Source organism: Kingella negevensis, from assembly GCF_030177895.1.
Lineage (GTDB): Bacteria > Pseudomonadota > Gammaproteobacteria > Burkholderiales > Neisseriaceae > Kingella_C > Kingella_C negevensis.
In genome coordinates this window covers 1132170-1593542 of record NZ_CP123448.1, presented here as the reverse complement: position 1 = coordinate 1593542, position 461373 = coordinate 1132170, and the positions used below count along the sequence as shown (strand labels likewise).

The window sequence follows — 461373 nt, the reverse complement described above, 5'->3', positions numbered from 1 at the left end:
TGTTTATTCAAACATTCAACACGAGATTCACATCATGAAAACGAACCAACATTCAAGGACATTGCCCCACAAACCCTAGTGGTGGGCAGTTTTTCTATTCAACATTACTCGGGTTTGTATCATTCGTCAGCCTGTTCACATTTGAACGGTGTGTCGTCTTAAAACGATTAGCGAATGAAACGCAGCCTGAAAACCGTGTTGAAAGAACCGTTTTCATCTATTAGCATACCCAATCGTTTTACAGCACATGATTGAAACACCGAAAAAGCGTTCAGGCTGCCCTAAGCCCGAACGCTTTTTTTCATTTTCAGGAGTTTCATTATGTCGCCAAGTCAGACACTCAACACATCAATCGCCGAAGTATCCACGCCAACCGCCGAACAAAATGCCTTACGTAAAGCCGCCATTTCCAGCTTTATCGGCAACTTTGTAGAATGGTTTGACTACGCGGCTTATGGTTATTTAGCGGCGGTTATCGCCAAAGTGTTTTTCCCAGCACAAGACACGTCTTCAGGCTTGATTGCGGCGTTTGCCGTGTTTGCGTTGTCGTTTATCGTGCGCCCATTTGGTGGCATGATTTGGGGCTTTTGGGGCGACCGCTACGGGCGGAAGTTTGCGTTGTCTTGGTCAATTATGTTGATGTCGGTTGCCACGTTTTGCATTGCTTTGTTGCCGACTTATCAGCACGTTGGCATGGCTGCGCCTGTGTTATTGCTGTTGGTGCGGTTGGTGCAGGGGTTTTCTGCGTCAGGCGAATATGCTGGCGCGTCTTCGTTTTTGGCGGAGTATGCGCCTGCAAATAAACGGGGCTTATATACTAGCCTTGTCCCTGCAAGTACGGCAACGGGTTTGCTGGTTGGTTCGCTCCTGGCGGCTGGTTTGCATAGCAGCCTGAACGAAACACAGTTGCATGAATGGGGTTGGCGGTTGCCGTTTTTGTGCGCTGCGCCGTTGGGCTTGGTTGGGCGGTATATCCGTTTGAATTTGCAGGACACGCCTGCGTTTTTGGCGATGGAAGAGAAATTGGATAAGCAGCAAAAACAGGCGTTGCCGATTAAAACGCTGTTTCAGTTGTATCGCAAAGAAATGTTGGTGGCGTGTGGTGCGGTTTCGCTCAATGCGGTGGCGTTTTACACCACGCTCAGTTATATGCCGACTTATTTGAGCGCGGAATTGCATATTGCGGAAAGTACTTCGTTTTTAGCGTCTAGTATTGCGTTGGTGGCGTATATCGCGTTCATTTTTTTGATGGGCTATTTTTCTGATGTGTTCGGGCGCAAGACAATGTTGATGATTGCGTGTTTGATGTTTATTGTGTTTTCTGTGCCGTTGTTTATGTTGCTGGAAAACTTAAATTTTAGCGTGATGTTGTTTGTGATGATTGCGTTTGGCATGATGTTGGCGATTAACGATGGCACGCTGCCTTGTTTTTTGACAGAGCTGTTCCCAACTTCGCTGCGGTTTAGTGGGTTTGCGCTGTGTTTTAATGCTGGGAATGCGCTACTGGGTGGGACTGCGCCTTTGGTGGCTACGTTGATGATTCAGTATTCGGATAGCGCGTTAGCTCCTGCTTGGTATTTGGTGGCGGTGTCGGTGGTGGCTTTGGTGGCGATTCTGTGTAGTAGAAATTTGAAAATGGAAGAATAAGTTTTCAGGCTGCATTTTATGGATAAATGCAGCCTGAAAATTTGTTTACAGATAAAACAAAACCCACTTCAAAATGAAGTGGGTTTTAAAAACTGGCACGCCCACGGGGAATCGAACCCCGGTTACCGCCGTGAAAGGGCGATGTCCTAACCGCTAGACGATGGGCGCGGAATAAAGGATTTTCTCACTGGCGCACCCGGAGCGATTCGAACGCCCGACCCTCTGGTTCGTAGCCAGATACTCTATCCAACTGAGCTACGGGTGCTATGCAAGAAAGGTTGTATAATACAGTTTAGTTTGTTTTCTGTAAAGAATTATTTTGTGATTATTTTACAATTTATTGTTTTTAAACTAAATTAAACTATTTCCAGACAATTCTCTTGCGGTCTGTGCGGCGTAATTATCCGTCATTCCACCGATAAAATCCAAAATTTTCATATACGCCTGATACAAACTGTCTTCTTTTGTAATCGGTGCGGTTTCCAATAAATCTAGCGCAAGGGTTTGTTGCGTGTTCGGGCAGCCTGAAACAATATAGTTGTACGCGGCTGGCACAAACAGAGAAAGCATGGAGTTAATACACGGAAACGCGGCAATTTCTTGCACGAGTTTGCTGCGATGGCGGAAAATTTTGTCGTGCGCTAATTGTTTGGCTGCGGCTAGGTTTTCGCTGATGTGTGGTTGTGTGGCGGCAAGCAAATCGTGATAGGCAAATTCGCCTTGCAGTAAGGCGTTGTGGTGTTGCATGAATGTGTCGGCAACGCTGTTGATGGCTTTGCCGATAGCTAGTCCGCGCAACATGGAAATTTGGCTGTGCGTGTCGGTAGTGGTGTGCTGTTTTTCAGGCTGCGCGATGGGTATGAGCAACTGTATCACTTCATTTGGGTTGAGTAAGCCTAGGCTAACTGCGTCCTCCAAATCCATTAACGCGTAACAAATATCGTCTGCGGCTTCCATTAAGTAAGACAAGGGGTGTCTTGCCCAGCAGTCTGCGCCGTTTTCAGGCAGCCGAAGCTCTTGTGCGACACGGCGGATTAAAGATAATTCAGTTTGATAAATATTGAATTTTTTGCTGCCTTTTGGGCGGCTACTTGTCCATGGATATTTGAGTAATGCGCCGTATGATGCGGCTGTGAGTCGCATGCCTCCATGGTTGCGATACATTTCTATACTGGCGGTTTGGCGCAAGCTGTGGGCGTTGCCTTCGTAGGTTTGAATGTCGTTTTGTTCGGCTGGGCTGAGTTTTTCTAGAAAATATTCGTTTTCAGGCTGCCTGAACCATTCGCGTAATGCATCTTCGCCTGTGTGTCCGAATGGTGGATTGCCAATGTCATGGGCAAGGCAGGCAGTTTGGACGGTGGTGGCGATGTCGTTTGGGCTGATGTGGCTGGGCAGTTGGTTTTGTGCTGCAAGACTAACGCCAACTTGATAACCTAAACTGCGCCCTACGCTGGCGACTTCTACGCTGTGGGTTAGGCGGTTGTGGGTGTGGTCGTTTTTGGCGAGTGGGTGGACTTGGGTTTTGCGCCCGAGTCGGCGAAAGGCGTTGGAAAAGACAACGCGGTCGTAATCGGTGTGAAAGGAGCTGCGATAGGGATTAGTTTCGCTGTGGATTGGGATAATTTCGCCGTTTTCTATTTTGAAACGGGTAGGCGACATGAGAGTTGTCCAGTCCATGATTGGGCTTTCTGTATAGCTTTTCAGGCTGCGTTTGTGTGTGAACGCAGCCTGAAAATAGGGTTAAACGATGTTTTGTGGTTTGCCTGCGACAAACTGGTTGATGTTTCCTTCTAGGATTCGGACGAGATTGCGCGTGGCTTCGTCGCTTGCCCATGCCATGTGTGGCGTAACGATTAGGTTTGGCAGAGGTTCTAGCAATGGATTGCCTTGTTTGGGTGGCTCAACGCTGAGTACGTCAAAACCTGCGCCACCTAATTTGCCGTTTTTCAGCGCGTTAATGACGGCGGTTTCATCTGCTAAACCGCCACGTTCTAAATTCAATAAAATAGCGCGGTGGTTTTGAATAAATTAAGTTCAGCTTCGCCAATCATGTTTTTCGTTTGTTCGTTGAGTGGGCACTTTAATGAAATCACGTCTGCTTGTTGTAATGCAGCCTGAAAGTCTGTGTAGCCTTCGTGAATGGTAGTGGCGTTTTTGTGTTCGCCCTAAATCACGTTTATGCCGAATGCGGCGGCTAATTCACCAATTTCACCAATGTGTTTGCCAATGTTGCCACGTCCGAAGATGGCGATGGTTTTGCCATATATGTCGCGCAGTGGTGCGCTGAAATGGCAGTAAACGGACAATTGTTGCCATGCGCCATTTTGTACGTCTTGCATATAGGCTGGCAGGTTTCGGTGTAGTGCAAGCAACATCATGATGGCGTGCTCGGCTACGCTGATTGTGCTGTATCCGCGCACATTGCAGACTGAAATATTGGCTTTTCTTGCGGCTTCTACGTCAATATTGTTGTAGCCTGTTGCGGTTACGGCAATCAGTTTTAATTGCGGATTGGCGACAAAATGTTCTTCTTTCAACACGACTTTGCTGACAATCGCTATGTTTGCGCCTTTTAATCGTTCTGAAATTTCTTCAGGCTATGTGAGTGGATATTCGATGTATTCATGTGGAAAATTAAATTTTAATGGCTCCGAGCGTAGAGCTGCTTGGTCTAAAAAAACGATTTCCATGATGTAACCTCCTGTAATTTAAATAATGGATTGATTTTAAATTTATTCAGGCTGCCTGGAAAGGGCTTTTTATGATACGCTTATGTTTTTAACACTTTTATTAAAAGGACATTCAATGGGTTTGATTATTGAAGATTTGCAAGAAGGCACTGGTGCAGTTGCGGTAAAAGGCAAAGAGATTACGGTTCATTATACTGGTCGGCTGATAGATGGTACTAAATTTGATTCTAGCTTAGACCGTCATCAACCTTTAACGATTACTTTAGGTGTGGGTCAAGTTATTCGCGGCTGGGATGAAGGTTTTGATGGTATGAAAGAGGGTGGCAAACGTAAATTGACTATTCCACCTGAGATGGGCTATGGTGCTCATGGTGCTGGTGGTGTTATTCCGCCAATGGCTACTTTGGTTTTTGAAGTGGAATTACTGCGTGTTCATGGTTAATTATCTTTAAAATGTAAAAAACCGAACTGAAAACAGTTCGGTTTTTTATTTGCTTAGTATCTTACTAATTACTCAGCAGAAGCTTTGTCTACCAATTCAACCAAAGCCAAAGGTGCGTTATCGCCAGGACGGAAGCCGCATTTCAAAATGCGAACATAACCACCGTTGCGAGTTGCAAAACGTGCACCCAATTCGTCAAACAATTTAACAACAACATCGCGATCGCGAGTGCGGTCAAATGCTAAACGACGGTTAGCTAAAGAAGGTTTTTTACCCAAAGTAATCAAGGGTTCTACTACGCGACGCAATTCTTTTGCTTTTGGCAAAGTTGTTACAATCGTTTCGTGAGTCAACAAAGAATTCGCCATATTACGCAACATAGCTGCACGGTGGCTGCTTGTGCGGTTTAATTTGCGGTTACCATTACGATGACGCATGTCATTATCCTTTAATCTTAAAGCTTAGGGCTTTTCCAAGCCTGCGGGAGGCCATGTTTCCAGCTTAGAACCTAAAGTTAAACCTTTAGAAGCTAAAACTTCTTTGATTTCATTCAAAGATTTACGACCTAAGTTAGGTGTTTTCAACAGCTCTGTTTCAGTACGTTGAATCAAATCGCCAATATAGTAAATATCTTCAGCTTTTAAGCAATTTGCCGAACGAACAGTCAGCTCTAAATCATCAACTGGACGCAGTAAAACTGGATCAATCGGAGGAGCTTTCTCTTCTTCAACTTCAGCAGGTGTGCCTTCCAAGTCGGCAAAGATAGACATTTGGTCAATTAAAATACGTGCTGCAGCACGGACAGCTTCTTCTGGATCAATAGAACCATTGGTCTCAATATCTAAAATCAAGCTGTCTAAGTCAGTACGTTGTTCAACGCGAGCTGCTTCAACATCAAAACTAACACGGCTAATGGGCGAAAAGCTCGCATCCAATTGAATGGCACCAATTTTACTCTGTTCTTTCGCATTACGACGACCAGATACTGTTTGGTAACCACGACCTTGCTCAACCTTCACTTCCATTTCAATGCTGCCATTTTCAGCCAAATGACATAAAACTTGTTCAGGGTTGATAATCTCAACATCATGCGGCAATTCGAAATCACCTGCAGTAACTGGACCTGAACCTGTCTTTTTCAAAGAAATAACCGCTTCGGTACGAGTGCCTTGCAATTTAAATACAACACCTTTGATGTTTAGCAAGATATCAACAACATCTTCTTGCACGCCATCTAAGGTAGAGTACTCATGCAAAACACCCGCAATCGTAACTTCAGTGGGCGCAAAGCCATTCATAGATGACAGTAAGATACGACGCAAAGCATTACCTAAGGTATGACCAAAACCACGCTCAAATGGCTGCATTGATACTTTAGCACGTGTAGTAGATAAAGTATCAACATCAATTTGACGAGGTTTCAAAAATTCGGTTGTGCTGTTTTGCATTTAACTGTCCCTCACTGTGCTAGCATTATTTAGAGTAGAACTCTACCACCAGCTGTTCATTAATATCGCTGTACAATTCAGCGCGGTCAGGTACGTTTTTAAATGTACCTTCCATTTTAGTGGCATCAACAGAAACCCAGCTTGGCATACCAATTTGTGCAGCCAAACCCAACGCTTCTTGAATACGCACTTGTTTTTTCGCTTTTTCACGTACTGCAACAACATCACCTGCTTTCACTTGGAAAGAAGGAATGTTCACAACTTGACCATTCACAGTCAATGCTTTGTGAGAAACCAGTTGGCGAGCTTCCGCACGTGTAGAGGCAAAGCCCATGCGGTAAACTACGTTGTCCAAACGTGATTCCAACAATTGCAGCAACAATTCGCCAGTTGAACCTTTACGACGGTCAGCTTCAGCAAAATAGCGGCGGAACTGACGTTCCAACACACCATAGATGCGGCGAATTTTTTGTTTTTCACGTAATTGCAAACCATAGTCAGACAAGCGAGGTTTTTTCGCACCATGCTGACCAGGAGCAGATTCCATTTTACATTTTGACTCTAAAGAACGACGTGCACTTTTCAGATATAAATCCGTGCCTTCGCGACGAGCCAATTTACATTTTGGGCCAAGATAACGTGCCATGCTTTACTCCTTAGATACGACGCTTTTTAGGCGGACGGCAACCGTTGTGTGGCAACGGAGTAACATCGGTGATGCTGGTAATTTTAAAACCCAGAGCATTCAGCGCACGAACAGAAGATTCGCGACCAGGGCCTGGGCCTTTAATGCGAACTTCTAAATTTTTCACGCCATACTCTTGGGCAACTTTACCAGCGGCTTCTGCTGCAACTTGAGCAGCGAAAGGTGTACTTTTACGAGAACCTTTAAAACCAGCGCCGCCAGAGGTAGCCCAAGACAATGCATTGCCTTGGCGGTCGGTGATTGTAATGATGGTATTGTTGAAAGATGCATGAACATGCACAATACCTTCACTCACGGTTTTGCGTACTTTTTTACGTACACGTGAGGCTGTGTTTGCTTTAGCCATCAATTAATTCCTTAAAAATTATTTTTTACCAGCAATCGCTTTGCGTGGACCTTTACGAGTACGCGCATTAGTACGAGTACGTTGACCGCGACAAGGTAAACCACGACGATGACGCAAGCCGCGGTAGCAGCCCATGTCAATCAAGCGTTTGATGTTCATTGTAACTTCACGACGCAAATCGCCTTCTACTTCATATTTGGCAACTTGTTCACGTAAAGCATCTAATTGAGACTCATCCAAATCTTTTACTTTAGTAGCTGGTGCAATACCAGCCACTTCGCAAATGTTCTTAGCACGAGTCGCACCAATACCGTAAATAGCTTGCAGGCCAATAACGATATGAGCATTATTTGGGATATTAACCCCTGCAATACGAGCCATATTTTTTCCTTAAAGGGCAAAAGTTTGTCAATATACCACAATAATCAAATAAATGTAAGACCAATAGCAATAAGAATCACCTAAATATTATTTAGTTGATTCTTATTCTTTCTTACATTAACCTTGACGTTGTTTGTGACGAGGGTCAGTACAAATGACGCGAACAACACGGTTACGACGAATAACTTTGCAGTTGCGGCAAATAGGTTTTACTGAAGGTTGTACACGCATGATTACTTCCTTACTGAAGAGAAAATTATCGTGCTCTAAACACGATTCGAGCACGAGTCAAGTCATATGGAGTCATTTCTACAGTGACCTTATCACCTGGAGAAATTCTAATATAATGCATTCGCATCTTACCAGAAATGTGACCCAAAACTTCATGACCATTTTCTAATTTAATTTTAAATGTTGCATTAGGTAAAGTTTCTAAAATTTCACCTTGCATCTGTATTGTATCTTCTTTAGCCATTTTACTATTACTTATCAGATAACAAATTATTGTTATTTTGTTTAATCAAGTACTCATATTTTTGTGTTACTTGGTAAGAGGCAATTTGCATACTAAAATCCATGGTAATAACAACTAAAATCAATAAAGATGTTCCTCCTAAATAAAAAGGAATCCCTAACGTTATTGTTAATAATTCTGGAATTAAACAAACCACTGTAATATATAATGCTCCAAATAATGTAAGCCGTAATACTACTTTTTCCAAATAACGTGCAGTATGTTCGCCAGGTCTTATACTTGGAATAAATGCACCACTTTTTTTCAAATTCTCAGCCATTTCTTTTGGGCTAAAAGCTAACGCCGTATAGAAATAGCAAAAGAAAATAATTGATGATGCAAATAAAATAGTATAAACAGGCTGCCCATGCTGTAATTGAGCCATTACTTTACTCACCCAACCGGTAGGATTGCTATTACCTAACCAACCCATGAACATAGCGGGAAACGTAATGATACTAGACGCAAAAATTGGAGGAATTACACCTGCCATATTTAGTTTAAATGGCAGATGAGTATTCTGATTTTGCAAAATCTGACGTTTAGCATATTGAATTGGCACTTTGCGTAAGCCACTCTCAAAGTACACAACTAAATAAGTAAGTAATAAAATACCGACAGCTAAACTAATAGCAACTAAAGGGCTAATTGCATTTTGGTTTACTAGAGTCCAAAGTTGAATAATACTAGATGGCACACCTGCAATAATTCCAGCAGAAATTAATAATGAAATTCCATTACCAATACCGCGTTCAGTGATTTGCTCTCCAAGCCACATTAAGAACATAGTCCCACCTACCAAACAAAAAATAGTAGATGTGAAAAATTCAAACTGGCTAACAACCACAACGTTTTGATGAGAAACAAAACTTGCTACTCCAAAACTCTGTGCTGCTGCTAAAAAGACAGTTGCTATCCTAGTATATTTCGTAATAGTTTTACGACCAGACTCGCCATCTTTCTTTAATGCCTTTAATGAAGGAACAATTTCTGAAGCAAGTTGAATAATAATAGATGCTGAAATATAAGGCATGATGCCAATAGCAAATATACTAAAGCGTTCAAGAGAACCTCCTGAGAACATATTTAACATTCCCAAAATGCCACTTCCTGCAACGCCTTCGTATAACTTAGCTAGGGCGGCTGCATCTACACCTGGAACAGGAACATGGGCACCAATTCGAAATACAATTAATGCACCAAGCAAAAAAGCGAAACGCTTCCTTAAATCTGGATTATTCCACAATTTTACTTTTCCTGACGAAGATAGTTGATTCGCCACTATTTATCGCCTTATTCTTCTACTTTGCCACCAGCAGCTTCAATCGCAGCTTTCGCACCTTGAGTTGCTTTGATACCTTTCAAAGTAACTGCTTTTTTCAGGCTGCCTGAAGCGATTACTTTAACCACTTCAGCATTGGCTGCAATTAAACCAGCTTGTTTCAAAGTCAATACATCGATTTCTTCAACTGCTATGGCATTCAATTCGCTCAAAGTAACCTGTGCATTGAATTTAGCTGTCAAAGATTTAAAGCCACGTTTAGGTAAACGGCGTTGCAAAGGCATTTGACCGCCTTCAAAGCCTACTTTATGGTAGCCACCCGCACGGCTTTTTTGACCTTTGTGACCACGACCACCAGTTTTACCCAAACCACTACCGATACCACGGCCAACACGGCGTTGAGCGTGCGTAGCACCTTCAGCTGGCTGAATAGTGTTCAAAAACATATTAATACTCCACTTTCAACAAGTAGCTGATTTTGTTAATCATGCCACGGTTTGCAGGGGTGTCCAATACTTCAACAGTATGCTCACGACGACGCAAGCCCAAACCACGCGCACAAGCACGATGTGATTCAATGGTACCGATTAAACTTTTTGCCAAAGTTACTTTAATCTTTTTTTGCTCAGTCATTGTTCGCTCCCAAAATTTCTTCTACGGTCAAGCCACGTTTTGCAGCGATTTCCGCAGGAGTGTACAATTTTGACAAACCGTCTAAAGTTGCACGAACGATGTTATAAGGATTGGTTGAACCGTGTACTTTTGCAGAAATATTGTGAACACCCAACGCATCAAATACTAAACGCATTGGACCACCCGCTTTCACACCGCTACCTTCTTTTGCAGGCTGCATGAATACGCGAGTTGCGCCATGTTTACCAATTACTTCGTGATGAATCGTACCATTTTTCAAAGGTACTTTAATCATATTGCGACGTGCTTGGTCCATTGCTTTTTGTACGGCTACAGGTACTTCACGAGACTTACCTTTACCCATACCAATGCGACCATCGCCATCACCTACTACAGTCAAAGCCGAGAACGCCATAATGCGACCGCCTTTAACCACTTTGGTTACGCGGTTTACGGCAACCATCTTTTCAATCAAGCCATCGCCGCGTTCTTCTGTTTCATGTTTTGCCATTTTGGTCTCCAAAATCTTTCTTAGAAGCTCAAGCCGTTTTCACGAGCAGCTTCAGCCAAAGCCTTCACGCGACCGTGATATTGAAAACCTGAACGGTCAAAAGCCACTTTTTCAATGCCAGCAGCTTTAGCTTTTTCTGCGATGCGTTTACCTACCACAGTTGCTGCTTCAACGTTGCCACCTGATTTCAGGCTGCCACGAACTTCAGCTTCCACAGTAGAGGCAGCAGCCAATACTTTATCGCCTTCGGCACTGATAATTTGAGCATAAATATGGCTGTTAGTACGGAATACGCACAAACGCACCATTTTCAAATCTGCGATACGCGCACGGGTTTTGCGTGCACGGCGCAATCTTGCGATTTTTTTATTCATGGTTACAGCCTCAATTATTTCTTCTTAGCTTCTTTCATGATTACGTTTTCGCCAACATAGCGAACACCTTTACCTTTGTAAGGCTCAGGTGGACGGTAACCACGAATTTCAGCAGCAGCTTGACCGACAGCTTGTTTATCAGCACCAGTCAAAATGATTTCTGTTTGAGAAGGTGTTGCTACGCTCACGCCTTCAGGCATTTCGTATACAACAGGGTGAGAGAAACCTAAAGACAAGTTCAAAGTTTTACCTTGAGCTTGAGCGCGATAACCCACGCCAATCAATTGTAATTTTTTCTCAAAACCTTCTGATACGCCTTTAACCATGTTAGCAACCAATGCACGCACTGTACCAGACATCGCATTAGCATGTTTGCTTTCATCAGCAGGTGCAAAAGTTAATTGACCATCGTTCAATTCAACTTTTACCGCACCAGTCAAAGGCAGAGACAACGCACCATTTTTACCTTTTACGGTTAATGCGTCTGTTCCGAAGTTTACTTCTACGCCAGCAGGAACAGTTACTGGATTTTTCGCTACGCGAGACATCTTAAAACTCTCCCTAATTAGGCTACGATACACAACAACTCGCCACCGATACCAGCTGCGCGTGCTTTGCGGTCAGTCATCACACCTTTAGAAGTGCTTACAATCGCTACACCCAAACCATTCATCACAGCAGGGATTTCGTCAGAGCCTTTGTAAACACGCAAACCTGGGCGTGAAACACGTTTAATCTGTTCAATAACAGGGCGACCTGAATAGTATTTCAAAGTGATAGACAATTCAGGTTTTGCATCAGTAGATACAGCAAAATCTTCGATATAACCCTCTTCTTTCAAAACTTTCGCAATCGCGCATTTTAATTTTGAAGAAGGCATCGCTACAGCCACTTTATTAGAGCGTTGTGCGTTACGGATACGGGTCAACATATCGGAAATAGGATCATGCATACTCATTTTTTATACTCCTATTACCAAGAGGCTTTAATAACACCCGGAATTGCGCCACGCATAGCGATTTCACGGATTTTGATACGACCCAAACCGAATTTGCGGAACACACCACGTGGGCGACCAGTGATAGCACAACGACGACGTTGGCGAACTGGAGCAGCATTACGGGGAATCGATTGGAATTTCAGACGAGCTTCGAAACGCTCTTCATCTGTCGCGTTCGCATCATTGATGACTGCAAAAATAGCTGCGCGTTTTGCAGCATATTTTTTAGCCAAAGCAACACGCTTTGCTTCACGATTAATAAGTGCTTTCTTAGCCATGATTAACCTTTAAATGGGAATTTAAACAATGACAACAAAGCTTTCGCTTCTTCGTCAGTTTTCGCAGTAGTGGTAATAGTGATATTCAAACCGCGCAATGCGTCGATTTTATCGTATTCAATTTCAGGGAAAATGATTTGTTCACGAACACCCATGTTGTAGTTACCGCTGCCGTCAAATGATTTGCCGCTCACACCACGGAAGTCGCGTACGCGAGGCAATGCGATGGTTACTAAACGGTCTAAAAATTCAAACATGCGTTCACGGCGCAAAGTTACTTTGCAACCTACTGGATAGTTATCACGGATTTTGAAGCCTGCGATAGATTTACGCGCAACGGTAACAACCGGCTTTTGACCAGCGATTTTTTGCAAATCGCCAACAGCGTGTTCCATTACTTTTTTATCTGCAACTGCTTCGCCCACACCCATATTCAAAGTAATTTTTTCAATGCGTGGAACTTCCATGATTGATTTGTAACCGAATTGTTTCATCAATTCAGGTACAACTGTGTTTTTATAGTAGTCTTGTAAACGTGCCATTTATTATGCTCCACGAGTTACAGCAGGAACTTCTGCACCGTTTGATTTGAATACGCGAACACGTTTTACTTTACCTTCGCCTTCAACCAACTTGATGCCAACACGGTCTGCTTTTTTCGTTTCAGGATTGAAGATAGCCACGTTTGAAATTGCCAATGGCATTTCTTTAACAATGATACCACCTTCAACACCGCGCATAGGATTAGGTTTTTGGTGGCGTTTAACTACGTTAATGCCTTCAACAATTACTTTATCGCCCAACACGCGAACCACTTGACCTTGTTTGCCTTTGTCTTTACCAGTAATGACAACGACTTGGTCGCCTTTAATAATTTTGTTCATTGTAAACCTTCCTATACCTTATAGCACTTCGGGTGCCAATGAAACAATTTTCATAAAACGTTCAGTACGCAATTCGCGTGTTACTGGACCGAAAATACGAGTACCCATAGGCTCAAGTTTGTTATTCAACAATACGGCTGCGTTGTTATCAAACTTAATCAGTGCGCCATCAGGACGACGAATGCCTTTTGCAGTACGAACCACAACAGCATTGTAAACATCACCCTTTTTAACGCGCCCACGAGGTGCAGCGTCTTTTACTGCAACTTTAATGATGTCGCCCACGTTTGCGTAGCGACGCTTAGAGCCACCAATTACTTTGATACACATCACGCGACGCGCACCAGAGTTATCAGCCACATCTAAGATGGTCTGCATTTGAATCATGTTAATAACCTTAAAAAAATCCAACTTAATTTACCACTTTCAGTCTGCCCGATACATCTGCTTTGAGATTCGAACTAGGCTGAAACCTAATCGGTTCTAGTAAACCAGTCTTGGCCCCGAAGGGAAGATGCCCTGGAAAAGAGCTGAAAGAAGCAGGAATTCTACTGTAAATATTTCATATTTGCAAGCACTAAAGCAGCCTGAAAATATAAAAACGAAGCTATTGTTTCAATAACTTCGTTTTTTAACATCAGCTGTATTACACAGTGCGAGCTTTTTCTACCAACTCTTTAACCACCCAAGATTTGGTTTTAGACAATGGGCGAGATTCTTCAATCACCACCACGTCGCCAATACCATATTGGTTTTGCTCATCATGAGCGTGGATTTTAGTAGAACGGCGAACAATTTTACCGTACAAAGGGTGTTTCACTTTGCGTTCAACCAAAACGGTTACGGTTTTGTCCATTTTATCGCTAACTACTTTGCCTTGCAAAGTACGAACGGTTTTCTCAGTGCTCATTACTTATTACCTTTTTCAGCGATGACAGTTTTCACACGAGCAATATCGCGGCGCACTTGCTTAATCTCGCTGGTTTTACCCAACTGACCAGTAGCGTGCTGCATACGCAGACCGAATTGTTGTTTCAGCAAATCAACCAAAACTTCATTCAGTTGCTCTACTGATTTTTCTTTCAATTCATTGGCTTTCATTATTTACCCACCTGTCTAGTTACAAACGTGGTTGGAATTGGCAACTTAGCAGCAGCCAAAGCAAACGCTTCACGTGCTAAAGATTCGTTTACGCCATCCATTTCATACAACACTTTACCAGGTTGAATTTCAGCGATATAGTATTCAACGTTACCTTTACCGCCACCCATACGAACTTGGATAGGTTTTTCAGTAATTGGTTTATCAGGGAATACACGAATCCAAATGCGTCCACCACGTTTGATGTGGCGAGTCATGGCACGACGTGCTGCTTCAATTTGACGAGCTGTCAAACGACCACGACCTACGGCTTTTAAACCAAAATCGCCGAAGCTTACTGTGTTACCACGAGTAGCAATACCAGTATTGCGACCTTTGTGTTGTTTACGGTATTTCAGTCTAGTTGGCTGCAGCATTTCGACCACCCTTTCTGTTACTACGACGGTTTTCGCGTTGTTCAGGTTTTACTTGAACTTGACCCGCTTCACCTTTGTAAACCCACACTTTTAAGCCAATGATACCGTAAGTAGTCAAGGCTTCGCTAGTTGCGTAATCTACGTCAGCACGCAATGTGTGCAATGGCACACGACCTTCACGATACCATTCGCTACGCGCAATATCAGCACCATTCAAACGGCCCGAAGTCATGATTTTGATACCTTTTGCACCAGCGCGCATTGCATTTTGCATAGCGCGTTTCATGGCACGGCGGAATTGAACACGTTTTTCTAATTGTTGAGCGATACCGTCAGCAATCAATTGAGCGTCCAATTCTGGTTTACGGATTTCTTCGATATTAACGTGAACTGCAACACCTAGCAATTTTTCCAAATCGCGCTTCAACACTTCAATGTCTGCACCTTTTTGACCAATCACCACACCAGGGCGAGCCGTGTGAATGGTGATGCGAGCAGATTTTGCAGGGCGTTCAATCACAACGCGACCAACAGAAGCATTAGCCAAGCGTTTTTCTAAATATTCACGAACATCAATGTCTTGTTTCAAAACAGCGGCAAACTCGGTGCTTTTTGCAAACCATTTTGAAGACCAGTCTTTATTGACAGCCAGTCGGAAACCAACTGGATGGATTTTTTGTCCCATGGTTATTCCTTAGTTGCCTACTACCACGTTGATGTGGCAAGTTTGTTTTTCAATGCGGTTGCCGCGACCTTTTGCACGAGCTTGGAAGCGTTTCAGGCTAGGACCTTTATCCACGAAAATCGTTACGACTTTCAACTCATCAATGTCAGCACCGTTGTTGTGCTCAGCATTGGCAATAGCAGATTCCAAAACTTTCTTAATCAATTCCGCGCCTTTTTTAGGGCTGAATGCCAAGATATTCAGAGCTTGGGCAACGTCTTTACCACGAATCATGTCTGCTACCAAGCGAGCTTTTTGAGCAGAGATGCGTGCGTTGTTATGTTGTGCAGATACTCTCATGTTTCACCTTATTTTTTCTTAGCTTTTTTATCAGCTAAATGACCTTTAAAGGTACGAGTCAATGAGAATTCACCCAATTTATGACCAACCATGTTGTCGCTGATGAATACAGGTACGTGTGTACGACCATTGTGAACAGCGATAGTCAAACCGATAAAATCAGGCAAAATAGTAGAACGACGAGACCATGTTTTGATTGGACGTTTGTCGTTAGTGGCACGAGCTGTATCCACTTTTTTCAGCAAATGCAGGTCAACGTATGGACCTTTTTTCAATGAACGAGCCATGTCAATTAACCTTTATTAGAGTAACGACGACGGACAATCATATTGTCTGTACGTTTGTTATTACGTGTACGGTAACCTTTAGCAGGTGTACCCCATGGGCTAACTGGTTCGCGAGCTTCGCCAGTACGACCTTCACCACCACCATGTGGGTGATCTACAGGGTTCATTACCACGCCACGTACTGTTGGACGAATACCACGCCAACGGTTCGCACCTGCTTTACCAATTTTCTTCAGGCTTTGTTCTTCGTTGCCCACTTCACCGATAGTTGCACGGCAATCAACGTGGATGCGACGAACTTCACCAGAACGCAAACGAACTTGCGCGTAGATACCTTCTTTTGCCAACAATACAGCGGAAGCACCAGCAGAACGTGCAATTTGTGCGCCTTTACCAGGTTTCATTTCGATACAGTGAATAGTTGTACCAACTGGGATATTGCGGATAGGCAAAGTGTTACCTACTTTAATCGCTGCTTCAGAACCTGACACCAATACCGCACCAGCTTGAATGCCACGTGGAGCAATGATGTAACGACGTTCACCGTCAGCGTAGCACAACAAGGCGATGTGCGCAGTACGGTTTGGGTCGTATTCAATGCGTTCTACTTTTGCAGGAATACCGTCTTTGTTACGTTTAAAGTCTACAATACGGTAGTGGTGTTTATGACCACCGCCTTTGTGGCGAGTAGTGATATGACCGTTGTTGTTACGACCAGCAGTCGAATTTTTCTTTTCCAACAAAGGAGCATAAGCCGCGCCTTTGTACAAACCTTCTGTTACGACGCGAACCATGCCGCGACGACCAGCAGAGGTCGGTTTCATTTTTACGATAGCCATGCTTATTCCTTATCTGCAGCGGCTGCAGCTGCTTCCAAATCAAGCTCTTGACCAGCAACTAAGCTTACATAAGCTTTTTTCACATCGCTGCGACGACCCAAAGTACGACCAAAGCGTTTAGTTTTACCTTTAGTAGTAGTAGTCGTAACAGAAGCAACTTGAACATTAAACAACAATTCTACTGCTGCTTTAATTTCAGTTTTAGTTGCATCTTTCAGCACTTTGAAAACCATTTGGTTGCGTTTTTCAGCCAGCATATTGCTTTTTTCTGAAACAACAGGTGCCAAAATCACTTTCATCAAACGTTCTTGATTCATACCCATTGCTCCTCTAACTGTGCAACTGCATCTTTAGTCAGCACAACTTTTTTGTAGCGCAACAAGCTGTAAGGGTCAGCTTGAGTAGCTTCCAATACCAATACGTTTGGCAAGTTGCGTGAAGACAAGTATACGTTTTCGTCTAATTGTTTAGTTACAAACAACACTTGTTCCATACCCAAATTTTTCACTTGGTCAGCAAATTCTTTGGTTTTAGGAGTAGCTGCAGACAAATTTTCGATTACGAACAGACGCTCATCACGAACCAATTGAGACAAAATTGTAGCCATACCAGCACGGTACATTTTACGGTTCACTTTTTGAGTGAAGTTTTCGTCAGGTTTGTTCGGGAATGCGCGACCACCTTTACGCCACAATGGAGACGAAGTCATACCAGAACGCGCACGACCTGTACCTTTTTGACGCCAAGGTTTTTTAGTTGAATGTTTCACTTCAGCACGAGTTTTTTGAGCACGGTTGCCTGAACGAGCATTTGCCAAATAAGCCGTAACCAATTGGTGAACCAAAGCTTCATTGTATTCACGAGCAAACAAGGCATCAGAACCAGCAACGCTGCCTGAAACTTGACCTTGTGCATTAATCAGTTTCAATTCCATTACGCACCTGCTTTCTTAACGCTGTGGCGAACAACTACGTTGCTGTTTGCAGCACCTGGAACAGCACCTTTCACCAACAACAAGTTGCGTTCTACATCAACGCGTACGATTTCCAAATGTTGTACGGTTGATTGAGTGTTACCATATTGACCAGCCATGCGTTTACCACGGAATACGCGACCTGGGTCTTGTGCCATGCCGATAGAACCTGGAACACGGTGCGAACGTGAGTTACCATGAGAAGTACGTTGTGAGCCGAAGTTGTGGCGTTTAATCGTACCAGAGAAGCCTTTACCTTTACTTGTGCCAGTAATGTCTACCAATTGACCTGCTTGGAACAATTCAACAGTAATTACATCGCCAGCTTTCAGCTCAGCAGCTTTTTCTTCAGAAACAGGGAATTCGTGCAAGCCACGACCAGCTTCAATGCCAGCTTTGGCGAAATGACCAGCTTCAGCTTTGTTTACACGATTCGCTTTTTTCTCACCAAATGTAACTTGAACAGCAGTGTAGCCGTCAGTCTCTTTGGATTTTACTTGGGCAACGCGGTTAGCAGACATTTCCAACACGGTAACAGGGATAGAAGCACCTTGTTCGTTGAAAATACGAGTCATACCAACTTTGCGTCCAACCAGACCTAAAGTCATGATTATTTCCTTGTAATTAAGGGATTACCTACGATTGGGCAATCTTGAATGGACAAAAAAGGGACTTAGCAAAAATGCTAAGCTCGCAACTATAGCAAACTTGCATTTATGTTTCAAGAAAAACTTTTAATTTCAAGCGCAAAAAGTATTTTCAGGCTGCAAAAAACGGTTTCAGGCTGCCTTATTTTCCAAAGGCAGCCTGAAAGTTTTATTAACGTGTGCATTACGATGCTTTTGGTGCGACACGGCGTTCTTTTTTTCTGTGTTTTAACTTATTTTTAGATGCTATTGAAGTTTAAATGCACAAATAATCTATCAATCTACAAAAACAGATAGCTTTTTATTTTTATATGATTGTGTTTTTAGGCTTCATGAAATCATTGAAATAGGTAAACATACATTTTCAGGCTGCATTAGCGTACAATAGCCCTTTTTTATTGCTTTCATTAAGCGGAACTCAAAAAGAGAGAAGACATCATGGATACAGATATCGTCATCGTTGGCGGCGGACCTGCTGGTTTAGCGTTTGCGCGTCAATTAAAAAGCAGCAACTTGAATATCACTATCGTAGAGAAATCGCCTGAAGACAGCCTGAAAACCCCTGCCTACGATGGACGTGAAATCGCGCTCACACACTTATCGCGCGAAATCATGCAAAACTTAGGCATGTGGCAACGCATTCCCAAAGACGAAATTTACCGCCTACGCGATGCCAAAGTGTTCAACGGCACGTCAGACTATACCCTACACTTCCCTGAACCCACTCAAGCGCGTGGTGGCAAAACTGACCGCTTGGGTTATTTGATTTCCAACCACAACATTCGCCGCGCCGCATACGAAGAAGTTGTCGAATGCAGCAACGTGAAATTGCTCTGCGACATCGGCGTGAAACACGTTGAAACCAACGAACAACGCGCCTTAGTTGAGCTAGAAAATGGCGACACGATTACCGCGCGTTTATTGATTGCTGCCGACAGCCGTTTTTCCAATACGCGCCGTCAATTAGGCATCGCTGCGGATATGCACGACTTCGGTCGCACCGTGATTGTGTTCCGCACCAAACACACGCTGTCCAACCAACACACCGCCAGCGAATGTTTCTTATATGGCCGCACGCTTGCCTTGTTGCCATTGGAAGAGCATTTGACCAACTGCGTCATCACAATTACCAACACTAAAGCGCACGAATTACTGGATTTGCAGCCTGAACAGCTCGCCAAAGAAGCGCAAAAAATGCTGAACAACCGCTTGGGTGAAATGGAAATCGCAGGCACGGTTCACAGCTATCCATTGGTTGGCGCACACGCCAGCACGTTCTACGGCACACGTTGCGCCTTGATTGGTGACGCTGCTGTGGGCATGCACCCTGTTACCGCGCACGGTTGGAACTTGGGCTTGGAAAGCACAGAAACCCTGTCTAAATTGATTTTGAAAGCGCAGCAAAGTGGCAAAGACATCGCGGCAAAAGACTTGCTTGAATCTTACAACTTCAAACACCAGCTTCACACTCGTCCGCTTTATCACGGCACAAATGCGATGGTTACGTTTTTCACAACTGATTCTGCGCCAGCTAAATTGTTGCGCGGTGTAGCGTTGCGTGTGAGCAACAATTTGCCACCGTTGAAAAAACTGATTAGCAAACAATTAACAGGTTAATTCATCGCTATAAACTATTGGCAGCCTGAAAATACTTTCAGGCTGCTTTTTTTGATAACAAACTTGTAGGTCGGTGCATTCATGCCTGACATTTTGACAATATTCAGAAACCCCGTAGACTGGGTCGCGACCCAGCAAATTTTGCAGCCTGAAAATCGCTGGGTTATAACCCAGCCTACAAGTTTCTTAAAAACCGCAAGGACAGGGATAAACCCTATCCCTACCAAGTAGTTTTCAGGCTGCCTTATACACCACATTTCCAAAGGTTATACACAATGTTATCCACAATCATCAAAGGCTTTGCCGTATCAGGCGGCTTAATCATGGCAATCGGCGCACAAAATGCTTATGTATTAAAACAAGGCTTGCTACGCCAACACATCTTCTTTGTCGCACTCACTTGTTTTTTATGCGATTTTGTACTTATTAGCGCAGGCATTTTGGGCATGGGCAACCTATTGAGCCAAAGCCCCGTTTTATCCGCCCTGCTTTCACTCGGCGGTGGCTTATTCCTATTTTGGTATGGACTGAACTCATTTCGTTCCGCGTTATCCCCAAACCAAGCCACATTGGTCGCAGACGCAGAAAACGCCCCACAAAGCAGCCTGAAAAAAGCCATTTTAGGCACGCTCGCTGTAACGCTGCTCAATCCACACGTTTACATTGACACGATTATGCTCGTGGGCGGAATCGCTGCCACGCTCACGTTTGCCGACAAAATTTGGTTTTTGATTGGCGCATTGTCCGCATCATTTATTTGGTTTTTTGGACTGAGCTACGGGGCGCGATTGCTCCGCCCGATTTTCGCCAATCCACGCGCTTGGAAAGTGTTGGAAACGCTTATCGGGATTGGCATGTGGTGGCTTGCGTTTGGGTTGTTTAAATATTTTTATGATTGGGTCGTTGCATAATACAAAACGCAGCCTGAAACCCCATTTCACGATACAATCACGCCCAATTTGCAAACAAACCAAACACTCAAAAAAAATGTCCAACAAACCCCTAACCATCGCCCTATGCGCAGGCGAAGCCTCTGGTGATTTACTCGGCGCACACCTCATCGAAGCCATCAAAAAACAACGCCCAGATGCCCAATTCATCGGCATCGGCGGCCCTCGCATGATAGCCGCAGGCTGCCAAAGCCTGTTTGACCAAGAACGTCTAGCCGTGCGCGGTTATGCAGAAGTGATTAAACGTCTACCCGAAATTCTCAAAATTCGCCGCGAATTGGTCGCGCAACTGAAAAACATTCGCCCCAACGTTTTCATTGGTATAGACGCACCCGATTTCAATCTTGGCGTGGCAGAGCAACTCAAAGCCGCCTACATTCCCACGCTACACTACGTTTCCCCGTCCGTGTGGGCATGGAAACGCGAGCGCGTGAACAAAATCGTCAAACAAGTGAACCAAGTGTTGTGCTTGTTTCCCATGGAAGCACCGCTCTACGAAGCCGCAGGCGGACGCGCCCTATTTGTTGGACATCCGTTGGCGCAAGCGCTACCCATGATTGCCGACAAAGCCGCCGCGCGTGAACGTTTGAAATTGGACGCAGACACGCCCATTTTTGTTATTTTAGCAGGCAGCCAAGTTGCTGAAATCGACAACATGGCACCGATTTATTTCCGCGCCGCGCAACTGATTTTGCGTGAATTGCCTAACGCGCAATTTATTTCGCCTTATCCCACCGCGATTGCGCGTGAGCGTTTGCAACACCATTTATCGCAGCCTGAATTTGAAAAACTGCCGTTGCGTTTGCAATCATCGCACACCGCGTGGGCTTGCACTGCGGCTGATGTAGTGTTGGTAACCAGTGGCACAGCAACGTTGGAAGTGGCTTTGTGCAAACGCCCGATGGTCATCAGCTACAAAATCGCACCGCTCACTTATTGGATTGTGAAACACAAAATTCAAGTGGAACACGTTGGTCTGCCCAATATTTTGTTGAACAAATCTGCCGTGCCTGAATTGCTACAAAAAGATGCTACGCCGGAGAAATTGGCGGAAGCGATGTTGGACTGGTATCGGCAGCCTGAAAAAGTGGCGGAACTGGAAGCGGATTTTGTGAAATTGCACGAAATGCTGAAATTGGATACCGATAAATTAGCAGCAGACGCTGTGTTGGCGGAAGCGCGATAGTTTGAAGGCAGCCTAAAAATCATTTTCAGGCTGCCTTTCGTGTTTGTTGTAATTAAATATAGGACTTTATACGATGAAAAAACCTACCTAAAACTTTATTGAAAACATTACCCATAACATTGGCTATGGTCTTCGCTGCACCTGCGTATGCGACTGATGTTGCTTGCAATAATGCGCAGGGCTGCCGAATCGCAACTATCCGCAAAATCATTAAATTAAACCCTTTAAAGAAAGCGACGAGTGGTCTGCAGGCGATGCCATTTATGTATCAGACAACGCCACAACAAACGCCCTGTTTTGTTTAATGTAGGGTATAGCTATCGTTTGTAAAGGAAAACGTTTTCAGGCTGCATTTCAGTACACAGCAAGTTTTACGTAGGGTGTGCCCCGCGCACCATTTCTTAAATCAAATCAAGATTTCAGGCTGCCTGAATATTTTGGTGCGTGGGGCGCACCCTACAACTGTGTACTTTTTATCGTCTCCTGAAACGCAGCCTGAAAACCAAAAAAACGCGATTGAGTTCACAAAAAACTCAATCGCGTTTTTTCAGGCTGCGTTAATTATTTCTTCCCGCTCAAATCAATCTTATAAACCGCAAACCCAGCATCATCAACGCGCTCAAACGTATAAGGACGAACCGCTTTCGCCTTAATAAACTCACGCGCCGTGTCGCTATTTGCCGTTTCAAAATACACGTTCAAATTAGGGTTCGCAATCGGCGCAAACGTCCAGTTATTGTCCGCGCTTGGATTGATTACGCCGTGCTGTTTGCTGTATTCGCTAATATAGTTTGCCAACACTTGACGGTTTTCATCAGGCGCAACATAAACAATGTGTTTATCGCCCGTGCCAGCAAAGCTACCGCCAGTCGCGCGATAATTGTTTGTCGCCACAATAAATTCAGCGTTCTCCGCCACAGGTTTGCCTTGATACGTCAATTTGTTAATGCGATGGCTGTTCGCATTTACCAATTTGCACGAACCGTCATAACGCGCAGGTTGCGTAACGTCCACTTCATAATTCACGCCATCAATCACGTCAAAATTATAAGTGCGGAAACCGTCCCAATTCAGCAAGGCTTGCGGTTGCGTGCTGTTTGGGTCAATGCGGTTATACATGCCTGCGGAACATTCCAGCCATTCGCGCAATTCGCTGCCTGAAACTTTCACCGCATACAAAGTATTCGGGTAAACATACAAATCCGCCGCATTGCGGAAACTCAATTCGCCTTTGCGAACTTCAGTGTACGCATTCGGGTCATTTTTGCGACCGCCAGCTTTAAACGGTGCAACCGCGCTCAACACAGGCAAATCTTTATATTTCGCGTCATTTCGGAAGACTTTTTGCACATAATCCGTTTGCGCTTGGCTCACAATTTGCATGGTTGGGTCGTCTTGCACCAAAGTTAAGAAGCTGAACATATCTTCAGACGCTTTGCCAATCGGTTTGCCAGAAAATTCACGTGTGCCATCGTGATACGGTTTCATCAGTTGAACCAATTTTTCATCGTTTTCCACCAATGGTTTTTTGGCTGCGCCGTCATAAATCGCGCGTAATTGCGCTTTGCTGCTTACGGTTTTCCATTTGCCTGACGAGTTATCCAGCGTTAAATCCATCACGCCAACATGGCTACCGAATTGTCCTGGCATGGTTGAAGCTACGCCGTGAATTGTGCCTTTATTGATGTCGATTTCTGAAGACAGATTGGCGAAATCTTTACCAGGGAACTGCGCGTGTGAGTGTCCAAACGCCACCGCGTCCACGCCAGCGATTTTGCTCAACTCAAACGTGGTGTTTTCTTGACCTGTTTTGTAATTGTCTTTCGCGTCGCCCAAGCCGCTGTGGTTCAACACAATCACCACGTCTGCGCCTTTGCGTTTCAGCTCAGGAACATAGTGTTTCGCAGTTTCCACGATGTCATTCACGCGCACTTTGCCTTCCAAGTTGCGTTTGTCCCATTGCATGATTTGCGGCGTTACCAAACCCAAAATGCCGACTTTCACGCGGTGGATTTTGCCGTTGGTGTCTTTCAGTTTCACAGTTTTGATGATGTATGGCGTGAAGCGGTTTTTGCCTGTTTTCGCGTCCACCACATTGGCGTTCACAACGGGTACTTTTGTATTTTTCAAGGCTTTGTCTAAGAAATCCAAGCCGAAGTTAAATTCGTGGTTGCCCAAAGTGCTGGCAGTCGCGTCCAAGTATTCCAAGGCAACGTAAGACGGGTGTTTGTCTTTGCCTTGCAAACCTTTGGCAGCCATGTAATCACCAATCGGTGCGCCTTGGATTAAGTCGCCGTTGTCCACATAAATGCTGTTCGGATTTTCTGCGCGCGCGGCGTGGATTAACGTGGCAGTGCGCGTAATGCCGTATTGTGGTTCGGCTTTATCTTTGTAATAGTTGAAATCGGTTAAGTTTGTGTGAATGTCGCTGGTTTCAATCACGCGGAACTGGATTTGGTCGGCGTGAGCAAAGTTGGCAAACAATGCGCTCAATGCAAATGTTAAGACAGTTTTTTTCATAGAAACTTGCTCCGTTTGTGTTAAAAATTACAGAACGTATCATACAGAAATTTTCATAACTTCACATAGAGAAAAGTCAAATTTTCAGGCTGCGTGTAAAATACGCAGCCTGAAAAACACATGGATTTATCAAATGACAACCGTAAAATGCCCCACTTGTAAAACCCCCGTTGAATGGCAGCCTGAAAACCACTATCGCCCCTTTTGCAGCGAGCGTTGCAAACTGATTGATTTGGGCGACTGGGCGGACGAAAAACACACCATTCCCGCGCTGCCTGAAACCCCTGAAGAATGGGACAAACTCTACCATGAATGAACCTGAATTGATTGTCTTGCCGACCCATGCGGGTGTGGACGAAGCAGGGCGCGGACCTTTGGTTGGCAGCGTGTTTGCTGCTGCCGTGATTTTGCCCGAACACTTTTCGCTCACAGACTTAACCGATTCCAAAAAGCTCAGCGAGAAAAAGCGCGATTTATTGGCAGAACAAATTAAAGAACAAGCAACCGCGTGGGCAATCGCGTCCGCCAGTCCACAAGAAATTTTGCAGCTCAATATTTTGCACGCGACCATGCTTGCGATGAAACGCGCCGTTTGCAGCCTGAAAATGCAGCCTGAAAAAGTGTGGATTGACGGCAATCGCGTCCCAAAAGATTTAGGGATTGACGCAGAAGCTGTTGTGAAAGGCGATGCGAAAATTGCCACCATTTCTGCCGCGTCTATTTTGGCGAAAACTGCGCGTGATGCGGAAATGTACGCGCTGCACGAACGCTATCCGCAATACGGTTTTGCCAAGCACAAAGGCTATGGCACAGCCGTGCATTTAGCCGCGCTGAAAGAATTTGGTGTATTGCCCGAACATCGCGCGGATTTTGCGCCTGTGCGTGAATTGTTGACGCAAGGACGATTGTTTGAATAAACCCAAATGGAGCGTCGGCGGCTCGACGACGCTCCACACTATTCCCAACGCAGCCTGAAACCGTGTAATAAAACAACAAAACCCCACTAAATCCGTGTAAAATCACATTTTTTCAACCAACTCACTCAAGGAAACCCTCATGACTCCACGCGAGATTTTATCTGCAGGCGCAGTTGTGCCAGTGATGGCGATTGACGATTTATCTACTGCCGTTGATTTGGCACACGCATTGGTTGCAGGCGGCATTCCAACGCTGGAAATCACTTTGCGCACCCCTGTTGGCTTGGACGCAATCCGCTTGATTAAACAAGAAGTGAAAGGCGCGATTGTTGGCGCGGGCACTGTAACCAATCCTGAACAATTAAAAGCCGTTGCCGACGCAGGCGCGGTGTTTGCGATTAGCCCAGGTTTGCACGAATCTTTGGCAAAAGCCAGCCATGATGTGAACATTCCGTTAATCCCCGGTGTGGCAACCCCAGGCGAAGTGCAACTGGCGTTAGAACACGGCATTGATACGCTGAAATTGTTCCCTGCTGAAGTGGTGGGCGGCAAAGCGATGTTGAAAGCGTTGTACGGCCCTTATGCTCACGTGCGTTTCTGCCCTACTGGCGGCATTACCTTGCAATCAGCGCCTGAATACTTGGCATTGCCAAACGTGTTGTGCGTGGGCGGCACTTGGCTGACGCCGAAAGACGCGGTGGCAAACAAAGATTGGGACACAATTACTCGCTTGGCGAAAGAAGCTTCTGCTTTGCGCGGTTAATCATAATAAAACGCAGCCTGAAAACATTTTCAGGCTGCGTTATTTTGCGCTATAATTTGCGCTTTCGCGGGTGTCGTCTAATGGTAAGACATTAGCTTCCCAAGCTACTGACGTGGGTTCGATTCCCATCACCCGCTCCAATTTCAAACGCAGCCTGAAAATGTTTTTCAGGCTGCGTTTTGATTGAGCTGTTTGTTTATCCATTTGTTATTCAGTTTGCAGTTTTTAATTGCGTCTCGCTCTGTATATAGGAAATTTGATTGCTTAATGGAACCGCTAATAACATATTGACAACGTACCTCTTCATAACTCGTTTCAACCTCACTGATAGAAAGTTCCTCAACAGGCTCCACACCATGTAATTTCATAAATTTTTCACGTGCGAACTGAATCGCTTGACTAGATGTCATATAACGAGCTGTTTTTTTCATAATTCAACTCCATATTTTTCTTTTAAATACATACTGAAAACTCTCATAGAATGGCTATTTTCTTGTAAATCAAAACACATTTCCAAAGATATCCCATTATTTTTCCACCACTCTTTCCCTCTTTCTAATTCTAGCAATTCGTGTAAATAAGTTAGACTTTTAGATTTAAAATTATCTGGAAGAATCGAAGTGATTTCTTGAGGTAGTTCACAGTTAAAACCCAATACTGCCCAAGTGTAATAACCATTACACCCACCATTGGAATTCCCTCCCGCTCGAAGTGAAATTTGAGTAATGCCTATAAAAAACAAAAAACGGACAAATACATTTTCTGTATTTGTCCATTTTATTTTCCATTTTCAGACTGCCTGAAACTTCACGCAGCCTGAAACATTACGCTTCGTTGCTTTCGCTTTCGTCCGCAGCCACTTCGGTTTGTTCTGCAATTGCAGCCGCACCACGTTGAGCTGCCCAAGCTGCGCGGCGTGCGCGGTGATAGCTCAAACCTGTACCCGCAGGAATCAAGCGACCCACAATCACGTTTTCTTTCAAGCCGCGCAAGTCGTCTTTGCGACCCATAATAGCAGCTTCGGTCAATACGCGCGTGGTTTCTTGGAACGATGCCGCAGAAATGAAGCTGTCGGTGCTCAAAGACGCTTTGGTAATACCCAACAACACATTTTCAAAGCGAGCAGGTTCTTTGCCAGCTGCGATGGCTTGCTCATTGGCAATCATCACTTCGGCGCGTTCTACTTGTTCGCCTGTAATGAAGTTGGTGTCGCCAGCGTCCACGATGTTCACGCGGCGCAACATTTGGCGAATAATCACTTCAATGTGTTTGTCAGAAATTTTCACACCTTGTAAGCGGTAAACCTCTTGAACTTCTTGCACGATGTAGCGTGTCAGAGCTTCAATGCCTTGCAAGCGCAAGATGTCGTGTGGATCAACCGCGCCGTCCACAACGGTTTCGCCACGGTTTACTACTTGACCATCATGCACCAACAGTTGTTTCTCTTTGGAAATCAAAGTCTCGTATGCCACGCCGTCCAAATCGGTAATCACCAAGCGTTGTTTGCCTTTGGTTTCTTTACCAAATGAAACTGTACCTGTTACTTCGGCAAGCATGCCTGCGTCTTTTGGCACACGCGCTTCAAACAATTCGGCTACGCGCGGCAAACCACCCGTAATATCGCGTGTTTTGGTTGATGCTTGCGGAATACGCGCCAACACATCGCCCTTGCCAATTTCTTGACCTTCACGTACTTGGATAATCGCGCCTACTTGGAACGCCATAGACACAGGGGTATCTGTGCCAGGAATCATCACAGGCTCGCCATTTTCGTCCAATAATTTAACCGTTGGGCGCAACAATTTGCTGGTGCTGCCACGACGTTTGCCGTCAATCACCACCAAAGTAGACAAGCCTGTTACGTCGTCCACTTGACGGGTAACGGTTACACCTTCTTCCACATTTTCAAACTCCACACGACCTGCGTGTTCGGTAATCATTGGGTGCGTATGCGGGTCCCAAGTCGCCAGCGTTGTGCCTGCTTTCAACTCTTCGCCATCTTGCACTTTCAGCGTTGCACCGTAAGGGATTTTGTGCAATTCACGTTCGCGACCTGCTGCGTCCAAAATCATGATTTCGCAAGAGCGACCAATCACAATCAATTCACCTTTGTTGTTGGCGATGTAACGCATTTGGCTGTTGAAGCGAACCGTACCGTTTGATTTTGCTTCTACTTGGCTGGCTGCTGCTGCTCGAGATGCCGCACCACCAATGTGGAACGTACGCATTGTCAGCTGTGTACCTGGTTCACCAATAGATTGCGCTGCGATGACGCCGACTGCTTCGCCTGCGTTCACCAATTTACCGCGTGCCAAGTCGCGACCATAACATTTTGCGCACAAGCCATAACGTGTTTGGCAAGTGATTGGTGTGCGGACTTTCACTTCGTCCACGCCAGAGTTGTCAATCAAATCAACCAGTTTTTCGTCCAGCAATGTACCCGCTTCAATTAATGTGCTGCCAGTGCTTGGGTCGATTACGTCTGTTGCGGTTACACGACCCAAAATACGGTCGCGCAATGGCTCGATGATGTCGCCGCCTTGTACTACGGCTTTCATTGAGAAGCCTTCTGATGTGCCGCAATCGTCTTCAACCACTACCAAGTCTTGTGTTACGTCCACCAAACGGCGAGTCAAGTAACCAGAGTTCGCTGTTTTCAATGCCGTATCCGCCAAACCTTTACGCGCACCGTGTGTCGCAATAAAGTATTGCAATACCGTCAAACCCTCGCGGAAGTTCGCAGTAATGGGCGTTTCGATAATCGAGCCGTCAGGTTTTGCCATCAAACCACGCATACCAGACAACTGTTTAATCTGTGCTGCCGAACCACGCGCACCAGAGTCCGCCATCATGTAAATTGAGTTGAACGACTCTTGGTCAACTTCTTTGCCTTCGCGGTCAATCACTTTTTGCGTAGACAAGTTGTCCATCATGGCTTTGGCGATTTTATCGCCTGCACGACCCCAAATATCCACAACTTTATTGTAGCGTTCGCCGTTGGTTACCAAACCTTGACGGTATTGATCTTCGATTTCTTTTACTTCGGCATTCGCTTCGGCAAGCAATGCAGGTTTTTCTTTTGGAATTTCCATATCATCAACGCAAATGGAGATACCACCTTTCGCTGCCAATGCAAAACCTGTATACATCAAGTGGTCAGCAAAAATCACTGTATCGCGCAAACCGCACAAGCGGAATGATGCGTTAATTAATTTAGAAATCGCTTTTTTCTTCAATGCGGTATCGATGTAGCTGAATGGCAAGCCTTTTGGCAAGATTTCAGACAGCAACGCACGACCCACAGTGGTGTTGTAGCGTTTAATCACAGGCTCAAATTCGCCTGCTTCGTTTTTCACCCACTCACGCAAGCGAACGGTAATTTTTGTACCTAATTCCACTTGTTTGGTGTGGTAAGCACGGTGTACTTCTTTCACATCGGCGAACAATGTGCCTTCGCCTTTTGCGTTGATTTTGTCGCGAGTCATGTAGTACAGACCCAATACAATATCTTGAGACGGTACGATAATTGGCTCGCCGTTTGCAGGGGCTAACACGTTGTTTGATGCCAACATCAACGTACGCGCTTCCATTTGCGCTTCCAAAGACAATGGAACGTGAACCGCCATTTGGTCGCCGTCAAAGTCCGCGTTAAACGCCGCACACACCAATGGGTGCAACTGAATTGCTTTACCTTCAATCAAAATCGGCTCAAACGCTTGAATACCCAAACGGTGCAAGGTTGGCGCACGGTTCAGCAAAATTGGGTGTTCGCGAATCACTTCTTCCAAGATGTCCCAAACTTCTGGCACTTCTTGCTCTACCAATTTTTTGGCTGCCTTAACGGTTGTTGCCAATTCGCGTTTTTCCAATTTGTGGAAAATAAACGGTTTGAACAACTCCAACGCCATTTTTTTCGGCAAACCACATTGGTGCAAACGCAAGTAAGGACCTACTGTAATCACAGAACGACCAGAGTAGTCCACACGTTTACCCAGCAAGTTTTGACGGAAACGACCGCTTTTACCTTTAATCATGTCAGACAAAGATTTCAATGGGCGTTTGCTTGCGCCAGTCATCGCTTTACCACGACGACCATTGTCCAACAAGCTATCAACCGCTTCTTGCAACATACGTTTTTCATTGCGGACGATGATGTCAGGCGCACGCAATTCCAACAAGCGTTTCAAACGGTTGTTACGGTTAATCACGCGGCGATACAAATCGTTCAAATCAGAAGTGGCAAAACGACCGCCGTCCAATGGCACGAGTGGGCGCAAATCAGGTGGCAAGACTGGCAACACGTCCATAATCATCCACTCTAATTTCATGCCAGAGCGTTGGAATGCTTCCAATACTTTCAAACGTTTAGCGATTTTTTTGATTTTGGTGTCACTGCTGGTTGATTGCAATTCTTGGCGCAAAGTTTCAATTTCTTGTTCCACATTCAGGCTGCGTAACAATTCACGCACGCCTTCGGCACCCATGTGTGCATCAAATTCTTCGCCAAATTCTTCTAATTTGTTGTAGTAATCTTCTTCGGTCAATAATTGGCGACGTTGCAGGCTGGTTAAACCTGGGTCAGTTACCACAAATGCTTCAAAATACAACACACGCTCAATATCGCGCAAAGTCATGTCCAACACCATACCCAAACGGCTTGGCAATGATTTCAAAAACCAAATGTGGGCAACAGGCGCAGCCAATTCAATATGACCCATGCGCTCGCGGCGAACTTTGGTCAGGGTAACTTCTACGCCACATTTTTCGCAAGTTACGCCTTTATATTTCAAGCGTTTGTATTTGCCACACAAGCATTCGTAGTCTTTAACTGGGCCGAAAATTTTGGCGCAAAACAAGCCGTCACGTTCGGGTTTGAACGTGCGATAGTTAATCGTTTCGGGTTTTTTCACTTCGCCGTAAGACCATGAGCGGATAGTCTCTGGCGACGCGATGCCAATTTTAATGGCATCAAATTCTTCTGAACCTGCTTGTTGCAGGGGGGCGAATAAATCGGTTAAGTTCATTTTTGCTCCTAGTTTGGGCGATTTTTTGAGACTTTTTGGATATTTTTAGGAAAAAGGGAAACTGGGTTTTTCAGGCTGCCCGAAATTATCAATACGTTTTACATTGCACCGCACTGTCTTCACAGAACATAGCGTTATGATTTTTACGACATTGTTGCAAAGCTGCCAAGCGAGCTCTACCTAGATTCACATTTTCTGCACGATAGGTATCAGTAAAGGCTTGAATGCTACACACATGTACGGTTTGAGCGTGTGATGATTGACCTAATCGTTCAACCAGCAATTGATTTACTTGCTCGGTTAAGCGAGCCACTTGTCGCTCTAAAACAGCAATACGTTCGCTGTCGCTCATAGTAGGTGCAGCATAGACTGTCGTAGTGTACAACATCAACACCAATAGAAAATGTTTCATCGTTTTCATCATCAATCTCCCTGACTTAATAACTTTAGATAGCAGCCTGAAACTGCGTTTTAAACCTTTTCAGGCAGCCTGAAACAAAGTTAGTTCTGTTCCAAATCAATATCCAAGCCCAGCGAACGGATTTCTTTCACAATCACGTTAAACGACTCGGGCATGCCCGCATCAATTTTGTGTTCGCCTTTGACGATGTTTTCATACATTTTGGTACGACCTGTTACGTCATCGGATTTAACCGTCAGCATTTCTTGCAATGTGTATGCCGCGCCGTATGCTTCCAATGCCCAAACCTCCATCTCACCGAAACGCTGACCACCAAATTGTGCTTTACCACCCAACGGTTGTTGCGTTACCAAAGAGTATGGACCTGTTGAACGCGCGTGCATTTTTTCATCTACCAAGTGGTGCAGTTTCAAATAGTGCATCACGCCCACCGTTACACGGCGGTCAAACGGTTCGCCAGAGCGTCCGTCAAACAAGCGGATTTGCGTTTTGGTGTCGTTGAAATCCAGTTTTTGCATTTCAGGGTCATCGCTTGGGTAAGCCAATTCCAGCATATCAAAGATTTCTTTTTCTTTCGCGCCGTCAAATACTGGCGATGCAAAAGTCGCACCACGTTTCAAATTGTGCGCCAACGTCAAAATTTCATCATCGGTCAAGCTGTCCAAATCTTCTTGTTTACCGCTATGGTTATACAGTTTATCCAAGAATTGACGGATTTCGCCGACTTTGCGTTGTTCAGCCAACATACGGTCAATGCGTTGTCCAATGCCTTTTGCCGCCCAACCCAAGTGTACTTCCAAAATCTGACCAATGTTCATACGAGACGGTACGCCCAACGGGTTCAACACGATGTCCACCGTGCGACCGTCCGCCATGTAAGGCATATCTTCCACAGGCAGAATGCGCGATACCACACCTTTGTTACCGTGGCGACCGGCCATTTTATCGCCTGCCTGTAAACGGCGTTTGATGGCGATAAACACTTTAACCATTTTTTGAACACCTGGTGGCAACTCGTCGCCTTGTGTCATTTTGCGTTTTTTCACTTCATACAACTCTTCCGCTTCTTGGCGTTTTTGTTGCAATGAAAGTTTAATCAATTCCATTTGTTTGGCGATGTCCTCATCGGCAATGCGAACATCAAACCAATCGTGGCGACTAGGCAATTCGCGCAAGTATTCGGCAGTAACTTCTTTGCCTTTGGCTAATTTGTTTGGTCCACCGTTAGCAACTTGTCCCACAATCATGCGCTCAATACGGTCAAATGCGTCATTGTCAAAAATACGAATTTGGTCGTTCAAATCTTGGCGATAGCGTTTCAATTCCACTTCAATAATGGATTGAGCGCGTTTGTCGCGTTGAATGCCTTCGCGTGTAAATACTTGTACGTCAATTACTGTACCGCTCATGCCTGTTGGCATACGCAAGGAAGTATCTTTCACGTCAGACGCTTTTTCGCCAAAAATCGCACGCAGCAATTTTTCTTCTGGGGTCAGTTGCGTTTCGCCTTTTGGCGTTACTTTGCCGACCAACACGTCGCCCGCTTCCACTTCCGCGCCGATGTAAACAATACCGCTTTCGTCCAAACGGTTTTGCATTTTTTCAGACAGGTTTGGAATATCGCGTGTGATGTCTTCCGCGCCCAATTTGGTATCGCGTGCCACTACGTTTAATTCTTCAATGTGAATGGACGTGTAACGGTCATCAGCCGCCACGCGTTCGCTAATCAAAATCGAGTCTTCGTAGTTGTAGCCATTCCACGGCATGAACGCAATCGTCATGTTTTGACCCAAAGCCAATTCGCCCAAATCAGTTGATGCGCCGTCCGCAATCAAATCGCCTTTTTGCAGTACATCGCCAGCGTTTACGGCTGGGCGTTGGTTGATGTTGGTAGATTGGTTTGAGCGTGTGAATTTAACCAAATTGTAAATATCCACACCGCCTTGTTCTGCGGTTGCTTCGGCATCGTGTACGCGGATAACCACGCGGTTTGCGTCCACATATTCCACCACGCCGCCGCGACGCGCTACGATTGCTGTTGCGCTGTCCACCGCTACCGAACGTTCAATGCCTGTACCTACCATTGGTTTTTCAGCACGCAAACATGGCACGGCTTGACGTTGCATGTTCGCGCCCATCAATGCGCGGTTCGCGTCATCGTGTTCCAAGAATGGAATCAACGAAGCCGCCACAGACACCACTTGACCTGTTGCCACGTCCATGTATTGAACGCGGTCGGCGGTTGCCAAAATGGTTTCGCCTTTTTCACGGCAGGTAATCAATTCATCTTTCAGGCAGCCATTTTCGTCTAAATCCGAGTTTGCCTGTGCAATCACATAGCGACCTTCTTCAATCGCTGACAAGTAGTCAATTTCGTTGGTTACTTTGCCATCTACCACGCGACGATATGGCGTTTCCAAGAAACCATATTCATTAGTACGCGCATAAACCGACAGCGAGTTAATCAAACCAATGTTTGGACCCTCTGGCGTTTCAATAGGACATACGCGACCGTAATGCGTTGGGTGTACGTCGCGGACTTCAAAGCCAGCGCGTTCACGAGTCAAACCACCAGGACCCAATGCAGAAACGCGACGTTTGTGCGTAACTTCTGATAATGGGTTGGTTTGGTCCATAAATTGTGATAATTGGCTAGAACCGAAAAATTCTTTGATGGCTGCTGAAACAGGTTTCGCGTTAATCAAATCGGTTGGCATCAAGCCTTCGCTTTCCGCTTGGTTCAAACGCTCTTTGACTGCACGTTCCACACGCGCCAAACCGCTACGGAATTGGTTTTCTACCAACTCACCCACAGAACGTACGCGGCGGTTACCCAAGTGGTCAATGTCATCAACTTCGCCATGTCCATTGCGTAATTCAACCAAAGTGGCAATCGTTACAACGATGTCTTCCACGCTCAAAATGTGCAATTTGGCTTCTTTTTCGCCCACGCCAGCAAAAGTCTGGTTTACCAAACGACCGTACCAATTATTTTCTTGTGCAGGCAGCAATTTTTGTTCGTAAGTGCGCGTGTTGAATTTCATGCGACCCACGCGAGACAAATCGTAGCTTTCTTCTTGGAAGAACAAGCGGTTAAACAACGCTTCTACTGCTTCTTCAGTAGGCGGTTCACCAGGGCGCATCATTCGGTAAATGGCAATACGCGCCGCTTGTTGGTCAGCTGTTTCATCAGTACGCATCGTGTCAGAAATGTAGCTACCTGAATCGGTATCGTTTGTGAACAGCGTTTGGATTTCTTTCACATTGTGAATATCCAACTGCGCCAACAATTCTTCTGTGATTTCGTTGTTTGCCGCAGCCATGATTTCGCCTGTATCAGGGTCAATCACATCACGCGCCAAAGTTTTGCCAACCAAACTTTCAGGCTCAACATTCAAACGAGTCAAACCCGCAGCCTGAATATCACGAATGTTTTTCGCGTTGATACGTTTGTCTTTGGCAACTAACAAGTTACCATCATTGTCCAAAATATCAAATTTGGCAGTTTCGCCACGCAAACGCTCTGGAATCAATTCGGTTTGCACGCCGTTGCTAGACAAGAAATAGGTTTCGTTGTCGTAGAACATTTCCAGCATTTGCTCGTTGCTGTAACCCAATGCACGCAACAAAATTGTTACAGGCATTTTGCGGCGGCGGTCAATACGGAAGTACAACAAATCTTTCGGGTCAAACTCAAAGTCCAACCAAGAACCACGGTAAGGAATGATACGCGCAGAGAACAGCAATTTGCCCGAAGTGTGCGTTTTACCACGGTCGTGTTCAAAGAACACACCTGGCGAACGGTGCAACTGAGACACAATCACGCGCTCAGTACCGTTGATTACAAACGAACCGCTTGGGGTCATCAAAGGGATTTCGCCCATATAAACATCGTTTACGCGGATTTCTTTGATTTCGCGTTCTTCTGGTTTATTAGAACCTTCTTTGTTGAAAATCGCTAATTTGATTTTGGCACGCAAAGGCGCAGCGTAAGTGATACCACGCAACTGACATTCTGGAATATCAAACTCAGGTTCGCCCAAAACGTATTGGTCGAATTGCAATTCTGCATAACCATTGTTACTCAAAATAGGGAAAATAGAGCTGAACGCAGCCTGTAAACCCTCATCTTGGCGAGCATTTGCTGCCGTTTCTTGTTGCAAGAATTTTGCATAAGACTCGATTTGAGTCGTCAACAAATAAGGCACATCCAATACGGTTTCGCGTTTTGCAAAACTTTTACGGATACGCTTTTTCTCAGTAAAGGTATAACTCATCGTTTGATACTCCAAAACATGGGTAATAGTTTTAATCTTTACATGCAGCCTGAAAACTGTTTTCAGGCTGCCTGAAAAATACGAAATAGAATATTGAAGAGAACAAATACCTTTCAGGCAGTCTGAAAAGTATTTCTCGGTTAGAATTTATATAAATTTACAAAAATTTTCTATAAATTTACAAGAAAGAAGTAAATTCTTGTAAATTTACACATTTTCAGTGTGTAAAAGCGCAAACAAGGCTGGTAGTTGCAACACTACCAGCCCATGCTGTCAAATTGTTATCAAATCAAAATTATTTGATTTCAACTTTCGCGCCAGCTTCTTCCAATTGTTTTTTCATGTCGTCAGCTTCAGCTTGAGAAACACCTTCTTTCAATGTTTTAGGTGCGCCGTCTACCAAGTCTTTAGCTTCTTTCAAGCCCAAGCCAGTGATTGCACGAACAACTTTAATCACACCAACTTTTTGGTCACCAGCAGATGCTAAGATAACGTCAAATTCAGTTTTCGCTTCAGCAGCAGCAGCGCCGCCAGCAGCTGGACCTGCAACTGCAACTGCAGCAGCAGAAACACCGAATTTTTCTTCGAACGCTTTAACCAACTCGTTCAATTCCATAACAGTCAATTGTTCAACTGCATTCAAAATGTCTTCTTTAGTAATAGCCATGCTATCAAACTCCAAAATATTGATTTAAATATAAAATTTCAAACGGATAAAATCGTGGAAAAATTAAGCGTTTTCGCTTTCTTTTTTCTCTGCCAACGCTGCCAATGCACGCGCAAAGCCTGAAACAGGCGATTGCATAACGAACAACAATTTTGACAACAATTCTTCGCGACTTGGGATAGATGCCAACTCAGTTACCTGAGCAACATTTAACACTTCACCGTTGTAAGAACCAGCTTTGATTACGATTTTGTCATCTTTTTTCGCGAATTGGTGCAGCACTTTTGCGGCAGCTACGGCATCTTCAGATGCAGCGTAAACCAATGGACCAACCATTTGGTCAGCCAAGCCAGCAAAAGAAGTTCCTTCAACTGCGCGACGAGCCAATGTGTTTTTCAAAACGCGTAAGTATACGCCTTCTTTACGAGCATTAGCGCGAAGTTCAGTCATGCTTGCAACACTGATACCGCGATATTCAGCAACCACCATAGTTTGAGCGTTCGCAATAGCTGCGTTAATCTCTTCTACGGCTGCTTTCTTGGTTTCAATATTGAGACTCAAGGTCTACCTCCCACTGTTTAAATTCAGATAGCCCAAAATAGACTATCCACCAGCGCGGCAACCTGATTAGACATTTTGTATTAAAATGATTATTTTCAGGACTACCGTCTGCGTAGGGTGATTTTTAAAACTTGCGTTCCCTACGGTCTTGGACATCTACTTAATTTTATTTAAGTAGCCCAGTTCCAAGCAGCCATTTTCAGGCTGCCTGAAAGATTCTTAGTTGTTTACACTTGAAGTATCAACACGAACACCTAAGCCCATAGTGCTAGATACTGCGATTTTTTTCAAATATTGACCTTTAGCAGCAGCAGGTTTTGCTTTTACCAAAGCATCCAACAACGCATCAAAGTTCTCTTTCAAATCTGCTTCAGCGAAAGAAGCGCGACCGATTGTAGCATGGATAATACCTGCTTTATCAGTGCGGTATTGAACTTGACCTGCTTTAGCATTTTTAACTGCTTCAGCCACATTAGGAGTAACAGTACCTACTTTAGGATTTGGCATTAAACCACGTGGACCCAAGATGGTACCCAATTGACCAACGATACGCATTGCATCAGGAGAAGCAATCACTACATCAAAGTCCATGTTACCTTTTTTGATTTCTTCAGCCAAATCTTCAAAACCAACGATGTCTGCACCAGCCGCTTTAGCTGCTTCAGCATTCGCGCCTTGCGTGAATACAGCTACGCGAGTGGTTTTACCAGTACCTTTTGGCAATACAACAGAACCACGAATAACTTGGTCAGATTTACGTGGGTCTACACCCAAGTTGAAAGATACATCAACTGATTCGTCAAATTTTGCAGTTGCTGCTTTTTTTACCAAAGCAATGGCTTCGTCAATCGCGTATAATTTGTTAGCTTCAACAGTTGCGCGGATTGCTTTTAAGCGTTTAGAGATTTTAGCCATTACACCACTCCTTCAGTATTCAAGCCCATAGAACGTGCAGAACCAGCGATTGTGCGTACAGCTGCATCCAAATCAGCAGCAGTCAAATCAGGCTGCTTAGTTTTTGCAATTTCTTCTAATTGAGCGCGTGTTACTGTACCCACCTTATTAGTCAATGGGTTAGAGCTACCACTTTTAATGCCTGCTGCTTTTTTCAACAAGATAGAGGCAGGAGGTGTTTTCAATACGAATGTGAAAGATTTATCCGCATACGCTGTAATAACTACAGGTGTTGGCAAACCAGGTTCAATACCTTGAGTTGCTGCGTTAAATGCTTTACAAAATTCCATAATATTCAAACCACGCTGACCCAAAGCTGGGCCAACTGGTGGTGATGGGTTGGCTTTACCTGCAGGAATTTGCAGTTTGATGTAGCCAATGACTTTTTTTGCCATGTTTAATAAACTCCAAAAAACGGGTGAAACGCAGAAAATCTGCTCCCCAAAAATTAAGCTGTTAATTCTAACAAAGATTTTTTATTTTTACAAGCAAATCAATGTTTCAGACAGCCTGAAAAATATTTAAATTACTTTTTCAACCTGCCCAAATTTTAGTTCAACAGGTGTTTCGCGACCAAAAATTTGTACCGTTACGCGCAACTTATTATGCTCGTAATCAACTTGTTCAACGACACCCGTTGTATCAGCAAATGGGCCATCTGTTACTCGAATATTCTGACCAACATCAAATTCAGTTTTCGGTCTTGGTTTTCGCATACCATTTTCAGTAATATTCCCTTTGACTTGCTCCATCATTGCATTTACCTCACGCTGAGTAATGGGCAACGGACGATGTAATGTACCACCAATAAAACCATTTACTCGCGGCGTACTTTTCACAAGGTGCCACGAACTATCGGTCATTTCCATTTCAACAAGCACATACCCAGGGAAAAATTTTCGTTCAGTAACTGTGCGTTTACCATTTTTGATATCTACAACTTCTTCAACTGGAACAAGAATTTGACCAAAATACTCTTCCATTCCATCTCGTGCAATACGCTCTTTCAGTGTTTTCTGCACATTTTTTTCAAATCCTGAATATGCTTGTACAACATACCAACGTTTTGACATGATTGCTCTCTTATCTTACTAAAATCCACTCAAACAATTTTGCAATGACACTATCCACTACAAAAATATACAAAGCAAACACAAACACAAACGCAATAACAAAACCTGTCATGCGCACGGCTTCTGGACGATTAGGCCATACAACTTTTTTTAGTTCCATAAAGGATTCCTTAAAATAGTTGAACAAACCTGTCCGTTTTTCTACTTGTTCGACTTCATGACTCATTTTTTTGTTCCTTATCTGCCATTATTAAATAATCTGGCTTGAAACAGATAATAAAAAACTAACCGAGTTTATGGCTCGGTTAGTTTTTTTATTTGGCAGGCCAAGTAGGTCTCGAACCTACAACCCTCGGTTTTGGAGACCGATACTCTACCAATTGAGCTATTGGCCTATAAATCCATTAAGCGATTACGTTAGCTACAACGCCCGCACCAACGGTACGACCACCTTCACGGATTGCAAAACGCAAACCGTTTTCCATAGCGATAGGTGCAATCAATTCAACAGTGATTTTCACGTTTTCGCCTGGCATTACCATTTCAACGCCTTCTGACAATGTAACTGCGCCAGTTACGTCAGTTGTACGGAAATAGAATTGTGGACGGTAGTTAGCGAAGAATGGCGTATGACGACCACCTTCTTCTTTGCTCAATACATATACTTCAGCTTCAAATTTAGTGTGTGGAGTGATTGTACCTGGTTTAGCCAATACTTGACCGCGTTCAACTTCTTCACGTTTAGTACCACGCAACAATACACCAACGTTGTCACCAGCTTGGCCTTCGTCCAACAATTTGCGGAACATTTCCACGCCAGTACAAGTAGTTTTTTGAGTGTCTTTCAAACCAACGATTTCGATTTCATCGCCAACGTGGATGATACCGCGTTCTACACGGCCAGTTACTACTGTACCACGACCAGAGATTGAGAATACGTCTTCGATTGGCAATAAGAATGGTTTGTCAACAGCACGTTCTGGGGTAGGGATGTAGCTATCTAACGCGTCAGCCAAAGCAAAGATTTTTTCTTTGAATGACTCGTCGCCTTCCAATGCGCGCAATGCAGAACCTTGAACGATTGGGCAGTCGTCGCCTGGGAAGTCGTAGCTTGACAACAAGTCACGGATTTCCATTTCAACCAATTCCAACAACTCAGCGTCGTCAACCATGTCGCATTTGTTCATGAATACGATGATGTAAGGAACGCCTACTTGGCGAGCCAACAAGATGTGTTCACGAGTTTGTGGCATAGGGCCGTCAGCAGCAGATACTACCAAGATTGCGCCGTCCATTTGAGCCGCACCAGTAATCATGTTTTTCACATAGTCTGCGTGTCCTGGGCAGTCTACGTGTGCGTAGTGACGAGTTGCAGTTTCGTATTCAACGTGAGCAGTGTTAATGGTGATACCACGTGCTTTTTCTTCTGGAGCGTTATCGATTTGATCGTAAGCTTTTGCAGAACCGCCGAATTTTTCAGCTAAAATAGTTGTCAATGCAGCTGTCAAAGTGGTTTTACCATGGTCAACGTGACCGATTGTACCTACGTTTACGTGCGGTTTGCTACGTTCAAATTTTTCCTTTGCCATGGCAAATTTCCTATTCTAAAAAATAAATTAAACAATAAGATAAGCTGGTGCCCATGGGCAGATTTGAACTGCCGGCCTCTCCCTTACCAAGGGAGTGCTCTACCCCTGAGCTACATGGGCTTATTTTTATAGCTACAATTTTATTAAAAATTGTAGCTATATAGTAAATATTTGGAGCGGGTGAAGGGAATCGAACCCTCACCGTAAGCTTGGAAGGCTTCTGCTCTACCATTGAGCTACACCCGCATAACTTATACTCTGCCCCAAACAGTATGAATTTGGTGGTGGGAGAAGGATTCGAACCTTCGAAGCTCACGCAACAGATTTACAGTCTGCCCCCTTTGGCCGCTCGGGAATCCCACCTGAAGAGAAACCGAACTATAGCGGTTAATTACTCATTAGGTCAAGCTATTTTTGCTAATTTTTTCGCACTTGCTTGTTTTATTACAAATCTTTGTTATTTCACAGCAACAATTTTATGATACTTCGCCATCAATTCATCGTCCGTTTCTGGGTGTTCTTCATCAATTAAAATGCAATCTACAGGACAAACTTGCTGACATTGTGGCTCATCATAGTGTCCAACACATTGCGTACACAAATCAGGCTTAATTTCATAAATCTCTTCGCCTTGTGAAATCGCATTATTGGGACATTCTGGCTCGCACACATCGCAGTTGATGCATTCATCAGTAATAAATAAAGACATGGTCGTGTTCTCAAATTTTAATGTTTTAAAGAGGCAAGATTATAGCATATTTTATTTTTCAGGCAGCCTGAAAATATTTTTTAACATCTTGATAATGATTGCTAAATTCTGTTTAATCAATCTGTTGCACATGATGAAGCAGTACAAAATGGCTCTGCCCCGCCCTACCCTCACGATACACTTCCAACCACTCAGGCATTTCAGGCAGCGAACCCGCCTCTATATAGATAGCCGCATTTTCCTGCAAACGTGGTTGCAAAACAGCAAACAAATCCTGCCAATTTTGCCAAGCAAACGGCGGATCTAAAAACACCGTATCAAATTGTTTATCTGCTGTTTTTAGAAACTGTAAACCATCTTGAGCCATCACATTCACGCAGCCTGAAAACCCAAATTCACGCGACAATCCTTGCAACTGACGCACCGTTTCCCGATTCGTTTCACACATCGTTACTTGCTTTGCATGGCGACTCGCCGCCTCAAATCCCAACGCCCCACTCCCAGCAAACAAATCCAACACATTCTGCCCCGTCAAATCCTGCCCCAGCCAGTTAAACAGTCGTTCACGCACACTATCAGGCGTAGGGCGCAACCCATCTGCGCTCGCAAAAATTAATTTTCTACCGCGATGCGTTCCCCCAATAATTCGCACTTGATTTTGATGTTTTGCATTGATTTTAGACTGGGTTTTCATATTTTCAGGCTGCCTGAAGAAATTAAATCCGCGCAATATAGACAAAATACCCTATCAAATCAAGCGCAGTCTGAAAACCAAAATCTTCATAATCTTTTAACCCACGCCAAACGAACTTAAACAGCATTAACACGCAAACCCACTACAATGCCGCCTTTCCTCACAATCAACTGAAAAGGCAAACCCCATGAATATAGTGAATTAAAATAAAAATGAGACAAGGCAACAACGTCCGCCGTGTGCGAATAGCACATAAGGACGTTGGCAACGCCGTATTACTGCGATTTTAATCCACTATATCATTCAAAAAACCATTTTAGTAGCAGGCTTAACAACAGCATTTGCTGCACAAGCAGCAGGCGGTATGCCAAGCGATATGTTCCAACCACGCGGCGCACAAGTCATCAAATCCAAAGCACAAGGCAATGGCGAATATGAAGCGGAATTTCGTGTACGTGGCGGCAATGTTCACGCATTGGCGCAGCAAGCGATTAAACACGCACAATCAAAAGGTTATCGTTTGGTAGCGCGTGAAATTGACAACGATGACGCAGATTTGAAATTCCGTAAAGGTAAACGCGAGTTGAACATCAGCATTGAGCAAAAAGACCACGGCATTATTGAAATTGATGAAGATTTAGATATCGAAAACTAAATCGCCTAATAAAAAAGCTGCCTGAAAATAATGATTTATTTTCAGGCAGCTTTTTTATTCTGCTAACAAATTCTTCAACTCATAAACCAAATCCAACGCCTGCCGCGCCGTCAAATCATCAGGATTGACCTGCGCCAATTTTTCCGCAATCAGGCTGCCTGAAACATCATCAGCCATTTCATCTGCCAAAACAACAGGTTCAGCAAACAAATCCAACTGCCTATCCGCCGATTGATTTTCCAACTCACGCAAATGTTTCTGCGCCGATTTCAACGCCTTGGGCGGCAAACCTGCCAATTTCGCCACCGCAATCCCATAGCTTTTTTCCGCCGCACCGTCCAAAACATTATGCAAGAAAACAATATCTTGCCCCTGCTCCAACGCCGACAAATGGCGATTAAACGCCTGTGGATAAAATTCAGGCAGCCGCGTCAATTCAAAATAATGCGTAGCAAACAAACTCAACGCGCCATTTTTTTTCAGCAAATGCTCGGCAATCGCACGCGCCAACGCCAAACCGTCAAATGTGGAAGTACCGCGCCCCACTTCGTCCATTAAAACAAGGGATTGCGCTGTGGCAGCGTGCAAAATATACGCCGTTTCCGACATTTCCACCATAAACGTAGAACGATTGCTCGCCAAATCATCACTTGCCCCGATGCGCGTGAAAATTTGGTCAATTTTGCCGATAACCGCTTGTTCTGCTGGCACAAAACAGCCCGTGTGTGCCAGCAACGCAATCAACGCCACCTGACGCATATAAGTGGATTTACCGCCCATATTCGGACCCGTCAGCAAGCACAAACGCTGCGCCGAGTTGAGTTGCGTATCGTTGGGCGTGAAATGCGTAACTTGTTGTTCTACAACGGGGTGTCTGCCGCCAACAATCGCCAATTCCGCGCCGTCCGAAAACTGCGGCATGGTGTAACGCTGCGTCTGCGCGGTGTGCGCGAAACTGCACAACACGTCCAAAGTGGCGGCGGCTTTCGCGGTTTGCTGGATTTTCGGTAATTCGGCTTTCAGGCTGCCAAGTAATTGTTCGTACAATACTTTTTCTAACGCCAACGCTTTGTCTTGTGCCGCCAAAAATTTGTCTTCAAACGCTTTCAATTCGGGCGTGATAAAACGCTCGGCATTTTTCAGCGTTTGGCGGCGTTGGTATTCGCTAGGTGCTTGTTCTGCTTGATTTTTTGACAATTCAATGTAAAAGCCGTGAACGCGGTTAAATTCCACTTTCAACGTGGATAATTGGGTGCGTTCGCGCTCGCGTGTTTCTAAATCGCGCAGAAAATCATCGCCGTGCGTTTGCAAATGGCGTAATTCATCTAACTCTTTGTTGTAATTGTGGTTAATCACATCGCCGTCTTTCAGCCAAACGGACGGCTCGGGCAACAAGGCTGCCTGTAATAATTCGGCAACCGCCAAAGTTTGCGGAAAACACGTGGCGAGTGTGTCTAGTAAACTGCTGTTTGGTAAGGAAATTTGATTGAGATAAAATAAACTGTCGCGCAAGGCGGACAAATCTCGCGGTCGTGCCGTGCCAAGCGCAATTCGGGCGGCAATGCGTTCAATGTCGGCGATGTTTTTCAGGCTGCCTGAAATACTTGAAAAATCATTTTTTAACAATGAATTAACCGCATTCAACCGCGCCTGAATATGCGCCCGATTTCGCAAAGGGTGGTGCAACCAATTCGCCAACAAACGGCTGCCCATATGCGTAACACATTCATCTAAAATAGAAAACAGCGTAGGCGATTTCTTACCGCTCAATGTCGCTGTAATTTCCAAATTGCGGCGCGTGGCTGCGTCTAGCGCGATGAATTGGTTTTCCGTTTCCAACGTCAGCGCGTCCATGTGCGGCGGTAACTGATTTTGCGTAATTTTCAAATAGTTAAGCAACGCGCCAGCCGCCGAAATCGCGGCAGAATGTTCTTGCAAATCCAAACCAAAACCCCGTAAATCTTGACTACCAAAATAATCAGTCAGCAATTTATAAGCGGTGTCGGGCGCAAATTGCCACGCATTCAGGCGACTAACTAGGATTTTCGGCGCGTTTTCAGGCAGCCTGAAAGTATCGTCAAGCAATAATTCCGCCACTTGCAAACGCGCCAATTCATCAGCTAATTGATTGATTGAAATGATTTTTGCTTTAAATTCGCCGCTTTCCAACGCCGCCCACGCCAACGCGCTCTGCTTTTTGCCGACAAACAGCGCGGCGATGCGGTTGGTTTCTTTGTCTTCCAGCAACGCGCTGTCGGTCAGCGTGCCAGCCGTTACGATTCGCACGACTTTGCGCTCCACGATTTTGCTCGTGCCGACTTCGCCGACTTGCTCGCAAATCGCCACGCTGCACCCGAGTTTAACCAATTTCGCCAAATGCTGCTCAATGGAATGGTACGGCACGCCAGCCATTTTGATGGGTTCGCCGTTGTGCTGTCCGCGTGTGGTCAGCGTGATGTCCAGCAATTTGGCGGCGGTTACGGCATCGTCAAAAAACAGTTCGTAGAAATCGCCCATGCGATAAAAGACTAATTTATCAGTATGTTGCGCTTTGATGGCAAGGTATTGCTGCATCATGGGAGACGGCGGTTTGACGGCGGTCATGTTGTGCTTTCGTGTGAATAAAATGCGTGAATTTTAAGGGATTTCAGGCTGCCTGAAAAACGATTTTGTGCGTTTTGGGCAGCCTGAACTTTGATTTTTTCAATTTTAGATAAAAAATAATGCCTCATCGTTATCTCCCTTTTCAGTAGCTGCAGGGTGGATTCTATCCACCAAAAAAACGCCATTCACGCAAACGGTGAATAAAATCCACCCCACATTTTCAGGCTGCCAACCGTTGCATTTCACGGCACAAAAGCGTGGGTGTGGCGGTTCAGGCAGCCTGAATGTTGCGCCTAATTTGCAACTGGTAGATACACCTGATTTCCCTGAAGACGTGTACCCTGCTGCTGATGCGTTGCGCGCGCTGCTGAACGATTTGCGCCCACGCCGCGATATTAACTGGGCGTTCTTGTCGCCTGCTGCGATGTTTGCCGTTAATCCTGTAAAATTTGAACGCACAGGCAAATATCGCATCGGTCAAGACGATGTGTTGATGACGGCGGCTGGCGAACCTGCGGATATTTCCATAGCGGATTTGGCTTGCGCGATTGCAGACGATGTTGAGCAAAAAGCGCATTTGTTCCAACGCTTCACAGTAGCAGAAATTTAGAACCTGTATTCACAAAAATGATAAAATATCTTTATGACTAGAAAATCCTACCCAACAGACTTAACAGATGCCCAATGGCAAGCGATTGAGCCATATTTTAACCAGCTACGCCACTACAAATGGGATAAACGTCAATTAGTGAATGCCGTTTTGTACATCACCAAAACAGGTTGCCAATGGCGTATGCTGCCCAATGATTTTCCACCTTATTCAACCGTATGGAGTTTCTATCGCAGAGCCAATCAATCAGGCTTATGGGATAGAATTCTTTTGGCATTGGTTCAAAAAAACGTTTAATCCATCAAAAACAAGCAATGCCAACTTATGCCATTCTTGATTCACAAAGTGTCAAAACAGCTTCTAGCGCACATGATAAAGGTTTTGATGGAGGTAAAAAAATCAAAGGTCGTAAGCGACATATAGCTGTTGATACGTTGGGTAATCTATTGTCTGTTGTGGTTCATGCAGCCAATATTCATGACACAAAAGCAGGTATTTTTGTAGCAAAAAAAGCGTTTGAGACCTATCCGAGTTTAAAAGGTTTCTGTGCGGACGCAGGTTATCGGAATACATTTGAGCGTGAAGTATCAGAGCAATTGGGTTTAACTGTTGAGATTTCAAAGAGAATTCAAGATATTTCTTGGCATATTCTGCCCAAACGTTGGATTGTAGAACGAACGTTTGCATGGTTAGGTTGGTCTCGACGTTTAGCAAAAGATTTTGAGCAGACGAATTTATCTGCTGAAAATTTTGTTAAACTAGGGTATATTTCACAAATATTAAAATTTATCAAATAGTTGTTTGTGAATACGGGTTCTTAATCTTTACTTAACAAAAAGCAGCCTGAAAAGTTTTCAGGCTGCTTTTTATCATCAAGCAATCACATTCACATATTTCAACGCAACAAACTGCTTCTCACTATCCACTTCACTCACCGCCAACTTCAACATAGATTTCGGCGCAATTTCCATGGGAATCCCCGTGCAACGCGCCACCAACGGCAAGCCGTCAATGCGAACCAAATCGTCTTTCAGCAGCATGGCTTTGATTTCATGCACATTTTCTTGTTGCAGCCAAACGAGAGACCAATAGCTTTCCATCGTATCTTGAAACTCACGATACGCCGCATAAGCACTTTCAAAGCTGGCAAGCTCGGCAAACAGTGCAGAATCGTTAGTCGCGAAACGTGGTTCACGGTTTTCCAGCAGCGTTTGCAGTTGCTTCTGATTGACGTAATCGCAGGCGCGGCGCAGGGGCGATGTGAACCAGCCGTAGTGCGCCACGTTCATGCCGATGTGCGGTTCGGATTTGGTACTCATGCGCACGCGTCCGCTCGGTTGTACGCGGAATAAGCCACTTATGTCGTGTTCATCGAGCATTTGCGCCCATGTGGTGTTCGCCAAAATCATCATTTCGCTGACGAGTGTGTCTATCGGCGAACCGCGCTCGCGGCGTGTGATTTTGACTTTGCCGTCTGCGTCAAAATCGATGCCGTAATCGTATTTTTTCGGTGCATCGGCTTCGTAGCGGTCGCGGCGTTTTTGCAGTTCGTGGGACAGGTTCAGCAGGTAAATTAAATCTGCGTGATGTGGGAACTGCGGTGCGTCTGCGCTGCCGATGCCTGTTTCGCTGTTGAAAAATGGCTCGATGTTTTGGATTCGCAGGTTGGTTTCTATCTGCACGAGTTCGATGCGGCTTTCGGGCGCGGACAGTTCGCCTTCTGCGGATACGTTGAAATACACGCTGAACGCGGGTCGGGCTGCGCCTTGGTCTAAACTGAATGTGCTTATCCAGTTTTCAGGCAGCATGGTGATTTTGTTGGCGGGATAGTAAACAGTGCTTTGGCGTTGGAAGATGTTTTTTTCCATGTCGCTGTCGGCTTCTATGGCAAGCGATGGGGCGGCGATGTGGATGCCGATTCGTTTTGCGCCATTGCCTAAATCCTGTACGGATAGTGCGTCATCGACTTCGGTGGTTTCTAAATCGTCAATGGAAAAGGCGCGGACGTTTTCCGCTAGGGGTAGGTTTTCAGGCTGCTTTGGGGCAGCGATGTTGGGGAAACCTGTGCCTTTGGGAAAGTTTTTGTATTCAAAGCGTTGGATTAGGTAATCGGGCAGGGCTTTGATTGCGCCGATGTGTTTGGCGAGTTCGTATGGCGTGAGTTTGAGCGCATCTGCAGCTTTGGTGTAAGCTTTGTAGGTTAGGGATTGTTTGTCGGGCGCGTGCAGGATTTGGGCTAAATCGGTGGCAATTTCGCTCGGTAGGCTGCCTGAAACCATGTTGTCTGCCCATGCTTGAATTTGGGCTTCTTGTCGGGCTTTGCGTTCGATGGCGGCTAAGGCTTGTTTTAGCACGTCTTCGGGCGCGGCTTTGAAGATGCCTTTGTTTTTTTTGTGGAAATACATGGGCGCGGCATATAGGGCGATATAGGTGGCGGCGAGTTGAATTTTGCTGGGTTTGTCGCCGAAGTATTCTGTGGCGGCGTGTTCTGCGCTAAATTCTTCTGTGCCGACGCTTTCCCAAAGCAGCTCGGTGTCGATGTCGGCGGCTTCGGTTTGGGCGTTGGTTAGGAATTCGTCCATGTTGCTGTCAAATTCGATGAACGCGCTGGCGGCTTTGATTTTGACGCGCTTGCCATGTTGGGTGTCGGCTTGGTAGGTGGTGTCGGTTTTTTGGACGATGGCGGCGACTTTCAGGCTGCCTGAATCTTCGTAAAATAGGTTCATGGTTGTTTTTTTTTTGAATGAAAAAGGTGGGGAATTATAGCTGAAAATGGTTTTCAGGCTGCCTGAAAATACATCAAAAGGCAGCCTGAAACTCAAATAATCCATTGATACAACGCGATAACCAACGGCATGGTTAAAATGCAAAGCAAGGTGGTTACGCCATAAATCGCGCTGGCTTTTTGTGCGTTTTGCCCATACACCAACGCCATTTGGGTAACGGTGGCGGCGGCTGGGCTAATGGTCGCTAAAAAGCTAATCAGAACAACGGTGTGGCTAATGGTGTCCTGTTGCGCGAATCCGCTTAATTTCACGACACCGAGCAAAATCAGCGGCACCAGAACCAACCGCAAAAATGCGACAAGGTAAATCCGCGCAGACAGCAAAATGGATTTAAGCGGCAGCGAGCCAATCAGCATGCCTGCAATCAGCATGGCAACAGGTCCAATCATGCTGCCGACTGTGCTGAGTGTGCCGTCCACAATACGTGGTAGTTTGATTTGTAGCGCGAACAACAGAATGCCGAAGAGCATGGAAAGTATATTGATGTTGGTGAGTATGGTTTTCCACGATAATTTGCCGCTGCCGCTGATGAGCAGTCGCAAGTGCGTCCAAAATAAAAAGGTTTGCACGATGATGAAACCGCTGGTGTAAATGACCCATTGTTGCCCGAAAATGGCGGTTACAAGCGGTATGATGAGATTGCCTGAATTGCTGTAAACGGTGGCGGCTTGTTCGAGCGCGTCTAGTTTGAACAGTTTTTTGAAGAGTTTGCCGAGTATGATGAGCAAGATGTGGAACATCACGGCGAGTTTGAGCGATAGCCATAAGCCTTGGGCGATTTCAGGCGTGTAGTCGATTTGGAAAGCGTGAATCATCACGGACGGACTAATGAGATACAGGGCAATGATGGAGAGTGGGTAGCTGTTTTCGGATTGCAGCAGTTTGCATTTGACTAGCGTTGCGCCCATAAGCACGATGAGGGTGAGTTCGGCGATTTTACTGGCGAGTAGGTAGGTGGTTTCCATAGGTTTGCGTTCCAAAAATGGATATGAAAAAACCCTGTTCGGTTTGAACAGGGTTTTAATGTTTGGTGCCCAGGGTCGGACTCGAACCGACACACCTTGCGGCGGGGGATTTTGAGTCCCCTGCGTCTACCAATTTCGCCACCTGGGCAGATGTTGAATTGGAGAATTATAGGGAGTTTCAGGCTGCGTGTAAATGGTTAATTTTGTGTTTATTTGTATCTTTTTGTATTGCAAATAAATTTAATTAAAAAAACGCAGCCTGAAAAACACTTTCAGGCTGCGTTCTAATCATTAGAATTTAGCAACAAATTCAGCATAACCATCAATAAAGCTTTGCAACATCACTTTAACTGGCTCAATCGTTACATCACCTTGTTCGTTGAATACGCCGCCGAACAAGCCGCCAACTGATGCGTTTTGTGAGTAAACAGGCATATTGATGAACGGACCTGAAGCAATCACACGCAACTGGTCTGCCACGCGAACACCTGCTGCCATACCTGCGGCAACGGTTACGATACCCAAAGGTTTGCCCACCCATTTGCTTTGGCCCATTGGGCGTGAAACCACGTCAATCACGTTTTTCAATGAAGCTGACAATGCGCCGTTGTGTTCTGGAGAAACCCACAATACACCATCTGCTGCGGCTACTGCTGCGCGTACGCGTTCATAAGAAGCTGGACTGTTTTCGTCCAAATCGCGGTTATACAATGGCAAGTCGTCGATTTGTACGATGTTCAATTCGATGCTTGCTGGGGCGATTTTTTTCAAGTATTCCACTGCTACGCGACTGAATGATGTGCTGCTTGCGCTACCAATAAATACGGCGATGTTTTTTGCCATTTTGAAGTTTCCTTGTTGATGTGGTTAAAAATTTTTTCAGGCTGCCTGAAAAATAAGGGGCGAATTATACCCCTTTGCAGCCTGAAAACCTTATTTCATTGAGAAAAACACTTTTTCTGCAATGTTAATTGTTTCGTCAATCAATTCTGGGGTGTGCGCGGCAGACATAAACGCAGCTTCATAAGCTGATGGACCAAATGCTACACCGTTGTCTAACATACCGTGGAAGAATTGCTTGAACGCGCCTACATTGCTGGCTGCCATGTCTACGTAAGTGCTTGGGAATGTATCGGCAAAATACAAGCCGAACATGCCGCCAATGCTGTCGGCGCAGAACGTAACGCCCGCGTTTTTCGCGGCTTGGTTGAAGCCATTGATTAACTGTTCGGTGCGCGCGGTTAAGTTTTCATAAAAACCTTCGCGCTGGATAATTTCCAATGTTTTCAAACCTGCGGCTACAGCAACGGGGTTGCCCGACAATGTGCCTGCTTGGTACACGCCACCCAGTGGAGAAATACATTCCATGATTTCTTTTTTGCCGCCAAACGCTGCCAATGGCATACCGCCGCCAATCACTTTGCCCATGGTGGTTAAATCGGGTTTGATGCCGTGAATGGATTGTGCGCCGCCCAACGCCACACGGAAACCTGTCATCACTTCATCGTAAATCAAGACTGTGCCATTTTGTTCGGTGATTTGGCGCAGGGTTTGGATAAAGTCAGTGGTCGGTTTGACTAAATTCATGTTGCCTGCAACGGGTTCTAAAATTACGCAGGCGATTTGGTCGCCAAATTGGGCAAAACATTCTTTCAGGCTGCTTGTGTCGTTGTATGGCAAGACGATGGTGTGTTTGGTGAAATCGGCTGGCACGCCTGCGGAACTTGGGTTACCGAATGTGAGCATGCCGCTGCCTGCTTTCACGAGCAAACTGTCGGAATGCCCGTGGTAGCAGCCTTCAAATTTGATGATTTTGTCGCGATTGGTGTAGCCACGTGCGAGGCGAATGGCGGACATGGTGGCTTCTGTGCCTGATGAGACAAGGCGCAATCGCTCTACGCTGGGCATGATTTTGGCGATTTCTTCGGCGATGATGATTTCGGCTTCAGTCGGTGCGCCGAATGATAAGCCGTCCAAGGCTACCTCGCGCACGGCTTCTAATACTTCAGGGTGTGCGTGTCCGACAATGGCTGGACCCCATGAACCCACGTAGTCAATATAGCGTTGGTCGTTTTCGTCCCAAACGTATGCGCCTTGGGCTTTTTTGATGAAACGGGGTACGCCGCCTACGCTGCCAAATGCGCGAACGGGTGAGTTTACGCCGCCTGGGATAATGTTTTTGGCGCGAGTGAAAAGTTGTTCGTTGCGGTTGGTCATGGGAATATCCTTTGTGTAGAAAAAAGAATATTTTAATGCTTATTTCAGGCTGCCTGAAAATATATTTTGTGCAAACTCTGTTTTCAGGCTGCCTGAAACAGTAAAATAGTATTTATTGTGAAAACTTGAATAAAAAGGAATATCTAGTGGAAGCACAACAAATTTTAGATTTCTGGTTTGATGAATCTGTGAAACCAAATTGGTTTAAACACGACGCTGATTTTGATGATTTAGTGCGCACCAATTTTGAAGACGTGTGGAAAGCAGCAATCGCAGGCGAACTATTTGAATGGCGTGAAACCATGTACGGACGCTTGGCAGAAATTATTGTGCTAGACCAATTCTCACGCAACTTATTTCGCAACTCTGCGCGCGCGTATACTCAAGACGGCATGGCATTGATTTTGGCACAAGAAATTGTGAAAGACGAAGAGTTCAAATTCATGGTGGCGGAATACAAACAATTTGCCATTTTGCCGTTTATGCACAGCGAAAGTTTGAAAGTACACGAACAAGCCACGCGCTTGTTTGCCAAATATACTTCAGCAGGGACTTTGGAATTTGCACTGCGTCATAAAGCTGTTTTGGAACGCTTTGGACGTTATCCGCACCGCAATCAGGCGCTGGGTCGCAAAAACACATCAGAAGAAACAGCGTTTTTAAAAGACAATCCTCGCGGGTTTTAATAATTTTCAGGCTGCGTTAAAGATTTAACGCAGCCTGAAAAAATGTTTACCAGAGAAAAGCAATGTATATCCATCAAATTTATATCAGCGACGAACCCGCAGGGCAACTACCTGCCGCCCTCAATCAAGCCGTTCAAAGCGTGAACCAAAATGTGCAACACACGCAGCATGTAATTTATTTTAAAGAAACGTTACGCGAATGGATTATGCAAAACTATGGTGCAGAAATGCTCAAAGCATTTGATAAACTGGTGCCATACGCGTTTAAAGCAGATTTGGCGCGGTATTTATTGCTATACAAACTGGGTGGCTGGTATTTTGATATTTCCACACGCGTCATCAATCCCGTTAATCGCATTGATGACAACATCGACATGATTGCCTTTATGGATTTGTTTCATCAGCAAGGCATTCCCGTTGCCTATTGCAACGGCATTTTGTATGCCAAAGCAGGCAGCCCCATTTTAGAAAAACTGATTGATTACGTGTGCTACAACATCTCGCACGAAATCCGAGGTCGCACCACATTAGCCGCAACAGGCCCCGTCGCGCTCGGTCATATCTTAGCGCAAGAAGGCGCAAATCACCGCATACTCACAGGCTCATTCATGGATTTAACGCCCACACACCCACGTAAGAATCGCGGTTATGTGTTCCATGATGGCTTTTTGTTTGCCCTGCACAAAGGCGAAAACATGGGTGGTGATTTAAGCGCGTTTGGTGCCAAAGGAACAAATAATTACCTACAACTGTATCAAGAGCGCAAAGAATACGACCCGAATATTCACGTATCGCCAGAATTGTCTTGTAAAAACGCAGCCTGAAAACTACCCATTTATTGCCAATCTAAAACATGAAAACACTACTTGTCCGCCTATCCAGCATGGGCGACTTAATCCACACCCTACCCGCCATTACCGACCTAGCCCAACATCGTCCCGATGTAGAACTACATTGGCTGTGCGAAGCCAGTTTCGCCGACATCGCCCGATTGCACCCCTTTGTGAAACATGTCCACGAAATGCGTTGGCGACAATGGCGCAAACAGATTTTTCAGGCTGCGACTTGGCAAACAATCGGCAGCCTGAAAGCCAATTTATTGGTGCAGCAATACGACAATGTTTTGGACAGCCAAGGCTTGATTAAATCCGCCGCGTTTGCCAAATTCGCCTCCGCGCCCGTGTGGGGTTTGAACAAACAGTCTGCGCGTGAACCGATGGCAGCGATGTTTTACGCACAAAAATTCCCCGTGAGAAAAGGCGAAGACGCGGTGTGGCGCAATCGTCAATTATTCGCGCAAGCGTTTGGTTACGCGGTGGACGGGGTGCCTGATTTTGGCGTGGTTGTGCCTGAAACCGTTTCAGGCAGCCTGAAAGATTTGCCAGCGCGTTATCATGTGGCTTTGCACGCAACCAGTCGCGATAGCAAATTGTGGGCGGTGGAAAATTGGGTTTCGCTGCTCACGCGTTTGCATGAAACGGACGGTTTGCCTGTGTTGCTGCCGTGGGGCAACGAAACGGAACAGCAACGGGCGATTGCGATTTCGGTGCGCTTGCCGTTCGCGCAGGTTTGCCCGAAATTGAATTTGCTTCAGGCGGCGGCGATGTTGGCGAATGCGCGCGCGGTGGTGGGCGTGGATACGGGTTTGTTGCATTTAGCGAATGCGGTTAATCGTCCGTTGGTGGGGATTTATACGGACAGCAACCCTGTGAAAACGGGGGTGCAGACGAGCAATTGGGCAGTGAATTTAGGCGGCGTTGGATTGAGTCCGAGCGTTGATGATGTGTTTGCGGCAGTGCAACGCAGCCTGAAAAATTTTGATGTGCGATAATAAAAAGCAGCCTGAAAACTTTTCAGGCTGCTTTTTTATGTGGTTCAGCTTAATTCAAAAATCTCACGAACCAATTTTTTGTAAAACGCGAATGCGTCCAACGACCCTTGCAAAACGGTATCCCAATCTTCACGCGGCACGTTGAGCTGGTTCATTTGTTCGGCAAAACCGCGCCAGTGTTTGCCGCGACCTTCGGAATGAGCGGCTAAGTGGCGCGCGCCGTGTTCGCTAGTAAAACCGAGATTGTTTTGCGCGTCTTTATACAAAAACGCTGCGCCAACGTTTGAGCCTTCTGCGCAGTATAACCAGCCCAATGTTGCCAAGCCTTCAGGCTGTGGAATGGCGAGCGATACGGTTTTTTCTTGCGCGTTTAAGTCTTGCAAATCTTGGCAAACGGCATCGTAACGGGCTAATTCGGCGAGGTTGGGGATTTTTTGGTTGAGGGTTGGGTCTTTGTAAATTTTGTCTACAATGCGATGAAAAATGGCTTGTAGTTGCAAAAATTTGATGTAGTTTTCTTTGGAGTCAAAGGGTTTGACGGACATCACGAGTTCGTCCACGCTGTCGTGCGTGGCGCGGCTGTTTTCTTTTAGAAAGACGTTGAATATTTCGTTCATTGGATTCTCCTGTTATGTTCCTAAGTAAATAAAATTTTCAGGCTGCCATTTACGTAGGCTGGGTTATAACCCAGCAAAATGATGAACTATCTTGCTGGGTCGCGACCCAGCCTACTTCATCGCAGCCTGAAAGTTTAAAAGCGATATTCTGCGGAAACGGCAAAATTGCGAGACGGTGCATAGTAGCGTTGCAAACCGTAGCCATCTTTGTCCACGCTGTTGGTGGTGCTGTTGGCGTTGATACCGCGCAATGCGTCCCAAGTGTGGTATTGACGGTTGAATAGGTTATACACACCAGCGCGCAGGGTTAGGTGTTTGCTTGGCTTGTAGTAACCAAACACGTCAAACACGAATGCGGATTTATTGAGGTGTTTATACGTGGTCGTTTCTTTGTATTTCTCAATATTCATACACACGTCTTCGCCATACCACGGGTCAAATTCGTATCGGGTGCAACGTTGGGCGATTTCGGTGGTTTTCGCATCACGCGCTTTTTTTGCGCCCAGATATGTTAAACGTGAGAACACGCCCCAGCGTCCGTCTGGTTGTTCGTAATCCAAGCCAATCACGGATTTGAGTGGCTGAATGGATAACAAACTGCTTTCGCTAGACATCTTGCCGCGGCTGTATCCCAGCGAGCTAAACAGTTTCCAGCCTTCGCCCATTTTCAGGCTGCCTGAAAACTCTAAACCGCTGATTCTGGCTTTATCAATATTGCCCATTTGCATCATCGGCGTTTGATATTTGCGACCATAAGACTCGGTTTCAATCAAGTTTTCTTGTTCAAACAGGAAGTTGCGATAACGGGTGTGATACAAACTCAAATCCAATCGCCCTTTTTGCCCTTCTCCGTGCAAATTCAGGCTGTGGCTGACGCTTCGTTCGGCTTTTAAATCAGGATTGGATTTCCACGTCCCGTATGGGTTTTCAAAGGTGAAGAACAATTCTGATGCGGTTGGGACGCGGTGTCCTGTGCTGATGCCGTAACCCAAACGCCAATTTGGGGTAAATTGCCAATTCGCGTTAGCAAAACCGTTCCACAGGCTGAATGACGCGTTGCGCGGTTTGCCTTCTGCTTTACAAGATTTGCTGCATTCCGCGTTCAATTCTTGTGGCGAAACTTTTTCGTGGTCGTATCGAATGCCGATTTCGCCAGACCATTGGTCGTTCCAACGAATGCTGTCTTTCAAGGCAACGCCAAATTGCGTGGTTTTCATGGGATACTGAATGGTGTACGGCGGCAATGCAGTTTCATACGATGCGCCAATGCCGATCACATCTTTGTTGATGTTTTCAAAATCACGTTGCGCGGCAAAGACTTTCAGGCTGCCTGAATGTTCGCCCCACGCTTGGAACGGTGTGAAATCTAAACGCATAGTGAAACGTTTGTAACGCGTTTGCAAGCGTCTGTCTTTGGTTTCGTTTAACTCTTTGGCTTTGGTGCGCCAGTTGCGCGTCCCTGCCCAGTTAAACGCGTTCAAATCGGCGCGCATATAATCCAAATCAGTTCGCCACGAAGCGAGCCATGCAGATTGTTCGGGCGCGTATTCGTAAAACGTGTTCACGTTCAAACGTTTGTATTTGTCTTCCGCTTCACGCCACGCGCTGCCGTAAGAAGTGTATGAACGTTCATCAACAGTGTTTGTGCCATTCTGCCCTGTTACAGACACGCCAACTTTGTGTTCTGGCGTGAAACGATAGCCGATTTTGGCTAAATAACTGTGAAAACGATGTTGCGATGGGTCGGGGTGTTGGCTTTTGTTTTGCGCGTAAAATTCGCCGTGTCCGTTGCTGTCCATTTGGTGTCCATAGCGTTGGGAATACAGCGCAATCGCGTCTAACTTATCGCCCACGTATGCCGCACCAACGGTGTTCGCCCATTCGCGATTCTTGCTGGCGTAACCTGAACGCAGCAAGCCGCCCACGCGGTTGTTTGGCAAAACCAAATCACGCGCGGACAGGGTTTGGTAGTTCACCACGCCGCCTAATGCGCCACTGCCTGCGTCAAACGAAGCCGAACCTTTGGTGAGGTCGATGTTTTTCACCAGTTCTGGGTCTACCGATAAACGGGCGGTGTTGAAGTTGCCGTAGCGTGAATACAGTGTGTTTTCTTCGCTATCGGGCAAAGACACGCCGTCCACGCTCACACCGACGCGGTTGTCTTCCACACCACGAATCGCGAAACCTTTTAAGTGGCGACCGTTATCGCTGATGCCAACATCAGGGGTGTAACGAACAAGGTCGCGCGTGTCGTGAATTAGCTCGTTTTGGATAAGGGTTTGCGATTTGCGCTGGGTGTTGAGTTTGTGCGACGCGCTTGCTTGAACGTGGAGTTCGCCTAAATTCTGCTCTGCTTCTGCAAAAGCGAATGGTGCGAACGCAGCCTGAATCAGTAGCGTTAAAGGCAATAATTTGATGGCTCTCTTCATAGACTTAATTCCGTTGTTTAATAAATGCAAATCATTTTCATAAAAAAGAAACATATTGTAAAGTTTTGTCTAGCGTCATACAAGAATAATGCAGCCTGAAAAATAATAATTTGCTGAAATTTTTAATAAAATGCTCTAGTTTTTACCTCCAAAAACGAAGTACAAATTTTTTTCCTTTTGATTAAATATTTGAAATTTATTGTAAATAAATTATAGATTTATGTTGTAATTTTATAACACTTTTTAACAAACTCTTTTCAGGCAGCCTGAAATGTCCGAATTCAACCTAGAAATTTTCCTAAAATCGCTCCCCAATTCATCAGGCGTGTACCGCATGATTGCCGCAGACGACAGCGTGTTATACGTTGGCAAAGCAGTTAATTTGAAACGCCGTGTGTCCAGCTATTTTCAAAAATCTGACCATTCGCCGCGCATTCAGTTGATGATTAAACAAATTGCACGGGTGGAAATCACGCTCACACGCAGCGAAGCCGAAGCCTTGATTTTGGAAAACAATCTGATTAAATCTTTGTCGCCAAAATACAATATTTTGTTCCGCGATGATAAATCGTATCCGTATTTGATGATTAGTGGACACGAATTTCCCAAACTCGCCTATTTTCGCGGCACGCCGAAAAAGCCTAATCAATATTTCGGCCCCTATCCCAACGGCTACGCGGTGCGCGACAGCATTGAGATTTTGCAGAAAGTGTTTCAGCTTCGGACATGCGAAGACAGCGTATTTTCACATCGCGACCGTCCGTGTTTGCTCGCGCAGATTAAGCGGTGTTCCGCGCCGTGCGTGGGTTCGGTATCGCGTGATGATTACGCGGAACAGGTGCGAAATGCGGCGGCGTTTTTAAATGGCAAAACGGCGGATTTGTTGAAAGATTTGGAAAAGCAAATGTTTCAGGCTGCCGATGATTTGGATTTTGAAACGGCGGCGAAATTGCGCGACCAAATTCAGGCGTTGAGCGTGATTCAGAGCAAGCAATTTATTGACAGTCAAAGCGTGGGCAATCAGGCGGATATTGATATTGTGGCGTTGGCGCAGGCAAATGGTGGCGTGTGTTTGCATTGGGTCAGCATTCGCGGTGGGCGGCACGTTGGCGATAAATCTTTTTTCCCCGACACGCGCCACGACCCGAATCCAAACGGTCAGGATTATGCGGAAGCCTTTGTCGCGCAACATTATTTGGGCAAAATGAAGCCTGATGTGTTGATTTGTAATTTCAGGCTGCCTGAAAGTTTGCAGGCTGCTTTGAATAGTGAACACAGTCGCGCCATTCAATTCCCAAAAGCGGAAAAAGGCGAGCGTAAAGTATGGCTAAATAGGGCGATTCAAAACGCAGAACACGCGCTGTCGCAACATCAATTACAAAATGTGAATCAACAAGCACGAGTAGCAGCGTTGGCGGAAATCGTGGGACTGCCTGAAAGCGATTTGCAGCGTTTGGAATGTTTTGACATCAGCCACACGCAGGGCGAAGCGACGATGGCGAGTTGTGTGGTTTACGATGATTTTGCCATGCAGCCGAGCCAGTATCGCCGTTACAACATCACGAGCGTAACGAATGATGATTACGCGGCGATGCGTGAAGTGCTGACGCGGCGTTACGGCAAGATGAAGGAAGCGCAGGCGAATGGCGAAACGGTGCGTTTTCCTGACGCGGTGTTGATTGACGGCGGCATGGGGCAAATTGGTGTGGCGGTGGCGGTATGGGAAGAGTTGGGTTTGACGATTCCGTTGGTTGGCATTGCGAAAGGGGTGGAACGCAAAGCAGGTTTGGAAGAATTGATTTTGCCATTTTCAGGCGAACGTTTCAGGCTGCCGCCCAATTCGCCAGCCTTGCATTTGTTGCAGACGGTGCGCGATGAAAGCCATCGTTTTGCGATTACGGGCATGCGTGCGAAACGCGATAAGGCGCGAGTAACTTCATCGCTGAACGATATTGACGGCGTGGGCGCGAAACGGAAAGCGGCTTTACTCATGCGGTTTGGCGGATTGCGTGGCGTGCAGGCGGCGAGTGTGGACGATTTGGCGCAGACGGAGGGGATTAGTCGGGCGTTGGCGGAGAAGATTTATGGGTATTTTCATGGGTAACATATAAAAAAGCAGCCTGAAATTTGGTTTTCAGGCTGCTTTTTGTTGCCGATATTATTGCTTCTTGCGAGTAATAAATGCGACAGCTAATGTTCCGATACAGCTCACTGCAATCGCTATTCCTAATTTTTCATGCCCTTTACTGGCTGCCCATACACCGCCCACAATCCCACTTACACAAACAAATCCTGCTAATAAAATACCCAGTATTCTTTCAATAAAAATACGATTATTTATTCGAGCAGTTTCGGCTCTACGAAATTCAGATTCTGCTTGCGTTTGGTTAAGCACAAAATCAACAATATCTGGGCGAAATTCATGTAACTTTTGTAAAGAATTTACATCAAGAATCGGGGAGTCTGTCTGGCTATGAGAAAGATGAACTTCGCTGCCAGCCTTATCTTTCGCACGGAGCTGAGTATTTTTGCTGGCCATGATAAATTTGCTCATTCAAAGTGCGGACAGTGTTATCAACATCTTGTTGCAAAGCCTGTCTATCTTGCATAAAACCGTTATCTAAATCGAGATATGGACGTGGATTCCCTAGCACGTCGCCGACCACAACCATACCTTTTTTTAATATGGTTAGTAGATGTTCCATGTTAGAACCTTTCCTGTGTATTTATTTGTATATCAATATACTATCTGATTAACCACAATGCTGCAATCATTGAATCAATCTATCTTCAGGCAGCCTGAAAACAAAAACGGCATCTACTGTTTGTAGATGCCGTTTGTTTTATGACTGATTAGAAGATTTCGCGCCAAGACAAGCGTTTCAATACACTATTTGTAGGAGTTAGAGGGTTCATTTTAGAGAAGATTGAACCTTCAGAACCTGCAAGTAAGTTCAGGTTTAGTTTTTGCAACGTTTTAATAGTGTTGTTACGCAAAGCAACGTTACCTGATACGGTTTCCATTGCAAAGTTGCCATCCTTACTATCAAAAGTGCCGTCATTATTGGTATCGAATACAGGGTCTGCTTTCCAAGTATCGCCAGTACGCAAGTTCACAGCAATCACGCTTGATGAACCCGTTTGTTTACATACGTTTTCATCAGTAGCATTTTCACCTGTATCTGGTGTAACTGCTTGGAATTGCGCGACTTTGTGTTGAACAATCGATGCTTTATCCACACTCAGCATATTAGACAATAATTTCAAACGCCAGCCAGTATTGCTTCTGGGGTCAAACGTTTGATTTGCATCCTCTGCTACCACTTCATAATAAGTCGTATTAGCAGCAGCGCCTGTTTTCTTCGTAGTTAATTCAAATTTTCGGTTGAATAAGCCACTTGTGCTCAGCGCTGCATCACCAGTCACCACAGAAGTATTTTCTGGTTCAATTAAACCATAAGCATAGTTCTGCAATTGGTTTGTTTTTGTTGGCAAGTCATTGTTGCCGAAGAAACGACCTGTTGCAAAAGTAACGTAAGTTTTGCCGCTACTGGTTTCTACTGCTGGGGCACCTGTAATCGGTGCTTCTGCTTTAAACAATGGTACATTAGTGCCGTTACTTTGATAAGCAGATTTAAACTTACCTGTCTCCTTGTCTTTCACCAACTTCCACAATTTGCCTTCAAAGTCGCCTACATAAATCGTATCGACAGAATTGTCGTTGTCGGTGTCTACGGCAGTCAATTCACCTACACCAGCTTTGCCCAAAGGAATTTTGTAGTAGTCATTACCCTCAACCCAATCTGATGATGAATTGCGTGGTTTAGTAATGTTGTTTAATACAAAAATGTAACCTTTGTCCTCACCATTGTCTGTGCGATAACCGCTACCCACAATCGCAATAGCCTCACCACTTTTTGAATTGTGCGACAAGATTGGTGATTGAACAGTTAAGCCCATATCTTGATGCGTAAACTCCCACAACACGTTCTTTTCGTTGGGGTTGTCGTTCAAGTTGGTAACATCTAACGCATACACGCCATTACCGCCGCGACCTGTTGAACCCACCAAAATAGAATGAGCTACTTTGCTGGTATCACACAATTCAGCCGTAACAGGAGTGCCGTCGTTCATCCAACGTTGGTAAGTGCTACCAATGTATTGTTTGGTTGCATAAGCATTCAATTTAGGCAATACAACAGATGGCAAGTAAGCCATATGTTCGTGACCGTTTTTATTGAAGATGTGCAACATACCATCATTAGCAGCAACTGCGTAGAAATTAGGACGATTACGCACTTTATCCTTATCTTGATATTCGCACATGCCCCCCAAAGGAGAAATAACATTAGCAGTTTTCGGACGAATAGTAGCCGAGCCAGAGTTAATCACTGTACCCATCAAGTAGTTGTTGCGTACACGCAAACCATTACTTGATTCTTTGCTTGGATCACCCAAAACGTAACCAATCAGGTCTGCTGTATTAATTTGCTCATCGGTTGCTACATTTTCTTTCAATTTGCTTTCAAATGTGCTCACATGGTCAGTATCAAATTTAGCTACTGTACTACCGTTGCTTGCATAAACGTTACGGTTTCGCCAAGCGTTAGCTTTGTGGAAATCGCTATTCAACAAAGCACCTGCATCCCAACATTCTGTAGGTGAACAGTTTTTATCATAACCACCCGCTTTCAGGCTGTCTCTGGTTAATTTACGTGCCAAAATACTACCGCTGAAAGTTGGGCTAGATTCGGTAAAGGTAGATTGAATAACAAATAAACCTTTGTTCAAGTCAATCGCAGAAGTGGTATCAACGTCGGTACTAACATTGGTTTGCGATGGAACTTGGCCGCCTACCGTACTATTCAACGCATTTTTCAACGCTGTAATCATGTTTTCAGGTGAGTTTGCCACTGCATAGTTGCGTGGTACGCCGTCAAATGCGGAAATACTGCTTTGGTTTGGTGCATCATCAGTCCATTGACTACGCTCATCAGGCATACTGGTTTTAGTAGTATTACCAGTAAAACCACCATATTTTGCTGCTAAATAATAAGCATTTTTATAAATAGGACCACCCTTGTAATCATTCTCTTCCAAAACGTCTACAAAGAAGCTACTTACAGTTTGTCTACCATTCAACTTGGCTTGCAAGTCATTCACATGACCCCAATAAGCCAAACCCGCCATACCTGAACGCGAACGCTGAGAACCAGTATTGTCAAAAGACGATGCAAATAGATGATGTTGATTTTGGTGTTGAATAATGGTTTCTAATACAGTATCCAGCTTAATATCGCTATCACTTACATCTCTATGACTTGGGTCGGTTATATTATTATAAGCCTGCGTAGCCCCATAATTTTCACTGAAACCAGGCAAATCATTATCTCGGTGTGTATTCGTATCACCAATAAACAAGATTTGATTTGGACGGCATGCATTTTCACGCAATATATTAGGGTTAGTTATTAAAGGGTTATCCCAATTTGTAATTGCAGGGAAATTATCTTTTTCTTCTTTCGTTAAATTCGCAATACTGGTTTGACGCTCAAAGCTAGAATTTATAAACGATTGGTATTCACTAGGGAAACCCTTGTGACGTAAATAACGTTGAGCCACATAATACAACTCTGCAGCAGGGTCATATTGTTTATAACGCGAAGCATCACCAAATTTATTCAGGTAGTTAATCACACCGGAATTTGATACCTTAGAAGCTTCTGCATCTTGTTTATCAGGGTTAATGATAAACTGCCCTGTAGCGCTATCAATCTCTGCTCCTGTTGCCACCAAGCTGGTAGTTGAGCCAAACTCGCCCGAATAAGTTGTTTTACCAGCATTGCTACCCGCTATGTATTTCATACGCGCACGCAAAAGACCGCCGTTCAAGGTGTTATTCGGTACGTTACCATAACCAAAGGCTGAGAAACGCATTTGGTCTTCTTTTTCCTGCATCAAACCTGTTGGTTTATAAGAAGTAGCATTTTTATTGGGCAAGCCTGTTGCTAATTTTGGATAACCTGTACAGTTATTTTCTAAGTTGCCTGTTGCGCACACTTTTACCACGGCATGCAATGGCATGACATGGTTTTTTAATGTGGTGTAATAGGTTTGGTTAGGTTCATTACTTTCTTTATAACCGAAGCATTTGTATACACTACCGTAATTGACCCAACCTTGAGAATTAACTGGGGGATCATAGGTAAAATATTTGCGATAATCTGCCTGCTGCATAATTGTTTTGTCGCCTACCGTACCATTTTTATAGCAAGTGAAAGGAACACTGTTCGGACGCCAAAAAGATTTTCTATGATCATAGTCATAAATCCATTTACGAGTAGTCATTGGTGCGCTATAAGTCAATGGACGACGAAAATCGACAGTGAAACCATTATTTGCGATGAAAATAGTTGGCATATCAGCATCAACAACTTTTGATTCATAACGTTTTCTTGCACTATTACCGTCAACAAGATCAAACTCATAGAATTTGCTGACATCTGTGCCTGCAAAATCAGAAGGCAAAATGCGCTTCATCAAGTCTTTTGGCAACGTTACTCTACGTCCTTCAAAAGCATATCTATTCTGGTTCGCCACCAAATTCGCACGACGCAAGAAAGTTTCACCTACTTTGTCGCCTGCGGTATAGGCTTCGCTGGTTTGCAATAATGTCGCTGCACGGTTACCGCCTGTTAATGCTTGGCGGAAAATATCAATTGCCGACATGGTTGCCCAGTTCATGAAGTTACCACTGTATTCGTTAGAACCTGAACACAAACCAATCCCTTCTGCTGTATCCTTTGCGTTGCTAGATACTTCGAAATATTCGTGTCGTGCCTTGTCGCTTGCGTCGTATTGAATATTATTCACCGCATCAGGATTGGCGAAGAAATTGCTGAAGTTCTCTCGTTCGGTGTTATTCAAAGCTCTACCGTTGTATTTTGCACGGCGAAACGCTTCCACGCCTGTTTGGTCTGAACCTGTAGTACGATAAACGTAACATTTGGTATTATCAAAATAACCCAAATAGCGTTTTTTCAGGGAATCCTTTGTAAATTCAGCACCCTTCTTAGCATTATACGCTGGGCCTGCTGTTGGATATTCCACAGACAGCGCCAACACAACGTTAGGGTCGTATTGAATGGCGGAACCTGCTAACGCACCTGTGGCAAAGTTGGTTGTGGTTTCCGCCTGACCCGAACTCAGCGCCAGCAATGGCAAAGCCAGCATCACGGCTTGGCTTACTTGGCGCAGTTTTGGAGTAGGTTTGGGGGGGATTTTCTTTTTCATAAAATTCTCACTTATTTACTTGACTCACTTAAATTTGCTTGATTCTAAAATCAATTTATACGTCTCACTATTTTACTCTATAAAACAAAAATTTCCAGTTTGTCAATGAATTATTACTTATCTTTGCAGCCTGAAAATGTTTCAGATTAGTTGCAATATCTTGCTACGTCTTCCAGATAACGTGGCAGAATTTCCTCTTTATTACGTGCGGTTTCTGCTGTTTTGGCATTAATTTGCGCACGTTGGCAGTTTTCGGCTTTTAAGGCTGCTTCTTGTTTCGCGCTTTCTTCTTCTGCTTTTTTGTTTGCTGCAGCAATTTCAGCATTTAATGCCGCTTGACGGTCTGCCAAGCTCATCGGCTGGTCATTGCCATTATTCAACGGAATAGATGCGCCTGTGCGTACGCTTCTCAAAGTACACTTACCTGTATTCAAACCCACTGGCTTATCTGAAAAATAGCCGTTGCCGCAATCGTAATACGCGCCTGTGCCTGCTAATGCGACAGAAGTGGGAATGGCGAAGGCTGCAATAGTCAAAATAGTAGAAAGTTTCATAATGATATTCCTTAATAAAAATAAAGTATTTAAAGGTTTTTTTACAATGACTGATTATTGTACTGCCTAAATGTGTTTGCTGTCATGAAAGTTTGGTTTTCAGGCTGCCTGAAAAGGGCAAATATGCTACAATTCTGTGCATTTAATCGAAATTTTCAACCCAAAACGTAAAGGTAAAATGCATTATGCGTATCGTAGAAAAAGCCTATACATTTGATGATGTATTGCTCGTTCCCGCACACTCTCAAATTCTCCCTCGCGATGTCTCGCTAAAAACTTCCCTCACCAAATCAATCTCTTTAAATTTGCCTTTACTCTCTGCCGCAATGGACACGGTAACGGAAGCGCGTTTGGCGATTTCTATGGCGCAAGAAGGTGGTATTGGTATCATCCACAAGAACATGACTCCTGAACAACAAGCAATTGCTGTGCGAAAAGTGAAGCGTCATGAAAGCGGGATTGTAAAAGACCCGATTACGGTCTCTCCTGATTTATTGATTCGTGATTTGCTGGAAGAGCGTGCGCAACGTAAACGTAAAATGTCAGGTTTGCCTGTGGTGGAAAATGGCAAAGTGATTGGTATTGTAACCAACCGTGATTTGCGTTTTGAAACACGCTTGGATTTGCCTGTGTCTGCCATTATGACGCCGCGTGAGAAATTGGTTTCTGTACCAGTGGGAACATCTATTGAAGAAGCGCGCCAAATCATGCACGAACATAAAATTGAGCGCGTGTTGGTGTTGAACGATAAAGATGAACTGAAAGGTTTAATCACGGTTAAAGACATCATCAAAAATACGGAATTTCCAAACGCGAATAAAGATGATGAAGGTCGTTTGCGTGTGGGCGCAGCAGTTGGCACGGGCGCGGATACGGAAGAACGTGTGCGCGCTTTGGTGGCGGCTGGCGTGGATATTATTGTGGTGGACACGGCACACGGGCATAGCCAAGGTGTGATTGACCGTGTGCGTTGGGTGAAACAAACGTTCCCTGATGTGCAAGTGATTGGCGGCAATATTGCAACGGCTGCGGCGGCAAAAGATTTGGCTGCGGCTGGCGCGGACGCGGTAAAAGTGGGCATTGGCCCTGGTTCGATTTGCACAACACGTATTGTAGCGGGTGTGGGTGTGCCGCAATTAACAGCGGTTCACAATGTTTCTGAAGCGTTGAAAGGCACAGGCGTTTCTGTGATTGCGGACGGCGGTATTCGTTTTTCTGGCGACATTGCTAAAGCATTGGCGGCTGGTGCGGATTGTGTGATGCTCGGTGGCATGTTTGCGGGCACGGACGAAGCACCAGGGGAAATTGAGCTGTACCAAGGTCGTGCCTACAAATCTTATCGCGGTATGGGTTCGCTGGGCGCGATGAGCCAAGGCTCGAATGACCGTTATTTCCAAGAAAAACAGGATAATGCGAACAAATATGTGCCTGAAGGGATTGAGGGACGTGTGCCGCATAAAGGCCCGATTGTGAACATTATTCATCAGTTGGTGGGCGGTTTGCGCTCAAGCATGGGTTATTTGGGTTGCAAAACGATTGCGGAAATGCACGAAAAAGCGGAATTTGTGGAAATCACGTCGGCAGGTATGAGTGAATCTCATGTGCATGATGTGCAAATCACGAAAGAAGCGCCTAATTATCAAGTTCGCTAATTTAATTCACTATATTTGATTAAAAAGCAGCCTGAAAGATTATTTCAGGCTGCTTTTCTTATTATGTTATAGGTAAATTAAATTCAAACCAGTACAGCGTTGCCAACGCAGTATTAAAAAGATAAGGGCATTAACTATACTTTTTCAGGCTGCATTTCCGTGCCGTCTTCCAAACCCACAGGCAAAATCAAACTCAACGGTTTCTCTTTAATCAACTGATAGCCACACTTAAACACGCTCCACCAGCTTTCAATTTTCGCCTCACGCGCACGCAACGCCACGCGCAGCGTCAGCGCAAAACTCACCATTAAGTTCACCCCACCAATCAGCAGTACAAACACAAAGCTCTGCAAAAAAACTAGCAATCCGCCATTGCCAGCCACCGTCGCATAGCCAATATTCGCCGAAGAAAACGCCACATGGCGAATATCCAACGGCAAGCCCAGCGCGTGTCCCACAAAAGCCGTCATACCCAGCAGCATACCAAAGCACAGATTACCCATTAAGCTACCGTAATTCTTGTGCATATAATCCGCAACCTTACCGCGCAATTTTTCAGGCAGCAAACGCTTCAAAACAGGGTGTTGGCGCAAACGCATACGCAAATTCAAATAATCGCAACGGTTATCAAAATAGCCCGAAATAATCCCTGAGCAGAACAACCACAGCCCAGCAATCGCCGCATACCACAGCGTTGCGCCCCAAGGATTCACAGAATACGTTTGATACGCCGCTTCCGCCTCCGTCAAAATCGGCGTGCCGTAAGCCAAACGATAGCCCACCGCCACCAACATCGCCACAGACATCGCCACAATCACATTGCCAGCAACCGCCGCCACTTGCGAGCGCACCACATCAATCAATAATTGCGCCAGTTTTTTATCCACTGCGCGACCTTTTTCATTGCGCTCCACCGCCGCCGCAAAACGCGCCGCCGTCATCGCAGGCTGCTTGGTCGCCACCGTAAAATGCAGCATAAAAATCAACATAAACCCCAAGCCGTAATTCAGCCCCGAAGCCACGCCATACGCAAACGGGTTTTCAATATTGCGCCCAATATAAATAATTTTGAACAACGCCATCAGCGCAATCAACACACCGCCACCAGCCGCAGACCACACCATGCCCATGTATTCTTTTTTCGTACGTGTGATGTAATGCTCGCCGTGGTCGCTCGTGTTTTGCGTGATGCTGCGCGAAAGCATGCCTACGCTGCGTTTCCACAAACGCGTTGCGCTGTGTTGCTCCGCAGAAGCACACGCCAGCTTATCTGCCAGTTTCAGCAAGCAACGCAAACGCGGTTTCTCTCTGCTAAACACTTCCAGCAGCAACACAATACGGTTGAATGTCTGTTCCAATCGTTCCAACAAATGCGCCACCGCCATAGACGAACCTGCGCCCGTGCCTGTTCCCAGTTTGCGCAGCCTGTCCACCTTATCGCGGCATTGCTGCAACATCACTTGCAAATGGCTATCGTCAAAATCCTTGCGATTGACGTGCGCGTGTAACCACAAAGCCACTTCGCGCTTAAACGCCACAAATGCCGATTCTTGCCCCAACAATTTCGGGTCAAGCCGTACCAAATCAGGCTCAAGAGCTTCTGCCGCCACCCAAATCGACAGCATTTCAATCGCGTGGAAGCCTTCCCAACGCACATAACGGCGCAGCGTTTCGCGTGTTTGTGGCGTGGTTTTTTGCCAAATTAGATGAAACAAACGCGCCCACATTTTCGGCTCAATCGCATGAATCCAACGCGAATCTCGTGCTTGCACAAACAGCAGCGCAAACACATCACGCAAATCATTTGGGTCTTTGTAGGCAGGGTTGAGATATTCGTATAACCGCGCCCCCAATTCGCCACGAAAGCCTTTGCGCGAAAAAATCCCTGCGCTAATCAGCAAAGGATACAGGCGCATACTGCCTAGCCATTTGCCCAGCAGTTCAGCGATTTGCGTACACAGTTCGGGGTGCTTTTCCAAAGTATCAATCAGCAACGCCATACGTTCGGGCGCAAATTTGCCTTTTCGCTGGCGCAACCAAATCGCCAAACTTTGCAGCAAGGTAAACGCATCGTTCTGCGCGACTTGGTTGGCGATAAATTCGGCTAGATTGGTGTTTTTGGGACAAGGCATGGTTGCTCCTTTCTTGCAGCCTGAAAATATTTACCACATTACACAACGCAATAAATATGGCAGCCTGAAAACAAATTTTAAAATCTTGAATCGGTTAATTATAGCATTAAGGTTTTTTCAGGCTGCGTTTTCGTGAGAAAACTTGTTCTCACACCGTTCATAATATAGAATTACCGCTCACTACTTTTTTAGTCGGGGTGCTGCCAGTCGGCGGCTGAGAAATACCCGTGAACCTGATACAGTTAGCACTGACGTAGGAAACTAAATGAATATCTATTCCCCTATTCAATCTTAAAAGCACATTTGCCCATTTATGGCGCAAGTGTGCTTTTCTGTTTTCTATCTCTTTACTAATTGGATTTTTTCTGTTTTCCGTTTTCAGGCAGCCTGAACATATTTTTTTAGGGAAATTCAATCATGCAAACTTTTCAAGCTCAATTTTTAAATGTGGTTCGTGAACGCAATCCGTTGATTCACAATATTACCAATTTGGTGTCGGCAAATTTTACCGCGAATGGTTTGTTGGCGATTGGCGCATCGCCGATGATGGCGGAAAGCCCTGACGAAATGGCGGAATTGGCAGCAATCAGCAGCGCGGTGGTGTTGAATTTGGGTACGCCGTCCGATGAAAAAGTGGCGGCAATGTTGGTGGCTGGCGTGGCAGCCAATCGGGCGAATGTGCCTGTGGTGCTTGACCCTGTGGCGGTGGGCGCAAGCCAGTTGCGGCGCAACACGGTGGCGAAATTGGTAAATGACATTTCGTTTACCGCGATTCGGGGCAACGCTGGCGAATTGGCGTATTTGGCTGGCGTGGACTGGCAAGCGAAAGGCGTGGACGCTGGCAAAGGTTCAGGCAATTTGGCGGACATCGCGAAAACGGTGGCGCAGAAATTTTCCTGCGTGGCGGTATTGAGTGGCGAACAGGATTTTGTGTCGGACGGCAAACAGGTGGCGCGGTTAAGTAATGGCGTGGCGTTGTTTCCGAAAGTGACGGCTTCGGGGTGTTTGTTGAGTGCGGTGGTGGGGGCGTTTGTGGCGGTTGCGCCGCGTGAGTTGGCGTTTCAGGCAGCCTGCGAAGCGTGTATGGTTTACGCGGTGGCTGGGGAATTGGCAGCACAAGGTTTGGCGGATTCACAAACGGGGACTTTTGCGGTGCGGTTGTTGGATTCGTTGGCAGCAATCAACGAGGAACAGGTGGCGCAGTTCGCAAATGTAGATTTGGATTTTTTGACATAAATGGTTGAGTTTCACGGCGCGAAAGAGTGGGGGTGGCGGCGATACGCCACGTTCAGGCAGCCTGAAAAACTTTATTTTTAAATTCTGTACACAACAATTTTTGCGTAGGGTGGGTGCAAGCCCCTACCCTACGGCTTTTATGTTGAAAGGGAAAATGATGATTTCTCAAGTTTTAACGATTGCTGGCTCGGATAGCGGTGGCGGTGCAGGTATTCAAGCCGATTTGAAAACCTTTCAAATGCGTGGCGCGTTTGGTACAAGCGTTTTGACGGCGGTTACGGCGCAAAATACCTTGGGCGTTCATGGTATTCACGTTTTGCCGTTGGAAATGATTTCGGCGCAGATTGACGCGATTGGCGCGGATTTTGATATTCGGGCGTATAAAATCGGTATGCTTGGCACGGCGGAAGTGATTGAATGTGTGGCAAATTCGATTCAAAAATACGATTTTGGTGCTTTGGTGCTTGACCCTGTGATGGTGGCGAAAGGCGGTGCGCCGTTGTTGCAGGAAAGTGCTTTAAATGCGTTGAAACGTGAATTGTTGCCACGCGCCAAAGTGGTTACGCCCAATTTGCCCGAAACGGAAATGCTGACAGGCGTGGCAGTGCAATCGGACACGGACGCGGAACGGGCGGCGCGGATTTTACAAGATTTGGGCGCGGAAACGGTGGTGATTAAGGGCGGACATTTGGGCAATTCTGCAAGCGCGATGTGTCGTGACTGGGTGTTTGCGCGTGATGAAAATTTGGTGTTGGAATCGCCGCGTTTTGACACGCGCCACACGCACGGCACAGGTTGCACGTTTTCGGCTTGTATTGCGGCGGAATTGGCGAAAGGCACGGACGCGTTATCCGCTATTCAGTTGGCGAAACAAGGGATTAGCCGTGCAATCAGCAATCCGATTAACATCGGGCATGGGCATGGTGCGGTTAATCATTGGGCGTTGCGTGATGATTTTCAGGCTGCCTGAAAATAAATTTACACAAGGAAAATCAAAATGTTATTTTCAAAAGACGTTTGGCAACGCAATGAAGCGTTGTATCAAGAAACATTGAATTTGCCGTTTAATCAAGAATTGGCGCAAGGCACTTTGGCGCAAGATGCGTTTTGCCATTATGTGATTCAGGACGCGCATTATTTGGAAGCCTACGGACGCGCTTTGTCGGTGTGTGCTGCCAAAGCCTTTGATGCGAATGGGATTTTGCAATTTTCGCAATTTGCACAAGGCGCGGTGGCGGTGGAACGTCAATTACACGGTGGTTTTATGCAGCAATTTGGCATCAGCGCGGAACAATTCGCCAACACGCCTTTAACCGAAGCATCGCACCATTACACATCGTATTTATTGGCGACTGCGTGGTCGGAAAGTTATCCTGTTGTTTTGGCAAGTTTATTGCCGTGTTTTTGGATTTATGCGGAAGTTGGCAGCGCGATTTATCATCAATCTGTCCCGAATAATCCTTATCAAGCGTGGATTGATACTTACGCTGGCGATGAATTTCATCAATCTGTTCGCAAAGCGATTGATTTGATTGATGATGTCGCCAGTCGTGTTGATGCCGAAACTTTGGCGAAAATGCACATTGCCTACACCACATCGGCAAAATTGGAATGGCTGTTTTGGGATAGCGCGTATCAGCAGCATGAATGGCGTATGCAGGCTGCCTGAAAGGAAAAAATATGTTTGAACGCGAAATGTTAAAAGTCTATTTTGTTGCTGGCACACAAGATTGTCGCCACGAAACAAGCGGTTCGCCACAGCAAAAATTATTGGGCGTTTTGGAAACGGCTTTGCAAAATGGGATTACCTGTTTTCAGTTGCGCGAAAAAGGCGAGTTTTCTTTGCAAGATGAAAATCAAATGATTGAATTAGCCAAAGATTGTCGGGATTTATGCCGTCAATTTGGTGTGCCGTTTGTGTTGAATAATGATGTGGCGTTGGCGGTTAACTTGGGCGCAGACGGCGTTCACATCGGGCAATCGGATATGGCGGCGGTGGAAGCCGTGAAATTGACGAATGGGAAATTATTTTTGGGGATTTCCAATAGTTCGGTTGAGCATTTGCAAAGCAGTTTCAGGCTGCCTGAAATAGATTATTTTGCGGTGGGTGCGATTTTTCCGACTCAATCCAAACCTGACGCGGTGCAAAATCTCGGCGTGGAATTTGTGCGAACCGCTCGGCAACTGATTGGCGATAAACCGTTGGTGGCGATTGGTGGGATTACGCTGGAAAATGCAAAATTATTGCGTCAAGCAGGCGCTGACGGCGTGGCTGTGATCTCTGCGATTACGCAAGCAGCGGATAAGGCGGCTGCCGTGCGCCAACTACGGGAGATATTCGCATGAAACTGTTTTCTTATGCTGTGTTGTGGGCAGGTGCGGCGGTATCACTAGCGGAAATTTTAACGGGAACATTTTTTGCGCCACTCGGTTGGCAGCAGGGTTTGTTGGCGATTGTGCTGGGACATTTGATTGGCGGCGTGTTGTTTTTCTTGGCTGGCTATATTGGCGCGGTACGCCAACAAACGGCTATGGAAACCGTGAAAAGCAGCTTTGGACAAATAGGCGGACGGCTGTTTGCCTTGCTGAACGTGATGCAACTGGTCGGCTGGACGGCAATTATGATTTACGATGGTGCAGCCGCAGCGCAAGTGTTTGGTGTGATGAATCATGTGCTTTGGTGTGCGCTGATTGGTGGTTTGATTGTGTTGTGGCTGTGGCTAGGCAATCGCTATTTGAGCAAAATTAATTTGCTGGCGGTATTGGCTTTGCTATTGGTTACGCTGGTGATTTCCACCAAAATCTTTTCAGGCAGTCTGAAAATGCCAACTGGTGAAGCGATGAGTTTTGGCGCGGCGATAGAGTTGGCGGCGGTTATGCCGTTGTCGTGGTTGCCATTGGTGAGCGACTATACACGTTCCGCAAGCAAACCTTTTCAGGCTGCCTTAATCAGCAGCGTGGCGTATGGCGTGATGAGTTCGTGGATGTATGCGATGGGTTTGGGTATGGCGTTGTTTGTTGGCGAAACAGATTTGGCGAAGATTTTGCTGAATTTGGGTTTGGGCGCAATCGGCGTGTTGATGATTGTGTTTTCCACCGTTACCACCACTTTTTTGGACGTACATTCGGCAAGTATTTCCACGCAAGCCATTTGGCAAAGGCTGCCTGAAAAATCGTTTGCAATCGCGATAACAGTACTTTGCACCATCGCAGCGATGTTGTTCTCGATGAACGACATTACGGATTTTTTGTATTGGATTGGTTCGGTGTTTGCGCCGATGATTGCGATTTTGATTGCAGACTTTTTTATTTTGAAAAAACCTGTTTGTGAGCAAAATGTGAATGGGCGAAATGTGCTGATTTGGTTGTTGGGTTTTGGTTTGTATCGCTATTGGCTGGCACACCCATTAAGCGTGGGTAATACTTTGCCTGTGATGGCGATGACAATCGTTTTATGCGTGATAACTGATTTTGTGTTGAGTAGAAAATTTCAGGCTGCCTGAAAATACAAAAAAACAGCGTGTATGTTAAAACACGCTGTTTTCCATTTTCAGGCTGCCTGAAATTATTAATTCCGTTTAGCGCGGAACAAATACAAATGCTGCGTTACCGCCAACCAAGCACCTGTCATGCCCAGCACCACAACCACCACCGTAATCATCACCATTTCCCACGGCGTAAACGCACGCCATTGCAGGTTAATCCCATACGGTTGCACGATTTGCGAAACCACAGGTTGAGTCGCCAACATCACCCAAGTACACAAGCATAAGCTAATCACAACAGCCCAAAAGCTCTGAAACGCAGCCTGATACAAAAACGGACGGCGCACAAACGCAGACGGCGCACCCAACAATTTTGTAATCTCAATTTCTTCCTTGCTGCTCAAAATCTGCAAGCGAATGGTATTGTGTGCCACCAACACAAACGCCACACCCAAGGTAATCGCCAAGAACCAAAAAATCTGGTTCATCAAACGGTTAAATTGATACAAGGTCTGCATCCATTCCTTATCCATTTGCGCGCTTTCCACCATTGGGAAATGCGCCGCTTCACTTTGCAACGCCGAAATCACTTCAGGTTTGTTTTCCAACGGCGTAACCACAAACGCATCGGGCAATGGATTTTCGTCCAACATAGACACAATGTCCTGCGAACCCATTGCTTTTTGCATTTCTGCCAAGCCGTCTTCCTTGTTTACAAACTTCACTTCTTTCACGCGCTTGTCCGAAGTCAGCAGCATGTGGACGTTTTCCGTTTCCGCTTCATTCGCTTCAGGTTCCATGTAAACCGTGATTTGCGGCACTTCGCTCAATTTGCTCAACACCGTTTGACTGCTCTGAACACCCAAATACAAAGTCAGCGGCAAAGTCATCGCAATCGACAACATCGCCAAAATCAGCAAAGTTGCTACAGGCTGCTTGAAGAAATACGCAATCGCCCGTTTGGCACTTTCCGCGTGCAACGAAAGATAGTTGTTATTCATGCCGCGAACCTGCCTTCCTGCAAACGCAAAATGCGATGTCCGTAATCTTGCATCAAACTTTCATCGTGCGCCGACACAATCACGGTCGTCCCCGCTTCGTGGAAGGTTTTGAACAATTCCATAATGTCCAACGCATACGCGCGGTCAAGGTTGGCAGACGGTTCGTCCGCAATCAGCAAGCTGGGTTGATGAACCACAGCACGGGCAATGCACAAACGCTGCTGTTCGCCACCTGATAAACCGTTTGGGTCGTCCTTTTCGCGCCCAGCCAAACCCACTTTTTCAATCGCCACGCGCGCGCGTTTTTCTGCGGATTTATTGTCATAACCAATAATCCGCAAAGGCAACATCACGTTTTGCAGCACATTGCGGTCGTACAAAATTTTGTGGTCTTGGAACACGATGCCGATGTGTTGGCGCAAATAGCACAACTGATTATCAGACAGAGAACCCAAGTCGTGTTTATTGATAAGCACTTTGCCTGTGGTTGGTTTTGTAATGCCTGCAATCAAGCGCAAAATCGTGGATTTGCCTGCGCCTGAATGTCCTGCCACGAAAATCATTTCGCCTTTACCAATATTGAAGCTGACGTTTTTCAAGGCTTGAAAACCACCAGGGTAAGTTTTGGAAACTGATTCAAAACGTATCATTTTTAAGTTTATGTTTTATTCGGTAAAAAATTCCGCTAATTATACGTGATTTGTTTACTTTCAGGCAGCCTGAAACCTTTGCAAAATCTTCATCTTTGGCAATTTTCTTCGCCATGCGCTGCTCAAAAGCTCAACGTACTTCATGTACGTAGTCGCTTTTTGCGCTGCTATGGCTTTGAAAATTGCTCAAATCTAAAGTTTTGCAAAGGTCTCAGTCTGAAAGCATTTGTGGATAAGTTTGTGTATAAACTGTGTCATTTTTGTGAAAAGTGCACGGATAAGTTGTGTGTATTCCCTGTTTGGTTGGGTATAAATTTTCGTTTTCTGTGGATAGTTTTGTGGACAAGCTGGGTATTATGCACAATGAAGACAGAAATAAGCTGATTGCAAAATCTAAAAACTCTGCTGTAGGTCGGCTTTCCAAGCCGATAATTCACGTTCATGCAGCCTGAAACTGTTACGTTGCAGTAATTTAAAGCGTGAGTGTGGCGGCACAACGCCACGTTCAAACGTAAAACTCAACACAATATATTTGCAGCCTGAAAACCACTATATCTATGATAAAATGCGCCATTTTTCTGATTTTCGCTTTTCAGGCTGCCTGAAAACCCTTTTATTTAAAGAGAACATTATGTTAGACAATTTAACCCAACGATTTGGCAAAGTATTCAAAAATATCCGTGGGCAATCCACTTTAACAGAAGAAAACATCAAAGAAGCCTTACGCGAAGTGCGTTTGGCGTTGTTGGAAGCAGACGTGGCTTTGCCGATTGTGAAAGACTTTGTAAACCAAGTGAAAGAACGCGCGTTGGGACACGAGTTCGCCAATGATTTAACGCCAGACCAAGCATTCTTTGGCATTGTGAACGAAGCGTTGGTTGAGCTGATGGGCAAAGAAAACACGGGCTTGAACTTGGCTGCAACGCCACCTGCTACGGTATTGATGGCAGGTTTGCAAGGTGCGGGTAAAACCACAACGGTAGGTAAATTGGCACGTTTAATCAAGGAACAAGAGCCGAAGAAAAAAATCTTGGTGGTGTCTACGGACGTGTATCGCCCTGCTGCGATTGAGCAGTTGAAATTGTTGGCGGAACAAGTGAAAGTGGATTTCTTCCCGTCTGACGTGTCTCAAAATCCTGTGGAAATTGCGCGCGCGGCGCAAGATTATGCACGTAAGCATTTTTATGATGTGTTGATGGTGGACACGGCTGGTCGTTTGGCGATTGACGCGGAAATGATGGCGGAAATCCGTGCAATTCATGTGGCGATTAAGCCTGTGGAAACGCTGTTTGTGGTGGACGCGATGTTGGGTCAAGATGCGGTGAACACGGCAAAAGCGTTTGATGAAGCGTTGGCTTTGACGGGCGTTGTGCTGACGAAAATGGACGGTGATTCGCGCGGCGGTGCGGCGTTGTCTGTGCGCCAAGTAACGGGTAAACCGATTAAATTTATTGGTATTGGCGAAAAAATCAATGGTTTAGAGCCGTTCTATCCTGACCGTATTGCGAGCCGCATTTTGGGTATGGGCGATGTGATTACATTGCTGGAAGATGTACAGAAAGGGATTGATGAAGACTTAGCCAAGGAAATGGCAAGCAAGTTACACAAGGGCAAGGGCTTTGATTTGAACGACTTTAAGGCGCAAATCCAGCAAATGCGTAATATGGGCGGCTTTGAGAATTTGTTGTCTAAAATGCCTGGTGAATTGGGACAGTTGTCTAAACAGATTCCTGAGGGTACGGCGGAAAAGGCGATGGGGCATGTTGAGGCGATTATCAATTCAATGACGCCGAAAGAGCGTGCAAACCCTGCGATTATCAAGGCAAGCCGTAAAAAACGTATTGCGGCTGGGGCTGGGGTTACGGTGCAGGAAGTGAATAAGATGTTGAAACAGTTTGAGCAGTCGCAGCAAATGATGAAGATGTTTAGCGGTAAGGGTATGGCTAAATTGATGCGTATGGCGAAGGGAATGAAAGGAATGTTCCCTGGTATGTAGCTTGTTGTGTAAACGCAGCCTGAAAGGTTTTTCAGGCTGCTTTTTTTCAAGGAATTGTGATGATGTGTGCGGTATTGAATATGGCGCATGCGGAACGGATTTTGCAGCCTGAAACGATCTGAATTGTGCAAGATGCACCGAATTTTCAGGACGGGATTGTTCAGGTGCGTTTGCTTGTGGATAAACAGGGCAATGTGTCCAAAGTAGTTTGGGGCGAGGAAAGTTCGCCTGAATTGGGCAAATTAGCGCAAAGCTATCCTTTGCCGAAGCGTGTGAAAGCGGCACAACAATGCGATTCTCAGCAGCGTTGTCAGGCGGTTGAAAGTTCGCAAGAGGTGTTGCTTGTGTTCACGCTGCCGAAAACGGTGAAGCTGGATTTCAATCACGCAACGGAACGCCCTATTGCACCGTCTTATCCAAAGTCTGCTCTTGAAGATAGCGCGGAAGGTGTTGTGCTGTTGAATGTGGTCGTGGATAAAGAGGGGAAACCGTTGGCGGCGTAAGTGGCGAATTCTAGCCGACATCAGCTTTTGGATTCTGCGGCGAAACAGGCGGCGATGGCTTCGCGGTATGCGGTGGCTTCTTATCGTGGGAAAGCGGTTTATTATATTGGGCAGCAGCGGTTTAATTTTGGTTTGGAAAATTAGGTAGCCTGAAAATATCCTTTGTTTCTTTGTAGAACGTGTGTATCTTTTGTGGATAAGTGATTTATCTATTTGAAAATAATCTATTTTATTAAATTGCATAAATTTTAGGCAGCCTGAAAGATTTTTCAGGCTGCTTTTTGTTTGGTTTAAATCCTGCTTGAATAAGCCAACCGTTGCGGCCTAAAAACCGTTTTATCAATCTGCTATAATTCAACTATTTACAGACCAAACCAAAGAATTAGCTATGAATACTTTTGAACAATTCTCTCAATCTTACGCAAACCAAAAATGGCAAGATTGCCTTGCTGCTGTGCCTGCGGTTTTAGAAACTTTTGATGATTTGCCAGACGCAGACAAAATTCAATTTTATGCGGCATGGGGACAAGCATTACGCCACACGAAACAGCACGAACAAGCTGCTGAAAAATTTGAATGGTTGTGCCAACACTTTCCAAACGCGCCTGAGGGTTTGGACGGCTTGAGCAATATTGCGCGCGACTTGAAAGATTGGCAAAAAAGCGTGGAATATGCGCTGCAGTATCAACAAAAATTCCCTGAGCATTGGGAGGGTTGTTGGTGGCTGGGGCATGCTTATAAAAATTTGCAACAGTTTGAGCAGGCGGATTATTGGTTTCTGCAATTGATTGAACGTTTCCCTGAAAAATATCAGGGGATTGAGGGCTTGGTAAACGTGGCAGAAGTTCAGCAAAATTGGCAAGAAATGGAAAACCGCACGCGCGTATTCCAACAACATTTTCCTGATATGTGGCAATCGCTGTTTTGGTTTGGCGTAGCAGCGAAAAATTTGGGACGTTTGGCGGACGCGGAGCGTTACTTTTCGGAATTGGTTGAAAAACGCCCTAACTTGTCTAAGGTGTGGGAAGAATTGGTGTTGCTGGCGAAAGAGCAATGCGATTGGGTATTGATGGCGAAACGAGCGGAAGCGTTTAAGCAGCGTTTCCCAAAAATGTGGCAAGGCTATTGGTGGCTGGGTTTGTCGCAAAAAGAGTGTTATCAGTATGACATTGCGCGTGCGGAATTTGAAACGTTGCAAAAGCAGTTCCCCAAACAGTCGCAAGGCTGGCAGGGCATGGTGGACTTAGCGAAACATCAAAATAATGATGAATTGGCTTTTCAAGCTGCAAGTGATTTTACAGCGAAATTCCCGAATATGTGGCAGGGTTATTGGTGGCAAGGGCAGGCGTGTATTCGTTTGTATCGCTATGAACAGGCTTTGTCATTTTTCACGCAGTTGCAGCAAAATTTTCCTGACGCGCATCAGGGCTATGAAGGCGTAGTGAACATCGCGCAGCATGTGCAGGATTGGCAGACTGTGGTTGGGTTGAGTCAGTCGTTCCAACATCGCTTTCCTAAAATGTATCAAGGCTATTGGTGGCAAGGGCAGGCGCATACGCAGTTAGCACAATATACGCAAGCGCAGTCTGTATTTTTGTCGTTGAAAGTGAACTTCCCACAGGATTTCCATTATATGAGTGGGCTGATTAACATAATGACGGTGAAAAATGATTGGCAAACGGCGTTGCGCGTGAGCAAACGGGCGACTGAATTGTTCCCTAATCATTTGCCGTTTTATCGCAGCGTAGGTTATGCGTTATTGGCGCAAGGGCAAATGAGGGAAGCGGAAGATTATTTCGTGGATTTGGTAAAACAGTTCCCAAATGAGTTTATGCCGATTATGGGCTTGGCTGATGTGCATTCTAAATCGTTGCAACACGCTAAGGCGATTTCGGTTTTGCAACATGGTTTACTGAAATTCCCACGCAGTGAGCCAATTGCCCAAAATTTGGTGCGCGAGCATTTGGCGCAGAATGAAATTGATGAGGCGGTTACGGTTTTTGAAAACTATATCGCTTCGCCACTATCGGCTAAAAATCAGTTGATTTGGGCGGATATTGTTCGGGCAAAACAGGGAAATTTGGCGTGGATTGAGAAGCTGGCTGACTTGCATCAGCAGTTCCCTTTTGATTGGGACATTGCGCTGAATTACATCAATCATGCGACGGTGCATATTGCGTTTGATGATGTGGATAGTCCGCACCAGCCTGAAAAAATGTTGCGTTTAATGGAGTCTTTGGCGCAGCAGCAGCCGTTTAATCAACGTATTCGTTTGAACTTGATTCGTTTGTATGTTAAGTTTGGCAAAAATGTGGAAGCGTTGAAATTAATTGGACAGTTGCCACATCAGCATGCGTCTTCGCAATATTTGCGTTTGTATGCTTGGGAAGCGCACAAGCAACAAAATCTGGAATTGGAATGGAAACTGTGGCAGGAAATTATCACGAAAGAGCATTTCCCTGAATTGTTGCCTAAGGGCAATGAATTGTTGTATCGCAGCCTGAAAAAATTGCAGTTGAATAAATATGATTTGCCGTTGTTTGCGTTAGCGCGTAATGAAATGTTGCGCTTGCCTGATTTCTTGAACCATTATCGCAAACTGGGCATCACGCATTTTATTTTTGTGGACAATGGTTCTACGGACGGCAGTTTGGAATATTTGCTGAAGCAGAAAGATTGCTATGTTTTCTGGACGAAAGATAGCTTCAGGGCGGCTGGCTTTGGCATGGCTTGGATTAACTGCTTAATGGAGAAATATTTGGCGGACGGTCAATGGTGTATCCAGCCTGATATTGATGAATTGCTGGTTTATCCGCATTCAGAAACCCACGCGCTACCTTATATTATCCAATATTTGGAACAGGAAAAAATGGAAGGCATGGGTTCGTATATGCTGGATATGTATCCGAAAAATTTGGAACAGCAACTGGCTTACCAATCAGGCAATAGTATGTTGGCAACTGCGCCGTATTTTTACAATAACTACCATTTTTATCAGCAAATGACTTGCCCTTACACGTTCCCAAGCGGTGGCATTTTTACCCATTTCAATATTTCGCCCATTTCGTTCATCAAAACAGGCGTGTTTAAATACAAAAAAGGCTTTAAATTTTTGCGCTCTACTCACCAATCTACGCCGATTAAAATCGCTAATGTGTCTAGCGTGTATCTTCATTTTAAAATGCTGGGCGATTTTCAAGCCAAAGCGGTTGATGAAACCAAACGCAAAGAACATGGCCGTGGTGGCGCGATGTATCAACGTTATGTAGATATGTATCAAACCATTGAAGCGGAACACATGGATTTATCGCAATTAGACAAAAGTGTTTTGTATCAAAACAGCGAGCAACTGGTGGCATTGGGGCTGCTGAAAACTTCTGCAAACTGGGAGCAGTTTGTCGCCAACCATAAAGGTGCAGCATGACCGATTTAGAACGCTACGCATGGTTGCAACTGGCTTTCACTCCGTATATTGGTGCAGAAACTTTTAATACTTTGCTGCAAACTTACGGCAATCCACAGGCCGCGTTATCCACACCTGCCGACCAAATCGCGCAACTGGGTAAACACGCAAAACAAGCGGCGGCTTCGTGGCACGATACTTCATTGGCAAAACAAGCCACGGAAGCGGCTTTGACTTGGGAAGAACAAGATGGCTGTCGTTTGATGTTTGCGTGTGATGATGATTATCCTGAAATGTTGGCGGAAGGGATAACTGCGTCGCCCGTGCTGTTTTTGCGCGGTAATGCGGCTTTGTTGCAAAACACATCGGTGGGCATTGTCGGCAGCCGCCACGCAACACCGCAAGCCATGCGAATCGCGCATGATTTTGGCAAGGCGTTGAGTGAACACGGGATTACGGTAATTTCTGGCATGGCTGCTGGGATTGATACGGCGGCGCACACAGGCGCATTGAATGGTTCAGGCAGCACGATTGCTGTTTGGGGAACGGGGATTGACCGCATTTATCCTGCGTCCAACCAAAAGTTAGCGCGACAAATTGCGGAACAAGGTTTGGTAATTTCAGAATTTCCGTTGGGAACACGTCCGCTTGCTGGCAATTTTCCGCGCCGTAATCGCATTATTGCAGCGCAAAGCCAAGCGGTGTTGGTGGTAGAAGCTGCATTGGAAAGCGGTTCACTCATTACGGCCCGACAAGCGGCGGATATGGGGCGCGATGTGATGGCTGTTCCAGGGTCGATTGATAATCCGCACGCCAAAGGTTGTCATAAACTGATTAAAGAAGGTGCGAAATTGGTGGAATGTTTAGATGATATTTTGAGTGAGTTGGGACATGTGATTCACAATCCTGCTTATCCACAATTTTCAGGCAGCCTGAAAACTTCAGTTACACCTTTGACGGTGAAAGATGATTTGATGATTCAGGCTGCATTATCGCAGCCTGAAAAGACGCATCCACTCTTGCAGCAAATGGGCTATGGCCCAATTCATCCCGATACGTTGGCACAGCAGAGTGAATTATCTGCTAGTGATATTTACGCTTTGCTGACGGAATGGGAATTGGAAGGTTGGGTGGCAAGTGTGGCTGGTGGGCGATACCAACGAATTTAGTTGATTAAAATCTCAATGATACCGCGTTGCCAACGCACTTATGTGCCACGCGCACACGGCGGGCGTTGTCGCCTTGTCTCATTTTCATTTTAATCAACTATACATAACCGCAAAAAAAGCAGCCTGAAAATATTTTCAGGCTGCTTTTCATATTGTGAATTAAACTTTAGCAGCAGCAGCTACTTCAGCAGCGTAATCCACTTCTTTTTTCTCGATACCATCGCCTACTTTGTAGCGTACAAAGTTCACGATTTCAGTACCGTTTTCTTTAGCAAATTGAGCAACTGTTTGGTCTGGGTTCATCACAAATGCTTGACCGTTCAATGTAACTTCAGCCAAGAATTTGCGGATACGACCTTCAACCATTTTTGCAGCAATTTCAGCAGGTTTGCCAGAAGCAATTGCTTGTTCAGTGTAGATGTGGCGTTCTTTTTCAACCAATTCAGCATCTACTTCTTCTTCGCGTACGCATTGTGGTTTCGCAGCAACGATGTGCATACCTACTTTGCGAGCAACTTCTTCAGAACCTTTGTACTCTACCAACACGCCTTCAGTAGCCAAAGCACCGTGGATGTAAGCAACCAAGCTGTTAGCTGTATCGATTACTTGGAAGCGGCGAACAGACATGTTTTCGCCCAATTTAGCGATAACAGCTTTGCGTTCTTCTTCAACCAATGCACTCAATTCTTCAACAGTTGCAGGTTTTTTAGCTGCAGCAGTTTTAGCCACAGAGTTTGCAAATGCTACGAAACCAGCGTCTTTAGCAACGAAGTCAGTTTCACAGTTTACTTCTACTAACGCGCCTACATTGCCTTCAATCGCAAATGCCAACACGCCTTCAGCAGCGGTACGACCAGCCAATTTACCCGCTTTTGCACCAGATTTGATACGCAAGATTTCTTCAGCTTTGTCAAAGTTACCTTCAGCTTCTACCAATGCTTTTTTGCATTCCATCATGCCCAAGCCAGTAGCCGCACGCAAGTCAGCAACCATTTTTGCAGTAATTTCTGCCATATTGTTCTCCAAACAATTCAATAAGATATATTCAAAACAAGCTGCCTGAAAATGTTTATTCAGGCAGCCTGAAATACAAAGACGTATTATTCAGCAGCAGCTTGAGCAGCAGCTACGGTTTCCGCTACAGCTTGGTTTTTGCCTTCTAAAACTGCGTCTGCGATACCACGGCAGTACAAACGGATTGCTTTAGCAGAGTCATCGTTACCTGGGATAACGTGTTTCACGCCGTCTGGACTATTGTTGGTATCTACCACAGCGATAACTGGAATACCCAATTTAGCTGCTTCAACCAAAGTACCGTGTTGGTAGCCTGTGTCAATCACGAAAATTGCATCTGGCAAGCCTTTCATGTCTTTGATACCGCCCAAAGAGCGTTCCAATTTTTCCACTTCGCGAGTCATGTCCAACAATTCTTTTTTATTGTAACCGCTCGCTTCGCCATTTGCCAAAACAGCAGATTTTTCTTCCAAACGTTTGATAGATTGTTTTACTGTTTTGTAGTTAGTCAGCATACCGCCCAACCAACGGTGGTCAACGTAAGGCATACCTGCACGAGTCGCTTCTTCTTTGATGATGTCGCGAGCTTGGCGTTTTGTACCTACGAACAATACTGTGCCTTTATTAGCAACTAAACGGCGAACCACTTCTTGTGCTTCTTGGAACAATGGAACAGTTTTTTCCAAATTGATGATGTGAATTTTGTTACGCGCACCAAAAATGTATTGTTCCATTTTTGGGTTCCAGTAACGGGTTTGGTGACCGAAGTGCACGCCAGCTTCAATCATTTGGCGCATAGTAACTTGTGAAGACATTGAAATATCCTAAAAAGTAAAAATTAAGGGTTAAAAGCATACATATTTCTGCAAGAATTTTTAGATTTCCTAAAAACACCCTTAACGCGAAATATGCTCTGCGTTGCAATGAATATTTTCGAAAAGAAAACTTTAAAATTATATTATTTTTTTCTTTTCTATACAACAATCTATTTCATTTATTTTTCTATTGATACTTTTTATAGATAGATAAAACCCTCTACTAATAACTAGCAGAGGGTTTAGAATAAATAGTTTGGCGATGACCTACTTTCGCATAGGGACTATACTATCATCGGCGCTGGTTTGTTTCACTGTCCTGTTCGAAATGGGAAGGAGTGGGACCAAACCGCTATGGTCGCCAAACAAAAACTGTAAATTGGTAAGCCGTTATTTAATCAACTATTAGGTGATGAACTGTATTTATCAGTAAGCTTTATATTTGATACTTTAAAAGGTTTTATTTTAAAGTTCTTCAAATGATAGAGTCAAGCCTCACGAGCAATTAGTATTAGTTAGCTTCAAGTGTTACCACTCTTCCACACCTAACCTATCAACGTCCTGGTCTAGAACGACTCTTTAGTGCGGTTAAACCGCAAGGGAAGTCTCATCTTTGGGCGAGTTTCGCGCTTAGATGCTTTCAGCGCTTATCTCTTCCGAACTTAGCTACCCGGCTATGCTTCTGGCGAAACAACCGGTACACCAGAGGTTCGTCCACTCCGGTCCTCTCGTACTAGGAGCAGCCCCCTTCAAACTTCCAACGCCCACTGCAGATAGGGACCAAACTGTCTCACGACGTTTTAAACCCAGCTCACGTACCACTTTAAATGGCGAACAGCCATACCCTTGGGACCGACTACAGCCCCAGGATGTGATGAGCCGACATCGAGGTGCCAAACTCCGCCGTCGATATGGACTCTTGGGCGGAATCAGCCTGTTATCCCCGGAGTACCTTTTATCCGTTGAGCGATGGCCCTTCCATTCAGAACCACCGGATCACTATGTCCTGCTTTCGCACCTGCTCGACTTGTCGGTCTCGCAGTTAAGCTACCTTTTGCCATTGCACTATCAGTCCGATTTCCGACCGGACCTAGGTAACCTTCGAACTCCTCCGTTACTCTTTGGGAGGAGACCGCCCCAGTCAAACTGCCTACCATGCACGGTCCCCGACCCGGATAACGGGTCTGGGTTAGAACCTCAAAGTCACCAGGGTGGTATTTCAAGGACGGCTCCACAGAGACTAGCGTCTCTGCTTCAAAGCCTCCCACCTATCCTACACAAGTGACTTCAAAGTCCAATGCAAAGCTACAGTAAAGGTTCACGGGGTCTTTCCGTCTAGCAGCGGGGAGATTGCATCTTCACAACCATTTCAACTTCGCTGAGTCTCGGGAGGAGACAGTGTGGCCATCGTTACGCCATTCGTGCGGGTCGGAACTTACCCGACAAGGAATTTCGCTACCTTAGGACCGTTATAGTTACGGCCGCCGTTTACTGGGGCTTCGATCCGATGCTTGCACATCTTCAATTAACCTTCCAGCACCGGGCAGGCGTCACACTCTATACGTCCACTTTCGTGTTAGCAGAGTGCTGTGTTTTTAATAAACAGTCGCAGCCACCGATTCTCTGCGACCCTCAGGGGCTTACGGAGTAAATCCTTCACCTTAGAGGGCATACCTTCTCCCGAAGTTACGGTATCAATTTGCCGAGTTCCTTCTCCCGAGTTCTCTCAAGCGCCTTAGAATTCTCATCCTGCCCACCTGTGTCGGTTTGCGGTACGGTTCAATTCAAACTGAAGCTTAGTGGCTTTTCCTGGAAGCGTGGTATTTACTACTTCATGTCCGTAGACACTCGTCATCACATCTCGGTATTAAAGAAGCGGATTTACCTACTTCCTCTACCTACCTGCTTAAACAATCTAATCCAACAGATTGATAGCATAACCTTCTCCGTCCCCACATCGCATTTGAATCAAGTACAGGAATATTAACCTGTTTCCCATCGACTACGCATCTCTGCCTTGCCTTAGGGACCGACTCACCCTACGCCGATGAACGTTGCGTAGGAAACCTTGGGCTTTCGGCGAGCGGGCTTTTCACCCGCTTTATCGCTACTCATGTCAACATTCGCACTTCTGATACCTCCAGCAACCTTTACAAGTCACCTTCGCAGGCTTACAGAATGCTCCCCTACCATGCATTACCGCATCCGCAGCTTCGGTTATAGATTTGAGCCCCGTTACATCTTCCGCGCAGGAAGACTCGACCAGTGAGCTATTACGCTTTCTTTAAATGATGGCTGCTTCTAAGCCAACATCCTGGCTGTCTGTGCCTTCCCACTTCGTTTACCACTTAATCTATCATTTGGGACCTTAGCTGGCGGTCTGGGTTGTTTCCCTCTTGACACCGGACGTTAGCACCCGATGTCTGTCTCCCGAGGAGCAACTTGATGGTATTCTTAGTTTGCCATGGGTTGGTAAGTTGCAATAACCCCCTAGCCATAACAGTGCTTTACCCCCATCAGTCTCATATCTCGAGGCACTACCTAAATAGTTTTCGGGGAGAACCAGCTATCTCCGAGTTTGTTTAGCCTTTCACCCCTATCCACAGCTCATCCCCGCATTTTGCAACATGCGTGGGTTCGGACCTCCAGTACCTGTTACGGCACCTTCATCCTGGCCATGGATAGATCACTCGGTTTCGGGTCTACACCCAGCAACTAGTCGCCCTATTAAGACTCGGTTTCCCTACGCCTCCCCTACTCGGTTAAGCTCGCTACTGAATGTAAGTCGTTGACCCATTATACAAAAGGTACGCAGTCACACCACAAAGATGCTCCCACTGTATGTATGCATCAGGTTTCAGGTTCTATTTCACTCCCCTCCCGGGGTTCTTTTCGCCTTTCCCTCACGGTACTGGTTCACTATCGGTCGATGATGAGTATTTAGCCTTGGAGGATGGTCCCCCCATATTCAGACAGGATTTCACGTGTCCCGCCCTACTTTTTGTATACTTAGTACCATCATTGAGATTTCAAATACGGGGCTATCACCCACTATGGCGGAAGTTTCCAATTCCTTCTTCTATCTCAACAACTATCATATACAGGCTTTTCCGCGTTCGCTCGCCACTACTTGCGGAATCTCGGTTGATTTCTTTTCCTCTGGGTACTTAGATGGTTCAGTTCTCCAGGTTCGCTTCTCTAGCCCTATGTATTCAGACTAGGATACTGATTACTCAGTGGGTTTCCCCATTCGGATATCACGGTATCATTGCTTTTTTGCCAGCTTCTCCGTGCTTTTCGCAGGCTTACACGTCCTTCTTCGCCTATCATCGCCAAGGCATCCACCTGATGCACTTATTCACTTGACTCTATCATTTGAAGAACCTTCTGACTTTGTTAATCAGTGCGTTGACTACATGACTAACTTAGATTCTCTACTTTGATAAAGCTTACTGCTTGTTGTGTACTAACCTTGCCTTTTGAATTCAAGGTTAGTTGATACAATCATCACCCAAATTTTGTCATTCGATTTGTTGCCTTTACAGGCTGCCTGAAATACTGTTGCATCAGCATCCCAAACCAAATCGACAACATTGTCTTTGTTTGTTGATTTCGGCTTTCCAATTTGTTAAAGATCGATGCGTTTAATTATACTTCTTCTCAGCTTTCGCTTATAAAAATATATCGCAAATTAAAGTAAGCTCGCCAGTTTATCTAAACTTGCTTTAATTTGCAATCTAATTTTTCATTTTATTTAATCTTGGTGGAGGCAAACGGGATCGAACCGATGACCCCCTGCTTGCAAAGCAGGTGCTCTACCAACTGAGCTATGCCCCCAGTATTTACCTATTAAATTGATTTCTTTTTCTTCTAATTTAACTCAGTTTATTCTCTTGGTGGGTCTGGTAGGACTTGAACCTACGACCCCACGCTTATCAAGCGTGTGCTCTAACCACCTGAGCTACAAACCCTATGTGTCGCATCTTTATTTCAGCTTACCGATAAGTGTGAGTACCTAATCGCCTCTTCTTTTCTCTAGAAAGGAGGTGATCCAGCCGCAGGTTCCCCTACGGCTACCTTGTTACGACTTCACCCCAGTCACGAAGCATACCGTGGTAAGCGGACCCCTTACGGTTATCCTACCTACTTCTGGTATCCCCCGCTCCCATGGTGTGACGGGCGGTGTGTACAAGACCCGGGAACGTATTCACCGCAGTATGCTGACCTGCGATTACTAGCGATTCCGACTTCATGCACTCGAGTTGCAGAGTGCAATCCGGACTACGATCGGTTTTCTGGGATTGGCTCCACCTCGCGGCTTGGCTACCCTCTGTACCGACCATTGTATGACGTGTGAAGCCCTGGTCATAAGGGCCATGAGGACTTGACGTCATCCCCACCTTCCTCCGGTTTGTCACCGGCAGTCTCATTAGAGTGCCCAACTTAATGATGGCAACTAATGACAAGGGTTGCGCTCGTTGCGGGACTTAACCCAACATCTCACGACACGAGCTGACGACAGCCATGCAGCACCTGTGTTACGGTTCCCGAAGGCACTCTCCCGTCTCTGGGAGATTCCGTACATGTCAAGACCAGGTAAGGTTCTTCGCGTTGCATCGAATTAATCCACATCATCCACCGCTTGTGCGGGTCCCCGTCAATTCCTTTGAGTTTTAATCTTGCGACCGTACTCCCCAGGCGGTCAATTTCACGCGTTAGCTACGCTACTAAGCAATCAAGTTGCCCAACAGCTAATTGACATCGTTTAGGGCGTGGACTACCAGGGTATCTAATCCTGTTTGCTACCCACGCTTTCGAGCATGAACGTCAGTGTTATCCCAGGGGGCTGCCTTCGCCATCGGTATTCCTCCACATCTCTACGCATTTCACTGCTACACGTGGAATTCTACCCCCCTCTGACACACTCTAGCTAGCCAGTTCAAAACGCAGTTCCCAAGTTGAGCTCGGGGATTTCACATCTTGCTTAACTAACCGTCTGCGCTCGCTTTACGCCCAGTAATTCCGATTAACGCTCGCACCCTACGTATTACCGCGGCTGCTGGCACGTAGTTAGCCGGTGCTTATTCTTTAGGTACCGTCATCAGTTAATGATATTAGCATCAACCTTTTCTTCCCTAACAAAAGTCCTTTACAACCCGAAGGCCTTCTTCAGACACGCGGCATGGCTGGATCAGGCTTTCGCCCATTGTCCAAAATTCCCCACTGCTGCCTCCCGTAGGAGTCTGGGCCGTGTCTCAGTCCCAGTGTGGCGGATCATCCTCTAAGACCCGCTACTGATCGTCGCCTTGGTGGGCCTTTACCCCACCAACTAGCTAATCAGATATTGGCCGCTCGAATAACGCGAGGTCCGAAGATCCCCCACTTTCACCCTCAGGTCGTATGCGGTATTAGCTATCCTTTCGGATAGTTATCCCCCATTACTCGGTACGTTCCAATATATTACTCACCCGTTCGCCACTCGCCGACAGTAGTGCAAGCACTACCTCGCTGCCGTTCGACTTGCATGTGTAAAGCATGCCGCCAGCGTTCAATCTGAGCCAGGATCAAACTCTTATGTTCAATCTCTAACTTACTTAACTTCTGGTCTGCTTCAAAGAAACCAACAAAGAGTAACTAACCAAAGTTAATCACAATCTTGTCTGTTTTTGTCGCAGTGTGAGACCATCAGGCACTCACACTTATCGGTAATCTGTTCTGTTAAAGAGCTTGTCTCAGAAATCTAAATCCACTATAATTCAGTAGTTCTTCTTTTCTTTTTCTTCGTTGCCGTAGCAGCGAAGAACCGAATAATACGCATCTACCTCTAAATCGTCAACTCCTAATTCGCAAAAAAATTCAAAATTTCTCACTAAAAAATATCAAGTATCTGTTTATTAACATTTTTTATTTTATACAAATTTACGCTTCCTATACAAAATTCTTACAAAATCTGTACGTAACTCTCTCAAACTTCAACTATGCTCCAAAAAATTTACCGAATATTCATCAATATTTCTTAGAACCTGTATTCACAAAAATGATCAAATATCTTTATGACTAGAAAATCCTACCCAACAGACTTAACAGATGCCCAATGGCAAGCGATTGAGCCATATTTTAACCAGCTACGCCACTACAAATGGGATAAACGTCAATTAGTGAATGCCGTTTTGTACATCACCAAAACAGGTTGCCAATGGCGTATGCTGCCCAATGATTTTCCACCTTATTCAACCGTATGGAGTTTCTATCGCAGAGCCAATCAATCAGGCTTATGGGATAGAATTCTTTTGGCATTGGTTCAAAAAAACGTTTAATCCATCAAAAACAAGCAATGCCAACTTATGCCATTCTTGATTCACAAAGTGTCAAAACAGCTTCTAGCGCACATGATAAAGGTTTTGATGGAGGTAAAAAAATCAAAGGTCGTAAGCGACATATAGCTGTTGATACGTTGGGTAATCTATTGTCTGTTGTGGTTCATGCAGCCAATATTCATGACACAAAAGCAGGTATTTTTGTAGCAAAAAAAGCGTTTGAGACCTATCCGAGTTTAAGAACCTGTATTCACAAAAATGATAAAAATTTAGAATGACGATACAAGCCTATCATATCGCCATTTAAACAACTATTTATTAGCAACAAACCAACGGTTAAATGTTTTATAAATCGTGTTAGATTTACCAAAATATTTTGGCAAATCTCGCCAAGGAATGCCTGTTCTCATGTGGTATAAAATACCTTCGACGGTTTTACGCAAATTTTCTTTGTCGTAAATACCTTGTTTGAGTAAAATAGCTTTCAGTCTTGTCCATTGTTTATTATTGAGCATTAGGCGAGGCATGGCGAATGGTAGGGTTTTTTGTAGAAATTAAATTTTACTCATTCGCCATTTTTTATCTAATCAATTATGGATACTCATTTTTTAAATGAAATGTCCACACGACCTACTCGGCAAGCAATTTTTCTACATCTGCCGCAATTTGTGGGGCTTCCATGCCGTAGCGTTCCATATAAGCTGGCTTGCCTGTTTTGTCCAACAAGAACGTGCCTGATGAATGATCTACCACATAAACGGTGTCGGACTGAATCGCACTTTTCGCAGAAACCACTTCATAAAGCTGTTTAATCACAGCCAAATCGCGCCCTTTGGTGGTATCGGTTAAACCGATGAATGATGGGTGGAACTGTTGCACATATTTGCCAACCACTTCTGGCGTGTCGCGTTCTGGGTCTACGCTGACAAACACAACGGCAACATCTTTAGCTTTGTCGCCCAGTTGCGCCAAAACGTCTTTGTATGTGAGCAATTCGGTTGGGCAAACATCAGGGCAGTTGGTGTAGCCAAACGATAAAATCACAACTTTACCTTTCAGGCTGCTAAGCGTGAACGGTTTGCCATCGCTGCCTGTGAGCGTGAAATCGCCACCCAAGTTGTCTTTGCGAATATCTAGGCTAATAATCGCTGGAGCAGAAGCGGCAACGGGTGCGCTGGCGGTTGGGGCATTATCAGCAGACTCAGCTTTGATTTCTTGTTGTACTTGCGATGCGATTGAGCTGACTTCATTGTTGTTTTGCTGACCGCAAGCGGTGAGGGCTAGGGGCTATTGACAATTCAAAAAAAGAGGCAAAGGATATAAGATATTGTTTCCACACAACCATCCTAAACCTTTGCCATGTCCCGAAACACGCTTACAAATGAAACATGGTCAAGACTGTTACCTATTTTGAAACAGCTTGGCATTTATCGCAAGAAAAATTTACGCAAAACAGTAGAAGGTATCCTGTTTCGCTTACGTACAGGCTGCCAATGGGCTGATATACCTAGTTATTTTGGTAAAGCAAACAGCCTTTACCAAAGTTTCAATCGCTGGTCTAAACGCGGTATTTTTACCAAATTATTTAAACATTTGGCAGATACACCCGATATGGAATGGGTCTTTATGGACGGTAGTCATATCCGTGTTCATCAACACGGCATGGGTAAAAAATCCATTGTGCATCAAGCTGTCGGTAAGAGTATCGGAGGTCATACGTCTAAAATTCATTTAGCGGTTGATGCTTGTGGTAATCCAATTGAATTTATGATTACAGCTGGTAATGTAAATGAGATTGTTGTTGCGCCTGATTTATTGGCACAATTGGACTTAAGTGATAATGAAACCGTGTGTGCTGATAGGGGTTTTGACAGTGATACTTTTCGTCGGTTAATTCATTCTAAACAAAGTAAAGCCAATATTCCATATAAGAAAAGTAGAGAGCATCTTAATGTGGACACAGATTGGTATTTATATAAAATCAGGCACTTGGTAGAAAACGCTTTTGTACGATTAAAGCATTTTCGTGCGCTGGCAACACGGTACGATAAATTAAAACGTAATTATGAAAGTACCGTGTCATTAGCTTGTGCTTTGATTTGGTTGAAATTATAGCTAAAATGTCATTAGCCCCTAGGGCGGTTAGCACGCTGAGAAAAACTTTTTTCATTTTGGTTTCCTTGTTTTTCGGAGGTTGAGAAATGTTTTCAGGCTGCGTTTGTTGCATTTGTTGGCAGCCTGAAAACGCTGAAATTAAGAACCCGTATTCACAAACAACTATTTGATAAATTTTAATATTTGTGAAATATACCCTAGTTTAACAAAATTTTCAGCAGATAAATTCGTCTGCTCAAAATCTTTTGCTAAACGTCGAGACCAACCTAACCATGCAAACGTTCGTTCTACAATCCAACGTTTGGGCAGAATATGCCAAGAAATATCTTGAATTCTCTTTGAAATCTCAACAGTTAAACCCAATTGCTCTGATACTTCACGCTCAAATGTATTCCGATAACCTGCGTCCGCACAGAAACCTTTTAAACTCGGATAGGTCTCAAACGCTTTTTTTGCTACAAAAATACCTGCTTTTGTGTCATGAATATTGGCTGCATGAACCACAACAGACAATAGATTACCCAACGTATCAACAGCTATATGTCGCTTACGACCTTTGATTTTTTTACCTCCATCAAAACCTTTATCATGTGCGCTAGAAGCTGTTTTGACACTTTGTGAATCAAGAATGGCATAAGTTGGCATTGCTTGTTTTTGATGGATTAAACGTTTTTTTGAACCAATGCCAAAAGAATTCTATCCCATAAGCCTGATTGATTGGCTCTGCGATAGAAACTCCATACGGTTGAATAAGGTGGAAAATCATTGGGCAGCATACGCCATTGGCAACCTGTTTTGGTGATGTACAAAACGGCATTCACTAATTGACGTTTATCCCATTTGTAGTGGCGTAGCTGGTTAAAATGTGGCTCAATCGCTTGCCATTGGGCATCTGTTAAGTCTGTTGGGTAGGATTTTCTAGTCATAAAGATATTTTATCATTTTTGTGAATACAGGTTCTAAAAGGTTTCTGTGCGGACGCAGGTTATCGGAATACATTTGAGCGTGAAGTATCAGAGCAATTGGGTTTAACTGTTGAGATTTCAAAGAGAATTCAAGATATTTCTTGGCATATTCTGCCCAAACGTTGGATTGTAGAACGAACGTTTGCATGGTTAGGTTGGTCTCGACGTTTAGCAAAAGATTTTGAGCAGACGAATTTATCTGCTGAAAATTTTGTTAAACTAGGGTATATTTCACAAATATTAAAATTTATCAAATAGTTGTTTGTGAATACGGGTTCTTAAATCAGCTCTATTTTTTAAATCAGCTCAAAAAAACACTCAGGAAAATCACCAACAGCAAACAAAAAAGCAGCCTGAAAATATTTTCAGGCTGCTTAATTATCTTAACGTACTACCCGGAATTGATTACTTCCTGCGTCACTATTATTCAATTTAAGCGTATGCGTGTATAAACCTACTGGGTCTTGGCGACCAAATACCCAACAGTTTGATACCATACCTTTAGCATCAGTTGTGCGAGTATATGAAAGCATATGCTCAGTTGCTTGCTCATTAATTTCTCGAATAGCATCAAGCATTTCAAAATTGCCACCTACTGGCGAACTAAATCGCTCTTTTACTGCAATCTGAGTATTAGCAGGAAAATTAATTGCCTGCCAGCAGACTGGTTCACCTTTGTTTTGCGACACATCATTATCCGCAATAACTTGGTTAGATTGCTTATCCAATTTACCAAAATACACTTTCGGCGCATCAGCAGCCATTGCACCAGAGAAGCAACTAATCAACACAGAAGCCAACAATAATTTTTTCATAATTTCCCTATAAATGAAATGAATTGATTAAAACTTTGTTGAATATAAACAATCCCCTTTTCCTTGTCAAAGAAAAAGCAGCCTGAAAACATTTTCAGGCTGCTTTTTACTATTTATTTACTTTTATAACCAACCAATGCAAAGAAAGCGATATAAGCATAACAAACAGCAGGGATTAAGAACGAAATCACATAATTATCGCCAGTACGCGTAATCACATCGCCTTGCAACAACGGAATCAACGCACCACCCACAATCGCCGTACAAATTACACCCGAAGCGTCCGCAGTGAATTTACCTAGACCTTTTGTTGCCAACGAGAAAATCGTTGGGAACATAATTGAGTTAAACAAACCAATCATCAGCAAACCATATTTTGCGAAATATTCAGCGCTGCTGCCTGAAAGCGCAACTGCCAACAAAATTGCAGTTGCAGCCAACGAGTTAAACGCCAGCACTTTATTTGCAGCAAAACGGCTCAACACCGCACTGCCCAAAAAGCGACCAATCATCGCGCCCCCCCAGTACAAGCTCAACAACTTCGCACCATTTTGGTGATTGATTTGCACATTGCTAAACAAATAATCCCACGCAGAGCCACCCACTTGAGCTGCAGGCAAGTTTTGCGTCATGTGCTCCATCGTCAAAACGTATTGGCTACCAATCGCCACTTCCGCGCCCACATAACAGAAAATACCCAACGCACCCAAAACCATGTGTTTATATTGGAACACGCTTGTTTTACCGTCATGAGCTTCAGCCGTTTCCGTTTCCGCAATCGCTTCCGCAGCAGGCAATTTAATCATCGCCACCGCACAAGCCAGCATAATCAAGAAACCCGTCAAACCCAAATAAGGCACTTGCATGGTTTGTGCTCGTTGTGCTGCGCTCATTTGCTGACCAGCGTCTGCCAAAATAAACAGCGCACCCACATACGGAGCAATCGTCGTCGCCACAGAGTTAAACGCCTGAACCAAAGTCAGCGTAGCAGATTCTTTGCCTTTTGGTGCTAACAAAGTTACATACGGATTACCAGCCACTTGCAAGAAAGTAATCCCCGTCGCCATCACAAAGAAAATCGGCAAGAACATTGAGAAATACATTGATTTATCTGCCGCGCCCTCAGGAATCGCACCCGTTGCAGGATAGAATAAGAACGCCCCCAAAGCCGTAATCAAAAAGCCCGTAATCACCGTGCCTTTGTAACCAATCTTGTCGATGACCTTACCTGCGATAAACGACATAATCGCATAAGCCGAGAAAAACGCCGTTTGTGTCAGCATTGCTTCACGATTGCTCAAATGGAACACGTCTTTCAAATGAGGAATCAACACATCATTCAAACAAGTTACAAAACCCAGCATGAAAAACAGAGAAGCCAGCACGCTAAGCGCCACAGGATTACCACGACCTGAACTCTGTGAAGAGGTTTGAGTAGAAGAAACGTTCATTTTATTTCCTTGATTTTTGTTTGTGTAAAATCTCTGAATCAACCCATTTTTAGGATTGATGGGCAAAATCATACTAAAAAACAAGCATTAAAGATATTGATATTTGACTACTCAAACTACAAATTATTTCATGAAATTAAACTACATTTTCAGCGCAATTTAGTCTCACTTTCCCAATCGATAATTTCACTCGGCGACCGCCGTCCACCCACACGCCCACCAATAATCCACACGCGCTTGCCAAATTGTCGGCGCACTTCCCTTTCTGTACGACAAGGCTTGCTGCCTGAACGATTGCACGATGTGGAAACCAACGGCATTTTTGCCACTTCACACAATTCACGCGCCACCACATGGTCTGGCACACGCACTGCTAATTTTCGTCGCTTTTGTCCACGCAGTTGTGGAAGCACTTTTTGGCGCGCTGGCAAAACAAATGTTTTCGGTGCAGGCCATGTTTCATTTAGTTGTTGTTGCGCGTTTTCAGGCAGCCTGAAAAGCAAAGTTTGCAAGCGTGATAATTTATCGCCAATCACAATCAAGCCTTTATGTTGCGGACGTTTCTTCAAATGCAAAACTTGCTGCAAGGCGTGGCGATTGGTTGGTATTGCACCAATGCCGTAGCAAGATTCAGTTGGGTAAGCGATAAGTCCGCCGCGTTTTAAATGTGCGCGCAGTTTTTGAATGGATTGCTTGGATTGGATTCGGGTACGTTTTTTCATTTTTCAGGCTGCCTGAAAGTTATCTATTTTTCAGGCTGCAAATAAATTAAATGCAGCCTGAAAACTGATTTCACATCATTTTGGTGGGTAAAATCCACCCTACAAAATTTCGTAAAAATTGCAGCCTTGAAAAATATCAATCCATTTTCAGGCTGCGTTTTAAATATTCAATCATTATTTTACTCCTAACCCACCCAAAAATAAAAAAGCCTTTTGCAAATCAGCAAAAGGCTTTTATTTATTTCACACTAGTCTGTTAAACAATATCAACATAAAAGTATTTTTTCAAACGGTCATACACAGCATTTTCCACATTGATACAGCCATTCGTCATCACACGGTCTGCAACATTATCCGAAGCAATACGTTGCAAACGGCGTTCTGCTGGAATTTGTGTCCAAACGCGGTGCAGTGCAAACAAGAAACCGTTTTCCTCTTTGAAACCAATCACATCACCACCATACCCTTTTTTATCAGTGGTATGGAGTGTCATGCGATAAGTTCCCTTCGGAGTTGTTTTACCAATCAAAACTTTATGGCAGTCTTTGGTATCAGGAAAGCACAATTCAGCTTTGCTGGTATCCACCACCACGCGTCTGCTTTGCATGTATTGCACCACAGAAGCAGGCAATTGACTGTCATCTGCAAGTGCTTGACCACTCATCGTAGCCAAGCCCAAGCTCAACAATAAAGCATATTTCAATCGCTTCATATTATTGACGGATTCTCACAGGCGTTTTAACGATTTCACGAATAATCACTTGAGGTTGTGGAGGTGGAACTTCTTTTTCCAACTCAGGTGGACATTTCGCGCCAACTGGGTCTACTGGACGCCAGTGGAAGCTACGTGCAAATCGTTGATTGTCAAACAATACTTTGTATTGGCAAGTTGTTACGTTGTTTGTGCCTTGACCTGGTGTGTTGAAATGGAACAGGTAGTCCCATTCGCGAACACGGAAGCCCTCTGTAAATTGTGGGCGACCAATCAAGTAGTACAACTGGTCTTTAGACATACCTGAACGGATTTGTTTCAGGCTGCCCAAATCTGGGAACGTACCACGGTCTTTATTGAATGACGTGCTTTGTGGGTCAGGCCAATGCAGTTTGTCAGACGTGCCGTCCGAGCTCACTACCGTGCCTGATGTACCACATGCGCTCAACACAGTTGCTGTAGCCAACATCAATGCTAATTTTTTCAACATTGTTTTTATTTCCTTAAATAATCTTTTCAGGCTGCCTACTCAAAGAGAGCAGCCTGAAAAGGGTTAGTTAATTACCACTGATAACCAGCACCAACGGTAGCACCGAAGTAGCCTTTGCTATTGCCAGAAGCAGTACCTTTAACAATCCAGTTACCGCCGTCGCTAATCGCTGAGAAGCCGACTGCGTAACCTTGTTTGCCGCGGTATGTGCTGCCTGCAACAGCCGCCATGCTCTTACCAGGTAAGAACGCTTGTGGGAGACCTGCAGTAGCCATTGCGCTTGCTACACCTGCATCAGAATCATCTGCAACTTGGTTAATGCGGTTATTCAAGTTGTTTGCAACTTGTTTCAACTGACCAACGTTCACTGCGTCATTGTCCTGAATACCTGGGGCAACTTTTTGCAATCTTACGTCGTTGTAAATAACGTTACCGTTTTGGTCTTTAACAACATTGCCGTTCTTATCAATCACTGGCGCACCGATGAAGTTGACTTGGTTAGTCGCGTTTTGTGACTTAGTACCGTCTTTGTTCACGTAAGTGGTTGGTGTATTAATGGTGATGTTGCTACCGTTTTTCTCAACGACTGTACCATTACCGTTGTTGAAGTTGATAACGCCGTTAATTGCAGGTGAAGGATTATTGCCATTAGTAGAAATCTTCACCGTGCTATTAACTACAGCAGCATTAAACTCTTTCAACGAGTTGTACAACTGACTACCATTAATCGCGTCTGTAGAGTTTTCAGAAACGACACCTGCTGCCACGCCTTGAATTTGGCGAGTTGCATTATCGCTACCTACGCTCACAACACCTACTACATTATCAACACCCTTAACTTGAGTGCTATTCAAATTGTTGTAAGTGTACGCGCTAGCGTTTGTATTCAAGGCAACGTGTGCACCTGTAGAGGTGTTCAAGTTTGAGTTTGCTTGCGCAAAGCTGCGTGAATTATCACCCAAGAATACAGAGTTAGTTGTTGTATTGGTAATGTTGCTACCCAACGCATAAGTACTATCTGTTGCCAGTTTGTTGTGGTTACCAATGCTGTAAGAACTATTGCCTGTTACAACAGTTGGGTCACCAAACGCACCAGAATGACTACCTGTTACACGGTTACCATAACCAATAGCAATCGATTGAGTACCCGTAACAGTTGCATTTTGACCTACTGCGATTGATTGTGCGCCCGATACGTTGTTCGCATAACCAATACCGATGGCTTGTGTTGCTGCTGCTGTTACGTTGATACCTGTACCCATTGCAATACTGCTTTCGCCGCTTGCAACAGTGTCTTGTACAGATGAGTACACTTTCGTGCCATTAGCCAACGTTGTTACGTTGATGCCCAATGCAGAACCCATTGCCAAGCTTTGGTTGCCGTTGGCTTTAGCTCGTGCACCTAATGCAGTTGAGTATGCACCTGCTGCACTTGAGTCCACTGAGTTATTTGCTTGAATGATTGATTTGTTCACATTTTCGTCGTTGGTGTGGAAGAATTTAATACCTTCTTCATTCATACGACCAATTGCTTGAATCACGTCATTCGTTACGAACTCTGTCTGGTCTTTCACGTTGTATGTTTTCATCGTGTAGTTCGCGGACGTTGCAATGGTTACATTCGACGTTGTGCCATTCGGATTAACGATGGTTGTATTCGTAGTCGATACGTTTTGGTTGTTACCACCCACTACTTTGTAGATTTGGTACAACTGACTACCATTCACTGCGTCAGTACTGTTCTCTGATACATCACCATTTTTCACGTTAGAAATACCTACTGGACCACCAGTGTTATTGCCTAAGTGCAACGAAGTCGTGCCGTTGCTGTTAGTCTTCGTAGTCAAGGTTACGTTACCAGTTGTTGAGTTACCAATGCTAATGCTGTTGTTGGCATGAACGTTATTGAATGAAACGTTTTGGGCTGTCGCAATAGTAATATTACTACCGTTTTGCTTTACTTCAATATTGCTACCTTGGTTAATGCTTACTGTTTTACCTGGGTTAATCAACTCAGATGTCTGTGCATTATTGTTGGTAGTGATATTCCAGCCTGATTTGTTAATCGCTTCCGTTACATTCGTAATCGTTGCAATACCAGGTTTTGTAGCGCTTGTTGTACCGTTCGGATTAACTGTTACGTTACCTGACAATACGTCAAAGCTTACATTCACACCACCTTGTGCATTAGGTATCACATTCGCAGCCAATGTTGAGCTGTTCACAAAGTTCACTTGCTCTGTTGGGGTAATGGTTCCGACCACGCCTGTCGTATTACCTACTTTCCAACCTTCATTTACATATTTATTCAGGTTAGTAATCGCACCACCAATGTTAGTTGCTGGTGCGCCATAAGTATTACCGTTAGCGTAAGTTGTATTCAACCTGAAGCCTTCAACACGACCTAAAGTTGCGTTGTACCTTGTATTACCGCCAAAGATAGTCGCTGTGCTGTTACCCAAGCTATACAACTGGCTACCATTGATTGCGTCAGTACTATTTTCAGAAATATTACCTTTCGCAACGTTAGTAATGGTGTTGTTACCGTTATTCAAGCCTCTTTGGTTCAATGTTACGTTGCTGCCGTCAGCAGTACTATTTGCAATAGTGATGTTGCCATCTTTCACTGTAGTGTTACCCACTGTGAAGCTGCCTGTATTACTCAACGATATGTTGTTGTTCAATGAGTATGTGAAGTTTTGACCTGATTGCTTAATCACCAAGTTGTTACCTGCCAAGAATTTCACTTCTTCGCCTGGTTTCACTTGCTCACTGCTGCTCGAACCATCTTGGCTACCTGTACCTGTTACACCTGAGGTCACATTCCAGCTTGCGTTGTTAATTGCATTTGCAACTGTGCTTGCGTTCACCAAGTTAGTGCCGTTGTTAGATGGAACTGCCACTGTACCGTTGGTATTGTGTGTCAACGATGTGGTGTTCGCACCTACTGTGTAAACAGTTGCACCATTTGCATTAGTTGAGCTGTTTACTCTTATGCCATCTGTTTGGTTTACAAATGTCTTCGTAGCATTCAATTGGCTTACGTTCACTGCATCTGTGCCATTTGTACCGTTCGCTACGTTGGTAATGGTGTTGCCACCGTTATTCAAACCGTGTTTGTTCAATACAACTGACTTACCTGCGTTGCCATTGCTAATCGTGAAGCTGCCTGTATCACTCAACGATATGTTGTTGTTCAATGAGTATGTGAAGTTTTGACCTGATTGTTTAATCACCAAGTTGTTACCTGCCAAGAATTTCACTTCTTCGCCTGGTTTCACTTGCTCACTGCTGCTCGCACCGTCTTGGCTACCTGTACCTGTTACACCTGAGGTTACATTCCAGCTTGCGTTGTTAATTGCATTTGCAACTGTGCTGGCGTTCACCAAGTTATTGCCGTTGTTAGATGGAACATTTACTGTACCGTTGGTATTGTGTGTCAACGATGTGGTGTTCGCACCTACTGTGTAAACAGTTGAACCATTTGCATTAGTTGAGCTAACAACTTTTACGCCATCACCACCTTTAACAAATGTCTTCGTAGCATTCAATTGGTTTACGTTCACTGCATCTGTGCCATTTGTACCGTTCGCTACGTTGGTAATGGTGTTATTACCATTATTCAAACCGTGTTTGTTCAATACAACTGGGCTACCTGCTGTGCCGTTGCTAATCGTGATGTTGCCATCTTTCACTGTAGTGTTACCCACTGTGAAGCTGCCTGTATTACTCAACGATATGTTGTTGTTCAATGAGTATGTGAAGTTTTGACCTGATTGTTTAATCACCAAGTTGTCGCCTGCCAAGAATTTCACTTCTTCGCCTGGTTTCACTTGCTCACTTTTGCTCGAACCGACTTGGCTACCTTTACCTTCTACACCTGAGGTTACATTCCAGCTTGCGTTGTTAATTGCATTTGCAACTGTGCTTGCGTTCACCAAGTTAGTGCCGTTTTTAGATGGAACTGCCACTGTACCGTTGGCATTGTGTGTCAACGATGTGGTGTTCGCACCTACTGTGTAAACAGTTGAACCATTTGTATTAGTTGAGCTGCTTACTGTTATGCCATCTGTTTGGTTTACAAATGTCTTCGTAGCATTCAATTGGTTTACGTTCACTGCATCTGTGCCATTTGTACCGTTCGCTACGTTGGTAATGGTGTTATTACCATTATTCAAACCGTGTTTGTTCAATACAACTGGGCTACCTGCTGTGCCGTTGCTAATCGTGATGCTGCCATCTTTCACTGTAGTGTTACCCACTGTGAAGCTGCCTGAATTAGTCAATGAAACATTGTTGCTCAATGAGTATGTGAAGTTTTGACTCGATTGTTTAATCACCAAGTTGTTACCTGCCAAGAATTTCACTTCTTCGCCTGGTTTCACTTGCTCACTGCTGCTCGCACCGTCTTGGCTACCTTTATCTGCTACACCTGAGGTCACATTCCAGCTTGCGTTGTTAATTGCATTTGCAACTGTGCTGGCATTAACTAAATTACCACCCTTACCGACTGCATAGGTGGTTGTACCATTTGCTTCGGTATTCAATGTGGTGTTAGTAACCGTTACTGGATCTACTGTTGCATTTACAGTGTAAACAGTTGCGCCATCTGAGTTAGTTGAGCTGGTTACCTCTGTATTTTTACCACTTTTTACAACAGTTTTCGTAGCTTTCAATTGTCTTACGTTCACTGCATCTGTGCCATTTGTACCGTTCGCTACGTTGGTAATGGTGTTATTACCATTATTCAAACCGTCTTTGTTCAATACAACTGAGCTACCACCTGCTTTGTCATTGCTAATCGTGAAGCTGCCTGAATTAGTCAATGAAACATTGTTGTTCAATGAGTATGTGAAGTTTTTACCTGATTGCTTAATCACCAAGTTGTCACCTGCCAAGAATTTCACTTCTTCGCCTGGTTTCACTTGCTCACTTTTGCTCGAACCGACTTGGCTACCTTTATCTTCTTTACCTGAGGTCACATTCCAGCTTGCGTTGTTAATTGCATTTGCAACTGTGCTCGCGTTCACCAAGTTATTTGGTGCTGTAGAACCATTAATTGTGCCGTTTGCATTTGTTGATAATGTTGTTGTGTTTACAGACAAATCAATTGTTTTTTTACCATCTTTATCTTTACCTGTTACTTTTACAGTGCCATCACTAGAAGCGAAATTAACCACATCGCCAGCATTGATGTTATCAACTCGGCTGCCATTGGCTTGCAATTGCCAGCCTGCAGTTGCAATAGCTGTTTCAACATTGCTGATACCTGAAACAGGACCACTGCCATTATTTACTGTGATGTTTGGCTTGATACTACCATTTGCATCATAAGTGCTATTAGGGCTCAATGCTTTAGCTGTGCTATTTGCCACATTAGCAATAACCGCTTGAGTTAAATACAACTGAGAGCCGTTAATTGCTTCAGTTGAATCCGAAGCGATATTACCAGCAGCAACATTCACAATCTTACGAGCATCAGTAGCATTTGCGCCAACGCTTACATATTTACCTTTATCTGTTACTTTACCAGCAAAGCCGCTGTAAGTAATACGGTTTACAGTAGCAGAAGAGCATGTTTCCACAGACATAGAGCCTGAGCTGCTATTACCCAAAACAACAGAACCACTGGTTGCCGTAGTGATGTTGTTACCCAACACCATTGTATTGCAGCCTGAAACAGTAACATTGTTACCAACTGCATAAGCACCAGAGCCAGTAATTGTGCTAAGGTCACCGAATGCACCAGAGTTGTTACCACTTACTTTATTGGCATAACCAACAGAAATAGATTGATTACCAGATGTTATTGCATTTGTACCAATTGCAATAGAGTGATTATTGCTTGATGAGGCGTTCGCACCCATACCGATAGACTGTTCACCAGTCGCATCAGTACCTGGGCCTATCGCAATCGAACCATTACCACTTGCATTAGACGCTACACCCAAAGCAGTAGAAGCCAAACCAGTTGCGAATGATTGCGTACCAAATGCAGTAGCCAAGTCACCTGAGCGTGCTTGAATACCTATCGCAATAGAAGCCGCACCATAAGCATTGGTTGGCATATATTGCGCTTCAGTATTATTAGTAGAAGTTAGGTTATCGACTTTCTTAACCAAATTTTGACCAGAAATTTTCTTAAATTCTTTATTTACGTCGCCTTCATTTATAACTTCACCCGTTGTGTTCGGTTTGCCATCGGTTGAACGGCCTACTTTAGAAGCTTTATCCAAGTCATCGCCACCAAATGCCAACGCAGCCGCACCAGAAGAAATAGCATTACCACCAAGCGCTACAGATTGTTCACCCGTTGCTTGAGTTTTTGCACCTAAGGCAACCGCTTGAGAAGCAGTTGCGCAAGCCCACTGACCGATAGCAATTGTTTCCGATGCAGAACCGTTGCTTTGGTTACCAATCGCAATAATGCCGTAACCCTCTCTTGTAGCAGAAGCTTTACTATGGTTACCAATAGCGATGTTATCTGTACCCGTTGCAGTAGCATAAGGGCCAACTGCAACGTCTGTTCCTATTGCTGAAGCCTCATGACCCACAGCAACAGCATTACCATTATCTGTTACTTTTGCGGGCGTAATACTGTTTCCAGATGTTGAGCCAATGGAGACAGCTGCCTGCGCCGTTAAAGGCACAAGCTGAGCCGCTGCCAAAGCAACTGCCGCAGCAATAGCCTTCTTCAAAGATTTAGACTTACCTTTGCTCGGCTCAAACTCCGCCACTGCAACGTAAGTATTGGTCGATTCGTTATACACGACCTTATAAGTATGATTCATAAAATATTTCCTCGGTTTTTATGAATGTTCAAATCGTTTGAAAATAAATTTCAAACCCCGTTTTCCTCTGCTTTATAAATTTGTCTCATCAGAATATTTAATGTAATAGAATTTCTTGATAAGACATTTTTCAGAACTTTGGATTTTAATCAAAAATATTTGTTTTATAACTAACTTTTTTGAAATTTTATTAAAATTTTGATGTATATCAAATTTTATATCACTGATTTTTAATTTTTTGCTCTATTGGCAGAGTATTGCCAAATATAGCAATTTACGTGCTAGTTTCTAAAATCTGGTTTATTTACCTGTATCTTTTAAATTTTATTACACACTGAGTAACGTAGGATAAACTTCAGCCCATAGGTATCTACACAAATTGGGAACGTCGGCGGCTCACCGACATGCACAGTCAAATTTTGAGAAATTAGTATGGTTTTTTTGTTTATTTTTCTTAAAAACAGACAATTTCTTTACGTATGTCAGCGAGCCGCCAACGCTTCACCGTAAGATTTGTGTCAATATCTATGGCTACAATCCATTAATTCGATGTGATTATTCACTCAAATAAAGATTTCAGGCTGCATTTTAAATACCAACACATGCAGCCTGAAAACGGATTCTACTGTTTGCAAAAATACGGAAATCTCGTATAATCGCGCTTTCTTATGCGGATGTGGCGAAATTGGTAGACGCACTGGATTTAGGTTCCAGCGCCGCGAGGCGTGAGAGTTCGAGTCTCTCTATCCGCACCAAAACACAAAAAACGGTTCATTTTTGAACCGTTTTTTTATTTTGTCTGTTGGCAGCCTGAAAACAAAAACCGCTTCATGCCTTCAAGCATAAAGCAGTTTTTAATATTCTGGCAGAGAGGAAGGGATTCGAACCCTCGATACGCTATTCACGTATACACGCTTTCCAGGCGTGCGACTTAAACCACTCATCCACCTCTCTATGGAAAGGCGCGTATTGTATGAAATTTTTAAAATTTGAACAAGTTTTTGCAGCCTGAAAAAAACAAAAAACCTGTTTGCCCAAAACAAGCAAACAGGTTTTCAAAATGGCCTCGCCAACAGGAATCGAACCTGTATTTCACGCTTAGGAGGCATGCGTTCTATCCGTTGAACTATGGCGAGAAAACTTAAACTTTATCCACAAAAAACGACAAAATCCCTGCTGCAATCAACGGACCAACAGGAATCCCACCCAAAAAAGCCACACCCAAAATCGTACCAATCATCAATCCCGTTACCAAAGTCGGCTGTGTGCTCATCAGCGACACGCCGCGCCCAGCCAACCATGCCACCAAAACACCAATCGCAATCGCCACCATCATTTTCACGCTGAAAAATGTGGATAACTTCGCCATTTGCGTTTTACCCGACACAATCGGACTCAACACACCAATCGTCAAAATGATAATGCCCCAGTTCAGCGCATGTTTTTCCAGCAACGGCAGATAACGCGACAACGCCGTTTGCTGCATCAGCAACAACACCGCCGCAGAAATCGTAATCGTGCCATTATTGCTCAACACGCCCAGCGCAATCAAAATCACAAGAAACAGGGCAACAGGATTTATTTGTAAAAACATCAAGATACTCGTTTAACTGACAGTTTCGCCATTTCGCGCATGGCGTGAGTAACCTCGTTTTCAGGCAGCATTTTCAAGCATTCAATTGCTTTATCCACAGCCTGCTGCGCTTGTTCCATGCAGTAATTTAACGCATTGGATTCGGTAACATGTCTGTGGATAACTTCAAAATATTCGCGGTCTGCGTTTTGTAAAGCAACGCGAACATCTTGCGCTGCCTGCTCGCTGCCCTGCTGCATTAAATAAATCAACGGCAAAGTGGGCTTGCCTTCCGCCAAATCATCGCCTACATTTTTGCCGATTTGTTCCACGCTGCCTGAATAATCCAGCACATCATCAATGATTTGGAACGCTGTTCCCATATACATGCCAAAATTTTTCAGGGCTTGTTCTTGTTCTGCCGTTGCGCCAGCCAAAATTGCGCCCACTTGTGCGGCAGCTTCAAATAATTTAGCGGTTTTGTATTGAATCACTTGCAAATATTGCGCTTCGGAAATATCCACATTGCCGATATTCATCAGCTGCATGACTTCACCTTCGGCAATGATGTTGGTTGCTTCTGCCATCACTTCCAAAATTTTCAGGCTGCCCGAACCCACCATTAGCTGAAACGCGCGTGTGTATAAAAAATCACCCACCAACACCGCCGCAGCGTTGCCAAACAAATTGTTGGCGGTTTTTCTGCCGCGGCGCAATTCGCTTTCGTCCACCACATCATCGTGCAACAAGGTGGACGTGTGGATAAATTCCACCATCGCAGCGAGTGAATAGAGTTTTTCATCATCGTAACCAATGCTTTTGCCTGCCAAAATGGTGAGGATTGGGCGCAAACGCTTGCCGCCTGCGCTGATGATGTATGTGCCAATTTGCGAAATCAGCGCAACATCGGACTGCACCGCACGACTAATCACGGCATTAACGCGGTCTAAATCGTGTTCCAAGTTTTGCTGGAAATAGGGAATGGTGTGCAACATGATGTCTCTCGGTGTGTGAAATTCGCAAAAGGTTTGGATTATAGCAAGTTTTATTATTTTCAGGCAGCCTGAAAAATAATTTTCAGGCTGCGATAATGGGCGTGTAAATACTTCATTCGCGGTTTCTTTTTTGCCCAAATAAGCGAATACTGCGTTGAAAATACGCGCAAGGTGTGCACCTTGCTTGCATTTTCGCCTTGTATTTGCTTATTTGTGCTAAAAAATCCAACCTGCGAATAAAGCATTTACACGCCCTAATAAAAAAACCTGTTGAAACTCAACAGGTTTAAACTAAATTAGTTTTCTGCGCCTTCGTAAGGACGAACGCTAACAGTTTTGCGGTTCAATGCGCCTTTAGTAGAGAATTCTACATAGCCATCAACTTTTGCGAACAAAGTGTGGTCTTTGCCCATGCCCACGTTGTTACCAGCGTGGAATTTAGTGCCGCGTTGGCGAACGATGATTGAACCTGCTGGAATCAATTCGTTACCGAAAGCTTTCACGCCCAAGCGTTTTGCTTCTGAATCGCGACCGTTGCGAGTGCTACCGCCAGCTTTTTTACTTGCCATGATTTATACTCCTGATTAGATTGGATTAGGCGATTGACAAAATTTCAATGCGTGTGAAATTTTGGCGATGACCTTGACGTTTTTGGTAGTGTTTACGGCGGCGCATTTTGAAAATGCGTACTTTTTCGCCACGACCATGAGCGACAACTTTCGCTACTACTTTTGCACCTGCAACAGTTGGCGCGCCTACTGTTACTTTTTCGCCGTCAGCAATCATCAGAACTTCAAGTTCGATTTGGCTGTCGAGTTCGGCAGGTATCTGTTCTACGTTTAATTTTTCGCCAACGGTAACTTTGTATTGTTTACCGCCAGTTTTTACGACCGCGTACATACTCAACTCCATGAGAATTTATGTTGTATAAAAATGTTCCGCAATCTGCGGAACGAGAAACGTTGCATTATTGCAATATTGTTTTGTTTTGTCAAAATAATATTGATTTTTTGTTTTCAGGCTGCCTGAAAATGCGTACTATATTAGGGCGCGTTGATATTCCATTATCACGATGTCTTTTCCGCCTAAATGCGCGACTACTACGTTGAAAATACGCGCAAGGTGTGCAACCTTGCTTGCATTTTCGCCTTGTATTCGCGCATTTGGACGAAAAATCCAACTCGCGAAATGAAACATCAACACACCCTTATTATTAGTGAGAATTTTCTATGGCACGCAAATCCCCAAAAAATTTAGAAGACGCGATGGCGCGTTTGGAAGTGATTACGCAAACCATGCAAAACACCGTTTTGCCATTGGAAGAGGCGTTGGCAACTTACGAAGAGGGCGTGGAATTGGTGCGCTATTGTCAACAAAAATTAGCAGCGGTAGAACACGCAATTCAGGTGTTGGACAACAATGATTTGAAAGAATTGGAACTTGAAAGTGAATGATTTAGCTCAATGGCAAACACGCGCGGCGGCGCAAACGGAATTGATTTTGCAACGAATACTGCCTGAAAACAGTGTTGTGCCACAGGAATTGCACGAGGCGATGCGTTATTCTGCTTTGGACGGCGGCAAGCGTTTGCGTCCGTTGTTGGTGTTGGCGGCGGCGGAATTGGGCGCGAGCGTTCAGGCTGCGTGTGAAGCAGCAATGGCGGCGATTGAGTGCGTTCATGTGTATTCATTAGTTCACGATGATATGCCTGAAATGGACAACGATAGTTTGCGCCGTGGCAAACCGACTTGTCATGTGAAATATAGCCCTGCGACTGCGCTGTTAGTCGGCGATGCGTTGCAGACGTTGGCGTTTGATGTTTTGTCGCGTGAAACAGAGTTATCCACAGCACGTCAGTTGCGTATGGTGCAAGTGTTGGCGAAAGCCTCAGGCAATTTGGGTATGGCAGGCGGGCAGGCGATTGATTTGGCGAACGTGGGGTGCGATATGTCGCAAGCGGCGTTGGAACAAATGCACAGCCTGAAAACAGGTGCGCTGATTCGTGCAGCGTGTGCGTTGGGCGCGTTATCTTGCCCTGATTTGGACGACAAGGCTTTGGCGGCATTGGATATTTATGCAGCAAAACTGGGCTTGGCGTTTCAAGTGATTGATGATGTGTTGGACTGCGAGGCGGACACGGCAACGCTGGGCAAAACGGCTGGCAAGGACGCGGACGCGAATAAGCCAACTTATGTGAAATTGCTGGGGTTGCACGAGGCGCGTGAATATGCAGAACGCTTGGTGCAAGAGGCGGTGGATGCTTTGGCGATGTTTGGGGATAAGGCGGTGCGATTGCGTCAGTTGGCGGAATTTGTGGTTATCCGTAAAAATTGATTTTGAATACAAAATGCAGCCTGAAAGTGGCTTTATTTTAGAAAAAGGTAAATGATAAAATTTTGGAAAACAACGTTTATCGCACTGAATTTGGTATTACTCACACCTGTGATGACTTGGGCGGAAACGTCGTCTTCAGCTTCTGCGCCACAAATTCATCAACGCGGCTGCCTGAAACCGCCACCACCGCCGACAACAAACCGTATTTGCTTGGCGTTTCGCTGATAATGTCTGTGGATAACGCAAATTTGGCAAAATACTGACATTCCAAAGGGGGCTTGACCTGTGGATAATTGTAAATAAATCATAAAAATCCAATCCTTAATCAGAACAATCGCCAGCCGTTTTATACGTCAAAACAGGCTTAAATCGTGCCACCAATTCAATCAAATCCGCGTCCAACATTGCCGCAATCACATCATCAATTTTCTTATACGCTTGCGGAGCTTCTTCGCAAATCACCACGCCGCCCAATGCCGTTTGGTGCAAATTATCCACAGAAAATTTGTGCGACAAACGCCCTCTACATTCGCCGCATTGCCATTTACGACCTGCTCCGTGTACTAATGAAAACAGCGATTTAGCCGCGTTATCCACAATTGAATGCACCCAATAACTGTAATCGCCACGCGACCCTGGGATTAACACTAAACCGCAATCGCTAGGCGTTGCCCCTTTGCGGTGCAGCCAGCCTTGTTGATTATCTAATTGGATAGATTGCATAAAATTGTGATTTACGTCCAACAAACACACACCGTCCGCGTTCCATTTTGCCAACATACGCTCCGCAATCAACTGGCGATTGGCACACGCAAACCACAACGCCAAATCATGTTCCGCCAAATACGCCAAGTCCGCCAAACCTGCGTGGCTAAATTTATCCACATGAGTGCGTAAAATCTGCTGCCCCAGTCCACGCGAACCACTATGCACAACTAATTGTAAACATTGCGGATTAAAATTTTCAGGCAGCTTTTTGGGCGTGTAAATTTTATCCACAGCCTGCAATTCAGCAAAATGATTGCCACCGCCAATCGTGCCTAATGCTGCCTGAAACGGCGCGTTTGGCAACAATTCATCAATCCGCGTTTGCCAAGTGTCGTCTAATGGTGCGTCAATGCTGCTTAATTGTTTGACTAGCTTGGATAATTTAATTTTATGCACAGGAAAATCAGTTTGCCAAAACGCCATACCGCAACCGATGTCGTTGCCAATCAACGCAGGGTAAAACTGTCCCACGCTGAAAAACGCCGCACCAATCGAATAACCGCGCCCTGCATGCAAATCGGGCATACCTGCCACGCGTTGAATGTGCGGCAGTTTGGCGGTTTTTTCTAGTTGTTGAATGGCGTTGCCCTCAATCCAAGTATTTGAATCTTTAATAATAATGATATTGCCTATTTTAGGGATAACTTTCTATTTTGCTTGATCCATAGATTTTTCAGGCTGCTTTTTGTAGGCAAAATAACCACACAGCAGCCTGAAAAAATTAGCAACTTAAGATAACTGCCGTGTTACCCACAACCCGAAACTTCACATCAAACCCTGCAATCTCCATACCATAAACCCGTTCAGGAATTTCCTGATACGCAGGGCGTGGGTCTTGCGCGATACTTTGCTCAATCAATTCGCGCATTTCTGTGGACAACTGCCCTACTCCGCTTTCAGGCTGCCATTCAATCTCCAATTTCTCAGGCGCACCGCTCACAAAACCCGCTTGCGCGTCAGGTTTCGCTTCCACAAAAGGGATATACGGCTTGATGTCCAGCACAGGCGTGCCGTCCAACAAATCGCCGCCCTTGCACCAAATTTGCACGCGACCATTCAAGTTATCCACACGTTCCAACGGCAGCAACGATAAACCCATGTGATTAGGGCGGTGTGGACTGCGTGTGGCAAATACGCCCATTTTTTTCTTGCCGCCCAATCGTGGCGGACGCACCATTTCTGCCCAACCTTCCGCCACCGCGTCGTGAAACAAAAATTGTACCCAAATGTATTCGAAACCGTCCAATCCGCGCACGGAATCCATTGAAAATTCAGGGTTTAACGTGATACAAATTTTGGCGGCTGGCACAAGTTGCGGTTGGCGTGGAATACCGAATTTTTGGGTATAAGGCGATGAAACCACGCCGATACTGTGGATAAGATGTTGCATTTCAGACTGCCTGAAAAAATAAAAGCGCGATTATAGCATTTATCCACAGCGATGTAGGTTGGCTCTCCGAGCCAACATTGGAACTCTTACCTTTCAAAAGATATTTGCAGCCTAAAAATAAAAAGTCGGCTTGGAAAGCCGACCTACAACAGTTTTGCAGAACTCTCTTTATCCACAACCATTTTCAGGCTACCTGAATGCTATAATCTCGCCATCATTATTTTTCAGGCTGCATTTCTATGTTATCCACAAACACCAGCAAATCCCCTACCATTGCCGCGATTGCCACAGCCACAGGACGCGGCGGCGTGGGCGTAATCCGTATATCAGGCAAAGACTTACTCCCTTTCGCACAACAAATCACAGGCGGCAAAACGCCCAAACCGCGAACCGCGCTCTACACCGATTTCCTAGACCAAAACAGCAACGCCATCGACAACGGTTTACTGCTCTATTTCGCCGCGCCAGCCAGTTTCACAGGCGAAGATGTGATTGAATTACAAGGACATGGCGGACAAATCGTCCTGCAAATGTTGCTGCAACGCTGCTTGGAATTGGGTGCACGAATCGCCGAAGCAGGCGAATTTACCAAACGCGCGTTTTTGAACAACAAACTGGATTTGGCGCAAGCCGAAAGCGTGGCAGACTTGATTGACGCGTCCAGCCAATCCGCCGCACGTATGGCGGTTCGCTCGCTCAAAGGCGCGTTTTCGCAACATATCCACAGCCTCGTGGACGATTTAATTACGCTGCGAATGCTCGTGGAAGCGACTTTGGACTTTCCCGAAGAAGAAATTGATTTTTTGGAAGCGGCAGATGCAAAAGGCAAATTGGCGCGGTTGCAAGTGCAGTTATCCACAGTCTTGCAGCAAGCAGGGCAAGGGGCGATTTTGCGCGAGGGCATGAACGTAGTGCTGGTTGGCGCGCCGAATGTGGGTAAGTCTAGCTTGCTCAATGCGTTGGCTGGCGATGATGTAGCGATTGTTACCGACATCGCTGGCACAACACGCGACACGGTGCGCGAGCAAATCACGTTGGACGGCGTGCCAATTCACATCACGGACACGGCTGGTTTGCGCCAAACCGATGATGTCGTGGAAAAAATCGGCATTGAACGCAGCGAAAAAGCGGTGCAAAACGCGGACGTGGCTTTGGTATTGATTGACCCTGACGAGGGTTTGAATGATACGACACGCGAAATCCTTTTCAGGCTGCCTGAAAATTTAAAACGCATTGAAATTCATAACAAAATTGATTTGCGCGGCGAACAAGCTGGTCTGCAAAACGAGGTTTCAGGCAGCCTGAAATCGGGTGCGGGTATGTTGATAAAATTGTCGGCAAAAACGGGCGAGGGCTTGGATTTGTTGAAACAAACTTTGCTGGACGCGATTGGTTGGCAGGGCGAAAGTGAGGGCTTGTTCCTTGCAAGAACGCGCCATATTCATGCTTTGCAAGCGGCTCAAGTTGAGCTGGAAAATGCGGCATTGTGCGGCAACAATCAGCTTGAATTGTTGGCGGAGCATTTGCGTTTGGCACAAGTGGCGTGCAGTGAGATTACGGGGGAATTTACGGCTGATGATTTGTTGGGCGTGATTTTCTCGCGGTTTTGTATCGGTAAATAAGCCATAAAAGTCTTGCAATGGAGCGGCTGCGGCTCGCCGACAGATTTCAACGCAAAGAATTTGCCTATCCTTCAGCAAAATTTAACTATAGATGTCGGCGAGCCACCAACGCTCCATATTTGCTATAACAAATAAAAAAGCAGCCTGAAAATAGGGATAACTCCGTTTTCAGGCTGCTTTTTCTATTGCTGTCTTTCAATAATAATTTGATTGCTGTCCACACGCCCTTTTGTTTAGCTAACCATCTTATTGATAACTAACTATTTTGTTTCATTATCCACAGGCTGCCCTTTTATCTTGGTGACAAAATCCATCATCGCAAACACAAATCCCTTGTCCACTTCCACTTTGGTTTGATAACGCATCATTGTTGGCACTTCACGCGTCCACGTTGCAAAATCCTGCGCTTGATTGGCTGGGAATGTTGCTTCACCGCCCGCGCGTAAACCGTGTTCGCCCATCATCATTTGATTGCCGTGCGATGCAACTGCAAAACCGCTTTGCGCCACCGCCAATAGCATGGCGTTTGTGGCTTCTTCACTTTCAGATTTAGTGATGCAACGCTCTTGCTGCTCTTGAAACAATTTCGCAAATGGCACAATCGCTAACTTATCCACATCTTTCAGGCTGCCTTGCCATTAAATTTTGTCTAATTTCACATTATCAAACTGAAATCCACCCATTTTGCCCAGTTGCTCAAACGCCAATTTATCTGATTTCGTATCAAGATAGCTGTCAATTTTGATGTTATCCACAGATATTTGACTATTTCCGTTGTTTGCTTTGATATTTTTCACAGAAAACGTGTCTTTTATGGAACGTAACAAGAGTTCATCAGGTTCGCCTGTTTGGTTTTGCTTGTAAACAGCGTGGTTACGTTGAAATAAAATTGACCGCCACTAATCGCAAACTTCGGCGCGGAAAACGTGATGTTATCCACAGAATACTGCTTATTTTTCGCTTGGCTGAACGTGAAATCTGCACGAATGTCGTCCCATTCAAAGCGTGTGTAGACATCGGGTTCGTGCGTGTTGGCTGGCATTTTCCAACGCATTTTGATGTTGCCAGCCCAAGAAATTTGCGTGTTGCTGTTGAACAGGAAAACTTATTCGCCCTATGGTTTAATCAAGTAAACTTTTGATTTAATGCGATAACCTGCTATTCTGCGTTGAATTTTGTCTTCGCCACGAAAACGGAATTTTTCGCTTCGGCAACATAAATTGGGGATAACATCAGATGTCCATTTGGCTGCGCCTGACATCATGCCTATATCAAACTCGGTGGCTAAAAAATCCACCGTTTGTCTTTCAGATTGACTTCTGAATAGAATTGCTTGAGTTGGCGATTGGCATACATGCTGCCACCAGTCGTGCCAACCGCAATAACGGCGACTAATCCGCCAATTGCCCATTTGTCCATAAAATCTCCTTAATGCAGCCTGAAAATCATTTTCAGGCTGCTTTCAATACTGAATCGCGCCAAATCACTTTGCCTTCAACCCATTCATGTGCATTTTCAGGCTGCGTTTTCTGTTCAATCTGTTGCAACAGAATCTCAATCGCTTGTTTGCCCATTTCCGTGTAAGGCAGTTCCACAGTTGTGAGCGCAGGATACAGCGTTTCGGCGATTTGTTTGTGGTCATCAAAACCTGCAACCGAAATTTCTTCAGGTACTTTAATCCCTTCGGTGCGCAACATACCGTAAACGCGCATCGCCATTTCATCGTTGCCGCAGCAAATCACGCTCGGTCTTTCAGGCTGCTGCAAAACGTGGTGTAGCGCTTGCCACAAATCATCAATGCTGTTGTGGCGTGTGGTGTAACCAGTCGCAATCAGGTTTTCATCTGTGGATAACTGGGCTTGTTGCAACGCGGCGCGATACCCTGCTAATCGCAACGGCGTGGCGGCGATGTGGTTGGGCGGCGTTAAATAGGCAATGCGTTTGTGTCCGTGTGCAATCAGTTGCTCGGTTAAACGGCGTTGGTTGCTTTCATCATCGGGCAACACGGCTGGTGTATTGTCGTCATCAAAACAATTCAGCAGCACCACGGGGCAATCGGGCTTAAACGGCAGCGCGATTTTCTGATGAAATTCGGACACGCACACAATCCCTTCGGCGCGATATTGCTGAAAGCGGCGAATCGCATCTGCAAGGCGATTGGGGTTATTGCCGCAATGCAACACCAGCAGCGTTTTACCCGTTTGCTCCGCGACCATGTGTGCGCCTTTGGTCAGAAAAATATCAGGCAAACCGCCTTGAATGTCTGCGGCTTCAATGTTGTCCGTGGTTACGCCCATAATCACGCCAATCAGCCCTGAACGGTGTGAACGCAAGGTTCGTGCAGCTGACGATGGGATATAGCCCAGTTCGTTCATGCTGCGTTCAACGCGTTCGCGTGTGCTGTCTTTCACGCTTTTGTCTTGGTTCAACACGCGGCTGACGGTTTTGGGCGAAACACCTGCGTGTTTTGCTACGTCGTAAATCGTGGTCATGTTTGCCTTTTCTTTATAAATAAAATGCAGCCTGAAAATGTTTTCAGGCTGCATTTTTATACGCTAAATCAGTAGCGTTGATGAAATTATTTTTTGATACAAGGCGACAACGTCCGCCGTGTACGAATAGTACATAAGGACGTTGGCAACGCAGTAGCAAAAGATAAGTGCATTAACGAGATTAGATTTTTTCAGCGAAGAATTTTAATGTGCGAACCAGTTGGCAAGTGTAAGACATTTCGTTGTCATACCAAGCCACAGTTTTCACCAATTGTTTGTCGCCAACCGTTTGAACACGTGTTTGAGTCGCGTCAAACAATGAACCGAAGCTCATGCCAATCACGTCTGAAGATACAATTTCATCTTCTGTGTAACCAAAAGATTCAGTAGCAGCCGCTTTCATTGCAGCATTCACTTCTTCAACCGTTACATTTTTTTCCAATGTGCAAACCAATTCAGTCAAAGAACCAGTGGGCACTGGAACGCGTTGTGCAGAACCGTCCAATTTGCCGTTCAATTCAGGGATGACCAAGCCGATGGCTTTTGCAGCACCAGTGCTATTTGGCACGATGTTAGTCGCAGCAGCGCGCGCACGACGTTTGTCGCCTTTGCGATGTGGCGCGTCCAAAGTGTTTTGGTCACCAGTGTAACCGTGGATAGTGGTCATCAAACCTTGTACTACGCCGAATTGTTTTTGCAATACGGCAGCCATTGGGGCTAAGCAGTTAGTTGTGCAAGAAGCCGCAGAAATCACGGTTTCGCTGCCGTCCAAAATGTCGTGGTTTACGTTGAATACAACCGTTCTCATGTCGTTGCCAGCAGGAGCTGAAATCACAACTTTACGCGCACCTGCACGAATGTGTGCTTCCGCTTTGTCTTTGCTAGTGAAGAAGCCTGTGCATTCCAAAACTACGTCCACGCCCAATTCTTTCCAAGGCAATTCTTCAGGGTTTGCTTTGGCAAATGCTTTGATTTCTTTACCATTTACCACAAAAGCATCTTCTTTTTGTTCGATTGTGCCGTCAAAACGACCTTGAGTCGTGTCGTATTTGAACAAGTGAACCAGCATATCAGCAGGAGTCAAATCGTTTACGGCTACCACTTCAATACCGTCTGTTTTCAAGATTTGGCGCAATGCTAAACGACCAATACGACCAAAACCATTGATAGCTACTTTAACGCTCATAATTTTTCCTGGTGGTGTCCTGAAAAGTGTGCTGTAAAACTAAACAATGCCAAAGTGAATATCAAAGAAAGCCAAATCAAAAACTTTCTTGTGATAAAACATACTTTTAGAAAAGCAACACGTTTTTCTAAACGCTCGCCTTACTTTGTGCCGTAAACGACAGTTATTACCCTCAATGCCAACTGTGTGTTGCTTACCAACTAGATGCCATTCTTCATTTGAAAAGACATTTAAAAATGCAGCCCAGTCGTCGGTCGCAATTCTGTCATAGGTTACACGCAACTCTTTCAAACGCCGTTTGAGTGCTCGCGCTGTTGCTAAATCGCGCTTACCCCAAACGTAAGCGACAATTTCGCCACTTTCTCTGTGATAGGCATAGACTAGCCACACTTTATTAGACTTGTTACCGACAAATGTCCAAAACTCGTCTATTTCAAGTGTAGAGTAATGTTTTTGTTTAGGAAATGGCTCAAACTCATGGCGTTTTAAGGCAGCCTGAACTTTGTCTTTGCTGTAACCCGTAATTGCTGCAATATCGCGAATGCCACAACCTCTAACGGTCATTCTCCAAACCTGTTCATCAACTTTGGAATGACAACCCTTATAGGTAAGGTTATGGTCGCCAATAAAATTACGGCAGCAATCTTTGCAAAAATATTTTTGTTTACGATTGCCAAAGTAGCCATTTTTCTTTATATTTTGTCCTTGGCAGCGAGGACATTTCAGAGTTATTTGTATTTTCACACATTCAATAATACTCTGTTTTCGCTGCTTTTTTATTGCTTATTTTTTACAGCACACTTTTCAGGACACCACCTTTTTCCTTTGCTAATGAGATTAGGGTTTAAAAATGGTGTTGTTTTACCACAAAAATCAAAAGTTTCAAAAGACTACATGCAGTTTTATGTGAACGATTTTGGTTGGTTGAATTTAAATAAAAAATTAAAGTATTAATATATAAAAAGATGATTTTTATGATGCCTACGCCCATTTGTGGATAAGTAAATAAACTGTTTGATTTTATTTTAAATACTGATTTTCAAAACGGTGTGGTTTACGCGCCGTATAAAAATGGAATGGCTGTGGATAAAAATTTAGCCTGAAAGCCGTTCTGTGGATAAAATAACCTTATCAAACCCTTAAACTGGGTTAAACACACATTTACGCAGCCTGAAAATTGGGTATGATGTGAAACATTCAAATGATTTTTCAGGCTGCCTGAAAGGAAAGTTATGAAACAAAGAACATTAAAACAAACAGTTACCGCCACAGGAGTAGGCTTGCACTCAGGCGAGCGCGTGAAACTGACGCTACACCCTGCCGCAGAAAACACAGGCATTCAGTTTCGCCGTAGCGATTTATCGGGCGAACAAGGCGAAATTGTGTCGCTCACGCCCTATTTGATTAACGACACGCGCCTGTCGTCCACAATCGTTACCGAAAACGGCATTCGCGTTGGCACGATTGAACACATTATGTCGGCGTTGGCGGCTTATGGTGTGGATAACGTGCTGATTGAGCTGAACGCGCCTGAAATTCCGATTATGGACGGCAGCAGTTTGCCGTTTATCTTTTTGCTACAAGACGCTGAAATTGTGGAACAAAATGAGCCAAAACGCTTTTTGCGCATTTTGAAGGAAATAGAAATTAAAGAGCCAAACAAATGGGTGAAATTCACGCCGTATGATGGCTTTAAAGTGAGCTTAACGATTGAGTTTGACCACCCTGTCTTCAACCGTTCTGCGCCGACTTTTGAGATTGATTTTGCTGGGAAATCTTATGTCGAAGAAATCGCTCGGGCGCGGACGTTTGGGTTTATGCAGGAAGTGGAATTAATGCGCGCGCATAATTTGGGCTTGGGTGGCAATTTGTCGAACGCGATTGTGATTGATGATGTGGACGTGTTGAATCCAGAGGGTTTGCGTTATCCTGATGAATTTGTGCGCCATAAAATTTTGGACGCGATTGGGGATTTGTATATTATGGGACACCCGATTATTGGGGCGTTTCAGGGGTATAAATCGGGGCATGCGATTAATAATGCGTTGCTTCGCGCGGTGTTGGCGGACGAGAGTGCTTATGAGTGGGTGGAATTTGGTGAAGAGGATATAGGTTTGCCGAGTGCGTTTTTTGGGGTGGATACTTTGAAGGCAGCCTGAAAACTGGGTTATCGTGATTTAATCCACTATATCCACAAAAAGCAGCCTGAAAAGAGTTATTCACTTTTTTCAGGCTGCTTTTTCACATGAGTTATACCGTTAAATGTTGATATTTTTCAATTGGTTATTTAATTATTCACAAAGTTATTCACAGATTTATGGTTTTCAGGCTGCGTTTTATATTTAGAAAACAAAATGCAGCCTGAAAACACGTCTGTGGATAATTAAACTGAAATCTTCACTGCCGTGCCACTAACAGTAACCATCATCATGCCGTTGGTTTCGCCCAGTACTTCGTAGTCAAAATCCACGCCAATTACGCCGTTTGCGCCCATTTCTTTGGCAGCTTCTTTCATTTCGTCCAACGCGGCGTTGCGTGCGCCTGCTAATGCACGTTCATAGCCCCCTGCCCGTCCGCCAACCACGTCGCGGATTGAGGCGAACATATCGCGGAAGATGTTTGCGCCGATAATGGCTTCGCCGTTTACTACGCCTAAATAGGCTTCAATTTGCACGTCTTTGGGTTCAATCGTGGCGATGAAAAAGCCTTTTTCTTTGTTTGATGAGAACCAGCCCATAATTACTCCTGTGGATAAGTTTGAAACCTTGGCAAAATCTCTATCTTTGCATTTTTCTTCGCCGCACTATGCGGACTGATTTTGTTGCCAAATTAAAATTTGGACAAAATCTAGTCTGCGCTGCTATGGCTTTGAAAACTGCTCAAATCTAGCGTTTTGCCAAGGTTTCAATTGATTATAAACGCAGCCTGAAAAATAATTTTCAGGCTGCGTTGTTTTCTTAAAAATTACACTTCGTATGTGCTAGACGCTGTGTTGCCGCCTGTGCCCGTCCAGTTGGTGTGGAAAAACTCACCGCGTGGTTTATCAGTTCGCTCGTAAGTGTGTGCGCCGAAGTAGTCGCGTTGTGCTTGCAGCAGGTTGGCTGGCAAACGTGCGGTGGTGTAGCCGTCCAAGAAGGTGATGGCGGCTGCCATACATGGCATTGGCACGCCAATTTCAATGGCTTTGGCTACGGTTTTGCGCCACGCTGGTAAGGCGTTTGCCAAGATTTTTTGGAAGTATGGGTCTGCACCCAAGAACGCTAAATCTGGGTTGGCTTCGTATGCGTCGCGGATGTTGCCTAGGAACACGCTGCGGATAATGCAGCCTTCGCGCCACAATAAGGCGGTGTTGCCGTAGTTCAGTTTCCAGTTGAAGGTTTCGCTGGCTTCATGAATCAGCATGAAACCTTGTGCGTAAGAAATGATTTTGCTGGCAAGCAGTGCCAAACGCAGTGATTCTAACCATTCTTCACGGCTGCCTGAAACGGGCGTGATGTTGCGTGGGAACAGGCTTGATGCGGCAGCGCGTTGGTCTTTCAATGCGGATACGCAACGGGCAAACACGGCTTCTGAAATCAGGGTTAATGGAATGCCCATGTCCAAGGCGTTGATGCCTGTCCATTTGCCTGTGCCTTTTTGACCTGCGGTGTCGAGGATTTTTTCAACCAATGGTGTGCCATCTGTGTCTTTGTATGCCAGAATATCGGTTGTAATATCAACCAGATAAGAGTTCAACTCAGTTTGTTTCCATGCTTTGAAGGTTTCGTGCATTTCATCGTAAGTCATGCCCAAACCGTCTTTCATGAATTGGTAAGCTTCGCAAATCAGTTGCATATCGCCGTATTCAATGCCGTTATGAACCATTTTGACGAAGTGTCCTGCGCCGTTTTCGCCCACCCAGTCGCAGCAAGGTTCGCCGTTTGGGGTTTTGGCTGAAATGGCTTGCAAGATAGGTTTTACGTGTTCCCATGCTTCTGGATTGCCACCTGGCATGATTGATGGGCCGTGGCGCGCGCCTTCTTCGCCGCCTGATACGCCTGCGCCAACAAAGCGAATGCCTTTTTCTGCTAATGCGGTGGTGCGACGATTAGTGTCTGGGTAATTTGAGTTACCTCCGTCAATAATGATGTCGCCTGCTTCTAATAGTGGAACGAGTTGGTTGATGAAGTCGTCTACAACGCTACCTGCACGAACCATGAGCATAATTTTTCGTGGTTTTTCCAATTTGTCCACAAGGTCTTGCAAGCTGTATGCGCCAATGATATTTGTGCCTTTGGCTGCACCATTCAGAAATTCATCTACTTTGCTGGTTGTGCGGTTATGCGCAACCACTTTGAAGCCTTTGTCGTTCATGTTCAAAATCAAGTTTTGACCCATTACGGCTAAGCCAATTACACCAATATCGCCTTTCATGTTTGTCCTTTCAGCGTAAAAAATTGGAAACGGCAAAACTTTACTCCATTGATTAGGGGTTAGACAAGGTTTTGTAATAAAAATTCAGCTTTGTAACAATTCTTAACTTTAAATATAAATAGATTATGATTATATTGATAGACGAATTATGCTGTGGATAAGTTTAAAAATGATTTAAATACAAATATGTGAGTGAAATTAATTGAGCAGAATAAGGGCTTGGAAAAAGGGAAAGTTTGGTTGTGGATAATTTTGAATAAAATAGTTAGATTTTCTAACTAATGTGAATAAATTTGAGATTGTTCTGAATATGTGAATAAAGTTATGCTCAATCCAAAAGCAGCCTGAAAAAGATAACCTATTCAATCTTTTTGCTTTCCTTTAAAATGGCGATTTATTTGTTTCAGGCTGCCTGAAATAATAGTTTGATTATTTTGACAATTTAGTTGTGAGAGAAAATATGAAAGCCTTAGTTGCAGTAAAACGAGTGGTGGATTACAACGTGAAAGTGCGCGTGCAAGCCGATGGCTCGGGCGTGGATATTGGCAATGTGAAAATGTCGATGAATCCATTTGATGAAGTGGCAGTTGAAGAAGCGGTGCGATTGAAAGAGGCTGGCAAAATCAGCGAAATCGTGGCGGTTTCTTTGGGCGTGAAAAAATGCGAAGACACGTTGCGCACGGCGTTGGCAATGGGTGCTGACCGTGCCATTCATGTGGAAACTGATGAAGCGTTAGAACCACGCGTTGTGGCAAAATTATTGCAAAAAGTGGCGGAAAAAGAGCAGCCTGAAATTTTGTTACTGGGTAAACAGGCGATTGACGATGATGCGTGTGAAACGGCACAGCGTTTGGCGGCTTTGTTGAACGCGCCACAAGCGGCGTTTGCTAGCAAAGTGGAATTGGGCGAGGAAGAAGTGGTGGTTTCGCGTGAAATTGATGGCGGTGTGGAAACCGTTGCGTTGAAGTTGCCTGCTGTGATTAGCGCGGATTTGCGTTTGAATGAACCGCGTTTTGTGAAATTGCCTAATTTGATGGCGGCGAAAAAGAAACCGTTGGAAAAATTAACGGTGGCAGATTTGGGCGTGGATTTAACGCCGCGTTTGCTTGTGAAACAATATGCTGAACCGAAAGCGCGTCAGGCTGGTGTGAAAGTGGCTGATGTGGCTGAGTTAGTGGCAAAATTGGCGGCTGCCAAAGCAATTTAAGGAGACGATGATGACTGTATTGGTATTGGTAGAGCATAATAATCAAGCACTTAACCCTGTAACCTTACACGCGGTTGCGGCAGCACAAAAATTGGGTGAAGTGCATGTGTTGGTAGCAGGTTCAGGCAGCCTGAAAGTGGCGGAACAAGCCAGTCAAATCGCTGGTGTAGCAAAAGTTTTACATGCAGACGCGGCGCATTTAGGTGAAGGTTTGGCGGAAGAAATCGCGGCGCAAATAGTGGCTTTGGCTGAACCTTATGCACACGTTTTGGCGGCAGCGAGCGCGTTTGGTAAAAACGTGATGCCACGTGTGGCTGCGTTGTTGGATTGTTCGCAAATATCTGATTTAACTGAGATTGTGGATAACAAAACCTTTGTTCGTCCAACTTACGCTGGCAATGTGTTCACAACGGTTCAAAGTGATGAAGCAAAATTGGTTTTGACGATTCGTGCGAGTGCGTTTGATGTGGCGAGCCAAGGTGGTTCAGCAGAAATTGTTTTTGTATCAAGCACTTCTGCGCAAAGCTTGAGCCGTTTTGTGTCGCGTGAATTGCAAACGTCTGACCGTCCTGAATTAACGCAAGCGCGTGTGGTGGTGGCTGGCGGACGTGCTTTGGGCAGCGCGGAACAATTTAGCGCGGTGTTGAACCCGTTGGCTGATGTGTTGGGCGCAGCGATTGGCGCGAGCCGTGCGGCGGTGGACGCAGAATATGTGGCGAATGATTGCCAAGTGGGTCAAACAGGCAAGATTGTTGCGCCTGATTTGTATATTGCGGTGGGTATTTCGGGTGCAATTCAGCACACGGCGGGTATGCAAGGCAGTAAAACCGTTGTAGCAATCAATAAAGACCCTGATGCGCAGATTTTCAATGTGGCAGATTTTGGGATTGTTGGCGATTTGTTTGAAATTGTGCCGCAATTAACGGAAGCGTTGAAAGCAAGATAAACTGTATAAATCATGTTTCACATGAAACATAAAACATTTGCAGCCTGAAACATTTTTCAGGCTTCCATTGATAAATATAATTAATTAAAATAGGACAGTAACGCATCTGTGAAATTATCATAACTAGGCAAAATTGAACGCATATATTTCTTAATATTTGCCCATGTTTTTTCTATTGGATTTAATTCAGGCGAATAAGGTGCAAGCGGTAGCATTTTATACCCCAAATGATGCCCCATTTCTTGCAGAATACCCATTCTGTAAAATCTAGCATTATCTAAAATAATCAATGACTTTTCAGGTAAATTGGGCAATAGCATAGTTTCAAACCATGCTTCAAAAAAATCGCTGGTCATTGTATTTTGATAAATCATTGGCGCAATTAAATTTTGCCCAATTTGCGCTGCAACTAATGATAAGCGTTGGTATTTTCTACCGCTTATCTTGGTTTTAACAATTTTCCCTTTCAGACTACGAGCATACGGACGAAAGAAATAGGTATCAAATCCTGTTTCATTCAAATAAACAAGCGGGTAGTCAGAAAATTGGGCTAACTGAGCTAAATAATGAGCTACTTTTTCTGGGTCTTGTTCTTTGTAAGTGGTGGTCTTTTTTTACGCGTGATACCTAATTTTTTGAGCGCATAAAAAAATAGTTGATGTGGAGCAACTAAACATTTCAGTCCTTTCATAGAGATAAGCATCAGGATTTTGTTCAATATATTGTTTGAGTGCTTGCGTATCCAATTTAGTGGCATTTTGCCCTTTGACTTGATGTTTCAGGCTACCTGTTTGTTCTTCTAATTTAATCCAAAGGTAAAGCGTATTTCTTGAGATACCATAGGTTTTGGCAACTTTACTTGCATTGTTACATTGCTTGTAACAATTTAATGCTTTTTCTCGTAAATCAATTGAATATGCCATTTTATGAACCTTAAAGATAAAATTAGAATTGCACAATTTTATTTTGAATTTACTATAAAAAGATTGTATAAAAAAATGAACATTACTCTACCGATTGAAGCAAAAGAAATTCAAAAACTGATTCCCCATCGCTACCCTTTTATGTTGATTGACCGCATTACAGAATTTGAAAGCGGCAAAACTTTAACCGCATTGAAAAATGTGAGCATTAACGAACCACAATTCACAGGACATTTTCCTGAATTTCCCGTAATGCCAGGTGTATTGATTATTGAAGCGATGGCGCAAGCATGCGGCGCATTAGCTATTTTGAGTGAAGGCGGACGTAAGCCAGATGAAATCTTCTTCTTTGCAGGCATTGATAACGCACGCTTCAAACGCCAAGTCATTCCTGGCGACCAACTGGTCTTCAAAATTGAACTGTTGCAAAGCAAACGCGGTATTGGCAAATTTGCAGCCAAAGCGTTTGTGGGCGACGAATTAGCGGTTGAAGCTGAAATCATGTGCGCGAAACGTAAAGTCGCAATGTAAAGTTTCAGGCTGCATTCAATATTTGCAGCCTGAAAAAATATTCCCAAAAGGAAAAATAAGATGAGTAATTTAATTCACCCTACCGCGATTATCGACCCAAAAGCCGAGCTAGACAGCAGCGTGAAAGTCGGCCCGTACACCGTGATTGGCGCGAATGTGCAAATTGGCGCAGGCACAGAAATTGGCGCGCACACCGTGATTGAAGGACACACCACAATCGGCGAAAACAACAAAATCTTCCAATTCGCCAGCTTGGGCGCACAACCGCAAGACAAAAAATACCGCGATGAACCCACAAAACTTATCATCGGCAACGGCAACACCATTCGCGAATTCACCACGTTCAACACAGGCACAGTAACAGGCATCGGCGAAACACGCGTGGGTGATGACAACTGGATTATGGCGTATTGTCACTTGGCGCACGATTGCGTGATTGGCAACCACACCATTTTCGCCAACAATTCCAGCTTGGCAGGACACGTTGAAATTGGCGATTACGTTGTGTTGGGTGGTTACACGCTGGTGTTCCAATTCTGCCGCGTTGGTGCGTATGCGATGACTGCCTTCGCAGCAGGCGTTCACAAAGACGTACCACCGTATTTCATGGCATCAGGCTATCGCGCCGAGCCAGCTGGTTTAAACAGCGAAGGCATGCGCCGCAATGGTTTTTCTGCTGAGCAAATCGCCAACGTGAAAAAAGCCTATAAAGCGATTTATATGCAAGATTTGCCATTGGAAGAAGCCAAAGCCAAAATTGCAGAAATGGCGAAAGAAAACAGCGAATTATTGATTTTGAGCGACTTTTTGCATACATCACAACGCAGTATTATTCGCTAAAATTCACACAGCCTGAAACCGCAGTCTGAAAAAATATTTGACAGACTTGTAATAAACAGGTATAGTTCAATTCTTCTGACGCGGGATGGAGCAGCATGGTAGCTCGTCGGGCTCATAACCCGAAGGTCGTAGGTTCAAATCCTGCTCCCGCAACCAATTCAAAACCGCTTAGTTTTTCTAAGCGGTTTTTTCATTTGCTAACTTCTCACTCATCACGAATATGTTAAACCAAGAAATCATTATTCACGGAACTACCAGCAATGGTAAAGTGTTCCGTCCAAGCGACTGGGCAGACAGATTGTGCGGCATTTTGTCTTCGTTCAACAAAGAAGAGCAAACCTATCAAGAATGGGTACACCCCGTTGTGATTGATGATATTCGCTGCATCAAAATCAGCCCCGAATTGGAAGAGCGCAACACCGCAATGTTTCGCTTTCTGATGGATTTTGCCGCAGATAACGATTTACGCATGATGAATTATCCACAGCAAGAAGAAGCAGAAGAAACGACAGATTCTGTGGATAACTCAGCAGAAGAAGCTGATGAAGAAGAAACCGAAAATGCAGGCGGATTGCGCGAAATCATGCCCAATGAAACCGCGTCCGCGTTCGCTGCATTGAGCGTATTGCGCCCTACTCTCAACGATATTAACCGCTTTGTTACCCAAGTGAACACCATTCAACGCGCACAAGGTTATCGCTTGCTGGGTGTGTTTGAAGCAGGCAAAACAGGCGCAGTTGCCGTGTGTGGTTTCCGAGAAGTAACCGATTTATTAAGCGGACGACATTTTCGCATTGATGATTTGGTTGTGATTCCGCAATATCGCCAACGCGGTTACGCCGTGCAACTGCTTTCAGAAGTGCGCCGCATTGCGCAAGAAAACGGTATCAGCCAAATTCATGTGGATAGCCATGTGGGCGCAGAACGCACGATTGCCCATCGCGTGTATTTCCGTTTTGGTTTTGCTATTCAGTCTTATCACTTTGTATGTAATATTGATTAAGTTATCCACAAAATAGAACGCAGCCTGAAAAATAATTTTCAGGCTGCGTTCTATTTTATGTGGGCAACTCTAATGTGCATCGTCCCAATTTTTCCCAACCCCCACTTCCGCCAGCAAAGGTACATTCAATACCCCTTCGCCCACGCTTGCCATAATCACAGGCAACTGGCTTTGAATCAACGCCAATTCATCTTCAGGCACTTCCAACACTAGCTCATCATGCACCTGCATAATCAAACGCGTTTTCAGGCTGCGTTCTTTCAAGAAATGCGAAGTGGCAATCATCGCCCGTTTAATCAAATCGCTTGCCGTGCCTTGCATAGGTGCATTGATGGCAGCACGTTCCGCCCCAGCGCGAACCATCGCATTTTTCGCATGAATATCAGGCAAATACAATCTGCGCCCAAACAGCGTATCCACATAACCCAGTTGCGCCGCCTGCTCTTTCGTGCGCTGCATATAATCCGCCACGCCTGTATAACGCGCAAAATAGCGTTTAATAAACATAGACGCAGACACGTTATCAATCCCCAAAGACTTCGCCAAACCATATTCGCTCATGCCGTAAATCAGCCCGAAATTGATGGTTTTCGCGTAACGGCGTTGCTCAGAAGAAATGCTTTCAGGCTGCATACCAAACACTTCCGCTGCCGTGCGTCTATGCACATCTTCGCCATTTTGAAACGCAGCCTGAAGCGTCGCGTCGCCAGACAAATGCGCCATAATCCGCAATTCAATCTGCGAGTAGTCCGCCGACACAATTACACTGCCTTCAGGCGCACTAAACGCACGGCGAACACGTCGCCCTTCTTCTGTGCGAATGGGGATATTTTGCAAATTCGGATTATTACTGGCTAAACGCCCCGTAATCGCCACGGCTTGCGCGTAATTGGTGTGAATGCGCCCCGTTTGCGGCGAAATCATTTCAGGCAGTTTGTCGGTGTAAGTAGATTTTAATTTGGCTAAACCACGGTTTTGTAAAATAATTTTGGGTAACGGATAATCATCAGCCAATTTTTCCAACACCGATTCATCAGTTGAAAAACCGCCTTTTGCCGTTTTCTTCACGCCTTTGGTTGGAATGCCCAATTTTTGGAACAAGATTTCTTGCAACTGTTTGGGCGAGTTCAAATTGAATGGCTGCTCTGCCAACGCATACGCTTGCTGTTCCAATTCCAATAATTTTGCGCCCAATTCCGCGCTCTGTTTGGCTAATTCCGCACGGTCAATAAACACGCCGTTGCGTTCCATTTCAAACAACACTTGCGCGACGGGCAATTCCATTTTTTCATACATTTCAAGCTGTTTAGCGTCCATTTGTGCGCGTAAATGCTGCTCCAAACGCAAAGCGAAATCTGCGTCCTGACACGCGTATTCAGTCGCTTGCTCAATGCTCACATCGGCAAACGAAATTTGTTTTGCGCCTTTGCCACACAAACTTTCGTAAGTAATCGTTTCCAAGCCTAGCCAGCGTTCCGCCAACTCGTCTAAGCCATGCCCTTTGTGGCTTTCCACGATATACGAAGCTAACATGGAATCGCCCACAATACCTTTTAAATCAATGCCATGATTTTTAAAAACGTGCTGGTCGTATTTCAAATTCTGCCCGATTTTGCCCAGCGTTTCGCTTTCCAAAAACGGTTTCAGGCTGCCTGAAATGGTGTCCCAATCCAGTTGTTGTGCGGCTAAGGTGTGCGAAACAGGAATGTAAACCGCGTCGCCAGCCGCAAAGGCAATGCTGATGCCAACCAATCGCGCGGATAGGTGTTCCAGCGATGTGGTTTCGGTGTCCAAGCCGATTTGTGAACTGGCTTGCAAGCGCATAACCAAAGCAGCTAATTGTTCAGGCGTGGTAATAGCTTGATAATTCAGCTCTTTTGGTGTGGCGGCAAATTGTGGTTCTGCTTTTTCAGGCTGCGTGAATGCGGGTTCTGCGAATAAATCGCCGCTTTCGCCTTGGGTTAAATGCGATTCGGCTTCTTTCAACCATGTTTTGAAACCGAGTTCACGGAAACGTGGCGCGAGTTTGCCCCAGTTGGGCGTTTGATGCGTTAAATCTGCTAAGCCGTTGGGTAATTCGTTGGCTAAATCCACATCGGTTTTAATCGTTACCAATTCATACGATAGCGGCAAACGGGGCAAGGCGGCGCGTAAGTTTTCGCCAATTTTGCCTTTGAACTCGTCTGCGCGGCGCATGATTTCTTCCAGCGAGCCAAATTCTGCGAGCCATTTGGCGGCGGTTTTTTCGCCACATTTTTCCACACCAGGCACGTTATCCACTTTGTCGCCCATCAGCGCGAGAAAATCGCGGATTTGGTGTGGCTGTACGTTGAATTTGGCAAACACGCCTTGTTCGTCCAGCGTTTCGTTTTTCATGGTATTGACGAGCGTAATCTGTGGATTAACCAGTTGCGCCATGTCTTTGTCGCCTGTGGATATGATGACGTTCATACCTTGCGTGGCAGCCTGAACAGCGAGTGTGCCAATCACGTCATCGGCTTCTACATCGCTGATTTTTAATACTTTCCAGCCCATGAGTTCAACCAGTTCTGGCAGCATTTCGGCTTGCGGACGCAGGTCGTCTGGCATGGGTGGGCGCGTGGCTTTGTAGTCTGGGAACAGGGTGTGGCGGAAGTTTTTGCCTTTTGCGTCAAACACGACGGCGCAGTAATCGGCTGGCTGGTCGGCGCGGAGGCTTTGCAGCATTTTGAGTACGCCATACACGGCGTTGGTGGGTGTGCCGTCGGGTGCGGTGAGGTGGGTGAGTGCGTAAAAGGCGCGGTAGAGATAGGACGAGCCATCCACGAGTAGTAAGGTTGATTGTGTCATTTTGGGAAAACTTTGTTGTTGATGGGCGGATTATACGCAAATCGCAGCCTGAAACTTTTCAGGCTGCAAAAAATAATGGGTAAATTCGCCCTACTCTGTTGTTTAAACTATCGCAGCCTGAAAACTGTTTTCAGGCTGCGTTTGTTTATAGTTGATGCAATTATTTTTTAAGACAAGGCGACAACGCCCGCCGTGTACGAATAGTATATAAGGGCGTTGGCAACGCAGTATTAAAAGATAAGTGCATTAACTATATTTGGCTGGGAAGTGTAAATCGGTTTGAGTGTAATTCAGTTCTTTGGGAATGTGAATGTGATAACCCAATGTGTTTAAACGGGAAAGGGAAAACTCGGTTTCTATGCTGTGTTTGTCGGGGAAATAGCTGGTAAAGGTTTTCACGCTGTGGGTGCTGGTTAATCGGATTCGGCTGGAAAAATGTGCGCCTAAAATATGGGTGGGGTTGAGTTGTGGCGCAAAGCGTTGCCAGACTTGTCCGTACTCGCAAGAAAAGTGCAGCGCAACGGAGGAAGGGGCAAAGCGCAAGCCGTGTTGTTCTAGAGCTTTTCTGTGCAATACGGACAGAAATAAATCTTCGGCTAGGGTGTTATTGTGCGTGTATTGGATTTTAATGGGTTCGGTGGTGCTTGAACCTGTGGTTTTGATGCTGGCTGGTAAATTGAGCTCTGTGGGTGCGTCTAACAGGCGTTTGCTGCGCAGGGAAAATCCGCCGTTTTGGGGTTCAAAAAAGGTGTCGTCTGGCGGTGCTGGGTGTGCAAACCAGTAGTCAATGCCTGTCATGTCTAAGGGGCTATCAGGCGATTTGGGAATGGAGCAGAAATAATTGGGAATGGGTGCGCCTAGATAATCATAATCAAAAAAATCATCGCGCCACATTGCGCCATTGAGTACCCAACCGTCATCTTGCACGGTGAGCGCAAAATCGGTGTGGATAAATTGGCGCAGGGAAAACAGCATGAAGAGGTTGTATTCTGCGTAGGTGAATGGGTGGCAGCGAATGTGCTGAATGTGATTGGGTAGGTTTTGCGGTTTGGTGGGGCTAATCAGCAGGCATTCAAGGTGCTGAATTTTTCCGCGCAATTCTTGAAAACTGCGTTCTATGGCGTACATTGAGCCGAGCGTGAAATCATCGCTTCCTGTTACGCTGACAATGGTGAGGCTTTTTTGTGGATTCATGTTTTTCAGGCTGCAAAAAACCGCCTAATTTTAGGCGGTTTGTGGATAAGTATTAAGCTGGCAAGATTTTAGCGAATGCTTTTTTCAAATCTGCTTCAGTTAAAGACAGGCATTTGCGAATATCGTCAAATGACAAGCTGCTTACTGTTCGGTTTACGACTTCTTCAGGTGCGCCCAGTTGTTTCAATTTGGCAGCCAACATTTGACCAACCATTGATTCAAGTGCTTCTTGACCTTCTGCTGAGTTCATTTTTGCTTTCCTTTAAATAAATGGGTGTTTTGAAAAACCGTATTATATCAGTTTCATGCAGCCTGAAAAGGTGGTTTAACGGCGCATTTCTGCTTCCAAAGCGGCGATGTTTTGCTGACGGTCGATAACCAAAGCGGCGAAGCGATTGGCAGCAGATTGATTGCCCTTTTTCTTGGCTGAAGCTAACTGGCTTTGTGCGCTTTTCAGCCCCACTTTTTCGCGGTTAATCTCTTTTTCCAACACTTGTCGGCGCGTTAAAACGGGGGCTTTTTGGGGCGGTGGAACGGCGATGACTTTAGCGGTTTGCACTTTTTTGTCGTTGCGAACGGTTTGTTTAACGTCTGTTTTCTTGGTTTTGTCGGCAACTTCGGTTTTTTTCTCTTCTTTAGGTTTGGGTTCCACTTTGATTTCAGGCTGCTTAATCACAATATCGTTGAGTTCTTCGGGATTGCTGGTGTGCCAAACTTGTTTGATTTCATTGTCAATGGCTTGCGGAACGGACTGTGGTTCAGATGCTGTGCTTGTGGATAAACAGGTATTGTTTTGCAGATTACAAACGCTTGCTGCTTGAGCTGAAAGGGCAAAAGAGCTAATAATTGTGGATAAAATAAGACGAAATTTCATAATTTAAAAATTTTCAGGCTGCCTGAAGATGTGTTTTTGAAAAAAGTATTTTAACAAAAATAACTTATCTTTTTCAGGCTGCCTGTGTTACAGAATGAAAAAAATGTGTATAAAAATGCAGCCTGAAAAGCAATCGCCCTATTTTCGGTGGTTTAGTTTGTGGATAACTTGGGGATATATGAAAAAAGCAGCCTGAAAAACTTTTCAGGCTGCTTTTTATTGAATTTGAGTTAAATCGCGTATCAATAACTTTTCAAGTGGAATAGATAACGCATCTGCAATGCGTCCCATTACACCAATAGAAACTGCACGGCTACCGCGTTCAATTTTGCAAATATGCGTTTTACTGATACCTGATTCAAATGCTAATTCTTCTTGTGATATTTCTTTTAACCGTCGAATTTGTCGCATATTTTGAGCAAATATTAAACGGTAAGGGTGTGGGCTATTTGATGTTTTCATAGCTCACAGTATTCAAAAATTAAAGATTAACAACAATTCACTAAAATTAAACTTAAACAAACTATAGTTAATTTTAAAAAGGTTCATTTTAAAATTAGAGTGCCTGAAAAGGCTTTTTCAACATCAAAATGGAGATTCAAAATGTCTGAAAATTCAAAAGTAGCAGGTGCAAGTGCAGATGCAACAACAGTTGGTGGAATTGGATATGCGGCAGCTGGTATGAGCGCAGCACAAATTACAGGAACATTAGCTGCAGCAGCTATTGCTTATTGTGCGTTTGAATTATTTGATTGGTAATTCAAAGTAAAAAAGGCAGCCTGAAAACTTATCCACAAGTTTTCAGGCTGCCTTTTTATTTTGTGGATAAAATCCACCCTACTCCATCAATGCTCCACATTTTCAGGCAAAAAACCGCCGCTCTGATGCGCCCACAATTTCGCGTATAAACCGCCTTTTTCTAGCAGTTGCGCGTGCGTGCCTTCTTCCACAATGCGTCCCTTGTCCAACACAATCAGCCTATCCATTGCCGCAATCGTGGACAATCGGTGAGCAATCGCAATCACTGTTTTGCCGTCCATCATCTTGTCTAGGCTTTCCTGAATTGCCGCTTCCACTTCGCTATCCAACGCGCTCGTGGCTTCGTCCAACAGCAAAATCGGCGCGTCTTTCAACATCACACGCGCAATCGCAATGCGTTGGCGTTGTCCGCCCGACAATTTCACACCGCGCTCGCCAACGTGTGCGTCATAACCAGTTCGCCCTTTCGCGTCCGATAATTGCGGAATAAAATCGGCGGCTTCCGCTTTCGTGGCTGCCTGAAACATCTCTTCATCGCTCGCGTCAGGTCGTCCGTAAATAATATTTTCGCGCACAGAACGGTGCAGCAAACTTGTATCCTGCGTAACCAAACCAATTTTGGCGCGTAAACTTTCCTGTGTAACATCATTCACATTTTGACCGTCAATCACAATTTGACCGCTTTGTGGCTCGTAGAATCGCAACAGCAAATTCACAATCGTGGATTTGCCCGCACCGCTTCGCCCAATCAAGCCCACTTTCTCGCCAGCCTTAATATTCAAATTAAAACCATTAAGCAACGGTTTACCGCTTTCATACGAAAAATCAACGTGTTCAAACGAAATCGCACCTTGTTCCACTTTCAACGGCAACGCAGCAGGTTTATCCAAAATCGTGTGTGGTTTGGATAATGTCGTCATGCCGTCCGTTACCGTGCCGATGTTTTCAAACAACATCGCGCTTTCCCACATGATGTATTGCGACAAACCATTCACGCGCAACGCCATCGTAATCGCCACCGCCACCGCGCCAGCCGACACGCTGCCTGAATGCCACAACCACACGCCAATCACGGCTGTGGATAACGTCAAAAACGCATTCACAGCAAATGTGCAAGTGTCCAACAAAGTCGCCAAACGCATTTGCGCGTGAACCGTAACCATAAATTCTTCCATGCTTTCTTTGGCGTAACGCGCTTCTCGTGCGCCATGCGAGAATAATTTTACGGTTGTGATGTTGGAATAAGCGTCTGTAATTCGCCCAGTCATCAAGCTACGCGCATCAGCTTGGCGTTGCGCGGTTTTGGCTAATTTGGGAATCAGCAATTTCATGGTTAAACCAAACAGCGCAATCCACAAAATAAACGGCACGAGCAACCAACCGTCCAACGACACCAAAATCACGCCCGTACTCAAAAAATACACCAGCACATAAATGACCATGCCGACAATCGTCATCACGACTTCGCGCACGGCAAGCGCAGTTTGCATCACTTTTGCTGACACGCGCCCAGCAAATTCATCTTGATAAAAACCGAGCGATTGCGCCAACATCAAACGGTGGAAATTCCAACGCAAACGCATCGGGAATACGCCTTGCAGCGTTTGCAAACGCACCAGCGAATTGCCAAACCGCCATACCACCGAAAACAGCAGCACCAAAATCATGCCAAACATCGCCCAGCCGTGTTCCGCCAATAAAGTTTGCGGTGTGTGTTTGCCGAGCCAGTCCACCAGTTTGCCCATAAATTGAAACAGCAAGGCTTCCAAAATACCGTTGCCTGCCGAGAAAATCGCCAGCGTAAGAATCCAGCCGCGCATTCCGTTGATTGACGACCAAATAAACGGCAGCAAGCCTTTTTCAGGCAGTGTGGAATTTTCTTCGGGATAAGGGTCTATTTTGTCTTCAAAATAGGTAAAAATTTGATTAAGTTTTTCTTTAATTTTCATAATGTTGTTCTGTGGATAAGTTTAGGCAGCCTGAAAATATTTTCAGGCTGCCTTACATTTTTAATAGGCTGTATTGTAACCGAAAAGCCCTTGGATAGAAAAGTTATACACAGAAAAAAGGGTTTTTAATCATAGGAAAACATTATTTTAGAACGGTACGAATCCAACGCTCCACCCACTCTTTCTGTTTTGCATTTACCTGATTGGCAGGCAGCATTCGCGCATTATTTGGCGCAGACGCAAAGCGAATAATCGGGTCATGTTTCGTATTTTTCACTGCTGGGAACACCCACATAGACGTGGTAACCGACTCTTGCACGGCTGGGCTTTGCATATAACGTACTAATTTTGCAGCTAATTCAGGCTGCTTTGCGTTATTCAGCACCGCCGCGCCCTCAATCTGCAAATAACTGCCGCCATTCAAAAATAAATTCCCCATATTTGGCGATTTCAGTTTGCCTTCGCTGTAAAACACTTCGGCAGCAGGGCTGCTGGAATAGCCCACAATAATCGGGCGTGAACCACCATTGAGCGTAAATTCAGAGTTATACGCCTCAGACCAGCCTTTAGTGATTTTCACGCCATTTTGTCGCATTGCCCCCCACCATTGAAATGCGCCCTCTTCGCCCAAGCCTGCGATATTCGCCATTAAAAACGCTAAACCAGGGGTTGAAGTGGCTGGATTAGGCATGGCGAGCAAGTTCTTGTATTGCGGCTGCGTTAAATCTGCCAAATTTTTAGGCAATGGCAATTTTTTCTCAGTAAACCAACGCTTATCGTAGTTCAAAGTAACAAAACCGTAATCCACCGCCAAAATATACGGCAATTTCACCACCATTTTCGCGCTTTCAGGCTGCGTGTTTGCCAAAATGCCTGCTTCTTTGGCTTTGTGTGCGGTGTTGTTATCCAAACCAAAAACAGCATCTGCTAATGGTGCACCATTTTTCATCAAAATTAAGCGGTTCAACATGGCATTGCCATCCCCCATTTTTATCACAGAAATTTTTGCATCATTTTCTTGTTCAAAATTTGCGATGACTGATTTTGGTAAATCGTAAGAATCGTGAACAGCTAGTTTCACTTCTGTGGCTGCCCAAGACAAAGCTGGCGTAATAGCCAAAATCAATAACGAAGCATAAATAGTTTTCATAATAAAAATTCCTTTGTAAATTAATACGTAGTTTTACTACAAACAAAATAGGGTAAAAAGAAACCCTGTGGATAACTTGATACAAATTATCCACAGGGTTTGGTATTTTGCGCCTTGAAAGCGGTTTAGTTCCCTACGCCAGCATTATCTGTATCAGGTTCACGGGTATTTCTCAGCCGCTTGCGCAGCACCCCGACTAATTGGAATGGGTATAGTTAACGCACTTATCTTTTAATACTGCGTTGCCAACGCCCTTATGTACTAGATGTACACAGCGACCGTTGTCACCTTATATTAAAAAATATAGTTAATTAAAATAAAAATAGGATATTAACACATCTGTGAAATTATCATAACTAGGCAAAATTGAACGCATATATTTCTTAGAACCCGTATTCACAAACAACTATTTGATAAATTTTAATATTTGTGAAATATACCCTAGTTTAACAAAATTTTCAGCAGATAAATTCGTCTGCTCAAAATCTTTTGCTAAACGTCGAGACCAACCTAACCATGCAAACGTTCGTTCTACAATCCAACGTTTGGGCAGAATATGCCAAGAAATATCTTGAATTCTCTTTGAAATCTCAACAGTTAAACCCAATTGCTCTGATACTTCACGCTCAAATGTATTCCGATAACCTGCGTCCGCACAGAAACCTTTTAAACTCGGATAGGTCTCAAACGCTTTTTTTGCTACAAAAATACCTGCTTTTGTGTCATGAATATTGGCTGCATGAACCACAACAGACAATAGATTACCCAACGTATCAACAGCTATATGTCGCTTACGACCTTTGATTTTTTTACCTCCATCAAAACCTTTATCATGTGCGCTAGAAGCTGTTTTGACACTTTGTGAATCAATATGGCATAAGTTGGCATTGCTTGTTTTTGATGGATTAAACGTTTTTTTGAACCAATGCCAAAAGAATTCTATCCCATAAGCCTGATTGATTGGCTCTGCGATAGAAACTCCATACGGTTGAATAAGGTGGAAAATCATTGGGCAGCATACGCCATTGGCAACCTGTTTTGGTGATGTACAAAACGGCATTCACTAATTTGTGTTTATCCCATTTGTAGTGGTGTAGCTGGTTAAAATATGGCTCAATCGCTTGCCATTGGGCATCTGTTAAGTCTGTTGGGTAGGATTTTCTAGTCATAAAGATATTTGATCATTTTTGTGAATACAGGTTCTTAATATTTGCCCATAATGACTTTTCAGGTAAATTGGGCAATAGCATAGTTTCAAACCATGCTTCAAAAAAATCGCTGGTCATTGTATTTTGATAAATCATTGGCGCAATTAAATTTTGCCCAATTTGCGCTGCAACTCATGATAAGCGTTAGTATTTTCTACCGCTTATCTTGGTTTTAACGATTTCCCCTTTCGGACTACGAGCATACAGACGAAAGAAATAGGTATCCAATCCTGTTTCATCTAAATAAACAAGCGGGTAGTCAGAAAATTGGGCTAACTGAGCTAAATAATGAGCTACTTTTTCTGGGTCTTGTTCTTTGTAAATGGTGGTCTTTTTTTTACGCGTGATACCTAATTTTTTGAGCGCATAAAAAAATAGTTGATGTGGAGCAACTAAACATTTCAGCCCTTTCATAGAGATAAGCATCAGGATTTTGTTCAATATATTGTTTGAGTGCTTGCGTATCCAATTTAGTGGCATTTTGCCCTTTGACTTGATGTTTCAGGCTACCTGTTTGTTCTTCTAATTTAATCCAAAGGTAAAGCGTATTTCTTGAGATACCATAGGTTTTGGCAACTTTACTTGCATTGTTACATTGCTTGTAACAATTTAATGCTTTTTCTGGTGGTGTCCTGAAAATTGTGCTGTAAAAAATAAGCAATAAAAAAGCAGCGAAAACAGAGTATTATTGAATGTGTGAAAATACAAATAACTCTGAAATGTCCTCGCTGCCAAGGACAAAATATAAAGAAAAATGGCTACTCTGGCAATCGTAAACAAAAGTATTTTTGTAAAGATTGCTGCCGTAATTTTATTGGCGACCATAACCTTACCTATAAGGGTTGTCATTCCAAAGCTGATGAACAGGTTTGGAGAATGACCGTTAGAGGTTGTGGCATTCGCGATATTGCAGCAATTACGGGTTACAGCAAAGACAAAGTTCAGGCTGCCTTAAAACGCCATGAGTTTGAGCCATTTCCTAAACAAAAACATTACTCTACACTTGAAATAGACGAGTTTTGGACATTTGTCGGTAACAAGTCTAATAAAGTATGGCTAGTCTATGCCTATCACAGAGAAAGTGGCGAAATTGTCGCTTACGTTTGGGGTAAGCGCGATTTAGCAACAGCGCGAGCACTCAAACGGCGTTTGAAAGAGTTGCGTGTAACCTATGACAGAATGGCGACAGACGACTGGGCTGCATTTTTAAATGTCTTTTCAAATGAAGAATGGCATCTAGTTGGTAAGCAACACACCGTTGGCATTGAGGGTAATAACTGTCGTTTACGGCACAAAGTAAGGCGAGCGTTTAGAAAAACGTGTTGCTTTTCTAAAAGTATGTTTTATCATAAGAAAGTTTTTGATTTAGCTTTCTTTGATATTCACTTTGGCATTGTTTAGTTTTACAGCACACTTTTCAGGACACCCCCCTTTTTTTCTCGTAAATCAATTGAATATGCCATTTTATGTACCTTAAAGATAAAACTAGAATTGCACTATTTTATTTTGAATTTACTATAATTGCATCAACTATATTTTTGCAGATTGAATATTATTTGGCAACAAAAAAACAGCCTGAAAATGTTTTCAGGCTGTTTTTAGTTTAATTAATTCAATTATTTAGTTTCATTACAGTTAGTTTTAACTTTGTTACCGTATGGGTCAGTAAATTCTAAATAACCTTCCGCACCTTTGAAGTGAAATTCAGTTGGTTTATTGTAGAAACCTTTGTTGCTGGCATAGCGAACGCCTGAACCTGATACTGCGCGTGTCAATTCAACGCTGCTGCCGATTGTGTCTACAGCTAAAGTAACACTCTCAGAGCCGTTTTGTTTCAAAGTAACGGTTTGACCGTTTTCACAAGCGAATTTGGTTACATTGCCAGTCAAAACAGCAGTTTGTGCTGGTTGTTCAGCTGGAGCTGCTGGTGTTGTTGGTTGGGTTGCGTTGTTTGATGAACAAGCTGCTAATGAAGCCAACAAAACTGCAGCCAATGAAAGACGTTTGATACTCATAAGAATCTCCTTAGTTTGAGTAATAAAAGTGCTGAAAAGCACGAAAATGCTATCTTAAACCGCATGTAGTTGGTTGTAATTAGCATTAACTCGTATTTACATAGCACGAATCATATTACTTAACTTTTCACATGGCGTAAAGCCTTGTAGAATAGGACTGTTTTTAATTTTTTTCAGGCTGCCTGAAACAAAATTTCAGTTTAAATATAGCAATTCTTAACAATTTTGTAGAGCAAAAACCATGACCGATTACAGCAAAACCGTAAACCTACACGAATCGCCATTCCCCATGCGCGGCAATCTCGCCAAACGCGAACCTGCTTGGGTGAAACAATGGCAAGACGAAAAACGCTACCAAAAATTACGACAAATCGCCGCAGGTCGCCCAAAATTTATTCTGCATGACGGCCCTCCGTATGCCAATGGCGATATTCACATCGGACACGCCGTAAACAAAATTTTGAAAGACATCATTATCCGCAGCAAAACATTGGCTGGCTTTGACGCGCCGTATGTCCCTGGTTGGGACTGCCACGGCTTGCCGATTGAAGTGATGGTAGAAAAATTGCATGGCAAAGATATGCCACACAGCAAATTCCGCGAATTATGCCGCGAATATGCTGGCGAACAAATTTTGCGTCAGAAAAAAGATTTTGTGCGTTTGGGTGTGATTGGCGATTGGGAAAATCCTTATTTGACAATGGATTACAAAACTGAAGCCGACACGGTTCGCACGATTGGCGAAATTTATAAAGCGGGCTATTTATACAAAGGCGCGAAACCTGTGCAATTCTGTTTGGATTGCGGTTCGTCTTTGGCGGAAGCGGAAGTGGAATACAAGGACAAAGTTTCCCACGCTATTGATGTGAAATATTTGTTTAACGATAACGCGGCGTTGGCGGCGGCTTTCAGGCTGCCTGAATTGTCGGGCGAAGCGTTTGCCGTGATTTGGACAACCACGCCTTGGACGTTACCAGCCAGCCAAGCGATTTCGGCAGGTGCGGACATTGTTTACCAACTGATTGACACGCCAAAAGGCAAACTGGTTTTAGCGAAAGATTTGGCGGAAGACGCGCTTAAACGCTATGGATTTGCAGGCTGCTCTGTGTTGGCGGAAACGACTGGCGCGGCGTTGGAAAATTTGAAATTGACGCACCCATTTTTAGACCGCGAAATTTTGATGTTGAACGGTTCGCACGTTACCACAGACGCAGGTACAGGTTTGGTTCACACCGCACCAGCGCACGGTTTGGAAGACTATGCGGTTTCCAATCAATACGGTATTGAATTGTATAACCCTGTGAACGCGCAAGGTCGCTACATCAGCGAAGTGCCGCGTTTGGCTGGTATGACGGTTTGGGAAGCGAATCAGCCTGTGATTGACTGGCTGTCTGAAAATGACCGTTTGTTGAAACACGGCAAAATTGAACACAGCTACGCGCATTGTTGGCGACACAAAACGCCGTTGATTTACCGCGCTACGGGTCAATGGTTTATCGGTATGGACAAGGCTGGCGTGTCGGGCAAAACGCTGCGTAATAATGCGTTGAAAGCGGTGGACGATACGGAATTTTTCCCTGCGTGGGGTCGTGCGCGTTTGCAAGCGATGATTGAAGGTCGCCCTGATTGGGTGGTGTCGCGTCAACGCTTTTGGGGTACGCCGATGACGTTCTTTGTTCACAAAGAAACAGGCGAATTGCACCCGAATTCTGCGGATTTGTTGGAACAAGTCGCGCAAAAAATTGAGCAAAAAGGCATCAATGCGTGGTTTGAATTGGATAAATCGGAATTGTTGTCGCCTGAAGATTGCGAGCAATACGATAAATTGAGCGATACAATGGACGTGTGGTTTGATTCAGGCAGTACGCATTTTTCTGTGTTGAAACAACGCCCTGAATTGGCATGGCCTACGGATTTGTATTTGGAAGGCAGCGACCAACACCGTGGTTGGTTTCAATCGTCTATGCTGACAGGTTGTGCAACTATGGGTCGTGCGCCGTATAAGCAATTATTAACGCACGGTTTTGTGGTTGACCAAAACGGTCGCAAAATGTCTAAATCCATCGGTAACGTGGTTGCGCCGCAAGAAGTGTATAACGAATTTGGCGCAGATATTTTGCGCTTATGGACGGCGGCGACTGATTATTCTGGCGAATTGGCGATTTCCAAAGAAATTTTGAAACGTGTTACGGAAAGTTATCGCCGTATTCGCAATACGTTGAGTTTCTTGTTTGCCAATTTGAAGGATTTTAATCCGATTGAAGACGCGATTCCGCAAGCGGATATGGTTGAAATTGACCGTTATGCGTTGGTGTTGGCGCGTCAGTTGCAAGAGAAAATTGCTGGCGAATATTATCCGCGTTATGCGTTCCATTTTGCGGTGCAAGATTTGGTGCAATTCTGTTCGGAAGATTTGGGCGCGTTCTATTTGGATATTTTGAAAGACCGCTTATACACCACAAAAACGGATAGCCACGCTCGCCGCTCGGCGCAAACGGCGTTGTATCACATCACGCGCAGTCTGGTGTTGTTGATGTCGCCTATTTTGTGTTTCACGGCGGAAGAAGCGTGGGACATCATCGGCGGTGGCGAAACGGATAGCGTGTTGTATCACACATTGCACGATTTCCCAACCATGCCTAGCGCGAGTGAAGAAGCATTGGTGGCGAAATGGGCGGCAATCCGTGAAGCGCGTTCGGCTGTGAGTGCGGCGATTGAGCCTTTGCGTGTGGATAAATCGGTGGGTTCTTCGTTGCAAGCGGAAGTGAAATTGTCTGCGCCTGACGTGATTTATGAAGCGTTGGCGGCGTTGGGCGATGAATTGCGTTTTGTGATGCTGGTGTCCAAAATTGAGTTGGCGCAAGGCGATGAATTGTCGGCAAGCGTTGCACCGTCTGCACAGCAAAAATGTGAGCGTTGCTGGCATTATGTTGAGAGTGTTGGCACGGTAGCGGCACACCCGACTTTGTGCGCGCGTTGTGTGGAGAATATTGAGGGTGAGGGCGAAAGTCGCGTTCATGCTTGATGTTCTGTGAATAAAAAGGCAGCCTGAAAAGTGGTTTTCAGGCTGCTTTTTCTGTTTCACATGAAACAACCGCAGCCTGCGCTATAATCCCCCACTTTTCCATAACCTCTAAAAAGGCAACAAATGAATCGCCCTATCCGCATTCTCGGCATTGACCCCGGCAGCCGCATCACGGGCTTTGGCATTATTGATGTAATTGGACGCGAGCAAATTTATGTGGCTTCAGGCTGCATTAAAACCATTAAAAACGATGAGTTAGCAGGGCGGATTGGCGTGATTGTAGAACACATCAGCGAAATAATTGAAACGTATCAACCCACAGTGGCGGCGGTGGAACAGGTGTTTGTGAACGTGAATCCAGCGTCCACATTGATGTTGGGACAGGCGCGTGGGGCGGCGATTGCGGCTTTGGTGTTGCGTGGTTTACCTGTGTATGAATACACGGCGTTGCAGGTGAAACAGGCGGTGGTGGGGCAAGGCAAAGCGGCAAAAGAGCAGGTGCAGCACATGGTGGTTCAAATGCTGAAATTGTCGGGGACACCGCAGGCGGACGCGGCGGACGGCTTGGCGATTGCGCTCACTCACGCGCTGCGTAATCAGGGATTGGCGGCGAAATTGGGTGGTTCGGTGATTAAAGCGGGGCGGTTTCAGTAAAAAGAAGCCTGAAAAACGGAATGATGTTTTTCAGGCTGCATTTTTTTGTGAAAGCATTATTGGACAGGGATAAACCCTGTCCCTACCAATAGAAAGCTCGCAGCCTGAAAAGCCAACACGATTGCAGTAAAATATGCAGTTTATTGAAATATGGAAGTTTTATGGAAAAACCTGATTTTTCGCTCAAATTTGTGCTGGCGTTGCTGTGTACAGGCGTGCTGGCTGGGCTGGTGGGGATTGCGTTCACACATTTGCTGCACGCCATTCAGCAGTTTACATTTCATGGTGGTTTGGTGGCTGGCGAACACGTTTCGTTCCGCGAACTGGTGCAGCAAGCTGAACCGTTGCGCCGTTTGATTGCTCTAATGCTGTGCGGTTTGGTGGTGGGCGTGGGCTGGTTTGCGATTCATCGCTGGGGTGCGCCGTTAATGGAAATTAAAAATGCAGTCGCGCAGCCTGAAAAAAACGTGCCTGTGAAAACAACCATGGCGCACACGATTTTGCAGATTATCACGGTGGGCATGGGTTCGCCATTAGGGCGCGAAGTTGCGCCGCGTGAAATGTCGGTTGCGTTGGCTACGCCGCTTTCAGGCTGCCTGAAACTGTCGTTGGCACAAAAACGGGTGGTGTTGGCGTGTGCTTCGGGGGCTGGCTTGGCGGCAGTGTATAACGTGCCGTTGGCGGCGGCGGTGTTTGTGTTGGAAACGCTGCTGCTGGTGTGGGAATTGCCGACGTTGTTAGCAGCGTTAATCACGTGTGGGACGGCGGTTTTGGTGGTGCGTGTTGGGTTGGGCGATATGGTTCAGTATGCGAATATTGCGCCGTTGGTGCAGGCGAATATCAGCGCGGCGATGTTGGTGTGGGCGTTGGTGGCTGGCGTGGCGATTGGTTTGGGTGTGAACGCGTTTGCGTGGTGCAATGGAAAATTGCCAAAGGTATCACGCACGAAGCCTGTGATTATTGTGGTGGCGGTACTGGCTTTTGCGGCGATTGGGGTGCTGTCGATGTGGTTTCCTGAGATTTTGGGCAATGGCAAGGCAGGCAATCAAATGGCTTTTGCGGAGCGGATTTCGTGGCAAGGGGCGTTGGGTTTGTTGGCGAGCAAATGGGCGGCAGTTTTGCTGGCGACTGTGGCTGGGGCGTATGGCGGTCGGATTACGCCGTCTATGATGTTGGGGGCGATGATTGCGTTTGCTTCGGCGGTGTTGTGGAATGTGCGGCTGCCTGAAATTTCGTTGGGCGCGGCGGCGTTTGTGGGGGCGACGGTGTTTTTGGGGCTGGCGCAGAATATGCGTTTGACGGCGATTGTGTTTATGTTGGAATTGTCGCGGTTGAGTACGGCGTATTGGTTGCCGATGTGTTTGTGTATGGTGGTGGCGTTGGGTACGCAAATGGTTTGGGCGAAGTTGAAGGCGTAAAAAAAGCGCGTTTTGTTTGAAATGCAAAACGTGCTTTTTTTGTTTTTCAGGCTGCTTTTTAGTACACGGCAAAAATGGAGCGTCGGCGGCTTGCCGACAAAGTTTTGATAATTATAGTTGATGTCATTATTTTTTAATACAAGGCGACAACGCCCGCCGTGTGCATTTAGCACATAAAGGCGTTGGCAACGCTGTACTGGTTTGAATTTAATTTACTATAAAAGATAAAGGCATTAACTATACAAGTATATTTCTATGATTTGGAGATGTGTCGGCGAGCCACCGACGTTCCATTGCAAAAATTTCTATCGTGCATTGAAGAGCAGCCTGAAAGTTTTGTTACACTAGCTCAAACCTTGATACGAAAGTGCTTTGATGAACCCAACAAAACCCGAATATTGTTTGCTGCCATGTTGTTTATGCTGACAAAAGAAGCCGTTCAGCGCAGTCAAAAATGGCAAAAATGGCAGCAAGAGTGGCAAGATTCGCGGCAAATTTTGCAGAAGAAACTAATTGAGTTACGCGAAAAATTGCCTGACCCAAACACGCCTGATTTAGCCCGTGTGATGCCGCGAAGAATGCCAGATATGCGCTGGGGCGTTTGCTATTATCCGCAGCGCAATGCGTATAAATATACCTTTATTGATGATTTGCCTGAAACGCCGGAACGGCGCAGCATTTAGCTAAAAGCAGAAAATGGGAAATGGCTGTATTACGCAGGTGTGAAAGCCAGTGCGCGTGTGGCGGATTGTGATGAACGCAGCATTATTGCCCAGTTGAGCGAAGAAGAGCATGAAAGCGCGATTCGGTATGAAAATTCGTGTCTTTTGGACGATTTGTTCCCAAGAATGTTGAATGCGTCATACGATTTGATTCGCAACCAAGACAGCGAACACGTTTTTATCCACCTGAAAAACAAGACTAAGTAGTCTTTGATTTTAGATGCGAAAGTGTCAACAGTATGGCACATCGTTCAGCAAGATAAAAACGATTACAAACTGGTTTTGACAGGCGAACCTTCACGCATTCAGGGTTTGCATAATGATGGCTATATTTTGGATTACAGTTATTTGAGTGAAGATGACAGAAGCTGTAACGTGAGTTATTACACGCGCCAACATTGGGATAACGATTGGTTCAGTCGCATGAAAGGGCAAACGTGGACTTTGAATCAGCAAACGCCGTTTATTGATTTAGACACATCCACGCCGCAACCGCAAGTTTTGCAGCCTAGAATGATGCTTCAGGAATTGGCTACGGAAAGCGTGAGTGAGAACAGTTTGGAATGCAGCCTGAAAATGAAAGAAAAGGAGAAATAGATGGGCGCAATCATTTTCTATTGGTCGTTTTTGCCCCTTATGGTTTGGCTTTTGTCTTGGGGCTGATACTGCTGTTTAAATGCTTAGGTAACTTGGAATACTTGCCCAAAGTTGTCCCTACACGCCGTTCTGCGTGGATGTGGGTTTATGCGGCAATCTTGGGTTACGCGCTGTTTCCTGTTTTGTATAGCGATTTTTCGGTGCGGCGTGATGTGGGCTTGTATCGCTGGTGTAACGCGCAATTTTGGATAATTATGGCTGCTGCTCAATTACCGCTTGTGCCGTTGCTGTTTCGGTTTCAGGCTGCCGAGCGTGTTGCGTTATTTGGAATCGGATAGCGTGCGGATTTTGGCGGCGTATGCTAAGCCTGAATATCGTTTTATGAAAACGGCTTTTGGGACGGTTTGATTTTGCTTATGGCGTGGTTGCCTTATACGGCTTTTTGCACGGAACGAGTGGTTGCAAGGGAAAAGCAATCGCGCAAGCAGCCTGAAAAATAGGGCAAATAAAAAAAAACACGTTTTGTATTCAAACAAAACGTGTTTTTGTTTTTTCAGGCTGCATTTAATGATTAAACGCAGCCTGAAACTGATTATTTCAACAAATCACAAGTGCCATCTTCTGCGCAATTCACTTGGCGATACAAGCGAATCAAACGTGAAGTGGAAGTGTCGTGTTTTTGTGGGTCAATCGTGTTGGTCAATTCTGCCAAAATGGTTTTGGCTAATTGTTTGCCCAATTCAACGCCCCATTGGTCGAAGCTGTTGATGCCCCACACCACGCCTTGTGTGAACACTTTGTGTTCGTACATGGCAATCAGGCTGCCTAAATTGCGTGGGTTCAGTCTGTCCAACAAAATCATATTGGTTGGGCGGTTGCCGCTGAATGTTTTGTGTGAAACCAATGCATCAATGCGGTCTGCGCTCACGCCTTGCGCTTGTAATTCGTCGCGTGCTTCTTCTGGCGTTTTGCCGCGCATAAAGGCTTCGGCTTGGGCAAATACGTTGCTCAACAAGATTTCGTGGTGGCCTGGCAAGTTGCTGCGTTTTTCCAAGCTAGCAATCAAGTCAATCGGCGTAACGTGCGTGCCTTGGTGCAACAATTGGAAGAATGCGTGCTGACCGTTAATCCCTGTTTCGCCCCAAATAATTGGGCCTGTTTCGGTTTGAACGGGTGTGCCGTCCATTTGAACTTGTTTACCGTTGGATTCCATATCAAGCTGCTGAATGAATCGTGGCAAACGGTGCAAATGTTGGTCGTATGGGGCGATAACTTGGCTGCCACCGCCGTAGAAATTGATATACCAAATGCCGATTAAACCCAACAATGCAGGCAAGTTTTTCTCTAATGGCGTGTTGATGAAATGGTTGTCCATTTCGTGCGCGCCTTCCAGCATTTCAATGAAATTTTCTTCGCCCAAATAAAGCATAATCGGCAAACCAATCGCTGACCACAAGCTGTAACGTCCACCAACCCAGTCCCAAAACTCAAACATGTGGTCGGTGTCGATACCAAATTCGGCTACGGCTTTTTTGTTGGTTGAAACGGCGACGAAGTGTTTGGCGATGTCTTTTTCGCTGCCTTCTTTCAAGAACCATTTACGCGCGGTTTGAGCGTTGGTTAAGGTTTCTTGAGTGGTAAACGTTTTTGATGCGATGATGAACAGGGTGGTTTCTGGGTGGACTTTTTCCAAAGTATCGCGCAGTTGTGCGCCGTCCACGTTTGACACAAAGTGCATGTTTAAGCGTGGGTGTCCGAAATCTTCCAACGCAGTACACATCATGTATGGGCCCAAATCTGAGCCGCCGATACCGATGTTTACCACATCTGTAATCACTTGATTGGTGTAACCCAACCATTCGCCACTGCGAACGGCGTGTGCAAATTCACCCATGCGTTTCAATACGCTGTTCACTTCTGGCATCACGTCTTGACCGTCCACTTTGATTGGGCGGTTTGAGCGATTGCGCAAGGCAACGTGTAACACGGCGCGGTTTTCTGTTTGGTTGATTTTCTCGCCATTGAACATTTGTTGCATGCGTTCTTGCAAGCCTGATTGTTTGGCTAAATCAACTAAGTTCGCCAAAATGGTGTCGTTGATGCGGTTTTTGGAAAAGTCCACATGAACACCGCCTACTTCTAACCAGTAGCGTTCTGCACGCGCTGGGTCTTTTTCAAACATTTCACGCATGTGTTCGTTGCGTGTTTGTTCAAAGTTTTGTTGCAGGGCTTGCCATGCAGGTAAATTGGTTGGGTGAGACATACTTTTTCCTTTCAACTACGTTGCAAAACTTTCAGGCTGCAATCAGGTTACAGTTTAAATGCAGCCTGAAAAAACTTTAATCATCAACATTTTGCGCTGGAACGCGATGACGATTTATGCTGCGCTTTCCCTTTTCTAGCTGCAAACTAGCCGTTTCCCCCAATCGCAACGCTAAACCAATCGCCAAAATATCCACAATCGCCAGTTGTACCAAACGTGAAATCATTGGCGTGTAACGGTTTCCGTCTTCTTGGACCACCGTTGCCAGCACACAATCGGCAAGTTGCGCTAATGGGCTGTCGGTGCGGGTAATCGCAATCACTTGTGCGCCGTTTTCTTTAGCAATGCTTACCGCGTCCAGCACTTCAATGGACGAACCTGAGTTGGAAATCACCACCAAAACGTCTTGCGGGCTTAACACTGCCGCTGCCATTAACTGAATGTGCGTGTCGGAATAAGCCACGGTGGACACGCCAAAACGGAAGAATTTGTGCTGCGCGTCTTGAGCCACTATGCCTGAGTTGCCCACGCCATAAAATTCAATACGGCGCGCGTGGGTCAGCATAGCAATCGCGTTTTCCAATTCGTTTTCTTTCAGGCTGCGTCTTGCGCCTAATAACGCGGCTGCGGTGTTGCCCAGCACTTTTTCCATCACATCGCCCATGCTGTCGTCTGTGTTTAATTCAGCATGCACAAACGGTAAGCCTGAATGGCTAATGCTGGCAGACAGGGCTAATTTAAATTCGGGCAAGCCTTTATAGTTCAGGCTGCGGCAGAAACGAATAACGGTTGGCTGCGAAACTTGAGCATGTTCGGCAATTTCGGCAACGGCGGCATGCACAAACCATTTCGGTTCAGCCAGCGCGCATTCGCCTACTTTTCGTTCTGCGGCGGAAAGGTGTTCTAATTGTTCGCTGATTTTGCTTAACATCATGATTCTTCCTTCATTAAAGTGAGTTTTCAGGCTGCATTTTGCTGAAATTGTCGTTGAAACAGCATTAACGCAGCCAACACACGCGCATCGCCAAATTCGGCGTTATCAATCAAATCGTTCAACTGTGCTAATGACACAGCAACAGGTTCAAGCGGTTCAGGTTCGTCGCCCTCTAAAACGGACGGATACAAATCTTCTGCAACAAAAACATACATCGAACCATACATGTGGCTGGGCGATGTATAGAGCATGCGCAAGGGTGTGATTTTGCGCGCGCCCACGCCGATTTCTTCTTGTAACTCGCGCAGGGCAGCTTGTTCGGGTGTTTCGCCAGCATCAATCGCGCCTTTCACGCACGTCAGCTCGTAACGCTCTGAACCGACTGCGTATTCACGAATCATCGTGAGCGTGTTGTTTTGAATGGGCAACACCATCACGGCGGCGCGTTTGGCAGGGGCTAGGCGTTCGTAAGTGCGTTCTTCGCCGTTGGCAAAACGCAAATCTACGGATTGCACTTCAAAAATGGCGGTTTTCGCGGCGGTGCGAACGGCGCAAATTTCGGGTTTTTGTTTGTCTGTGTGCAGAAGCATAGGGTTATCTCGCGTCGCTTGACTGTAATGTAATTAGACTACTTTTTTGATGATTGTACGCGCTTTTTTGGGTTTCAGGCAGCCTGAAAAACGGTTTTTTATTGAAATTAATTCAAGCCTGTGCGGCTTTGTCTTGGATTGAATTAAATTCGCTAAATTAAAACTACTTAAAACTACATTGTAAAACAAAAAGCAGCCTGAAACATAGATTTCAGGCTGCTTTTTCAACAAGAATTACTGTTGGTTCAAATGATTATCCAAGGCAACGGCGGCACCTGTAATACCTGGGTATTTGCTGAGTACCACATACACAGGAATCGCGGCCAAATACGCATCAAAACGACCTTTGTTTTCAAAGCGATTGCGGAATGGCGATTCTTTGAAATAGTCGATGAAGCGCGGAATAATACCGCCGCACAAATACACGCCGCCGCGCGCGCCCAAAGTCAGCGCAAGGTTAGACGCTACTGTGCCGAGCATGGCGCAGAAAATATCCAAAGTTGAACGACACAATGGCGATGAACCGCTCAAAGCGTGTTCGCTGATTTGCGCTGGCGACAATGGTGGACGGTTAATGCCTTCGCGTTCCATTAACGATTCGTGAATCAGCGTTAAACCTGCGCCACACAAGAAGCGCTCTGCAGAAACGTGTCCAAAACGGCGTTTGGCAAATTGCCACGCCATGATTTCAGAGTCGTCAAACGGTGGGAAACTGGCGTGTCCGCCCTCGCCTGCCAATGGAATGTAACCTGTTGGCGATGGAATCAAACCGCTCACGCCCAAACCTGTGCCAGGACCAATCACGGCTTTGGGCGCGTCTTCAATGGGTTGCATACCGCCGATTTGTACCAATTCGCTTTCAGGCGTTTTAGTGATTGCCAACGCTTGCGCGGTGAAGTCGTTGATAAACAACAAGGTTTCAAAGCCCAACGCTTGGCGTGTGGTTTCAATAGAAAACGCCCAGTGGTGGTTGGTCATTTGTACCCAGTCGCCCACAATCGGGTTTGCAATGGCAACTGAAGCGTATTTCACTTCTGGTTTGCCTGCGCGGCGCAAGTATTCTTTGGCTGCGTCCACGATGGTGTGGTAATCATTGCATGGCAACACTTCAATTTTTTCAAATTTTTGTGGTGTAGTTTCCAAAGCGAAACGGGCGTTTGTGCCGCCGATGTCTGCAATCAGGCGCGGGTAAGTTTCAGTTTTGATTTCAGTCGTTGTAGATGACATGGGTTTCTACTTTCTGTGAGTTTAAAACATAGCTAACGGGGAATTGTTGCACAGCAGCTTGTGCAGCTTGGTCGTAAACTTCGCGTTTGGCTGCGCCTGCGATGGATAGGTAAACGTGTTTTGTGGCTTCAATCGCCGCTAAGGTCATGGAAACGCGCTCGTGTGGAGCGGTTACGGGTGTGGTGTGCAATAAAGGCTGTGGGTAATCTGCGCGAACCGCGTCAGCAAATTGTGGGGCTTGCGGGAAAATGCTGGCGGTGTGTCCGTCGCCGCCCATGCCCAAAATCAACACATCTGGCTGAACGTAATGTTGCAAGGCAAATGCAACGGCTTCGCTGGTGTTTTTCAGGCTGCTTTCTGTGGCTTCATCGGAAACGACGGGCAACCATTTTGCGGCTTGTGCTTTGTTTTGCAACAGGTATTGGCGGACTAAGCCTGTGTTGCTGTCGGTGTGTTGAGTTGGCACAAGGCGTTCATCTACTAGGGTGATGTTCACACGCGCCCAATCCAATTCAATTTGGTTGAGTGCTTGGAAAAAGGCGATAGGCGATTTGCCGCCTGACACGGCTAAAGTGGCGCGGTCTTGTTTGGCTAACGCGTCGCGCAGATTTTGTGCGACTGCTTGCGCTAGGGTTTCAGCAGATTGCTCGGCTGATGGGGTTTGTATGAAGTGAATCATAAAAAAACTCCTTGAAAGGAATGGGGGAAACTGGGTTTCAGGCTGCGTTTGTTGTTTTATTCGCAGCCTGAAAATAGCAGAAAAAGCCTTGTTATCAAACTGCTTAACAAGGCTTTCCATCATACTTTAGTTAGGCAGCCTGAAAAATGCAGCCTGAAAAATCAGTTTTGTTCTTCCAGCCACAGATTGCCATCACGCGCCAACAATTCGCGTGCGGCTTCAGGGCCCCAGCTAGATGCTGCGTAACCATGCGGTGCAACAGGGCTAACCGCCCAGTTTTCCAAGATTGGCATTACCCATTCCCACGCTTTTTCCAATTCATCGCGGCGGTTAAACAATGCTAATTTGCCGTCAATCACCTCGCGCAACAGCAATTCATACGCTTCTGCACGGCGGTCGTCAGACACTTTGCCCATGTCCAACACCATTTCAGTGGCTTCAGTGGCGGTGTTGCTGCCAACTTGTTTCACATACATTTTCAATGAAACGGTTTCTTCAGGCTGCAAACTAATTACCAAACGGTTTGGCGCAGTGCCAAAAATATTGTTGGCTTGCTCTTTGAAGTTCAACACGATTTCTGCGCTGCGGGCTGCCATGCGTTTACCTGTACGCAAGTAGAACGGCACACCTTGCCAACGTGGGGTATCGATTTCTGCGCGAATGGCAACGTAAGTTTCTGTACGGCTTTCAGCTGGCACATTGTGTTCTTGCAGATAACCTTTTTGTTCGCCAGATTCAGTGTATTGTGCGCGAATCACGTTTTTATCCACATCGGCAGAAGTCATCGGTTTCAAAGAAGAAACGACTTTCAATTTTTCATCACGAACATCGTCTGCGCTCAAAGATTTTGGCTGCTCCATGGCAACGAAGCATAGCATTTGCATGATGTGGTTTTGCACCATATCGCGCAACGCACCTGTGATGTCGTAGAACTCGCCGCGTTCTTCTATGCCCAGTTTTTCCGCAATCGTGATTTGCACGGATTTCACGAAATCTTTGTTCCACACTTGTTCAAAGAACACGTTACCGAAGCGCAATGGCAACAAGTTTTGCAGGCTTTCTTTGCCTAAGTAGTGGTCAATACGGTAGATTTGTTCTTCTTTGAAGAATTTGGCTACGTCTGAGTTGATTTGTTGTGAAGACGCTAAATCTGTACCCAGTGGTTTTTCCAATACGATACGCACGTTGTCGGCGTTCAAGCCTACGTTTGCTAAGTTTTCGCAAGCTGGTGCGAAGAATTTTGGTGCAGTAGACAAGTAAATCACCACGTTATCGGTTTGGGTACGCGCTTTAACGGCTTTTGCCAATTCTTCAAAATTGGCTGGTGTGTTCACATCAACGGTTAAATATTGAATACGCGCGATAAATGATGCCCACAATTCTTCGGTGAGGTTTTGTTTAACGTGGATTTTGCTGTCTGTTTCCACTTTGGCAAGGAACTGAGCGGTGTCAAACTGGCTGCGTGATACACCTAAAATGCGACCTTCTGGGTGCAGTAAACCTGCTGCGTGTGCTTGATACAAGCATGGCAACAATTTGCGCATAGCTAAGTCGCCTGTTGCGCCAAAAATAACCATGTCAAAATTATTGAGTTTGGAAGACATTTTTTGTTCCTTGTCTAAGTGATAAAAAGGGGGGTATTGAACGCAGCCTGAAACTATTTTTTCAGGCTGCATTTTGGTATAAATCAGCATTCATTTTACTGTGGTTTTGCTTTTCAGGCTGCCTGAAAACGAACCGTAGCAATCTTACATTATTTTTGACTATTTGTTGATAGAAATCCACAAAAAAGTCAGGTAAATGAAATAGTTTGTCGGTATAATGTAAGTTAATTACAGAATTTTAGCGTTTTCAGGCTGCATTTCAGGCAGCCTGAAAACCCATTTTTAATCATAAAAGGAACTAGATTAATGTCTATTGCCATTCACCCAAAATTAGCAGAAATCACGCAGCGCATTATTGAGCGCAGCCGCCCCACTCGCACGGCATACTTAGAGCGTATCCGCGCGTTCAAACAACAAGGGCGTTTGGAACGCGACCAATTAGGTTGCTCAAACTTGGCGCACGGTTACGCGTCTATGCCGAAAACCATCAAAATTGAAATGCAAAAAGCGACCGTGCCAAACTTGGGCGTGATTACGGCTTACAACGATATGGTGTCTGCACATCAACCGTTTAAAGAGTTCCCAGATTGGATTAAAGACGAAGTGGCGAAACACGGTGCAACAGCTCAAGTGGCTGGCGGTACGCCTGCGATGTGCGACGGCATTACGCAAGGTTACGAAGGCATGGAATTGTCTTTGTTCTCACGCGATGTGATTGCGATGAGTGCGGCGGTGGGTTTGTCGCATCAAATGTTTGACGGCGCGTTGTTCTTGGGCGTGTGCGATAAAATCGTTCCGGGGTTGGTGATTGGTGCGTTGTCTTGCGGTCATATTCCTGCGGTGTTTACCCCAGCAGGCCCGATGGAAAGCGGTATCGGCAACAAAGAAAAAGCGCGTACTCGCCAATTGTTCGCTGAAGGTAAAGTAGGGCGCGAAGCCTTGTTGCAAAGCGAAATGGGTTCATACCACAGCCCAGGTACTTGCACGTTCTACGGCACAGCAAACTCGAATCAAATGATGATGGAATTTATGGGCTTGCATTTGCCAGCGTCATCATTCTTCAACCCTAGCTCAAATATGCGTGAGGCTTTGACTCGCCACGCTGCGGCGCAAATGGTTGCTCAAATCAAAAACGGCACGGCAAAACCAATCGGCGAAATGCTGACTGAAAAATCGTTCATCAACGCGGTGATTGGCTTGATGGCGACTGGCGGCTCAACCAACCACACGATGCACTTGGTGGCAATGGCGCGCGCGGCTGGTGTGATTTTGAATTGGGACGATTTTGATGAAATTTCGTCAATCATTCCATTGTTGATTCGCGTGTATCCAAACGGTCAGGCGGACGTGAACCATTTTGCGGCGGCGGGCGGTTTGCCATTTGTGATTCGTGAATTGCGTAACGCGGGCTTGTTGCATGATGATGTGGACACGGTTGTGGGTCATGGCATGGAAGCCTATACTCAAGAGCCATTCTTTGCTGAATCAGGCAGCCTGATTTGGAAAGAAGTGCCAGCAGAAAGCGGCAATGAAGAAATCTTGCGTAAATTTGACAATCCATTCTCTCCAGACGGCGGTTTGCGCTTGATGAAAGGCAATATCGGTCGCGGCGTGATTAAAGTGTCTGCTGTGGCGGAGGAACATCGCGTGATTGAAGCCCCTGCAATCGTGTTCAACGACCAAAAAGAAGTGTTGGCAGCATTTGAACGCGGCGAATTGGAACGCGATTTTGTGTGCGTGGTGCGTTTCCAAGGTGCGCGCGCTATGGGTATGCCTGAGTTGCACAAATTAACGCCGCCTTTGGGTATTTTGCAAGACCGTGGCTTTAAAGTGGCTTTGGTAACTGACGGTCGTATGTCGGGCGCGTCTGGTAAAGTACCAGCGTCTATTCACATGTCGCCAGAAGCCTTGATGGGCGGCAATATCGGCAAAATCCAAACGGGCGACATGGTTCAATTTAACGCAAATACGGGCGAATTGAACGTGTTGGTTGATGAGAAAGAATGGAACGCACGAGAAATTCCTGCGGTGGATTTAACGAAATATCATTACGGCGTGGGTCGTGAATTGTTTGCTGGCTTCCGTAGCTTGACCAGCAGCGCGGAAACTGGGGCGATGAGCTTTGGTGGTGACTTCGCTTAATACTGCTAAAATGCAGCCTGAAAGTTTTTCAGGCTGCATTTTTTAATGGAGATAACCATGGAACTGTTTCAAAAAGTAGAAGACAAACTGCATGAATTGAATATTGCTTATCAACTGGTAGAACACGCGCCTGCGCTCACCACAGAACAGGCAGATGCGTTTATTGAAGGCATTGATGGTGTGCGCACAAAAACGATGTTTTTAACCAACAAGAAAAAGAAAAATTTTTACTTGCTGATTATGGACGATGCTAAGCGTTTAGACATGAATGCGTTTAAAGAAATTGTGGGCGAAAATCAAATTAAAATGGCTTCGGAAGACAGTTTGTTTGAAAAAATGATATTGACTGCTGGTGTGGTTTCGCCGTTTGGTTTGCTGAATAATGCAGACAAAGATATTCAGGTTTACTTTGATAAAGAAATTGTGAATGAAGACCGAATGAGCTTTCACCCGAATACAAACGAGAAAACGATTTTTGTGAAAACAACGGATTTGTTTGTATTTTTAGACAGTATTGGTTATCCAGCGAAAGTGGTGGAAATTTAGAAACAAAATGCAGCCTGAAAATAGTTTTCAGGCTGCGTTTTTTGTTTATTTAATGATTTGCTGTAATTCGCCTTTTGAATAACGAACCGCCATTTTTTCCAACGAAATCGGTTTGATTTTATCTGCCATACCCTCGCAACCAAACGCTAAATAGCGGTCTAAGCAAACTTGTTTCATCGCTTCAATCGTTTTGCTGAGATATTTGCGTGGGTCAAATTCCGCAGGGTTTTCCGCCATGAATTTACGGATTGCGCCCGTGCTGGCAAGTCGCAAATCGGTATCAATATTCACTTTGCGAACGCCGTGTTTAATCCCCTCCACAATTTCTTCAACTGGCACGCCATACGTTTCGCCAATCGCACCACCGTGGGCGTTAATCACTTGCAACCATTCTTGCGGTACAGAGCTTGAACCGTGCATCACAATGTGCGTATTCGGCAGCGCGGCGTGGATTTCTTTAATTCGGTCAATGCGCAACACTTCGCCTGTGGGCGGACGCGTGAATTTATACGCGCCGTGGCTTGTGCCAACCGCAATCGCCAATGCGTCTACATCGGTGTCTTTCACAAAACGAATCGCGTCTGCCACGCTCGTGAGCATTTGGTCGTGGTTCAATTTACCTTCCGCGCCTACGCCGTCTTCTTCGCCAGCCGTGCCAGTTTCCAAGTTGCCCAACACGCCAATTTCGCCCTCAACCGACACGCCGCAAGCGTGGGAAAACTGCACCACGCGGCGTGTTACTTCGGCGTTGTATTCGTAGCTAGATGGTGTTTTGCCATCTTCTTGCAGCGAACCGTCCATCATCACGGAGCTGAAACCGAGCTGAATGGAGCGTTGGCACACATCGGGCGACGCGCCGTGGTCTTGGTGCATGACAACGGGAATGTGGGGGAACTCTTCCACTGCCGCCAAAATCATGTGGCGCAAAAATGGCACACCTGCGTATTTTCGTGCGCCTGCGCTGGCTTGCACAATCACGGGGGCGTTCACTTGGTTTGCTGCTTCCATAATCGCGCGCATTTGTTCTAAATTGTTTACGTTGAATGCGGGTAAACCGTAACCGTGTTCGGCGGCGTGGTCTAAAAGTTGGCGCATGGATACGAGTGCCATTTTTGTTCCTTTGATTTTGTAGTTGAATGTAGTTCGAATTATAAAGCGGTTTTCTGATAAATCAATGGAAATTTGTTTTCAGGCTGCAAAAGGGGTTGAAAATAATTACATTTAGTTACAGATTGGGTTTTTCAGGCTGCGATAATTGCAGCCTGAAATCTGTTATCATTTTGTTTTTTCAAACTTATTTACAGAAAGCCCATTATGTCGTTCCCACGCATTTTTGCTGTTGTTTTACTTGCCACCAGTTTAGCTGCCCACGCCGATAATTCTACCACCAGCCGCACTTTAGCCAACAGTTTAAAAGTGATTGTGCAGGAAGACCACCGCGCCCCTGTGGTGATGACGCAGCTTTGGTACAAAGTGGGCAGTTCAGACGAAATGGCAGGCAAAACAGGCTTGAGCCACGCGCTGGAACACATGATGTTCAAAGGCACAAAAACCGTGCCAGCAGGCGAATATGTGAAACGTATTTCCGCGCTGGGCGGCAGCAACAACGCGTACACCACCACAGAAGAGACTGTGTATCACGTTACCATTGCCGCGCAACATCTGCCCAAAGTGTTGGAACTGGAAGCTGACCGTATGGAAAATTTAAACTTCAGCGACACGGTTTTCAACAACGAAATGAAAGTGATTCGGGAAGAACGCCACCAACGCATTGACGACAATCCAGACGGTATGTTGTATGCAGAATTATTGAACACCGCGTGGACAAAATCGCCCAACCGCACCAGCGTGATTGGCAAAATGGCAGACTTGCACAAGCTCAAACCCAACGATTTACGCCAATGGTATCGCCGTTGGTACGCGCCTAATAACGCCGTTTTAGTGGTGGTGGGCGATTGCAGCCTGAAAACGTGTTTGCCCAAGTTGAGCAATATTTTGGCAGCCTGAAAGAGCGCAAACTGGCAGACCATCAAGACATCAGCGAACCTGAAACGCATGAAAAACCATCTTTTGCCACGCTAAAAGGCAACACCAAACAGCCAATGATGATGTTGGCATATCGTGTGCCGCATTTGCAAAAAATAGACGAAAAATTGCCGTATGCGCCGAATATGCTGACTAACGTGTTAGACGGACATTCTGCGGCGCGTTTCAGCCAACGATTGGTGCGTGGTTCGCAAGTCGCGCAGAATATTGGCACAGGCTATTCCTTGCTCGCTCGACAGCCGCAAATGTGGATAATTTCCGCGTCGCCTGCCAATGGTGTGGATTTGGCGCAGTTGAAAGCCACGTTGAAAAAAAGAGATTGCTGATGTAGCGCACAACGGTGTGAGTGAGGCGGAACTCAATCGTGCGAAAACCATTCAGCGTACCAACAAGATTTATTCGTATGACGAGATTTCTGCGCGCGCGAATTTAATGGGTACGCTGGAAAGTGTGGGCTTGAAATACGATGATGAAAACGCTATTCGTCAGCGTTTGGACGAAGTAACCACGGCAGATATTCAGGCTGCGGCAAAATTGCTCACGCAAGAACGCGAGGTTTATGTAGAACTGTTGCCAAAATAAAACTACATTTTCAGGCTGCCTGAAAATGTGTTTTAAATCACAAAACTAAAAAATTGAGCTAATACAAAAGGAGTAGAAAATGGCTTGATTTTTGGTGTGAATTGTTGCATTATTACGCCATAAATTTTCTTAACCAACCTTATTTAGAGGTACTCAAAATGGCACAAAAAACAGGTAACAAAGTTGTTGTAATCGGTACTGGCGCAGTGGGCGTAAGCTACGCATACGCAGTGTTGAACCAAGGCATTTGTGATGAATTGGTGTTGATTGATTTAAACGTGAAACGCGCATTTGCAGAAGCATGCGACTTGAGCCACGGCGTATTCAACGGTCCAACGCCTGTTAAAGTGAAACAAGGCACTTACGAAGATTGTGCAGACGCAGACATCATCTGTATTTGTGCTGGCGTACCTCAAAAACCAGGTGAAACGCGCTTGCAATTAATTGACAACAACTTGAGTGTGTTCAACAGCGTGGTTGGCGAAGTGATGAAAACTGGCTTTGACGGCATTTTCTTGTTGGCATCAAACCCAGTTGATGTGTTGTCTTACGCAACATTCAAATTCTCAGGCTTGCCAAAACACCGCGTTATCGGTTCAGGCACCGTATTGGATACTGCTCGCTTGTGCTACTTCTTGAGCGAAGAGTTCAATGTAGCCCCACAAAGCATCGATGCTTACATGATTGGCGAACACGGCGACAGCGTATTGGCAGCATGGAGTTCAGCTTATGTGGCAGGTACTTCAGTGAAAGAGCACTTTGACGCAATGCCAAATGGTAAAGAGCGCATGGAACAAATCCGCCACGATGTGATGCGCGCAGCATACTCAATTATTGAAGGCAAAGGTGCAACTTACTACGGTATCGGTATGGGCTTGGCTCGTATTACCAAAGCCATCTTGTTCAACCAAAACTGCGTATTGCCAGTTTCTGCATTGCTGGAAGGCGAATACGGCGAAAACGACGTTTACACTGGTGTACCAGCAGTCATCAACCGCAACGGTATCGCTCGCATTATCGAGAAACCTTTGGACGCAGATGAAAAACAAAAATTTGCAGACTCTGCAAACATCTTGCGCAGTTACCAAGAAAAAGTTCATGCTTACTTGAACAAATAATCAGCATATAAAAAAGCAGCCTGAAAAACTTTTCAGGCTGCTTTTTTGTTCTCTAGAAGATTGATTGTACTGCTGCATAAACGGCTAACACGGCAATCAAGCTATCTACGCGGTCAAATACACCGCCGTGACCTGGCAACAAATTACTGCTGTCTTTAATCCCAGCCGCACGTTTCAGCCAGCTTTCCAGCAAATCGCCGCCAATGCTCACAAACGTCAAAATCACAGAAGCCAACATTGTCACCAACCAAGATTGACCAGCAAATAACCAGCCTTGCGATTGCGTGTAAGTTACATAAATCAGCACGGCAACCAAGCCACCAATCGCGCCTTCCCAGCTTTTTTTCGGACTGAGCACGGGGGCTAATTTATGCTTACCAATCGCGCAACCTACAAAATAAGCAGCAGAATCCGCTAGCCACACCAAAATCATCACCGTCAACAAATGCGCCGCATAATCGCTATTCGGGCGCAACTGAATCAGCGCAAACCAGAACGGTATCATCAATAACCAGCCCAGCGCAAAACCTTGCGCGTTTGCTGAAATTTTCCATTTTTGGTATAACCAAATCGGCATGGCAATCAGCCAAAAGCCCAAAGAAATCAGCCAAATCAAGCTCGGTAATTGCCAGTTGCCCAAATACGCCGTCAGCATAAAAAATGCCGTGCCACCCAAATAATGCGTTTGCTGCTGCGCGTTCAAGCCAGCCAAGCGACCGTATTCCCACAAAGCAATCAAAGCAATGAAAGCGGAAAATGCCGCCCACAAAAAGCTGCCTGAACAAAATAACATCAGCAACATCAAGGGAATCAGCACTAAAGCCGTTAAAATTCGTTGTTTCAACATAAAAATCCTTTCAGGCAGCCTGAAAATTAAGAACGCTGTTGTTCTACAGGTAATTGCTCGGAAGTGCGACCAAAGCGGCGTTCACGTTTGGTAAACGACGCAAAGGCTTTGTGCATTTCGTCAGCATTAAAATCAGGCCACAAAACATCTGTGAAATAAAATTCGGCATAAGCCATTTGCCAAAGCATAAAGTTGCTGATACGCGTTTCGCCGCCTGTGCGAATGAATAAATCAGGTTCAGGGGCTTCGGATAACATCAACTTGCTTGCCAAATCTGCTTCGCTGATTTCGGTTTTACCTTCTTTAATCAATGCATTGGCAGCCTGTAAAATATCCCAACGACCGCCATAATCTGCCGCAATCGTCAGCGTGATGCCTGTGTTGTTTTCAGTCAGCTTTTCCGCATCAACAATGCTTTGCTGAATGTCGGCATTAAAGAGGCTGCGGTCGCCAATCACTTTCAAGCGCACGCCATTTTTGTTCATTTCAATTACTTTTTTCTGCAATGCTACTAAAAAAAGCCCCATTAAAAAAGACACTTCTTCGGCAGGGCGACGCCAGTTTTCGGTTGAAAAAGCGAAAACGGTGAGATAGCGCACACCTGCATCATCGCAAACGCGTACTATTTCTTCCAATACGTCCAAGCCGCGTTTATGCCCCATCACGCGTGGCATAAATCGTTTTTTTGCCCAGCGCCCATTACCGTCCATAATCACGGCGACATGGTGGGGAATGTGGTGGTGTTCAGGGATATTTTGAGTGCTGCTTTGATTCATCGTGCAGGCTCTTTCTAAAAAAGTGGAATAGAATCAGATTATAACAATATTCTTCAGGCAGCCTGAAAAATATTGCACAAACAAAAAAGCCCTTGAATATCAATCCAAGAGCTTTCTTGCTACAACTTCTTCACAATATTATTGAACTTTGATTTCAACGTCTACGCCAGCAGGCAAGTCTAATTTCATCAAAGCGTCAGTGGTTTTATCAGTCCAATCCACGATGTCCATCAAACGCAAGTGCGTGCGGATTTCCAACTGTTCACGAGAAGTTTTGTTCACGTGTGGAGAACGCAAAATGTTGAAGCGTTCGATTTTAGTTGGTAATGGGATTGGGCCTTTTACAACTGCGCCAGTGCGTTTAGCAGTCTCAACGATTTCTTGAGCTGAACGGTCAATCAAAGCGTAGTCATAAGCTTTCAAACGGATACGGATTTTTTGGTTAGCCATTATCTCAGTATCCTTGTATTAAGCGATTACGTTAGCTACAACGCCCGCACCAACGGTACGACCACCTTCACGGATTGCAAAACGCAAACCGTTTTCCATAGCGATAGGTGCAATCAATTCAACAGTGATTTTCACGTTTTCGCCTGGCATTACCATTTCAACGCCTTCTGACAATGTAACTGCGCCAGTTACGTCAGTTGTACGGAAATAGAATTGTGGACGGTAGTTAGCGAAGAATGGCGTATGACGACCACCTTCTTCTTTGCTCAATACATATACTTCAGCTTCAAATTTAGTGTGTGGAGTGATTGTACCTGGTTTAGCCAATACTTGACCGCGTTCAACTTCTTCACGTTTAGTACCACGCAACAATACACCAACGTTGTCACCAGCTTGGCCTTCGTCCAACAATTTGCGGAACATTTCCACGCCAGTACAAGTAGTTTTTTGAGTGTCTTTCAAACCAACGATTTCGATTTCATCGCCAACGTGGATGATACCGCGTTCTACACGGCCAGTTACTACTGTACCACGACCAGAGATTGAGAATACGTCTTCGATTGGCAATAAGAATGGTTTGTCAACAGCACGTTCTGGGGTAGGGATGTAGCTATCTAACGCGTCAGCCAAAGCAAAGATTTTTTCTTTGAATGACTCGTCGCCTTCCAATGCGCGCAATGCAGAACCTTGAACGATTGGGCAGTCGTCGCCTGGGAAGTCGTAGCTTGACAACAAGTCACGGATTTCCATTTCAACCAATTCCAACAACTCAGCGTCGTCAACCATGTCGCATTTGTTCATGAATACGATGATGTAAGGAACGCCTACTTGGCGAGCCAACAAGATGTGTTCACGAGTTTGTGGCATAGGGCCGTCAGCAGCAGATACTACCAAGATTGCGCCGTCCATTTGAGCCGCACCAGTAATCATGTTTTTCACATAGTCTGCGTGTCCTGGGCAGTCTACGTGTGCGTAGTGACGAGTTGCAGTTTCGTATTCAACGTGAGCAGTGTTAATGGTGATACCACGTGCTTTTTCTTCTGGAGCGTTATCGATTTGATCGTAAGCTTTTGCAGAACCGCCGAATTTTTCAGCTAAAATAGTTGTCAATGCAGCTGTCAAAGTGGTTTTACCATGGTCAACGTGACCGATTGTACCTACGTTTACGTGCGGTTTGCTACGTTCAAATTTTTCCTTAGCCATGAGCTAGAATCCTTGTATAAAGAGCGAGTTAAAAAATAGTGCTGGGCTTTCCAACACAAAATAGTGAATAACGCGAATGCGCTACCCAATAAAATTAAACGCGAAATTGTATGTTTTTTCTGTAAAAAAATCAAGCAGAAATATTTTCAGACTGCATTTTTCGCAGCCTGAAAATTAGGGTTGATTTTGGTTTTCTGCTTCTTCGCGCTTCATGCGCTGATTGCGGCGGCGTGTCAGCACAACCCAAAATGAAAACAGCACGGGCAAGATTGTCCAAAAAACTAGATAAATCAGCACACGCGCAATGCCTTGTGGATATTGAGCGATTGAAAACATCATGGTTACAAAAACATAGCCCATTAAAACGATGTGCCACATAATTTCCCTTTCAGGCTGCCTGAAAAAATTATCCCTTGAAATGGATTTCTAATTTTCCACTTTTAGCTTCAAGTGTAATTTTTTTCTTTTTGGCTTCTGCTAAATAAAGTTTGGGTTGTTGAAGTTAGGTCGTGTGGACATTTCATTTAAAAAAATGAGTATCCATAATTGATTAGATAAAAAAATGGCGAATGAGTAATTTAATTTCCACAAAAAACCTTACCATTCGCCATGCCTCGCCTAATGCTCAATAACAAACAATGGACAAGACTGAAAGCTATTTTACTCAAACAAGGTATTTACGACACAGAAAATTTGCGTAAAACCGTGGAAGGTATTTTATACCACATGAGAACAGGCATTCCTTGGCGAGATTTGCCAAAATATTTTGGTAAATCTAACACGATTTATAAAACATTTAACCGTTGGTCTGCTGCTAATAAATTTATGGACATATTTAAGCAACTCATTGATTATCCTGATATAGAATGGATATTGATTGATGGGACTTACGTTAAAGCACATCAACACAGCAATGTTGCCAATCCTAAAGAACAAGCAATTGGTCAAAGTGTTGGTGGCAACACGAGTAAAATTCATCTAGCAGTAGATGCACATGGCAATCCTTTGGAATTTATCATTACTGACGGTTCGGTACATGATGTTAAAGTTGCACCTGAATGGATTGCTAAATTGGATTTAAGTGAAACATCAATAGTTTGTGCAGACAAGGGTTATGATTCAGAACCTTTGCGTGAACAAATTGAAGCTGAAGATACTCATGCAAATATACCAGTAAAATCAAATAATAAGAAAAAAGGTAATCATCACATGGACTGGCATTTATATAAATGTCGCCATGTTGTAGAAAACCAATTTAACAAAATTAAAAACTACCGAGCTATTGCTACACGGTTTGATAAACTTAAAGCGAAATTATGAAAATAATGTCGCTCTAGCCCTTGCGTATCAATGGCTCAAGCTATGAATGTTCAACAAGATCTAAAATTCCCATCAAAAAAACGATTGAATAACTTTGTGCAAAGTTCTACAATAATCAATAATCCCGATGAGTTCCGGCATAGAAATATACGGAATGTTGGTAGTGTTGTTATTGGAATTTAAATTTTCTTAAAGGTGAATACGATGGATTTGAAATTATGGATTGAGCAATATAATGCGGGCAAAGATGTTCCACTAAATTTAACAACGGCTCAACAGGATTTGCATGGTTTGCATTTATTGGAAGCGATTGAAGCGCACGAGGCTTGGATTGAGAGATTGGAAAGTACGTTGCGTGGTAAAAACCCCGAAGAATACGACCCAGCCGTTGTGGGAGTAGACCATTTGTGTAAATTGGGCAAGTGGTTGTATAGCGATGGTTTGTGTTTGGATAAATATCCAGAATACGAAGTAGTTAAAAATGCTCATGCGCGTTTTCATCAATGTGCTGGCGACATTTTGCAAAATCATCGAAAAGGCTATTTAATGGAAGCGATTAGTGCGCTGCGCTATGAGTTAATTGATTTGTCAAAAGAAGTTAAAGTGGCATTAGTTAGTTTGTTGGATAAAGTCCAAACAAATTAAGCTGCGTACGTGAATACTTGGATAAAGCTGCCTGAATAATATTAGGCAGCTTTTTACTTGGTATATAGTTGATTAAAATTGCAATGATACTGCGTTGCCAACGCCATTATGTACTATTCGTACACGGTAGGCGTTGTCGCCTTGTTTCATTTTTATTTTGGGGCTGTCCTAGATAACTAGGATAAACTCGATTTTACTAACTGTTTTAAAATAGAACAAGAACTTTTATCTCACTGTTGTTAAAACGCCATTCGCACGCCTTTAAATACAGCTCAAAATGCTCTTTGGGAATGCCGTTAAACTTGCGTAAATGACGTTTTGCTTGGTTCCAAAAGTTCTCAATTCCGTTAATATGATTTTGTCGTTCAGCAAAATGTGTGCTGTGATTGATACGAAAACGAAGTTTCAGCGAAGTTAAAATGGCTTTGTCGCTCACATCTAATACATCATAGCTGCGATAACAATCCGTATAAACAATGCTGTCAGGTTTCACTTGTTCGCGGATAATAGGCAATAAAGTAGCGGTTTGGGTATTCGGTACAGTAACCGTATAAATCTTGCCATTTCGCTTCAAAAGCCCGAATACAGCGACTTTGCCAGCTGAACCACGACCGTGCTTGCCTTTACGTTGTCTGCCAAAATAACTTTCATCAGCTTCTACTTCGCCATCAAACATTTCCAAATGTGGACTGTTTTGATAAATAAGTAATCGTAAACGATGAAAATAATAGGCTGCGGTATTTTTATTAACACCTACTAACTCTGCTGCTGTTCTTGCAGTTACACCTGCGACAAATAGCTCAATGAGTTTGTTTTGTTTGTACTGACTTAGACGACTTTTTTTCATAGGGATAATTCTAACTTAATTTGAATTTCCCTACTTATCTAGGACAGCCCCTTAACTTTTCTTTCATTTATTCAATTCCTGTTCCGCCAATTTCGCTTCCAACGCTTTAATACGCTTGTGCATTTCATTCAAATGATTGATGTGAACGCCGTTTCGCACCCATTCTTTATACGTTTGCATTGGGAAAATAGACGCGAAATGCTGACCACTTTCCTTGATACTATGGGTAATATTTGTGCCGCCGCCAATGTTCGTTTTGTCGGCGATTTCGATATGCCCAACCGTGCCAACACCGCCGCCAATCACGCAATAACTGCCGATGGTCGTGCTGCCTGAAATGCCTGTTTGCGCCGCGATAACGGTGTGTTCGCCCACTTTGCAGTTGTGCGCGATTTGCACTTGGTTGTCGATTTTTGTGCCACGCCCAACCACGGTGTCGGACATCGCGCCACGGTCGATATTGGTATTTGAGCCGATTTCCACGTCATCACCCAAAGTGACGCCGCCTGTTTGCGGAATTTTGAACCAATCGCTGCCTGAAAATGCCAATCCGAAACCGTCCGCGCCAATCACGCAGCCTGAATGCAATTCCACGCGATGCCCAATCGTGCAGCCGAAATACACGGTTACGTTTGGGTGAATAAAGCAGTCGTTGCCCAGTGTGCAATCGTGTTCAATCACGGCGTTTGCCAATATGCGGCAACGTTCGCCCAGCACGGTGTTCGCGCCGATGTAAACATTCGCGCCGATTTCGCAGCTTGCTGGCACAATGGCGGTGGGTTCAATCACGGCAGTGGGGTGAACGCCTGCTTTTGGTGCAACAATCGGGTGAAATAATCGTGCCACTTTGGCGAAATATAAATACGGGTCTGGCACGACAACCACATTGCGATTTGGGAAGAAATCTGCTGCCTTTTGTGAAACGATGACTGCACCTGCAGTGCTGTTTTCTACTTCGTGTTTGTATTTTGGATTGGCTAAAAATGTAATTTCGTTGGCTTGGGCGCGTGAAGCTGGGGCGATGGCATGAACTGAAATATTGTCGCCGCGGAATTCGCCGCCGAGTTTTTCAATAATTTGGGATAGGGTAAACATGGGTTTTCCTTTGAATACTTTTTGAACGCAGCCTGAAAGATTTTCAGGCTGTGTTTTAGATATAAATGCAGCCTGAAAAATGGTTTTGAATGATTTTTCAGGCTGCATATTGTGTTGAGATTTATCTAGGTTCTGCTTCGTCTAATGCTTTGATAACACGGTCGGTAATGTCGTATTTGCGAACAACAAACACGGCTTCTTGCACGATTAAATCGTATTTTTCTTTTTCGGCAATGTTTTTAATCACGTTGTTGGCATTGTTTTGCAAGGCGGCAAATTCTTCGTTGCGGCGCAAGTTGTATTCTTCTGCTAAGTGCGCAGCGGCAATGCGATATTGTTGTACGTTTTCTCGGAGTTGTTCTTCGGCGTGTTTGCGTTGGCTGCCGCCTAGTTTGTTTGATGACAGTTGCTCTTGCAATTTTATGCCTGATTTTTGTAGGGCAACTAATTTTTGTTGTTGTTCGCCAAATTCTTTTTGTAATGTGGTTTCAATGCGCTTGGCAGCTTTGGTTTCGGTGTAAACGCGTTCTGGATTTACGTAACCGAATTTTTGCACGTCGTTGCTGGCAATGGCATTCAGGCTGCCTGAAAGTAATGCAATCGTGCATAATGTGCGAGTGGTGTTTTTCATGATATTCATAGTTCCTAGCGTTAATGAATAAGGTTCGCAGCATACGCCAGAAAGGGCGTTATCGCAAATTTTTCATAAAAAACGCAGCCTGAAAAGGGTTTTCAGGCTGCGTTTTTTGTGTTGCTTAGAATACGGTACCTAACTGGAATTGGAAGCGTTGAACTTGGTCTGAGCTTTTCTTTTTCAGTGGGTAAGCGTAGCTTAATTTGATTGGACCTACTGGTGAAATCCAAGTGAGTGCTGCACCTACTGAGTAACGTAATTCGTTTCTAAACGATGATTTATGGTTGCTGCTGTAGTAGCCGTTTGAGCCATTTGGGTTGGCTGCGTTATAGCGGTTTGGGTTATAGGTTTTGCCATCCCACACGCTGCCTGCATCTGCAAACAAGCTCAAACGAACGGTGCGGCTATCTTTAATGCCTGGGAATGGGAACAGCAATTCTGCGTTGGCATTGGCTGAGTATTTACCGCCGTATGATTCTGTATTGTAAGAACCATTGTTAGGGTCGATGTCGTATACTTTTGGACCCAACGAGCCGCTTTCGTAACCACGAACAGAACCTAAACCACCGCCTGATTGTGTATACATAAATGGTACTTCTTTGGTTTTGCCATACGCGCCGCTATAACCAATTTGTCCATTCAACATCAAAGTGAAGTGTTTGGTTAATGGGAAATACCAAGTTTGTTGGTGCCCCAAGCGATAGTATTGGAAGCCGCTACCTGGTAAACCGATTTCGCCTGTTACGTTGGTGCTGTAACCACGCGTTGGCCAGAAACCGTCATCGGTTGTGTTGCGGAACCAGCTCAATGTGCCTTTGTATAACCAGTTGTTTTTGCCGTTTTCATCAACGAAACGTTGGTAACGATAAGGCGGTCTGTTGAACAGGGTTACGCCCATGTGTTCAACGCCTAAACCCAAGTTCACGCGGTCGTATTCGGTAATTGGTACGCCCATGTTGGCAGAAACGCCGTATCTGTCCATACGATAGTTACGTGTATTGCTGTCTGATTTTGATGGGTCGTAGCGCGAACCAAAAATGTTGTATGACATGCTCACGCCATCAGGTGTGAAATAAGGCTCGGTAAACGATAAGTTCACGGCTTGGGTTACTTTACTGCGTGAAACGCTTAATGCAGTAGATTTACCTGTACCAAACAAGTTATCTTGTGCCACGCTGCCTGCAAGTACCAAACCATCATCTTGCGACCAGCCTGCAGAAGCGTTAATGCTACCTGTTGAACGTTCTTGAACTTGCACCGTTAAATCAGTTTGTTGGTCATCTTCTGGAACGGGATTGGTTAAGATTTTCACGTCATCAAAATAACCTAATTGACGCAAACGTTCTGAAGAGCGTGCCAATTTTGATTGGTCGTAAGTAGCACCTTCCATTTGACGCATTTCGCGGCGAATCACTTCATCGCGTGTTTTATTGTTGCCACTGATTTTAATGCTGCGTACGGCAACGCGATTACCTGGAGCAACCACAATCGAAATGTCGGCGATATTTTTGCCATTTTCTTCACGACGAACAGTCTCGCTGGTTACTTTTGCATTCGCATAACCTGCAGATTGCAAATCTTGATGAATCAGAGCCATGGCAGCCTGAAGCGAATCCATATTACTCAAGCGACCTGCTTTGAGTTTTTTCAGGTGTTTTTCTAAAGTTTCACGTGGCACGTCTTTCGTATCGCCTACGATACGGATATTGCCCCAATAGAATTTTTTACCTTCGTGCAATTTAATGGTTACACTTTCTTTGGTTTTGTCTTCATTAAATTGACGTTCTACATCGTTGTAGTCCACTTGAAAGTCAAAATAACCGTGTTCGTGATAGAACGCTTCTAGACGTGCTTTATCGCGACTGAATTTTTCCCAAGAGAAGACATTGCTTTTGGTTGCCCACGAGAAAATAGTGCCGTCGGTTAAGCCTACGATGCGGCTCAAGCGGTAGTCAGAAAACGCTTCATTGCCTTCAAAATTCAAGGCATTCATGCGCGTGGTTTCGCCTTCTTCCACGTTCACGGTAACCGCCACGCGGTTGTGCGACAATTCTTGCACTTTAGGCGTGATTTTTGCGTTGTTTTTGCCTTGTTCTTTATAAGCACCGTCCAAAGCACGCAAAGCGCGAACCAGTGCCTCTTGGCTGAAGAAATCGCCTTTGCCTAAGCCTGAAGATGCCAATGCTTGTGCCGTGTTGTAAGCTGCTTGTGTTTCGTATTCTTGCAGTTTTTCATCATAAGATTGCTCGCCTTTTTTGCTGGCAACCAAATCAGCGTCGTTGCTTGCGTTAGATGCTTTCACCGTCGCCATCTGCTTCACAATCGCATCGTTTGGCAACACTTTCGCGCCTTTAACCGTTAATTCGCTGATGATAGGGCGTTCTTTCACGGTAATAATCAACATATTGCCGTTTTGTTCCAGCAACACGTTTTCATAGAAACCCGTTGCGTACAAACGTTGAATCAACTCTTCGCCTTTTTCATCGGTAAACGTATCGCCCACTTTCAAAGGCAGCAATGAACGTACCGTCGCTTCAGACGTATGTTGTTCCCCTTCCACGCGAAATTCGTTCACGGTAAAGTTTTCCGCAAAAGCGGGCAATACCATGCCGAGCGCAAATAAAGTTGCAGTAATCTTATTTAATTTCATTGTGTTATCCAAGTAAACGAGTTATATCGTTAAAAAATGCCAAAATCATCATCGTGAGCATTGCCGCCACGCCCAAACGCAAACCAATATCCTGAATGGTTTTGCTCAACGGCTTGCCACGCAAAAGCTCAGCAGTATAGTAAACGAAATGCCCACCGTCCAACACAGGAATCGGCAGCAAGTTCATCACGCCTAAGCTAATACTCACCAAAGCCAAAAATTCAATATAAGGTTGCCAACCAATTTGCACCGTTTGCCCTGCCACTTCCGCAATCGTAATCGGACCCGAAATGTGGCTCAAAGATGCTTTGCCCATAATCAGCTTGCCAAAGAACGACAGCGTCAAAGCCGAGTAGTTTACCATTTTATCCCAGCCCATTTGCAAAGACTGCATGGCAGACGGATAAAAATGATAGCTCACGTGTTTTTCCCACGCTTCATCAATGCTTGCACCCACGCCCACGCGACCAATAATTTGGCTCTTATCAGGCAATTCATACGAATCAGGCATTAACGTGGTTTGACGCGTTTCGCCGCCGCGCACATAAGTAATTTTCAGGCTGCGACCTGCATTTTCGCGAACAATTTTGCTCCACTGCGCCCATTTTTGCGTGGCGACATTATCCACTTGAATAATGCGGTCTCCCTTTTGCAAACCTGCTTTTGCAGCAGCTCCTTCAGGCTGCACAAAACCAATCGTGTCGCCAATCTTAAACGGCATAATGCCCAAACCCGCTTGGCGTTTGGCAACCGCTTCTGCTTCAGGCGTCCCCGTTGCATTGATGCTGCGGACAACGGTTTGACCTTGCGCGGTTTGCACTTGCACCGCTATTTTGCCCGCTTCTAAATCCAGCACCATTGCCGTTTGCGCATCAGCAAAGGTTTGCACCGCTTTGCCATTCACGTTCAGGATTTTGTCACCCTCTTGGAAACCTGCGCTGGCAGCAATAGACGGCGTTTGCACCGTGCCAACAATCGGGCGAATTTCAGTAACACCACCCACGCCAAAGCTAAACCAATACAGCAGCACCGCCAAAATCAAATTGGTTAAAGGTCCTGCCACCACTACGGCAATGCGTTTCAATGGGTGTTGCTTGTCAAAAGCGAATGGCAAATCTTCTTCCGCCACTTCCCCCTCTCGCGTGTCCACCATTTTCACATAACCGCCCAAAGGAAACGGCGCAAGACACCAGTCAATATTGCGCCAGCGTTTGGTATAAAACGGCGTGCCAAAGCCCACGGAAAAGCGCAGCACTTTAATGCCGCACAATCGGGCAACAATTAAATGCCCCAATTCGTGTAAGCTCACTAATAATAAAATAGCAACCAAAAAGGCTGCGATAGTTTGCAAAAAAGCCATAAATGTTTGTGTGTAGAAATAAAAAAGTGAGTAAGAATAACAGCTTTGCTGCGGTTTGTATATTTTCAGGCTGCAATCTTTACGAAATTTCAAATGAATTCATTTGTTACAAAATTTCAGTTTTCAGGCTGCAAAATCATCAAAATGCAGCCTGAAAGCCTTTTTTGCGACAAAGATTGTAATAAAGCAACAAAAACCGTGCTAGAATAAATTTTTCTTCCACTTATCCGAAAAAGTTAAACATGGATATTTTGATTGTCTTACTCCCAGCGATTGTGTGGGGTTCGATGATTTTGGTAACAACGTATGTCGGTGGTACAGCATATCACCAAATTTTGGGGATTACCGTTGGCGCACTGATTTTCGCCGTTGTGAAAACCCTGCTTTTCGGCGGCGCAGACTGGAGTGTGACCACGCTGTAGGTTAGTTTGGCAACAGGCGTTTCTGGACGATTGGACAAATCAGACAATTACAAAGTATCAAAAAAATCGGTGTGGCATACACCATGCCCATGTCCACAGGTATGCAGCTGGTTACCACCACCCTAATTTGGCGCGTTGGTGCTGGGTGAATGGAACAACCCAAAAGCCATGGGTTTGGGCATTGCCGCATTACTGCTGATTTTGGCAGGCGTGTATTTCACATCAGCGCAGCCTGAAAACGTTGTGCCAGACGAATCTTCAAAAGCCAACCGCAAACAAGCGTTGATGTCGTATCCAAAATCACATTAACCTTTTTCGGGTGCGAAAAGTGATTTTGTTTCGTTGCTCATTTTTAAGTGGCGTTGAATGGTTTTGGTGCTGCATGGGTACTATTTAGCCAGTTGTTCAATGGTGCGATGTTCATCGCGATATTGTTGCCAAAGTTCATCGTTATTTAAGCGTATTCCACCGTTAAAACGCTTCTTACATTGGGTGCAAAAATAGCTTGTTTATGGTTACGCGTTCCGTATTTTTGAACGGAATTTGAGCGGTCAAAAGGGCATTTTTTGTGTTCAAAGCATTTGACCTATCTGAAAGCCTTTAAGCATAAGGCTTTCAGCGATTTTTACCAACCATTTTGTCCTTTAACCCTAATTTTGAAAGAATTAGCGAATTTAGTAAAAATATCAGAATTAAATATCACGTTGAATTTTAATCAAAAAGCAGCCTGAAAAATATTTTTCAGGTTGCTTTTTTATCATCTCATATTTCTAACCACATCTTCCGCCAAACTCCGCGTTTGCTCGTCCAACCCCAACAATTCCTCAATACTTTTCAGGCTGCCTGAAACATGTTTCTCCAAACACGCCCCCACCACTTTCGCAATATCGGTAAACCTAATTTGCCCACGCAAAAACGCCGCCACTGCCACTTCATTGGCTGCATTCAACACGCACGGCGCAGAACCGCCAACAAACATCGCATCGTAAGCCAATTTCAAACATGGATAACGCGCAAAATCAGGCTCTTGGAACGTCAGCCCCGACAGCTTGCCAAAATCCAACGCGCCCACGCCCGACTCAATCCGTTCAGGCAGCCCCAAACAATACGCAATCGGCGTACGCATATCAGGATTGCCCAGTTGCGCCAACACGCTGCCGTCTGTGTACCGCACCATGCTGTGAATAATGGATTGCGGGTGGATTACGACTTCCAATTTATCAGGCGGACAGTTGAACAACCAATGCGCTTCAATCAGCTCCAAGCCTTTGTTCATCATGGTAGAAGAATCCACCGAAATTTTCTGTCCCATTGACCAATTTGGGTGCTTGACGGCTTGTGCTGGTGTGATGTGCGGTAATTCGGCAATCGGCGTGTTTAAAAACGAACCGCCCGAAGCAGTCAAAACAATAGACGTTACGCCATGCGCGTCCATATTGCCTGCGTAATCGCGTGGCAACACTTGGAAAATGGCGTTGTGTTCGCTGTCAATCGGCAAGACTTTTGCGCCGTGCTTTTTCGCCGTTTCCATAAATAGGCTGCCTGAAACGACTAGCGTTTCTTTGTTCGCCAAATAAATCGTTTTGCCGTGTTTCGCGGCGGCGAGTGCAGACGGTAAACCAGCCGCACCGACAATCGCGCACATCACGCCTGTTACTTCGGGGGCGGTGGCGATGTCAATTAGGGCTTGTTTGCCAAATAGCACTTCGGTGTGCAGGCTGCCTAATTGTTGGCGCAATTTCTTGGCGCGGGTTTCATCAGCAACCACGGCGTATTTCGGGGAGAACTGGCGGCATTGTTCGGCGAGTTTTTCCACTTGCGAATGCCCTGCCAAGGCGAAAATTTGAAATTTGTCGGGGTGGCGCGAGATTACGTCTAATGTGGATACGCCAATGCTGCCTGTGCTGCCTAAAATGGTTAATGTTTGCATGATTGTGTTCTGTGAAAAAATAAGGGGGAATTATACGCGCTTTGGTTTTTCAGGCTGCGTTTTGAATGTGGGAATTATGGCAGCCTGAAAACTTTATGAAACTTTCAGGCTGCATGTGGCTTGAAAAACAGCCTTGCAACACGCGTATTTTTATCGCAGCCTGAAAAGTTTTTCTGTTATGATTTATTTGTGTTTTTTTATGTAAACCAACAGGAAACGAAACGATGAAAAAATGGACTTCTTCTATTTTGGCGGCGGCTTTGGTGGGCTGCTTTTCTATGGCTCACGCAGACAATGCGGCGGAATGCAAACCGTTGCCGAAAGTGGCGAAACAGTATTCTATTTTTGAAAATTGTGGCGAAGACGTTTTGCGTTTTATGGATACGAAATCGGAATCTACGCATAATGTTGGGCTGATGAATGGCAAGGGCGAAATTGTGGTTCCAGCGCAATATGTGTTTATTACGCGATATGAAACGCAACCATCTTTATTTGTGGCAAACACAAGAGTAGATGATAAATTGCACAACATTGTCATAGACATAAAAGGCAACACGATTATGGATTTTGATGAAAATGTGTTGGGTGTAGATTTGTCGGCAAACAATATTGTGGCAGTCAAACACGAAGACGGAGAAATCAAAAGGGCGTTGTTTGATTTGAAAGGCAAGCAGCTCACGCCGTTTAAATATACGGTGTTTTCAGGTTTTGATGATGGCTTGGCGGTGGTTTCTTCTGACCCTGTAACCAAATATGGCGAAGACAATAAAGATTTGCGCATGGGTTTTGTGGACGAGCAGGGCAAGGAAGTGATTGCGCCCCAATTTAAAGAGTTGGGCAAGTTTGCTGAAGGCACTTCGTGGGTGGCAGATGATAAGGGCGACCGTTGGGCGATTGATAAAACGGGCGCGAAATTGTGGAAAGTGCCGTATGCGTTTAAAGATATTTCGCTTTCTACGCACGGTTTGGTGCGCTTGGCTAATGATGACACGAGCTGGGTGGCTGTGGTGGACGCGAAAACGGGGCGCGAAGTTGTGCCTGCTGGGAAGTTTGACGATTTGAGCGTTTCGGATTATGCACCTGTGATTTATGCGGTGCGTAATCATTTGGTGGGCTTGTTGGATTTGAATGGCAAGACTTTGGTTGAGCCTGCTTATGATACGGGCGATGAATCGGAAGACGGTGAACCGTATGTGCGTTTGTATCGCCATGCCAATCAAACGGTGGATTATGTGAACATGAAAGGGGAAGTGATTCAGTCGCGTCCTGCGAAGTTTGCGAAAGCCTGTGCGCATGTGAAACTTGATGCACCTGCTGTTCAGGATAAGAATATGCGCGTTAGGGATTGGAATGCGGAACGTAATCAAGTGGCGTTTGCGGATTTGGCTGCTGGGGATACGGTGAACGGGACGTGTGATGATGTGGCGAAAAGCGCGGTGGTGAAGAAAGCGCGTGGGAAGAAGAAATAAGTTAAGAATGCAGCCTGAAAAGTGGTTTTCAGGCTGTATTTTTGTTTTTAAATTTCAACAATCACTTTTTTAACTGTGCCAGCTTGTTTGCTTGCTTCAAATGCTTGGCGCAATACTTGCAAAGATTGAAGTTTTAATTCTTTGGCGTTTGGGGCAACTTGAATGTTATGAAGATTGTATTGTTTATTATAGTGGATTAAATTTAGATTAGGACAAGGCGACAACGACCGCCGTGTACATCTAGTACATAAGGGAGTTGGCAACGCTGTACTAATCTAAATTTGATTCACTATATTTTGCATATATTCCCTTCAAAGTAAGGCAGCCTGACAAATATTTTCAGGCTGCTTTTGAATTTGGGTAATCATTTTAGTATTTCTTCGCTTCCGTTTTTGCCAAGTAACCAAACGCAAAAATTGCCGCGCCAAAATGCGTCAGCGCATACACAAGCACCAGTAAACCCGTCAGCCACCATAATTTCGCAATCACTTTTGCCCATTGCAAAGCGTTATTCATGCCATGAAAAAATACATACAACACAGCAAATACTACTGCCAACAACAAAATGCCTAGCAATGCACTCATCGTGCAGCGTTTTGCCAAATAATATTGTTCTTCTTTCGTGGGCGCGTGATGTTCTTTTTTAACAAAATGTAATGCAGTAAATGAAACGGCAGAAAACATTAACGCACCAAGCGCCTCTTTGATATGAAATACTTGTTGCAACAGCATACCAGCCATACAACAAGACGCATAAACCGACGAAAAATGATTTAAATAAGGTTTTAAATGCTGCATGATGTTTTCCAAATTATTTTCAGGCTGCCTGAAAAATTCAAAATCACTCTGGTCGCATTTGTGGGAACAAAATCACATCACGAATGGTTTGCGCGTCTGTCAGCAGCATCACCAAGCGGTCGATACCGATACCGCAGCCGCCTGTTGGCGGCAAACCAAATTCCATCGCGCGAATGTAGTCCGCGTCAAAGTGCATGGCTTCATCATCGCCAGCGTCCAACTGCGCCACTTGCGCTTTGAAACGTGCGGCTTGGTCTTCAGGGTCGTTCAACTCTGAATAGCCGTTTGCTAATTCGCGTCCAACCACAAACAATTCAAAGCGTTCAGTCAAACCTTGTTTGGTGTCTGAAGCGCGTGCCAATGGCGATACTTCCACTGGGTAATCCACGATGAATGTTGGATTCCACAATTTGCTTTCGGCGCAACCTTCAAACAATGCCAACTGCAATGAACCTAAACCGCTTGCGTGTGGCAAATCTTCGCCGTGTTTCACGATTTCTTTTTTCAACCATTCCGCGTCATTCAGTTGTTCATCTGTGTATTGCGGATTGAATTTTTTGATGGCTTGCAAAATGGTTAGGCGTTCAAATGGGCTTTCCAAGTCCACTTCTTTGCCGTTGTAAGTGATTTTGGCTGTGCCGTTTACGGCATGTGATGCGGCACGAATCACGCCTTCGGTCATTTGCATCATGCGTTCGTAATCGCTGAACGCTTCGTAAAATTCCATCATGGTAAATTCTGGATTGTGGCGAACAGACATGCCTTCGTTGCGGAAGTTGCGGTTGATTTCAAACACGCGCTCTAAACCGCCCACTACCAAGCGTTTTAAATACAATTCTGGTGCGATACGCAAGTAAAGCGGCATATCTAATGCGTTGTGGTAGGTAACGAAGGGTTTGGCTGTCGCACCGCCTGGGATTGGGTGCATCATTGGGGTTTCTACTTCCAAATATTGTTCGTTTACCATGAAATTGCGAATGGTTTGCACGATTTGGCTGCGTTTGATGAAGGTGTTGCGGCTGTCGTGGTTGGCAATTAAATCAACGTAGCGTTGGCGGTATTTGGTTTCTTGGTCTGCTAAGCCTTTGTGTTTGTCTGGCAATGGGCGCAATGATTTGCTCAATAGGCGGATTTCTGACACGCGTACGGTGAGTTCGCCGTGGTTGGTTTTGAATAATGTGCCAACTGCGCCGATGATGTCGCCCATGTCCCAATGGTTGAAGTCGTCCAACACTTCTTGGCTCACGCCTTTGTTGTTTAAGTAAAGCTGGATTTGTCCGCTCACGTCTTGAATGGTGGCAAAGCTGGCTTTACCCATTTGGCGTTTGAGCATCATGCGCCCTGCAATTTTCACGGGGATTTCTTGTGGGTCTAATTCTTCTTTGCTTTGTAAATCGTATTTGTTGTGCAAATCTTGGGCGAAACTATCGCGTTTAAAATCGTTTGGATAGGCGATGCGTTTGGCGCGAATGGCGTTTAATTTGTCGCGGCGAATGGCGATGATTTGGTTTTCGTCTAATTGTTCTTCTACTGCTGGGTTTTGAGTTTGGTCTGTCATAGTTGTCTCAATAATGAAAAGGGGTTTGAATTTTCAGGCTGCCTGAAAAGTGAAAATAACGCGTTATTTTACGCGGATTTAGTTATTTGCGAAATTGCTTATTTTGTTACGCAATTTACAAAAAATGGCATTAATTTTGATGTAAATCAAACAAATCTGGATTCGACTTGTATATCAATTTAATTTGTTTTATATATTAGATAATAAACTCTAATAGTAATTTATATTTTTTAACAGTCCTTTAGGAAATTTTTATCATGAAACCAGAACGTATCTATAACGGGGAATCTGTACAAATTAATTTCCCTATTCCTAATGTTCCTTATGAAGAACATATGATGACCACTTACACAGGTGAGTCGTATCCCGTTTATGTCACTCAGGAAGAAACGTCGTTTCCTGATGGTTCTTTGATTACGTCGCGTACGGATATTAATGGGGTGATTACGCATGCTAATGAAGCATTTGTTACGATGAGTGGCTGGTCGCGTGATGAATTGATTGGTGCGCCTCACAGCATTCTGCGCCATCCTGATATGCCTAAAGTGGCGTTCAAAGATTTATGGGAAACGCTGCAACGCGGCGAAAAATGGCATGGTTATGTGAAAAATTTGCGTAAAGATGGAGGATATTACTGGGTTTATGCAACAGCTATTCCAAATATAAGAAACGGTGTTGTGGAAGGCTACACTTCAGTTCGCCGCAAACCAAGTTTAGAAAAAATCAAAGAATGTACAGAACTGTACGCTCAATTACTAAAAGCCGAATGTGCTGAAAGTGATTGATTGTTCTTTTATTTCTATTAAAAGGTTGAGTCTAAATTCAGCCTAAATCAATTTATTGAATCCTTACAAGGCTCATTATTATGAACGCATCTACGTTTCAACCTATCTTAGAAGAATTGCACCATAATTCTACCGATGTTATTGCTTCAACCCTGATTGCTGTTGATGGGATTCCATTGTGCAGTATTTTGCCGCGTAATGCTGATGCAGACCGTGTAGGCGGTATGTCAGCCGCTATGCTTTCTTTAGGGCAACGTACTACAAAAGAATTGCTCAGTAGCCAAATGAAGCAACTGATTGTAGAAAGCCAAGACGGTTTTATCTTGTTGGTACAAGCAACAGATGACTTAGTTTTGGTTACTACAGCTAGAAAAGAAGCGAAGTTGGGCATGATTATGCTGCACGTTCGTCAGGCTGTTGCACAAATTCGGCAAGTTGCTTGAGGCTAACGTAAAATCACGCTAAATCTTTATTTTTCTAAAATAAATGTTGATATAAGTACTCTAAAGCCGTGTTAAAATGGTTTCTTGCAAAACCTAAATAACACGGTTGCTACCTGTTTTTGTATCAAAATAAATTTAATGATTAGGAATTTTTATTTATGCTGAATTTTCTTATTGCCCCAGATTTTCCACCAGAGTATTTTGCGGGCTGGCACATGTTCAACACTCAGCTACAACGCTTAACTGATTCAACTATTCATTTAAAAACGCCAGCCACTTACCATGAACAAAATGAACAATTAAGTAGCGGTCAAATTGCGTTGGTATATGCCAACCCATTTGACGCGTCTACATTGGTGCGTGATAACAACTACATTCCATTGGTGAAACCGATTAATCATTCTGATGAGATGGTGATTGCTGCACAAGCAAGCAGCGAATTTAATCATTCTGATGATTTGCCAACAGATAGCCGTATTTTGGTAACAGACAATCGCGATATTCGTTTGATTGGTTTGCGTTTGTTGGAATCTGCAAACATCACCGAACACTCTGTTCAGTGGCTGCATGCGGATACATTTCAAGAATCTGCTCGTCGCTTAATCGCAGGTGAAGCAGAAGCTGCCTTTTTCTTAGCAAGCACATTTAAAAATTTCAGTGCAACAACTAAGAAAAGCCTGAAAGTCTTGATGGAAAGTAATATCAACGATTTAAGCCATGTGGTTTTGTTGCATCCAGATTATGCGGAACATGCGGATACCTTGCGCGATGCGTTTGTGAAAATCAACACAACGCCAGCGGGTAAAATGGTTTTAGAAGATTTGTCTATTCCAGAAGGCTTTGAACCCCTGTCGCAAGAAGACGCAGAATTTATGATTGATTTGATTGAAACTTTACAAGACTAAGCATTTTAGTTTTCAGGCAGCCTGAAAGATTTTCAGGCTGCCTGATTGTTTGCAAAAGCCCATTTTTTTCGTTACACTCAAATAGTTTTAAACCCATTTTTTCACAACAAAATGAATGAATCCGAGCAGCAACGCTTTTAAGGCAGCCTGAAAAGTGATAACACTTTCAGGCTGCCTTTTGCTGCTTAATCAAATTTCAAAGGACACAACCACAATGGACATCAGTTGGCTTACCGAACCGCAAACATGGATAGGTTTTGTAACGCTTTTAGTTTTAGAAGTCGTACTAGGCATCGATAACCTCGTTTTCGTAGCCATTTTGGCGAACAAAGTCAAACCCAGCCTACGAGACCGCGCCCGAATCACAGGCTTAACGCTTGCCGTGTGCATTCGCATCGTCATGCTCGGTTTTATGGCGCACATCATCACGCTCACCGAACCGTTTTTTCATCTCGGTTCGCACCCCGTATCAGGCAAAGACTTGATTATGCTCGGTGGTGGCATCTTCCTGTTATACAAAGCCACCACCGAATTGCACGAGCGACTAGAAGGCGAAAACCATTTTCAAGTTGCCGACATGCAGAAAAAGCACGCCGCATTTTGGGGCGTAGTCGCACAGATTTTGGTGTTGGACGCAATTTTCTCCATTGATAGCGTGATTACCGCCGTGGCGATGGTGGAACATATCATCATAGCTATGAGCGCGGTAGTCGTAGCCATGGTAGCGATGATTACTGCCAGCAAACCGCTTACCGCGTTTGTGGACAGACACCCAACCGTTGTGATGTTGTGTTTAGGCTTCTTGCTGATGATTGGTTTCAGCCTGATTGCCGAAGCGTTCCACTTCCACATTCCAAAAGGCTATTTATATGCCGCGATTGGTTTCTCAATCCTTATTGAAATTTTCAACCAAGTTTCACAGAGAAACACCAAACGCAAAGACTACATCAACAGTTCTTGGCGACAACGCACCGCTGAAAACGTGCTGGGCATGATGGGCATTCGTGAAAGTTTGTTGGCAAAAGACGGCGATGAATCAAACGATAACGAACACTTTGAAGAAAACGAAAAATCCATGATTCGCAGCGTTTTAACGCTTGCTGAACGCCCGATTTTTGGTGTGATGATTCCGCGCAGCGACATTGAGCGCTTGGATATTTCGCAAAGCAAAGACGAGCAAAAAACGAAATTGGTGGAAACGCCTTATTCGCGAATGTTAGTCGTTGGCAAAGCTGGTGTGGACGAGCCGCTGGGTTACATCAACAAAAAAGATTTGTTGGCGCAGCTTTTGGAAACGGGCGAAATGAATATTCAGGCTGCGTTAAAACAGCCGTTAATGCTGCCTGAAAGCGCAACCGCGTTGATGGCGATTGAGTTGTTCCGCAAACACAGCGCGGATTATGCTTTGGTGGTGGACGAGTTTGGCGCGGTGCTGGGCATGGTTACCATGAAAGATTTGCTGGAAACGATTGCTGGCGAGTTTCCCGAAGAATTTGAGCGCGAAGACGAACCTGCGCTGCAAGAAAATTCGGACGACAGTTTGACGGTGGACGGTGCGTTGGAATATGTGGAACTTGCGCCACAATTAAATTTGCCGCCGCAATCAGACGACGCGGAATTTCACACCGTGGCTGGCTTGATTATGGAAGAATTGGGCGAGCTGCCTGAAGTGGGCGACACGATTGAGTTTCACGGTTGGCGATTTGAAGTGCTGGAGAAAGAAGGTCATCGCGTGGAACGTGTGGGGATTACGCGGATTGTGGAAGAGGAATAGGGCGATTGCAGCCTGAAAACTCATAAAAAACGCGATTGGTTTTGTGCCAATCGCGTTTTTTATGAGTTTTCAGGCTGCAATCTGATTATTTACCGTTCCAAGAGCGCAAGGCTTTATCACGCGCTTCTACACGACCTTTTGGCGTGAGTGAGTAGTAACCTTTTGCCATGCCGCTTTCCCAGTCGCCGTAAGTCGGGTTAGGCAACACGATGAAACGTGTACCAAATAATTGTTTATTTTGGTCTACAAACGCGCGGCGTTGAGCGTTGTCTTTGTGGTAAGTGGTATCGCCAAAGTCATTCAAGTTGTCGCCGATAAATAACACGATGTCATAACCGCGGTCTTGCACTTGTTGGAAGCGGATGCTTTTGTTTGATTTGTTGGTTTTCAACAGCAGAGATTCGTTGTCCACGCCAGTGAAACCAAGTTTTTGCAAGTTTTCAATAGTGGCTGCTTGCTCTTCTTTTGCCAAACGGTTGGATACATAGAACACTTTACCGCCGTTAGCATTCACATAATTGTTGAACTCAACTGCGCCTGCAATCGCTGTTGCTTGGCGTGCGTTTACCCAGCGTGTCCAATCTTGTTGGCTGAATGGGCGGTTGTTTTTGATGCGCCATGCGGCATAAGCTGAGTTATCCACCATGGTTTCGTCTAAATCAACCACCACGGCTTTTTGGCGACCTTCTGGCACTTGGGTGTTGTTAAACGCGATACGTGCAAAGTTGAACGCTTGATAAGATAGGGCTTTGTATTCGCCTGAATCTTGTACCCAGTTCACGGCTAAGCCTGCTTGTTGTTCTAATTGGGTTTCTGGGGTGGCACATGCGGATAGGGTTGCTGCCACAATCAGGGATAGAGCAATTTTTTTCATGTTGATTTCTCCAATGGGGTTTACAAAAACAAACGAATTTTAATGGAACTGAAATATTGCTTCAAACGGATTTTGCCTAAAATGCTTGTTTTATATCAAGGAAATGAAAATGAATCGTTTGAAAATGATTGATTGGGCGGGAAATGGCTTGTTTGTGTTGAATGTGATTGCGGGGATTGTGCCGTTGCATTGGGCGGTGATTTTTGCGTTTGCGGTGTGCCATGCGTTTTTGCGATTGGCTTATTTGAAGGTGGAACAAGATGTGCAAGGCAAGGCGGAAGAGTTGAAGAAAATTCAGGCTGCTATGCCGTTGGTGCGCTATATCGCTACGTTGATTAGTTCGGTGATTATGGCGGGGATTTTGTATGGGATTGGGTATGGGGTGCAGTATTTGGTTCAGATGGTGTTGCATTGAATTGATGATGTAATGCAGCCTGAAAATGGGTTTCAGGCTGCGTTATTATTTAAAACAGCTTAATTATTTAGACAAAGGTTGCCATTTCCATTCAGCCACTTCTGGAATGTCTTTACCATGTTCACGGATATAGCTGCGGTGGAATGCCACAGTTTCGTCCATTTTCGTAGCAAATTCAGCAGCTTTTTCACCATAAACGGCTTGTGCTGCGTCTTTAGCAACGTGGAAACGGTCCATTTCAGACAATACACGCATATCAAATGGTGTGGTGATGTCGCCATTTTCACGGTAGCCGTGAATGCGTACATTGTGGTTGTGGCGTGAGAAGAACAAGTCGCGAATCATGCCTTCGTAGCCGTGGAAGCAGAATACCACTGGTTTGTCTTTAGTGAACAACGCATCAAATTGTTCGTCGCTCAAACCGCGTGGGTCAATGCTTGGGTGGCGCAATTTCAGAATATCTACCACGTTGATAAAGCGGATTTTGAGTTCTGGGAATTGTTTGTGCAAAATGCTAATCGCTGCCAAGGCTTCCATGTTTGGCTCTGTACCTGCTGCGGCGATGACTACATCTGGTTCACCATCGTGGCAAGTTGATGCCCAATCAATCACTTTGTAACCTTCGCGTACCAATTCTTTCGCTTCTTCAGCATTGAAGAATTGTGGGCGCAAGTGTTTGGACGACACAATCAGGTTAATGCGATCGCGTGAAGTCAAAGCGTCTTCCATCACTGCCATCAAAGTGTTGCTGTCGGCTGGCAAGTATTCGCGGACAAATTCAGGTTTTTTCTCTGCCAAGTGAGTCAGCAAGCCTGGGTCTTGGTGCGTATAACCATTGTGGTCTTGTTGGAACACAGTTGATGTAGCAATCAAGTTCAATGATGGGTAATCATTGCGCCAAGCTGCGTGCGTTTTGCATTTGCGCAACCATTTGAAGTGTTGCGTAATCATTGAATCCACCACGCGGAAGAATGATTCGTAGCTTGCGAAGAAACCGTGGCGACCTGTCAAAACGTAGCCTTCCAAGAAGCCTTCTGCTTGGTGTTCAGACAGTTGAGAGTCAATCACGCGACCAACTGGAGAAATCCATTCATCGTAAGCTTCATCGCGGCGACCCATCCATTGACGGTTCGTTACTTTAAACACTTGGTTCAAGCGGTTAGATTTGGTTTCATCTGGGCCGAAGATACGGAAGTTGTCTGGGTTAGCCGTAACCACGTCTGCCATCAAGCGACCACATTCAATCATATCTTGCGCGTCTTTGCTGCCAGGAACGCCGATTTCCAAAGCGTGTTTAGTCCAATCAGGCATTACCAACGCTTTAGGGTTCACACCGCCGTTTGTGATTGGGTGAACAGACATACGTTTTGCGCCTTTAGGCGAAATTTCGCGCCATTTATCCAAGAAGCAACCGTTGTCATCAAACAATTCTTCTGGGCGATAGCTACGCAACCATTCTTCCAATGCGCCAGCAGTTGCCATATCGTGAGAGCTTGCAGGGATTGGCACTTGGTGCGCACGGAAACCGCCTTCGATTGGTTCGCTGTTCCATAATTTAGGACCAGTCCAGCCTTTAGGAATACGCGCAACCAATACTGGCCAATGTGGCATAGAAACTTCTTCTGCTTTGTGCGCGCGTGTTTCTTTCCAAATTGCCAAAATGCGTTCAACTGCTTCGTCTACTTTTTGCGCCATGATTTCGTGGTAGTTTTCCACGCCGTTCACATCAACAAAAATAGGTTCCCAGCCCATACCGTTAAAGTACAGTTTCAATTCTTCGTCAGTTTTACGAGCCAAGATAGTTGGGTTGTGGATTTTGCCGCCGTTCAAATATAAGATTGGCAATACTGCGCCATCGTTTACAGGGTTGATGAATGTGTTACCAAACCAACCTGCACATAATGGGCCAGTTTCTGCTTCACCGTCGCCCACAACTGCGGCAGCGATGATGTTTGGATTATCCAAAACTGCGCCAAACGCGTGAGACAATGCGTAACCCAATTCACCACCTTCGTGGATAGAACCTGGGGTTTCAGGTGCAGCGTGAGAAGCGATACCGCCTGGGAAAGAGAAAATTTTGCACAATTTTTTCAAACCAGCAGTGTCTTGAGTGATTTCAGGATAAATTTCAGTGTAGCTGCCGTCCAAGTAAGAGTTTGACACCATTACTTGACCGCCATGACCTGGACCTTCGATGTAGAACATATCTACATCGTATTTGTTAATTGCACGGTTCAAGTGCGCGTAGATAAAGTTTTGCCCCGGCACAGTACCCCAGTGTCCGATAGGGTGTGCTTTCACATCGTCGGCAACCATTGGGGTTTTCAACAATGGATTGTCTTTCAAATACATTTGCGCAACAGAAATATAGTTGGCAGCGCGCCACCAAGCATCTACTTTGCCCAAGTATTCAGCAGTATCAAATTGAGTGTTACTCATGTTTTTTACTCTCTTCTAGTTGTTGTCAAGTTACGAATTACAAGCGTAATCATATCCCTTTTTGCACTTGAAAAACTAGATTTAAATTAAATTTTTGTAACAAAATTAAATAAATTTCGCAGCCTGAAAAAGAAAGCAGCCTGAAAAGTTTTCAGGCTGCTTTTTGTACTGCAAAATTACTCAGTTACATCACTTTCAGGCTGCGTGGTTTCCGTTGTTGCGTCATCAATCTCATCATCAGACTCCGCCACAGGCTCAATGCTAACCAAAGTCGTGCCTTCGTCCAAATTGATGAGTTTCACGCCAGCCGCCGCACGTCCTGTTTCACGAATCTGCTCCACTTTGGTGCGGATTAACACGCCGCCCGATGTGATTAACATCAAATCATCGCTAGGCGACACCAACGCTGCGCCCACCAATTCACCGTTACGTTCGCCAGTATCAATCGCAATAATCCCTTGACCGCCTTTGCCTTTGCGCGAGTAATCTTCAATCGGCGTGCGTTTGCCGTAGCCGTTTTGCGTAGCGGTCAAAACTTGCAAATCGCTACCCAATTCCGCCACCAACAAACTCACAATGCGACCATTTTCAGGCAGCTTCATACCGCGCAAACCGCCCGAACCACGACCACTTGGGCGAATACCTTTATTCGTCAGCAAATTAAATTCGCTAGAATTATCATCATCAGCTGAATTTTCATCATTCAGGCTGCCTGAAACGTCTTCGCTTTCATCATCATCGTTGCTCGTTGGATTGTAAAATTCATTGAAACGAATCGCCTTACCCAAATTGCTAAACAACATAATATCAGACGAACCCGACGTTTTTGCCACGCCCACCAAGCTGTCGCCGTCTTTCAACGCAATCGCCTTAATGCCTTTCACGCTCACATTTTTGAACGCAGAAAGCTGAACTTTTTTCACTACGCCCAACGCAGTCGCAAAGAACACATATTCATCTTCAGGGAAATCACGAACAGGCAAAATCGCACTCACTTTTTCGTTTTCTTCCAACTGAATCACATTGTTAATCGGACGACCGCGTGAATTGCGCCCACCTTCAGGCAGCCTGTAAACCTTAATCCAATGGCATTTGCCCAAATTCGTGAAACACATCAAATAATCGTGCGTGTTCGCCACAAACAATGTTTCAATAAAATCTTCATCTTTTGTAGCTGCCGCTTGTTTGCCGCGACCGCCGCGTTTTTGCGCTTGATAATCGCTGGTCGGCTGCGTTTTGATGTAGCCGCCGTGCGTCAGCGTAACCACCATTTCACGCGGCGGAATCAAATCTTCATCGGCAATATCGCCACCGCCCACCGCGTTGATTTCACTCTTGCGCTCATCGCCAAACTGCGTTTGCATCGCCACCAATTCATCGTCAATAATTTGGCGCACACGTTCAGGTTTCGCCAAAATATCCAATAAATCCACGATAACCGCCATTAAATCCTTATATTCTTTGACAATTTCGTCTTGGTCTAAACCAGTCAAATTTCGCAAACTCATACGCAAAATCGCACGCGCTTGCTCATCGCTCAACCAATAACCGTCTGCTTGCAAACCGCGATTTTCAGGCAGCCATTCAGGACGCGCCATGCGTAAATCCAAATCCGAGCGCGACAACATTTCGCTCACTAAAGCCGATTGCCAAGCGCGACCGAGCAACGCTTCACGCGCCGTTTCCACGTCCGCCGACTGCTTAATCAGCGCAATCATCTCATCAATATTGGACAGGGCAACCGCTTTACCTTCTGCGATGTGTCCTTCTGCACGCGCTTTTTTCAAGCGAAACAGCGTTCTGCGCGTAACCACTTCACGGCGATGGCGTAAAAATTCGCTCAAAATCTGTTTCAAATTCAACAAACGCGGCTGACCGTCCACCAACGCCACCATATTGATGCCAAACGTATCTTGCAACTGTGTGAGTTTATATAATTGATTTAAAATGACTTCTGCATTTTCATTGCGTTTCAATTCAATCACAATGCGCGTGCCGTCTTTGTCCGACTCATCGCGCAATTCCGCAATGCCTTCAATTGCCTTGTCGCGCACCAAATCGCCAATTTTTTCAACGAGTTTGGATTTATTCACTTGATACGGAATTTCATCAACAATAATCGCTTCACGTTCGCCATTTTTGCCAATCGGTTCAATGTGCGTTTTGGAACGGATTACGACACGACCGCGCCCTGTGTGGTAGCCAGCGCGAATGCCTGTCAAGCCGTAAATCGTTGCGCCAGTTGGGAAATCGGGGGCTTTGATGATGTCAATCAATTCGTTGATGTCGGTTTCAGGTTCGCGCAATAATTTCAGGCAGCCTGCAAGCGTGTCGCGCAAATTGTGTGGCGGAATGCTGGTTGCCATGCCGACCGCAATCCCTTCCGAGCCGTTCACGAGCAGCGCAGGAAAACGAGTTGGCAAAACAAGCGGTTCGCGTTCGCTGCCGTCGTAGTTGTCGCCAAAATTAACCGTGTCTTCTTCAATGTCGGCGAGCATTTCGTGGGCGATTTTTTCCATGCGGATTTCGGTGTAACGCATTGCCGCCGCCGCGTCGCCATCTACCGAACCGAAGTTACCTTGACCGTCCACCAGCGTGTAGCGCATGGAAAATGGTTGTGCCATGCGCACGATGGTTTGGTAAACCGCGCTGTCGCCGTGTGGGTGGTATTTACCGATGACATCGCCGACCACGCGAGCGGATTTTTTGTACGCGCCGTTCCAGTTATTTTTCAATTCGTGCATGGCGTACAACACGCGGCGGTGGACGGGTTTCAAGCCGTCGCGCACATCGGGCAACGCACGTCCCACAATCACCGACATGGCGTAGTCCAAATAGGACTTTTTCATTTCGTCTTCTAGGCTAACTACTATGGTTTCTTTGGCAAATTGTTGGTCGTTTGCGCTGCTCATTCTGTGTATTCCAAAATATTAAAAAACGCGTGATTTTATCACAAAAACAAGGTTTTCAGGCTGCCTGAAAGTATAGGAAACAAAATGGGGCATCGGCAGCTCGCCGATATAATCGCAGTTCATCACGATTTCATTTTTTAAGAAAATCAGTTTGCATTGAGGCACAGAATTGTCGGCGAGCTGCCGACGTTCCGTTTTTTAAATGCAGCCTGAAAAATAGATAAAGTTTTGTTTTATTTGAAATATGCTGTAATCTCTCGCTTTTTCACTCATCAGGGGAATTTTATCCGAATGCGCCGTTCACGGCGGAGATATCAGGCACGGACTGCGAAGCAGTCCTAAAAACGTTGAATTTCAGTCAGGCGTATTTTGCTGCTCAATATATTGCCGAATAATGGAAATAGGTGCACCGCCACAACTACCTGCAAAATAAGACGGCGACCACAACGGACCACCCCAAAGTTTCTCACGAATACTGGGATAATTTTTTTGCCTAATCATACGACTAGATACACCTTTCAAGCTGTTCACGAGTTTTGAAATAGACACTTTGGGTGGATAGTTTACAAGCAAATGAATATGGTCATTACCTATTTACCAAAAATGGGTTGGGTGCGTTATCGCAATAGCCGAGCTATTTCAGGCAGCCTGAAAAATGTAACCGTCAGCCAAAAATGCGGTAAGTGGTATGTTTCTATTCAAACAGAATTTGAGACGGAAACGCCAAAACCCAACGGCGGAGAAATCGGTATTGATATGGGCATCGTTCGTTTTGCTACTTTGTCCAACGGCGAATATTTTGAGCCGATTAACGCATTTAAGAACCTAAAAGGCAAATTAGCTAAACTACAAAAACGTTTCAAAAACAAGACCAAATTTTCTAAAAATTGGCAAAAGCTAAAAGCCAAAATTGCCAAATTGCACCACAAAATAGCCAATATTCGTAAAAACTACTTGCATCAAATCAGCAGCCAAATCAGCCAAAACCACGCGATTGTGTACGTTGAAGATTTGCAAGTGGCGAATATGTCTAAGTCAGCAAAAGGCGATGTTGAACAGCACGGTAAAAACATCAAACAAAAATCAGGCTTAAATCGTGCGATTTTAGACCAATCTTGGGCGGAATTTAGACGACAGTTAGCGTATAAATTGGCTTGGAATGGCGGTTTTTTGTTTGCTGTTCTGCCACAAAATACCAGCCGTTGTTGTCCTAGTTGCGGATATACCGCGAAAAATAACCGCCAAACGCAGGCGAATTTTGAATGCGTAGAGTGTGGCTATCAAAACAATGCCGATGTAGTCGGTGCAATCAATATATTAAAACGTGGGCAAGCCATTCAGGCTGCCTGAAAAACAAAAATCAGGGCAGGACGTGTCCGTAGCGCGTGTGAAGTGAACAATGCAGTCAGGTTGCCAGCAGCACGAACCCACCGAAGCGAGTCAGCAAAACATTGCTAGCCGCAGTAGGAATTCCCTCCCTTTAGGGAGGGAAGGATGTCAATTAATGTTATTGCTAAGCATTTAATAATTTTGTTATTTTATGTTAATAAAAGTAAATATAAAACTTTTTGCTTTTTTAGAGTTGGTAATCAATAATATAATTAAATATATTTATTCGGATAAAAATGGAAGAGGAATTATGAAACTCATTTCAGCTTCAATAGCTATTTTTCTTAGTAGTGTGTTTGCATTATCTGCATGTTCAAATAGTGAATCGTCAGTTGCAAATTCTACACAATCTTCGTCTCCATCGGTTGCAATCTTAACTGATGCAGCAAAATGGGAAAGTCATAACACAAAAATTACATTTTTAATGGGTAAAGTAACTCCAGAATTTAAAAGCATTACAGAGCTCGCGCATTTTGATACATCATCAGCAGTTTTGGGAGTTGATGGTAAATTTGTTTTAACTATTGATTTGAAAAGTATTAGTACAGATATTGATATTAGAAATCAACGTATGAAAGATTGGTTCTTTGAAACATCTAAATTCCCCATAGCGACCGTTACGGGTCAGTTGGATTCAGCGCAAATTAATCAATTAAAATTGGGTGAGACGTTGTTATTGGATCAAAATCTTTCGCTTAACTTGCATGGTGTAGATATCCCTATCCAGGCTGCTCTGTTAATCAGTCGAGTAGATAATAATAGGATGATTGTGAATACACGGACTCCTGTTATTGTTGATATTGGTAAAATCAATATGTTGGAAGAGATGGAAAAATTAATGGAAGGAATAGGTGTAAGTACAATAATACAGCAAGTACCTATTTCTTTTTATGGTGAGTTTAGTCGCATTTCTTAATAAAGAATAATAAAGAGGGAGAAGTGGTAATGAAGAAATTGTTAACTATTTCAGTAATTATTTCATTTTTAGTGGCTTGTTCACAGGAAGAGTCAATTCAAGAGGAAATAATACCAGTATCACAGTCAGTTGCTACAAAACCTATTTATGTTGTTGCTATTGATCCGCAATATCCTCCTTATTCGTTATCGGATAAGGATGGGAGAATAATAGGATTAGATGTTGATATTTTGAATAAAATTGCTGAAAAAGAAAATATTTCATTTCAATATAAACCCTATCCACATAACGATATTTTAGATCCACATAACGATATTTTAGGTAATATGAAAAAAGAGGGTGTTTCATTATTGGCATCTGGGATTGATGAGACTGAAGTAAAAGAAAAGCAAAAAGATGCTTTAGTTAGTTTGCCTTATTCTGAAACTAAAAAATGTGTTATGGAGTTGCGTTATAAAAGTTCGGATAAGTGGAAAGAGAAACGCATAGCAGTTTTAGTTTCTGATTTGGAAGCCGTTAAAAAAGTAAAAAATGTTGTGCAAAATAGCAATATTATTGAGTTCCCTTCTAATTATTTAGCGTTGTCTGCACTTATGAAAAATGAAGCAGATTCTGTTGTAGGGGACTGCACTATTTTAAATTATTATGCTCGTAATGATATTTTGGAAAAGTTCCCTTTTTCTATTCAGGATATTAATGATATGCCTGAAAAGCATAATATAGTATTTGTAGCACAACCAGATTCATTAGAGTTACTCTCAAAAGTTAATAACGGCTTGATGGAATTAAGGAAATCAGGTGAATTAGCGGTAATAATGAATAAATGGATAAAACCATCTGAATAATTTAGTTAAATACGGTAATGCGGGCGGTTTATTTAATAGACTTCCTGCGAAATCGGTGTAGGTCGGGCAGACTTCTTGCCCGATACCTTTCACGATATACATGGATTTGTCGGGCTACCAGCTTGGCCTACGACAATCTTTTCTAGTTTTGCAGCAAGTTTAATACATACCTTCACGTTCTTCACGTGTACTGGTATAAATATTTTTCACTTGCGTGTAAGCCGCCAACATCATTTTGTGCATTTCGAGACCAATCCCCGAAGTTTTGTAGCCGCCAAACGGTGCGCCAGCAGGCAAACGGTTATAGCAGTTTACCCACACGTAACCTGTTTCAATCGCACGCGCCACGCGCAAGGCACGGTTAATATCGTGCGTCCACACGCCGCCGCCTAAACCGTATTTACTTTCGTTTGCCATGCGAATCACCTCTTCTTCGGTTTTGAATTTAATCACGGTTGCAACAGGTCCGAAGATTTCTTCTTGTGAAACACGCGCGTTGTTGCTGTCCACTTCCAGCAAGGTCGGCTCTAAAAATTCGCCGTTTGCCAATTCGCCGCTTTCCACTTTTTTGCCGCCTCTGATGATGCGACAGCCTTCTTGCTCGCTAATTTTCACCTATTTTAAAATCGTTTGCAGTCGTCCGCCATTTACTTGAGAACCCATTTGGGTGTCGTCTTCCCAAGGTAAACCGACTTTCACTTTTTGGAATTCCGCCGCCAGCGCATTCACAAATTTATCGTAAATGCCTTCTTGCACAAAAATGCGTGAACCTGCACAGCACACCTGACCTTGATTGAACAAAATCCCTTTTTGTGCGCCTTCCAATGCTTTATCAAATGGCATATCGTCCAAGAAAATATTGGCTGATTTGCCGCCTAATTCCAATGTGGATGGAATCAACATTTCCGCCGCCGTAATGCCGATTTTGCGACCAATTTCAGTTGAGCCAGTAAACGCGAGTTTGTTAAAACCTTTGTGGTGCAGCATATATTCGCCTGATTTGCTGCCTTTGCCTGTAATCACGTTTAACACGCCTTTTGGCAACAAGTGATTAATTTTCTGTGCGAATGACAGCAAACTCAAAGATGTGCTGCTAGACGGGTGAATCACAATCGTGCAGCCAGCCGCCAAAGCAGGGGCGATTTTCCAAGCCGCCATTAAAAATGGGAAATTCCACGGAATAATTTGCCCTACCACGCCAATTGGTTCACGCAACACCAGCGATAAATCTTCTTCGTCCAACTGGTTGCAAGTGCCTTCTTCGCCGCGAATCACGCCAGCGAAATAGCGGAAATGGTCGGAAGCTAATGGCACGTCCGCCGCGCGTGTTTCGCGAATCGGTTTGCCGTTGTCCAATGTTTCTTGCAGCGCGAATAATTCGGCGTTTTCGTCAATCACGTCTGCGACTTTGTTCAGAATCGCGGTGCGTTCGGTAACGGTGGTTTTGCGCTACGTTTTGAACGCTTTTTGTGCGGCGGCAACGGCTGCATCTACGTCTGCATCGTTCGCGTCCACGAATTTGGCGAGTTTTGCACCGTTGGCTGGGTTGTACGCGGTTAGCAATTCGCTGCCATGTTTCCATTCGCCGTTAATCAATAAACCATATTCTTTGTCAAACACATTTAGAACCCGTATTCACAAACAACTATTTGATAAATTTTAATATTTGTGAAATATACCCTAGTTTAACAAAATTTTCAGCAGATAAATTCGTCTGCTCAAAATCTTTTGCTAAACGTCGAGACCAACCTAACCATGCAAACGTTCGTTCTACAATCCAACGTTTGGGCAGAATATGCCAAGAAATATCTTGAATTCTCTTTGAAATCTCAACAGTTAAACCCAATTGCTCTGATACTTCACGCTCAAATGTATTCCGATAACCTGCGTCCGCACAGAAACCTTTTAAACTCGGATAGGTCTCAAACGCTTTTTTTGCTACAAAAATACCTGCTTTTGTGTCATGAATATTGGCTGCATGAACCACAACAGACAATAGATTACCCAACGTATCAACAGCTATATGTCGCTTACGACCTTTGATTTTTTTACCTCCATCAAAACCTTTATCATGTGCGCTAGAAGCTATTTTGACACTTTGTGAATCAATAATGGCATAAGTTGGCATTGCTTGTTTTTGATGGATTAAACGTTTTTTTGAATCAATGCCAAAAGAATTCTATCCCATAAGCCTGATTGATTGGCTCTGCGATAGAAACTCCATACGGTTGAATAAGGTGGAAAATCATTGGGCAGCATACGCCATTGGCAACCTGTTTTGGTGATGTACAAAACGGCATTCACTAATTGACGTTTATCCCATTTGTAGTGGCGTAGCTGGTTAAAATGTGGCTCAATCGCTTGCCATTGGGCATCTGTTAAGTCTGTTGGGTAGGATTTTCTAGTCATAAAGATATTTTATCATTTTTGTGAATACAGGTTCTTAAATCTTTTGCCATGATGTTGCTCCTTGATGTGCGTCCACTATCATTCAAACCACTGATAGACAAAATAATAAAAACTGCCAACCGTATCGTTAGTATAGTCTTGATTTTCTTATTATTACAATAGACTACATGGTGATTTTGCATCAATCAAATGAACTATTTGGCTGTTGATACATGTAATTAACTTTTCAGGCTGCATTCTGAAGTTTCAAAATGCAGCCTGAAAAGTTATGCGGCTAAATGCCCAATCGCTTGCAGCAAAGCTGCTTCAAACTGTGGATAACGATAACGCTGATTCACCATATTTTGTCCTGCTTGAATAATGGGGTTGGGCAAACCTGACGCAGCCTGAAAAATCGCCTGTTCCAATTTTTTGGCTAAGGCGTGATATTCGCCCTCTTGCACCCAATCGCCGTTGGATGGGCTTAAGCAATCGTTGCGTTCAAATTCGGTAAACCCTGAAAACCCGACCATATGGCAGCCTGAAGCCATGGCTTCCAATGCCATTAAACCCAGCGATTCGTTTTTGGCGAGCGACAGAAAAATGTGTGATTTTGCCATAGCTTGCGCGATGTCTTCGCGTGAACCTGAAATGCTGAAGAAGTTTACAGGCATGGGCAATGTGCCGCGCAAGGATTCAAAATAAAACTGAATTAATTTGATTTCATCAGCGCGTTTACTGGTGTAGCAAGTAATGTTAATGCAATCTTTTGGTTTTTCGGCAGCCTGAAAAATATCAGGAATATAGGGCAACACGACATCAATCGGTCTATTAATGCCCATGTCTTGCAATTTCCATTTGGTGTAATGGCTTGGCACAATTATTCGTTTTAGATTGGGTTGCGCGTTAATCTGTTTTGCGTCGTCAGCGTAGTAATGCGTATAAAGTGGATTTTGGTTGTGCAAGACTAGGTTTTGAATGTTTAGAGGCTGAATATAGTGCGTGTAAGACAAGGTTTCAGGGGCGATAAACCATGCGCGTTCAAAATCACCTTTTACGTGGACTTCGTTGATTTGTGCCACGGGAACATCGGCAGCATTGAGTGTGCGTAAGTTTTCTTCAAAGCCTGGCCAGTCGCTGCCGACAAATAAAAATTGTGCGTTGATGTTATGTTTGCGAAGTGTGCGGATATGGTCGAACATTACATAAGTGCCGCCACGCCGCGCGAGTGCATTCAATAGATAATAAACAGAAGTCGTCATTTATGGTCTCCCAAAGTATTTTCAGGCTGCGTTATTGGGTGATGTCCTGAAAAGTGTGCTGTAAAAAATAAGCAATAAAAAAGCAGCGAGAACAGAGTATTATTGAATGTGTGAAAACAGAAATAACTCTAACTTGTCCTCGCTGCCAAGGACAAAATATAAAGAAAAATGGCTACTCTGGCAATCGTAAACAAAAGTATTTTTGTAAAGATTGCTGCCGTAATTTTATTGGCGACCATAACCTTACCTATAAGGGTTGTCATTCCAAAGCTGATGAACAGGTTTGGAGAATGACCGTTAGAGGTTGTGGCATTCGCGATATTGCAGCAATTACGGGTTACAGCAAAGACAAAGTTCAGGCTGCCTTAAAACGCCATGAGTTTGAGCCATTTCCTAAACAAAAACATTACTCTACACTTGAAATAGACGAGTTTTGGACATTTGTCGGTAACAAGTCTAATAAAGTGTGGCTAGTCTATGCCTATCACAGAGAAAGTGGCGAAATTGTCGCTTACGTTTGGGGTAAGCGCGATTTAGCAACAGCGCGAGCACTCAAACGGCGTTTGAAAGAGTTGCGTGTAACCTATGACAGAATGGCGACCGACGACTGGGCTGCATTTTTAAATGTCTTTTCAAATGAAGAATGGCATCTAGTTGGTAAGCAACACACAGTTGGCATTGAGGGTAATAACTGTCGTTTACGGCACAAAGTAAGGCGAGCGTTTAGAAAAACGTGTTGCTTTTCTAAAAGTATGTTTTATCACAAGAAAGTTTTTGATTTGGCTTTCTTTGATATTCATTTTGGCATTGTTTAGTTTTACAGCACACTTTTCAGGACACCACCCAAAATATTTTCAGGCTGCGTTATTGTATCTCTAACGCAGCCTGAAAAACTATTTACTCTCACATTCCGTCATCACACGCTGACGAAACCGCACAGACGCTGCATGATAAAACGGTTTCGGGCAGAACTGGCGTGAAACCACCGTTGCAATCAGCGAACACAGCAGCAACCAAATCAGCAAGTTAATACTACCCGTCATTTCCATCACCACCACACTCGCCGTTAAAGGCGATTGCGTCGCGCCCGACAAAAATCCTGCCATGCACAGCAATACCAACACATTAGACGCACCGCCCAACTGGTTCAAATCCGCCAACTGTTGCCCAATCATCGCGCCAATCGACAAACACGGCGTGAAAATGCCGCCTGGTATCCCCGCCCAATAAGAAAACACCGTCGCCAACCATTTGCCGACTGCCACGCCCACAGGCGCGTCATAAGTGCCACGCAACGCCGCAGAAACTTGCTGATAACCCGTGCCGTAAGTGTCGCTACTGTTTAGCGTGCCAATCGCCGCCAGCAGCACACCCAAAATCGCCGCCATAATAAACGGATGATTGCCCACCCAAGCGCGGCTTTTTTTCGGCACAACCCAAGTAACGCCCTTAAACAAAAATCGCGCAAACAAACCGCCAGCCACACCGCAAATCAACGCGCCCAGCACCGCCCACATCAGCATATTTTCAATAGGTTTGCCATAAAACCCATAAAAATACGGATTGTTGCCATTCATCGCCACCTGAACAAAACCCGCCATTAAAATGCATAGAAAAATTTTGCGTTCCCAGCGCAACATCACGCCGCGCCCCAGTTCCTCAATCGCAAAAATTACGCCTGCCAACGGTGCATTAAACGCCGCCGCCAAACCACCTGCCGCGCCAGCCGCCAGCAAATCATTGTCTTGCAGACCAATAAACGCCAACTGCCGTTTTCTGCACCAACGCCCCCAAGAAGCCATCACCGCCGCGCCCACTTGCACCGAAGGACCTTCGCGCCCAATCGACGCACCTGCCAGCATACCCAAAAACGTGAGCGGAATTTTGTAGAGCGTCTCCCGAAAGCGCACCGCCCGTTTTTTCGGCTGACCATACGGCAACGCCAACGAAGCCAACACTTGCGGAATGCCACTGCCTGAAGTGTAAGGCGCAAACCGCCGCGTAAACCACAAAATCACAGGCAAACCCAAAGGTAACGCCACCCACGCAAACCAAGGAAATTGTTTCACCAATCGCGTATTCCATTCCAGCGCAAATTCTGCCATATGTGCGAACAACATCGCCGAAGCTGCCACCAAAGTCGCGCCCACAAACGAATAAAACAATGCCACCCACTTATGCGACAGCCGATGAAATTGGCGCACTTTATGCACCCAAATATAACGAATCCACCGCGAAATTTTCGTATTCACAAAATTCATCACAAACCATTCTAATTCATCATAAAAACCGTATTTTAAACCACGTTTCAGGCAGCCTGAAAACTTTGCAAATTATCTATATTTAACTTAAGATGACATAACTTTAATCGCCTACCGAGAGGGCAAATACATGAAAAAAATCGCATTATTAACCGCGTTTTCGTTTGCCAGCGCATTCAGCCAAACCGCATTCGCCGCAGATGATTTATCACACGAACATCAAGCCAATCTCACACGCAGCAGCTTGCCAGCCAAACAAGCCAGCGCGTATTACAAACGCAGCAAACTCGCGCAAGGCAAAACCGCCACGCATACCGTCCGCCTAACCAAAGGCGCGAACTACCGCATTTACGGCGATTGTGATGACAACTGTTCCGACCTGAATTTGGGTTTGTTTGCTAATGGCGAAGTGATTGACAAAGATTACGGCGATGACGACATTCCCATGCTCAACATCACACCGAGCAAAACCCAAACCTACGCCGTTCACGCCACCATGGCAGCTTGCACAACCAAAAGCGGCTGCGCGTATCATGTAGATGTCGTGAATCTAGGCAAAGCAGAAGCCGAAGAATTTTCTGAAGACCCCGACACACTCAGTCCAGACGAATATCTGAAACAACAACGCACATCTAATTTGATTTCTGCGAGCAACAGCAGCGAGGGCGAAGTGGTGTACGACCGCAGCACTTTAGCCACAGGCGAAAGCAAAACGCTCAGCGTGCCATTGAAAGCCGATAAAAAATACCGTTTTTACGCCGATTGTGCGCCAATCCAATGCGACAATATTGATTTGAAATTGTCGCAAAACGGCAAAACGATTGAAGAAGACACTTCTGATGATGTGTTCCCATTGTTTACGCAAGCCATTAAACAAGACGGCACATACGAAGTGGAAGCCAAAATGGTGCAATGCAAAGAAGATAAATGCGAATACCACATTCATGTGATTGAAGATTTGTCGAATTAAAGAAAAAGCAGCCTGAAAAATAGTTTTCAGGCTGCTTGTGTATTTAGAGTAATTAAATGCAGCCTGAAAACCATTCACGCTATTTTATAGCGCAAAATTTGATAATCATCAGCATAAATGGATATTTATGTTATATGAATAAGCACAGTTGGTATAAAATTACATAAAATTTTTTAACCACTCCATTCAAGGAAATCTATCATGACTTTCAAAGTAACCTGCTACGGCGTACGCCCAAACGAAGTCGAATTTTTCAAAAAATTGAACAAATATGGCTACGAACTGAATCTGGTTGAAAGCCTCTGCACACACGACAACATTGAAGAAGCCAAAGGCAGCGATGCCGTGATTTTCCGTGGCAACTGTAAAGGCGACCGCCAAAACTTGGAAAAACTAGCAAGCTGGGGCATCAAATACGCGTTCACACGCACAGTCGGTTTCAATCACATTGATTTAGAAGCCGCAAAAGAATTGGGCTTGCAAGTGGCGCGTGTGCCATCTTACTCACCAAATGCGATTGCAGAATTGGCTTTAACTTTGGCGATGTCTTTGTTGCGTAACGTGGCTTACACCGTAGACCACACACACGGCTTGGATTTCCGCGTAACCCCAATCATGTTCAGCAAAGAAATCCGCAACTGCAAAGTGGGTATTTTAGGGACAGGTCGCATCGGTTTGACTGAAGCTAAATTGTTTAAAGGCTTGGGCGCAGAGGTTTACGGCTTTGACGTGTTCCAATCAGATGCCGCTAAAGAAGTGGTAACGTTCTTGGAAATGGACGAATTGTTGGCGCAATGTGATGTTGTAAGCGTACACGTTCCGTATTTCAAAGGCGAAAACGATAAAATGATTAACGCGGATTTCTTGGCAAAAATGAAAGACAGCGCGATTTTGGTGAACACGGCTCGCGGCGAATTGCAAGACAACGCGGCAATTGTGGCTGCGATTAAATCAGGCAAATTGGCAGGTTTCGGCACGGACGTGTTGCCAGAAGAAACCAAGTTCTTCTTCAAAAAATTTGATAGCTTGAACGATGTGCCAGATGCTGACGTTCAAGAATTGATTAACTTGTATCCAAAAGTTTTGATTACGCCGCACGTGGGTTCAAACACCGATGAAGCCTTGTCGAACATGATTGAAACCAGCTACGACAATTTGAACGAAGTTTTAACGGCTGGCACTTTGACAAACAGCGTGTTGAAATAATCGGGAGTTAGCTCAGGGATATGATGTTAAAAATTCTGAGTGACAATGGTTTGCTCGGCGCGGTGTTCTCTACGATTTTCGTGATTGGCTTGGGCTATTACGCTCGCAAAGCGAATATCGTGGCGGAAAATGGCGCGAAAGTGTTGAGCAGCGTTGCTGCTGAATGTAACGTTGCCATTTTTGGTGTTCAACGCGTTTATGACCAAAATTGACGACCAGACTTTTAAAAATGGTTTGAGTGTGTTTGTGTTTGGTTTTATTGCATGTTTGCTGTTGATTGCCCTGTCTTTTGTGTTGTACCCACAATACAAAGGCGACAAAAAAGACACGTTGCGTATGCTGACGATTTTTGGTTCAACCACGTTTTTTGGTTTGCCGATTATCAATGCGATTTTGCCAGCAGGCACTTTGTACGCCAACTTGTTCAACATTGCCTATCGCGTATTCTTGTATTCATACGCTTTGATTGTGATGAGTGGCGCGAAGTTCGAGAAAAAGCATCTGAAAACGATTTTCTTGAACCCAATTGTGATTGCGACTTTTGCTGGTTTCATCTTGTGGATGTTGCAACCTTATATGCCGAAAGTGGAAGTAGCGGTTGCGGCGAAAGTGGTGAAAGGCGAATTAGTGCCAGCTACCACAGCGCAAGTGGCGTTCTACCGTATCGACCAAACTTTGCACTTTGCCTTGGGTGTTCAAAGGCTTTAAATACTTGGGCGATTTGTCTTCGCCTTTGGCTTGGTTGGCGATTGGTATGACTTTAGCGTCTATCTCAATCAAAGAAGCCGGGAAAGAAAAAGCCGTTTGGATTTACGCCGTGATGAAATTGGTTGTTGTACCGCCGATTTTCTTGGTGATTATGTATTTGTTCAACGCGATGTTTGGGGGCATGGGTTTCAGCTTGAACTACGCTGCTGTGTTTGCTGTAACCATTATGTTGGCAACGCCGCCAGCAACCGTTGCTGTTGCGTATGCGATTAACTATGACAAAGAAAGCGTCTTGGCTGACGACGGTTTTAGCGGTGGTGGCAATTATCGTTTGAGTGTTTATCCTGTCGGTGTTGAATGCGCAAAGTGTGTTTGCTTAATTGGTTAAAACTAAATTGGTTAAAACTAAAGCAGCCTGAAAATAGTAGGGTGCGCCCCGCGCACCGTTTCTTTTAATCTTTCAGGTAGCCCGAAAATAGATGAGCGATGTTTTTGTAAATAGAAACATCGCTCATCGTTTTAATAGCAGCGCCTAAAAATATTATTTATATTGCGGGTTTCTTCGGCAAGCCGTGTTATTTCAATACAGGGAAACACTTACCTGTATAGGTTTATTTTAACCCAATTTTCAGGCTGCCTGAAAACGCGTACAATTCGCCCCAATTTTTAAACACTTAAAGGCAGCCTGAAAAAACATAGTTGGTTAAAATAAAAATGAGACAAGGCGACAACGCTCGCCGTGTGCGTGAGGCACATAAGGACGTTGGCAACGCAGTATCATTGCAATTTTAATCAACTATAATTTTCAGGCTGCCTGAAATATTGAGATACAGGTACACACATGATTTACCCCAAAACATATGACGTGATTGTAGTCGGTGGCGGACACGCAGGCACGGAAGCCGCACTCGCCGCCGCACGCATGGGCGCACAAACGCTGCTGCTGTCCCACAATATTGAAACGCTCGGACAAATGTCGTGCAATCCAGCCATTGGCGGCATCGGCAAAGGGCATTTGGTGCGCGAAGTGGACGCTTTGGGCGGCGCAATGGCATTGGCAACCGACAAATCGGGCATTCAATTTCGCCGACTCAACGCCAGCAAAGGCGCAGCCGTTCGCGCCACTCGCGCCCAAGCCGACCGCATTTTGTATAAAGCCGCCATTCGCGAAATGTTGGAAAACCAAGAAAATTTAGAATTATTCCAACAAGCCGTAACCGATATTACGTTAGACGGCGACAAAATTTCAGGCGTGCAAACCGCGATGGGCGTGGAATTTAAAGCGCGCGCAGTGGTTTTGACGGCTGGCACATTTTTGTCGGGCAAAATTCACATCGGTTTGGAAAATTACGAAGGCGGACGCGCTGGCGACCCTGCCGCGAAAACGCTCGGCGCACGTTTGCGCGAATTGAATTTGCCACAAGGCAGACTGAAAACAGGCACCCCACCGCGCATTGACGGACGCACGATTGATTTTTCCCAATTAACCGAACAAGCTGGCGATTCGCCCGTGCCTGTGTTTTCCGTACGCGGCAACGCAGCCATGCACCCGCAACAAGTTTCGTGCTGGATTACCCATACCAACACGCAAACGCACGACATTATCCGCAGTGGTTTTGACCGCAGCCCAATGTTCACAGGCAAAATTGAAGGCGTGGGTCCGCGCTATTGCCCGTCTATTGAAGACAAAATCAACCGTTTTGCCGACAAAGACAGTCATCAAATTTTCCTAGAACCCGAAGGCTTGACCACGCACGAATATTACCCAAACGGCATCTCAACCAGTTTACCGTTTGACATTCAATTAGCGTTAGTTCGCAGCATGAAAGGCTTGGAAAACGCGCACATTTTGCGCCCAGGTTACGCGATTGAATACGACTATTTTGACCCACGCAATTTAAAAGCCAGCATGGAAACCAAAACGATTAGTGGCTTATTTTTTGCAGGGCAAATCAACGGCACAACAGGCTACGAAGAAGCCGCCGCGCAGGGCTTATTGGCTGGCGCAAACGCGGTGCAATTTGTGCGCGAACAAGACCCTTTGTTGTTGAGACGCGAACAAGCGTATTTGGGCGTGTTGGTGGACGATTTGATTACCAAAGGCGTGAATGAGCCGTATCGTATGTTCACGAGCCGCGCCGAGTATCGCTTGCAGTTGCGCGAAGACAATGCGGATATGCGTTTGACGGAATTGGGCTATCAAATTGGATTGGTTTCCGAGCAGCAATGGCGCGATTTTGAAACGAAACGCGAGCAAATTGAGCGGGAAATTCAGCGTTTACGCGGCACTTGGTACACGCCGCAAAAGCTGCCTGAAAGCGAACAAGAGCGCGTATTCGGGCAAAAATTGAGCCGTGAAGCAAATTTGCATGATTTGTTGCGCCGTCCGAATTTGGATTATACGAACTTGATGACGTTGCCGAATGCGTTGCCTGAAAATCCATTGCCTGCTGATGTGGTGGAGCAAGTGGAAATTCAGGTTAAATATCAAGGCTATATTGACCGTCAGAATGATGAAATTGATTCGCGCCGTGATATTGAAACGTTAAGGCTGCCTGAAAATATTGATTACGCGAAAGTGAAAGGTTTGTCGGCGGAAGTGCAGCAGAAATTGAATAAGCACAAACCTGAAACAGTGGGGCAAGCGAGTCGTATTTCGGGCATTACCCCTGCTGCGGTAGCGTTGTTGATGGTGCATTTGAAGCGTGGGTTTAAGGACGCGAAGTAAATAAAAAGCAGCCTGAAAGATATTTTTCAGGCTGCCTTTTTATGGAACGTCGGCGGCTTGCCGACAAAATTTCACTGATAAATTGAGAGATTATATAAAGTTAAAAAGTGTCGGCGAGCCGCCGCCGCTCCATTTGTTTTCAGGCTGTATTTTCCCTATTATCGCAGCCTGAAAAAGGAAATCCCCATGTTTTTCAACTCTTTCTGTCTCATCTGCGAAACCAGCATTCAGGCTGCCAAACCCCTTTGTTCAGGCTGCCTGAACGACATTCGCCGCCTATATCATCACGCCAACCAATTCTGTCCGCAATGCGCCCAATGGAACGGCACAGGCAAAATCTGCCCCGATTGCCAAAACAATCCGCCCCCATACCAAAAACTCTGGGCATGCGCCGATTATCTCGCGCCATTGCCGGCCTTGTTGCACGAATGGAAACATTCACGACAAGGCGAATTTGCCGCCATTTTCCAAACCATTTTGCAAGAAAACCCCCCGCCATGGCTTGCTGAAGCCCAAATTGATGCCGTGTTAGCCATGCCCATCAGCCGAAAACGCCGATTTATGCGCGGTTTCAACCAATGCGATGATTTAACAGAAGTCATTACAAAAAACTACAAAATCCCCACTTTGCCAACCGATACGATTTTAAGGCGGCATAAAACACCACAAAGTACCCTAAATGCAGCAGAACGTGCCGAAAATATCATCAATGCGTTCAGTGTTCAGCAATCTGTTAAGAACCGTAAAATTCTGATAATTGATGATGTAACAAGCACTTCTGCAACTTTGCAAGAATTAGCCCGAACGCTACAGCAATCGGGCGCGGCAGAGATTTACGCTTGTGTAGTCATGCGTAATTTGTGAAAATTCGTTTGACGAGAAAAAGCCGTGTGGGGCATATTGCTTGCCGTGCAACGGTCTTTTATCTTTTTTATGTATAAAAAACAAATATGTAAGGAAATAACATGTTTACCGTTGTGCTTTACCAACCCGAAATTCCGCCCAACACAGGCAATATCATTCGCCTGTGCGCCAATACAGGCTGCGATTTGCACCTAGTGAAACCACTTGGTTTCCCACTGGATAGCAGCAAAATGAAACGCGCTGGGCTGGATTATCACGAATTTTCTACGCTCACTGTGCATGAAAACTTTGAATATTGCATGGCGGCGTTGGCAGGCAGACGCATTTTCGCGCTCACCACAAAAGGCAAAACCCGTCCTGATACAGTGCAATTTCAAGCGGGCGACGTTTTTATGTTTGGGCCAGAAACGCGCGGTTTGCCTGCTGAAATTTTAGGCTCGCTGCCTGAAAATCAGAAAATTCGTTTTCCCATGATGCCAAATAACCGCAGCATGAATTTATCCAATACTGTGGCGATTACCGTGTTTGAAGCATGGCGGCAAGTGGGTTATGAGGGTGGTTTGTAATTTTTCAGGCAGCCTGAAAACTATTGTAAAGTAGGTCGGATACTTGTATCCGACATGCTCACTAGGCTCTTGAGAAATTACGTCAAACATCTTTAACTCAAGAACGGACTCTATTTTGACTAAAATCCAAAACGCGTTGATGGTTAGTGTTATCGCTTTGTTTACCAGTGCAGCAGTTCACGCCGCGCCAGCAGTGGTTCGCGCCGAAAAATTGCACCCCACAGCAAACCTCAGCTACAAAGTGGCTGGAAAACGCTATTATCCAAAAACAGAAGTAGAAAATTTTAGCGAAACAGGGAAAGCCTCGTGGTATGGACCAGGCTTTCACGGCAAACGAACTTCAAGCGGCGAAGTTTTCAATATGAATGCACTCACAGCCGCTCATCCCACTCTCCCAATCCCCAGCTATGCGCGCGTAACCAATTTGTCTAACGGCAAAAGCATTGTGGTTCGCATTAACGACCGTGGGCCTTTCCACTCTAATCATGTGATGGATTTGTCCAAAGGCGCCGCAGCGAAATTGGGCTTTATCAATCAAGGTTCAACGCAAGTACGCATTGAAACGCTGAAAGCAGGCGATTCTATCGCGCAAGACAAACCAAGCAGCGCAAAAAGCATTTTTTTTAGTTTGAAAACGTTTGACACCGAAGCCGATGCGAAAGCGTTTATGAAAAAAGCCAGCAGCCATTTAAGCAGCAACAAAGCGGAACAACGCGCGATTATGGTGAAAAATGGTAACGATTATGTGGTAAAAGTTGGCCCATTTACAGAACAAAAACATGCGGACGAAGCGCATGAAAAACTGAAACAAAACGTGATTTAATTTGTTTAAAAAAAGCAGCCTGAAAAGTTTTCAGGCTGCTTTTTGCTATTTGAAAAACTGCCCACAACAGGCTTTGAATTTCTTTTCTGAACCGCAGAAGCACAATGATTTCATGCTTGGCAACGGCACGGTTGGGTCAATAAAAAACCACGCACCATCAATTTGCACGAATGCAGAAAGTTCTAGATGTTCGTGTGCTTGCCCGTTTTCCGCAAAACGTGCGGTAAATTCCACTTGCGCGTGGCGTTTGCCGATTTTGGGAATGTGTTGATGAACGGCTAAGCCCAGCCATTGCGCTTGTTGCGACCATGCCAACATATCTGCCTGATTGAGCAAATTTTGTTGCGCGGGAACAGTAGTCGCCACTAAATAATCAATTTGTTGCAATACATACGCTGAATAACGTGAGCGCATCAGTTGTTCCGCAGTTTCAGGCTGCGATTGGCGCAAATGGAACGGTTCGCAACATTCGAAATATGATAAAGATGATTGGCAAGGGCAGAGCATAATAAAATCCTAAAAATGCAGCCTAAAATCATTTTCAGGCTGCATTTTATTTTATAGTTGAAAGCAAAAAACCGCAAAATATCACACGCTTATTGACTGAAAAATCTCAAAAAAGTTATAATGCTAGGCTTGTCGGCATGGTGTCGGCAAGATATTTTATTCAACAGGAAAAGAAAAATATGCCTACTATTAACCAGTTAGTTCGCAAAGGTCGTCAAAAACCTGTATATGTGAACAAAGTACCTGCGTTGGAAGCATGCCCACAAAAACGTGGCGTTTGCACACGCGTTTACACTACAACTCCTAAAAAACCTAACTCAGCTTTGCGTAAAGTATGTAAAGTTCGTTTGACTAACGGTTTTGAAGTGATTTCATACATCGGTGGTGAAGGCCACAACTTGCAAGAACACAGCGTTGTTTTGATTCGCGGTGGTCGTGTAAAAGACTTGCCAGGTGTACGTTACCACACTGTTCGCGGTTCTTTGGATACTGCTGGTGTTAAAGACCGTAAACAAGCTCGTTCTAAATATGGTGCTAAACGCCCTAAATAATTTGATTAACAAAATGGCATGGTCGGCTGCCTGAAAATCATTGCAGTCGAGTAAGTGAATGTTTTGGATAAACATTCATGGGATTGCCCCCAGCTGAATAAACATTAAGGAATTAAAATGCCAAGACGTAGAGAAGTCCCAAAACGCGACGTATTGCCAGATCCAAAATTTGGTAGCGTAGAATTAACTAAATTCATGAACGTATTGATGATTGACGGTAAAAAAGCCGTTGCTGAACGCATCGTATACGGCGCATTGGAACAAATTGCTAAAAAAGTACAAGGCAAAGAAGCTATTGAAGTATTCAACGAAGCTATTGCTAACGCTAAACCAATCGTGGAAGTGAAAAGCCGCCGTGTAGGTGGTGCTAACTACCAAGTTCCTGTTGAAGTTCGTCCTTCACGTCGTTTGGCTTTGGCTATGCGTTGGGTACGTGATGCAGCTCGTAAACGCGGCGAAAAATCTATGGATTTGCGTTTGGCTGGCGAATTGATTGATGCGGCTGAAGGTCGTGGCGGCGCGATGAAAAAACGCGAAGAAGTACACCGCATGGCAGAAGCGAACAAAGCATTCTCTCACTTCCGCTTCTAATATTGAAAGGCTGATAAAATGGCTCGCAAAACCCCTATTAACTTGTACCGTAACATCGGTATTTCTGCACACATTGACGCTGGTAAAACAACGACTACTGAACGTATCTTGTTCTACACTGGTCTGACACACAAACTGGGTGAAGTGCATGACGGTGCAGCAACAACCGACTGGATGGAACAAGAGCAAGAACGTGGTATTACTATTACTTCTGCTGCCGTAACATCATATTGGTCTGGTATGGCGAAACAGTTTAAAGAACACCGTTTCAACATCATTGACACCCCAGGACACGTTGACTTTACCGTTGAAGTAGAGCGTTCTATGCGTGTATTGGACGGCGCAGTAATGGTTTACTGTGCAGTAGGTGGCGTACAACCACAATCTGAAACCGTATGGCGCCAAGCCAATAAATACAAAGTACCACGTTTGGCATTTGTAAACAAAATGGACCGTCAAGGCGCAAACTTCTTCCGCGTGGTAGAACAAATGCGTACTCGCTTGCGCGCGAATCCTGTACCAATCGTTATCCCAGTTGGTGCAGAAGAAGGCTTTGAAGGCGTTGTAGATTTGTTGAAAATGAAAGCCATCATTTGGAATGAAGCCGACAAAGGTACAACCTTTACTTATGGCGATATTCCTGCTGACTTGGTTTCTACCGCTGAAGAATGGCGTCAAAACATGATTGAAGCCGCAGCCGAAGCCAACGAGGAATTGATGGACAAATACTTGGGTGGCGAAGAGCTGTCTGAAGAAGAAATCATTGGTGCGTTGCGTGCGCGTACATTGGCTGGCGAAATTCAACCAATGTTGTGCGGTTCTGCATTTAAAAACAAAGGTGTACAACGTATGTTGGACGCAGTTGTAGAATTCTTGCCAGCTCCTACTGACATTCCAGACGTTCAAGGTGAATTGCCAAACGGCGAAAAATCATCTCGTAAAGCTGACGATAATGAAAAATTCTCAGCGTTGGCGTTCAAAATGATGAACGACAAATACGTTGGTAACTTGACATTTATCCGCGTTTACTCAGGCGTGTTGAAAACGGGTGATACAGTTGTAAACTCAGTTAAAGGCACTCGTGAACGTATTGGTCGCTTGGTGCAAATGACTGCAAACGACCGTGACGAAATCGAAGAAGTACGCGCTGGCGACATCGCTGCTGCAATCGGTTTGAAAGACGTTACAACTGGTGAAACTTTGTGTTCAGAAGATGCTCCTATCATCTTGGAACGCATGGAATTTCCAGAGCCAGTGATTCACGTTGCTGTTGAGCCAAAAACCAAAGCTGACCAAGAAAAAATGGGTATCGCTTTGAACCGTTTGTCTAAAGAAGACCCTTCATTCCGCGTTCGTACAGACGAAGAATCAGGTCAAACAATCATTTCTGGTATGGGCGAATTGCACTTGGAAATTATTGTAGACCGTATGAAACGCGAATTTGCAGTAGAAGCAAACATCGGTGCACCACAAGTGGCATACCGCGAGACTATCCGCAAAGAAGTAGAATCTGAATACAAACACGCGAAACAATCTGGTGGTAAAGGTCAATACGGTCACGTTGTGATTAAAATGGAACCTATGGAACCAGGTGGCGCAGGTTACGAATTTATCGACGAAATTAAAGGTGGTGTGATTCCTCGCGAATTCATTCCGTCTGTTGATAAAGGTATCCGCGACACATTACCAAACGGCGTGGTAGCAGGCTTCCCTGTTGTAGACGTTCGTGTACGCTTGGTATTCGGCTCATCACACGATGTGGACTCTTCACAATTAGCGTTTGAATTAGCAGCATCACAAGCATTTAAAGAAGGTATGCGTAAAGCATCTCCTGCATTGCTTGAGCCAATCATGGCAGTTGAAGTGGAAACACCTGAAGAATACATGGGCGACGTAATGGGCGACTTGAACCGTCGTCGCGGTATCGTGTTGGGTATGGACGATGACGGCATCGGTGGCAAAAAAGTTCGCGCTGAAGTGCCATTGGCTGAAATGTTCGGTTACTCAACTGACTTGCGTTCTGCAACTCAAGGTCGCGCTACTTACTCTATGGAATTCGCGAAATACGCGGAAGCTCCTGCGAACGTGGCGGCTGAAGTTACTGCAGCTCGTAAAGGCTAATACGCTTTAATTAAAATCGGATTTCTTAGAAATAAGAAATCCGATTTTTTATGCAGCCTGAAAAATATAAAAAAGCAGCCTGAAACTTTTTTCAGGCTGCTTTTTATTGATGAATTGAAATTACAAGTAGAATTTCTCAATCACTTTCAAGTTGTCGTCCAATTTATACACCAATGGCTGACCTGTTGGGATTTCTAAACCCATGATGTCTTCGTCAGAAATGCCTTCGATGTGTTTTGCCAAGGCGCGCAGTGAGTTACCGTGTGCGGCAACTAATACGCGTTTGCCAGACATAATGGCTGGGGCGATTTGGTCTTCCCAGAATGGCAATACGCGTTCCAAAGTAACTTTCAAGTTTTCGCCGTCTGGAATCACATCGCTTGGCAAGTTGGCATAACGGCGGTCGTTGTGCGCTGAGAATTCGTCGTTACGGTCTAACAATGGTGGCAAGGTGTCGTAGCTGCGGCGCCAGATGTGAACTTGCTCGTCGCCGTATTTTTCTGCGGTTTGTTTTTTGTCCATGCCTTGCAATGCGCCGTAGTGGCGTTCGTTCAAGCGCCATGTTTTGATTTGTGGGACAAACAATTGGTCGCTTTCTTCTAATACGATGTTGCAAGTTTTGATGGCACGTGTCAAAACAGATGTGAACGCAATGTCAAATTCGTAGCCTGCGGCTTTCAATTTCTGACCTGCAGCTGCGGCTTCTGCCATGCCTTGTTCTGACAGTTTTACATCACGCCAGCCTGTAAACAGGTTTTTGGCATTCCATTCGCTCAAACCGTGGCGGATAAATACGAGTTCCATTTGGGTTTCCTTATCTATTAGGGGTTTAAAAAAACGTTGTCTTTATAACAAAAAAAACGCAGCCTGAAAACGATTTTCAGGCTGCGTGTTAATTAAAATTTGTAGGTGTATTGCAAGCCTACAATGCTGGCTGACGTTTTAAATTTTGCAGATGATGCGCCGCGGCTGTCCATGCTGTCGCCTGTGGCTGCTGGAGCGGTGTAATCTGAATCTTTAATATCAATATATGAGTAGGCTACGTCAAACACATGGCGTTTTTTGTGCGTATAACGTGCACCGACTGACAACCATAAACGGTTAGCATCTGGCATGCTGTTTAAGCGGTCTGCTGAGCTTTTCACTGGGCTTTGGTCATACGCGATACCTGCGCGCAATTGCAAAGGTTCGCTGTATTGATATGAACCGCCAATCGCTACTTTGTAGGTGTCGCGCCAGTTTGGGGTGATAACAGTGGTGTTGGATTTCCCAATTATTTTGCCTGATGCGTCTGGTTTACCTGTTTTGGCAACAATCTTGTTATGTTCAAATGCTAATGCTGCTTTATCAAAACGGCTGTGGCGTGTCCAAGTTACATCGCCGTATAAATTCAGTTTGTCGCTTGCACGGTACATGCCATGAACGGACAATGATTCTGGTGTAACAATTTTAACTGAGGTTTTCTCATTAGGAACGTAGCCTGAAACTGGGGAAATAACATTATCATAGTATGCTTTAGCTACTGCGCCATCTGGTTGCCATTTGGCAGAACCTGATAAATTGTGTTCCACTTTTGAACGATAGTTCACACCAATGCGAACGCGGTCGTTCATGTCATACATCCAGCCTAAGTGGTAGCCAAAGCCCCAGTCATGACCTTTCACATCTGCGTGTCCGTCTGCTGCACCTGATGGCAAATCACCTAATTTACCACTTGCGCTCCAGTCTGAATACTTGCGCAATTCAGCTTGTGAATATTGGGCGATTAAACCGACACCAAATGAGTGTTTTTCATTGGCTTTGAATGCTACAACTGGTTCAAGTGCAACAGAAGTTAAACCTAATTTGTTGATGTTGTAACGCAGAACGGAATCTTTTGTGTATTCAGTTTTTGAACCAAATGGGATATACATACCCAAACCTAAGCTCACACGGTCGTTTAATTTGTATGCGCCATACAAATGAGGGGCGATAGTGGTTTCCGCAATTTTGCCACTGGTTACGCCAGTTGCAGGTGCGCCACGGAATGTGGTCATTTTTGCATCGCTATATTTGATAGAAGGCATTACAATATTGGCTGCGGCAGTAAATTCACCGCGTCCTTGCAATTTAGTCAAACCAGCTGGGTTGTAAAAAATAGTGGAAGCGTCTGCGGCTTCTGCTGCGGCTGCATTTGCTGTGCTTTGCGCACCGACTGATTGTGTGCCAAAATGATAACCTGAAGCAGATGCTTGTTGTGCAAATACGCCAGCAACCAATGCCAAGCATACTTTTGAAAGATGATGTTTCATATTTTCCCTTGCAATGAATTTCAGGCTGCAAAGTTCGCAGCCTGAAAAATAATTTCTAGAACATAAACTCTATTCTAAAATAAATTTTCAAATTGCGACAAGAAAATTTACAAAAAACTGCATATCTCAAAATATATTTAATTGAAATAGAAATAGGACAGTAACACATCTGTGAAATTATCATAACTAGGCAAAATTGAACGCATATATTTCTTAATATTTGCCCATGTTTTTTCTATTGGATTTAATTCAGGCGAATAAGGTGCAAGCGGGAGTAACTAAACATTTCAGCCATTTCATAGAGATAAGCATCAGGATTTTGTTCAATATATTGTTTGAGTGCTTGCGTATCCAATTTAGTGGCATTTTGCCCTTTGACTTGATGTTTCAGGCTACCTGTTTGTTCTTCTAATTTAATCCAAAGGTAAAGCGTATTTCTTGAGATACCATAGGTTTTGGCAACTTTACTTGCATTGTTACATTGCTTGTAACAATTTAATGCTTTTTCTCGTAAATCAATTGAATACGCCATTTTATGCACCTTAAAGATAAAATTAGAAGTGTACTATTTTATTTTGAATTTGCTATATAAACGGTATAATTTCAATTTTTTAAGCAGCCTGAAACTATGCTCACCACCTTATATAACGCCCTGTGGCACATCGCCCCCCCAATCATCAAACACTATCTGCGCAAACGCGCTCAAAAAAATCCCGACTATCTCAAACACTGGGACGAACGCTTCGGCAGCGCATACCTCAATCCCGTCCAACGCCCCATTTGGCTGCACACCGTATCAGTCGGCGAAACACGCGCTGCGCAACCCCTCATTGCCGCGCTGCAAGAACGCTTTCCCAACGCCCCTCTGTTGCTCACACAAATGACCCCCACAGGACGCGCCACTGCAGAGCAACTCTACCCACAAGCCCAATGCCGCTATTTGCCCTATGACCGCCGCGACTGGGTACAGCAATTCATGCGCGAACACCAACCCATCGCAGGCATCATCATGGAAACCGAAATTTGGGCGAACCTTTTTCAGGCTGCCAACCAAGCCCACGTCCCCCTATTTCTTGCCAATGCACGACTATCCCAAAAATCCGCGCAAGGCTATCAAAAAGCACAAAGCCTAGTGCAACCAGCTCTAGCCACACTTTCAGGCTGCCTAGCACAAACCCCAGCAGACGCAGAGCGGCTCGCCCAAATTGGCGCAGCAAACGTACAAGTTTGCGGTAACACCAAATACGACATCACGCCGCCCGAACACGTCCAAACACTCGCGCAGACTTTCAGGCAGCGAATTGGCGAACGCCCCATATTCCTAGCCGCCAGCACACGCGAAAAAAACGGCGTGGACGAAACCGAACTGATTTTACGCGCATGGCAAAACGTCCCACAAAATGCCCTGTTAGTGATTGTGCCGCGCCACCCAGAGCGTTTTCAGGCTGCGTTTGATTGTGCCGTGCAACTCGGTTTCCGCGCCCAAAAACGCAGCGACAACCAACCCTTGCAGCCTGAAACCCAAGTCTGGATTGGCGACAGCATGGGTGAAATGTTTGCGTATTACCAAGCGGCGGATATTGCCTTTGTGGGTGGCAGTTTGATAGACACAGGTTGTCAAAACATCATCGAACCAATGGCTTGCGGCAAACCCGTATTGTTCGGGCAATCCGTTTACAATTTTCAGGCTGCGTGTGAAGGCGCATTAGCTGCAGGCGCAGCCGTGCAAGTGAACAGCGCAGAAGAGTTGGTGCAAACCGTGTCGCAATGGATTGGCAATCCGCAGCAATATGCCGACTTTGCTCAACACGCCACGCAGTTTGTCGCGCAGCATCAAGGGGCGAGTGAGCGCATGGCGGAGATTATCGCCGCGCATATTCAGGCAGCCTGAAAACACTGAAACCGCGCTATAATTCCACTTTCCACACATTTTCAGGACGCACACCATGAAACCCTTATTCATCAGCCTACTCGCCGCGCTTGCCCTATCCGCTTGCACATGGGAAACCTACCAAATCGAAGACGGCAGCACACACTTTCGCCAACGCTATCCAAACGGTACAGGTATTTATTACACCAACGGCGCAGCGTCCCAAAACACGCATTACCATGAAAACCGTCCGCAACCTCACGCTATTTTGCCAAACAAGGACGCAGAATAATTTTCAGGCTGCATTCTGATAAAAAACGCAGCCTGAAACCCCAAAAATAACCCTCAAGGAAATCCTCAAAAATGTCTCTACACATTATCATTCTCGCGGCTGGCAAAGGCACGCGCATGTATTCCAAACTCCCCAAAGTCCTGCACCAAATTGGTGGCAAATCCATGCTGGAACACGTCATTGACACGGCGGCAACCTTGCAGCCTGAAAGCATCAACGTCGTGATTGGACACGGCAAAGATTTGGTGTTGCAACAACTGTCGCACAAACAAGTGAACTGGGTAGAACAAACCGAGCAGCTCGGCACAGGACACGCCGTAAAAATGGCGTTGCCACACATTCCGCAAAACGGCAAAACGCTGGTGTTGTATGGCGATGTTCCCCTCATCAACAAAGAAAACCTCACGAACCTGTTGGCGCAAGCAGGCGAAGGCGTAGGCATTCTGACCGATATCATGGGCAACCCAACGGGCTACGGTCGCATTATCCGCAACGCGCAAAATCAAGTTACCGCGATTGTGGAAGAAAAAGATGCAAACGCTGAACAAAAAACCATTAATGAAGTGAATACAGGCATTTTTGTGTTGCCAAACGCGCATTTAGCCAACTGGTTGAACGCTTTGCAAAGCAACAATGCGCAAGGCGAATATTATTTGACAGACGTGGTTGGCTTGGCGGTGCGTGATAATGTTGCCGTAACACCACACCCTGTTTCTGCGCATTATTTGGCGGCTGGTGTGAACAATAAGTTGCAGCTCGGCGAATTGGCGAACATCTACCGCAATCATCGTGCGGCTGAAGTGATGTTGGCTGGCGTTACGTTGCTGGACAGTTCCAGTTTCCATTTGCGTGGCAGCCTGAAACACGGTCAAGATGTGATTATTGATGCGAACTGTATTTTGGAAGGCGAAGTTGAGCTGGGCGATGATGTGCGCATCGGCGCGAACTGCGTCATCAAAAACGCGAAGATTGCGGCTGGTACGGTGATTGCGCCGTTTAGCCATTTGGAAGATTGCGTGATTGGTGAAAATGCGCAGATTGGTCCATTTGCGCGTTTGCGTCCGAATGCTGTTTTGGCGGACGAGGTGCATATTGGTAACTTTGTGGAGGTGAAAAACAGCACAATTGGTAAAGGCAGCAAGGCAAACCACTTAACTTATTTGGGCGACACGACGATTGGTACAAAAACCAATATCGGTGCTGGCACAATCACGTGCAATTATGACGGTGTGAACAAGCACAAAACCGTGATTGGCGATGAGGTGCGTATTGGTTCGCATACCAGTTTGGTTGCGCCTGTTACGGTAGGCAATAAAGTAACCACTGGCGCGGGCAGTGTGATTACCAAAAACTGTGAAGACGGTAAATTGGTGGTTGCTCGTGCGAAACAGGTAACCATTGAAGGTTGGGTACGCCCTGAAAAACCTGCGAAGAAATAAAGATTTCAGGCTGTATTCAATCAAACGCAGCCTGAAAATTTCTGGCTTATGCTTTATTCGCCGCCAAACCATTTCGCAATCAATTTATCCAAAGAACCGTCCGCTTTCATTTTGGCGATACCTGAATTGATTTTGTTCAACAATTCCGTATTGCCTTTTTTTCACTGCAAATGCCAAAGGTTGTGGGCCTTTGCCCAATGAAATGATGCGCACTTTATCGTTTTGATGATTTTTGTAGTATTGGAAGACGCGAGTATCGCCCACTATAGCATCGGCTCTGCCTGAACGCAGTGATTTCAACGCCAAGAAAAACGAATTTTCTGGAACAGCAGTCGCACGCAAAGCAGCAACCAATTCGGTGTTGCTCACACTGGCTTTGTTGAACGCGATTTTTTTGCCTGCTAAATCATTCAACGCATTCACGTTGCTGTTTTCAGGGCGGTCTGCTACGGCAACGGCAGATTCAAAATCCATAAATGGCTCGCTCATGTCCACTTCTGCCAAACGAGCAGGGCTCACGGCGATGGCTGATGCCCAGATTTGGCGGCTGCCGTCGTTTAATGTGCTGGTTACTGCGCTACGTGGTGAGTTTACAAATTGCACATTAAAACCGCCCATTTTGGCGATTTCTGTCAGCAATTCAATTTCAAAACCGTCGGCTTGGCCTTTGTCGTTCATAAATTCAAATGGCAAGTAACCCAGTTCTGAACCAACCACATAGGTTTTCAAATTAGGATTGTTGTTGGTGGTTTCTGCGGTTTGAGTTGCGGCAGGTTTGGCTGGTGTAGCTTCTGTTTTCGCAGTGTTATCGCCACAAGCTGCCAACGCAAATGCGGCTGCGACCAATAATGACAAGCATTGTTTTTTCATTTTTATTTCTCCCAAAATAATTCAAGGTTTCAGGCTGTGATGAGAATTCTTTTGACTAATTAGCCATAATGCGGGCGCATTGTAGCACCGTTGTTTTTTAAACTTGCACAATAATTAAGCAAAGTTTAATCTATCGCAAACACTGAATAACTGCTTTAAAAAAATTGTAGTATAGTAAATTCAAAATAAAATAGTACACTTCTAATTTTATCTTTAAGGTGCATAAAATGGCGTATTCAATTGATTTACGAGAAAAAGCATTAAATTGTTACAAGCAATGTAACAATGCAAGTAAAGTTGCCAAAACCTATGGTATCTCAAGAAATACGCTTTACCTTTGGATTAAATTAGAAGAATAGAAGAATAAACAGATAGCCTGAAACATCAAGTCAAAGGGCAAAATGCCACTAAATGGGATACGCAAGCACTCAAACAATATATTGAACAAAATCCTGATGCTTATCTCTATGAAATGGCTGAAATTTTTAGTTGCTCCCGCTTGCACCTTATTCGCCTGAATGAAATCCAATAGAAAAAACATGGGCAAATATTAAGAAATATATGCGTTCAATTTTGCCTAGTTATGATAATTTCACAGATGCGTTACTGTCCTATTTTTATTTTAATTAACTATAATGTATAAGTTAATAGAAAAAATGTTATTTTTGAATTTATACTCAGTTTTATATTGCTTTAATAAAGTCAAAAAAAGCAGCCTGAAAAATAGCTTTCAGGCTGCTTTTTTTTTACTACCATGTCAATCTTTTAACGATAAGTGATGTCTTTGAATTGAGTGCTAATGCGTGTACCCGCTTTGCCAGCCACAATCGCTTCAATATCAGCCAAAGCACCGATTACCGCTACTTTGCCTGTTTTTTCAGCAAATTCGCAAGCTGCATCTACTTTTGGTCCCATAGAACCAGCAGGGAAGTTCAAATCGCGGAAGGCTTGTGGGTGCGCTTCAAAAATCGCTTTTTGGTCTTCTTTGCCCCAGTTGGTGTAGGTTGCGTCCACGTCAGTCGCAATCACCAACATATCAGCGTCCAATTCACGCGCCAACAATGATGAGCACAAGTCTTTGTCAATCACAGCTTCAATACCACTCAACTTACCTTCGCTTTCAAAGTAAGTTGGGATACCGCCACCGCCAGCACAGCAAACCACTGCGCCTTTTTCCAAAATCCATTTGATTGGGTTCAATTCAAAAATGCGTTTTGGCAATGGGCTTGGTACAACGCGACGGAATTTGTCGCCATCGGCTTTGATTGCCCAGCCTTTTTCGGCTGCCAAGCGTTCTGCTTCTGCTTTTTCGTAAACAGGACCTACGAATTTAGTTGGGTTTTGGAATGCTGGGTCAGCTTTGTCTACTTCAACTTGAGTGAGCAAAGTGGCAAATGGAACGTCTTTTGGTAACACATTGCCCATTTCTTGTTCAATCATGTAACCAATCATGCCTTGGGTTTCTGCACCTAAAACGTCCAATGGATAGGTTTCCACTTTGCTGTCTTGTTGATGATAAGCCGCGCCTTGCAATGCGAGCAAACCCACTTGTGGGCCGTTACCGTGTGCAATCACTAATTCGTTGCCTTTGTGAACTTTGGCGATTTGTTCGGCTGCAATGCGAACATTCTCACGTTGGTTGTCGGCAGTCATTGGCTGACCGCGGCGCAACAGGGCGTTACCACCTAATGCAATAACAATACGCATAATATAATCTCCCGAAAATAGTTTTCAGGCTGCCTGAAAAAGTGAGGCAGTCAAAATTGAATTTTGATGTTTCAGGCTGCCTATATTTTCAGGCAGCCTGAAAACGGGTTGCGGTTTGTGATGGGCTGAAGCCCATCCTACGGGGTTTTGTAGATTACAAACCTGACAACGAAGCAACCATTACGGCTTTAATGGTGTGCATACGGTTTTCAGCTTGGTCGAATGCCACATTGCGTGGAGATTCAAACACGTCTTCTGTTACTTCAATACCGTTTGCCAAGTGTGGATATTGTTCGGCGATTTGTTTGCCGACTTTGGTTTCGCTGTTGTGGAATGCTGGCAAACAGTGCAAGAATTTCACTTTTGGATTGCCTGTGCGTTCAATCAATTTAGCGTTTACTTGGTATGGCAACAATTTGTCGATGCGTTGACCCCATGCTTCGATTGGTTCGCCCATTGATACCCAAACGTCTGTATGAACGTAGTCCACGCCTTTAACGGCTGCGTCCACATCGTCAGTTACCAATACGCGTGCGCCTGATTCTTTTGCCCATTCTGCGCAACGTGCTTGCAATTCGGCAGTTGGTTGCAAATCTTTTGGTGCGGCAATGCGTACGTCCATGCCCAATTTAGCACCAATCATCAACAATGAGTTGGCTACGTTGTTGCGTGCGTCGCCCAAGTAAACATAGCTGATTTGGCTCAATGGTTTGTCGCTGTGTTCAATCATGGTCAAAACGTCTGCCAACATTTGGGTTGGGTGCCATTCGTCGGTCAAGCCGTTGAATACTGGTACGCCTGCGTATTCTGCTAATTCTTCAACCACGGATTGTTTGAAGCCGCGATATTCGATTGCGTCGTACATGCGACCTAACACGCGTGCGGTGTCTTTCATGCTTTCTTTGTGGCCGATTTGTGATGATGTTGGGTCGATGTAGGTTACGTTTGCGCCTTGGTCGTAAGCGGCGACTTCAAATGCGCAGCGTGTACGGGTAGAAGTTTTTTCAAAAATCAGAGCAATGTTTTTGCCGCGCAAGGTTTGTTGTTCTGTGCCTGCGTATTTTGCGCGTTTCAAATCGCGTGCCAAATCCAGCAAGAAGCGGATTTCTTTTTCTGTGTGGTTGGTTAAGCTCAACAGATGGCGGTTGTTCAAATTGAATGACATGGTAATACTCCTTGAAAAGAATGAATGTGTTTTTCAGGCTGAGATTTTTCAGGCTGCCTGAAGGTCTTTTACTTCTGTACTACAAAATATTGCTGAAAATGGAAAAATGTAGGTTGGATACCTGTTTCTGTGGAATGTTGGATTCAAGAATCCAACCTACGGCTAATCATTAATAATCAATCGGGTCGCGAACGATTGGGCAAGTCATGCAACGACCGCCGCCGCGACCGCGTCCTAATTCAGATGAGCTGATGGACACGACTTCTACGCCTGCATCGCGCAGTTTTTGGTTGGTTAATTTATTGCGGTCGTAACCGATGACTACACCTGGTTCTAATGCGAATACGTTGTTTGCATCGTCCCATTGTTCGCGGTCGGCTGAGTAGCTGTTGCCCCCTGTTTCTACGGTGCGCAATTTGCCAACACCGAGGGCTTCAGCAACCACGTCCACAAAATGTTTGCTTTCTTTGCGAATGTCTAAGCCGTTTGGTTTGCTTTCGTCTGGACGCAAAGTGAATGGGATAATTTGGTCTACCATTTTTGGGAAGATGTTTACCAAATCGCGGTCGCAGAAAGTGAAGATGGTGTCTAAGTGCATGGCTGAACGTGTTTTTGGCATAGCGGCTACGATGACGCGTTCTGCGGCTTTTTCTTTAAACAAGTTTTGCGCTAATTGGGTGATGGCGTGCAGTGAGCTGCGTTCACCCATACCGACCAATACAATGCCTTTGCCGATTGGGAACACGTCGCCGCCTTCCAAGAATTCATTGCCGAAGTTGGCATCTGGGTCGCCAAACCATACTTTGACTTGTCCTGCAAAGCGTTGGTGAAATTTGTAAATAGCTGCGGTCAGCAAGGTTTCTTGGCGACGGGCTGGCCAGTACATTGGGTTGAGTGTTACGCCACCGTAAATCCAGCTTGAGTTGTCACGTGTGAATTGGGTGTTTGGCAATGGTGGGAAGACGAAACCTAAATCGCCTTCTGCTGCCCTTGCTAAGTCAATCACGTCTTGTGAGAAGTTTTCTGGAGTTAAGTCTAAGGTGCTGACACCGCCGATTAAGTAGCGTGCTTGCTCTTGTGCGCTTAAGCCCTCAAACCATGAGCGTAGTTCGCCAATAATGGGTTGGGCAATCATGGTTGGGCTGAATTTGCGGTCGAGAATCCATTTGAGGGCTTCTTTGTTTTGTACGGTTTCAGCTAGCATTTGGTGCATTTCTAACACTTCAATGCCGCGCTCGCGCATTTTTTTGGCAAAATCGCGGTGGTCTTCTTGTGCGCGTTCTACCCATAAAACATCATCAAACAGCAAACCATCACAGTTATCAGGGGTCAGACGCTCGTGCGCCAAACCAGGTTCACAAACCATTACTGTGCGTAATTTGCCTGCTTCTGAATGAACACCTAATTGAGACATGATAAAACTCCTTGAGTGATTGCTTTCAGGCTGCCTGAAAATACCTCACAACGTGAAAGCGTTTTATAAATACCTGTATTTGGAAAACATACTTAAACTTCAAACTTTCTTTATAAACTCAATTTACCTTGAGCCAGTCCAATAATCGCTGCGATAGCACCGATAAACACCAGCGCAACAATCACTTTTTCAGCTGTAGTAAATGCTACTTCTTTGTTTTCTTTACGCGCCCAGACGTAGATGAATGTACCTGGGGCATAGAGAAGAGTGGACAACAGGAAGTATTCCAAACCTGCTGCGTAAATCAGCCAAATCCCGTAAATCGTACCAACCCAAGCAACGATGCTGTCTTTGGTTAAATCTTTGTCGCCGTTTTCATAAGTTTCTTTGCGAACGGTGAGTAAAGCGGCATAACCTGCTGAGAACAGATACGGAATTAAAATCATGGAAGTCGCCAGCAAAATCAGTTTCAGATAAGTCCCTGCTGAGAAGAGGGTGATAATCAAGAATAACTGAATGCAACCGTTGGTAATCCACAGTGCGTTAGCTGGCACACCATTTTTGTTTTCTTTGTGGAAGAACGCTGGCATCGTGCCGTCTTTAGAGGCTGCGTATAAAGTTTCACTACAGAACAGCACCCAAGAGAGGAACGCGCCTAACAGGGAAACCACTAAACCGATTGAGATAAACGCTGCACCCCAAGAACCAACCACTTTTTCTAACACATAAGCAGTAGAAGGGTTTCTCAGAGCAGCTAATTCAGGCTGCGTCATAATCCCAGCAGACAACACGTTTACCAGTACCAATAAAGCCAACACACCTGCAAAACCTAAGATAGTCGCTTTGCCCACATCGCTGCGTTTTTCAGCCCGTGCAGAATACAAGCTCGCACCTTCAATACCGATGAATACCCACACTGTTACCAACATCATGCTTTTGACTTGGTCAATCACGCTGCCTAAATCAGGGTTTTTAGCCCCCCAAAAGTCGGTTGTGAAAATATCCATTTTGAAGCCGATAACGGCAATGGCGATAAAAGTAATCAGGGGAACGACTTTGGCGATTGTGATAATGGTATTCACAAAAGTGGCTTCTTTAATGCCACGCAACACTAATGCGTGTGTTGCCCAAAGTAGAGCAGAGGCGGCGATAATAGCGGGAAATGTGTTCCCTTCGCCAAAGATAGGGAAGAAGTAACCCAGAGTACCAAACAGCAAGACCAAGTAACCTACGTTACCAATCCATGCACTAATCCAGTAGCCCCAAGCGGAAGAAAAACCAAGATAATTGCCGAAACCTGCTTTGGCATAGGCATAAACGCCAGCGTCTAAATTCGGTTTCCTGTTTGCGAGAGTTTGGAAGACAAAGGCTAAGCAAAGCATACCGATTGCGGTAATCACCCAGCCTATTAAGATTGCGCCAGCTTCTGCGCCAGCCGCCATATTTTGAGGTAGTGAGAAGATGCCACCACCAATCATAGAACCAATAACCAGAGCTGTGAGTGAACCCAGCCTCAATTTTGCGTCAGACATAACATGCTCCTTATCAGATGTTACGCCACAATCTATAAATGTTTCTTACTGAATGTAGCGTAAACAGCTCAAAAGTAAAACAAATATGAAATATTAAAGCAAACTTAATTGTATTGTTGTGAATCTATGCGGTTTTATTTAACCACATGGCAATAATACGCCTGTAGTTATTTAGCATTATTGATGTATATCAAGTTTTTTAAATTTTTGTAAGTAAATTTGTAATTGTCTGAAATTGATACAAAAAAAGCAGCCTGAAAACTATTTTCAGGCTGCTTTTTGAGGATTATGCGAAGAGGCGTTTAGACAAGCCCCCCCCAGGTTCAATTCCCACTTTCAACATTTCATTTTGACGCGCACCCACATAAGAGCGCACTTCTTTCAACCAATCTGCCGACAATTGACGAACTTGGTCGTCCACCAAATCCAAGCCCAATTCGCCCGATAAGCGAACCGCCAACGTCATAAATTCATTGAAATCATCTTCGGCTTCAGGCACGCGCGTAATATCAAACAACATGCTGAAGCCTTTATAAGGCTGGCTTGCCAACAACGCTTCTGTGAACGCGCTGCCGTCTAATGCGGCAATCGTGTATTTAATATCGCCATTGCTGCCTGAAAGTGCAAACGTACCGTCTGCCATCAATTCAAAACCTGCTTTTTCTACTGCAGAACGCAATTCCGTTCCCAAAACGCTGGCACGAGAAACCAAGTGAATGGCAATCGTTTGGTCTACACGTGCGCACAATTCATCTAATGGGCGCGCTGTTCTTAAGAATGGTTCAATATCTGCCGTGCTGGCTTTACCGTCCATTTTGTTGGCGAACAACTGCACTTGACGCGCAAAATACTCCAATTCCACTTCAGAAGCCAAACCGCTGCGACTAATCGCTTGCAAACCTACCACAAATGCTTGATACGCCACACCTGGGATAGGTTCGGCAGCCTGAAAACGTCCGTCCATCGTGCAACCAATAATCTGGAAGCGATGACGACCTGATAAACGCGGAATGGCGTGCAATTCTTTTGGCTCGCGCAATGCCACATAGCCCATAAAATCAAAACGTTTGTCGAACCACAACAATTCGCTGCGTTCCAAATCCGTTAATTCCACCAACAATGGGCGTTCATCTTCTTCAGGTTCAGCCGCTAAAACAGGGGCAACAATCGCAGGTTTAACTGGCTCAATAATGGAATCTTCAATGGTTTCAGGTTTTTCTTCAGGCTCTTCAGATTGCTCTAAAGCGGCTGCAACGGCGGATTTAATATCGGCAATGGTTGCGCGTGTTTCTTCTTCTGTTAAGGTTTTAGGCTGCGTGATTTCAGGCACTTCAGCGATGTTGTCCATATCATCAGCGATGAATTTCAATGGCGTGATAGCCAAATCTTGCGCTGGCTCGTTATCTGCTACTTTTGTAATCTCTTCAAACGCGTCCGCTTGTGTTTCAGGCTGCTTTTCTACCTTGGAACGGCGCAATAATGATGTGAAACTTTTGCCGTCGCGCACGGATTGTGTGCTGCTGGTGAGTAAAGCGTCTTGGTCTGAATGCCCAAATTGTGAGCGGATTTTGGTGCGATATTGGTTTTCTTGATACAGGTTGTAGGCAATCACGGCTGCGATTACGGCAAGCAATAAAATGATGATAATTAAAAAGATGTTCATGGCAATGTATTCCGACAAAGGAAGGTGTAATTTTGCGCCATTATAGCGGATTTATGTATTTTCAGGCAGCCTGAAAGTTTTGGAAATTCACGCTTTTTTGTTGCTATGGCTTTGAAAACTGCTCGAAGCTAGTGTTTTTGAAAACCCGTTCCCAATCAAAAAAATGCCCTGGGTCGGTTTTGCGGCTGGGTGCGATGTGTTCGTGTCCTGCAATGCTGTTGATGGGGTATTGTGCGCAAATCGCTTCTAATAACGGCAACAGCGCGTGATATTGCGCTTCGGTAAACGGCTCAAAATCGCAACCTTCCATTTCAATGCCAATAGAAAACGTGTTGCATTTTTCGCGCCCTTGCCATTGTGAAACGCCTGCGTGATATGCCATTTCATCGCACGACACAAATTGCACCACTTCGCCCAGTCGTGTAACAAAAAAATGGCTGGAAACGTGTAAGTTTTTCAGTTGCGAGAAGAATGGGTGTTCGGTTTCATCAATTTGATTGGTAAACAGTTTTTGCACTGCGCCTGTGCCGTATTCAAAGGGCGGCAGGGAAATGTTGTGCAGCACAATCAGGCTGATGGTTTCGTTTTCTGGGCGTGGGCAGCAGTTTGGGGAAACCAGTTGCGTGGCGGATTGCCAACGTCCGTTTTGCCAAGTGGGGGTCATGGGTTTGCTTTCTGTTTTTGTGAATGGGGGGCAAATGCAGCCTGAAAAATGGGTAAATGGGTTTTTCAGGCTGCAATTCTGGAGCGTTGGCGGCTCGCCGACATACATCGTCAAGTCTTGAGAAACTGGCATTATTTTTACACCAAAATGTGTCGACAGGCCACAGACGTTCCATCACAATATAATTTGCAGCCTGAAAACCTATTTCAGCAAATTCTTTAACGCCAAGCGTACGCCCTCGCTCACATCTGTACCCGCAGGAATGCCTTTAATCGCTACACGCGCTTCACGTTCGCTGTAACCCAACGCCAACAATGTACTGACAATATCTTCGCTTTCATCAGCAGGCGCAGCCGCCGCAAACAAACTCAAATCCGCGCCGTCTGAATGCACCAATTTACCGCGCAATTCCAACATCATACGTTCCGCCGTTTTCTTGCCAATCCCTGGCGCGGACGACAAACGTTTCACGTCTTCTTGGGCAATCGCTTGCGCCAATTCGTCTGCCGTCATCGCGGACAAAATACCCAGTGCGGTTTTTGCGCCAATGCCACTCACTTTAACCAGTTGGCGGAACGTGGTGCGCTCGGTTTTGTCGGCAAAACCGAACAGTAAATGCGCGTCTTCACGCACAATGAGCTGGGTGAACAGTTGCACTTTTTCGCCCACTGCTGGCAGGGCGTAAAAGGTTTGCATGGACACGTCCACTTCGTAGCCTACTCCTTGCACGTCAATTACAATTTGTGGTGGCTGTTTTTCTATCAACACGCCTGTTAGTCTGCTAATCATTTGTTTCTTTCTGTGAACCTGTTTTTAGGCTGCGATATTAAAATTTTCAGGCTGCCTGAAAAACATCAAGCAGCCTGAAACAGCATTAACCTTGCTGCAAAATTTAAAAGTATGGGGTAAGTTGGTGCATTTATGCCCGACACTCGTTTAACTTGCGTGATTTTGTTGGGCATGAATGCCCAACCTACGGCAATTCATTAAATCCGCATTGGCATCACAATATATTTAAAGTTTGCTTCATTCGGAATCGTGAACAACGTAGAGCGGCTCGCGTCGCCAAATGCTAACTGCATGTCTTCGCAATTCATGCTGCGTAACACGTCCATCAGGAACTGAATGTTAAAGCCCACTTCCAATTCTTCGCCTTGATACGCGATTTCCAATTCTTCTGTGGCTTCTTCTTGCTCGTTGTTGCTGCAAGACACTTTCAGGCTGCCTGCGGATAATTGCAAACGCACGCCGCGGAATTTTTCGTTTGCCAAAATGGCAGAGCGTTCCAATGCGCTTAACAATGCGGTGCGGCTAATCATGAAAATTTTGTCGTTGTCCATTGGGATAACGCGGTTGTAATCGGGGAATTTGCCGTCAATCACTTTGCTGACAATCACGGTGTCGTTGCATTGAAAACGCACTTGGTTGTCGAGCAATTCCACGGAAATGTTTTCTTTGGATTGGTTGAGTAATTTGTTCAATTCCAACACAGTTTTGCGTGGCAAAATCACTTCGGTTTTGGGTAAATCTGCGTTGATTTCGGTGGCGGAAAACGCTAGACGGTGTCCGTCTGTGGCGACTAGGCGCAACTGGTTGCCTTCCACTTGCATCAGCAAGCCGTTGAGATAATAGCGAATGTCTTGCACCGCCATGCTGTACTGCACTTGCGAAATCATGTTTTTGAATGCTTCTTGCGTTAATGAAAACGCAGCTTGTGTTTTTTCGCCTACGCTCATGGTTGGGAAGTCTTCGGCGGGCAGGGTTTGCAAGTTGAAGCGTGATTTGCCTGCTTTGAGCGTGAGTTTGTGGTCTGCCCAATCTAATTGCACGTCTGCGCTTTCAGGCAGCGCGCGCAAGATGTCTTGTAGTTTTTTAGCGTTGGTGGTGATTCGGAAATCGCCTTTGTCGTTATCCGCGCCTTGGGTGTGGATTTGGATTTCTAGGTCGGTCGCCAAAATGTGGATTTTACCGTTTTTGCTTTCCAGCAAGACGTTGGACAAAATGGGCAGGGTGTGTTTGCGTTCCACAATGCCTGTGGCGGCTTGTAGCGGTTTTAATAGGCTGTCGCGTGGGGTTTGTAGGATTAACATGGGGTTTCCTTATCGTTTGAATTATCTGAAATTTTATGGCGAACAAACAAGCCATGTGTGTAGCCATTGTGGGCATCAAAACAGTCTTTGATGATGTCGTATAACACTGCATCATCGTGCGCGAACTGGCGATAAATGGCGTGGGAAACCAAATCTGCCAACTGAATTAACCGCGATGATTGCGAGTCTAAAAATAAGGGTACTTCTGCGAAATTGCGTAGTTTGCCGTATGAATGCCCATCGTTTTTAAATTCTCGGGTGGTGTCCTGAAAAGTGTGCTGTAAAAAATAAGCAATAAAAAAGCAGCGAAAACAGAGTATATTTGAGTGTGTGAAAACAGAAATAACTCTAATTTGTCCTCGCTGCCAAGGACAAAATATAAAGAAAAATGGCTACTCTGGCAATCGTAAACAAAAGTATTTTTGTAAAGATTGCTGCCGTAATTTTATTGGCGACCATAACCTTACCTATAAGGGTTGTCATTCCAAAGCTGATGAACAGGTTTGGAGAATGACCGTTAGAGGTTGTGGCATTCGCGATATTGCAGCAATTACGGGTTACAGCAAAGACAAAGTTCAGGCTGCCTTAAAACGCCATGAGTTTGAGCCATTTCCTAAACAAAAACATTACTCTACACTTGAAATAGACGAGTTTTGGACATTTGTCGGTAACAAGTCTAATAAAGTATGGCTAGTCTATGCCTATCACAGAGAAAGTGACGAAATTGTCGCTTACGTTTGGGGTAAGCGCGATTTAGCAACAGCGCGAGCACTCAAACGGCGTTTGAAAGAGTTGCGTGTAACCTATGACAGAATTGCGACCGACGACTGGGCTGCATTTTTAAATGTCTTTTCAAATGAAGAATGGCATCTAGTTGGTAAGCAACACACAGTTGGCATTGAGGGTAATAACTGTCGTTTACGGCACAAAGTAAGGCGAGCGTTTAGAAAAACGTGTTGCTTTTCTAAAAGTATGTTTTATCACAAGAAAGTTTTTGATTTGGCTTTCTTTGATATTCATTTTGGCATTGTTTAGTTTTACAGCACACTTTTCAGGACACCACCAATTCTCGTGCCAATAATTGAATGGCTTTTTCCTGTGGACGATTTGTCAAAAATGGCAATGCCACGATGTGTTTGACTATTTTTTTTATGTAATCGCGACAAATACATATCAAATCGCGAAGCAATCTGTTCAAAGCATTCGGTAACGGCGTCTTGACCGCTTGAATAACCGCGCTCAATCACGGATTTTCTTTTCTTTGATGATATTTAAACAGTCTTTCATGGCGTTCATATGCGCTTCAAAATCTATGCCGCACGATTTGCTTTTGCCTGAACGCATGGGCGAACCGTGCAATTCAAGTTTATAGGGGTTTCGGTAGAAAAACGGGCGGCAATGTCATTCATTGCGTTTTCAATCCAATAGGTTTGTTTTTCATGAACGGCAATCCCGGACAATATGAAATACTGCTGATTGGGGTCGGTGGTTGAGCCTGATTCATCTACATAAAGTAAATACATTTTCTTTATGTGCCACACGCACACAGCGGACGTTGTCGCCTTGTTTCATTTTTATTTTAATTCACTATAATGAAGCAGTTATTTTTCAGGCTGCCTGAAAACTACCAACAATAAGTTTGCCAATGTTTTTGCTGAAATGAATATTCATAAAAACAATCTATTCTTTTTGCATCACGATATTGCGCAGTTTCTATTGTGGCACTTTCATTGTTACGATTGTAAGCATAAACGCTGAAACTATCTTCGCTTTGATTGGGTTTGGGCATTTCATCTTTGTGCGGATAACGCTGATGTTGTGCATAAAATTGTTGCACGGGTTTTATCATGTTTTGCTCAACGTATTGTTGGCGTTGGCTATTTTGTAGCGTAATCCAACCGTAACCCAATAAACAAAACGCAATCGGCAAAGACAAGGGCAATATTGCTTGGACGAAACCAATCCGTTTTCGCCAACACTTAATCGCATAAGCGAAAAGTGAAAAGATAATAAAAGCAAGTGCAAGAATAAAGTTCAATTCATTTAGCACATAGGTTATGCCGCACCAAATCAATGTGGATAATAAGGTTGTCAATATGTTCTTCATTTTCAGGCTGCCTGAGAAACTCAATGCTGTATCACAATCAACAACTTATCATAATCCTGTTTCAACTCTTGGTCTTCCAAGCGCAATTTGGCAATCGTTTTCACGGCGTGCATAACCGTGGTGTGGTCGCGTCCGCCGAATGCGTCGCCGATGGCTGGCAAACTTAAATTGGTCAGCTCTTTGGTAATTGCCATGGCAATTTGGCGCGGACGGGCGAGATTTCGGCTGCGTTTTTTGCCCAAAATATCACGAATGGTGATGTGATAATGGTCGGCAACGGCTTTCATAATCAGCTCTACGGTAATCGGTTTGTAGTTGCTGGCAACGATGTCTTGCAGCGCGTCTGTGGCTAAATCGATGTCAATCGTGCTGCGTTTTTCAAAGCGGCAACGCGCCAACACGCGGTTTAATGCGCCTTCTAATTCGCGCACGTTTTGTTTCACGTTTTGCGCGATGAACAAGGCAGCGTCTTCTTCCAAGCGAATGCCTGCGGTGTGCGCTTTGCGTTCCAAAATGTCCACGCGCATTTCTAATTCTGGCGGTTCTAGGCGAATGGTCATGCCCCATGAAAAGCGCGAAATCAGGCGTTTTTCCATGTTTTCTAGGCTGCTGGGCAACTGGTCGCACGTCAAAATAATTTGCTGGTTGCGCGAATGGAAGTGTTCAAACAGGAAGAAAAATTCTTCCATGGTGCGGTCTTTGCCTTGAATGAATTGAATATCGTCAATAATCAATAGGTTGTAATGCAAATATTGTTGTTTGAACGTGTCCCAAGTTTTGTTGCGGACGGTTGCCATGAAGGTTTTGAGGTATTCGTCTGAGTGCATGTAACGCACGCGGGCTTTGGGATTTAGGCGCAATAATTCGTTGCCGATGGCTTGCACCAAGTGGGTTTTACCCAAGCCTGTGCTGCCGTACACGAAAAACGGGTTATACATGCTGTCACCTGGTTTTTCGGCAATGCTTTTGGCAACGGCGGCTGCCATTTGGTTGCCTTTACCTTCTACCAATGTTTCAAATGTGTAGTCGGCAGAAAGGTTGGTTTGCGTGTGGCGCTGCTCGGCTTCTTCGCGCTCGCGTTCTTCTTCAATCGCGCTGCGTGATTTGGCGGTTTGCGCTGGGGCTTCTTCGTCTGCTTTTTTGGCAGGACGAAGATTGTTCATGCGTTGTGCCAAGATGTCTTGCGCGGATGTTTTTTTGCTGCGCGACACGGTTGCTGGCATTTCTTCCACAGTTTTATTATCTTGAATAGATTGGGTTTCTGTGGATTGTTCAGTTTTCAGGCTGCCTGAAATGCTGGTTTGTGCCATTTCAATGCGCTCACCTGTGCCTACTTTATAGGCAATTTCGGGCGATTGTGGTGCAAGTTCGGCATGCAACGCGGCAATTTTGTTGGCGTATTGTGAACGCAATAGGTTGATTGCAAATTGATTTTTCGCATAAATTACCCACGCGCCATTCTCTTCGCCCACAGTAATCGGGGCGATGGCGAGATTGAATTGCTGTTCGCTCAATTCATCGGATAAACGGCGCTGTGCTTGCGCCCAAAATTCGGCTAGGGTCATGATTATCTCTATGCGAAGATGTTTTAATACAATGGGTTAATTGTGTACTTCAGAAATTTTGTACACAGGGGAACGAGATTATAGCGGAAAATGGGGAGGGCGTGTGGATAAGTCTGTTTTATACCAAGATTATCCACAATAAAAAAGCAGCCTGAAAATCATTTTCAGGCTGCGTGAAGAGTGAAATCAGTTATCTGTTTTCAACTCAATTTTAGGTTCAGCATTCAGTAACGGCTTGATGTTTTCGTATTCATCAAAAACACCTCCGCCTTTAAAGCCCTCGTCCACGCTGGTTGGCTTGAGGGTTTTTCCCTGCGACTTGTTAGATGTTGGGTTGGTTTTTGCTACTGGTGCTGTTTCCTGATTTGGGAGTCTGGCGGCTTTCTCTGCGGCTTTCGCTTTAGCAGGGCTACTGGCTTCCAAAGGTGTTAATAGAGTTTCTTTGCTTTTGTTTTCCGTTTTTTTGCTGTTGGCGTTTTTCGTCAATTCAGCCGCAGAAGTGTTGTCATCAAGCGGATTAGTTTCCACTTCGCTGCCTTCAGGCAATACATCATTTTTGCTTGGACGAACAGAAGCCCCGCCAACAGGCGTAGTAAATTTAGAAGAGCCGCTATTCCACGCGATAGACGTGAAATCGCCCACAATTTTGTTTGAGCCTTTTTTGCAAGTCAAACAAACAGGCGTGCCAGCACGCGCTTTAATAATTTGGTCGATACGCGCCGTGCTGATGGTGCGGTTATTGTCTTTGCTCCATGCTGCGATACTTTTCTTCAGCGTATCCACTTTCAAATTCTTTTTGTTGTACGGGTCTTTAAACGCTGCCAGCCACAAATTGCCTGCGCCATCTTCGTTCAACGTTGCCATTTCATAGCTGACTGTGGCAGGCGAACCTGTGGTGATGCGTTTCGCAAATTCCAGCGCGTCAGGCGATTTCATGCGGACACAGCCGTGACTGCGAACCCCCGGAACGCTTGCAGGCGCATTGGTACCGTGAATACCCAAGCCCAATTTCGGGTCGCCCAAGCGCACAAATACGGGACCCAACGGATTTTTAGGACCAGGCGGAATGGTTTTCACGCCATTGTTCAATTCTTTTTGAATAGATAACGGAATATGCCAAGTTGGGTTAAACGCCTTCGCGCCGATTTTGTGCTGACCCAAATTGGTTTGCGTCATCGCTTTGCCCACAGCAACGGGGTACACTTTTTGCAAAATACCGTCTTCGTATAAAAATAAGCGTTGTTGCGGAATATTGATAACGACTTGCTGACCCTTAGCAACAGGGGCAACATCGGGAACAGGAGTAGTTTGACCTGCGAAAACCGCAGCCGAAACAGTGAGCGACAATGCGCCAAATAAAGTTTTTTTCATAGAACGAGATATGTGTGTTCAAAAGTCAAACGCGCATGATACCGTAAAATAACCAAAATTATGCGAAAATGCCGATTTTTACCAAAATAAACACAGAATTGTTGTAGTAAAACAACCCTTCCACGCAGCCTGAAAATATCATTATGAACACAGCCAAAATCATCAACATAGACTACGAAGGACGCGGCGTTGCCCGATTGGACGGCAAAACCGTTTTCATTCACAACGCCCTGCCTTTAGAAACAGCCCAAATCCAAATCACAAAAGACAAAGGCAGTTTTGCCGAAGCCGAAGCCACGCAAATTCTGCAAGCGTCCGAATATCGCCGTGAACCCAGTTGCCCACATTATGGCGAATGCGGCGGCTGCGCGTTGCAGCATTTGGAATTTAGCGCACAAGTCGCCATGAAACAGCGCATTTTTGAAGAGCAACTGCAACGCATTGGCAAAGTGCAGCCTGAAAACCTGTTGCCGCCGATTTATGGCGTGAAATGGCATTATCGCAGCCGCACGCGCTTATCTATTTTTGTGGACAAACAGGGGCGCGTGAACATTGGTTATCAGGCGAAACGCAGCAAACGCATTGTGCCGATTTCGCAATGCGCGGTTTTGCCTGAACACGTTTCAGGCAGCCTGAAAACCATTCGGGACGGTTTGCAGCAAATCCATGAAGCCGCGCCAAAAGTACGTTTGGAAAGCGTGGAAATTTCGGTGGGCGATGAAATCACGGTGCTGAATATTATTGCGGACAAATCGCTGGCTGAAAATGTGTTGGCGCAGTTTTCAGGCAGCCTGAAAATGGGGAACTGGCAAATTTGGCAGCAAATTGGCAAACGTGCCGCGCAAGCCGTTGCGCCGAAAAATGCGCCTGAATTGAGTTACAGGCTGCCTGAATTTGGTTTGCGTATGCCGTTTCGCGTGGGCGATTTCACGCAAATCAATTTGCCGATGAATGAAGTGATGGTATCGCGTGCGTTGCGTTTGTTGCAGCCGCAAGCGCATGAAAGAATTGCGGATTTGTTTTGTGGGCTGGGCAATTTCACGCTGCCGATTGCACGAAGTGGGGCGCAAGTAGTGGGGATTGAGGGCGCGGACTTTTTGACGAAACGGGCGATGAACAATGCGAAAGCCAATGGTTTGGCGAATATTGAATTTTCCACGGCGGATTTGTTTGATACCACGCCGCAAACGATTGAGCGATTGGGTTATTTTGACAAGATGTTGCTCGACCCACCACGCGCTGGGGCTTATGCGGTGGTGCAGGCGTTGCATGCGCCGTTTTTGCCGAAGCGGATTGTGTATGTGTCGTGCAATCCTGCCACTTTTGCGCGTGATGCGGCGGTGTTGGTGGAAAAAGGGTATCGGTTTCGGGAGGCGGGTGTGATGAATTTGTTTCCGCATACGGCGCACATTGAAGCAGTAGCAGTATTTGATTTAGAAGCATAAGAAACGCAGCCTGAAAACCTTTCAGGCTGCGTTTTATTGTGCTTTATTCCACTGTAACCGATTTCGCCAAGTTACGCGGTTTATCCACATCAGTCCCACGCGCTAAAGCCGTGTGATACGCCAACAACTGCACAGGAATCGTATGCACGATTGGCGACAACACCCCCGCATGGCGCGGCGTACGAATCACATGAATATTCGTATCATTGCCTTCATAATCGCTGTCCAAATCCGCGAACACAAACAATTCGCCACCACGCGCAGACACTTCCTGCATATTTGCTTTCACTTTGTCCAACAAATTATCTTTTGGCGCAATCACCACCACAGGCATATTTTCATCAACTAAAGCCAATGGACCATGTTTCAATTCGCCAGCAGGATAGGCTTCTGCATGAATATACGTGATTTCTTTCAGTTTCAAAGAACCTTCCAACGCGATAGGGTAGTGAATACCACGACCCAAGAACAACGCATTATCTTTCTTAGCAAATTTTTGCGACCAGCTTGCAATTTGTGGTTCCAAGTTCAACGCGTGTTGAATGCTGCCTGAAAGCTCGCGCAATTCTTGACGCAATTCCGCCGCACGTTCATCAGAAACCAAACCGCGCATTTTGCCCAACGTAACCGCCAAACCAAACAACGCCACTAATTGAGTGGTAAACGCTTTGGTAGAAGCCACACCGATTTCCGCCCCCGCGCGTGTGTAGAACACCAACTCACTGGCGCGTGGCAAAGCCGATTCCATCACATTACAAATCGACAAGCTGTGTTTATGCCCCAAAGATTGCGCGTATTTCAACGCTTCCATAGTGTCCAAAGTTTCGCCCGATTGAGAGATTGTGATGATTAACTGTTTCGGATTCGCAATCACATCACGATAACGGTATTCGCTGGCGATTTCCACATCAGTTGGGATTTTCGCAATGCTTTCCAACCAATATTTGCTGGTAGAAGCCGCGTAGAAAGACGTACCGCAAGCCAAAATTTTAATACTGTCGATGTCTTGGAACACTTGCTCTGCATTTGCACCGAAGTTTTGTGGCACAAAACCACCGTCCAAGAACACTTCTGCCGTGTCCGCCACCGCGCGAGGTTGCTCGTGGATTTCTTTTTGCATGAAATGGCTGTAAATGCCCAATTCCAAAGAAGACAAAGACAATTCAGACACTTTCAGGCTGCGTTCTGCTGGCTGACCTGACTTGTCCAACAATTTCACCAAACCGTTGGCACTCAACAACGCGATATCGCCATCTTCCAAATAAGTGATTTTGCGTGTAAACGCGATAACTGCCGACACATCAGACGCAATAAACGTTTCATCTTCGCCAAACGCCACCAACAACGGGCAACCCATACGTGCCACCACCATGTTTTCATGATTGTCTTGCGCCATAACTGCAATCGCGTAAGCCCCTTGGAAACGCGTACACGCAGCCTGAACCGCCGCGAACAAATCGCCGCCGTTTTGGTCGTATTCATGGCGAACGCTGTGGGAAATCACTTCTGTGTCCGTTTGCGATTCAAACTCGTAACCCAAACCTTGCAAACGAGCGCGTTCTGCTTCAAAGTTTTCAATAATGCCATTGTGAACCACCGCGATTTTGCCACCCGAAATGTGAGGGTGCGCGTTTGGTTCGGTTACGCCGCCGTGCGTTGCCCAGCGCGTGTGTCCAATGCCGATGTGTCCAAACACACCTTTTTCTTTTGCCGCATCTTCCATGAAAGACACGCGACCCACGCGGCGAACGCGTTTGATTTTGTCTTCTGTTTCAGACAAAACGGCGATGCCTGAAGAATCGTAACCACGATATTCCAAGCGTTTTAAGCCGTCAGTTAAAAAATCGACTACATTGTGATGAGCGCGAATGGCGCCAACGATACCGCACATGATTGTTCCTTAGTATCAAGTTTGTGAAAAATTCAGCCAGCCCGACTTTCAGGCTGCCTGAAACGAAAAAAAGGAAATTGTACGCCTGTTATTTTTAAAAAACGTAAATGCAGCCTGAAAAAGAGTTTCAGGCTGCAATTATGAACATTTGGGAAATGTTGGGTTCAAGAATCCAACCCACATTACTAATAAAAACGCAGCCTGAAAACATTTTCAGGCTGCGTTTCATATCACTCAGCTTGTTTCGCTTGCTCTTTTTTTTCTGCTTTTGCCGCCCAATAAGCCGCCAAGATTGAGCCAGAAATATTGTGCCACACGCTAAACAACGCACTCGGCACAGCCACCACAGGCGCAGCAGCAAAATGTGTCGCTGCCAATGCCGCGCCCAAACCTGAGTTTTGCATACCCACTTCAATCGCCAGCGTTTTTTGCGCATCGTAAGGCAGTTTCAAGAAACGCGATGCCCAGAAACCTAGCAAATAACCCAAGCCGTTATGCAAAATCACCAAGCCCAAAATCATCAAGCCGTTTTCCAAAATTCTGTCGCGACTTGCACCCACAATCGCCGCAATAATCAACACAATCGTCACCACGGAAACCAATGGCAAGGCTTCTGCTGCCGCTTCGGTTTGCTTTTTGAAGAACGTATGCGCCAATACGCCTAACACAATCGGCAATAAAACCATTTGCGCGATAGACACAAACATGGCAGATGCGGAAATTTCTAACCATTGGTGCGCCAACAAATAGAAAATAGCAGGCGTTGCTAATGGCGCTAGCAATGTGGAAACGGAAGTTACTGCTACGGATAATGCTACGTTGCCACGGGCTAAATAAGTAATCACGTTGGAGGCTGTTCCTCCTGGGCAGCAGCCAACTAGTATCACACCTATGGCAATTTCTGGCGGCAAATTAAACGCTTTCGCCAAGATAAATGCTGTGGTGGGCATAATCACAAACTGCACAATCACACCAATCAACACGGCTTTGGGGTGTGTGCCAATAATTTTGAAGTCGGACGGGGTGAGCGTTAAGCCCATACCAAACATAATTACGCCCAGCAAATAGGGGACGATTTTCAGCACCCATTTAAATGTTTCGGGAGAAAACAAGCCAGCCAGCGCGAATAAAGTTGCCCAAAGTGCAAACGTTTTGCAGACAAAGTGGCTGATTTTGTGTAACGCATTCATGTTGTGTGTAACCTTGTAACAAAAGGGAACAAGGATACTGGTTTTAGGTTAGCTGCACAATATTTGCAGCCTGAAACGCAAAAAAACCAAGTTTCAAAAGAAACTTGGTTTTTTAAATTTGGTGGGTCGTGAGCGATTCGAACGCTCGACCAACGGATTAAAAGTCCGCTGCTCTACCGACTGAGCTAACGACCCGAAAGACCGACATAATATAGAACAAACTAAAAACCGTCAAGCATTGTTGCAAAATAATTTTTAAAAATTAGCTATATTGTTGAATTTTAAAATTCTATTTATATCGGAAATTATTAATATCGAGACACATCTAAAACAAAGACATCAATCAACCCAAAATCAATTCACATCAAACCCCGAATGACGCAACAACGCCTCAATACTCGGTTCACGCCCACGGAACGCCTTAAAATTCTCCATCGCGCTACGACTGCCGCCCATGCCAATGATTTCATTCCAAAAATGCGTCCCCATTGCCCGAACATCATCGCTTTCCTCAAACGCCGCATAAGCGTCCGCGCTCAACACCTCCGCCCACGCATAACTATAATAGCCAGCCGAATAGCCCCCAGCAAAAATATGCCCAAAACCATTCGCAAAACGATTATATTCAGGCGGTTGCACCACAGCCACTTCCGCGCGAACCGCTTGCAACACGTCCGCCCAATTTTTCAGGCTGCCTGAATCACTCTCGCTGTAAATCAACATATCAAACAGCGCAAATTCCATTTGGCGCACCAAGAACATACCGCGCTGAAAATTCTTCGCCGCCAACATTTTGTTAAACAAACTTTCAGGCAGCGTCTCGCCGTTGTCTTCATGCGCCGACATCTCACGCAGCACATCAAATTCCCACACAAAATTTTCCATAAACTGGCTCGGCAATTCTACTGCGTCCCACTCCACGCCATTGATACCGCTCACGCCCAATTCATCAATCTTCGTCAGCAAATGATGCAAGCCATGCCCCGTTTCATGGAACAACGTAATGATTTCATCATGCGACAAACGTGCTTCCTTGCCATTCACAGGCGGCGTGAAATTGCAGACTAAATAAGCCGTTGGCGTTTGAATTTGACCTTTCAGGCTGCCTGAAAGATAACGGCGGCGACCACGATAATCATTCATCCACGCACCGCCACGCTTGCCCTCACGCGCATACAAATCCATATACACCGCGCCGATGATTTCCCCATTTTTCTCCAGCTCAAAATAACGCACATCATCATGCCAAACAGGCACAGACTTCTCAATCAAATGAACATCATACAAACGCTCAATTTGCGCAAACAAACCAGCCAACACCTTGCTCACAGGGAAATATTTTTTCACTTCCGTTTCCGAAAACGCATATTTCGCCTCACGCAATTTCTCGCTCGCATAACTCAAATCCCAAGACTGAATTTCAGGCAGCCTCAATTTTTCCGCCGCAAACGCGCGAACTTCCGCCAAATCTTTCTCCGCGAATGGTTTAGCGCGTTTCGCCAAATCGCGTAAAAAATCCAACACTTGCGCAGGCGTTTCCGCCATTTTCGTTACCAGCGACAATTCTGCATAATTTTCATAGCCCAACAAATTCGCTTCTTGCAGCGCAATTTCCAACGTGCGATTGATAATCGGCGTGTTATCCCATTCCGCCTTGCCCAGCTCACTCGCGCGAGTGCAATACGCACGGTAAAGCTGTTCGCGCAACTCACGATTATCCGCATATTGCATCACGGCGATGTAATGCGGCATCTGCAAACCGACTTTATAGCCCGACTTGCCCTCAGCTTGCGCGGCAGCCTGAAACATCGCCAATGCATCATCAGGCAAACCTTGCAGGCTGCTTTCATCGTCAAAATACAGCGCGAAAGCGTCCGTTGCGTCCAACACATTTTGCGAAAACTGCGCCGATAATTGCGCCGATTCCGTTTGTAATTGCGCGAATATCGCTTGGTTTTCAGGCGACAATTCTGCACCGCTCAACATGAAACCGCGCAAATCATGCGCCAATTTGGTTTGTTGTGCTGGGCTTAATTGCGCGTATTCAGGCGCATTTTTAATGGCTTTGAAACGCGCGTAAAGTTCAATATCTTGCCCGATTTCGCTGAAAAATACGGTAACTTCAGGCATCATTTCATTGTATGCTGCGCGAAGTTCGGGCGTGTCTACCACGCTGTTTAAATGTGCCACCACGCCCCAAATTCTGCCGACACGTTCTGTGATGTCGGTTAAGCGTTCTACGGTGTTGAGCCATGTGGTTTCAGGCTGCGCTTTGATTTGCGCGATTTGCTCACGCGCTTCGGTCATCACGGTTTGTAGCGCGGGTTTGATATCGTCCACGAGAATGGCGCGGTAATCAGGTTCATGTGCGAGATTGAGTAGAGTGTCGTTTTGCATGGTAGTCTTTCGTTGTTGAAAATAGATTGCGTTTAGATGGGGTGGTTTTGGGGAAAAACAAGTTTTCAGGCTGCGTTTATGTTGGCGAGCCACCGACGCTCCAAATAAAAATATGCAGCCTGAAAGATTTTCCTTGCATCTTGCCAACTTCCGCTAAAATACCCCAATCGAAATACATATATTAAAGATAAATCATGACTGCACCAATGTATACCTTATTACTGCTCACTTTTATCATTGCCAATTTTCCGTTTCTCACCCCGCGCGGTTTTGGCGTGATACCCCTCAAACGCAAAACACCTTTGCACCATTTAGCTGAACTTGCACTGGGTTATCTGATGATTGGCGGCATCGCTTATATATTAGAGAACCGTTCAGGCAGCATTCACGCGCAAACGTGGCAATTTTATGCAATCACGATTAGTTTATATTTGGTTTTTGCATTTCCTGCTTATGTGTGGCGCTATTTTTGGCAAGCGCGAAACCGAGAATAATCGATTTTTAAGGTTTTCAGGCTGCAAAGCCCGTTTAATCTGACAAAATACGGCAGCCTGAAAACTGAAAATTGTGTAAAATAGATGTTTGTGTCATTGATGAAAAATGTCAGATTTTAAAAATTATTTAAAAATCAGATATTTTGATAACATTGTGCAACTGGCACCGCCTATGCTCAATAACAATCACACAAGGCACTTACCCCACAATCTACAGCACGTAAGGTAAGCGCATATTCATTAACCCCATGTGCTGATTTAATTTATATCTTGGAGATAAAACACATGAAAACTATGCAAAAAGGTTTCACATTGATCGAGTTGATGATTGTAATCGCTATTATCGGTATTTTGGCTGCTATCGCATTGCCTATGTACCAAGACTACATCACTAAATCACAAGTTACTCGTGCTTACTCAGAATTGAAAAACGCAGTTCGCTTGGCTGACGTTGAGTTGTTCGAAGGTCGCGTTCCTAGCTTGAAAGATAGCGACCCTGGTTACATCGGTGTTACTTCTAATGGTTCTAACTTGGGTACTTTGAAAGCTGATTTGAAAGCTACTGGTTCTGGTACTTTGGTTTACACATTCGTATCTGGTGGCAAGAAAAATGCTAACTCAGCTTTGAATGGCTCTACTTTGACTATGACTCGTAAAGTTACTGGTGAATGGACATGTACTGCTAGCCAAAAAACAAGCGGTTTCAAAGCTAAATTCTTGCCAGCTGAATGCACAGGTACTCCTGCAGCTGCATAAGGTTAAACCTAAACAAGGTACTTCTAACTAGTTAGTTTAACTAATTATGTAAAACGCCCTGTGGTCTACGCCGCAGGGCATTTTTGCATTTGTGTATTTTTCAGGCTGCAAAATCATCGCAGCCTGAAATGCTCACACCTTCTCCAATTTCGCCACCGCACTATCCAATTCTTTCATTCCCTGCGCCCCAAAATTAATCGTCAATTTCGCGCTTTTGCCTTTATCCAAAGCCGCCACAATCACACCCATGCCAAATTTCGCATGGTGCACATTATCGCCCAACTTAAAGCCATCATATTCACGCGTATTTTCCTGATAAATATCTTTTTCAGGCTGCAAATCACTTTTCAGGCTGCCTGAAAACGCAGAAACCGCTTTTTTCGGTGCAGACAAATACCGCAGCAAATCATCAGGAATTTCCTCCACAAATCGCGATTGAACCCCAAATTGCATACTGCCGTGAAGCATACGCTGCTGCGCCATCGTCAAATACAAACGCTTGCGCGCACGCGTAATCGCCACATACATCAAGCGGCGTTCTTCCTGCAAACCGCCACGCTCGTTCAAACTCAATTCGCTCGGGAAACGCCCTTCTTCCAATCCCGTCAAAAACACCACATCAAATTCCAAGCCTTTCGCCGCGTGAACTGTCATTAGTTGCACCGCTTCTTGTCCTTCGCCAGCCTGCATTTCGCCGCTTTCCAAAGATGCGTTGCTCAAAAATGCCAAAATCGCAAATTCAGGGCTGTCCGCTGCATTTTCAGGCAGCGTTTCAAACGTACTGTCTTCGGGTTTGAAAAAATGTGCCGCGTTAATCAGCTCGTCCAAGTTCTCCGTGCGCTCTTGTTCCGCCACTTGTTTTTGCGTTTGGTAATGGCGATACAAGCCCGACATATCCAGCACGTTTTGCAAAATATCAGGCAAAGTCAGCGTGCCAACTTGCTCGTGCAATGCGTCAATCAGTTGCACAAACGCGGCGATTTTGGCTGCTTTGCCGCCCATGCCACAAGTGGCTTGCCACAAAGACACGCCTTGTTCTAAAGCGGCAGCCTGAATGTTCTCAATCGAACGCGCACCAATGCCGCGCGGCGGAAAATTTATCACGCGCAACAAGGCGTTATCATCATCAGGGTTCACGGCTAAACGCAAATACGCCAGCGCGTGTTTGATTTCTTGGCGTTCATAAAATCGCAAGCCACCGTAGATTTTATACGGTATCGCAGCCTGAAAAAGTTGCTGCTCAATCACGCGAGACTGGGCGTTGCTGCGATACAAAACGGCGATTTGGCTCAACGGTACGTCTTCGCGTTTCAGGCTGCTGCATTCTTCTACGATGAAACTGGCTTCTTCTAAGTCGTTGTAGGCAGAGAGAAAACGGATTTTTTCGCCGTTTTCGGCTTCGGTGCGTAGGTTTTTGCCTAGCCGTTCTTCGTTGTTTTCAATCACTGCGTTGGCGGCGGCGAGAATATTGCCAACTGAGCGGTAGTTTTGCTCTAGCTTAATCGGTGCGGCGATGTGGTTTTCACGCAGAAAATCTGCCATGTTGCCTACGTTTGCGCCACGGAAACGGTAAATGGATTGGTCGTCATCGCCAACGGCAAAAATTGCGCTGTGTTCGCCTGCCATGAGTTTGAGCCATGCGAATTGGAGTTTGTTGGTGTCTTGAAATTCGTCCACCAAAATGTGCTTGAAACGCTGTTGGTAGTGGGTGCGTAACACTTCGTTGGCATTGAGAATTTCGTAGCTACGCAGCATGAGTTCGGCAAAATCAACTACGCCTTCGCGTTGGCAAATGGCTTCGTATTCGGCATAGCATTGAATCATGCGGTTTTCGTGCGGATTGTTGCTGTTCAGGCTGCCTGAACGTAAGCCGCTTTCTTTTTGGGCGTTGATGAAACCCATTAACACGCGTGGGGCTAGGGTTTCTTCGGCGATGTTCATTTGTTTGAGCATGCGCTTGATGAGGGTAAGTTGGTCGGCGGAATCTAGGATTTGGAAAGTTTGTGGCAAACCTGCGTCGCGGTAGTGCAGTCGCAAAAAACGGTGGCACAAGCCGTGGAATGTGCCGAGCCACATGGCGTTTAGATTGGTGGGCAGCATGGCACTCAGCCGTATTTTCATTTCTTTGGCGGCTTTGTTGGTGAAGGTTACCGCCATAATGCTGTGGACGTTTGCCATGCTGTTTTGCAAAAGCCATGCGATTCGGGTGGTCAGCACGCGTGTTTTGCCTGAACCTGCGCCTGCTAACACGAGTGCGGATTGCGGTGGGTAGGTAACGGCGGCGAGTTGCTCAGGGTTGAGATTGTTTAAGAGTGATGAGTGGGATTCTTGGGGTGCGAACATTTTTTGTGGGGACTTTCAGGCTGCGGTTATCTGTAGGGTGGGTTCTACCCACCAATTTGTTGAATAGATGAAAATTTTGGTGGGTTGAATCCACCCTACGGGATTTTCAGGCTGCGTTTTATGATATTTGCAGCCTGAAAAATAGGGTTGAATTGTAGGCGATTTTTACGGCTGGGGAAACGGCGCAAATTCTTATTGCAAACTTAAATGAATGCTATTATCATTCGGAATCGTATCAATACTAATTCTCAATAATATTTGAACAAGGAACACATCATGTTTGTTTGCATTTGTAACGCGATTTCTGACCGCAAAATTCAAGAGGCTGTAGCCGCAGGTGCATCATCATTAACGGATTTAAAAAATCAGCTGGGTGTGGCAACTTGCTGCGGCAGTTGTGCTGATTTGGCTAGCTCTTATCTGAAAGCCAGCCTTGCTGCGAATACGGCAACTTCTGTTGTTTCATCAATTACAGTGAAACATTAAATATTAAATATTCGTATGCTTATGTAAATTTAGTGTATAATTTCCTTACTGTTTTTTCATTGACATATTTCTTTCCTTTATCAAGATTTTCAGGCTACTTTTTTAGGTAGCCTTTTTTTTGTGAGTTAAATGGGTTGCATGGCTAACGACCATTTTTTGGCTTGTATCATTTCATAATATAGTATAGTGGATTCAATTCAAATTAGGACAAGGCGACAACGCCCGTCGTGTACGCGTGGTACATAAGGGCGTTGGTAACGCTGTACTAGTTTGAAGTGAATTCACTATAAATTCAAAATAAAATAGTGCAATTTTAATTTTATACAGAATGTAAAAATCACTTTACAAAATTTATGTTACACCATAACATAGCAACCCTAATAGCAAGGGAGATTTTAAAACATGAAAAAAACATTGTTGGCAGTATTATTGTGCGCGGCGACTTTTTCTGCACAAGCACACCGCGTTTGGGTTTCTACCGACCACACGCACGGCGGCGAAATTCTAAAAGCGGAATTGGGCTACGGCGAATTTCCAGAATTTGAGCCAATCGCTAAAGAACGCTTGAATATCTTTAAACCGTTACAACTGATTACGGAAAAAGGCAAACAAAATTTGCTACAAAAAGGCATGCACAATTATCAATATCAAAGTGCAAAGCCTGTGGCTGAGGGCAGCTATTTAGTTGTGGCGGAATATCAGCCAACATTCTGGTCAAAAAACGCTTCAGGCTGGAAACGTGAAAGCATGGAGCAAATGAAAGACGCGACATACTGCGAACAAACACGTATGTACGGCAAAAATATTGTGAACGTGGGGCATGACAGCGCGGACACGGCTGTGATTACCAAACAAGTGGGGCAAATGTTGGAAATTGTGCCGCTAGACAATCCAGCCAATATTCACGTTGGCGAACCGTTTAAAGTGAAAGTGTTGCTCAATGGCGAACCGTTGCCAAACGTAACCTTAACCGCCACTTTTGACGGTTTTGATAACAGCGACCGCAGTAAAACGCACAAAGTGGAAGCTCAAGCGTTTTCAGACACTACGGCTGATGATGGCACAGTTTCCATCATTCCGTTGCGACAAGGTTTCTGGAAAGCGAATGTGGAACACAAATCAGATTATCCAGACCAAAAAGTTTGTCAAAAAATTGCAAATTACACGACTTTGACTTTCCAAGTGGGGCATAGTCATCATTAATGAATAATTATAGGGGAGCGAACGTTTCCAGTTGCCGGTAAACGTTTAAGCAGCCTGAAAAGTGATTTTCAGGCTGCTTTTTTGCGTGAAAAAACCAGTTTGACTGAATCAAACTGGTTTTGCTTACTTTCTGATATTTTTTTATTAGTGGTCGCTGCCCATGCGTTCTTTTACTTCTAAATTAGCTTTTGTTGTTTCGCCAACGTAAACCAATTTTTGTGCATCGTCGTTTTTGTGCGTGAATGCTGATTGGTTTGCTGAAGTGGCCTGCAATGCTGGGATTTCATTGTGGTCTGGTACTTGACGGTTGTAATGGTCAATATCGCGAGCCATTGCAGAAGTAGAGATAACAGTTGCCAATGCGATAAGTGCTAATTTTTTCATTTCGTTTTCCTTGTTTGGATAATTTGTTAAAGTGAGTGCAGTATAAATTTTTGCTCAAGATGAATAAATAGCAATTTTATTGAATAAGTTTTTACTACTAGTTAATAATTAAAATTAAAAAATTCAGGCTGCGAACCTAATCGCAGCCTGAAAACTTAATGCGCTTCACTACGCTTAAACTCACGCGGACGCATACCGCAGCCAATCAGCGTCCCAAAATACAACACCATTGCCAACACAATCAGCCCAAACAAAATCGCTGCACGATGATGACCTCTCAACGAAGCCCAGTTCACGTTCGCAAAATATTGCGTTGCCCACAAACCGCCAGCCATCACCGCCAATGCTGCAAACACGCGCAACAAAAACTTCTGCCACCCAGCTTTCGGCTGATAAATCCCATGAATCCGCAACATCGCAAACAGCAACCCAGCGTTCACACACGCCCCCAAAGCCACCGCCAACGCCAGCCCAACGTGCTGCATTTTCCACACCAAAACCAAGTTAAATAACTGCGTGCACACCAGCGAAATAATCGCAATTTTCGCAGGCGTTTTCACATTTTTGCGCGCGTAAAACCCCGGCGCAAAAATCTTCACCATCATCATCGCAGGCAAACCCACCGCCGCCGCAATCAACGCATACTGAATCATCTGCGCGTCATGCACCGACACTTCGCGGTACATAAATAGCGTCGCCACCAACGGATAACCGACCACCATCAGCCCCACCGCCGCAGGCAAAATCAGCACCAAACACAAGCGCAAACCCCAGTCCAGCAACGCAGAAAATTCCTGTGCATTATCCGCCGCAGCGTGTTTGGACAAACTCGGCAGCAAAATCGTTCCCAAAGCCGCACCAATCACGCCCGAAGGCAGCTCAATCAAACGGTCAGAATAATACAGCCAAGACACGCTGCCCACCGCTAAATAAGATGCGAAAGTCGTATTGATAACCAGCGAAATCTGCGCCACGGAAGAGCCGATAATGGACGGAATCATCTGTTTCATCACACGGTTTACTGCCATATCGTGAAAACTCAGTTTTGGCAGCCTGAAAAATCCCAGCTTGTATAACCACGGCAACTGAAACCCCAGTTGCAGCAAACCGCCAACCAACACCGCCCAAGCCATCGCCATAATCGGTGGATTGAAAAACGGCGTGAGAAACAGCGCAAACACAATAAACGATACATTCAGCAACACAGGCGTGAACGCAGGAATGGAAAATTTATTGTACGTATTCAAGATACTGCCCACAAAAGACGACAGCGAAATCAGCAAAATATATGGAAAAATAATCGGCAACAACGCTACCGCAATATCAAAGCGCGTGCCGTCTTTCGCAAAACCGCTTGCCGTTGCCCAAATTACAGCAGGCGCGGCAAACACGCCAATCGCCGTGATGATGAACAGCGCAAACGTCAGCATACCTGCCACGTGTTGCACGAATAATCGCGTTTCTTCGTCCGATTTGTTTTGTTTGTAGTCCGCCAACATCGGCACAAATGCTTGTGAAAACGCGCCTTCTGCAAAAATACGGCGCAATAAATTAGGCAGCCTGAAAGCCACCACAAACGCGTCCATCGCCGCGCCTGCGCCAAAATATCGCGCCACAATCGCATCGCGGATAAACCCCATAATGCGTGAAAGCATGGTCATGCTGCTCAATCGCGCCAAAACCGAAAGTAAATTCATAATCAAAGAGAAACGGTTGCAAAGGCGCGAAGTGTACACGTTTTCAGGCTGCATTTCATCATTCAGGCAGCCTGAAAACGTGTATAATCCGCCCCCGAATTAACCCAACAGTAGCAAAGGCAAAATAATGGAAAATGTGAAATATAAACGTGTGTTGTTGAAATTATCAGGCGAATCTTTGATGGGCGAAGACGCTTTTGGTATCAACCGCAAAACGATTATGAAAATTGTGGCGCAAGTGAAAGAAATTGCGGACATGGGCGTACAAGTAGGTATTGTGGTTGGCGGCGGCAACATTTTCCGTGGTGTGTCTTCACAAGCTGGCAGCATGGACAGAGCAACGGCGGATTACATGGGCATGATGGCGACTGTGATGAACGCGTTGGCATTGAAAGACGCTTTTGAAAGCGCAGGTGCAAAAGCGCGTGTGCAAACGGCATTGCAAATGCAACAAGTGGCGGAAATGTACGCACGTCCGAAAGCCATTCAATATATGGAAGAGGGCAAAATTGTGATTTTCGCTGGCGGCACAGGCAATCCATTCTTCACAACCGACACGGCGGCGGCATTGCGCGGCGCGGAAATGTGCTGTGAAGTAATGTTGAAAGCGACAAACGTGGACGGCGTTTACACGGCTGACCCGAAAAAAGACCCATCTGCAACACGTTATCAATCGGTTACGTTTGATGAAGCGATTCAGAAAAAATTGAAAGTGATGGATACAACAGCGTTCACGTTGTGCCAAGAACGTCATTTGAATATTGTGGTGTTCAGTATCCATAAAGAAGGTGCGTTGAAAGACGTGGTTCTGGGTAAAGACGAAGGTACTTTGGTACACAATTAAATATTCATGCAGCCTGAAAGTGATTTTCAGGCTGCATTATTTTAAATAGCGAAAATACAACATGATTGTTTTTATATTGAAATATGAAAAATTAGTCTGAAACACAGTCTGAAAATAAACCAATCTCTGTTATAATTTTTCAAAAATTCCCAGCATCTTGATTTGATTTAAGCGAAACAACATGGAAACCGAACAAACCCCTAGCGTCCCACAACCCAAAAAAATCATCAATCATGTAATGTCGCGCGATATTGCAAGCGGCATTTTCTCCGCGATTGTGGATTACTTCACGCAATTTGGTTCAGAAGAATTTGACCATATCGTCAGCGTAACACCGTTGCCAAATGCTGCGGTTTATCATTATCACCGCCCCCATTTGGAAGAGCAACTGCTTCCCAATTCCGTTTGCACCGTTCATCACGATTTGAACGACCCCGACCCTTGGCATGCCAAATTTCGTTTTATTCCGCGCTATATGGAATCCGCAGGTATTGTTTGCTTAAATCATTCACAAAAAGAAGTTTTAATTCAACAAGGTTTGCAGCTTGAAAGGTTATTTGTTGTGCCGCATGGCTACAACGACTCTGTGTTGCAATACCACCCCAAAGCGCGCGACAAAGAAAAAATCACATTCGGCATCGCATCACGCCGTTATGGTCGCCGCGTGAAAGGCGAAGCGTATTTGCTGGAACTCGCCAAACGCCTAGACCCTGATTATTTTGATTTCATCTTTGTTGGCAAAGACCGCACATTCAGTGCAATTGCCATGCGTGAACTCGGCTACGAAGCCAAAGCCTATGAACGCTTGCCCTATCGCATGTTCCAAAGTTTTTATGATGAAATTGACGTGTTGCTGATGTGCAGCAGCCACGAAGGCGGCCCAGCTAATATTCCAGAAGCTTTGGCAACAGGTACCCCGATTTTCTCGTCCAAACTCGGCATTCCAAAAGACGTGATTCAAGATGGCGAAAACGGCTTGTTCTTAACATTAGACGCTGATGCGGACGCGGAACGAATCCACGAAATTTGTATTGATGACCCAGCACAATTTCAAGTTATTTTGGACAATGCCCACACGCTGCCTGAATTGGCGATTACTTGGCAACAAAGCGTGGAAGGCAACTTAGCGGTTTACCGTAAAATCATTGCGGGAGAGATTTAATGGCGTTATCTATTTTGGTTGCAGATTCGCTGCACATTAACCAACGAAATTTTGGTTCGTTCTTCACATTTGTTGAACAACAAAAAGCCACCGTGCATTTTGAAGACAGCCATAAAGATTGGATTGCCCTTTATGGCGTGTATGACAGCAAATTGCCTTTGCTGAGTGAAAAAATTGAAGTGTTGTCTCATTTAAATCAAGCAGAATTGTTTGAATTTAAAATTCACGAAATCAATTTATTTGAAACCAGTCGTGCCGAATTATTGGCATATGTTTCTGTGAAAGATACTTGGTACAACGAAGCCTATCCCACCACGTTAGCGGGCGTGGTTGAAAAATTATACAAACGCAATCGCACCGAATTACTGCAAAACATGGCAGCCGCTTGGTATTGGGTGGATTTTTGGAAAAAACGACTAGCAGAATTTAAGCAATTTTCACATTGCTGCGTATTTTCAGGCAGCCTGATTTATCAAAAATCACTGATTTCCCTGCTCAAATACACCCCCACCAAAGTGATAGTAATGGAGAGCCTGTTCACAGGTAACGAATATTATTGCGAAGAACGCTATTCAGGCATTGCCAATAATTGCGACATCAAGCACAAAGCCGTTTACCAAAGCTATCAGAAAAAACTGGAAAAAGGCGATTTGTACGACAAAGAGCGCACCAAAGCGATTAACAAGTTCTTGATGATGAAAAACAAGAATGTGCAACAGCCAGCGTATTCCGAACTAATTGAATTTGATGAAAACAACCCAACCGTAGCCATTATCGGGCAAGTGGTGAACGATTTTTCTGTGTTGGAATACCGCAATTTAGGCATTTCCACCATTCAGGTTTACAAAGAATTGCTGGTAAAACTCACATCAGCAGGCTTTAACGTGGTGTTGAAAACCCACCCATGGGAAGAAAAGAAAACCAATATCCGCACATCGCTCACAAAAGATGTGTTGATGAAATTCGTCAGCACCCTAACCCCAGAATTGCAAAACCGCATTGTGATTGTGGACCATTACTCAATCAAACAATTGTTCAACCAAGCCACTTATATCTTGGGCTTGAACTCGCAAGGTTTGCTGGAAGCTGCCTTTGAAGGCTTGAAACCCATTCAGCTCGGCAATGCGTTTTATGGTAAAAAAGGCTTCACGCACGATTACGGCATCACGCAAATCGACCAATTGGTTTGCGATTTAATCGATAACAAACTCAACGGCATTTTGTCGCTGAAAGAATTGGACTTGTTTGAAGAATTTATTACGATTTTGCTGCAAAAACACACCGTTTCTATTCACAATTCAGGTTTGCTCAATCTGCGCCATATCTTTGAACCTGTGAATATCATTCCATTGGTTGAACCGCCAGCCGTGAAAACCAAACCGAATGCCACAGGTGAAATACATCTCAGGCAAGTGGAAAAGATAAAACCTATTGTGAGCGCCAACATCGGTCCCGTTCAAGTGCAAACAGGTTTAAGCAACTTGCCTGCCCCGATGACCAGCAGCTGCACATTAATCAAAATTTCAGAAAACGTGTCGCTGGTTTTGAACGGCAACGTAAGCAATCGCAAAATGCGTAAATTGGTAAACAATCCACGCCTATTCTTTGCCGATTCTAAACATTTATCGGTACGACTGTTGCAGTATTTATTCAAGCATAAATGGTAGATTGATATGCCGAAACGACAATACATTAAAAGAGCAGACACCACTTTAGAAGAAGTGTTTGCCAAAGGTGGACGCATTGCCAAATCCACCTATCTCGCACCCACCGTGCGCTTTGAACACCCTGTTGATATTGCAGACAATTCCACCATTTATGGCAATGTGAGCATTGGGCAATTTTCCTATCTAAACGTAGGCTGCGTGGTGTATTCCAATGTGAGTATTGGCAGATTTTGCTCGATTGGGCGTTCTGTGGAAATTGGTTTGGCTTCGCACCCAATGGAATATTTAAGTACACACCCATTTGTTACGTCCAATTCCCTGTTTACGCGCTATCCTGAATATTCCGAGATTCAGCGCAAAAAATGGCAATTTCATCAATCCGTCAGTATTGGTAACGATGTGTGGATTGGCGCAAAAGCCATGATTTTGAACGGCGTGAATGTGGGCGATGGCGCAGTGATTGCCGCAGGCGCAGTGGTTACCAAAGATGTGCCACCTTATGCTGTGGTAGCTGGTGTGCCAGCGCGTGTCATGCGAATGCGTTTTGATGACAAAACCATTGAGCAATTGCTGGCATTGAAATGGTGGGATTTACCCCTGTCTGAACTGAAAAAGCTACCGTTTGATGATATTCAGCAGTGTATTGAGGTAATGAAAGCATGCACGTCTAAATAACGCAGCCTGAAAAATAATTAGGGCGTGTGGGCAATTTCATTCGAGTGCTGGATTTTTTAGCGCAAATACGCAAATACAAGGCGAAAATACAAGCAAGGTTGAACACCTTACGCGTATTTTCAACGCAGTAGTCGCGTATTTGCGCTAAAAAGACACCGCGACATGAAATGTCCACATACCCTAACTCTGTTATAATTTTGTTTTTTATTTTCAGGCAGCCTGAAAACCATTTTAAAGAGAGAAACATGATTAACGACATTCAAAAATCAGCAGAAAGCAAAATGCAACGCTCATTAGAAGTGTTGAAAGAAAACTTGGCAAAAGTGCGCACAGGTCGCGCGCACACAGGTTTGTTAGACCAAGTTACTGTGGAATACTGGGGCAGCGAAGTGCCAGTGAGCCAAGTGGGTAACGTAACTTTGTTGGACGCACGCACGATTGGCGTGAAACCATTTGAAAGCAATATGGCTGCGAAAATTGAAAAAGCCATTCGCGATTCAAACTTGGGCTTGAACCCATCATCAGTAGGCGATTTGATTCGCGTGCCAATGCCAATGCTGACCGAAGAACGCCGCAAAGACTTGATTAAAGTGGTGCGTGGCGAAACGGAAGACGGTCGCGTTTCAATCCGCAACGTGCGCCGTGATGCGAATGATCACATCAAAAAATTGTTGAAAGACAAAGAAATTTCTGAAGATGATGCACGTCGTGCAGAAGAAAACATCCAAAAATTGACGGATAAAACGATTGCTGAAGTGGATAAAATTTTGGCAGCCAAAGAAGAAGATTTGATGGCGATTTAATTCGTACAATATAAAAGCAGCCTGAGAAATAGTTTTCAGGCTGCTTTCTGTTATTTTAATACGCTCAAACCAGACAAATTCGCAAAACTTTCGCTGCGAATAATCTCACAAAAATCATTCAAATACGCCAAATCTTTGTCTTCTTCGCGCATGGCTGCATAGAGTTTGCTTTGCAGCGAATGCTCTGTGATTTTGCGTTCAACCACATAATTTTTCTCAACATACGGCATAACCGCCCAATGCGGCAAAGTGGCAATCCCTCGGCGGCTGGCGACCAGTTGCACAATCGCAATCGTTAGTTCGCTGTTGCGGCGAGTAGGGTGGATATTTTTCGGGAACAAGACTTTGCGTAGCAAGTCCAGCATATCATCTGGCACGGGGTAGGTTATCAAGGTTTCATGGATAAAGTCTTCAGGCTGCCAAACCAGTTTTTGCGCTAAAGGGTGGTCTGGGGCGCAAATGCCGACCATTTCATAGGAAAACAGGGGTTGATACACAATGCCTGCTTGCGGTGTGTCTTCGGAAACAATGGCTAAATCGGCGCGATTGGTCAGCAATAAACCCACTGGGTCGGCTTGAAAACCTGACACAATGTCTAATTCCACTTGTTGCCATTGCGGGCGAAACACGCCCATGGCGGGCATGAGCCAATCAAAACAGGTGTGGCATTCTACGGCTAAACGCAGTTCGCCTGCCTCGCCTTGCACGATTTGCATTAAATCGCGTTCTGCGTGGGCAACGCGGGGCAATAGTTCGCGCCCTAATTTGAGCAATCGTTCGCCTGCTGGTGTGAAACGAATGGGAGTGGATTTGCGTTCAAATAAGGGCGTGCCGAAATAGGTTTCTAATACGCGAATTTGGTGGGATAGGGCGGATTGTGTGAGAAATACGCGTTCTGCTGCCAAGGATACGCTGCCTGTTTCTTCTAATGCTAATAGGGTGCGTAAGTGGCGGAGTTCAATAATGCTGTTGTCCATGAGGCGAAATCTTGTAGTGATTAAGTGTTTTATCTTAAAAGAATTTTGGCAGCCTGAAAAGTGGATAGGGACTTTCAGGCTGCAATTATTAACTTTTGGTAAAAACTGATTCAATTAAATGGCTATTTATTCATCTTGGGTAAAGCACTATACTGCATTCACTTTAACAAATTACTCCAAACAAGGAAAAACAAAATGAAAAAATTAGCACTTATCGCATTGGCAACTGTTATCTCTACTTCTGCAATGGCTCGCGATATTGACCATTACAACCGTCAAGTACCAGACCACAATGAAATCCCAGCATTGCAAGCGACTTCTGCCAACCAATCTGCTTTCACACATAAAAACGACGATGCACAAAAATTGGTTTATGTTGGTGAACAAACAAAAGCTAACTTGGTTGTGAAAGAGCGCATGGGTAGCGACCATTAATTTGGTTATGATGAGAAACTCGCTTTATTTAAAGCGGGTTTTTCGTTTTCAGGCTGCGTGATAAAATTTCAGCTTGTATAAACCTCACTTTTCCCAGTAATTGCTATGATTATTTCCCTTGATATTGATGCTCAAAAAACTTTTACGCCACTTTGCCCCGATGAATTGCCTGTGATTGACGGGCATTTGATTGTTGATGAGCTGAACGCGCAGGCAAAATTGGCGCAGTTTCGCGTGATGAGTAAGGACGCGCACAGTCCGTTAGCTCGCTGGTTGTGTGCAAATCAAGACGAACAGTTACAGGAAACGGGTTTACCCAATGCGCGGGAAACTTGGGTGTCTCATGCGATGGTCGGCAGCATGGGTTTTGAGTTGCTGGACGGTTTGCCTGCGGTTACGGAATATGATTATTGTGTGTGGAAAGGGGTGGAATTGGATATGCACCCGTATGGCGCGTGTTTCCATGATTTGCAGGAAAAGCTCAGCACAGGGCTGATTGAGTGGCTAAAAGTGAAAGGCGCGACCACGCTGATTGTGGGCGGTTTAGCAACCGATTATTGCGTGAAGAAAACGGTTTTGCAGTTGCTCAAAAATGGTGATTGGCAGGTGATTGTGAACCGCGCAGCATGCCGTGGCATTGAGCACGAAACAGTGGCGATGGCTTGGCGTGAGATGTTGGAAGCTGGCGCGATTGTGTTGAATAACACGGCGGAAATTGTGGAATATTTGGATTCTCTATAAAGAAAGCAGCCTGAAAAGTTTTCAGGCTGCTTTTTGTTTTAATCAACTAAAGTTACTTTGCCGTTCATTAATGAAGAATGACCTGGGAATGTGCAGTAGAAATCGTATGCTTCGCCTTTGGCTAATTTAGCTGGGTTCAAGGTTACGCTGGTTTCTTCGCCGCCGCCAATGATTTTAGTTGCTGCAATCACGCGTTCATCGTTTGGTTTCACGTAATTAGTTTGGCTTGCTGATGAGCCGTCTGAAACAACGCCGTCTTTATCTGCTGTTTTGCTGATAACGATGTTGTGTCCCATGGCAGCGGCTGGGGCTTTACCTGTGTGTTTTAGGGTGATGGTGAATTGTTGGCAGCTTGATTTAACGGCGATTTCTTTTGTGTCAAATTGCATAGCGTCGTTGCTGTTGACTACGACTGAGCAATCGCTGGTTGCGGCTGCTGGCGTTGAAGAAGTGGCTGCTGATACTTCTGCTGCTGGGGCTACTTCTGAAGCGGCTGGTGCGCTGGCTTCTGCTGGCACAGGAGATGTTTCTGGTGCTGGTTTATCGCCACATGCACTCAAGGCTAAAGTTGCGGCTGTCATCAAAGCTAAATAACGTTTCATTATCATTTCCTTCTGTTAGGTTAGTCAAATATTTGCAATAGATGCGTGTTTTAAAACGGTATCATTATGCGCTGATACAGGGGACTGTTATTTTGATTCACGTCAAACTTTTTGATATTTTCAGGCTGCGTTAGCGGTTGTGTTCAACTAATTTTTGTATGGCTTGGGCAAGTTCTGGGTGATGACTGAGTTGCTGGGCGGTTTGTTCAAAATAGCTGAGTGATTTGGGGCTGATGTGGAAATTTTTGGGTGGCGTAGGTGCGGTGTTTTTGGGGCGATTTTTGATTTGGATTTTGCCGATTTGCTGGTTGATTTTTTGGATTTGGGGCAACAAAGTAGGCATGAGCATTTTGAGGCGTGAAGCTGCCATGGGTGCGCTGGCGTGAATAATCAGCGTGTCTTGCTCAATACAAACGATGTGAAAATGGGGGTGCAAGTTGGCTGGCAATAGGCGTTTGATTTGGGTGTCTAGCTGCTGCCAATAGCGGGAAAGTTGTAGTAGGTTATTGAGCTGGGGATTGTGGCTGGCGATTTTGTCTAGTTGCATGGTCGATTATATAAATGCAGCCTGAAAAATGGTTTTCAGGCTGCGTTTTGTGTTTACAGTTTGGAATGATAGAACGCGTATGCATCGTCCATGTTTTCAAATTGGTGCATATGCCCTTCGTCTAAAACCATGGCGTTGTTGCAGTATTCTTTCATGGCGTGATGGCTGTGCGATACAAGAATGATGGAACGGTCTTTGCGGCGTTCAAACAGTTCGTATTTACACTTGGCGGCAAAACGGGAATCGCCCACGGCAATCACTTCGTCAATCAGATAGCAGTCAAATTCTACGGCTAATGAGAGTGCGAAGGCTAACCGTGCTTTCATACCTGAGGAATAGCGTTTTACGGGTTCGTTTAGGTAGCTGCCGAGTTCGGAAAACTCTTCGGTGAAGTCGCAAACGTAGTCAATATCTACGTTGTAAATGCGGCAGATGAAACGAAGATTGTCCATGCCTGTTAAGCTGCCTTGAAACGCGCCTGAAAAGGCGAGCGGCCATGAAATGCTCATGGTGTGGCGGATTTCGCCTTCTGTTGGGGGTTCTACGCCGCTAATCAGGCGAATGAGTGTGGATTTACCTGCGCCATTTCGTCCTAAAATGCCGATTTTATCGCCTTTTTGCATGGAGAAATTGATGTCGTTTAGGACGGTTTTCATGCCGTTTCGGGTGGGATAGCGTTTGCTGACGTGGTCTACAATAATCATTCAGGTTCTACTCCTTTGCTGAAGTTATTGACGAGGACTAAACCTAGCCAGAGCAAAATGAGATTGGATAATAATAGGTAATAGGGGTTTTCGTGCGTGATGGCTGATGCGCCAAAATAGCCGTGGCGAAACATTTCTGTACCGTGAACCATGGGTATTTTGAGCATTAAATCACGTGCTTGTTGCGGCAGGGTATGCACGAAAAATAATGTACCTGATATAGGCATCAGTACAAAACTAACAGTCCCCCAAATTTTACCGAATACTTCAAATTTAAATGCAATAGAACAAATAATTAATCCAAGTGCAAAAGCAAAAATGGACATCTGTATCCATGCGAGCAACATATAGAACACATCTGCTGGGTAAGGAATCCAACCAATCAGGATTAACACGATGGTGATACCGATTTGTGCGATGGTCGCTCCAGCTACTTCTAATAGCATTCGAGCAAATATGGTATCTAATACGCGCACATTTCTGTGATACAGTAGGTTTTGGTTGGCAGAAATAGCCCCAATCGCACGGTTGGAAGCATTGCGCCACATCATCACCATGGGATAGCCTGTCAATGCAAAAGCGACAATATTCAATGATGAATACTGGTCGGCACGCATGAATTTCCACATGGCGACAATCATGGCAGTCATTGCTAATGGTTCAATAAACAGCCATAAAAAACCAATATTGGCACGACCATAACGCGTAATGATTTCGCGCATCAGCAGCGCACCGATTACGCGTTTTTGTATCATCAGGGATTCCCAAAATGATGTATTGTGCAGTTGTTTCACTGGTGTGTGGGACATAGGATTGGGCTTTTTAGAAGGCGGTGGTGCGGGTGTTTGATAACGCGGAGATTGTGTGATTCCTAGCCAATGCAGGGCTAATTTCATTTTCCACCGTTGCGTTTTATCCAGCACCACCTCTTGTAATAAAGGTTGTGAAGAATGCGAAGTATTTGAGAAAACAATGCGTGTGAAACGAGGTTTGCCCTTTTCAGGCAGCCTGAAAACTTGAGTTTTCTTTTTTTCAGGCTGCTTTTTTGGGGAAGTACGCCATACGTTTTTTACAGATTGTTGCAGGAAGACACACCATAATGCTAATTTCATGCCAACAATCTGTTTGAACGTAAGCAGTGATTTCTCCTCCGCAGCGTATGGCGGCTGTTTCATTAGTTTTTATGCTCTCTCACGCTGGCAGACAGTAAACTTAAAATGCCGTAAACCATCAAGCCGATAATAAAGGTGGCAACGATGTTATACAAACGATTAGGCAACTGTGGCATATCAGGTTTACTTGGGTGTGAAACCACTTCCAAGTAAAGTTGTTGGCGGTCTGCTTCAGATTTTGCCGTTTCCAATGAGCTAATCGCAATGGTTAATTGTTTTTCAGCCAATTCGTTATTTAAAACAAGGTGTTGATATTCTGCTGCTTTATTGGCGATAGATTTACCTGTCGCGCCCGTCATCATTTTGGTTTGACGCGCAATTTCTTTCAGCAAACTTTTTTCGCGTGTTTCCAAACCTGAAATTTGTGGGTTATCAGGCGTTACGGCGCGAACTTGGTCAAGCTGCGTTTGAATCGCAATCAATTCATCTTGCAGTTTAGACACCAACGACAATTGCATGCCCGACTGTTCTTTCAAATCCAACACGCCGTTAGTGGTGCGGAATTTCATCAATTCAGAAGAGGCTTCTTGCACTTTTTCTTGAGCTGTTTCAACCGCTTGTTCTGCAAACTTCACCGTATCTTTGCGAGCGCGTTCATTGATGCTGTTGATTAATGTTTCGCCTTTTTTCAACAAAGCTGCATTGATATTTTGCGATTCATCTGCACCAAACGATTGCACACGCAAAGTAGTAATCCCAGAAACAGAGTCCAAGTTAATGCCCAGTTTGCCGCGATAATATTGGTAAAACGCTTCTTCAGAGTTTTCCCAACCAAAGCCGTTGAAACGACTGAACGCATCGCCTTTTTGTTCGTAAAAATCGCGTACTTTCATGGTTTTAGACAATTCGTTCAGTGCGGTGCGAGAACGCATGTATTCTTGAACCGCATAAGAATCGTCTTGTGAGCGCGACATGCCGACGTTTTGGAATAGGGCTTCTAAACCTGAGCCACCAGAACGGTTGTTGGCAGAACGAACAATAAAGCTAGATTCGGAAACGTATTGGTCGGCAGCGATAAAGCCAAAATAAGTGATAGAGCAAACAGTTGGTAAAATCACGCTGACCCATAACAACCAGTTGAATGGTTTGGATTTTTTCACGGGTTTCTCAATCACAGGTTCAGGCGCAGGTGTTGGCAGAATTTTAGGCTGTTCTTCTTGTGCTACTGGATTTTCTTGATTTTCAGACATTTTTTTCGTTTCCTTTGCGGAAGCAATCATTTAAATATTCAGGCAGCCTGAAAAACTATTCAGGCAGCCTGAAAATATTAGTTGGTTAAATTATTCACACTATTCACACCGCTAACCACTGGCGAGAACAATAAGTGCAAGAATTTTTGCATTTCAGATGCAGGCGCATTCGCCACATAAATCACATCTTTATCATTCATTGCAAAGCGTTGTAACCAGAACATTGAGTGTGGTTCAGCTAAGTTTACACGGTAAACCACGGGAATATCCATCAAATCTGAATAGCCTTCATTACGCCACGCTATTTGTTCGGCTTCAGGCAAGCGGTTCAGTTTTTGATAACGGAATACAAACACGCCACGCGCGTCTGCACGTCCGTCCAGCAAGCCGCCAATTGCGCCCAATGCTTCGCTTAACTTCATGCCTTTTGCAGCAAAATTAACTTGTTGGTTTTTGCCCACAGCACCCAAAGCCGTAAAACTTAAAGGATTGGATTGCATGGTTAAAACATCGCCTGAACGCAACACGATGTTTTGTGTTGGGTCTGAAGTAACATTTTCCAGTGCAACAGTACGCATTTGGTTGCCGCGAGTCAGTTGCAATGAAATGTCTTGCACGCCGCTTTCCACGCCGCCCACTGCTGCCACTGCATCTAAAACGCGCTCACGGTGCGCAGTTAATGGCATGCGTACGCTTCTGCCTGCGCGAATCACGGTTGCGTTGGCTGAATTATTCTGCACGACACGCACTAAGGCTTGCGGTTGATGCGCTTTGCGGCTCAATCCTGACACGATTTGTGCTTGGATTTGTTGTGGTGTTTTGCCGCGCACGTTGATGTTTCCTAAAAAGGGAATGGAAATTGTGCCGTTTGACCCGACCATTTGTTCAGGCAAGCGCACGGTTTGAGAGGTGCCTGAACCTAATGAGTTAATTGCACCACCGAATAAAACGGCTGGTGGCGATTCCCAAAGTGTAATTTCTAATACGTCACCCATGCCGACAGAATCGGGATTTGAGGTTCTGCCGTCTGCTAAATCTGCTAAAGATTGGTTGGCTGTACCACGCGCTAAGTTTAGTGAAACTGCGTCATTCATGTCCACAATGGCTACTTTTGGTAAGGCTTCTGCGGTTTGTTCTGTTTCGGTTTGCACGGCTGGCTGCGTTGGCATTTTGCTTACGGTGCGTAAACTTGGGCCTGCTTTAGGCAAAGTAGGGCAGCCTGAAAGTATGCTGGTTGCCAGTAAAATGGCAAGTGGAAACGGGCGAATATTAGACAGTTTCATAACGGTTTGTTTGGGAAATAAAAATAAAATAGGGCGTATTCTATCATTGAATAATAGGGGAGTGGTTATATTTAAACTTTCAGGCTGCCTGAAAATAAAAAACCTCTGTATTAAATACAGAGGTTTGATAGATTGAAATTATTTCAATTTTGTTTCTTTATAGATAACGTGTTTGCGAGCAACTGGGTCAAATTTTTTGAGTTCCATTTTGCCAGGCATTGTACGTTTATTTTTAGTAGTGGTGTAGAAGTGACCAGTACCAGCAGATGATTCTAATTTGATTTTATCGCGCATGATTCAAATCCTTTATTATTAGATAGCTTCGCCGCGAGCACGCAAGTCAGCCAAAACAGCGTCGATGCCGTTTTTGTCGATTGTGCGCAATGCTGCGTTAGTTACACGGATGCGAACCCAACGGTTTTCGCTCTCTACCCAAAAACGACGTGATTGCAAGTTAGGCAAAAAGCGACGTTTGGTTTTGTTGTTGGCATGTGATACGTTGTTGCCAGACATTGGACGTTTGCCAGTTACTTTGCAAACTTTAGCCATGATTGGTCTCCAAACTTAATTAAAAATTAGTGAAAATTGAAAACGTGTTTTATATCATAAATCACGCAAATTGGGCAATCTTTACAGTGATTTAGCTGCATTTCAATGTGGATTGTCCCGTTGAAATGTGGCTTGAAGCAAACAAGTTTTGTCTGTAAAAACGAGCGATTATACAAGGTTTGTTGTTGTTATGCAAAGATTTTTATTGCTGCCATGTGCTATATGGATGTTTGCTTAAATAGGCGTTTGTGAAGCGTCCGTCTGATGTGATTTCTTCGCCTAGCCAATCGGGTGTGGGGTATTGGGTTTCTTCGCTGGATAGTTCGAGTTCTGCCAAAATCAAGGGGGCGTTGTCGCCAAAAAATTCGTCTATTTCAAATGTGAAACCGTTGTGTTGCACGAGATAGCGATCTTTTTGTACTTTGAACGGACAGAGTGTGGCAAGCATGGTTTGTGCGTCTGTGAGGGGAATGGGGTATTCAAATTCGCTGCGGCTCACGTCTGAAATGTAGCCTTTGATGGTGAGCCATGCTTGCTCGCCGATAATGCGGACGCGGATGGTGCGCTCTTTTTCTACGTTGATGTAGCCTTGTTGTAGGCTTTTGGGTGCGCTGGCGTGTTGTCGCCAGATGTCGTTTTTGATGAGAAAGCGACGTTCTATTTCGATGTTGGACATGGTTTCAGGCTGCCTTAAAAAGGTTTAAAAATAACGAGATATAGGGCAAATAATAAGGCGAATACGGGTAGTTCGTTGAAGACGCGATACCATTTGTGGCTTTTGGTGTTGGTGTGGTTGGTGAAGTCTTGCAGGATTTTGCGACACCATAGCTGGTAGCCGAGCAGCAGCAATCCTGCGAAGATTTTGCCGTGTACCCATGCGGGGAAACCGATTTGTGTGAGGGGCATGAGTATGCCGCAGATGAGTGCGCCAATGCCCCACGGGGTCATGAATTTGTAGAGTTTGGTTGCCATGAGTAGCAGGCGGTTGTATTCATCTGCTTGGTCGGTCATGGCGAGATTGACGTAGATTCGGGGTAGGTAGAATAGTCCTGCGAACCATGAAATGATGAAGAATATGTGGGCAAATTTGAGCCAAAGATACATTTTCAGGCTGCCTTAGTTGGGTTATTTGTGAATGACTAAATTTTATATGAAAGTTTGTTTAGTTGCATTAGGGCTGCTGAATAGACGAAAAATGCAGCCTGAAAATGGTTTTCAGGCTGCGTTTTGTATCTGTTCGTTTTATAATGATTATTTTTTTGTTGGAATAAATATGTCTTTAAGTAAGGATTATAAATTACCGCATATTGATAGACGTGAAACGATTAATTTAATTGCTTTATTTGTTATTCCTAATGCGATCTTCTTGTCATTGGCAGGATATTTGAATTTGGCTCGCCCATTGGTAAATTTGGATTATTTTGTTGCGATTGCTTTTTTGTTTGCACGAAATAAAGGGCTTAAAGCGGTTGGTTTTTTGCTGTTTATCTTGTCTTGCTTATTTGATATTTTGATGTTGGTTATCCAAATTTTTCCGTTTATGGATTTATCAGCGATTCGCTATTTTATGCCGTTTATTTGGGTTGCTCCAAAAATGTATTTAATTGCGATGGGGCTTGGGACAATATTGACATTTGGTTTGCCATTGATTTTGCAAAAGGTGTTTCGTCAGCAAAATTATTTTTATTTGTGCGCTGTTTCTATTGTGATGATATTAGTGGGTTCGGTTGTTCGCGATTTTAAATATCGTGACCAACATGGTGTTTTAGCTCGCACAAATTATTATTACACCAATAGCCAAGCATGGTTATATTATGAATTAACGAATAGTGCTTTTGTGGCAGCAAGTACGCAAAAAGCGCAACTTGTACCATTGAAAGCAGATGAACAAGGTGCTTCTCGCCATTTAAAAACGCCGTATGCTTCAAAAATATTGTTTGTTGTAGTGGAGAGTTTGGGCGCACCAAAGCAGCCTGAATTGCAGCAAGAGTTGTTTAAAAATATTACAGCGCAAACCGATAAATTAGATTTTGTAGAAATGGGTAAAAATTATGCTTTGGGTGCGACTGTTCAAGGGGAATTACGCGAATTATGTGGCATGGACGTGCGATATGGCTTTGGTTTAGGTCAGTTAGATAGCCGATCATTTTCAGGCTGCTTGCCGCATAAATTGACGCAATCAGGTTATAAGACGATTGCCATGCATGGCTCAAGCGGACGATTGTATGACCGATATGCTTGGTATCCCAAAGCAGATTTCCAGCAAACTATATTTGCAGAACAATTACTTGGCTTAGAATTAAAACGCTGTGCTGCATTTAAAGGCATTTGTGATACAGAATTGACACAACACGTGATTCCCAAACAATTCCAGCAACATCAAAATGATAAGCTGTTTTTCTATTGGCTCACACTCACCGCTCACGCACCTTATGAAGAAGAAGATATTGTGAACAAACAACGTGTAGACTGTACACGATTCGGCATGAATCCTAATGGACAGTTGTGCCACAATATGCAATTAGAAGCGCAAACCATGGATGGTATTGCTGATTTAATCAAGCAGCCTGAAATGAAAGGCGTGGAAGTGATGATTGTGGGCGACCATATGCCTCCTATTGTAGATGATGAAGACTTCCGTCCATTACTCAATTCAGGCGTAAGCTGGTTACATTTTAAAATTAAAGATTGATAACAACACGCAGCCTGAAAAAACCTTGAATTTTTTCAGGCTGCCACCATATACGTTCCCATTCAAAATTACCCACAAATAAATAAACAGTTATGAGCAATAAAGATTTTTACGAAACACTCGGCGTAGCACGTTCCGCCAGCGACGACGAAATTAAAAAAGCCTATCGCAAACTGGCGATGAAATACCACCCAGACCGCAATCCAGACAACAAAGAAGCAGAAGACAAATTCAAAGAAGTCCAAAAAGCATACGACACCCTTTCCGACCCACAGAAAAAAGCCGCATACGACCAATACGGACACGCAGCCTTTGAACAAGGCGGCTTTAGCGGAGCAGGTGGCGCAGGTGGTTTTGGAGGCTTTGGCGGCGGTTTCGGCGGCGCGCAAGGTTTTGATTTTGGCGACATCTTTAGCCAAATGTTTGGTGGCGCAGGTGCAGGTGGCGCACGTCAGCAAAGCTATCAAGGCGAAGACATCAACTACCGAGTAGAAATCACATTAGAAGAAGCCGCAGCAGGCGTAAAACGTCAAATCACCGTGCCAACGTATGAAGAATGCGACATTTGTCACGGCTCAGGCGCCAAACCAGGCACAAAAGCCAGCACTTGCCACACATGCCATGGCTCAGGTACGGTTCACGTACGCCAAGCCATTTTCACGATTCAACAAACCTGCCCAACTTGCGGCGGTTCAGGCAAAGAAATCAAAGACCCATGCGTGAAATGCCACGGCGAAGGTCGCGTGAAAACCAGCAAAACCGTAGAAGTGAACATTCCAGCAGGGATTGATGACGGACAACGCATCCGTTTAACAGGCGAGGGTGAACCAGGCACAAATGGCGCACCAAGTGGCGATTTGTATATTCACGTTACCGTGAAAGAACACAAAATCTTCCAGCGCGACCCAGATGTGCCAACTGATTTGCATTGCGAACTGCCAATCAGTTTCGCCACCGCAGCATTGGGCGGTGAAGTAGAAGTGCCAACGCTAGACGGCAAAGTGAAACTCACTATTCCAGCAGGCACACAAGCAGGCAAACGTATGCGCGTAAAAGGCAAAGGCGTGAAATCTGTTCGCAGCAGCTTGGTTGGCGACTTGTATTGCCACATTGTTGTGGAAACCCCAATCAACTTAACCGACCGTCAAAAAGAATTGCTTGAAGAATTTGAAAGCATTGCCACAGGCTTAGACCGCAGTCAAACGCCGCGTCAGAAAAGCTTTTGGGAACGCTTGAAAGACAAAATTGAAGACCAATTTGATTGATTGAAATAAGAAACGCAGCCTGAAAAATGTTTTTCAGGCTGCGTTTTTATATGTGCTTTTTGACTGAACAGCATAATTAACGCTAAGATAATTCTTAGGTCAATTTTGACTGAAACCAGCAATGTACCTTTGCGCTTGAGGATTAACATTCGCATAGCTTGCTCCTGTAAGTGTTTATCACACAGCAGGTGCTACACAAAAAACCCTGTTGCCGCAGGGATTTTGTGTTCCCCTGCCACTAGTTTGCTGCCGAAACAGCAAGGTTGCTATTATAATCGCAGCCTGAAAAGGTTGATACAACCAAAAATAAATCATTTGCAGCCTGAAACCTACCGTTCAGGCTGCTTTTCTTTCGTATCCAACGCCAAAAACGCCGCGCAAGACAGCACCATCAACACCAAAGTCAGCACCATCGCTCTATCATGGTTTTCTGTGCCGACTTTGCCCAAATAACGATAAATCAACGTCGTCAGCGTTGTCCATTCGGGGCGCGACAAGAATAACGATGCCGCAAATTCGCCGATACACGTTGCCGCCGCCAATGTTAAACCGCGCCGCAACGCAGGCAGCAGCAAAGGCAATGTAACCGAACATGCAGCCTGAAACGGCGTTGCGCCAAACACACGCGCCGCTTTTGTGTAATTTTCAGGCAGCGCGTCCCAAGCTGCCAAAATATCTTTGGTAACAAACGGATACGCCAGCAACGCGTACAACGCAATCAACATCGGCAAAGTCGCCGCCCATTCGGGATACAGCAGCAACACGCCAAAACTCAAGCACACAGGCGACACCATAAATGACAAAAACGTGAGTGAACGCATCACGCCCAAACGCCGTGCTAAAGCCGCGTGCAGCAAGCCTAAAACTGCCGCCAATGCCACCGCACAGCCTGAAAACCGCAATGTGTTCCACAAAGCCGCCAACGTCTCTTCGTCCCACAACACGCGCCACGCGTCCCCAGCCTTTGCAGCCTGAAAAACCACGGCGAACAGGGGCAAGGCGCAACACAGCAGTAAAACCGCCAACGCAAACAGCAACAACAATTTTTCAGGCAGCGTTTTCGGTTTTTCAGGCAGCCTGAAACGGATTTCGGCGGCATCGGTTTGGCGGCTAATCCACGCATATAACGCGCCAGCAATCGCTGTAATCCCCAACACAAGCCACACCAAAACCGCCGCGCTTTCCATGTTCAATTCATACGCAATCAGTTGATAAATTTCCACTTCTATCGTGCTGTACTGCTGTCCGCCCAGCAGCAACGCTAGTCCAAAACCTGAAAAGCAATATAGGAAAACCAAACACGCGCCGCCTGCTAACCAGTTCCGCAAAACGGGCATTTCTACGCGCCAAAAGCGTTGCCAAGCGTTTGCGCCCAAGGTTTGCGCGGCGGCAAGTCGGTTGGCTGGCACGGCGAGAAAGCCTTGATAGGCGGTGCGAATCATCACGGGCAAATTGAAAAACACGTTGCCATATAACAGCAGCGCAGCCGTGTCTGCCCAGCCGCGCCACAAGAATCCGTGTTCGCCAAACAGGGCTAAAACGCCCATGCCTGCAACTAAAGTGGGCATGATGAACGGCAGCATGAGTAAGCGCAAAATGAGTTTGCGCCCGAAAAATTTCAGCCGTGCCAACGCGTATGCGGTGGGAATGCCGAGCGTGAGTGTGAGTAGCACGGTGTAGGCGGCTTGTTGGGTTGTCCACAGGATTTTTTGGGTGTAGTAGCTGTCGTGCAGCATTTCTGCCCACAGGGGGGCGGCGGCTTGGTAGTTGAGCATTGCCCAAAGTGGCGCGGCAACGAGCGTGATGAGAAAGGCAATGGGGATTGTGGCGATGAGTAGGGTGGTGAAATGGCGGTGCATGGTGTGGCGTGAAAAATGGGGGATTTTAACGTAAAAATGCAGCCTAAAAGTCTTTGTTGTTGCTGCAAAAAAGGCGGATTTGTGAGGATTTTTATTTTATGCTATAATAATCAATATATTACAACAAGCCTTGTGCTTATCAATCTTTTGCTGATTTTTCAGGCTGCCTGAAATCAGAAATTTCTTCGATATTTTTCTGTTTTTTTTAAATCTGATATTTCATCAAATTTTTATCTTTCAGGCTGCCTGAAAATCTGTTTTCAATCTTCAATTCAATCGGAGGCGTTCCCATGAATTTATCCCGATTTTGGCATAACCATTCCAATTTCAATCCCTTGGTTATCAGCACGACGCTGGTGGCTGTTTTATTACTGGTGGCGAGCGTGTTGTTTGCACCGCAATCCACTCAATCCATTTTAGATGTCGCGAAACTGGGCATTTTTGAACATTTCAGTTGGTTTTATATTATTGCTTGTTCGCTGTTTTTGTTTTTCTTAATATTTGTTTCAGGCAGCAGCTTTGGCAAAATCAAATTAGGGGCAGATGAGGAAGAGCCTGAATTTGGTTTTGTGTCGTGGTTGGCGATGTTGTTTGCGGCAGGCATGGGCGTGGGGCTGATGTTTTTTGGCGTGGCTGAACCCTTGTCGCATTTCAATTCAAGCGTGGTTTCAGGCAGCGTGGACGTGAAAACGCAGCAGGCGATTGTGCATACGGCGTTTCACTGGGGCATTCATGCGTGGGCGATTTACGGCACGATTGCCTTGGTGTTGGCGTATTTTGCGTTTCGCTATAAATTGCCGTTGGCATTGCGTTCGTGTTTTTATCCGCTGTTGAAAGATAAAATCAACGGCAAAATGGGCGACGTGGTGGATATTGTGGCGTTAATCGCGACTTTATTCGGGATTATCACGACATTGGGTTTTGGTTCGGCGCAACTGGGGTCGGGTTTGGTGCAACTGGGCTGGGTGTCGGAAAACAGTTTTGCGCTGCAAGTGGGCGTGATTATTGTTGTGATGAGCATGGCGACGTTGTCGGCGATTTCGGGCGTTGGCAAGGGCGTGAAAATTTTGAGCGAAACGAATTTGGGCATTGCTTTAAGTTTGCTCGTGTTCGTGTTGTGTACCGCGCCGACTTTGTATTTGCTCTCGGCGTTGAGCGATAACATCGGAACGTATTTGAGCCAGTTGATTCCATTGAGTTTTAAAACCTATGTTTACGAGCCGCAAAATGTGAAATGGTTTAATGTGTGGACGATTGTGTATTGGGCTTGGTGGTGTTCTTGGGCACCATTTGTGGGCTTGTTTATTGCGCGGATTTCGCGTGGTCGGACGATTCGTGAATTTGTGTTTGGCGTGTTGGTGATTCCGACTTTGTTTTCGTTGTTGTGGTTTACCATATTTGGGAACAGCGCGATTTGGTTCGACACGCACACAGCAAATGGCGCGTTATCAGCAGCGACTTCTGCTCCTGAAAAATTGCTGTTTCAATTTTTCCATTATTTGCCGTGGTCGGGTTTGACCAGTGTGATGGCGTTAATCAGCATTGCGCTGTTTTTTGTAACGTCGGCGGATTCGGGCATTTATGTGCTGAATAATATTGCTTCACGCGATAAGGGTTTGGCGGCGAAACGTTGGCAGGCGGTAATGTGGTCGGTGTTGATGTCGGTGGTGGCGATTGCGTTGCTGCGTTCGGGCGGTTTGGGGACGTTGCAAACGATGACGTTGATTACGGCGTTGCCTTTTGCGCTGTTGATGTTGCTGATGTGCGTGAGTTTGCTGATGGGTTTATCGGCGGACAAGAAATATTTTGCGGCGAAATTTACGCCTAGTTCAAGCATGTGGACGGGCGAGAAATGGCGCGAGCGTTTGGCGCATATGCTCAATCAGGCGGAAGAGAAAGATATTTTGCTGTTTTTGAAACGAACGGCGTTGCCTGCGATGTATCAACTTCAGAATGAGTTGATTTCAAATTATGGTTTTCATGCGCAAGTAGTCAAGCATTTTGATGATGAAGTGCCTGCGGTGGAGTTGGTCATTCATAAAGAAACCATGCGCGATTTTGTGTATGGGATTCGTTCTGTGGCGAAAGAAGTGGCAGAAAATTTGGTGGCAGACGAGCATTTGCCGAATTTCCAAAATGCCGTAACGTATGAACCGATAACGTATTTTTCGGACGGACGACAAGGCTATGACGTGGGCTATATGAGCCAAAATGAGCTGATTGCGGATATTTTGAAGCAGTATGAGCGTTATTTATCGTTACTGGGCGACGTGGGACAAGAATTGATGTCGCATGAACAATCGGAATTGGCAGAGTAAGTTTTCAGGCTGCGAAGAATGCAATCGCAGCCTGAAAAATCGTATATAGTTAATGCACTTATCTTTTAATACTGCGTTGCCAACGCCCTTATGTACTCTTTGTACACGGCGGGCGTTGTCGCCTTGTATTAAAAAATGATTGCATCAACTATAATTCGGTTTCCTATTAACACATACAGAAAGAATGATTATGTCTCAATTTTTCAATCGCGATGAAGTTTTAGCGGCTTATAAATACCGCAAATCTTGCCGTTATTATGACGCGAGCAAAAAAATCAGCAATGAAGATTTCAACTTTATTTTAGACTTGGGTCGTTTATCGCCAAGCTCTGTGGGTTCTGAGCCTTGGAAATTTGTGGTGATTCAAAGCCCTGAATTGCGTGAGAAAATCAAACCATTTTCTTGGGGCATGCAAGCGACTTTGGACACAGCAAGTCATATCGTTGTGATTTTGGCGAAGAAAAACGTGACTGCTAACAGCGAATTGTTGGTGGAAAGCATTAAACGCCGTGGCGTAACCGACCCTGAAATGGTGGAAAAAACCATCGCGAAATATCACGATTTCCAAGTGAATGATATGAAAACTGCAGGCAATGAACGTGCGTTGTTTGACTGGTGCAGCAAGCAAACTTATATCGCGTTGGCGAACATGATGACAGGCGCGGCTTTGGTCGGCATTGATAGCTGCCCGATTGAAGGTTTCAATTACGATGAAATGAACAAAGCCTTGGCGGAGGCAGGCGCGTTTGACCCTGAAGAGTGGGGGGTGTCTGTAGCGGCTACGTTTGGTTATCGCAGCCAAGATATTGCAGAGAAAGCGCGTAAATCTGCGGAAGAAGTGGTGGTTTGGTTGAAATAATCAAACATGGAGCGTCGGCGGCTCGCCGACAAATTTTGGCAAAACAAGAAATTTAACTGTGTATGTCGGCGAGCCACCGACGCCCCATGTTTGGCAAAAAAAGCAGCCTGAAAATATTTTCAGGCTGCTTTTTAATATTAGAACATACCGCGACTTTTTAATATTAGAACATACCGCGATCGCTTACAGTGCTATCAGGCATGGTTTGAATCACGTCCCAATGCTCCACGATTTTGCCGTTTTTATCAAAGCGGAAAATATCGACCACAGCTTCACCTTTGTCTTGCGGATTCACTTGGCTGAACACGTGCAACATCACCAAATCGCCTTCAGCAATCACACGTTTCACTTCGGCACGAGATTGTGGGTTTTCTTTCAAGAATGGCGCAAATGCGTCAATAAATGCTTGACCGCCATCTGCTACGGTTGGGTTGTGTTGCAAGTAAGTTTTGCCGACATATTTGCTCACAGCTTCGTTTAATTTGTGTTTGTTGAACGCCAATTCATAGAACACTAAAGCGTTGGCTTTGTTGCGTGCTACGGTGCTTTTTTTCGCGTGCGTTTTGGTTTGTGCGGCTTTAGCTTTTGCTGGGGCGGCGTAAACTGGGCTAGCGATTAAAGTGGTAGCGATTAGAGCGGCTAAATTTTGTCCTTAATAATGTGTTTCAGGCTGCCTGAAAATGTTTATTTAGCTGGTTGGCTGGCAACTTGGTTTTCACCAAACCATTTTGTTACCAATTTATCCAAAGTGCCGTCGCCTTTGATTTTGGCTAAACCTGAGTTCAGTTTTGTCAGCAATTCTGCGTTGCCTTTTTTCACAGCAAAGCCCAACGGTTTCGCGCCTTGTCCCATTGAAATAATGCGGATTTTGTCGTTTTCATGAGTTTTGTAATACTGGAATACGCGCACGTCGCCCACAATGGCATCGGCTTTGCCCAAGCGCATGGATCTCAACGCTAGGAAGAACGTATCTGCTGGTACGGCTTCGCCTTTGAGTTTTTCTACGGTTTCTGCGTTGCTTGAACCGCCTTTGTTGAAGGCGATTTTTTTGTCTGATAAGTCTTGCAAGGTTTGCACGTTGGCGTTTTCAGGTGTGTCTGCAATGGCAATCGCGGCTTCAAAGTCCATAAAGGGTTCGCTCATGTCCATTTGTTCCAAGCGTTTTGGGTTGATAGACAAGGCTGATGCCCAGATTTGACGGCTGCCGTCGTTTAAGGTGCTGGCGATGGCGTTACGTGGTGAATTAATAAATTGCAGTTGGAAACCGCTCACTTTGGCGATTTCTTCCAGCACTTCCATTTCAAAACCTACGGCTTGACCTTTGTCGCCGATAAATTCAAATGGCATGTAGCCCAACTCTGAGCCGACTACGTAAGTGGGCAGATTGGTGTTTTGTGCGCTGGCAGTGGGGTGCTCTGCGGGTGGGGCTGTTTTGGCAGAATTGTCGCTACAAGCGGATAGGGCTAAAGCTGCTGCAATGAATAGAGATAAATAAGCTCGTTTCATATGTTTGTCCTCTATGTGTAAAAAACAAAAATCACCCAATTTATTAAACGAGGTTTGATAAATCAGGCGATAACGTTAAAAATTATTTATTTGCTTCACCAAACCATTTAGCAATCAATTTATCTAACGTGCCGTCAGATTTGATTTTTTCTAAACCTGCGTTGATTTTTTTCAGCAATTCTGCGTTGCCTTTTTTCACAGCAAAGCCCAGTTTATTAGACTCTGTGCTCAACGGAATGATGCGTGATTTGGGCGCATCTGCTTGTTTTTGGTAATACTGGAACACGCGTGTATCGCCAATAACGGCAGTGGCTTTGCCTGAGTATACGTCTTTCAATGCTAAGTAGAATGAAGTGGCTTCGTCTGCATTTGCGCCCAACTCTTTGGTTTTGGCTGCATTTAAATAACTACTTTTGTTGTACGCAATGGTTTTGCCTGCCAAGTCTTCAGGCTTTTTAATGCCTTCATTTTCTGGGGTATCTAATACCAACATAGCGGATTCGTAGCTCAGGAAGCTGTCGCTCATCGCCATTTTTTCTAAACGCTCTGGGTTGATAGACAATGATGATGCCCAGATTTGGCGGCTGTCATTGTTCAGGCTGCTTTCAATGGTATTGCGTGGGGTGTTTACTACTTAGATATTAAATTCGGCAGCTTGCGCTACGGCTTGTAATACGTCAATTTCAAAACCTTCTGCTTGACCTTTGTCGCCTGAGTATTCAAATGGTATGTAGCTTAATTCTGAACCAACTAGGTAAGTTTCCCAGCTTGGGTTAGCGGCTGCTGAAGGTGCTGCTGAGGCAGCTGGTGTTGATGGTGTGGTGCTTTGAGTTGGTTGTGCTGAGTTATCACCGCAAGCGACTAAAGCGAAAGCAGCGGCAACCAATAAAGATAATGTTTGTTTTTTCATTTTTATACCTTGATTTGAGTGAAGATAAAAAACGAGAAGTTGCAAAAAGAAAGCTGCTGTATTTTGATAAATAAGGCAGTTTTAAAAGCATAAAACTGTTCCCCCATTTAAAAAATACAGCAGCTTAACTTCTCAAAATTAAAGTGCAGGTTAAACGATAAGCCGGGTTCTGTCGTTGGACAATCATTCCTCTAGGCGTGCCGTTGCCAGCACGCTCAAGCAACCTACCCGAACACTCGGCGAGCAGCGTCAATGTGTTCTGTTTGGTCTTGCTACAAATGGGGTTTAGCCTGCTGCGAACTGTTGCCAGCCGCACGGTGCGCTCTTACCGCACCTTTTCACCCTTACCTGTTCAGCCATTTTCAGGCTGCCATCGGCGGTTCTGCTCTCTGTTCCACTTTCCGTCGTGTTACCACGCCCAGCCGTTAGCTGGCATTTTGCTCTGCGTAGCCCGGACTTTCCTCCCCGTATGCCTTACGCGATACGCGGCGATTGTCTGTTCAACCTGCGATGGCGGATTATATAGTGTTTTTGTTTTTCAGGTTATTTTTTTTAGAGTAGGTACGTTGCCCGGAATACTTTATAAAATGAGGGGCTTGACGCAAAAGGGTTCTATCAATGCCATGAGTTCTGGGGTGAAATAGTGGCGTACTTAGGCTTTTTCGGCTTCGGTGAAGCGTGTGTAATGCTGGTCGTGCAGATAGATGATTTGCGCGGAGATGGTGCATCTTAGGCAGTGGTGAACGCTATGCCAGTGTTCTAAATTTTCAGGCTGCGTGGATTTTTTGATTTCCGCACTTTCCATGCGTTGCCACAGTATTTTGACCATCTCTAGCGTGCCGATAAAACCTTTTACGTTGTTGTGTTCGGTGTGTGATGCGCCACCCATTCTGGCGCGATAAAAGCCGTTCCATGATACGGGAAACCAGTTCTTAACAATATTTTGTTTCCAGTAATCGTAACTGGTGGCAGCATAGGCTTCACCAGTGAAGGCGAGGTAAGGTGTTTGTATAGCGATAATCTCGTTGTCTTTGAGCCAGCGAATCATCACTTTCACGATGTTGATATTATTTTGCTGGGCAAATTGTAGCCAAGTGGGATAGCGGTGTTGGTTGTGCAGCATGTCGTTTGCATCAACAAACTAGATATAACGCCCACGTGCTAAATCGATACCGCGATTGCGGGCGGCTGATACACCTTGATTGGGTTGTTTCAGGAAGATGATTTCTTTATCCAGCCTGAAAAATGTTTCTGCGACTTGGGCAGTTTGGTCGGTGGAGCCGTTGTCAATGATGATGATTTCTTTGGCAACGGGCACTTGCAGTATGCTGTTGAGGCATTGGGCTAAATACGGGGCGATGTTATATACTGGGACGATGAAGGTAATTTCAGGCTGCATTTGCGTTTGAAAACAAGAGTAGAAAAGGCTTATTATGCGGACTTGTTTTACAATCAAAAAATCTTTCAGGCTGCATGTGGTGAAATCACAACGCAGCCTGAAAACCTATTTTCAAAGGACGATACATGTTCAACCGCAGACATTTCCTCTTGCTCACCACAGCGTTATTACTCAGCGCATGCAAAACTTCAACCGCGCCAACCCAACCTACTCCAAAACAAAAACCACGCGCTGTGATTGCCGTGGCATTGGGCGGTGGCGCAAGCAAAGGCTTCGCGCATATTGGCGTTTTGAAAGTGCTGCACGAAAACAATATCCCTGTGAATATCGTAACAGGCACAAGCGCAGGTTCAATCGTCGGTAGTTTATACGCCGCAGGTATGAGTCCAGCGCGTTTGCAGCAAGTCGCCGCGCAATTGAACAAAGCAGACGTGGTGGATTTAACCTTGTCCACAAAAGGCTTTATCAAGGGCGAGAAATTGCAAAACTGGGTGAACACGCAAGTGAGCAACCGCCCGATTGAACGCTTGCCGATTAAATTTGTGGCGGTAGCGACTGAGTTTGGCACAGGCAAAATGACCGTCTTCAATCGCGGCAACACAGGGCAAGCGGTTCGCGCCAGTGCCAGCATTCCCAACGTGTTTCAGCCCGTGCAAATTGGCGGCAAGCAATATGTGGACGGTGGTTTGTCCGCGCCTGTGCCTGTTTCTGCGGCGAAGAAAATGGGTGCGAACTTTGTGATTGCGGTGGACATTTCCGCGCGTCCTGCGAAGTTGGGTGAAAGCAGTGGCTTTTTTTCCTATCTTGACCAAAGTTTGAATATTATGAGTACGGCTGCGCTGAATAATGAGTTGGCAAAAGCGAATGTGGTGATTAAACCGCAAGTGCAGCAGCTTGGTGCGATTGGCGGTTTTGACCAAAAAGAACAGGCGATTTTGCTCGGCGAAAAAGCGGCGCAAGCGGCATTGCCACAGATTAAGGCGGCTTTGAGTCAGTATCAGTATTAATTTTCAGGCTGCCTGAAAAATGGAGCGTCGGCGGCTTGCCGACATAATCGTTAATTATCACGATTTTATTTTTATGAGTTTAAAAATGTGTCAGTGAGCCACCAACGCTCCATTAGAGAATATTCACGCAGCCTGAAATCGCCGATACAATCCAAGTCGCCGAAATTAATCCCGATTCTGCAGACGGACAACTTTTGCATGAGCAATACAATGTACCGCTAGAAATGGAACTGAACTGCATCGTGGTGGCAGGCACACGCGGCGAAACAACCAAATTTGCCGCGATTGTGTTGCCCTACGGCAAACGCGCCAACACAGGCAGCCCAGCCAAACAAGCGTTGGACGCGAAGAAAGTTTCCTTTGCACCGTTGCCCGAAGTGATTGCCGCGACTGGTATGGAATTTGGCAGCATTACCCCAGTTGGGCTGCCTGAAAATTGGGCGGTGCTGATTGATAGCAGCGTGTTGCAACTGGAAAACGTGATGATTGGCGGCGGATTAGCGAAAGATTAAACAACCGTAGGGTGCGCCCCGCGCACCAAAATTCAGGTAGCCTGAAAACGGTGCGCACGGCACACCCTACGCACAAACAGAAAGACCGAAAGATGACCCACACCGTACACCTACAATTTGAAGACTACAACCCAATCGCCCTACAAAGACTTTGCGGCGCATTAGACGACAATTTGCACACACTCGCGCACAGCCTAGACGTGCAAATCAGCCGCCGATTTGACCATTTCACGTTTTCAGGCAGCCTAGCCCACGCCGCACGAAACGCACTCGTTGCGCTCATGGACATCGCCGAACAGGGCGAATTATCCGATGACGACATCAACCTAGCCGCCATTGAAGCCAAAACATCAGACGCGCAACACATTCAAAAATCAGACGAAAATCACGCCTATTATTTCCACACCAAACGTGGCAGTATTGGCGGACGCACGCCGCGCCAAAACGGTTACATTCGCGCCTTGCTCAATCACGATATTGTGTTCGGGCTGGGGCCTGCTGGTACGGGCAAAACGTATTTGGCGGTTGCGGCGGCTGTGGACGCTATGGACAAACATCAAATTGAACGCATTGTTTTGGTGCGCCCTGCGGTAGAAGCAGGCGAAAAATTGGGTTTCCTACCAGGCGATTTGGCGCAAAAAGTGGACCCTTATTTGCGCCCATTGTATGACGCGCTTTACGATTTAATGGGTTTTGACCGCGTAACCAAATTGATGGAAAAAGGCTTGATTGAGATTGCGCCGCTTGCTTATATGCGTGGGCGCACGTTGAATGGCGCGTATGTGATTTTGGACGAAGCGCAAAACACCACGCCCGAACAGATGAAAATGTTTTTAACGCGCATTGGTTTTGGCACAAAAGCTGTGATTACGGGCGATTTGAGCCAAGTGGATTTGCCGCGCCACATCAAATCGGGTTTGCGTGATGCGCGTGAGAAATTGGACGGCGTGGACGGGCTGTATTTTCATGTGTTTACCAGTGAAGATGTGGTTCGCCACCCATTAGTTCAAAAAATTGTGGAAGCGTATGACACGGCTGATGAAAATGGCACGGAATAGTTTTCAGGCTGCCTGAAAGTTGAGAAATACAGAAAGTTAATCATGCAACAAAAACCTCTTCTTGGCGGTTCGCTTGCGCTGCTGGCAACGATGACGTGGGGCACGCTCCCTTTGGCGGCGCAACAAGTCTTAAAAGCGTTAGACGCGCAAACTTTGGTTTGGGCGCGGTTTGTGGTGGCAGGTGCGGTGTTGTTTGTGCTGCTGTGTGCGCGGCGGCGTTTGCCTGATTGGTCGCGAATGAATAAGCGCGATTGGGCGTGTGTGGTGATGGGGTTTGTAGGGCTGTCGTGCAATTTTGTGCTGTTCGCGCAGGCGTTAAATTATATTTCGCCCACCACCGACCAAGTGCTGTGGCAGCTTGCGCCGTTTACGATGATTGGGTGCAGCGTGTTGCTGTTTAAAGAACGCATTAATCGTTTTCAGATTATCGGATTTGTGCTGCTGATTGTGGGTTTGATTGGTTTTTTTAACGATCGTTTTGCGGAAATTTTGCAGTTTAATTCGTATTCGTTGGGCATTTTGATGGGGGCTTCGGCGAGTATGATTTGGGTGATTTATGGGATTGCACAGAAATTTTTGTTGCACGTTTTGTCTTCGCAACAAATTTTGATGTTGATTTATGCAGGGTGCGCGCTGTTTTTAAGCCCGATTGTTAGCCCAAGTGAATTGCTGGCGTTGCGTGGTTTTCCGTTGGTTTGCCTGATTTATTGTTGCTTGAATACGCTGGTGGGTTATGGTTCGTATGGCGAAGCGTTGAACCATTGGGACGCGTCTAAAGTGAGCGTGATTACGACGCTGATTCCGATTTTTACGATGTTGTTTTCCTTGTTGGCGCATAAATTGCAGCCTGAAACTTTTGCGCCGTTGAATATGAATGCGCTGAGTTACGCTGGGGCGTTTGTGGTGGTGGCTGGCGCGATTTTGGCGGCGGTGGGAGAGAAGTTGTTTCAGAAGAAATCAGATAAGGCAGCCTGAAAAAGTTTTCAGGCTGCAAAAAAGCCAGCATATTTCGTATGCTGGCTTTTTGTTCTCACAACAGGCTTATCTTATTGTTTAGACTTGCGTGCTGTGGTTTTTTTCGCTGCTGGCTTTTTGGCTTTGCTTGCGGTTTTCGTTGCTTTGGCTTTTGGTGCTTCAGCTTCTGTTTTCTCTTCAGCAGGTGCTGCTGGTGCAGTTGCTTGAGCAGCTTGCCATTCTTGCAGTTTTTGCAAGAACACGCGTCCCATTGGGCGTGGGTCGCCAGTAAACAGGGTTTTCAAGCCGTTGTTTTCAATGATGTGGCGACGCAATGCCAAACGTTCTTCGTGGTTTTCTGCTAAACGAATCGCGCAATCTACGTATTCATCTGCGGTTTTGGTAATCAACCATTCTGGCAAGCCTAGGCGTTTGAACAAACCTTCATCAATGTGCTCGTGTACTTCTGGCCCTGTTTTGCAGACGCCCACTAAACCTAAAGTAACCATGTCGATGATGCCGTTTGTGTTACCAAATGGGAATGGGTTAATCATCATGTCGCATTTGTTCAAGGTTTCTAGATATTTGTCGTAACCTTGGTGTGGGTGCGCGGTAACGTCGTCGCCCAAATAAGTTTTCAGGAAGCGTTCAACGTATGGGTGCGTTACGCCGCTTGATTGACCCATGGCGAAGTGGAAGTGTACTTTCACTTTTGCGCGGTCGCGAATGGCTTGGCAGGCTTTCAAGAAGTATGGGTTCAGTTTCATAGTGGTTGAAGCCACGCCGATGTTTACCACTTCTGGGTTTTTGCGCAAATTGTATTTCACTTCTTTTGGTGCGAGTGCTGATGGCACGTAAGGCAACGCGTCTTTTGGCAAACGCAATAATTTTTCGCTGAAACATTCTTCGCTGCCCACGTAGTCGTCTTCCACAATCACGTATTCAATAAATTCTGAATGTGTGGTGGCTGGGTGACCTAAGGCGATGGCTTGGATTGGGGCAAAACGTGCGTTGCTCACGAAGATTGGCAACATGTCCATGCCGATGCTTGGCATGTACAACACGGCTGGTTTCACTTCTTCGCAGATTTTGCGAACAGCGCTCATGCGTTCATAAACAGAATTGCGTTCTACTTCATGGAATTCGTCAAATACTTCACGACCTTTTTGGTCTACGGCATGGTTGCCGATACCGATTAAGTGGAAGTGTTCACGTGCGGCAACCATTGAAGTTGAGTGGGTGCGGTAAATTGAGTGTGATGCGTGGAAGTGCTCCAACACCACAACCATCACAGGTTTGTCGTTTTTGGTGCCCACTTCTTTGGCTGGTAAATCTTCCCATTTCCAGTCGGTCAGCATGTGGCGACGAATCACTTGGTTCAATGCGTGTTTGACATTGTGTTTGTTGGCTGCAATGTCGTAGCTACAGTGCATATACACATCGTGGCTGATGTTGCTTGGCACGCGGTTTAAGTTGGCAATAGTGGCTAAATGTTGTGGGAACCATTGCAAGATTTTGCCACGTTTGCCAAATGCGGTTTCTGTGCCGATAAAGCGTGGTGATTGCAAGGCAAAGCACAATGAAGCACATACTTCTGGTAGAGCATTCCACAACATTTGGAAATCTAAATCCACATTTGATTCTGGCAAATACAAAATCGCGAATTTGTAGAATGCTGAAACATTGTTGTCTAAGCTGATGGCTGTCCACAAAGAATTTGGTTCTGGGTTGCGGTTGTAATTGGCTAAGATGTGGTCAGCGTTCACGTATGGAGAAGAAGCAAACACCATGTTAATCCAGCGTTGCAACAGCATAAAACGCTGGAAGCCTGCTTCGTTGATACTCAGATTTGGGTCGCTGAACAATTGTGTAATCGCATTCGCCATGCGCGTACAGAAATGAGTGATGATTTGGTATTCCAAGTTTGCCAATTGTTTTGGACATTCCATTTCAATGCCGTGTAACATACCAAAGTTAGCATCTAATTTAGACAAAATATTCAATAATTCTTGAGAAGCTGCTTCGTAATTTTTTGCGGCAACTTCTTGTTCAAATCGTTCTACGCTGGGATTGCGCTGTTCTGCCATGATGTTCTCCTAGTTTTCATGGTGTACTGTAAAAATCATAATTGTAAGCAAGTGTTGTGCCCAAAGAATAGGGGGTGAGAAAACAAAATTTTCAGGCTGCCTGAAATACACGTTAAACCAAGTTTTTAGGTATAATCCGCCCCAATCTTTTTCAGGCAGCCTGAAAACCTAAATTCAATCATTATTTGAAGAAAGACTATTGTGGATAAACTAAAAATCGTTGCCAACGGCAAATTAAACGGCGAAATCGTGGTATCAGGTGCAAAAAACGCCGCCTTGCCCTTAATGTGTGCAGGCTTGCTGACTAACGGCACATTGCGCTTGAAAAACGTACCCATGTTGGCAGACGTGAAAACCACGCAAAAATTGCTGCAAGGCATGGGCGCACGCGTTTTAACCGACAACACGAGTGAATTTGAAATCAACGGCGGCACCGTAAACAACACTTGCGCCCCTTATGATTTGGTACGTACCATGCGCGCGTCTATCTTAGTTTTGGGCCCGACTTTGGCACGTTTTGGCAAAGCAGAAGTGAGCTTACCGGGTGGTTGTGCGATTGGTGCGCGCCCTGTAGACCAACACTTAAAAGGCTTGGAAGCCATGGGCGCGGAAATCACGATTGAGCACGGCTATGTGAAAGCCGTTGCACCAAAAGGCAAATTGCAAGGCGCGCGCGTGGTGATGGACGTGGTAACGGTTGGCGGCACAGAAAACTTGCTGATGGCTGCCACTTTGGCAGAAGGCACAACCATTTTGGAAAACTGCGCCGTTGAGCCTGAAGTGGTGGATTTGGCAGAATGCTTGGTAAAAATGGGCGCGAAAATCCAAGGCATCGGCACAGCAACCATGACCGTTGAAGGCGTGGCAGAATTGCACGGCTGCGAACACTGCGTTGTCCCAGACCGCATTGAAGCTGGCACATTCTTGTGCGCCGTAGCGATGACAGGCGGCAAAGTAACTCTGAAAAACGCCGCGCCAAAAACCATGGAAGCCGTGTTGGACAAATTGCGTGAAGCAGGCGCAATCATTGAAACGACCGACAATTCCATTACAATCGATATGCAGCAACGCCCGAAAGCGGTAAACATTCGCACCGCCGTACACCCAGCATTCCCAACCGATATGCAAGCGCAATTTATGGCGTTGAACGTGGTGGCTGAAGGCGTAAGCAAAGTAACCGAAACCATTTTTGAAAACCGTTTCATGCACGTGCCAGAATTGAATCGCATGGGCGCTAACATCACGATTGAGGGTAACACCGCGTTGTTGCAAGGCGTGGAAACATTGTCAGGCGCAACCGTTATGGCGACCGACTTGCGCGCGTCTGCCAGCTTGGTGATTGCGGGTTTGGTGGCAAGCGGCGAAACCATTGTGGACAGAATTTACCACTTAGACCGCGGCTACGAATACATCGAGAAAAAACTCGGCGGTGTGGGCGCGAAGATTGAGCGTATTCACGGTTAATCACAGTAAAACGCAGCCTGAAAATGTTTTTCAGGCTGCGTTTTTATTAACCATTTTGCAGCCTGAAAACGTAGGTCGGATACTCGTATCCGACAACCGAAACCCCATTTTCAGGCTGCATTCCCAACCCATATCGCAGCCTGAAACCCATGCTAGAACTCATCAACATCAACAAATCCTTCAACCACAAAACCGTCGCGCAAAACATCAGTTTTCAAGTGCCAGCAGGCAGCATCACGTCCGTACTCGGTGCAAGCGGCAGTGGCAAATCCACGCTGCTCAACATCATCACAGGCTTATTGCCAGCCGATAGCGGCGAAGTCCGTCTCAACGGCGCATTACAAAACCATTTGCAGCCTGAAAAACGCCACATCGCCATGATGTTTCAAGATTTCGCCTTGCTGCCCCATTTAAATGTTTGGCAAAACGCCGCATTCGGGCTACGCATGCGCGGGGCAAGCAAAAAAATTACGCGTGAAACCGTGTTATCGCTGCTAGACGAAGTAGGTTTGGCAGACGCAGCCGAGCGGCGCATTGACGCACTATCAGGCGGCGAAAAACAGCGCGTAGCCCTTGCGCGTGCGTTGGCAGGCGAACCCAAATTGCTGCTACTAGACGAACCGTTTTCCAGCTTGGACACGCATTTGCGCGAACAACTGCAATCGCTCACCAGCGAACTTGTGCGCCGCCGCCAAATTCCTGCACTGCTGGTTACGCATGACCCAGCCGAAGCCTGCGCCCTGTCGGACAAACTGGTTTTACTGGCGGACGGCAAAATCTTGCAGCATGACACGCCAACCAATGTGTTGGCGCGTCCGCAATCCATGAACGTGGCGAAATTGCTCGGCTGCTTGAATGTGAACGCGGCGCGTTATGTGCCGCCCGAAGCGATTGTGTTGGCAGACGAGCGCGGTGTGGATTGCGCCGTATTGTCGTGTTTCAGGCTGCCTTTGGGTTGGCGTGTAACCGTGTCGCACCCGAAATATGGCGAATTGTCTTGCTTGGTGGGACAGGCATTTGCTGGGGAAACGTGTCGCGTTTGGGTTGATGAAACGCGGATTGTGGCATTTGCAGCCTGAAAACGTAGGTTGGATTCAAGAATCCAACCTACGAAAATCGTAGCCTACAAGGTTCTGTTTTTCAGGCTGCGACAAGTAACCTTTCACAAACCTAAAGCGTGGGTATGGCGGCGCAACGCCATGCGCAACCGTCAAAATAAACGAAATGTATTTGCAGCCTGAAAACGAGAAAAACACCATGAACATCAGTCAAATCTTCATCAGCGATGAACCCATTTCCGAATTGCCAACCGCGCTAGACACTGCCGTGAAAAGCGTAAAAAGCGTATTAGCCAATGTTGCGCACACGCAGCACACCATTTATCTGAAAGAACCGCTACGCGCGTGGATTAACCAAGAATACGGCGCAGAAATGCTCAAAGCGTTTGATAAACTGAAGCCTTTTGCCTACCAAGCCGATTTAGCGCGTTATTTATTGCTATATCGTTTGGGCGGTTGGTATTTTGACATTGCTATCCGCGTGGTAAGCCCTACCACAAATATACCTGACGATATTGATTTCATTGCATTTTCAGATTTATCCGAATGCGCCGTAAAACTTCGCCGTTTACGGCGGAAATATCAGGCGCGGACTGCGAAGCAGTCCAATCAATGTTAAAATTTAGCCAATTTTTTAAAACTGAAACCTAAAAATGTTGATACTCAAAGCGTTCAAATTTGAACTTATACCCAACGGAGAACAAATCCGCAAACTGAAACAATTTTGCGGTTGTTCGCGTTTTGTGTTCAACCGTGCTTTGGCGTATCAAAATGAACAATATCAAAAAGATAACTCTTTCAAATTCAGTTACGCCAAAATTGCGAATTTGCTGCCTGAATGGAAACGTGAGCTAGTTTGGCTAAAAGATTGCCACAGTCAGGTTTTGCAGCAATCTTTGAAAGATTTAGAAGCTAGTTTCAAAAACTTTTTCGCCAAACGTTCAGACTTTCCAAAATTTAAACGCAAGGGTGAAAAAGACAGTTTTCGCTTTCCGCAAGGTTGCAAATTGGAACAACAAAATAATCGTATCTATTTACCAAAAATGGGTTGGGTGCGTTATCGCAATAGCCGAGCTATTTCAGGCAGCCTGAAAAATGTAACCGTCAGCCAAAAATGCGGTAAGTGGTATGTTTCTATTCAAACAGAATTTGAGACGGAAACGCCAAAACCCAACGGCGGAGAAATCGGTATTGATATGGGCATCGTTCGTTTTGCTACTTTGTCCAATGGCGAATATTTTGAGCCGATTAACGCATTTAAGAACCTAAAAGGCAAATTAGCGAAACTACAAAAACGTTTCAAAAACAAGACCAAATTTTCTAAAAATTGGCAAAAGTTAAAAGCCAAAATTTCAAAATTGCACCACAAAATAGCCAATATTCGTAAAAACTACTTGCATCAAATCAGCAGCCAAATCAGCCAAAACCACGCGATTGTATATGTTGAAGATTTGCAAGTGGCGAATATGTCTAAATCGGCAAAAGGTAATGCTGAACAACATGGCAAAAATGTGAAACAGAAATCAGGCTTAAATCGGGCGATTTTAGACCAGTCTTGGGCGGAATTTAGGCGACAGTTGGCGTATAAATTGGCTTGGAATAGTGGTTCTTTGTTTGCCGTTCCGCCACAAAATACCAGCCGATGTTGTCCGAATTGCGGACATACGACAAAAGACAACCGCCAAACGCAGGCGAATTTTGAATGCGTAGAGTGTGGCTATCAAAACAATGCCGATGTAGTAGGCGCAATCAATATATTAAAACGTGGGCAAGCCATTCAGGCTGCCTGAAAAAACAAAAATCAGGGCAGGACGTGTCCGTAGCGCGTGTGAAGTGAACAATGCAGTCAGGTTGTCAGCAGCACGAACCCACCGAAGCGAGTCAGCAAAACATTGCTAGCCGCAGTAGGAATTCCCTTCGTTCACGGAGGGAAGGACGTCAATTTCTGTCGTGTACTCAAAGGCAGCCTGAAAATATTTTGAAAGCAAAAACATGAAATTACTCAATGAATACAAATCATTTGGCGGCGCACATCGCCGTTATCAACACTTTTCTGAAACCACGCAATGCGAAATGATTTTCGCGATTTATTTGCCGCCGCAAGCTCTTTCAGGCAGCCGTGTTCCTGTTTTGTATTGGCTGTCGGGATTGACTTGCACCGATGAAAATTTCGCCACCAAAGCTGGCGCACAACGCTACGCCGCCGAGCATGGCATCGCGATTATCATGCCCGACACATCGCCACGCGGCGAAAATGTACCCAATCAAGATGTGTTAAATATCGGTTTTGGCGCAGGTTTTTATGTGAACGCGACACAGGGCGAATGGGCGAAAAATTATCAAATGTATGATTATGTTGTGAAAGAATTGCCTGATTTGATTGAGCAACATTTCCCCGTTAGCGAAATCCGCAGCATTGCAGGACACAGCATGGGCGGGCACGGCGCGTTGCAAATCGCGATTAAAAATCCTGACCGCTATCAATCGGTTTCCGCGTTTGCGCCAATTACCGAGCCAACGCAATCGATGTGGGCGCAAGCGGCATTCCGCACCTATTTGGGCAACGACCAAAGCGCATGGTCGCAATACGACAGCACGGATTTGTTGCGCTATGCCGAGCGCATTCCGCCGATGCGAATTGAGCAAGGTACGGCAGACGAATTTTTCCCAAACCAACTCAGCCCTGAGCCGTTGGCAAAAGTGGCGGCGGAAAAAGGTTTTGCGGTAGATGTGCAAATGCGCGATGGCTACGATCACAGTTATTATTTCGTCAGCAGTTTTATTGGCGAACATATGGCGTTTCATGCGAAATATTTATTTCAGGCAGCCTGAAAACGCAAAAAACCGTGCGGATTAACTTCTCCGCACGGTTTTCATTTTCAGGCTGCCTGAAAATTATTTTTCGTGATACTCATGAAATTCATACTGATAAGACACTTCCCGACCTGATTTCACCTGATTCAAATAATCATCATAAACCGCCTTAATTTCCTTCCGCAGCAAGAACAACGCAATCACGTTCGGAATCACCATAAAGCCGTTAAACATATCCGACAAGCTCCACACCAAGTCCACCTTGCCCATCGTTCCCAACACAATCGCCAGCAAAACCAAGCTGCGATACGTTTTCAGAAACTTGCCTTTGAACAAGAAATGAATATTTGATTCGCCGAAATAATACCAGCCGATAATGGTTGTGAACGCGAAGAACGTCAAGCAAACCGCCAACAAACCAGCACCCCAGCCACCAAACGCAATGGTAAACGCCTGCTGCGTAATCGCTGCCCCTTGCAAGCCCAATGTGTTCGCGTCCGTCAGTAAAATAATCAGAGCCGTTGCCGTGCAAACCAAAATCGTGTCGATGAAAATACCCACAAACGCCGCCATGCCTTGCAAAGCTGGGTGAGCCACGTCTGCCGTTGCGTGTGCGTGTGGCGTTGAACCCATGCCAGCCTCGTTTGAGAACAAGCCGCGTGCCACGCCAAAACGAATCGCCTCACGCATACCAATACCAGCCGCACCGCCCAACACCGCTTCAGGGTTAAACGCCGCCACAAAAATATGATTAATCATCGCAGGCACATGGCTGGAAAACATAAACAAAATCACAACCGAACACAGAATGTAAACCACAGCCATAAACGGCACGACAAACTGAGCCACGTTTGCAATGCGGTTGATGCCGCCAATGAAAATAGAGCCAGCTGCTATCGCCAAAATCACGCCTACCGCCACTTCAGGAATCTCAAATGCCACGTTTACCGCGCCTGCAATGGAATTGGCTTGCGTGGCATTACCGATAAAACCCAGCGCGATAATCAGCGCAATCGAGAAAAAGCCTGATAAAAAACGCGCGTTGGTGCGACCAATTTTGTTGGTGAGACCGTGCGTGATGTAAAACGCAGGACCACCAATATATTTGCCATGACTGACCACGCGATATTTTTGCGCCAATATGGCTTCAGCGAAAATCGTGGACATCCCCAAAAACGCAGACAGCCACATCCAAAAAATCGCGCCTGGTCCGCCTGCTGTTAATGCCGTTGCCACGCCAGCGACGTTGCCCGTGCCGATTTGTGCGGAAATCGCCACCGCAAGGGCTTGGAATTGCGACAGAGATTGATGGTCTTTTTCGCCTTCTTTTTTGCTGAACAAGCCGCCAAACACGGATTTGAAACCCACACCAAATTTGGTGATTTGCGGTGCGCCGAGATACACGGTGAAAAATAAGCCAATGCCCAGCAAAGCGTAAATCAAAAGATAATCCCAAAGCGCAGTATTCACCGCACCCACCACCTTGGATAATATTTCCTGCATGTGTGTTTCCTATAAGAAGTAAGGGCAGCCTGAAAGTTTCAGGCTGCAATAAAAAAACAAAAACGCGAAGATTATCCGCGTTTGAATATTTGTAATAAAATCACAATGATAGCGGAGTTTACACTTTATTGGAATAGTGTCTACAAAATCCACCCATTCTTACGGTAGACTACACATCAATCATCTATTAAAAAACGTGATATATCTTCATTTTGCAGCCTGAAAAATGAAGAGAGTATGCTAGAATTTGCAGCCTGAAACGTTATCTTGAATGTATCTGTTATGACTTTACGCCGCCTTGTTATTTTGCTATTTTCCCTATTTAGTTCGCCTTTGGTTTGGGCGGAAAACACTGTGGTTGAATTTAACCCTTTGGAAAAAATTCACGGCTCAGTTGCCGAAGCAGTTACCACAGCCAACGAAGAAGCTGAACAAGCCAAACTTGAGCCAAAATATCCCATTGAGATTAAAGCTGATAACGCCGAAATCCAAACCATGTTGGAAAACTACCTGCCACTAATCGCTTATCAACGCAAAGAAGTGTTGGACAAAGAGCAAGTGGGTTATCTAGCGGAAGATGCGCCGACAGATGCGAAAAAAATGATTCAAACAGAAGGCTATTTCAACAGCGAAGTTAACGTCAGTCCCCAAGGCGAAGGTTATCTGGTTGATGTGAAAGTGGGCAAGCGCACCAAAATTGAAAACGTGAACGTGTTTATTGCGGGCGATGTGATGCAAGACAGCGAGCTGGGAACGTATTACAAAAATGCCTTTTCTAATTGGAAATTACCCGTTGGTTCAAATTTCCGACAAGACGACTGGGCAAGCAGCAAAACGGGCGTGTTGAGTGCCGTGTCGCGCAAAAAATATCCACTTGCCGCGCTCACACAATCGCAAGCCCTGATTAACCCACAAACTCAACAAGCGGAATTGACCGTAGGTGTGGACAGCAAGCAACCGATTTACTTCGGTGATTTTGAAATTGAAGGCAACCAGCGTTATCCCAAAGATGTGATTTTAGGCATGGCAACCTTTCAAACGGGCGATGCTTACGATTTAGACAAATTGCTGGATTATCAGCAAGCCTTAGAAAGCGACAGCCACTATTCAGGCGCAAGCGTGCAAGTGGATTTTGACAAACTACAAGACAACCGTGTTCCCATCAAAATCGCCGTTTCCGAAGTGAAACGCCAAAAATTTGAGGCGGGTGTGCGCTTTGATTCCGAATACGGACTGGGTGGCAACATCAGTTATGACCACTACAATGTTTTCAATCGTGGTTACGTTGGCTCGGTGGTGTGGGATATGGACAAATACCAAACCACGCTCGGTGTCGGTATCAGCCAGCCGCGCAACAACACAGGTCATTATTGGACAAGCAACGTAACGTATAACCGCAGCACCACGCAAAAATTAGAAAAGCGTGCTTTGAGTAGCGGCTTATGGTACGTGCGCGACCGTGGCAATATTGAATCGCGCTTGGGCTTAGAATTTTTAGCAGAAGACAATAAAATCCCTTCAGAAGGCGTTAATTTAGGGCGCAGTTTTGCCACCATGCTCACCGCATCATGGAAACGCCATAACTTAGAAACCGCCCTACGTCCGCAAAACGGTTACTACTTAGAGGGCAAAGTTGGCACAACATTGGGCAGCTTGTTATCGTCCACATTTATGGCACGAGCCAAAGGCAGCGCAGGGTATTACTTCACACCTGAAAACAAAGCAATCGGCACATTTGTGGCACGTGGCGAGATTGGCTATGTTCACACCAAAGATGATTTTTTAAGTGGCGACGTACCCTCTAGCTTAATGTTCCGCACAGGTGGAGCGTCCTCTATTCGCGGTTACGAACTGGAAAGCATTGGTCGCAAAACCAACTTATCCAACGCCGTTTTACCAGATCGCGCCATGTTTGCCGCCAGTGCAGAATACCAATACCCCATCAAGCAAGACTTTGCACTTGCCGTGTTCCACGATGTTGGTAATGTCGCGCACACGTTCAAAGAAATGCAAAATTTGTATCACGGCACAGGGATTGGCGTGCGTTGGTTTAGCCCAGCTGCACCGTTCTCGTTTGATATTGCTTACGGACACCGCGATAAGAAAGTGCGTTGGCACATCAGCTTGGGAACGCGCTTCTAATTTTCAGGCTGCGCTTCAAAATGCAGCCTGAAAACACATTTCGTTCATTTGAAAGAGAACGTGGCGTTGCGCCGCCACACCCACGCGCTATTAAGATACGCCTTGTCCAACAAAAACAGTTTCACAAAATATTCAGCCCACATTTTTCAGGCTGCATTCTCAAATATAAAAACGCAGCCTGAAAACACAGTTACACCAAACCCCGTTTGATTATGACCCAAGAAACCGAACAACCCCCAATCACGCAGCCTGAAAACTCGTCACCCAAAAAACCAAAAAAACGCCGATTGCTCAAATACACACTCGGCGGTTTAATCGTATTGATTGGCGGCGCAGGGGCAGGCGCAACATGGCTGCTCAACACTGAAAACGGCTTGCATTACGCCGTTTACAAACTGCCGCGCTATGCCAACGTAAACATCACATCAAAAACCCTTTCAGGCAGCATTTTAGGCGGCTTCACAGCAGACACATTGCGCATCGAAACCGAATCTTCCGATTTAGACATCAGCAGCCTGAATTTCCAATGGCAACCGCGCGAACTCAAAAACTTCCATTTACACATCAACCGCCTAGCTGTGGGCGACATTCACATCACGTCCAAACCCACGCCGCCCAAAACTGATAGCCCACCGCCACAATTGCCCGATAGCGTAGATATACCGCTCACCGTTACCGCAGACGTGCTAGAAGTAGGCAAAATCACACAAGGCAAAAAGAACACCGAAATCCTAGGCGGCATACGCGCAGCGTACACATTTGACCACACACAACACAACCTGAAAGTGCAAAATCTCAAAACCTACTGGGCAGACACATCAGGCAATCTCAGCATGACAACGCAAAGCCCGTTTGCCCTGCGAGGCACACTATTGTCCAACGGCACGTTAGACGACATTGAAGTAGAAAACATTTTAGACCTTTCAGGCAGCCTGAAAGACATCAAACTCACAACCGACTTAACAGGCAACGGCGTAGGTTTACACGCAGACACCAAAGTTCACCCATTTGCCCCCACGCTCGGCAAAATGATTGAGCAAGTAAAAGTAACAGGGCAAGGCGTGAACCCACAAGCCTTCATGCCCAACCTGCCACGCGCCAGCCTGTTTTTTGACTTACACATCTTGCCCAACCTAGGCGAACAAATCGCCCTAGACGGCAAACTAGACTTGCGTAACGAATTGCCCGAAGCCGCCGATAAAAACGGCATTCCCGTGAAAAACATCGCAGGCACAGTCAACATTCGCGACAACGGCATGGTTAATATCCAAGCCATCAACACCGAATTGATGAAAGGCGGCAAATTAGCCTTGTCGGGCGACATTGACACCGACAAACAAAACCTAAACGTGAAAGCCCAACTTGCCAACATCACCGCCGCAGACGCAATTTCCACACCCGTCAAAGGCGTGTTGAACGGCATATTAAACGGCACAGGCACGTTCACAGAACCGCAAGTCAATTGGCAACTCAACACAGGACACGCTGATACCACAGGCAGCCTGAAAATGCTGACCGACACCAAAAACCAACAACGCACGCTGCAAATTGAAAAAGGCGTTATCAAGCCCAAAGGCGGCGGCGATTTGCAAGTTACAGCCAGCTTAGAGCTGTTCCAAAATCAAAAACTGCAAGCCGAAGTGAAAAGCGCGGCGTTCAACCCAGCCAAACTTTATCCCGACTTGCCTGAAGGCAACGTGAACGGCAACATCAAAGCCAACGGCGAATTGGCAAAACAAGCGTTTCATGCAGAAATGGCGTTTGCACCGTCCGTGCTATCGGGCGAACCGTTATCGGGCGGCGGCAAAGTGTCTTATGAAAACAAACACTTGAGCCAAGCCGATTTAGCCGTGAAGCTGGGCAACAACTTAATCAACACCAAAGGCGCGTTTGGCAAAAAAGGCGACACGTTGGCGTTGGACATTCACGCACCGAATCTGAATTTATTTGGTTTCGGTTTACAAGGTTTGCTGACCGCCAAAGGCTCGGTAACTAGCACGGCAGATACGTTCACAGACATTGACGCAAAACTGGACGGACAAGCGCGTGATTTTGCGGTTGGCAGCGATTTGAAAGTGAAAAACATCAATTTCAGGCTGCATGGTTCGCCTGATTACAACCGTCCGCTTGACATAATGGTTAAGGGCAACGGCATGGTGGCTGGTGGCACAGCGATTGATGCTGTGGACGCGGCTTTAGTTGGCACATTGCGACAACACAGCCTGAAAGCCAACGGCAGCCTGAAAATTGACAACAAACCGCTCGCGCTGAATGTTGCCGCAAATGGCGGTTTGAACGAACAAAATCAATGGCTCGGCACGGTTGGCACGTTGGACGTTTCTGGCGCGTTGCAACTGCGTTTGCAAAATGCGATGAAACTGGAAGCTGGTGCGCAGCGTGTTGTGATGAGTGCCGCGCATTGGCAAGCCTTGGGTGGCAGTTTGTCGTTGCAGCAATTTGTGTGGGACAAGCAATCGGGTCTCACCACCAAAGGCAGCGCGAACAATCTGAATTTGGTGCAACTGCATAATTTCTACACGCCGCCTGTTGAGCATAATTTAGTGATTGGCGCGGATTGGGATTTGGCGTACAGCACCGCGCCGCACGGTTTCTTGAACGTGAAACAGCAAGGCGGCGATGTGATTTTGCCGAACCGCAAACAGCCGCTTGGTCTGCAAGGTTTTGTGGTAAACAGCACGTTGGACGGACGCGGCATTCACAACAAATTAGCCGCCAGCACCAATTTGGGCAGAGTGTCGGGTGATTACAATATTCTGCAAGCCTTTGGCGGCGGCGCGATTACATCTGCGCCCGTTTCAGGCAGCCTGAAAATTGCGATTGATGATTTAACCACTTCGCTGAAAAGTTTTATCCCAGTCGGGCAAGCGATTAAGGGCAAACTGAATGCGGACGTGGCAATCAGGGGCACGGTGGACACGCCAAAATTGGGCGGCACAGTAAACGGCGAAAATCTGTATTACCGCAATCGCCAAATCGGTGTGATTTTGGACAATGGCAGCCTGAAATCGCATATTGAAGGACAAAAATGGCTGGTTGATGCTTTGCAATTCCATCGCAAAGCTGGCACGGTAACGCTCACAGGCAGCGCGGCTTATACCAATTCTGCGCCCGATGTAACTGCCAAAATTTTGTTTGAACACTATCCCGTTTTAGACCAGCCGAGCCGCCGCTTATCACTTTCAGGCAGCGGCGACATGACTTACACCGCGCAAGGTGTTTCGCTCAATGGCAGCCTGAAAACCGATGAAGGGCGTTTCAGTTTCCAAGAAGGCAGCGCACCGAGCTTGGACGATGATGTGGTAATTGTTGGCGAAACCGTGGCAACGCCTGCGCCGCCGATGCCGTTCAAAATGAATTTGTTGTTTGATTTGGATGATAAATTCTTCTTCGCTGGCGAGGGCTTGAATGTGAACTTGGGCGGTCAGCTCAAACTCACGTCTACCACCACAAGCGATGTGCAAGCGGTGGGCAGTGTGAACGTAAATCGCGGACGTTATCAGTCTTACGGGCAGGATTTGGTCATCAAAAAAGGCGTGATTTCCTTTATTGGACCACTGTCTAAACCGAACTTGAACATTCGCGCGGAACGCCGCAATTCTCCTGTGGGCGCAGGCGTGGAAGTGTTGGGCAATTTGGAAACGCCACGCGTGAATTTGGTTGCCAACGAACCGATGAGCGAAAAAGACAAATTGTCTTGGCTGATTTTGAACCGCGCAAGCTCGGGCAGCAGCACCGATGAAGCGGCGTTGGCAACGGCAGCTGGCGCATTTTTGGCTGGCAAGCTCAACGATAAAGTGGGCTTAGTGGACGATTTTGGTTTGTCTAGCCAGCAAACGCGTAACGCGCAAACAGGTGAAATGAACCCCGCGCAGCAAGTTCTGACGTTTGGTAAGCAACTGACGAAAGATTTATATTTGGGTTATGAAGCAGGTTTGCAAACGGCGAGTCAGTCTGTGAAATTGGTGTATCAACTGTCGCAATCGTTCCAAGCGGTGGCGCGTGGAGGGACGGAATCTTCGGGCGGTGAGCTGAAATATGTGAAACGCTTTGATTGATTTTTTGCGGACGAAGAAACGCAGCCTGAAAACTCACTTTCAGGCTGCGCTATTTTTAACCCCCTACGAAACGCCACCACAAAATCAATCATCGGCAATTCATGGCGTTCCATCAATAAAACTTCCGTCCCTGATTTCGTGTGCCAACGCTGAATATCCACCGCATTCGCCGACACGCACCAAGCCAACAACCCAACTAGAAACCACAATTTATTCATACCAAACTCCAAATCAAATTAAAATGCCGCCTTTTAAACATTCAGGCAGCCTGAAAATGCAAAAATTTATTTTGTTGCGCGGACACGAAGGTTCAGGCAAATCCACCTTCGCCCAAGAAAAAATCGCCCAATTCCAACAAACTTACCCGCAAGCTGAAATTCATCTTATTGATAACGACATTGCCCTAACCAACGAACACGGCGAATACCATTTTGATTTCCCTTCATTTGCCGCCGCCCATCAACAAAACGTTCAACGCCAACAACAAGCCCTGCAAAATGGCAAAATGCAGCCTGAAAAACACATACTTATCATCAACGCCAATCCCAACCAAAAAACCAAAACTTGCCAAACGCAAATTACTGCCGCCCAACAACACGGCTTTGAAACCGAAATTTATCGCCTACACAATTTCTATCCCAATATCCACAACGTAGATGAAACCAGTGTATTACAAAGCTATCTGCGGCTTAACAACAACCCTGTGCAAGGCGAAATTCATGTTCCAGCCATGCAACCGCCAAGCGAACAACAACGTCAAAAGTTAGCACAAATGCAAAACGCAGCCTGAAAGTTGTTGCCCGACTTTTCAGGTTGCCGTAGGTTGGCTTTCTAAGCCGACAATCCCTGTTAATATGGCCTGAAACTGTTGCGTTTCATCAATCTAAAGCGTGGGTATGGCGGCGCAACGCCATGTCAAACGATAAAAATAACGGAATGTGTTTGCAGCCTGAAAATTTAAACCACTTCCACCCCAAACTCAGTCAAACAAGAAACCAACCAAAAAATCGGCAAACCAATCAACGCATTTGGATCATCACTTTCAATTTTTTGCAACAACGCCGCGCCCAGTCCTTCACTTTTCGCTGCGCCAGCGCAATAAATCGCATCAGGCTCACGCGCCAAATAACGGCGAATTTGCGCGTCTGACAATTCACGCATTTGCACGACAGTAGTATCCACATGATGTTTCACGCAGCCTGAAACCGTGTTCAACACACAAACCGCGCTGTAAAACTCAATCCGCTGCCCCGATAATTCCCCCAACATCGCCGCCGCCTTTTCCACCGACATTGGTTTTCCGAGCTGCTTGCTATTGCACCACGCCACTTGGTCAGCCCCAATAATCAAATGTTGCGGATAATGCACAGCCAAAGATTGCGCCTTACCAACCGCCAAACGCAAAGCCGTATCCGCCGCCGATTCGCCAGCCAACGGCGTTTCATCAAACACAGGTTTCGCCGCCACAAAATCCACGCCCAAAGTGCGCAGTTGCTGCTGCCTGAAAACAGAAGTAGAAGCCAAAATAATCGGTAAACTCATCGCAAAAATCCCTGTATAAATAGCGTAAAAATATTGACTACAAAGCAATAAAATTATATCATGCCTCGTTTATGTTAAACCGAATATTGATTGACCCCCAAGCGTTTGCAATCAAACAAGAAAGTTTGCAAGGCAAAGTTTCATTGAACGATTTAGACGAACGTGTTTGGTCGCACGATTTTACCGAATTGTCATCAGAATTAGCGTACACCCTCAAAGGCGGCGTGGATAGATGGCAACGTCCGTTTTTAACGCTCTCACTTTCAGGCTGCTTGCCGTTGCAATGCCAACGCTGCATGAAACCTGTGGATTTTGCGCTAGATGAAAATGTGCGAATTGTTTTGTTTGAAACCGAAGAATCGCTTGATGAAGCCATGCTTGCCGATGAAGAATTGGAAGGCATGCTTTTAGAAGCTGAGTTGGACGTTTTCTCGCTGATTGAAGACCAAATCCTAATGGCTTTGCCGTTTTCTCCCAAGCACGAACAATGTGGCAGCACGGATTTAGATGCCGTAAATCAAGATAAACCCAATCCTTTTGCCGTGTTGGCGGGTTTGAAAAAGTCGGATTAAAATTTTTATTTATTTTATTTTCAGGAGCTTGAAATGGCTGTTCAACAAAACAAAAAATCCCCTTCACGCCGCGGTATGCACCGCTCCCACGATGCTTTGACTGCACCTTCTTTATCAGTTGATGCGGCAACTGGTGAAGTTCATCGCCCACATCACATTTCTCCTAACGGTATGTACCGTGGTCGCAAAGTAATGAAAGCTAAAGGCGAGTAATTATTGCGGTAAGGATTGAAAAAAAGCCAGCGATTGCGCTCTTTGCAATATCGGCTGGCTTTTTTCGCATAGTAAATTTCAGGCTGCGTGAATAAATAGCCTGAAATATAGTTGATTAAAATGAAATTGATATTTTAATCAACTATAATTAGTAGTTGATTGAGGGATAGAGATAATGGTTCAAAAAGTTTGGTATACCTATGATGATGTTCACAAAACTGTGAAACAAATTGCAACGCGTATTCAAGAAGCTGGTGTGCAATATGATGCGATGATTGCTATTGGTGGTGGTGGTTTTATCCCTGCGCGTATGTTGCGTTGCTTTATTGATGTGCCGATTTATGCGGTAACAACTGCTTATTATTTGAATGAAGAAGGTGGTCAGACTGATGATTCTGTGAAGAAAATCCAATGGCTTGACCCAATTCCTAAAGAATTGATTGGTAAGAACGTTTTAGTGGTTGATGAAGTGGATGATAGCCGCGTAACCATGGAATTTGTGCTGAACGAGTTGATTAAAGATGGTTTTGGCAAAATTGGCGTGGCGGTGATTCACAATAAATTAAAACCAAAAAAAGGCAAAATGCCTGAGGGAATTGCGTATTTCAGCGGTGTAGAAATTGAGGATTGGTGGATTAACTATCCTTGGGACGCTGAAGATATTGACGCGCATAACCGTCGTGCGGCTGCTGGTGTTCAAGAAGAATAATAACGATACTTTTCAGGCTGCCTGAGTGTTCAGGCAGCCTGAAATTGTTTGTGCTGTGATACAATTTGTCTAGTGCAATAATACTATAACAAGGATTGGATATGATAACGCTTTCTGTCGATGCAATGGGCGGCGATGAAGGTTTAACGGTTACTGCGCCTGCGGTGGCGCGTTTTTTGCAAAATCAAGCAGACGTGCGCCTGATTATGGTGGGCGATAGCGCACAAATTCAGGCTGCGTTGGCAAAAGAAAACGTGCCAATGGAACGCGTAGAAATCGTGCATGCAAGCGAAGTGGTGGGCATGGACGAATCGCCGCAGCACGCGTTGAAAAACAAAAAAGATTCATCCATGCGCGTGGCGATTCAGCAAGTGAAAGAAGGCAAAGCGCAAGCGGCGGTTTCGGCTGGCAACACGGGGGCTTTAATGGCAACTGCACGTTTTGTCTTGAAAACGCTGGCTGGCATTGACCGCCCTGCGATTGCAAAATTTATGCCTGCAGCAAAAGGGCATCAAACGCTGGTGTTGGATTTGGGCGCAAACGTGGATTGCACACCTGAACAGTTGCTGCAATTTGCCGTAATGGGTGGGCAACTGGTTCGCGCATTGCAGCCTGAAAACGCCAATCCGAAAATTGGTCTGCTGAACATTGGCACGGAAGACATCAAAGGCACGGAAACGGTAAAACAGACGTTTACGCTGCTGCGTGAAAGCAACTTGAATTTTATCGGCAATGTAGAAGCGAACACGATTTTTGACACGGAAGCTGATGTGATTGTGGCAGACGGTTTCACGGGCAATGTGGTGCTAAAAACCGTTGAAGGTACAATCCGTTTTGCTGGTGGCATGATTAAGCAAGAATTTACGCGCAACGTGTTCACAAAACTTAGCGCGTTGGCAGCGTTGCCTGTGCTGAAAAGTTTCAAACGCCGTTTAGACCCACGCCGTTACAATGGCGCGATTTTCTTAGGACTGCACGGTGTGGTCGTGAAAAGCCACGGCGGTACGGACAAAATTGGTTTCATGTACGCGCTGGAAGAAGCGTATCACGAAGCGCAGGCGAACAGTATCGCCAAAATTGAACAGGGCATTGCGGCTCAGTTGAACAAATCAGAATAACAAACTTTCAGGCTGCTTGATATTTTCAGGCAGCCTGAAAAATTTTGTCCACATCATAAATTCCTGCTATAAAATACTTTCCCCATATCCACAAAGGAACACACCATGCAATTCTCTAACTTCGGCAACAAATTCACTCAAAAAAGCGGCATTTTGCAACTCATGGACGATCTTGGTACCGCACTCAACAGCGACCGCCCCATCAACATGCTCGGCGGCGGCAACCCAGCGCGAATCCCCGAAGTCAATCAAGCCTACCAAAAAACACTCGAACAAATCGTGGCAAACGGCGCAGGCGTAGAAAGTGTCGGCAACTATTCCACTCCACAAGGCGACACCAAATTCATCAGCGCATTAGTTGATTTCTTTAACCGCGAATACAACTGGGGCTTAACCAGCGACAACATCGCCCTAACCAACGGTTCACAAAACGCCTTTTTCTACCTGTTCAACCTATTCGGCGGCAAATTCGCAGACAGCGACAAAGCCATTTTGCTGCCCCTTGCGCCCGAATACATCGGCTACGCAGACGTACACGTTGAAGGCAAACACTTCATTTCCGTGCCGCCCAAAATGGAAGATGTGCAGCACGAAGGACAAGACGGTTTCTACAAATACCGCGTGGATTTTGACGCATTAGAAAACCTGCCCGAATTGCAAAACGGCAAAATCGGCGCAATCTGTTGCTCACGCCCAACTAACCCCACAGGCAACGTTCTCACAGACGACGAAATGGCGCGCCTAGACGCACTCGCGCAAAAACACAATATTCCGCTGATTATCGACAACGCCTACGGCATGCCGTTCCCCAATATCATTTACAGCGACGTAACGCTCACATGGCACAGCAACATCATTCTCTGTTTCAGCCTATCCAAAATCGGTTTACCGGGGGTACGCACAGGTATCATCGTTGCCGCGCCCGAAGTCGTGCAAGCCATTAGCAGCCTGAATGCCATTGTGAACCTCGCCCCAACCCGTTTCGGCGGCGCGATTGCCACACCATTATTGCAAGATAGCAGCCTGAAAAACTTGGCAGACAACGCTATTCAACCGTTTTACAAAAAACAAGCTGCGCTTGCCGTTTCCCTGTTGAAACAAGAATTTCAAGATTATTCTGTGAAAATCCACAAACCCGAAGGCGCGATTTTCCTGTGGGTATGGTTTGAAGGCTTGCCGATTACATCGCAAGAATTGTATGAACGACTGAAAGCCAAAGGCACGCTGATTATCCCAAGCGAGCATTTCTTTGTGGGGCTGGATACAAAAAACTATCGCCACGCCCACGAGTGCATTCGCATGAGCATTGCCCAGCCTGATGAAACGCTGCAAAAAGGCATTGCCACCATTGGCGAAGTCGTGCGCGAAGTGTATGACGCAGCGAAGTAAATTTCCGCGAGACCTGTAGGTCGGCGCATTTATGCCCGACAAAATTACCCTGTTTTTGAGCCATTTTGCACAGCGTTCAAAAGTCGGGCATAAATGCACCGACCTACTTATTTAATCCAAAATAAAAATGCAGCCTGAAAACCCATTTTCAGGCCGCAAATCATTAACCAAAAAACACAAACCATGACCTTACAAATCCAAATCCTCCCCGTAACCCCATTCCGCCAAAACTGCACCCTCATTTGGGACGATGAAATCAAAGACGCAATCTTAACAGACGTAGGTGGCGACATTGATTACATCATGCCCGAAATCGAAAAACGCAGCCTGAAACTTAATGCCGTCTGGCTCACGCACGGACACCTAGACCACGCAGGCGGCGTTCCCATGTTGCTAGAGCGCGTAAATGTTCCTGTGATTGGTCCACACCAAGATGATTTATTTTTGCTCGAATCGCTGCCTGAAACCACAACTGCCTATAAATTCCCCGTTTGCCCCACATTCGTGCCAACGCGCTGGCTCAACGAAGGAGAACAGCTCACGGTCGGCAATTACACGTTTGATGTATTGCACATTCCCGGCCACACACCTGGCCAAGTTGTGTTTTACTGCGCCGCCGCAGAATTGCTGATTGCTGGCGACGTGCTGTTTTACGAAAGCATTGGGCGCACCGATTTTCCGCGCGGCAATCATCAAGATTTGCTGGAAAATATCGCCAAAAAACTCTACACGCTGCCTGAAAATACATTAGTCGTTCCCGGTCATGGCAGAACCACCACTATTGGGCATGAAAAGCAATACAACCCGTATGTCCGAGCATAAAAAAAGCAGCCTGAAACGTTTTCAGGCTGCTTTTTGTGTGGATTACTCCACAATTTTCCATTTACCTTTAGTTTTGGTAATGCGAATGTCTTTGCTGAACATTTCGCCATTTTGCGTGTATTCAATCCCGCAAGTAAACACACTTTTCTCCAGTACAGAGCCACTGGTACGGCGGCAATTGTTCACAATTTCTATATCAGAAACTTTATTAAATTCCAAATTAGATTGCGTAATCGCTTTTTCTACTGTGCCTTTCATAGGAGGGAAAGGCGTAACATCATGTTTCACATAATAGTCATAGCCAAAATATGCGACTACTGCTATCACAACGGTTTCTTTACTGATACCTAGCATCATTTACTCCTTAAATTATTCCGCTTTGAATACAGAAGTATCCGTTTGCACTTTTTCCATTTCAGGCAAAGCCGTCGTCGCTTTTGCTGCTTCGTCCGCTTCCGCTTGCAAACGCTTTTTCTCGTTCAAATATTGATTGATTTGTTGCACCAATTCTTGCGTGCCGTCATGCGTTAATGCGCTGATTTTAAACAATCTTGGCGTTTCCATATCAAACGTAAAACGGTCATCAGGCGCAGGATAATCCCAACCAATCGCATTCAAGAAATCCGCCGTGCGTTGTTCCGCTTCTTCATCGTCCAACATATCCAATTTATTCAACACCAGCCAACGCGGTTTATCGTACAAATCTTCATCGTATTTACGCAATTCGTGAATTAACGCCAACGCTTCGCCAGCCGTGTCGGTTTCTTCGTCAAACGGTGCCAAATCCACAACGTGCAACAACAAACCCGTGCGCGACAAATGTTTCAAAAAGCGATGCCCCAAACCTGCGCCTTCTGCCGCGCCTTCAATCAAGCCCGGGATATCCGCCATTACAAAACTATTGTTTTCGTCCATACGAACCACGCCCAAATTCGGGTGCAAAGTCGTGAATGGATAATCCGCCACTTTCGGACGTGCTGCGGAAACGGCACGAATCAACGTAGATTTGCCTGCATTCGGCATACCCAACAAACCCACGTCTGCCAATACTTTTAGCTCTAATTGCAAAGTGCGTTGTTCGCCGTCTTCGCCTGGCGTAGATTGTTTCGGCGCACGGTTTACCGATGATTTGAAATGGATATTGCCCAAACCGCCTTTGCCGCCTTTCGCCACGCACACGCGTTGCCCGTGGAAAGTCAAATCCGCCACAATTTCATCGGTGTCCACATCGCGGATTAACGTGCCGACTGGCATATGCAATTCGATATCGTCCGCGCCTGCACCGTAGCGGTCTGCGCCGTGTCCTTTTTCGCCATTTTTCGCTTGATAGCGTTTCACGAAACGGTATTCCACCAGCGTGTTTACGTTTTCATCGGCAACCGCCCACACGCTGCCGCCGCGTCCGCCGTCGCCGCCGTCTGGGCCGCCACGAGGTACGAATTTTTCACGGCGGAAACTGGCTGCACCGTTGCCGCCTTTGCCACCGACTACTTCAATTTTTGCTTCGTCAATAAATTTCATTTGTTTTTTGCTTTCAAAAATAGGGTTTCAGGCAGCCTGAAAATGGTTATTTCAGGCTGCCTGAAAAGATAGAATAATCGCGCGTATTATAAAGGACGATACTTGTTTGTGCTTGATTTTGTGAAAATTATTGTGGCAACCTGAAAATGGGGATTTTAGCTCTGCGTGATTTACAACATTTTGTTGTAAATGTTGAGAAAAAACTTGATAAATTGGGTGGTATCTTTAATAATTGTAAAAGTTTCATTTTAATGACAATATCATTTTTTTTATTTATCCAAGAATTGGAAGTAAACATGAGTAAAAATATAGTTTTATTGGCAATGGCGATGGCTACAGCATTATCTGCGTGTGGTTCTAGCGGTGGGGGTTCAGCTTTGAGCGCGACAAACACTACGTCTTCTAATTTGGGTGTGAAAACCAATAACAATAATTCTTCTAAAACAGAAACAACAAACGAAAACACGACTAATACCACAAAGGTAACGTTTTCACCTGTGTTAGATGTGGCAGCTATTAAAACAAGTATGAAAGAAGCTGCCGACGCTGCAGCAAAAGCAGAGTTATATAGAGTACCTAAAACTATCGTTTCTTCTGCAGAAAGTTTAACTATTGATTTAATTGATACCAAAAATCAAACCAAAACTTATTTAACAGATAGTAATATTGAGCTGAAAGATTATCTACCGAAGAATGAAGTAACAGATGTAACGATGAAAATCAAACATACATTAACTTATAACGGTTATGATAAAGAAGATAAGGAAGTTCAAGATTCTTACCGTCGAGACCTCACTCAAACTGTACGTGCTTATAATCAAGATTACTCTACTGTGATTGGTTATGATACGACCAACGATGATTTTGCTACATTTAATAGTAGTAAAGATACTAGTGTAAAAAAAGTTAATAAAACAAGCTATTCTGATAAATTGATGGATACTTATGATGTGGTTGGTTCATCTATTAAAACAGCTGCATTGCCAACTAGTGGCTCTTATACCTATTCAGGTAAAGCATTCACAGCCACTGACAAAGATGGTGTGTTGAGCTATACAGTAGACTTTGATAAAAAATCAGGTAAAGGTTCTATTACAGGTATCGACACAACTGGCACGATTACTTTGGAAGAAGGCAAAATCGGTTCTTATACACACAAAACCACAACTTCTTCTGGTATCGGTGAAACTCAAGCAACTACAGCTAAGGGTATTGTAGGCACTTACACCGTAGGTTTCTTCGGTCCAAATGCTGAAGAAGTGGCTGGTACTGCCAACTTTAAAGGTTTGGAACACGTTGGTTTTGGCGGCAAACGCTAATTTATCTTGCGTCTTTTTTCAGGCTGCTTGAAATGGTTTTTCAGGCAGCCTGAAAATTTTTAAATCTATGGAATATTTCAAATGAATACACATCATCTCTTCTTATTATTGTTGGCTGCGAGCTTATCAGCAAATGCAGCAGATGATGAAGACTTGCCCACTTCCGCCACTGCCAAACGCAAAGAAAACAACACGGTGGAAACCATCCCCATTGCCAAAGCTGCCACAGCCACGCATAACGACCCACAAGTATTTCAGCAGCCGTTTGATGATGTGAACACGCAAGAAGAATATGAATTAAAACCGTTGCCCAATTTGCCAAAAAACGATTTAGCAGACGTGCAACAGGAATATGAATTGCAGCCGTTGCCGAATCCAGCGAAAAAAGATGTTATCCCTGAATTAACACAGCCTGAAGCATCGCAGCCTGAAAACCAACAAACCAGCACACAACAATTAGACGACCAAATCAACCAAGCGTTAGTCGCCAAAAAATGGGACGAGCTGGAAAAACTATTGGCAGTAGAACAGCAAGCAGGACAAGACGAAACGCTGCGAGCTTATGCCAAAGGCGCACTATTGCGTCAAAAACAAGAATATCCACAGGCAATCGCAGAATATCGCAAAGTAGTCGCCGCGCAGCCTGAATTGGGCTATCCGCGTTTAGACTTGGGCATCATGTTGTTTGAAAACAAGCAATTCCGTGAAGCCAAAGCCGAATTAACCGAAGCCAAAGCGCGTATCAATCCAGAAGCAAGAGCGCAAAAAATCGTCGATGCGTATTTAGAAGGTATGGAAAAAGAGCAAAGCTGGCAGCCGAATATGGGCTTACAATACACGCAAACCGATAATGTGAACAACGCATCGGATAGCGTAGAACTGTTTTATAACGGCAGACGTTTTGTGAAAGATACCGATGCCTTACCAAAGTCAGCGCACGGTTTCAACTACAATCTGGGACTGGAAAAAGACACCAACTTAGCAGGCAACCATTATGCACGAGTGAGCATAAACGGCAGCGGCGTACATTATTGGGATAACTCGGATTACGATGAAAACTCGTTGCAATTGAGTGCAGGTTATCGCTACCAAAGCTGGCGTTACCAACTCGGCTTCTCGCCATTTTTCGCGCAAAACTGGCTCGGCGGTGAACGCTATAATCAACGCTTTGGCGTAACCAGCAATTATCGTTATCGCTTTAATCCGAAGTGGTCGATTTCCGCCGCGCATACCTATTTTAATACGCGTTACCGCAGCGATAATGTCGCCAAATATTACAACGGCTACAACAACAATGTGGGCTTAACGCTGATGTGGAACCCAACGCCAAGATGGTTGCTGTTTGGTGGCGTGAATGCCAGCCATGACAAGCTAAAAGACAAAGCCGAAAGCTCAAAACGCGCAGGCTTCACCAGTGGCGTGGTGTACGATAACCAAAAATGGGGTGCACGAACCAACTTCAATTTTGCCAACCGCCGTTTCCAAGATGCGCACTTCTTGTATGGCAGTCATCGTGCAGACAAAGAGTACCAAATCAGCGCAGCCGTATGGCATCACAAATTAACGTGGCACGGCATCACGCCACGTTTGAACTATCGCTATTTGAAAATTGATAGCAATATGCCAGCACTCTATTCACGCAAAAACGGCGAATGGTTTATCAGCGCGGAAAAAATTTTCCATTAAGGTTTCAAGGTTTTATAATTCGCCATTCTCGTTTTCAGGCTGCTTTTTCAAGCAGCCTTGCTCTTTTGTCCAAATCTTCGATTTGGGTATAAAAGAGTATGCCGCAAGGCAGTAAAATCTTTTTTTCAACTCAAACTAGGTCAAAAAAATGTCTAGAAACGCAGAAGAGCTAAACGGCGTAACGCTGCTTGGCAACCAAAAGACGCAATATCCCACCGATTACGCGCCCGAAATGTTGGAATCGTTTGACAACAAACACCCAACGAATGACTACTTCGTCAAATTTGTATGCCCTGAATTTACTAGCCTTTGCCCGATTACAGGTCAGCCCGATTTCGCCACCATCACCATTCGCTACATTCCCGATGTAAAAATGGTTGAAAGCAAATCGCTGAAACTGTATCTATTCAGCTTCCGCAATCACGGCGATTTTCACGAAGACTGTGTAAACATCATCATGAAAGATTTAATCAAGCTGATGAATCCAAAATACATTGAAGTGTATGGCGACTTCACTCCGCGTGGTGGCATTTCCATTATGCCTTTTGCCAACTACGGTCGTGAAAACACCCCATTTGAGCAAATGGCGCGTGAACGCTTGTTCAAACACGAAATGCAGTAATTTTCAGGCTGCAATTTGATTAACCACGCGGTTCGTAAACCTCCCGCGCTAACAAAACTAAGGAAAACTATGCAAACTTATTTATTTACAGACAAACAAAAATCCAAAGCACTGTTCTGGCTCGTTTTATTCCACATTCTCGTGATTACATCGAGCAACTATCTGGTGCAATTCCCGTTTTCAATCACCTTGCCAAACGGTTTTGAAGTGCATTCCACTTGGGGCGCACTCACATTCCCATTCATCTTTTTGGCGACCGACTTAACCGTCCGCATTTTCGGCAAACCACTGGCACGACGCATTATTTTCTTCGTCATGTTCCCAGCCTTAATTATTTCGTACGCACTCTCCGTGCTGTTTGCCGAAGGACAATGGACAGGTTGGCAATCACTCACCACATTCAGCATGTTTGTGTTTCGCATTGCCTTGGCAAGTTTTTCCGCTTATCTGTTCGGGCAAATCATGGATATTTTCGTATTCAATAAATTACGCAGCCTGAAATCGTGGTGGATTGCGCCAACCGCTTCCATGTTTATGGGCAACGCCATGGATACCATTATCTTCTTCTTTGTCGCGTTTTACGCCAGCAGCGACTCATTTATGGCAGCCAACTGGACGCACATCGCTTTTGTTGATTACCTGTTTAAACTCGTGATTTGCATGGGCTTGTTCTTGCCAGCTTACGGCGTGTTGCTCAACATGATTATGAAAAAATTATCGCAATTTGTGCAAACGCAGCAATTGACTGCTGTTGAGCAGAATTAAAATACAAAAAGCAGCCTGAAAATATTTTCAGGCTGCTTTTTTCAGGCTGCAATTTTTAATCTTTTTGGTATAGTGAATTCACTTCAAACTAGTACAGCGTTACCAACACCCTTATGTACCACGCGTACACGACGGGCGTTGTCGCCTTGTCCTAATTTGAATTGAATCCACTATATTAGGTAAGGTTTATCATTGTCCATTTTGAATTTACTGAACAACAAAAAAGGCAAGGATAAATCTTGTCCCTACCAAGCGGCAGTTTTGCAAAATTTGCAGCCTGAAAATGTCGGGTATAAATGCGCCGACCTACGTTTTCAGGCTGCTTTTTTTACTCTTCTTTGTCTTCATCTTTATCTGCCAATACTTTCAGGCAGCCTGAAAGATTGGCGAAGAGATTTTCTGTGAGCCGTTGGAAGACTTCGCTGGTGTAAGGTGGGTCTTCGTCTGTGTTGCGCCCGTAGATGAGTTTGACTTCGGGATAGTCTTCTTGGGCGAAGCCGTTGTAGCCGTTGTGATAGGCTTTTTGGGCGGCGGACTGGGCAGTTTCCCATGTGGCTTTTTCTTTGGTGTATAGGGCGGTGGCGGCGGCTAAATTGACGCGTGGGAAAAAGGGTAATGGGTGGCTTTGTCCTGCTTGGTAGGCGATGAGCCATTGGGACAGGGTGTCTTGGGCGGTTTGTTGGTCTATTGGGGGCAGGCTGTAGCTTTCTTGTAAACTGAGATAGTGGGTTTGTCGGTTGGTGGGGCTGTTGTCTGGGGTGGCTGCGTTGTAGATGAGATGACGCAGCAGTAGTTCGATTTTGTCGGTGTGTTGTAGTTTGCCGTGGGCGTTTCTTTCGTTGAGAAATTGGCTGGCGTATAGGATTTGTCCGTCTTGGTGGTTGTGGGTGAGGTGGTAAGTCAGTACGCCGAGTAATTCGCCGCTTTGCTCTGCTTGGGCTGGGCTGCTGATAAGATGCTTGGGCAGGGCGATGGCGCGTGTTTGGTATTCTTGACGCACGAGTTCGCCTAGCTTGCCTGTGGGCAGTTGGCTTTGGGCGGCTAGGGTTTGGGCGAGCTGGCTGTAGTCTTGGTTTTGTAGTCGGGCGCGTGTGTAGGCATCGGCGAGCTGGCGGGGCTGGTCGGGCAAGAAGGGTTCTTGGGTTTGTTGGGTGCTTTGGGTGTAGGGGTTGCTCCAGTTGAGTTGGTTGTTGAGCCAGTGGCGTAGGGGGTTGCGCCAGTAGTGCAGGAAGGTTTTTTGGTCGGTTTTTTGGGCTGGCGGTGGGTTTTCAGGCTGCGTTGGATTGATGAATGGCTTGGGTTGGGGTTGTGGGTGGTTTAGGGCGTGGGCGTAGTCTTGCCGTGCGCTGTGTAGTTTGGGGTTGGCGGTGTAGTATTGGCGTGAGAAGGGTTGTAAGGGGTGTTGGGTAAGCCATTGTTGTTTTAGGTCTTTTGGGGCTTGGTTGCTTAGGGCGGACAGGGTGTCGATGAGTTCGCCGATGAGGGTGGAGGGGGCGCGTTCTTCGTCTGTGCGGATGTCTTTGCCGATGTAGGATAGGTATAACACGCTTCGGGCGGACATGAGTGCTTCTAAAAATAGGTAGCGGTCGTCGTCGCGACGGGCGCGGTCGCCTTTTTGGGGGTATCGGGCGATGAGGTCGAATGGGGCGGCTTTGGTGTTGCGTGGGAAGTCGCCGTCATTCAGCCCGAGTAGGCAGATGACTTGGAAGGGCAGGCTGCGCATGGGTACCATGCTGCAAAAGGTAATGCCGCCGCGCAAAAACCCTTTTTCGTCTTGGCTGCTGAGAAAGCGGACGATGTGTTGTAGGGCGATTTCTTGGGGTAGGGCTTGGTTATAGTTGGCGGTGGTGGTTTCGTTTTGCCATTGGGTGAGGGCGGTTTCGAGTTGTTGTAGGGCGGCGTGGTCTTCTTGGGTTTGTGGGGTGAGTAGGTTTGTGGTGAGGCTGCGGATTCGGTTGCTCCATTCTTGGGCAGTGGTGCTTTGTTGCCATTGGTGTTTGGTTTGGGCGAGTAGGCGGACGAGGGCGGCTAACTTGCTGTAAACGGGAATGTGGTCTGGGTGGCTGCTGTGGGGGGCGATGTTTTGCCAGAGTGGGTTTTGGGTGTTTTCAGGCAGCATGAAGCCTAGGATGAGTCGGTCTAATCCTTGTTGCCATGTGAATAGGTTGTGGGTGTCGCCGTGTTGTGCGCGTTCTTGTGCGTCGCTGCCCCATTTGATGTTGAGTTTGTTTACGGTGTCGTGAATCAGGGGTAGGTCTTCGCGGTTGATTTGGTGGTGGGCTAGGATAAGTGGGTTGTCTAATAGGGCGAGGAGTTTGTCGGCTTCAAGGCGGCTGTTGAGTAGCTCTAGGGTTTGTTCTAGTGCGTCTAACAGGGGTTGGCGGTGGCTGAGTTTAACGTCAGACAGGGTAAATGGTAGGGCTGGGCTGCCGTTGGTTTGTTCGCTGAATATGGCTTTGATATAGGGGGCGTAGGGTTCAATATGGGGGGTGAGAACGGCAATGTCGCTGGGTTGCCATTCTGGGTGTTGGTTGAGTAGGTCTAGAAGTTGGTCTTTGAGGATTTGGAGTTCTCGTAGGGGACTGTGTGCGCTGTGGATTTGTAGGCTGTTGTCGGCATTGAGCTGGACGATTGGGCGCGTTTGTGCTGTGGCAGCCTGAAATTGTTGCTTCCATTGAGGTTTAGTGGGGAAGATGTGTTGTTCTAGGTAGTGTTGGTGTTGGTTTAGCCAGCCTGCTTTGTGTGCGTCTTCGGGCAGGACTTGGGTTTGGATTTGGTGTTGTATGCTGTGTAATAGGCTGTGGGATTGGGGTTCTTCGTTGTAGGTGTCGATGTCTAGCTGCACTTGTGCTTCGGCGAGTTCGTTGAAGAAGTCGCGCCCTTGTTTGCCGAGTGAGGCGAGTAGGGGGTGTCCTTGTATGCTTAAATCGGCTTCGTCGCCGAGTTTTAGGATTTGGGTGGGTTCGAGTATGTTGCCCCAGTATTGATTGCTTGGGTTTAGGGCGAGTATGTGGACTTCGCGGTGTAGGGCGAGTTGTTCTAATAGTTTGAAGTGCATGGGGGCAAGCGTGGCGATGCCGAACACGAAGTAGCGTTTGGCTAGGTGGGGCATGGCGTTGGCTTGGGCGAGTGTGTCCATGAGCGTGTGCCATATTTGGACACGGTGGGGGATATTTTGATTGGTTTGGTCTAAATATCGCCAGATTTGGGCTTGCCATGTTTGGTCGCTGTCGTTTTTCAGGCTGTTAATGGTTTGGTTGTTTGCCCATGCTTCTATCCATTCGGGTCGGTAAACAAGGTATTGGTCGAATACGTCTGCGAGTTGCCCTGCGAGTTGGTAGGCGGCGTATGCGCCGTTGTTTAGGTAGCTTTGTAGGACTTCTTTTGCAGCCTGAAAATCGGGGCTGGTGTGAAATTCGTTGGATTGGAATAGGTCGAGCAGTCGCCAGCGCATAACTTCTGATGCGAATGGGCTGAGTTCGGGGATATTGGGCATGGCTTGGCGCATGAGTTGCCATGCGAAACCTGCGGGTAGACTGAATTTTAGGTTTGCTGCAATGCCTGTGTGTTGGGCGAGATATTGGCTGATATAGCGGCGCATGCCTTGACTTTGGACGATGATTTGTTCGCTGGCAAATGGGTTGCTTAATGGGGCTGTGGTGTGGAGTTGGGTGAGTAATTCGGCGAGGTCTTCTAGGCGGTTGGATTGGTATAGGTGGAGCATGGTGAGTATCCGTTTAAATTTGTTTTCAGGCTGCGTTTTGGTATACGACAGAATTTTTTGTTATGTACTGGAAATTTGAATGAATTATATAGTGAAATAGGCATGAAAAACCCACGCTGTTTTCCAACGTGGGTTTTATTTTTCAGGCTGCATCAAGATTTTTGTTGAGCCAATTTAGCGTTTACTTCACGAATGCGTTTTTCTTCACCGAAAGCAACAATGGTCAATAACACGATACCTAAAACCAATGCGGCATAGAACACGGTAAATACGTCTTGCCAACCGTGCAATACATGACCGAACACTTCCAAGCCATTTTTCTTAGGGTCTGCAATTGCAGCCACGCCGACTTTAGCCATTGAGTCGCCAAACAGATAACCGAATGTGCCAGTCATGCCGTTAGCAACAGAAATACCTTTTTTCGGTACGAAGCCAACCAATGAAATACCAATCAACAGTTGTGGGCCAAAAATCAAAGCGCCTAACAAGAACAATGAAGCGTTTACCATGAATACGCTGGTTGCGTGGCGGTACATATAAACTGCACCGAAAATCGCTAACAAGCAACCCACTGCAACCGCAGCACGGCGACCATTTGCTTTATCAGAGATGTAGCCCCAGCTCATACTTGCCAACACAGCACCAAACTCAAAATAAGCGATGGTGTTTACTGCATCTGATTTGCTGAAGTGCAAGGCTTCGGTTACGTATAATGGTGCCCAGTTATCAATACCAATGCGGACGATGTAAACGAATACGTTAGCAAAACACAGCATCCAAATCCAAGGGTTAGTCAGCACGAATTTTTTAAATGCTGGCCACATTGGCATTTCGTCTGCTTCTTTGTTTTCTTCTTCAACAGGTTCTTCAAAAATTTCTTCGCAGCGATTCCAGCCTAATTCTTCAGGGTCGTCTTTACCGATGAATAAAGTAACGATGCCGACAATCAAAGCAATCACAGCAGGGAAAATAAACATACCGTACACATTGCCATTAAACAGCAAGTTTGCACCCCACAAAGCCAAACCACCTGCCAATGCACCACCAATGTTGTGCGACATATTCCAGAAGCCTAAATAGCGACCACGTTCTTGACGAGGTGCCCAGCGAGAAATCGTAGAATAAGAAGCAGGACCACCAGCAGATTGGAGCACGCCACTTAAGCCCCACAGAGCCATCAATAAGCCGATTGGTGTGCCTGTGCTACTGAACAAGATACCCATAATCAAAACGCAGATGGAAGAACCAATCAGCATGCAAGAAACGGATTTTTTCGTGTTTTTATCACTGATGTAGTAACCAACGGCGGTTTTACCTAAGCCGTATGTGATGCTGAATGCCAAGCCAATCACACCTAATTCTGTGGTGGAGAAGCCCAGTTGCTCTTTCATCATTGGCTGAGCGGCTTTGAAGTTATTGCGGATTAAATACATACACATGTATGTAATAAATACCACCAAAAACGCTTTCAAAAACTCACGTAGCCACATTCGGCGTTGTTCTGAAATCGGAATACCTTTGTTCGGTATCTTGTTGATAGATAAAAAGTTAGCCATTTTGTGAAGCCTCTTCTTTGTTGAAATGAGTTGTAATTTTACTCCCTAATAAAAAGTAATGTAAAAAGAAATTTACATATGGTTTTCAATCTCATAAGTAGAAAGAACTAGTGAAACAATAGATTAGCAATTCTAAAGATATGAAAAAACTATTAAATGTAAAGAAGTCTTGAAATATTCCCAGTAAAGCCTTATCTTACGCGCACTATTAACTCTAACAGTAAAAGGAATACGCCATGAGCGAAAAAGTAGTACACGTTACAGACACAACATTTGAAGCAGAAGTATTGAATTCATCACTGCCAGTGGTATTGGATTTCTGGGCACCATGGTGCGGCCCTTGCAAAATGATTGCTCCAGTTTTGGACCAATTGGCTGAAGAAATGGACGGTAAAGTAAAAATCGCTAAAATCAATGTTGATGATAACCAAGCGATTCCAGCACAATTTGGTGTACGCGGCATTCCCACTTTAATCGTGTTTAAAGATGGTAAAAGCGTCGCGACTAAAGTAGGTGCTTTGGCAAAAAATCAATTGGAAGCATTTATCAACGCGTCAATCGCGTAATATACAAAACGCAGCCTGAAAAAGTTTTTCAGGCTGCGTTTTTATTGCTATGTAGGGTGTGTCACGCGCACCATTTTTAACTATTCATTCAGTAAATGACCATTCTCGTCCCAGCTACGAATGGAGATGATTTCATCATTTTGATAGGTGCGTTCCGTGCGGCGATGCCCAGAATCATACCATTCTGTCATCACGCCTGTGCGTTTGCCGTTTGGGTAATCCAGTTCCGAAGTTAAATTGCCGTTTTCGTCCCAAGAAAGCGCGTGGGTGATGGCACCATGTTCCATTTCTGTTTCCGATTGCAGCGCACCATTGCGAAACCACGTTTTAACTGTGCCGTGTTCCACATCATTCACAAAATGTTTTTCACTGCGGCGTTGCCCGTTGTTGTACCAAGCTGTTCCCGTGCCTTTGATTTTGCCGTTGTCGTAAAACAATTCTTCGGATTTTTGCCCATTGGGAAACCAGCGCGTCCAAGTGCCGTCTGGCACGCCGTTTTTAAATGCGCCACTGATTTTTTTATTACCGTTATCGTAAAACTTTAGGATTTCACCGTCTGGATAATTGGCAAATGAAGCCTGAAAACTGATAAGCAAGCTGAAGAATAGGGTAATGCGTGAGAATAAAGATTTCATATTTATTTCCTGAATACGCAATTAACCGCACCTTCCGAAAAAGGTGCGGTTTAAAAATTGGCGCGGTGGACGGGGCTCGAACCCGCGACCACTGGCGTGACAGGCCAGTACTCTAACCAACTGAGCTACCACCGCGCAGGTTGCTTAATAAATCAAACAGCCAAAAAAATGGTGGGTGATGACGGAGTCGAACCGCCGACATTCTGCTTGTAAGGCAGACGCTCTACCAACTGAGCTAATCACCCATTCTGTTTCGCGTTATCTACGAAAGACGTTATTAAACCAAATTTTGTTTTTTCTGGCAAGTGTTTTGTTGTGATTATTTTGTAACTATTTAAAATTTATCGAAAAATAGTTTTCAGGGTGCCTGAAAAAATCACATAAATGCGAGGAAGAGTAAGCCTAAAAATGCTGGCCCCGCTTGAATTAGAGCGGCGCGACGTTTATCTGGGGCGGTTGCGGCTAAGTAACTGCCTGCTGCGGTGGCGGTGAGCAATGCAGTAAACAGCAAGCCGTTTGCCATGCCGTATAAGTAAACGGTGTTGGCGGCGGTGTGTAGCAAAATGCCTAAAGTGGCAGAAAGAGCTAGGGCAAGGTTATACACGCCCAAATTATTGAAATAGGGTTTCACTTGCAGCAGTTCATGCGCTGGAATGCGGAAGACTTGGCGGAATTTGTCTGTGCCGAATGCGGGAACTTCTAAAAAGAAGATGTAGAAGTGAGTGAGGGCGGTAATGGTGGCAAGGATAAGCGTGAGGATTAACATGTTTAGTCTTTCATCATGTGGTTGAGTTTTTCGGCTTTGGTGTCGAGGTACTTTTGGTTCTCGGGATTGATGCCGACGTGCAACGGTAGGCGTTCAGCAATATTGATGCCGCTTTGTCGCATGGTTTCTAGTTTTTTGGGGTTGTTGGTGAGTAATCGCACGGATTGTACGCCTAAATGGTCGTAAATGTGTTTGGCGATGGTGAAATCGCGTGCGTCCACAGGCAAACCGAGGGCGAGATTGGCTTCTACGGTGTCCATGCCTTGGTCTTGCAGGGCGTAGGCACGGATTTTGTTGAGCAAGCCGATACCGCGTCCTTCTTGGCGAAGGTACACAATCACGCCGCGCCCTGCTTGTTGGACAGCTTTCATGGCGGCTTCTAGCTGTGGACCGCAGTCGCATTTTTGTGAGAATAATGCGTCGCCTGTTAAGCATTCTGAGTGTATGCGGGACAACACGGGTTCGCTGCCTGAAATGTCGCCCATAACGAGGGCAATGTGTTCTTGCCCTGTTCGTGAGTCTTCAAAGCCGTGCATTTGGAAAACGCCGTATTCTGTGGGTAGACGGCAGGCGGTGATGTATTTAATGGGATTTTGGTTCATTGTGTTTGTCTTTTAAATGGTTTTGGCAGCCTGAAAATGGGGTTTCAGGCTGCCTGAAAGGGATTGGCTTATTTTAACGCAAAATTTTGTTTTTCAGGCTGCGTTTTATGCTTCGTCTTCTGCTGTTTCTTGTGGCAAAAGTTGGCTCAACACGGGCAATACGCCCAACGCTAATCCTACCCAATCGGCAATTTCGTTTTCAGGCTGCATTTTGGCGGTTTCAATGTGCAATACGCCGTAAACGATGCCGTCTTCGCCTGCAATGGGTAAGCTGATTTGGCTGACGGCGCGGCGGTTGTGTTCGCCTTTGAGTTCGTCGATTTCCAACCAGCGAGCCACATCTTCGGCGATGTTTGCCCAGCCTGAATTGACGGTACGTGCGGCGAGGTATTGCCATGCGTTGTCTTCGTTTACTGGGATAAGGGTTTCAATGGGTTTGCCTGTTTGGGCGAGGCGGATAAGTTGGTTGCTTTCAGGCTGCCAACCGTATATCACGGCAGTTTGGGCTTTTTGGCGTGTGTTGGTGGAATCGAGTGCCATGAAAAGCTGTTTGAGGGCTTTGGTTTGGCTGGCGATTTCTTGGGGGAGTTGGTCGTGCAGTATCACGCGGTTTTCAATGTGGGCGCGTCCGTTTTGGAGAACGGTTTGGGCGGCGGCGCGTGATATGGCAACTTCGTCTTGGTTGAGTTTGAGGGCTTGGGTTTGTAGATAGTCTTTGATTTGGTTCATGGTTTCGTTTTCCGTTTTTCAGGCTGCATGATATGGGGGTGTTGGCGTGGAATATCAAGGTTTAATGCGTTTCGCCCCATTCTTCGCGCACTTGTTTGGCAGCCTGAAAATAATCCCACAGGGCTTGGGCGTTGTCGTTTTTCAGGCTGCGTTCCAAATAGTCTAATTGCTGTTTTTGCGCGGCAATGAGTTGCAGCAAACTATCGCGGTTGACTAGGGCGATGTCGCGCCACATATCGGGGCTGCTGGCGGCGATGCGCGTGAAGTCGCGAAAGCCGCTGCCTGCGAAGCCTAAGTAACGTGCGCCGTTGGGGTCGTCTAGCATTTGGTGAACGTAGGCGAACGCGAGCAAATGGGGGAAGTGGGACACGGCAGCGAAGATTTGGTCGTGTTCTTGTGCGGTCATTTGGTGGACGTTTGCGCCGACGGTTTGCCAGAGTTCGGCTATGGTTTTCAGGCTGCGTGTGTCTTGTTGCTCGTGTGGGCAGAGAATGAGTTTTTTGTTTTGGTATAAGCCGAATTGGGCGGCTAGTGCGCCGCTGCGGTCTGAGCCTGCTATTGGGTGGGCGGCGACACATTGGGGGTAGTGTTTCGGTAGGTGTTGTTTGAACGCGGCTAGGGCGGATTGTTTGGTGCTGCCTACGTCGCTGATGATGATGTTTTCTGGCAGCATGGGAGCGAGGGTGGCGCAGATTTTGGGCAGGGTGGCGACGGGCGTGGCGATGAGTACAAGGTCGCTGTGTTGCACGGATTCGGGGGTAATTTGGGTGTGGGCGATGTCTATCACGCGGCGTTCGATGGCGCGTTCTAGGTTGGTGGGGTCTAGGTCGATGCCGATGATGGTTTGGATGCGCTTTTGGCGTTTGAGGTCTAGCACAAATGAGCCGCCGATTAAGCCGACGCCGATTAGGGTGATTTGGTTTAGGGTCATGGGGGTGAAGTGAGTGATTTTGTGGGGTTATTATAGTTTGAAAGGCCGCCTGAAAAAATGTGAAATTTTAATTTGTATAAAATTTTATACATAAATTTATTTATGATTGGGGCTTATGATGAATGGAAATTAATAAAAAAGATTTGTCTGGATGGGTAATACTCAGGATATAGGAAAATCATTTCCAGATAGTATAAAAGTAAAATTTGGTCATGATGTGTACCTAATACAACATGGACAAAAACCAAAGAATTTCAAAACGATGTGCAATTTAGGTTCTGGTATCTTGGGACTTCGGCAATCTGATGAGACAGGCACATATCGTATAGTTTTATGTTACAAAGTTTAAAAATAAGGGTGGTGTCCTGAAAAGTGTGCTGTAAAACTAAACAATGCCAAAATGAATATCAAAGAAAGCCAAATCAAAAACTTTCTTGTGATAAAACATACTTTTAGAAAAGCAACACGTTTTTCTAAACGCTCGCCTTACTTTGTGCCGTAAACGACAGTTATTACCCTCAATGCCAACTGTGTGTTGCTTACCAACTAGATGCCATTCTTCATTTGAAAAGACATTTAAAAATGCAGCCCAGTCGTCGGTCGCAATTCTGTCATAGGTTACACGCAACTCTTTCAAACGCCGTTTGAGTGCTCGCGCTGTTGCTAAATCGCGCTTACCCCAAACGTAAGCGACAATTTCGCCACTTTCTCTGTGATAGGCATAGACTAGCCACACTTTATTAGACTTGTTACCGACAAATGTCCAAAACTCGTCTATTTCAAGTGTAGAGTAATGTTTTTGTTTAGGAAATGGCTCAAACTCATGGCGTTTTAAGGCAGCCTGAACTTTGTCTTTGCTGTAACCCGTAATTGCTGCAATATCGCGAATGCCACAACCTCTAACGGTCATTCTCCAAACCTGTTCATCAGCTTTGGAATGACAACCCTTATAGGTAAGGTTATGGTCGCCAATAAAATTACGGCAGCAATCTTTACAAAAATACTTTTGTTTACGATTGCCAGAGTAGCCATTTTTCTTTATATTTTGTCCTTGGCAGCGAGGACATTTCAGAGTTATTTGTATTTTCACACATTCAATAATACTCTGTTTTCGCTGCTTTTTTATTGCTTATTTTTTACAGCACACTTTTCAGGACACCACCGATTGTTTTTGCTCGCTTTTGCTTAAAAGGTATCAAAGGTGGTTTTAGCACTTCATTTCGCTAAAAGTTGCGCCAGTTGTGGCTTTCCGCAGAGTTAACGCTGTTTTTTGCTGGGTATCAAAGTAGTCACTACCCCATATTTAAAACAAAAATGCAGCCTGAAACATTTCTTTCAGGCTGCATTCCCTATTATTTCTGATTCGCTTTCAAAACCTCAACCAGTTGCTCAGTAGGCAAATAACCGCTTTGCGTTCGACCATTCGGGAACACCAGCGTAGGCGTACCATTGAAACCAAAGCCCTCGCCCAGTTCCATTGTTTCCTGAACGTGATGATTATTGCACTCAGCCACTTTCGGCGGCATTTTGCCCTCACGCATCCAAGCTACCCACGCTTGAGTTGGGTTTGGCTGACACATAATTTGAACTGCCTTGCGCTCCGAATCAGGGTGCAGTGATGTAATCGGCATCATAAAGTTATAAATCGTAACGTCCGTCATCTGCGCAAATTCATGTTCCAAGCGTTTGCAGAACGGGCAATCAGGGTCAGAGAACACCGCCACTTGCAATTTACCATTGCCGCGCACTTCCTTAATAGCATATTGGAACGGCAACGCACTGTAATCAATCGCATTCAACACCGCCTTGCGCTCTTCCGTTAAGCTGCGACCCTCTTTCGTTTCAATCAAATCGCCCACCAACATATAATTGCCTGTCGCGTCCGTGTACGCAATCTGCTTACCGTTTGCCACAATTTCATACAACCCAGCAATCGGCGTACTGCTCACACTTTGGATTTTTAACTTTTGGTCAGCATAACGCGTTTCCAAGTTAGACGTAATCGCCTTCGTCACATCAGCAGGCACATCTTTACCCACTTCCGCCTTAGCTGCAGGTTTAGTAGCCTCCGCTTTCGGCTCACTCGCCGCCATTTTCTCCGTGCCAGCCACCGCCAAATTTTGTTTGCAGCCTGAAAACACAGTCGTCATCGCCAAAGCCAAAAAAACAGTACGAAATTTCATGTAGAACTTACCCAATTCAAAAAATTAAAACGCATAATATACCCAAATAAACAAACAAATAACAATCAAATTTGCACAAATTATCATCAAAAAATCTTTTCACGCAGCCTGAAACCGTGCCACAATTTCAATTTCACATTTTCAGGCAGCCACACATGACCCCCATTCTCGTATTTGACATTGAAACCATACCCGACACCCAATCCATTCGCGTATTAGAACAACTGCCAAGCACCCTCAGCGAAGCCGAAGTTGCCGAATACGCCTTTCAACAACGCCGAGCCAAAACAGGCAGCGACTTCATGCCACACCATTTGCAACGCGTATTAGCTATTTCCTGCTGCCTACGCTGGGGCGACAAAGTTCACATCGGCACACTCGGCAAGACTAACAGCAGCGAAGCCGAAATCATCGCCGAATTTTTCAAACTGATAGACAAATATACACCGCAACTCGTGAGCTGGAACGGCGGCGGTTTTGACCTGCCCGTGCTGCACTATCGCGCACTCGTTCACGGCATTCAGGCAGCCCGTTATTGGGACATGGGCGACGGCGATTTCCGTGACAGCCGCGATTTCAAATACAACAACTACATCAACCGCTATCACAACCGCCACTGCGATTTAATGGACTTGCTCGCCATATATACAGGACGCGCCAACGCTCCATTGGACGACCTTGCCAAAATGTGTGGTTTCCCCGGTAAACTCGGCATGGACGGCAGCCAAGTTTGGCAAGCATTCCAAGACGGCAAAGTACAAGAAATCCGCGATTACTGCGAAACCGATGTCGCCAACACTTATCTCGTGTTCCAACGCTACCGCCTGATGAGCGGCGCAATCACACGCGAAGAATACGAAAGCGAAGTGGAAAAATTGTACGAGTATTTGTTTACTTTGTCTGAAGAAAAAGAACACTGGGGCGCGTTTTTGGACGCTTGGGAATAAATGGCAGGGTGTGCCACACGCACCAAACATCACGCAGCCTGAAAACTCATTTTTCAGGCTGCATTTCTTATTTCACTTCAATCTGTACAGTTTCCCCAGCTTTAACCAACATACCAATTAGCGTATCCACTGTAAACTTACCAATTTTTTAATTCACCACATCAGAAATACGCAGACGACTCACGCCCAAGATTTCTGCTGCTTCTTCTTGCTTTAGCTTATTTTCTTTAATCCAATCGCCCACACTTTGCGACAACATTAATTTGGTTTCAAGTAATAATTGGCTTTCGGCCTTCAATTTTTCTGCCTTTTGTGGCTCAAATCTCAAAAAATATTACTGTCAGCAGGTGTTATATGGCGAATTTTAGTATCAATCATAATTAAGATATTCCAAAGGACTATCTGAGTCTTTAATCATTTAAATAGTTGTTTAATTACTTTTCACTATTTAATTATAAAATCGTTCTTCGATTATTTTTATCAATTTAATAAGAAAATATATTTGATTTATCAAAATTTTTTAACTTCAGAATACCGTTTTCTAATTATTTCAGTATCCTTTTTCGAAGTTCTCCGCGTCTTCTTCTTAAATGCGTGTAAGCAATAAATCTTATTTTGGTAGTGTCCTGAAAAATGTGCTGTAAAAAATAAGCAATAAAAAAGCAGCGAAAACAGAGTATTATTGAATGTGTGAAAATACAAATAACTCTGAAATGTCCTCGCTGCCAAGGACAAAATATAAAGAAAAATGGCTACTCTGGCAATCGTAAACAAAAATATTTTTGCAAAGATTGTTGTCGTAATTTTATTGGCGACCATAACCTTACCTATAAGGGTTGTCATTCCAAAGCTGATGAACAGGTTTGGAGAATGACCGTTAGAGGTTGTGGTATTCGCGATATTGCAGCAATTACGGGTTACAGCAAAGACAAGGTTCAGGCTGCTTTAAAACGCCATGAGTTTGAGCCATTTCCTAAACAAAAACATTACTCTACACTTGAAATAGACGAGTTTTGGACATTTGTCGGTAACAAGTCTAATAAAGTGTGGCTAGTCTATGCCTATCACAGAGAAAGTGGCGAAATTGTCGCTTACGTTTGGGGTAAGCACGATTTAGCAACAGCGCGAGCACTCAAACAGCGTTTAAAAGAATTACGCATAACTTACGACAGAATGGCGACCGACGACTGGGCTGCATTTTTAAATGTCTTTTCAAATGAAGAATGGCATCTAGTTGGTAAGCAACACACAGTTGGCATTGAGGGTAATAACTGTCGTTTACGGCACAAAGTAAGGCGAGCGTTTAGAAAAACGTGTTGCTTTTCTAAAAGTATGTTTTATCACAAGAAAGTTTTTGATTTAGCTTTCTTTGATATTCACTTTGGCATTGTTTAGTTTTACAGCACACTTTTCAGGACACCACCTAGCTGTTGGTGGTGTCCTGAAAAGTGTGCTGTAAAAAATAAGCAATAAAAAAGCAGCGAAAACAGAGTATATTTGAGTGTGTGAAAACAGAAATAACTCTAATTTGTCCTCGCTGCCAAGGACAAAATATAAAGAAAAATGGCTACTCTGGCAATCGTAAACAAAAGTATTTTTGTAAAGATTGCTGCCGTAATTTTATTGGCGACCATAACCTTACCTATAAGGGTTGTCATTCCAAAGCTGATGAACAGGTTTGGAGAATGACCGTTAGAGGTTGTGGCATTCGCGATATTGCAGCAATTACGGGTTACAGCAAAGACAAAGTTCAGGCTGCCTTAAAACGCCATGAGTTTGAGCCATTTCCTAAACAAAAACATTACTCTACACTTGAAATAGACGAGTTTTGGACATTTGTCGGTAACAAGTCTAATAAAGTATGGCTAGTCTATGCCTATCACAGAGAAAGTGGCGAAATTGTCGCTTACGTTTGGGGTAAGCACGATTTAGCAACAGCGCGAGCACTCAAACGGCGTTTGAAAGAGTTGCGTGTAACCTATGACAGAATTGCGACCGACGACTGGGCTGCATTTTTAAATGTCTTTTCAAATGAAGAATGGCATCTAGTTGGTAAGCAACACACAGTTGGCATTGAGGGTAATAACTGTCGTTTACGGCACAAAGTAAGGCGAGCGTTTAGAAAAACGTGTTGTTTTTCTAAAAGTATGTTTTATCACAAGAAAGTTTTTGATTTAGCTTTCTTTGATATTCACTTTGGCATTGTTTAGTTTTACAGCACACTTTTCAGGACACCACCAAAATGTTTTAAGAAGTAGGGGTGGTATAAACGTAGAAAACGGCAACGGCGCACAGAGGTAGATTACCGAGACTATAACCAAACACAATCAGCAACCTACAATCTCAATGTTGCATGGGTAGAAGAGCACGTATCTAATTTGCCTACTCAATTAGGCAATCCAGCAGATGTTACGGGTTTGGTAGCTCCATCTATTCATGGAGCACAACGAAATCAGCAATCAACAGTTGTTTTACCCAACAGCAGCCTATACACCACCCAACCCAATCACCCCGACTACCTTGTAGAAACCGACCCAGCCTTTACCAACTACCGCCAATGGCTAGGTGGCGATTACTTGTTAGCTGCCTTTAACCCAACGAACAAGTACAAACGCCTAGGCGATGGTTACTACGAGCAAAAACTGGTCAATGAACAAATCGCCCGTTTAACGGGCTATCGCCGTTTGGATGGCTATAACAACGATGAAGACCAGTTGAAAGCCTTAATGGACGCAGGCATCACCTTTGCCCGCAGCCAACAACTGGTGCCGGGTGTCGCACTCAGTGCCACACAAGTGGCGCAATTAACCAGCGACATTGTTTGGTTGGAGAACCAAACCGTTACCTTGAAAGACGGCAGCCAACAAACCGTACTCGTGCCCAAAGTGTATGTGGTGGCGCGTAAAGGGGATTTGAATAGCACAGGCAGCCTGATTAGTGCCAATGTGTTGCAATTGAGTGTTGACGACCTTCGCAATGGTGGCACCATTGCGGGGCGTAAGGTGGTGGATTTGCGTGCGCAAAATATTGAACACAGCGGGCAAATCCGTGGTGAAAAAGTCTGGCTAGAAGCGAAAAACCAAATCAATCTGCAAGGTGGCGACATTGCCGCAGGCAAGCTATTGAGTTTGACTGCCGACCAAATCAATGCGAGTAGCACCACTGCGACATCGGGCGACAAACAAAACGGCAACACAGTCGTTGATAAAGTGGCGCGCTTATCCGTGGGCGAGGATGGCAGCGAAGGCGGCATACTCAGCATTCAATCCAAACACGACACTCAGCTCAATGGCGCAGTGGTGCGCAATACCAGTCAAGGCGGTAAAACCCAAATCATCTCCGAACAGGGCAATGTGGATTTGGGCACGGTTGCCACGGAACGCCACGAGAGCTATGGCAGCCTGAATGATAAAAACCACCGTCATGTCCATCAAACCGCCGAAGTGGGCACTGACATTCAAAGCCAAGGCGATTTGCTGGTTAAAGCGGGCAATGACATCAAAATCCGTCAAGGGAATTTAGACAGTGAAAAAGGGCTTACTGCGCTGCAAGCAGGGCACGACATCCAAATCAGCGAAGGCAGAAGCACATTGGATTTGGATGAATCGGTGTACACCACATCCAAAAAATTGCTGTCCAAAAGCAACCAGCTAGATACCTACCAACGGCAACATGATGAAGCGCAGGGCAGCAGTGTAACAGGCAAACTGGTTTACATGGACGCAGGACACGACCTGAATATCGTGGGCAGCGATATTGTTTCCGAACAAAAAGCCCAGCTACACGCAGGACATAATGCGCAACTGACGACAGCGCAAAGCTATTACAACGACCGAGAATCCCATCAAACGAAAAAATCAGGATTGATGGGAACCGGTGGTATTGGCTTTACCATTGGCAGCAAACAAGACCAATTCACGCAAACCTCACAAGTGGTGCAGCAGGTTGGTAGTACAGCAGGCAGCCTGAATGGTGATGCGCTTATTACCGCAGGCAATCAGTACAGCCAAATCGGCAGCACCGTTTCTACGCCCAAAGGGCGCATTACCGTTGATGCCGCCAAAATCAACATCGCCGATGCCAAAAACATCCAAATCGGCGAGAGTGAATACGTTCATCAACAAAAAGGGCTCACCATTGCGCTGAGCACACCGATTACCAATTTAGCGCAACAAGCGATTGATACCGCCAAAAATGCCAAACAAGTGGGGCAAAGCAAAAATGCCCGCGTTAATGCTATGGCAGCCGCCAATACTGCCATGCAAGCCTTTCAAACAGGTCAGGCTGCCAACAAAATCCAAAGTGGCGAAACCAGCCCAACCACCGTCGGTGTTTCTATCACCTATGGAGAGCAGAAAAACCGCCAAACCCGCAACAGCTACCATACAGAAAGCCAAGCCAGCCAAATCCTATCAGGCGTAGGTCCTGCTGTATTGAGTGCGACAGGTCAAGGCAAAGACTCTCAAATCAACATCACAGGTTCTGATGTCATCGGTAAGGGCGGTACCGCCCTTTACGCCGATGGCGCAATCAATCTACAAACTGCCCAAAACACCCACTCCGAGCATAGCCGCAACACGAGCAAAGGCTGGAATGCAGGGGTGAGTGTGAACTTTAACGGCGGCTCACCCTCATTCGGCTTTACCGCAGGCGGCAATAAAGGCAAAGGCTATACCGATGGTGAGCAAACCACCTACCGCCACAGCCATGTCGGCAGTGCAGGCAGTCCTACCGTCATTATGAGCGGTGGAGATACCAACATCAAAGGCGCACAAGTAACAGGCAAAGGCATCACCGTACGCGCTGCCAATCTCAACATAGAAAGCCTACAAGACACCGCCGACTACCACAGCCGCCAACAGAATATCAAAGGGCAAGTAACCGTAGGCTATGGCGCATCCGCATCAGGCGATTACAGCCAAAGCAAAATCAACGCCGAACACCGCAGCGTCAGCGAACAAAGCGGACTGTTTGCAGGCGAAGACGGCTTTGATGTCCAAGTAGGCGGGCATACCCAGCTAACAGGCGGCATCATTACCTCCGCCCAAAGCGCAGAAGCACAAGGCAAAAACCGATTCATCACAGGGACACTGACGACAAGCGACATCAAAAACCACAGCCGATACGAAGGCGAAAGTTTCGGCATTGGCGCAAGTGCGTCCATAAGCGGTAAAACACTGGGGCAAGGAGAACAAAACCATCCGCAAGAAAGTCACTTAAAAACCGTAGCCGATAAAAACGGTACAAGTTCATCTATTGGTTATGGCAATGACAGCGACAGTCAAAGCAGCATCACAAAAAGCGGCATCAACACCCAAAATATCCGCATTACAGATGAAGACAAACAAATCCAACTGACGGGCAAAACGGCACAGGAGACCAAAGCCGACATATACACAAACACAACCAGCGAAACCACGCAACAACATTCAGGCAGCCTGAAGAACGTGTTTGATAAAGAAGCAGTGCAAAGCGAGCTGGATTTACAGGTTCAAGTAACAAAAGAATTTGGTACAGTTGCGCCTAATCTTGTTGCAAATGCATCTGAAAAATTAGGCAATGTTTCAGAATATGAAACCATTGCACTCATTAAAGCAGATGCAGAAAGAACACTTGCTCAAACAAGTGATAAAGCTGAACGCACAAAACTTGTACAAATTATCCAACAAGCAGATGAATATTTAACTGCCAATAAAACCGCTTATGAAACATGGAAAGAAGGCGGCATAGGACGAGCTTTGTTGCAATCAGGCGTTGGTGGGCTGATGACAGGTAATGCAAGTGGTGCATTGGCTGGCGGCACAACATCATTGGCTGCTCCCTATTTAAATGAAGCCGAAGAAAAACTTGGTATAGTAGGAGGAGGGGTATTAAACACAGTTGGAGGCGCAGCGATAGGTTATGTAGTGGGCGGTAATGTTGGTTCTGCTGTGGTGGGTGCAAATGTAGATTGGCATAATCGGCAGTTGCATCCGAGTGAATATAAATTAGCAGAACAATATGCAGATATAGTGGCTTCCCGTCTGAAAATTTCAAGAGAAGAAGCACTTGGGCGAATTATTCGGCATATGCAACGAACCGTAGATTACGCAACAGCTAAAGCGGATAATTTCCGTACTGATGACGCCATTATTTCAATTTTAGGAGCAAACAATTTACCCAAGCAAGATCAACATTACACTAATCCGAACTACAACAAACAATACATTCAAAATTATGTTCGTGATTTCAATTTAGCCAATCAATACAATTATTTTGGGAAAACGCCTACTCAATTAAGGGATTATAAAGTTGGAGTTGTTGTAGATATTGGTAAGGCTGCATTAAATAGCGGTATAAATGCAGTTGAATCAACTGTGAATTTAGCTACTGGAGAGATAGATCCAAATTCATGGGCTTATGTACACATGGGGCGTATAGGTTATACACATCCTGAATATGGGAATGCTCTAGAAAATACAATGACACTTGGTGTCGCAGCGGTTACCGCTGGGCGTGCTGGAACACAAGTAAGAGTGAGAAATATACAACAAACTAAACTTGTTGAAGAGTTAACAGCTAATGGTATCAAGTTTAATCCGAATAATGTAGTTGCTATTACTAAAACAACAGACGGGAAAATTGTTTGGTTAGAAACAGGAAATTCAAGGGCTGGACTAAACCATATTATAGAAAGGCACAGACAGGAATTTTTGAAAAAGGGAATATCTGAATCTGAAATTCCTAATTATTTAATGACTGCAGTTAAAAATGGACAAATTGTAGGTATGCAACGCACAAGACCTATATATGAATTCACCTATAACGGCACAAAACACCGTGTGGCTATTGATATAGGCAATAATGGGTTTATTGTTGGTGCTAATCCAAAAGGAGTAGTTAAATGAAAAAAATAAGATTGTTACTTGAATTTCACTGTTTCCCAGTATGGTTCTATGACGAAAATGATGAAATTATTGAAAACGATTGGTGTGAAAAATTATTACCACGAGAAATTTTATCAGACAATCATCTGAAAGAATTGTGCATTTGGCTAGCAGATGAATTTGATAAATTATATTGTGATGAAATAGGTAATTTCGATTATGAAAAGTTACAAGATGAATTTTCGTTTCAAACAAAGGAAAATGAACAAGAGTTCATTGATAAATTAACAGAATTCAGGACGAAATTCACACAAAAATGTTTTGGTTTTTGTGAGTTACAAGATGATTTACCGAAAATTAAAAACGGTAAAATTGTTTCTTGGCAGTGAGCGTAGCGTGCGCAACTTGTTGCCCACGCTACACAACCACAACCCTTAACCTCTTTTTCAGGCTGCTCATCAATCATCAATATCTTTCCTATTTTTGATATAAACATAATTTTGTATCAATGACCCAATGATTAAAATGAGCTCACAGGAAGCCAATAAATACTGTATATTCAGTCTTTTAATGCCTATCCAAGTGGACTCTAAAGTTAGGTTATACACATCCTGAATATGGGAATGCTCTAGAAAATACAATGACACTTGGTGTCGCTGCGGTTACCGCTGGGCGTGGGGTGAAAAGTGGGAATAAAGCAACAACAGAAAAAACAGTGCAAGTTACAACACCAGTAACTTCAAATGGAACGGCGAATATAGCGACTTATCCTAAACTAAAATCTGATTTAGTTCAGCAAAATTGGGATAATATTGCCAAACAAGACAGTCGATTAAATAGTGCTGTTAATGATTGGAAAAATATGCAACCAAATGGAAAAGGAGAAATTAATTTTGGTATTGGTTCTGCAAGTCATTCTGAAGCTGAAAGGCTTGGAAGAATTTGGGTTGGAGATGGAGCACGATTGGTCAATAATCCTTCGTGCAAGGGTTGTTTGATAAGTGCTGACGGAACTCGTTTATACCGACCGCCTACTACCAAAAAAAACACTCCAACACATCTTAATCCAACAGGAACGCAAGCGAATTTTGTTATTCGAGACCCAAATACAAGAACAACACTAACTAATGGACATTTGAATATAAAATGATTAACCTAGAATTGAAAGCCATCAATCTTTACGATTGTGCCTTTGAAGATTTCGTTCCCGAAATCAAAGACAATTTTTGTGTGGGAATTGATTTAGACATAGGAACTGATGATAGTGATGCTGCAGATATATTTTCTGTTCGCATATGCTCTCCTAAATGGATTTTGCATAATTGTTTCCAAAATCAAAGGGTTAAATGGGGAGTGGGTATGATGATTATGAATGAATTTAATCATTCTGTTATTAAATCGGAAATTGAGAAAATTCTTAAAGAATGTTCAAAAGAAACTTGGGAAAAGTCATTGACTTATTTACTTCGTTTTTTTTCGTGGGAATTTGAAGATTATCAGTGCTAATTAAATCAAAAACAGCGAAACCAAAACTTTTTCGCTGTTTTATTTTTCCATAAACTTTTCAAAATAATCTCGTGCGGTCGTTATTTTGGGTTTATCGAGATTAAGACAAACAAGTTTAATTATCTCTTTGGTAATGTTTCAAGTAACTCTCACAATGCAGCGAGGTCTTCTCAATTATCGCAGACAATGCAAAGACTTGGTGTGCCAAATAATGCTTATGGACACAATCTATTGACTGAACACTTCACAAGTGTTGCACAAAACAATAGCAATATAGTTAGAATTTTTTCTACACAATATGGAAATTTTGAAGTTAGAGAGTCGTTGTTTGCAAGTCCAAGTGGAAAGTTTGTAAAATTTGAAACCACATATCAAGTGTTGCCAAATGGAACAAGAGTGTTTAATACAGTAATTCCCAAAGGGGGACAATAATGTCTGAAAATATGTTACTTAACGCAGATGAGTTAATGTGGTTTTTTGAAAAAGAACCAGTAATTAGCGAAGATGAAAGTTGTGTTATTTTCAAATTAAATGACGGTATCAATAATTTTGAAATTGCCTTTGGATATGCTTTGCCGTATGTATCCATAAAAGTTTTTTCATCTATTGGAATGATTTGCTCATATTATTTAGAGCAAATTATTGAAATGAAAATAAAAAATGATGAGATAAGTGAATATCTTTATGTTGAATTAAAACAAAATAACGATGTTAGTAGTTTTAGCATAAGAATAAAACCACATATCCAAATAAACTTACAATCGCTTTGTAGCTAATAAGCAGTAGCGTGAGCAACTTTTTTGGCATTTACTGCAATAACATTCAGGCAGCCTGAAAAACGTGTTTGACAAAGATAGAGCCAGCGTAGCCTGTACAATTAACGCGAATTGTTAAATGGTAGCAAGCGTAGGGCGGGTACTCGTTGTCCATGCGGTATTAGGAGCAGCCGTTGCAGCAGCAGGGGACAATAACGCGCTTGCAGGAGCATTGAGTGCAGGTGGAGTGGAAGCAGCTGCGCCTTACATCAGTAAATGGTTATATGGCAAAGACAAAGGAAGCGACTTAACGGCAGAAGAGAAAGAAACTGTAACGGCGATTACGAACCTGTTAGGGACGGCTATGGGGGCAGCGGTCGGCAACAGCGCAACAGATGCAGCGCAAGGCAGCCTGAATACGCAAAGTGCGGTGGAGAATAACTGGTTATCTGCTAAACAGTTAATTGAAGTAGATAAAGCATATTTTGCATGTGATACTGATGAAATATGTAAACAAAGGGTAGTTGATGAGGCTAGAATCTTAAATCAAGCACAAGATACCCGTTTAACTTGGGCAAAATTTAAATGCACTACTTTTAGTTCTTGCGATGACCTAAATACTATGGATAAACAATGGGTTTATTCTATTGGTATAAATAATGTTGTTGTGGAGTTACGAAAACATTATCCAAATGCAACTCATCAGCAGTTAATGCAAGTTGCTCAAATGTATGCTGCCGAAGCTGATAGTAGTTATAATCAAGGGACTACTAGATTTATTACAGGTGCTTTGAATGATTCTCCTGCTTTTGGATTAGCTGCATTAGGATTAAAAACCACAGTTAAAGGAGGAATAAATACATTTTTAACAGGTCCAATGTATGGCTCAAAAGCTGCTCAACTTGGAGCTATTGGTAGTGAATCTAGTTTTATTAAAAACATTATTACATCACAAAAAATAGCACCTGATTTGATGATTAAGGGAGTACATTTCAATATAGGACAAATTGAATTAAAAGCCTTACCTAATCATGAAGGTGGAATTATTTTTAAACCTGTTTTTTCTTATTCTAATCCAAATGAAGTAGCGAAAGCCATTGCACAAGCAAACCAAGCCTTAAAAGATGAAAGGTTTAGGACTTTTTTAATAAAACATGCTGAGGCAGGAATACAAATGTCTAAACAAACTAATAATCCTAAAATTTTAGAATTCCAATTTTTGAAAGATGCTTTACAGAGGTCAAGCAATGAAAATATTAAACATAAAAATAGATGATATCTATCAATTTTTAAATGAGGGAAAAATTAAAAATACACTATTTATAAATTCTGATAAAGATAAAGTAATTAGTTTACTTGGAGAAGCTCCAAATTATTTACCACAAAAGAAGAATAATATAGAAATTATGGGATATGGAGCTTTAAATATTTATTTATACAATAATAAAGTTTTTTGTTTTAGCATAAATTATGTTCATAATTATTTAAATAATATTTTTTTTGAAAAGATAGATAAAGTAACAATTTTAAATTATATTAATTTAAATAAGATTACAATCAATAAAGTTGGTATGTTTGATGATATAGAATATTTTGAAATAGATAACAAAAAAATAAAAATAGGCTTTTTAAACGATATTCTAATTTTTATTTCAATTGGAATGTAGCATTGGTACACCTGATAGAATTAAGCATAATTGGGGATTGGTATTGCAGAAATTGGATCAGGCGTGCCAATAATGAACCTAATAGGAGGAAATAAGGTCGCCCCCATTTCTATAAATAAGAGGTAGTGTCCTGAAAAGTATGCTGCCTGAGAAAATGAAAAGGCAGCAAGAACGGAGTATATTTTGATGTGTAAAAACTGAAATAACTCTTTATTATCCTTGCTGCCAAGGCATAAATATACGCAAAAATGGCACAAAAAGCTACGGTAAGCAAAATTATCTTTGCAAAGATTGTCATAGACAATTTGTAGGGGCTATTGACAATTCAAAAAAAGAGGCAAAGGATTTAAGATATTGTTTCCATACAACCATCCTAAACCTTTGCCATGTCCCGAAACACGCTTACAAATGAAACATGGTCAAGACTGTTGCCTATTTTGAAACAGCTTGGCATTTATCGCAAGAAAAATTTACGCAAAACAGTAGAAGGTATCCTGTTTCGCTTACGTACAGGCTGCCAATGGGCTGATATACCTAGTTATTTTGGTAAAGCAAACAGCCTTTACCAAAGTTTCAATCGCTGGTCTAAACGCGGTATTTTTACCAAATTATTTAAACATTTGGCAGATACACCCGATATGGAATGGGTCTTTATGGACGGTAGTCATATCCGTGTTCATCAACACGGCATGGGTAAAAAATCCATTGTGCATCAAGCTGTCGGTAAGAGTATCGGAGGTCATACGTCTAAAATTCATTTAGCGGTTGATGCTTGTGGTAATCCAATTGAATTTATGATTACAGCTGGTAATGTAAATGAGATTGTTGTTGCGCCTGATTTATTGGCACAATTGGACTTAAGTGATAATGAAACCGTGTGTGCTGATAGGGGTTTTGACAGTGATACTTTTCGTCGGTTAATTCATTCTAAACAAAGTAAAGCCAATATTCCATATAAGAAAAATAGAGAACATCTTAATGTGGACACAGATTGGTATTTATATAAAATCAGGCACTTGGTAGAAAATGCTTTTGCACGATTAAAGCATTTTCGTGCGCTGGCAACACGGTACGATAAATTAAAACGTAATTATGAAAGTACCGTGTCATTAGCTTGTGCTTTGATTTGGTTGAAATTATAGCTAAAATGTCATTAGCCCCTAGGAGGCGCAGCGATTGGTGTGCTGACGGGTGGAAGCATGGGTGCGGCGGTTGCTGGGGCGAATGCGGATTGGTTTAATCGCCAGTTGCATCCTGATGAACGTAATTGGATACGCAATCATACGGCTGAATTTGCAGAATTGTTAGGTATAACCCCAGAAGAAGCAGAAAAACGCCTTGCACAGCAAGCAGCAAGACAAACTGATTTGCTTTGGATGCTAACGCTGGAAAAAGTAATAGATGAACCTGCGCAACAATTTTTAGCACAAGCTAAAAACCAATCCTTCGTTAATGAGAACAATAAAAAACAAACCTTTTTTACTACACAAGGCAAACAATTCTTACGTCCAGAATATTTTGCACATGAGGCAAATGGGGATATTGGGTTTTATCGTAAAAACTTAATTTCTAGAAACAATAGCGTTGTTACAACTGGGGCAAAACAATTAGCTCGCAAGTTTGGACAAAAGTTATTGAAGATGCTAAATCAGAATACGATAAGTTTAATCAAGGGCGTATGCGTTATCTTGAAAATGCTGCATCAGCATCGCTTAATACAGCAAAATCAGCTGGCGCATCTGCTGTTAAATCAACATGGAATTGTGTTGCTAATTTTAACAATTGCACAAGGGAGGCAGAGAAGCACGTTAGAGAACACTTTGTAGAAACAGGTAAGGCATTAGGTGCTGGATGGGGTTCGCTGACTGTAAATGATTTGAAATCCATTTACGGTCAAGATGTGCGCGGAGCACAAGCAGGGTTGTGGGCACTTCATGCTGCTGATGGTTTGGCATCAGCAACAGGGGCAGCCAAAGCTTTAAATTTATTGAAAAAAGGCAGTATCCATGCGCCTAATGCACATTTTAGTGGACCACCATCTGGTTCGAAACAGGCGATGGGAGGTTCGATTGGTTTCGTAGACAGAGAGGCAAAAAAACTCATGATATTCCCAAGCCATCTAACATACCTAAAAAACACTTAGAGCCTGGCTCCCCTGAACATAAACAAGCAAGATGGAAAGAGTATCAGGAAAATCCAAATAACAGTAAATGGGATTATGAGAGATGGTCAAAAGTCTATGATGCCAATATAACCAAGGCAAAACATGCCAATCATAGAAGAGATGCATATCATAAAGAAATTGGTTGGGGCGAAACAGAGCAAACGGTTCAGGTAAGAGTTAATGGCACTCTTTATACAAGAAGACATGATATTGCTGATATACCAAACAAAAAAGCGGTTGAACTAAAACGGGTAAACAATATCTTACCGAAGACATCCGCTGGGAATTAGCAAGAGATAGGCAGCTTGTAAAAGATGGTTGGAAAATTGAATGGGCATTTGAAGGTACTGCTTCAAAACCATTGGTCAATGCTTTGAAAGAAGCAGGAATATCAGTGAAATTTATTAACAAGAAATAGGAGCTCAATATGGCTAAAAAAGCAAAAGTAAAAGTAAAAGAAGAACCAACACTATCTGAACTTTGGCGAAGAGAGATAGCTTTTAAATGTTGGTTAAAAGACATTCCTAATATTCTAGATGGCTTTATCTCTAGGATGCCGAAAGAAGTTGCAGATAAACTGGATTTTTCGATGGAGTCGCTGGATGTTGTTGAAAAATACTTATTAGATAATTATGAAAATAACAAACAGATTATGTTTGAAGAACCATTTTATATCTTAGAAGGCTATGCTGTTTATGTTGGTGAGACTTTTAGAAAAATTATTGCTAGCCATGACCCACATATGTGCTGGCAATTAATGCTAGAAGAGGATAATGTATATTATAGCCTTCCTATTTTAGATGGTTATAATATTATAGACTGTCCATTAACCATGGTTACTGCTAGTTTAGATAGAAGAACTGGGATTTATATATCTTCAATACTGAACTCTGTTTTAGAAAGATATTCTCAATATAATTAAATAATTTCAGCAAGGCAGCCTGAAACATTTGCAAAATCTAAAACACAACAAGGAATAGCCAACCTTTCTATCATTCTCGCCAAAGAAGCAGGAATATCAGTGAAATTTATTAACAAGCAATAGGGGCTAATGACATTTTAGCTATAATTTCAACCAAATCAAAGCACAAGCTAATGACACGGTACTTTCATAATTACGTTTTAATTTATCGTACCGTGTTGCCAGCGCACGAAAATGCTTTAATCGTGCAAAAGCATTTTCTACCAAGTGCCTGATTTTATATAAATACCAATCTGTGTCCACATTAAGATGTTCTCTATTTTTCTTATATGGAATATTGGCTTTACTTTGTTTAGAATGAATTAACCGACGAAAAGTATCACTGTCAAAACCCCTATCAGCACACACGGTTTCATTATCACTTAAGTCCAATTGTGCCAATAAATCAGGCGCAACAACAATCTCATTTACATTACCAGCTGTAATCATAAATTCAATTGGATTACCACAAGCATCAACCGCTAAATGAATTTTAGACGTATGACCTCCGATACTCTTACCGACAGCTTGATGCACAATGGATTTTTTACCCATGCCGTGTTGATGAACACGGATATGACTACCGTCCATAAAGACCCATTCCATATCGGGTGTATCTGCCAAATGTTTAAATAATTTGGTAAAAATACCGCGTTTAGACCAGCGATTGAAACTTTGGTAAAGGCTGTTTGCTTTACCAAAATAACTAGGTATATCAGCCCATTGGCAGCCTGTACGTAAGCGAAACAGGATACCTTCTACTGTTTTGCGTAAATTTTTCTTGCGATAAATGCCAAGCTGTTTCAAAATGGGCAACAGTCTTGACCATGTTTCATTTGTAAGCGTGTTTCGGGACATGGCAAAGGTTTAGGATGGTTGTGTGGAAACAATATCTTAAATCCTTTGCCTCTTTTTTTGAATTGTCAATAGCCCCTAGGAGCTAAATATGGATAAAAAAGCAAAAGTAGAAGTAAAAAAAGAACCAACACTATCTGAACTTTGGCAAATTGTGGATAATAGCCCAGTTTCACAAAGTGGTTTTCAAGCGGTTGTACCGTTTGGGAAATTGATGTCCTTGTTACCTAAATCATTAAAGCACGGCATTCCTGCTTTTTATGTTTACTGTGTTTTAAACGCAGCCTGAAACTTCTGCGTCCCATCAACCGTCCACAGCACAATCCAATCATGCCGTTCAGCTGCGCAAATCGGCAAATACACCTTGTCTGCCAACCAAAGCCCATTCGCTTGGCGCACCAAATCAAAGCGGTTAAAGCCCATATCCATGCCCGTCATCTGAAATGACACGGAAATTTGCTGCACATTCGCAGGTACGTTTTCTGCCACAATCTGAAACGGCGTGTTGTGATTGCGCACACCTTGCAGCCTGAAAACAGCTTGTTGCAAAAACGGGCAACCTTGTTTTGCGACTTCACACGCAGCCTGAACACGCGCGGCAGGTTGCTGGGCTTGCTGCTGATTTTGCCAATGAACTGCCGCCCATTTCACGCCAGCAAATCCCAGCAAACAGGTGGCAATCAACCATTTTGGCTGAAATTTCATTTTTCAGGCTGCCAATTATGCGGTTAAAGCGGCTTTCAAGGCTTTGTTCACTTCGCCCATATCTGCTTTGCCAGCCAAACGGGTTTTCAACACGCCCATCACTTTGCCCATGTCGCCCATGCCTGCCGCGCCTGTTTCGGCAATGGCTTTGGCAACTTCTGCCGCAATTGCGTCCGCAGAGAGCATTTCTGGCAAATAGCATTGTAAGACGGCGACTTCGGCTAGTTCTTTTTCGGCTAAATCTTCGCGGTTAGCATCGGTGTAGATTTTTGCGCTGTCTTTGCGTTGCTTAATCATTTTCATGATGATGGCGGTAACTTTTTCATCGTCCACTTCGGCGCGGTTGTCCACTTCAAACTGCTTGATTTCGGTGTTAATCAGGCGGATTGTGGATAAAGTTACGCTGTCTTTGGCTTTCATGGCGGTTTTCATGTCGGCGGTTAATTGGGCTTTTAGAGTCATGATATTTTTTCCTGTTGTGATAAAAGAAGGAAATTCTACGCTGAAAACGGCGGTATTCCAAACACAAAAAACACCGTTTGTGAAAAACGGTGTTTTTGAAATGTGCCTAAAAATTAGTACATTTTAGGAGGCAAAGTTTGGCTGCGTAAACGTTTTTGCAAGCGTTTAACAGCAGCAGCTTTTTTGCGTTTGCGTTCAGTTGTTGGTTTTTCGTATGCTTCGCGAGCGCGCAACTCAGTCAGCAAGCCAGTTTTTTCAATTGAGCGTTTGAAGCGGCGCATTGCTACTTCGAATGGTTCGTTTTCTTTAACACGAATAGAAGGCATGTTTAAAATCCTTAAAAAAATAATAAAAATAAAAACGGCAGTTTTCAGGCTGCCTGAAAGTGATATTTTTTTGTTTCGCAAAAGGTTTGCTGAAACGGGCAAAATATCAGCCCGATGATGTAAACATCACCCCCTAACCCGCAACGCGTGTATTTTGCCGCGCTGTAAAAATATTTTCAGCCGTTCGGTTAAACGGCTGCGTTAAAATATGAAATCGGGCGAAATTATGGCAGCGCAGGGGATTTTTGTCAAACAAAATAATGGTTTCGTGCGGATTTTCAGGTACAATTTTGTTTTTAACTATTATTAGAATAATGATGATGAATACGCCACGAGTAACTCAAATTGAACGTCCAAAATTGGTTTTGCCAAACGGTGCTGATAAATTGTTGTTGCATTCTTGCTGTGCGCCTTGCAGCGGGGAAGTGATGGAAGCGTTGTTGGCAAGCGGTATTGATTACACGATTTATTTTTACAACCCAAATATTCATCCGTTAAAGGAATATGAAATTCGCAAAAACGAGAATATTCGTTTTGCGGAAGAACATGGCGTGCCATTTATTGACGCGGATTATGATGTGGATAACTGGTTTGAACGTGCGAAAGGCATGGAATACGAACCTGAACGCGGTATTCGTTGCACGATGTGTTTTGATATGCGTTTTGAGCGTACGGCTTTGTATGCGCATGAAAATGGTTTTAAGGTGATTTCGAGCAGCTTGGGGATTTCGCGTTGGAAGAATATGGTGCAAATCAATGATTGCGGACACCGTGCGGCGAGCCATTATCCTGATATGGCTTATTGGGATTTTAACTGGCGCAAGGGCGGCGGTTCGGCGCGTATGATTGAAATCAGTAAGCGTGAGCATTTTTATCAACAGGAATATTGCGGTTGTGCGTATTCTTTGCGTGATACGAATGCTTGGCGTAGAGAGAAGGGGCGTGAGCCAATTAAGATTGGTGTGAAGTATTATGGCGACGATGACGAAGAATAATTAGAAAAGCAGCCTGAAAAATGTTTTCAGGCTGCTTTTTTATTTTCAGGCTGCTAGTCCATTAAATACTTCAAAATATGTTGGAAACGTTTTGTGTGTACATTTTGGGTCGTTAATGGTAACGGGTACGCCGAGCAGCGAAACCAATGAGAAACACATCGCCATTCTGTGGTCATCGTAAGTGTCAATTTCAGCGTTTGCGATGAGTTGCGCGGGCGGTGTGATGTGGATTGCTTCGGGTTCTTCGGTAACAGTCGCGCCGACTTTGCGCAATTCGTTTGCCATGGCGGCAATGCGGTCGGTTTCTTTCACGCGCCACGAGCCGATATTGCGAATGCTGCACGGCTTGCCCGTCGCTAACGCCACCACCGCCAACGTCATTGCCGCGTCGGGAATGTGATTTGCGTCCAAATCAAACGGCAATACCGCCTGATTTTCTGCGCGTGAAACTTCAATAAAATCATCGTCCCACAGCACCGTTGCGCCGATTTTTTCCAATTCACGCGCAAACGCCACGTCGCCTTGAATCGCGTTTTTGCCTAAACCTGTTACGCGAACTGGGCTGCCTGAAAGCAAACCAGCCGCCAAGAAATAACTCGCGCTAGAAGCGTCGCCTTCCACGTTCACAATTTCGGGCGCATGGTATTTCACATTTTCAGGCAGCCTGAAAATTTGATAATCCTGATTATCTACATTGACGCCAAATTGTTTCATTAAATTCAACGTAATATCAATATAAGGTTTGGAAATCAATTCGCCTTGAACGTGAATTTCAAACGTTTCGCCAGTCAAAGGTAACGCCATGAGCAGCGCGGTTAAAAATTGGCTAGACACATTGCCTTTAATTGGGATTTGGCGGACTTGCTTGTCTGCGTAATCATGGATTTGCAAAGGCGGATAACCGTCATTACCCAAATAATCCACGTCTGCACCAGCAATTCGCAGCGCATCAACCAAATCGCCAATCGGACGCTCGTGCATACGCGGTACGCCGTGCAAATGGTATTCGCCGCCCAAAATCGCCAAAGCGGCAGTAAGTGGGCGAAATGCTGTGCCTGCGTTGCCCAAAAATAAATCGGCTTGTTTATTTGGAAATTTGCTGCTTTGTCCGTGAACTTTCAGGCTGCCTGAAGCGGTTTTTTCTAGCGGAATGCCTAATTTTTCAAGAGCTTCTAGCATTCGGTTGGTATCGTCTGATTTCAGCAGCGAACGGATTTCGCAAGTGTTGTCGGACAACGCAGCGAGCAGCAAAGTGCGGTTGCTGATGCTTTTTGACCCAGGCAGCGCAACGGTGTTGTGTCTTTTCAGGCTGCGTGGTTGTAATGTGATAAATTCTGACATTTTATTTCATTTTGTTTGTTTAATTTGAAATTTAATTGTGTTTATTTTGTTTACGGGATTAGTTTGATAAACAAAATGCTAAGAATGATTATAAACGGAATTTGTTTTTAACGCAGCCTGAAAATACAAACTTTTCAGGCTGCGTTATAATTTACGTTTATTTCTATCACGAAAGTACAAAATGAAAGACCAGAATAATTTGTGTTGGCTAGACATGGAAATGACGGGGCTGAACCCTGAAACGGATAAAATCATTGAAGTGGCGATGATTATCACGGACAAGGATTTGAATGTGTTGGCGCAATCGGAAGTTTTTGCGATTCATCAGAGCGATGAAGTGCTGAACGCAATGGACGAGTGGTGTACAACAACCCACGCGCGTACGGGTTTGACTGAACGTGTGAAACAATCGAAGTACACGGAAACGGACGTTGAGCAGAAATTATTGGATTTTATGGGCGAATGGCTGCCTGAAAAAGCCACGCCGATGTGCGGCAACACAATCCATCAAGACCGCCGTTTTATGGTAAAATATATGCCGCGTTTGGAGGCGTTTTTCCATTATCGTAATTTGGATGTTTCCACGCTGAAAGAGTTGGCACGACGCTGGAATCCTGCGGTTTACAAGGGGATTGTGAAAAAGGGTTCGCATAAGGCGTTAGACGATATTTTGGAGAGCATTGAGGAATTGCGCCATTATCGTGAAACTTTTTTGAAATTGCCTGAATAAAAGCATAAAAAGCAGCCTGAAAATGTTTTCAGGCTGCTTTTTGGTGGAATGTATTTTTAAAAAAGCTGCTTAAAAATAAGCAGACAGCGAGACTTAAATTTAATAGTTAATCTATTGTTTAAAATAAATATTATTTCTCAAAGTTTGTAAAATACCCCCAAAAATACCCCCATTGCATTTAAGTCAGGCTATTTTTTGCTGCCATGTTGCATAAATCCCACTTAATACCGCTTTATTCCGAATAGTCCCATTTGTATTTTATTGCATATTACGGCATTAGCAGCCTGAATGGTGTTTTTCTGCCATAGGGCAAAATTTCAGGCTGCCAAAGCTCAAAGAAGTATATTTTCAACGTACAAGTTAAGCAAAAAACGGTTTTTTAGTGGTTATGTGGTTATGAATGACCTATCTTGTTGTTTATTATGATGAAGTTCATAACCAGTAAAGATATGTTAATGGTTATGCGGTGGTTATGGGGTGTTTTCTTTACATTGTAAGCTGTTGATTTTAATTTAATAACCACTGCATAACCACTCAATAACCACTATTCTAACCACAGTGGTTATGAATTATTTTTTTTTCTTTCAATAAGATAAAGTGTTAATAACCACTATAACCACTAAAAACGCATTTTTCACTTTTTGACAGAGTGCATTTTTTTAGGCTGCCTGAAAATAAAAAAAGGCGCAAATCATTGATTATTTGCGCCTTGTTGGTTTGAGTTATTCTAAATTGTCGGGGTTTTCGGGCGGAATTGAGTTAGAAAGCACATAGAACCGCCCATTTTGAAAGCGTTGCATTTTCCATCTTTTTCCGTTCTTTTTTAGCCAACCTATGCCGTGTAAAACTAGACAGCCTTTCAGTACGTCTTTCCCTTGCAAGATTTCATCTTCAAATACTTTGGGAATAACCCAATATTCGTCTAGCTCTGTTTGTGATGTTTTTCTATATCCTGCGTGTTCGTTGCTGGTTATTTCGCTGTTCCAACTGGCAAAACGCGGCGAATGTGCGTAAAGCTGCATAAAGGTAATGGCGTTTTCTATGATTTGGCGGTCTTCTTGTTTGCCTACGCCATTGAGTGCTAACCAGTCGTCAAAGCATTGCTTAATCCCTACCATGCCAACGCCTTGCGCTAATCCTGTAATGCTGCCTGAGAGTTCCAATGCGGCGGCTACTAGGGCAAATCGCTTGGCTACGCGCCGCGCTTGTCCGTCTAGGCTGGGTAAGGATTGCATAAAGGCGTTTTGCGCGGCTTGTATGCGTTCAGGTGGGATTTGTGCTAATTGCTTAATCCATTCGCGCCCTGCCGTTCCGTATTGCTTGGCGGTGGCAGTTTGTAGGTGTTCCGATAAATCCGCGCCGTTGCTGAAATCGTGCAAGTGTTCGTAAATGCCGTATTGTTTGGCGGCTGGTATGCTTGGCAGCCTTACGGCTTGCCCTGCTTCCCATTTTTCGGCGGCGGCTTTCATGTAGGCGTTTAGGCTGTATTCGCCTGTTGAAAACAGTAATACGCGCCATTCTTGGCTTGTTCTGTTGCTGCCGTCTTTTGCGCCCTGAATTTTGCTTTTGCCGTTAATCACGCTATACGCGGTTTTGCTAATGGTTTTGGGGTGTGCTTCGCCTATTTCATCAAGAACCAGTAAACCGTCATTTCGGGCTAGGGCGGCATTGGAAAAGCCTAAATCTGTACCACGCCACGTCATTTTTAGGGCTTGTGGATTACCAAACACGCTTAACGCTACTAGGGCGGCGGTGGTTTTGCCGTCCGAACTATCGCCGTAGATATGAAAGCCGCCGTTCTGCTCGCCTACCATTGCCAACAATGGGGCGGCTAGGGCTGTTCCAATGGCTAACAGTAGGCGGCTGTTTCCGCTCGCGTATTGTGCTACGTTGTCTTGCCATTCTTTCAGGCTGCCTGAAACGGTGTAGGCGGTGTTTTGGCTGGTGTCGCCGTTGTAGATAATCCGCTCTGCTTTTTTGCTGTTTGGGTTGTGGATAATTTCGCCGTTTGGCAATACATACGTGCCGTTCTGCCAGCCACATTTTTCGGTAACGGTGTAGGGCGTGTGTAATCCGTTTGTTTGTAGGTAATCTGCCAGCAATTCGCGTTTGCGCCGCCCTGAATGTACGGTAATGCCATTTTTTAACAGGGCTTGCCAGTTTTGCCCAATTTCTGCCATAGGTAGGGCGGCGGTTTTGGTTTGCTTGGTCAGGCAATCGCGCCATTCAATAATGCGGTAATGGTTGCCGTCTGTATCACGTCCGCGCCCAATCAGTTCAATGCTATCTGAAAGGCGTAAGGGCGGTTTTTCGTATGTTTCGCCGTCTTTGCCTGTTTCTACGGCAATGTAAAACACGCCTGTTTTATCGCATTTGTAGCGCGGTTTGAGGCTCACTTCTTCAAATTGGTTAATGCTCAATATTGCCATTTTGTCTAATCCTGTTTAATTCGTCCAATGCGTCAAATCCGATGTTTTCAGGCTGCCATATATGCGCCTGAATGTGGTTTTTGACTGCGCTTAATGCTAGGCTTTGAGCGGCTTTGATACCTGCGCCGTTTGGATCGTTATCCGCTACGATAAACAGCTCTTTCACGCTGGGCGGTGGTTGAAAATATTGCAAGCCGTAGCAGCTCAACGCCGCCGCGCTGGGTAAGTCAAACAATTCACGCGCTGCAAGGGCGGTTTCTATGCCTTCCGCTACAATTAGCTGCCCTTGTGGGTTGGGTGTGGATAAGTGAACCGCCGCGCCTTTCAGGCTGCCTGAAAAGCGGCTTTTCATCTTTTTAGCTGGTAGTGGTTCGTTGGTTTGGGGGTGTAGCGCATTCAATTTGTGCCATTGGTTCGCATGATTACCCTGTAAATAGGTTAGGTGTACGCCTTGCAGTTCGCCGTTTGGCGTTGTGATTGCGCCAATCATGCAAGGCAACACGCCTAACAATAAGGGGCGGTTTTCAATGGATTGCGCCCAATATTCCAACATAGCAAAGCGGATATTTTTCAGCGTTTGCACGTTTGGCGATAAGCCGCGCTGTTGCAAGTAAAGGCTTGCTGGGTCATTGGCGGTTAATGGCTTGGTTTGCTGCCACAAGCGCAATAAGGCGGCTTGTTGGTCTTTGGGCGGTGGTGTTGTTTCAGGCTGCCTTTTGGTGCGTGATAAAGGCGCGTGTGTGGCGTTATTCATGCCTAACACATTTGCCACACGCGCCACGCTTTCGCTAAACGTGCAGCCAAAGACTAGCATAATCAAATCAAAGCCGCTGCCGCTTTCGGGTGTGCAGTGATTACAGATAAAGCCGCCGTTCCCTTGAAAGTCGGTGTATCTGAAACGGTCTTTGCCGCCGCAACTGGGGCAAGACTGGTGCTTGCCATTCAGTAATTTGGGGTCAATGCCTAAACTGGCATGAATACCGTGCCAACGGTCATGCGCTGCCGCTTTCACGTCTTGAACGCTAGGGCGGTTATTTTGCGTTTTCATTGCGTTTGTCCTTTGGATAGGCAAACACATTGCCGCGTATTGCAATGCGGTTTCTAGTCGGTCAGAACGTGGTTAGAAACGATTTCAGGCAGCCTGAAACCGATTGCACATTAGCAATGGGTTTGCAGCCTGAAAATTATTTACAATTCCAGTTCAATGACTGTTCTAACAAAGTGGCGGCAAAATGCAGCGTATTGAAAAGCTGTTCTTCACGTTTGTCGTTGCCGTGTGAAAAACATGCCAAAGCTGCCAACATATCGGCTACGCGCTCAATTTGCAGATAAGCTGTTTCATTGAGTTCGTAAATGTCTTTTTTACCGTTATGAAAACATTGGGGAATATCAGAAGAAATCGGCGTTTGTGCCTGTTTAGAAGTTGTCATATTGATACCTTTTCTATTGTGGTTTAATGCCGCTTTCCGTTCTCACGCGGTGGGCGGCTGGCAAAAGGGCAAAGAGTGAGAAACTGGCACAATAGAACCAGTGGACAAAAGTCCGCTTTGCCCCCTGCCAACCATAGTCAGAAAAAGGTAAAACAAGGGTAATGCAAAATAAAAACCGCTTAGCAATCGGGCTATCGTGTAGCTCTGTTGCTCGTTGGCGGCTATTTGCCTATTGTATTCAGCTTCTCACGGCTGGCTGCTTGATTGAAAGCAACGCTGCCATTATTTACCCTTGTTTGTGTTATTGTCAAGAATTTTCTACAGTCAGGCGGCTAATTTCTGCAATGGCGGCGTTGATTTCGTTTAGTTTGGTTTGCTGCTCTGCTAGCTCTGCTGTTAAATCGGCTATGCGTTCGCGGCGTTCTGCTAGGCGTGGTAGGTCGTCATTGCCCCATTTTGTGCCTAGGTGTTTGTCAATCGCTGACATTACTTTCTCGTGAATACGGTCAGGGAATAGCCACACCATTAAATCAATGCCGTCATCTTTGAATTGTGATTGTGAAAATGGATTGTATTCAAAGTTAAATCCGTGTAATAGCCATTTAAAACAATCATCTAACTCTTTAAAACTGCGTTTATTAGCTGGCAAAATGGCTGGGAAAATTGCTCCTTGTTCACGCTCGTGCATTAAACTTTTGATTAGTTTTAATTCGCTGTTTTTGCCGTATTCTTCAATGCTTTCTTTCAGCAACACGCCAAAATCTTCGCGGCAAACTGGCATATTATTTAAGCGGTTAATTTCTTGATTTAATTTTACAATTTCGTTTTCTGTTTCATTGCGCTGCGTGGTTAATGTGTTCAATTCTTTTGAAACTTGTGCTAGCAAAGATTGAATAATTTTAGGTTTTGTCATGGTGCTTTTTCCTTATGCAAATGCTTTCATTCGTTGAACGGTGGCTAATGCGTTTTCGTAAGTACCGCCGTATTGGCTTTGGTAATCCAAAATTTCACGGTGTAATTTGTGATTGTTTGGGTCTTGGTCTTCGGTATCGCTTTCGGCAAAGTTTGCGCGGTCTTGTTCACGCAATAGGGCGCGCACCGCGTCAATGTATTTGCTGCCGTGTTGGGCTTGGTGTGCTAATGCGGCGGCGTGTAGGCTTTCGCTGTCATTGCTGTAATCTACGGTATTTAATGGGCTGGAAAACATAATTAAATCCTTGTGTTCTGAAAAATTGAGCGCTTCCATATTTTTAACGGCTGGATTGTTCAAAAAGGCGATGTGGTCTAAATTAAAGCCGTCTTTGAGAATTTTAAAACCTGCTGAAACGGCTCTAAATGCGCCTTTGCGTACTAAATCGCGCAATTTGGGCGTAACGTAGGCATGGGCGTATAACTTGCCGTTTGAAAGCTCTACTTTGTTCACTAAACCTAACGGCTCGCCTGTGTGTTGTGCTGTTTGCGCTGGGTGGTAAAGGTAAAGCGGTGCGCGGTTTTCAGTGCGCTGGTTGTATTCGTCTGCTACTTTTTGCAAATCGCTATCTGTGTAGGTTTTAATCATGCCGTTTGAACTTTTATGCGTTCCTGCACGGAAAAACTGAAAACGTTTGAGTTCTAAATCCATGTTTTTTAATCCTTGTTATTTTGTTTCAAAATGGCGTAAACACGTTGTAAAGAAATGCGGTGTTTTTTGGCTAATTCGCCGTGTGAATAGCTCCCTGTTTCAAAGTCGGCAATCAAGGCTAACCGTCGTTCTTCCGCGTTATTTTTCGCGCCTGTTTTGAAGTAAACCAGTTGCCCTGCAAAGGTTTCATTGATTTTGTTTGCTACGGATAACGCGGCGGCGGCTACGATATTAGGGGGCAATCCACGCTCTGCTAAAGTGTGGCTTACACTTTCTTCAATCACAGCTAAAACTTCATCACTTGCAATCGTTCCCATGTTTAAACCCCTGTATCAATCGTTAAAGTTTCACTTGCGCCGCCTTGAATAATGGTTAATCCGTCAATAGGGCGCTTAATAGCGGTGGGTTCTTTCAGAATGGCAGTTTTGTCCAATTCTTCACGAGTGCGGATAAAATGATTCAGCTTGCGGCGTTTCAGTGCAGCAATAATGGCAGCTGTATCGCCTGTAATTTCTACTTTGGCGCGGTTCTTTTGCCATTTCAGGCAGCCTGAACCGATTTTTACGCTTTTCACTTTGCCGTTTTCGGTCAATTCTTCGCGGTGTGCGTTGGCATAGTCGGCAATAGCGGTGCGAATGGTGTTCATTTCAGCTTCAAGCGGTTCAATACTGGCGGCGTGTTTGTTTTCCAGTTCTGCTACTTTGGCGCAATGTTTGTTTTCTAGCTCTGCTTTGCGTTTTTCTAGTTTGGCAAGGGCGGTTAATGCGGTGGTTAAGGTTTTGTGTTGTTTCATGGTTTTGCTGCCTTTCTTTGGTCTGCTTTCAGTTGAATGAATTGATGAATTTCACTTGCAAGCCAACCTGTTGCGTTGGCTGAAACTTTGAACGGCTGGGGAAAATCGGGGTCGTATAAATGGCTTTTGGCGTTGCACTTTTTCCAAACGCTATTCACGCTAATCCCCAAACATTCGGCTACTTGTTTCACTCTTAAAACTTGGTTCATTTAGTACACGTCCTTACGTTGCTTGGTGTGGGGGATTATGGATTTAAGGCTTTAACAAAGCCTTTAATGCGTGTTAAAAAATTGGTTTAAAGAATAGCTGAATTTGTTTCGATGGTTAAGATGTTGAAAGTGAAACGTTATTTCAAAAATCAACAGTTTTAACAGTTATTGCACCCTGTGAAACGACCTTGCAAAAATGAAATTGATTTTGTTTGTTAAAACAGGTAATTATGAAAAAAATAGCGGTTCAGTTTTTTTACCGCTGCTGTTTTGAAAATTTTGATAAAAAAATGTTAAGCAGTAAAAAGCCCACTAAGTTTATTTAGTGGGCTTTTTTTCAGGCTGCCTAAATGGCGTTTCTGTAATGTTGTTGCAAAAAATCGCTATACCACTGCATAAATTCGGCGCGTTCTGCCATGTATTCAGCGCGGTTGTAGGCGGCGCGGATTTTGTCGTTTGGGATATGGGCTAATTGCCGTTCTATGGCATCGGGGTTAAATCCTTTTTCGTTTAACACGCTGCTGGCAAGGCTGCGAAAGCCGTGCGGTGTGGCTATGCCGTTGTAGCCCATTTTTTTAATGATGTTGTTTAGTGTGGTTTCGCTAATTACGCCATTTTGGGCGGTGCGGCTGGGGAATAAATACGGCGTTTTGCCTGTTATGCTGTGTAGCTCGGTCAATAACTCAATTGCCCACGTTGAAAGTGGTATTGTATGCGGTGGTTTGGGTTTATTTTTTTCGTGCTTCATGCGCTCGGCTGGAATAATCCACGTTTTTGCTGTGAAGTCTATTTCTTCCCATTTGCCGCCCCTGAATTCTGTACTGCGTGGAAAAAGCAACATAAGCAGCAAAATGGCTATTCTGTTTTGTTCTGCCATATCCGCCGCCATTAAGCGGCTGTAAAAGGTTTCTAGCTCTGTTTGGGGTAGGGCTGGCAAATGGCTGGTTTTCCCTTTTTCTAGTGTGCCACGCAGCGCGAAAGCTGGATTTCTATCGGTCAGTTCCATAATTGCGGCATATGCGTATATTGCGCTAATCCATTGCCGTATTTTTTCGGCGGTTGCTGGGGCTTTGCGCTGTTCTATCACGCGCAACAATACGGCTTTCACTTCTGCCACGCTCACATCATTAAGCTGCTTGCTGCCTATGTGTGGGAAAACGTCTTTTTTCAGTTGCTCAATAATCCGCTCTGCGTTGTGTGGTTTCCAACGGTGCAAGTTGGCTGTGTGCCATTGCAATGCGATTGCTTGAAAGGTGTTAAGCAAGGCGGCTTGTCGTTCTGCTTTGGCTTGCTGTTTGGCTTGGCTGGGGTCTATACCGCTCGCTTTCTGTTTTCGGGCGGCTTCTACTTGTCCCCTTGCTTCTGATAACGTAATGGCTGGATATGCGCCTATTGATAGCGTTTTCTCTTTGCCGTCCACGCGATACTTAAGCCGCCATAGTTTGCCGCCTGTTGGTGTAATAAGTAAATACAAGCCTTTGCCGTCGGCTAGCTTGTACGGTTTCTCTTTGGGCTTTGCTTTCTTTATTTGCTGGTCGTTTAGCTTCATTTGGGGGTATTTTAAAAGGGGTATTTTTTAGATGCCCCCAAGAATACCCCCTTTTTTACGTTTATTCAATGATACGGCAATACACGGCAATACACGAAAGACAAACATAAAAGTAATTAGTCAATTTCTCTGAAAGCCTTTATTCATCAGGATTTAGTACACGGCAATACACACGAATAAACGTAAAAAAACCGCCTGAAAATTAGGCGGTTTTTTATGATTTGGTGCCGACAGCGAGACTTGAACTCGCACGAGCTAGGCTCACCACCCCCTCAAGATGGCGTGTCTACCAATTTCACCATGTCGGCAGAAAATTTAATTTTACTTTGCAGCACTTGCAGCTTGCGGAGCAGCATTCGCTGGAGCAGCAGGTTTAGCAGGTGTGCTTTGTTGCACAGTGCTGAAATCCAAACCACTTTTGTTGGCGTGTGTATTGATGTAACCCAAAGCCAAGCAAGAAGCGAAAAAGACAGCAGCAGAAATTGCAGTCATACGCGTTAAGAAGTTTGCATTACCAGCAGAACCAAACACGCCCTGTGCGCTGCCTGAACCGCCAAAACTTGCGCCAGCATCAGCACCTTTGCCATGCTGCATCAACACCAGCGCAATAATTGCCAGTGAAGAGAAAATATTGACAATCCAAATAACGGTTTTAAAAGCTTCCATGTTTTTATCAAGATTCCTGAGCGGCAGTGATAATGGCAGTAAAAGCATCGTATTTCAAAGAAGCACCGCCTACCAAAGCACCGTCCACGTGTGGGACACTAAAAATATCGGCGGCATTTTTTTCGTTCACGCTGCCGCCGTAGAGAACGCGGATATTAGCATTATTGCCCACTAAAGACAAGATTTCGCTATAAATAAATTCATGCATATCAGCGATTTGCTCTTTGGTGGCGACTTTGCCCGTGCCAATCGCCCAAACAGGTTCATAAGCCACAGCAAAGTTTTGCGTTTTTAAGCCTTTGAAAACAGAAAGTTGATAAGCAACTGCTTCTTTTTCACGACCGTCTTCGCGCTCTTTCAAACTTTCGCCCACGCACAACAAGGGAATCAAGCCCACTCTCAACACATTTTCAATTTTCAAACGCTGAATGTCGTTTTTTTCATTGAAATACAGGCTGCGTTCAGAGTGTCCAATCAGCACAATATCCACGCCTACATCGCGCAACATTTCTGCGGAAACTTCGCCTGTATACGCGCCTTTATCGGGGAAACGGCTCACGTCTTGAGCGCAAGTGTGGATTTTGTTGCCCAACACAATTTGCACGGCGTTGTGGACTTGCGATAGGTAAACGGTAGGCGGTGTGATGCCGATACACACTTTGTCCATTGCAGGGAAATTGCGTAGTTTGTGAACAAGTGCATTGTTTTCTTGCAGTTGTCCGTTCATTTTCCAGTTTCCGACAACCCATTTTTGTTGCCAAATGTTTTGTTCTTGTTCCATATTGCTCTCCTTAAGGCAGCCTGAAAGATTGGATTATTTTAACGCAAAATAGTAGTCAGATGTAGTTTTCAGGCAGCCTGAAAACGAGATTATTTATCCAGTGCGACTTCTGTTTCACGCAACATTTTAGACAAGAACCGTCCTTGGCGAACTTGGTCAGCAGCGGTTTCATAAGATGGCAGCCTGAAAGATTCGGCTAATTGGTTTTGTAACGTGGCGTATTTTGCTGCGATTTCATCGTGCAATTTTTGCAACGCAGCCGTGTCGTTTTCCATATTGGCTTCGGCTAGGGCTTCGCGCCATTCCATTTGTTGCGTTAAAAATTCTGGTGCAAACGATGTGTTTTCAGGCGCGTCTGCGTCAATATTTTGCTGCTTTAATAGATACGCGGCGCGGTCAATCGGGTGCTTGAGCGTGGTGTAGGCTTGATTGATGGTTGCGCTCATCATCACGGCTTGTTTTTGTTCAAACGCAGACGCGGCGGCGAATTTGTCGGGGTGGAATTGTGCGGCTAATGTGCGGTAGGTTTGTTCCAACGCGACTAAATCTAATTCGAATGTTTCAGGCAGCCTGAAAAGTTGAAAGTATTGCGACATAGGGTTCTCCAAGTAAAACGCAGCCTGAAAATAATATTTCAGGCTGCGTTATTATAATGCGATAGTTGATTAAAATTGCAATGATACTGCGTTGCCAACAACCTTATGTGCTATTCGCACACGGCAGTTGTTGTCGCCTTGTCTCATTTTTATTTTAACCAACTATCAATTGATAGCTTAAATATCGCCTTGTGCTTTCACTTTGCCAGTCCCTGCCAATTTAGACAATGCGGACAAATAAGCGCGCGTGGTAGCAACTAAAACGTCCGTATCGCCACCTTGACCGTTGGCAATGCGTCCACCTTTAGACAAGCGCACCAGCGTTTCGCCTTGGCTTTCCGTGCCTTTGGTAATTGCGTTCACAGAATACAATTCTAATTCTGCGCCGCTATTGGCAACGCTTTCAATCGCTTTGAAAATCGCGTCCACAGGACCAGAGCCCGTTGCTTCGGCGCGTTTTTCTTCGCCGGCCACGCTGAACACGATTTCTGCGCGTGGCTCTTCTCCTGTTTCGGTGTAGATTTTTTGTGAGATGAATTTGTAGCTGTCTTGCGATAAGTTAGACATTTCGTCTGAAACCAAAGTGTGCAAGTCTTCATCAAAGATTTCGCGTTTTTTGTCTGCCAATTCTTTGAAACGAGCAAACGCGGCATTCAATGCCTCTTCGCTTTCTAGTTCAATGCCCAATTCTGCTAACTTGGTTTTGAATGCGTTGCGACCTGAAAGTTTGCCCAAAGTCAGACGGTTGTTTGCCCAACCCACTGATTCAGCAGACATAATTTCATAAGTTTCGCGGTTTTTCAAAATGCCGTCTTGGTGGATACCTGATTCGTGTGAGAACGCGTTTGCGCCGACCACGGCTTTGTTTGGCTGAACAGGGTAGCCTGTTACGGTGGAAACGAGTTTGGACGCTGGCACGATTTGGGTGGTGTCGATGCCTGTTTGCAAGCCGAATACATCGCTGCGCACTTTCAATGCCATCACGATTTCTTCTAGGCTAGCGTTACCTGCGCGTTCGCCTAAGCCATTGATTGTGCATTCGATTTGACGTGCGCCGCCTTGTGCTGCGGCTAGTGAGTTGGCAACAGCTAAACCCAAATCGTTGTGGCAGTGCGCTGACCAAATCACTTTGTCGCTATTTGGCGTTTTGCTAATCAGTTCGCGGAAAAAGGCTTCGGTTTTGTGCGGAATAGAATAGCCGACTGTGTCTGGAATGTTGATGGTGGTTGCGCCTGCTTCAATCACGGCGGTGCAGATTTCGACTAGGAAATCCATTTCGCTGCGCAATGCGTCTTCGCACGAAAATTCTACGTCGTCGGTGTATTCTTTGGCGATTTTGACGGCTTTCACGGCGGCTTCAAGCATTTGTTTTGGCTTCATTTTCAGCTTGTGTTCCATGTGTATTGGGCTGGTGGCAATGAAGGTGTGAATGCGGCGTTTTGGCGCGGGAGCAATGGCTTCGCCTGCTTTGCGAATGTCGTGTTCTACAGCGCGACACAGTGAGCAAACGGTTGAATTTTTGATGGTTTTGGCGATTTCGTTTACAGCTTCCCAGTCGCCTTCGCTGGCTGCGGCAAAGCCTGCTTCAATCACGTCCACGCCCATTTTTTCTAACTGACGGGCAACGCGCAATTTTTGTTCTTTGGACATTGATGCGCCTGGGGATTGCTCGCCGTCGCGCAGTGTGGTGTCGAATATGATGATGCGGTTGTTTGTGTTCATAATGGGTTTGTCCAAGTGGAATTGTTGTTTTACAAAAGCATTCAAATCCAAATATTTACCTTGCGACTGTGCCAATTCTGTGAGCTTTTGTAGTTGCGCCAAGGGTAGGGAACCGCGTGTGCGCCATTTGTAAATAGCGGCGGTGCTGGCTGCGTTGTCTGGGTCATGTGCTTTCAGGGCTTCGGCTAGGGCGTTTACGCCGCCGAAGTAGGAAATAAGTCGGTCGATGTCTAGTTGCATTTTGGTACTTTGTCTAAAAATTGAATTCAATGGGGTGGATTATACTTATTTTGGACAAGGGCGCAATATGTTTGGTTTATTTTGTCTAAAACTTATTTTCAGGCTGCGCTTTGTTAGACAATTTGTCTTTTTATTAAGGTGATTTTGGGGCGCTTGGAAGGGTTTTCAGGCTGTATTTTGGAATTTCGTCTAATTGGTGTCTATTTTTTCAGGCTGCGATTTGTGGGGTGGGTTTTATCTATGCGATTTTGCAGCCTGAAAATTGATTTTGTCTTGGCGTTGAGATTTGGTGGATAGAAAGCACGCTACGAGCTGCGATTGTGTCGGCGAACCGCCGACGCTCCATGTGAATGCAGCCTAAAAAATGGTTTTCAGGCTGCATTCACACAAAAAACACGCGCTCAGAATATGAGTGCGTGTTTTGTTTGGACTAAAACCGTTCCAACAAAACAAAGCGTTCTTGCTTGTTGCGCGGTCTACGTCCTTCCCAAATGATTTTGCCTTGCGTGGGCGTGGCTTCTGCTTGGGGATTGTAAGTAACCAATTCATATTGGCAGCCTGAATTTTTCACGTTAATCGGCAAGGTGCTGTATTGCTTCCATGCGATTCGTGCGTCTAGGTTTTCAGGCTGCGTGAAGAGACAAGTTTTGCCTGTTTGCAAATCTTGCTGCACGTTTTCAGGCAGCGAGCTTTGCATTTGTGCGACTATAGGGCGATAGCTTTTCGCTGCGTCTATCCACGGCAAAAACAGCGTCATCAGCAACGCCCAAACGAGCGTCATGCCTGCTGCCCAGTTGGTTACGGCTTGCCGTCCGCGAATGTGGCGGCGCGTGATGGCGATGAACCACATGGGCGTGAATACGATGGCGACTATCATGGGCATGGTATTGATGTCGCGTGTGTAATATGGGCTGAAATAGGCGGCGCGTTCGGCGAGTTTCACGGGGAAACCGTAGTTCATGGCAACAAAGCCTATCCACAAAAATACGGCTGCCATGCCAAATAACATTGCGCCAAACCAGTTCAGGAATGCGGCAACGCCACGGCGTAAGTTGTCCAACTGCGCTGCGCCGAGTAGGGCGAATGGGGGCAATAAAAACACGAGCAAATCTTGGTTGCGTTCGGGCGTGAGCGTGAGCAAAACGCTGTAAACGGCGCACCATGTGGCGGCGAATGCGCCTGCGCGTGTTTGCAACCATTTGCCGCGTGAAACTGTCCATGCGGCGAGAGGCAAGGCTGGGAATGCGAACCATAGAACGTGTTTTAGGTAATACGGTAGGCTAAACGCAGCCTGAAAAGTGTGTGTGCCGCCAAAACTGCCGAAAATGTGGGTTTGCATATAAAGCTGGAATGCGTTGTGTTGCGTGAGATTTAGGGCAATGGGGTAAATGGCGCACAGGGGTAGGGCGACGGCGGCGATGCTGGAAAGTGATGTGAGCAAGCGGTTGTTGTGCCAAACGGGGTGCAGCCATAACAGGCAGCCTGAAAACAACACAGCGGCTGCCATGATGATGCCTGCGGATTGAGCGAGTAACATAATGCCGAGTCCTGCGATAAGCGATGCCATTAGCACTTGTTTGTTGGCGATGGAATAGCCCCACAATGCCAAGCCTACGCCTGCGAAAATAGGGGATTTTTCGCCGACAAAATGGGCAATCGGGAGCAAGCCTGCTGAGCCGATGAGTATGAGTACGACGTTGCGCCCGAAGTGTCGTCCTAAAAAGCGATAGCCTGCCATGCCGCTGCCGAGTAAGCCGATTGTGGTGAAGGTTACGCTGGCGAAACGGGCTGATGAATAGGCGTCGGCTGCCCATGGGTGCAGCAGTTTTTGCCAGAATACGGCGAGTTGGACGTATAAGGGGGAGATGTCAAAATAGGGGTTGCCGTTGAATGTGGATAACCAGAATGTGCCTCGAGCGGCTTCTTCGATAACGGTGTATATTTTGGGTTCGGACGGTTTCCATAAATCGTGGGAAAACACGCCTGGCCATAGCCACACGAAAACGAGCAGTAGCAGAAGCCACACGTTTTCGCGTGTTTTTGGGGCAGATTGTGGCGTGTTTGGGGTGTAGGTAAGCATAATTGAGTTGGGGTAAATGCAAAGATGTGATTATAACTGATATGGTTAATGAACTTATCTTTTGCTACTGCGTTGCCAACGCCTTTATGTACTATTCGTACACAGCGGGCGTTGTCGTCTTGTATCAAAAAATAATTCTATCAACTATAAATATTTTCAGGCTGCGATTGATGAATGCAGCCTGAAAATTTTGTGAAATTGTTATTTGGTAGGGACAGGGTTTATCCCTGTCCTTTCACGTTTTTTCAGAAAAATTAAAATTTACAGCATATTAAAAATTGGACAAGGATAAACCTTGTCCCGACCAAATAGCAGTTTTGCAAAACAAAAACGCAGCCTGAAACTTTTTTCAGGCTGCGTTCAATAATTCCTGCAAACTCACTTTCATCGCTTGTGAACAAGGTTCCATCACATCGCGCAAAATTTCACCGCCGCTGGTGTGTTCGTCTTGCGCGTTGTAAACGAAAATGGCAAACAAATCCGTCAGCACAATATCCACAGGCAACCGCTTCAATTGCCAACCGTCTTTCACTTTATGCGTGTAACCTTGTTCTGACAACGTCAGCAGCAGCGTTTCTGCACGGTCGTAACCAATATTTAATTGCTGCCTGAAATCGCGAATCCGCAATGGTTTGGGCGTTCGTGCCAACAGCAACAAAATCCCAATCACATCATCAAAAATAGTGGGTTTTGCCGCGCTGCGCTGAAATGCGCTGCCGTGCCAATAATTGCAACACGCAGTTAGCAAAGCGCCTGTCAGAATAATTGTCCACAGCAAATGCAGCCACACCAAAAACACGGGAAACACGGCAAACGCGCCGTACACCAGTTCATAGCTGTTGAAGCGTTGCAAATACAGGCTGAACGCCCATTTTGCGCCCTCCAAGCAAATTGCCGTGAGTAAGGCGCAGCCAGTCGCATGGCGCAAAGGGACGTGGCAATTCGGTACGGTGCGATAAAGCAATGCTAATGCTAATGCGTCTAAAATCACTTTCCACAGCGTTTTCAGGCTGCCTGAGAGCATAGGCGAATCTAAATGCAAATGTTTGTCGCCAAAAGACAAAACGGCATCAGATAGGGAAATGCTCGCGCCAGCCAGCAACGGTACAAATACCAATAGCACGGCATACATCGGTACGCGCAACCACCAAGAACGCTGCGTTCGCACAGACCAAATGCGGTTGAACGTCTGCTCAATCGTCTGCACCAACATCAGCGAAGTTACGCCCATTGCCAGCAAGCCGACTGTGGTTAATTTACCTGCTTGCAGTTTAAATTCGTTCAAATAATCCAGCATTTTCGCTGCGCCGCTCGGCACGATAATACTATTGAGAAACAGCATAAAGGTGTCCACCATGTTGCTGAACTGCGGAAACATGGTAACTACCACCAGTGTAACTGCCAGCACAGGCACAATCGCTAGCAGCGTGGTAAATGTTAGGCTGCCTGAAATCGTGAGAATGCCCATGTCATCAAATCGCCGCCAAATAAACAGTAAAAATGCAGCAATGCGATGTTGTGCCAACTTTTTCAGGCTGTCTGAAAAATCTGTCCAAATCATCAAATAGAAAAATCCTCTACCGCTGGCGAATACATCAATTTATTGACGCGTTCGCGGTTTAAATTGGGTTCAACGTGCTGAATGAAATCATAAGTATAGCTGCAGATTAGGGTGTCGTTTCGTAGCAAGATTTTGTATTCGCATGGTTCAAATAAATATTGCACGTTAATCGCCACCAAATCGCTGTCTGCGTCTTGCTGATAGGTTGCGGAATCCAGCAAGCCCACACCCAAACCTAAGCGAATATATTGTTTCAACACTTCGCTATCGTTGGACAAAAATACGGTGTGCCATGCTAATCGCGCTCGGTTAAACGCACGGGTTGCTACTGCGCCATCGTCAAATGCAAAGCTATAGGTTAGTAAGGGTAAATCCGCTAAATCGTTTAGCGTGAATACGTTTTTTTGTGCCAACGGGTGTGTGCGCGGCATTAGCAAAATGTAGTTCCACGCGCCGCAGGATAATCGGCTTAATTCTGCCGTGGTTTCGGGTACGTCTTGCCCGATAGCTAAATCGACTTCGCCTGTCAGCACCATTTCGGCGATTTCGTCTGGGCTGCCTTGTTTTAACGTGATTTGCACATCGGGAAACGCTTTTGCGAATGCTGCCACGGTTTCAGGCAGCCTGAAACGCAAAACGGAGTGGGTTGCGGCAATTGTGAGCATGCCGCTTTGTGTGTCGCTAAATTTTGCGCTGATTTTTTTGATGTTTTGCACATGGCGCAAAATCAGTTCCGCCGTTTCCAAAATCGCTTGTCCAGCTTTGGTTACTGCCACAATCCGCTTGCCGCTGCGGATGAAGATTTGTGCGCCCAATTCGTCTTCCAGCAGGCGAATTTGTTTGGAAACACCAGGTTGCGAAGTGAACAAAGCGTCTGCCGCTTCTGATACGTTCAAATTGCGGCGAAACACTTCCACCGCATAGCGCAGTTGTTGCAATTTCATGCGAACCTAATCCTTTACACAAAGCAAAATAAATACAAATGTAGCACGTGCAAGCGTGTTAATTCTAGTAAAATAACCAATTGATACGACATACCCTTATTTTCAGGCAGTCTGAAAGCGGAAAAATGTGTTGTGTTTATGCAACTGCGTTGTGTTAAATTCCCAAAAAAACACACAAAATATATGACAAATAACAGGCAGTTGCGGTATCGTGCAGACACTGTAAAACTGCCTTTCTATTGACAGAAACGCTGCAAATTCTTATAGTAGGCATTGGTAAAAATTAGGTTTGCGTCAAAGCCAGTTAGATAGCAGCCTTAACTCAACGTGTGGCAGGTGTAAAATCCGCTACAAAATCATTTCTTGATGAGGGAATAAAATGACTAAACAAATTAAATTAAGCGCGATGATGGTTGCCTTGTTGGCTTCTACTGGTGCAATGGCTCACGATATTCATGGTTACACTGTTAGCGAGCAATCAGGTGAAGTTGTACGTAACAACTACGGTGAATGCTGGGAAAACACATACTTGAACAAAGCAGCTAACGGCTTGGTTGAATGTGGCGACCGTGCTGCTGCAGTAGAACCAGAATACGTAACTGTTACTCAAAACGTAACTGATACAATTTCATTGAAATCTAACTTCTTGTTCGGTTTCGATAAAGACCAATTGCGTCCTGAATCAGTTGCTACATTGGACACATTGGCCGCTCGTTTGGCTGGTAGCGAAGTTCAATCTGCTCGTGTTGAAGGTCACACTGACTTTATGGGTACAGAAAAATACAACTTGGCTCTGTCTCAACGCCGTGCAAACGCAGTTGCTAACTACTTGGTTGGCAAAGGTGTTCCAGCTAGCAAAATCACTGCAGTTGGTTTGGGTGAAAGCCAAGCTCGCATGACTGAACAATGTCAAGCTGAGGTGGCTAAATTGGGCGCTAAAGTTTCTCGTGCGAAAAAACGTGCTGCGTTGATTGCATGTATCGAACCAGACCGTCGCGTAGACATCATCGTTAATTCTTTGGTAACTAAACAAGTTCGTCGCCAAGAATTGGTTAAATAATTTTGAGTTTATTCAAAATCATCTGACATATAAAAAAGCCAGATTCTATTTTTTGGAATCTGGTTTTTTCACAGTTTCAGACAGCATGAACATGAAAGGATAATTAATGCAAACAGTAAAAATGTATACGGGTGCATTTTGTCCTTATTGCACCATGGCAAAGCAATTTTTGAAACAATTTGGCGTATCAGAAATTGAAGAAATCCGAGTAGATAAAAATCCTGCCGATTTTGCTGAAATGCAGCAAATCACAGGGCAACGCAGCATTCCGCAAATTTTTATCGGCGAAACTCATGTGGGCGGATTTACGGATTTGTACGCATTGCATCAACAAGGCAACCTGCAACCCTTATTAAATGGCGAATGATTTTTTCAGGCTGCCAAACCCTATTTTTAAACAAAGGAATAAAACATGAGCAACGAAAACCAAGCCCCTGTTCAAGCGCAAGAAAACGCACCAGCTTTTAGCGTAGAAAAATTATACGTAAAAGACTTGTCTTTGGAAGTGCCACACGCACCAGCGATTTTCTTGGAACAAGAAACGCCAGAAGTGGATATGCGCATCACAACCAACCACGATAAAATCGAAGAAGGTTTCTATGACTGCAGCATCACGGTTACCGTTACTGCTAAATTGTCAGACAACCGTGTGGTATTTTTGAGCGAAGTGACTCAAGCGGGTATTTTCCAAGTAGCCAATATCCCAGAAGAAGACATGAGCTTACTGTTAGGCGTGGCTTGCCCGAACATCTTGTTCCCTTACGCTCGTGAAGCAGTTTCTTCAACTGTAACACGTGCAGGCTTCCCTCCAGTATTGTTGGCACCAATCAACTTTGATGCGATGTATCACCAAGCTCAAGAGCAAAAAGCGCAATAATTGCAGCCTGAAAAAAACCAAGTATTGAAAAATACTTGGTTTTTTTGTTGCTTAAAACAAAGCAGGCGTTTGCCGTTCCAAATTCAGCAAAAATTGCTTGCGCGACAATCCACCCGCATACCCCGTCAAATGACCACTGCTACCAATCACGCGATGACACGGAATCAAAATAGAAATTTTATTTTGTCCATTCGCCGAAGCCACCGCACGAATCGCTTTTGGATTGCCCAGTTTTTCAGACTGCTGCTTATAACTTAGCGTTTCGCCATACGGAATTTGGCATAAAATCTGCCAAACTTGCTGCTGAAACGGCGTACCAATCGGGTCTAACGGCACAGAAAAGTTTTTCAGGCTACTTGAAAAATACGCAGCCAATTCCGTTTGCAATAATTGAACGTGCTGTGGATTAGTGCAATCTTCCGCTTTCCGCGCTTTTTCTACTGCCGCTAATTCGCGTGGCAACTGAGTTTGGTCGGCAAATTCCAGCAAACACAAGCCGTGCTGGCTAAACACAGCAACCATGTCGCCAAGCGGTGTGGGAATAATGATTTGCTGCATGGTTACAGTCGTCCGCCCAAACCGTTAGCAATATCGCGCACAGCAGTTACATACATTCGGCTGTGATTGTAGTTCCATACGGTGTAGAAATTGTTTAAGCCGATGAAGTAATCATATTGGTTTGGCGCAACTTCTAAGCGATAGAGCAGGGCGCGTTCGTTGTCTGCCACAGGTTGCAGCGGTTGAACGCCCATTTGACGTAATTGCCCAACGGTGTAATTGAGCGCGGTATTTTCTTCTGTGAGCTTGATGATTTGCGCGGTTTCTTGCACGGCTGCTGGCACAATCATTGGCTTGCCTGTTTGCCAACCGTGTTGCTTCATGTAATTGCCCACGCTGGCGGCTACGTCTGCTTTGCTTGACCAAATGTTGCGTTTGCCATCGCCATCTGCATCAACGGCGTATTGGCGGAAGCTGGACGGCATGAATTGCGGCATGCCCATTGCGCCTGCAAAGCTGCCTGAAAAGCTGAATGGGTCGCGGTTTTCTTCTTGCGCCATTTTCAGAAATTCGCCCAATTCTTTTTGGAACAATGCGCCGCGACGTGGGTAGTCAAACGCGAGTGTGGCGAGTGAATCGGCGGTGCGGACATTGCCTGCATTTTTGCCGTAGTTGGTTTCAATGCCTAAAATGGCAACAATCAGCTCGGCTGGCACGCCATAACGATTGGCGGCGGCGTTGATTGTGCTGCGGTTTTGTTGGTAGAACGTGCGTCCTGGGTTGATTTTGGCTGCGCCTGAATTGCCTGTTTTGAATTTGTACCACGGGGTTGATGTGGCGGGGCGGTTCATGGTGTTAATCAGGTTACCGCGATAGTTTACTTGTGAAAAGAAGTTGGTTAGATAGTTGATGTCTAAGCCGTTTTTTTGGCTTTGGTATTGGATAAAGGCTTGTACGTTTGGATTGGCGAGGAAACCTGTTTGTGAAACGGGTGCGCTGTTTTGGTTGAAAAATGGGTTTTCAGGCTGCGTATTTTGGGCTGGTGTTACAACGGTTGTTTTTTTTACCAAAATGTCTTTTAATGGGTCTTGTGTTTGTGTGGTTTGGGTTGCCGTTGGTTCGCTGGAACAAGCGGCAAGAATGAATGCGGTTGTGATGGTGTAAGCGATTTTTTTCATAAAAATTCTATGTTTGGTTCAAAATAAGGGATTGAGTTTAACAAATTATGGGGTGTTGTGTAAGGCTTACAGCCTTAAAGTTTGGCGAAACTTGGGCGTTCTGTTTTATTTGTTCGTAGTTTTGTAAAGATTTGCAGCCTGAAAATGATAAAATGCTGGATTTTCAGGCTGCCTGAAATAATAAAAAAACATGTGAGGTAGAAATATGAGTACTTTAAAAAAAGTAACACTATTTAAATGGCTAAATTTAAACAAATATTTTTTTGAATTTAAAAAAGAAATTAACCACTATTTTAATCAGCAAGCTATTTATCCTTTATTATTTATTTCAGGAATCTACTTACTGGCATATTCAGCACTATTCTTGGCCAATGTATATTTTGGAGATGATGTATCACGCTCAGTAACAGGTGAACGTGGTTGGGATAATTTTAGTCGCCACACAACTAATTTTTTAGCAACAATATTAAATTTCAGTCCTAAATTAACAGATATTTATCCGCTAAATCAGCTTATAGCAACAGCAATTATGGCAGTTAGCTCATATGTTTTAGCTAGGCTTTTTTTACAAGGTAAACATAATTACCACATTTTCGCAGCCAGCACGATATTAGGATTAAACCCATATTTTTTAGCAAATATCAGCTATAAATATGATTCTCCATTTATGGCATTGGCGATTTTATCTACTATCTTTCCATTTATTTTTTGGAAAAACAGAGCATTATTCTCTGTTATATCCGTTTTGAGCTTGTTAGTTATGTGGACAACTTATCAAGCAGCTAATTCAATCTATATGCAGGTTATGATTTGTTTAGTGATGATGAGTTATTTTCAAAATGGAACAATGAATAAGCAAATAAATAAAAATATTATTGCTGCTATTTTGTCTTTCTGTGCAGCAGTTATTATGTTTAAATTGTTTTTTTATCAGAAAAGCACAGAAGCTTATGTTGATACTGGTTTAGCTTCTAGTCTAGGAATAGCACTGCTAAATCTTCATATTTATATTAAAGAAATTACTTCATATTTTAGTCATTCAAGTACCATTATCTTTTGCGAAGCGATTTTACTCATCTTTTTTTATCATGTTTTTAATCGAACAAAAGCAAGAAAAGATTTTATCATTGCCATAATGACAACTATTTTAATGCTTGTTTTTTCATATGGATTATATTTTATTTTAGATAGACCATTATTTAAACCAAGAGCCTATAATGGAATTGGTGCATTTTTTGCATTATTAGCCATTATGAATATTAGTTTATCAAGTCAGTTTTTATTAACAAAAATTGCTAAATGGGTTAATGGATTATTAATTTTTAATTTAATGATTATCGCCCTATCCTATGGTAACGCATTGAAAGAATATAAAAAATATGCCAATTTTAGAATTGAATTGGTTATGTCAGATTTAAATCATCTGCCTATTGATTCATTTAATTATCAAAAGCCAATACAAATAAAATCTAATCCACTTTCTGATTTGCCTTCTGTAACGCAAAATAACGCAATAGTATTTCCCGTTATTGATAAATTAATATCAGGTCAAGGTTTTTGGCATGGGACTTACACCATCGCAACACATTATTTTCCTGATAACACCTATGACACCCACTTATTAATTCGGAAGCATAGAGTTAGAGGTTGCGATATGAATAATAAAAATGCCCCGATTATTCGAACCATAGATACAATTCACCACACTATTTATCAGTATCCTGATAATTGTTTTCAAGTTGAATTTAAGCAAATGAGACCAGAATCTGCGATTCAATCTCCTAAAAACTAATTTTCAGGTAGCCTGAAAATCTTTTTTTAACGAAAGTAATAACTTAATGAATATTAACCAAATCATCGCAACCGAATTACAAGCAACCGAAACCCAAATTCAGGCAGCCATCGCGCTGTTAGACGAAGGCGCAACCGTCCCCTTTATCGCGCGATACCGCAAAGAAGCAACAGGCGGACTGGACGACACGCAACTGCGCACGCTTGCCGAGCGTTTGCAATATTTGCGCGAATTGTTAGACCGCAAAGCTACCGTACTCAAAAGCATTGAAGAACAAGGAAAACTCACGCCCGAATTGCAGGCTGCCATTGACCAATGCGACAACAAAACCGCGCTGGAAGACCTGTATTTGCCCTACAAACCGAAACGCCGCACCAAAGCACAAATTGCGCGTGAAAACGGTTTGCAAGATTTGGCGGACACCATTTTCAGGCAGCCTGAAAACGACCCCGAAGCCCTTGCTGCGCCTTTTATCAACGAACAAGTGCCTGATGTTAAAGCTGCTTTGGACGGTGCGCGCGCGATTTTGATTGAGCAATTTGCCGAAGACGCGGAATTGATTGGCGCGTTGCGTGAAAAATTGTGGAACGAAGCACAAGTTCACGCGCAAGTGATTGCTGGCAAAGAAGAAAGCGGCGAAAAATTCAAAGATTATTTTGATTATCGTGAGCCAATTCGCGCCATGCCAAGTCATCGCGCTTTGGCGGTTTTGCGTGGGCGCAACGAAGAAATTTTGACTGTTTCGCTGAAATATCAGCCCGATGAAACGCCTGTTACCGAGCAATCGGATTATGAAAAAATCATCGTTAATCATTTCCAAATTGCCAATGAAAATAAATGGTTGCGCGATACGGTTCGCTTGACTTGGAAAGCGAAAATTTTTCTGTCGCTGGAATTGGAAGCGTTTTCCAAATTGAAAGAATTGGCGGACACTGACGCGATTACCGTTTTTGCGAAAAATCTCAAAGACTTGCTGCTGGCTGCCCCTGCTGGGCGTTTGCCGACTTTGGGTTTAGACCCAGGCTATCGCAACGGCGTGAAATGCGCGGTGGTGGACGATACGGGCAAATTGGTGGATACCGTCATCGTGTATTTGCACCAAGAAAACAAAATGTTAGCTGATTTGTCGCGCATGATTAAGCAGCATAATGTCAAATTGATTGCGATTGGCAACGGCACAGCAAGCCGCGAAACGGACAAAATTGCGGGCGAAATTGTCAAAATGCTGCCTGAAAATGGGTTGCATAAAATTGTCGTTTCCGAAGCAGGCGCGTCGATTTATTCCGCGTCTGAATTGGCGGCGGCGGAGTTCCCCAATTTGGACGTGTCGTTGCGTGGCGCGGTTTCCATTGCGCGCCGTTTGCAAGACCCATTGGCGGAGCTCGTGAAAATTGACCCGAAATCCATTGGTGTGGGTCAGTATCAGCACGATGTGAATCAATCGCAGTTGGCGAAATCACTGGACGCGGTGGTGGAAGATTGCGTGAATGCGGTGGGCGTGGACGTGAACACGGCTTCTGCGCCGTTGTTGGCACGAATTTCGGGTTTAAATCAAACGCTTGCAAAAAATATTGTCGCGTATCGTGATGAAAATGGCGCGTTTAAATCGCGCAAAGCCTTGATGAAAGTGCCGCGTTTGGGCGCGAAAACGTTTGAGCAAGCGGCAGGATTTTTGCGGATTAACGGTGGTACTGAACCGCTTGACGCGAGCGCGGTACACCCCGAAGCGTATTCGGTGGTTGAAAAAATGTTGGCACAACAAGGTATTAGCGCGGCGGAATTGATTGGCAATCGCGAAAAAGTGTCACAAATCAAAGCGACTGATTTTATTGATGAACGCTTTGGTTTGCCGACCATTATGGATATTTTGGCGGAATTGGAAAAACCAGCGCGAGACCCACGCGGCGAATTTAAAATGGCAAGTTTTACCGAAGGTGTGAACGAAATCAGCGATTTAGAAGTTGGCATGATTTTGGAAGGCGTGGTGTCTAACGTGGCGAATTTTGGCGCGTTTGTGGATATTGGCGTACATCAGGACGGTTTGGTGCATATTTCTATGTTGTCAAACAAGTTTGTGGCTGACCCACGTGATGTGGTGAAAGCTGGCGATGTGGTGAAAGTAAAGGTGTTGGAAGTCGATGCGGCGCGTAAACGGATTGCGCTGACGATGCGTTTGGAAGAGGAAAAGCAGCCTGAAAAGGTTGAGAAGAAATCAGAAAAACACGTGGAAAAACCACGTTCAGGCAGCCTGAAAACGGCGAAACCGCAGCGCGAAAAACAGCCAGTCAATTCGGCAATGGCGGACGCTTTTGCGAAATTGAAACGTTAAATGAATTAGGCAGCCTGAAAGATTTTTTCAGGCTGCATTAAAGGCGTTGCGTGCGCCTGATGCGTTTTTGCCGACTCGTTTGCAGAATTTGGAATTGAATTTGCGCAAATATGTTTTGCAGGATTTGCTGGCTGAAAAAGATGAAGAAGAGTGTGAGCGAATTATCCATTCTGTGATAAACAAATTGAATAATCAGAATTTGATAAGGGTTGATGCGGAACGAGGAACGATTGAATACAAACTGAGCGATGAAGATTTATTATTGAAAATTCAACGGTTTGTTTTGAATGAAAAGCCAACGGATTTTGCTGATTTTCAAGCTGCGGTGCAACAGCGTGCACAAGCGCTTTGTTTGCAAGTGAATGACAGTGATATTCAGAAATTTGCGCGTTATTTGCGTGAACAGGATTTGATTAGGCAAAATAATGGAAAGATTGAATATGCGCCGTTTATCACGCAGCCTGAAAAAACGCAGTTTGATGACAAATTGCAAAAGGTATTGGCGGCGCTTGCTGTTGCCAAAAATAAGCGACTGACTAAGTTGAGAGCGTTGCAGAATGTGATTAAATCGCATACTCAATATGGCGATAAGGAGGCGGAACGAATGGTTCAGTATTTGCAGGAAAAGAAATATATTCAAATAGATGGGACGAGTGTTGTTTACAAGAAATAATGCAGCCTGAAAGGAATAAAATGATTGCCTTAATTCAACGTGTTACGCAAGCGCAAGTGAGCGTGGATAATCAAGTGGTGGGTAAAATTGGCAATGGTTTGCTGGTGTTGCTGGGAGTGGAGCAGGGCGATACGCGTGAGCAGGCGGATAAGCTGCTGAATAAGGTTTTGGCGTATCGCGTGTTCTCTGATGAACAGGGCAAGATGAATTTGAATGTGCAACAAGCGGGTGGCGCGTTGTTGGTGGTGTCGCAGTTTACGCTGGCGGCGGATACCAGCAAGGGTTTGCGCCCGAACTTCTCGGGTGCGGGTAAACCTGATATGGCACGTGAATTGTATGATTATTTTTGTGTGCAGTCGGCAGAGAAAATTGAAACAGCAACAGGGGAATTTGCGGCGCATATGCAGATTTCGCTGACGAATGATGGGCCGGTTACGTTTTGGTTAAATGTGTCGCCGCAATAAGAAAAAGCAGCCTGAAAAATTGTTTTCAGGCTGCTTTTTCTTATTGCAGATTATTTTTTCTTAGCTGTTTTGGCTTTAGCCGCAGCTTCTTTTTTCGCCGCTTCGCCTAAAGATTGTTGCCATTGCGTTGGATTTTTCAGCAAATCCAATGCTTTGCGCAACTGTTCATCTTTTTCAGGGTTCGGCTTTCTGCGTGAAGACAGTTCTTCCAAACTTGGTTCGCTGGCGGCTTCCACTTTCACTTCAGACGCAGTCTGAACAGGTTCAGATGCTTGTTTTACCACGCCGCCTTTCACATCGTCCGCGCCTAATGGGTTGCCGATGTGTCCATCTAAATCGGCTTCACGGCTTTCAAATGTGCGTGTTTTATCAACCACTTCTACATCTGGCACAATGCCGACTGCTTGGATTGAGCGGTCGTTTGGCGTGTAATACAGCGCAGTGGTGAATTTCACGGCGGTTTCTTTGCTGATTGGAATCAGCGTTTGCACTGAGCCTTTGCCATAGCTGCGGGTTCCCACAATTACGGCGCGTTTGTGGTCTTGCAATGCGCCTGCCACAATTTCTGAAGCAGATGCTGAACCTGAGTTAATCAACACGGTAACGGGTGCGGTTTTAATTTCGCTTGGCAATTTAGACAATGGGTCTGTGCCTGATTTTACAATGTAATCTTCAGGCGTGTTTTTCAGCGCACTGATGATTTTGTCGCCACGCCCCTTGGTGCGGACAATCACATCATCTTTTGGCAAGAATACGGAAGACACGCCCACTGCGCCATTGAGCAAGCCGCCTGGGTCATCGCGCAAATCCAGCACGATGCCTTTGAGTGCGCCGCCGTTTTCTTTGGTTAAGTCGTTTACGGCTTGTACTACGTTATCCACGGTTGGCGCTTGGAATTGGGTAACGCGAATGTAGCCGTAACCGCCGTCCAATAGGTGCGAGCGAACGCTTTTCACTTTGATGATGGCGCGTGTTAATTGCACTTCAATCGGTTTGCTTGCGCCTTTGCGTGAAAGGGTGAGTGTGATTTTGGTGTTGGGTTTGCCGCGCATTTTTTTCACGGCTTCGTTCACAGACAAACCGCGTGTGGATTCGCTATTGATTTTGACGATGTAGTCGCCGCTTTTTACACCTGCGCGTTCTGCTGGGGTGTCTTCAATCGGGGCGATGACTTTCACAAAGCCGTCTTCTGCGCCGACTTCCATGCCCAAGCCGCCAAATTCGCCTGTGGTGGCTTCTTTCATGGATTCGTAGGCTTTTTTGTCCAGATATTCTGAATGGGGGTCTAAGCCTGAAACCATGCCTTTCATGGCGTTTTCTAGCAATTTTTCATCGGGTTCATCGCGCACGTAATTGGCTTTGATTTGTGCGTACACTTGCGCCATGGATTCTAGTGATTTAATCGGCAAGCCTTGCGCTTTTTCTTTGGGTGCAGGTGTGTCGGCAGCGATGCTCTGTAAACCAATGCTCAGGGCTAAACCACTCAATGCACCTGCGGTGTAAATACTGATTTTTTTCAAAGTTGAAGAAGACATATTTTGGTATTTTTTCCTATTTTTTCAGGCTGCGTTTTCAGACTGCCTGCGTTTTTATCAATGTGTGTAAGATTAGGCGATTTTGTAAATGAAGAAAAGACGTTTATCGCAAAAAGATGAAAATTTATTGCAATTATAACTTCAGGCAGCCTAAAAATATGTTTCAGGCTGCCTGATTATGTATTTATCTTAATGGTTTAAATGATAAACCTGCGATAACGTACTCACCACATGCGTATCATGCAAACTGGCTTTATTCAACGCACGAGTAGGCGAATGCAGCAATTTATTGGTTAATTGCACCGACAAGCGTTCTAACACTTCTTCAGGCGGTGTGCCTTTTGCCAACTGACGAATCGCGTTATTTAACACTTGCTGACGCGCACGCTCGCCTTCATCGCGCAGAGCGCAAATCAATGGCACACGTTGGCGTTGTTGCTGCCACGCCAAAAATTCATGCACTTTGGTTTCTACCATGGTTTCAGCCGCTTCAGCCGCCGCCGCGCGCGCTTCTTTGCCACTTGCCACGCGTTCCGCCATATCATCAACGGTGTGCAACATCACGCCAGCCATGTTTGCCACGCTCGGTTCAACATTGCGCGGCACAGCCAAATCCAACACAAACATCGGTTTTGCGCCGCGTTGTGCAGACGCAGCCTGAATCATCTCTTGCGTGATAATCGGCGTTTGGCTTGCTGTGCAAACCACAATCACATCGTAGCGCGACACGATTTCAGGCAGCACATCTAATTTACACGCTTGTGCGCCGTGTCCCAATTTGCTGCACAAATGGGTGGCGCGAGTGAGCGTGCGGTTGGCAACCATTAACTGTTTTGGCGAACGTGCAGCGAAATAAGTTGCCACAGATTCATTCATTTCGCCTGCGCCGACAAACAGCACGTTCAGGCTGCTGATGTCGCCTACAGATTGCTCTGCCATACGCACGGCGGCTGATGCCATAGACACCACGTTGTCGCCCACGCCGCTTAAGCTGCGAACTTCTTTTGCAGCCTGAAAAGTGCGTTGGAACAGGGCGTTCAACCATGTACTAACGCCGTCTTGTTCACGCGCCACGCGTACGGCTTCTTTCATTTGCCCCAAGATTTGCGGTTCGCCCAGTACCATGCTGTCCAGACCACAGGCTACTCGGAACGCGTGGCGAATGGTGTCGCCGCAACCCAATACATACAAATACGGGCGGATTTCGTCCACATTCACGTTTTTATAGCTCGCCAACCAGTCAATAATCAGCTCGCCTTCGCCCACGCAATAGAGTTCTGTACGGTTGCAAGTGGATAGGATAACGGCTTCGGCTGCGACATTTAAACTTAAATCGCGCACAGCGTCTGCCAACGAGTCGGCGGTAAATGCCAGTTGCTCGCGGATATGCACAGGCGCGGTTTGGTGGTTGAGTCCAATAACAGTGAGTTTCATAATGTAGTGGCTTGTTTTTATGTTTAGTTGGGCGCGATTATAACGAAAAAATTAAAGTGTGTTAAATGGTTTAACCTTTTGACTATTAAATGATAATTTATCTCAATTAGCCTTGAAATTAACGTATTTTCACAAATTGGCGCAAGGGTTTCTATCTGAAGTTGATAGGTCTATAATATGCGCTTTCCAAGAATATTTTGGCGCGTTACCATGGATTTGCACGACATTAGACAGGATTACAGCAAACGCGAGTTGTCTAAAAAACACTGTTTGGACAACCCGATTGCTCAATTTGAACAATGGATGAACGAGGCGATGGCATCGCAAGTGCCTGAACCGACTGCAATGAACGTGGCAACGGTGGATAAAGATGGTCGCCCTAGCAACCGAATTTTGTTGCTCAAAGAAGTGAATCAGCAAGGTTTTGTGTTTTTTAGCAATTACCACAGCCGTAAAGGTCGCGCATTGGCGGCGAACCCTTTTGCTTCGCTAACGTTTTTTTGGGCGGAATTGGAACGCCAAGTGCGCGTGGAAGGACGAGTAGAAAAGCTGCCAGAGCATTTATCTGATGAATATTTTGACAGTCGCCCTTACACCAGTCGCGTGGGTGCGTGGGCGAGCGAGCAAAGCCAAGTGATTGCGAACAAGCAAGTGATTGTGGCGCGCGCGGCGATGTTTGGTGCGCGACATCCGCTTCATGTGCCGCGCCCTGAACATTGGGGCGGCTACCTTGTGATTCCAGACCGTGTGGAATTTTGGCAAGGTCGCCCAAGCCGTTTGCACGATAGAATTGTGTATCGCTTGGAAAACGGCAACTGGATTAAGGAACGACTTGCACCTTAGGTTTTCAGGCTGCGTAATATCATCAAAATAACCAAAATATTTGTTTTCAGGCTGCAATCTAAACGCAGCCTGAAAAATAACCATAAACAAGATGAACTGAAACAATGGCAAAAAAATTCCCTATTACCCCAAAACGCCCCGAACGCATTTGCTGGGGTTGCGACAAATATTGTAAAGACGATGATTTAATGTGCGGCAATGGCTGCGAACGCATTCAACACCCGATTGAATTAGACGGTCCAGAATGGTACAAAAATGGCGACTGGTCGGACTTGTTATCTGAAGAGCAGCAAATTGAACTAGGTTTGAAAGAAGCACCGAAACCCACAAAACCACATATTAAAATTCCGATTAAACGTGCAGATTAAAAAATGCAGCCTGAAAATCATTTTCAGGCTGCATTTTCTTATCTTCTTCGCAAAACCCACTTCACATCATCGCCCATCGTTTCCAGCGAAACTGTGCGCCAATCTCCGTCTTGCGCCAAAACCTGCACATTTTCAGGCAGCCTGAAAGCCTGTTTACCCGTTTCCCCCAACAATTTTGGTGCTTGATAAATCACTAATTCATCAGCCAAATCTTGTTTCACAAATTCCGAAACCACCGTAGAACCTGCTTCCACCAACAATTCGCCCACATTTTCACGCGCCAAAATCTGCAAAACTTGCGTCAAATCCCGATTTTCAGGCAGCCTGAAAACGCGAACATTCGCATATTTCGCCACCCAATCAGGCGCGTCTGCCAACGAAAATACCCACGTTTGCCCACCGTCTTGCACCACATTTGCACTTTCAGGCAGCCTGAAAATGCTGTCTAACACCACACGAATCGGTTGGCGAATCGTCTCAAAATCACGCACATTCAAGCGCGGATTGTCCGCCAAAATCGTGCCAATCCCCGTTAAAACCGCGCAACTTTCCGCACGCAAAACTTGCACATCATGCCGCGCCGCCGCGCCTGTAATCCAAAAGCTGCGCCCGTCTGCCAATGCTGTTTTGCCGTCCAAACTTATCGCCACTTTTACGCGGACAAACGGGCGTTCACGTTCAATGCGCGACAAAAATCCGCGGTTCAATTCACGCGCTTCGGCTTCGTATAAACCGTGTTGCACCGCAATCCCAGCTTCTGTCAACATTGCCAAACCTTTGCCAGACACCAGCGGATTAGGGTCTTGCATGGCGGCAACCACACGCGCCACGCCTGCTTCAATCAGACCTTTGGCACACGGCGGCGTGCGTCCGTAATGCGAACATGGTTCTAGCGTAACGTAAGCTGTTGCGCCACGCGCCAATTCGCCAGCCTGCCGCAGCGCGTGAACTTCGGCGTGTGGTTCGCCAGCGCATACATGAAAGCCTTGCCCGACAATTTGCTCGCCGCGCACAATCACGCAGCCCACACGCGGATTGGGGGAAGTGGAAAAGCGTCCTTGCCACGCCAATTCTAGGGCGTGGCGCATGAATTGTTCGTCTTGTTGAGAGAATGTCATGTTATTACCTTTTGTGTTTTCAGGCTGCAATTAAGGTGTGAATATTTTGAGATGAGAAAGAGTGTAATGCGTACGCGAAAGGTTGAGCAATAGACAAAAAATTAGAGAGCTAGATAAATTATCTAGCTCTCCATATTTGGCTCCCCGAGCTGGGCTCGAACCAGCGACCTGCGGATTAACAGTCCGTCGCTCTACCGACTGAGCTATCAGGGAATGAAGACTGAATTATATATGAATTCTGAAAACAGTCAAACTCTATTCGTGATTTATTTTGTATAAATTTTATAGTTTATTGTTTATAAATAAAATTTAGTTTTTAATTTTTTGCTTGCTGATGGCTAAATAGAGTGCAACGCTTACGCCAATCATGTCTGCCAATGCATCAAATGGGTCGCCTTGTCGTGTTTTTGTGAGCAAATATTGGGCGATTTCGCTGCAAATGGCGTACACCAACCCAAAAATAAATAGGGTGCGTATGGGTACTTTGAGCGATTCGGTGAGCCATGCTTTTGCCAGTAGCCATGTTTGGGCGAAAAAGAGTAGGCAGTGGGCGAGTTTGTCAAAATGGGGAAAGGGTGGCGGTGTTTGGCTGGTGCTTTCGCGGAAAATCAGGGAATAGATGCCTGCGATAAACCACAGCACACCCAAAACAAGCCATTTGTTTTTTGGGAGTTTCATGCGAGTTCGTCTAGAAAAATTTGGCATTGGTCGGCGAGTTTGGTGAATTTGCCGCCGCGTTGTTTAAGTATGTCGCGCCATTGGGCGATTTCTTCGGTGGTTGGGGCTTCGTCTAGGCTGCATTCTTCTAGGAAAAATTGGAGGGTTTCTTGCGCTTCGCCGTAGCTTTCGGTTTGCATGAGTTGGTTGAGTTCGTTCATTTTTCAGGCTGCCTTTTGGCTGTTTTAAATGGGAAAAATGGGATTTTAGCATGCGTTGGCAGTTGGGGCGGTTTTGTGGGAAAATTCGGGAAATTTTATTTTATTTGGGGACTATGTGATGTTGGATAGAGAGGGGTATCGCCCGAACGTTGGCATTATTTTGGTGAACGATGATAATTTGGTTTTTTGGGGGAAACGGGTGCGTGAGCATTCGTGGCAGTTTCCGCAAGGTGGGATTAAACCTGGGGAAAGTCCTGAAACGGCGATGTATCGTGAGTTATTTGAGGAAGTAGGGCTGTTGCCGCAGCATGTGAAGATTTTGGGGCGGACGCGCGATTGGTTGCGTTATGATGTGCCAACCAATTGGGTGCGCCGTGAATGGCGTGGGTCTTATCGTGGGCAGAAGCAGATTTGGTTTTTGCTGAAATTGGTGGGACAGGATTCTGATGTGCATTTGCAAGTAACTCATCAGCCTGAGTTTGATGGTTGGCGGTGGCATGAATATTGGGCACCGATTGATGAGGTGATTGAGTTTAAGCGTTATGTGTATGAGCGTGCGCTGACTGAGCTTTCGCGGTTTCTGCGTGGTGTGGAAAGTATGGGGGAGTATCAGGCGCGTGCGGTAGAAATGCGTAAAGCGTTACAGAATAAGTGTTGAGCAAAAGTAGCTTGAAAGTGCTTTCAGGCTGCTTTTTTGTTTTCAGGCTGCCTGAAAATGTAAAAGGGGTTTCTTTTGCTGCGTAAGTTTCATAAAATATGAAACTTTAAAGCAGCCTGAAACTTTGGGCAAATAACAATATTTTAAGGACACTACCATGACTGACCAATCTGTTTGGCAAAATGCGCCATTACCAGCAACTGTAGACCATGTGCTGGAGCGTTTTCATGAAACGCATCGCCGTCAATTTGCGAGCATTATTCCGTTGGCGCAAAAAGTGAGTGAGCGACATGCGGACAAAGTTTCTGCGGATTTGTTGCCTTTGGTGCAACATATTGAGGCAGAATTGGCGAGCCACATGATGAAGGAAGAACGTATGTTGTTCCCGATGATTAAAGGTGGCATGGGTCGCAATGCGGGAATGCCGATTCGTGTAATGATGATGGAGCATGAAGACCACAGCGCGGTTTTGCAACAATTATTTGATTTGACAGATAATTTAACGCCGCCTGCTGATGCGTGCAATAGTTGGCAACGGTTATACGCGGAATTGCGTGAATTTGCAGATGATTTGTTGGCACACATTGATTTTGAAAATAATTTGTTGTTTCCGCGTGCTTTGAACGAAGAAGCGTAACATATTAGTAAACGCAGCCTGAAAAGTTTTCAGGCTGCGTTTTGTTTTGAATTTACTTTTTCTGCAAACTATTTTTCTTGTGCTTGTGCTATATTGTTTAAAAATCATGTAATTGGAAATTTATCAATGAAACCTTTATTTCATCAGCGTATTGCGCCATTGGCGGCGGCAATTTTATTGGCTTTTTCAGGCAGCGTTTATGCGGCAAATGATTCTGAGCCAGTGGATTCAAAGCAAAAAATAGAACAAGAGGAACGCACACGTAAAGAAGAAGCGGCAAAACGAACAGACCATATTTTTACTTTGTTGTTTGGTGAAATTGCGCTGACGGAAAACCGTTTATCGGAATCGTTGGGTTCTTATGTGAATGTTTATAACCGCACGCAATCGCCTGAAGTGGCAGAACGCATTATGGAAATTTCCACTCAAGTGCGTGCTTATAATGTGGCAGAGACGATTTACCAGAAATGGCGTGCATCAGAGCCAAATCCTAGCCCAGCGTTGCGTCGTTGGGGCTGGGTGCGTGCGATTTCTAATAATCAGTTAGACGTGGCAATGGCGGACATGAAACAGGTGTTTGTTGAGGCAAATTCTGATGAGCAGCGTTCTAAATTGTTGGCGATTTTGGCGGAGTACGCGCTGCAAAGTCCTGATAAGGCGGAAGGGATTAGTTCGCAAGTGATTCAGTTGGCACGTGAATATTCTGATTTGCCTGAATCTGCTTTGGTGGAAGTGATTTATAACGGAAACAAAGGGGCGCAGGTGATGAGTGCGCTGAAGCGTTTGGCGACTTTGGATAAGGATATTTCGCCGACAACGATGCGCATTTTGTTCCATGAGTTGAACAAAAATCCTGATTTATTGACGACATTTTTCAAAAAGACGGATTCAAGTAAATTAGCACCGATTTGGCGCGAGCTGGAAGTGGAGAATTTGATTGCGAGTGGTCAGTATGACGCGGCTGAACAAAAAATTCAGAAGTTGCTGAACGAAGAAACGAAATCGGCAAATGTGTATTTTCAGGCTGCGAGATTGCACATGTATCAGGGTGCTGATATAGATACTGTCGCGAAGTATTATCAACAGGCGTATGAACATGGTAGCGATGATGATAAGGCGCGTGCGGCGATTAATATGAGTGTGCAATATGCGTCGATGTCGGATTGGCGCAATGCGGAGGATTGGGCGCAGAGAATTACGCATTCGCATTATTTGTTTGACAAGTGGTCTTTGCTGACGATGATTGCAGATAAGCAACAAAATTGGCAAAAAACGTATGAATACAGTAAAGAGGCGTTTAAGCACCCAACTTATTCGGATTCGATTTTTTCTATTTTGGATTTGCAAGGGGCTTATTTGCGTTCGATGAGTCAGGTGTTGCCGCAGAAAAAATTGTTGGCTGAATTGAATGCGCATATGGCGAACTTGGAGAAGTCTCAACAATCTGTTTTGAAAACGGAATTGCTGATGATTGCGCTAGAGTTCCGTGCGAATCTTTATTCACTGATGTCGCAGCCTGAAAAGGGCATTGCGGATTTGCGTAAGTTATTGGCTTTAGAGCCTGATAATGCGATGTTTAAGAATAATTTGGGTTATGTATTGCTGGAGTTAAAACCGTCTAAATACATGAATGAGGCATTGCCGTTGATTCAGGCTGCTTATGATGCCGAGCCGAATAATGTGATGTATAACGATAGTTTGGGCTGGGCTTATTACAAAAAAGGTCAGGCTCAGATGGCGTTGCCTTATTTGGAGTTCGCTTACGATAATTTTGAAAATGCTGAAGTGGCGAGCCATTTGGGCGAGGTGTATTGGGCATTGAAGCAGCCTGAAAAAGCGAAAGAGATTTGGCAAAAGGCTTGGATTCAGTCGCCAAAAGATAAGTATTTGTTGAATACTTTGAAGCGGTTTAAAGTGCAATTTAAATAATCATTGCAGTCTGAAAGTCTTTTCAGGCTGCATTTTTGAGGTGAAACATGAAATTGAAACATATATTTCTTTCAGGCTGCGTGTGTTTGCTGACGGCTTGTGTGGCAACGACTTCTCAAACGCCAGCGCAATGGCAAGCGCAGCGTGATAATCGGCAATTTGAAGCTTCGGGTAGACTGGGCGTAAAAATTAATGAGAAGGGCAGTTATGCGAACTTTGACTGGTCGCGTAAAAATGGTGTGGAGACGATTGATGTAAACACGCCGATTGGCACGACGGTAGGGCAGTTGTGTCAGGATTCGCAAGGGGTGTTGGCGCAAGACAGCAATGGCAAGGTGTATTTGGCAGACACGCCTGAGCAATTGAGTGAGCAGCTTTTGGGCTACGATTTGCCTGTGAAATATTTGGGTGTGTGGGCGAATGGTGAATGGGTGCGTGATGTGCCACACAGTTTTACGGCGGACGGTAAATTGCAGCAATCGGGTTGGGAAATTTCACGTGAATTGACGGAAGAGGGTATGCCACGCATTTTGTTGCTGGAAAGCGAAGATTTAACGTTGCGCATGGTGTTTACGGAATACAGCAGCGAATTGATGCAGCCTGAAAAATGGGAATTGTGCGCGGCACGAAAATAAACAGGTGTTTGTGATACGTCAGTTTTTATAGTTGATTAAAATTGCAATGATACTGCGTTGCCAACGCCCTTATGTGCCACGTGCACACGGCGGGCATTGTCGCCTTGTCTCATTCTTATTTTAATCAACTATAGTCTTTTAGATGACTGAAAAATCGTGTATCGTATCGTCCTTCATGGTACGGAAAGCGAAGGGAAAATTATGGCTTGTTTGGTAGAACTATCTAATATTCATGGGCATCGTTTGTATGTGAACACGGATTATATTCGCCGTGTTGAGCCACGTAATGAGAACCCGCCGACGACTGTAGTGGTGTATAGCTGCGCGGAAGGGGAGCGTTATTTTGAAGTAGATGGCTATGTTGATGAAGTGGCGATGATGTTGAATGAAAAAATGCGTTAATTGATAAAAAAAGCAGCCTGAAAACTTTTCAGGCTGCTTTTTTATGTTTATTTACCGCAAGGCGAACGACGTAATGAACCGTAGCGTCCTACGATGCCTTGAATGGTGCCAGCTTCTTGGTCGCTGACAGACATAAACAAAACGTTCATACGTGCTGAACTGTGATTGCCTTCGCTGCCATCAATTACTTGACGTGTGGCTGCGTGCGGGAAGGTTTTTAACAAGCCTTTGATGCGATGGTAGTCGTCTTCAGGCATGCTGACACTTGCCGAACAGTTGCGATAGTTAGCTTGTGCTGTGCCTGTAGTAACGGCTTGACTGCTGCTTGTATTATTGGTTTTAGGTTGTGTTAAAGCAGTTGAGTTGCTGGGTTTTGTGTTGTTAGTTGTGGGAGGTGTAACACGTTTAGCTGGTGTGGCTGCGGTTGCTGTGTTGGCGGTTGCAGTAGTTACCGTCGCTGACGCTGATGTGGCTTGTGCGGCTGGTGCTGCACCTGTTGTGTTGATGATAACGGTCGGCTGCGGCTGCTGCGCTTGCTGCGCGACTTGAGCTGGAGCTTTTTTGATTGGGTAAATCTTGCTTGCAATCATGCCAGCAAATACGATTAAGTTTAAGGCTACTAATGTAGCAAAGAGCCATTTCATTTGTTTTTTATCCAGTTAATCAGTCCGTAAATCACGAGATTGTCGATGATTTTGACGGTGTTGGTTAAAGTAAAATCGTGCGGTAGAGCTTCTAATATTTTGTTTGCGCCGCCACCTGTGAGGATGATGTCTACAGGTGTTTGACAGCGTTCTTTTAGCCGTGTGTGCATGAGCATGATGGAGCCGCAAACGGCGTCTAACATGCCTGTGCTGATGGCGTTGGCGGTGGTGGTTGGGAAGGCATAATACTGTCCTTCTGGGCGTTGCAGCTGGGCGGTGCGTTGCAATAGGGATTCGCGCATGAGGTGAAACCCTGGCATGATGGTACCGCCTAGATAATGCTTGTCGGCGGTTACTGCGTCCACGGTTACGGCTGTGCCGCAACTGACAATCACGCTGGCGTTTTGGCTAAATTTGCGTGAACCGAGTGCGTTAAACCAACGGTCTGCGCCGTGTTCTGCTGGGTTGCGATAGTGGTTTATCATGCCGAGTGCTTGTGGCATGGAGGTGAGCCATTCTATCGGGTAAGGCAAGCGGCTTTGCACCAGTTCTTTTTTGATGTCGCCACACACGGCTGAACCGATGATTTGGGTGTCTAGTGTGCCGTGTTCCTCCCATTCTTGTTGCAAGCGCGTTAGGTCGCGATAGGGGGCGTGGGAAATGTGGTTTATTGTAGCATTTTCTACCCATGCCCATTTTAATCGACTGTTGCCGCCGTCTAAGAGTAGGTATTTTTTCAGGCTGCCTGAAAGTTGCTCTGGACGGCGCAGGCTGATTTCGCCGCTAATGATTTCTTGTTCGCCTTGGGCGGTTTGTAATCGTAGCGCACCTGTTGGGCTGATGCCTAGAATGCGTCCGTTGCAAATCACTTGGTTGTCGCGCAATAGGCTGACGGTTTGGTGTTGGTCGCGGTGTACGGCTTCGTAGGCAGCCTGAAAGGGGGCGAAACCTTGTTCTGCAAATTGGGTTAGCACGGTATCCAGTTTTTCAATGATTTGTCCGAATAGGGTGCTGATGTTGTGTTTTTGTGTGGCCGCAGCCTGAAAACTGGTAATGTTTTCTTGGGTTTCAGGCTGCATGAAGTTGATGCCGATGCCGATAATGGCGTGGGTTTTGCCGTCTTTGCGTATGCTTTCGATGAGTATGCCGCCGAGTTTGTCTAAGCCGATGACTAGGTCGTTTGGCCATTTGATTTGGGCTGGGCAACCGAGTGCTTGCAGGGCTTGCTGACAGGCTAGGGCGGTTACGGGGGCAAGCGCGAGTAGTTCGACTTGGGGTTTGTCAAATGTCCAACCGAGGCTGAACATGAGACATTCGCCTAAATTGTTTTGCCATTTTCTGCCTTGTCTTCCACGCCCTTGTGTTTGGCTGTGCGCGACGATGATGTGTCGGTGGCTGGATTTGCCTGAATGTACGCGCTCTGCTAACAGGGTGTTGGTGGATTCGGTTTCAGGCTGCACGTCTAATGTGAAGTTTGGCTGGCTGTGGTTTTCAGGCAGCATGGCGATGGGACGTGAAAGTTGCCAGTAACCGTCTCTTTGGCGCAACAGGGGGCGTAAGTGGTTGGGTACTTGTTGCCAAATCATGTTGAGTTGCTGCGGTAGGCAGCCTAGCTGTTTGGCTAACTCGGTGATGTGATGTGGTTGCGTGTCGGCTAATGTGGCAAGCAGGGGTTGGAAGGACATAGTGTGTTTCAAAAAAATAATTCTTTATTTTAACTGATTTTTATATGCTTCACACGAAAAAGCAGCCTGAAAATGGGTTTTCAGGCTGCGTTTGTTTTATGAAGTTGCAAAGGTGTTGCATTGGTTAATATCGCCTGTTTGTAATCCGCGTTGTAACCATTGTTTGCGGTTGGCTGATGAACCGTGCGTGAAGGTGTGTGGCACGGAATAGCCTTGGGCGCGTTCTTGCAATGTGTCGTCGCCAACAGATTCGGCGGCGTTGTAGGCTTCTTCGATGTCACCTGCTTCAAATAAGCCGTCTTTTTGTGCGTAGTGGCCCCATACGCCTGCGTAGCAGTCTGCTTGCAATTCTAGTTTGACTGAGAGGGCGTTGGATTCTTTTTGGCTAACTTGGCTTTGTGCTTGGTGGACTTTTTGAATTGTGCCAAGTAGGGTTTGGACGTGGTGCCCGACTTCGTGGGCAATCACATACGCAAATGCGGCGTCGCCTTCTGCACCTAATTGGTTTTTCATGGTGTCGTAGAAAGACAAGTCGATATACAGTTTGTTATCGACTGGGCAATAGAATGGGCCTGCGCTGGCTTGTCCTGTGCCGCATGCGGTGGAAGTTGCACCTGAATAGAAAACCATGGTTGGATTTTTGTATTTTGCGCCTGCTTTTTGGAAGTATGCGCCCCACACGTTTTCGGTTTCTTTTAAAACGACTGAGCTGAGCTTGGCTAATTCTTGCTCTTGTTACGATGGGGCTGATTTGGTTTGCTGGGTTTGTGTTTGTTGTGTTAAGGCTGCGTTGCCGCCAACTAAACCGCTTAAATCTACGCCGTAGTAAGCTCCTACGAGTAGCACGATGATACCGATGATGCCTGGGGATTTGCCGCCTCCGCCGCCAGAAGAACCGCGACGGTCTTCAATGTTGTTACTGCCTTCTCTGTCTTGCCAACGCATGATGTGTGTTCCTAGTGAATATAAGGAATATGAGAAAAGCCCAAACAAATTGTTTGGGCTTTTTTATCTGGTGGCCAGAGGCAGGATCGAACTGCCGACACACGGATTTTCAATCCGTTGCTCTACCGACTGAGCTATCTGGCCGTTAAGTTTTGTATTAAACCATGAATTATTTTATACGTCAAGTTTTTTCGTGCAAAATAATTTTTTGCTTTAAGACGCAGCCTGAAAAGGTTATTTAGTGATGTCTACTACGCTACGAGCGGCACGGCGTGCGTCCAACAAAATCAAGCCCAATTTCGCGCTTTCTTTTGCGGTTAAACACAATACGTTTGTACCACCTGCTTGAATTAGCAAAGTATAACCCAGTTTACCTTTTACTATTACTTGTTCCAATTCACCGCAAGCCAATTCTTGAGTAGTACGGTTACCCAATGCTAACAATGCTGCAGACATCGCACCTACACGGTCTGGGTCAATGTTGGCCGGCAATAAGTGAGCGATTGGCAAGCCGTCGGTAGAAATGATTGCTGAAGATGTAATATCAACAGATGAGCTGTTCAAGTCGCTCAATACGGAAGTTAAGAGTTGTTCATGCATTTTGTTTATTTCCAGTCAAATTCTTATAAAGCATTACCTAAATTCGCAGCTGCATCGGCAGTTTGATATAAGGCTCGAACGAGTTGTATGAAAGCTTCTTTATGCAGTTGAGGTGTACCACCTGTTACCAAAATGTATTTGGCATCTTTGATGTAAATAGGGAAGAAAGTTAATTCGCTTTGACCTGTTGGGTCACACAAGCCCCATGCATTTTGATAAATGTTCAAGTTGTTTTTAATCAACAATGCGTGGCGCTCAGATAAGCGAATAGCTTCGCTTGCTAAAATTGCAACTTCTTCCGCAGCTTCATGGTGGAAACCTGAGTTAGCAAAGTAAAAGCCATCTTGGTCAATCAACAAAGCTTTTTGACTGTCTGACATGTGAGGCAATAAATTTTGCAATGTGTCATCTTGCAATGCAGGCACTTCTGCAGGAGATTCACCGCCATATAAAAATTCCAAACGTTGCAAACGGTAGAGCAAGTTCAGCGCTGAATCAACATCATCTGTTTCAGACCATTGCAATAATTTTTCTTGTGTAATGGCTTCATTGCTGTTTGCTTGCAAAATGTTTGCCAACAATGTACGACTTGCGCTGGCACTTTTGTTTGCAACCGCATAAAACGCACCTGCTGGGGTGATATGCGGGTAGAGATTTGTTTGTAGTGAAAGAGTAGATTCCATTTTATACCTCTAAACCTGGGTCAATTTGGAACAGCATGGCTGTTACTAATTGTTTTACGTCTTCTTCGCTGCGGGCATCTACTTCAAAAACGGGAACATTCAAACCATGTTGAGCCAAGTATTTTTGGTAAACATCAATACCTGGAATGGCACGAATATCCATTTTTGTTACACCAACCACTAAAGGGGCAGTTTTCAACAAATCAGAGAAAGAGTCTAAAAAGAATTTCAAATCTTTCAGAGGATTACCACGAGTGTTATCCAATAACAAAATCAAACCCATACTGCCCTGGCTCAAAATGTCCCACATGAAGTCGAAACGTTCTTGACCTGGCGTGCCATATAAGTGAATTTTTGTATTTTCATCAAGCTGGATTAAACCGTAGTCCATCGCAACGGTTGTGTAACCTTTACGAACAGAGGTCATATCTGATGCACTAGCATCCGTCTGCACTGGCGGTTCATCTGAGAGTGAGGCAATAGCTGTAGTTTTACCTACACCTACTGGACCTGTAAAAATAATCTTATTTTCTACCAACATGGTAAATACCTCTTATTTATTCAGCAATTTTTTCATTAAACGACTTAACAAGCCACCTGATTTTTGTTGAGCATGACTAGCAGAAGCAGTTGCCGCTTTGACCTGTTCTTGGCGAGGGGCTGCTGTTGCTGTGTTTACTGTGGCATGTTTTGCAGATTGAGCAGTTTCATTAACTTGTTGAGTAACTGTTAAATAATCTGTCAAATAAGTTGCTGCAATGTAGTTCAAAATATCAGCCATGTCTAAAGGCATTAATTTATAAAGCATATTTAAACTAACAGATGTTTTCGTTAGAAATGCTGATAAGCGCATAGACTCAGGCACTGGTGTTAAACGAGTTAAGTTTGGCCAGCTTTTTAATCTAAATACGGTATTTGGATTAATAGGGTGTACCAAGCGTCCGTTTGCTGTCCATAGGGCAACTTGCCACATGCAAGAAGTAACAGTTGCATTACAACGCTCTTGAATGTTGCTACCTTCAGGAATTTGTTTCAATTTAATATTTGGGTGCTCTTGACGACAGAAGGCTTTTAATTGCTCTGAATCTACTGCAACCCAAACTTTTTGTGCTGCTGGGAATACGGCTAATACAGGCTTGTCATCAATTAAGATAGCAGTATCGCGTTGATGAGCAATGGCATCACGGAAAGCACCTAACACGCCGACACGAGGGTCAAAGCGAGGAATAACTACTTCACCTGTTCTATTGGCATTTTGTGCTGAGGCTGCCGGCTGTGCTGCTGAAGCAGATTGCGCAGCTAATGGGTTATTCGCTTGTGGTACGCTACCGCTACGAACAACCCATACGCCGTTACCTTGCAATAAGTTACGCAAACTTAAGAAGAGCGTATCAAATTTAATCGGTTTAGCAAGATAAGGTGCGGTTACTGAAGGTGGTGATTTAGAGAAATACACCACAACGTTGCCTGAAAAGGTATTTTTGGCTTTTTGCCAAGTAGCTAAACCATTTGGGCTATCACCATCAACAATAACCAAATCTGGTTTTTCACCTGAACCAGAGTTAATTACTTGATAGTTTGTTGTGCTGTGCATCTTAAATGCCATTTTGAACATGGCTTGTTGCTGGTCGTCCATGGCAACAAACAACAATTTCACCGTTTTTACACGTGGTAAGTCTTGATTCATCATTATTAGTGTCCGAATGAGCCGTTATTTAATCGTTGCAGTAATTGGCTCATTGCCAATACCACTTCTTCTGGTAATGTTTGAACTTGACCGCGAAGTTCTTGAAGCAGATTTTCTAAGCGTTCCCACTCTTCTGCGCGTTCATACAAGTCAAACAAGGTAATATAAAGTTGCGACTCTTGTGGATGGTCAATAATTGCTTTTTCAAGCATTTCCATAGAGCCTTCTAACTGACCATACATTAGTAAAGATTCAGCTTCTTTCAAGATACGTTCTGCGGCAGTTCTAGGTTCACCAGATACGTCTGCTTTTTCTGTTACTAATGCTTGATAGCGAGCTTTTTTCAGGCTGCCACCGTCTAACCAACCTTGTTGAATACCCAAATCGCGCAAAATCGCTTCATTTGGATTATTTTCCAGTTGTTCAAACACTGGGTGCTGACCCATGCTGTAGCCCCAGCCCAACATACGTTCTTTTACTTGGCGACCATATTTGCCTAAGCTGTAATACAAGTTCCACAAGTGTCCTGCGAAACCATTGATATTTTTAGCGTGGTAGTCCAAAGTCAAAGCATCAATCAGCAATGAAGCTGGTTTGTCTGAACTGCGAATAGCTTTGTTCAAGTATTTGATTGCAGCGTCGTAGCTCAAAGAGTCTTTCAGTAATTTCACACCTTGTTCAGGCTGCATAAATGCCAAAACTGCACCTTTTTCATCGTTGGTAATGTTGGAAATCACACCGTTACCAGCAATAAGTGGTTTACGTGCAGCAAGAGCGGCTGCAGCTGCGGCTGCTTCGATTTCTGCATTGGATTTGCGACGAGTAGGTGCTTCTGGTTTGGCTGCTTGCTGTGGTGCAGCTTTTTCGCCAATCTCTTCAGCAGTTTTCTTAACTGTCCAACCCAATTTGGTTTCAGCTAATACGCGTAAACCCAAATGGTTTTCATCTAGGGCTAAGCCTTGTTTGATATATTCGGTTAATTCTTCAGTAGATAACAAATCTTGCTGTTGTGCAATTGCGCTGGCTGCTGCTTCTACATCTTTAGCTTGCAACCACAGAGAAACCAAGTCGTTCGCCATTTGGCTATCGCGACGTTGTGTTTTTTCCATGTATGCAGCTAATGAAGTGGCTGCTTTGTCATAGTAACCGAACTGTTTGTATACGTTGAATTCGGTTAGTGCGTCTACGTCTTGAACGGAAACTTTGGTATCATCAACCACGTTTGCAGAAGCAGTGGCAGAGCCCCATTCTTCCCAATTTTCTTCAGCAGCTTCTGATGATTCATCAGTTTTTTCTATTGGCTCATCATCAACATCATTTTTAGATTTTTTACCTTTTGCTTTCTTTTTAGCAGAAGGAGAACCACGACCTTTTTTGCTATTGCTATCGCCTGATTTTTGTTTGTTTTTAACTAAAAAAGCAACTAAACCACAGACGACACCAACGGCGAGAAGGAGGGGAACCATCATTTCTTCATCCATAAGTACTCCTTAAAGTTTTAAATTGAAGTGTGTCAATATCCTCAATGATGTCTTAAAATGCAGCTGTATACATCACTGATAGAAAATTAACCTGAATTTTATCATTATTTTGATTGAATAAGTTAATTTATTGCAATGTTTTTATGGAGAAAATGATGAATATTGAACGTTTGCGCAGTTGGCAGCCTGAAGCGAGTGAGGAGCAATTGGCGTTATTTGCGCAGGAAAATGCGGCGTTATTGGAGTTACTGGACGATAGCTGGGCAAAATTTAAAATCAATCATGTGGAGTTTTTTCAGGCTGCGACAGGACTGCCTGTCAGCGAAAGCCGCTATGCAGAGGGCTTTTCTGTGGACGATTTGGAACACTTGCCTGTTTCTGATGCGGAATTGATGGAGTTTGTACGTGCGTTTGACAATGAGCGTCCGCGCAAGGATAGACCATTTGGCGATGGTGTTCGCGTAAACGACCAAAATTGGGACGTTTTGGAATGATTTTTTCAGGCTGCGAATAATTTTATTGCGCGAAATTGATAAATTAGCAAGAAATATTCTAATAAATGCAGCCTGAAAATGAAGTTTACTATTGAGTTGTTAATTTATGTTAATTTATGATGTTATTTTGTTGTAAAATGTTTCATATATTAAAATAAATTAACATACATGGGTTGCAAAACGCAGCCTGAAAAATAAGAAAGGAAAAAGCTATGAATGCTGTCATGATAGGCGTGATTGTGATGCTGGTTTTATCGGTATCGCGGGTTCACGTTGTTTTGAGTTTGGTAATTGGGGCATTTGCTGGCGGTTTGTCGGCAGGCTTGCCTTTAACGGATATTGTGGATGCAGCGGGTACGGTTACACAAAAAGGCGTGATGTCGCATTTTCAATCTGGTCTGCAAAATGGTGCAGGGATTGCCTTGTCGTATGCGATGCTGGGCGCGTTTGCGATGGCGATTTCTCACTCTGGTTTACCACACCAAGTGGCAGGTGCAGTGATTCGCAAAATTGATGCGCAAGGTCGCAAAGATGTGATTCCGTCTGGTGTGAATGCAGTTAAATGGAGCTTGTTGCTAGGTGTGTTGGCAATGGGCATTATGAGCCAAAACATTGTGCCAATTCACATTGCGTTTATTCCAATGATTGTACCGCCATTGTTGATGATGTTTAACCGTTTGCAAATCGACCGCCGTTTGCTGGCTTGCGTGATGACGTTTGGTTTAACCACCACTTATATGTTTTTGCCATACGGTTTCGGTGCGATTTTCTTGAATGAAATTTTGTTGGCAAACATTGCTAAAGCTGGCTTGGACGTGAAAAACATCAATATTATGCAAGCTATGGCAATTCCTGCTTTGGGTATGCTTACAGGCTTGCTGCTGGCATTTGTTCACTATCGCAAACCGCGCATTTATCAAGATAGACAAGTGGATACTGACAATGAAACTTCTGCCGCAAAAACACCTGAAGTTTCTACCTACCGCAGCGTGGTGGCGGGCGTGGCGATTTTGGCTTGCTTTGCCATTCAGTTGATTTACAGCGACGCGTTGATGTTGGGTGCTTTGTTGGGCTTTTCAGTGTTTATGATGTTGGGCGTGGTTCGCCGTTCGGACGCAGATAGTGTGTTCAACAAAGGTATTCAAATGATGGCGATGGTGGGCTTTATCATGATTGCAGCACAAGGTTTCGCGGAAGTGATGAAAGCGACCAACCAAATTCAGCCATTGGTTGAAGCGAGCGCATCTATGTTTGCGGGTAGCAAAGCGGCGGCAGCATTTGCCATGTTGATGGTTGGTTTGTTGGTAACTATGGGGATTGGTAGTTCGTTCTCCACTTTGCCGATTATTACTGCGATTTATGTGCCATTGTGCGTGGGCTTAGGTTTTTCGCCTTTGGCAACTGTGGCGATTATCGGTACAGCAGGTGCATTGGGCGATGCAGGTTCGCCAGCGTCTGACTCTACATTAGGTCCAACAATGGGCTTGAATGTGGACGGTCAACACGACCACATGCGCGATAGCGTAATCCCAACTTTCTTGCACTACAATATTCCGCTGTTTATTGCGGGTTGGATTGCATCGTTAGTTTTGTAAATAATCCGCTATAATTTCAGGTTGCTTGATTATATTCAGGCAGCCTGAAATTTTATGAGAACATCAAAATGAACGAACTTGAAGACCGAATAATTGAATTAGAAATCCGTGTAGCGTTGCAAGATGAACTGTTGCAATCATTAAATGATACTGTTGCCAAAATGCAAGACGCGCTGGATTTGCAGCAAGCGCAGCTTCGCGTGTTATACAATAAAATGCAGCAGCAATCTGAAAGTGCAAACAGCAAGCCATACAGTTTGGCTGATGAAGTACCACCGCATTATTAAAACAAAAGCAGCCTGAAAAAATATTTTCAGGCTGCTTTTTAGACTGCTTATTTTTTGCGATTACGCAAGTAATCCAATGTTTTCAGCTCTGCAATTGCCGCTGCTAATGCAGCTTGGGCTTTTGCTTTTGCTTCGCCGTCTTTCGCTTGCGACAGATTATTTTCTGCGGCACGTTTCGCTTCTTCAGCACGCGCTGCGTCCATTTCTGCGCTGCGAATAGCAACATCGGCTAAAACCGTGATTTTATCAGGCTGCACTTCCAGCACACCGCCCGATACTGCAACCAAGACTTCTTCCTGAGAATTAGGCACGGTTAAACGCAATGCACCTGGTCGAACCAAACTCATGATTGGTTCATGGCGAGGGAAAATACCCAGTTCGCCAGCTACGGTTGGAACAACCACAAAGCTGGCTTTACCTGAATAAATATTCTCTTCGCCACTCACTACTTCAACGTGCATGACACTCATGCCTATCTCCTTAGTTTACGGTTTTGGCTTTTTCAACAGCTTCTTCAATGCCGCCCACCATGTAGAACGCTTGTTCTGGCAAGTGGTCGTATTCGCCGCTCAAAATGGCTTTGAAGCCTGCAATCGTGTCGCGCAATGGAACGTATTTACCTGGTGAACCTGTAAACACTTCGGCAACGTGGAACGGTTGAGACAAGAAACGTTGGATTTTACGCGCACGGGCAACGGTTAATTTGTCTTCGTCAGACAATTCGTCCATACCCAAAATGGCGATAATGTCGCGCAATTCTTTGTATTTTTGCAAAGTAGATTGCACGCCACGCGCTACGTCATAATGTTCTTGACCTAAAACCATTGGGTCTAATTGACGTGATGTTGAATCCAATGGGTCTACTGCAGGGTAAATACCCAAAGAGGCAATATCACGGCTCAATACTACGGTCGCGTCCAAGTGGGCGAATGTGGTGGCTGGCGATGGGTCAGTCAAGTCATCGGCTGGCACATATACGGCTTGAATAGAAGTAATAGAGCCTGTTTGCGTTGAAGTAATACGTTCTTGCAAACGACCCATTTCTTCAGCCAATGTTGGTTGGTAACCTACTGCTGATGGCATACGACCTAACAATGCGGATACTTCTGTACCTGCCAATGTGTAGCGGTAGATGTTATCCACGAAGAATAATACGTCACGACCTTTGCCGTTTTCGTCTTTTTCATCGCGGAAGTGTTCTGCCATAGTCAAACCAGTCAAGGCAACGCGCAAGCGGTTACCTGGCGGTTCGTTCATTTGACCGTACACCATGGCAACTTTATCCAACACGTTTGATTCTTTCATCTCGTGATAGAAGTCGTTACCTTCGCGAGTGCGTTCGCCCACGCCTGCAAATACTGACAAACCACTGTGCGCTTTGGCGATGTTGTTAATCAACTCCATCATGTTCACAGTTTTGCCAACACCTGCACCGCCGAACAAGCCCACTTTACCGCCTTTTGCAAATGGGCAAAGCAAGTCAATCACTTTAATACCTGTTTCTAGCAATTCGGTTGCACTAGACAATTCATCAAATTTTGGTGCCGATTGGTGAATGGCGCGAGTTTGGTCTGAACCAATGTCGCCAGCTTCATCAACAGGATTGCCTAATACGTCCATAATACGACCTAATGTTGCTTTACCTACTGGCACTGTGATTGGTGCGCCTGTATTGTTTGCGGTAAAGCCACGTTTCAGACCGTCTGTTGTACCCATTGCAATGGTACGTACAATGCCATCGCCCAGTTGTTGTTGAACTTCCAAAGTCAAATCAACTTCAACCAATTTCAATGCATCGTAAACGCGCGGAATAGAGTCGCGTGGAAATTCCACGTCCACTACTGCGCCAATAATTTGTACGATTTTGCCTTGGCTCATTCTCGTATCCTAACTCTAATTTGTTCAGGCTGCTTTTTATACAGCAGCCGCACCTGCCACAATTTCAGTTAATTCTGTCGTAATGGCTGCTTGACGTGATTTGTTGTAAACCAAACGCAATTCTTTAATTGCACTACCTGCGTTATCTGTTGCTGCTTTCATGGCAACCATACGCGCTGCTTGTTCGGCAGCCATATTTTCGCTTAATGCTTGATAAACAACAGATTCTAGATAGCGGCGCAATAAGTATTCCAACACGGCAACAGGGCTAGGTTCATAAGTGTAATCCCAGCTATAGTGAGCTTCATCGTCTTCATTCAAAACTTCTTCGCCAATTGGCAACAGAATTTCAGAACACGGCTCTTGTTTCATGGTGTTGATAAAACGTGAACTAACCAAGTGAATGGTATCTAACTCGCGTTTTTCATAGCGTTGGAAAACTTCGGTTAATGCACCGAGCAGCACTTCCATTTTAGGCGTGTCGCCCAAATTGGTTACGCTGGCTACAACATTCAGCCCAACTCGTTGGCAAGCTAATAAACCCTTGCTACCAAAACAAACGACATCAACTTCAATACCTTGAGATTGGTATTCTTGCACTTGCGCGAAGAATTTTTTTAGCACGTTTGCATTCAAACCACCGCACAAACCTTTATCAGTTGTGATTAAAATAAATCCAACGCGATTTTTGGTTTCATGCTGCTCCAGCAATTTAATGCCGTGGTCAGTATGCGTTTGCGCTAAGCGGTTCATAACCAACCGAACTTTGTCGGCATAAGGTCGCGCCAAGCGCATCCGTTCTTGAGTCTTGCGCATTTTAGAGGTTGATACCATTTGCATCGCTTTGGTGATTTTTTGGGTATTTTGCACACTACGAATTTTGGTAAGAATCTCTTTTCCTACTGCCATTTTAAGACTCCTTATAAACTAATCTTTAAGCAGCGTAGTTATACGAAGTCTTAAAGGATTCAATGGCTTTTTTCCACACTTGTTCTGTTTCATCAGACAAAGCACCTGATTGGTTTACTTCGCTCAATGTATCAGGGTGTTGCGTGCGAACGTAGTTCAAAAATTCTGCTTCAAATGCCAATGCTTTTGCCACTGGTACATCTGAGTAAGAGTTGTTGTTAATCGCCCACAATGTCAAAGCCATTTCAGCAACGCTCAGAGTGCTGAATTGTTTTTGTTTCATCAATTCAGTAACTACTTCACCGTGTTGTAGTTGTTTACGTGTTGCATCGTCTAAGTCTGATGCGAACTGTGCAAATGCTGCCAATTCACGATATTGAGCCAAAGCCAAACGAATACCACCGCCCAATTTTTTGATAACTTTAGTTTGTGCAGCACCACCCACGCGAGACACAGAAATACCTGCGTTAATCGCTGGACGAATACCTGAGTTAAACAAGTCAGTTTCCAAGAAAATTTGACCGTCTGTAATAGAAATTACGTTGGTTGGTACGAATGCAGATACGTCGCCTGCTTGCGTTTCAATGATTGGCAAGGCAGTTAAAGAGCCTGTTTTGCCTTTCACTTCGCCGTTAGTCAGTTTTTCAACTTCATTAGCATTGATACGCGCTGCACGTTCCAACAAGCGAGAGTGCAAGTAGAACACGTCGCCTGGATATGCTTCACGACCAGGTGGACGACGCAACAACAATGAAATTTGACGATACGCAACGGCTTGTTTAGACAAGTCATCATAAATAATCAGAGCATCTTCACCGCGGTCGCGGAAGAATTCGCCCATTGTGCAGCCTGAATATGGTGCAATGTATTGCAATGCAGCTGCTTCAGAAGCAGTGGCTGCCACAATAATGGTGTGTTCCATTGCGCCTTGTGCTTCTAATTGACGAACCACGTTCGCAATAGAAGACGCTTTTTGACCGATTGCCACATAAATACAGATAACGCCTGTACCTTTTTGGTTCACAATCGCGTCCAAAGCAACGGCTGTTTTACCTGTTTGACGGTCACCAATAATCAACTCACGCTGACCACGACCAATCGGCACCATAGAGTCAATTGCTTTCAAACCTGTTTGCATAGGTTGGTCAACAGATTTACGTGCAATCACACCTGGAGCGATTTTTTCAATCGGTGCAGTGCTTGCTGCATTGATAGGACCTTTACCATCAATAGGCTGACCCAATGCATTCACCACACGCCCAACTAATTCACGACCAGTTGGCACTTCCAAAATGCGACCCGTACATTTCACTTCGTCGCCTTCTTTGATGTGCTCGTATTCACCCAGCACAACCGCACCAACAGAATCGCGTTCCAAGTTCATTGCCAGACCAAAAACATTGCCAGGGAACTCTAACATTTCCCCTTGCATTACGTCAGACAAACCATAAACACGAACGATACCATCTGTTACAGAAATCACTGTACCGCGAGTGTGGTTTTCTTGACGAGTATTCAATTTTTCAATCTTAGCTTTCAGCAACTCGCTGATTTCAGCAGGATTAATCTGCATGAAACGCTCCTAATTTGTCAGAGTCGTATACAAGTTTTTTAATTTACCTTGCACCGACAAATCTAAAACTTTGTCGCCTACAACTACTTTAATGCCGCCAATCAATTCTGGCTCTGTAATAAAAGTAGCTTGTAGACTAACATGAAAATGCTGCTCTAAATCACTAATGATTTTGGCATGCTGACCTTCGCTTGCAACTGGATAAGCCGTATAAATAATAGCTTTTTGAGCATTTTGGCTCGCCAAAACCATTTCTTCATACAATTCAAAAATATTTGGCAATGTCAGCAAGCGTTTTTCCGTTGCGACAATACTCACAAAATTTTTGAATTCAGCTGATTTTGCCACTTCAACATCTTTCAACAAGCGCAGCAATTCACTCGCTTTTTTTACAGAATCTATATCAACTTGATTAATAATAGAAACTACTTGAGGTTGTTGAACCAGCCAAGCCAGTTGTTTAAGCCCTTCAGACCAACTTTGCGCCACTCCTTTTTCAGTTGCCAACTCAAAAATAGCTTTGGCATAAGGACGAGCAACGGTTGCGAACTCTATCATAAGATTACAGCTCCTGTTTCAAGGCACCTAACATCTTAGCATGCTGTTTCTCATTGATTTCGCTACGCAAAATAGATTCAGCACCTTTCACTGCCAAAATAGCCACTTGTTCACGCAAAGCCTCGCGTGCGCGACCCATTTCTTGTTCAGCGTCAGCTTTTGCTTGTGCTGTAATACGAGCAGCCTCGTTTGCAGCCTGAACTTTAGCGTCCTCTACAATTTGAGCAGCACGTTTTTCTGCGTTAGCCACCATCTCTGCAACTTGATTGCGACCTTCGGTCAAGAGTTCTGCAACTTTCTTTTCGGCTTGTTCAAAATCGCTTTTGCCACGTTCAGCAGCAGCCAAGCCTTCAGCGATTTTATTTGCACGCTCATCTAAAGCCTTGGCAATAGGCGGCCACACATATTTAATAGTGAAAGCACATAAGCCAAGGAACACGATAAGTTGTGCAATTAAGGTTGCATTTAAATTCACTTTACCTGCCCTCGTATAGGGGTTAATCAAACAAAACGGAAGAGCTTAAAATTATGCGCCACCGAATGGATTAACAAAGGCAAACAACAACGCAATCGCAACACCAATCAAGAATGCTGCATCAATCAAACCAGCAATCAAGAACAATTTAGTTTGCAAAGGATTCATCAATTCTGGCTGACGAGCAGAAGATTCCAAATATTTAGAACCCACCATTGCGATACCAATAGATGCACCTAAAGCACCCAAAGCAACGATTAAACCACAAGCGATAGCAATTAAGCCCATAATAAAACTCCTAGATTAAAAAGAAAGGAAAGAAACAACAAAAAACTTAGTGATGGTCATGTGCCTGACCCAGGTAAACAAAGGTCAAAGCCATGAAAATAAACGCCTGCAATGTAATAACCAAAATATGGAAAATTGCCCACGCTAAACCGGCCAAAATATGGAATACAAATAAAATAGGGTCTAAAAGACTAACGCTGCCAGAGCTTGCCCAAGCACCGCCCAGCAACGCAATCAGCAAGAACACCAATTCACCTGCATACATATTACCAAACAACCGCATACCATGCGAAACTGTTTTAGAGAAAAACTCCAACACATTCATCGCAAAGTTAATTGGCATCAAAACAATTTTTGCGTACAGATTAGAAGTACCAAATGGCGCAGAGATTAACTCATGACTCCAGCCGCCCAAGCCTTTGATTTTGATGTTGTAGTAGAAACACAAAAGCAATACGCCAGAAGCCAAAGCCAAGCCGGTATTCAAATCAGCTGTTGGCACAACACGCATCAAGGCATGGTGTTCACCCGTCATCCCTTGGAACACACGTGGCAAGAAGTCCACAGGCAACATATCCATGGCATTCATCGCTAAAACCCATGTAAAAATCGTCAAGCCAACAGGCGCAATCACTTTGCGAGATTGCTCATTGTGAATAATGCTTTTACACATATCGTCCACAAATTCAAACAGCAATTCAACTGCAGCCTGAAAACGGCCAGGAACGCCAGAAGTTGCCTTCAATGCCGCCTGACGCAGAACATAACAAACCACCACGCCCAGTAATACCCCATAAAAAATCGCATCTAAATTCACAAAAGAAAAATCCGCGATATTTTGTAAGCCCTGACCTTCGGTAACATCAGACAAACTTGTCAAACTTTGCAAGTGGTGTTTGATATACGCGGCGGGTGTTAATGCTTCACTGCTTGCCATAACGATGAACTCTCAAAAAAAATAAAAAAACAAAATGACTGGCGAATAATAGTCCCAATAAGTAAGGGATAAAACGAATTTCTTTATAGAAGACAAAAATAGCTGTCATCAAAATCAACGCCAGAATTACTTTTAAACCTTCCGAAATCACAAAACCAAGCGGCGCATATTGCGCTTGTTTGCTCGAAAGTTTTAAAACTAATGCCGATAAAGTGCTAGGCACAGCATAAGAAACCCCACCCAAAGCCAAAGAAATCGCAGCCTGAAAACCCACCAAAGTCCAGCAAATCGCAGTCAAAACCACCAAACCAACCCACTGAAACCGAATAATTGCACCCACGTTCATTCACCGTGAAAAAGGATGTCAATATAAATAAAGCAAAACTAACAGTCAAGCAAATATATTTGACAATTCTTATCAAAAATTCACGCGTATTATAGCCTATAAAGCCTTACAAAAAACAAATTAATCACGAAAAATTTGACGCAATATCCACATTCTTCAGGCAGCCTGAAAAAAACACAAGCAAAATATGATAAAATTACCCGTTTAAATGCAGCCTGAAAAGGCAACAAATCCCATTATCAAATTATCGGAGAGACACAATGGCAGGTCATAGCAAGTGGGCGAATATCCAACACAAAAAAGCACGCGTAGATGCCCAACGCGGACGTATTTTCACAAAATTGATTAAAGAAATCACCGTAGCCGCAAAATTGGGCGGCGGCGACCCAAACTCAAACCCACGCCTGCGTTTAGCCATGGACAAAGCATGGGACAATAACATGCCAAAAGACAATGTGCAACGCGCCATTGATAAAGGCACAGGCAACTTGGAAGGCGTGGAATACATCGAATTGCGTTACGAAGGCTACGGCATTGGCGGCGCAGCAGTGATGGTTGATTGCATGACTGACAACAAAACCCGCACCGTTGCAGACGTTCGCCATGCATTCACCAAAAACGGTGGCAACTTAGGCACAGACGGCTGTGTGGCATTCAACTTCGTGCACCAAGGCTATTTGGTTTTTGCCAACGCAGATGAAGACGCTTTAATGGAAGCTGCATTGGAAGCGGGCGCGGAAGACGTGATTGTGGACGAAGAAGGTATTATTGAAGTGATTACTGCACCAACCGATTGGGCGCAAATCAAAGCCGCATTAGAAGAAGTAGGCTTCAAATCAGAAGATGGTGACGTTACCATGCGCGCGCAAAACACTACAGAGTTAGAAGGCGCAGAAGCAGAAAAAATGCAAAAACTGATTGACGCTTTAGAAAGTTTAGATGACGTGCAAAACGTTTATACGTCTGCCATTTTGAATTTTGAATAAGCGATAATATTTTTTCAGGCTGCGATTGATTATTTAAAATCGCAGCCTGAAAAATATGCCATAAATATATGTAGAACAAGCGTTGCATTTTGTAAACAAAGCAAGCTAAACAGCAAGTAAAATTAACAAAAGGCTACAAAATTCGGTTTTGAATATTTTTGTTTTAACATATAATTATAAAGTCTTTAAAGTATCTTTAAAATTTGAGACAAAAAGCAATTATTTGCTCAAAAATCAGATTTTTAAAGTTTTTTCAATCAAAATAAGGGAAACTACTATGGCGGCAGATAAAAAAGCAGCGCAATCAAGTAGTAAAAATGCCGCATTTATGCGGTATCGCGACTTGATTATTTCTATTTCGGTGTTCTTGGTCCTGTTGGTGGGTATGTTGGGTGCCTCTATCTTCTTGGCGCGGAACGCACGTCTTAACACGCAAACTGCGGAGGTGGTAAATGATTTGCAATTGGCAGTAAAAACCATTCAGCAACAACTTTATGCATTAAAGCTGTCTTACGGTGAAGACCCGAACAGTCCACACATTGCTAATACATTGAACAACTTGAAAGATGCACAAAGCCGTGTGATTAAATCTCAAGAAACTTTGCGTAATGGTGGTGAATATACGCTGGGCGATGGTTTTACAGTAACAATTAATGCTTTGAGTGGTCATTATGTAGAACACTTAAATAACATTAAAGCGGCGTATGATCCATTGAATGCAGATATTGATAACTATCTGAAAACAGCCACTTCACCAACTGCTACTTCAACGCCATTGGACTTGGCAGTATTGCGTGCACAAAGTGCGGAAGAGCCAATCACACAAAACGTGAATGAGCTGTATACCGAAACAGAAAAATCATCAGCCGCTGCCAACAACGCATTGACAACTGCACAAGGTGTTGGCGTGTTGGCTGCGATTTTGTACTTGGTAGCATTCTTGTTCTACTTCATACGTAAATTGGTGGCATCTGACCAAGAGGCTGAAGCAGCACGTCGTGAAACCACAGAAATCATGGATACGGTGAATACAGGTTTGTTCCTGCTTGACCGTGACTTGAACATTGGTTCGCAATATTCTAAAGAGTTGGAAAACTTGGTAGGTCAAACCAACTTGGGTGGTAAAAACTTGTTGGACGTTTTGGCTGGCTTGATTACTGAAGAAGACTTGAATACAACACACGCATTCATCGGTCAGTTATATAACCCACGCACAAAAGAACGTTTGATTGCCAGCTTGAACCCATTGAACCGTCAGCCAGTTACATTGCCAGGTCAATCTAAAAACGAACACCGTTACTTAGACTTTAAATTCAATCGAGTTTATACCGAAGGCGAAATTACACGCGTGCTGGTAGGTGTATCAGACGTAACCAACGCCGTATTGCTGGAACAAAAAATCGAACAAGAACGTGAACAAAATGACGTTCAATTGGAAATGTTGAGTACTATTTTGCAAGCTGACCGTCGTTTGGTTGATGATTTCGTACGCAACGTAAAACGTCGCAACACCAACATCAACAACACGTTGAAAGCACCTGGTGAACGCCAAGCAGAATTGCGCAGTAAAGTAGACACCATCTTCCGTGAAGTACACAGTATGAAAGGTGAAGCCTCTACATTGAAACTGCACGGTTTTACCGTATTGGCTGAAAACTTGGAAAACGAATTGAACCGCTTGGGTAAAGTAGCCACCTTGTCTGGTGAACACTTCTTGGGTTTAGCCGTTCACTTGGAAGAGTTGATGAAATTGACTCAAACCATTGAGGATTTGGAATCTCGTTTGGGCGGTAGCTCTCCATTGATTTCAGGTCAAGGTGCAGCAGAAGAAAAACACACTTTGGCTAACTACTACGCGAAATTCGTTTCTGAATTGGCTGAACGTAATCACAAAAATGTGGATTTCAGCTACGTGGGTATCGAAGAAACACACGATGAAGATACTGATTCAATTGTTCGCGAAATCGCTGTTCAATTGTTGCGTAACGCAGTTGTTCACGGTATTGAAACACCTGAAGAGCGCCAAACTAAACGTAAATTGCAAACAGGCCATGTTCGCATGGAATTGACTGAACAAGATGGTCAATACACTTTGGTTTTGGAAGACGACGGTAAAGGTTTGGATTACGAAGCAATCCGCGCCAAAGCTGTTCGTTTGGGTAAATGCACAGAAGCTGAAGCAGCTAATTTGACTAGCAAAGATTTGCTGGCATTGATTTTCAGTCCTGGTTTCTCTACCTTAGACAAATCAACTGAAGATGCAGGTCGCGGTGTTGGCTTGGACATCATTAAAGACCGTATTTCAGCATTAGGTGGTAAAATTGGCGTTTCAACTCACGCGGGTTCATACACACGTTTTAATTTCACTTTCCCTAAAAAATCTTAATTTGTGAACGAGGACACTATGTCTAAAAAATTACTTATTGTTGATGACTCTAACGTAATCCGTAACCGTATTTCACGCGGTTCTACTAAAATGGATTTTGAAGTTGTTGCGACAGCAACCAACGGTTTAGAAGCATTGGAGTTGTATAAGCAACATCAACCTGATTTGGTTACCATGGATTTGACCATGCCGAAAATGGACGGTTTGGAATGTATCTATGAATTAACTAACTTTGATGAAAATGCCAATATTTTGGTAATTTCAGCACTGTCGGATAAAGCGACTGGCATTAAAGCCCTGCAATTAGGTGCACGTGGTTTTATCTGTAAACCGTTTACCGATGAAGATTTATTTGAAGCTCTTGACGAAATGTTAGAATAAGGAAAGTAAAATGAAAGAAGAAAAATTACAAGTATTCTTGGAGGGTGTACAAAAGTACTTTAACCAAGTGATGGAACCTGATGAATTGGTCGTTGGCACACCTTATTTGGTTGAAAACTCAGTACCATCTGCAAAAGATTTCACTGGCGTGATTGCAATTTCTGGCAAACAAAAAGGTATCGTGTACTTCACAGCACCTAAAGAGTTGTTGGAACGCTTGTTGATTTTGATGGGCGAACACGAAATGAGCGAAGCGTTCATGATTGACTTGGTGGGCGAAGTGGCAAACACCATCGCAGGTAATGCACGCAGCGAATTTGGTGAAGAATTTGAAATTTCTGTACCAATCGTATTGCGTGGCGCACCTGATGAAATCTTGTTGCCACGTAAAGACCGTTCTTTCGTGATTCCAATCAACTGGAAAAACCGCACAGCGTCTATCGTGATTTCTTTGCGTAAATCTTAATTTTTAAGACAAATGCAGCCTGAAAACTTTTTCAGGCTGCATTTTTATGGATAACAATATGACTACTTTATACGATTTCACACTACAAACTGCTCAAGGCGAAGACAAATCCCTAAACGATTATCAAGGCAAAGTTTTGCTGATTGTGAACACCGCTACACGCTGCGGCTTAACTCCACAATATGAAGAACTGCAAAGTTTATACGCAAAATATCGTGAACAAGGTTTGGAAATTTTAGATTTTCCTTGCAATCAATTCCGCGAACAAGCCCCTGAAAATGGCGCGGAATACGCCAAAGTTTGCCAAATGAAATTCGGTACGCAATTTACCATTTTCAACAAAATTGAAGTGAATGGCGAAAATACACATCCGCTGTATGCTTATTTGAAACAACAGCAGCCTGAAGATTTGGGTAATCACGTGTTCAAAGATTTTTTGCTGAAACTGGCATCGTTTGGCGAAAAACGTGAAGGTGCAGACATCAAATGGAATTTCACGAAATTTTTAGTAAACCGAAAAGGCGAAGTGGTGGCACGATTTGCGCCAAGCGTAACGCCGTTTGAAATGGAAACAGAAATCCAAAAATTATTGGCAGCCTGAAAAAAAGACAGTCGTTTTGACTGTCTTTTTTTCAGGCTGCTTGCTTTAAGAAAAACGATAAAACCGTTTCAGGCAGCCAACGCAAATTGCCGCGCCCTGAACCTGTTACAAAACCGACATGTCCGCCATGTTCAGGCTGCATTAACTGAACGCAGCCTGAAACATCTTGCATAGTCGGCAAAGACCACGCTGGCACAAATGGGTCGTTTTTGGCGTTAATCAGCAGCGTTGGCACGGCAATATCACGCAGATAGGGTTTGGCAGACGCGCGGCGATAGTAGTCTTCGCGGTCGGTGAAACCGTGCAAGGGGGCAGTATAAGTATTATCAAAATCGCCGAGTGATTTGATTTTGTGGTCGGCTGGTGGCACTTTTTTCAGCAGTGAGCTTAAAAAATATTGGGTGTAGAGCAAGCGCGGAATGCCTTGTTCCAACGCGTCGCCTGCGGCTTGTAAGTCAAACGGGGTGGAAATGGTAACGGCTGCTTTGGGCAAGGCTTTATCGCCCTGTTCGCCTAAATATTTGGCTAACACGTTGCCACCCATGGAAACGCCTGCTGCGTACAAAGTGGGATAGCGTTGTGCGAGCAAGTTCAAAGTGTGCGCGGCTTCGCGTGTGTCGCCACTGTGATAGGTGCGTTTGGATTTCACGCCACTGCAACTGCGAAAGTGGGCAACTACGCCGTTCCAGCCGAGTTCTTGTACGGCGTACATCAGTTCCACGGCGTAATGGCTGTGGCTGCTGCCTTCCAAACCGTGAAATAGCACAACGCAAGGCGCGTTTGGGTCGGCAGAATCAACAAAATCGTAAGCCACGTCGTCTTCGCCAAAACTGTCGGGCAGTAATTCGCGGCGATACATGGGGGTAGGGCGTTGCAGGGCTTTGGCGTAGAGAGTTTCGCGGTTGCCACCTGATAACCAGCGCGGTGGAATGGGGTCTTTGATTTGGTTGAATGGGGGAATGGTTGTGTTCATGGTTTGGTTACAAAAATAATCAGAAACAAGTGTAGGTCGGATTCTTGAATCCGACAATTCTTTAATCAAACTAATTTGTGCATAAAATTGAGGAATGTTGGATACAAGTATCCGACCTACGAATTAACTTAAAGTTGCGTGAAGTATACGCCGAAAACCCTCCCACGCAGCCTGAAAAACAAAGTTTGATATTTTTTAACAAAATACACCAAAACTGCCACCGTTCACATTCAAAGCGTGTAAAATACGCGCCGTTTTCAACTCTTTATAAACAGATTTCAAAATTATCATGGACGACCTCCCCAGTTGTAGCTTGTTCAAATTCCCACAAATCATCTAATCCTGCCTGAAAGCAACCCTGCACAGGCAGGCGGAGCTTTTCATGGAACATCAAACCGAAACCAATCACGATTCTGAACGCTTGGCTTCAGACATCGAGCATATTCACAAACTCGCCAGCCATTTGCTGCCGCACTACGCGCAAATTCAAGATGACAACACCCTAGCCGAACCCCACGCCAACGCCAATTTACAAATGCTGATTGGCATTTTGCATGAGCTGCACCCTGCCGACGTGGCAACCGTGCTGGAAAGTTTGCCGCCCAAAGAGCGCGTATTGGTGTGGAAACTCGCCATTCCAGAAGAAGACGGCGACGTTTTGCTGGAAGTGTCAGACGCAGTGCGCGAAAGCCTGATTGAGGCAATGAATAAAGAAGAGCTGGTTGCCGCCGTGGAAGACATGGACACGGACGACTTAGCTGAATTAGCAGACGCGCTGCCTGAAAACGTGGTTCACGAAGTACTGAAAGATTTGGACGAAGAAGAACGCGCCCAAGTCCAAGCCGTGATGTCGTATGAAGATAATCAAGTCGGCGCAGTGATGGATTTTGAGATTGTCAGCATTCGGGCGGACGTAACTTGTGAAGTCGTGTTGCGTTATCTGCGCCGCTTTGAAAGCCTGCCCGACCACACCGATAAAATTTTTGTGGTGGACGATAACGATATTCTGCAAGGCGTGTTGCCTATTCGCCGCTTGCTTGTTGCCGATATGGACGAACTGGTGGAAAACGTGATGTCCACAGACGTGGTGAAATTCCGCCCCGAAGAAGACGTGGAAGAAGCCGCCGCCGCGTTTGAGCGTTACGACTTGGTAACCGCGCCCGTGGTAGATGAAAACCGCAAGCTGATTGCTCGATTAACAGTCGATGAAATGGTGGACGTTATCCGCGAAGAAACCGAAGCGGATATGTTGAACATGGCAGGTTTGAAAGACGAAGAAGACCTGTTTGCGCCCGTGTGGGATTCCGTGAAAAACCGTTGGGTGTGGCTTGCTGTGAATTTGATGACGGCGTTTGTTGCCAGCCGCGTGATTGGCGCATTTTCTGATTCCATTTCGCAGATTGTCGCGCTTGCCGCATTAATGCCGATTGTGGCAGGGATTGGCGGCAATTCAGGCAACCAAACAATTACGATGATTGTCCGTGCCATGGCAAACGCGCAGATTTCCACACAGCAAGCCATGCGCTTATTGAAAAAAGAAATCGGCGTTGCGCTGGTAAATGGCTTGATTTGGGGCAGCGTGATGGGGCTGGTGTCGTTTTGGTTATACAAAAATATCGGCATTGGCTTGGTGATGGTTGCCGCGATGACGCTGAATTTGTTGCTCGCCGCCGTGTTGGGCGTGATGATTCCTGTAACCATGGAAAAACTGGGCAAAGACCCTGCGCTGGGTAGTTCTGTTTTGATTACAGCGGTAACGGATTCTGGCGGTTTTCTGATTTTCTTGAGTTTGGCGACTATGTTCCTGCTGTAATGTCAATGCGCCCTAATCGCAGCCTGAAAAATGATTTTTCAGGCTGCGATTTTATTTTGTGGTAAAAGCACACGTTAATTGTAAAAAAGCAGCCTGAAAATCTGTTATAGTGGATTAAATTTAGATTAGTACAGCGTTGCCAACTCCCTTATGTACTAGATGTACACGGTGGTCGTTGTCGCCTTGTCCTAATCTAAATTTAATCCACTATACCGCGAACAAGTGATGTCTAAATGCTCGTTTTCCATGCGGACACATTTTCCACCTGAAGGTGAACTTATCGTCAAACGCTGGGAGACGCAATCACTCAAAGGTAAAACGTTTGTGTTTTGGGGCGAAGGCGAATTAGGTGATGAAATCATGTTTGCCCAATTGGCGCACTTATTCAAGCAACATTTAGGCGTTAGCAAATTGATTGTGGTCGTGCAAAGCAAAAATGTCGCCTTGCTCAGCAGCCACCCCGATATTGATTTAGTGGTAGACGGCGCACAATGGAAACAAACGCTGCCTGAATGCGATTACTGGGAGTTTTTACACGGCTTGCTGGCACGATTTAATCAACCGTTTGAGCAGTTGCCCAAGCAATCCCCCTCTACCTGTTTGCCAGCGAACAGAAAAAAGCCGCAGCAGCCAAATATTTCCCATAAAATATCCACCGACCTTGCATCGGTTTTTCATGGAAAAGCCCAGAAGACACCGAAAGCGATGACATTCACTTTGTTCAAAAAATTGAAGAGCTTGAAGTATTGTTAGCCAGTATGCCACACGCACAATGGTATTTTTTGCAGGAAAACTTGAGCCATGAAGAGCGACTGCGGTTGAAAACGCATAAAGTGGTTCAGTTTGTCGATAATGTGGATTATGCGAACATCTCTGGTGTGATGGCGCAACTAGATTTTGTGGTCAGCACCGACACGCCCATTATCCACATAGCTGGCGCGATGGGGATTCCGTCGCTGGTGATGTTGTCTGGGCGGACTTATGATTGGCGTTGGGGGATTGTTGGGGAGACGAGTAATCCGTGGTATCCAAGCATTCACAATTTGTATGCGCCGCACACCATGGCAAGCTGGCAGGAAATTTTGACGAATGCAGGCAAAGCCATTCAGACAAAATTCTCATGTGCATAAACTGGTTTCAGGCTGCGTTTATATTTAAACGCAGCCTGAAAACTATTTACGCTTCCATTTTCTTGATTTTATGGTCAAACACAAACGTGCCAAACGGAACAATTGCCGCAAGCAAACCCAAAGCAAAAATCCCCAGCGACCACTTTTTCACATGGCAAGTAACCAGCAAAATCGCTAAGAAACTCAAAAACAAAATGCCGTGCGTCATGCCAGCGTAAAAAATGAATGAAGAATTGTTCAAAAAATAACGCACGGGAATGGCAACACCAAATAATCCCAAGCAAGAAATGCCTTCTAAAATGCTGGCAACATGTAACACTTTTGTACTCATATTATTCCTTAATATCGCAGCCTGAAAAAGTTTCAGACTGCATTCAAATGTAGGGGGGGCGTCTAGCGCACCGTTTTTCAAATAAAGCAAATTTTCAGGTAGCTTTTCAGCACCCGACAGAAATTTTTGCAATGGAGCATCGGTGGCTTGCCGACATATTTTCAAATAACAACTTTTGGTGCTATCCTAGTTATCTAGGACAGCACCTTGATTTTTCCTTTATTTTGAATGTTCAGGCTGCCTGAACATGGCGCGTATCGTTGCACTTTATTCGGGTCTGGTTAAGTGGATTAACTCAGGCGATAGGGTTATGCTTTTGTCGTAAATATCGCGTTGTTCATACATATGAACGTAATTGTTTGTGCCTGTTGCACCCAATGCGGATAAATCGCCACCATATCCTCCGCGTTTATACCATGCAAAAATTTGTCCGTTGTTGAGCAAAAAGGCGATATTTTTATACGGTAAATGTGGTGTTAAAGGGGTAAATAAACCCAAATGCACGCGCGTGTATTCCAAAAATCTGGCAACATTTCGTCCTAAACAAATAGGTCCCGTTGGAAATAAATGATTATAGCCATAGTATTCCTTGGCAACATTGGCACAAACATCATAAATCGTTTGCTCTAAAATAATATTATTGGGCGTGGAATAGATAATGGCGTTATTGCATGCAAATGATGTTGTGGACATATGCAGGGGTTCTGAAAAGGTGATGAAGTCCCAATTATCTACTTGTGCAGGAAACTGGTCTAGCATGGTTACGGAAATATCAAAATACCACCCACCTAAACGATACAGCAATAAATATCGCCCTAAATCTGCTTTATAGGCATAGGGTTTTAATTTATCAAATACTTTGAGCATTTCCGTGCCGTATTCTTGGTTAATAAAATCCCGCAGCATTTCTTTTGAATACACACGATGTTGCGATGGGTTCATGTTTTGGTAAACACTTTGCACGGTTTTTTGCAATCTTGGTGGTAAATGGTTTACGTTACCATCATAATCATCACTAATGTAAATTTGATTGATATTCATAGAATTACCTTGTTCTTGTTTTTTATTTTTCGTTTTCAGGCTGCCTGAATGTTTGGTGTGCAGGGCGCAATTTACGGTTTACTTCAATTTCGCCAACAGCTTATCGTGAATGCCACCAAATCCGCCGTTGGACATCACCAAAACATGATCGCCCGATTTTGCTTCCGCCGCAATCGCATTCACAAACTCATCAAAATCCTTGCCAACGTGCAATTTATCGCCCAACGGTGCAAGCGCGTCCGCCACGTCCCAATCCACACCGCCTGCGTAACAGAAAACTTGGTCGGCATCTTTCAGGCTGCCTGAAAGCGCGGTTTTCATCGTGCCGAGTTTCATCGTGTTGGAACGCGGCTCTAACACGGCGATAATTCGCGCCGCGCCCACTTTGTCGCGCAAACCTGCCACAGTCGTGGTAATCGCGGTGGGGTGATGCGCGAAATCATCGTAAACGGTTACGCCATTTGCCACGCCTTTGATTTCCATACGTCTTTTCACGTTTTTAAACGCGCTCAACGCTTCACAGGCAGCCTGAATGCTCACGCCAACGTGTCGCGCTGCCGCAATCACTGCCAGCGCGTTCATGCGATTGTGGTCGCCGAGTAATGCCCATGCGATGTGTCCCATTTTTTCACCTTGAAAATGCACGTCAAAACTGCCGTCTTGCTGCACGTTTTCAATGTGCCAATCGTTTGCGTCGCCGAAAAATTCCACAGGTGTCCAGCAGCCGCGTTCCAACACGTTTTTCAGGCTGCTTTCACGCCCATTTGCCACGATTAAGCCTTGATTTGGCACGGTGCGAACCAAGTGATGAAATTGCGTTTGAATAGCGTGTAAATCGGGGAAAATGTCGGCGTGGTCGTATTCCAAATTATTCAAAATCGCGGTGCGTGGGCGGTAGTGAACGAATTTGCTGCGTTTGTCGAAAAAGGCGGTGTCGTATTCGTCCGCTTCAATCACGAAAAACGCGCTGTCGGTTTGCGGCAAACGTGCCGACACGCTGAAATTTTGCGGTACGCCGCCAATCAAAAAGCCTGCGCCGTAACCTGCGTGTTCCAGCACCCACGCGAGCATAGAAGCGGTGGTGGTTTTGCCGTGTGTGCCAGCCACGCCCAGCACCCACATTTTGTGCAACACGTTTTCAGCCAGCCATTGCGGTCCTGATGTGTAGGGTAAATTTTTGTTTAAAATGCCTTCAATCACGTCCATGCCGCGCTTGGCGACGTTGCCAATCACATACATATCGGCTTTAAATTCATCAAGTTGTGCTGCGTCAAAGCCTTCATGCACGGTTACGCCCAATTCTTCTAATTGCGTACTCATCGGCGGATACATTTTCGCGTCGCAGCCTGTAACTTTGAAACCTGCTTCTTTTGCGATTCGTGCCAGTCCGCCCATAAATGTGCCGCCAATGCCGATGATGTGAATATGTTGCATGATGAAATCTCGTGTTCTTGAAAAATAGAAAGGTGTGAATTATAACGGATTTATGACAACAAAAAGCAGCCTGAAAACTTTTCAGGCTGCTTTTTCATTCAAACAAAATTATTTGTCGTCTTTCACTTCTTGGAATTCAGCGTCCACAATGTCGTCATCTTTTTTCGCTGAAGAACCTTGCGCTGCTTCGCCTTGTTGAGCTTCTTGTTGCGCTTGCGCGTACACCATTTCGCCCAATTTTTGGCTTACTTTGCCTAATTCTTCCACTTTAGAATTGATGGCTTCTTTGTCGTCGCCTTTCACAGCTTCTTCAACGTCTTTCAAAGCGGCTTCAATTTTTTCTTTTTCAGCAGCTTCTAATTTGTCGCCGTGTTCTTCCAAAGATTTTTTCACCGAGTGAACCAGAGCTTCTGCTTGGTTGCGGCTTTGCACCAATTCGTGCAATTTTTTATCTTCTTCCGCGTTGGCTTCTGCGTCTTTCACCATGCGTTCAATTTCTTCTTCGCTCAAACCAGAAGAACCTTGAATCGTGATGTTTGCCGCTTTGCCTGTGCCTTTGTCTTTCGCAGAAACGTGCAAGATACCGTTCGCGTCAATGTCAAAAGTGACTTCAATTTGTGGCATACCGCGTGGTGCAGGTGCGATGTCGCCCAAGTTGAATTGACCTAACGATTTGTTTGCTGAAGCGCGTTCGCGTTCGCCTTGCAACACATGAATGGTTACGGCTGGTTGATTGTCTTCCGCTGTGGAGAACACTTGCGATGCTTTGGTTGGAATCGTGGTGTTTTTCTGAATCAACTTGGTCATGATGCCGCCCATGGTTTCAATGCCCAAAGACAACGGCGTCACGTCCAACAACAACACGTCTGTGCGACCGCCGCCCAGCACTTCACCTTGAATCGCTGCGCCTACGGCAACGGCTTCATCAGGGTTCACGTCTTTGCGTGGTTCTTTGCCAAAGAAGTCTTTAACCGCTTCTTGTACTTTTGGCATACGCGTTTGACCGCCAACCAAAATCACATCGTCAATATCAGACGCGCTCAAACCAGCGTCTTTTAAGGCGATGCGGCAAGGCTCAATAGAGCGAGCAATCAAGTTTTCAACCAAAGATTCAAATTTCGCGCGTGTGATTTTCAACACCAAGTGTTTCGGGCCAGTCGCGTCCATTGTGATGTATGGCAAATTGATTTCGGTTTGCTGACCGCTAGACAATTCAATTTTGGCTTTTTCTGCGGCTTCTTTCACGCGCTGCATTGCCATTGGATCGTTTTTCAAATCAATGCCTTGTTCTTTTTTGAACTCGTCAATGATGAAATTGATGATGCGTTGGTCGAAGTCTTCGCCGCCCAAGAATGTGTCGCCGTTGGTTGCCAATACTTCAAACTGTTTGTCACCGTCCACGTCCGCGATTTCAATAATCGAAATATCAAACGTACCGCCGCCCAAGTCGTAAACAGCAATCTTGCGGTCACCGCCTTGTACTTTGTCCATACCAAACGCCAATGCTGCGGCAGTTGGCTCGTTGATGATACGTTTTACGTCCAAACCTGCAATGCGACCTGCGTCTTTAGTGGCTTGGCGTTGACTGTCGTTGAAGTATGCTGGAACGGTTACAACGGCTTCGGTTACTTTTTCGCCCAAGTATGCTTCAGCCGCTTCTTTCATTTTACGCAATACTTCTGCAGAAATTTGTGGTGGAGACAATTCTTTGCCTTGTGCTTTTACCCAAGCGTCGCCGTTTGAAGATTTAATAATCTCAAATGGCATGGTTTCAATGTCGCGTTGAACTTCTTTGTCTTCAAATTTGTGACCAATCAAGCGTTTTGCTGCGTAGATGGTGTTTTTTGCGTTGGTAACAGCTTGACGTTTCGCAGGTGCGCCAACCAATGTTTCGTTTTCTGTGTACGCTACGATTGATGGGGTGGTGCGTGCGCCTTCTGCGTTTTCAATCACTTTGATTGTGCCGTTTTCAGAAATCGCTACGCATGAGTTGGTTGTACCTAAGTCAATACCAATTACTTTTGCCATAATGTTTTTACTCCTGTGAAAATCACATTAAATTTCAGATGTTGAATATATGGGGCGTGGGGCTTGGTTTTTCAAGTTTGAATTTTTAGGCTGCGTTTGATACATCATGAAATTTCGTAGAGTGCGCCCTGCGTACCCTACAATTTTTCAGTGTATTCAAATGCAGCCTGAAAACGATAGTGCTTTAAATTCGAAATTAGGACAAGGCGACAACGACCGCCGTGTACGAATAGTACATAAGGGAGTTGGCAACACTGTACTAATTAGAAGTTAAAGCACTATCACAAGCCGCGTTCCGATGTTCGCTAAATAAGGCGCGTTAAAATGATTTTCAAGGGTTACTTTACATATTTTTTCAGGCAGCCTGAAAATGCTTTGTTCCTTATCATGCCTAACTTATTCTTTTTGCGATACAATTGCCCATTTTTCAGGCAGTCTGAACACATTAAAAAACATGGATATTATCAAAATCATTTTTCAACAACACCGTTTCGCCTTTTGGCAAATGTTTGCGCTCACCCTGTTTTCGGGCGCGATGGGGATTGGCACACTTTCGTATATCAACAATCATTTGCTGCGCGAAGAAAACCTAAACAGCGGCGGCATTGGGCAATTTTTAATTTTAGTTGCTGTGTATTTCATCGTCTCAAGCATGGCGCAAATTCAGTTGGCACGGCTGGGGCAAAACTTTATTTACGATATTCAAGTGCAATTTGTAAAACGCATTATGGACAGCCACAACGCGCAAATTCAGTTGATTGGCAAACCCAAAATTCTCGCCAGTTTGGGCAGCGACATTCGCAGCATTTCATTTGCATTTACACGGCTTCCTGAATTGGTGCAAGGCGCGTTGTTTACCTTAGCTTGCAGCCTGTATTTAATGGTTTTGTCGTTCAAATTATTTATCGTGATTGCGCTGATGATGGGCTTGATGATTGCAGGCACAAATTTTGTCGTGAAACGCCATTACGCCAGCTTTCGCACCATGCGCCACGCCGAAGACGAAGTGCAACGCCATTATGAAACCGTGTTGGACGGACACAAAGAACTGACGCTGAACCGTTTTCGCGCCGAGCGTTTTTTCAACGAAGAATTTATGCCACAAGCCAAAGTCCGCCGCAACGCGCACATTCATGCCGATAGTTACCACGCGATTGCGGTGAACTGGGGCAATAGCGTGATGTTGGCGGCGGTGGGCGTGATTTTTTATCTGTCCATTCAACACGATTGGGCCAGCCTAAGCGACGCGGCAACGATTAGCATGACCGTGCTGTTTATGCGCGGGCCACTCACGTCTGCGATTGGCGCGTTCCCAGCGATTACGCAAAGCCAAATTGGTCTGCAAGCCTTGCAAGCCTTGGGTTTGGACGAATATCGCCCACAGTTTCGCCAAAGTTTCAGGCTGCCTGAAAATTGGCAAACCATTCGTTTGGAGAACATCACTTACGCGCACCCAGAGCAGGGCGGACAAATTTTCGCGTTGCAGCCTGTAAACTTAACGCTGAAACGCGGCGAAACGGTGTTTCTGATTGGCGGTAACGGTTCGGGCAAATCCACATTGTCTATGGTGTTGGCAGGTTTATACACACCCACTTCAGGCAAAATTTTTGTGGACGATGTGGAAATCACAGACGCGAACCGTGAAGCGTATCGCCAATTATTTGCCAGTGTGTTCACTGATTTTCATATTTTTGAGCAACTGATTGATGGCATGGGGATTGATGTTGCCGATGAACAAATCGCGCAATGGTTGAGCCATTTGCAACTGAGCGAGAAAGTGAAAATTGAGAAAAAACGCATTCTGAACAGCAAATTATCGCAAGGGCAACGCAAACGTTTGGGCTTGTTGATAGCCGCACTGGAAAACCGCAGCATGATGATTTTGGACGAATGGGCGGCAGACCAAGACCCACAATTTCGCCGCGTATTTTATGAGCAACTGTTGCCGTTGTTGAAAGAGAGTGGTTACACCGTGTTTGCGATTAGCCATGATGATAAATATTTTCATCATGCGGAACGGATTGTGTCGATGAAGCTGGGGGAATTGAGCGAATTTGATGCGGAAGCGGCGAAAGTGGTCGCGGAAGAGCATAGTCGCGCAGCCTGAAACAAAAAGCAGCCTGAAAGTGGTTTTCAGGCTGCTTTTTTTCAGGCTGTGATTTCGTTTTGCAAAATCTGCATGAAATTTTGTGAGAATTGCTCAATCGTTAATTCTTGCTCAAATATTTTGCGTGCATTGCGACCGATTTTCGCGGCGGTTTCTCGGTTTTCATACGCCCAGAGCATTTGTGTTGCCAGAGATTGGGCATTTTCTGTTTCATGCAGCAAGCAGCTTTCGCCATGCGTGAACATGTCAGCAATGCCTACGTTTTGGTTCAAAATAATCGGTTTACTGAGCATGGCAGCTTCTGTGCAAACCAGCGAAAACGATTCATCTCTTGAACTGCTCACAATAATGTCTGATTGTGTCATCAAGTTCAGTGCTGCTTCATGTGTGAGATGACCAAGATACTGAAGTTGTGGGTAAGTCTGAGCCGTTTGAATAATGCGTTCAAAATAGTCAGGCAAAAACAGCATGGGTTCCCCAGCAATGAAAAACTGACATTGCTCGCGCATGTTTTCAGGCAGCAAAGCAATGGCGTTGCAAAAAATATCTGTCCCTTTATACGGAGCCAGTGTGCCAATCCATGCAAATTTGAACGCTGCTGATGGATTTTCAGGCTGCCTGAAAAGTTGTGAGGTGTCAGGAATGCCATTTTTTAAAATGGTGCTTTGCAAGCCTTGGGGCAAAAAAGACTGAGCGTAACGGCTCACTGTCAAAATATGAACTTTGGACTGTAATAATGGAATATCGATTGTGCTGGGTAGGTGCTCCAAGATGCCTTGCGATTCATGCAGCCACCAGATGATTTTTGCAGACAAATTTGCTTGCGCCATCTTGCGTCGAAAGAATAACCACTTCCCAGCCTGCTTGCCGAATGGCTAAAGCTGCGTTAAACAGCATGCGCGGCGCACCCGTTAGCGATAATTCATGTGAAATCAACAAAATTTTCTTCATAATATTCCTTTCTATTTTTCAGGCTGCCTGAAAACGCACTTCTTCTCCAAACACCTGTTCCCAAAGCATTTTCACATTCTCATAATGCCCAAGCAACACATCATCAACCTCCGCCCGTTTCCAATCACGTAAATTCTTATTATGCTGAATCTGCCGATAATAACGATACGCCGCCGCGCAACGCTCCGCCAAATTCACATCAATCAAACCACGCCGCGCCGCCATACCCAATAGCGCAATATTCCCATAATTTTCAATCAGTTTCGGCTCACGCCCACTTTCCGCCAACACCAAATACTGCACAATAAATTCCACGTCCACCACACCCCCACGCGCATATTTCACATTCTCATTCACAGGCGCGTGCGTCGGGAACATCTTTTCACGCATCTCAATAATATCCTGTTTTAACTGAACTTTATCTCGTGGCATCGTCAAAATCTCACGGCGAATCCGCTCAAAAGCCGCTCCCACCGCCGCATCACCACACACAAACCGCGCTCGCGTCAAAGCCTGATGCTCCCACGTCCACGCCTGCTCACGCTGATACTTCTCAAACGCCGCCAAACTGTGCGCCAAAAAACCCGCGTCCCCATTTGGGCGCAAACGCAAATCCACATCATACAAAGTCCCAGCTCCCGTGCCGCCTGAAAGCCAAGTCGTCAAACGGCGCGACAATTTCGCATAAATATCAGATGCTTCCGCAAAATCATCATCATACAAATACACCAAATCCAAATCACTCGCATAGCCCAACTCCTTACCGCCCAACTTCCCATAAGCCACAATCGCAAATTTCGGTGCGTCCAAATGTCGCTTCGGCACACTCAGCCAAGCGTGCGTAAGTGTCTGTTCCAAAATTAAATCCGCCAAACGCGACAGCTCATCACTCAACGCCTCTACCGTCCAATTTCCAGCCAAATCCTGCACCGTCAAACGAAAAACCTGCGCGTGCTGAAAACGGCGCAACACGTCCATTTTCGCCTCCGTATCCTCGCCACACGCTTTCAGGCTGCCTGAAAGTTCCCCCGATAAGCCTTGCCAATCAAGTGGTTGGCGTAATTGCGCCGACAAAAGCTCGTCCAACAAAATCGGGTGCCGCCGCAAATAATCCGCCAACCACGCGCTTTGCGACATCAAATCCGCCACTTGTTGCAATGCTTGCGGATACTCATTCAAAAACGCCAAATACGCAGAACGGCGGCTAATGCTTTCCAAAAAATCCAATAATCTCAACAACGTATCATCAGCATTTTCACATTTCGCCGCAGCCTCCAACAAACGCGGCACAACCGCATCAAAACGCGGCTGAGCGTGTGCCGACAACTGCCGATATTTAGATGATTGTTTTAATTGAACTAATCGTTGAATCAACACCTCATTGTCCACATAATTCAATTTAGACAATTTATCCGTAGTTGCTTCCATATTTTCAGGCAGCCACAACCAAATGTCTGAAAATTCATGCGCCGTGTCCAATTCCGCTTCTTCCGTTCCCAAAACATCGCTAAATATTTGATGAACAAATGCTCTATGCGCTTTCAGGCAGCCTGAAAAATCTGTCCAATTCGCAAAACCCATACTTTCCGCCAACAAATTTTGCTGCGATTCATTTTCAGGCAGCATTTGCGTTTGCTGGTCGTCCCAATACTGCAAACGGTGTTCCACATCACGCAAAAAGCAATATGCATTCAATAATTTATCTGCAATTTCTGTATCTAAAATGCCCAATTCCGCCAATTTCAATAGCGTTTCCTGTGTCCCTTTGAGCTGCAACGCACGATTTTGACCGCCACGAATCATCTGAAAAATCTGCGCGATAAATTCCACTTCCCGAATACCGCCCGCCCCTAATTTCACATTGTCCGCCATGCCACGCTTTTGGACTTCTTGTCTAATTTGACGGTGCAAATCGCGCATCGCATCATAAGCGTTATAATCCAAATACTTACGGAAAACAAACGGACGAATCAGGCTGCGAATATCGTTCGCAAACGGCGTTACCACGCGCCCCTTGCACCACGCATACCGCTCCCACTCGCGCCCTTGCGTAATCAAATATTGCTCCAAAGCCGCCTCACTGCACACCAACGCGCCACTGTCGCCGTCAGGTCGCAACCGCATATCAACACGGAAAACCTGCCCGTCCGCCGTAATTTCATCAAGTAAACCAATGAGTTTTTGCCCGACTTTGGTAAAAAATTCCTGATTCGTGCGCTCACGTTTGCCGTTGGTGTCGCCGTTTTCGGGGTAGATGAAAATCAAATCAATATCGGACGACACATTCAGCTCAAAACCGCCAGCCTTGCCCATGGCGACAACGCTCAAATGCTGTGGCTCTTGCGTGAAATATCCAATCGGTGTGCCGTACATATCTGTATAGTATTGATAACTAAAAGAAAGTACAGTGTTAATCGCGAAATCGGCAAATTCGGTAATCGTGCGCGTAACTTCGGCGAGATTGGATACGCGGCACAGGTCGCGTGTGATGATGTGTGCCATCACGTGTCGGCGTAAAATGCGTAATTGTTTGGCTAATTCTTCTTCGTTTTCATCAGCTTGGAGTTGCTGCCAGTCGGTGTAATCGGCAAAATCTTGCGGCATGAGTGGGCGCGTGAGCCAGTCAGACAGTTTGTCTAAATTTAGGCGGTTATTGTCTAATTGGCGGGCGAGCCATGGGGAATATTTGGCGGCGGTGTTGAGCATGGTTGGCTTTCGGTTGGGAGAATGGGAGAATTATACGGTTTTCAGGCTGCTTTTTCGTTATAATGCTTTTATTTTTAATCATTTTATTGGGTGTGGCAAATGGCTTTGGATTTTGCGACTGATGTGGAATTGCATTCGTTTCATTGGACAAATTTTAATCGTGAGGTATTGGCGGCGCACAAGCGGGTAATGTAGCATTTTAATTTGAATGTGCAGTATACGGAGGCGAATGTCCCTCATGGGGAGTGGCTAGACTGGGTGATGGGGCGTGCGCGGTGTAAAATTGTGGGGATTATTGAGCCTGATTTGATTCCGTTAAGTCGTCAGATTGTGTTGAACTCGATTAACTTGGCTTATCAGATGAATTCTTTTGTGGGCTGTGCGCAAGTGTCTAATCATATTCCGCCTGCGGCTCATATTTTTGCTTCGCCTGCGTTTTTCTTTATTTCTACGGATTGTTATCAGCGCATGGGCAAGCCGTCTTTTTTAGAGACGGGATGTGCTGATGTGGCGGAAGAGGTGTCTTATCGAGCGGAGGAAATGGGTATTCATTATCGTACACTTTTCCCGACGCATTTTGAGCGTGAACCTTTGGAGGGTATCTGGCGATTGTCGTCTTATGGTTATTATGGGATTGGGACGGTGTTTGGGAATCAGGTCTACCATTTGTTTCAAAGCCGCTATGATACGAATGCGGATTTGTTTATTCAGCGTTGTGATGATGTGGTGAATAATCGGTTTAGTATGGAGGGGTTTAGACCTTCTATTTAATTGCAGCCTGAAAAATAAACGGGCGATTTTTAAGTCGTCCGTTTTTGTTTTCAGGCTGCTTGTTTTTTGAATGGGTTTAGTTTATCCCATTCTACGCAATTTAATAAATTTTTGGTAATCAAGCCGAGTTCGGTGTCGCCTTCGATTTGTAATTTGCGGTTGAAAAATAGGGTGTCTGGGTCTTCTTCGCGGGTCATCATACGCATGAAATCGACACTATTGGCAGCCAAGCGTAAATCGGGGGGGGGGGCTGAAATCTTGTGTGATGAATTTTTGTTCGTTGGTGGTGAAGTGGATTTTGATGCCTGCGTCGAGTACGTCAATTTCAAAGGTGCGCCCTGCAAATAGGGTCATGTCGGCTGGAAGGAGTTCGCGCTCGAGTAGGGTGTTTAGGGCGAAGACAAGGGCGTAGCGTGGAGGGTGGGTAGGTGGCGGTTGATGTTGGCGAGAAATTCGGGGAATTTGAAATTGGGGAGGGTCATGGGGATTATCCTTATATTTGTGTTTTTAATTGTAGGGCGGAGTTTATCCACTGTTTTGGTGGGTTGAACCCACCCTGCAATGGTTGTGCTTCACGGCGCGAAAGAGTGGGTGTGGCGGCGATACGCCACGTTCAATCTTTAAAATTTAACGCGTTGGTCAGCGTGGAGCTTGTCTAGGGTAAGTTTGGTCAAAATTTGCAATTCTTCGCGGTGGACAATGCCTTGCGCGGTGCGCGGAAGGAAGTGTCTTCTGATGGAACGGCAGTTAAATAATAATACAGCCAACCTTCTGGGATTTCAGGCAGCCTGAAATGGTGCGATTGTCGGATTCAAGAATCCGACCTACGGCTGTTATTTTCAGGCAGCCTGCAATTTATTTACGCCGCTTCACGATGATAATGCCGCAATGCGTGTTCTTTCCTGCGCCCTTCGCTGAATGCGGACACGCGTTTCAAATAGCCAATCACGCGCGTACCGTAATCAATATCGGGTGAACCGCATTGGCTGCAAGCGTGCAAGGTGCGTTTGTCGATGTGATTACATTCGTTGCAAATCGTGATTTTGACGTTGGTGCAGAAATAGTTGCAGCCTGTTTTGGCGGCGATGTCGAGCAAGGCGCGGAAACCTGCGGTGTTGAGTGCTTCGTCCAAATTCAAATGCAACGCTGAACCGCCGTCTAGCCAGTCAATCAATTCGCGTCCGTGCAGCAGGAATTTGTCCAGCGCGTTGGTTTTGTCGTCTTCTACAACGTAAAAATACGAGTTGTAGCAATCGCGTGGCACGAAATAGCCGTCTGCTTTGTCCCATTTGGCGTTTTTCACGCCCAAGTTTTCGGCTGGGACAAATTCGGTGTTGAATTTCACGCCGTATTTGGCGGTGGCGGCTTTGTTGGCTTCAAAAATAATTTTTAGGCGAGATTGAACAAATTCAATGTATTCAGGGGTATAGGCAGCCTGAATGCCCTGTGATTCGGCGGCTTCTACCATGCCGTTAATGCCAATCGTCAAAAATTGTTTGTCTAATGTGATGAAACCTGCATCGTAAACGGGCAACATTCCTGCGGTTTGGTATTCTTCCATTAATTTGCGGTAGGCGTATTGGTATTGGTGGATTTTGCCGACTTCGGTGACTAAATCGCGTCCGTCTTGCATTAGGCGGTTCATGTTAATCGTGATGACGTTGATTGAGCCTGTCGCCACGCCACCTGCGCCGAGTGAGTAGGAAAAGGTGCGGTCTTCAATTTGGTTACGCAATCGGCAGCAAGATGCGAGTGAGTCGGGGTTGTCGGATTGGTACACAAAAAATGAATTGCCTGTGGCGAGTTCTTGCGCCATTTGGTTGGCAAATTCGTTGTCTTTGCATTTGCCGTTATCGGTCAGCATGGCGGCAGTTACGACTGGGAACGTTAGCACGGCTTTGGTGCGTTCTTGGTTGAACCATTGCAGGAAGAAGTTTTGTAAACGCGATACGCTTTCCCAAACGGGTTTCGTGAAATCGGGGAAGACGAAATCGCCAAACATGGCTTCAAAATAGTAGCGGTCGTACAGGGAAATATTCCAAAACACACTTTGGTAGCCACGCGCGGCGGCGGGCTGGTTGATGCTGTAAACGACTTGTTGCAATGCGCTTTCAATTTCGCGGCGGTGGGTGTTGAGATAATTGTCGCCGAAGTCTTTGCGTGCGAAATAGTCGAAATAGGCAATAAATTCTACTGTGGCAACTGCGCCTGCAAATTGTGCGCTGATGGCAAACACGAAGTTGATGAACGAGCCACAGAATGATGATAAATGCTGTGGTGCGCGTGATTCACCACCGAGTTTGGTTAAACCATCTCGCAAAAATGGGTACATGGTTACGGATACGCAGTAGGGTTTCAGGCTGGTTTCGTCGTGGACGTAGATTTCGTGCGCTTCAATTTGGCGGACGTATTCACGCGCTAATTCTGCACCGAAAAGCTCGGTAATTTTGCGCGATACTTGGGCGCGGTTGATTTGGACGAGTACGTCTTTGAGCAATTCACTTTCCATGGTGGCAATGTTTTTTTGGGTAACATTGGCGTTTGCGTCCATGGTTGAGCCGTCTGCTGCGTTGTGGGCAGCCATGTAGTGGTCGATAAATGCGATTTTTGATTGGATTTGTTCGGGATACAGCCGAAGCATGATGATTCTCCAAATGGTGGGTGGGGGGAAATGTAGGTCAGGCTGGTAGCCCGACAAATTCGCTGGTGTTTCAAATTGTCGGGTTGCCAACCCGACCTACGATTAACTCTTGCGAAACAAATGCGTTAAATCCGCGTCTGTTCGCAAATCAACAAATTTCTGATTGGTGGTTGCGCTATCCAAACCGCCGTTTTCAGGCTGCCAACGTCCTGTTTTCAGAAACGTCAATTCAAGCAGCAATTCGGGCGGCAACTCTTCGCGTTCATAGCCAGTGTATAAACACGTCAGCAAACCAAATTCTTCCCGCGCAATTTTCAGCAGCACAAGCAACGTTTCAGGCTGCCATTCGCCGCCCATAAACAACACGCAAGTGAGCAAACCGCGATATTGCCGCAAGCGCGAGCGCAAATAATTCGCCGATAATTCATCGCCACGATTGGGTTTCCACGAATCTGCGCTGTGGCAACCCACGCACCGCATAGGGCAGCCTGAAACCAAAAAAGCGAGTGAAACTTCATTCGGCACTTCCTGCCAAACGATTTCTTCGCGCGTGAAAAATAGGGGGTTATTCATAGGGTAGCAATATTAAATTAATAAAATCTACCAATTAAATAGGGTAAAAAATTTCCCTATCGCTCTAAAAGCGTAGGGCGTTTGGCGTGAAAAAGTGGTGTTAGTTTATGCCCGACTGGGTTTGTTTTGTTTGATTTAAATTAAGTTTTGAACATTCATTTTGCTTGTATTTTGTAAGTGTCGGAAAATATTTATAGTTGATTAAAATGAAAATGAGACAAGGCGACAACGCCTGCCGTGTGCGCGTGGCATATAAGGGCGTTGGCAACACAGTATCATTGAAATTTTAATCAACTATTTAAAACTTGTTTTCAGGCTGCGTGATAATAAAAAAGCAGCCTGAAAACAATGATTTAATTTTCAGGCTGCGTGAATTTTCTTGTGTTTGCAAGGGCTTAGAACGAAACGTAAAACATGGTTTTGGCGAGCAAGACGATGCAAATCATTTGGGTGAATACGGCGGCATGAATGTATTTTGACCATGCGGCGGATAGGGTGTGGGTTTTCATTTTGTAAACGGCAATTAGGAAGTGGCACAAAATACTGAAGGCGAACAGGATTTTGAGGGTGAGTTGCAAGGCGAATGCGCTGGCGAAGGGGTGTTGCAGAATGTCCCAGTAGCGGTGCACCATGGTTAAGCCTGATAAAAATACGCCTGCGACTACCCATGGCATGACGCGGACGGCGCGATAGGAAAGGGCGCGTTCCACTTCGCGGCGTGCTTCGCGATTGACGCGCTTGGTGTGCATGACGCTGAGAACAAATGCTTCAAAAAATACGCCGCCGACAAAGGTGATGGCGCAGAATAGGTGAATGATGTGGGCTAGGGGGTAGAGTTGGGACATGGGGTTTCCTTTTTTCGGGTTTCAGGCTGCGGTTGGTTGGGTATTTTAGCGGTTATTTTTGCAGCCTGAAAATTTTGTGAAATCGTTATTTTGGTGGGGACAAGGTCATAGGTATCCACATAAATCTTACGGTGGAACGTCGGCGGCTCGCCGACATTTGTTGAGATTTTGGGATTTGTTGGATACGAGTATCCAACCTACTGGCTGGTTTTGCAGCCTGAAAAATAGGTTTATTTTGGTAGGTCGATTTTCTAAGCTAGCTTTTTATTTTCAGGCTGCAAAATGGAGTGTTTCACGAATTTGAAGCGTGGGTGTGGCGGCGCAACGCCACGTTCTTTCCATTTGGCAAAATGGGTTTCAGGCTACATCATCATCTAATTGTTTGAGCCATTTGAGTTTTTCGCTAATTTTGATTTCTAAGCCGCGTGGCACGGGTTGGTAGAAATCGGGTTCTTCTAGGTTATCGGGCATGTAGGTTTCGCCTGCTGCGTAGGCGTGGGGTTCATCGTGGGCGTAGCGGTAGTCGCGTCCGTAGCCGAGTTCTTTCATGAGCTTGGTGGGGGCGTTGCAGAGGTGGACTGGGACGGGTTCGCTGCTGTGGGCGCAGACGTATTGGCGCATTTGATTGTAGGCGGTGTAGCCTGCGTTGGATTTGGCTGCACTGGCGAGATATAACACGGCTTGGGCGAGGGCAAGTTCGCCTTCGGGGCTGCCGAGCCGCTCGTATGTGGTGGCTGCGTCGTTGGCGATTTGGAGGGCGCGTGGGTCGGCTAGTCCGATGTCTTCCCATGCCATGCGGACGATTCTTCGGGCGAGATAGCGTGGGTCTGCGCCGCTGTCTAGCATTCGGCAAAACCAGTATAGGGCGGCGTTGGGGTGTGAGCCGCGAACGGATTTGTGTAGGGCGGAGATTTGGTTGTAAAACTGTTCGCCGCCTTTGTCGAATCGGCGCAGTTGGCTGCCGAGTGTTTGGGCGACGAGTTCGCTGGTTATTTGGGTGATGTGTTGGGTGTGGGCGGCGCGTAGGATTTGTTCTAGGGTGTTGAGAAAGCGTCGCGCGTCGCCGTCTGCGTGTTGGATAATGAGCTGTTGGGCTTCGGTGTCTAGGCTGGTGTTGGCGTTTTCAGGCAGCCTGAAAACTTTGTCGCTGAGTTGGGCGAGGGCTTGGGGGTTGAGTGGGTTGAGTGTGTACACTTGGGCGCGTGAGAGCAGGGCGGAGTTGACTTCAAATGATGGGTTTTCGGTGGTCGCGCCGATGAATGTGATTAAGCCGCTTTCTACGTGGGGGAGGAATGCGTCTTGTTGGGCTTTGTTGAAGCGGTGGACTTCATCGACAAATAGGATTGTGCGTTGTCCGTTTTGCCATGCTATTTGGGCTTTGGCGATGGCTTCGCGGATGTCTTTCACGCCTGAAAATACGGCGGAGAGGGGCAGAAATTGGGCGTTGAAGCCTTGTGCGACTATGCGGGCGAGGGTGGTTTTGCCGATACCTGCGCTGCCCCATAAAATCATGGAGTGGGGTTCACCGCTGGCTAGGGCGATGGATAGGGGTTTGCCTTTGCCTGTGAGGTGTTCTTGCCCGAGGACTTCGGCTAGGGTTTTGGGGCGTAGGCGTTCGGCTAGGGGGGCGGTGGGGGGGTGGGTGAATAGGTCGTTTTGCATGGGGGGCTTTGGTTGGTTTAAACGCAGCCTGAAAATGGGGTTTCAGGCTGCGTGTGTGTCGGGCATGAATGTACCGACCTACATACTGAAGATTTTGGTGCGTGGGGCGCACCTTATGGGTTGCTGAATTTTGCTGACCTACGCGCTAATCGTCTGCGCAGTTTCGCCGTTGTCAAACACGAGTGTTTTTTCGGGAAAACGTAGGGCGGCTAGGCGAAATTCGGATTGGCAAGGGGTGATGTTTTTCTTGCGGTCGCGCCATCGTGCGCCTACGGAAAAATCGACACAGAAGACGTTTTTGCGTGCGCCGTGCCAGTGGTTGCTGGGAACGGTGAAGATGTTTTCTCTGTGTTTGGGTTGGGGGGTGTGATTCCATTGTCGCCAGTAATGCCCGATAACGACGTGTTGGGTGTCGGTGTAGCTGTCCCACCATGGGTTACGCACGGAAAACCGCCAGCGTCCGCCTGCGAAAAAGGGTTCTTGTGCGGTTTGTTCTACGCCGCAAGTGAGGGCGCGAACGGGGTGGCTGCTGCTGCGGTAGATGTCGTGTTGCGCGGTGGCGTGCAGCATGGGCGGTGGGTTGCTGAAACTTTCTAGGCGGTGGGCGTATTGGCGTTGTTCTTCTAAATAGTCATCCCACCATGGGGCGTGTTTGATGCAGCAGTTGAGTTCTTCGTCCCAATCGTGAGCGAGTGTGAGTAAATCGCTGGTGTTGTGGGCTTGTAGTTTGGCGATGGATTTGGGTAGCCATGCGGCGTGGACGATGCGTAAGTCGCTACGCTCTAATACTAGGGGTTGTTGCTTGAGAAAGTTGATGAGTTGTTTTTTTGTGTTTTCAGGCTGCATTTGCCACGGGGCGTAGTTGTGGCTGTCTTTTTCTGCGCGGCAGTTGAAAAACCAGCCTGAACCGTCTTTGGGTTCGTTCATGAGTAGGTTGAGTTCGTGATTGCCGAGCACCATGTAGGCGTTGCCTGCTTGGTGGGCTTGTTTGTACCACTCTAATACGGCTGGTGAATCGGGTCCACGGTCTACTAGGTCGCCGACGAATACGATTTTGCGACCTTGTGGGTGTTTGCCTGTGGGGGTGTAGCCGAGATAATGGAGGAGGTTTTGCAGGGCTTCGAGTTGTCCGTGTACATCGCCAATGATGTCTAATGGGCAGTTGGGTAGCTCTTGGATAAGGGACATGGTTAAGTTTATTAGGTTTTTTGTAAAGATTGTATTATAAAAGATTTCAGGCAGCCTGAAAGATATTTTTCAGGCTGCAATCTAGTCTAAAAAATGCAGCCTGAAAATTCACGCGCGAACCGCCGCCGCCAACAAATCCGCAAATCGTCGCATAGACGGCAATGCGTCATAAGCCCAAGTTGCATCAAGAAAACGATGATTCTCACGGCGTGACATCGGCAAGCGTTGCTACAAAACGCTGTGTTGCAGCGCGTTTTCCAAACCTACGGGATTGGGTTTCACAATAATCAGCAGCGTGTTTTCAGCTAGCTTGGCTAAATCGCCCAACGCAATATTGGCAAAACCCCACGCGTTGCTTTCGCCTGTCCACGCGTTTTGTAAACCGAGTTTGCCTAGCACAACATGAAATAGGCTGATGTTGCCATAAATGCGGACGTGGCGCGTGTCGGCGAATTGCACCACGGCAATCGGGCGATGGGCGTGTGCGGCAAGCTACTGTTTTTGCGCGGCGAACTGTTTTTTTGTGTTGGCAATCAGTTTTTCGGCTTGTGGTTTGGTTTGCGCCCATGTTGTGCCTTGTGCTGTGGCGATTTCTATGTTGTGAACTGGGGCAATCCGCGCAAGTTGCGGTGTGATACTGGCGTAAAATGGCGTTTGCAAAAACATTTCAGGCTGCATGCGGTAGAGATATTCTATGTTTGGCTGCAAACGTAAACCCATGTCGGCAACGGTGTTGGGCTGTTTGGGGTGGGAAACCCAGATGTTGTAGGCGCATTTGTTGCCAAGCATAATGGGCGGATTGCCTAGCGCGGTTAGGGTTTTGGCGACTGTCCAGTCTGATGTGGCAATGCGTGGCGCGGCTTGGGCGAGTAGAGGCGTGAGTAATGGAATAAGCAGGGATTTTTTCATCGTATATTACATATAGATAACTTTTGGGGTTGCGGCACTGCCATCACATCGCCTGAAACGGGGTGCTGCAAATGTGCATATCTACGCTGTAAATTTCGCGCAATACGTCTGCGGTCATGATTTCGTTTGGCGTGCCGACTTTCAGTAAATGCCCTTGGTGCAGTGCAACGAGTTCATCGCAAAATCGGGCAGCTAAATTGATGTCGTGAATGACGATAATCACACCGAGTTTCAGGCTCCGTGAGAGTTCTTTGATGAGCGTCATCACTTCTAGCTGGTGTGCAATGTCTAAAGCGGCGAGCGGTTCGTCTAGCAATAAATATTGGCTTTGCTGTGCTAAACACATGGCTAGCCACACGCGCGAACGTTCGCCACCTGACAGGTTGTCCACAAATTCGTGGCGGAATTTTTCGGTGTGCGTGAGTTCAAAGGCGCGGTCTATGGCTTGTTTGTCGGATTCGCTGCTGTGCCCGAGTAAGCCTGTCCATTCGTATCACCCCATGGCAACGAGTTCTTCTGATGTGAGCGTGGCGGCGGATGGGAGATGTTGTGGTAGATAGGCGAGCAATTTGGCGTATTCGCGTGGGGCATAGTCTTGGACGTTTTTGCCGTTTAATAGGATTTCGCCTGTTGTGGCGTGGTTTTGTCTCACCAATAATTTGAGTAGCGTGGACTTGCCCGAGCCATTATGCCCGATTAAGCCGTACACTTTTTCAGGCTGCAATTCGAGATTGATTGTGTGTAATAGCGTGCGCTCTGGCACGATGAATGTGGTTTTTTGAGTTGGAACACTGTGGTTTTTCTGCGAAAGAAAAAAACGGAACTGTAGCCTAATTTCAGGCTGCTAAAAATAGGAATTGTTTTCAAGTAAAAGTTTTCAGGCTGCCTGAAAAACCTTTAGAATTGCGGCTATACTTTATAGGATTGCTTATTCAAATGTCCCGAATTAACTCGTTACCCAGCCATTTAATCAACCAAATTGCCGCAGGCGAAGTGGTCGAACGTCCAGCCAACGCGCTCAAAGAAATCGTAGAAAACAGCCTAGACGCAGGCGCGACCGCCATTCACATCGAAATCGCAGGCGGCGGCATTAAACTGATTCGCGTAAACGACAACGGCGGCGGCATTCACGCAGACGATTTGCCCCTTGCCTTGTCGCGCCACGCTACCAGCAAAATCAAAGATTTATCTGATTTGGAACACGTCCGCAGCATGGGTTTTCGCGGCGAAGGTTTGGCGAGCATTGCTTCGGTGTCGCGGCTCACATTGACCAGCCGCACCGCCGAGCAAGCCCACGCGCACCAAATTCGCGCCGAAGACGGCACATTAAGCGGCGTTCAGGCAGCTGCGCACCCAGTCGGCACAACGGTGGAAGTGGCGGAATTGTTTTTCAACACGCCAGCGCGGCGCAAATTTTTGAAATCAGAAAACACGGAATACGCGCATTGCGCCACGATGTTGGAGCGTTTGGCGTTGGCGAATCCGCAGATTGAGTTTTCTTTGAAAAACAATGGCAAAAACGTGTTTCATTATCCAGCACAATCGGCGGAACAGCGCGTGGCGAAAATTATGGGTGCGGATTTTCAGGCAGCCTGTTTGCCTGTGGATAGCGGCGAAAATGCCTTGCGTTTGCGCGGTTTTATTTCCAAGCCAACTTTTGCGAAAGGCAAATCGGATTTGCAATTTTGCTTTGTAAACAATCGTTTTGTGCGCGATAAAGTGATGTTGCACGCGGTCAAGCAGGCGTATCGCGATGTGTTGCATAATCAGATTACGCCAGCGTTTGTGCTGTTTTTGGACATTCCACCTGAATGGGTTGATGTGAACGTCCACCCGACCAAGACGGAAATTCGTTTCCGCGACAGTCAGGCGGTGCATCAGTTAATTTTTCATTGTTTAAACAAGGTATTGGCGGATACTCGTGCCGATGTTACCGACAGCGTGAGCAATGTGGGCGAGATTTTGCAGGAGCGAGTTGCCAATCAATCTACCAATACGAAAACGGATTTTTCAGGCAGCCTGAAAACAGATTTTCCTAATCATTATCAAAAAGTTACACCTGTGAGTTATTCGGCGTTTCACGCACCGCAGCAGCGAAGTTTGACTTTGCGCGAACGTCAATCTGCGATAAATACTTACGTGGAGTTGTATCGTGATGATGAATTGAGTGCATTTGAATCTTTCAGGCAGCCTGAAAATACAATTCAAGCTGTTGAGCCTAAAACAGAAACGCCAGAATACCCATTGGGTTTTGCGTTGGCGCAATTATTGGGAATTTACATTTTGGCGCAAACGGCGGACGGTTTGATTTTGGTAGATATGCACGCGGCGGCGGAACGTGTGAATTACGAAAGAATGAAAGCGGCGCGCGTTTCAGGCAGCCTGAAAGCGCAAATATTGTTGATTCCAGTTATTTTTTCTGCTTCACACGAAGAACGAGCCACAGCAGCGGATTTTGCTGAAACATTGCGTGATTATGGTTTGAGTTTGGTAGAAATGGGCGATGGACAGTTGGCGGTGCGTTCTGTGCCACAAATGTTGGGGAAATCAGACGTGGCGGAATTGGCGAAAGATGTTTTGCGTGAATTGGCGGCAGTTGGCAGTTCGCAAACCATTGAATCGCTAGAAAATCAAATTTTGGGGACAATGGCGTGCCATGGTTCGGTACGCGCTGGACGACAACTGACGTTACCTGAAATGAATGCGTTGCTGCGCGATATGGAAGCAACTGAACGCAGCAATCAATGCAATCATGGTCGCCCGACTTGGGTACGTTTGAGTTTGGCGGATTTGGATTCGTTGTTTTTGCGTGGGCAGTAAAACAAAAAGCAGCCTGAAATCTCTTTCAGGCTGCTTTTTGTTTGGGTTAAGAAAGATTTCTTTGGAGAGATATTTAAGTTGCGTATCAGTTTGTATGGATTTATGCAGAAGAAAAGTAAAAAAATATGGAAATAAAATTTCTTAATAAATAATGGGTTGGTATATTTTTGTAGAATTTTTTAAATTTTTTTGCGAATTAGGAGTTGACGATTTAGAGGTAGATGCGTATTATTCGGTTCTTCGCTGCTACGGCAACGAAGAAAAAGAAAAGAAGAACTACTGAATTATAGTGGATTTAGATTTCTGAGACAAGCTCTTTAACAGAACAGATTACCGATAAGTGTGAGTGCCTGATGGTCTCACACTGCGACAAAAACAGACAAGATTGTGATTAACTTTGGTTAGTTACTCTTTGTTGGTTTCTTTGAAGCAGACCAGAAGTTAAGTAAGTTAGAGATTGAACATAAGAGTTTGATCCTGGCTCAGATTGAACGCTGGCGGCATGCTTTACACATGCAAGTCGAACGGCAGCGAGGTAGTGCTTGCACTACTGTCGGCGAGTGGCGAACGGGTGAGTAATATATTGGAACGTACCGAGTAATGGGGGATAACTATCCGAAAGGATAGCTAATACCGCATACGACCTGAGGGTGAAAGTGGGGGATCTTCGGACCTCGCGTTATTCGAGCGGCCAATATCTGATTAGCTAGTTGGTGGGGTAAAGGCCCACCAAGGCGACGATCAGTAGCGGGTCTTAGAGGATGATCCGCCACACTGGGACTGAGACACGGCCCAGACTCCTACGGGAGGCAGCAGTGGGGAATTTTGGACAATGGGCGAAAGCCTGATCCAGCCATGCCGCGTGTCTGAAGAAGGCCTTCGGGTTGTAAAGGACTTTTGTTAGGGAAGAAAAGGTTGATGCTAATATCATTAACTGATGACGGTACCTAAAGAATAAGCACCGGCTAACTACGTGCCAGCAGCCGCGGTAATACGTAGGGTGCGAGCGTTAATCGGAATTACTGGGCGTAAAGCGAGCGCAGACGGTTAGTTAAGCAAGATGTGAAATCCCCGAGCTCAACTTGGGAACTGCGTTTTGAACTGGCTAGCTAGAGTGTGTCAGAGGGGGGTAGAATTCCACGTGTAGCAGTGAAATGCGTAGAGATGTGGAGGAATACCGATGGCGAAGGCAGCCCCCTGGGATAACACTGACGTTCATGCTCGAAAGCGTGGGTAGCAAACAGGATTAGATACCCTGGTAGTCCACGCCCTAAACGATGTCAATTAGCTGTTGGGCAACTTGATTGCTTAGTAGCGTAGCTAACGCGTGAAATTGACCGCCTGGGGAGTACGGTCGCAAGATTAAAACTCAAAGGAATTGACGGGGACCCGCACAAGCGGTGGATGATGTGGATTAATTCGATGCAACGCGAAGAACCTTACCTGGTCTTGACATGTACGGAATCTCCCAGAGACGGGAGAGTGCCTTCGGGAACCGTAACACAGGTGCTGCATGGCTGTCGTCAGCTCGTGTCGTGAGATGTTGGGTTAAGTCCCGCAACGAGCGCAACCCTTGTCATTAGTTGCCATCATTAAGTTGGGCACTCTAATGAGACTGCCGGTGACAAACCGGAGGAAGGTGGGGATGACGTCAAGTCCTCATGGCCCTTATGACCAGGGCTTCACACGTCATACAATGGTCGGTACAGAGGGTAGCCAAGCCGCGAGGTGGAGCCAATCCCAGAAAACCGATCGTAGTCCGGATTGCACTCTGCAACTCGAGTGCATGAAGTCGGAATCGCTAGTAATCGCAGGTCAGCATACTGCGGTGAATACGTTCCCGGGTCTTGTACACACCGCCCGTCACACCATGGGAGCGGGGGATACCAGAAGTAGGTAGGATAACCGTAAGGGGTCCGCTTACCACGGTATGCTTCGTGACTGGGGTGAAGTCGTAACAAGGTAGCCGTAGGGGAACCTGCGGCTGGATCACCTCCTTTCTAGAGAAAAGAAGAGGCGATTAGGTACTCACACTTATCGGTAAGCTGAAATAAAGATGCGACACATAGGGTTTGTAGCTCAGGTGGTTAGAGCACACGCTTGATAAGCGTGGGGTCGTAGGTTCAAGTCCTACCAGACCCACCAAGAGAATAAACTGAGTTAAATTAGAAGAAAAAGAAATCAATTTAATAGGTAAATACTGGGGGCATAGCTCAGTTGGTAGAGCACCTGCTTTGCAAGCAGGGGGTCATCGGTTCGATCCCGTTTGCCTCCACCAAGATTAAATAAAATGAAAAATTAGATTGCAAATTAAAGCAAGTTTAGATAAACTGGCGAGCTTACTTTAATTTGCGATATATTTTTATAAGCGAAAGCTGAGAAGAAGTATAATTAAACGCATCGATCTTTAACAAATTGGAAAGCCGAAATCAACAAACAAAGACAATGTTGTCGATTTGGTTTGGGATGCTGATGCAACAGTATTTCAGGCAGCCTGTAAAGGCAACAAATCGAATGACAAAATTTGGGTGATGATTGTATCAACTAACCTTGAATTCAAAAGGCAAGGTTAGTACACAACAAGCAGTAAGCTTTATCAAAGTAGAGAATCTAAGTTAGTCATGTAGTCAACGCACTGATTAACAAAGTCAGAAGGTTCTTCAAATGATAGAGTCAAGTGAATAAGTGCATCAGGTGGATGCCTTGGCGATGATAGGCGAAGAAGGACGTGTAAGCCTGCGAAAAGCACGGAGAAGCTGGCAAAAAAGCAATGATACCGTGATATCCGAATGGGGAAACCCACTGAGTAATCAGTATCCTAGTCTGAATACATAGGGCTAGAGAAGCGAACCTGGAGAACTGAACCATCTAAGTACCCAGAGGAAAAGAAATCAACCGAGATTCCGCAAGTAGTGGCGAGCGAACGCGGAAAAGCCTGTATATGATAGTTGTTGAGATAGAAGAAGGAATTGGAAACTTCCGCCATAGTGGGTGATAGCCCCGTATTTGAAATCTCAATGATGGTACTAAGTATACAAAAAGTAGGGCGGGACACGTGAAATCCTGTCTGAATATGGGGGGACCATCCTCCAAGGCTAAATACTCATCATCGACCGATAGTGAACCAGTACCGTGAGGGAAAGGCGAAAAGAACCCCGGGAGGGGAGTGAAATAGAACCTGAAACCTGATGCATACATACAGTGGGAGCATCTTTGTGGTGTGACTGCGTACCTTTTGTATAATGGGTCAACGACTTACATTCAGTAGCGAGCTTAACCGAGTAGGGGAGGCGTAGGGAAACCGAGTCTTAATAGGGCGACTAGTTGCTGGGTGTAGACCCGAAACCGAGTGATCTATCCATGGCCAGGATGAAGGTGCCGTAACAGGTACTGGAGGTCCGAACCCACGCATGTTGCAAAATGCGGGGATGAGCTGTGGATAGGGGTGAAAGGCTAAACAAACTCGGAGATAGCTGGTTCTCCCCGAAAACTATTTAGGTAGTGCCTCGAGATATGAGACTGATGGGGGTAAAGCACTGTTATGGCTAGGGGGTTATTGCAACTTACCAACCCATGGCAAACTAAGAATACCATCAAGTTGCTCCTCGGGAGACAGACATCGGGTGCTAACGTCCGGTGTCAAGAGGGAAACAACCCAGACCGCCAGCTAAGGTCCCAAATGATAGATTAAGTGGTAAACGAAGTGGGAAGGCACAGACAGCCAGGATGTTGGCTTAGAAGCAGCCATCATTTAAAGAAAGCGTAATAGCTCACTGGTCGAGTCTTCCTGCGCGGAAGATGTAACGGGGCTCAAATCTATAACCGAAGCTGCGGATGCGGTAATGCATGGTAGGGGAGCATTCTGTAAGCCTGCGAAGGTGACTTGTAAAGGTTGCTGGAGGTATCAGAAGTGCGAATGTTGACATGAGTAGCGATAAAGCGGGTGAAAAGCCCGCTCGCCGAAAGCCCAAGGTTTCCTACGCAACGTTCATCGGCGTAGGGTGAGTCGGTCCCTAAGGCAAGGCAGAGATGCGTAGTCGATGGGAAACAGGTTAATATTCCTGTACTTGATTCAAATGCGATGTGGGGACGGAGAAGGTTATGCTATCAATCTGTTGGATTAGATTGTTTAAGCAGGTAGGTAGAGGAAGTAGGTAAATCCGCTTCTTTAATACCGAGATGTGATGACGAGTGTCTACGGACATGAAGTAGTAAATACCACGCTTCCAGGAAAAGCCACTAAGCTTCAGTTTGAATTGAACCGTACCGCAAACCGACACAGGTGGGCAGGATGAGAATTCTAAGGCGCTTGAGAGAACTCGGGAGAAGGAACTCGGCAAATTGATACCGTAACTTCGGGAGAAGGTATGCCCTCTAAGGTGAAGGATTTACTCCGTAAGCCCCTGAGGGTCGCAGAGAATCGGTGGCTGCGACTGTTTATTAAAAACACAGCACTCTGCTAACACGAAAGTGGACGTATAGAGTGTGACGCCTGCCCGGTGCTGGAAGGTTAATTGAAGATGTGCAAGCATCGGATCGAAGCCCCAGTAAACGGCGGCCGTAACTATAACGGTCCTAAGGTAGCGAAATTCCTTGTCGGGTAAGTTCCGACCCGCACGAATGGCGTAACGATGGCCACACTGTCTCCTCCCGAGACTCAGCGAAGTTGAAATGGTTGTGAAGATGCAATCTCCCCGCTGCTAGACGGAAAGACCCCGTGAACCTTTACTGTAGCTTTGCATTGGACTTTGAAGTCACTTGTGTAGGATAGGTGGGAGGCTTTGAAGCAGAGACGCTAGTCTCTGTGGAGCCGTCCTTGAAATACCACCCTGGTGACTTTGAGGTTCTAACCCAGACCCGTTATCCGGGTCGGGGACCGTGCATGGTAGGCAGTTTGACTGGGGCGGTCTCCTCCCAAAGAGTAACGGAGGAGTTCGAAGGTTACCTAGGTCCGGTCGGAAATCGGACTGATAGTGCAATGGCAAAAGGTAGCTTAACTGCGAGACCGACAAGTCGAGCAGGTGCGAAAGCAGGACATAGTGATCCGGTGGTTCTGAATGGAAGGGCCATCGCTCAACGGATAAAAGGTACTCCGGGGATAACAGGCTGATTCCGCCCAAGAGTCCATATCGACGGCGGAGTTTGGCACCTCGATGTCGGCTCATCACATCCTGGGGCTGTAGTCGGTCCCAAGGGTATGGCTGTTCGCCATTTAAAGTGGTACGTGAGCTGGGTTTAAAACGTCGTGAGACAGTTTGGTCCCTATCTGCAGTGGGCGTTGGAAGTTTGAAGGGGGCTGCTCCTAGTACGAGAGGACCGGAGTGGACGAACCTCTGGTGTACCGGTTGTTTCGCCAGAAGCATAGCCGGGTAGCTAAGTTCGGAAGAGATAAGCGCTGAAAGCATCTAAGCGCGAAACTCGCCCAAAGATGAGACTTCCCTTGCGGTTTAACCGCACTAAAGAGTCGTTCTAGACCAGGACGTTGATAGGTTAGGTGTGGAAGAGTGGTAACACTTGAAGCTAACTAATACTAATTGCTCGTGAGGCTTGACTCTATCATTTGAAGAACTTTAAAATAAAACCTTTTAAAGTATCAAATATAAAGCTTACTGATAAATACAGTTCATCACCTAATAGTTGATTAAATAACGGCTTACCAATTTACAGTTTTTGTTTGGCGACCATAGCGGTTTGGTCCCACTCCTTCCCATTTCGAACAGGACAGTGAAACAAACCAGCGCCGATGATAGTATAGTCCCTATGCGAAAGTAGGTCATCGCCAAACTATTTATTCTAAACCCTCTGCTAGAGTTATCTAACGGAGAGTTTTTTTATAAAACAAGTTTATAACACACATTTTAAAGAAAGGATAAAAATTAGCATGAGTTTGTCTAAAGCATTAATTGCATTATGTCTATCAACAGTTATTGGGTTGTCTGCCTGTGGAGAACAAAAAACTAATACAGCTAATAGCAATACAGCTGCCGGTTTGATGAATACAGAAACAGCTAGTGCTAGCGATACTAAAGTAATTTCTAAAAAGAAATCTAAAAAATCAACTGAAGCACCTGCATACACAGGCGAACCAGTAGATATAAACTCAGCAACAGCAGAAGAATTGGTTATTGCTCTTAAAGGTACAGGCGTTGGTGAAGCTAAAGTTAAAAAAATTATTGAATACAGAGAAGAACATAATGGCTTCAAAAGCGTTGATGAACTGAGCGCAGTTAAAGGCATTGGTGAAAAAACAGTAGAAAAATTGCGTAATAGAGTGAAAATTGGTGCAGGCACACCACTTAAAAAATAACATACATAAAGCCGACTTATCTCATGGTAAGTCGGCTTTATTGTGTCTATTATCCCCCAACTGTTAGAATACAAAATTCTTATTCAATTTTCAGGCTGCATCCAATATAAGAGTAACGCGGCCTGAAAACCAAAACCATTCCAATTAAGGTAGCAAAAATGTCCAACAATCAAAACAACGACTTCATTCGTATTCGTGGCGCATGCACCCACAATCTTAAAAACATTGACCTAGACATTCCCCGACACCAACTCGTTGTGATTACAGGGCTTTCAGGCAGCGGCAAATCTTCGCTGGCGTTTGATACACTGTACGCCGAAGGACAACGTCGTTATGTGGAAAGCCTGTCCGCCTACGCGCGTCAATTTTTGCAAATGATGAATAAACCCGATGTGGATTTGATTGAAGGCTTGTCGCCAGCCATTTCCATTGAGCAAAAATCCACGTCCCACAATCCGCGTTCCACAGTCGGCACGGTTACGGAAATCCATGATTATTTGCGCCTTTTGTATGCGCGTGTCGGCACGCCGTATTGCCCCGAACACCATCAACCACTCGCCAGTCAAACCGTTTCGCAAATGGTTGATGCCGTGTGCAGGCTGCCTGAAGACACGCGCGTGATGATTTTAGCCCCTGCGGTGGTTAATCGCAAAGGCGAATTTGTTGATTTATTTACGGATTTACAAGCACAAGGTTTTGCGCGTGTGCGTGTGGACGGCGAAATTTACGCCATTGAAGACGTACCGAAATTGGAAAAAAACATCAAACACAATATTGATGTTGTGATTGACCGCGTGAAAGTGCGCGATGATATTCAACAGCGATTGGCGGAAAGTTTTGAAACCGCGTTGCGACACGGCGATGAACGCGCATTGGCGTTGGAAATGGATTCGGGCGTAGAACATTGGTTTTCCGCACGTTTTGCCTGTCCTGTTTGCTCGTACAGCTTGCCCGAACTTGAACCGCGTTTATTCAGTTTTAACAATCCATTAGGCTCGTGCCAAACTTGCGATGGCTTGGGCAGCACCGATTTTTTTGACGCAGAACGAGTAGTCGCACACCCCGAATTATCGCTTTCGGGTGGCGCGATTGACGGTTGGGACAAACGCAATCAATTTTATTTCCAAATGATTCAATCGCTTGCCAAACATTACGGTTTTGACGTGGAAACCCCTTGGGAAATGCTGCCTGAAAAAATCCAAAAAATCATTTTGAATGGTTCAGGAAAAGAAATTATTCCATTCAAATACTTATCCGAAAAAGGCGGCACATTTGAACGTGAACACGCATTTGAAGGCATTATGCCAAATTTGGAACGCCGTTATCGCGAAACTGACAGCGAAACCGTGCGCGACAAATTGCGCGAATACCAAAGCCACCGCGCCTGTCCGAGCTGCGGCGGTGCGCGTTTGCGTAAAGAAGCGCGACACGTTTTAGTCGGCGGACAAGCCTTGCACGATATTTCCACATTGCCATTAAATCAAACACTTGCGTTTTTTGAAAACCTGCAATTAGACGGCAACAAAGCCCAAATTGCCGAAAAAATCCTAAAAGAAATCATGGAACGCTTGGGCTTTTTGATTAACGTGGGTTTGGATTATTTGAATTTGAGCCGTTCCGCCGAAACGCTGTCGGGCGGTGAAGCCCAACGCATTCGCCTAGCCAGCCAAATCGGTTCGGGCTTGACAGGCGTGATGTACGTTTTGGACGAGCCGTCAATCGGTTTGCACCAACGCGACAACGATAGATTATTGATGACATTGAAAAGATTGCGCGATTTGGGTAACAGCGTGATTGTGGTGGAACACGATGAAGACGCAATCCGCCACGCCGATTTTGTCGTGGATATGGGCGTGGGTGCGGGCGAACACGGCGGCAGCGTGATTGTTTCAGGCAGCCCCGAAATCGTAGCGAAAAACGAAAATTCTTTGACTGGACAATATTTAAGCGGTAAACAATCTATTCCTGTGCCATCTGAAAGAACGCCTGTCAATCCCGACCGAATGCTCGTTCTGAAAGGCGCAAGCGGCAATAATTTGAAAAATGTAACGCTAGAATTGCCTTTGGGCTTAATCACTTGCGTAACAGGCGTTTCAGGCAGCGGCAAATCCACGCTGATTAACGACACGCTTGCCAAAATCGCCCACCGCGAGCTTAACCGCGCCCACGAAGAGCCAGCCCCCTACGACAGCATTCACGGCTTGGGACATTTGGACAAAGTGATTACCGTAGACCAATCGCCCATCGGCAGAACACCGCGTTCCAATCCAGCCACTTACACAGGCTTATTCACGCCCATCCGCGAATTATTCGCAGGCGTGCCATTGTCGCGTGAACGCGGTTACAGCGTGGGGCGATTCTCGTTCAACGTCAAAGGCGGACGCTGCGAAGCGTGTCAAGGCGACGGCGTGATTAAAGTAGAAATGCACTTTCTCCCCGATGTGTACGTCCCTTGCGAAGTCTGCCACGGCAAACGCTACAACCGCGAAACGCTAGAAGTGCAATACAAAGGCAAAAACATTCACGAAGTTTTGGCGATGACGGTAGAAGAAGCCTTTGAATTTTTTGAAAATGTGCCGACCATTTCCCGAAAATTGCAAACGCTGCAAGACGTGGGATTGGGCTATATCCGCTTGGGGCAATCCGCGACCACGTTATCGGGTGGCGAAGCGCAACGTGTGAAACTCGCCCTAGAATTATCCAAACGCGACACAGGACGCACGCTGTATATTTTGGACGAACCGACCACAGGTTTGCATTTCGCCGACATCGCCCTGCTGCTGCAAGTCATAGGCCGTCTGAAAGGCAAAGGCAACTCGATAGTGATTATCGAGCATAATCTGGATGTGATTAAAACTGCGGATTGGATTGTGGATTTGGGGCCGGAAGGCGGTGATGGCGGTGGGAGGATTATTGCGGAAGGTAGCCCTGAACAGGTGGCGAAGGTTAAGGGGAGTTATACTGGGAAGTATTTGAAGGTTTTTTTTGAATTCAATTAGTAATTGAATAATCAATGCTTGTTAAATTTGATTGGAAAGAAATATTATGAAAAATCATATTATTGGTTTGATTGTGGGGATACTAACAACAGTAGCTGCAACTTTTATTATAAGCTGGATTAATTCTGGCAATATAAAATATGAATACTCTTTTAATAACTACGATAGACTAGCTTCCATTTTATCCATCAATATTGAAAATAATTCATCACAAATAGAAAAAGATATTCATATAATTATTCCTGGTTTTTTTCTTCCTACAAAAGAAGATCAAGAGAATATTAAAATGAAATCTTCTTTTTCTAACACATCAATGATGATTATTGATAAAAAAATTGAAATTACTATTCCTAATTTGAGACAAAAAGAAAAAGGAGAGATACAACTACTCTTTTTAGGTGGTGCTCCATTTTCTGATTATTCACTGGATAATGAATTGCTTGTAACATCAGAAAATACTATTGCGACGAGAAAAAACTATTTATTTACCGACAAAAATTTTGATAATACGGTTTTTTTATTAATAATGACTATTTTAGCAACATTCATAGTTTTACTGTTAATAGCTTTTATTTCTGATTATTTAACGCCATACGAAAGTAAGAAAAACTCTCTCGTCGAAAACTTGAATAATCTAATGAAAAATAATAAAGAAAATAAAATGGTATCTTTTATTTCAATAGATGATGAACACAAGCAATCGTAGCTAGCAAGCCGTAGCCAGCATACCTAACTCACCGCGTGCGTGGCTGCGCCACACACCCTACCGTTGAATCACTCGGAACTTAAAAACCAACGTGTAGGGTGTGTGCGGTACGCACGCACACGGTTGCTTGATTAACGATTTGCCGTTTCAACTTTTAACTTCGTTGAAGCTAGGGGTTAATGACATTTTAGCTATAATTTCAACCAAATCAAAGCACAAGCTAATGACACGGTACTTTCATAATTACGTTTTAATTTATCGTACCGTGTTGCCAGCGCACGAAAATGCTTTAATCGTGCAAAAGCGTTTTCTACCAAGTGCCTGATTTTATATAAATACCAATCTGTGTCCACATTAAGATGCTCTCTACTTTTCTTATATGGAATATTGGCTTTACTTTGTTTAGAATGAATTAACCGACGAAAAGTATCACTGTCAAAACCCCTATCAGCACACACGGTTTCATTATCACTTAAGTCCAATTGTGCCAATAAATCAGGCGCAACAACAATCTCATTTACATTACCAGCTGTAATCATAAATTCAATTGGATTACCACAAGCATCAACCGCTAAATGAATTTTAGACGTATGACCTCCGATACTCTTACCGACAGCTTGATGCACAATGGATTTTTTACCCATGCCGTGTTGATGAACACGGATATGACTACCGTCCATAAAGACCCATTCCATATCGGGTGTATCTGCCAAATGTTTAAATAATTTGGTAAAAATACCGCGTTTAGACCAGCGATTGAAACTTTGGTAAAGGCTGTTTGCTTTACCAAAATAACTAGGTATATCAGCCCATTGGCAGCCTGTACGTAAGCGAAACAGGATACCTTCTACTGTTTTGCGTAAATTTTTCTTGCGATAAATGCCAAGCTGTTTCAAAATAGGCAACAGTCTTGACCATGTTTCATTTGTAAGCGTGTTTCGGGACATGGCAAAGGTTTAGGATGGTTGTGTGGAAACAATATCTTAAATCCTTTGCCTCTTTTTTTGAATTGTCAATAGCCCCTAGTTATCTAGGACAGTCCTTTTTTTGAATGAAATGTCCACACGACCTAGTTACTTGCAAGAAAATTAATTTGCATAAAAATACAATAATTAATAAAATAATAAAAATCATTTTTATTTATTTTCAAATATGGAGAGTTGAAATGAGAAATTTTGTAAAAAAAGGTATATGTATTTTTACGCCAGCATTATTGTTGTCTGCTTGCGGTGGAGGTGGCAGTTTTAATTTAGATATGGTTGAATCAGCCAAGCCACAACCTAATCAACCTAAACCTGAACTTAAACCTGAACCCAAATATCAGGACGAAGCAACGAAAAAACGTAAAACGGAAGACTTAAATGCTATGCAAGAACCAGAGTTGGGTTTTGCCATGCAAATCAAACGCCGCAATAATTACCCACAAAACAAAGAAGAGCATGTGCCATTATTAGCAAAAGATATTATTAAGTTGAAAGATGAGGATAAGCTGAATACTTTAATAAAAGAGGTGCAAGATAAAAAAGGTGAAGAGATACACTCTTTTGATTTTTCAGATGGCAAAAGTCGTGCTACAGGCTATACTGATTTCAAATATGTACGTTTAGGCTATTTCTTTAAAAATGCTGTCAAAGAATTCGATCGTGATAATAAAATCTATAAAAATGGTCCTTTTGGCTATATTTTTTACAAAGGTATCAACCCATCGCAATCGTTGCCAGCTACTGGAACGGCTGAATACAAAGGCACATGGGCTTATATGACCGATGCAAAAAATGGACAGCAATTTCTTGGTATTGGATCAGGTACTGCAGCGAATCAGCACAGTGCATTGTCCCACAACGAAGAGGGAGTGCTATATAACCAAAATGAGGCGAAAAAAGGGCAAACTGATTTTGGGTTAACCAGCGAATTTACAGTCGATTTTGCCAATAAAACAATGAAAGGGCAACTATACCGCAACAATAGGATTAACGATAATACAGCAAACATTCCACAAACTAAACGTTATGATTTAAGTGCAACGTTGCATGGCAATCGTTTCCGCGGTAAGGCTATCGCAACAGACAAGTCTGCATCAGACCACCCCTTTACTGCTGATTCTGATAGCATGGAAGGAGGATTTTATGGCGATTCTGGAGAAGAGTTGGCTGGTAAATTCTTGTCAGACGATAAAAAAGTCTTTGCGGTATTTGGTGCAAAACAAAAAGATGGCACAACAAATACCAACGTACAAGCTATTTTAGATTCTTACAAAATTGATAAAAATGGCTCAAATTTTACCCAATCCAAACTGGTTAATTTTGGCAATATCAAAAAGCTCATTGTTGATGGTATTGAAATACCTCTAGATGGTAATCACGTTGAAAAAAATGGATTTAAAGCCACTGTTTGTTGTGATAATTTAGAATACATCAAATTTGGTACATTTGGAAAAACAGAAGAAAACAGTATGTTCCTTTCGGGTGAACGTACGCCATTATCTGACATACCCGTTGAAGACAAAGAAGCACTATATCGCGGTAGCTGGTTCGGTCATATTGTGAACGGTACAAGTTGGACTACTGATACAAATATGGCAAATAATCAGGCTGAATTCAAAGTCAATTTTGGCAAAAAAACCTTGACAGGTGAACTGAAAGCAAAAGATCGTATGCAGCCCGTATTTACGATTAATGCAACTATTGAAGGAAATGGCTTTTCTGGAATGGCAAAAACCGCTGACCAAGGTTTTACTCTTGATCCCAAAAACCAACTGAATTCCCAAAATACAAAAATTCATGCGCCTGTTAATGGCGGATTTTATGGTAACAACGCTAGTGAGTTGGGAGGCTCGTTCCATGGCAATTCATTAACAGGTGAATCGGGCGCAGTATCTGCTGTGTTTGGTGCTAAACGCCAACAACTTGTCAAATAATCAAGTTTGATAAAAAGATTATTGGGAAAATTAGCCAAATAAAATATTTTCAGGCAGCGATGCATGCTGCCTGAAAAATTGAGGAAAATTTAATAATGAATCAAAAAACAGTATTTCGTTTAAATATTATCTGTCTGTCACTTTTAAGCACGGCTGTGCAAGCAGAGACCACAACTCAATCAACAGAAACATTAAGTCAGAATTTGGAAAATATTAAGGTTACCACCAAAAAACAAAAACATCGTAGAGAAAATGAAGTAACTGGTTTGGGTAAACTGGTCAAAACAGCAGAAAGTATCAGTAAGGAACAAGTATTGGGTATACGTGACCTAACTCGTTACGACCCTGGTATTACTGTTGTTGAGCAAGGACGTGGTGCAAGTTCAGGCTATTCTGTACGTGGAATGGATAGAAATCGTGTTGCACTTGTTGTAGACGGGTTACCACAAGCGCAGTCCTATATTGTGCAAGCTCCTATGTCAACTAATAAATTTGCAGGCAGCGGTGCAATTAACGAAATTGAATATGAAAACGTCAAATCAATTGAAATCAGTAAGGGATCCAATTCCAGCGAATACGGCAGTGGTGCGCTAGCAGGGTCAGTCGCGTTTCAAACTAAACAGGCGGCAGACATCATTCCCGAAGGTAAATCATGGGGCTTGCAGACTAAAAATGCCTATGCAAGCAAGAATAGTTCATTGACCCATTCCATTGCCTTTGCTGGACGAAGCGACAATGGCTTGGAAGGATTATTGATTTTTACAGACAGACAAGGTCATGAAATCAAAGGACATAAAGATGCAGCTAGAGGTGTACAAAGTTACAGCCGCTATCAAGCAACTACTGAAAATAGTAATGGCTATTTTGTTATGGCAGATGAATGTGTAGGCGGTTATGACGTATGTAAGATGAATCCCAAACCACCTGTAAAAGAAGAAATTGTACGTGAAACTGTATCAGTCCAAGACTACACAGGCCCGAATCGTTTCCTTGCTGATCCATTAAATTATGGTAGTCACTCGTGGCTATTTCGCCCAGGCTATCACTTTAATAATCGCCACTATATAGGCGCCACTGTTGAACATACCGAACAGAAATTTGATATGCGCGATATGAGTATTCCCTCCTATCTCGTGCCAGATAGCAAAAAAATACTCAGAAAACGCACAGGGTATTTAGGTACTAATCCTGCAGCCGCTTTGAGCGATACAGAAGGATTAGACCCAAATGGCGGTTATGGTATCCGTTATGCAACAGGTGTCTTCCATGATGAAAGACATACAAAAGTTCGTTTTGGACCAGAATACATTTATGAGAACCCTGATAAAAATACACTGTTTGACTATGTTCGTCTTTCCTACGACCGTCAGAATATTCGTCTAAAAAGCCATATGCAACTGGTGCATTGCTCAGAATGGCCGTATGTAGATAAAAACTGTCGTCCATCAACAGATAAACCTTTATCTGCTTATAAATCTGACAGCCATAGTTACGTTGAAACACACAATGTTTTTCAGGCAGCATTTAAAAAAACATTTGAATTAGCGGGGAGTAAACACAAAATTAACGGCAATATTGGTTATGATCACTTCAAATCGGACTTGCAACATGATGACTATTACTACTTGCAAGCCTTGCTGATTGATCCAAAGGAGAAGTTTAACCCCGATCTACCTCGACCATTAAGTAAGGCAGATATACTCATTTCCAACAAACGCAATGGGCGGAAAGATTTCCCCTATTATTTAACATCAGGTAAAACTATTGTTAGCCGAAGTGATCAATGTAATTACAGAGGTAACTCTGAAAACTATTCAGATTGCTCTGGCAGAGTCATCAAAGGAAGTAGCTACTACTTTGCTTTGCAAGATAACATGCGCTTAGGCAAACATCTTGATTTAGGTATAGGGGTGCGATATGACTATCGCAAAACACATTCAACAGTAAATGGCACAAATACAGGACAACACAAAAAATGGTCGTGGAATGTTGGTGTCGTCGTCAAACCAACAAATTGGTTGGATTTATCTTATCGCATTTCAACAGGTTTCCGTTTACCTTCGTTCTCGGAAATGTACGGTTGGCGTTATGGACACCCTAGCGTATTAAAGACTGAACTTAAACCAGAACAATCGCGTAACCGTGAAGCTGGCATCACTCTAAAAGGTAGTTTTGGCCATTTAGAAGCCAGTTATTTTAATAATGATTACCGCGATCTCATCACATTTGGCTGTCAAATTGGTAAGAACAAAATTTGTGGAGATTATGGTTATCTAAACGGTCAAAATGCTCGGTTAGGTGGTGTTAATGTATTGGGTAAAGTTTATTGGAATGGAGTATGGGACAAACTACCAGATGGTCTTTATACAACCGTTGCATACAATAAAGTGAAAGTGAAAAATGCTTCTGTCAAACACAATATTGCATTATCCACGTCACCACTATTTGATGCACTTCAACCATCTCGTTATGTGATTGGAATCGGATACGATCAGCCAGATGGACAATGGGGGGTAAACTTAATGCAAACCTATTCACAAGCAAAATCAAATAATGAATTACTGGGTAGCAAGCAACTTGCAGAAACCAGCATTGCTCAACAAGCTGCTAAAAAAAGAACTCGTTCATGGAAAACAACAGATGTGTCGGCCTATTACAACATCAAAAAATTCCTAACATTGAGGGCTGGAGTCTACAATCTCTTTAACTATCGTTATACAACTTGGGAATCTGTTAGACAAACAGCAAGCGATGCAGTCAATCAGCACCGTAATGTTGGCGTATATAACCGATATGCTGCACCAGGACGCAACTATACTGTAACACTAGAAATGAAGTTCTGAATTATTCTATTAACGTCCCTCCCAAAAGGGAGGGAATTCCTCAGACCTGACAAGTTTTAAATTAAAAGTATAATGCACGAAGTTTAAACAGCCAAATAGACAACACCATGCACTCACTAGACGAATATTTCGATAGGTGCATTCCTTGCTAATAATATTGATGAATTAAAACAATATCTTGCATGGGATAGAGATAATACACCCAGTTACGAACACCCAGTTACGAAAAAATCCGCACATTGCTCATTGATTTGGATAGTAACCTATTGGGTGGTGTCCTGAAAAGTGTGCTGTAAAAAATAAGCAATAAAAAAGCAGCGAGAACAGAGTATTATTGAATGTGTGAAAATACAAATAACTCTGAAATGTCCTCGCTGCCAAGGACAAAATATAAAGAAAAATGGCTACTCTGGCAATCGTAAACAAAAGTATTTTTGTAAAGATTGCTGCCGTAATTTTATTGGCGACCATAACCTTACCTATAAGGGTTGTCATTCCAAAGCTGATGAACAGGTTTGGAGAATGACCGTTAGAGGTTGTGGCATTCGCGATATTGCAGCAATTACGGGTTACAGCAAAGACAAAGTTCAGGCTGCCTTAAAACGCCATGAGTTTGAGCCATTTCCTAAACAAAAACATTACTCTACACTTGAAATAGACGAGTTTTGGACATTTGTCGGTAACAAGTCTAATAAAGTGTGGCTAGTCTATGCCTATCACAGAGAAAGTGGCGAAATTGTCGCTTACGTTTGGGGTAAGCGCGATTTAGCAACAGCGCGAGCACTCAAACGGCGTTTGAAAGAGTTGCGTGTAACCTATGACAGAATTGCGACCGACGACTGGGCTGCATTTTTAAATGTCTTTTCAAATGAAGAATGGCATCTAGTTGGTAAGCAACACACAGTTGGCATTGAGGGTAATAACTGTCGTTTACGGCACAAAGTAAGGCGAGCGTTTAGAAAAACGTGTTGCTTTTCTAAAAGTATGTTTTATCACAAGAAAGTTTTTGATTTAGCTTTCTTTGATATTCATTTTGGCATTGTTTAGTTTTACAGCACACTTTTCAGGACACCACCAATTTTTGATAATCACAAGTTTTATTTGAAATGTGTCAGCGAGCCGCCGACGTTCCATTGCAAAAATTTTGTCGCACATTAAAAAGTAGCCTGAAAAAAAGACGAGTTTCGCACTCGTCTTTTTTATCGCCCAAAACTTAACGCGCCTTGCCCATTTCGTCTTTAATCATTCCCATTATTCTATTTTACTTCAAGGAGATACCATGTCCCAAAATCTAAACGCCCAACAATGGCTAACCAAACTGGTTTCTTTTGACACAACCAGCCGTCATTCCAATTTGGCGTTAATTGAGTGCGTGCAAACCTATTTCTCACAATTGGGTTTAACTTGCTGGGTCGATAAAAACGCAACGGGCGACAAGGCAAATTTGTTTGCGACATTGCCCGCGTCCAACGGCGAAACGCAAGGCGGATTAGTGTTATCAGGGCATACTGATGTTGTGCCTGTAGACGGGCAAGATTGGGCGACCAATCCCTTTGAATTAACAGAACAAAACGGCAAATTATACGGGCGTGGCGCGAGCGATATGAAAGGCTTTATTGCATCCGTGCTGGCGTTGCTGCCTGAATGGGTGGTGCAAGAACGCAAAAAGCCCATTCATTTGGCGTTATCTTATGATGAAGAAGTGGGCTGCATTGGCATGCCGTTGATGATTGAAGAGTGGCAAAAGCGCGGTCAAAAAGTGGATGGCTGCATTGTGGGCGAACCAACAAGCATGCGCGTGGTGGTGGCGCACAAGGGAATCAGCGTGTATCAGTGCAAAGTACACGGTAAAGCAGCGCATTCTTCGCTCACGCCGCAGGGGTGCAACGCGATTGAATACGCTGCGCGGTTGATTTGCCGCATTCGTGATATTGCGGACGCATTTCGTGCGAAAGGTCCATTTGACGGGCTTTACGATGTGCCTTACACAACGATGACGACCAATCTCATTCAAGGTGGAATTGCGGTGAACGTGGTTCCTGAAGATTGCCAATTTCAGTATGAGTTCCGCAATTTACCTGGTGTGCCTGCGGCAGAAATTCAGCAAGAAATTGAAGCGTATATCCACAATGAACTGCTGCCAGCCATGCGCAAAGAATATTCAGAAGCGGCGGTTGAATTGATAACACGTGCGTTTGTGCCGAGTTTAGAAGCGTCTGAACAAGCGGCGATTACCCTGCTTGCGTGTGCGTTGCGCCGTGATAATGAAATCAGAAAAGTGTCTTACGCGACTGAAGCAGGGCTGTTTGAACGCGCTGGCGTGCCGACAATTGTTTGCGGACCAGGTAGCATTGAGCAGGCGCATAAAGCGAATGAATTTATTGAAATTGCCCAGTTGGACGAATGTCAGCAATTTTTGCGTAAGTTAATTGCAGCCTGAAATTGCTATAATTCCCTATTTTTCAGGCTGCTTTTAGACAAAATGCAGCCTGAAAATCCATTCATTACACAGCCTGAAAACATGAAATCTCTACACCAAATCATCGAAAACCACTGGCAAAATCCCAACCCCATTTTGCGCCTATTCCTGCGCCCCTTGTCCAAACTATTTGCCCATATCACCGCCAAACGTCGCGCCAATTTTCTTTCAGGCAGCCTGAAAACGCAGAAACTACCCGTTCCTGTGGTGATTGTCGGCAATATTCACGCAGGCGGTACAGGCAAAACGCCGATAACCGCCGCGCTGGTGTCGTCGCTGCAAAAACGCGGCGTGAAAGTAGGCGTGATTAGCCGCGGCTACGGCAGAGCGTCGCAAGCCATTCATGTTTTAACGGATAACAGTCACGCAGCAGATGCAGGCGATGAACCGCTTATGCTGTTCCGACAAACTCACGTGCCGACTGCTGTTGGTGTAAACCGTTACGAAGTGGGTAGGGCGTTGTTGGCGCAAAATCCTGATTTGCAAATGATTGTGGCAGATGATGGCTTGCAGCATTACCGCTTGGCGCGTGATGTGGAAATTTGCGTGTTTCCAGCCGCCGATATGGGGCGCGATAATTTGGACGTGCTGCCAAACGGCGGATTGCGTGAACCTGTTTCCCGTTTAGAAACCGTGGATTGCGTGGTGTTCAGCAATGGCATGACTGAACAAAAAACCGTTTTCAGGCTGCCTGAAAATGTGTTTTACAGCCAAACGCAAATTGCTGCGCCGTATCGGTTTAATTGTCCGCAAGAAACCTTGTTGGCAAGCAGCCTGAAAACAGGGGAAACGTGCGTGGCGGTGGCTGGGATTGCTCGTCCGCAGCGGTTTTTTGATTCGTTGGGGGAACTGGGTTTCAGGCTGCAAAATACGGTGGTTTTGCCCGACCATGCGGCGATAAATGTGGCGGATTTGCCAGTGGCGGATTATGTTTTTATCACGGAAAAAGATGCGGTAAAGCTGCCTGAAAATGTGCCTGAGAATGTGTGGGTGCTGCCGATTCGGGCGGAGATTGAGCCTGACTTGGGGGATTGGGTATTGTGGAAGTTGGGGATATAAAAATGCAGCCTGAAAAGTGATTTTCAGGCTGCAAAATCGTTCAAAAATGGTGGGATAAATCCCACCTTACGAGGTTTCGCAAAAGTTTCAGGCTGCTTTTGTTTATTTCGGCACGGTCATTTTCATCATCAAAGTGAAAAACAATAAACCAATCAAAAACATTGCGCCATATTTTGCAGGTTTATACCACACAGGTTCTTCATCTTCAGGCTGCGGCAAAAGCGGCACGTTTTCAGGCAGAAAAGTAACATCGCCACCGCCCATCAATTGCGCCGTTTGGTTTTTGGAGAATTGCAATTCCAGCCAGTTTTCCACACTTTGAAATTGCTTGGCTGGCGGATTAGCTGGCAGTTCGCCCAACACAGTTAAGCCTTTCAAGCGTTTTTCTGCGGTGGGACTGCCTTGTTTTTGCGCCATTTCCAAACGCTGACGCGCGGCAAATTTCACCATAGCAGGCGCAGCGTAATAGCGGCGGCAACTTTGTTCTATTTTGTCGGGCGCAATATTGCCTTGTTGCACGTGCCATTTTTCTGCAGCAGCCTGAACATCGGTTTCCAATAATTCACACGCGGCTAAAGGCGAGGCAATCAGCAATTCCGCCCAAAATCGCGTGGCGCGCCAATCGCCTTTTTGCGCGGCATAACGCACATAGCTGGCGGTTTTTTGCAGCGATTGCGGCGCGTGCAAACCTTTGGCGTGCAAATACGCCAAATACAAAACGGCGGTGGTGTTGCCTTGTTTAGCGGTTTGCATTAAGTATGCCAGCAATTTTTGGCTTTGCTCTGGTGTGAGATTGCTTCTGTGAATGGCATTGGCAACATTGGGTAACGCGGCTTGACCCAGTTGCGCGGCAAATTCTGGGTTTTGCCATTCTTTGAGCAACTCCGAAAAATCAGCCAACCGCAATCGGGCGTATTTTTGCACCACTTCGCTGTAACTGGTGGTATTTTTGGATACCAGTTGTGTCATGCAATCAATGATTTGGGTTTCATTTGGGACACGTTCAATAGGGGTTTGCATGGTTTACCTTGTTTTAAAAAATTACTTTCAGGCAGCCTGAAAATTTACTTAGCCAATTCCAAAGACGCAGCCAACAAAGACAATCGCGCCATCACGCCATAAACATACAAGCGGTTGCACGAACAATCAGGATTTTCCGCGTCAGGGCTAGCCATGCCCAATTCGTCCCATTGTTCAAACACGCGTTTGCATTTTTCTTGCGTAGCCGAATCATTTGCGTTGCCTGCGTTTGGAATGCTTTGATTTAACGGCACAAACACCATGCCGCCAGCGTTCAAATTCTCATCGTTGCCGCGCCCTTCGTGTACGCGGAAAAAGCCGCCGATAACAAATCTATCCATCATGTAAACCACAGGTTCAGACACCGCGCCATTCAGCGTTTCATAAGTGTAAATCCCTTCTTGAACAATCACTTCTGAAACTTCCAAGCCCTCTTTCACTTTCGCCATTTTATTGCGATTTTTGCGATTCAAGCCGCGCACTTCGTCCGCCGATTTCACGCTCATCACACCCATGCCGTAAGTGCCAGCGTCCGCTTTCACAATCACAAACGGCTTGTCAGTAATGCCTTTTTCATCGTATTTCGCTTGGATTTTTGCCAACACGCGCTCAACCGCGTCCGCCAAAGCATCTTCGCCCTCGCGCTCTTGGAAATTCAAGCCGCTGATTTGTTCAAAATATGGATTGATTTGCCATTCATCAATTTGCAGCAATTCGGCAAATTCTTTTGCCACTTGGTTATACGCTTCAAAATGATGCGTTTTGCGGCGTGTTGTCCAGCCGCCGTGCAATGGGGGCAACACAGTTTGCGAAATACCTTGCAGAATTTCGGGAATGCCTGCTGATAAGTCGTTATTCAATAACACAAAACAGGGCGAGAAACCGTCTGCCAAGTGGACGCGTTCGCGGGTGCGTTGCAATGGTTCAATCAGCAATTTGTCGCCCAAAGCGGTTTCAAATTCGGTGGCTTCGGTCAATTCTGGGTTGAATGAGCCAATGCGTACTTCAAAACCTGCGTTGCGCAAAATGGTGGCAAGCGCGTACACGTTTTGCAGATAGTAGGTGTTGCGCGTGTGGTTTTCGGGAATCAGCAGCACGGATTTGGCGGTTTCGCAGGCGCGTTCTACTGCGTCTTGCGCGGCGATGGTTGCCAAAGGAATGAAGTTGGGATTGAGATTGTTGAAGCCGCCAGGAAAGAGGTTCATGTCGATGCTGGCAATTTTGTAGCCTGCATTACGAATGTCTACTGAGCCGTAAAATGGGGGCTGATGTTGCTTCCACTGGCTGCGAAACCATGCTTCGATTTTGCTGTGGTTTTTCAGGATTGTTTGTTCAAATTCTTGTAGATAGTGTTGGTAATCTGAGGAAATAACAGGGAGTTGCATAATGTGTTTCCATTTTATTGATGATAAGTGGTCTCGATTATACACGTTAGATATATTTTCAGGCTGCGTTTACTGTCTCAAAACGCAGCCTGAAAAATTTATACGATTTGTTCGCTCCAATGCAATTTTTGGCGCAAGGTTTTGTAATACTGATAATCCACGGGATGCAACACGCGCAGATTGTGGCGGTATCGGTGTATCACAATTTCATCAAGGCTTTGAATATCTAGGAAAGATTGCCCATCATAATGCACACGCGCGTCGCCTGCTTTGGTAATCAGAATGCGGATTTCGCTGTTATCGGGAATCACAATCGGGCGGTTGCTCATGGATTGTGGACAAATCGGCACAAGCGTGAACGCGCGGATAGCGGTCTGCAAAATCGGGCCGCCTGCTGCCAATGAATAGGCGGTTGAACCCGTTGGCGTGGACACAATCAAGCCATCTGAGCGTTGCGATAAGACAAATTCATCGTTGATAAATACTTCAAATTCAATCATTTGTCCTGTGCCGCCGCGTGAAACTACGGTGTCGTTCAGCGCAATGCCATGATAAATCTCTTCGCCGTCTCGCAGCACGGCGGTTTCTAACAAAATACATTCGTCTGCCAAATATTGCCCCATGAACATTTTGGTTAGCTCTTCCACCATGTTTTCACGATTGATTTGCGTGAGAAAACCCAAATGCCCTTGGTTCACGCCAATCAGGGGAATGCGATACGGCGCGGCTTTTCGTGCTGCAGATAAAAATGTGCCGTCGCCGCCTAGCACTAAAATCAAGTCGCAGTCTTGTCCAATTTTTTCGCTGATGTGGCATTTTTGCTGGTATTCTGGGGCGACCATTTTTTCATCAACACATTGTTTATCCAGATAGATTTCAAAATCTGCTTGATTCAGGAAATCAATCAAATCGTGGATAACGGGGATAATATCGGGTGTACGCGGACGCGTGAGTATGCCGACGCGCTGGAATTGGCTTTTCATGGGTAAATCGTTGAGAATTAAGTGGGTTTTTATTATACACAGGCTGTAAAATTTACAAAAGTTTTCAGGCTGCGATTGATTTTTTGTTGAGAGTGTTATACTATAACATTTTAGCTTTATGGAGATAGAGAGAAATGAAACAAGGCATTCACCCTGAAAACTACCGCACAGTTCTGTTTTACGACAGCAGCGCGGAAACAGGCTGGTTAATTCGTTCCTGCGCGCCCACCAACAAAACGATGAAGTGGACGGACGGCAATGAATACCCCGTATTTATGCTGGACACTTCGTCTGAATCACACCCTGTTTATACGGGCAAACAGCGCGAACACAACAAGGAAGGTCGCGCGAGCCAATTCAACCAACGCTTTGCTGGCATGATGTCGGCATTCAAAAAAGGAGTGTAATCATGCAAGTATTGTCTTCTTTGAAAACAGCAAAAACGCGCAGCCGTGATTGCCAAGTGGTGCGCCGCCGTGGCAAGGTTTATGTGATTTGTAAATCTAATCCACGATTTAAAGCGCGTCAGCGTTAAAAGTTTATTCCTTGTGTTTGTGTGAGAAAAATGCAGCCTGAAAGTGTTTTCAGGCTGCATTTGTTTTATAGTTCTACCATGATTTTAAAGCCACGATTGAGCATTTTCTGAAGCAATGGCAGTTGCATAAATTTTTCAGGCTGCACAGGTGTCTCTTTTAATTTAATGGTATTTTCATCAGCAAGTTCAAACCATGATAAATGAAACCCAAGCAATCTATCACGCGAACCGCCATAATTTTCGCAGCAATCTGGGTTTTCGGTGGAAAACGTCATCGCCAGCGATTCGGGCGCAAACTTGATGCCGTATCTTTCCAATTCGCCGCGCTTCCACACGCTGAGAAACATGTCTTCATGGTGCCATGGTGGCGACCATTTGAGCTGGTGTGTGTCGTTGCTGCCTGAAAACAAATCGGGTGGCATGATTTCCATGTTCAAACCCATGCCGTGTGGGGCTTCCAATAGTTTCAGGCTGCGTAATGAAAAGCCGCCGTTTTGCGCTTGATAGAAGACTTCGCCTGCTCTGGTGGGAGTGGGTCGCAGAAATTGATATTTGATTTGATGTGGCTGACCTTGCCATACGCTTGCCCAGTGAGTTACCAATGGCGAGCCGATGTAGTCATAATCAAAAAATTCATCGCGCCATTGTGTGCCGTCTAGCACCCAGCCGTCATTCTGCACCACTAGGCAAAAATCGGTTTCCACAAATTGCACGAGCGAATAGAGTATAAATAAGTTGTATTCCAAATAACCAAACGGCGCAACGCGAAAGTGCTGAATGTGGCTGGGTAAATCTCGCGGTTTGTTGGGGCTGATTAACACGCAACGTATATCGGGAATGCGGTCTTTGAGTTCGTGATAACTGCGGTTGATGGCGTAGACTGAGCCTTGTGTGTAGCCCTCGTGCCCTGTTACGGCGGCGATGGTTAAGCTGGGCATGATTTGACATTCCTCCTTGAAATATTTGCGTTATTTTATAATAAATGCAGCCTGAAAAATAGTTTTCAGGCTGCATGTATTTTTTCAGGCTGCGTTATTCAGCCAATCGCACTGCTTCACCAAACATCGCGCGCGCGGTGTTGAGCATTTGGCAAGAGAATCCCCATTCGTTGTCGTACCACGCAAATACTTTCACGATATTGCCTTCGGACACTTTCGTGAGTGTTGCGTCAAAAATGCTGGCTTGTGGGAAATGGTTGAAATCGCTGGAAACGAGCGGCAAGGTGTTGTAACCCAAAATACCGCGCAAACGCTCGTCCGCCGCCGCTTTCATGGCTGCGTTCACTTCGTCCACGGTTACGTTTCTGCCTGCTTCAAAAGTCAAATCCACCAGCGACACGTTTTGTGTTGGCACACGAATTGCCCAGCCGTCTAGCTTGCCGTTCAATTCGGGCAACACCACGCCCACGGCTTTGGCTGCGCCTGTTTTGGTGGGAATCATGTTTTCTAAACCGCTACGCGCACGGCGCAAATCTTTGTGGCGCACGTCAATAATTACTTGGTCGTTGGTAACCGCGTGAATGGTGGTCATCAAGCCTTTTTTGATGCCAAACGCTTGGTTCAGCACTTGCGCCATGGGAGCTAAACAGTTGGTGGTGCAAGAGCCGTTGGAAACCACCGTCATTTCAGGCTGCAAAATATCGTGGTTCACGCCATACACAATCATCGCATCCACATCTGGCTCGGTGGGCGCGGAAATCAGCACTTTCTTCGCGCCTGAGTTTAAATGCACTTGCGATTTGGCTTTGCTGCAAAACGAACCTGTGCATTCAAAAACCAAATCCACACCCAATTCGCCCCACGGCAATTCGGCTGGATTTCGGGTAGCAAAAAAGGGGATTGAATCTCCATTAATAATCAAATGCCTGCCGTCTTGTTCTACCTTTGCTGAAAAACGTCCATGCACGGTGTCAAACTGCAACAAATGCGCGTTAGTTGCCAAATCGCCGCTTCCGTTCACGGCAACAATTTGAAATTGGTCGGTAAACTGGTATTCATAAATAGCACGAATCACTTGGCGACCAATACGACCACAACCGTTAATTGCAACTTTGATACTCATGTTTTCTTCCTTATTTCTCTCGCCCGAAATTGGGCGGTGGGATAATACCAAAGAAAACTACATGCGACTACATAAAATCGCAAAAAATGCAGCCTGAAAACCAAAAATTTAGTTTTTAGGCTGCATTTTATGGGTGGAAAATTTATACACCTTGCTTCAAGCTGGCTTCAATAAATCCATCCAAATCCCCGTCCAGCACGGCTTTGGTGTTGCCAACTTCATGACTGGTACGCAAATCTTTAATGCGCGAAGAGTCCAACACATAAGAGCGAATTTGACTACCCCATCCTACATCTGACTTGCCCTCTTCCAATGCTTGTCTTTCTTCGTTGCGTTTACGCATTTCCAATTCAAACAGCTTAGAACGCAGCATTTCCATCACAATACGGCGGTTTTCATGTTGTGAACGGCTGCTTTGTGATTGCACCACAATGCCAGTCGGAATGTGGGTAATACGCACGGCAGAGTCCGTTTTATTGATGTGCTGACCGCCTGCGCCTGATGCACGGTAAGTGTCGGTACGCAAATCGGCTGGGTTGATGTCGATTTCAAAGCTGTCATCTACTTCGGGATACACAAACACGGATGCAAATGATGTGTGGCGTTTGTTGTTCGAGTCAAATGGTGAGTAGCGGACGAGACGGTGTACGCCTGTTTCGGTGCGCAATAAGCCGTATGCGTATTCGCCCTCTAAGCGGATGGTGGCGTTGTTGATGCCTGCGATTTCGCCATCGTCTTGTTCCATCACTTCTACTTTGAAGCCTTTGCGCTCGCCGTATCGCATATACATGCGCAGCAGCATGCCTGCCCAGTCTTCGGCTTCTGTGCCGCCTGCGCCTGCGGTGATGTCGATGAAACAGTTGTTTGGGTCGGCAGGTTGGTTAAACATTCGTTTAAATTCCAAATCTGCCATTTGTTTTTCTAATTCTTCCACATCGGCAACAATGGCGGCGAAACCGTCTTCATCGTTTTCTTCTACCACCATTTCAATCAGTTCGCGGTTGTCTGTGATGCCGTTTTCAATTTTGTCGAGCGTTAGCACCACGCCTTCGAGCAATTTGCGTTCTTTGCCGATTTCTTGGGCGCGTTTGGGGTCGTTCCACAATTCTGGGTCTTCGGATAAGCCGACCACTTCTTCTAGGCGTTCTTTTTTGCCTTGGTAATCCATGTATTCGCGAATATCTTGGTTGCGTTGCGCCAAATCGTTGAGCTGGTTGTTTAACTGGTTGATTACTTCGGTTTCCATTGTTTTTCCTAATAAAATTTAGCCGCGCATTGTAATATTTTTCAGGCTGCGTGAATAGGGTTTCAGGCTGCGTTATTTGTCTTTTCGTACGACTAAACATTGGGAGAATACAGGCAGCCTAAAAATATCAATAGGAGTTTGAAATGTTAGAAAGTTTAATTTTGCACGATGAAAATACCGCGCATTCGCATTTGTTTCACGCAACAATGGAATGGCTGGCGTTGAGCGGTGGGTTTATGCTGTATAACCGCATTCGCAAGCGCAAGGGCGGTGCGTCTTTGTTGGCGACAAAGGGGGGTGGGTGTTGGCGTGTTGCTTGTTGGGCGCAGGGACAGGCAATAAATTGGTGTCTATTTTGCAATTTCCTGAATTGTGGGGCTTGGCGCGACACCCTACGCAGCTTTATGAATGGTTGGCGGCTGGTGTGGCGTTGGTTTTATTGCTGAAATGGAAACGCTTTTTTGCATATGAACAGGGCTTGGCGTTTTTGGCGGCTTTTGTGGTGAGTGGTGGCGTGTGTTTTAGCGGTTCGATTTTGGCGGATATGGAGAGGAAATCACCTGCGATGAATATGATTGGTAGCGGTGTGATGTTGTTGTCTTTTTCGGTGTTTTTTATCACTTTTGCTTATGTTTTTAAAAATATGGCAGACGATACGGATAGTCAATCAACGCCAAAGCGTCGTTATCGCAAAAGAAAAAAATATGATGATTGATTTTCAGGCTGCCTTATAATCTGGTTATCCAAAAGCAGCCTGAAAATGCTCGGCAAGAAGTTTATTGATGAAATTTCTTAACACTTTATTCGCCCTTTTTTGCGCCTTATTTGTTGTCGGCTTGGGCGCGTGTGCCTTAGCGAGTGTAACGAGCCCAGCAGAGTTTCATGCTTTTGCCATTAGTCTTTTTGCGGGCATGTTTTTTGAATTTTGGATAATGGCAAAAGTGTTCAACGCCATTGCATACGAATCCACGCCACCCAAATCCGATGAAACCCCTTCGCAGCCTGAAACAGACAATCACATTCAACACGCAATCAGCCACAAAGAAACATCGGATAATCACGAAAACAAACCCTAAATTTTAGGCTGCTTCTCAGTACATGACCATTCGTAGGCTGGGTTATAACCCAGCAATTCAATAGATTGAATGATTTTAATAAACAATTTTCAGGCTGCCTGAAAGAAAGAATAAACATGAAATACAATGATTTAAGAGAATTTATCGCCATGTTAGAGTCGCAAGGCAAACTCAAACGCATCAAAACCCCCGTTTCCCCCTATTTGGAAATCACCGAGATTTCCGACCGCGTATTACGCGCAGGCGGCGCGGCATTGCTATTTGAAAACCCCGTCCGCCAAGACGGCACGCCCTACGGCTATCCTGTTTTGGCGAATTTGTTTGGCACAACCGAGCGCGTGGCAATGGGCATGGGCGCAAAAGACATCAGCGAATTGCGCGACATCGGCAAAACGCTCGCCTACCTGAAAGAACCCGAACCACCCAAAGGTGTAAAAGACGCGTTGGGCAAATTGCCGCTTTTAAAAGACATTTGGTCAATGGCACCGCACGTTGTCAAAAACGCGCCTTGTCAAGAGATTGTTTTACAAGGCGATGGTGTGAATTTGTATGATTTGCCGATTCAGCATTGTTGGGCGGGCGATGTTGCGCCGTTGGTAACATGGGGCTTGACGGTTACACGCGGTTACAACAAAAAACGCCAAAATTTAGGCATTTACCGCCAACAGCTGATTGGCAAAAATAAATTGATTATGCGTTGGTTGGCGCATCGCGGTGGCGCGTTGGATTTTCAGGAACACAAACGCTTGTTTCCCGACAAACCTTACCCAGTTTCGGTGGTGTTGGGCTGTGATCCTGCCACAATTTTGGGCGCAGTTACGCCTGTGCCTGACACGTTGAGCGAATACCAATTTGCAGGATTATTACGCGGTTCACGCACCGAATTAACCAAATGTATTGGCAATGATTTACAAGTGCCAGCACGCGCCGAAATCGTGTTGGAGGGCGTGATTTATCCCGATGAAACCGCGCTAGAAGGACCTTACGGCGACCACACAGGCTATTACAACGAGCAAGATTATTTCCCAGTCTTCACGGTGGAACGTATCACGATGCGAAAAGACCCGATTTACCACAGCACCTACACGGGCGCACCGCCCGATGAACCTGCGGTTTTGGGCGAGGCGTTGAATGAAGTGTTTGTGCCGTTGTTGCAAAAACAATTCCCTGAAATTGTGGATTTTTATTTGCCGCCAGAGGGTTGCTCGTATCGCATGGCGGTTGTGAGCATGAAAAAGCAATATGCAGGACACGCCAAGCGCGTGATGATGGGTTGCTGGAGCTTTTTGCGCCAATTTATGTACACCAAATTTATTATTGTTGTTGATGATGATATTGATGTGCGCGACTGGAAACAGGTGATTTGGGCAATTACCACGCGCATGGACCCTGTACGCGATACGGTTCTCATGGAAAATACGCCGATTGATTATTTGGATTTTGCCAGCCCTGTGAGTGGTTTGGGCGGCAAAATGGGTTTGGATGCGACCAATAAAATCGGCGGCGAAACCCAACGCGAATGGGGTGTTCCGATTACGCGCGATGAGAAAACGGTTGCCAAAATTGATGAGATTTGGGCGGAATTGGGGTTGTGAAATTGAATGGAGCGTCGGCGAGCTGCCGACGCTCCATTTTTTCAGGCAGCCTGAAAGGAAAAATAATGTCAAAAAACAAATCAAATCAAAAAGAAGAACCACCACCCGATGATGGCAGCACAGGCATTGGCTATTTCTTTTGGGATTTTGGACTACAAATATTCATCGGCTTGCTAACAGCAGGCGGCATTTGGACAAAAATTGGCGGTTCGATTTTGGTTTTATTTGTTTTGATTTGATTCACATTACCCTTGATTTTTTGGCTCTGGAGAAGGAAAAACTAAACAGCAAACTTGTCCAAACTAACCACGCTTGCTATATTCCAGCCTATTTTTAACCCCATTTTTCAGGCAGCCTGAAAACAGAAAGTTCCCAAAATGCTCAGTTACCGTCACGCCTACCACGCAGGCAACCACGCCGACGTACTCAAACACTTTATGCTTTACCTCGCCTTGGATTACTTCAACCAAAAAGACAAACCCTATTGGTACATCGACACCCATTCAGGCGCAGGCGTGTACAACCTACACAGCGATGAAGCGCAAAAAGTCAGCGAATATCAGCAAGGCATACAACGCCTACGCGAAGCCCAAACGCTGCCTGAAAAACTTGCCGAATTTCTCGCCCATTTAAACCATGAGTTGCCAGATAATCTCTACTGGGGTTCGCCATGGCTCGCCAAAACCCTGCTACGCGACAGCGACAAAATGCGCCTGTTTGAATTGCACCCCACCGATTTCAGGCTGCTTTTAGACAATATGCGCGAAGCCAATCTCGGACGGCGCGGCATTGTGAAACAAGAAGATGGTTTTGCAGGGCTAATTAGCTTGTTACCGCCCGCCACGCGCCGCGCCGTTGTGCTGATTGACCCGCCATACGAACAAAAACAAGATTACGCCCAAGTTGTGCAGACCATGAAAGACGCGCTCAAACGCTTTGAACAAGGCTGTTACATGATTTGGTATCCGTGTTTAAGCCGCGAAGAAAGTCGCACGCTGCCTGAAAAATTAGTCAAACTGATGCCAGACAATTATCTGCACGCGCAACTGTTTGCCCACGCGCCACGCGCTGACGGTTTTGGTATGCACGGAAGCGGTATGTTCGTATTCAATCCGCCATATAAATTGGCGCAACAATTACAAGAAACGCTGCCTGAAATCGCCAAGCTGTTGGCACAAGATAGCGGCGCGAAGTTTGTTTTAGATTGTCAAATTAAATAACAAAAAGCAGCCTGAAAAGTTTTCAGGCTGCTTTTTATATTTTTAAATCAATTAGATTTGAGTTGCTTGAATAGCAGTCAAAGCGATTGTGTACACAATATCTTCAACCAACGCACCACGAGACAAATCGTTCACAGGTTTGCGCAAACCTTGCAACATTGGGCCAACGCTCAACACGTTTGCATTGCGTTGAACCGCTTTGTATGTGCAGTTACCAGTTGTCAAATTAGGGAAGATGAACACGTTTGCTTTACCTGCCACAGGGCTGTTTGGCGCTTTAGATTTCGCCACATCAGCCACCACAGCCGCGTCGTATTGCAATGGACCATCAACTGCCAATTCAGGTGCTTTTGCTTTCACGATACGAGTTGCTTCTACCACCAAATCAACGTCAGGGCCGCTGCCTGAATTGATGGTAGAGTAAGAAATCATGGCAACGCGTGGTTCAATACCAAACGCTTTAGCAGATTTAGCTGATTGGATTGCGATGTCAGCCAATTGTTCTGCGGTTGGGTTAGGGTTCACAGCGCAGTCGCCATAAACCACCACTTGACCTGGCAACAACATGAAGAACACGCTAGAAACAATGCTTTCACCAGGGGCAGTTTTAATCAACTGCAATGCTGGACGAATGGTGTTCGCAGTGGTATGAACCGCGCCTGATACCAAGCCGTCTACGTCGTTTTGCGCCATCATCATCGTGCCCAAAACAACGGTGTCTTGCAATTGTTCACGCGCTTGTTCAGGTGTCATGCCTTTAGATTTACGCAATTCGCACATTGGCGTAACGTATTGTTCTACCAAAGTAGCTGGATCGATGATTTCCAAGCTTTCAGGCAGCGTGATATTTTGTTCTTTTGCTACAGCTTCCACTTCTGCACGAGTGGCTAACAACACGCAACGTGCAATTTTTTTCTCGTGGCAAATCGCAGCCGCGCGAACGGTGCGAGGCTCTGCGCCTTCTGGCAACACAATGCGTTTGTTGGCTTTTTGAGCCGCGTCCATCATGTTGAAACGGAATTGCGCTGGAGAAACGCGGTCTGTTGAAACCGCAGCGATTTGCGCCAAAGCGGCTGCATTCAGGCTGCCAGTTGCGCCCAAATCAGCCAAACCATTTGCTTGAGCGGCAGCCGCATTGCCCACCACACCAACAAAATCAACCGCAAAGCCATTGAATGCTTGTTTTGCCAAAGCCACTTTTTGTTCTGCTTTTGCTTCGTCAGCTGCAACAAAAATCACTTGTGCATTGAATGCTGTAGCCAAAGACACATTTTGAGCAGATAAGAACGCTGTTTCTGCATTTGGCGAAATACCTTGAATCACAACATTTTGTTTATTCAATGTTGCCACTTCGCCAACCAACAAATCCATCCAGTCATCAGCTTTACCTTCTGCAATCATTTTTTCAGCCAATGCTGCGTCAGACACTTTTGCGCTGCTGCAAGAGCTGCAATATGCAGCAATCAAAGATTCTGCTTGGTCTGCTTCAGCAAATGGATTGAACACAGCTGCATCAGGTAATGCAGCAGCAATTGCTTGAGCCACTGCGGCAGTATCCACGTGTGCGCAAGTAGGAAGAACCAAAATATTAGCCATTACTTTTTCCTTATGAAATTTAATTAAAAATATCAGCGTAAGTTGTGTAACAAAATTACGCTGCGTAACGCGGTTAATTATACCTGTTTTCAGTCGTCATCGCCTTGTATATTTTCAGGCTGCATTTTCATTACGCAAATGCCTTTTCCAACGCAAATCGCGCCACCGTTTCCCCATTCACTTCAACCATTTCCGTAAACATGGATAACGGGCGCACCCACACCCCATAATCCCCATATAGCGCACGATAAACCACCAAATCCTCTTCCGTTTCGCTGTGTTTTGCCGTGTGCAACACCTCGTAGCGATTGCCCTTATAGTGGCGATAAATGCCGCGTGGCAAAGTCGTTTTCATATCCAATTTCCTCAAAAAGCGCACATTATATTTCAGGCAGCCTGAAAGCGTATAATGGCGCGTTTTTTAAATCAAAAATCCAACATGAACGCACTCACCATACAAAACGCGCACAAAACCTACGCCAACGGATTTACCGCGCTCAAAGACGTTTCATTCAACGTAGCACAAGGCGAATTTTTCGCGCTGCTTGGGCAAAACGGCGCAGGCAAAACCACGCTCATTTCCGCCATTTCAGGGCTAAACCAACTCACATCAGGCAAAATTGAAGTAATGGGATTTGACGTCAAAACCCAATCACATCAATCGCGTATGAATTTAGGGCTTGTGCCACAAGAATTAGTGTTTGACCCCTTTTTCAACGTGCGTGAAATCTTGCAAATTCAATCAGGCTATTTCGGCATTCGTAAAAACGATGATTGGATTGATGAAATGCTGCACCATTTGGGCTTGACCGACAAAGCCGACACCAATTTACGCAATCTATCGGGTGGCATGAAACGCCGCGTGATGGTAGCGCAAGCGATGGTTCATCGTCCGCCCGTGATTATTTTGGACGAACCCACCGCAGGCGTGGACGTGGAATTGCGCCACAGCTTGTGGGTATTTATGCAATCCATGAATAAACAAGGACATACGATTATTTTAACCACGCATTATTTGGAAGAAGCCGAGCAATATTGCCAGCGCATTGCGATGTTGAAACAGGGCGAATTGATTGCGTTGGACAAAACGGAAAATCTATTGCACAGCGAACAAGGCGTACGCGTGCAAATCCAAATTCCGTGCAGGCTGCCTGAAAATTTGCAGCCTTTGTGCATTCAAATGATTGAACCAAATCAATACGTTTTAAAATTAAACGATTACAACCAAATTGCGGAGATTTCAGGCAGCCTGAAAACCGCCAATATCCATATTGAAAACATGAAAATTTTGGAAAATGATTTGGAACACGTTTTCTTGAATTTAACGAAAATGGAGGAAAAATCATGAATTTTGTCGGCTTTTACACGCTGTTTCGCAAAGAAATTAGCCGTTTTACCAAAGTTTGGCTGCAAACGATTGGTGCGCCTGTTTTAACCGCGTTGCTGTATCAACTGATTTTCGCGCAAGCCATGGGCAAACATGTGGAAGTGCTGCCGAATGTGCCGTACAACGCCTTTTTAATCCCAGGCTTGGCGATGATGACGATGACGCAAAATGCGTTTGCCAACACGTCTTCTAGCCTAATGCAATCGCGGCTAACGGGCAATTTGACGTTTTTGCTGCTTGCGCCGTTGTCGCCATTTACCATGTTTGCGGCGTATATTGGCGCAGCGATGGTGCGGGCGGTGTTGGTGGGATTGGGCGTGTTGTTGGCGACTGCGCCTTTTGGTTTGCCGCTGCCTGAAAATATGTTGCTGGGCGCGGCATTTGTGCTTTCAGGCAGCTTATTTATGGGTTCTTTTGGGCTAATTGCGGGGATTTATTCGGAAAAATTTGACCAACTGGCGGCGTTTCAGAATTTTTTGATTATGCCGCTCACGTTTTTATCGGGCGCGTTTTATTCGCTGCACAGTTTGCCTGCGTTTTGGCAGACGATTAGCCGCGCCAATCCGATTTTTTATTTGATTGATGGATTTCGGTTTGCGTTTTTTGGCGTGTCTGATGTGTCGCCGTATTTGTCGTTGGCGGTAACTTGGGCGTTTGCGATTGGCATGGCGGCTGTGGCTTATGGCTTGCTGCGGAGTGGTTGGAAATTGCGGAATAATTAAAAAAGCAGCCTGCACGGTGCAAGTTCTGTGCAGGCTGCTTTTTTTGTGCAAAATACTATCCATTTTTCTGTAAAATAAAGCGATAGAATTTTCACGCCACCTGAAACGGTGTAACACGTTATTTTGATGAGAAAATTATGATTATTAAAAAATTTGATGTTTCAGACCGTAAACAAGATATTGCAGAATTGAATACATTATTAAAATTACCCTATCTGACACAATCTCAAAAAGACGCTATTTTTAAAGAAATTTTGATGATTAACGCTGGCATAAAAGGCGAAGAAGAAGCGGCTTATCAAATTGACTTTCACTATAAAAGTTCAAAAAACTGGGCAGTTATCCACAACTTGCGTTTGGAATTAGATGGCAACGTGGCGCAAATTGACCATTTGCTAATTGATAGAATGCTAGAAATTTATATTTGTGAAAGTAAGCATTTTAGCGAAGGGATTGAGATTAACGAGCAGGGTGAATTTGCCATGTATTATCAAGGTAAGCCGCGCGGCATTCCATCTCCGATTGAGCAAAATAATCGCCATAAATTACTTTTGCAGCAGGCATTCAATAGCGATGAAATGAATTTGCCAACGCGCTTAGGTTTAAAAATGAAACCGTTTTCTTTCTTTAATATGATTTTGGTGGGTAGCTCTGCCATTATCAAACGTCCCCAAAACGGCAAAAATGTGGAAGATTTAGACAGAATTATTAAAGTAGACCATTTATACAAGCGTATCAATAAAGATATCAATCCTTTAAATCCTGTTTTATTTGCTAAACAAGTAGCAACAATGACGCAAATGATTTCTACAGAAACATTGCAAACTTTTGCCGAAAATCTAGCTGCGTTGCACAAACCAGCCAAGAAGACAGATTGGAAAGTACGCTTTGGCATTAAAGAACCACAGCCTGAAAACGTACAACCACCTTGCTGCACTGCTTGCAATAAAGCCATCACATCAGAAAAAGTGGTGGATTACTGTAAAAATAACGCACAATTATTTAGTAACAAAATGTATTGTTTTGATTGCCAACAAAAAATCAAACGCCAACACAAGGCAGCCTGAAAGAACCTCATGCAAAAACATTTCCAAAAAGCCCTAGACAGCATTACCCCCAGCACACTCTACATCGTTGCCACGCCAATCGGAAATTTGGCGGACATCACACTCCGCGCCCTAGCCGTGTTGCAAAAAGCCGATTTAGTTTGCGCCGAAGACACGCGCGTGTCCGCCCAACTGCTTTCCGCATACGGCATTCAAGCGAAACTCGTTTCCGTGCGCGAACACAACGAGCAGCAAATGGCGGACAAAATCATTGCCGCATTGGCAAGCGGTCAAAGCGTGGCGCAAATTTCAGATGCAGGCACGCCAGCCGTGTGCGACCCAGGTGCGAAACTCGCGGCGCGTGTGCGTGAAGCAGGCTACAAAGTTGTGCCAGTTGTGGGCGCATCGGCAGTTATGGGCGCGTTGAGCGTGGCAGGCGTGAGCGAACCGCATTTCTATTTTCACGGCTTTTTACCGCCGAAATCGGGCGAACGCGCCAAATTATTCGAGCAATGGGAAAATGCGGATTACCCAATCATCGCGTTTGAAACACCGCACCGCATCGCCGCAACTTTGGACGAAATGGCAAACGCATTCCCTGAACGCCAAATCATGTTGGCGCGTGAAATCACGAAAACGTTTGAAACCTTCCTTTCAGGCAGCGTGAACGAGTTGCGCGAAACGTTGGCAAACGACAGTAATCAATCACGCGGCGAAATGGTGTTGGTAATCCACCCAGCCGTGAAAGAAAAATCGGAAACGCTGCCTGAAAATGCGCAGAATGTGATGAAAATTTTATCTGCGGAATTGCCAACGAAACAGGCGGCAGAACTGGCGGCAAAAATTACGGGGGAAAATAAAAAAGAGTTGTATAACTTGGCTTTGACTTGGAAAGAATAAGTTTTTCAGGCTGCATTTGATTGAAAATGCAGCCTGAAATTTTTGTGGGTTAGTCTGGTTCTTTGATGTCTTGAAATTCGGTGCTGCGCTTGAATTCGGCTTGAACGTAGCTGCAAACGGGGCGAATGCGTAGGTGGTTTTCTCGGGCGTAGTTTGCAAGGTGTTGTAGGAGTTTTTTTGGCGATGCCTTGTCCGCGCAATGCTGGGGAAAGGTGGGTGTGGGTGGCGGTGATGAGGGTTTCGCTAATGGGTTGATAGATGATTTCGGCGAGTTTGTTGTTGTGTTCGTCGCGGTAAACAAAGGGTGGTGTCCTGAAAAGTGTGCTGTAAAACTAAACAATGCCAAAATGAATATCAAAGAAAGCCAAATCAAAAACTTTCTTGTGATAAAACATACTTTTAGAAAAGCAACACGTTTTTCTAAACGCTCGCCTTACTTTGTGCCGTAAACGACAGTTATTACCCTCAATGCCAACTGTGTGTTGCTTACCAACTAGATGCCATTCTTCATTTGAAAAGACATTTAAAAATGCAGCCCAGTCGTCGGTCGCAATTCTGTCATAGGTTACACGCAACTCTTTCAAACGCCGTTTGAGTGCTCGCGCTGTTGCTAAATCGCGCTTACCCCAAACGTAAGCGACAATTTCGTCACTTTCTCTGTGATAGGCATAGACTAGCCACACTTTATTAGACTTGTTACCGACAAATGTCCAAAACTCGTCTATTTCAAGTGTAGAGTAATGTTTTTGTTTAGGAAATGGCTCAAACTCATGGCGTTTTAAGGCAGCCTGAACTTTGTCTTTGCTGTAACCCGTAATTGCTGCAATATCGCGAATGCCACAACCTCTAACGGTCATTCTCCAAACCTGTTCATCAGCTTTGGAATGACAACCCTTATAGGTAAGGTTATGGTCGCCAATAAAATTACGGCAGCAATCTTTACAAAAATACTTTTGTTTACGATTGCCAGAGTAGCCATTTTTCTTTATATTTTGTCCTTGGCAGCGAGGACAAATTAGAGTTATTTCTGTTTTCACACACTCAAATATACTCTGTTTTCGCTGCTTTTTTATTGCTTATTTTTTACAGCACACTTTTCAGGACACCACCAAACAAAGATGTATTTTTGTTGGATTTGCATGGGGTTTCCTTTGGATTTTCAGGCTGCGTTAATCGTGGGTTTGTAGGACGCAGATTGTGCCGCTTTCAAAACTGAATTGGGCTTGGCTGTCTGAAAATTCGTTGCTGATTAACGCCATGGGGTAAGCGTAATCTTGGTCGGTTAATGGGTATTTCATGCCTTGCAGCGTGAGTTGTTTAATGGGGGTTAAGCCGATGAAGGATAGGTATTTTTTGCTGTTTTCAGGCTGCAAGAGGTGTGTGCCTGTGCGGTAGAATTTGACGCTATTGCCCTGTTCGATGAGGTGGATTTTGTCTAGCCATGGGGCGAAACGGGGTTGATGAGCGAGCCAGATGTTGCACAACAAATGGTCGAGTCGTCCGCCGCCGAGTGAACCTAATATTATGATTTGTTTGATGTTTTCAGGATGCTGGTTTTGTAAGATGTGGAGTAGGGCGTATTCTAGGTCGGTGTCGTCTTTTTCAGGCTGCAATTTGAGGGTGTTTTTGGCTTGGGGTGGCGGCGGTGCGCTGTCGAAGTCGCCGATTGCCCAGTCGGGGGTGTAGCCGTGTTGCACCAAACGCGCTGCGCCGCCATCTACGCCGATGAGTAGGTCGGGGTTGATGTGTTGCAGTATGCTGAGGTCGGGGTTGGGTGCGCCTGCGCAGAAGATTAGGGTTTTCATGGGTGTTTGAATGTGAAGGAATGGAAAAAGTCGGTGACCTACAGTGAGGTTTTTAGGCAGCCTGAAAATGGGCGTGTCGGCTTGGAAAGCCGACATACGGTTACTGAAAAAATTATTCGTGGAATCCCCATAATAGTCCAACTACCCAAAAATTTAACGGTATTGAAAAGATGATTAAAACCAACATACCAAATACTGTGCTAATCACTTTTCTTGAAAGGAATAATGATTCAGGCTGTAAATAAAATTGTGCTATACAGGCAATGATGTAACTGATTGCAAGTGATGTGAAATATAAAATGGTGGCGATATTCAACGGAATATATTGCCCAGATATTATTTGTGCGATTTTTTGCAGTATGCTGGGTAATAAAATCGTGAACCAAAATGGCATTGCAACACCAATATTTAGCAAAATTTTTCGTTTCAAAATCATATTTTATTCTTTTCAGGCTGCCTGAAAATCAGTGAATGATTGCTTTGCCTTGTCGCCATTCTAGCTGGGTTTGATAGTAGCTGTTGCCGTTGCGTTGGTCGAAATCGGCGGCGATGTTTTGGGCATTTTCTAGGGCTTCTTCGTTGAACGGGGCGACGGCGAGTAGATAGTGCCAGTAGGTTTGTAGGTCTAGCTGAACTTGGTCGAAAATGGCGTCGTTGTATTCATCTAGCAGTTCTTCGGCGGTTTCTAGGTCATCTAATTGGGCGTGCAACTGAATGATTTGGGGAATTAGGTGAAGGAATTTTTCAGGCTGCGTTTCTATGTGTGCAACGGCTTGTTTGAGCGTGTCTTTTGCGCGTTGGGTTTCGCCGATTTGGATTAGGCTGTCGATGGCGGCGTGGTAGGTGATGTGTGGGACTTCGCCGCAAGTGAGTTTGCCCGATAAAATGGGTTCGGCTAGTTTGGCGGCTTGGGCGTAGTCGCCGATATAGTGATAATAGCTGACGAGTCCGTTTTGTTCGCAGGCTTCGCAGTCGTTCATTTCGTCTGCTTCGCTGGCTTGCCATTTTTGGAAGTGTTCGCGCACGGCATCTACGTTGCCGAGCAGCATGTTTTGTTCCATGAGGGCTTTGTGGCGCATAGCTGGGCTGATGTGGTAGATGTCATACCATTCTTGCATTTCTTGGTTGGCTTTTTCTATGCTTTCTAGGCTGGCGTTGATGTCGCGTGGCAGACTGCTGATGAGCCATTTGAATTTCCATAGGCAGGTCATGAGTTCGCGGATGGCTTTGTCTTCGGCTTCACTGTCTTTTTCGCTTTCGCGGAATTGGTTTTGCCAGTAGTAAGTCAGCCATGTGAGGCAGTGCATTTGCCAGTCGCAGGAGAATTGGTGGGTGCGTTCATCGCCGCCAATAACGTAGTTGCAAATGGCGATGGCGGTGGTGTAGTCGCGGTCTTCCATGGCTTGGTTGAAGATGGCTACGACGGTGCTTTGGCGTTCGCGTGAGTCGGGGATTTTGTCGATTTCGGTGGTGATGAATGTGGGCATTGTTTTTCCTTGTATTGTTTTTCAGGCTGCCTTTTTTAATAAGCTGATGATTTCTTCTAGTACAGCTAATTCTTTGTCTTTTTATGCCAATATTTCTTGCTGATGTTGCACTAATAATCTTAATTTTTCTAACTCAATTTGGTTTTCCATGTAATCGTGATTTTGGATTTGGATATTGTGTCCGTTGTTAGAATGATATTGTTCGCCAATCACTAAAATGCAATGTTTTTCTTCTTCGTGTAATAATTCGGTTACGTCAATTTTGAAAATTTCGGCAATTTGTTTCATGCGTTCTACAGTTAAACGGGTTTCGCCACGTTCTATTTTTGAATAGCCATTGATGGACATTTGTAATTTATCTGCCATGTTTTGCTGAGAAAGCTGATTGAGTTCGCGCATCATACGGATTTTTTCAAAATTCTTCATTAGTTTCGCCTATTTAGAGTGGTTTTAAACTGTTTTGTGAATTTTACAACTTCTCGTTGGTGGTCGGTAAATAATCTCTTGCTAAGATAATTCCTTTTACAAACATCATAAAAAGTTAAAGGAAGTTTACATGAATATGTTGAAAACGGTGGTTTCTTCATTGTCTATTTTGGTGGCAACAAGTGCATTTGCTGGGGGTGCTGACCAAGCAAAACTGAATATAGTAAAACGTATTTATGAAGAAGCAACACGTGCTGAAAAATTGACTGAAGAACCGCAAGAAGCCAATGTTATTCGCCGTTATGCAACAGATAGTTTTGCGGAATTGATTGCGCGTCAAATGCAACATCAACCAACTGAATACGATATGGATGAATGCACAGAAAGCGCGCCACGCTTAACGCAAGGCATGACTGATAAGCACACAAGTTATTACAGCGTAGCGGATAATGGACGTGCGATTGCACGATTAAATTTTTCAGGTGAACCATCTGTAATGTATTTTGATATGGTTTGCTCAGGCAATAGCTGCAAAGTAAATGATATTTTAGAAGAGAGTCGCAACTCTACGAGAGCGGCTATCCGTCAATATTGCCCTGTAAACTAATAAAGAGGAAATCGATGTGAAAAAATTAAATTTGTTGAAAACGGTTTTATTGAGTGCTTTGGTTGCTTTGCCTTTGTCTGCACAGGCTGTTCCTAAAACGAGCCATGATTGTATGGACGTGCAAACGTATCAAGACATAAATGAGTGCCAAAATGATGAATATAAAACTGAAGATGATAGACTGAATCGAGTTTATAAAAAGCTAATGGCAAAATTAGCAGACCAACCTTACAAACAAAAGCAATTACGCGAAGCTCAACGCGCGTAGAGTAAATACCGCGACAGTACTATGCGTCATACTTATTTACATAATTGTGATGAAAAGGGTGAGGCTTGTGGTTTTATCGCTCGTGTTAATGCAGGACAAGTTAATATGGAATGAATTAAGCAGCGAGCTGATGAGTTGCAAGCGGATTTAGACAATTTTGATGTGTATATGTAAAGTATCTTGCAGAAAGTAGGTTATTTTTATTTTCAGGCTGCCTTTTGAAATAAAAGGCAGCCTGAAAACTTAATCTTGCACGGGTTTTTCGCTGGCAACCGTGTCAATCAAATGCGATAAATTCACGCCACGCTCTAGTGATTCATCGTATTCAAAATGCAATTCTGGCACGCGAAACACAGTGATGCGTTTGGCTAATTCGCTGCGCAAAAAGCCTTTGCTGTGTTCCAACGCTTCTGCGCTGGCTTCTCTATCGCCGCTTAATACGGTGTAGTAAACGGTGGCGTGTGAGTAATCGCGTGTTACTTCCACATCGTTAATCGTGATAAATCCTGCGCGTGGGTCTTTCAAAGCTGTGCGCACGAGTTCTGCTAATTCGCGCATCACTTGTTCTTTCACACGGTCGATGCGGGCGTAGCCGTTTCGTTGTTGTTTTTTCATGGTATTGCTTTCATTTTCAAATAAATACGAATTATATCAAAATGCAGCCTGAAAATATTTTCAGGCTGCATTTTATTTCAGCAAATCAAATTAACCTTCAACTGGAATAATACCAATTTTAGCTTGCCATTGTTTTGGCGCAACGGCGTGAACAGATTGGCCATTCGCGTCTACCGCCACAGTTACAGGCATGTCTTTCACTTCAAATTCGTAAATCGCTTCCATGCCCAATTCTGGGAATGCCAACACTTTAGACGCTTTAATCGCTTTGGCTACCAAGTAAGCCGCGCCACCAGTTGCCATTAAGTAAACAGCTTTGTTGTCCGCAATCGCTTGGCAAGTTGCCGCGCCACGTTCTGATTTACCAATCATGCCGAGCAAGCCTGTTTGTTCCAACATTTGACGCGTGAATTTGTCCATGCGCGTTGCAGTGGTTGGGCCAGCAGGGCCGACGACTTCATCGCGAACTGGGTCCACAGGACCAACGTAGTAAATCATTTTGTTGGTGAAATCAACTGGCAATTCTTCGCCTTTGTTCAGCATATCAATCAAGCGTTTGTGCGCTGCGTCGCGTCCTGTCAAGATTTTGCCGTTCAACAGCAATACATCGCCCATTTTCCAGTTTACTACGTCTTCTTTAGTCAAGTTGTCCAAATCTACACGAATGCCGTTGTCTGGGCTGTAAGTGATGTCTGGCCAGTCTTCCAAGCTTGGGGCTTCCAAATTCACAGGACCGCTGCCGTTCAATTCAAATTCAACGTGGCGAGTTGCCGCGCAGTTTGGAATCATGGCAACTGGTTTGCCTGCGGCGTGGGTTGGGTAATCCAAAATTTTCACGTCCAAAACGGTGGTCAAACCGCCCAAACCTTGTGCGCCGATACCTAATGCGTTCACTTTTTCAAACAATTCTAAACGCAAGGCTTCTACGGTGCTCAATTTTGCGCCAGAAGTGGCTTTGGCTTGCAATTCGTGAATGTCGATGTGGTCCATCAAAGATTCTTTTGCCATCATCATGGCTTTTTCAGGTGTACCGCCGATGCCGATGCCCAAAATGCCTGGTGGACACCAACCTGCGCCCATGGTTGGTACAGTTTTCAATACCCAATCCACGATATTGTCAGACGGGTTCAACATTGCCAATTTAGATTTGTTTTCAGAGCCGCCGCCTTTTGCCGCGCAAATCACTTCCACTTTGTCGCCTTCAACCACTTCAAAATGCACGACTGCTGGTGTGTTATCTTTTGTGTTGATGCGTTTGCCTGCTGGGTCTTTCAACACAGATGCGCGTAACACGTTGTCTGGGTGGGTGTAAGCGCGGCGCACGCCTTCGTTTACCATGTCTTGCACAGACATTTGTGCGTCCCATTGCACGTTCATACCAATTTTCAAGAATACGGTAGCGATACCTGTGTCTTGGCAGATTGGGCGTTTGCCTTCAGCGCACATGCGGCTGTTTACCAAGATTTGGATCATTGCATCGCGAGCAGCTGGGTTTTCTTCTTTTTCCAAGGCACGCGCTAAAGCCTGAATGTAGTCTTTAGGGTGGTAGTAGCTGATGAATTGGAACGCATCGGCAATACTTTGGATAAAGTCTTCTTGTTTAATTACAGTCATGGTTTGTTCCTTTGAATTAAGGAGTTAGTGGAATTTTTATTTTTCAGGCTGCCTGAAATTGTGAAACTGAATGTGTCGCAAAAGTACAGAAATTTCAGAGTCTTGTCATGGCTAAATATTAGATTTTTGATTTATATCAAATTAACATCACTCTTCAGAATTTTAACAAAATTAAACAAATGACATCGGTGTCATTTTTATTATTTGAAAAATAAGAGAAAGTGCAGAAAATGCAAATGCGTTTTTCTATTATTCTTTACAAAACAAACACCTAAAACGATTTTTCAGGCTGCGTTGTTAAAAATATTTATCTTTTAAATTCAATATAAATCATTAAGATAAACATATTTTAACTTTTTTCATGCAAAATAAAACATTTTGATGAATTTTGGTAAAGAGATGTTGCTTAATTACAGGCGAAGCAAGGGCAATACTGTTAAAATTCTGCCTACAATATTTATATGACACTAATAACTTTTTAAAAACAGGAACTTAACCATGAGCGAAGAAAAATACAAACTGGTCATTGACGGTTTGGAAGTGGAAGCCGATAAAAACGATACCATCATTCAAGCCTATGCCAAAGCAGGCAAAGCGATTACGGCAAATGTGGGTTGCATGGGTCAAGGTGTATGCGGTTCATGCCGTTGCTTGGTTCGCAAAGAAGGCGAACGCTCTGCTGAAACCAAATTGGGCTGCGA

At 45.0% G+C, this 461373-nt stretch carries 457 protein-coding genes, 22 tRNA genes, 6 rRNA genes, 1 other RNA gene, 20 pseudogenes and 3 riboswitches (1 of these 509 cut by a window edge); of the genes and pseudogenes, 208 read left to right on the top strand and 298 right to left on the bottom strand.

Going from position 1 to position 461373, the window contains the following annotated elements:
* The first annotated feature begins 321 nt into the window (after nt 1-321).
* On the top strand, nt 322-1647 hold the full coding sequence (locus QEO93_RS08790) for an MFS transporter (RefSeq protein ID WP_032136356.1): 1326 nt from the start codon (nt 322-324) through the stop codon (nt 1645-1647).
* Between the two features lie 93 nt (nt 1648-1740).
* Here the strand turns inward: QEO93_RS08790 and QEO93_RS08785 are convergent.
* The 4 genes and pseudogenes from QEO93_RS08785 to QEO93_RS08770 all read right to left on the bottom strand — a co-directional run bounded on the left by QEO93_RS08785 (nt 1741) and on the right by QEO93_RS08770 (nt 4235).
* A tRNA-Glu gene (locus QEO93_RS08785) sits at nt 1741-1815 on the bottom strand.
* 20 nt (nt 1816-1835) lie between these two features.
* Nucleotides 1836-1912 (bottom strand) — tRNA-Arg (locus QEO93_RS08780).
* A gap of 86 nt (nt 1913-1998) precedes the next feature.
* Entirely contained in the window at nt 1999-3324 is a 1326-nt protein-coding gene (locus QEO93_RS08775; protein WP_085815398.1) for a deoxyguanosinetriphosphate triphosphohydrolase, read from the bottom strand.
* 63 nt (nt 3325-3387) lie between these two features.
* A pseudogene (locus QEO93_RS08770) lies at nt 3388-4235 on the bottom strand (D-2-hydroxyacid dehydrogenase).
* A 217-nt stretch (nt 4236-4452) separates the two neighbouring features.
* On the opposite strand from QEO93_RS08770, the gene QEO93_RS08765 reads away from it, so the two are divergent.
* The gene (locus QEO93_RS08765) at nt 4453-4779 is read left to right on the top strand and encodes an FKBP-type peptidyl-prolyl cis-trans isomerase (RefSeq protein WP_032136383.1); all 327 of its coding nucleotides are present in this window, start codon (nt 4453-4455) and stop codon (nt 4777-4779) included.
* 68 nt (nt 4780-4847) lie between these two features.
* On the opposite strand, the gene rplQ is transcribed toward QEO93_RS08765, so the two are convergent.
* The 28 genes from rplQ to rplC form a co-directional block, all read right to left on the bottom strand.
* Nucleotides 4848-5216: a 50S ribosomal protein L17 gene (rplQ, locus tag QEO93_RS08760; RefSeq protein ID WP_032136358.1), complete on the bottom strand. Its 369-nt coding sequence runs from the start codon at nt 5214-5216 to the stop codon at nt 4848-4850.
* Nucleotides 5217-5240: 24 nt separating this feature from the next.
* Entirely contained in the window at nt 5241-6227 is a 987-nt protein-coding gene (locus QEO93_RS08755) for a DNA-directed RNA polymerase subunit alpha (protein ID WP_032136359.1), read from the bottom strand.
* Between the two features lie 25 nt (nt 6228-6252).
* Nucleotides 6253-6873, bottom strand: a complete 621-nt coding sequence (gene rpsD, locus QEO93_RS08750; protein WP_032136360.1) for a 30S ribosomal protein S4 — start codon at nt 6871-6873, stop codon at nt 6253-6255.
* A gap of 10 nt (nt 6874-6883) precedes the next feature.
* Nucleotides 6884-7279, bottom strand: coding sequence for a 30S ribosomal protein S11 (gene rpsK, locus QEO93_RS08745; RefSeq protein WP_002216249.1), 396 nt, complete (start codon nt 7277-7279; stop codon nt 6884-6886).
* Nucleotides 7280-7297: 18 nt separating this feature from the next.
* Nucleotides 7298-7660, bottom strand: coding sequence for a 30S ribosomal protein S13 (rpsM, locus tag QEO93_RS08740; RefSeq protein ID WP_032136361.1), 363 nt, complete (start codon nt 7658-7660; stop codon nt 7298-7300).
* A 117-nt stretch (nt 7661-7777) separates the two neighbouring features.
* Complete coding sequence (gene rpmJ / locus QEO93_RS08735; RefSeq protein WP_002642304.1) at nt 7778-7891, bottom strand: 50S ribosomal protein L36; 114 nt, start codon at nt 7889-7891, stop codon at nt 7778-7780.
* Between the two features lie 25 nt (nt 7892-7916).
* Complete coding sequence (gene infA, locus QEO93_RS08730) at nt 7917-8135, bottom strand: translation initiation factor IF-1 (RefSeq protein WP_002642305.1); 219 nt, start codon at nt 8133-8135, stop codon at nt 7917-7919.
* 7 nt (nt 8136-8142) lie between these two features.
* On the bottom strand, nt 8143-9456 hold the full coding sequence (secY, locus tag QEO93_RS08725) for a preprotein translocase subunit SecY (RefSeq protein ID WP_032136362.1): 1314 nt from the start codon (nt 9454-9456) through the stop codon (nt 8143-8145).
* Between the two features lie 11 nt (nt 9457-9467).
* Nucleotides 9468-9902 carry a 50S ribosomal protein L15 gene (rplO, locus tag QEO93_RS08720; protein WP_032136363.1) on the bottom strand — a complete coding sequence of 145 codons (435 nt, stop codon included), beginning with the start codon at nt 9900-9902 and terminating at the stop codon, nt 9468-9470.
* Nucleotide 9903: 1 nt separating this feature from the next.
* Entirely contained in the window at nt 9904-10089 is a 186-nt protein-coding gene (gene rpmD, locus QEO93_RS08715; protein WP_003788583.1) for a 50S ribosomal protein L30, read from the bottom strand.
* Nucleotides 10082-10600: a 30S ribosomal protein S5 gene (gene rpsE, locus QEO93_RS08710; RefSeq protein WP_003788587.1), complete on the bottom strand. Its 519-nt coding sequence runs from the start codon at nt 10598-10600 to the stop codon at nt 10082-10084. The genes rpmD and rpsE overlap by 8 nt, the downstream gene beginning before the upstream one ends.
* A gap of 20 nt (nt 10601-10620) precedes the next feature.
* Nucleotides 10621-10974: a 50S ribosomal protein L18 gene (gene rplR / locus QEO93_RS08705; protein WP_003788589.1), complete on the bottom strand. Its 354-nt coding sequence runs from the start codon at nt 10972-10974 to the stop codon at nt 10621-10623.
* A 14-nt stretch (nt 10975-10988) separates the two neighbouring features.
* Entirely contained in the window at nt 10989-11522 is a 534-nt protein-coding gene (rplF, locus tag QEO93_RS08700; protein ID WP_019390269.1) for a 50S ribosomal protein L6, read from the bottom strand.
* A gap of 17 nt (nt 11523-11539) precedes the next feature.
* The gene (gene rpsH / locus QEO93_RS08695) at nt 11540-11932 is read right to left on the bottom strand and encodes a 30S ribosomal protein S8 (protein ID WP_003791984.1); all 393 of its coding nucleotides are present in this window, start codon (nt 11930-11932) and stop codon (nt 11540-11542) included.
* 14 nt (nt 11933-11946) lie between these two features.
* Nucleotides 11947-12252, bottom strand: a complete 306-nt coding sequence (rpsN, locus tag QEO93_RS08690) for a 30S ribosomal protein S14 (protein ID WP_003788595.1) — start codon at nt 12250-12252, stop codon at nt 11947-11949.
* 2 nt (nt 12253-12254) lie between these two features.
* Nucleotides 12255-12794, bottom strand: a complete 540-nt coding sequence (rplE, locus tag QEO93_RS08685; protein ID WP_002642314.1) for a 50S ribosomal protein L5 — start codon at nt 12792-12794, stop codon at nt 12255-12257.
* Between the two features lie 3 nt (nt 12795-12797).
* A complete protein-coding gene (gene rplX / locus QEO93_RS08680; RefSeq protein ID WP_003788597.1) occupies nt 12798-13136 on the bottom strand; it encodes a 50S ribosomal protein L24 in 339 nt (112 codons plus the stop codon).
* Between the two features lie 18 nt (nt 13137-13154).
* On the bottom strand, nt 13155-13523 hold the full coding sequence (gene rplN / locus QEO93_RS08675) for a 50S ribosomal protein L14 (protein WP_002642316.1): 369 nt from the start codon (nt 13521-13523) through the stop codon (nt 13155-13157).
* Between the two features lie 259 nt (nt 13524-13782).
* Nucleotides 13783-14046: a 30S ribosomal protein S17 gene (rpsQ, locus tag QEO93_RS08670; protein ID WP_003788600.1), complete on the bottom strand. Its 264-nt coding sequence runs from the start codon at nt 14044-14046 to the stop codon at nt 13783-13785.
* A complete protein-coding gene (gene rpmC, locus QEO93_RS08665) occupies nt 14046-14237 on the bottom strand; it encodes a 50S ribosomal protein L29 (protein ID WP_032136364.1) in 192 nt (63 codons plus the stop codon). The genes rpsQ and rpmC overlap by 1 nt, the downstream gene beginning before the upstream one ends.
* Nucleotides 14237-14653, bottom strand: a complete 417-nt coding sequence (gene rplP, locus QEO93_RS08660) for a 50S ribosomal protein L16 (RefSeq protein WP_032136365.1) — start codon at nt 14651-14653, stop codon at nt 14237-14239. The genes rpmC and rplP overlap by 1 nt, the downstream gene beginning before the upstream one ends.
* Nucleotides 14637-15338 carry a 30S ribosomal protein S3 gene (rpsC, locus tag QEO93_RS08655; RefSeq protein ID WP_032136366.1) on the bottom strand — a complete coding sequence of 234 codons (702 nt, stop codon included), beginning with the start codon at nt 15336-15338 and terminating at the stop codon, nt 14637-14639. The genes rplP and rpsC overlap by 17 nt, the downstream gene beginning before the upstream one ends.
* Nucleotides 15339-15347: 9 nt before the next feature.
* On the bottom strand, nt 15348-15677 hold the full coding sequence (gene rplV / locus QEO93_RS08650) for a 50S ribosomal protein L22 (RefSeq protein ID WP_002642292.1): 330 nt from the start codon (nt 15675-15677) through the stop codon (nt 15348-15350).
* 8 nt (nt 15678-15685) lie between these two features.
* Nucleotides 15686-15964, bottom strand: coding sequence for a 30S ribosomal protein S19 (gene rpsS / locus QEO93_RS08645; protein WP_003788612.1), 279 nt, complete (start codon nt 15962-15964; stop codon nt 15686-15688).
* 5 nt (nt 15965-15969) lie between these two features.
* Nucleotides 15970-16803 carry a 50S ribosomal protein L2 gene (rplB, locus tag QEO93_RS08640; RefSeq protein ID WP_003788615.1) on the bottom strand — a complete coding sequence of 278 codons (834 nt, stop codon included), beginning with the start codon at nt 16801-16803 and terminating at the stop codon, nt 15970-15972.
* A gap of 2 nt (nt 16804-16805) precedes the next feature.
* Entirely contained in the window at nt 16806-17120 is a 315-nt protein-coding gene (gene rplW, locus QEO93_RS08635) for a 50S ribosomal protein L23 (protein WP_019390278.1), read from the bottom strand.
* On the bottom strand, nt 17117-17737 hold the full coding sequence (gene rplD, locus QEO93_RS08630; RefSeq protein WP_032136367.1) for a 50S ribosomal protein L4: 621 nt from the start codon (nt 17735-17737) through the stop codon (nt 17117-17119). The genes rplW and rplD overlap by 4 nt, the downstream gene beginning before the upstream one ends.
* A complete protein-coding gene (rplC, locus tag QEO93_RS08625; RefSeq protein WP_032136368.1) occupies nt 17737-18384 on the bottom strand; it encodes a 50S ribosomal protein L3 in 648 nt (215 codons plus the stop codon). The genes rplD and rplC overlap by 1 nt, the downstream gene beginning before the upstream one ends.
* Before the next feature lie 477 nt (nt 18385-18861).
* Here rplC and ubiM point away from each other — a divergent pair, with 477 nt between their 5' ends.
* From ubiM to lpxB, 3 genes are all read left to right on the top strand, one after another.
* Nucleotides 18862-20040: a 5-demethoxyubiquinol-8 5-hydroxylase UbiM gene (gene ubiM, locus QEO93_RS08620; RefSeq protein WP_032136369.1), complete on the top strand. Its 1179-nt coding sequence runs from the start codon at nt 18862-18864 to the stop codon at nt 20038-20040.
* A gap of 275 nt (nt 20041-20315) precedes the next feature.
* On the top strand, nt 20316-20951 hold the full coding sequence (locus QEO93_RS08615; RefSeq protein WP_032136371.1) for a LysE/ArgO family amino acid transporter: 636 nt from the start codon (nt 20316-20318) through the stop codon (nt 20949-20951).
* A gap of 76 nt (nt 20952-21027) precedes the next feature.
* Nucleotides 21028-22176 (top strand): lipid-A-disaccharide synthase, encoded by a 1149-nt coding sequence (gene lpxB / locus QEO93_RS08610; protein WP_032136384.1) that lies wholly within the window; start codon nt 21028-21030, stop codon nt 22174-22176.
* 561 nt (nt 22177-22737) lie between these two features.
* Here lpxB and QEO93_RS08605 read toward each other — a convergent pair.
* The gene (locus QEO93_RS08605) at nt 22738-24696 is read right to left on the bottom strand and encodes a bifunctional 2',3'-cyclic-nucleotide 2'-phosphodiesterase/3'-nucleotidase (protein ID WP_085815397.1); all 1959 of its coding nucleotides are present in this window, start codon (nt 24694-24696) and stop codon (nt 22738-22740) included.
* 133 nt (nt 24697-24829) lie between these two features.
* On the opposite strand from QEO93_RS08605, the gene yacG reads away from it, so the two are divergent.
* The 4 genes from yacG (at nt 24830) to QEO93_RS08585 (ending at nt 26516) form a co-directional block, all read left to right on the top strand.
* Nucleotides 24830-25012 carry a DNA gyrase inhibitor YacG gene (gene yacG / locus QEO93_RS08600; RefSeq protein WP_032136373.1) on the top strand — a complete coding sequence of 61 codons (183 nt, stop codon included), beginning with the start codon at nt 24830-24832 and terminating at the stop codon, nt 25010-25012.
* Entirely contained in the window at nt 25005-25613 is a 609-nt protein-coding gene (rnhB, locus tag QEO93_RS08595) for a ribonuclease HII (RefSeq protein ID WP_081906813.1), read from the top strand. Before yacG ends, rnhB begins: the two co-directional genes overlap by 8 nt.
* Before the next feature lie 139 nt (nt 25614-25752).
* Nucleotides 25753-26376, top strand: coding sequence for a bifunctional 4-hydroxy-2-oxoglutarate aldolase/2-dehydro-3-deoxy-phosphogluconate aldolase (locus QEO93_RS08590; RefSeq protein ID WP_032136374.1), 624 nt, complete (start codon nt 25753-25755; stop codon nt 26374-26376).
* Nucleotides 26377-26442: 66 nt separating this feature from the next.
* Nucleotides 26443-26516: transfer RNA gene (locus QEO93_RS08585), tRNA-Gly, on the top strand.
* Between the two features lie 27 nt (nt 26517-26543).
* On the opposite strand, the gene QEO93_RS08580 is transcribed toward QEO93_RS08585, so the two are convergent.
* The 17 genes from QEO93_RS08580 to rsmD form a co-directional block, all read right to left on the bottom strand.
* Complete coding sequence (locus QEO93_RS08580) at nt 26544-26807, bottom strand: hypothetical protein (protein WP_032136375.1); 264 nt, start codon at nt 26805-26807, stop codon at nt 26544-26546.
* 393 nt (nt 26808-27200) lie between these two features.
* Complete coding sequence (gene rpoC / locus QEO93_RS08575) at nt 27201-31400, bottom strand: DNA-directed RNA polymerase subunit beta' (RefSeq protein ID WP_085815395.1); 4200 nt, start codon at nt 31398-31400, stop codon at nt 27201-27203.
* A gap of 88 nt (nt 31401-31488) precedes the next feature.
* Nucleotides 31489-31821, bottom strand: coding sequence for a hypothetical protein (locus QEO93_RS08570; protein WP_019388945.1), 333 nt, complete (start codon nt 31819-31821; stop codon nt 31489-31491).
* Between the two features lie 80 nt (nt 31822-31901).
* Nucleotides 31902-36098, bottom strand: a complete 4197-nt coding sequence (gene rpoB / locus QEO93_RS08565; protein ID WP_032136386.1) for a DNA-directed RNA polymerase subunit beta — start codon at nt 36096-36098, stop codon at nt 31902-31904.
* Nucleotides 36099-36393: 295 nt separating this feature from the next.
* Nucleotides 36394-36765, bottom strand: coding sequence for a 50S ribosomal protein L7/L12 (gene rplL / locus QEO93_RS08560; protein WP_032136377.1), 372 nt, complete (start codon nt 36763-36765; stop codon nt 36394-36396).
* A gap of 63 nt (nt 36766-36828) precedes the next feature.
* A complete protein-coding gene (rplJ, locus tag QEO93_RS08555; protein WP_003792152.1) occupies nt 36829-37326 on the bottom strand; it encodes a 50S ribosomal protein L10 in 498 nt (165 codons plus the stop codon).
* Between the two features lie 219 nt (nt 37327-37545).
* A complete protein-coding gene (gene rplA, locus QEO93_RS08550; RefSeq protein ID WP_032136378.1) occupies nt 37546-38241 on the bottom strand; it encodes a 50S ribosomal protein L1 in 696 nt (231 codons plus the stop codon).
* Nucleotides 38241-38675, bottom strand: a complete 435-nt coding sequence (gene rplK, locus QEO93_RS08545) for a 50S ribosomal protein L11 (RefSeq protein WP_003787941.1) — start codon at nt 38673-38675, stop codon at nt 38241-38243. The genes rplA and rplK overlap by 1 nt, the downstream gene beginning before the upstream one ends.
* Before the next feature lie 126 nt (nt 38676-38801).
* Entirely contained in the window at nt 38802-39353 is a 552-nt protein-coding gene (nusG, locus tag QEO93_RS08540; protein ID WP_032136379.1) for a transcription termination/antitermination protein NusG, read from the bottom strand.
* Between the two features lie 10 nt (nt 39354-39363).
* Nucleotides 39364-39579, bottom strand: a complete 216-nt coding sequence (gene secE / locus QEO93_RS08535; RefSeq protein ID WP_044249949.1) for a preprotein translocase subunit SecE — start codon at nt 39577-39579, stop codon at nt 39364-39366.
* Between the two features lie 93 nt (nt 39580-39672).
* Nucleotides 39673-39748: transfer RNA gene (locus QEO93_RS08530), tRNA-Trp, on the bottom strand.
* Between the two features lie 9 nt (nt 39749-39757).
* Entirely contained in the window at nt 39758-40942 is a 1185-nt protein-coding gene (gene tuf, locus QEO93_RS08525) for an elongation factor Tu (protein ID WP_085815394.1), read from the bottom strand.
* A gap of 45 nt (nt 40943-40987) precedes the next feature.
* A tRNA-Thr gene (locus tag QEO93_RS08520) sits at nt 40988-41062 on the bottom strand.
* Nucleotides 41063-41114: 52 nt separating this feature from the next.
* Nucleotides 41115-41188 (bottom strand) — tRNA-Gly (locus QEO93_RS08515).
* Between the two features lie 33 nt (nt 41189-41221).
* Nucleotides 41222-41305 (bottom strand) — tRNA-Tyr (locus QEO93_RS08510).
* 94 nt (nt 41306-41399) lie between these two features.
* A complete protein-coding gene (locus QEO93_RS08505; RefSeq protein ID WP_032136440.1) occupies nt 41400-41651 on the bottom strand; it encodes a YfhL family 4Fe-4S dicluster ferredoxin in 252 nt (83 codons plus the stop codon).
* A 112-nt stretch (nt 41652-41763) separates the two neighbouring features.
* Nucleotides 41764-42345 (bottom strand): 16S rRNA (guanine(966)-N(2))-methyltransferase RsmD, encoded by a 582-nt coding sequence (gene rsmD / locus QEO93_RS08500; RefSeq protein ID WP_032136439.1) that lies wholly within the window; start codon nt 42343-42345, stop codon nt 41764-41766.
* Nucleotides 42346-42709: 364 nt separating this feature from the next.
* Between rsmD and QEO93_RS08495 the strand changes: the two genes are divergently transcribed.
* Nucleotides 42710-43000, top strand: a complete 291-nt coding sequence (locus tag QEO93_RS08495; protein ID WP_052368627.1) for a hypothetical protein — start codon at nt 42710-42712, stop codon at nt 42998-43000.
* Nucleotides 43001-43054: 54 nt separating this feature from the next.
* On the opposite strand, the gene mutS is transcribed toward QEO93_RS08495, so the two are convergent.
* Both mutS and QEO93_RS08485 read right to left on the bottom strand, forming a co-directional pair.
* Entirely contained in the window at nt 43055-45604 is a 2550-nt protein-coding gene (mutS, locus tag QEO93_RS08490; protein WP_032136437.1) for a DNA mismatch repair protein MutS, read from the bottom strand.
* Nucleotides 45601-45732, bottom strand: a complete 132-nt coding sequence (locus QEO93_RS08485) for a hypothetical protein (protein ID WP_280642236.1) — start codon at nt 45730-45732, stop codon at nt 45601-45603. The genes mutS and QEO93_RS08485 overlap by 4 nt, the downstream gene beginning before the upstream one ends.
* Nucleotides 45733-45869: 137 nt before the next feature.
* On the opposite strand from QEO93_RS08485, the pseudogene QEO93_RS08480 reads away from it, so the two are divergent.
* From QEO93_RS08480 to QEO93_RS08470, 3 genes and pseudogenes are all read left to right on the top strand, one after another.
* Nucleotides 45870-46214, top strand: a pseudogene (locus QEO93_RS08480) (NAD(P)-dependent oxidoreductase); the annotation flags it as partial.
* A gap of 33 nt (nt 46215-46247) precedes the next feature.
* On the top strand, nt 46248-46511 hold the full coding sequence (locus QEO93_RS08475; protein WP_003792189.1) for a transposase: 264 nt from the start codon (nt 46248-46250) through the stop codon (nt 46509-46511).
* Between the two features lie 17 nt (nt 46512-46528).
* Nucleotides 46529-47011 carry an IS5 family transposase gene (locus QEO93_RS08470; RefSeq protein WP_085815393.1) on the top strand — a complete coding sequence of 161 codons (483 nt, stop codon included), beginning with the start codon at nt 46529-46531 and terminating at the stop codon, nt 47009-47011.
* A 75-nt stretch (nt 47012-47086) separates the two neighbouring features.
* On the opposite strand, the gene QEO93_RS08465 is transcribed toward QEO93_RS08470, so the two are convergent.
* From QEO93_RS08465 to hemL, 5 genes are all read right to left on the bottom strand, one after another.
* Nucleotides 47087-48940, bottom strand: coding sequence for a ribonuclease catalytic domain-containing protein (locus tag QEO93_RS08465; RefSeq protein WP_032136414.1), 1854 nt, complete (start codon nt 48938-48940; stop codon nt 47087-47089).
* 92 nt (nt 48941-49032) lie between these two features.
* On the bottom strand, nt 49033-49965 hold the full coding sequence (locus tag QEO93_RS08460; RefSeq protein ID WP_032136413.1) for an AEC family transporter: 933 nt from the start codon (nt 49963-49965) through the stop codon (nt 49033-49035).
* A gap of 63 nt (nt 49966-50028) precedes the next feature.
* Nucleotides 50029-50113: transfer RNA gene (locus tag QEO93_RS08455), tRNA-Leu, on the bottom strand.
* A 143-nt stretch (nt 50114-50256) separates the two neighbouring features.
* On the bottom strand, nt 50257-50808 hold the full coding sequence (locus tag QEO93_RS08450; RefSeq protein ID WP_032136405.1) for an NADPH-dependent FMN reductase: 552 nt from the start codon (nt 50806-50808) through the stop codon (nt 50257-50259).
* Between the two features lie 90 nt (nt 50809-50898).
* Nucleotides 50899-52182: a glutamate-1-semialdehyde 2,1-aminomutase gene (gene hemL, locus QEO93_RS08445; protein ID WP_032136404.1), complete on the bottom strand. Its 1284-nt coding sequence runs from the start codon at nt 52180-52182 to the stop codon at nt 50899-50901.
* A gap of 146 nt (nt 52183-52328) precedes the next feature.
* Between hemL and QEO93_RS08440 the strand changes: the two genes are divergently transcribed.
* From QEO93_RS08440 to waaC, 3 genes are all read left to right on the top strand, one after another.
* Nucleotides 52329-52868: a DUF924 family protein gene (locus QEO93_RS08440; RefSeq protein WP_032136412.1), complete on the top strand. Its 540-nt coding sequence runs from the start codon at nt 52329-52331 to the stop codon at nt 52866-52868.
* Nucleotides 52869-52930: 62 nt separating this feature from the next.
* Nucleotides 52931-53692, top strand: coding sequence for a glycosyltransferase family 32 protein (locus QEO93_RS08435; protein ID WP_032136403.1), 762 nt, complete (start codon nt 52931-52933; stop codon nt 53690-53692).
* A gap of 29 nt (nt 53693-53721) precedes the next feature.
* Nucleotides 53722-54699, top strand: a complete 978-nt coding sequence (gene waaC / locus QEO93_RS08430; protein WP_032136402.1) for a lipopolysaccharide heptosyltransferase I — start codon at nt 53722-53724, stop codon at nt 54697-54699.
* A 44-nt stretch (nt 54700-54743) separates the two neighbouring features.
* On the opposite strand, the gene QEO93_RS08425 is transcribed toward waaC, so the two are convergent.
* Both QEO93_RS08425 and QEO93_RS08420 read right to left on the bottom strand, forming a co-directional pair.
* Nucleotides 54744-55316: a biliverdin-producing heme oxygenase gene (locus QEO93_RS08425; RefSeq protein WP_032136401.1), complete on the bottom strand. Its 573-nt coding sequence runs from the start codon at nt 55314-55316 to the stop codon at nt 54744-54746.
* A gap of 134 nt (nt 55317-55450) precedes the next feature.
* The gene (locus QEO93_RS08420) at nt 55451-57745 is read right to left on the bottom strand and encodes a TonB-dependent hemoglobin/transferrin/lactoferrin family receptor (RefSeq protein ID WP_032136411.1); all 2295 of its coding nucleotides are present in this window, start codon (nt 57743-57745) and stop codon (nt 55451-55453) included.
* Nucleotides 57746-58016: 271 nt separating this feature from the next.
* Between QEO93_RS08420 and uvrC the strand changes: the two genes are divergently transcribed.
* Nucleotides 58017-59849 (top strand): excinuclease ABC subunit UvrC, encoded by a 1833-nt coding sequence (gene uvrC / locus QEO93_RS08415; protein WP_032136400.1) that lies wholly within the window; start codon nt 58017-58019, stop codon nt 59847-59849.
* Nucleotides 59850-59903: 54 nt separating this feature from the next.
* Here uvrC and QEO93_RS08410 read toward each other — a convergent pair whose 3' ends face one another.
* From QEO93_RS08410 to QEO93_RS08395, 4 genes are all read right to left on the bottom strand, one after another.
* Nucleotides 59904-60299 (bottom strand): hypothetical protein, encoded by a 396-nt coding sequence (locus QEO93_RS08410; RefSeq protein WP_245832149.1) that lies wholly within the window; start codon nt 60297-60299, stop codon nt 59904-59906.
* Entirely contained in the window at nt 60247-60450 is a 204-nt protein-coding gene (locus tag QEO93_RS08405; RefSeq protein ID WP_143445705.1) for a hypothetical protein, read from the bottom strand. The genes QEO93_RS08410 and QEO93_RS08405 overlap by 53 nt, the downstream gene beginning before the upstream one ends.
* 148 nt (nt 60451-60598) lie before the next feature.
* On the bottom strand, nt 60599-65038 hold the full coding sequence (locus QEO93_RS08400) for a pilus assembly protein (protein ID WP_085815392.1): 4440 nt from the start codon (nt 65036-65038) through the stop codon (nt 60599-60601).
* A 146-nt stretch (nt 65039-65184) separates the two neighbouring features.
* Nucleotides 65185-65592: a hypothetical protein gene (locus tag QEO93_RS08395; RefSeq protein ID WP_052368624.1), complete on the bottom strand. Its 408-nt coding sequence runs from the start codon at nt 65590-65592 to the stop codon at nt 65185-65187.
* Between the two features lie 185 nt (nt 65593-65777).
* Between QEO93_RS08395 and guaB the strand changes: the two genes are divergently transcribed.
* A complete protein-coding gene (gene guaB / locus QEO93_RS08390; protein ID WP_032136397.1) occupies nt 65778-67244 on the top strand; it encodes an IMP dehydrogenase in 1467 nt (488 codons plus the stop codon).
* 134 nt (nt 67245-67378) lie between these two features.
* On the opposite strand, the gene QEO93_RS08385 is transcribed toward guaB, so the two are convergent.
* The gene (locus tag QEO93_RS08385; protein ID WP_085815391.1) at nt 67379-69376 is read right to left on the bottom strand and encodes a site-specific recombinase; all 1998 of its coding nucleotides are present in this window, start codon (nt 69374-69376) and stop codon (nt 67379-67381) included.
* 183 nt (nt 69377-69559) lie between these two features.
* A riboswitch (TPP riboswitch) is annotated at nt 69560-69653 on the top strand.
* Nucleotides 69654-69793: 140 nt separating this feature from the next.
* On the opposite strand from QEO93_RS08385, the gene thiM reads away from it, so the two are divergent.
* From thiM to cytX, 5 genes are all read left to right on the top strand, one after another.
* On the top strand, nt 69794-70612 hold the full coding sequence (thiM, locus tag QEO93_RS08380) for a hydroxyethylthiazole kinase (protein ID WP_032136395.1): 819 nt from the start codon (nt 69794-69796) through the stop codon (nt 70610-70612).
* A 139-nt stretch (nt 70613-70751) separates the two neighbouring features.
* On the top strand, nt 70752-71582 hold the full coding sequence (thiD, locus tag QEO93_RS08375; RefSeq protein WP_209434840.1) for a bifunctional hydroxymethylpyrimidine kinase/phosphomethylpyrimidine kinase: 831 nt from the start codon (nt 70752-70754) through the stop codon (nt 71580-71582).
* A gap of 27 nt (nt 71583-71609) precedes the next feature.
* Nucleotides 71610-72281 (top strand): thiaminase II, encoded by a 672-nt coding sequence (gene tenA / locus QEO93_RS08370; RefSeq protein WP_032136394.1) that lies wholly within the window; start codon nt 71610-71612, stop codon nt 72279-72281.
* An 11-nt stretch (nt 72282-72292) separates the two neighbouring features.
* Entirely contained in the window at nt 72293-72958 is a 666-nt protein-coding gene (thiE, locus tag QEO93_RS08365) for a thiamine phosphate synthase (RefSeq protein WP_032136408.1), read from the top strand.
* Nucleotides 72955-74115, top strand: coding sequence for a putative hydroxymethylpyrimidine transporter CytX (gene cytX, locus QEO93_RS08360; RefSeq protein ID WP_085815390.1), 1161 nt, complete (start codon nt 72955-72957; stop codon nt 74113-74115). Before thiE ends, cytX begins: the two co-directional genes overlap by 4 nt.
* Nucleotides 74116-74180: 65 nt before the next feature.
* Here the strand turns inward: cytX and ftsX are convergent, their stop codons facing one another.
* From ftsX to QEO93_RS08345, 3 genes are all read right to left on the bottom strand, one after another.
* A complete protein-coding gene (gene ftsX / locus QEO93_RS08355) occupies nt 74181-75098 on the bottom strand; it encodes a permease-like cell division protein FtsX (RefSeq protein ID WP_032136392.1) in 918 nt (305 codons plus the stop codon).
* Nucleotides 75095-75748: a cell division ATP-binding protein FtsE gene (locus QEO93_RS08350; protein WP_032136391.1), complete on the bottom strand. Its 654-nt coding sequence runs from the start codon at nt 75746-75748 to the stop codon at nt 75095-75097. The genes ftsX and QEO93_RS08350 overlap by 4 nt, the downstream gene beginning before the upstream one ends.
* Before the next feature lie 393 nt (nt 75749-76141).
* Nucleotides 76142-76273: a hypothetical protein gene (locus QEO93_RS08345; RefSeq protein WP_280642234.1), complete on the bottom strand. Its 132-nt coding sequence runs from the start codon at nt 76271-76273 to the stop codon at nt 76142-76144.
* A gap of 106 nt (nt 76274-76379) precedes the next feature.
* Between QEO93_RS08345 and ffh the strand changes: the two genes are divergently transcribed.
* From ffh to dprA, 5 genes are all read left to right on the top strand, one after another.
* Nucleotides 76380-77744: a signal recognition particle protein gene (gene ffh / locus QEO93_RS08340; RefSeq protein ID WP_032136407.1), complete on the top strand. Its 1365-nt coding sequence runs from the start codon at nt 76380-76382 to the stop codon at nt 77742-77744.
* A 125-nt stretch (nt 77745-77869) separates the two neighbouring features.
* Nucleotides 77870-78247 (top strand): hypothetical protein, encoded by a 378-nt coding sequence (locus QEO93_RS08335; RefSeq protein ID WP_032136390.1) that lies wholly within the window; start codon nt 77870-77872, stop codon nt 78245-78247.
* Nucleotides 78248-78391 carry an energy transducer TonB gene (locus tag QEO93_RS08330; RefSeq protein ID WP_157686228.1) on the top strand — a complete coding sequence of 48 codons (144 nt, stop codon included), beginning with the start codon at nt 78248-78250 and terminating at the stop codon, nt 78389-78391. It begins immediately after the preceding gene.
* A 244-nt stretch (nt 78392-78635) separates the two neighbouring features.
* Nucleotides 78636-81671: a tetratricopeptide repeat protein gene (locus tag QEO93_RS08325; protein WP_032136389.1), complete on the top strand. Its 3036-nt coding sequence runs from the start codon at nt 78636-78638 to the stop codon at nt 81669-81671.
* Nucleotides 81668-82819: a DNA-processing protein DprA gene (dprA, locus tag QEO93_RS08320; protein WP_085815389.1), complete on the top strand. Its 1152-nt coding sequence runs from the start codon at nt 81668-81670 to the stop codon at nt 82817-82819. The genes QEO93_RS08325 and dprA overlap by 4 nt, the downstream gene beginning before the upstream one ends.
* Nucleotides 82820-82978: 159 nt before the next feature.
* Here dprA and tsf read toward each other — a convergent pair whose 3' ends face one another.
* The 7 genes from tsf to QEO93_RS08285 all read right to left on the bottom strand — a co-directional run bounded on the left by tsf (nt 82979) and on the right by QEO93_RS08285 (nt 90228).
* Nucleotides 82979-83833: a translation elongation factor Ts gene (gene tsf / locus QEO93_RS08315; protein WP_032136406.1), complete on the bottom strand. Its 855-nt coding sequence runs from the start codon at nt 83831-83833 to the stop codon at nt 82979-82981.
* An 86-nt stretch (nt 83834-83919) separates the two neighbouring features.
* The gene (gene rpsB / locus QEO93_RS08310; RefSeq protein ID WP_085815388.1) at nt 83920-84648 is read right to left on the bottom strand and encodes a 30S ribosomal protein S2; all 729 of its coding nucleotides are present in this window, start codon (nt 84646-84648) and stop codon (nt 83920-83922) included.
* 254 nt (nt 84649-84902) lie between these two features.
* A 5S ribosomal RNA gene (gene rrf, locus QEO93_RS08305) occupies nt 84903-85014 on the bottom strand.
* Between the two features lie 118 nt (nt 85015-85132).
* A 23S ribosomal RNA gene (locus QEO93_RS08300) occupies nt 85133-88016 on the bottom strand.
* Between the two features lie 393 nt (nt 88017-88409).
* Nucleotides 88410-88485: transfer RNA gene (locus QEO93_RS08295), tRNA-Ala, on the bottom strand.
* 57 nt (nt 88486-88542) lie between these two features.
* A tRNA-Ile gene (locus tag QEO93_RS08290) sits at nt 88543-88619 on the bottom strand.
* Nucleotides 88620-88687: 68 nt separating this feature from the next.
* A 16S ribosomal RNA gene (locus QEO93_RS08285) occupies nt 88688-90228 on the bottom strand.
* Between the two features lie 473 nt (nt 90229-90701).
* Here QEO93_RS08285 and QEO93_RS08280 point away from each other — a divergent pair.
* The gene (locus tag QEO93_RS08280; RefSeq protein WP_003792189.1) at nt 90702-90965 is read left to right on the top strand and encodes a transposase; all 264 of its coding nucleotides are present in this window, start codon (nt 90702-90704) and stop codon (nt 90963-90965) included.
* A gap of 17 nt (nt 90966-90982) precedes the next feature.
* Complete coding sequence (locus QEO93_RS08275) at nt 90983-91243, top strand: transposase (protein WP_284627573.1); 261 nt, start codon at nt 90983-90985, stop codon at nt 91241-91243.
* 33 nt (nt 91244-91276) lie between these two features.
* Here QEO93_RS08275 and QEO93_RS08270 read toward each other — a convergent pair whose 3' ends face one another.
* Entirely contained in the window at nt 91277-91492 is a 216-nt protein-coding gene (locus QEO93_RS08270) for an IS5 family transposase (protein WP_032137056.1), read from the bottom strand.
* A gap of 103 nt (nt 91493-91595) precedes the next feature.
* Nucleotides 91596-92201 carry an SCO family protein gene (locus QEO93_RS08265; protein WP_044250154.1) on the bottom strand — a complete coding sequence of 202 codons (606 nt, stop codon included), beginning with the start codon at nt 92199-92201 and terminating at the stop codon, nt 91596-91598.
* A gap of 123 nt (nt 92202-92324) precedes the next feature.
* On the opposite strand from QEO93_RS08265, the gene QEO93_RS08260 reads away from it, so the two are divergent.
* Nucleotides 92325-93080 (top strand): IS5 family transposase, encoded by a 756-nt coding sequence (locus QEO93_RS08260; protein WP_085815407.1) that lies wholly within the window; start codon nt 92325-92327, stop codon nt 93078-93080.
* A 162-nt stretch (nt 93081-93242) separates the two neighbouring features.
* On the opposite strand, the gene QEO93_RS08255 is transcribed toward QEO93_RS08260, so the two are convergent.
* Complete coding sequence (locus tag QEO93_RS08255; protein WP_085815393.1) at nt 93243-93725, bottom strand: IS5 family transposase; 483 nt, start codon at nt 93723-93725, stop codon at nt 93243-93245.
* A gap of 17 nt (nt 93726-93742) precedes the next feature.
* Nucleotides 93743-94006, bottom strand: coding sequence for a transposase (locus QEO93_RS08250; RefSeq protein WP_003789867.1), 264 nt, complete (start codon nt 94004-94006; stop codon nt 93743-93745).
* Nucleotides 94007-94102: 96 nt separating this feature from the next.
* Here QEO93_RS08250 and QEO93_RS08245 point away from each other — a divergent pair, with 96 nt between their 5' ends.
* Complete coding sequence (locus QEO93_RS08245; protein ID WP_032136430.1) at nt 94103-94303, top strand: transposase; 201 nt, start codon at nt 94103-94105, stop codon at nt 94301-94303.
* 125 nt (nt 94304-94428) lie between these two features.
* Here QEO93_RS08245 and QEO93_RS08240 read toward each other — a convergent pair whose 3' ends face one another.
* The 7 genes from QEO93_RS08240 to QEO93_RS08210 all read right to left on the bottom strand — a co-directional run bounded on the left by QEO93_RS08240 (nt 94429) and on the right by QEO93_RS08210 (nt 105724).
* Nucleotides 94429-94860, bottom strand: coding sequence for a hypothetical protein (locus QEO93_RS08240; protein WP_032136474.1), 432 nt, complete (start codon nt 94858-94860; stop codon nt 94429-94431).
* 113 nt (nt 94861-94973) lie between these two features.
* The gene (locus QEO93_RS08235; protein ID WP_044250002.1) at nt 94974-96311 is read right to left on the bottom strand and encodes a sugar MFS transporter; all 1338 of its coding nucleotides are present in this window, start codon (nt 96309-96311) and stop codon (nt 94974-94976) included.
* A 149-nt stretch (nt 96312-96460) separates the two neighbouring features.
* Entirely contained in the window at nt 96461-97033 is a 573-nt protein-coding gene (locus QEO93_RS08230) for an L-threonylcarbamoyladenylate synthase (protein WP_032136475.1), read from the bottom strand.
* Nucleotides 97034-97289: 256 nt separating this feature from the next.
* Nucleotides 97290-97697 carry a hypothetical protein gene (locus tag QEO93_RS08225; RefSeq protein WP_044250004.1) on the bottom strand — a complete coding sequence of 136 codons (408 nt, stop codon included), beginning with the start codon at nt 97695-97697 and terminating at the stop codon, nt 97290-97292.
* 49 nt (nt 97698-97746) lie between these two features.
* Nucleotides 97747-98235, bottom strand: coding sequence for an outer membrane protein assembly factor BamE (locus QEO93_RS08220; RefSeq protein ID WP_032136477.1), 489 nt, complete (start codon nt 98233-98235; stop codon nt 97747-97749).
* Between the two features lie 71 nt (nt 98236-98306).
* Nucleotides 98307-105026: a Knh-like trimeric autotransporter adhesin gene (locus QEO93_RS08215; RefSeq protein WP_284627571.1), complete on the bottom strand. Its 6720-nt coding sequence runs from the start codon at nt 105024-105026 to the stop codon at nt 98307-98309.
* A 563-nt stretch (nt 105027-105589) separates the two neighbouring features.
* The gene (locus QEO93_RS08210; protein ID WP_280642238.1) at nt 105590-105724 is read right to left on the bottom strand and encodes a hypothetical protein; all 135 of its coding nucleotides are present in this window, start codon (nt 105722-105724) and stop codon (nt 105590-105592) included.
* Between QEO93_RS08210 and QEO93_RS08205 the strand changes: the two genes are divergently transcribed.
* Nucleotides 105697-105781, top strand: a tRNA-Leu gene (locus QEO93_RS08205). The two genes, QEO93_RS08210 and QEO93_RS08205, sit on opposite strands and share 28 nt — an antisense overlap.
* A gap of 108 nt (nt 105782-105889) precedes the next feature.
* On the opposite strand, the gene QEO93_RS08200 is transcribed toward QEO93_RS08205, so the two are convergent.
* From QEO93_RS08200 to QEO93_RS08170, 7 genes are all read right to left on the bottom strand, one after another.
* Nucleotides 105890-105980: transfer RNA gene (locus QEO93_RS08200), tRNA-Ser, on the bottom strand.
* A gap of 107 nt (nt 105981-106087) precedes the next feature.
* A tRNA-Arg gene (locus tag QEO93_RS08195) sits at nt 106088-106162 on the bottom strand.
* A 5-nt stretch (nt 106163-106167) separates the two neighbouring features.
* A complete protein-coding gene (locus QEO93_RS08190; RefSeq protein ID WP_032136479.1) occupies nt 106168-106620 on the bottom strand; it encodes a DUF441 domain-containing protein in 453 nt (150 codons plus the stop codon).
* Nucleotides 106620-107594, bottom strand: a complete 975-nt coding sequence (locus tag QEO93_RS08185; RefSeq protein ID WP_032136494.1) for a polyprenyl synthetase family protein — start codon at nt 107592-107594, stop codon at nt 106620-106622. Before QEO93_RS08185 ends, QEO93_RS08190 begins: the two co-directional genes overlap by 1 nt.
* A gap of 296 nt (nt 107595-107890) precedes the next feature.
* Nucleotides 107891-108163 (bottom strand): 50S ribosomal protein L27, encoded by a 273-nt coding sequence (gene rpmA / locus QEO93_RS08180; RefSeq protein WP_003788168.1) that lies wholly within the window; start codon nt 108161-108163, stop codon nt 107891-107893.
* Between the two features lie 25 nt (nt 108164-108188).
* Nucleotides 108189-108494, bottom strand: a complete 306-nt coding sequence (rplU, locus tag QEO93_RS08175) for a 50S ribosomal protein L21 (protein ID WP_003792048.1) — start codon at nt 108492-108494, stop codon at nt 108189-108191.
* 138 nt (nt 108495-108632) lie between these two features.
* A complete protein-coding gene (locus tag QEO93_RS08170) occupies nt 108633-108791 on the bottom strand; it encodes a hypothetical protein (RefSeq protein ID WP_157686234.1) in 159 nt (52 codons plus the stop codon).
* 32 nt (nt 108792-108823) lie between these two features.
* Between QEO93_RS08170 and xseB the strand changes: the two genes are divergently transcribed.
* From xseB to QEO93_RS08155, 3 genes are read left to right on the top strand one after another with little or no spacing between them, the layout of a single operon-like run.
* A complete protein-coding gene (xseB, locus tag QEO93_RS08165; RefSeq protein ID WP_032136480.1) occupies nt 108824-109048 on the top strand; it encodes an exodeoxyribonuclease VII small subunit in 225 nt (74 codons plus the stop codon).
* Nucleotides 109041-109928, top strand: a complete 888-nt coding sequence (locus QEO93_RS08160; RefSeq protein WP_032136495.1) for a polyprenyl synthetase family protein — start codon at nt 109041-109043, stop codon at nt 109926-109928. Before xseB ends, QEO93_RS08160 begins: the two co-directional genes overlap by 8 nt.
* Nucleotides 109929-109979: 51 nt before the next feature.
* Nucleotides 109980-110153 (top strand): hypothetical protein, encoded by a 174-nt coding sequence (locus QEO93_RS08155; protein ID WP_284627567.1) that lies wholly within the window; start codon nt 109980-109982, stop codon nt 110151-110153.
* A gap of 96 nt (nt 110154-110249) precedes the next feature.
* Here the strand turns inward: QEO93_RS08155 and QEO93_RS08150 are convergent, their stop codons facing one another.
* Nucleotides 110250-111329: an RNA ligase RtcB family protein gene (locus tag QEO93_RS08150; RefSeq protein WP_032136481.1), complete on the bottom strand. Its 1080-nt coding sequence runs from the start codon at nt 111327-111329 to the stop codon at nt 110250-110252.
* Between the two features lie 88 nt (nt 111330-111417).
* Entirely contained in the window at nt 111418-112086 is a 669-nt protein-coding gene (gene tsaA / locus QEO93_RS08145; protein WP_085815718.1) for a tRNA (N6-threonylcarbamoyladenosine(37)-N6)-methyltransferase TrmO, read from the bottom strand.
* Nucleotides 112087-112325: 239 nt separating this feature from the next.
* Between tsaA and mnmE the strand changes: the two genes are divergently transcribed.
* A complete protein-coding gene (gene mnmE, locus QEO93_RS08140) occupies nt 112326-113708 on the top strand; it encodes a tRNA uridine-5-carboxymethylaminomethyl(34) synthesis GTPase MnmE (RefSeq protein WP_085815717.1) in 1383 nt (460 codons plus the stop codon).
* Nucleotides 113709-113793: 85 nt separating this feature from the next.
* Here mnmE and QEO93_RS08135 read toward each other — a convergent pair whose 3' ends face one another.
* From QEO93_RS08135 to QEO93_RS08095, 9 genes are all read right to left on the bottom strand, one after another.
* Entirely contained in the window at nt 113794-113931 is a 138-nt protein-coding gene (locus tag QEO93_RS08135) for a hypothetical protein (RefSeq protein WP_179184679.1), read from the bottom strand.
* A gap of 37 nt (nt 113932-113968) precedes the next feature.
* Nucleotides 113969-114325, bottom strand: a complete 357-nt coding sequence (locus QEO93_RS08130) for a hypothetical protein (RefSeq protein ID WP_032136484.1) — start codon at nt 114323-114325, stop codon at nt 113969-113971.
* Between the two features lie 21 nt (nt 114326-114346).
* Nucleotides 114347-114505, bottom strand: coding sequence for a hypothetical protein (locus QEO93_RS08125; protein WP_157686238.1), 159 nt, complete (start codon nt 114503-114505; stop codon nt 114347-114349).
* A gap of 14 nt (nt 114506-114519) precedes the next feature.
* On the bottom strand, nt 114520-114762 hold the full coding sequence (locus QEO93_RS08120) for a hypothetical protein (RefSeq protein WP_032136486.1): 243 nt from the start codon (nt 114760-114762) through the stop codon (nt 114520-114522).
* Between the two features lie 60 nt (nt 114763-114822).
* Nucleotides 114823-115005, bottom strand: a complete 183-nt coding sequence (locus QEO93_RS08115) for a hypothetical protein (protein ID WP_032136487.1) — start codon at nt 115003-115005, stop codon at nt 114823-114825.
* Nucleotides 114993-115127 (bottom strand): DUF945 domain-containing protein, encoded by a 135-nt coding sequence (locus QEO93_RS08110; RefSeq protein WP_143445778.1) that lies wholly within the window; start codon nt 115125-115127, stop codon nt 114993-114995. Before QEO93_RS08110 ends, QEO93_RS08115 begins: the two co-directional genes overlap by 13 nt.
* A 32-nt stretch (nt 115128-115159) precedes the next feature.
* Nucleotides 115160-116200, bottom strand: a complete 1041-nt coding sequence (locus QEO93_RS08105; protein ID WP_032136496.1) for a LacI family DNA-binding transcriptional regulator — start codon at nt 116198-116200, stop codon at nt 115160-115162.
* A 181-nt stretch (nt 116201-116381) separates the two neighbouring features.
* Entirely contained in the window at nt 116382-117386 is a 1005-nt protein-coding gene (gene gap / locus QEO93_RS08100; RefSeq protein ID WP_032136488.1) for a type I glyceraldehyde-3-phosphate dehydrogenase, read from the bottom strand.
* A gap of 39 nt (nt 117387-117425) precedes the next feature.
* Nucleotides 117426-118130 carry an IS1 family transposase gene (locus tag QEO93_RS08095; protein WP_284627566.1) on the bottom strand — a complete coding sequence of 235 codons (705 nt, stop codon included), beginning with the start codon at nt 118128-118130 and terminating at the stop codon, nt 117426-117428.
* A 488-nt stretch (nt 118131-118618) separates the two neighbouring features.
* Here QEO93_RS08095 and lpxC point away from each other — a divergent pair, with 488 nt between their 5' ends.
* Nucleotides 118619-119545, top strand: a complete 927-nt coding sequence (gene lpxC, locus QEO93_RS08090; protein WP_032136489.1) for a UDP-3-O-acyl-N-acetylglucosamine deacetylase — start codon at nt 118619-118621, stop codon at nt 119543-119545.
* 224 nt (nt 119546-119769) lie between these two features.
* Here the strand turns inward: lpxC and QEO93_RS08085 are convergent, their stop codons facing one another.
* Both QEO93_RS08085 and gnd read right to left on the bottom strand, forming a co-directional pair.
* Nucleotides 119770-120123, bottom strand: a complete 354-nt coding sequence (locus QEO93_RS08085; protein ID WP_044250003.1) for a heavy metal-binding domain-containing protein — start codon at nt 120121-120123, stop codon at nt 119770-119772.
* Nucleotides 120124-120350: 227 nt separating this feature from the next.
* Nucleotides 120351-121799, bottom strand: a complete 1449-nt coding sequence (gene gnd, locus QEO93_RS08080; protein ID WP_032136490.1) for a decarboxylating NADP(+)-dependent phosphogluconate dehydrogenase — start codon at nt 121797-121799, stop codon at nt 120351-120353.
* Between the two features lie 460 nt (nt 121800-122259).
* Between gnd and QEO93_RS08075 the strand changes: the two genes are divergently transcribed.
* Both QEO93_RS08075 and QEO93_RS08070 read left to right on the top strand, forming a co-directional pair.
* Complete coding sequence (locus QEO93_RS08075) at nt 122260-123006, top strand: electron transfer flavoprotein subunit beta/FixA family protein (protein ID WP_085815716.1); 747 nt, start codon at nt 122260-122262, stop codon at nt 123004-123006.
* Between the two features lie 10 nt (nt 123007-123016).
* Nucleotides 123017-123952 carry an electron transfer flavoprotein subunit alpha/FixB family protein gene (locus QEO93_RS08070; RefSeq protein ID WP_032136492.1) on the top strand — a complete coding sequence of 312 codons (936 nt, stop codon included), beginning with the start codon at nt 123017-123019 and terminating at the stop codon, nt 123950-123952.
* A gap of 80 nt (nt 123953-124032) precedes the next feature.
* Here QEO93_RS08070 and QEO93_RS08065 read toward each other — a convergent pair.
* Nucleotides 124033-124875, bottom strand: a pseudogene (locus tag QEO93_RS08065) (IS630 family transposase).
* Nucleotides 124876-124950: 75 nt separating this feature from the next.
* Between QEO93_RS08065 and fabZ the strand changes: the two are divergent.
* From fabZ to QEO93_RS08045, 4 genes are all read left to right on the top strand, one after another.
* Nucleotides 124951-125406 carry a 3-hydroxyacyl-ACP dehydratase FabZ gene (fabZ, locus tag QEO93_RS08060; RefSeq protein ID WP_032136529.1) on the top strand — a complete coding sequence of 152 codons (456 nt, stop codon included), beginning with the start codon at nt 124951-124953 and terminating at the stop codon, nt 125404-125406.
* Nucleotides 125407-125466: 60 nt separating this feature from the next.
* Nucleotides 125467-126246 carry an acyl-ACP--UDP-N-acetylglucosamine O-acyltransferase gene (lpxA, locus tag QEO93_RS08055; protein ID WP_032136526.1) on the top strand — a complete coding sequence of 260 codons (780 nt, stop codon included), beginning with the start codon at nt 125467-125469 and terminating at the stop codon, nt 126244-126246.
* Nucleotides 126247-126325: 79 nt separating this feature from the next.
* Nucleotides 126326-126402, top strand: a tRNA-Met gene (locus tag QEO93_RS08050).
* A gap of 64 nt (nt 126403-126466) precedes the next feature.
* Nucleotides 126467-127249 carry a GNAT family N-acetyltransferase gene (locus QEO93_RS08045; RefSeq protein WP_032136525.1) on the top strand — a complete coding sequence of 261 codons (783 nt, stop codon included), beginning with the start codon at nt 126467-126469 and terminating at the stop codon, nt 127247-127249.
* A gap of 69 nt (nt 127250-127318) precedes the next feature.
* Here QEO93_RS08045 and polA read toward each other — a convergent pair whose 3' ends face one another.
* The 5 genes from polA to QEO93_RS08020 form a co-directional block, all read right to left on the bottom strand.
* Nucleotides 127319-130078: a DNA polymerase I gene (gene polA, locus QEO93_RS08040; protein WP_032136524.1), complete on the bottom strand. Its 2760-nt coding sequence runs from the start codon at nt 130076-130078 to the stop codon at nt 127319-127321.
* A 246-nt stretch (nt 130079-130324) separates the two neighbouring features.
* Nucleotides 130325-131272 carry a DUF5672 family protein gene (locus QEO93_RS08035; RefSeq protein ID WP_052368633.1) on the bottom strand — a complete coding sequence of 316 codons (948 nt, stop codon included), beginning with the start codon at nt 131270-131272 and terminating at the stop codon, nt 130325-130327.
* Nucleotides 131273-131324: 52 nt separating this feature from the next.
* Nucleotides 131325-131522, bottom strand: coding sequence for a hypothetical protein (locus QEO93_RS08030; RefSeq protein ID WP_032136523.1), 198 nt, complete (start codon nt 131520-131522; stop codon nt 131325-131327).
* Nucleotides 131523-131597: 75 nt separating this feature from the next.
* The gene (locus QEO93_RS08025; RefSeq protein WP_052368631.1) at nt 131598-132146 is read right to left on the bottom strand and encodes a hypothetical protein; all 549 of its coding nucleotides are present in this window, start codon (nt 132144-132146) and stop codon (nt 131598-131600) included.
* A 216-nt stretch (nt 132147-132362) separates the two neighbouring features.
* Nucleotides 132363-132608, bottom strand: a complete 246-nt coding sequence (locus tag QEO93_RS08020; RefSeq protein ID WP_032136522.1) for a helix-turn-helix domain-containing protein — start codon at nt 132606-132608, stop codon at nt 132363-132365.
* Nucleotides 132609-132749: 141 nt separating this feature from the next.
* Between QEO93_RS08020 and QEO93_RS08015 the strand changes: the two genes are divergently transcribed.
* Nucleotides 132750-132905, top strand: coding sequence for a hypothetical protein (locus tag QEO93_RS08015; RefSeq protein WP_157686240.1), 156 nt, complete (start codon nt 132750-132752; stop codon nt 132903-132905).
* A gap of 86 nt (nt 132906-132991) precedes the next feature.
* On the opposite strand, the gene QEO93_RS08010 is transcribed toward QEO93_RS08015, so the two are convergent.
* The 5 genes and pseudogenes from QEO93_RS08010 to QEO93_RS07990 all read right to left on the bottom strand — a co-directional run.
* Nucleotides 132992-134854 carry an ABC transporter ATP-binding protein gene (locus QEO93_RS08010; RefSeq protein WP_032136521.1) on the bottom strand — a complete coding sequence of 621 codons (1863 nt, stop codon included), beginning with the start codon at nt 134852-134854 and terminating at the stop codon, nt 132992-132994.
* A gap of 142 nt (nt 134855-134996) precedes the next feature.
* Nucleotides 134997-136004 (bottom strand): thiamine ABC transporter substrate-binding protein, encoded by a 1008-nt coding sequence (locus tag QEO93_RS08005; protein WP_032136520.1) that lies wholly within the window; start codon nt 136002-136004, stop codon nt 134997-134999.
* Nucleotides 136005-136117: 113 nt separating this feature from the next.
* A riboswitch (TPP riboswitch) is annotated at nt 136118-136209 on the bottom strand.
* A gap of 201 nt (nt 136210-136410) precedes the next feature.
* Complete coding sequence (locus tag QEO93_RS08000; protein WP_284627565.1) at nt 136411-137013, bottom strand: IS5 family transposase; 603 nt, start codon at nt 137011-137013, stop codon at nt 136411-136413.
* Nucleotides 136910-137173 (bottom strand): transposase, encoded by a 264-nt coding sequence (locus QEO93_RS07995; protein ID WP_052368689.1) that lies wholly within the window; start codon nt 137171-137173, stop codon nt 136910-136912. Before QEO93_RS07995 ends, QEO93_RS08000 begins: the two co-directional genes overlap by 104 nt.
* A 48-nt stretch (nt 137174-137221) precedes the next feature.
* A pseudogene (locus QEO93_RS07990) lies at nt 137222-137867 on the bottom strand (IS630 transposase-related protein); the annotation flags it as partial.
* A 41-nt stretch (nt 137868-137908) separates the two neighbouring features.
* Between QEO93_RS07990 and QEO93_RS07985 the strand changes: the two are divergent.
* Nucleotides 137909-138613: an IS1 family transposase gene (locus QEO93_RS07985; protein WP_284627564.1), complete on the top strand. Its 705-nt coding sequence runs from the start codon at nt 137909-137911 to the stop codon at nt 138611-138613.
* A gap of 215 nt (nt 138614-138828) precedes the next feature.
* On the opposite strand, the gene QEO93_RS07980 is transcribed toward QEO93_RS07985, so the two are convergent.
* Nucleotides 138829-139227 carry an MliC family protein gene (locus QEO93_RS07980; protein WP_032136500.1) on the bottom strand — a complete coding sequence of 133 codons (399 nt, stop codon included), beginning with the start codon at nt 139225-139227 and terminating at the stop codon, nt 138829-138831.
* Nucleotides 139228-139468: 241 nt separating this feature from the next.
* On the opposite strand from QEO93_RS07980, the gene ileS reads away from it, so the two are divergent.
* From ileS to QEO93_RS07945, 7 genes are all read left to right on the top strand, one after another.
* Nucleotides 139469-142252 (top strand): isoleucine--tRNA ligase, encoded by a 2784-nt coding sequence (ileS, locus tag QEO93_RS07975; RefSeq protein WP_032136501.1) that lies wholly within the window; start codon nt 139469-139471, stop codon nt 142250-142252.
* 123 nt (nt 142253-142375) lie between these two features.
* On the top strand, nt 142376-142906 hold the full coding sequence (ruvC, locus tag QEO93_RS07970; RefSeq protein ID WP_032136502.1) for a crossover junction endodeoxyribonuclease RuvC: 531 nt from the start codon (nt 142376-142378) through the stop codon (nt 142904-142906).
* 161 nt (nt 142907-143067) lie between these two features.
* The gene (locus QEO93_RS07965; RefSeq protein ID WP_032136503.1) at nt 143068-144324 is read left to right on the top strand and encodes a chloride channel protein; all 1257 of its coding nucleotides are present in this window, start codon (nt 143068-143070) and stop codon (nt 144322-144324) included.
* A 293-nt stretch (nt 144325-144617) separates the two neighbouring features.
* Entirely contained in the window at nt 144618-145007 is a 390-nt protein-coding gene (locus QEO93_RS07960; protein ID WP_143445777.1) for a hypothetical protein, read from the top strand.
* A gap of 39 nt (nt 145008-145046) precedes the next feature.
* Nucleotides 145047-145253, top strand: a complete 207-nt coding sequence (locus QEO93_RS07955) for a hypothetical protein (RefSeq protein ID WP_032136505.1) — start codon at nt 145047-145049, stop codon at nt 145251-145253.
* A 21-nt stretch (nt 145254-145274) separates the two neighbouring features.
* The gene (locus QEO93_RS07950; RefSeq protein WP_143445776.1) at nt 145275-145643 is read left to right on the top strand and encodes a hypothetical protein; all 369 of its coding nucleotides are present in this window, start codon (nt 145275-145277) and stop codon (nt 145641-145643) included.
* Nucleotides 145610-145981, top strand: coding sequence for a hypothetical protein (locus QEO93_RS07945; RefSeq protein ID WP_032136507.1), 372 nt, complete (start codon nt 145610-145612; stop codon nt 145979-145981). Before QEO93_RS07950 ends, QEO93_RS07945 begins: the two co-directional genes overlap by 34 nt.
* Before the next feature lie 254 nt (nt 145982-146235).
* Here the strand turns inward: QEO93_RS07945 and pgi are convergent, their stop codons facing one another.
* From pgi to zwf, 6 genes are all read right to left on the bottom strand, one after another.
* Nucleotides 146236-147906, bottom strand: a complete 1671-nt coding sequence (gene pgi, locus QEO93_RS07940; protein ID WP_032136508.1) for a glucose-6-phosphate isomerase — start codon at nt 147904-147906, stop codon at nt 146236-146238.
* Between the two features lie 76 nt (nt 147907-147982).
* Nucleotides 147983-148837, bottom strand: a complete 855-nt coding sequence (locus QEO93_RS07935; protein WP_032136518.1) for a MurR/RpiR family transcriptional regulator — start codon at nt 148835-148837, stop codon at nt 147983-147985.
* A gap of 29 nt (nt 148838-148866) precedes the next feature.
* Complete coding sequence (gene nudE / locus QEO93_RS07930) at nt 148867-149430, bottom strand: ADP compounds hydrolase NudE (protein ID WP_032136509.1); 564 nt, start codon at nt 149428-149430, stop codon at nt 148867-148869.
* Between the two features lie 234 nt (nt 149431-149664).
* The gene (locus QEO93_RS07925) at nt 149665-150657 is read right to left on the bottom strand and encodes a glucokinase (protein ID WP_032136510.1); all 993 of its coding nucleotides are present in this window, start codon (nt 150655-150657) and stop codon (nt 149665-149667) included.
* Nucleotides 150638-151336: a 6-phosphogluconolactonase gene (gene pgl / locus QEO93_RS07920; RefSeq protein ID WP_032136511.1), complete on the bottom strand. Its 699-nt coding sequence runs from the start codon at nt 151334-151336 to the stop codon at nt 150638-150640. The genes QEO93_RS07925 and pgl overlap by 20 nt, the downstream gene beginning before the upstream one ends.
* Before the next feature lie 161 nt (nt 151337-151497).
* Nucleotides 151498-152940 (bottom strand): glucose-6-phosphate dehydrogenase, encoded by a 1443-nt coding sequence (zwf, locus tag QEO93_RS07915; RefSeq protein ID WP_032136519.1) that lies wholly within the window; start codon nt 152938-152940, stop codon nt 151498-151500.
* A gap of 306 nt (nt 152941-153246) precedes the next feature.
* On the opposite strand from zwf, the gene edd reads away from it, so the two are divergent.
* Nucleotides 153247-155082 (top strand): phosphogluconate dehydratase, encoded by a 1836-nt coding sequence (gene edd, locus QEO93_RS07910; protein ID WP_085815713.1) that lies wholly within the window; start codon nt 153247-153249, stop codon nt 155080-155082.
* Between the two features lie 57 nt (nt 155083-155139).
* Nucleotides 155140-155628 carry a prolyl-tRNA synthetase associated domain-containing protein gene (locus tag QEO93_RS07905; RefSeq protein ID WP_032136513.1) on the top strand — a complete coding sequence of 163 codons (489 nt, stop codon included), beginning with the start codon at nt 155140-155142 and terminating at the stop codon, nt 155626-155628.
* A gap of 45 nt (nt 155629-155673) precedes the next feature.
* On the opposite strand, the gene fba is transcribed toward QEO93_RS07905, so the two are convergent.
* Nucleotides 155674-156738, bottom strand: coding sequence for a class II fructose-bisphosphate aldolase (gene fba, locus QEO93_RS07900; RefSeq protein WP_085815712.1), 1065 nt, complete (start codon nt 156736-156738; stop codon nt 155674-155676).
* 204 nt (nt 156739-156942) lie between these two features.
* On the opposite strand from fba, the pseudogene QEO93_RS07895 reads away from it, so the two are divergent.
* From QEO93_RS07895 to QEO93_RS07880, 3 genes and pseudogenes are all read left to right on the top strand, one after another.
* A pseudogene (locus tag QEO93_RS07895) lies at nt 156943-158000 on the top strand (M16 family metallopeptidase).
* 16 nt (nt 158001-158016) lie between these two features.
* The gene (locus QEO93_RS07885; protein ID WP_245190615.1) at nt 158017-158256 is read left to right on the top strand and encodes a hypothetical protein; all 240 of its coding nucleotides are present in this window, start codon (nt 158017-158019) and stop codon (nt 158254-158256) included.
* A 158-nt stretch (nt 158257-158414) separates the two neighbouring features.
* Nucleotides 158415-159374 (top strand): L-lactate dehydrogenase, encoded by a 960-nt coding sequence (locus QEO93_RS07880; RefSeq protein ID WP_032136515.1) that lies wholly within the window; start codon nt 158415-158417, stop codon nt 159372-159374.
* A gap of 52 nt (nt 159375-159426) precedes the next feature.
* Here the strand turns inward: QEO93_RS07880 and QEO93_RS07875 are convergent, their stop codons facing one another.
* From QEO93_RS07875 to QEO93_RS07855, 5 genes are all read right to left on the bottom strand, one after another.
* Nucleotides 159427-160221: a phosphatidate cytidylyltransferase gene (locus QEO93_RS07875; protein WP_032136516.1), complete on the bottom strand. Its 795-nt coding sequence runs from the start codon at nt 160219-160221 to the stop codon at nt 159427-159429.
* Between the two features lie 26 nt (nt 160222-160247).
* Nucleotides 160248-160997 (bottom strand): undecaprenyl pyrophosphate synthase, encoded by a 750-nt coding sequence (gene uppS, locus QEO93_RS07870; RefSeq protein WP_085815711.1) that lies wholly within the window; start codon nt 160995-160997, stop codon nt 160248-160250.
* Between the two features lie 138 nt (nt 160998-161135).
* Nucleotides 161136-161447 carry a 30S ribosomal protein S10 gene (gene rpsJ / locus QEO93_RS07865; RefSeq protein ID WP_002215394.1) on the bottom strand — a complete coding sequence of 104 codons (312 nt, stop codon included), beginning with the start codon at nt 161445-161447 and terminating at the stop codon, nt 161136-161138.
* Nucleotides 161448-161465: 18 nt separating this feature from the next.
* Nucleotides 161466-162650 carry an elongation factor Tu gene (gene tuf, locus QEO93_RS07860; RefSeq protein WP_085815394.1) on the bottom strand — a complete coding sequence of 395 codons (1185 nt, stop codon included), beginning with the start codon at nt 162648-162650 and terminating at the stop codon, nt 161466-161468.
* Between the two features lie 174 nt (nt 162651-162824).
* Entirely contained in the window at nt 162825-163028 is a 204-nt protein-coding gene (locus QEO93_RS07855) for a hypothetical protein (RefSeq protein WP_032136472.1), read from the bottom strand.
* A gap of 231 nt (nt 163029-163259) precedes the next feature.
* Here QEO93_RS07855 and QEO93_RS07850 point away from each other — a divergent pair.
* A protein-coding gene (locus QEO93_RS07850; RefSeq protein WP_209434843.1) for an IS5 family transposase occupies nt 163260-164016 on the top strand; the annotation gives its coding sequence in 2 pieces (ribosomal slippage) (nt 163260-163952 and nt 163954-164016; 756 coding nt in all).
* Between the two features lie 158 nt (nt 164017-164174).
* Nucleotides 164175-164615, top strand: coding sequence for a CZB domain-containing protein (locus QEO93_RS07845; protein WP_032136471.1), 441 nt, complete (start codon nt 164175-164177; stop codon nt 164613-164615).
* 176 nt (nt 164616-164791) lie between these two features.
* Here the strand turns inward: QEO93_RS07845 and QEO93_RS07840 are convergent.
* From QEO93_RS07840 to rseP, 5 genes and pseudogenes are all read right to left on the bottom strand, one after another.
* Nucleotides 164792-165462: pseudogene (locus QEO93_RS07840) on the bottom strand (IS1595 family transposase).
* A gap of 63 nt (nt 165463-165525) precedes the next feature.
* Entirely contained in the window at nt 165526-166557 is a 1032-nt protein-coding gene (gene lpxD / locus QEO93_RS07835; RefSeq protein ID WP_032136435.1) for a UDP-3-O-(3-hydroxymyristoyl)glucosamine N-acyltransferase, read from the bottom strand.
* A 121-nt stretch (nt 166558-166678) separates the two neighbouring features.
* The gene (locus QEO93_RS07830; RefSeq protein WP_032136428.1) at nt 166679-167197 is read right to left on the bottom strand and encodes an OmpH/Skp family outer membrane protein; all 519 of its coding nucleotides are present in this window, start codon (nt 167195-167197) and stop codon (nt 166679-166681) included.
* 115 nt (nt 167198-167312) lie between these two features.
* Nucleotides 167313-169841 carry an outer membrane protein assembly factor BamA gene (gene bamA, locus QEO93_RS07825; RefSeq protein WP_085815709.1) on the bottom strand — a complete coding sequence of 843 codons (2529 nt, stop codon included), beginning with the start codon at nt 169839-169841 and terminating at the stop codon, nt 167313-167315.
* A 4-nt stretch (nt 169842-169845) separates the two neighbouring features.
* Complete coding sequence (gene rseP, locus QEO93_RS07820; RefSeq protein ID WP_032136434.1) at nt 169846-171192, bottom strand: RIP metalloprotease RseP; 1347 nt, start codon at nt 171190-171192, stop codon at nt 169846-169848.
* 251 nt (nt 171193-171443) lie between these two features.
* Here rseP and QEO93_RS07815 point away from each other — a divergent pair, with 251 nt between their 5' ends.
* From QEO93_RS07815 to QEO93_RS07810, 3 genes are all read left to right on the top strand, one after another.
* Entirely contained in the window at nt 171444-171623 is a 180-nt protein-coding gene (locus QEO93_RS07815; RefSeq protein ID WP_052368625.1) for a GRP family sugar transporter, read from the top strand.
* 71 nt (nt 171624-171694) lie between these two features.
* Nucleotides 171695-171772: a hypothetical protein gene (locus QEO93_RS11725; RefSeq protein WP_431606460.1), complete on the top strand. Its 78-nt coding sequence runs from the start codon at nt 171695-171697 to the stop codon at nt 171770-171772.
* Nucleotides 171762-171932, top strand: a complete 171-nt coding sequence (locus QEO93_RS07810) for a hypothetical protein (protein ID WP_143445775.1) — start codon at nt 171762-171764, stop codon at nt 171930-171932. Before QEO93_RS11725 ends, QEO93_RS07810 begins: the two co-directional genes overlap by 11 nt.
* 448 nt (nt 171933-172380) lie before the next feature.
* Here the strand turns inward: QEO93_RS07810 and ispC are convergent, their stop codons facing one another.
* Nucleotides 172381-173553 carry a 1-deoxy-D-xylulose-5-phosphate reductoisomerase gene (gene ispC, locus QEO93_RS07805; RefSeq protein WP_032136426.1) on the bottom strand — a complete coding sequence of 391 codons (1173 nt, stop codon included), beginning with the start codon at nt 173551-173553 and terminating at the stop codon, nt 172381-172383.
* A 224-nt stretch (nt 173554-173777) separates the two neighbouring features.
* Between ispC and QEO93_RS07800 the strand changes: the two genes are divergently transcribed.
* Nucleotides 173778-175022, top strand: coding sequence for a WG repeat-containing protein (locus QEO93_RS07800; protein WP_032136425.1), 1245 nt, complete (start codon nt 173778-173780; stop codon nt 175020-175022).
* Nucleotides 175023-175391: 369 nt separating this feature from the next.
* On the opposite strand, the gene QEO93_RS07795 is transcribed toward QEO93_RS07800, so the two are convergent.
* Nucleotides 175392-175820, bottom strand: coding sequence for an ABZJ_00895 family protein (locus QEO93_RS07795; protein ID WP_032136424.1), 429 nt, complete (start codon nt 175818-175820; stop codon nt 175392-175394).
* 43 nt (nt 175821-175863) lie between these two features.
* A complete protein-coding gene (gene lysS, locus QEO93_RS07790) occupies nt 175864-177378 on the bottom strand; it encodes a lysine--tRNA ligase (protein WP_032136423.1) in 1515 nt (504 codons plus the stop codon).
* Between the two features lie 257 nt (nt 177379-177635).
* Between lysS and QEO93_RS07785 the strand changes: the two genes are divergently transcribed.
* The 4 genes from QEO93_RS07785 (at nt 177636) to QEO93_RS07770 (ending at nt 181285) form a co-directional block, all read left to right on the top strand.
* Complete coding sequence (locus QEO93_RS07785) at nt 177636-178163, top strand: PAS domain-containing protein (protein ID WP_032136422.1); 528 nt, start codon at nt 177636-177638, stop codon at nt 178161-178163.
* An 80-nt stretch (nt 178164-178243) separates the two neighbouring features.
* Entirely contained in the window at nt 178244-178606 is a 363-nt protein-coding gene (locus QEO93_RS07780; RefSeq protein ID WP_085815707.1) for a roadblock/LC7 domain-containing protein, read from the top strand.
* 158 nt (nt 178607-178764) lie between these two features.
* Nucleotides 178765-179511, top strand: a complete 747-nt coding sequence (locus QEO93_RS07775) for a PhnD/SsuA/transferrin family substrate-binding protein (RefSeq protein ID WP_032136420.1) — start codon at nt 178765-178767, stop codon at nt 179509-179511.
* A 214-nt stretch (nt 179512-179725) separates the two neighbouring features.
* Nucleotides 179726-181285 carry a TerC family protein gene (locus QEO93_RS07770; RefSeq protein ID WP_032136433.1) on the top strand — a complete coding sequence of 520 codons (1560 nt, stop codon included), beginning with the start codon at nt 179726-179728 and terminating at the stop codon, nt 181283-181285.
* Nucleotides 181286-181370: 85 nt separating this feature from the next.
* On the opposite strand, the gene QEO93_RS07765 is transcribed toward QEO93_RS07770, so the two are convergent.
* A complete protein-coding gene (locus QEO93_RS07765; protein WP_032136419.1) occupies nt 181371-182159 on the bottom strand; it encodes a 5'-nucleotidase, lipoprotein e(P4) family in 789 nt (262 codons plus the stop codon).
* 109 nt (nt 182160-182268) lie between these two features.
* Between QEO93_RS07765 and QEO93_RS07760 the strand changes: the two genes are divergently transcribed.
* Nucleotides 182269-182574, top strand: coding sequence for a hypothetical protein (locus tag QEO93_RS07760; protein ID WP_032136418.1), 306 nt, complete (start codon nt 182269-182271; stop codon nt 182572-182574).
* 63 nt (nt 182575-182637) lie between these two features.
* Here QEO93_RS07760 and QEO93_RS07755 read toward each other — a convergent pair whose 3' ends face one another.
* The 3 genes and pseudogenes from QEO93_RS07755 to tnpA form a co-directional block, all read right to left on the bottom strand.
* Entirely contained in the window at nt 182638-185013 is a 2376-nt protein-coding gene (locus tag QEO93_RS07755) for a phosphoketolase family protein (protein ID WP_032136417.1), read from the bottom strand.
* A gap of 176 nt (nt 185014-185189) precedes the next feature.
* Nucleotides 185190-187925: a DNA gyrase subunit A gene (gene gyrA / locus QEO93_RS07750; protein WP_085815706.1), complete on the bottom strand. Its 2736-nt coding sequence runs from the start codon at nt 187923-187925 to the stop codon at nt 185190-185192.
* Nucleotides 187926-188279: 354 nt separating this feature from the next.
* A pseudogene (tnpA, locus tag QEO93_RS07745) lies at nt 188280-188513 on the bottom strand (IS200/IS605 family transposase); the annotation flags it as partial.
* Between tnpA and QEO93_RS07740 the strand changes: the two are divergent.
* The 3 genes from QEO93_RS07740 to QEO93_RS07730 all read left to right on the top strand — a co-directional run bounded on the left by QEO93_RS07740 (nt 188499) and on the right by QEO93_RS07730 (nt 191075).
* Nucleotides 188499-189275 carry an RNA-guided endonuclease InsQ/TnpB family protein gene (locus tag QEO93_RS07740; RefSeq protein WP_342742571.1) on the top strand — a complete coding sequence of 259 codons (777 nt, stop codon included), beginning with the start codon at nt 188499-188501 and terminating at the stop codon, nt 189273-189275. The pseudogene tnpA and the gene QEO93_RS07740 overlap by 15 nt on opposite strands.
* A 289-nt stretch (nt 189276-189564) precedes the next feature.
* Nucleotides 189565-190230, top strand: coding sequence for a YceI family protein (locus QEO93_RS07735; RefSeq protein WP_085815743.1), 666 nt, complete (start codon nt 189565-189567; stop codon nt 190228-190230).
* 29 nt (nt 190231-190259) lie between these two features.
* Complete coding sequence (locus QEO93_RS07730; protein WP_085815705.1) at nt 190260-191075, top strand: substrate-binding periplasmic protein; 816 nt, start codon at nt 190260-190262, stop codon at nt 191073-191075.
* Between the two features lie 159 nt (nt 191076-191234).
* Here the strand turns inward: QEO93_RS07730 and QEO93_RS07725 are convergent.
* The 4 genes and pseudogenes from QEO93_RS07725 to QEO93_RS07710 all read right to left on the bottom strand — a co-directional run bounded on the left by QEO93_RS07725 (nt 191235) and on the right by QEO93_RS07710 (nt 194725).
* A pseudogene (locus QEO93_RS07725) lies at nt 191235-192710 on the bottom strand (aldehyde dehydrogenase family protein).
* 10 nt (nt 192711-192720) lie between these two features.
* A complete protein-coding gene (locus QEO93_RS07720; RefSeq protein ID WP_085815636.1) occupies nt 192721-193203 on the bottom strand; it encodes an IS5 family transposase in 483 nt (160 codons plus the stop codon).
* A gap of 17 nt (nt 193204-193220) precedes the next feature.
* Nucleotides 193221-193484 (bottom strand): transposase, encoded by a 264-nt coding sequence (locus tag QEO93_RS07715; RefSeq protein ID WP_060536905.1) that lies wholly within the window; start codon nt 193482-193484, stop codon nt 193221-193223.
* Between the two features lie 266 nt (nt 193485-193750).
* Nucleotides 193751-194725 (bottom strand): glycosyltransferase, encoded by a 975-nt coding sequence (locus tag QEO93_RS07710; RefSeq protein ID WP_044250115.1) that lies wholly within the window; start codon nt 194723-194725, stop codon nt 193751-193753.
* A gap of 110 nt (nt 194726-194835) precedes the next feature.
* On the opposite strand from QEO93_RS07710, the gene QEO93_RS07705 reads away from it, so the two are divergent.
* On the top strand, nt 194836-195540 hold the full coding sequence (locus tag QEO93_RS07705; protein ID WP_284627563.1) for an IS1 family transposase: 705 nt from the start codon (nt 194836-194838) through the stop codon (nt 195538-195540).
* 78 nt (nt 195541-195618) lie between these two features.
* Here QEO93_RS07705 and QEO93_RS07700 read toward each other — a convergent pair whose 3' ends face one another.
* Nucleotides 195619-196896 (bottom strand): chloride channel protein, encoded by a 1278-nt coding sequence (locus QEO93_RS07700; protein ID WP_425337430.1) that lies wholly within the window; start codon nt 196894-196896, stop codon nt 195619-195621.
* Between QEO93_RS07700 and QEO93_RS07695 the strand changes: the two genes are divergently transcribed.
* From QEO93_RS07695 to QEO93_RS07650, 10 genes are all read left to right on the top strand, one after another.
* Nucleotides 196890-197072, top strand: a complete 183-nt coding sequence (locus QEO93_RS07695) for a hypothetical protein (protein WP_245190614.1) — start codon at nt 196890-196892, stop codon at nt 197070-197072. The genes QEO93_RS07700 and QEO93_RS07695 overlap by 7 nt on opposite strands.
* Before the next feature lie 44 nt (nt 197073-197116).
* On the top strand, nt 197117-197956 hold the full coding sequence (locus tag QEO93_RS07690; RefSeq protein WP_032136443.1) for a hypothetical protein: 840 nt from the start codon (nt 197117-197119) through the stop codon (nt 197954-197956).
* Nucleotides 197957-198157: 201 nt separating this feature from the next.
* Nucleotides 198158-199162: a 2-hydroxyacid dehydrogenase gene (locus tag QEO93_RS07685; RefSeq protein WP_032136444.1), complete on the top strand. Its 1005-nt coding sequence runs from the start codon at nt 198158-198160 to the stop codon at nt 199160-199162.
* A 20-nt stretch (nt 199163-199182) separates the two neighbouring features.
* Entirely contained in the window at nt 199183-199374 is a 192-nt protein-coding gene (locus QEO93_RS07680; RefSeq protein ID WP_167331696.1) for a hypothetical protein, read from the top strand.
* Complete coding sequence (locus tag QEO93_RS07675) at nt 199361-199870, top strand: AEC family transporter (protein WP_209434841.1); 510 nt, start codon at nt 199361-199363, stop codon at nt 199868-199870. Before QEO93_RS07680 ends, QEO93_RS07675 begins: the two co-directional genes overlap by 14 nt.
* Before the next feature lie 4 nt (nt 199871-199874).
* Nucleotides 199875-200258 (top strand): AEC family transporter, encoded by a 384-nt coding sequence (locus tag QEO93_RS07670; protein WP_209434842.1) that lies wholly within the window; start codon nt 199875-199877, stop codon nt 200256-200258.
* A gap of 453 nt (nt 200259-200711) precedes the next feature.
* Nucleotides 200712-202598 (top strand): tRNA uridine-5-carboxymethylaminomethyl(34) synthesis enzyme MnmG, encoded by a 1887-nt coding sequence (mnmG, locus tag QEO93_RS07665; protein ID WP_032136446.1) that lies wholly within the window; start codon nt 200712-200714, stop codon nt 202596-202598.
* A gap of 186 nt (nt 202599-202784) precedes the next feature.
* Nucleotides 202785-203462: a ComF family protein gene (locus QEO93_RS07660; protein WP_089152879.1), complete on the top strand. Its 678-nt coding sequence runs from the start codon at nt 202785-202787 to the stop codon at nt 203460-203462.
* Between the two features lie 101 nt (nt 203463-203563).
* On the top strand, nt 203564-204028 hold the full coding sequence (gene trmL / locus QEO93_RS07655; protein WP_032136448.1) for a tRNA (uridine(34)/cytosine(34)/5-carboxymethylaminomethyluridine(34)-2'-O)-methyltransferase TrmL: 465 nt from the start codon (nt 203564-203566) through the stop codon (nt 204026-204028).
* 115 nt (nt 204029-204143) lie between these two features.
* Nucleotides 204144-204851: a septal ring lytic transglycosylase RlpA family protein gene (locus QEO93_RS07650; RefSeq protein ID WP_032136449.1), complete on the top strand. Its 708-nt coding sequence runs from the start codon at nt 204144-204146 to the stop codon at nt 204849-204851.
* A 45-nt stretch (nt 204852-204896) separates the two neighbouring features.
* Here the strand turns inward: QEO93_RS07650 and QEO93_RS07645 are convergent, their stop codons facing one another.
* On the bottom strand, nt 204897-205358 hold the full coding sequence (locus tag QEO93_RS07645) for a YchJ family protein (protein WP_032136450.1): 462 nt from the start codon (nt 205356-205358) through the stop codon (nt 204897-204899).
* A 179-nt stretch (nt 205359-205537) separates the two neighbouring features.
* On the opposite strand from QEO93_RS07645, the gene rpsL reads away from it, so the two are divergent.
* The 3 genes from rpsL (at nt 205538) to fusA (ending at nt 208621) form a co-directional block, all read left to right on the top strand.
* Nucleotides 205538-205909, top strand: a complete 372-nt coding sequence (rpsL, locus tag QEO93_RS07640; protein WP_002218431.1) for a 30S ribosomal protein S12 — start codon at nt 205538-205540, stop codon at nt 205907-205909.
* A gap of 117 nt (nt 205910-206026) precedes the next feature.
* On the top strand, nt 206027-206500 hold the full coding sequence (rpsG, locus tag QEO93_RS07635) for a 30S ribosomal protein S7 (protein WP_032136451.1): 474 nt from the start codon (nt 206027-206029) through the stop codon (nt 206498-206500).
* Nucleotides 206501-206518: 18 nt separating this feature from the next.
* Nucleotides 206519-208621 (top strand): elongation factor G, encoded by a 2103-nt coding sequence (fusA, locus tag QEO93_RS07630; RefSeq protein WP_032136452.1) that lies wholly within the window; start codon nt 206519-206521, stop codon nt 208619-208621.
* A gap of 120 nt (nt 208622-208741) precedes the next feature.
* Here fusA and QEO93_RS07625 read toward each other — a convergent pair whose 3' ends face one another.
* The 4 genes and pseudogenes from QEO93_RS07625 to QEO93_RS11715 all read right to left on the bottom strand — a co-directional run.
* Nucleotides 208742-209425, bottom strand: a complete 684-nt coding sequence (locus QEO93_RS07625; protein WP_032136453.1) for a 2,3-diphosphoglycerate-dependent phosphoglycerate mutase — start codon at nt 209423-209425, stop codon at nt 208742-208744.
* Nucleotides 209426-209517: 92 nt separating this feature from the next.
* Nucleotides 209518-210912, bottom strand: a complete 1395-nt coding sequence (locus QEO93_RS07620) for an OmpP1/FadL family transporter (protein WP_032136454.1) — start codon at nt 210910-210912, stop codon at nt 209518-209520.
* A 137-nt stretch (nt 210913-211049) separates the two neighbouring features.
* A pseudogene (locus tag QEO93_RS11720) lies at nt 211050-211190 on the bottom strand (IS630 family transposase); the annotation flags it as partial.
* 2 nt (nt 211191-211192) lie between these two features.
* Nucleotides 211193-211444: pseudogene (locus QEO93_RS11715) on the bottom strand (IS630 transposase-related protein); the annotation flags it as partial.
* A 96-nt stretch (nt 211445-211540) separates the two neighbouring features.
* Between QEO93_RS11715 and waaA the strand changes: the two are divergent.
* The 3 genes from waaA (at nt 211541) to glmU (ending at nt 214513) form a co-directional block, all read left to right on the top strand.
* The gene (waaA, locus tag QEO93_RS07610) at nt 211541-212803 is read left to right on the top strand and encodes a lipid IV(A) 3-deoxy-D-manno-octulosonic acid transferase (protein ID WP_085815704.1); all 1263 of its coding nucleotides are present in this window, start codon (nt 211541-211543) and stop codon (nt 212801-212803) included.
* Nucleotides 212804-212858: 55 nt separating this feature from the next.
* The gene (locus QEO93_RS07605; protein WP_032136456.1) at nt 212859-213074 is read left to right on the top strand and encodes a hypothetical protein; all 216 of its coding nucleotides are present in this window, start codon (nt 212859-212861) and stop codon (nt 213072-213074) included.
* A gap of 71 nt (nt 213075-213145) precedes the next feature.
* On the top strand, nt 213146-214513 hold the full coding sequence (gene glmU / locus QEO93_RS07600; RefSeq protein ID WP_032136457.1) for a bifunctional UDP-N-acetylglucosamine diphosphorylase/glucosamine-1-phosphate N-acetyltransferase GlmU: 1368 nt from the start codon (nt 213146-213148) through the stop codon (nt 214511-214513).
* 53 nt (nt 214514-214566) lie between these two features.
* On the opposite strand, the gene QEO93_RS07595 is transcribed toward glmU, so the two are convergent.
* The gene (locus QEO93_RS07595; protein ID WP_281251106.1) at nt 214567-214653 is read right to left on the bottom strand and encodes a transporter substrate-binding domain-containing protein; all 87 of its coding nucleotides are present in this window, start codon (nt 214651-214653) and stop codon (nt 214567-214569) included.
* A 301-nt stretch (nt 214654-214954) separates the two neighbouring features.
* Nucleotides 214955-215191: pseudogene (locus QEO93_RS11710) on the bottom strand (transporter substrate-binding domain-containing protein); the annotation flags it as partial.
* A gap of 419 nt (nt 215192-215610) precedes the next feature.
* On the opposite strand from QEO93_RS11710, the pseudogene QEO93_RS07585 reads away from it, so the two are divergent.
* Both QEO93_RS07585 and QEO93_RS11705 read left to right on the top strand, forming a co-directional pair.
* A pseudogene (locus tag QEO93_RS07585) lies at nt 215611-215879 on the top strand (IS630 transposase-related protein); the annotation flags it as partial.
* A pseudogene (locus tag QEO93_RS11705) lies at nt 215873-216013 on the top strand (IS630 family transposase); the annotation flags it as partial. The pseudogenes QEO93_RS07585 and QEO93_RS11705, both read left to right, overlap by 7 nt.
* A 135-nt stretch (nt 216014-216148) precedes the next feature.
* On the opposite strand, the gene arcC reads toward QEO93_RS11705, so the two are convergent.
* The 10 genes and pseudogenes from arcC to QEO93_RS11700 all read right to left on the bottom strand — a co-directional run.
* On the bottom strand, nt 216149-217090 hold the full coding sequence (gene arcC / locus QEO93_RS07580; RefSeq protein WP_085815700.1) for a carbamate kinase: 942 nt from the start codon (nt 217088-217090) through the stop codon (nt 216149-216151).
* Between the two features lie 154 nt (nt 217091-217244).
* Complete coding sequence (locus QEO93_RS07575; protein WP_032136460.1) at nt 217245-218255, bottom strand: ornithine carbamoyltransferase; 1011 nt, start codon at nt 218253-218255, stop codon at nt 217245-217247.
* 169 nt (nt 218256-218424) lie between these two features.
* Nucleotides 218425-219669 carry an arginine deiminase gene (gene arcA / locus QEO93_RS07570; RefSeq protein ID WP_032136461.1) on the bottom strand — a complete coding sequence of 415 codons (1245 nt, stop codon included), beginning with the start codon at nt 219667-219669 and terminating at the stop codon, nt 218425-218427.
* Nucleotides 219670-219779: 110 nt separating this feature from the next.
* Nucleotides 219780-221201, bottom strand: a complete 1422-nt coding sequence (arcD, locus tag QEO93_RS07565; protein WP_032136462.1) for an arginine-ornithine antiporter — start codon at nt 221199-221201, stop codon at nt 219780-219782.
* Nucleotides 221202-221487: 286 nt separating this feature from the next.
* The gene (locus QEO93_RS07560) at nt 221488-222864 is read right to left on the bottom strand and encodes a cell division protein ZipA C-terminal FtsZ-binding domain-containing protein (protein ID WP_032136463.1); all 1377 of its coding nucleotides are present in this window, start codon (nt 222862-222864) and stop codon (nt 221488-221490) included.
* A gap of 103 nt (nt 222865-222967) precedes the next feature.
* Nucleotides 222968-223528: a 1,6-anhydro-N-acetylmuramyl-L-alanine amidase AmpD gene (ampD, locus tag QEO93_RS07555; RefSeq protein WP_032136469.1), complete on the bottom strand. Its 561-nt coding sequence runs from the start codon at nt 223526-223528 to the stop codon at nt 222968-222970.
* 201 nt (nt 223529-223729) lie between these two features.
* Nucleotides 223730-224317 carry a Holliday junction branch migration protein RuvA gene (ruvA, locus tag QEO93_RS07550; protein WP_032136464.1) on the bottom strand — a complete coding sequence of 196 codons (588 nt, stop codon included), beginning with the start codon at nt 224315-224317 and terminating at the stop codon, nt 223730-223732.
* A gap of 197 nt (nt 224318-224514) precedes the next feature.
* Nucleotides 224515-225618: a DNA polymerase III subunit beta gene (gene dnaN, locus QEO93_RS07545; protein ID WP_032136465.1), complete on the bottom strand. Its 1104-nt coding sequence runs from the start codon at nt 225616-225618 to the stop codon at nt 224515-224517.
* Entirely contained in the window at nt 225612-225779 is a 168-nt protein-coding gene (locus tag QEO93_RS07540; RefSeq protein WP_245190612.1) for a hypothetical protein, read from the bottom strand. The genes dnaN and QEO93_RS07540 overlap by 7 nt, the downstream gene beginning before the upstream one ends.
* 18 nt (nt 225780-225797) lie before the next feature.
* Nucleotides 225798-225914, bottom strand: a pseudogene (locus tag QEO93_RS11700) (hypothetical protein); the annotation flags it as partial.
* 34 nt (nt 225915-225948) lie between these two features.
* Here QEO93_RS11700 and QEO93_RS07535 point away from each other — a divergent pair.
* On the top strand, nt 225949-226653 hold the full coding sequence (locus QEO93_RS07535) for an IS1 family transposase (protein WP_284627560.1): 705 nt from the start codon (nt 225949-225951) through the stop codon (nt 226651-226653).
* Between the two features lie 2 nt (nt 226654-226655).
* Here QEO93_RS07535 and QEO93_RS07530 read toward each other — a convergent pair whose 3' ends face one another.
* From QEO93_RS07530 to QEO93_RS07510, 5 genes are all read right to left on the bottom strand, one after another.
* The gene (locus QEO93_RS07530; RefSeq protein WP_052368634.1) at nt 226656-226865 is read right to left on the bottom strand and encodes a hypothetical protein; all 210 of its coding nucleotides are present in this window, start codon (nt 226863-226865) and stop codon (nt 226656-226658) included.
* Nucleotides 226866-226928: 63 nt separating this feature from the next.
* Complete coding sequence (locus QEO93_RS07525) at nt 226929-227141, bottom strand: DUF3800 domain-containing protein (RefSeq protein ID WP_032136530.1); 213 nt, start codon at nt 227139-227141, stop codon at nt 226929-226931.
* 101 nt (nt 227142-227242) lie between these two features.
* Nucleotides 227243-227725 carry a hypothetical protein gene (locus tag QEO93_RS07520; RefSeq protein WP_032136531.1) on the bottom strand — a complete coding sequence of 161 codons (483 nt, stop codon included), beginning with the start codon at nt 227723-227725 and terminating at the stop codon, nt 227243-227245.
* A gap of 20 nt (nt 227726-227745) precedes the next feature.
* Nucleotides 227746-229290: a chromosomal replication initiator protein DnaA gene (gene dnaA, locus QEO93_RS07515; RefSeq protein ID WP_085815699.1), complete on the bottom strand. Its 1545-nt coding sequence runs from the start codon at nt 229288-229290 to the stop codon at nt 227746-227748.
* 186 nt (nt 229291-229476) lie between these two features.
* On the bottom strand, nt 229477-230661 hold the full coding sequence (locus tag QEO93_RS07510; protein ID WP_081906827.1) for a L,D-transpeptidase: 1185 nt from the start codon (nt 230659-230661) through the stop codon (nt 229477-229479).
* Between the two features lie 143 nt (nt 230662-230804).
* Between QEO93_RS07510 and rlmD the strand changes: the two genes are divergently transcribed.
* Nucleotides 230805-232106: a 23S rRNA (uracil(1939)-C(5))-methyltransferase RlmD gene (gene rlmD / locus QEO93_RS07505; protein ID WP_085815698.1), complete on the top strand. Its 1302-nt coding sequence runs from the start codon at nt 230805-230807 to the stop codon at nt 232104-232106.
* A gap of 43 nt (nt 232107-232149) precedes the next feature.
* On the opposite strand, the gene glmS is transcribed toward rlmD, so the two are convergent.
* The 4 genes from glmS to QEO93_RS07485 form a co-directional block, all read right to left on the bottom strand.
* The gene (glmS, locus tag QEO93_RS07500; RefSeq protein WP_032136534.1) at nt 232150-233997 is read right to left on the bottom strand and encodes a glutamine--fructose-6-phosphate transaminase (isomerizing); all 1848 of its coding nucleotides are present in this window, start codon (nt 233995-233997) and stop codon (nt 232150-232152) included.
* 230 nt (nt 233998-234227) lie between these two features.
* Complete coding sequence (locus QEO93_RS07495) at nt 234228-235187, bottom strand: bile acid:sodium symporter family protein (protein ID WP_032136535.1); 960 nt, start codon at nt 235185-235187, stop codon at nt 234228-234230.
* Between the two features lie 119 nt (nt 235188-235306).
* A tRNA-Lys gene (locus QEO93_RS07490) sits at nt 235307-235382 on the bottom strand.
* Between the two features lie 159 nt (nt 235383-235541).
* Entirely contained in the window at nt 235542-237584 is a 2043-nt protein-coding gene (locus QEO93_RS07485; protein WP_085815697.1) for a M3 family metallopeptidase, read from the bottom strand.
* Nucleotides 237585-237778: 194 nt separating this feature from the next.
* On the opposite strand from QEO93_RS07485, the gene QEO93_RS07480 reads away from it, so the two are divergent.
* Together QEO93_RS07480 and QEO93_RS07475 are read left to right on the top strand one after the other, a co-directional pair.
* Nucleotides 237779-238078, top strand: coding sequence for a DUF2818 family protein (locus QEO93_RS07480; protein ID WP_085815696.1), 300 nt, complete (start codon nt 237779-237781; stop codon nt 238076-238078).
* A 285-nt stretch (nt 238079-238363) separates the two neighbouring features.
* Nucleotides 238364-238834, top strand: a complete 471-nt coding sequence (locus tag QEO93_RS07475) for a pilin (RefSeq protein WP_085815695.1) — start codon at nt 238364-238366, stop codon at nt 238832-238834.
* A gap of 132 nt (nt 238835-238966) precedes the next feature.
* Here the strand turns inward: QEO93_RS07475 and QEO93_RS07470 are convergent, their stop codons facing one another.
* Complete coding sequence (locus QEO93_RS07470) at nt 238967-241177, bottom strand: UvrD-helicase domain-containing protein (RefSeq protein ID WP_085815694.1); 2211 nt, start codon at nt 241175-241177, stop codon at nt 238967-238969.
* 276 nt (nt 241178-241453) lie between these two features.
* Here QEO93_RS07470 and QEO93_RS07465 point away from each other — a divergent pair, with 276 nt between their 5' ends.
* Nucleotides 241454-241663, top strand: a complete 210-nt coding sequence (locus tag QEO93_RS07465) for a (2Fe-2S)-binding protein (RefSeq protein WP_032136540.1) — start codon at nt 241454-241456, stop codon at nt 241661-241663.
* A gap of 402 nt (nt 241664-242065) precedes the next feature.
* Nucleotides 242066-242866, top strand: a complete 801-nt coding sequence (locus QEO93_RS07460; protein WP_032136541.1) for a DUF4198 domain-containing protein — start codon at nt 242066-242068, stop codon at nt 242864-242866.
* Between the two features lie 144 nt (nt 242867-243010).
* Here QEO93_RS07460 and QEO93_RS07455 read toward each other — a convergent pair whose 3' ends face one another.
* Together QEO93_RS07455 and murJ are read right to left on the bottom strand one after the other, a co-directional pair.
* Entirely contained in the window at nt 243011-243250 is a 240-nt protein-coding gene (locus QEO93_RS07455) for a hypothetical protein (RefSeq protein ID WP_085815693.1), read from the bottom strand.
* A 155-nt stretch (nt 243251-243405) separates the two neighbouring features.
* Complete coding sequence (murJ, locus tag QEO93_RS07450; RefSeq protein ID WP_085815742.1) at nt 243406-244947, bottom strand: murein biosynthesis integral membrane protein MurJ; 1542 nt, start codon at nt 244945-244947, stop codon at nt 243406-243408.
* Nucleotides 244948-245074: 127 nt separating this feature from the next.
* On the opposite strand from murJ, the gene pyrH reads away from it, so the two are divergent.
* The 5 genes from pyrH (at nt 245075) to frr (ending at nt 250098) form a co-directional block, all read left to right on the top strand.
* Entirely contained in the window at nt 245075-245791 is a 717-nt protein-coding gene (pyrH, locus tag QEO93_RS07445) for a UMP kinase (protein ID WP_032136543.1), read from the top strand.
* Nucleotides 245792-245972: 181 nt separating this feature from the next.
* Nucleotides 245973-246953 carry a glycosyltransferase family 4 protein gene (locus QEO93_RS07440; RefSeq protein WP_044250017.1) on the top strand — a complete coding sequence of 327 codons (981 nt, stop codon included), beginning with the start codon at nt 245973-245975 and terminating at the stop codon, nt 246951-246953.
* A complete protein-coding gene (locus QEO93_RS07435; protein WP_085815692.1) occupies nt 246953-248620 on the top strand; it encodes a capsular polysaccharide export protein, LipB/KpsS family in 1668 nt (555 codons plus the stop codon). The genes QEO93_RS07440 and QEO93_RS07435 overlap by 1 nt, the downstream gene beginning before the upstream one ends.
* Nucleotides 248621-248626: 6 nt before the next feature.
* Nucleotides 248627-249295, top strand: a complete 669-nt coding sequence (locus tag QEO93_RS11695; protein ID WP_081906830.1) for a CatB-related O-acetyltransferase — start codon at nt 248627-248629, stop codon at nt 249293-249295.
* A gap of 245 nt (nt 249296-249540) precedes the next feature.
* Nucleotides 249541-250098, top strand: coding sequence for a ribosome recycling factor (frr, locus tag QEO93_RS07425; RefSeq protein ID WP_032136545.1), 558 nt, complete (start codon nt 249541-249543; stop codon nt 250096-250098).
* Nucleotides 250099-250148: 50 nt separating this feature from the next.
* On the opposite strand, the gene QEO93_RS07420 is transcribed toward frr, so the two are convergent.
* Nucleotides 250149-251075 carry a LysR family transcriptional regulator gene (locus tag QEO93_RS07420; protein WP_032136546.1) on the bottom strand — a complete coding sequence of 309 codons (927 nt, stop codon included), beginning with the start codon at nt 251073-251075 and terminating at the stop codon, nt 250149-250151.
* Nucleotides 251076-251270: 195 nt separating this feature from the next.
* Between QEO93_RS07420 and QEO93_RS07415 the strand changes: the two genes are divergently transcribed.
* Together QEO93_RS07415 and QEO93_RS07410 are read left to right on the top strand one after the other, a co-directional pair.
* Nucleotides 251271-251510, top strand: a complete 240-nt coding sequence (locus QEO93_RS07415; protein WP_032136547.1) for a hypothetical protein — start codon at nt 251271-251273, stop codon at nt 251508-251510.
* 105 nt (nt 251511-251615) lie between these two features.
* The gene (locus QEO93_RS07410; RefSeq protein WP_032136548.1) at nt 251616-252251 is read left to right on the top strand and encodes an isochorismatase family protein; all 636 of its coding nucleotides are present in this window, start codon (nt 251616-251618) and stop codon (nt 252249-252251) included.
* A gap of 38 nt (nt 252252-252289) precedes the next feature.
* Here the strand turns inward: QEO93_RS07410 and azu are convergent, their stop codons facing one another.
* The 10 genes from azu to QEO93_RS07360 all read right to left on the bottom strand — a co-directional run bounded on the left by azu (nt 252290) and on the right by QEO93_RS07360 (nt 259402).
* Nucleotides 252290-252853, bottom strand: a complete 564-nt coding sequence (gene azu / locus QEO93_RS07405; protein WP_032136549.1) for an azurin — start codon at nt 252851-252853, stop codon at nt 252290-252292.
* A 130-nt stretch (nt 252854-252983) separates the two neighbouring features.
* Nucleotides 252984-253400: a DciA family protein gene (locus tag QEO93_RS07400; RefSeq protein WP_032136550.1), complete on the bottom strand. Its 417-nt coding sequence runs from the start codon at nt 253398-253400 to the stop codon at nt 252984-252986.
* A gap of 53 nt (nt 253401-253453) precedes the next feature.
* Entirely contained in the window at nt 253454-254104 is a 651-nt protein-coding gene (locus tag QEO93_RS07395; RefSeq protein ID WP_085815691.1) for an ABC transporter ATP-binding protein, read from the bottom strand.
* The gene (locus tag QEO93_RS07390) at nt 254101-254898 is read right to left on the bottom strand and encodes an ABC transporter permease (protein WP_085815741.1); all 798 of its coding nucleotides are present in this window, start codon (nt 254896-254898) and stop codon (nt 254101-254103) included. The genes QEO93_RS07395 and QEO93_RS07390 overlap by 4 nt, the downstream gene beginning before the upstream one ends.
* A gap of 380 nt (nt 254899-255278) precedes the next feature.
* On the bottom strand, nt 255279-256466 hold the full coding sequence (locus QEO93_RS07385; RefSeq protein WP_081906838.1) for a capsule biosynthesis protein: 1188 nt from the start codon (nt 256464-256466) through the stop codon (nt 255279-255281).
* 77 nt (nt 256467-256543) lie between these two features.
* Nucleotides 256544-257749 carry a polysaccharide biosynthesis/export family protein gene (locus QEO93_RS07380; protein ID WP_044250019.1) on the bottom strand — a complete coding sequence of 402 codons (1206 nt, stop codon included), beginning with the start codon at nt 257747-257749 and terminating at the stop codon, nt 256544-256546.
* A 138-nt stretch (nt 257750-257887) separates the two neighbouring features.
* Nucleotides 257888-258043 (bottom strand): 50S ribosomal protein L33, encoded by a 156-nt coding sequence (rpmG, locus tag QEO93_RS07375; protein ID WP_032136552.1) that lies wholly within the window; start codon nt 258041-258043, stop codon nt 257888-257890.
* A gap of 18 nt (nt 258044-258061) precedes the next feature.
* Nucleotides 258062-258298: a 50S ribosomal protein L28 gene (gene rpmB, locus QEO93_RS07370; protein ID WP_032136553.1), complete on the bottom strand. Its 237-nt coding sequence runs from the start codon at nt 258296-258298 to the stop codon at nt 258062-258064.
* A 202-nt stretch (nt 258299-258500) separates the two neighbouring features.
* Complete coding sequence (locus tag QEO93_RS07365; protein ID WP_032136554.1) at nt 258501-258974, bottom strand: CYTH domain-containing protein; 474 nt, start codon at nt 258972-258974, stop codon at nt 258501-258503.
* Nucleotides 258975-258988: 14 nt separating this feature from the next.
* Nucleotides 258989-259402, bottom strand: coding sequence for a CopD family protein (locus tag QEO93_RS07360; RefSeq protein ID WP_032136555.1), 414 nt, complete (start codon nt 259400-259402; stop codon nt 258989-258991).
* 169 nt (nt 259403-259571) lie between these two features.
* Here QEO93_RS07360 and QEO93_RS07355 point away from each other — a divergent pair, with 169 nt between their 5' ends.
* Together QEO93_RS07355 and dnaJ are read left to right on the top strand one after the other, a co-directional pair.
* The gene (locus tag QEO93_RS07355) at nt 259572-260990 is read left to right on the top strand and encodes a sulfatase-like hydrolase/transferase (RefSeq protein WP_032136585.1); all 1419 of its coding nucleotides are present in this window, start codon (nt 259572-259574) and stop codon (nt 260988-260990) included.
* A gap of 92 nt (nt 260991-261082) precedes the next feature.
* Nucleotides 261083-262255 carry a molecular chaperone DnaJ gene (gene dnaJ, locus QEO93_RS07350; RefSeq protein ID WP_032136556.1) on the top strand — a complete coding sequence of 391 codons (1173 nt, stop codon included), beginning with the start codon at nt 261083-261085 and terminating at the stop codon, nt 262253-262255.
* A gap of 329 nt (nt 262256-262584) precedes the next feature.
* Here dnaJ and QEO93_RS07345 read toward each other — a convergent pair whose 3' ends face one another.
* A complete protein-coding gene (locus QEO93_RS07345; RefSeq protein WP_085815690.1) occupies nt 262585-264114 on the bottom strand; it encodes an ABC transporter permease in 1530 nt (509 codons plus the stop codon).
* A gap of 290 nt (nt 264115-264404) precedes the next feature.
* Here QEO93_RS07345 and QEO93_RS07340 point away from each other — a divergent pair, with 290 nt between their 5' ends.
* Nucleotides 264405-266432 carry a BCCT family transporter gene (locus QEO93_RS07340; protein ID WP_085815689.1) on the top strand — a complete coding sequence of 676 codons (2028 nt, stop codon included), beginning with the start codon at nt 264405-264407 and terminating at the stop codon, nt 266430-266432.
* A 190-nt stretch (nt 266433-266622) separates the two neighbouring features.
* Nucleotides 266623-267291: an NAD(P)H-dependent oxidoreductase gene (locus QEO93_RS07335; protein WP_085815688.1), complete on the top strand. Its 669-nt coding sequence runs from the start codon at nt 266623-266625 to the stop codon at nt 267289-267291.
* A 163-nt stretch (nt 267292-267454) separates the two neighbouring features.
* Here QEO93_RS07335 and QEO93_RS07330 read toward each other — a convergent pair whose 3' ends face one another.
* The 7 genes and pseudogenes from QEO93_RS07330 to QEO93_RS07305 form a co-directional block, all read right to left on the bottom strand.
* Complete coding sequence (locus QEO93_RS07330; protein ID WP_245832207.1) at nt 267455-267805, bottom strand: nuclear transport factor 2 family protein; 351 nt, start codon at nt 267803-267805, stop codon at nt 267455-267457.
* Between the two features lie 170 nt (nt 267806-267975).
* A complete protein-coding gene (locus tag QEO93_RS07325; RefSeq protein ID WP_032136291.1) occupies nt 267976-268797 on the bottom strand; it encodes a transporter substrate-binding domain-containing protein in 822 nt (273 codons plus the stop codon).
* A gap of 82 nt (nt 268798-268879) precedes the next feature.
* On the bottom strand, nt 268880-269290 hold the full coding sequence (locus QEO93_RS11690; protein WP_425432031.1) for a substrate-binding periplasmic protein: 411 nt from the start codon (nt 269288-269290) through the stop codon (nt 268880-268882).
* Between the two features lie 63 nt (nt 269291-269353).
* Nucleotides 269354-269707: pseudogene (locus QEO93_RS11685) on the bottom strand (transporter substrate-binding domain-containing protein); the annotation flags it as partial.
* A 142-nt stretch (nt 269708-269849) separates the two neighbouring features.
* Nucleotides 269850-270215, bottom strand: an RNA gene (rnpB, locus tag QEO93_RS07315) — RNase P RNA component class A.
* Nucleotides 270216-270359: 144 nt separating this feature from the next.
* Nucleotides 270360-270830: a hypothetical protein gene (locus QEO93_RS07310; protein ID WP_044249850.1), complete on the bottom strand. Its 471-nt coding sequence runs from the start codon at nt 270828-270830 to the stop codon at nt 270360-270362.
* Nucleotides 270831-270848: 18 nt separating this feature from the next.
* On the bottom strand, nt 270849-271106 hold the full coding sequence (locus QEO93_RS07305) for a glycosyltransferase family 2 protein (protein WP_044249848.1): 258 nt from the start codon (nt 271104-271106) through the stop codon (nt 270849-270851).
* A 125-nt stretch (nt 271107-271231) separates the two neighbouring features.
* On the opposite strand from QEO93_RS07305, the gene QEO93_RS07300 reads away from it, so the two are divergent.
* From QEO93_RS07300 to QEO93_RS07285, 4 genes are all read left to right on the top strand, one after another.
* On the top strand, nt 271232-272113 hold the full coding sequence (locus QEO93_RS07300; protein ID WP_032136290.1) for a patatin-like phospholipase family protein: 882 nt from the start codon (nt 271232-271234) through the stop codon (nt 272111-272113).
* A 194-nt stretch (nt 272114-272307) separates the two neighbouring features.
* Nucleotides 272308-272625 (top strand): YbaK/EbsC family protein, encoded by a 318-nt coding sequence (locus QEO93_RS07295; RefSeq protein WP_143445772.1) that lies wholly within the window; start codon nt 272308-272310, stop codon nt 272623-272625.
* Between the two features lie 92 nt (nt 272626-272717).
* Nucleotides 272718-273683: a PhoH family protein gene (locus QEO93_RS07290; RefSeq protein WP_032136298.1), complete on the top strand. Its 966-nt coding sequence runs from the start codon at nt 272718-272720 to the stop codon at nt 273681-273683.
* 39 nt (nt 273684-273722) lie between these two features.
* Nucleotides 273723-274658, top strand: coding sequence for a DMT family transporter (locus tag QEO93_RS07285; RefSeq protein WP_209434834.1), 936 nt, complete (start codon nt 273723-273725; stop codon nt 274656-274658).
* A 71-nt stretch (nt 274659-274729) separates the two neighbouring features.
* Here the strand turns inward: QEO93_RS07285 and QEO93_RS07280 are convergent, their stop codons facing one another.
* Nucleotides 274730-276724 carry a UDP-glucose:protein N-beta-glucosyltransferase gene (locus QEO93_RS07280; RefSeq protein WP_085815686.1) on the bottom strand — a complete coding sequence of 665 codons (1995 nt, stop codon included), beginning with the start codon at nt 276722-276724 and terminating at the stop codon, nt 274730-274732.
* A 201-nt stretch (nt 276725-276925) separates the two neighbouring features.
* Between QEO93_RS07280 and murA the strand changes: the two genes are divergently transcribed.
* A complete protein-coding gene (gene murA / locus QEO93_RS07275; protein WP_032136287.1) occupies nt 276926-278188 on the top strand; it encodes a UDP-N-acetylglucosamine 1-carboxyvinyltransferase in 1263 nt (420 codons plus the stop codon).
* 46 nt (nt 278189-278234) lie between these two features.
* Here the strand turns inward: murA and QEO93_RS07270 are convergent, their stop codons facing one another.
* The gene (locus QEO93_RS07270; RefSeq protein ID WP_257874878.1) at nt 278235-278357 is read right to left on the bottom strand and encodes a hypothetical protein; all 123 of its coding nucleotides are present in this window, start codon (nt 278355-278357) and stop codon (nt 278235-278237) included.
* On the opposite strand from QEO93_RS07270, the gene QEO93_RS07265 reads away from it, so the two are divergent.
* The 4 genes from QEO93_RS07265 to fghA all read left to right on the top strand — a co-directional run bounded on the left by QEO93_RS07265 (nt 278338) and on the right by fghA (nt 282078).
* On the top strand, nt 278338-279267 hold the full coding sequence (locus tag QEO93_RS07265; RefSeq protein ID WP_044249846.1) for an ABC transporter ATP-binding protein: 930 nt from the start codon (nt 278338-278340) through the stop codon (nt 279265-279267). The genes QEO93_RS07270 and QEO93_RS07265 overlap by 20 nt on opposite strands.
* Before the next feature lie 178 nt (nt 279268-279445).
* Nucleotides 279446-279865: a glycosyltransferase gene (locus tag QEO93_RS07260; RefSeq protein WP_179184675.1), complete on the top strand. Its 420-nt coding sequence runs from the start codon at nt 279446-279448 to the stop codon at nt 279863-279865.
* A gap of 34 nt (nt 279866-279899) precedes the next feature.
* Nucleotides 279900-281036, top strand: coding sequence for an RNA-guided endonuclease InsQ/TnpB family protein (locus tag QEO93_RS07255; protein ID WP_284627562.1), 1137 nt, complete (start codon nt 279900-279902; stop codon nt 281034-281036).
* A 202-nt stretch (nt 281037-281238) separates the two neighbouring features.
* Nucleotides 281239-282078, top strand: a complete 840-nt coding sequence (fghA, locus tag QEO93_RS07250; RefSeq protein ID WP_032136946.1) for an S-formylglutathione hydrolase — start codon at nt 281239-281241, stop codon at nt 282076-282078.
* A gap of 63 nt (nt 282079-282141) precedes the next feature.
* Here the strand turns inward: fghA and QEO93_RS07245 are convergent, their stop codons facing one another.
* Nucleotides 282142-283563 carry an alanine/glycine:cation symporter family protein gene (locus QEO93_RS07245; RefSeq protein ID WP_032136947.1) on the bottom strand — a complete coding sequence of 474 codons (1422 nt, stop codon included), beginning with the start codon at nt 283561-283563 and terminating at the stop codon, nt 282142-282144.
* Between the two features lie 264 nt (nt 283564-283827).
* On the opposite strand from QEO93_RS07245, the gene QEO93_RS07240 reads away from it, so the two are divergent.
* Nucleotides 283828-285705 (top strand): autotransporter assembly complex protein TamA, encoded by a 1878-nt coding sequence (locus QEO93_RS07240; protein WP_425337436.1) that lies wholly within the window; start codon nt 283828-283830, stop codon nt 285703-285705.
* A 212-nt stretch (nt 285706-285917) separates the two neighbouring features.
* A complete protein-coding gene (locus tag QEO93_RS07235; RefSeq protein WP_032136949.1) occupies nt 285918-289781 on the top strand; it encodes a translocation/assembly module TamB domain-containing protein in 3864 nt (1287 codons plus the stop codon).
* Here QEO93_RS07235 and QEO93_RS07230 read toward each other — a convergent pair.
* Nucleotides 289694-289999: a hypothetical protein gene (locus tag QEO93_RS07230; protein WP_143445771.1), complete on the bottom strand. Its 306-nt coding sequence runs from the start codon at nt 289997-289999 to the stop codon at nt 289694-289696. The genes QEO93_RS07235 and QEO93_RS07230 overlap by 88 nt on opposite strands.
* Before the next feature lie 56 nt (nt 290000-290055).
* Here QEO93_RS07230 and QEO93_RS07225 point away from each other — a divergent pair, with 56 nt between their 5' ends.
* Nucleotides 290056-290571, top strand: a complete 516-nt coding sequence (locus tag QEO93_RS07225; protein WP_032136969.1) for a hypothetical protein — start codon at nt 290056-290058, stop codon at nt 290569-290571.
* Between the two features lie 167 nt (nt 290572-290738).
* Here QEO93_RS07225 and QEO93_RS07220 read toward each other — a convergent pair whose 3' ends face one another.
* Complete coding sequence (locus QEO93_RS07220; protein WP_032136950.1) at nt 290739-291323, bottom strand: Maf family protein; 585 nt, start codon at nt 291321-291323, stop codon at nt 290739-290741.
* A 71-nt stretch (nt 291324-291394) separates the two neighbouring features.
* Between QEO93_RS07220 and QEO93_RS07215 the strand changes: the two genes are divergently transcribed.
* The 6 genes from QEO93_RS07215 (at nt 291395) to QEO93_RS07190 (ending at nt 296146) form a co-directional block, all read left to right on the top strand.
* Nucleotides 291395-291895 (top strand): YceD family protein, encoded by a 501-nt coding sequence (locus tag QEO93_RS07215; RefSeq protein ID WP_032136951.1) that lies wholly within the window; start codon nt 291395-291397, stop codon nt 291893-291895.
* Nucleotides 291896-291928: 33 nt separating this feature from the next.
* A complete protein-coding gene (gene rpmF / locus QEO93_RS07210) occupies nt 291929-292108 on the top strand; it encodes a 50S ribosomal protein L32 (protein WP_032136952.1) in 180 nt (59 codons plus the stop codon).
* Nucleotides 292109-292283: 175 nt separating this feature from the next.
* On the top strand, nt 292284-292817 hold the full coding sequence (locus QEO93_RS07205; RefSeq protein ID WP_032136953.1) for a phosphoribosyltransferase: 534 nt from the start codon (nt 292284-292286) through the stop codon (nt 292815-292817).
* 101 nt (nt 292818-292918) lie between these two features.
* Nucleotides 292919-293935, top strand: a complete 1017-nt coding sequence (gene plsX / locus QEO93_RS07200) for a phosphate acyltransferase PlsX (protein WP_032136954.1) — start codon at nt 292919-292921, stop codon at nt 293933-293935.
* A gap of 105 nt (nt 293936-294040) precedes the next feature.
* Nucleotides 294041-295324, top strand: coding sequence for a valine--pyruvate transaminase (locus tag QEO93_RS07195; protein WP_032136955.1), 1284 nt, complete (start codon nt 294041-294043; stop codon nt 295322-295324).
* Nucleotides 295325-295507: 183 nt separating this feature from the next.
* Nucleotides 295508-296146 carry an MBL fold metallo-hydrolase gene (locus tag QEO93_RS07190; protein WP_032136956.1) on the top strand — a complete coding sequence of 213 codons (639 nt, stop codon included), beginning with the start codon at nt 295508-295510 and terminating at the stop codon, nt 296144-296146.
* Nucleotides 296147-296188: 42 nt separating this feature from the next.
* Here QEO93_RS07190 and QEO93_RS07185 read toward each other — a convergent pair whose 3' ends face one another.
* Both QEO93_RS07185 and obgE read right to left on the bottom strand, forming a co-directional pair.
* The gene (locus tag QEO93_RS07185) at nt 296189-296500 is read right to left on the bottom strand and encodes a hypothetical protein (protein ID WP_032136957.1); all 312 of its coding nucleotides are present in this window, start codon (nt 296498-296500) and stop codon (nt 296189-296191) included.
* Nucleotides 296501-296515: 15 nt separating this feature from the next.
* A complete protein-coding gene (gene obgE / locus QEO93_RS07180; RefSeq protein WP_032136958.1) occupies nt 296516-297667 on the bottom strand; it encodes a GTPase ObgE in 1152 nt (383 codons plus the stop codon).
* Nucleotides 297668-297813: 146 nt separating this feature from the next.
* Here obgE and QEO93_RS07175 point away from each other — a divergent pair, with 146 nt between their 5' ends.
* The 4 genes from QEO93_RS07175 (at nt 297814) to QEO93_RS07160 (ending at nt 302059) form a co-directional block, all read left to right on the top strand.
* Nucleotides 297814-298986, top strand: coding sequence for a factor H binding family protein (locus tag QEO93_RS07175; RefSeq protein WP_245190637.1), 1173 nt, complete (start codon nt 297814-297816; stop codon nt 298984-298986).
* Between the two features lie 81 nt (nt 298987-299067).
* Nucleotides 299068-300672, top strand: coding sequence for a surface lipoprotein assembly modifier (locus tag QEO93_RS07170; protein WP_052368699.1), 1605 nt, complete (start codon nt 299068-299070; stop codon nt 300670-300672).
* A gap of 148 nt (nt 300673-300820) precedes the next feature.
* A complete protein-coding gene (gene queF / locus QEO93_RS07165; protein WP_032136959.1) occupies nt 300821-301294 on the top strand; it encodes a preQ(1) synthase in 474 nt (157 codons plus the stop codon).
* 21 nt (nt 301295-301315) lie between these two features.
* A riboswitch (PreQ1 riboswitch) is annotated at nt 301316-301361 on the top strand.
* Between the two features lie 2 nt (nt 301362-301363).
* On the top strand, nt 301364-302059 hold the full coding sequence (locus QEO93_RS07160; RefSeq protein ID WP_032136960.1) for a 7-cyano-7-deazaguanine/7-aminomethyl-7-deazaguanine transporter: 696 nt from the start codon (nt 301364-301366) through the stop codon (nt 302057-302059).
* Nucleotides 302060-302387: 328 nt separating this feature from the next.
* Here QEO93_RS07160 and recC read toward each other — a convergent pair whose 3' ends face one another.
* Both recC and uhpT read right to left on the bottom strand, forming a co-directional pair.
* Nucleotides 302388-305783, bottom strand: coding sequence for an exodeoxyribonuclease V subunit gamma (gene recC / locus QEO93_RS07155; protein ID WP_032136961.1), 3396 nt, complete (start codon nt 305781-305783; stop codon nt 302388-302390).
* A 152-nt stretch (nt 305784-305935) separates the two neighbouring features.
* Nucleotides 305936-307339 carry a hexose-6-phosphate:phosphate antiporter UhpT gene (gene uhpT / locus QEO93_RS07150; RefSeq protein ID WP_032136962.1) on the bottom strand — a complete coding sequence of 468 codons (1404 nt, stop codon included), beginning with the start codon at nt 307337-307339 and terminating at the stop codon, nt 305936-305938.
* Between the two features lie 236 nt (nt 307340-307575).
* Here uhpT and trxA point away from each other — a divergent pair, with 236 nt between their 5' ends.
* Nucleotides 307576-307905, top strand: coding sequence for a thioredoxin TrxA (trxA, locus tag QEO93_RS07145; RefSeq protein ID WP_032136963.1), 330 nt, complete (start codon nt 307576-307578; stop codon nt 307903-307905).
* Nucleotides 307906-307985: 80 nt separating this feature from the next.
* Here the strand turns inward: trxA and QEO93_RS07140 are convergent, their stop codons facing one another.
* The 7 genes from QEO93_RS07140 to QEO93_RS07110 form a co-directional block, all read right to left on the bottom strand.
* The gene (locus QEO93_RS07140; RefSeq protein ID WP_052368701.1) at nt 307986-308540 is read right to left on the bottom strand and encodes a toxin-antitoxin system YwqK family antitoxin; all 555 of its coding nucleotides are present in this window, start codon (nt 308538-308540) and stop codon (nt 307986-307988) included.
* Between the two features lie 58 nt (nt 308541-308598).
* Nucleotides 308599-308675, bottom strand: a tRNA-Asp gene (locus QEO93_RS07135).
* Nucleotides 308676-308709: 34 nt separating this feature from the next.
* Nucleotides 308710-308785: transfer RNA gene (locus tag QEO93_RS07130), tRNA-Val, on the bottom strand.
* Between the two features lie 131 nt (nt 308786-308916).
* Nucleotides 308917-309306, bottom strand: coding sequence for a DUF1304 domain-containing protein (locus tag QEO93_RS07125; RefSeq protein ID WP_032136964.1), 390 nt, complete (start codon nt 309304-309306; stop codon nt 308917-308919).
* Nucleotides 309307-309308: 2 nt separating this feature from the next.
* Nucleotides 309309-309908, bottom strand: a complete 600-nt coding sequence (gene ribA / locus QEO93_RS07120; protein WP_032136965.1) for a GTP cyclohydrolase II — start codon at nt 309906-309908, stop codon at nt 309309-309311.
* Between the two features lie 105 nt (nt 309909-310013).
* On the bottom strand, nt 310014-310637 hold the full coding sequence (locus QEO93_RS07115) for a hypothetical protein (protein WP_032136966.1): 624 nt from the start codon (nt 310635-310637) through the stop codon (nt 310014-310016).
* Nucleotides 310638-310698: 61 nt separating this feature from the next.
* Nucleotides 310699-311568, bottom strand: coding sequence for a prephenate dehydrogenase (locus QEO93_RS07110; protein WP_032136967.1), 870 nt, complete (start codon nt 311566-311568; stop codon nt 310699-310701).
* Nucleotides 311569-311719: 151 nt separating this feature from the next.
* Between QEO93_RS07110 and QEO93_RS11680 the strand changes: the two genes are divergently transcribed.
* Nucleotides 311720-311917, top strand: a complete 198-nt coding sequence (locus QEO93_RS11680; protein ID WP_143445770.1) for a type II toxin-antitoxin system RelE/ParE family toxin — start codon at nt 311720-311722, stop codon at nt 311915-311917.
* 36 nt (nt 311918-311953) lie between these two features.
* On the opposite strand, the gene QEO93_RS07105 is transcribed toward QEO93_RS11680, so the two are convergent.
* Both QEO93_RS07105 and QEO93_RS07100 read right to left on the bottom strand, forming a co-directional pair.
* Entirely contained in the window at nt 311954-312658 is a 705-nt protein-coding gene (locus tag QEO93_RS07105; protein ID WP_085815405.1) for an IS1 family transposase, read from the bottom strand.
* A 262-nt stretch (nt 312659-312920) separates the two neighbouring features.
* Nucleotides 312921-313661, bottom strand: coding sequence for a DsbC family protein (locus QEO93_RS07100; protein WP_245190672.1), 741 nt, complete (start codon nt 313659-313661; stop codon nt 312921-312923).
* Nucleotides 313662-313906: 245 nt separating this feature from the next.
* On the opposite strand from QEO93_RS07100, the gene QEO93_RS07095 reads away from it, so the two are divergent.
* A complete protein-coding gene (locus QEO93_RS07095; protein WP_032137710.1) occupies nt 313907-314698 on the top strand; it encodes a 3'-5' exonuclease in 792 nt (263 codons plus the stop codon).
* Nucleotides 314699-314846: 148 nt separating this feature from the next.
* Here the strand turns inward: QEO93_RS07095 and QEO93_RS07090 are convergent, their stop codons facing one another.
* A complete protein-coding gene (locus tag QEO93_RS07090; RefSeq protein WP_245190670.1) occupies nt 314847-314996 on the bottom strand; it encodes a hypothetical protein in 150 nt (49 codons plus the stop codon).
* Nucleotides 314997-315208: 212 nt separating this feature from the next.
* A complete protein-coding gene (locus QEO93_RS11675; protein WP_167331717.1) occupies nt 315209-315400 on the bottom strand; it encodes a type II toxin-antitoxin system RelE/ParE family toxin in 192 nt (63 codons plus the stop codon).
* Between QEO93_RS11675 and QEO93_RS07085 the strand changes: the two genes are divergently transcribed.
* From QEO93_RS07085 to QEO93_RS07015, 15 genes and pseudogenes are all read left to right on the top strand, one after another.
* Nucleotides 315389-316093 (top strand): IS1 family transposase, encoded by a 705-nt coding sequence (locus tag QEO93_RS07085; protein ID WP_085815418.1) that lies wholly within the window; start codon nt 315389-315391, stop codon nt 316091-316093. The genes QEO93_RS11675 and QEO93_RS07085 overlap by 12 nt on opposite strands.
* Before the next feature lie 110 nt (nt 316094-316203).
* A complete protein-coding gene (locus tag QEO93_RS07080) occupies nt 316204-316908 on the top strand; it encodes an IS1 family transposase (RefSeq protein ID WP_085815684.1) in 705 nt (234 codons plus the stop codon).
* A 168-nt stretch (nt 316909-317076) separates the two neighbouring features.
* On the top strand, nt 317077-321585 hold the full coding sequence (locus QEO93_RS07075; RefSeq protein ID WP_085815679.1) for a hemagglutinin repeat-containing protein: 4509 nt from the start codon (nt 317077-317079) through the stop codon (nt 321583-321585).
* Complete coding sequence (locus QEO93_RS07070; protein WP_032136315.1) at nt 321582-321953, top strand: hypothetical protein; 372 nt, start codon at nt 321582-321584, stop codon at nt 321951-321953. Before QEO93_RS07075 ends, QEO93_RS07070 begins: the two co-directional genes overlap by 4 nt.
* A 251-nt stretch (nt 321954-322204) precedes the next feature.
* Complete coding sequence (locus tag QEO93_RS07065) at nt 322205-322714, top strand: hypothetical protein (protein ID WP_245190607.1); 510 nt, start codon at nt 322205-322207, stop codon at nt 322712-322714.
* Nucleotides 322711-323070: an immunity 8 family protein gene (locus tag QEO93_RS07060; RefSeq protein ID WP_032136316.1), complete on the top strand. Its 360-nt coding sequence runs from the start codon at nt 322711-322713 to the stop codon at nt 323068-323070. The genes QEO93_RS07065 and QEO93_RS07060 overlap by 4 nt, the downstream gene beginning before the upstream one ends.
* A gap of 201 nt (nt 323071-323271) precedes the next feature.
* Complete coding sequence (locus tag QEO93_RS07055; RefSeq protein ID WP_245832189.1) at nt 323272-323502, top strand: hypothetical protein; 231 nt, start codon at nt 323272-323274, stop codon at nt 323500-323502.
* Nucleotides 323502-323846 carry a hypothetical protein gene (locus tag QEO93_RS07050; protein WP_016686797.1) on the top strand — a complete coding sequence of 115 codons (345 nt, stop codon included), beginning with the start codon at nt 323502-323504 and terminating at the stop codon, nt 323844-323846. Before QEO93_RS07055 ends, QEO93_RS07050 begins: the two co-directional genes overlap by 1 nt.
* 118 nt (nt 323847-323964) lie before the next feature.
* The gene (locus QEO93_RS07045) at nt 323965-325101 is read left to right on the top strand and encodes a VENN motif pre-toxin domain-containing protein (protein WP_032136318.1); all 1137 of its coding nucleotides are present in this window, start codon (nt 323965-323967) and stop codon (nt 325099-325101) included.
* Complete coding sequence (locus QEO93_RS07040; RefSeq protein ID WP_052368614.1) at nt 325073-325492, top strand: hypothetical protein; 420 nt, start codon at nt 325073-325075, stop codon at nt 325490-325492. Before QEO93_RS07045 ends, QEO93_RS07040 begins: the two co-directional genes overlap by 29 nt.
* Nucleotides 325493-325694: 202 nt before the next feature.
* Nucleotides 325695-325805 (top strand): annotated as a pseudogene (locus QEO93_RS07035) (IS1/IS1595 family N-terminal zinc-binding domain-containing protein); the annotation flags it as partial.
* A 73-nt stretch (nt 325806-325878) separates the two neighbouring features.
* Entirely contained in the window at nt 325879-326634 is a 756-nt protein-coding gene (locus QEO93_RS07030; RefSeq protein ID WP_085815416.1) for an IS5 family transposase, read from the top strand.
* A 57-nt stretch (nt 326635-326691) separates the two neighbouring features.
* Nucleotides 326692-327318 (top strand): hypothetical protein, encoded by a 627-nt coding sequence (locus QEO93_RS07025; protein WP_032136324.1) that lies wholly within the window; start codon nt 326692-326694, stop codon nt 327316-327318.
* Nucleotides 327319-327368: 50 nt separating this feature from the next.
* Entirely contained in the window at nt 327369-327635 is a 267-nt protein-coding gene (locus QEO93_RS07020; RefSeq protein ID WP_032136323.1) for a hypothetical protein, read from the top strand.
* Between the two features lie 448 nt (nt 327636-328083).
* Entirely contained in the window at nt 328084-328578 is a 495-nt protein-coding gene (locus QEO93_RS07015) for a hypothetical protein (RefSeq protein WP_032136322.1), read from the top strand.
* 141 nt (nt 328579-328719) lie between these two features.
* On the opposite strand, the gene QEO93_RS07010 is transcribed toward QEO93_RS07015, so the two are convergent.
* Nucleotides 328720-329475 carry an IS5 family transposase gene (locus tag QEO93_RS07010; RefSeq protein WP_085815416.1) on the bottom strand — a complete coding sequence of 252 codons (756 nt, stop codon included), beginning with the start codon at nt 329473-329475 and terminating at the stop codon, nt 328720-328722.
* Between the two features lie 88 nt (nt 329476-329563).
* On the opposite strand from QEO93_RS07010, the gene QEO93_RS07005 reads away from it, so the two are divergent.
* Nucleotides 329564-329761: a hypothetical protein gene (locus tag QEO93_RS07005; RefSeq protein WP_032136847.1), complete on the top strand. Its 198-nt coding sequence runs from the start codon at nt 329564-329566 to the stop codon at nt 329759-329761.
* On the opposite strand, the gene QEO93_RS07000 is transcribed toward QEO93_RS07005, so the two are convergent.
* The 3 genes from QEO93_RS07000 to rpsU all read right to left on the bottom strand — a co-directional run bounded on the left by QEO93_RS07000 (nt 329737) and on the right by rpsU (nt 330965).
* On the bottom strand, nt 329737-330177 hold the full coding sequence (locus QEO93_RS07000) for a hypothetical protein (protein ID WP_032136848.1): 441 nt from the start codon (nt 330175-330177) through the stop codon (nt 329737-329739). The genes QEO93_RS07005 and QEO93_RS07000 overlap by 25 nt on opposite strands.
* A 15-nt stretch (nt 330178-330192) precedes the next feature.
* A complete protein-coding gene (locus tag QEO93_RS06995; RefSeq protein ID WP_032136849.1) occupies nt 330193-330639 on the bottom strand; it encodes a GatB/YqeY domain-containing protein in 447 nt (148 codons plus the stop codon).
* 113 nt (nt 330640-330752) lie between these two features.
* Nucleotides 330753-330965: a 30S ribosomal protein S21 gene (rpsU, locus tag QEO93_RS06990; RefSeq protein WP_003787633.1), complete on the bottom strand. Its 213-nt coding sequence runs from the start codon at nt 330963-330965 to the stop codon at nt 330753-330755.
* A 320-nt stretch (nt 330966-331285) separates the two neighbouring features.
* Here rpsU and QEO93_RS06985 point away from each other — a divergent pair, with 320 nt between their 5' ends.
* Nucleotides 331286-331960 carry an epoxyqueuosine reductase QueH gene (locus tag QEO93_RS06985; RefSeq protein ID WP_179184673.1) on the top strand — a complete coding sequence of 225 codons (675 nt, stop codon included), beginning with the start codon at nt 331286-331288 and terminating at the stop codon, nt 331958-331960.
* Nucleotides 331961-332005: 45 nt separating this feature from the next.
* On the opposite strand, the gene aroA is transcribed toward QEO93_RS06985, so the two are convergent.
* Entirely contained in the window at nt 332006-333301 is a 1296-nt protein-coding gene (aroA, locus tag QEO93_RS06980) for a 3-phosphoshikimate 1-carboxyvinyltransferase (RefSeq protein WP_032136851.1), read from the bottom strand.
* Between the two features lie 181 nt (nt 333302-333482).
* Here aroA and orn point away from each other — a divergent pair, with 181 nt between their 5' ends.
* Nucleotides 333483-334031, top strand: coding sequence for an oligoribonuclease (orn, locus tag QEO93_RS06975; RefSeq protein WP_032136852.1), 549 nt, complete (start codon nt 333483-333485; stop codon nt 334029-334031).
* A gap of 722 nt (nt 334032-334753) precedes the next feature.
* Here orn and QEO93_RS06970 read toward each other — a convergent pair.
* From QEO93_RS06970 to QEO93_RS06885, 18 genes are all read right to left on the bottom strand, one after another.
* Nucleotides 334754-336460 carry a DUF927 domain-containing protein gene (locus QEO93_RS06970; RefSeq protein WP_085815678.1) on the bottom strand — a complete coding sequence of 569 codons (1707 nt, stop codon included), beginning with the start codon at nt 336458-336460 and terminating at the stop codon, nt 334754-334756.
* Complete coding sequence (locus QEO93_RS06965) at nt 336441-337508, bottom strand: DUF7146 domain-containing protein (RefSeq protein ID WP_032136854.1); 1068 nt, start codon at nt 337506-337508, stop codon at nt 336441-336443. Before QEO93_RS06965 ends, QEO93_RS06970 begins: the two co-directional genes overlap by 20 nt.
* Nucleotides 337509-337644: 136 nt before the next feature.
* Nucleotides 337645-337890, bottom strand: a complete 246-nt coding sequence (locus tag QEO93_RS06960) for a hypothetical protein (RefSeq protein ID WP_085815677.1) — start codon at nt 337888-337890, stop codon at nt 337645-337647.
* A 307-nt stretch (nt 337891-338197) separates the two neighbouring features.
* On the bottom strand, nt 338198-338803 hold the full coding sequence (locus tag QEO93_RS06955) for a hypothetical protein (RefSeq protein ID WP_032136855.1): 606 nt from the start codon (nt 338801-338803) through the stop codon (nt 338198-338200).
* A gap of 12 nt (nt 338804-338815) precedes the next feature.
* Nucleotides 338816-339511 (bottom strand): phage protease, encoded by a 696-nt coding sequence (locus QEO93_RS06950; RefSeq protein ID WP_052368682.1) that lies wholly within the window; start codon nt 339509-339511, stop codon nt 338816-338818.
* Nucleotides 339512-339516: 5 nt separating this feature from the next.
* A complete protein-coding gene (locus tag QEO93_RS06945) occupies nt 339517-339828 on the bottom strand; it encodes a Mor transcription activator family protein (RefSeq protein ID WP_032136856.1) in 312 nt (103 codons plus the stop codon).
* Nucleotides 339829-339830: 2 nt separating this feature from the next.
* On the bottom strand, nt 339831-340304 hold the full coding sequence (locus QEO93_RS06940; protein WP_032136857.1) for a host-nuclease inhibitor Gam family protein: 474 nt from the start codon (nt 340302-340304) through the stop codon (nt 339831-339833).
* On the bottom strand, nt 340301-340513 hold the full coding sequence (locus QEO93_RS06935; protein ID WP_032133970.1) for a helix-turn-helix transcriptional regulator: 213 nt from the start codon (nt 340511-340513) through the stop codon (nt 340301-340303). The genes QEO93_RS06940 and QEO93_RS06935 overlap by 4 nt, the downstream gene beginning before the upstream one ends.
* Before the next feature lie 346 nt (nt 340514-340859).
* Entirely contained in the window at nt 340860-342062 is a 1203-nt protein-coding gene (locus QEO93_RS06930) for a tyrosine-type recombinase/integrase (protein WP_032136858.1), read from the bottom strand.
* Between the two features lie 222 nt (nt 342063-342284).
* A tRNA-Leu gene (locus QEO93_RS06925) sits at nt 342285-342370 on the bottom strand.
* 13 nt (nt 342371-342383) lie between these two features.
* Nucleotides 342384-342728: a preprotein translocase subunit SecG gene (gene secG, locus QEO93_RS06920; protein ID WP_032136859.1), complete on the bottom strand. Its 345-nt coding sequence runs from the start codon at nt 342726-342728 to the stop codon at nt 342384-342386.
* A gap of 7 nt (nt 342729-342735) precedes the next feature.
* Nucleotides 342736-343509: a triose-phosphate isomerase gene (gene tpiA, locus QEO93_RS06915; RefSeq protein WP_032136860.1), complete on the bottom strand. Its 774-nt coding sequence runs from the start codon at nt 343507-343509 to the stop codon at nt 342736-342738.
* Between the two features lie 89 nt (nt 343510-343598).
* Complete coding sequence (gene hscB / locus QEO93_RS06910; protein WP_032136861.1) at nt 343599-344105, bottom strand: Fe-S protein assembly co-chaperone HscB; 507 nt, start codon at nt 344103-344105, stop codon at nt 343599-343601.
* Between the two features lie 177 nt (nt 344106-344282).
* On the bottom strand, nt 344283-346067 hold the full coding sequence (locus QEO93_RS06905; RefSeq protein WP_032136862.1) for a 2-isopropylmalate synthase: 1785 nt from the start codon (nt 346065-346067) through the stop codon (nt 344283-344285).
* A gap of 238 nt (nt 346068-346305) precedes the next feature.
* Nucleotides 346306-346449, bottom strand: coding sequence for a hypothetical protein (locus QEO93_RS06900; protein ID WP_179184672.1), 144 nt, complete (start codon nt 346447-346449; stop codon nt 346306-346308).
* 48 nt (nt 346450-346497) lie between these two features.
* A complete protein-coding gene (locus QEO93_RS06895) occupies nt 346498-348147 on the bottom strand; it encodes an ArnT family glycosyltransferase (protein ID WP_085815676.1) in 1650 nt (549 codons plus the stop codon).
* 349 nt (nt 348148-348496) lie between these two features.
* Entirely contained in the window at nt 348497-349708 is a 1212-nt protein-coding gene (locus QEO93_RS06890; RefSeq protein WP_032136864.1) for a YihY family inner membrane protein, read from the bottom strand.
* Nucleotides 349708-350652 (bottom strand): LysR substrate-binding domain-containing protein, encoded by a 945-nt coding sequence (locus tag QEO93_RS06885; RefSeq protein WP_032136865.1) that lies wholly within the window; start codon nt 350650-350652, stop codon nt 349708-349710. Before QEO93_RS06885 ends, QEO93_RS06890 begins: the two co-directional genes overlap by 1 nt.
* 379 nt (nt 350653-351031) lie before the next feature.
* On the opposite strand from QEO93_RS06885, the gene QEO93_RS06880 reads away from it, so the two are divergent.
* The 3 genes from QEO93_RS06880 (at nt 351032) to secB (ending at nt 352589) form a co-directional block, all read left to right on the top strand.
* Nucleotides 351032-351712: an OmpA family protein gene (locus tag QEO93_RS06880; protein WP_032136866.1), complete on the top strand. Its 681-nt coding sequence runs from the start codon at nt 351032-351034 to the stop codon at nt 351710-351712.
* 106 nt (nt 351713-351818) lie between these two features.
* Nucleotides 351819-352079 carry a glutaredoxin 3 gene (gene grxC, locus QEO93_RS06875; RefSeq protein WP_032136867.1) on the top strand — a complete coding sequence of 87 codons (261 nt, stop codon included), beginning with the start codon at nt 351819-351821 and terminating at the stop codon, nt 352077-352079.
* Nucleotides 352080-352124: 45 nt separating this feature from the next.
* Nucleotides 352125-352589 carry a protein-export chaperone SecB gene (gene secB / locus QEO93_RS06870; RefSeq protein WP_032136868.1) on the top strand — a complete coding sequence of 155 codons (465 nt, stop codon included), beginning with the start codon at nt 352125-352127 and terminating at the stop codon, nt 352587-352589.
* Between the two features lie 51 nt (nt 352590-352640).
* Here secB and QEO93_RS06865 read toward each other — a convergent pair.
* A pseudogene (locus tag QEO93_RS06865) lies at nt 352641-353132 on the bottom strand (methylated-DNA--[protein]-cysteine S-methyltransferase); the annotation flags it as partial.
* Between the two features lie 17 nt (nt 353133-353149).
* Nucleotides 353150-354265 carry a lytic murein transglycosylase B gene (gene mltB, locus QEO93_RS06860; RefSeq protein ID WP_032136869.1) on the bottom strand — a complete coding sequence of 372 codons (1116 nt, stop codon included), beginning with the start codon at nt 354263-354265 and terminating at the stop codon, nt 353150-353152.
* Between the two features lie 205 nt (nt 354266-354470).
* Between mltB and QEO93_RS06855 the strand changes: the two genes are divergently transcribed.
* The 4 genes from QEO93_RS06855 to dtd are packed head-to-tail and all read left to right on the top strand — an operon-like array spanning nt 354471 to nt 359523.
* Entirely contained in the window at nt 354471-356057 is a 1587-nt protein-coding gene (locus tag QEO93_RS06855; RefSeq protein ID WP_032136870.1) for a glucosyltransferase domain-containing protein, read from the top strand.
* Nucleotides 356058-356103: 46 nt separating this feature from the next.
* On the top strand, nt 356104-358386 hold the full coding sequence (locus QEO93_RS06850; RefSeq protein ID WP_085815675.1) for a Tex family protein: 2283 nt from the start codon (nt 356104-356106) through the stop codon (nt 358384-358386).
* Between the two features lie 46 nt (nt 358387-358432).
* Nucleotides 358433-359059: a hypothetical protein gene (locus QEO93_RS06845; RefSeq protein WP_085815674.1), complete on the top strand. Its 627-nt coding sequence runs from the start codon at nt 358433-358435 to the stop codon at nt 359057-359059.
* 20 nt (nt 359060-359079) lie between these two features.
* Nucleotides 359080-359523: a D-aminoacyl-tRNA deacylase gene (gene dtd / locus QEO93_RS06840; protein WP_085815673.1), complete on the top strand. Its 444-nt coding sequence runs from the start codon at nt 359080-359082 to the stop codon at nt 359521-359523.
* A gap of 50 nt (nt 359524-359573) precedes the next feature.
* Here the strand turns inward: dtd and QEO93_RS06835 are convergent, their stop codons facing one another.
* Both QEO93_RS06835 and hemA read right to left on the bottom strand, forming a co-directional pair.
* Nucleotides 359574-361058 carry a S41 family peptidase gene (locus QEO93_RS06835; protein WP_032136874.1) on the bottom strand — a complete coding sequence of 495 codons (1485 nt, stop codon included), beginning with the start codon at nt 361056-361058 and terminating at the stop codon, nt 359574-359576.
* Between the two features lie 189 nt (nt 361059-361247).
* Nucleotides 361248-362492, bottom strand: coding sequence for a glutamyl-tRNA reductase (gene hemA, locus QEO93_RS06830; protein ID WP_085815672.1), 1245 nt, complete (start codon nt 362490-362492; stop codon nt 361248-361250).
* Between the two features lie 210 nt (nt 362493-362702).
* On the opposite strand from hemA, the gene pdxH reads away from it, so the two are divergent.
* The gene (gene pdxH, locus QEO93_RS06825; protein WP_032136876.1) at nt 362703-363335 is read left to right on the top strand and encodes a pyridoxamine 5'-phosphate oxidase; all 633 of its coding nucleotides are present in this window, start codon (nt 362703-362705) and stop codon (nt 363333-363335) included.
* 104 nt (nt 363336-363439) lie between these two features.
* Nucleotides 363440-363703, top strand: coding sequence for a DUF3079 domain-containing protein (locus QEO93_RS06820; RefSeq protein WP_032136877.1), 264 nt, complete (start codon nt 363440-363442; stop codon nt 363701-363703).
* 38 nt (nt 363704-363741) lie between these two features.
* Here QEO93_RS06820 and ribD read toward each other — a convergent pair whose 3' ends face one another.
* The 4 genes from ribD to QEO93_RS06800 form a co-directional block, all read right to left on the bottom strand.
* Nucleotides 363742-364821: a bifunctional diaminohydroxyphosphoribosylaminopyrimidine deaminase/5-amino-6-(5-phosphoribosylamino)uracil reductase RibD gene (ribD, locus tag QEO93_RS06815; RefSeq protein ID WP_085815671.1), complete on the bottom strand. Its 1080-nt coding sequence runs from the start codon at nt 364819-364821 to the stop codon at nt 363742-363744.
* Nucleotides 364822-364958: 137 nt separating this feature from the next.
* Nucleotides 364959-365034: transfer RNA gene (locus tag QEO93_RS06810), tRNA-Asn, on the bottom strand.
* Between the two features lie 96 nt (nt 365035-365130).
* Complete coding sequence (locus QEO93_RS06805) at nt 365131-365499, bottom strand: VanZ family protein (protein ID WP_032136879.1); 369 nt, start codon at nt 365497-365499, stop codon at nt 365131-365133.
* Entirely contained in the window at nt 365496-365699 is a 204-nt protein-coding gene (locus QEO93_RS06800; protein ID WP_032136880.1) for a hypothetical protein, read from the bottom strand. Before QEO93_RS06800 ends, QEO93_RS06805 begins: the two co-directional genes overlap by 4 nt.
* Nucleotides 365700-365817: 118 nt before the next feature.
* Between QEO93_RS06800 and QEO93_RS06795 the strand changes: the two genes are divergently transcribed.
* The 5 genes from QEO93_RS06795 to QEO93_RS06775 all read left to right on the top strand — a co-directional run bounded on the left by QEO93_RS06795 (nt 365818) and on the right by QEO93_RS06775 (nt 369960).
* A complete protein-coding gene (locus QEO93_RS06795; RefSeq protein ID WP_085815740.1) occupies nt 365818-366357 on the top strand; it encodes an RNA pyrophosphohydrolase in 540 nt (179 codons plus the stop codon).
* Nucleotides 366358-366514: 157 nt separating this feature from the next.
* The gene (locus QEO93_RS06790; RefSeq protein WP_032136881.1) at nt 366515-366994 is read left to right on the top strand and encodes a hemerythrin domain-containing protein; all 480 of its coding nucleotides are present in this window, start codon (nt 366515-366517) and stop codon (nt 366992-366994) included.
* A 126-nt stretch (nt 366995-367120) separates the two neighbouring features.
* A complete protein-coding gene (locus tag QEO93_RS06785) occupies nt 367121-368923 on the top strand; it encodes a tetratricopeptide repeat protein (protein WP_085815670.1) in 1803 nt (600 codons plus the stop codon).
* Nucleotides 368924-368970: 47 nt separating this feature from the next.
* The gene (locus QEO93_RS06780) at nt 368971-369558 is read left to right on the top strand and encodes an outer membrane lipoprotein LolB (RefSeq protein ID WP_085815669.1); all 588 of its coding nucleotides are present in this window, start codon (nt 368971-368973) and stop codon (nt 369556-369558) included.
* Nucleotides 369559-369714: 156 nt separating this feature from the next.
* Nucleotides 369715-369960 (top strand): ATP-dependent DNA helicase RuvA, encoded by a 246-nt coding sequence (locus QEO93_RS06775; RefSeq protein ID WP_245832203.1) that lies wholly within the window; start codon nt 369715-369717, stop codon nt 369958-369960.
* 47 nt (nt 369961-370007) lie between these two features.
* Here the strand turns inward: QEO93_RS06775 and QEO93_RS06770 are convergent, their stop codons facing one another.
* The 9 genes and pseudogenes from QEO93_RS06770 to QEO93_RS06730 all read right to left on the bottom strand — a co-directional run bounded on the left by QEO93_RS06770 (nt 370008) and on the right by QEO93_RS06730 (nt 377685).
* Nucleotides 370008-370604 carry a hypothetical protein gene (locus tag QEO93_RS06770; protein WP_032136885.1) on the bottom strand — a complete coding sequence of 199 codons (597 nt, stop codon included), beginning with the start codon at nt 370602-370604 and terminating at the stop codon, nt 370008-370010.
* Nucleotides 370601-372289 (bottom strand): biotin--[acetyl-CoA-carboxylase] ligase, encoded by a 1689-nt coding sequence (locus QEO93_RS06765; RefSeq protein ID WP_032136922.1) that lies wholly within the window; start codon nt 372287-372289, stop codon nt 370601-370603. The genes QEO93_RS06770 and QEO93_RS06765 overlap by 4 nt, the downstream gene beginning before the upstream one ends.
* A gap of 96 nt (nt 372290-372385) precedes the next feature.
* Nucleotides 372386-373234, bottom strand: a pseudogene (ypfJ, locus tag QEO93_RS06760) (KPN_02809 family neutral zinc metallopeptidase).
* 68 nt (nt 373235-373302) lie between these two features.
* Nucleotides 373303-373378, bottom strand: a tRNA-Phe gene (locus tag QEO93_RS06755).
* A gap of 90 nt (nt 373379-373468) precedes the next feature.
* Nucleotides 373469-373834, bottom strand: coding sequence for a roadblock/LC7 domain-containing protein (locus QEO93_RS06750; RefSeq protein ID WP_032136886.1), 366 nt, complete (start codon nt 373832-373834; stop codon nt 373469-373471).
* Between the two features lie 23 nt (nt 373835-373857).
* Nucleotides 373858-374517, bottom strand: coding sequence for a hypothetical protein (locus QEO93_RS06745; RefSeq protein WP_032136887.1), 660 nt, complete (start codon nt 374515-374517; stop codon nt 373858-373860).
* A 1-nt stretch (nt 374518) separates the two neighbouring features.
* On the bottom strand, nt 374519-375055 hold the full coding sequence (locus QEO93_RS06740) for a GTP-binding protein (RefSeq protein ID WP_032136923.1): 537 nt from the start codon (nt 375053-375055) through the stop codon (nt 374519-374521).
* Between the two features lie 15 nt (nt 375056-375070).
* On the bottom strand, nt 375071-376204 hold the full coding sequence (locus tag QEO93_RS06735; RefSeq protein ID WP_032136924.1) for a DNA-binding transcriptional response regulator: 1134 nt from the start codon (nt 376202-376204) through the stop codon (nt 375071-375073).
* 5 nt (nt 376205-376209) lie between these two features.
* Nucleotides 376210-377685, bottom strand: coding sequence for a hypothetical protein (locus QEO93_RS06730; protein ID WP_032136888.1), 1476 nt, complete (start codon nt 377683-377685; stop codon nt 376210-376212).
* A gap of 155 nt (nt 377686-377840) precedes the next feature.
* Between QEO93_RS06730 and QEO93_RS06725 the strand changes: the two genes are divergently transcribed.
* From QEO93_RS06725 to QEO93_RS06715, 3 genes are all read left to right on the top strand, one after another.
* Complete coding sequence (locus QEO93_RS06725) at nt 377841-378179, top strand: hypothetical protein (RefSeq protein ID WP_044250107.1); 339 nt, start codon at nt 377841-377843, stop codon at nt 378177-378179.
* Nucleotides 378180-378391: 212 nt separating this feature from the next.
* Nucleotides 378392-379774, top strand: a complete 1383-nt coding sequence (locus QEO93_RS06720; RefSeq protein WP_032136889.1) for a Na+/H+ antiporter family protein — start codon at nt 378392-378394, stop codon at nt 379772-379774.
* A gap of 68 nt (nt 379775-379842) precedes the next feature.
* On the top strand, nt 379843-380061 hold the full coding sequence (locus QEO93_RS06715) for a SlyX family protein (RefSeq protein WP_032136890.1): 219 nt from the start codon (nt 379843-379845) through the stop codon (nt 380059-380061).
* Between the two features lie 47 nt (nt 380062-380108).
* Here the strand turns inward: QEO93_RS06715 and QEO93_RS06710 are convergent, their stop codons facing one another.
* From QEO93_RS06710 to QEO93_RS06670, 9 genes are read right to left on the bottom strand one after another with little or no spacing between them, the layout of a single operon-like run.
* Entirely contained in the window at nt 380109-380531 is a 423-nt protein-coding gene (locus tag QEO93_RS06710; RefSeq protein ID WP_032136891.1) for a F0F1 ATP synthase subunit epsilon, read from the bottom strand.
* 10 nt (nt 380532-380541) lie between these two features.
* A complete protein-coding gene (atpD, locus tag QEO93_RS06705; protein ID WP_032136892.1) occupies nt 380542-381939 on the bottom strand; it encodes a F0F1 ATP synthase subunit beta in 1398 nt (465 codons plus the stop codon).
* Nucleotides 381940-381975: 36 nt separating this feature from the next.
* Nucleotides 381976-382848 carry a F0F1 ATP synthase subunit gamma gene (atpG, locus tag QEO93_RS06700; RefSeq protein WP_032136893.1) on the bottom strand — a complete coding sequence of 291 codons (873 nt, stop codon included), beginning with the start codon at nt 382846-382848 and terminating at the stop codon, nt 381976-381978.
* A gap of 25 nt (nt 382849-382873) precedes the next feature.
* Nucleotides 382874-384421, bottom strand: coding sequence for a F0F1 ATP synthase subunit alpha (atpA, locus tag QEO93_RS06695; RefSeq protein WP_085815668.1), 1548 nt, complete (start codon nt 384419-384421; stop codon nt 382874-382876).
* A 9-nt stretch (nt 384422-384430) separates the two neighbouring features.
* Nucleotides 384431-384979: a F0F1 ATP synthase subunit delta gene (locus QEO93_RS06690; protein WP_032136895.1), complete on the bottom strand. Its 549-nt coding sequence runs from the start codon at nt 384977-384979 to the stop codon at nt 384431-384433.
* Between the two features lie 4 nt (nt 384980-384983).
* Nucleotides 384984-385454 carry a F0F1 ATP synthase subunit B gene (locus QEO93_RS06685; protein ID WP_032136896.1) on the bottom strand — a complete coding sequence of 157 codons (471 nt, stop codon included), beginning with the start codon at nt 385452-385454 and terminating at the stop codon, nt 384984-384986.
* Nucleotides 385455-385505: 51 nt separating this feature from the next.
* Nucleotides 385506-385742: a F0F1 ATP synthase subunit C gene (atpE, locus tag QEO93_RS06680; protein ID WP_032136897.1), complete on the bottom strand. Its 237-nt coding sequence runs from the start codon at nt 385740-385742 to the stop codon at nt 385506-385508.
* A gap of 46 nt (nt 385743-385788) precedes the next feature.
* On the bottom strand, nt 385789-386679 hold the full coding sequence (gene atpB, locus QEO93_RS06675) for a F0F1 ATP synthase subunit A (RefSeq protein ID WP_032136898.1): 891 nt from the start codon (nt 386677-386679) through the stop codon (nt 385789-385791).
* The gene (locus QEO93_RS06670) at nt 386666-387019 is read right to left on the bottom strand and encodes an ATP synthase subunit I (RefSeq protein ID WP_245190632.1); all 354 of its coding nucleotides are present in this window, start codon (nt 387017-387019) and stop codon (nt 386666-386668) included. The genes atpB and QEO93_RS06670 overlap by 14 nt, the downstream gene beginning before the upstream one ends.
* Nucleotides 387020-387285: 266 nt before the next feature.
* On the opposite strand from QEO93_RS06670, the gene QEO93_RS06665 reads away from it, so the two are divergent.
* The 5 genes from QEO93_RS06665 (at nt 387286) to QEO93_RS06645 (ending at nt 391845) form a co-directional block, all read left to right on the top strand.
* A complete protein-coding gene (locus tag QEO93_RS06665) occupies nt 387286-388011 on the top strand; it encodes a YebC/PmpR family DNA-binding transcriptional regulator (RefSeq protein ID WP_085815667.1) in 726 nt (241 codons plus the stop codon).
* Nucleotides 388012-388288: 277 nt separating this feature from the next.
* On the top strand, nt 388289-390397 hold the full coding sequence (locus tag QEO93_RS06660) for an ATP-binding protein (RefSeq protein ID WP_085815666.1): 2109 nt from the start codon (nt 388289-388291) through the stop codon (nt 390395-390397).
* Between the two features lie 18 nt (nt 390398-390415).
* Nucleotides 390416-390778 (top strand): response regulator, encoded by a 363-nt coding sequence (locus QEO93_RS06655; RefSeq protein WP_032136902.1) that lies wholly within the window; start codon nt 390416-390418, stop codon nt 390776-390778.
* Nucleotides 390779-390788: 10 nt separating this feature from the next.
* Nucleotides 390789-391244 carry a chemotaxis protein CheX gene (locus QEO93_RS06650; RefSeq protein WP_032136903.1) on the top strand — a complete coding sequence of 152 codons (456 nt, stop codon included), beginning with the start codon at nt 390789-390791 and terminating at the stop codon, nt 391242-391244.
* 58 nt (nt 391245-391302) lie between these two features.
* Nucleotides 391303-391845 carry a glutathione peroxidase gene (locus QEO93_RS06645; RefSeq protein ID WP_089152885.1) on the top strand — a complete coding sequence of 181 codons (543 nt, stop codon included), beginning with the start codon at nt 391303-391305 and terminating at the stop codon, nt 391843-391845.
* Between the two features lie 31 nt (nt 391846-391876).
* Here QEO93_RS06645 and QEO93_RS06640 read toward each other — a convergent pair whose 3' ends face one another.
* Nucleotides 391877-392818: a YheT family hydrolase gene (locus tag QEO93_RS06640; protein WP_044250104.1), complete on the bottom strand. Its 942-nt coding sequence runs from the start codon at nt 392816-392818 to the stop codon at nt 391877-391879.
* Between the two features lie 382 nt (nt 392819-393200).
* Here QEO93_RS06640 and mgtE point away from each other — a divergent pair, with 382 nt between their 5' ends.
* From mgtE to QEO93_RS06625, 3 genes are all read left to right on the top strand, one after another.
* Entirely contained in the window at nt 393201-394631 is a 1431-nt protein-coding gene (gene mgtE, locus QEO93_RS06635; RefSeq protein ID WP_032136905.1) for a magnesium transporter, read from the top strand.
* Nucleotides 394632-394856: 225 nt separating this feature from the next.
* Nucleotides 394857-395384, top strand: a complete 528-nt coding sequence (locus QEO93_RS06630) for a Rossmann-fold NAD(P)-binding domain-containing protein (RefSeq protein ID WP_143445768.1) — start codon at nt 394857-394859, stop codon at nt 395382-395384.
* A complete protein-coding gene (locus tag QEO93_RS06625; protein ID WP_143445767.1) occupies nt 395378-395761 on the top strand; it encodes a hypothetical protein in 384 nt (127 codons plus the stop codon). Before QEO93_RS06630 ends, QEO93_RS06625 begins: the two co-directional genes overlap by 7 nt.
* Nucleotides 395762-395807: 46 nt before the next feature.
* On the opposite strand, the gene QEO93_RS06620 is transcribed toward QEO93_RS06625, so the two are convergent.
* The 4 genes from QEO93_RS06620 to dnaK all read right to left on the bottom strand — a co-directional run bounded on the left by QEO93_RS06620 (nt 395808) and on the right by dnaK (nt 400595).
* Entirely contained in the window at nt 395808-396092 is a 285-nt protein-coding gene (locus QEO93_RS06620; protein WP_032136908.1) for a DUF3817 domain-containing protein, read from the bottom strand.
* Nucleotides 396093-396359: 267 nt separating this feature from the next.
* Entirely contained in the window at nt 396360-397172 is an 813-nt protein-coding gene (locus tag QEO93_RS06615) for a glycosyltransferase (RefSeq protein ID WP_038303985.1), read from the bottom strand.
* A gap of 39 nt (nt 397173-397211) precedes the next feature.
* Entirely contained in the window at nt 397212-398567 is a 1356-nt protein-coding gene (mpl, locus tag QEO93_RS06610; RefSeq protein ID WP_085815665.1) for a UDP-N-acetylmuramate:L-alanyl-gamma-D-glutamyl-meso-diaminopimelate ligase, read from the bottom strand.
* 108 nt (nt 398568-398675) lie between these two features.
* Nucleotides 398676-400595 (bottom strand): molecular chaperone DnaK, encoded by a 1920-nt coding sequence (dnaK, locus tag QEO93_RS06605; protein ID WP_085815664.1) that lies wholly within the window; start codon nt 400593-400595, stop codon nt 398676-398678.
* 454 nt (nt 400596-401049) lie between these two features.
* Here dnaK and QEO93_RS06600 point away from each other — a divergent pair, with 454 nt between their 5' ends.
* Nucleotides 401050-402702, top strand: a complete 1653-nt coding sequence (locus QEO93_RS06600; RefSeq protein ID WP_032136911.1) for a multidrug ABC transporter permease/ATP-binding protein — start codon at nt 401050-401052, stop codon at nt 402700-402702.
* Between the two features lie 41 nt (nt 402703-402743).
* Here QEO93_RS06600 and QEO93_RS06595 read toward each other — a convergent pair whose 3' ends face one another.
* Genes QEO93_RS06595 through glnE form a run of 3 tightly spaced genes read right to left on the bottom strand, consistent with a single transcriptional unit; the run spans nt 402744 to nt 406359 of the window.
* A complete protein-coding gene (locus tag QEO93_RS06595) occupies nt 402744-403532 on the bottom strand; it encodes a glycosyltransferase family 4 protein (protein WP_032136912.1) in 789 nt (262 codons plus the stop codon).
* On the bottom strand, nt 403486-403653 hold the full coding sequence (locus tag QEO93_RS06590; RefSeq protein ID WP_081906890.1) for a hypothetical protein: 168 nt from the start codon (nt 403651-403653) through the stop codon (nt 403486-403488). Before QEO93_RS06590 ends, QEO93_RS06595 begins: the two co-directional genes overlap by 47 nt.
* Nucleotides 403654-403671: 18 nt before the next feature.
* Nucleotides 403672-406359 carry a bifunctional [glutamate--ammonia ligase]-adenylyl-L-tyrosine phosphorylase/[glutamate--ammonia-ligase] adenylyltransferase gene (gene glnE, locus QEO93_RS06585; protein WP_032136913.1) on the bottom strand — a complete coding sequence of 896 codons (2688 nt, stop codon included), beginning with the start codon at nt 406357-406359 and terminating at the stop codon, nt 403672-403674.
* A gap of 210 nt (nt 406360-406569) precedes the next feature.
* On the opposite strand from glnE, the gene QEO93_RS06580 reads away from it, so the two are divergent.
* Nucleotides 406570-407130, top strand: coding sequence for a hypothetical protein (locus tag QEO93_RS06580; RefSeq protein WP_143445765.1), 561 nt, complete (start codon nt 406570-406572; stop codon nt 407128-407130).
* 50 nt (nt 407131-407180) lie between these two features.
* On the opposite strand, the pseudogene ubiT reads toward QEO93_RS06580, so the two are convergent.
* The 6 genes and pseudogenes from ubiT to QEO93_RS06550 form a co-directional block, all read right to left on the bottom strand.
* Nucleotides 407181-407592 (bottom strand): annotated as a pseudogene (ubiT, locus tag QEO93_RS06575) (ubiquinone anaerobic biosynthesis accessory factor UbiT).
* Between the two features lie 158 nt (nt 407593-407750).
* On the bottom strand, nt 407751-407897 hold the full coding sequence (locus tag QEO93_RS06570; protein WP_157686278.1) for a hypothetical protein: 147 nt from the start codon (nt 407895-407897) through the stop codon (nt 407751-407753).
* Between the two features lie 92 nt (nt 407898-407989).
* The gene (nrdD, locus tag QEO93_RS06565) at nt 407990-409771 is read right to left on the bottom strand and encodes an anaerobic ribonucleoside-triphosphate reductase (RefSeq protein ID WP_032136914.1); all 1782 of its coding nucleotides are present in this window, start codon (nt 409769-409771) and stop codon (nt 407990-407992) included.
* Between the two features lie 102 nt (nt 409772-409873).
* On the bottom strand, nt 409874-410344 hold the full coding sequence (gene nrdG / locus QEO93_RS06560) for an anaerobic ribonucleoside-triphosphate reductase activating protein (RefSeq protein ID WP_032136915.1): 471 nt from the start codon (nt 410342-410344) through the stop codon (nt 409874-409876).
* A gap of 395 nt (nt 410345-410739) precedes the next feature.
* Complete coding sequence (locus tag QEO93_RS06555; protein WP_032136916.1) at nt 410740-411189, bottom strand: CopD family copper resistance protein; 450 nt, start codon at nt 411187-411189, stop codon at nt 410740-410742.
* Between the two features lie 357 nt (nt 411190-411546).
* Complete coding sequence (locus QEO93_RS06550) at nt 411547-412851, bottom strand: replication-associated recombination protein A (RefSeq protein ID WP_085815662.1); 1305 nt, start codon at nt 412849-412851, stop codon at nt 411547-411549.
* Here QEO93_RS06550 and QEO93_RS06545 point away from each other — a divergent pair.
* On the top strand, nt 412850-412978 hold the full coding sequence (locus QEO93_RS06545; protein WP_281251097.1) for a hypothetical protein: 129 nt from the start codon (nt 412850-412852) through the stop codon (nt 412976-412978). The two genes, QEO93_RS06550 and QEO93_RS06545, sit on opposite strands and share 2 nt — an antisense overlap.
* A gap of 11 nt (nt 412979-412989) precedes the next feature.
* Here QEO93_RS06545 and QEO93_RS06540 read toward each other — a convergent pair whose 3' ends face one another.
* The 4 genes and pseudogenes from QEO93_RS06540 to QEO93_RS06525 form a co-directional block, all read right to left on the bottom strand.
* Complete coding sequence (locus tag QEO93_RS06540) at nt 412990-414039, bottom strand: metallophosphoesterase (protein ID WP_032137699.1); 1050 nt, start codon at nt 414037-414039, stop codon at nt 412990-412992.
* Between the two features lie 228 nt (nt 414040-414267).
* On the bottom strand, nt 414268-414498 hold the full coding sequence (locus tag QEO93_RS06535) for a hypothetical protein (RefSeq protein ID WP_157686347.1): 231 nt from the start codon (nt 414496-414498) through the stop codon (nt 414268-414270).
* 33 nt (nt 414499-414531) lie between these two features.
* Nucleotides 414532-414948: an ABC transporter substrate-binding protein gene (locus QEO93_RS06530; protein WP_052368810.1), complete on the bottom strand. Its 417-nt coding sequence runs from the start codon at nt 414946-414948 to the stop codon at nt 414532-414534.
* Nucleotides 414949-414991: 43 nt separating this feature from the next.
* A pseudogene (locus QEO93_RS06525) lies at nt 414992-415657 on the bottom strand (ABC transporter ATP-binding protein).
* A gap of 227 nt (nt 415658-415884) precedes the next feature.
* Here QEO93_RS06525 and mutL point away from each other — a divergent pair.
* The 9 genes from mutL (at nt 415885) to QEO93_RS06480 (ending at nt 427780) form a co-directional block, all read left to right on the top strand.
* A complete protein-coding gene (mutL, locus tag QEO93_RS06520) occupies nt 415885-417768 on the top strand; it encodes a DNA mismatch repair endonuclease MutL (protein WP_032137700.1) in 1884 nt (627 codons plus the stop codon).
* 459 nt (nt 417769-418227) lie between these two features.
* Nucleotides 418228-419768, top strand: a 16S ribosomal RNA gene (locus QEO93_RS06515).
* A gap of 68 nt (nt 419769-419836) precedes the next feature.
* Nucleotides 419837-419913, top strand: a tRNA-Ile gene (locus tag QEO93_RS06510).
* A 57-nt stretch (nt 419914-419970) separates the two neighbouring features.
* Nucleotides 419971-420046: transfer RNA gene (locus QEO93_RS06505), tRNA-Ala, on the top strand.
* Between the two features lie 393 nt (nt 420047-420439).
* Nucleotides 420440-423323 (top strand): 23S ribosomal RNA (locus QEO93_RS06500).
* 118 nt (nt 423324-423441) lie between these two features.
* A 5S ribosomal RNA gene (gene rrf, locus QEO93_RS06495) occupies nt 423442-423553 on the top strand.
* Nucleotides 423554-423649: 96 nt separating this feature from the next.
* Nucleotides 423650-424075, top strand: coding sequence for a ComEA family DNA-binding protein (locus QEO93_RS06490; RefSeq protein ID WP_209434832.1), 426 nt, complete (start codon nt 423650-423652; stop codon nt 424073-424075).
* A gap of 158 nt (nt 424076-424233) precedes the next feature.
* Entirely contained in the window at nt 424234-427074 is a 2841-nt protein-coding gene (uvrA, locus tag QEO93_RS06485) for an excinuclease ABC subunit UvrA (protein ID WP_032136233.1), read from the top strand.
* A gap of 46 nt (nt 427075-427120) precedes the next feature.
* Complete coding sequence (locus tag QEO93_RS06480) at nt 427121-427780, top strand: hypothetical protein (RefSeq protein ID WP_003788290.1); 660 nt, start codon at nt 427121-427123, stop codon at nt 427778-427780.
* Between the two features lie 191 nt (nt 427781-427971).
* Here QEO93_RS06480 and QEO93_RS06475 read toward each other — a convergent pair whose 3' ends face one another.
* Nucleotides 427972-428727, bottom strand: a complete 756-nt coding sequence (locus QEO93_RS06475; protein WP_085815434.1) for an IS5 family transposase — start codon at nt 428725-428727, stop codon at nt 427972-427974.
* Between the two features lie 218 nt (nt 428728-428945).
* Here QEO93_RS06475 and QEO93_RS06470 point away from each other — a divergent pair, with 218 nt between their 5' ends.
* The 5 genes from QEO93_RS06470 to lpxK all read left to right on the top strand — a co-directional run bounded on the left by QEO93_RS06470 (nt 428946) and on the right by lpxK (nt 437078).
* Complete coding sequence (locus tag QEO93_RS06470) at nt 428946-430697, top strand: transferrin-binding protein-like solute binding protein (RefSeq protein WP_085815383.1); 1752 nt, start codon at nt 428946-428948, stop codon at nt 430695-430697.
* Nucleotides 430698-430792: 95 nt separating this feature from the next.
* Nucleotides 430793-433540: a lactoferrin/transferrin family TonB-dependent receptor gene (locus QEO93_RS06465; protein ID WP_085815384.1), complete on the top strand. Its 2748-nt coding sequence runs from the start codon at nt 430793-430795 to the stop codon at nt 433538-433540.
* 342 nt (nt 433541-433882) lie between these two features.
* Nucleotides 433883-434587, top strand: a complete 705-nt coding sequence (locus tag QEO93_RS06460) for an IS1 family transposase (protein WP_085815405.1) — start codon at nt 433883-433885, stop codon at nt 434585-434587.
* Between the two features lie 232 nt (nt 434588-434819).
* The gene (argE, locus tag QEO93_RS06455; protein ID WP_032136560.1) at nt 434820-435980 is read left to right on the top strand and encodes an acetylornithine deacetylase; all 1161 of its coding nucleotides are present in this window, start codon (nt 434820-434822) and stop codon (nt 435978-435980) included.
* An 81-nt stretch (nt 435981-436061) separates the two neighbouring features.
* A complete protein-coding gene (lpxK, locus tag QEO93_RS06450; RefSeq protein WP_032136588.1) occupies nt 436062-437078 on the top strand; it encodes a tetraacyldisaccharide 4'-kinase in 1017 nt (338 codons plus the stop codon).
* A 102-nt stretch (nt 437079-437180) separates the two neighbouring features.
* On the opposite strand, the gene QEO93_RS06445 is transcribed toward lpxK, so the two are convergent.
* The 3 genes from QEO93_RS06445 to QEO93_RS06435 form a co-directional block, all read right to left on the bottom strand.
* Entirely contained in the window at nt 437181-438098 is a 918-nt protein-coding gene (locus tag QEO93_RS06445) for an SEL1-like repeat protein (protein ID WP_032136561.1), read from the bottom strand.
* A 44-nt stretch (nt 438099-438142) separates the two neighbouring features.
* Nucleotides 438143-439483, bottom strand: a complete 1341-nt coding sequence (gene gshA / locus QEO93_RS06440) for a glutamate--cysteine ligase (protein WP_032136562.1) — start codon at nt 439481-439483, stop codon at nt 438143-438145.
* Nucleotides 439484-439581: 98 nt separating this feature from the next.
* Nucleotides 439582-440466, bottom strand: coding sequence for an NAD(+) kinase (locus QEO93_RS06435; RefSeq protein WP_032136563.1), 885 nt, complete (start codon nt 440464-440466; stop codon nt 439582-439584).
* Nucleotides 440467-440600: 134 nt separating this feature from the next.
* On the opposite strand from QEO93_RS06435, the gene QEO93_RS06430 reads away from it, so the two are divergent.
* Together QEO93_RS06430 and ykgO are read left to right on the top strand one after the other, a co-directional pair.
* Nucleotides 440601-440873: a type B 50S ribosomal protein L31 gene (locus tag QEO93_RS06430; RefSeq protein WP_032136564.1), complete on the top strand. Its 273-nt coding sequence runs from the start codon at nt 440601-440603 to the stop codon at nt 440871-440873.
* Nucleotides 440874-440875: 2 nt separating this feature from the next.
* On the top strand, nt 440876-441001 hold the full coding sequence (gene ykgO, locus QEO93_RS06425; RefSeq protein ID WP_032136565.1) for a type B 50S ribosomal protein L36: 126 nt from the start codon (nt 440876-440878) through the stop codon (nt 440999-441001).
* 65 nt (nt 441002-441066) lie between these two features.
* Here the strand turns inward: ykgO and QEO93_RS06420 are convergent, their stop codons facing one another.
* The 3 genes from QEO93_RS06420 to prfB all read right to left on the bottom strand — a co-directional run bounded on the left by QEO93_RS06420 (nt 441067) and on the right by prfB (nt 444308).
* Nucleotides 441067-441939, bottom strand: a complete 873-nt coding sequence (locus tag QEO93_RS06420) for a DUF5672 family protein (RefSeq protein WP_052368641.1) — start codon at nt 441937-441939, stop codon at nt 441067-441069.
* Nucleotides 441940-442033: 94 nt separating this feature from the next.
* Nucleotides 442034-443062: a type I glyceraldehyde-3-phosphate dehydrogenase gene (gap, locus tag QEO93_RS06415; protein WP_032136566.1), complete on the bottom strand. Its 1029-nt coding sequence runs from the start codon at nt 443060-443062 to the stop codon at nt 442034-442036.
* 142 nt (nt 443063-443204) lie between these two features.
* Complete coding sequence (prfB, locus tag QEO93_RS06410) at nt 443205-444308, bottom strand: peptide chain release factor 2 (protein ID WP_032136567.1); 1104 nt, start codon at nt 444306-444308, stop codon at nt 443205-443207.
* A 143-nt stretch (nt 444309-444451) separates the two neighbouring features.
* Between prfB and QEO93_RS06405 the strand changes: the two genes are divergently transcribed.
* The 6 genes from QEO93_RS06405 (at nt 444452) to QEO93_RS06380 (ending at nt 448199) form a co-directional block, all read left to right on the top strand.
* Nucleotides 444452-444754, top strand: coding sequence for a hypothetical protein (locus tag QEO93_RS06405; protein WP_245832187.1), 303 nt, complete (start codon nt 444452-444454; stop codon nt 444752-444754).
* Nucleotides 444655-445023 carry a hypothetical protein gene (locus QEO93_RS06400; RefSeq protein ID WP_245190618.1) on the top strand — a complete coding sequence of 123 codons (369 nt, stop codon included), beginning with the start codon at nt 444655-444657 and terminating at the stop codon, nt 445021-445023. Before QEO93_RS06405 ends, QEO93_RS06400 begins: the two co-directional genes overlap by 100 nt.
* A 67-nt stretch (nt 445024-445090) precedes the next feature.
* On the top strand, nt 445091-445384 hold the full coding sequence (locus QEO93_RS06395; protein WP_032136569.1) for a hypothetical protein: 294 nt from the start codon (nt 445091-445093) through the stop codon (nt 445382-445384).
* 116 nt (nt 445385-445500) lie between these two features.
* Entirely contained in the window at nt 445501-446979 is a 1479-nt protein-coding gene (gene ubiD, locus QEO93_RS06390) for a 4-hydroxy-3-polyprenylbenzoate decarboxylase (protein WP_032136570.1), read from the top strand.
* Between the two features lie 65 nt (nt 446980-447044).
* Nucleotides 447045-447218, top strand: a complete 174-nt coding sequence (locus tag QEO93_RS06385; protein ID WP_157686244.1) for a hypothetical protein — start codon at nt 447045-447047, stop codon at nt 447216-447218.
* A 138-nt stretch (nt 447219-447356) separates the two neighbouring features.
* Complete coding sequence (locus QEO93_RS06380; protein ID WP_032136571.1) at nt 447357-448199, top strand: 23S rRNA (adenine(2030)-N(6))-methyltransferase RlmJ; 843 nt, start codon at nt 447357-447359, stop codon at nt 448197-448199.
* Between the two features lie 51 nt (nt 448200-448250).
* Here QEO93_RS06380 and pta read toward each other — a convergent pair whose 3' ends face one another.
* Both pta and QEO93_RS06370 read right to left on the bottom strand, forming a co-directional pair.
* On the bottom strand, nt 448251-449795 hold the full coding sequence (gene pta, locus QEO93_RS06375) for a phosphate acetyltransferase (protein ID WP_032136572.1): 1545 nt from the start codon (nt 449793-449795) through the stop codon (nt 448251-448253).
* A gap of 130 nt (nt 449796-449925) precedes the next feature.
* Complete coding sequence (locus QEO93_RS06370; RefSeq protein WP_032136573.1) at nt 449926-450150, bottom strand: DUF1653 domain-containing protein; 225 nt, start codon at nt 450148-450150, stop codon at nt 449926-449928.
* Nucleotides 450151-450234: 84 nt separating this feature from the next.
* Here QEO93_RS06370 and QEO93_RS06365 point away from each other — a divergent pair, with 84 nt between their 5' ends.
* The 4 genes from QEO93_RS06365 (at nt 450235) to rsmI (ending at nt 453850) form a co-directional block, all read left to right on the top strand.
* Nucleotides 450235-451143 carry an ABC transporter ATP-binding protein gene (locus QEO93_RS06365; protein WP_032136590.1) on the top strand — a complete coding sequence of 303 codons (909 nt, stop codon included), beginning with the start codon at nt 450235-450237 and terminating at the stop codon, nt 451141-451143.
* Entirely contained in the window at nt 451140-451904 is a 765-nt protein-coding gene (locus tag QEO93_RS06360) for an ABC transporter permease (protein ID WP_032136574.1), read from the top strand. The genes QEO93_RS06365 and QEO93_RS06360 overlap by 4 nt, the downstream gene beginning before the upstream one ends.
* Before the next feature lie 137 nt (nt 451905-452041).
* Nucleotides 452042-452971, top strand: coding sequence for a nuclease-related domain-containing protein (locus QEO93_RS06355; RefSeq protein WP_032136575.1), 930 nt, complete (start codon nt 452042-452044; stop codon nt 452969-452971).
* Nucleotides 452972-452980: 9 nt separating this feature from the next.
* On the top strand, nt 452981-453850 hold the full coding sequence (gene rsmI / locus QEO93_RS06350) for a 16S rRNA (cytidine(1402)-2'-O)-methyltransferase (protein WP_032136576.1): 870 nt from the start codon (nt 452981-452983) through the stop codon (nt 453848-453850).
* Nucleotides 453851-453899: 49 nt separating this feature from the next.
* Here rsmI and QEO93_RS06345 read toward each other — a convergent pair whose 3' ends face one another.
* From QEO93_RS06345 to QEO93_RS06320, 6 genes are all read right to left on the bottom strand, one after another.
* The gene (locus QEO93_RS06345) at nt 453900-454151 is read right to left on the bottom strand and encodes a GNAT family N-acetyltransferase (RefSeq protein ID WP_157686246.1); all 252 of its coding nucleotides are present in this window, start codon (nt 454149-454151) and stop codon (nt 453900-453902) included.
* A 31-nt stretch (nt 454152-454182) separates the two neighbouring features.
* Nucleotides 454183-454887, bottom strand: coding sequence for an IS1 family transposase (locus tag QEO93_RS06340; RefSeq protein WP_284627560.1), 705 nt, complete (start codon nt 454885-454887; stop codon nt 454183-454185).
* Nucleotides 454888-455019: 132 nt separating this feature from the next.
* Nucleotides 455020-455655, bottom strand: coding sequence for a thiamine diphosphokinase (locus QEO93_RS06335; protein ID WP_032137296.1), 636 nt, complete (start codon nt 455653-455655; stop codon nt 455020-455022).
* Nucleotides 455656-455767: 112 nt separating this feature from the next.
* Nucleotides 455768-456085, bottom strand: coding sequence for a hypothetical protein (locus QEO93_RS06330; RefSeq protein WP_143445764.1), 318 nt, complete (start codon nt 456083-456085; stop codon nt 455768-455770).
* Between the two features lie 34 nt (nt 456086-456119).
* Nucleotides 456120-457142: a hypothetical protein gene (locus QEO93_RS06325; RefSeq protein ID WP_032137272.1), complete on the bottom strand. Its 1023-nt coding sequence runs from the start codon at nt 457140-457142 to the stop codon at nt 456120-456122.
* 81 nt (nt 457143-457223) lie between these two features.
* Nucleotides 457224-457568, bottom strand: coding sequence for a helix-turn-helix domain-containing protein (locus tag QEO93_RS06320; RefSeq protein ID WP_044250210.1), 345 nt, complete (start codon nt 457566-457568; stop codon nt 457224-457226).
* 130 nt (nt 457569-457698) lie between these two features.
* Between QEO93_RS06320 and QEO93_RS06315 the strand changes: the two genes are divergently transcribed.
* Both QEO93_RS06315 and QEO93_RS06310 read left to right on the top strand, forming a co-directional pair.
* Nucleotides 457699-458175, top strand: coding sequence for a hypothetical protein (locus QEO93_RS06315; protein ID WP_032137271.1), 477 nt, complete (start codon nt 457699-457701; stop codon nt 458173-458175).
* Between the two features lie 16 nt (nt 458176-458191).
* Complete coding sequence (locus QEO93_RS06310) at nt 458192-458443, top strand: lysozyme inhibitor LprI family protein (RefSeq protein ID WP_052368749.1); 252 nt, start codon at nt 458192-458194, stop codon at nt 458441-458443.
* A gap of 243 nt (nt 458444-458686) precedes the next feature.
* Here the strand turns inward: QEO93_RS06310 and rbfA are convergent, their stop codons facing one another.
* The gene (rbfA, locus tag QEO93_RS06305; RefSeq protein WP_032137270.1) at nt 458687-459058 is read right to left on the bottom strand and encodes a 30S ribosome-binding factor RbfA; all 372 of its coding nucleotides are present in this window, start codon (nt 459056-459058) and stop codon (nt 458687-458689) included.
* Between the two features lie 90 nt (nt 459059-459148).
* A complete protein-coding gene (locus QEO93_RS06300; RefSeq protein WP_032137269.1) occupies nt 459149-460672 on the bottom strand; it encodes a fumarate hydratase in 1524 nt (507 codons plus the stop codon).
* Between the two features lie 498 nt (nt 460673-461170).
* Between QEO93_RS06300 and QEO93_RS06295 the strand changes: the two genes are divergently transcribed.
* Nucleotides 461171-461373 carry the beginning of a 4Fe-4S dicluster domain-containing protein gene (locus QEO93_RS06295; RefSeq protein WP_032137268.1) on the top strand. The gene runs 427 nt beyond the window's last position, so the window shows 203 of its 630 coding nt (coding positions 1-203); it begins with the start codon at nt 461171-461173; its stop codon lies beyond the right edge, outside the window.

What these genes read in the sequence shown, in the direction of transcription:
- ileS (WP_032136501.1), top strand. Translation starts at nt 139,469, where the DNA reads ATGACCGATTACAGCAAAACCGTAAACCTACACGAATCGCCATTCCCC.
- QEO93_RS08505 (WP_032136440.1), bottom strand. Translation starts at nt 41,651, where the DNA reads ATGTCTTTATTTATTACTGATGAATGCATCAACTGCGATGTGTGCGAG.
- QEO93_RS07760 (WP_032136418.1), top strand. Translation starts at nt 182,269, where the DNA reads ATGAATCGTTTGAAAATGATTGATTGGGCGGGAAATGGCTTGTTTGTG.
- QEO93_RS07605 (WP_032136456.1), top strand. Translation starts at nt 212,859, where the DNA reads ATGAAACCCTTATTCATCAGCCTACTCGCCGCGCTTGCCCTATCCGCT.
- rplV (WP_002642292.1), bottom strand. Translation starts at nt 15,677, where the DNA reads ATGAGAGTATCTGCACAACATAACAACGCACGCATCTCTGCTCAAAAA.
- QEO93_RS07925 (WP_032136510.1), bottom strand. Translation starts at nt 150,657, where the DNA reads ATGTCATCTACAACGACTGAAATCAAAACTGAAACTTACCCGCGCCTG.
- QEO93_RS07270 (WP_257874878.1), bottom strand. Translation starts at nt 278,357, where the DNA reads ATGTTGATGAGTTCTAGCATGGGTTTCAGGCTGCGATATGGGTTGGGA.
- mgtE (WP_032136905.1), top strand. Translation starts at nt 393,201, where the DNA reads ATGGAACATCAAACCGAAACCAATCACGATTCTGAACGCTTGGCTTCA.
- QEO93_RS06630 (WP_143445768.1), top strand. Translation starts at nt 394,857, where the DNA reads ATGTCTAAATGCTCGTTTTCCATGCGGACACATTTTCCACCTGAAGGT.
- QEO93_RS06935 (WP_032133970.1), bottom strand. Translation starts at nt 340,513, where the DNA reads ATGAACCAAGTTTTAAGAGTGAAACAAGTAGCCGAATGTTTGGGGATT.
- QEO93_RS08615 (WP_032136371.1), top strand. Translation starts at nt 20,316, where the DNA reads ATGTTATCCACAATCATCAAAGGCTTTGCCGTATCAGGCGGCTTAATC.
- QEO93_RS06360 (WP_032136574.1), top strand. Translation starts at nt 451,140, where the DNA reads ATGAATTTTGTCGGCTTTTACACGCTGTTTCGCAAAGAAATTAGCCGT.
- QEO93_RS07735 (WP_085815743.1), top strand. Translation starts at nt 189,565, where the DNA reads ATGAAACTCATTTCAGCTTCAATAGCTATTTTTCTTAGTAGTGTGTTT.
- rsmD (WP_032136439.1), bottom strand. Translation starts at nt 42,345, where the DNA reads ATGAAAACCCAGTCTAAAATCAATGCAAAACATCAAAATCAAGTGCGA.
- QEO93_RS06765 (WP_032136922.1), bottom strand. Translation starts at nt 372,289, where the DNA reads ATGTCCTTCCAACCCCTGCTTGCCACATTAGCCGACACGCAACCACAT.
- QEO93_RS08215 (WP_284627571.1), bottom strand. Translation starts at nt 105,026, where the DNA reads ATGAATCATACTTATAAGGTCGTGTATAACGAATCGACCAATACTTAC.
- glnE (WP_032136913.1), bottom strand. Translation starts at nt 406,359, where the DNA reads ATGCTCAACACCGCCGCCAAATATTCCCCATGGCTCGCCCGCCAATTA.
- QEO93_RS07290 (WP_032136298.1), top strand. Translation starts at nt 272,718, where the DNA reads ATGACCCACACCGTACACCTACAATTTGAAGACTACAACCCAATCGCC.
- QEO93_RS06445 (WP_032136561.1), bottom strand. Translation starts at nt 438,098, where the DNA reads ATGCAAACCCCTATTGAACGTGTCCCAAATGAAACCCAAATCATTGAT.
- bamA (WP_085815709.1), bottom strand. Translation starts at nt 169,841, where the DNA reads ATGAAATTAAATAAGATTACTGCAACTTTATTTGCGCTCGGCATGGTA.
- QEO93_RS06595 (WP_032136912.1), bottom strand. Translation starts at nt 403,532, where the DNA reads ATGGCGCAAGCAAATTTGTCTGCAAAAATCATCTGGTGGCTGCATGAA.
- QEO93_RS06930 (WP_032136858.1), bottom strand. Translation starts at nt 342,062, where the DNA reads ATGAAGCTAAACGACCAGCAAATAAAGAAAGCAAAGCCCAAAGAGAAA.
- gap (WP_032136488.1), bottom strand. Translation starts at nt 117,386, where the DNA reads ATGAGCGTTAAAGTAGCTATCAATGGTTTTGGTCGTATTGGTCGTTTA.
- QEO93_RS06355 (WP_032136575.1), top strand. Translation starts at nt 452,042, where the DNA reads ATGATTATTAAAAAATTTGATGTTTCAGACCGTAAACAAGATATTGCA.
- QEO93_RS07365 (WP_032136554.1), bottom strand. Translation starts at nt 258,974, where the DNA reads ATGTCCAACATCGAAATAGAACGTCGCTTTCTCATCAAAAACGACATC.
- QEO93_RS06690 (WP_032136895.1), bottom strand. Translation starts at nt 384,979, where the DNA reads ATGATAGAGTTCGCAACCGTTGCTCGTCCTTATGCCAAAGCTATTTTT.
- QEO93_RS06750 (WP_032136886.1), bottom strand. Translation starts at nt 373,834, where the DNA reads ATGCATGAACAACTCTTAACTTCCGTATTGAGCGACTTGAACAGCTCA.
- thiD (WP_209434840.1), top strand. Translation starts at nt 70,752, where the DNA reads ATGTTGAAAGGGAAAATGATGATTTCTCAAGTTTTAACGATTGCTGGC.
- QEO93_RS07730 (WP_085815705.1), top strand. Translation starts at nt 190,260, where the DNA reads ATGAAGAAATTGTTAACTATTTCAGTAATTATTTCATTTTTAGTGGCT.
- QEO93_RS07905 (WP_032136513.1), top strand. Translation starts at nt 155,140, where the DNA reads ATGGAACTGTTTCAAAAAGTAGAAGACAAACTGCATGAATTGAATATT.
- QEO93_RS07255 (WP_284627562.1), top strand. Translation starts at nt 279,900, where the DNA reads ATGTTGATACTCAAAGCGTTCAAATTTGAACTTATACCCAACGGAGAA.
- dnaJ (WP_032136556.1), top strand. Translation starts at nt 261,083, where the DNA reads ATGAGCAATAAAGATTTTTACGAAACACTCGGCGTAGCACGTTCCGCC.
- glmS (WP_032136534.1), bottom strand. Translation starts at nt 233,997, where the DNA reads ATGTGCGGTATCGTTGGCGCCATTCGCGCTCATCACAATGTAGTCGAT.
- lpxB (WP_032136384.1), top strand. Translation starts at nt 21,028, where the DNA reads ATGTCCAACAAACCCCTAACCATCGCCCTATGCGCAGGCGAAGCCTCT.
- QEO93_RS06370 (WP_032136573.1), bottom strand. Translation starts at nt 450,150, where the DNA reads ATGAAAACGACTTTGCCACGCGGCATTTATCGCCACTATAAGGGCAAT.
- rlmD (WP_085815698.1), top strand. Translation starts at nt 230,805, where the DNA reads ATGAACACAGCCAAAATCATCAACATAGACTACGAAGGACGCGGCGTT.
- QEO93_RS07160 (WP_032136960.1), top strand. Translation starts at nt 301,364, where the DNA reads ATGCAAACTTATTTATTTACAGACAAACAAAAATCCAAAGCACTGTTC.
- QEO93_RS07475 (WP_085815695.1), top strand. Translation starts at nt 238,364, where the DNA reads ATGAAAACTATGCAAAAAGGTTTCACATTGATCGAGTTGATGATTGTA.
- uppS (WP_085815711.1), bottom strand. Translation starts at nt 160,997, where the DNA reads ATGAATCAAAGCAGCACTCAAAATATCCCTGAACACCACCACATTCCC.
- QEO93_RS07435 (WP_085815692.1), top strand. Translation starts at nt 246,953, where the DNA reads ATGGCGTTATCTATTTTGGTTGCAGATTCGCTGCACATTAACCAACGA.
- QEO93_RS06320 (WP_044250210.1), bottom strand. Translation starts at nt 457,568, where the DNA reads ATGAAGAATTTTGAAAAAATCCGTATGATGCGCGAACTCAATCAGCTT.
- glmU (WP_032136457.1), top strand. Translation starts at nt 213,146, where the DNA reads ATGTCTCTACACATTATCATTCTCGCGGCTGGCAAAGGCACGCGCATG.
- fabZ (WP_032136529.1), top strand. Translation starts at nt 124,951, where the DNA reads ATGAACATTACTCTACCGATTGAAGCAAAAGAAATTCAAAAACTGATT.
- uhpT (WP_032136962.1), bottom strand. Translation starts at nt 307,339, where the DNA reads ATGGCTAACTTTTTATCTATCAACAAGATACCGAACAAAGGTATTCCG.
- rplP (WP_032136365.1), bottom strand. Translation starts at nt 14,653, where the DNA reads ATGCTGCAGCCAACTAGACTGAAATACCGTAAACAACACAAAGGTCGC.
- QEO93_RS07740 (WP_342742571.1), top strand. Translation starts at nt 188,499, where the DNA reads ATGAATATGGTCATTACCTATTTACCAAAAATGGGTTGGGTGCGTTAT.
- QEO93_RS07715 (WP_060536905.1), bottom strand. Translation starts at nt 193,484, where the DNA reads ATGACTAGAAAATCCTACCCAACAGACTTAACAGATGCCCAATGGCAA.
- prfB (WP_032136567.1), bottom strand. Translation starts at nt 444,308, where the DNA reads ATGGAAACCGAAGTAATCAACCAGTTAAACAACCAGCTCAACGATTTG.
- QEO93_RS07755 (WP_032136417.1), bottom strand. Translation starts at nt 185,013, where the DNA reads ATGAGTAACACTCAATTTGATACTGCTGAATACTTGGGCAAAGTAGAT.
- hscB (WP_032136861.1), bottom strand. Translation starts at nt 344,105, where the DNA reads ATGTCGCAATACTTTCAACTTTTCAGGCTGCCTGAAACATTCGAATTA.
- QEO93_RS07070 (WP_032136315.1), top strand. Translation starts at nt 321,582, where the DNA reads ATGAAAAAAATAAGATTGTTACTTGAATTTCACTGTTTCCCAGTATGG.
- QEO93_RS08405 (WP_143445705.1), bottom strand. Translation starts at nt 60,450, where the DNA reads ATGGAACATCTACTAACCATATTAAAAAAAGGTATGGTTGTGGTCGGC.
- pgi (WP_032136508.1), bottom strand. Translation starts at nt 147,906, where the DNA reads ATGTCTCACCCAACCAATTTACCTGCATGGCAAGCCCTGCAACAAAAC.
- ruvC (WP_032136502.1), top strand. Translation starts at nt 142,376, where the DNA reads ATGAATCGCCCTATCCGCATTCTCGGCATTGACCCCGGCAGCCGCATC.
- rpoB (WP_032136386.1), bottom strand. Translation starts at nt 36,098, where the DNA reads ATGAGTTATACCTTTACTGAGAAAAAGCGTATCCGTAAAAGTTTTGCA.
- QEO93_RS07945 (WP_032136507.1), top strand. Translation starts at nt 145,610, where the DNA reads ATGCAGCCTGAAAATGAAAGAAAAGGAGAAATAGATGGGCGCAATCAT.
- QEO93_RS06300 (WP_032137269.1), bottom strand. Translation starts at nt 460,672, where the DNA reads ATGACTGTAATTAAACAAGAAGACTTTATCCAAAGTATTGCCGATGCG.
- uvrA (WP_032136233.1), top strand. Translation starts at nt 424,234, where the DNA reads ATGTCCAACAATCAAAACAACGACTTCATTCGTATTCGTGGCGCATGC.
- dnaK (WP_085815664.1), bottom strand. Translation starts at nt 400,595, where the DNA reads ATGGCAAAAGTAATTGGTATTGACTTAGGTACAACCAACTCATGCGTA.
- QEO93_RS07335 (WP_085815688.1), top strand. Translation starts at nt 266,623, where the DNA reads ATGTCTCAATTTTTCAATCGCGATGAAGTTTTAGCGGCTTATAAATAC.
- mnmE (WP_085815717.1), top strand. Translation starts at nt 112,326, where the DNA reads ATGTTATCCACAAACACCAGCAAATCCCCTACCATTGCCGCGATTGCC.
- QEO93_RS07935 (WP_032136518.1), bottom strand. Translation starts at nt 148,837, where the DNA reads ATGTTAAGCAAAATCAGCGAACAATTAGAACACCTTTCCGCCGCAGAA.
- obgE (WP_032136958.1), bottom strand. Translation starts at nt 297,667, where the DNA reads ATGAAATTTATTGACGAAGCAAAAATTGAAGTAGTCGGTGGCAAAGGC.
- orn (WP_032136852.1), top strand. Translation starts at nt 333,483, where the DNA reads ATGAAAGACCAGAATAATTTGTGTTGGCTAGACATGGAAATGACGGGG.
- QEO93_RS06395 (WP_032136569.1), top strand. Translation starts at nt 445,091, where the DNA reads ATGAAATTTCTTAACACTTTATTCGCCCTTTTTTGCGCCTTATTTGTT.
- atpG (WP_032136893.1), bottom strand. Translation starts at nt 382,848, where the DNA reads ATGGCAGTAGGAAAAGAGATTCTTACCAAAATTCGTAGTGTGCAAAAT.
- QEO93_RS06905 (WP_032136862.1), bottom strand. Translation starts at nt 346,067, where the DNA reads ATGCAACTAGACATCGACCGACTTATTTCCTACTTCGGCGGCGTAAAC.
- QEO93_RS07025 (WP_032136324.1), top strand. Translation starts at nt 326,692, where the DNA reads ATGGGTGCGGCGGTTGCTGGGGCGAATGCGGATTGGTTTAATCGCCAG.
- QEO93_RS06770 (WP_032136885.1), bottom strand. Translation starts at nt 370,604, where the DNA reads ATGAAATGGCTCTTTGCTACATTAGTAGCCTTAAACTTAATCGTATTT.
- QEO93_RS08230 (WP_032136475.1), bottom strand. Translation starts at nt 97,033, where the DNA reads ATGAAAAAACGTACCCGAATCCAATCCAAGCAATCCATTCAAAAACTG.
- QEO93_RS07170 (WP_052368699.1), top strand. Translation starts at nt 299,068, where the DNA reads ATGAATACACATCATCTCTTCTTATTATTGTTGGCTGCGAGCTTATCA.
- QEO93_RS07340 (WP_085815689.1), top strand. Translation starts at nt 264,405, where the DNA reads ATGAATTTATCCCGATTTTGGCATAACCATTCCAATTTCAATCCCTTG.
- aroA (WP_032136851.1), bottom strand. Translation starts at nt 333,301, where the DNA reads ATGTCAGAATTTATCACATTACAACCACGCAGCCTGAAAAGACACAAC.
- QEO93_RS08395 (WP_052368624.1), bottom strand. Translation starts at nt 65,592, where the DNA reads ATGAAACTTTCTACTATTTTGACTATTGCAGCCTTCGCCATTCCCACT.
- QEO93_RS08005 (WP_032136520.1), bottom strand. Translation starts at nt 136,004, where the DNA reads ATGAAAACTATTTATGCTTCGTTATTGATTTTGGCTATTACGCCAGCT.
- QEO93_RS07235 (WP_032136949.1), top strand. Translation starts at nt 285,918, where the DNA reads ATGACCCAAGAAACCGAACAACCCCCAATCACGCAGCCTGAAAACTCG.
- pdxH (WP_032136876.1), top strand. Translation starts at nt 362,703, where the DNA reads ATGGATTTGCACGACATTAGACAGGATTACAGCAAACGCGAGTTGTCT.
- QEO93_RS06380 (WP_032136571.1), top strand. Translation starts at nt 447,357, where the DNA reads ATGCTCAGTTACCGTCACGCCTACCACGCAGGCAACCACGCCGACGTA.
- queF (WP_032136959.1), top strand. Translation starts at nt 300,821, where the DNA reads ATGTCTAGAAACGCAGAAGAGCTAAACGGCGTAACGCTGCTTGGCAAC.
- tenA (WP_032136394.1), top strand. Translation starts at nt 71,610, where the DNA reads ATGTTATTTTCAAAAGACGTTTGGCAACGCAATGAAGCGTTGTATCAA.
- rpmJ (WP_002642304.1), bottom strand. Translation starts at nt 7,891, where the DNA reads ATGCGTGTACAACCTTCAGTAAAACCTATTTGCCGCAACTGCAAAGTT.
- ribD (WP_085815671.1), bottom strand. Translation starts at nt 364,821, where the DNA reads ATGACATTCTCTCAACAAGACGAACAATTCATGCGCCACGCCCTAGAA.
- QEO93_RS06465 (WP_085815384.1), top strand. Translation starts at nt 430,793, where the DNA reads ATGAATCAAAAAACAGTATTTCGTTTAAATATTATCTGTCTGTCACTT.
- rplL (WP_032136377.1), bottom strand. Translation starts at nt 36,765, where the DNA reads ATGGCTATTACTAAAGAAGACATTTTGAATGCAGTTGAACAATTGACT.
- QEO93_RS06600 (WP_032136911.1), top strand. Translation starts at nt 401,050, where the DNA reads ATGGATATTATCAAAATCATTTTTCAACAACACCGTTTCGCCTTTTGG.
- rpsN (WP_003788595.1), bottom strand. Translation starts at nt 12,252, where the DNA reads ATGGCTAAGAAAGCACTTATTAATCGTGAAGCAAAGCGTGTTGCTTTG.
- QEO93_RS07040 (WP_052368614.1), top strand. Translation starts at nt 325,073, where the DNA reads ATGAAAATATTAAACATAAAAATAGATGATATCTATCAATTTTTAAAT.
- QEO93_RS08485 (WP_280642236.1), bottom strand. Translation starts at nt 45,732, where the DNA reads ATGAGGCATTATTTTTTATCTAAAATTGAAAAAATCAAAGTTCAGGCT.
- QEO93_RS06325 (WP_032137272.1), bottom strand. Translation starts at nt 457,142, where the DNA reads ATGCCCACATTCATCACCACCGAAATCGACAAAATCCCCGACTCACGC.
- rplW (WP_019390278.1), bottom strand. Translation starts at nt 17,120, where the DNA reads ATGAATCAAGAACGTTTGATGAAAGTGATTTTGGCACCTGTTGTTTCA.
- grxC (WP_032136867.1), top strand. Translation starts at nt 351,819, where the DNA reads ATGCAAACAGTAAAAATGTATACGGGTGCATTTTGTCCTTATTGCACC.
- QEO93_RS07575 (WP_032136460.1), bottom strand. Translation starts at nt 218,255, where the DNA reads ATGTCATTCAATTTGAACAACCGCCATCTGTTGAGCTTAACCAACCAC.
- QEO93_RS07525 (WP_032136530.1), bottom strand. Translation starts at nt 227,141, where the DNA reads ATGTATTTACTTTATGTAGATGAATCAGGCTCAACCACCGACCCCAAT.
- QEO93_RS07195 (WP_032136955.1), top strand. Translation starts at nt 294,041, where the DNA reads ATGCAATTCTCTAACTTCGGCAACAAATTCACTCAAAAAAGCGGCATT.
- recC (WP_032136961.1), bottom strand. Translation starts at nt 305,783, where the DNA reads ATGCTCCACCTATACCAATCCAACCGCCTAGAAGACCTCGCCGAATTA.
- QEO93_RS08225 (WP_044250004.1), bottom strand. Translation starts at nt 97,697, where the DNA reads ATGAGTGGTCAAGCACTTGCAGATGACAGTCAATTGCCTGCTTCTGTG.
- QEO93_RS06475 (WP_085815434.1), bottom strand. Translation starts at nt 428,727, where the DNA reads ATGTCCCGAAACACGCTTACAAATGAAACATGGTCAAGACTGTTGCCT.
- QEO93_RS07765 (WP_032136419.1), bottom strand. Translation starts at nt 182,159, where the DNA reads ATGAAAAAAATTGCTCTATCCCTGATTGTGGCAGCAACCCTATCCGCA.
- QEO93_RS06590 (WP_081906890.1), bottom strand. Translation starts at nt 403,653, where the DNA reads ATGAAGAAAATTTTGTTGATTTCACATGAATTATCGCTAACGGGTGCG.
- QEO93_RS08105 (WP_032136496.1), bottom strand. Translation starts at nt 116,200, where the DNA reads ATGACCACGATTTACGACGTAGCAAAACACGCAGGTGTTTCGCCCAAA.
- atpB (WP_032136898.1), bottom strand. Translation starts at nt 386,679, where the DNA reads ATGGCAAGCAGTGAAGCATTAACACCCGCCGCGTATATCAAACACCAC.
- QEO93_RS07495 (WP_032136535.1), bottom strand. Translation starts at nt 235,187, where the DNA reads ATGAATGCGTTACACAAAATCAGCCACTTTGTCTGCAAAACGTTTGCA.
- QEO93_RS08425 (WP_032136401.1), bottom strand. Translation starts at nt 55,316, where the DNA reads ATGAACGAAATATTCAACGTCTTTCTAAAAGAAAACAGCCGCGCCACG.
- QEO93_RS06710 (WP_032136891.1), bottom strand. Translation starts at nt 380,531, where the DNA reads ATGAGTGTCATGCACGTTGAAGTAGTGAGTGGCGAAGAGAATATTTAT.
- QEO93_RS07395 (WP_085815691.1), bottom strand. Translation starts at nt 254,104, where the DNA reads ATGATTATTGTAGACCACGTCAGCAAACGCTATCCCACCCGAAACGGC.
- QEO93_RS07685 (WP_032136444.1), top strand. Translation starts at nt 198,158, where the DNA reads ATGACTTTCAAAGTAACCTGCTACGGCGTACGCCCAAACGAAGTCGAA.
- rpsQ (WP_003788600.1), bottom strand. Translation starts at nt 14,046, where the DNA reads ATGAGCACTGAGAAAACCGTTCGTACTTTGCAAGGCAAAGTAGTTAGC.
- frr (WP_032136545.1), top strand. Translation starts at nt 249,541, where the DNA reads ATGATTAACGACATTCAAAAATCAGCAGAAAGCAAAATGCAACGCTCA.
- QEO93_RS08325 (WP_032136389.1), top strand. Translation starts at nt 78,636, where the DNA reads ATGAATACTTTTGAACAATTCTCTCAATCTTACGCAAACCAAAAATGG.
- QEO93_RS06665 (WP_085815667.1), top strand. Translation starts at nt 387,286, where the DNA reads ATGGCAGGTCATAGCAAGTGGGCGAATATCCAACACAAAAAAGCACGC.
- QEO93_RS08570 (WP_019388945.1), bottom strand. Translation starts at nt 31,821, where the DNA reads ATGAAAACGATGAAACATTTTCTATTGGTGTTGATGTTGTACACTACG.
- QEO93_RS06335 (WP_032137296.1), bottom strand. Translation starts at nt 455,655, where the DNA reads ATGAAAACCCTAATCTTCTGCGCAGGCGCACCCAACCCCGACCTCAGC.
- QEO93_RS06790 (WP_032136881.1), top strand. Translation starts at nt 366,515, where the DNA reads ATGACTGACCAATCTGTTTGGCAAAATGCGCCATTACCAGCAACTGTA.
- QEO93_RS07355 (WP_032136585.1), top strand. Translation starts at nt 259,572, where the DNA reads ATGTCTTTAAGTAAGGATTATAAATTACCGCATATTGATAGACGTGAA.
- rpsD (WP_032136360.1), bottom strand. Translation starts at nt 6,873, where the DNA reads ATGGCACGTTATCTTGGCCCAAAATGTAAATTGGCTCGTCGCGAAGGC.
- pta (WP_032136572.1), bottom strand. Translation starts at nt 449,795, where the DNA reads ATGGCTAATATTTTGGTTCTTCCTACTTGCGCACACGTGGATACTGCC.
- QEO93_RS07245 (WP_032136947.1), bottom strand. Translation starts at nt 283,563, where the DNA reads ATGCAGGAAATATTATCCAAGGTGGTGGGTGCGGTGAATACTGCGCTT.
- QEO93_RS07360 (WP_032136555.1), bottom strand. Translation starts at nt 259,402, where the DNA reads ATGTATCTTTGGCTCAAATTTGCCCACATATTCTTCATCATTTCATGG.
- trxA (WP_032136963.1), top strand. Translation starts at nt 307,576, where the DNA reads ATGAGCGAAAAAGTAGTACACGTTACAGACACAACATTTGAAGCAGAA.
- QEO93_RS07710 (WP_044250115.1), bottom strand. Translation starts at nt 194,725, where the DNA reads ATGACGACTTCTGTTTATTATCTATTGAATGCACTCGCGCGGCGTGGC.
- QEO93_RS07030 (WP_085815416.1), top strand. Translation starts at nt 325,879, where the DNA reads ATGTCCCGAAACACGCTTACAAATGAAACATGGTCAAGACTGTTGCCT.
- QEO93_RS07785 (WP_032136422.1), top strand. Translation starts at nt 177,636, where the DNA reads ATGAAACCAGAACGTATCTATAACGGGGAATCTGTACAAATTAATTTC.
- QEO93_RS07680 (WP_167331696.1), top strand. Translation starts at nt 199,183, where the DNA reads ATGATGTTAAAAATTCTGAGTGACAATGGTTTGCTCGGCGCGGTGTTC.
- QEO93_RS06890 (WP_032136864.1), bottom strand. Translation starts at nt 349,708, where the DNA reads ATGATTTGGACAGATTTTTCAGACAGCCTGAAAAAGTTGGCACAACAT.
- QEO93_RS07485 (WP_085815697.1), bottom strand. Translation starts at nt 237,584, where the DNA reads ATGCAAAACGACACTCTACTCAATCTCGCACATGAACCTGATTACCGC.
- QEO93_RS07015 (WP_032136322.1), top strand. Translation starts at nt 328,084, where the DNA reads ATGGCTAAAAAAGCAAAAGTAAAAGTAAAAGAAGAACCAACACTATCT.
- QEO93_RS08400 (WP_085815392.1), bottom strand. Translation starts at nt 65,038, where the DNA reads ATGAAAAAGAAAATCCCCCCCAAACCTACTCCAAAACTGCGCCAAGTA.
- nrdD (WP_032136914.1), bottom strand. Translation starts at nt 409,771, where the DNA reads ATGCTTCGGCTGTATCCCGAACAAATCCAATCAAAAATCGCATTTATC.
- rplU (WP_003792048.1), bottom strand. Translation starts at nt 108,494, where the DNA reads ATGTACGCGGTCGTAAAAACTGGCGGTAAACAATACAAAGTTACCGTT.
- QEO93_RS08350 (WP_032136391.1), bottom strand. Translation starts at nt 75,748, where the DNA reads ATGATACGTTTTGAATCAGTTTCCAAAACTTACCCTGGTGGTTTTCAA.
- QEO93_RS07400 (WP_032136550.1), bottom strand. Translation starts at nt 253,400, where the DNA reads ATGCAACTAGACAAAATCGCCAGCCACAATCCCCAGCTCAATAACCTA.
- QEO93_RS07215 (WP_032136951.1), top strand. Translation starts at nt 291,395, where the DNA reads ATGTTAAACCGAATATTGATTGACCCCCAAGCGTTTGCAATCAAACAA.
- QEO93_RS08435 (WP_032136403.1), top strand. Translation starts at nt 52,931, where the DNA reads ATGTATATCCATCAAATTTATATCAGCGACGAACCCGCAGGGCAACTA.
- QEO93_RS08025 (WP_052368631.1), bottom strand. Translation starts at nt 132,146, where the DNA reads ATGAAATTTCGTCTTATTTTATCCACAATTATTAGCTCTTTTGCCCTT.
- QEO93_RS07560 (WP_032136463.1), bottom strand. Translation starts at nt 222,864, where the DNA reads ATGAACATCTTTTTAATTATCATCATTTTATTGCTTGCCGTAATCGCA.
- QEO93_RS07440 (WP_044250017.1), top strand. Translation starts at nt 245,973, where the DNA reads ATGGAAACCGAACAAACCCCTAGCGTCCCACAACCCAAAAAAATCATC.
- QEO93_RS06725 (WP_044250107.1), top strand. Translation starts at nt 377,841, where the DNA reads ATGAATATTGAACGTTTGCGCAGTTGGCAGCCTGAAGCGAGTGAGGAG.
- QEO93_RS07830 (WP_032136428.1), bottom strand. Translation starts at nt 167,197, where the DNA reads ATGAATATCATGAAAAACACCACTCGCACATTATGCACGATTGCATTA.
- QEO93_RS08385 (WP_085815391.1), bottom strand. Translation starts at nt 69,376, where the DNA reads ATGCCTTGTCCCAAAAACACCAATCTAGCCGAATTTATCGCCAACCAA.
- QEO93_RS07520 (WP_032136531.1), bottom strand. Translation starts at nt 227,725, where the DNA reads ATGAAGAACATATTGACAACCTTATTATCCACATTGATTTGGTGCGGC.
- yacG (WP_032136373.1), top strand. Translation starts at nt 24,830, where the DNA reads ATGACAACCGTAAAATGCCCCACTTGTAAAACCCCCGTTGAATGGCAG.
- waaA (WP_085815704.1), top strand. Translation starts at nt 211,541, where the DNA reads ATGCTCACCACCTTATATAACGCCCTGTGGCACATCGCCCCCCCAATC.
- QEO93_RS06780 (WP_085815669.1), top strand. Translation starts at nt 368,971, where the DNA reads ATGAAATTGAAACATATATTTCTTTCAGGCTGCGTGTGTTTGCTGACG.
- QEO93_RS06420 (WP_052368641.1), bottom strand. Translation starts at nt 441,939, where the DNA reads ATGCCCAGCTTAACCATCGCCGCCGTAACAGGGCACGAGGGCTACACA.
- QEO93_RS07280 (WP_085815686.1), bottom strand. Translation starts at nt 276,724, where the DNA reads ATGGCAGAACAGCGCAATCCCAGCGTAGAACGATTTGAACAAGAAGTT.
- QEO93_RS07220 (WP_032136950.1), bottom strand. Translation starts at nt 291,323, where the DNA reads ATGAGTTTACCGATTATTTTGGCTTCTACTTCTGTTTTCAGGCAGCAG.
- QEO93_RS07980 (WP_032136500.1), bottom strand. Translation starts at nt 139,227, where the DNA reads ATGAGTATCAAACGTCTTTCATTGGCTGCAGTTTTGTTGGCTTCATTA.
- secB (WP_032136868.1), top strand. Translation starts at nt 352,125, where the DNA reads ATGAGCAACGAAAACCAAGCCCCTGTTCAAGCGCAAGAAAACGCACCA.
- QEO93_RS07110 (WP_032136967.1), bottom strand. Translation starts at nt 311,568, where the DNA reads ATGACCCTAAACCAAATCACCCTAATCGGCGTCGGCTTAATCGGCGGC.
- rplO (WP_032136363.1), bottom strand. Translation starts at nt 9,902, where the DNA reads ATGTTTTTGAACACTATTCAGCCAGCTGAAGGTGCTACGCACGCTCAA.
- dnaA (WP_085815699.1), bottom strand. Translation starts at nt 229,290, where the DNA reads ATGACCCTAGCCGAATTTTGGGCGCAAGCACAGCGCCGTTTATCCGAT.
- QEO93_RS06970 (WP_085815678.1), bottom strand. Translation starts at nt 336,460, where the DNA reads ATGGCAATATTGAGCATTAACCAATTTGAAGAAGTGAGCCTCAAACCG.
- QEO93_RS07260 (WP_179184675.1), top strand. Translation starts at nt 279,446, where the DNA reads ATGAACATCAGTCAAATCTTCATCAGCGATGAACCCATTTCCGAATTG.
- rpsK (WP_002216249.1), bottom strand. Translation starts at nt 7,279, where the DNA reads ATGGCTAAAGCAAACACAGCCTCACGTGTACGTAAAAAAGTACGCAAA.
- QEO93_RS06435 (WP_032136563.1), bottom strand. Translation starts at nt 440,466, where the DNA reads ATGAAAAGCCAATTCCAGCGCGTCGGCATACTCACGCGTCCGCGTACA.
- atpD (WP_032136892.1), bottom strand. Translation starts at nt 381,939, where the DNA reads ATGAGCCAAGGCAAAATCGTACAAATTATTGGCGCAGTAGTGGACGTG.
- nrdG (WP_032136915.1), bottom strand. Translation starts at nt 410,344, where the DNA reads ATGAATAACCCCCTATTTTTCACGCGCGAAGAAATCGTTTGGCAGGAA.
- rpsC (WP_032136366.1), bottom strand. Translation starts at nt 15,338, where the DNA reads ATGGGACAAAAAATCCATCCAGTTGGTTTCCGACTGGCTGTCAATAAA.
- tuf (WP_085815394.1), bottom strand. Translation starts at nt 162,650, where the DNA reads ATGGCTAAGGAAAAATTTGAACGTAGCAAACCGCACGTAAACGTAGGT.
- QEO93_RS07310 (WP_044249850.1), bottom strand. Translation starts at nt 270,830, where the DNA reads ATGCTGCACAACCAACACCGCTATCCCACTTGGCTACAATTTGCCCAG.
- QEO93_RS07775 (WP_032136420.1), top strand. Translation starts at nt 178,765, where the DNA reads ATGCTGAATTTTCTTATTGCCCCAGATTTTCCACCAGAGTATTTTGCG.
- QEO93_RS07185 (WP_032136957.1), bottom strand. Translation starts at nt 296,500, where the DNA reads ATGCTAGGTATCAGTAAAGAAACCGTTGTGATAGCAGTAGTCGCATAT.
- gyrA (WP_085815706.1), bottom strand. Translation starts at nt 187,925, where the DNA reads ATGAGCAGCGCAAACGACCAACAATTTGCCAAAGAAACCATAGTAGTT.
- thiE (WP_032136408.1), top strand. Translation starts at nt 72,293, where the DNA reads ATGTTTGAACGCGAAATGTTAAAAGTCTATTTTGTTGCTGGCACACAA.
- QEO93_RS07875 (WP_032136516.1), bottom strand. Translation starts at nt 160,221, where the DNA reads ATGTTGAAACAACGAATTTTAACGGCTTTAGTGCTGATTCCCTTGATG.
- QEO93_RS06645 (WP_089152885.1), top strand. Translation starts at nt 391,303, where the DNA reads ATGACTACTTTATACGATTTCACACTACAAACTGCTCAAGGCGAAGAC.
- QEO93_RS07690 (WP_032136443.1), top strand. Translation starts at nt 197,117, where the DNA reads ATGAAAAAAATCGCATTATTAACCGCGTTTTCGTTTGCCAGCGCATTC.
- QEO93_RS08460 (WP_032136413.1), bottom strand. Translation starts at nt 49,965, where the DNA reads ATGGAAACCACCTACCTACTCGCCAGTAAAATCGCCGAACTCACCCTC.
- rpmC (WP_032136364.1), bottom strand. Translation starts at nt 14,237, where the DNA reads ATGAAAGCCAATGAATTGAAAGAAAAATCAGTAGAGCAACTGAATGAA.
- rplA (WP_032136378.1), bottom strand. Translation starts at nt 38,241, where the DNA reads ATGGCTAAAATCTCTAAACGCTTAAAAGCAATCCGCGCAACTGTTGAA.
- QEO93_RS06885 (WP_032136865.1), bottom strand. Translation starts at nt 350,652, where the DNA reads ATGAAATTGCAACAACTGCGCTATGCGGTGGAAGTGTTTCGCCGCAAT.
- QEO93_RS07420 (WP_032136546.1), bottom strand. Translation starts at nt 251,075, where the DNA reads ATGGACAACAGCATTATTGAACTCCGCCACTTACGCACCCTATTAGCA.
- mutL (WP_032137700.1), top strand. Translation starts at nt 415,885, where the DNA reads ATGTCCCGAATTAACTCGTTACCCAGCCATTTAATCAACCAAATTGCC.
- tpiA (WP_032136860.1), bottom strand. Translation starts at nt 343,509, where the DNA reads ATGGAACAAGAACAAAACATTTGGCAACAAAAATGGGTTGTCGGAAAC.
- QEO93_RS07620 (WP_032136454.1), bottom strand. Translation starts at nt 210,912, where the DNA reads ATGAAACATCATCTTTCAAAAGTATGCTTGGCATTGGTTGCTGGCGTA.
- rpmA (WP_003788168.1), bottom strand. Translation starts at nt 108,163, where the DNA reads ATGGCAAGTAAAAAAGCTGGCGGTAGCACTCGCAACGGTCGCGATTCA.
- QEO93_RS06470 (WP_085815383.1), top strand. Translation starts at nt 428,946, where the DNA reads ATGAGAAATTTTGTAAAAAAAGGTATATGTATTTTTACGCCAGCATTA.
- zwf (WP_032136519.1), bottom strand. Translation starts at nt 152,940, where the DNA reads ATGTCTTCCAAACTCAATAATTTTGACATGGTTATTTTTGGCGCAACA.
- QEO93_RS06785 (WP_085815670.1), top strand. Translation starts at nt 367,121, where the DNA reads ATGAAACCTTTATTTCATCAGCGTATTGCGCCATTGGCGGCGGCAATT.
- QEO93_RS06940 (WP_032136857.1), bottom strand. Translation starts at nt 340,304, where the DNA reads ATGAAACAACACAAAACCTTAACCACCGCATTAACCGCCCTTGCCAAA.
- QEO93_RS07455 (WP_085815693.1), bottom strand. Translation starts at nt 243,250, where the DNA reads ATGAAAAAATTAGCACTTATCGCATTGGCAACTGTTATCTCTACTTCT.
- QEO93_RS07095 (WP_032137710.1), top strand. Translation starts at nt 313,907, where the DNA reads ATGACCCCCATTCTCGTATTTGACATTGAAACCATACCCGACACCCAA.
- mpl (WP_085815665.1), bottom strand. Translation starts at nt 398,567, where the DNA reads ATGCAACATATTCACATCATCGGCATTGGCGGCACATTTATGGGCGGA.
- QEO93_RS06715 (WP_032136890.1), top strand. Translation starts at nt 379,843, where the DNA reads ATGAACGAACTTGAAGACCGAATAATTGAATTAGAAATCCGTGTAGCG.
- gnd (WP_032136490.1), bottom strand. Translation starts at nt 121,799, where the DNA reads ATGAAAGGCGATATTGGTGTAATTGGCTTAGCCGTAATGGGTCAAAAC.
- QEO93_RS06995 (WP_032136849.1), bottom strand. Translation starts at nt 330,639, where the DNA reads ATGACTCTAAAAGCCCAATTAACCGCCGACATGAAAACCGCCATGAAA.
- QEO93_RS07645 (WP_032136450.1), bottom strand. Translation starts at nt 205,358, where the DNA reads ATGCTCTGCCCTTGCCAATCATCTTTATCATATTTCGAATGTTGCGAA.
- fba (WP_085815712.1), bottom strand. Translation starts at nt 156,738, where the DNA reads ATGGCACTCGTATCCATGCGCCAACTTTTAGACCACGCCGCCGAACAC.
- QEO93_RS06555 (WP_032136916.1), bottom strand. Translation starts at nt 411,189, where the DNA reads ATGTCCCAACTCTACCCCCTAGCCCACATCATTCACCTATTCTGCGCC.
- gshA (WP_032136562.1), bottom strand. Translation starts at nt 439,483, where the DNA reads ATGCAACTCCCTGTTATTTCCTCAGATTACCAACACTATCTACAAGAA.
- QEO93_RS06730 (WP_032136888.1), bottom strand. Translation starts at nt 377,685, where the DNA reads ATGGATGAAGAAATGATGGTTCCCCTCCTTCTCGCCGTTGGTGTCGTC.
- fusA (WP_032136452.1), top strand. Translation starts at nt 206,519, where the DNA reads ATGGCTCGCAAAACCCCTATTAACTTGTACCGTAACATCGGTATTTCT.
- QEO93_RS07385 (WP_081906838.1), bottom strand. Translation starts at nt 256,466, where the DNA reads ATGTCTGAAAATCAAGAAAATCCAGTAGCACAAGAAGAACAGCCTAAA.
- ubiD (WP_032136570.1), top strand. Translation starts at nt 445,501, where the DNA reads ATGAAATACAATGATTTAAGAGAATTTATCGCCATGTTAGAGTCGCAA.
- nudE (WP_032136509.1), bottom strand. Translation starts at nt 149,430, where the DNA reads ATGCTTCTGCACACAGACAAACAAAAACCCGAAATTTGCGCCGTTCGC.
- rpoC (WP_085815395.1), bottom strand. Translation starts at nt 31,400, where the DNA reads ATGAACTTAACCGATTTATTCGCCCCCCTGCAACAAGCAGGTTCAGAA.
- mutS (WP_032136437.1), bottom strand. Translation starts at nt 45,604, where the DNA reads ATGACCGCCGTCAAACCGCCGTCTCCCATGATGCAGCAATACCTTGCC.
- mltB (WP_032136869.1), bottom strand. Translation starts at nt 354,265, where the DNA reads ATGAAAAAAATCGCTTACACCATCACAACCGCATTCATTCTTGCCGCT.
- QEO93_RS08220 (WP_032136477.1), bottom strand. Translation starts at nt 98,235, where the DNA reads ATGTTGAAAAAATTAGCATTGATGTTGGCTACAGCAACTGTGTTGAGC.
- dprA (WP_085815389.1), top strand. Translation starts at nt 81,668, where the DNA reads ATGACCGATTTAGAACGCTACGCATGGTTGCAACTGGCTTTCACTCCG.
- QEO93_RS07770 (WP_032136433.1), top strand. Translation starts at nt 179,726, where the DNA reads ATGGACATCAGTTGGCTTACCGAACCGCAAACATGGATAGGTTTTGTA.
- rplE (WP_002642314.1), bottom strand. Translation starts at nt 12,794, where the DNA reads ATGGCACGTTTACAAGACTACTATAAAAACACAGTTGTACCTGAATTG.
- QEO93_RS07460 (WP_032136541.1), top strand. Translation starts at nt 242,066, where the DNA reads ATGAAAAAAACATTGTTGGCAGTATTATTGTGCGCGGCGACTTTTTCT.
- QEO93_RS08420 (WP_032136411.1), bottom strand. Translation starts at nt 57,745, where the DNA reads ATGAAGAGAGCCATCAAATTATTGCCTTTAACGCTACTGATTCAGGCT.
- QEO93_RS07140 (WP_052368701.1), bottom strand. Translation starts at nt 308,540, where the DNA reads ATGAAATCTTTATTCTCACGCATTACCCTATTCTTCAGCTTGCTTATC.
- rpsG (WP_032136451.1), top strand. Translation starts at nt 206,027, where the DNA reads ATGCCAAGACGTAGAGAAGTCCCAAAACGCGACGTATTGCCAGATCCA.
- QEO93_RS06650 (WP_032136903.1), top strand. Translation starts at nt 390,789, where the DNA reads ATGAAAGAAGAAAAATTACAAGTATTCTTGGAGGGTGTACAAAAGTAC.
- QEO93_RS06530 (WP_052368810.1), bottom strand. Translation starts at nt 414,948, where the DNA reads ATGAAAAAATCCCTGCTTATTCCATTACTCACGCCTCTACTCGCCCAA.
- QEO93_RS08465 (WP_032136414.1), bottom strand. Translation starts at nt 48,940, where the DNA reads ATGAACCTATTTTACGAAGATTCAGGCAGCCTGAAAGTCGCCGCCATC.
- murJ (WP_085815742.1), bottom strand. Translation starts at nt 244,947, where the DNA reads ATGAATTTACTTTCGGTTTTGGCGCGATTGAGCAGCATGACCATGCTT.
- arcC (WP_085815700.1), bottom strand. Translation starts at nt 217,090, where the DNA reads ATGCGTATTGTTATTGCATTAGGTGGTAACGCCCTGTTGCGCCGCGGT.
- rpmF (WP_032136952.1), top strand. Translation starts at nt 291,929, where the DNA reads ATGGCTGTTCAACAAAACAAAAAATCCCCTTCACGCCGCGGTATGCAC.
- QEO93_RS08790 (WP_032136356.1), top strand. Translation starts at nt 322, where the DNA reads ATGTCGCCAAGTCAGACACTCAACACATCAATCGCCGAAGTATCCACG.
- guaB (WP_032136397.1), top strand. Translation starts at nt 65,778, where the DNA reads ATGCGTATCGTAGAAAAAGCCTATACATTTGATGATGTATTGCTCGTT.
- QEO93_RS08030 (WP_032136523.1), bottom strand. Translation starts at nt 131,522, where the DNA reads ATGAACTCAGCAGAAGGTCAAGAAGCACTTGAATCAATGGTTGGTCAA.
- QEO93_RS08235 (WP_044250002.1), bottom strand. Translation starts at nt 96,311, where the DNA reads ATGAACGTTTCTTCTACTCAAACCTCTTCACAGAGTTCAGGTCGTGGT.
- QEO93_RS07510 (WP_081906827.1), bottom strand. Translation starts at nt 230,661, where the DNA reads ATGAAAAAAACTTTATTTGGCGCATTGTCGCTCACTGTTTCGGCTGCG.
- QEO93_RS06820 (WP_032136877.1), top strand. Translation starts at nt 363,440, where the DNA reads ATGGCAAAAAAATTCCCTATTACCCCAAAACGCCCCGAACGCATTTGC.
- QEO93_RS07000 (WP_032136848.1), bottom strand. Translation starts at nt 330,177, where the DNA reads ATGAAATTTCAGCCAAAATGGTTGATTGCCACCTGTTTGCTGGGATTT.
- QEO93_RS08240 (WP_032136474.1), bottom strand. Translation starts at nt 94,860, where the DNA reads ATGAAAAAATTATTGTTGGCTTCTGTGTTGATTAGTTGCTTCTCTGGT.
- QEO93_RS08035 (WP_052368633.1), bottom strand. Translation starts at nt 131,272, where the DNA reads ATGAATCCACAAAAAAGCCTCACCATTGTCAGCGTAACAGGAAGCGAT.
- lpxK (WP_032136588.1), top strand. Translation starts at nt 436,062, where the DNA reads ATGAAATCTCTACACCAAATCATCGAAAACCACTGGCAAAATCCCAAC.
- thiM (WP_032136395.1), top strand. Translation starts at nt 69,794, where the DNA reads ATGCAAACTTTTCAAGCTCAATTTTTAAATGTGGTTCGTGAACGCAAT.
- QEO93_RS08450 (WP_032136405.1), bottom strand. Translation starts at nt 50,808, where the DNA reads ATGGCAAAAAACATCGCCGTATTTATTGGTAGCGCAAGCAGCACATCA.
- QEO93_RS07845 (WP_032136471.1), top strand. Translation starts at nt 164,175, where the DNA reads ATGGATTTGAAATTATGGATTGAGCAATATAATGCGGGCAAAGATGTT.
- QEO93_RS08275 (WP_284627573.1), top strand. Translation starts at nt 90,983, where the DNA reads ATGCCAACTTATGCCATTCTTGATTCACAAAGTGTCAAAACAGCTTCT.
- arcD (WP_032136462.1), bottom strand. Translation starts at nt 221,201, where the DNA reads ATGTCTGACGCAAAATTGAGGCTGGGTTCACTCACAGCTCTGGTTATT.
- QEO93_RS07480 (WP_085815696.1), top strand. Translation starts at nt 237,779, where the DNA reads ATGACTGCACCAATGTATACCTTATTACTGCTCACTTTTATCATTGCC.
- QEO93_RS06795 (WP_085815740.1), top strand. Translation starts at nt 365,818, where the DNA reads ATGTTGGATAGAGAGGGGTATCGCCCGAACGTTGGCATTATTTTGGTG.
- rplD (WP_032136367.1), bottom strand. Translation starts at nt 17,737, where the DNA reads ATGGAATTGAAACTGATTAATGCACAAGGTCAAGTTTCAGGCAGCGTT.
- tuf (WP_085815394.1), bottom strand. Translation starts at nt 40,942, where the DNA reads ATGGCAAAGGAAAAATTTGAACGTAGCAAACCGCACGTAAACGTAGGT.
- QEO93_RS08000 (WP_284627565.1), bottom strand. Translation starts at nt 137,013, where the DNA reads ATGATTTTCCACCTTATTCAACCGTATGGAGTTTCTATCGCAGAGCCA.
- QEO93_RS06640 (WP_044250104.1), bottom strand. Translation starts at nt 392,818, where the DNA reads ATGAACACAACCATTCCCCCATTCAACCAAATCAAAGACCCCATTCCA.
- QEO93_RS06945 (WP_032136856.1), bottom strand. Translation starts at nt 339,828, where the DNA reads ATGGGAACGATTGCAAGTGATGAAGTTTTAGCTGTGATTGAAGAAAGT.
- rpsH (WP_003791984.1), bottom strand. Translation starts at nt 11,932, where the DNA reads ATGAGTATGCATGATCCTATTTCCGATATGTTGACCCGTATCCGTAAC.
- rbfA (WP_032137270.1), bottom strand. Translation starts at nt 459,058, where the DNA reads ATGAAAAAACAACAACGAAACGGCTACGCCCGCATCGACCGTGTGAAA.
- QEO93_RS11680 (WP_143445770.1), top strand. Translation starts at nt 311,720, where the DNA reads ATGGGTAATACTCAGGATATAGGAAAATCATTTCCAGATAGTATAAAA.
- QEO93_RS08155 (WP_284627567.1), top strand. Translation starts at nt 109,980, where the DNA reads ATGATAAAATTTTGGAAAACAACGTTTATCGCACTGAATTTGGTATTA.
- QEO93_RS07880 (WP_032136515.1), top strand. Translation starts at nt 158,415, where the DNA reads ATGGCACAAAAAACAGGTAACAAAGTTGTTGTAATCGGTACTGGCGCA.
- QEO93_RS06720 (WP_032136889.1), top strand. Translation starts at nt 378,392, where the DNA reads ATGAATGCTGTCATGATAGGCGTGATTGTGATGCTGGTTTTATCGGTA.
- QEO93_RS07115 (WP_032136966.1), bottom strand. Translation starts at nt 310,637, where the DNA reads ATGAACCAAATCAAAGACTATCTACAAACCCAAGCCCTCAAACTCAAC.
- QEO93_RS06540 (WP_032137699.1), bottom strand. Translation starts at nt 414,039, where the DNA reads ATGTCCCTTATCCAAGAGCTACCCAACTGCCCATTAGACATCATTGGC.
- QEO93_RS07230 (WP_143445771.1), bottom strand. Translation starts at nt 289,999, where the DNA reads ATGAATAAATTGTGGTTTCTAGTTGGGTTGTTGGCTTGGTGCGTGTCG.
- polA (WP_032136524.1), bottom strand. Translation starts at nt 130,078, where the DNA reads ATGACACAATCAACCTTACTACTCGTGGATGGCTCGTCCTATCTCTAC.
- pyrH (WP_032136543.1), top strand. Translation starts at nt 245,075, where the DNA reads ATGGAAAATGTGAAATATAAACGTGTGTTGTTGAAATTATCAGGCGAA.
- QEO93_RS11695 (WP_081906830.1), top strand. Translation starts at nt 248,627, where the DNA reads ATGCCGAAACGACAATACATTAAAAGAGCAGACACCACTTTAGAAGAA.
- QEO93_RS08755 (WP_032136359.1), bottom strand. Translation starts at nt 6,227, where the DNA reads ATGCAAAACAGCACAACCGAATTTTTGAAACCTCGTCAAATTGATGTT.
- QEO93_RS06490 (WP_209434832.1), top strand. Translation starts at nt 423,650, where the DNA reads ATGAGTTTGTCTAAAGCATTAATTGCATTATGTCTATCAACAGTTATT.
- argE (WP_032136560.1), top strand. Translation starts at nt 434,820, where the DNA reads ATGTCCCAAAATCTAAACGCCCAACAATGGCTAACCAAACTGGTTTCT.
- rpsE (WP_003788587.1), bottom strand. Translation starts at nt 10,600, where the DNA reads ATGGCAAAACATGAAACAGAAGAACGCGGCGATGGCTTGATTGAAAAG.
- QEO93_RS06405 (WP_245832187.1), top strand. Translation starts at nt 444,452, where the DNA reads ATGTTAGAAAGTTTAATTTTGCACGATGAAAATACCGCGCATTCGCAT.
- QEO93_RS08110 (WP_143445778.1), bottom strand. Translation starts at nt 115,127, where the DNA reads ATGGACAAATGGGCAATTGGCGGATTAGTCGCCGTTATTGCGGTTGGC.
- QEO93_RS07225 (WP_032136969.1), top strand. Translation starts at nt 290,056, where the DNA reads ATGCAAAAATTTATTTTGTTGCGCGGACACGAAGGTTCAGGCAAATCC.
- QEO93_RS08020 (WP_032136522.1), bottom strand. Translation starts at nt 132,608, where the DNA reads ATGAAAACATCAAATAGCCCACACCCTTACCGTTTAATATTTGCTCAA.
- QEO93_RS08015 (WP_157686240.1), top strand. Translation starts at nt 132,750, where the DNA reads ATGTCTGAAAATTCAAAAGTAGCAGGTGCAAGTGCAGATGCAACAACA.
- ubiM (WP_032136369.1), top strand. Translation starts at nt 18,862, where the DNA reads ATGGATACAGATATCGTCATCGTTGGCGGCGGACCTGCTGGTTTAGCG.
- QEO93_RS06950 (WP_052368682.1), bottom strand. Translation starts at nt 339,511, where the DNA reads ATGGATTTAGAACTCAAACGTTTTCAGTTTTTCCGTGCAGGAACGCAT.
- QEO93_RS07720 (WP_085815636.1), bottom strand. Translation starts at nt 193,203, where the DNA reads ATGCCAACTTATGCCATTATTGATTCACAAAGTGTCAAAATAGCTTCT.
- fghA (WP_032136946.1), top strand. Translation starts at nt 281,239, where the DNA reads ATGAAATTACTCAATGAATACAAATCATTTGGCGGCGCACATCGCCGT.
- QEO93_RS06835 (WP_032136874.1), bottom strand. Translation starts at nt 361,058, where the DNA reads ATGTCTTCTTCAACTTTGAAAAAAATCAGTATTTACACCGCAGGTGCA.
- QEO93_RS08250 (WP_003789867.1), bottom strand. Translation starts at nt 94,006, where the DNA reads ATGACTAGAAAATCCTACCCAACAGACTTAACAGATGCCCAATGGCAA.
- mnmG (WP_032136446.1), top strand. Translation starts at nt 200,712, where the DNA reads ATGATTTACCCCAAAACATATGACGTGATTGTAGTCGGTGGCGGACAC.
- QEO93_RS06385 (WP_157686244.1), top strand. Translation starts at nt 447,045, where the DNA reads ATGTCAAAAAACAAATCAAATCAAAAAGAAGAACCACCACCCGATGAT.
- QEO93_RS07300 (WP_032136290.1), top strand. Translation starts at nt 271,232, where the DNA reads ATGTTCAACCGCAGACATTTCCTCTTGCTCACCACAGCGTTATTACTC.
- QEO93_RS06960 (WP_085815677.1), bottom strand. Translation starts at nt 337,890, where the DNA reads ATGACAACTTCTAAACAGGCACAAACGCCGATTTCTTCTGATATTCCC.
- QEO93_RS07995 (WP_052368689.1), bottom strand. Translation starts at nt 137,173, where the DNA reads ATGACTAGAAAATCCTACCCAACAGACTTAACAGATGCCCAATGGCAA.
- pgl (WP_032136511.1), bottom strand. Translation starts at nt 151,336, where the DNA reads ATGATTCACTTCATACAAACCCCATCAGCCGAGCAATCTGCTGAAACC.
- QEO93_RS07465 (WP_032136540.1), top strand. Translation starts at nt 241,454, where the DNA reads ATGTTTGTTTGCATTTGTAACGCGATTTCTGACCGCAAAATTCAAGAG.
- rplR (WP_003788589.1), bottom strand. Translation starts at nt 10,974, where the DNA reads ATGAATAAAAAAATCGCAAGATTGCGCCGTGCACGCAAAACCCGTGCG.
- waaC (WP_032136402.1), top strand. Translation starts at nt 53,722, where the DNA reads ATGAAAACACTACTTGTCCGCCTATCCAGCATGGGCGACTTAATCCAC.
- gap (WP_032136566.1), bottom strand. Translation starts at nt 443,062, where the DNA reads ATGAGTATCAAAGTTGCAATTAACGGTTGTGGTCGTATTGGTCGCCAA.
- cytX (WP_085815390.1), top strand. Translation starts at nt 72,955, where the DNA reads ATGAAACTGTTTTCTTATGCTGTGTTGTGGGCAGGTGCGGCGGTATCA.
- QEO93_RS06545 (WP_281251097.1), top strand. Translation starts at nt 412,850, where the DNA reads ATGGGGGGCTTTGGTTGGTTTAAACGCAGCCTGAAAATGGGGTTTCAG.
- QEO93_RS07100 (WP_245190672.1), bottom strand. Translation starts at nt 313,661, where the DNA reads ATGGCGGCGAGTGAGCCGAAAGCGGAGGCTACTAAACCTGCAGCTAAG.
- QEO93_RS07060 (WP_032136316.1), top strand. Translation starts at nt 322,711, where the DNA reads ATGATTAACCTAGAATTGAAAGCCATCAATCTTTACGATTGTGCCTTT.
- ruvA (WP_032136464.1), bottom strand. Translation starts at nt 224,317, where the DNA reads ATGATTAGCAGACTAACAGGCGTGTTGATAGAAAAACAGCCACCACAA.
- QEO93_RS06965 (WP_032136854.1), bottom strand. Translation starts at nt 337,508, where the DNA reads ATGAAAACGCAAAATAACCGCCCTAGCGTTCAAGACGTGAAAGCGGCA.
- rpsM (WP_032136361.1), bottom strand. Translation starts at nt 7,660, where the DNA reads ATGGCTCGTATTGCAGGGGTTAATATCCCAAATAATGCTCATATCGTT.
- rplF (WP_019390269.1), bottom strand. Translation starts at nt 11,522, where the DNA reads ATGTCTCGCGTAGCGAAAAATCCAGTAACTGTTCCTGCTGGCGTAGAA.
- arcA (WP_032136461.1), bottom strand. Translation starts at nt 219,669, where the DNA reads ATGTCTCAATTAGGTGTTCATTCAGAAGCAGGCAAATTACGCACAGTA.
- QEO93_RS06315 (WP_032137271.1), top strand. Translation starts at nt 457,699, where the DNA reads ATGAATATGTTGAAAACGGTGGTTTCTTCATTGTCTATTTTGGTGGCA.
- QEO93_RS06745 (WP_032136887.1), bottom strand. Translation starts at nt 374,517, where the DNA reads ATGGAATCTACTCTTTCACTACAAACAAATCTCTACCCGCATATCACC.
- lpxC (WP_032136489.1), top strand. Translation starts at nt 118,619, where the DNA reads ATGAAACAAAGAACATTAAAACAAACAGTTACCGCCACAGGAGTAGGC.
- QEO93_RS06895 (WP_085815676.1), bottom strand. Translation starts at nt 348,147, where the DNA reads ATGCTTACCTACACCCCAAACACGCCACAATCTGCCCCAAAAACACGC.
- QEO93_RS07345 (WP_085815690.1), bottom strand. Translation starts at nt 264,114, where the DNA reads ATGCACCGCCATTTCACCACCCTACTCATCGCCACAATCCCCATTGCC.
- QEO93_RS08045 (WP_032136525.1), top strand. Translation starts at nt 126,467, where the DNA reads ATGTTAAACCAAGAAATCATTATTCACGGAACTACCAGCAATGGTAAA.
- rplC (WP_032136368.1), bottom strand. Translation starts at nt 18,384, where the DNA reads ATGACTTTAGGTCTGGTTGGACGCAAAGTTGGTATGACTCGTATTTTC.
- plsX (WP_032136954.1), top strand. Translation starts at nt 292,919, where the DNA reads ATGATAACGCTTTCTGTCGATGCAATGGGCGGCGATGAAGGTTTAACG.
- tsf (WP_032136406.1), bottom strand. Translation starts at nt 83,833, where the DNA reads ATGGCAGAAATTACTGCAAAAATGGTTGCTGACTTGCGTGCGGCTACT.
- QEO93_RS07795 (WP_032136424.1), bottom strand. Translation starts at nt 175,820, where the DNA reads ATGCAGCATTTAAAACCTTATTTAAATCATTTTTCGTCGGTTTATGCG.
- QEO93_RS07410 (WP_032136548.1), top strand. Translation starts at nt 251,616, where the DNA reads ATGATTATTTCCCTTGATATTGATGCTCAAAAAACTTTTACGCCACTT.
- atpE (WP_032136897.1), bottom strand. Translation starts at nt 385,742, where the DNA reads ATGGGCTTAATTGCTATCGCTTGTGGTTTAATCGTTGCTTTGGGTGCT.
- rplN (WP_002642316.1), bottom strand. Translation starts at nt 13,523, where the DNA reads ATGATTCAAATGCAGACCATCTTAGATGTGGCTGATAACTCTGGTGCG.
- tsaA (WP_085815718.1), bottom strand. Translation starts at nt 112,086, where the DNA reads ATGCAACATCTTATCCACAGTATCGGCGTGGTTTCATCGCCTTATACC.
- dtd (WP_085815673.1), top strand. Translation starts at nt 359,080, where the DNA reads ATGATTGCCTTAATTCAACGTGTTACGCAAGCGCAAGTGAGCGTGGAT.
- secE (WP_044249949.1), bottom strand. Translation starts at nt 39,579, where the DNA reads ATGAGTCATGAAGTCGAACAAGTAGAAAAACGGACAGGTTTGTTCAAC.
- QEO93_RS07175 (WP_245190637.1), top strand. Translation starts at nt 297,814, where the DNA reads ATGGGGATTTTAGCTCTGCGTGATTTACAACATTTTGTTGTAAATGTT.
- rpsS (WP_003788612.1), bottom strand. Translation starts at nt 15,964, where the DNA reads ATGGCTCGTTCATTGAAAAAAGGTCCATACGTTGACCTGCATTTGCTG.
- QEO93_RS08075 (WP_085815716.1), top strand. Translation starts at nt 122,260, where the DNA reads ATGAAAGCCTTAGTTGCAGTAAAACGAGTGGTGGATTACAACGTGAAA.
- QEO93_RS08590 (WP_032136374.1), top strand. Translation starts at nt 25,753, where the DNA reads ATGACTCCACGCGAGATTTTATCTGCAGGCGCAGTTGTGCCAGTGATG.
- QEO93_RS06880 (WP_032136866.1), top strand. Translation starts at nt 351,032, where the DNA reads ATGACTAAACAAATTAAATTAAGCGCGATGATGGTTGCCTTGTTGGCT.
- edd (WP_085815713.1), top strand. Translation starts at nt 153,247, where the DNA reads ATGTCTATTGCCATTCACCCAAAATTAGCAGAAATCACGCAGCGCATT.
- QEO93_RS08170 (WP_157686234.1), bottom strand. Translation starts at nt 108,791, where the DNA reads ATGTTTCATTTCGCGAGTTGGATTTTTCGTCCAAATGCGCGAATACAA.
- nusG (WP_032136379.1), bottom strand. Translation starts at nt 39,353, where the DNA reads ATGTCAAAACGTTGGTATGTTGTACAAGCATATTCAGGATTTGAAAAA.
- ffh (WP_032136407.1), top strand. Translation starts at nt 76,380, where the DNA reads ATGTTAGACAATTTAACCCAACGATTTGGCAAAGTATTCAAAAATATC.
- trmL (WP_032136448.1), top strand. Translation starts at nt 203,564, where the DNA reads ATGTTTACCGTTGTGCTTTACCAACCCGAAATTCCGCCCAACACAGGC.
- QEO93_RS06430 (WP_032136564.1), top strand. Translation starts at nt 440,601, where the DNA reads ATGAAACAAGGCATTCACCCTGAAAACTACCGCACAGTTCTGTTTTAC.
- QEO93_RS06365 (WP_032136590.1), top strand. Translation starts at nt 450,235, where the DNA reads ATGAACGCACTCACCATACAAAACGCGCACAAAACCTACGCCAACGGA.
- QEO93_RS06800 (WP_032136880.1), bottom strand. Translation starts at nt 365,699, where the DNA reads ATGAACGAACTCAACCAACTCATGCAAACCGAAAGCTACGGCGAAGCG.
- QEO93_RS08605 (WP_085815397.1), bottom strand. Translation starts at nt 24,696, where the DNA reads ATGAAAAAAACTGTCTTAACATTTGCATTGAGCGCATTGTTTGCCAAC.
- xseB (WP_032136480.1), top strand. Translation starts at nt 108,824, where the DNA reads ATGGCACGCAAATCCCCAAAAAATTTAGAAGACGCGATGGCGCGTTTG.
- QEO93_RS08470 (WP_085815393.1), top strand. Translation starts at nt 46,529, where the DNA reads ATGCCAACTTATGCCATTCTTGATTCACAAAGTGTCAAAACAGCTTCT.
- QEO93_RS07855 (WP_032136472.1), bottom strand. Translation starts at nt 163,028, where the DNA reads ATGTGGCACATCGTTTTAATGGGCTATGTTTTTGTAACCATGATGTTT.
- QEO93_RS08120 (WP_032136486.1), bottom strand. Translation starts at nt 114,762, where the DNA reads ATGCGTTGGAAAATGCCAGCCAACACGCACGAACCCGATGTCTACACA.
- QEO93_RS07965 (WP_032136503.1), top strand. Translation starts at nt 143,068, where the DNA reads ATGGAAAAACCTGATTTTTCGCTCAAATTTGTGCTGGCGTTGCTGTGT.
- rplK (WP_003787941.1), bottom strand. Translation starts at nt 38,675, where the DNA reads ATGGCAAAAAAAGTCATTGGCTACATCAAACTGCAAATTCCTGCAGGT.
- QEO93_RS08775 (WP_085815398.1), bottom strand. Translation starts at nt 3,324, where the DNA reads ATGGACTGGACAACTCTCATGTCGCCTACCCGTTTCAAAATAGAAAAC.
- QEO93_RS07045 (WP_032136318.1), top strand. Translation starts at nt 323,965, where the DNA reads ATGGTAGCAAGCGTAGGGCGGGTACTCGTTGTCCATGCGGTATTAGGA.
- QEO93_RS08580 (WP_032136375.1), bottom strand. Translation starts at nt 26,807, where the DNA reads ATGAAAAAAACAGCTCGTTATATGACATCTAGTCAAGCGATTCAGTTC.
- QEO93_RS08260 (WP_085815407.1), top strand. Translation starts at nt 92,325, where the DNA reads ATGTCCCGAAACACGCTTACAAATGAAACATGGTCAAGACTGTTACCT.
- QEO93_RS07380 (WP_044250019.1), bottom strand. Translation starts at nt 257,749, where the DNA reads ATGAAACTGTCTAATATTCGCCCGTTTCCACTTGCCATTTTACTGGCA.
- QEO93_RS07470 (WP_085815694.1), bottom strand. Translation starts at nt 241,177, where the DNA reads ATGTTCGCACCCCAAGAATCCCACTCATCACTCTTAAACAATCTCAAC.
- QEO93_RS07625 (WP_032136453.1), bottom strand. Translation starts at nt 209,425, where the DNA reads ATGGAACTCGTATTTATCCGCCACGGTTTGAGCGAATGGAATGCCAAA.
- QEO93_RS06850 (WP_085815675.1), top strand. Translation starts at nt 356,104, where the DNA reads ATGAATATTAACCAAATCATCGCAACCGAATTACAAGCAACCGAAACC.
- QEO93_RS08765 (WP_032136383.1), top strand. Translation starts at nt 4,453, where the DNA reads ATGGGTTTGATTATTGAAGATTTGCAAGAAGGCACTGGTGCAGTTGCG.
- QEO93_RS06985 (WP_179184673.1), top strand. Translation starts at nt 331,286, where the DNA reads ATGAATACGCCACGAGTAACTCAAATTGAACGTCCAAAATTGGTTTTG.
- rpsL (WP_002218431.1), top strand. Translation starts at nt 205,538, where the DNA reads ATGCCTACTATTAACCAGTTAGTTCGCAAAGGTCGTCAAAAACCTGTA.
- rplB (WP_003788615.1), bottom strand. Translation starts at nt 16,803, where the DNA reads ATGGCTATCGTAAAAATGAAACCGACCTCTGCTGGTCGTCGCGGCATG.
- QEO93_RS06620 (WP_032136908.1), bottom strand. Translation starts at nt 396,092, where the DNA reads ATGAGTACAAAAGTGTTACATGTTGCCAGCATTTTAGAAGGCATTTCT.
- QEO93_RS08410 (WP_245832149.1), bottom strand. Translation starts at nt 60,299, where the DNA reads ATGAGCAAATTTATCATGGCCAGCAAAAATACTCAGCTCCGTGCGAAA.
- QEO93_RS07065 (WP_245190607.1), top strand. Translation starts at nt 322,205, where the DNA reads ATGACACTTGGTGTCGCTGCGGTTACCGCTGGGCGTGGGGTGAAAAGT.
- QEO93_RS06855 (WP_032136870.1), top strand. Translation starts at nt 354,471, where the DNA reads ATGAGTACTTTAAAAAAAGTAACACTATTTAAATGGCTAAATTTAAAC.
- lpxD (WP_032136435.1), bottom strand. Translation starts at nt 166,557, where the DNA reads ATGTTTACCCTATCCCAAATTATTGAAAAACTCGGCGGCGAATTCCGC.
- rplX (WP_003788597.1), bottom strand. Translation starts at nt 13,136, where the DNA reads ATGAACAAAATTATTAAAGGCGACCAAGTCGTTGTCATTACTGGTAAA.
- QEO93_RS07325 (WP_032136291.1), bottom strand. Translation starts at nt 268,797, where the DNA reads ATGAAACGAGCTTATTTATCTCTATTCATTGCAGCAGCTTTAGCCCTA.
- hemL (WP_032136404.1), bottom strand. Translation starts at nt 52,182, where the DNA reads ATGACCAACCGCAACGAACAACTTTTCACTCGCGCCAAAAACATTATC.
- rpsJ (WP_002215394.1), bottom strand. Translation starts at nt 161,447, where the DNA reads ATGGCTAACCAAAAAATCCGTATCCGTTTGAAAGCTTATGACTACGCT.
- QEO93_RS08085 (WP_044250003.1), bottom strand. Translation starts at nt 120,123, where the DNA reads ATGGGCTGGTTCTCATCAAACAAAGAAAAAGGCTTTTTCATCGCCACG.
- QEO93_RS08280 (WP_003792189.1), top strand. Translation starts at nt 90,702, where the DNA reads ATGACTAGAAAATCCTACCCAACAGACTTAACAGATGCCCAATGGCAA.
- QEO93_RS06655 (WP_032136902.1), top strand. Translation starts at nt 390,416, where the DNA reads ATGTCTAAAAAATTACTTATTGTTGATGACTCTAACGTAATCCGTAAC.
- QEO93_RS07305 (WP_044249848.1), bottom strand. Translation starts at nt 271,106, where the DNA reads ATGCAGCCTGAAATTACCTTCATCGTCCCAGTATATAACATCGCCCCG.
- atpA (WP_085815668.1), bottom strand. Translation starts at nt 384,421, where the DNA reads ATGCAGATTAATCCTGCTGAAATCAGCGAGTTGCTGAAAGCTAAGATT.
- ampD (WP_032136469.1), bottom strand. Translation starts at nt 223,528, where the DNA reads ATGACCCCCACTTGGCAAAACGGACGTTGGCAATCCGCCACGCAACTG.
- rpmG (WP_032136552.1), bottom strand. Translation starts at nt 258,043, where the DNA reads ATGCGCGATAAAATCAAATTAGAATCATCTGCTGGTACTGGTCACTTC.
- QEO93_RS06805 (WP_032136879.1), bottom strand. Translation starts at nt 365,499, where the DNA reads ATGAAACTCCCAAAAAACAAATGGCTTGTTTTGGGTGTGCTGTGGTTT.
- ispC (WP_032136426.1), bottom strand. Translation starts at nt 173,553, where the DNA reads ATGCAAACATTAACCATTTTAGGCAGCACAGGCAGCATTGGCGTATCC.
- ribA (WP_032136965.1), bottom strand. Translation starts at nt 309,908, where the DNA reads ATGAACCAAAATCCCATTAAATACATCACCGCCTGCCGTCTACCCACA.
- QEO93_RS07125 (WP_032136964.1), bottom strand. Translation starts at nt 309,306, where the DNA reads ATGTTAATCCTCACGCTTATCCTTGCCACCATTACCGCCCTCACTCAC.
- QEO93_RS06900 (WP_179184672.1), bottom strand. Translation starts at nt 346,449, where the DNA reads ATGCAGCCTGAAAACCATTTTTTAGGCTGCATTCACATGGAGCGTCGG.
- rpsB (WP_085815388.1), bottom strand. Translation starts at nt 84,648, where the DNA reads ATGTCTTCACAAGTTACTATGCGCCAAATGATTGAAGCTGGCGTGCAC.
- QEO93_RS08190 (WP_032136479.1), bottom strand. Translation starts at nt 106,620, where the DNA reads ATGTTTTTACAAATAAATCCTGTTGCCCTGTTTCTTGTGATTTTGATT.
- QEO93_RS07660 (WP_089152879.1), top strand. Translation starts at nt 202,785, where the DNA reads ATGTTTTTCAACTCTTTCTGTCTCATCTGCGAAACCAGCATTCAGGCT.
- rpsU (WP_003787633.1), bottom strand. Translation starts at nt 330,965, where the DNA reads ATGCCTTCTATTCGTGTTAAAGAAAACGAACCATTCGAAGTAGCAATG.
- QEO93_RS07205 (WP_032136953.1), top strand. Translation starts at nt 292,284, where the DNA reads ATGGTTCAAAAAGTTTGGTATACCTATGATGATGTTCACAAAACTGTG.
- QEO93_RS08270 (WP_032137056.1), bottom strand. Translation starts at nt 91,492, where the DNA reads ATGCCTCGCCTAATGCTCAATAATAAACAATGGACAAGACTGAAAGCT.
- ykgO (WP_032136565.1), top strand. Translation starts at nt 440,876, where the DNA reads ATGCAAGTATTGTCTTCTTTGAAAACAGCAAAAACGCGCAGCCGTGAT.
- QEO93_RS07005 (WP_032136847.1), top strand. Translation starts at nt 329,564, where the DNA reads ATGGATAAAAAAGCAAAAGTAGAAGTAAAAAAAGAACCAACACTATCT.
- QEO93_RS07780 (WP_085815707.1), top strand. Translation starts at nt 178,244, where the DNA reads ATGAACGCATCTACGTTTCAACCTATCTTAGAAGAATTGCACCATAAT.
- QEO93_RS07050 (WP_016686797.1), top strand. Translation starts at nt 323,502, where the DNA reads ATGTCTGAAAATATGTTACTTAACGCAGATGAGTTAATGTGGTTTTTT.
- QEO93_RS08185 (WP_032136494.1), bottom strand. Translation starts at nt 107,594, where the DNA reads ATGTTGCACACCATTCCCTATTTCCAGCAAAACTTGGAACACGATTTA.
- QEO93_RS08255 (WP_085815393.1), bottom strand. Translation starts at nt 93,725, where the DNA reads ATGCCAACTTATGCCATTCTTGATTCACAAAGTGTCAAAACAGCTTCT.
- QEO93_RS06735 (WP_032136924.1), bottom strand. Translation starts at nt 376,204, where the DNA reads ATGAATCAAGACTTACCACGTGTAAAAACGGTGAAATTGTTGTTTGTT.
- secG (WP_032136859.1), bottom strand. Translation starts at nt 342,728, where the DNA reads ATGGAAGCTTTTAAAACCGTTATTTGGATTGTCAATATTTTCTCTTCA.
- QEO93_RS07815 (WP_052368625.1), top strand. Translation starts at nt 171,444, where the DNA reads ATGGATATTTTGATTGTCTTACTCCCAGCGATTGTGTGGGGTTCGATG.
- uvrC (WP_032136400.1), top strand. Translation starts at nt 58,017, where the DNA reads ATGTCCGAATTCAACCTAGAAATTTTCCTAAAATCGCTCCCCAATTCA.
- QEO93_RS07415 (WP_032136547.1), top strand. Translation starts at nt 251,271, where the DNA reads ATGAAAAAATTAGCACTTATCGCATTGGCAACTGTTATCTCTACTTCT.
- rsmI (WP_032136576.1), top strand. Translation starts at nt 452,981, where the DNA reads ATGCAAAAACATTTCCAAAAAGCCCTAGACAGCATTACCCCCAGCACA.
- QEO93_RS07010 (WP_085815416.1), bottom strand. Translation starts at nt 329,475, where the DNA reads ATGTCCCGAAACACGCTTACAAATGAAACATGGTCAAGACTGTTGCCC.
- QEO93_RS07695 (WP_245190614.1), top strand. Translation starts at nt 196,890, where the DNA reads ATGCCACCCACTTATGCGACAGCCGATGAAATTGGCGCACTTTATGCA.
- ftsX (WP_032136392.1), bottom strand. Translation starts at nt 75,098, where the DNA reads ATGAATAACAACTATCTTTCGTTGCACGCGGAAAGTGCCAAACGGGCG.
- QEO93_RS07265 (WP_044249846.1), top strand. Translation starts at nt 278,338, where the DNA reads ATGCTAGAACTCATCAACATCAACAAATCCTTCAACCACAAAACCGTC.
- infA (WP_002642305.1), bottom strand. Translation starts at nt 8,135, where the DNA reads ATGGCTAAAGAAGATACAATACAGATGCAAGGTGAAATTTTAGAAACT.
- dnaN (WP_032136465.1), bottom strand. Translation starts at nt 225,618, where the DNA reads ATGTTAATCCTACAAACCCCACGCGACAGCCTATTAAAACCGCTACAA.
- lysS (WP_032136423.1), bottom strand. Translation starts at nt 177,378, where the DNA reads ATGACAGACCAAACTCAAAACCCAGCAGTAGAAGAACAATTAGACGAA.
- QEO93_RS07190 (WP_032136956.1), top strand. Translation starts at nt 295,508, where the DNA reads ATGACCTTACAAATCCAAATCCTCCCCGTAACCCCATTCCGCCAAAAC.
- rpmD (WP_003788583.1), bottom strand. Translation starts at nt 10,089, where the DNA reads ATGACTGAGCAAAAAAAGATTAAAGTAACTTTGGCAAAAAGTTTAATC.
- rnhB (WP_081906813.1), top strand. Translation starts at nt 25,005, where the DNA reads ATGAATGAACCTGAATTGATTGTCTTGCCGACCCATGCGGGTGTGGAC.
- QEO93_RS08495 (WP_052368627.1), top strand. Translation starts at nt 42,710, where the DNA reads ATGCCAAGCGATATGTTCCAACCACGCGGCGCACAAGTCATCAAATCC.
- QEO93_RS06660 (WP_085815666.1), top strand. Translation starts at nt 388,289, where the DNA reads ATGGCGGCAGATAAAAAAGCAGCGCAATCAAGTAGTAAAAATGCCGCA.
- QEO93_RS07800 (WP_032136425.1), top strand. Translation starts at nt 173,778, where the DNA reads ATGAAAAAATGGACTTCTTCTATTTTGGCGGCGGCTTTGGTGGGCTGC.
- QEO93_RS06480 (WP_003788290.1), top strand. Translation starts at nt 427,121, where the DNA reads ATGAAAAATCATATTATTGGTTTGATTGTGGGGATACTAACAACAGTA.
- QEO93_RS06955 (WP_032136855.1), bottom strand. Translation starts at nt 338,803, where the DNA reads ATGACAAAACCTAAAATTATTCAATCTTTGCTAGCACAAGTTTCAAAA.
- hemA (WP_085815672.1), bottom strand. Translation starts at nt 362,492, where the DNA reads ATGAAACTCACTGTTATTGGACTCAACCACCAAACCGCGCCTGTGCAT.
- QEO93_RS08010 (WP_032136521.1), bottom strand. Translation starts at nt 134,854, where the DNA reads ATGAAAATTAAAGAAAAACTTAATCAAATTTTTACCTATTTTGAAGAC.
- QEO93_RS08475 (WP_003792189.1), top strand. Translation starts at nt 46,248, where the DNA reads ATGACTAGAAAATCCTACCCAACAGACTTAACAGATGCCCAATGGCAA.
- rpmB (WP_032136553.1), bottom strand. Translation starts at nt 258,298, where the DNA reads ATGGCTAAAGTTTGCAAAGTAACTGGCAAACGTCCAATGTCTGGCAAC.
- azu (WP_032136549.1), bottom strand. Translation starts at nt 252,853, where the DNA reads ATGAAACGTTATTTAGCTTTGATGACAGCCGCAACTTTAGCCTTGAGT.
- rplQ (WP_032136358.1), bottom strand. Translation starts at nt 5,216, where the DNA reads ATGCGTCATCGTAATGGTAACCGCAAATTAAACCGCACAAGCAGCCAC.
- lpxA (WP_032136526.1), top strand. Translation starts at nt 125,467, where the DNA reads ATGAGTAATTTAATTCACCCTACCGCGATTATCGACCCAAAAGCCGAG.
- QEO93_RS06550 (WP_085815662.1), bottom strand. Translation starts at nt 412,851, where the DNA reads ATGCAAAACGACCTATTCACCCACCCCCCCACCGCCCCCCTAGCCGAA.
- QEO93_RS08070 (WP_032136492.1), top strand. Translation starts at nt 123,017, where the DNA reads ATGACTGTATTGGTATTGGTAGAGCATAATAATCAAGCACTTAACCCT.
- QEO93_RS11690 (WP_425432031.1), bottom strand. Translation starts at nt 269,290, where the DNA reads ATGTTGGTATTAGATACCCCAGAAAATGAAGGCATTAAAAAGCCTGAA.
- QEO93_RS07675 (WP_209434841.1), top strand. Translation starts at nt 199,361, where the DNA reads ATGACCAAAATTGACGACCAGACTTTTAAAAATGGTTTGAGTGTGTTT.